The sequence below is a fragment of the Gaetbulibacter aquiaggeris genome (genome assembly GCF_044003965.1).
Classification (GTDB): Bacteria; Bacteroidota; Bacteroidia; order Flavobacteriales; family Flavobacteriaceae; genus Yeosuana; species Yeosuana aquiaggeris.
In genome coordinates this window covers 1-461373 of record NZ_JBAWKC010000002.1, presented here as the reverse complement: position 1 = coordinate 461373, position 461373 = coordinate 1, and the positions used below count along the sequence as shown (strand labels likewise).

Genomic DNA, 461373 nt, shown 5'->3' with positions numbered 1-461373 from the left:
ACGGTGACACCGATAAGCGACAAAAATGTACGTAGTTTATTATTTCTTAATGCGCTTATTGCAAAGGAAAAACTCTCTTTGAAAAGACGTAAATAGAGCAGCATAAATTGATTTTTCTAGAATTCCATTCTGATATAAAGATATGACGTTTAATTAAATTATTCGTTACAATAATTGTAAACAAAACACATTTCTAACTTTTAATTTTGCTATAAATAGTTACTTTTGCTTTTTTAATATCCTACGTTTCAATATTTCAAGGGATTGAATTAAAAAAATTGCTTTTCTATTTACATAAAAGACTATAAACAACACAACAAAATGAGTAACCAAAAAACTATTAAATCAGCCCTAATATCTGTATTTAGTAAAGATGGATTAGAACCTATTGTTAGAAAATTAAATGAACAGGGTGTTATAATCTACTCCACTGGTGGGACCCAACAATTTATTAATAATTTAGGCATTAAAGTAATTCCTGTTGAAGACATAACCTCTTACCCGTCTATTCTTGGTGGTCGCGTAAAAACCTTGCATCCAAAGGTCTTTGGAGGCATTTTAAACCGTCAAAATAACGAAAAGGATATTGCGGAATTAGCAGAATTTGAAATTCCTCAAATTGACGCGGTAATTGTTGATTTATATCCTTTTGAAAAAACGGTAGCTTCTGGGGCCAGTGAACAAGATATTATTGAAAAAATTGATATTGGTGGCATCTCATTAATTCGTGCGGCAGCCAAAAATTATGCTGATGTAGTTTGTATCGCTTCTATGGATGACTATGCTGAATTTCTGAATTTAATTACAGGAAAAAAAGGCACGCTTTCTGAAAATGACAGAAAACGATTTGCTACTAAAGCTTTTAATGTGTCTTCTCATTATGATTCTGCCATTTTCAATTACTTCAACAAGAATCATGAAGAGGCTGTTTTAAAAATTAGCGAAACTCATGGTAAGGTTTTACGTTATGGTGAAAACCCACATCAAAAAGGGTTTTTCTTTGGAGATTTTGATGCGCTTTTCACTAAACTAAATGGCAAAGAATTAAGTTACAACAACTTGTTAGATGTTGATGCGGCCGTGAACCTCATGAATGAATTTAAGAATGATCCGCCTACATTTGCCATTTTAAAACATAATAATGCTTGTGGATTAGCGCAAAGAGCCACCATTAAACAAGCTTATACAGATGCTTTGGCAGCTGACCCCGTATCAGCTTTTGGAGGTGTTTTAATTAGTAATACTGAAATTGATAAAGAGACGGCTTTAGAAATACACAACTTGTTTTGTGAGGTCATAATTGCACCTTCTTATGCAGCGGATGCCTTAGAAATTTTACAAGGCAAAAAAAACAGAATCATCTTAATAATCCATGATATTGAATTACCAAAAACCAGCGTAAGAAGTTGTTTGAATGGAATTTTAGTGCAGGATAGAGATAACCTGACGGATGCCATTGAACAATTAACATATGTAACTAAAAATAAACCAACCAAAAATGAGTTAGACGATTTATTGTTTGCTTCAAAAATTTGTAAGCATACTAAATCAAATACCATCGTTTTAGCTAAAAACAAACAATTGTTAGCCAGTGGCACCGGACAAACAAGTCGTGTGGATGCCTTAAATCAAGCCATACATAAAGCACTCACTTTTAAATTTGATTTAAATGGTTCAGCCATGGCTAGTGACGCCTTTTTTCCATTCCCTGATTGTGTGGAGATTGCAAAAAATGCTGGCATTGGCTCTGTTATTCAACCTGGAGGCTCTATTAAAGACCAGTTAAGCATTGATTATTGCAATGAAAACGATGTGTCGATGGTGTTAACTGGAACGCGACATTTTAAACATTAACTATAAAATATCTAATAATATTATTTCTTTTATATAACTTAACTTTTATTACATTTACATCATTAGTTTACAAACCTTAAAATCACTTTCTGCACATGGGCTTTTTTGACTTCTTAACCGAAGAAATTGCAATAGACTTAGGTACTGCAAATACGTTAATTATACACAATGACAAAGTGGTTGTTGATGCTCCTTCAATAGTTGCTAGAGACAGGATTACTGGGAAAATAACACACGTTGGTCAAGAAGCTAGTTTAATGCAAGGTAAAACGCATGAAAACATTAAAACCATCAGACCATTGAAAGATGGCGTTATTGCCGATTTTGATGCTTCAGAGCAAATGATAAGTATGTTTATTAAAAACATTCCAGCCTTAAAAAAGAGGTTTTTTACACCTGCTTTAAGAATGGTTATCTGTATTCCTTCAGGAATAACTGAAGTCGAAATGCGTGCTGTTAAAGAAAGTGCAGAACGAGTAAACGGTAAAGAAGTATATTTAATTCATGAGCCGATGGCTGCTGCCATTGGTATTGGTGTTGACATCATGCAACCAAAAGGAAACATGATTGTAGATATAGGTGGTGGAACTACTGAAATTGCGGTAATTGCCTTAGGTGGCATTGTTTGTGATAAATCAGTTAAAATTGCCGGAGATGTGTTCACAAATGATATTGTATATTATATGAGAACTCAGCATAACCTTTATGTAGGCGAACGTACTGCTGAGAAAATCAAAATTCAAATAGGAGCGGCTACTGAAGACTTAGAACTTCCTCCAGATGACATGAGTGTTCAAGGTAGAGATTTACTTACTGGAAAACCAAAACAGGTTCAAATTTCATTTAGAGAAATTGCAAAAGCTTTGGACAAATCCATTCTTCGTATTGAAGATGCGGTAATGGAAACCTTATCTCAAACACCTCCAGAACTTGCTGCAGATATTTATAATACAGGCATTTATTTAGCAGGTGGTGGTTCTATGCTTCGAGGCTTAGATAAAAGATTGTCTCAAAAAACAGATCTACCAGTTTATATCGCTGAAGACCCCTTACGTGCAGTAGTAAGAGGTACTGGAATCACACTTAAAAACTTAGTTAAATACAAAAGTGTATTGATTAAATAGCCTTACAGATTTAGCATGCAACAGATTATAAATTTTATAATAAGAAACAAAACGTTTTTGTTATTCTTGTTGCTGTTTTCTATATCTCTTAGTTTCACCATTCAATCTCATTCTTATCATAAAAGCAAATTTATCAACTCAGCCAATTTCTTAACTGGCGGGGTTTATAATTACATCAGTAATGTGAACCGATATTTCAGTCTTAAAAAACAAAATGAAATCTTATCTCAAGAAAATAATCAATTAAAATCTATTCTTTACAATTCTAAAAACAGTAAAGAATCAGTCTACATTGATAGTTTATCCTTTAGCCATTCTTATAAGTTCACACCAGGCATTGTTTTAAAGAATAGCTACTCATCCACAAAAAATGTTTTGCTTTTAAACAAAGGAGTATCCGATAGCATTAAACAAGACTTTGGGGTTATCTCCTCCAAAGGTATTGTTGGAATTATTGATAATACCAGTAAACATTATTCAACCGTGTTATCTATTTTAAATACTTCAAGTAAAATTAGCGCTCAACTAAAAAAAACCAATCATTTCGGAACATTAACTTGGAATGGGGCTTCCCCTTTCTTTGTACAACTGGTAGATATACCAAAAATAGCTCCTGTTATAGTGGGCGATACAATTGTCACTTCTGGACGCTCATCAATTTTTCCAAAAGGTATCCCTGTAGGAACTATTCATGATTTTAAGCTTGATGTGGCTGAAAATTACTATGAAATAAACATCAAGTTATTTAATGACATGACCAATATTGAATATGTTTACGTTATTGAAAATATTGATGCTCTTGAAATTTCTAATCTATTAAAAAGTAGTAGTAATGAATAGTGCCATATATACAAATATCATGCGCTTCATTCTGCTAGCTGGTTTACAGGTTTTAGTTCTCAATCATATAAACTTTCTAGGATATATAAACCCTTATATTTACATCTTATTCATTATGTTGTTTCCTGTCAAAAACAACAGAACTTTATTTGTTTTTTTAAGTTTTTTATTAGGCCTGACCATTGACATATTTTCAGATTCTGGTGGCATTCATGCTGCCGCTTGTGTAAGTATTGCTTATGTAAGACCAGTTATACTAAAATTTTCTTTTGGAACAATTTATGAATATCAAACCATAAAATTTGATACCGTAGAATTCAGTTCAAAATTTACATTTATTGTAATTATGACGGTCATTCATCATTTAATATTGTTTTCATTAGAAATCTTTAACGCATCTAAAGTAATTTTAACATTTCAAAAAACGTTATTCTCCAGTATATTTACTATAATACTATGTATAATGATAACCATTATTTTTAGTAGAAAAACTAAATGAGAAAATTTTTACTCTTTCTAACTATAATCCTTGTAGGTTTTATATTTATTTTAAGGCTTTTTTATCTTCAGGTGTATCAATCACAAGACCATGATTTGTTTGAAGACAATGCCATAAGAAAAGTCTATGATTATCCAAAGCGTGGTTTTGTTTATGACAGAAACGGTGAGCTTTTGGTGGCCAATCAACCATCTTACGATGTCATGTTTATTCCACGAGAAGTTAAACCTTTAGATACACTTGAATTTTGCTCGCTATTAAATATTAATAAGGACCAATTTCTTGAAATATATAATAAAGCATATCATTATTCTCCTTGGCTTCCATCTGTTTTTATACCTCATCTTTCAAAAGAAGATTATGCCGTTTTACAGGAAAAAATGAGAAAATTTGAAGGCTTTTATATTCAAAAACGTTCATTACGACTCTATCAAACAAGTATAGGCGCCAATGTTTTAGGAGATATTGGAGAAGTTAATAATGCCATTATTGAAAAACAACCCTACTATAAAATGGGTGATTTAATTGGAAAGCAAGGTGTTGAGGCTTCTTATGAAGATATTTTACGCGGTGTTAAAGGGATTAAGTTCATTCAAAAAGACAGATTTAACAGAGATCTGGGCCCGTATAAAAATGGCATTTATGATACATTACCACAACCAGGAAAAGACATTACTATTACCATTGACGCAAAATTACAAGAGTATGGTGAATTGCTAATGAAAAATAAACGGGGTGGTATTATTGCCATTGAACCAAGTTCTGGAGAAATTTTAGCCATGATTTCGGCTCCAAGCTTTAATCCCAATTTATTAGTTGGCAGAAATAGGTCAAAAAACTATTCAAAAATGCATTATGATACCATTTCAAAACCTTTATATGACAGAAGTTTATTAGCGCAATATCCGCCTGGTTCACCATTTAAGGTTCTTAATGCACTCATAGGATTACAAGAAAAAGTGGTAACCACAGATGACAGATTTGGTTGTAGAATGGGATATTATCTTGGAAGCAGAAGATTAACTGGTTGCCATAGCCATTACGCGCCTTTAAGCATGAATGACGGTATTGCACAATCTTGTAACTCTTACTTCGCAAATGTGTATAGAAGGATCATTGATAAATATGATGATCCCGGAGAAGGCATGGATGTTTGGAGTAATCATGTAAAAAGTTTTGGATTAGGAAATTATTTGGGATATGATTTAAAAATTGGTAGTAAAGGCAGAATACCAGATGGCGCTTTTTATGACAAATGGTATGGAAAAGGCCGCTGGGTTTCAACCTATAATATTTCAAATGCCATAGGCCAAGGGGAAGTTGAAGCAACTCCCATTCAGTTGGCAAACATGGCTGCCGCTATAGGTAACAGAGGCTATTATTATACACCTCATATCATCAAACAAATTGAAGGAGAAACTATTGATAAAAACTATACAACCGCTAAACATACCACTATAGATAAAGAAAATTTTGAACCAGTTGTGCATGGTATGTTTGATGTTTATAACAAAGGAACAGCGGCCAGCCTTCAAGTGCCCGACATAGAAATTTGTGGTAAAACAGGTACCGCAGAAAATTTTATTAAGATAGATGGCGTTAAAACACAATTAACGGACCATTCTATTTTTGTTGCCTTTGCGCCAAAAGATAATCCAAAAATAGCTTTAGCTGTTTTTGTTGAAAACGGTTATTGGGGAAGCCGTTTTGCAGGCAAAATTGCTAGTTTAATGATTGAAAAATACATTAAAGGCTACATTACCAGAACCGATTTAGAAGATTGGATTCTAACTCATAGCTTGGAAGATGAATATGAAAAACCATATTCCGGGCAGCCATTTGGAATCAATAAAGCAAGTGCCTTACAAGTAATCCCTTTAGATGAGTCTTTAAGATCAAAAAAGGAACCTAATATCAAATAACAAATTAATGGTTAGAGAAACCCACAGATATTTTAAATTTGATTGGATTACAATCATTTTATTCCTTTTACTTGTCGGTTTTGGATGGTTGAATATATTATCAGCGTCACACACCGGAGAAACAATTGATTATTTAAATTTTGATGAGCCCTATGGAAAGCAACTTATGTTCGTCTTCCTGACTTTTGGTTTAATTGTAATCATACTATCAATAGATTCTAAGTTTTATGAACGCTTCTCAAGTATTATTTATATTATTTCAATGCTTTCATTGGTTGGACTATTTATCTTTGGAAAAAACGTTAATGGAGCCACCTCATGGTATGCCATTGGCGGTATGACAATTCAACCTAGTGAATTTGCCAAAGCCGCTACGGCTCTCGCCGTTGCAAAATACGTGAGTGATTTAAACACAGATATTAAAAAGTTTAAAGATCAAATTCAAACTTTTATTCTTATTGCTATTCCAGCTATTTTAGTTTTGCTGCAAAATGATGCAGGAAGTACTATAGTCTATGCGGCCTTCTTTTTTGTATTGTATAGAGAAGGATTACCTAAAATATATTTTACTATTGGGGTTGTTGTTGTGTTAATATCAGTCTTTTCCTTAAAATTCGGAACCATTATAACGTCTGTCATAGGCGGAGTAGTCATTTTTAGTAATCATTTTTTTACTAAAAAAAGACCCCATTTATTTCAACCTCTCTTAATTCTAATTGCCTGTATCATTCTATCGTCAGGTATAAAATTCTTTTATCAAAGTATCTTGCAACCACACCAGCAAGAACGTATAAGCCTATGGCTAAGACTTGAAAAAGACCCGTTAAAGCTGGAGAAAATGAAAAAGACTTTTGCCTATAATTTAAACGAATCTGAAAAAGCCATAAGTTCTGGTGGTGCAACAGGAAAAGGGTTTTTAGAAGGCACAAGAACCACCGGAAAATTTGTGCCAGAACAACATACAGATTATATATTTAGTACGGTTGGTGAAGAATGGGGCTTTTTAGGAAGCGCCTTGGTGGTCATAGTTTTTGTGTTGCTTTTAATACGGATTCTTCATTTAGCAGAATTACAAAAATCCCAATTCAGTAGGATGTATGGTTATGCCGTGGCGGCCATCATTTTTATGCACTTTATGATAAATATAGGCATGGTAATGGGATTAATTCCAACCATTGGAATTCCATTACCTTTATTTAGTTATGGTGGCTCAGGGCTTTGGGGGTTTACCATTTTACTGTTTATTTTCATTAAATTAGATTCTAACCGAATTAATGAATGGTAACTCAAACTGATTCTATGAAAAAAATTGTTTTATATACTTTCATATCCCTCTTATTTTTCAATTGCTCATCTGTAAAAACACTGCAAGGAGCAAGTGATGACTATGAATCCTTTTCAAAAGGGGACATCCAAATGATAATGTCTTCTGACAGTTTAACACCTATGCGTGTTTATAAAATAACTAGTGAAACAGATTCCATATTACTGAGAAAAAAAAGTGCTTATATAAAGCCAGACCCAAATGATCCCATTCTAAAATCTTTTATTAAACGTCTTTACAGAACGGTTACAGATAGTATGTCTCTAGGTGCAGGTATTGCGGCTCCACAAGTAGGCATCTTAAAAAATATTATCTGGGTGCAACGTTTTGATAAGGAGAACTTTCCTTTTGAAGTTTGTTTAAATCCTGTTATTGTTCAATATTCAGAGAAAAAACAAACTAATAGAGAAGGCTGTTTATCAATCCCTAACAGAAGAGAAACATTAGATAATAGAGCTTATGCTATTTTAATTGCATATGATACTGAAAACGGAGTGCATAAAACTGAAATGGTAGAAGGCTTTACATCAGTTATTTTTCAACATGAAATAGACCACCTCAATGGTATTCTATATTTAGATCATCTCAATAAAGAAATAAATGATGCTAATAAAACAGACTGATTTATTTTTTAATTTCTAATTTTTCAGCAAAATAATCACAAAAATCTTTCATCGTTGCGGTCATTTTCTCATCTTGAGTGGCCTTATTAAACGTATTACTCATGGCCACTAAGGTTTGATGAAAAAATACTTTCATCTCATCTACAGGCATGTCTTTAGTCCATAAATCAATACGCAATGTTTCCTGCGCTTTTGAATCCCAAACAGACAACATCATAGCTTTTGCTTCTTGATGACTCACCCCACCATCTTGAGCCGTCCAAAATAGTTTTTCAGGAATACGATTGGCATCAAGTTCAACATTCAATATAATTTTAGACTTCATTTTTTCAGCCATTATTTTCTCGGTTTAAACTTTGAATTATTAAAAATCTCTTCAGGAGATGCTAAGAGCATATCCCTCAATGTCACGTCATTATTTTCCATATAAGCGCGCACTATTTGCCAGCCCATATATTGTCCTAATCTGCCAGGTGATTGACTGTCTATTTCTTCTAAATAAAATTTACTAAAAGGCGCCGGATTTATAAATCTGCCTGGTAATTTAGAATCTGTACTAAACAATAATTCGCGTTCTACAAAATAGCGCCAAACATAACTTTCATTTGCCATGGCCCAATCCAATTGTGCTTCTGTATAACCTATGCGTTCTGCTTCTGTTTTAAAAGGAATGACCTTATCTTCAAAATACAACTGTTTTCCAAAATAGATCATTTCATCTAATAAGGTTTTATTCTGTCCTTGAAAGATGTATTTCTTGGAATATTCTGAGGCTAAATCAACTGCAATATGATTTTTATTAAAATCTTGCCTTATATATTTTTGAATGCCTTGGTAAAACTCATGGTCACTTCCTAAATAAGTATCAACAGAAATTAAGGTTATAGTATCTGTCACAATAATCCTGTTTCTATAATCTACAAATGAAGTTGTAGTGATAACGCGTGGTGATTTAAATTCAGGAAAATAGAATTTTATATGTTGAAACAAAGATTTGATTTCACCTTCCTGCTCCTTCATATCCGGAAAAACCTTAGAAACTTCTTGAAGTAATTTAATTTGCACAGTATCCTTAGTTTTTGCCAACCAAAAAGAATCTGAGTATTTCATGGAAAACATGAAAGGATAATCCTTTTTAAGCTTTGTCAAATTATCAGCATTTACTTCACCAAACAATTGATCAAATCGTTCAACCTTCAGTTCCAAAGGAATTTTATGAATCTCATGTTCTTGACTCTCATCATTTCTACAAGAAAGAATTACAGTGAAAAGAAATAGAAAAAATATTGTTTTTTTCATATAAAACTTAAACGTCCTAAATTTTTATTAATTGAGTGATTCGCTTATTTTTGTTTACAAATGTACTATTCTTTAAATTAAAATCATTTAAAATGCAAACAGAAAAAGTTGTCGATTACATTGTTAATTGGTTAAAAGATTATGCTGTAAAAGCCGGCATGAAGGGCTTTGTAATTGGAGTTTCTGGTGGTATAGATTCGGCAGTAACCTCTGCACTTTGTGCAAAAACCGGTTTGCATCTTCTCTGTTTAGAAATGCCAATTCATCAAGCGCCCTCTCAGGTAAACAGAGCTCTCAAACATATTGACTGGTTAAAATCAAAATTTGATAGGGTTTACATGACCCAAGTAAATTTAACCCCTGTTTTTGATAGTTTAATAGCGTCTTTACCTCCTGTCGCGAAAGAAGAAGATAGATTTATGTCTTTAGCAAATACTAGAGCGCGCCTACGTATGACTACATTGTATTATTTTGCTGCCATTAATAAATATTTAGTTGCCGGAACCGGAAATAAAGTAGAGGATTTTGGCGTTGGTTTTTACACTAAATACGGTGATGGTGGGGTAGATTTAAGTCCAATTGCCGATTTATTAAAAACAGAAATTTATACTATTGCCAATTATTTGGGAATTAATAAAGATATTATTGACGCCGCACCAACGGATGGACTGTGGGGTGATGACAGAACTGATGAAGACCAAATTGGTGCCTCATATCCAGAACTTGAATGGGCTATGAAAATGGATTCAGAAGGAAAGAAAGCGGATGATTTTCAAGGAAGAGAGCAAGAAGTGTTTCAAATTTACAAACGATATAATAGCGCAAACAAACACAAAATGTTGCCTATACCAATATGTAAAATCCCTAATGAACTAGAATGAAAATTATAAAATATTTAAAATAATCATTACATTTACGGGTATATTCATTAACTTTAATTATGTACGTTTCCCTAAGAACTCATAATTATTAAATCAACCCATATGATTAAATTATTAATAGCAGATCATCATCCAATTATCAGAAAAGGGCTAGAACTTCTTTTTTCTGCCTCATCAAACATCCAAATTGTGGCCAGTGTAGATGACGGTGAAGCCATCATTGATTTTGTTAAAAAAAATCCAGTTGATATTATTTTAACTGAAATTGATTTACCAAAACTAAATGGTTTGACGGTTTTAAGAATCTTGAAAAATGATTTTCCAGAAATTAAAACAATCATTTTTAGCGGACAACCTGAAGAAGTTTATGCTATCAATTCTATTAAAGCAGGAGCTTCGGGTTATATTTCTAAAACGGTAAATATTATTACCATAAATGAAGCCATTTTAAAAGTAAATGATGGCGGTACTTATTTAAGTGATGAGATTAGCAAACAGTTAAAACTTGGTAAGCGAGTTAACAAAACAGGTTCTTACTACAAAAAACTATCAACCAGAGAAACCGAAGTTTTAAAATTGTTATGCGTAGGTAAGAAAAATAAAGAAGTAGCTAAAGAGCTCAATGTAAATGAAAAAACCATAAGTACCTACAAAGCTCGATTAATGCGAAAATTAAAAGTGACTAATTTAGTTGATTTGGTGAATCAAGCCAAGGTAGCTGAATTATAAAGCCCTATTCAATTTTCTAGACAAAAGCATCTTTAACCCGGAGTAATCTTTAACCTCTTCAAGAATACTCTTGTTTACTTGTGCTTTGTTTTTAATTGTTTTTTGCTGAAATTCTTTTACTTTTTGGTCTATTAAAAAGCATCTTAAACTAAGAATGGTTTCACTGACAAGTTGAGCAATACTGTGCGATTTCCCTTTTGGAAAAATATGCATACGCTCCCAGTCATCTAAGTTGTATCGTTCATCTTCCATTAATATGGTTGTGATTTCATTTGCCATTTCAACATTTACAGTATTTATAAAATTCTTTAATTGAAAGTCAGGATTTCGGTTCAGTGTATCAATAATGGTATAATACAATGATTTAAATTGAGCGTTAGAAAATTCCATTTCATCTTCTTGTAAGTCTAAAAACACTTTTTCAAAAACTTTAGCCGTATTAATTACCGGTTCTAAAACTAATTGACCTTTATCATTTTCCTTTAAAGCCAGATCTTCAAAATTTTCCGTTTTATTACCATACAGCAATAAAACTTCAATTATTTTACGTTCTAATACATATTGAACATCTACCTTTTTAACAGCAGGCTGATGCTTTATTACGTCAAAGGCCCTTTGCTCCGTTTTAAATTGCTTATTGCTGTCTTGAAACTCCTTTTTATCAATTTGAGCTAAAGTACTAAACAATACCTCTTCGCTTATATCCATGATTTTTGAGCACTCCTGAATATAAATTTCCTTTTTAATTCTGTCCGGTATTTTAGCAATACTATTTACTATATCTCGAATAGTTTCAGCCTTTTTAATAGGATCATGCTTAGATTCTTCATACAAGACAGAAGCTTTAAACTGAATAAAATCCTTAGCATTTTCAATTAAATAAAGAGATAGCTCTTCAAGTGTGTTTTGTCTGGCAAAACTATCTGGATCTTCACCTTCTGGAAATGTACATACTTTTACATTCATGCCTTGTTCCAAAATAAGGTCAATGCCTCGTAAAGAAGCTCGCAATCCCGCGGCATCTCCATCAAACAACACCGTGATGTTTTTTGTTAAACGATTAATTAATCTGATTTGTTCTGATGTTAACGCCGTTCCCGAAGATGATACCACATTTTTAATTCCGGTTTGATGAAACTGAATCACATCTGTATACCCTTCAACCAAATAACAATTATCTTCTTTGGCTATACTTTGCTTCGCATGATAAATACCGTACAAAACATTACTTTTATGATAAATAATACTTTCCGGTGAATTAACATATTTGGCTGCTTTTTTATCTGTAATTAATATACGCCCGCCAAAGCCCAAAACACGACCGCTCATACTTTTAATAGGAAACATCACACGGCCTTTAAACCTATCAAAACGCTTTTCTTCTTTTACAATAGTAAGACCTGTTTTTTCTAAAAACTCAAGTTTATACCCTTGTTTTAAAGCTTCATCAGTAAACGCCTGCCATTCATCCAACGAATATCCCAGATCAAACTTTTTAATAGTTTCTTCAGTGAAACCACGCTCTTTAAAATAGCCAAGACCAATAGATTTTCCTTGATCTGTTTTATGAAGTATGTTCTGAAAATACTTATTCGCAAATTCACTTACCAGATACAAACTTTCGCGTTCATCTTGTTGTTCCTTCTGCTCATTACTTTGCTCTGTTTCTTCAATTTCTATATTATATTTTTTGGCTAAATATTTTATGGCTTCTGGATAGGTAAAATGCTCATGCTCCATTAAAAACGCGACTACATTTCCTCCCTTTCCACTACTAAAATCTTTCCAGATTTGTTTAACAGGAGACACCATAAAACTCGGCGAACGTTCATCACTAAAGGGGCTCAAGCCTTTAAAGTTACTGCCTGCCTTTTTTAACTGAACAAAATCACCAATAACCTCCTCAACTCTGGAAGTTTCAAATACTAAATCTATGGTAGACGGTGATATCAATTTAAGAAATTATTTAACGATAGTGGTTATTAAAACTAAGTATGTAAATGTAACATATTCCATTCAAAGTTACCAATTAAGACTTTTGCATTATCAAAAAAAATAAACGACCTTACAGCAAGGTATAACAAACTAAAACTATGTTTCTAAATTCAAAGCCATTATTATTTTTATTGATTTTAATAATGTATACTTCTCTGTACAACTGTAAAGAAAACTCAAGAGACACAAATATCATTCATGAAAATAATTCAACATGGATGTTTCCTGAATTTGTAAAAGTAGACAGCCTCAATCCTATCTTAAATCCTTTTTCAGAATTAAGTTTTATTGACCCAATAACACAAAAACCTGCAAAATGGGAAGAGCGTAATGTTCTAAACCCAACAGCAGTTGTTAAAGACAACAAAGTATACTTGATGTATCGTGCACAGGATTTGGATGGCACCTCACGCATCGGCATGGCCATTAGTGATGACGGTTTACATTTTACTAAAATGGCATCACCAGTTTTATACCCGGATAATGATGAAATGAAGCTTTATGAATGGAATTACAAAAAAGATGGCAAAGAAAAAGAAAATTCTGAAACCTGCTACTTTTGTTATTTTGACGGTGTAGAAGACCCTAGGATAGTTGAAAGTGAAGATGGAGAATACATCATGACCTATACCGCTTATGACGGAAAAACGGCCAGGCTTAGTATTGCATCTTCAAATGATTTAAAAACCTGGAAAAAACATGGTTTGGTCTTTAATACTAATAAATATAGAGACATGTGGTCAAAGTCTGGGGCTATTGTAAGCGAGTTAAAAGACAATAAAATCATTGCTAAAAAAATAAATGGTAACTATTGGATGTATTTTGGTGACACTAATCTTTATATGGCAACTTCAAAAGATTTAATTCATTGGGATATTGCTGAAAATGAAGAATCAGGAAAACCTATTTCTGTATTGCACCCAAGAATGGGATATTATGACAGCCGATTGGTTGAACCTGGCCCTTATGCATTGTATAAAGATGAAGGTATTTTGCTAATTTATAATGGCAGCAACGCAACTAATTTTAATGATTCAACCTTACCCAAATTTACTTATGCTGCCGGACAAGCTTTGTTTGATAAAAACAACCCTTTTAAACTTATTGACAGAACGGAAAGCTATTTTATTCATCCAGACAAAGATTATGAAAAAATTGGAGAAGTCAATGAAGTTTGCTTTGTTGAAGGATTAGTTTTCTTTAAAAATAAATGGTTTTTATATTACGGCACAGCTGACTCTAAAATTGCTGTAGCCGTATCAGACAAATAAAAGAAAGAGTTTTTTCACTTTTAAATCCTTTTTTAATAAATTTAAAGAAACAAACTCATATACCTTTAATACTCTTACTATGCAAATCATTGAATCCCAAAAAATATATGATGTGATCATTGTTGGCTCAGGAGCCGGAGGCGGAATGGCTACTAAAGTATTGGTAGATGCCGGTCTTAAAGTAGCTGTGATGGAAGCAGGGCCTTTTTTTGATCCCGCAAATCCAGAACAACGCACGCAATTAAAATGGCCCTATGAATCACCCAGGCGTGGCGCTGGAACTCAACGTGATTTTGGTGAATTTGATATGGCATATGGCGGATGGAATATTGAGGGTGAACCTTACAACAATATTGGAGATACACAATTTGACTGGTTTCGCTCCAGAATGCTAGGTGGGCGCACCAATCACTGGGGACGTATTTCACTGCGTTTTGGTCCCCAAGATTTTAAGGGCAAAGATCGGGACGGTCTTGGAGAAAACTGGCCCATTGGCTATGAAGATGTGAAACCTTACTATGACAAAGTTGATAAACTCATTGGCGTATTTGGCAGCAATGAAAAGCGGGTCAATGACCCAGACGGTTTCTTTTTACCAGCTCCAAAACCACGTCTTCATGAATTGTATTACATAAAAGGTGCTAAAAAATCAAATGTTGATGTCATTCCATCAAGGTTATCCATTTTAACTAAACGTATTAATAATGACAGAGGGGTTTGCTTCTTTTGCGGACAATGTAATAGAAGTTGTTCCGTTTATGCTGATTTCTCTTCTGGTTCTTGTTTAATTTTTCCTGCCCAAAAAAGTGGCGGACAAGTGGATTTGTATGTTAACAGCATGGTGAGCGAAGTGACTATTGATCAAAACGGAAAAGCCAATGGTGTTAAATATGTCAAGAAAGAAGATCGTCAGCAATATTCACTCAAAGGTAAAGTAGTTGTATTAGCCGCTTCTGCCTGTAGTTCAGCCAGAATTTTACTGAACTCTAAAAGCGAAAAACATCCTAACGGGCTTGGTAATAGCAGTGGACTAATAGGGAAATATCTTCATGATTCTACTGGAACAGATAGAGCCGTTTTTGTACCAGAACTCATGAACAGAAAACGATACAACGAAGATGGTGTTGGCGGATTACATGTGTATTCTCCCTGGTGGTTAGATAACAAAAAACTGGATTTCCCCAGAGGGTATCACATTGAAATCTGGGGTGGTATGGGCATGCCTAGTTATGGTACTGGATTTGACCCTAACGGCTTAAATAAATATTTAGGATTAACGGTTGGTGGCTATGGTAATGGCCTTCGTGAAGATGTTAAAAAATTCTACGGATCCGTTATAGGAATGTCCGGACGCGGAGAATCTATAGCCAGAAAAGAAAACTATTGCGAAATTGACCCAACTACCGTTGACGAATTTGGTATTCCGGTACTTCGATTTAACTATAAATGGTCAGATTTTGAACGCAAACAATCCAAACATATGCATGAAACTTTTGAAGAAATAGGTCATAATATGGGTGGTGTTGTATTGGGAGATGCTCCGGGAAAAGATCAAAATTATGGACTTTTAAACCCTGGAAGAATTATTCATGAAGTTGGTACCACCAGAATGGGCAGCGACCCTAAAACCTCAGTGGTTAATGAATTTGAACGCCTGCATGATGTTGAAAATGTGTTTGTGGTTGATGCCGGACCATTTGTTTCACAAGCCGATAAAAACCCTACATGGACCATTTTAGCATTAGCCTGGAGAACCTCTGATTTTATCATTGAAGAATTAAAAAAACAAAATTTATAAGCCATGGATAGAAGAGACAGTTTAAAATCTATGATCTTAGGCTCAATGGCCGTTGGACTTACTTTAGAGAGCTGCGTGAATACCACCGCTCCAGAAATAATTGAAGACAAACTCTGGAAATACACCTATGGCAGAACGCCCAAAGAAGCTGTATTTGATCAGGAACTGATGCTGGAACAATTTTTTGAAGAGAACGAGCTTCAGACTATAAAAACTTTAGCAAATTTAATTCTACCACCTAACGAACATGGCAATATTGAGCAAGCAGGCGTTGTTGATTTTATTGAGTTTATGGTAAAGGACGTCCCTGAGTTTCAGGTTAAAATCCGTGGTGGATTGATGTGGTTAAACAACACCTGTAATTCCAAATTCAATAACTCATTTATAAATTGTACAGAAGAACAGCAAAAAACAGTTCTAGACAGTATTGCGTTTCCAGATATGGAAGCAGATGAACAAGTACAGGAAATACAGTTTTTTTCACTCATGCGAAACTTAGTCCTTACAGGTTATTTTACTTCTGAAGTTGGTATTAAAGAACTGAATTACAAAGGAAATATGCCTAATGTTTGGGATGGAGTCCCTCAAGAGGTTTTAAATGACCATGGTTTGAGTTATGATGCGGAATGGCTTACCAAATGCATGGACCCTAATAACAGAGATGAAGTCGCTCAATGGGATGATGATGGTAATTTAATTACATAAAGAAATAAAAAAGGCCTGCTTAAAAAGAAGGCCTTTTTTATTTTAAACTAGTTAATCTCTAATCCATATCAAATCTTAAACCAAGAGATATGTTATTTTGATTTACCACTTGGTTTTTAAATATTGGAGATAAGTCGTATTTGGCATAAAGACCTACATTTCCCCAGGCAACATAGGTGCTTATCCCATACATTAAATTATTAGTATTGTAACCTTTGAACTTTTCCTTTTGCCTGTTACCATCCTCTTTATATTTTATTTTTTGCATCGATTGCAATACAAATCCACCATAACCTCCAATACCAAATTTAAATTGCTTTTTAGTTGAATATCTATAATAGGTATCTCTTTCAATTTTCTTTGAAGGTCCAAATTCAAAATGAACCGGGAACACCAAGTTGGTTGTTCTAAATTTTGATTTAATAACATCTAGAGGAAATTCTTCAAGTGTCACATTGCCATCAACTTCATTAAAATAAAGATTGTTTTTAATATTCAGTTTATTCCACATAAAAGAAAACCCGTATTTAAGGCGTACCGCATTGCTATTATTTAGCACTCTTGTTTTCCAAGCCCAGCCTAATTCTACAAATCCTGAACCTCCAAATTTATAGGGAGAATCGTTTAGGTTTTCTCCTTCAATAATGGCATTATTAAACCCAATGGCAAAAACCAGATCATCAGTAGTACGTTTATCAAACTTTTTGGGCTTATTTTTTCCGTTTATCATAAACCCTCCAAAACTTCCATCATCGCCACCAATGCTAATCCCGATTTTAGAATTATCAACATCATCAAAATGACTATAATCTGCCTTATTCCGTTTTAAAAGCGCTATTTTATTATCGATAATGGCTAATCTGTTTTCAATGTTTAAGGCACGCTTTTTAGCGACTTCCATTTTTAATGTTTCAGCTTCAGCACTTGTAATCTCACCTCTTTCTAACTTAAGATTAATGGCCTCAACTTCCGCTTTTAAAAACGCGCGTTCTTCGGCTTTGATTCTCTCCTTAACATTCTCTAAGGATTCAATTTTATCCTTATTCAAAGGATCTTGAATAGTGTCTTGTGCCTTGATGATTTGCACACTTAGCAATAACGCTAAAAACACGAAATACTTGGTAATTGTTTGCATAACTGTTCGTTTTTTGATTTAGTAATTAATATTTAATTGATGATATATTTAGTCATTGCGTTGTGCAACAGCTGTTTTAACAAAATTAAAATTGGCCTTCAGTGCTTCAAAAACTTTATCTCTAAAAGTTCTGTCTAGATCAGCCTCCACATCTTGTAATAATGATCTGGCATCGACAATTCCTGAATTTCGACGATACAATTTTTCCTGCATTATTTCATTTTGAGCTTGAATTAATAGAGCTTCCAAATCGGCATCAGAAATGGCGGTATCATGATCCTTTAATATTTGCACCTGAGCGATTACCTGTTGGATTTTCCGCTCTTCAAAACTTAAATTTTGCAGTTTCAGTTCAGCTGGTTGTACTTCTTGCTCTTGACTATTATTTTCTGCTATAGCAACTTCATTTGAAACTGCTGTAAATGCCTCTTGTTTGGTTTTAGAATTAATGGCAGGTGTTGCTACAACTTGAGTTGTTTGTATTTCAGTAGTTGGTTTCTCTGAACTATTAATAGTTTCCTCTATATTTGGTTTTTCAACAGCAACTTGAGTCTGAATATTGTGCTTGTTAACCTCCGGAGATACTACTAAGATTGGTGTACTCTTCTCTAATGGTGCTTCATTAAAAAATTGTGAAGCAACCAACAATATTCCAACAATACTTGCCGCCAAACCCATCCAAAATATCGTTTTGTTTTTACGCATTTTATCAGATGGATCTAATCGATTTTCTAACTTAGCCCAGGCATCTTTAGATGGCTGGATCGTTCTTTTTTCAAGCTTATTTTTTATGCTTTCCTCAAATTTATTTGGTGCCATAGCTTGTTTTATTTAATTCATTAATTTTTTGTTGTAACAAATTCCTAGCTTTAAATAACTGCGATTTTGATGTTCCCTCTGTTATGTTCAGCATATCTGCAATTTCATAATGTTTATATCCTTCAATGGCATACATTACAAATACCATTTTATAACCTTCCGGTAGGGCATCAATAAGCTGTTGAATTTGTGCCACGTCTATATCAGATTGAATGTTATTATTGTAATCATTTTTAAAATCCACCTCTTCCATTGGGAACTCAACATGTTTTTGCTGCCTTAAAAAAGAGATACATTCACGCACCATTATTCTTCGTATCCATCCTTCAATACTTCCTTCAGACCTAAAAGATTTTAAATTAGAAAACACTTTAAAAAACCCGTTAAGCATCACTTCTTCTGCATTTTGAATGTCCTTTATATAATACCTGCAAACACTTAACATTTTTGGAGCGTGCATCTCAAATAAGACGTGCTGTGCTTCACGGTTATTTTTTATGGCCTTCTCTAAAAGCGTTTTTTCGTTTTTATAAAGCTGAATGACTTTCAAAAGCGGTTTCATTTTGTCTTCTATTTATATAGACGTAAATTTTATTTAAATGGTTGCCTCAAGATTAAAAAAATAAATTTATGAATAACATTTTGATTAAAATTGGTATCTTAGGCAATAGACAGATATGAATTATATTTCACTCTTTTTTGATATCTTTTCAATACACTTCAAAAACAGTAATATTGAAATATAATTCACCATTATCATCTAAAATCATAATTATTTTCATTAAAATATCAATATCAATAATTTATTGTCAGTGAATAGTTAAATAATATAAAAATTATTTAACATTTATTATATTTGATACTTACACAATAACTATATGAGTAAAGACCATCTTATTTCTTCTTATGACCAACTTCCTAGTACCTGGGATGAAATGTATACTGCCAATGCGGAAATTAGGGAACAATACAAAACCATCATTGAGATTTTAAAAAATACGTCGACAGACATACTTACTAAAAAAGAAGAACTGTCTAAACAGCTTTTTATGACACAAGGCGTCACATTTACTGTATACAGCGATAATGAAGGTATTGAAAAAATATTTCCTTTTGACATTGTTCCTAGAATCATTACTGCTAATGAATGGGATAAAATTGAAAAAGGTATTAAGCAACGCCTAAAAGCGTTAAACCTATTTATCAAAGATATTTATAATGAGCAATTTATTATAAAGGACGGTCTTATTCCGGCTGACTTAATTTATTCATGCCCTAACTTTTTACGTGAAATGAAAGGTGTAAAAGTACCTTATGATGTCTATGTACATATTTCTGGAGTCGATTTAATACGTAATAGTGATGGTGAGTTCTATGTACTTGAAGACAACTTAAGAACTCCTTCTGGAGTAAGTTATATGCTAGAAAACAGAGAAATTTCCAAACGATTATTTCCGGGTATTTTGCCAAAAAGTAAAGTGAGGTCGGTTTCGAACTACCCAAATATGCTTTATAAAAAGCTAAAAGAACTTTCACACTTACCGGATCCTAACATCGTACTTTTAACTCCGGGCATTTATAATTCAGCCTATTACGAACACACAACCCTTGCCAGACTTATGGGTATTGAATTGGTGGAAGGCAGCGATTTAGTTGTTAAAAATCATTTTGTTTACATGAAAACCACTACGGGTTTAAAACAAGTTGATGTGATTTACAGACGGGTTGATGATGATTTTTTAGATCCCTTAGAATTTAATGCGAAAAGCGTATTAGGAGTTGCTGGTATTATGGCAGCCTACAGAAAAGGTAATGTGAATATTGTAAATGCACCTGGCACCGGAATAGCAGACGATAAAGCCATTTATATTTACGTTCCGGATATGATAAAATATTATTTAAACGAAGAACCCATTTTAAAAAATATAGAAACGTATCAATTAGGCAAACCCGATGAATTTGAATATGTGGTTAAAAACATTAAAACCATGGTTATTAAAAAAACCGATGGCAGTGGAGGTTACGGCATGCTAATGGGACATGAAGCTACGGAGGCTGAAATAAAAGACTATATAGAGAACGTCAAGAAAAAACCCGAAAATTTTATAGCTCAACCTATCTTGAGATTATCAACAGCCCCATGTTACATCAATGGTGAATTATCACCCAGATGTATAGATTTACGTCCGTTTGCTTTATCCGGTAAAGATGGGATTGACATTTGTCCTGGCGGACTTACCCGTGTGGCTCTAAAAAAAGGCTCATTGGTTGTTAATAGCTCCCAAGGTGGCGGTAGTAAGGATACCTGGGTATTACAATAATTTAGAAAAAAAAATAAATATGTTAAGTAGAGTAGCAAATAATCTTATTTGGTTAGACAGATATATGGAACGAGGCAATGGTATTTTAAGTTTACTTAAAGTAAACTTTTATGCTAACCAAGACTCTCCAGAACTATTTTCATGGACACCAATTATTAAAAATTTTACCACTTCTGAAAATGAGTTTTATACTGAAGATGCTGTAGAATGTATTGATTTTATGGTGTTTAATTTAAGTAATTCAAACTCTATCTTAAATATTGTTACAAAGGCCAGAGAAAATGCCAGAAGCGTACAGGAACATATTTCCAGAGAACTTTGGCTATGTATCAACAACTATTATCTGTATCTCACTAAAAAAGATTTACCAAAAAGACTAAGAGAAGAAGACCCTGTTGAATTTTTAGAAGATTTAAGAAAACATCATTTGATTTATAACGGTACTTTTGATGTAACCCAAGAACGCGGGCCTTCATATTACTTTATGAATGTAGGAAAGTTTTTAGAAAGAGTGATTCAAATTTCAGATTTTACGGCGCTTAAACTTATTGAAATCGGTAAAACTTCTGATAGTTTGGAGCAAAGTTTTTACTGGAAAAACTTGTTGCTTTCTGTTGGTGGCTATCAGTACTATTTAAAAACACATAAATCCACATTTAATGAAGAACATATTATAAGAATGGTATTCCAGGATAAATTATTTCCCAGATCGGTCTATTATTGTGTGAACAAACTAAACCGACAAATCAACCAATTAATTGAAGCCAACGAACTTGAAAAAAATAACTTAGAATTTTTACTGGGCAAACTTGAAAGCGATATTAAATACACCTCCATTGAAAGTATCAATGCACAAGGGTTAAATAATTTTATTAATGATATTAAAGAAGATGTTAGAAATATCTCTATGAACATTAATTCTGTTTATTTTTCTCATATAAATTGATTTTAAAAATCATTATGATAACATTCTATATAAAACATATCACTAAATACAGTTATAGTAACCCGGTAATTGATGGGGCAACTTTAATTAGATTGCATCCTATTAATGATGAACACCAACAGGTTGTATCTCATTTTATATCGGTTACAAATAATTCACTAGTAGAAACCTATGATGATTTTTATGGCAATAAAATAGGAACCTTTTTAATTACAGAGCCCCATGACGAATTATCAATAATATCCGAAGTTGAAGTCAATAAAATAAGTAGATTATTTCCGGATGATAGCAATGATGTTAAAACGCAATGGGAGGAATTAAAACTACGACAATATGAAGCCGACATTATTGATTTTTTAAAACCTACATTATTTAGTGGCTCTGAAGAAGTTTTAAATTTAATTCAGTCAAAAAAACTGAACGAAAAAACACCTTATAAAGCGGCATTAGAACTATGCGAATATGTTTATTCCAACTTTAAATACATTCAAGGGGTTACCAATGTAGACTCAACTCTAAACGAGGTTTGGGATTTGAAAGCGGGTGTTTGTCAAGATTTTACTAATGTATTACTACAAATGGTAAGGATGAGTGGTATTCCTGCACGTTATGTGAGCGGTTATATTTGCCCTTCAGATGATATTACAAGAGGCGAAGGTGCCACGCATGCCTGGATTGAAGCCTATATCCCTTTTTATGGCTGGCTTGGCATAGACCCGACAAATAACGCCATTGCTAACGAGAACCATGTACGTTTGGCTGTTGGAAGGAATTATGAAGATTGCTCTCCGGTAAAGGGAGTTTTTAAAAGAAAAGTGGAATCAGATTTATATGTTAAGGTAGAAATTAGCACCACAAAACACAAAGAAGATATTGAAGTACCACCCAATACCTTTACTGGTTCAAAATCTAATAACAGTTACCAACGTAATTTGGAACGTATTCAACAACAGCAGCAACAACAGCAATAAGGCCATTTTTTGCCATATTTACTTTACTTTGTGCTCAGCATAAGATGACTTTGTAAGAATTTTTTTTAACTTCATTTCAGTTCTGATATAGACTATTTAAACAATCTATATGTTTACATTAAATGAAACCAACAAAAAAACTATCTATTTTTTTCTATCAATCACATAATTCACCATCAATTCCAGTGAATTTCGATAATCTGATTCTGGATAGGTTCTCAGTATTTGAAGTGCCTCGTTTTGAAACTGTTTCATTTTTTGTACAGCATAATCTAAACCGCCGTTATTCTTTACAAATGCAATAACTTCTTTAACACGAACTTTATCTTTATTGTGATTTTTAATAGAATTGATCAACCAGCTTTTATCTTTTTTTGACGCCTGATTTAAGACATAAATAAGAGGCAAAGTCATTTTTTGCTCTTTAATATCAATTCCGGTTGGCTTACCAATCTGGTCCTCAGTATAATCAAACAGATCATCCTTAATTTGAAAAGCCATACCAATAAGCTCACCAAACTTTCGCATGGTTTCAACATGCTGTGATTCCGGTTTTACTGAGGCGGCGCCTAAACTACAACAGGCTGCAATTAATGTGGCGGTTTTTTGACGAATGATTTCATAATATACCACTTCTGTAATATCTAGTTTCCGTGCTTTTTCTATTTGAAGTAATTCTCCTTCACTCATCTCTCTCACAGCAATGGAAATGATTTTAAGTAAATCAAAATCATTATTATCAATGGATAAGAGTAAGCCTTTTGATAATAAATAATCCCCTATCAAAACGGCTATTTTATTTTTCCAAAGGGCATTAATTGAGAAAAAGCCTCTGCGGCGGTTACTATCATCTACCACATCATCGTGCACCAAAGTGGCTGTATGGATCAATTCTATAACTGCAGCACCTCGATATGTACGTTCACTAATTTCACCATTGGACACCATTTTCGATACCAAAAACACAAACATAGGGCGCATTTGCTTTCCTTTCCGATTGACAATGTAATGAGTAATTCTGTTTAGTAAAGCAACTTTACTAGACATGGAAAGTTGAAACTTTTGTTCAAAAAGTTCCATCTCATAGGCTATTGGTTGTTTTATTTGCTCTACAATCTTCATGTGAAGAACCAAAGATACTATTTAGATTGAAATTATTGATGATTGTTTTATAATCCTAAACAAATTAAAATTCAAGACTTATTTACTTACTGCCCACAAACGGGTCAATATCCTTGACCCCACTTCTGCATACATTTACCACTATTCTTTTTTTTAATAAATTTTGAATGTATAATTATAAAGTTTCATTTCTTAAGTGATGGATTGTTTTATTTGTTCTTCTATTTTCAAAAGAAAATATGCCTGTTTAAGAGACTAAACTTACTTAAAATGACTGTGAAATGCAATTCGAGTTTACACCACATTAGCAATGAAAAATTTAATTAGGAAAAACAATATTTTATTTATAATTTAAAACTCTACTAACCAACCCTTAAAAATATGAAAAAAATTACTTTATTACTTTTATGTTTAACAATATCATGGTCTTCTTATAGTCAATGTACAACTGCTACAGGTGGAGTTTATGGCGAACATTTCATGGCAAATGATGGGACAGTTGAAACAATAGCTACCGACAATTGGCCTAATGCAGAAGTATCTATTATACGAGGCTTAGTAGTTGGAAACACATATACCGTTACTGGAACTAACACCACTAGTATATATATAACTATTACAGAAACTCAAGCCGATCTTTCAATTGGCACTGTAATTAATCATGGCGCTGCTTCAGTGAATTTTACAGCAACAACAGCCCAAATATTAATTTTTTGGCATTTAGATGCTGCTTGTACCACTCAATTTGGTGATAACACATTTACTACCATTCAGTGCATTGGCCCTACTTGTACCTGTACAGATTCTGTACCAAATGCGGTAATTAATCCTGAACCAGCTGATGGAGCTACAAATGTAGCTTTAGATCAAGCAGATCCAATTGACTACCCCAATCGTTTATATTTCACTTGGGTTAATGGCGCTGGTGATCCAGGCACATTATTCACTCTTAATTTGGGGACAACAAGTCCTCCAATTGAGGCTGCTTTCACAGGATTTCAAAATGGTGATTTTATTTATTATCTAGATTACAATACTACTTATTACTGGTCGGTAGATGCTATAAATTGTGCTGGCACATCTTCTCCTACTGTTTGGAGTTTTACAACTGAGAAGGACCCAGCATTATCTATAAATGAATTTAATGTACAATTATTTAGTGTTTATCCTAATCCTGCTCAAGATATTATTTCTATTAAAACAGATATATCTATAAATAATGTGGATATCTTCAATGTATTAGGACAACGTATAATAAAATTTAATACCGATGATTTAAAAGATAAATCAATGAACATTAGCAACTTAAAAAATGGAGTCTATTTTATGAAAATAAATTCTGAAAGTAAACAACAGACTATTAAGTTTATAAAAGAATAAAATTTGGTCTTATAACTAAAAAGCGATTTTCAATATGAAAGTCGCTTTTTTTATTTTAATCTAACTCTTATTAGCTAATTGCCCACAAGCAGCATCAATATCCTTGCCTCTGCTACGGCGCACATTCACAACAATTCTATTTTTTTCTAAGTGTTGAATATACTGTTGTATGGATTCTTTTGAGGCTTGTTTAAAATCTCCGTCATCAATGGGATTGTATTCAATGATATTGACTTTACAAGGCACATATTTGCAAAACTTAACTAAAGCGTCAATATCTTTTTGAGAGTCATTAATACCTTTCCAGACCACATATTCATAACTAACGGCCTCATTGGTTTTGGCATACCAATACTGTAAGGCCTCTTTCAAATCTTCCAGTGGAAAAGTTTCATTAAATGGCATAATGCTAGTACGCACCTCATCAATAGCAGAATGCAAAGAAACTGCTAAATGAAATTTAACTTCATCATCAGCCATCTTTTTTATCATCTTAGGCACTCCTGAAGTAGATACAGTGATTCTCTTAGCTGACATTCCTAAACCTTCTGGTGAGGTAATTTTTTCAATAGCTTTAATGACGTTATTATAATTCATGAGTGGTTCACCCATACCCATAAACACAATGTTACTCAGTGGTCTTTTAAAATATAACTTGCTTTCTTTATCTATAGCCACTACCTGATCATAGATCTCATCAGGATTTAAATTGCGCATACGTTTTAATCGTGCAGTCGCACAAAACAAACAATCTAAACTGCAACCAACCTGACTAGACACACAAGCGGTGGTGCGCGTGGCCGTTGGGATTAATACCGACTCTACTATTAAACCATCATGTAATTTAACAGCATTTTTGATGGTCCCATCGCTACTGCGTTGCACGGTACTCACCTCAATATTATTAATCACAAAATGAGTTTCAAGCATATGTCTGGTTTCTTTTGACAGATTGGTCATATCATCAAAACTATAGGCGGCTTTTTGCCATAACCATTCATAGACCTGATTTCCACGAAACGCTTTATCGCCTTGCTTTTCAAAGAATGCCCTTAGTTCTTCTTTTGTTAAAGCACGAATATCTTTTTTTGTTGTTGCCATAGATGTTGCAAAAATAGTAAATCGCTTTACTGAAATATCTGTTTTGATTGAAATTTGAAATGCAATAAAAAAGCCTTGATTTAACAAGGCCTCTTTATAATTTATATTATTAGCATGGCGTCACCATAACTGTAAAATTTATACTTTTCTTTAATAGCTTCAGCATAGGCCTTTTTGATCAAATCATGACCAGCAAAAGCAGACACCATCATTAAAAGTGTTGATTTTGGTGTATGAAAGTTAGTAACCATGCAATTTGCAATACTAAATTCATAAGGTGGAAAAATGAATTTATTAGTCCATCCTTCAATTTCATTTAGCAAACCATTGGAAGATACAGAACTTTCAATAGCTCTCATCGCAGTTGTACCAACAGCACAAACACGTCTTTTATCTTTAATTCCTTTATTAACAATCTCAACAGCTTTAGAATTAATTTCTAATTCTTCACTATCCATTTTGTGTTTTGACAAATCTTCAACTTCAACAGGATTAAAAGTTCCTAAACCTACATGCAGTGTAACTTCAGCGAAATTCACTCCTTTAATCTCCAATTTCTTTAATAAATGCTTCGAGAAATGTAACCCTGCCGTAGGCGCCGCTACAGCACCTTCTTTTTTTGCGAAAATGGTTTGATATCTTTCTTCATCTTCAGGCTCCACCTTTCTTTTAATGTATTTTGGAAGCGGCGTTTCACCTAACTCAGTTAATTTTTTACGGAATTCTTTATAAGATCCATCAAAAAGGAAACGTAAAGTTCTACCTCTGGAGGTGGTATTATCAATAACTTCAGCAACTAAAGTATCATCATCACCAAAATATAGTTTGTTGCCAATGCGAATTTTACGAGCCGGATCAACCAACACATCCCATAAACGTTGTTCTTCATTTAACTCTCTCAATAAAAACACTTCAATACGTGCCCCTGTTTTTTCTTTGTTACCATATAATCTGGCAGGAAACACTTTGGTATTATTAAGTATTAATACATCATCTTCATTAAAATAATCAATAAGGTCTTTAAACAATTTATGCTCAATAGTTTGCTTCTTTCTGTCAATGACCATTAAGCGAGACTCATCTCTATGTTCTGATGGGTATTCCGCTAATAATTCATCTGGTAAGTTGAAGCCAAAGTGTGATAATTTCATTTGCTCTATATTAGTATTATTGTTTTTTTGAAAGGGTGCAAATATACAATCTCAAAGTAGGCCTTGTCAAGTATTTACGTGATTATTATTGAGTAATTTTAAAACCTATAGATTTTAAGTCTTGCCAGAAGCTTGGGTATGATTTTGAAACCACTTCCGCATTTTCAATAACTAACTCTGTTTTTAAAGCTAAAGGGGCAAAGGCCATAGCCATTCTATGATCATTATAGGTGGCTATTGACGCCATTTTTTTAATGGTATCCCCTTCTGAAAGTTGTAAAGAATTATTTGTAATGGTTACTTGACCCCCAAGTTTTTCAATTTCAGTTTTTAAGGCTACCAATCTATCTGTTTCCTTAATTTTCAAAGTATGAAGACCTGTCAAATCACATGAAACCCCTAAAGCGAAACAGGTTACAGCAATGGTCTGAGCGATATCAGGCGCCTTTTGCAAATTTAGAACTAATGGATTCAAGATATGAGATTCCTTTTTTAATATCACTGAATGGTCACTAAAAATGGTTGTTACACCAAAGTGTACATAAATATCTGCTAAAATTGAATCACCTTGTAAAGAGTTTTCTTTATAAGAAGAAAGGGTTATTTCTGTACCCTCTTTACTTAATGCAACAATGCTATAAAAATAGGATGCTGATGACCAATCTGATTCTACTACTAATGTTTTAGCCTTTAATTTTTTCTCATTTTTTTTAATGGTAATGACATTATCAATAAATGATGATTTCACGCCAATCTCATCCAGTAAGCTGAGTGTCATTTTAATATAGGGAATGGACGTAATGTCTCCTTCAAGAGTTAACTCTAATCCATTATCAAGTTTTGAAGCAATAAGCAATAAAGCTGAAATATACTGACTGCTTACATTGGCTTGAAGACTTACTTTTGATTGTGTTAAGTTCTGACCAGTAATTCTTAATGGCGGATATCCATCATTTTCCAAATACTCAATATGTGCCCCCAAAGCTTGTAAGGCATCTACCAATATCTTGATGGGTCTTTCTTTCATTCGGTCAGATCCGGTTAATATAATCTCTCTACCCTCTTGAATGGCAAAAAATGCCGTTAAAAAACGCATTGCTGTGCCTGCGTGATGAATATCAATAATCTCAGAGGTTGATTTTAAGGCATTCATCATCAATCGGCTATCATCAGAATTTGATACATTTTCTATTTGAAATTCAGGGTACAATGCCTGAAGTAACAACAAACGGTTTGATTCACTTTTTGAACCGGTTATTTGAATGACAGATTTCCTTTTTATAGTTGACTTTTGAAGTATAATATTCATATAAAAATTTAAAAACGCTTCATAAAAGAAGGGCTAATATACTTATTATTTATTTTAATTTTTCGTTATTATGATGTCTATCGTGATCACGTTTGCCCTTTGCATCCATCCGCTTATCAAACGCATCTTGTAAATTAACACCGGTTTGGTTTGCTAAACATAACACAACAAATAATACGTCAGCGAGCTCTTCACCAAGGTCTTTGTCTTTATCAGTTTCCTTTTCGCTTTGCTCTCCATAACGTCGGGCAATAATTCGCGCTACTTCACCTACTTCTTCAGTAAGTTGTGCCATATTGGTAAGTTCATTGAAATACCGAACTCCATGTTCTTGAATCCAGTTATCAACTATTTCTTGTGCGTTTTCAATATTCATCTTGATTTTTTAAAGAGATATAAAATTAATAAAATTAATAAGCACGGAAGCAGCACATATTTAATTTCTGAAAAAATGACTTGTAAACCCCATTCAGAGAAAAATTTTTTAAATCCTAAGGGTGATACTTTAATCACTTGAAATGGAAAGAAAAAACGATCATTATTAAAAAGAATAAAAAAGCCAATGCCTCTGCCTCCAGTGGTCATGGCATCTAAAATTCCATGCGAGACCGTTGAAAGAAAAATAACTAAAAACCATATTTTTTTGTTTTGCCTTCCTAGAGTACGCATTAAGAGCAAAGCCCATAACAAGGCAAATAAGATAGAATGGGTAAATCCTCTATGTCCCAAAGGGTGCATATAAGGTATTCCTAATTTAAAACCAATAACATCAAAATCCGGCAAAATAGTTGAAAAAACAGCTGCTAACAATAACCATTTTAGATTTTTGTTATCCATTAATTTTGTTAATGTATAGCCCACTGCACTATGCCCAAATATAGATGCCATTAATGATTGTAATTACATGATTTTAAAGTTTTGAAAGATAGAAAACTTAAAATGATTAAAGGTTTGGCCAAATTTAAATTTCACCAATTTTATATAAAAACACTTGTATAACACATGTAATTCATTGGTTATCATAAAAATAAATGTTAAAAAGTTAACGATATGTTAAAAATTTATTTATATTGGGCACTATATTAATCAACCAAACCAACTAAAATGAAAAACAGTAAAACGCGCTACGAGCTTATTAGAGCTCTAGATTTCCTTACTCTATTCGGCTTAATTTGTATTATTTTGTTATTTGTAGGCTCCACTTTAGACATTGCCATGTCTGTAAAATCGGAAGTTTACACCAATATGCTTGCTAGTTTAAAATTTCCGATGAGGTAGTTATTTTCCAAGAAAATAATAAATTTTTTGTAAGAAGAACGCTCTGAACTATTGTTTAGGTTACCTCTTTATTCTCTGTTCTTAGAATCAATAATGATGGTAACTGGTCCGTCATTTATTAAATCTACCTTCATATCAGCTCCAAATTGACCGGTTTGAACTTTTTTTCCCAAATCTGATTCTAGTTGCTTTATAAACGTTTCATATAATGGTATAGCCGTTTCAGGTTTTGCTGCTTTTATATAACTTGGCCTGTTTCCCTTTTTGGTTGAGGCATGTAGTGTGAACTGACTCACCACAATAACATCACCATGAACGTCTGTTAGCGAAAGATTCATAACCTCATTGTCATCTCCAAAAATGCGAAGATTTATAATTTTATTTGAAAGCCATTTGATGTCTTCTTGAGTATCATCTTCAACAATTCCCAGGAGTATTAAAAGTCCGTTACCGATGGATGCCACTATATTCCCTTCAATAGTAACACCTGCTTTTGAAACACGTTGTATAACTACTTTCATCTATTCTTGCTCCCAGTTATCTGTTCTGTAATGTTCATCTTCTCCTTCAATTATTTGCAAGTAACTGCGATATCTCGAAAAAGCGACCTCATCATTATCAAGGGCTTTTTTAACGGCGCAATTAGGCTCATGAACATGTAAACAATTGTTAAACTTGCAATGTTGTTTTAATTTAAAAATTTCAGGAAAATAGTCTCCAACTTCTTCTTTGTCCATATCAACCACTCCAAAACCTTTTATCCCTGGTGTATCAATAATCTTAGCACCAAAACTTAAATCAAACATTTCTGCAAAGGTGGTGGTATGCTGTCCTTGCATATGGAGAGAAGATATTTCTTTCGTTTTAATATTTAAATCAGGTTCAATGGCATTGACTAACGTAGATTTGCCTACTCCAGAATGGCCTGAAAACATGCTTACTTTATCATGCATTAAAGCCTTTACTTTATCTACGTTTTTACCTGTTGCTGCAGAAACGCCGATACATTCATAACCGATTTTTCTATAAATATGCGCCAAATACTTGACTTCATCTAAAGTCTCGTCATCATAAGTATCAATTTTATTAAAAAGCAAAACGGTTTTTATGGAGTACGCATTTGCAGTTACTAAAAACCTGTCAATAAAACTGGTTAGTGTTGGTGGATTATTAATGGTAATCATTAAAAAGACCTGATCAATATTAGCCGCAATGATATGTGTTTGTTTGGAAAGATTGACCGATTTTCTGACTATATAATTTTTGCGGTCATGAATATTATGAATAATGCCAGAGACCTGATTATTATCTGTTTCAAGCTCAAAATCTACAATATCACCAACAGCAATAGGATTGGTACTTTTAATACCCTTTATCCTAAACTTTCCTTTTATTCGGCATTCATAAACATCCCCTAAATCTGTTTTTACGATATACCAACTTCCTGTAGATTTATAAACAAGTCCTGTCATTCAACTAAAATAATTTCATAATACAAATTAACAACTTTTCAAGTTAACAAATTGTTTATATTGCACGCTTAACAATAAAAACCAACAACATGAAAAAAACAATTTTAATTATCACCTTAACATTATTTTCTTTTATTGAAACACATGCCCAAGTAGAATTTAAAGTGGTTACAAGTGTAGAATCTATTGTCCCTATGGGATTAGGTCGTTCCAGATTAATTAGTGCAAACGAAGAAAAAGACTATAAAGAATTTACCAGTACACAAACTGAAGAAGATAATGGTAGAAACAAATCTGACCGGTCGGAAATTCGTGTTAAGGATTTTGACGAAACTAAATTATTAAACTTTTATAATGTTGCCGGTATTCGTTTTCAAAACATTGCTGCCAATGATGCCCTTATTACTTCTAAAATCAATACTATGATCTTAGAAGGCTGGGAATTAGCCTTTGTGACCAGTGCCGTTGAAAGTGATAGTGGTAAAGATGATGGACAAGGAATATTTATTACACGTTATATATTTAAAAGAAATAAGCAATAGTAGAAAATAAAAAAAAGCCTCGCAATTGCGAGGCTTTTTTTATCCATTGATAATTTTTTCCTGATGGTTTATGGATTCCTGATGAATTGCTTTGAACATTTTCAAAATAAACTCTTCACTTAAACCTCTTGATTCTCCTTCTAAAACCATATGCCCTAAAATCTCGTTCCATCTCTTACTCTGTAAAACAGCCACATTTTTTTGCTTTTTAAGCGCTCCTATACTATCAGCAGCTTTCATACGCTTGCCTAATAAATCAATAATTTGATTGTCAACCACATCAATCTGTGCTCTTAAATTATTTAATTTACTATTATATTCTGCTTCTGGTTCCGTTTCTTTTCTAATTTTCAAATCTTTCATAATTTGAATCAATGTTTGTGGAGTAACTTGTTGAGAAGCGTCACTCCATGCATTGTCCGGATCAAAATGCGTTTCAATCATCAATCCGTCAAAATTCAAATCTAAGGCCGTTTGACTAACATCAAAAATCATATCTCTTTTTCCTGTGATATGTGATGGGTCATTAATGATTGGCAAATCTGGAAATTTTGTTTGTAATTCAATTGCTAACTGCCATTCCGGATTGTTTCTGTATTTTGACTTTTCATATGTTGAAAAACCGCGGTGGATGACGCCTAATTTATTAATATTAGCTGTATATAATCGTTCAATTGCTCCAAGCCATAAAGCTAAATCCGGGTTTACAGGGTTTTTTACCAACACTATTTTATCAGTTCCATGTAAAGCATCCGCAATTTCCTGAACTATAAAAGGGCTTACTGTAGAACGTGCACCAATCCAAAGTAAATCAACATCATGCTCTAAAGCTAATTTTACATGTGCCGCATTGGCCACTTCAGTAGCTGTTTTCATCCCTGTTTCTGCCTTAACCTTTTGTAACCATTTTAAACCCAAAGCACCAACACCTTCAAACATTCCCGGGCGCGTTCTTGGTTTCCAGATACCCGCTCTAAAATAACTTACATCTGTGTTTTTTAATTCATGAGCAATTTTTAATACTTGTTCTTCGGTTTCCGCACTGCAAGGTCCTGCAATTACTAATGGGTGATTTAATTTTAAATCATCTAACCAGGTTCTTAACTCTTTCTTGTTTTCCATAATTTTTCTACTTAAGCAATTCCTTTTAAAATATCTTTTATGTGGTTTGTGTTTTTCATCTCATTATAAATAGCTTCAAAATCATTTTGTTTCATCATGTCTTTAAAATGAGTGAGATTGATAATATATTCTTCTAATGTTTCAATAACATTATCTTTATTCTGTTTAAAAATAGGCGTCCACATTTCTGGTGAACTTTTCGCTAATCTTACTGTAGAGGCAAATCCACTCCCAGCCATATCAAAAATATCACGTTCATTCCTTTCTTTTTCAATGACTGTTTTACCTAGCATAAAAGAACTAATATGTGATAGGTGAGATACATAGGCAATATGTTTGTCATGAGATTCCGGATTCATATATCTAATGCGCATTCCAATAGATTCAAATAATTTTAATGCCTTTTCCTGAAGCTTAAAAGCTGTCTTCTCAACTTCACAAATGATGTTTGTTTTGTTTTTAAATAATCCGTGAATGGCCGCTTTGGGTCCAGAAAACTCCGTACCGGCAATAGGATGCATTGCTAAAAAATTTCTTCGTTTTGGATGTTCAGACACCTTTTTACATATATCCATTTTTGTAGAACCTACATCAACCACCAAAGTATTATCTGAAATAAGATCCAATATTTGAATAATGGCATTAACTGAAGCATCTACTGGAATTGAAAGAATTACTAAATCTGCATTTTTCAAATCGGCAAATTCAGCCTTTTTATCAATAATCTTTAAACTAATAGCTTCTGCCAAATGTGCAGGTTTATGGTCAATTCCATTAATAGTCACCTCCGGATTCAGCCTTTTTAAATCTAAAGCCAGACTTCCACCAATTAAACCAACTCCTATGACAAATATATGTTTCATCTAATTGCTGTTATTATTTAATTAATGTCAGATGTAATTCGTATCGTATCATTTTTTTTAATATTGAAATTCTTTTTCTCATTTCATCTAACCCTTGCTATTGCTTCCTCTAAAACTTCTGTTGAAGCGCATAAAGAAAACCTGATATAACCTTCACCCTTACTTCCAAAAATAGTTCCTGGAGTAATGAAAATATGATTGTTTTTAAGTACCGAATCTATAAAAGCCTCTGATTTTAAATGTCCTGGTAATTTTGCCCAAACAAAAAGCCCAGTAGCCTCCTTATCATACGTACAATTTAAAGCATCTGCTAATTGCCAAACCAAATCCCTGCGCTTTTGATATACATTATTTAAAGTAACATACCACATTTTGGTACATTTTAAGGCTTCGATAGCACCTTTTTGAATCCCATAAAACATGCCCGAATCCATATTGCTTTTAACCTTTAAAATATTACTGATATGACTACTATCACCAACTACCATTCCTACACGCCAACCAGCCATATTAAAGGTTTTACTTAAAGAATTAAGCTCTAAACAAACCTCTTTTGCACCAGGAATACTTAAAATACTCTCTTGGGTCTCATTTAAAACAAAACTATAGGGGTTATCATTCACTATTAAAATGTTATGCTTTTTAGCAAATGCTACCAAGTCTGTAAACAATGTTTTTGCAGGGAGGGCACCAGTTGGCATATGTGGATAATTAACCCACATGATCTTGACCTTACTTAAATCTCTTTTAGACAATGCTTTTAAATCTGGTGACCAATTATTGATGGCATCCAATTCGTAAAACAATGGTTTAGCACCAACTAATTTAGTTACTGATTCATATGTTGGATAGCCGGGATTTGGAATTAAAACTTCATCGCCTTCATTTAAATAGGCCATAGAAATATGCATTATACCCTCTTTGCTTCCCATAAGTGGTAATACCTCATTTAGCGGACTTAACGCAACATGAAAATGCTCATTATAAAATGCCGCCATAGCTTCTCTAAGTTCAGGCAAACCTTGATAGCTTTGATATTTATGGGCATTAGGGTTTTGTAAACTAGTGGCTATTGCGTCAATAACTTTTTGTGGTGGCTGCATATCTGGACTACCAATACCTAAATTTATGATTGGCTTTCCGTTAGCTATAAGCATATTAACTTCCCTTAACTTTTTTGAGAAATAATATTCTTCCACTGTATGCAATCTATTGGCTACTCCAATCATAACTTTGCGTTTTTATATTCACCCAATATTTTCATGCCTTGAGCCATAATTTTCAAAATGGATTTAGCCTTTGAAAAGTCATTATAAGTTTCAAAAGTAACATCTACAAAAAAAGAATATTTCCAAGGTGTTTCAATGATTGGCAAGGATTGAATTTTTGTTAAATTCAATTTACAATCACTCATCACATTTAGAATAGCTGCCAAGCTTCCTCGCTTATGATCTGTCTCAAACTTTAATGATGCCTTATTAATTTCATTCTCTGGAATTTCAGAGTTTTGTCTTTTTACAATGGCAAACCGTGTTTCATTATGCTTGATCGTTTGAATGCTATGCGCCAAAATATCTAATTCAAATATGTCTGCAGCCATAATGCTGGCAATAGCGCCAACATTTTTTAATTGATGCTTATGAATACGTTCAGCAACCTCGGCAGTATCTTTATCTTCAACCAATTTAATGTGTGGATACTCCTTAAAAAAATCCACACATTGCAACAATGCCATGGGATGTGAATACACTTCTTTAATATCCTCAATTTTTTGATTTGGCAAGGCCATTAAATTATGCTGAATATCTAAATAATGCTCACCAACAACATGCAAATTAAATTTATTGATTAAAGCATAATTAGGAATGATGGACCCTGCGATAGAATTCTCTAAGGCCATGATAACCGCATCACTCTTCTCACTAATCAAGGATTCAACAACTTCATCAAAAGTTAAACACTCAATGACATCAACAGGCTTTTTAAAATACTCCTGAGACACAATATGGTGGAACGATCCTTTTACTCCTTGTATGGCGACAGTTTTTATCATATATAAAAAAAGTCCCGATTTCCATCGAGACTTATATTCAAATTTATTTCTTATAAATTACACATACAATGTCTCGATTTCTTTGCTAAAAAAGAAATAAAACCAGTTGCTAAAATATGTGTAACCTACTGTTGTTTTCATAATTGAGTGGCTAAAGTAAATAATATTTTAACAAATCAAAATTGTACCACCCTTTTTTTATATTTTATACAAAAGTTTTAAAGAATTTAAGGTAAATCTTCGTTTAAATTATATAATCATTATTTTTGAGCAAACAATTTGAATATGTCAATAGAAGTTAGTGGTGTTTCAAAACTTTACGGAAGCCAAAAAGCTTTAAATAACATCTCTTTTAAGGTTTCAAAACCAGAAATTGTTGGTTTTTTAGGTCCGAATGGTGCTGGAAAATCAACCATGATGAAAATTTTGACAACTTATATCAAGGCTTCTTCAGGTAATATCAAAGTAAATTCATTTGATGTGAACGAACAGGCAAAAAATGTTCAAAAAAGTGTCGGGTATTTACCTGAAAATAACCCGCTTTATCTTGAAATGTATGTAAAGGAATATTTAAGATTTAATGCTCAGATTTATAATATTTCAAATGACCGCGTTCAAGAGGTTATTGCTCTTACGGGATTAACACCAGAATCGCATAAAAAAATTGGACAACTCTCAAAAGGATACAGACAGCGTGTTGGTTTGGCCTGTTCTTTATTGCATGACCCAGAAGTATTAATTCTTGATGAACCTACTACTGGATTAGACCCCAACCAATTAGTGGATATTAGAAACTTGATAAAAACTATTGGCAAAACAAAGACGGTCTTCTTATCAACACACATCATGCAAGAAGTTGAAGCCATGTGTGACCGTGTGATCATCATTAATAAAGGTGAAATTGTAGCTGATAAAAAATTAATTGAACTTCAGGAAGGCAAAGAACAAACCGTTATTGTAGAGTTTGATTACAGAGTTGAAGATGCTTTTTTACAGAAATTACCAAAAGTAAAAAACGTTATTAATCCACATGGTTTTGTATATGAAATTACTTTTAAAACCTCTGAAGATATGCGCTCTCATGTGTTTGATTTTGCACATGACAATCAACTTAAAATCTTGCAATTAAATCAAAAAAATGCCAGTTTAGAAAGTATGTTTAGAGAATTAACCAGTAACTAATTATTCAAAAATAAGTCGTCCTTTATACTGCTCTTCTACTTCAACTATTGGTGGTCGGTTCACACAGATAACATTGCCAGTTCCCGATATTTTTCCTTTTATTTCTAAAACAGGATTGATAATCATATCGTTTGAACTTCGATTCCATATATAAACATTTTGGGCTATCAGATTTCTCCCCTCAAATCTAGAGGTACCAGAATCATAAGTCACATTTAGATAATCAGTTTTTCCAGTAATGTAAGCATTTAATAAATTATTCAAGACCACATTAAAACTTGACGCATCAATTTCAAGTTTAAAATTACCAACAGTATAGGAGTTTTGCACATTATAATCCTTAGACAAAATAGTTAAATTTGGATAGGTTAAGACGCCATCAGAACTGATATCATATTGTGTGGAGCTTTTAATTTCCTCAATGTTAGGTGACGTAACATATACTTTTGTAACAGCATATTCACGCACATAATTACAACTGTTGTTATCACTTAAAATTAATTGACCGTCTGCCACAATGGCTTCAATATCATTCAATAAATTTTTTCCTGTTTCAATAACTACCTTTTGTGTGTTGCCTTCTTTTAATATCAATTCAACATCTCTATTCACCAAAATTTTATCAAATGTATCCAGAGCTATTTCCTCTTGTATCATGTTTCCAGTTGTTTGAAAACAATCCCCTGCATTTTCACTATTACATGAGAACAATAAAACCACTATAGTTATGTAAAATAAGTTCTTCATAATCTAACACCAAAACCAAATTCAACTGTCTCTGCCTTTGCCGCATGGGCTTTTAAACCTACCACTCCAAACCATTTCTTTCTAAAATAGTATTTTAAACCAATTCTGTTATAGATTCTTCCTTCAAAATCAAAGGGGTAATATACATAATACCCTAACTGAGTTACTAATGACATCCTATTAATAAAGAGTTCATGACCAACAAATAAACCAACGCGCTTATAATCTTCATCTCCAGAAGTTGGGTCTTCTACAAAAGAGACAGATCTATAATAGATATATTCCTTTAAAAAATTAGAAAAGAAGACATCAGCACCAAACTGAAAAGCACTTTTTCTGTTAATACGTTTATCCATATAAGCAGAAACAATATAGAATGGAAACTGACCACTACCAACCACATCACTCTCATTGAAACCACTTCTAAAAACAATATTATATTTAATAGGTTCTTTGATTTTTTTATGAATTTCTGAGCTATCTAATACTATATATTCTGGATCCTCTTCATCCAAATTATAGGTAACTCCTAAATTAAGTGTTACAGAATTAATACTGGTATTTGGTGCTTTTACATTGGCATTTGAATAATGTAAAAGTGAAAAACCCGCCTGCAAACCAAAGCGATCAAAAAGATGTTCCTTTTTATAATTAAGCATGACACAGGTAGCGCTTAAAATTTTAGAACCGAAGGCATTATTTCGGTAGTTAGTTTCTCTGTTATATGGGTTAGTAGTTAATGCTAATCCCTGACCAATACGGAACATTAGATTTCTTTTTAGAAAATAAAAATTATAATGTCCGTATAAAGAATAGTTGTTTCCTAAAACATCATTTTTGAAGTTCTGATAAGCAAAAGAAACTCCATAATCTGGGTAGTTAAATCGTTTTTCCCATTCATTATAACCAAAAGTTTTTCTGTTATAACTAAGAAGAATCCCTTCCGGATGTCCTGTTATTAAGTGAAGGACGTCTTTGCTGTGTAAAGCAATATTTCCTTTAAAATAATTAACATCAAAATAGGAAGTGTGCCGTTTTTCTTGAGAAAAAGAGATCCCAAATAACAAACAAAAAAATAGGACGCATAATAACCTCATTAAATAGTTGGCTTAGCCAGCAAAAATAAAAGAATAATAAATATAAGTGGATGTAAAATCTTTTAAATTATAAGCCTTGGGTCACCTTAATTAAAGTGTTCATAAAATCTTCTGCTTTGTAGGGTTTAGGAATATAAGCATCCATGCCGGCGTCATAACATTTATCTATTTGATTTTTAAGCAAACTTGCTGTCATTGCCACAATTGCTATTGGCTTTATAATGTTATTGTCTTTCTCAAACTTCCTAATTTTTCTGGTAGCTTTATAACCATTCATCTCCGGCATCTGAACATCCATTAAAATGATATCAAAATCGAACTTTTTAAAGGTCTCAAAAGCTAATTTTCCATTTTCAACAAAGGTTATTTTTACTTCAGGAATATACCAAGTGAGATCATCTTTTATAACCATGATATTAAACTCATTGTCTTCCGCAACAAGAACCCTCAATCCTTTTAATGCATTTCCCAAGGATTTCAACTCAGACTCGCCTACCAATTTCTGAGTGGCCTCGGTTTTCTCACCAACTATTAAAGGCAATTCAATATAAAATATACTGCCTTTATCTTCCTCACTTTCCACCCAAATTTCACCTCCTTGTAATTCAATAAGTTGCTTACTAATAGTAAGTCCCAGCCCCGTACCACCAAACTTTCCTTTTGATTTGCTTTTTCCTTGTTTAAATGAATCAAATATGAGTTCCTTTTGATTGCTTGATATACCTATGCCGGTATCTTTTATTGTAAATCTTAAATTATCATCCTTTTGTGACAGGTTGATCTCAACATATCCCTTTTCAGTAAATTTTATAGCATTACTCAACAAATTCATTAATATTTGATGTAACCTGTCTGGATCACCAATAATAGTATCTGGAAAATCAGGGCTAATATTCATTTTTAGTTCCAGTCCCTTTTCCTCTGCTTTATACTTACAAACTGCAACAACCTGCTCAAGAGATACCTTTGCATTCATATTAACCTGCTCAATATCCAAATTGCCTGATTCTATTTTCGACATGTCGAGCACATCATTAAGCAGCACCAGAAGATTATCAGCACTGATTTTCATAACATTAAGAAAATCATTCTGTGATTCTGGATGTGGTTGCCGACGTAATGAGTTTAGCATACCAGAAATAGCATGCATTGGTGTACGGATTTCATGGCTCATGTTAGCGAGAAACTGTTCTTTATAACGTTCAGATTGCTCGGCACGAAGTTTTTCCTGGGCTATAATTTTGTTCTGTTTTTTTATTAGTTTCAATCGATTTGATATATAAATTATAGCTATAACCAAAATAGATAAAATTCCCAAAACTGACCAAAGGATGATTTTTTGGTTTGATAGTTTTTGATATGTTAAAGCCTGTTGTAATTGGGCACGTTCTTTTTCAAGTTCAATATTAGATTGCCCAATTTTTAACGCATTATTAAATGAGAGTTGCTCCTGTTCAAAACTGTAAAACTTACTAAAGTGATGGAATGCTTCTTCATATTTACCAACTTTACCATAAATATCTTTTAATAAACCATGAGCATATTTTTGCTCTCTGTCGTTCTGTGAATATTCAGCAATCTCAAGAGCCTTTTCACCATAATAAATAACAGAATCGTTATAGGTTTCAAGCATTGAATAACATTCAGCAATTCGATACAAACGAAAGGATTGCTGATTATAGGGTGCATTATTATCAATACTTTTTTTAGCATAATACAGTGAAGAATCAATTAATTTGTTATCGAAAAAATATCCAGATTTTGCTTCATACGCTCTTGTTAACAAGGTGGAATCCTTTTCATTAAGCGCTTTTGTAATTAAATCGTTAATTAATGCCAATGCTTTTTCTTTCTTTTGTAATCTATTAAATACATTAGATAATGCTACATTAGCATCTTTAAAAAATTCCTTTTGCCCATGTTTTTTTGCTAATGATACTCCTTTCTCAAAATAACTAATACTTTCTTCGAGTCTATTTTGGTCTCTTATAAGAAATCCCAAAAACATATTCAGGGGTGCTTCAATGAGGCTCACGGCTCTATTACTGGGATGTTCATTAACCAGTTTTTCCAACTCTAAGGCATCTTCATATGAGGTAGTGGTGTCGGCCAAATTGTTAACTTTAAGATAAATCATATCCATCAAAACTTTCATTTGTGTATAGATGTCACCCCTTGCTCTTGCTTGTTCAAGTTGTTTTTCCCAGGCGCTTATTCTCAATAAATTGTCTTCTTTGGGAGCTAGCACAGAAATAGAGTCCTTTGGCGTTTGAGAAAACACAAAAGAAAACCAAACAAAGAAGATGCCTAGAATTAACTTTTTCATCTATTTGGAATTGAACCAGTTCTTAAATTGTTCTTTCCTTCTTCTAGATATAGGAAGGGTGAGGTTATTGGTTAATGTCAGAGAAAATTGTTTTGGCTTAGTAATTATATGATATTTATTAACTAAATAAGATTTATGGCACCTAAAAAACCCTTTGTTTTCCAATAAATCCTCCAAATCACTCAAGGTCTTTGAAACCAATTCCTTTCGCTCTTTGTTTAGATGAATGATGCTATAATTACCATCGCCTTCAACATATATAATGTGTTTTAATTTAAGTTGCAACATACCTTGTTGTGTTTTCAAAGTTAATATTTGATCGGGTATGTCTTCAGAACGCAAATTGGACAAGGCCATAGGGATATTGTCGATATCACTCTTATGATTTGAATATTTTTTATAGCGTTTAATAGCTTCTTTTAATTCTTCAAGATCAAACGGTTTTAATAAATAATCCAAGGCATTAAACCGTATGGCCTTTATGGCATAATGGTTATAAGAGGTAATAAAAATGGTTTTGAAATTAATGCTTTCAAGTTGACCCAGCATTTCAAACCCTGTCATGTCGCTCATTTCTACATCTAAAAAAACAAGATCTGGTTGTAATGACCTTATACTTTCAACACCTTCCTTACCGGAACTGGCTATCCCTAAAATTTGAATCTCAGGAAAACAGATGCTCAGCTTATCTTGAAGCAAGTCCTGGATAAAAGGATCATCATCAATAATAAGACATTTAATGTTTTTAATTGATTGAGAGAAACTATTCAAAGTTTGAATTAATTATTTTAGACACTTCATTAACTGCCGCATCTAATTTAGCAATAATATTGTTCACTAATTGTTCCAATTCCATAACTGGCATGGTTTGATATTCAAATTCCATACGTTGAATAGGTGTTGTGATATTCTTGATGCCAAAAAATTGTAATTGCGGACTCATTTTATGAAGTATCTGCCGCATCATCCTTCTATCACCCTTTAGCAAACTCTCTTTTAAATGAGCCATACGTTCAGGTATCAATTCTTTAAACTGAGTCAAATACTTCAAAACCCGTTCAGGATCCTCTCTTGAAATATTGATAACATTTTGAAGATCTATAATGGTGCTATCAGTCCATTTTGTATCCATATTAATACTATTATCTATACAATAATACTTTAAAAAATATTGAAATACTAAAATTTTACAACGAACTGATTTACCGGACGTAAGTCAAGACAATAAACCTTTAAATAAACCGAATAATCAATGAATGGTCACTTAATAAAAATGCCTTGTATGTAGAACTAACTTGAACTAATATTGAATCATGTAAAACCAACTAGTTGAAAAACACTAATTAAAAATTTAATCCATAATGAAAAAACAAGTATTAATTATCCTAGGTTTAGCTTTATTAAGTTTTAGCTGTTCCACCGAAGAGGTTATAAAATCTCAAGAATCAATCACAAGTTTAGAAGCTCAAGTTTCATTATCAAGCTCTATGAGTAAGCTTTTAAAAAATGATAAATTTAAAGATTATCTAAATAATAAAAATTCACAGCTAAATTTAAAAAACGCAACAACAGTAAAAGCAGGTAATCAAGGTTTAATGATACTGTCTGACGGATACAACGTAGGCTTTGGAGCCATTGCTTCAGACTTTTCAAGCTTTATGGTAATAGGAGGTACAGGAACGATTGAGAAACTACCAAATGGAAAAGCAAAATTCTCTGTCCATACTAATAGTCCTGATGCTTTTACTCTGGATTTTAGCACATGGTCTGGATTATCCAGTGATTGTGTTGATGCCCCCCGTGGTAGTTTTAATTATAGTTTTATAAGTGAATATATCGTTGAAGTTTGGGAACCTGAACCTGGTTTAATATTCACGTTCTATACCCCAACCGGAGAGAGTAGTTCAGCTACATCAGCAAATGGTCACTGCAGAGTTAGCGATGCTGAAGCTATTATTGATTGGGATACTTTTGAACAAATAGGTTGTAGTGAAGCAACAATTTATAAAACTATAAGTATAAAAGGTAACGCCACTAAAGGATTTAAAATAAGCCTGGAATAATTTGAAAAATATATTCAAAAAACCTAACCAACCATTTTAAATTTTAAATATTTTTTTGAATTAGTCAAAGCGCATTTTTTTAAATGCGCTTTTTTATTAAAATATCTGTGAGGCTATGGCTTTTATATTATCGCTTTTCCCCATGGAATAGTAATGCAGCACAGGAACTCCAGCCTTTAACAACTCTTGAGATTGTTTAATAGCCCATTCAACACCTACTTGACGTACCTGATGATTGTCTTTGCATTTTTCCACTTCATGAATCAGGGTCTCAGGAATATCAATTTTAAAAACTTGTGGTAGTAATTGTAAATGACGTTTAACGGCAATAGGTTTTATTCCTGGAATTATTGGCACATTGATTCCTGCCTGTTTGGCTTTTTCAACAAATTCAAAATATTTGTCATTATCAAAAAACATTTGTGTGACTACATAATTAGCGCCCGCATCCACCTTCTCCTTAAGACGTTTTAAATCGGTGTTTAAGGATGGGGCCTCCAAATGCTTTTCCGGATAACCGGCCACTCCGATACAAAAATTGGTTTTATAATCAGACTCTACAACCTCATGCAGATATTTGCCTTTATTTAAATCACTCATTTGATGTACCAGCTCTGCGGCATACGTATGCCCGCCTTCAGCAGCTTCAAAATACTGTTGATGCTTCATAGCATCTCCACGTAAGGCCATGACGTTATCAATTCCTAAATAATGACAATCTACTAAAAGATATTCTGTTTCCTCTTTGGTAAAACCACCGCATAACACATGTGGAATTGTATCCACATTATATTTATGCTTTATGGCTGCGCAAATACCCACCGTACCGGGGCGCATACGGGTGATTTTTCTGTCTAAAAGGCCCTGCCCTTTATCAATATAGACATATTCTTCTCTTGAAGTCGTTACATCAATAAACGGTGGTTTAAACTCCATTAGTGGCTCTATATTATCATATAATTCCTGAATGTTTCTACCCTTTTGCGGTGGAATAATTTCAAAAGAAAATAATGTTTTCCCTTTAGCCTTTTTTATATGTTCTGTGACTTTCATTAACCTCTTTTTTATTCTTCAGCAATATTTGGGCTTAACCATTTTCTTGCTTTATCATTACTAATTCCTTTTCTAACCGCAAAATCAACTACTTGATCATCTGTTATTTTTCCTAATCCAAAATATTTTGCTTCAGGATTTGCAAAATAATATCCTGAAACGGCTGCTGCAGGCCACATGGCTAAACTTTCTGTAAGCGTCACGCCAATTTTGTTTTCTACATCCAGAAGATTCCAAATAGTTTCTTTTTCAAGATGATCCGGACATGCCGGATATCCTGGCGCTGGTCTGATCCCTTTATAACTTTCTTTTATCAAGTCCTCCTTTGATAGGTTTTCATCAGATGAATAACCCCAATGTTTAGTTCTTATCTGTTTATGTAAATACTCAGCAAATGCCTCTGCAAACCGATCGGCAATAGCCTGAACCATAATCGCATTATAATCATCTTCCTTTTCTTTATAAGTCGTCGCCCATTCTTGTGCTCCAAAAATAGCGACGCAAAAAGCACCCATATAATCGGTTAAACCCGTATCCTTTGGTGCCACAAAATCAGCCAAAGCCATATTAGGAAGAGCCTCTCTTTTACTTAACTGTTGCCGTAAAGTTCTGAATACGGCTATTTCTTTTCCTTTTTTCTGAATGACAATGTCATCATCATGAATGGTATTGGCTTCAAATAAACCAAAAATTGCTTTGGGCTTTAAAGCTTGTTTTGCAATAATCTCTTTAATCATTGCCTGAGCATCTTCAAACAGATGGGTCGCTTGCTCCCCTACAATTGTATCGGTTAAAATATCTGGATACCTTCCATGTAAATCCCAACTCCTAAAAAACGGGCTCCAATCGATAAAAGGCACTAGCTCTTTCAAACTCATTTGGTTTAACACCTGAACTCCTAATTCCTTTGGCTTACTAATGGTGGTTTTACTCCAATCAATATAGTACTTCCTTTTTCTGGCTTCAAGAATTGAAATATATTCTTTTGTTTTGCCTCGTTTTAAAAACTTTTCTCTAAACGCGTCATAATCCTTTTTCATGGCAGCTACATAAGATTGAGAGCTCTTCTTATTTAATAAATCACCCACTACTGTTACAGCTCTAGAGGCATCATTTACGTGAACTACAGCATTTTTATATTGTGAATCAATCTTAACCGCTGTATGTGCTTTTGAGGTTGTAGCGCCTCCAATAAGTAATGGAATGGCGAATTGTTGACGTTCCATTTCTTTGGCTAAATAGACCATTTCATCTAAAGAAGGCGTTATCAATCCCGACAAACCTATAATATCTACCTGTTCCTTTTTCGCCGTTTCAATTATTTTTTCAGGCGGCACCATGACCCCTAAATCAATGATTTCATAATTATTACAGGCCAATACAACGCTTACAATATTTTTTCCGATATCATGCACATCTCCTTTTACCGTGGCCATTAAAACCTTACCAACAGGTTCATGTTTATCCCCTTTTAGAGCTTCGATAAAAGGGTTTAAATAAGCGACTGCCTTTTTCATCACTCTGGCTGATTTTACCACTTGAGGTAAGAACATTTTTCCCGCTCCAAACAAATCACCTACCACATTCATTCCTATCATTAAATGCCCTTCAATCACATCAATAGGCTTTTCTGCATGCATTCTCGCCTCTTCAACATCTTCTATTATATAGGCATCTACACCTTTTACTAAGGCATGTGTAATACGTTCCTGAAGCGTGTTTTCGCGCCATGTCAAATCCAATCCTTTTTCAACTTTAGAACCTTTAACGGTTTCAGCAAAATCCAATAGCCGCTCTGTGGCATCTTCCCGTCTGTCTAAAATAACATCTTCAACCCTTTCCAAAAGATCCTTTGGAATATCATCATAAACTTCAAGAAGTGCTGGATTAACAATTCCCATGTTCATGCCTGCCTGGATGGCATGATATAAAAACACAGAATGCATGGCCTCACGAACACCATCATTGCCTCTGAAAGAAAAGGACACATTACTCACACCGCCACTCACACTTGCATTGGGCAAATTCTGGCGAACCCAGCTTGTAGCATCTATAAAATCAAGAGCATTTCTACGATGCTCTTCCATACCCGTCGCCACTGGAAAAATATTCAAATCGAAAATAATATCCTCAGAAGGAAAGTTGACTTTGCCAACCAATATATCATAAGAGCGTTTTGCTATCTCTATTCTTCTATCATAATTATCAGCTTGTCCCTGCTCATCAAACGCCATTACAATAACTGCTGCTCCATACCGTTTAATTTGCTTAGCTTCCCATATAAATTTTTCTTCCCCTTCCTTTAAAGAAATGGAATTAACCACACATTTTCCTTGAACTACTTGTAAGCCCGCCTCAATAATTTCCCATTTAGAACTATCAATCATTATGGGGACTCGGGAAATATCTGGTTCTGCAGCAATTAAATTTAAAAAACGAACCATGGATTCTTTGCCATCAATAAGGCCATCATCCATGTTTATATCAATTATTTGTGCACCACCATCTACCTGATGCCTCGCTATATCGAGGGCTTCATCAAATTTTTCTTCTTTAATAAGTCGTAAAAATTTACGAGAACCAGCAACATTGGTTCGCTCACCAACATTAATAAAATTGCTATTTTCATTAAGGACTAGTGGTTCCAGTCCAGATAAACGCATGTATTTAGTTTGAATGATTTTCATAACTATTTAAATTGCAGCTTGCAATATATTTCTTGGTTTGTATTTTGCAGCAATGCTTGCAATTACTTTTATATGATCTGGAGACGTTCCACAACACCCACCAATAATATTAATTAAATCCTTTTTTAGATATTCCTCGATTTGTGCTCCCATTTCTTCAGGTGATTCATCATATTCTCCAAAAGCATTCGGCAATCCTGCATTGGGATGCGCTGAAATAGCAAAATCTGTTTTGTTAGCAATCGCTTCTAAATGCGGCTGTAATAAATGCGCTCCCAAAGCACAATTAAAACCAACTGATAATAAAGGGATATGCGAAACTGAGATTAAAAAAGCCTCTGCTGTTTGACCTGATAAAGTGCGCCCACTGGCATCCGTAATGGTTCCACTAAGCATTACAGGAATATCCAAATTCCTTTCTTCCTTAACTTCTTCTATAGCAAATAATGCAGCTTTTGCATTTAAGGTATCAAAAACTGTTTCTACTAAAAGGACATCAACACCACCATCAATTAGAGCTTCAACTTGTTGCTTATAAGCAATACGCAGATCATCAAAAGTTACTGCCCTAAAACCAGGGTCATTAACGTCTGGAGACATGCTTGCGGTTTTATTAGTTGGCCCTATAGATCCTGCAACAAAACGGGGTTTGTTTGGTTCCTTTTTTGTGAATTCATCAGCCACTTCTCTGGCTATTTTAGCGGACTCATAATTCAATTCATATACCAGATTTTCCATTTGATAATCTGCCATAGCAATGGTGGTCCCAGAAAAAGTATTTGTTTCAACAATATCTGCTCCAGCCTCAAAATATTTGGCATGAATGGTTTTTATGGCTTCTGGTTGGGTAATGGACAACAGATCGTTGTTCCCCTGTAAAGAAGTTGGATAGTCTTTAAATCGTTCCCCTCTAAAATCAGCTTCAGTAAACTTATATTGCTGCAACATGGTACCCATGGCACCATCCAGAATTAAAATACGTTGTTGTAAAGCTTGTTGTATGTTTGACATGTTGATATTATTTATATCAATATATCATCAAGAAAAGTAAAAAAAACTTTTCGTTATCTTTCCAATATTCAATAAAGAATATCAGTAGAACGTAGCACCTTCTTTAAAAGGATAAAGGGTTGCCAAGGTTTCACAGGGTCTATTCCCTCAACCTTTCTTGATAACTATATTAATACGTTAATGAACTTGCGAGCAAAAATAATATATTATTTATTTTATCCACAGTATTTTATAAAAAATTACGATTTTAATCAAATAAATCAGATGATAGATACCTGTCACCTCTATCACAGATAATGGCTACTATAACACCTTTGTCAATTGATTCTGCTATTTGTAAGGCACTATATACGGACCCTCCACTACTCATCCCTGCAAAAATCCCTTCTTCTTTAGCCAACCTTTTAGTGATCTCTTTAGCATTCTTTTCACTCAACTCAATGACCTTATCCACTTTTGATCTATCAAAAAACTTAGGCACGTAATCTGGAGACCATTTTCTAATACCAGGAATTTTAGCCCCATCCTCTGGTTGAGCTCCAACAATAATAATATTTCTGTTTTGTTCCTTCAAATAGGTTGAAACACCCATAATGGTTCCTGTAGTGCCCATAGCGGAGACAAAATGCGTTATTTTTCCATTGGTATCTTTCCAGATTTCCGGCCCAGTTGTTTTATAATGTGATCTCCAGTTGTCATTATTTTCAAACTGATTCAACAGTGTATATCCTTTTTCATCTCTTAAATGAAAGGCCAAATCTCTCGAGCCTTCAATGCCCTTTTCCGCCGAAGTTAAAATAACTTCGGCTCCATAAGCACGCATTGTTTTGACACGTTCTTCAGTTGAATTTTCAGGCATCACAAGAATCATATTCAACCCAAAAAGATTGGCAATAAAAGCTAAAGCAATACCCGTATTTCCGCTTGTTGCCTCCACCAGATAGCCTCCTTTTTTAATATCACCTCTTTTAATCGCCTCGTTAATCATATTAAAGGCCGCTCTATCCTTAACACTCCCGCCCGGATTATTCCCCTCTAATTTTAAAAAAAGTTTGACCCCTTTTTTTGATATTAAATGACTTGCTTCTACTAGCGGGGTATTTCCTATTTGACTTAAGATACCTTTAATGGATTCCATTTTTTTTAGGTCTTATTTTAATTTCTGTTTGGTAGGTAACTAATGAGTTTTCAGGAACAGATTGTGTAATCCACACATTGGCTCCTATAGTACTGTTGGCACCTATGACAATATCGCCCCCTAAAATTGTAGCGTTAGCATAAATGGTGACATGATCTTCAATAGTGGGATGACGTTTGGTAGACTGCATATCTTTTTTAACCTGAAGACCACCAAGGGTAACCCCTTGAAATATCTTCACATTACTTTTGATAATGGCTGTTTCACCTATTACAATACCGGTACCATGGTCAACAAAAAAAGATTCCCCAATTGTAGCGCCTGGATGGATATCAATCCCAGTGATTCCATGCACATATTCACTCATCATTCTTGGAATGATTGGGACTTTTAAAAGGTGTAGTTGATGACTTAATCTGTATATTGAAATGGCATAAAATCCCGGATATGCCAAATAAACTTCTTCAATACAGGTGGAAGCCGGATCATTTTTTAGAAAAGAAACGGCATCTAAATCTAGTTTCCTTCTTATTGTTAAAAACTGCTTTTGGAACTCATCCCATAAATTTTCAGCGTTTTCAACAGAAAGTTTTGATGAAATTTCTAAAAAAGTATTTCTTAAATATTTAGTTTCTTCTTCCAACTCATCAAACAGGTTATAAAACAAGCGTTTTGTAAATGGTTTTATATCCTCTTTTAAGCGTATGTTGTAATTTTTCATGGATTCACATCTCGTTCAGAAAAACAAAATTAGACAATAAAACTTTATTTTATTGATTGAATGACAACTTTTGGGGCTTCTTTACGAGTTCCGTCAAAACCATCAACTCCACTTACAGTAGTATATTTTAAAACATACCTTTTACCAGGATTGATAATTCTATAGGCCGCTTGACACATTAAAGTTGCTTCATGAAATCCACAGAGAATTAATTTTAGTTTTTCAGGATAAATATTCACATCTCCAATAGCAAAAATACCAGGTATATTGGTTTGGTAATTTAAAGTATGATCAACTTTAATGGCATTTTTTTCTATCTCTAACCCCCAATTGGCAATAGGACCTAATTTTGGAGATAAACCGAATAAAGGGATAAAATAATCTGTATCTAATAAGATCTTTTCATCCTCTTTGGTAATAGTAATACCTTCTAACTTCTTATTCCCGTATAAGGCCGTTACCTCAGCGGGTGTAATCAGGTTAATCTTACCTAAAGCCTTTAATTTGCTTACTTTCTCTACAGAATCTAAGGCGCCTCTAAACTCATTCCTTCTATGAATCAGCGTCACTTCAGAAGCCATATCAGCTAGAAATATACTCCAATCCAATGCCGAATCTCCTCCTCCAGAAATCACTACTTTTTTATTTCTGTAAACTTCAGGATCTTTTATAAAATACTCTACTCCTTTTTCTTCGTAATAAGCTATATTTTCAATTAATGGCTTTCTGGGCTCAAAAGACCCTAAGCCACCTGCAATTGCTACTACCGGCGCATGATGCTGTGTCCCTTTGTTGGTGGTTACTATAAATGTTTGGTCTTCTAACTTTTCGATGGTTTCAGCACGTTCTCCTAATGTAAAACCCGGTTCAAATTGTTTCCCTTGTTCTAAAAGATTTTTTGTTAAATCACCAGCCAATATTTCTGGAAACCCCGGAATATCATAAATTGGTTTTTTAGGATATATCTCAGAACATTGACCTCCAGGTTGTGGTAAAGCATCAATTATATGACATTTTAATTTTAATAATCCGGCTTCAAAAACGGTAAATAATCCTGTTGGCCCTGCACCAATAATTAGTATATCTGTTTTAATCATTTTAATCTTCCTTTCTTACAATTAATCCTTTAGTCAATTCGTTTAAAGTGTCTACTTTCTGTTCAAAATCACCTTTAATTGTTTTTCTATAGTCATTTAAATTTTTAACCAAATCATCGACATTCTCTGGAATGACGTCTTCAAAAAACTGACGTAATCTTTTGGCGGTGGTTGGTGATTTTCCATTAGTCGAAATTGCCACTTTTACATTACCTTTTGTAACGATTCCTCCCATATAAAAATCACAAAAAGGGGGATTATCGGCCACATTTACCAAAACACCTCTTTTTCTGCAGTCTTCATATATTTCTATATTGACTTCAGGAACATTGGTAGTTGCAATAACTATGTGATTTCCTTTTAAATATTTTTTGCTATAAACGTCATCTATCAGAGTTACATCTCCTTTTTTTGCCAAATCTGAAGTACCTGCTCTAAACATAGGAGACACCAGTGTTATATGTGCATCTGGACTTGACTTTAAAATAAATGTAAGTTTTTCTTCTGCCACAAAACCGCCTCCTACAATAAGTACTTTTAAATTGTTGAGTTTTAAAAAAACCGGATATAAATTATTTCTTTCCATTCCTTAAACCGCAATAGATTTAATTTTATGATCGTGAATCATAGACGTTAAAGCTACTCTTTTATTTACAACATCCCCTATTATAATAATAGCAGGTGAGGATAATTGTTTTTCTTCAACGACCTTAAGTATATTTTTAATCTTACCATACCCAACTTTTTCGTTTTTAGTAGTTCCATTTTGGATAATGGCAACCGAAGTGTCATCTTTTCCTAAAGATTTATAGATGTCAACAATCTCATTCAATTTCCCCATACCCATAAGAATAACCACTGTAGCTGTTGATTGGGCAGCTAAAACAATATCTTTTGAGAGTTCATGAAATTGAGTAGTCCCAGTAAGCACCCAAAAACTTTCTGAAGCGTCTCTTTTGGTCAATGGAATACCTTGATAAGCCGGGACGGCAAATGACGATGAAATACCGGGAACCATATAGGTTTCAACATCAAATTGCTGGGCATAATCAATTTCTTCAGCACCTCTGCCAAAAATAAAGGGATCACCCCCTTTTAATCTCACTACATGACCATGACTTTTTGCTCTGTTCACAATAAGTTCATTAATTTGTTCTTGCTGAAAAGCATAACAGCCTTTGCGTTTTCCAACAAAAATTGTTTCTGCATTAGGCGATGCATATTTTAGTAACTCTTCATTAATAAGGGCATCATACAAAATGACATCAGCAGATTCAATCGCTTTTATGGCTTTAAGGGTAATCAAATCTGGATCTCCTGGTCCCGCACCAACAACTGTTAACATGGGTGTTTTAGTAATTAACTCCATATAAAAAATTAAATAATATGCCTTTCACCACTGTTACTTTCTTGTTCTTTAATCCTAAAAGCTTTTACTTTATTTAAAAAATGATTCGCATTTTCAATGTATTTAGAGGCAAAAGCTTTTGTAGGAGCATATTCTTTTATTTGGTAAATCATCTCAGAAAAAGGAACTCCTAAATCTAGTTTTCCACTTGAAACAAATGTTTCCTCAAACTGGGTTATAATTCCAGCTTGAGTATTCGTGCTTATATTTTCGGCTAGCAACAGTGCTTTAGCCGAATTGACCATGGAGCTATACGCATGATAAATGGCGCTAGAATAAACTTTATCTTCAAAAGAGGATTTTGCCTCTTCAATTTTTTCTTCACTTTCTAAGAATAAAGTTGAAATCAAATCGATGACCACACCAGCACATTCCCCAACACCAATAGCTTTTTCATATTTTTCAGAGGTTCCCCAATCTATGAAATCTTGTTGGGTAAGATTTGTAACATCTTGTAACTCATTTAATAAGTTATAGAAGTAAGGTTTTCCGGTAAGTTTATAATACTCAACAAAGGTTTTACCTTTTGCATTGGCTTCAAAATCATTTAAAATTTTACGTAAAGCTTCCGGACCTCTTCTGCTTGGAATTTTTACCACTTTATCAGCAAACAAACCGTTTCCATCACCCAAATTACCTCCCCCTAATAACACTTGTAATGCCGGCGCCACTAATTTATCTGGTGTGCGAACTGACATCCCCTGAAACCCAATATTAGCCATCGTATGCTGCCCACAGGCATTCATACAACCACTGATTTTTATGACCAGATCCTTGTTTTCTAAATACCGTGGATATTCGGTTTTAATGACCCGCTCTAATTCTGCAGCAATGCCTGTACTACTCGCAATTCCTAAGTTACAGGTATCTGTACCCGGGCAAGCCGTAATGTCTACTGCTTTATTATAACCCGCTTCAGCAAAACCAAGTTTATCCAATTCGGAGAAAAAAAATGGCACCAAATCTTCCTTCACAAATGGTATTAAAATATTTTGTCTCAAGGTTAATCGAATTTCTCCAGCGGCATATTTTTCTACCAAATCAGCCAACAGTCTTGCTTTATCTGTATAAAAATCTCCTAATAACACTTTTATTCCAACGGCAACATAACCTTCTTGCTTTTGAGGAATGAGATTTGTTGCTTTCCAAGTTTCAAATGCCTGATTATCAATAATCTGAACTTTTGGCGAAGTTACCGAAACTGGTATAGAAGGTTGGTAAGATTCAAAATCAATTGGGACTGATTTAAATTCAATGGCTTTTTGTTCTTCTTCTACTAATGCCTTAAAAGCCTCTAAGCTAATGTCTTTTATTAAGAATTTTATTCTGGCCTTTGCTCTGCTTCTGCGTTCTCCATGACGATCAAAAATCCTTAAAACACCTTCCATGACCGGAATAATTTTATCCGAAGGCAAAAATTTATACAACTCGTCGGCATGCCGTGGTTGCGAACCCAATCCGCCTCCAAGCATCACTTTAAAACCCCGTACTCCCTTTTCAATTTTAGCAATAAAACCCAAATCATGCATGTAGGAAAGTCCGGTATCTTCATCTGATGATGAAAATGACACTTTAAACTTTCTTCCCATTTCCTGACAAATAGGATTTCTTAAAAAGAATTTAAAAACCGCCTCTGCATAAGGTGATACATCAAAAGGCTCCTTAGCATCGATGCCTGCTGTTTCAGATGCTGTGACATTTCTGACCGTATTCCCACAAGCTTCTCTTAAAGTTACCTCATCCTTTTCTAAATCAGCCCAAAGTTGTGGGGTTCTGTTTAAATCGACATGATGAATTTGGATATCCTGACGTGTTGTGATATGCAATCTTCCACGAGAATATTCGTCTGAAACATCGGCTATTCTTCGCAATTGGTGACTTAACACTTTTCCAAAAGGTAATTTGATACGAATCATCTGAACACCCTCTTGGCGCTGGCCATAAACACCACGTGCCAAACGAAGACTTCTAAATTTTTCTTCATCAATTTTACCTGTATTGAACAACTCAATTTTTTGAGCTAATTCAATAATATCCTTTTCGACAATAGGATTTTCTATTTCCGTTCTAAAACTTTGCATGACCGTACCTGACCTTTCCTGAAACAGGAAAGCATTTTTTTATTATTTTCTATTGAATAAACCCTGCTCCAACAGTGTTATTTGTTTGTGTATCAATTAAAATAAACGAGCCATTTGTTCTATGGTTTTTAAACTGGTCATAAAAAATAGGCTTGTTTAATTTGAAGGTTACCTGAGCAATATCATTAACATTAAGCCCTGTAACATCGGTTTCAATTCCTGAATAGTCAGGATTGATTTTATAATGAATTTTATCAACTTTGGCTAAGACCTTATTCACGCCATGTTGTACTATATATTTACCACTTGTGGTTAATTGCGTAGCATCCATCCAGCAAATATTGGCTGTAAATTGTTTATCAATCGTTGGTAAATCTCCATCCTTAACAATCATATCGCCTCTGCTAACATTGATATCATTTTCTAAGGTAATAGTCACTGATGACCGTCTTGAAGCCGTTTGATATTTTTCATTATAAAAGTATATATCTTTTATTTTTGATTTTGTTTGTGATGGTAAAACCACAATATCATCACCTACACTTAATTCACCACCATAAACTTTACCGGCATAGCCCCTAAAATCATGGAAGTCTTCAGTTTTAGGACGTATAACATATTGCACCGGAAATCTTGGTGTCCCAACATTAAATATGTCTTTCTTGTCTAATGCTTCTAAATGTTCCAATAAACTTTGTCCTGTAAACCAGGGCATTTTATCAGATCTGTTCACTACATTGTCTCCTTTTAAAGCACTCACCGGAATAAAGGTAATTTTTTGATCCTGATAATCTCTCTTACTCATTAAGGACTCAAAATCCGCTTTAATTTTATTGTAAATATCTTCAGAATAATCCACTAGATCCATTTTGTTAATGGCCACTACAACATCCTTTATTCGTAATAAATTATTGATAAAGAAATGACGGTTGGTTTGCTCAATAACACCCTTTCTTGCATCAATTAAAATAACAGAGGCTTGTGATGTTGAAGCTCCCGTCACCATGTTCCTTGTATATTCAACATGACCTGGTGTATCAGCAATAATGTAGCTTTTTTTAGCCGTTGAAAAATAGATATGTGCCACATCAATAGTGATCCCTTGTTCTCTTTCCGCTACCAAACCATCCGTTGCTAATGAAAAATCAAGATAATCATAGCCTTTTTGTTTACTGGTTTTTTCAATGGCTTCTAACTTATCGGTGGTTAATGATTTGGTATCATAAAGTATACGTCCAATCAAGGTACTTTTACCATCATCTACACTTCCGGCTGTTGCGATTTTTAATACTTCCATTTTTTATATGAACCTTCTGTAAGAAGGAGTTTTTTTTAAATGTTTTTTCTAAATATTTTAGAAATAGCCTTGTTGTTTACGTTTTTCCATGGCTGCCTCTGAGCGTTTATCATCTATTCTGGCCCCGCGTTCTGAAATAGTAGACTCTCTAATTTCTTGAACCACGCTAGTGATATCAACCGCTTCCGAAAAAACTGCAGCTGTACAACTCATGTCACCAACCGTTCTAAATCTAACCATACGCTCTAAAACTTTTTCATCTTCTTCTTGATAAACATATTCAGAATGAGACCAAATCAATCCATCACGTAAAAACACTTTTCGTTTGTGTGCAAAATAAATAGATGGAATTTCTATTTGTTCCTTTTCAATGTAGGACCAGACATCTAATTCTGTCCAGTTTGAAATAGGAAACACTCTGACGTTTTGGCCATGTTCAATGTCTCCATTTAACATATCAAACAATTCCGGGCGTTGATTTTTTTCATCCCATTGCCCAAAATCATCCCTAACCGAAAAAATTCTTTCTTTAGCTCTGGCTTTTTCCTCATCACGTCGTGCACCACCAATACAGGCGTCAAACTTAAACTCTTCAATAGCATCTAATAGTGTAGTGGTCTGCAATGAGTTTCTGCTTGAATATCTGCCAGATTCTTCTTTTACTCTACCTTCATCAATAGAATCCTGAACATTTCTAACTATTAATTCTAAACCTAATTCCTTTACCAATCTATCTCTAAATTCAATAGTTTCAGGAAAATTATGCCCTGTATCGATATGCATTAATGGAAATGGTACTTTTGCCGGGTAAAACGCTTTTACAGCAAGCCTTACCAAGGTAATTGAATCCTTTCCTCCTGAAAAAAGCAGCACTGGCTTATCAAATTGAGCCGCCACTTCCCTCATAATATATATGGCCTCGTTTTCAAGTGAATTAATATGTGATGTGTCTTTATTCATTTTATCAAATTTCAATTATTCTAGGAGTGTAAACCACACTCTCTGTTTTCTAATGCCTTTGTAGGATCAAAATATTTAAACTCATTAGGTAAACTATACTCTTCTAAATAAGCATCTAAATCAGCGTCCGACCAATAGTAAAACGGACTTACTTTTAAAACGCCGTCTTTACTCATACTGAATACTCCAATGCTGTCTCTGAATGCCGTTTGACCTTTACGCAAGTTTGTGAACCATACTTTAGGTTTATGAGTTTCCATAGCTCTTCTAAATGGTTCTAATTTTACTTGCTCAGAAAATAGGGCGTGTTTTGGATCGTTAACATCAGGAATTCCCATCACAACATCTCTATAAGCTGCTGTTTGTTGTGGCACATATAAGGAGACGATTAATTGTAACTTTTCAATAACCTCATTGGCATGTCTATACGTTTGCGGCGTATTATAACCCGTATCACACCAAACTACATCAACATTTGATTTTACCGCATTAACGGCATGTAAAATAGCCACTTCATAAGGTCTGAAATTTGTGGTAACAACGGCCTCATGACTAAATTCAAATGCTTTTTTAATAATGTCGGATGGCTTTGCTTCTTTATAAAGAAGATTCAATTCAATTAATTGCTCTTTTGTAATCATAATAAATTGTATTATCTACCCCATTTAATTGTATTCCAGATACGCTCATGGAAAAAATATAAAAGCATTTTTGTAACCAGTTCAATAGAACCTATAGAAAAAGCCAATTCTAATTTTCCAGTAATAAACCAGGATATTAAAATGGTATCTACAGTCCCAACAATTCTCCAGCTAACTGACTTGGCTATACTTCTAAAAGGTTTTTCTGTTGCTGCATCAATTTTATATGACGACTTTTCTTTTTCTCTTGAATTAGTTAAAACGTGTCCTATCATTTTACAATGAATTATATTATTCCTATCGATTTAGTAGGAATTACAAAAGTAACACATTTTATTACATACCAAACAATATTAATAATTTTTTAGAATAATGAAATATTTTTAGTTTGAACAGCAGAAAACTAACTAAAAAATAGAATATTTTGAGAAATTGTCAACATTTATTTGGTAGACAAATCTTCCAGTGTAGTGTTTCGAAGGACTTCAAGTGTATTGTCTCTAACCTGAATCATCAATTTATTGACACTACACTTGTTCTCATCGGGACAATCATCACACTTTTCGTAGAAATTTAAACTCACGCAAGGCACCATAGCAATGGGTCCTTCAAGAACACGCATCACATCAGCCATATTAATCTCTGAAGGTTTTTTGATAAGATAATATCCGCCATGTTTTCCCTTTTTTGACCCTAGGCATCCCGACTTTCTTAAGGTCAATAAAATACTTTCCAAAAATTTCTGCGGAATTTGCTCACTTTTGGCAATTTCACCTACTTGCACAGGCTTATTGCCTTCTTGTCTTGCAATATAAGTAAGCGCTTTTAAACCGTATTTAGTTTTTTTAGATAGCATGATGCTAATATACTCAATTTAAAGCTTGCTTCAAATCACTAATGATATCCTCAACATGTTCCAATCCTACCGAAATTCTTACCAATCCATCAGTAATACTAACTTGTAATCTGTCTTCTTCTGATAATTTATTATGCGTCGTAGATGCTGGATGTATGACAATACTTCTGGTATCCCCTAAATTGGCAGACAATGAACACATTTTTATCGCATTTAAAAATTTTCGACCTGCTTCTATGCCGCCTTTTATTTCAAAAGCGACAATATTGCCTCCTAATTTCATTTGCTTTTTAGCCACTTCATATTGTGGATGCGATTTTAAAAACGGGTATTTAACCCAATTTACTTTAGTATGAGATTCCAAAAATTCAGCAACTTTTAAGGCATTTTCACAATGCTTATCAACTCTAACCGACAGGGTTTCCAAACTTTTTGATAAAACCCACGCGTTAAATGGAGATAATGCCGGACCTGTATTTCTGGAAAAAAGATAAATATCTCTAATTAAATCAGCTTTCCCCACGGTAACGCCTCCTAAAACTCTTCCCTGACCATCAATTAATTTAGTAGCAGAATGAATCACCAAATGCGCTCCAAATTTGATGGGCTGCTGTAAATAAGGCGTTGCAAAACAGTTGTCTATAATTAAAATTAAGTTGTGTTTTTTAGCAATACTTCCTAAAAGGTCTAAATCAATTATATCAATGGCAGGATTTGTAGGCGATTCAGCATATAATATTTTAGTGTTAGGTGTTATGAAACTTTCAATGGTTTCTGGTTCATTGATATTAAAATAACTTGTTGAAATATTCCATTTAGGGAAATAGTTAGTAAACAAAGTATGTGTAGAACCAAATACTGAACGTGCCGACACAATATGGTCGCCACTGTTTAATAAAGCTGCAAAGGTAGAAAATACCGCCGCCATGCCCGTCGCAAAAGCATAGCCGCTTTCAGCTCCTTCCATTTTACAAATTTTTTCTACAAACTCACTGGTATTTGGATTTGAAAAGCGGCTATAAATGTTACGCTCCTTTTCTTCTGTGAAGGAAGCACGCATATCTTCAGCATCTTCAAAAACAAAACTTGATGTTAAATACAATGGCGTTGAATGCTCTAAAAAGTCTGTTCGTTCTAATTGCGTGCGAATTGCTTCCGTTTCAAAATTCTTTTTATCCTCATTCATAACATTCTAGTTTATATGTTTTGACAACCTTAAAATATCTCCAAAAACACCTCTGGCAGTCACTTCTGCCCCAGCACCTGCGCCTTGAATAACAATAGGCTGTTCACCGTAAGATTCTGTAAATATTTCAAAAATAGCATCAGAACCTTTAATATGACCTAAAGTACTATCTTTTGGAATAGATACTAATTTTACTTCCAAATTACCTTTATCTTGTGATAAATCACCTGACAAATCTCCAATATATCGCAAAACATGTCCAGGTTTTTGATTGTCCTTTATATTTTGAAATTCACTATCCAATACGTGTAATTGTTTTAAAAATTCAGCCACTGAAATATTTTGGTATTGTTCTGGAATTAAATTCTGCACAGATACATCTTCAAATTCATTTTGTAAATCCAATTCTCTTGCTAAAATTAATAACTTTCTGGCAACATCATTACCAGAAAAATCTTCTCTTGGGTCAGGTTCGGTAAATCCTTTATCAATAGTCTCTTGAACTATGGTACTAAATAGTTTGTTTTGAACAGAAAAATTATTAAATAAATAACTTAAAGTCCCTGAGAAGACTCCTCGTATTCTGGTAATATTTTCTCCTGATTCATGTAATAACTTAATGGTATCAATTAAGGGTAAACCAGCACCAACCGTAGTTTCATATAAATACTGCTTGTTGTGATTTTTTAATTGGCTTCTCAAATCCTCATAAAAAGCATGAGAAATTGTATTGGCTATTTTATTTGAAGATACTAAATCAAATCCAGCCTCAACTAAAGGGATATAATGCTTATAGAAACTGGAGCTTGCCGTATTATCAACTGCAATTAAATTCTCTAAATGATGCTTTTTGGCATAATTAATAATATCATTAATAGAACTTTCCAAAGGCGAAGCTTTTATTTCCTCCTTCCATTTTTTATCCACCCCATTCTTGCTTAAGAATAGTTTTTTTGAATTGGCAATCGCAAAAATATTTAGATTGATCCCTTTCCTTTTTTCAATATCTACTTTTGATTTCAAAATCTGATTTATTAGTGCTCCACCAACTAAACCATGCCCAAAAATAGCGATATTAATTTTTTTAGAAACACCAAAAATCTCACCATGAATTACATTCATAGCTTTATGTAGCTGGCTTTTTTTCACTACTAAACTTACATTTCTTCCTGTAACCGTATTATTGAACAGCAAAGGTGTAATTTGGTTTTTAATAAGCGCATTAAATGGTTTGTGGAATGAACTCAATTCAATACCAATGATAGATATTACTGCAACGTCGTCAACGATTCCTATCTTATTGACATCCTGAGAATAAAAATCATTTTCAAATTCACGCTCTAAAGCGATCACTGCTTTTGTCGCTTTATCTGCATTAATAATTAATCCAATACCTCTTTCAGAAGACCCTTGAGAAATGATACTCACACTGATATCCTGCCCTGCCAGAGCACCAAAAATTCTGGCATCCACACCACTTTTACCTAACAAACCTCGGCCTTCCAAATTTAATAAAGCGACATTATCTAAAACTGATAGAGAGGTTACTTCTTTAGAGTTTGGTTTTGCGGTTATTAAAGTACCTTCATCTTCTGAATTAAAAGTATTTAATATACGTAGATTGATGTTTTTTTCCACCAAAGGAATAATGGTTTTAGCATGTAAAACGGTAGTGCCAAAATTAGCAAGCTCATTGGCTTCACTAAAAGATAACTCACGTATTTTTTGAGCATCCTCAACCAAATCCGGGTTAGCAGTAAAAATACCATTTACATGGGTGTAGTTCTGTAATTCTTCTGCATCTAAATAATTGGCAATTAATGCTGCGGTATAGTTACTTCCATTTCTTCCAAGGGTTGTCGTTTCGTTTTGAGCGTTACTGGCAATAAAACCAGTAACTATTTTCACGACCTCATCAGGACTGTTTTTATAGAAGTTTTTGACATTATCTTTTGATAAATTGGCAATAGGTTTTGCGTTTCCAAAATTACCATCCGTCTTTATTAATGCTCTGGAATCAACGGCTAATGCTTTAATATTTTTAGCATTTAATAAACCTGAGACCATTTTTACAGAAAGTAATTCCCCTTGAGCCAAAATTTCATCTTTTGTTTTTTGACTGTAATCCCCCAACAAACTTACCCCTTCAAATAATTTGTCTAATACTGAAAATTCTTTTGAAAAATCAATGTCTTTTAAAGGTTCTAATTGACATGCTTTAAAGACTTCTAAATCTTCCTTATATCTTAACCCTTTTGAAGCTTTACTAAGGATAGTCTCCAGTTCATCCGTAGCCGCGCCTCTTGCCGAGACTACCACCGTAATTTTTTCACCAGCAAGTATTTTCGTTTCAATAATATTTAAAACGGCCTTGAGACCTTTTCCATTGGCTAGAGATTTCCCTCCAAACTTTAATACTTTCATTTTTTTTCTTTTAGAATTTGGCACAAAAATGCCTTCTATAATTTTTTCCAATTGCTCATATTCCATTAAAAAAGCATCATGCCCATGCACCGAATGGATTTCATTATAAGTGACATTAGGATTTGTTACTGCAAGTTGTTTGTGTGTTTGCCTGTTTTCTTCTGCTGTAAAAAACAAATCAGAATCAACACCAACAATATGAATATTGGCATGAATATTTTCTAATACATTAAAATCCTTGGATCTATTTTTAGTAACATCAATAGTCTTTAAAAGTTGATTCATTAATTTATAAGCCGACAACTGAAACCGCTCTTGCAATTTTTTACCATGATGCAACAACCAACTCTCCACATTAAAAATTTCCAATTCGTCATTTTTTGATCTCTGGAAACGCTCATTAAATGATTCTGGCGTTCTATAACATAACATGGCATGCATTCTGGCATCATGAACCGGATTTTTAGAATTCAATAAAAACTGTTCTTGAATCTGGCAATTGGCTATCAACCAATCTGTAGATTTCCAATCAGTAGCAACAGGAATTAAATGCTCTGTAATGTATGGAGCTAAGACTGCCATTTCCCATGCAATTCCACCTCCTAAAGAACCCCCTATAACGGCAAAAAGGTTTTCTATTTTTAATTCCTTTAATCCGATTAAAAACAAGCGAGCGATATCTCGGGCAACAAAATCTTTGTAATTTTCAATCACAAAAGTGTCAAACCCATTTCCGGGAATATTAAATGCCAGAACCGTATAGATTTTGGTGTCAATAACTTTATCATCACCTATAAGGTCTTTCCACCAGCCATCTTCTCCTGCCACATTACTATTTCCGGTTAAAGCATGATTCACTAAAACAATGGGTGCTTCACCTAAGGGTAAACCAAATAATTGATAGCTTAATTTTATTTCAGAATTTTCAGTCTTGTTTTCTGTTATAAAATCTTTGACAATAATATGTTGCAAGGTCTTTTTCAAGATGGGTCTTTTATTTAAATTTTACTGAAAGCTTCTTTTAAATCAGCCTTTAAATCTTCAATAGCTTCAATTCCAACAGACAAGCGAATTAAATCTTTAGAAACGCCAGTAGACTCCTGTTCGCTGTCAGTTAATTGCTGGTGTGTGGTACTTGCCGGATGAATAATGAGTGATTTTGTGTCACCAATATTTGCCAACAATGAAAATAATTTTGAATTATCAGCAATTGCTTTTGCAGCATCATAACCACCTTTAGCGCCGAAGGTCACAATGCCACTTTGACCTTTTGGTAAATATTTAGCCGCTAGGGCATGATACTTGCTCGATTTTAAACCCGGATAATTTACCCAAGCTACCTCATCTTGTTTTTCTAACCATTTTGCAAGCTCTAAAGCATTTTCGCTGTGTTGTTTTATTCTAACAGGTAAGGTTTCCAAACCTTGAATAATTTGAAAAGCATTGAATGGACTTAAAGCACCTCCAAAATCTCTTAAACCTTCCAAAATTAATTTAAAAGTATAAGCTGCAGCACCTAAGGCTTCACTGTACACCAAACCATGATAACCAGCAGAAGGTGTTGTAAATTCTGGAAATTTACCATTGGTCCAATCAAATGTGCCGGCATCAACAATAGCGCCTCCTAATGAATTTCCTTGTCCTCCTATATATTTCGTCAACGAATGAATCACAATATTAGCACCATGCTTAATCGGATTTAATAAGGCTGGTGTTGCAACGGTATTATCAACTATAAAAGGAACCCCAGCGGCTTTGGAATGTTCAGCAATCGCCTCCAAATCTAATACATCTAATTTTGGGTTTCCTAAGGACTCTACAAAAAAGGCTCTGGTATTTTCTTTAACAGCATCCTTGAAATTATCAGGATTATCTGCATTAACAAATGTTGTTGTGATGCCTAATCTTGGCAAAGTTACTTTCAATAAGTTATAAGTTCCACCATACAGACTACTTGATGCCACTATATGATCTCCTGCTTTTAGCAATGTTAAAAGACCCGTTGAAATAGCTGCGGTTCCTGAAGCAAATACAACTGCACCTACACCGCCTTCAATAGCTGCCAAACGCTGTTGTAAAATATCATTAGTAGGATTATTTAATCTAGTATAAATAAAGCCTAATTCCTTTAATGAAAACAGGTTTGCCGCATGGTCTGAATTGTTAAAAACATACGACGTTGTTTGATAAATTGGAACTGCTCTCGTTCCGCCATTTGCGGTGACGTCATGTCCTGCATGCAATGCCTGTGTGGCTAAATTTCGTGTACTCATTTTTCTAGTTTTTTTGAGTTAATAAATAATTAAAACAAAAGCCAAATGCATCAAAATTGATGTACTTAATAGAAAAACGTTAAAAAGAAACTATAAAATTACTGTCAGTAATTTTTTTCTAGTTATCTATCTAAAACAGCAATTATTACTATTTAAGTAGAATTTAGCACCTTCTTTACGAATAAAGGGTTGCTAAGGTTTCACAGGGTCTAATCCCTCCACCTTTCTTGATAACATTTCAATAAGCTATTGAACTTTGTGAGTACAAATATTCAGTTAGAAAAATTTAAAATCCTAATTTTTATCGAAAAAAAAAGAAAAATTATTATTTCCTCAGCAAATTCGCTTCAAATTTTTCTTTTATTACTAATCCAATTGGTTTACTGTCTATTTTTGATTCTAACCACGAAATTATATCTAAATATAAGAAAGCTCTACTTTGATAAGGATCCTCTTCAAACTCTTTTAATTTATCATGAAGTTTAACAAATTCGCCTTTAACTTCATGTGGAAAAATATCCCCTAATTTTCTCAAAAATTTGATGATTTCCTTCTGGACCTCATAAAGATCCTCCATTTTAATTAAAAATTTAAAAGTGCTTTTTATAAGTGCTTCCAAATTGTAATCCAAACCTGCTTCATAATGAGCCACTAAGTTTAAAATACGGGCAAAACACAATAAGTCTTCTCTCATTTCAAGGGACTTATTATCAATTATTTTTTCTAAAAAGAAGATGCATTTTTTATTTTCGCCTGCACCAAAGTAAAGACTCGCAATTTTATAGTAAAACACCATGACGTGGTGCTCATCAATTCTATCTTGATATTTTTTTAAATTATCCAAGACCACATTTACCATTGGTAAACCTTCTTGAAAACTACCTTCAATAAAATGTAAATTGAATTTGTTATTATAAACATATAGGAAGGCCAAACCTTCAACGTTGTCATCTAATGGAAACCACGATTCTTTAGTTATGGTTTCTAATTCATTCAAGGTTGACTTAAATTTTTCATAATGCCTTAAATAGAATAAAGACTCTAATAAGTAATGATTCCCTTTAAGAAAAAAAACCGGATTTAAAACAATCTGGTCTTGATTATCATAAAACAAAGTCACCCATTTTGATGAATATTTATAACATGCCAAAAAATCCTGCGTTAAAAAACTATACCATAAATGCGCTTTATAAAGCCATAATTTCTCTCTAAAACCTAAAGTATTAATATCGTATTTAGGAAGCCTGTCATTAAAATATTTAGTGATTCTTTTGTTCTCTTTGTCATTTTTAACATAGCCAGTTTTTAAAAATAAACCATATAACTGAAGAGATAAATTTGACAATTTACTAGCCAAAACATTTTGCTGACTTAGCTCTTTTGCCTGAATGGTTAATTCGTCAGCCCTGCTGCTTATACTTCTGGTTATATATTGTGATTCAATAACTTTTTCCAGTTCCACAATTTCATAAGCAATATTTTTTTCTTCATTGGCAATCGCTAAACTTTTAGCCTTATCTAATATTTTTAAACTTTGCTTATATAATCCTTTATGATAAAGTATAGTAGCAAAATCTAATTGCTCTCTAATCTGAATTCTAATATTTTGATGTGACGGGTTGAGTCTTAAACTAATAAGAATTTGTTTGTATAGATGTGCTTTTAAATTTGACAATTGCTGTTTTTTAACAACGCCCTTTTTAAGAATAGTAGATTCATCATAAAAAGGAAGTTTTTCTAAAATATTGAAGAGCGTTAAAAATTTTGAATCTTCATTGACGCCTAATCTACCAACATAAAGTTTAAACTGTCGCTTCTCTGATTTTGACAGTGATTTTATTAACACAAACAGATTATCTTTTTGCTCTTTTGTCATAGTTGTAAAAATAACACTAAATAACTGAAATACAATAAATTAAACTTCTTATAAATAGGTTAAACATCGTAATAAAAACATGTTGTATACGACATTTACGAAACCAAAATATACATTCGTAATACAATAAGAAAATTTATTTGAATAAATGTTAGATAAGAACGTACAAATTTTTGATACCACGTTGAGGGATGGAGAGCAAGTTCCTGGTTGTAAACTAAATACAGAACAGAAATTAATAATAGCTGAGCAGCTTGATTTATTAGGTGTTGATGTGATTGAAGCGGGTTTTCCGGTTTCAAGTCCAGGTGATTTCAAATCAGTTGAAGCCATATCAAAATTAATAAAACATGCCACCGTTTGTGGACTAACCAGATCTGTTGAAAATGACATAAAAGTGGCTGCTGAAGCCTTGAAATACGCTAAAAAACCAAGAATTCATACAGGTATTGGTACTTCAGATTCTCATATAAAATTTAAATTTAAATCAAATCAAGAAGAAATTTTAAAACGTGCTTTTGAAGCCGTTAAATATGCCAAATCTTTCGTTGAAGATGTAGAATTTTACGCTGAAGATGCAGGAAGAACTGACAATGAGTATTTAGCCAGAGTTTGTGAAACGGTTATTAAAGCTGGGGCAACGGTACTAAATATCCCAGACACTACGGGTTATTGCTTACCGCATGAATATGGTGCAAAAATAAAATATTTAAGAGAAAATGTGCGGGGAATTGAAAAAGCTGTTTTATCTTGTCATTGTCATAATGATTTAGGTTTAGCAACGGCCAATTCAATTGAAGGGGTCATTAACGGTGCTAGACAAATTGAATGTACCATTAATGGAATAGGCGAACGCGCTGGAAACACCGCTCTTGAAGAAGTTGTCATGATATTAAAACAACACCCATATTTAAAATTAGACACTAATATTAAAACAGAAATGCTTTATGGTATTAGCCACTTAGTCTCTGATAGTATGGGTATTTACACACAACCAAATAAAGCTATAGTTGGTGCCAATGCTTTTGCTCACAGTTCTGGTATTCATCAGGATGGTGTTATTAAAAACCGGGAGACCTATGAAATCATTGATCCAAAAGATGTGGGCGTTACAGAATCATCCATTGTTTTAACAGCCAGAAGCGGGAGAGCTGCTTTGGCTTACAGAGCTAAAAATATTGGTTATGAATTAACAAAATTACAACTGGATGAAATTTATTCTAACTTTTTAGATTTTGCTGATAAAAAGAAAGAAGTAGATGATTCAGATATCCATCAAATAATAGAGTCTAGTATAGTGTATAAGGAAATTATTTCAGCATAAACGTATAATAAAAAATGAAACTACATATTGCCGTTTTACCTGGTGATGGCATTGGACCAGAAGTTACCTCCCAAGCCGTAAAAGTTTTAAAAGCCATTGCCATGGAGTTTGGTCACATATTTACTTTTGAATATGGTTTAATTGGTGGTGCAGCTATTAAAAAATCAGGAACGGCCCTACCAGAAGAGACACTTTCAATATGTAAAAAAGCAGATACCATTCTTTTTGGAGCCATCGGAGAACCTAAATATAATTTTGACCCCGACGCCAAAGTAAGACCAGAACAAGGGCTTTTAAAATTGCGTAAAGAACTTGATTTGTTTGCTAACATAAGACCTGTTATTGCTTATGAAGACCTCTTAAATCATTCTCCTTTAAAGAATAAGTGTATTAAAGATACTGATATCATTATTTATCGTGAATTAAGCGCCGGGATTTATTACGGTGACAAAACTTTAAGTGAAGATGGACAATCGGCTTCAGATGTTTGTCAGTACAATCGATTTGAGATCGAGCGCATTGCCCATTTAGCGTTTAAAGCAGCTCAGTCAAGACAACGAAAACTTACTTTAGTTGACAAGGCTAATGTTCTTGCTAGCTCCAGGCTTTGGCGCAAAGTGATCATGGAGATGGCTCCTCAATACCCTAATGTTACTCTAGATTTCTATTATATAGATAATGCCGCCATGCAACTCATTTTAAATCCGAGACAGTTTGATGTTATTTTAACCGAAAACATGTTTGGTGATATTCTTTCTGAGGAAGCAAGTGTTATCGTGGGCTCTATTGGTTTATTAGCTTCGGCCTCATTAGGCCCTAAATACGCCATGTTTGAACCTATTCATGGTGCTTATTCCAAAGCTACTGATAAAGGTATTGCAAACCCTATTGCCTCTATTTTATCTGCTACCATGTTGTTGGATCATTTTGGATTGTTAGACGAAGCCTCTTTAATCAGAAAGGCCATTAAAAAATCTTTAAAACTGCATATTACAACGCCAGATTTAAATACAAAGTATGATAATATCTCAACCAGTAAAGTTGGTGATTTTATAGAAGATTTTATTAATCACCCAGAAGAAACAAATTTAAACTTTAAAAACATACATCTAGGACAGTCCACAATCATTTAAATATTTGAGTTAGTCACGCAAACCAATAAATATTATGGATTATAAAAGAGCATTCTCAAGATGCTCTTTTCTTATAGTACCCGTTTTAAGGAAAAAGGTTGTTTATATAAGGTTAAAAGGGCTCCAATAATAATGACATTCTTAAAAATATACTGTCCTAATAAAGTAAATACTACGGGTGAATGATTAAATGACAAATTTGGAAAAAATATAAATGGTGTAAATGTCAAAACCATATGTACTAAAGCCAAAATAATTACGGGCTTTCTAATCATATTTAAAATTCAAAAGGCCCCAATAAAAGTTTCCCAAATGGCCAGTAAAATAATAGCAACATTAGTTGGAATAAAGCCAAAAGTCAGGACCTCTATAGTGTTTTTAGCCAAATCTTCAGCCGGACTTAAGTGTGCGAAAAACTTTACCAAACCATAAATAAACGAGTCCTATGGTGATTGCCAGAATATGGTTGTTTGAAATTTTCTCTTTAATTTTCATATGATATCTATTGTTTTTTAAGTCAAACTTTTATTAAATTATTGCTGAAATTTATTAAAAAAATCATTTTTGGAACTTCAGCGTGGTTTATTGATTTTTTTAACAAATTAGGCTCCAACAATCATTCTTGAGTACTTTCCAAAAAGTTTTTTAGAAACAGCAACTAAAGCCATACATATCAACAGGACTGCGGAAAAAAGAATAACAGCTCCCAAAACCACATTCCACGGATTCATGGTATTGGATTTTAAAAGAAATATAAACCATGGAGATATGGCATATAAAATAGACCCATGAATAAAATAAATTGAGAAAGAATCGCTTGCTATAGGCTTTAACCATTTAGGTTGTTTATCCTCGAGGGATTTAAACAGCAAAATAAAAACGATTGCAAAACTAATTTTCTGAATATAGAAAACCGTTTCTTTAAGAGACACTAGTCCTAAATAATCGATATCATTAAGATAAAAATAAAATAATCCGGCAGAACTGATAAGCACCATGATGCCAAAGAGAAATTTATAATTGTTAAGCCAACTTAATTTCTTGTTTAAATCAACTCCTAAAAACATTCCTAAGGCATAAGCGCCTGTGAAATAAATCATGGTTTCAAAACTTAAACGATACTCGGTTAAATTTTGAATTCTTGATATAAAAAGCGGTGTTATTATAATTAAAAAGAATAGCGTTTTGGTTATTGAATTCTTTCTTTGAAGGAATTCTAAAACGGGGGTCATTAAATAAAGAAACATTAAAACCGGAATGTACCATAAGGCAAAATTGGCTTTTCCAAAAATAAAATTCATCCCGACCTTTGAGATCACTACTTGAAACCCATCTTGAAAGCTTAAAATCTGACTAAAATTTATTTTAATAATCGTAAGTATAACAGTAAAAAACAAATAAGGCAGGACAATGTGTTTTAGCTTACTCTTATAAAATTTAAAAAACCCTCTTGGTTTTAAAATTTTCGAAAACAACAATCCGGAAATCATAGCAAAGTAAAGCGTGCTATCATGGTAAAACACTTCACTTATTATCAGTATTGGTTTTGAAATATCAAAAACGCCATAAGCACCAATACAGGCTGCTGCAACTGCATGCCCAAATACAATTTTTAAAATGGCAAGACCTCTAAAACTATGCAGGTAACCTAAAAATTCAGGTGTGTTTTTGTCAGGCATTTATTTTTCAAAGCAAATTAGAGTTATAAAGCAAGTTAACTAATTTTATGACACCATCTTAGGCGATAAACCAACTTTACTCAAATATTAATTCAACTTAAATTCAGTTTTTTAAAATTTAGTTTTACGCTTTAACAAATTCCTCAAAAGCATCATTGTAGTAAATAGTAATTTCAGTTCCCTTTACAATAGCCGTTTTAGCAACAAAGGTTTGAATTAAATTATCAAAATCTCTAATTTTTACTTCGGCATTCGGGGAACTACTATGATTAAAAAAGCTACCCGCATCGCTGATACAAATCGCATCATACTCTTCTGTCCAAGGAAATTGAAGTGTTGCCAATACTTCTGGCAAATTTTCATTAATATGAATCAATGCCATATGACTCTTAACCAGTACTTCTCCTTTTTCAATTTTGCGCGATGCAAAAACGCCTTTTCCATGGAGTAGAGATGGTTTTACTTCAACTAAATCTGTCATTAATTTATTTGAGATTTAAAATTCTTAAATGTGAATGAGCCAAAGGTAAAAGGATTTTCTCTAACATAACAACTTTGTGATAAGTAAAAAATTGTTGGTTCGTTTAACGGTTTGTATATAAAAAGTAGCTCCTTAAGGCGTCACCATCTTTCCAGCTAGTATAAATATATTAAAAAAAGCGCAAGCTTCAATGACTTGCGCTTAATTAGCTATTTTTCATATACGTTGTTGTAGATGGTCTTTTTCGATGCAGTTATCCAATTTAAACTAAATCTATTATCTAACTACTCTAAAGAATTCATGTTTTTCACTTTTTTGAGCTGAAATATATTAAAGCACCACCTGCTAAAGCAAGGTCTTTTAATAAATTTGTCATATGCATTTGTACCATTTCTCCACCTGCCAATATACCTGGTAAATGGATTGTTAACAAAAAAACCAAAAGCAAGACTGCTAATAAAAACTAGTCCACTCATCCAGTTTTTGGATTATAATACTAACTCCTGCTCAAATTAATGACAATCCTGTAAGGTATATCCAAAATACTCCTCCAGATATCGCAACCATTCCTGCCATTGCACTTGCATTTAAAAAGTGGAACAGTCCAAAAATTACCATCGGTATGGCATATAAATATTTACCAATTTTACTGATATTAAAAATTATAGTTTTCATTTTATTATGTTTTAAAATTATTGGTTCACTTATTTTGTTTTATTGAACATATAACGTGCTATTTTCCATGTGCCATTTTCTTTTTCAAAAACAAATAATTCTCTGTTTTCTTCAGGTACTGTTTCACCTGTGGCATGAATTAATGTCGACCCTTTGGAGCTTGTAACGGCGTAGGCAAAGGTGTTTTCAATCGTAATTTCTTCGATAAAAAACTCAATGTTTAATTGAATTTGAGAGAAAACAAATTCGTATGCGCCTTTAATTTGTTCTGTACCAATTGCTGAAGGTGCTCCTGTAGGCATAAATATGCCATCTTTCGTATATAATGACGTTGCTTTATCTGCATTAGACGTGTTTAATGTTCCTTTATAAGTCATTAATAAACTTTCAATTTCTTGTTTTGCTAATTTTTCCATTGTTTCTGTTTTTTCAAGGTTTGAACTATTATTTACTTTTTCTGTTTTTTGGTTGCAAGACACTAATACCATTAGTATGATTGCTGAAATGATGGTTTTTTTCATTTTAATTTTGTTTTAACCAATTATTCAATGAGTTGAAGTCATCCGTAGCAATTTCCTTAGCCAAATGAATTTGTGCTTCTGAATTTGGTCCCATATAAGTATGAGCTTCAAAATAGGCTAGCATTTGGGCAATTTCTCCTGCTCCTTCAAAAAAGGTGGAAAACACTTCCACAGCAACTTGATTAAAGCTATACTCTTTTCCATTGGCCTTCAAGATTTCCAAAATGTCGTTGAAGCTATTAAACTCTGTTGCAAGAGATAAATAACTGCCATTCCCAACTTTTTCAGGGTTTAAAAATGCTCCTGCAACTACTTTCCCAAGGTCGTTGATATCCGACATGTGAATAGCTTTTTTAGTTGGGTCAATAGGAAGTGTCCAACCCATTGAACCGTCTTGTTGAGGTTGCGCCCCCATTTGTCCTGTAAGATTTTGGAAATAGAAGGGAGGTTGAACGAAAGTGTAGTTTTCGAACCCAGCCTCTTTTACTAACTTATCTACTCTAGCCTTGCCGGTAAAATGAGGAACATCAAATTTACCATGGCTTATTTTTTCCACATCTGGAAGTGTTGACCAAATAAAGTGATTAACTCCTGCATTTTTTGCTGCTTGAATAGCCATTTTACCCTGAGCAATTTCATCTGCACCCTCCCAGAAGTTGGTAACCACAAATACACCATAAGATCCTTTAAAAGCTTCTGTTAGGGAGTTTAAATCAGTAAGGTCAGCCTTCACAACTTCATTCTCTTCGCCCGAAAACTTGTCCGGGTTTCTTGAAATGGCTCTTACCTTAAAAGTACCTTCTTTAATTAATGCATTGACCACACCTTTACCTTGTGAACCAGTTGCTCCGATTACTGTAATTGTTTTATTTTCCATCTTTAATTATTTTTAGTAATTATTACAATACAAAGATGCGATGCATTAGTTGGTTGCACCTATAAGGTAGTTTAAGAAAGACTCTTAATATATCTTAAGATTTTGCGATTTTTTTACGAATAGTGCTTAAAAATTCGGGTGTTACTCCCAGGAAGGATGCAATTTGAACATTTGAAATACGATTGAAGAAATAGGGATGGCGTTTCACAAAATCGAGATAGCGTTCTTCGGCTGTAGAACTTATATTTTGTAATACTCTTCTTTGATACGTTACTAATGCATTTTCAGTGAAGACTCTGAATATTTGATTGAATTTTGGATAATTGATAAACAGGTCTAATTGGTCTTGTTTTGATATTTGAAGAATAACGGAATTCTCAATGGCCTCTATATAGAGTTTACTGGGTTCTTCTGAATGAAAACTACCAATATCGCCAATCCACCAATCTTCTACTGCGAATTGGATGTTATGTTCCTTACCCTTTTCATCTACAAAATACATTCTGAAACAACCTTCAACCACAAATGTATTTAGCTTGCAAATCTCTCCCTCTTCAAGAATGAACTGCCTGCGCTTAACTCTTCTTTCTTTGAAAACTTCATCCACAAAAGCCTTTTCCTCATCCCCTAAAGGAAGAATTTTGTTGAAATAATCTATGAGTGGTTTGGTATTCATTTTTATTCGCTATAATTTTTTGTTAGTTATTGGTTTTTTTGCACAAAATCAAGCAAGAAAAAAGCCTAACTATAAAGGAAACTTCGCCCTAATCTTATCTAAACATAAATTATGAATACTGCCCACATGGGTGTGTTTTTTTGAGGTATCAGGTTTGTAAGTGCCCTCTTGTACTTGTCCACCAATTTTTTGATAGGCTTCTCTGAAACTTTGGCCTTCAACTACCAAGGTATTTATATTATCTACCGTAAAAAGATATTTATATAAGTCATTATGAACATCAATATCTTTCACTATAATTTGTTGAATGGAATAATTAAAAATATCCAGAATGTCTTTGACATCCTCAAAAGCGGCAATCATATTTTCTTTTAACAATTGAAAATCTCGGTGATAACCACTTGGCAAATTGTTAGTGATTAACAACATTTCGGTTTGTAATGCTTGTATTTTGTTGCACTTGCCACGAATCAATTCAAACACATCCGGATTCTTTTTATGCGGCATAATACTGCTGCCTGTTGTTAATTCATCTGGAAAAGAAATAAACCCAAAATTCTGACTCATATACAAACATATATCCATGGCAAAACGAGAGAGTGTATTGCATAAACCACCTAAACCTGCAGCAATGGTGCGTTCACTTTTACCTCGGCTCATTTGAGCCGCTACAACATTGTATTTTAGGGTTGAAAAATTCATGTCTTTGGTAGTCAATTCTCTGTCAATAGGAAAGGAACTTCCATAACCGGCAGCAGAACCTAATGGATTTTGATCCACTGTTTTTAAAGCGGCATTTAATAAATAGACATCGTCAATCAACACCTCAGCATAGGCTGAAAACCACAACCCAAATGATGATGGCATAGCCACCTGAAGATGGGTGTATCCTGGCAGCACTTTGTCTTTATACCTATCAGCTAATCCTAAAAGGGTATCAAAAAGTGTTTGTGTTTTGAGTTTTACAAGGCCTAAATTCTCTTTGTAATATAATTGCAATGCCACTAAAACCTGATCGTTTCTTGAACGTGCCGTGTGGATTTTTTTCCCAACTTCACCCAGGGTTTTAATAAGCTCAAATTCAATTTTAGAATGTACATCTTCAAACTGTGCCTCAATTACAAAGGTCCGGTTATCAATTTGATCTTCTAATTTTTTTAAACCCGTTAGCAATTCTACCAATTCATTGGCGGTAAGAATCCCAATTTTCTTAAGCATTTTAGCATGCGCTCTGGATGCAATGACATCGTACTTAGCGATATGAATATCAATCTCTCTGTCATTTCCAACAGTAAATTGTTCAATTTTTTTGTCTATTGATATGCCTTTGTCCCAGAGTTTCATTTTGTTACTGTTTATATATTTTTTTGTTAAGTTGTTTATGCGATGACTCGATTCAACAATTCAACATAAATTTTTATGCCTTCTTCAATTTCATTGATATAAATAAATTCATCAGCTGAATGTGAGCGCGTACTATCACCTGGCCCTAATTTCAAGGATGGACAGGTTAAAACGGCCTGATCTGATAATGTTGGTGATCCATAGGTGCTTCTGCCAATGGCTATTCCGGCTTTTACCAACTCGTGATCAACAGGAATTGATGATGAATTCAATCTTAAACTTCGGGGGATAATACTATTGCATGGAGCGAGCTTTTGTAATATCTCAGTAACTTCTTTATTGGTGTATTTATCATTGACGCGAACATCAATTACCAAATCAACTTCTGCAGGCACAACATTATGCTGGGTTCCTCCATTAATCTGCGTCACCGTTAATTTAACATCACCTAAAACTTCGGATGATTTTTCAAACTTAAAGTCCTTAAACCATTGTAATGCTTTGATCGTCTTGTAAATACAATTGTTTTCGTTTGGATGTGCCGCATGACTTGGGGTACCAGTGACTTTGGCATCAAAAACTACCAATCCTTTTTCAGCTATTGCTAAATTCATTAAAGTTGGTTCACCTACAATAGCCACATCAACTTTTGGAATAACAGATAGCATACTGTTTAGTCCATTAGGACCGCTGCTTTCCTCTTCTGCTGAAGCGACTATAACCAGATTGTACTTTAAATCACTTTCATTATAAAAATAAGTAAACACTGCTATTAAAGATACCAGACATCCGCCAGCATCATTACTGCCTAAGCCATATAACTTCCCGTCTTCAATAATGGCTTTAAATGGATCTTTAGTGTAGGCAGCATTTGGTTTTACCGTATCATGATGAGAATTAAGCAATAAGGTTGGTTTGCGTTCATCAAAATTTTTGTTAATGGCCCAGACATTATTTTTTGTTCTTTTATAGGCTACCTTATAACGTTTAAACCAATCTTCAATTAACGATGCCGTTCTGTCTTCATCAGAAGAAAACGACTCGGTTTCTATCAACTTTTTTAATAGAAATATGGCATCATTGGTTAATTCAGATAGCGTCATATTATAAAGTTATTCTTGTAAAATTATCATTTTCTTTTGTGAGCATTGAGGTATTACCCAAGTTTATTGTTTCAACCCCATTTTTTAAGGCATCAAAGCAATTTTCAAGTTTAGGCAGCATGCCTTCAGCAATAATACCTTCTTTTAACAAAGTGCTATAACTGGCTGAATTAATATGCTTGATAACCGAATCTTTATCATTAATATCTTTTAAAACACCATTCAATTCAAAACAATAATAAATGGTCGTTTCATAAATTCGGCTCATACCCACAGCTAATTGTGAAGTAATGGTATCGGCGTTCGTATTTAATAACTGCCCATGACCATCATGGGTAATCGCACAAAAAACAGGCGTAAAACCGGCTTGAATTAATTTATCAACTGATTGATGGTTTACTTTTTTTACATCGCCTACAAAACCATAATCAATATCCTTTACAGGTCTTTTTTCTGAATAAATAGTATTCGCGTCAGCGCCAGTCAATCCAATAGCATCAATATTCAAAGCCTGTAGTTTGGCCACTATATTTTTATTGACTAAACCACCGTAAACCATAGTAATTACTTCTAAGGTTTCAGCATCAGTAATCCTTCTGCCATTAACCATTTTCGATTCAATTCCTAATTTAGATGCCACACTTGTCGCTCGTTTACCGCCACCATGAACCAAAATTTTCTTACCTTCCAATCCTGAAAAAATGTGAAGAAATGATTTTAATAAAGAATCATCTTCAATGATATTTCCTCCAATTTTTACTATAGCTAATTTTTCTTTAGGCATTTTCTAAAAGTTTTTTCAAGACCAATTGTGCCGCAAAGGTTCTGTTATTTGCTTGTTGAATAACCAGTGAATTTTCACTGTCTAAAACCGCATCTTCAACTATGAGGTTACGCCTAACAGGCAGGCAATGCATAAATTTCGCATTACCTAATTTATTTTGGGTAATCATCCATTTTGGATCTGTATTCAGCACTTTTCCATAATCTTTATAACTGCTCCAGTTTTTTACATACACAAAATCGGCCTTTTCAAAAGCTTCTTCTTGATTGTAAACAACAGGTGTATCTCCAACAATTTGAGGATTTAATTCATACCCTTTGGGGTGCGTCATAATAAATTCCACATCCATTTTTTGCATAGCCTGAACAAAACTATTGGCCACTGCATGTGGTAATGACTTCACATGAGGTGCCCAACTTAAAACTACTTTTGGCTTTTTTGATTGTGAATTTTCTGAAATAGTCATAGCATCTGTAAACCCTTGTAAAGGATGACCTGTAGCACTCTCCATATTAACAACAGGAACTGTAGCATATTTCATAAAGGCTTTTAAAACATATTCACTTTCATCTTTTACTTTATCCGTTAATGTTGGAAATGCCCTGACCGCAATGATATCACAATATTGAGAAACAACAGCTGCCGCTTCTTTAATGTGTTCTGCGGTTGTACCATTCATAATAGTTCCGTCTTCAAACTCAATACCCCATGCATCTCCAGAAACATTCATGACCATGGTATTCATTCCTAAATTTAAAGCCGCCTTCTGAGTACTTAATCTGGTCCTTAAACTTGAATTAAAAAAGAACAATCCAATCGTCCTGTTATTCCCTAAATTCTTATGTAAATACGGGTTAGATTTTAGGCTTTTGGCTTCATCAATCCAAGCATTTATATCTTCTATATCACTTATTGAACTAAAGTTTTTCATTTTAAAAATTTAATAATGCTGATTTTAATGCAACAAAAAATGTATCAATATGAGCTGTTGTAACCGTAAGTGGTGGTAATATTCTAATGAGTTTTTTATTGGAAGCGCCTCCCGTAAAAATATGATGCTCATAAATTAATTTTTTTCGCAGCTCTGCCACATCAAAATCAAATTCTAATCCTAGCATTAAACCACGTCCTTTAATATTTTTTATTTGCTGAATCTTTTTTGCTTCAGAAATAAAATACTCAGAAACCTTGTTAACGTTCTCTATCAAATTTTCTTCTTCTAAAGTATTTAAAACCGCCAAACCAGCAACACAAGCCAAATGATTTCCTCCAAAAGTGGTTCCTAACATGCCATATTTAGCTTCAATACTTGGATGAATTAAGACACCTCCAACTGGAAATCCGTTACCCATTCCTTTAGCTATTGAAATAACATCAGGCGTTACCTTATAATGCTGAAAGGCAAAAAACTTTCCAGATCGTCCATATCCGGACTGCACTTCATCGGCAATGAAAAAAGTGTTGTTTAATTTGCATAACCCATCCACTTGTTCAAAAAACTCAGCCGTTCCCTGATCTAAGCCTCCTACTCCTTGAATAAACTCAACAATAACAGCGCAGACATCACCTTTTTCTAGTTCTCGCTTTACACCTTCAATATCATTTAAGGCTAAGAAGGTCACTTTTTGTTGCAGGTTAATTGGTGCATTAATTGATGGATTATCTGTTGCCGCAACAGCAGCAGACGTTCTTCCATGAAATCCATTATTAAAAGCAATGACGCGGGCTTTATTTGTCTTAAAAGATGCCAATTTTAATCCGTTCTCATTGGCTTCAGCACCTGAATTACACAAAAATAACTGATAACCAGAGCAACCTGAAACCTCTTCCAAACGTTTTGCCAGTTCTACCTGTATTGGGTTTTGTATGGCATTGGAATAAAACCCGAGGCTAGATACCTGATTGGTGATGGCTTTTACATAATTAGGATGTGAATGACCAATAGAGATGACAGCATGCCCACCATAAAGGTCTAAATATTCGACGCCTTTGTCATCATAAACAAAAACATCTTTCCCTTTGACTGGGGTTACATTGTATAATGGGTAAACGTCAAATAATGGCATTTTAATTTTTTTTAATTTGATTAATTTTTTCAAAAGAGGTGATTAGACCTTTAATAAGTGATGAACTTAATCCTTGATGCTCCATTTCATTTAATCCTTCTATAGTGCATCCCATTGGGGTGGTTACACGATCTATTTCTTGTTCAGGATGGTTTCCAGATTGTATGAGCAGGCTCGCAGCTCCATAACAAGTGTGCATCGCCAATTCCTGAGCTTCTTTAGCCTCAAATCCTAATTGAATGGCACCTTGTGTTGTAGCCCTAATCAGACGCATCCAAAAAGCAATACCACTGGCACAAATGACTGTGGCCGCCTGCATTTTATCTTCTGGAATTTCAATGGAAGTTCCTAATCTATTAAAAATGGCTTCTGCTATTTTTATACGACCTTTTCCTTTTTCATTACTACACAAACAAGTCATTGATTTCCCAACAGAAATTGCTGTATTTGGCATGGCTCTGATCACAAATTTATCCTCACCTATAATATTTTCCATTCTAGAAATTGAAAATCCTGTGATAGTTGATATCAGCACATGATTATCATGTAATAATGGTTTTATGTTAATCAGTATTTTTTCTAAATGAGCAGGCTGTACTGCAAAAATTAAAATATCTGAATTCTTAACAGCTTCAGCATTATCTGAGGTTAGAACAATGTTCTTATATCCTTCAAAATCCTTAATACTGTCAACATTTCGTCTGGTAAGATATAAGGTAGTGATCGCATTAGTTGTTATCAATCCTTTAGCAATAGATTTTCCTAAATTTCCTGCTCCTATGATGGCTATTTTCATTAATTCGTTTTTTATTTAAAAATAATTGGCCTTTAATTGTAATCCTTCGCATTCATCTAATCCAAACATTAAATTCATATTTTGAATGGCTTGTCCGGAAGCTCCTTTTAATAAATTATCAATAACACTCGTTATTAAAAGCTTATTATTATGTTTATGTAAATGGATTAAACATTTATTGGTATTGACCACTTGCTTTAAATGCAATACTTCATCTGATACGAATGTGAACTTCGCTTCCTGATAAAAAGCTTTATACAAAGCCTTTGCTTCTTCAATACTTCCTTCAAAATCTGTGTAAGCTGTGGCAAATATGCCTCTTGAAAAATTCCCCCTATTTGGCATAAAAAGAATTTCTGAATTGAAAGCATTTTGTAATTGCTTCACCGATTGATTAATTTCTCCCAGATGCTGATGCGTAAAAGGCTTATAATATGAAAAATTATTGTCTCTCCAAGAAAAATGAGTTGTTTCAGATAATGAAGTACCCGCGCCAGTAGACCCGGTAACTGCATTTACATGAACATCATTCTTAATTAAGTTGTGGTTTGCCAAGGGTAATAAAGCCAATTGAATGGCTGTGGCAAAACATCCTGGATTCGCAATGTAATGAGCCTTTTTTATAAGGTCTCTTTGTAGTTCAGGCAAACCATAAACAAAGGTTTTGTCTCCAAATTGTTTGTCTTTTAATAACCTAAAATCATTCCCAAGATCAATAATTTTAGTGTTCTTTGAGAAGGTATTTGCTTCTAAAAACTTAATAGAATTTCCATGACCTAAACATAAGAACAACACATCTATATTTGAATTTATACTTCCCGAAAATTTTAAATTTAAACTACCTTCTAAATCTTGATGCACCTTACTTATTAGGTTTCCCGCATTGGATGTGCTGTAAACAAAATTAATTTCTGCTTCTTTGTGAAACATCAGCAATCGAATCAGTTCTCCAGCCGTATAACCGGCACCTCCAATAATCCCAACTTGTATCATAATTTATGAGTTTACTTGTTGATAGATTTTATTTTGATTTCCTATAATTTTTATAAACCCTTTGGCTTCATCAGGTGTCCAGCCCTTATTTTCTTCACCATAACTACCAAACTCAGCATTCATTAAATCATGCTTAGAGACAATCCCATCTAAGGAAAAGTGATAAGGTTTTAAACTTACCATGACATCACCACTAACTTTGTCTTGACTACTTTGCAGGAATGCTTCAATATTTCGCATTACAGGATCTAAATACTGCCCTTCGTGTAAATGCATGCCATAAAAACTAGCCAAATACTCTTTATGTTGCAATTGCCATTTTGTTAAGGTATGCTTTTCTAACAGATGATGTGCTTTTATTGTAATTAATGCCGCGGCGGCTTCAAACCCAACACGTCCCTTGATACCAATAATGGTATCTCCAACATGTATATCCCTGCCTATGGCAAAAGCTGAAGCTATTTTATTCAATAATTCAATATTTTTATAGGGTTCACTTTTCACACCATTTAAGGCCACTAATTCCCCTTTTTCAAACTTAAGCGTTACTTTTTCTTCTCCTTCATTTTTTAATTGAGACGGATAGGCTTCGCCAGGTAAAGGTTTTTCTGAAGTCAACGTTTCCTGTCCGCCAACACTGGTTCCCCACAGTCCCTTATTAACAGAGTATTTCGCCTTTTCCCATGACATATCTATACCATTAGCTTTCAAATAGTCAATCTCTTCTTGTCTAGATAATTTCTTATCGCGAATAGGCGTAATTATTTGAATTTTTGGTGCCAAGGTCTGAAAAATCATATCAAAACGCACCTGATCATTTCCGGCCCCGGTACTTCCATGCGCAATAAATTCCGCATCTATGCTTTTTGCATATTCCACTATTTCAATAGCCTGAATAATACGTTCAGCACTTACAGACAAGGGATAGGTGTTATTTTTTAAAACATTACCAAATACTAAATACTTGATTACTTTTTGATAAAATGAAGGTACCGCATTAATATTTTTATATGTAGAAACACCCATTTTATAGGCGTTTGTTTCAATAGTATTAATTTCGTTTTGCGTAAAACCACCGGTGTTAACGCTTACGGCATGAACATCATATTCTTTAGATAAACTAACTGCACAATAAGAAGTATCTAAACCGCCACTATAAGCTATTACTAATTTTTTCTTTAAACTCATTTCTTATCCTTTTTTAAAAACATGGTTTCTTTGATATGGATTAATCTTTTAAACACTTTTGATTTCACTTGTTTCTTTTCATTAATATCCTTTGCTACTGGATCATATAACATGCCCGTACACAAACACATTTTTCTTTCTGTCCTTGTCAACACATCATAATTTTTGCAGGTTTGACAGCCATCCCAAAACGTAGGATCATCTGTTAATTCAGAAAAAGGAACCGGTTTATATCCTAAATCAGTATTCATTTTCATAACGGCTAAACCGGTTGTAATACTAAAAATTTTAGCGTCAGGAAATTTAGTTCTTGAATGTTCAAATATTTTGTGTTTTATTTTTTTTGCTAAACCCGCATTTCGGTAATTTGGATGCACAATTAAACCTGAGTTGGCAACATATTTGCCATGACCCCATTTTTCAATATAGCAAAAACCAGCGAAAGTATCCCCGTCTAAAGCAATAACGGCATTGCCGTTTTCCATTTTTGTTATGATATATTCTGGAGTTCGCCTGGCAATACCGGTACCTCTCACGGCAGCAGATTCTGCAATGGTTTCGCAAATAATCTCTGCGTACATACTATGTGATTTATCAGCAATTACAATTTCCATGTATTGTATCTATTATTTTTTTATTAAAATTTAAAATTAATCCTTTGGAGATAATGAACTGGACTCACCTAGTTCAAATAACAAATGACACCCTTACGGGCGACGGGGAAAAATATGACACATAAAATAGTGGTTAATTGACCTGCTAATTATATTTTGAAATGTTATGAATGCTAGTTTATACAAGATGAAAAAAATTAAATTACGTATGGATTGAGCTAACTAAAGACTAAAAGCGGCGGCGATTACTACGCACGCGCAATCCGGGTGATGAAGGACGTATTTTATTTTTTAATGTATTCATATAGTAAAATTATATTTTTATTTAATACTACTTGTAAAAACCTTTACTTTTTTGAAAAAATTATCAAAAGTTATTTAAAAAGAACTATTCATTAGGAATAATGTATTTTTTTGGAAAACTATTCATAATATAAAAAAAGGGCCTTCAATATTTGAAGTCCCTTTGCTATTAATCTCCTAATCACTAATCCTTTACAAAGTCTTTATTTTTATATTTCGATAAGACACCTTGTTTTCATGGTCTTGTAAACAAATCTTTCCAGTCTTGCTTTTTCCAAAATCTTTCCAGTCTTTAAATTTTGATTTCGCAACCATAGCATCCCAGGCCTCACCATACAGTGGAAAAGTTACTATTTCAGTGCCATTTAGTGTGACACTTCCTTGATTCGTTTGATGATTAATTTCAATTTCACATAAATTCCATTCTCCTGCTGGCTTACAAACATCATATATTGGCTGTACCATGTCATACAAAGCCCCTGCCTGATGAAATTTAGGATTTGCTAGAGCGTCTGGATGTCTTTCATTATCTAAAACTTGAATTTCTGGACCTGTGTCATAAGGATGTCCATATTTTTCATCCTCAATAACACCCCACATAATACCACTATTACCTCCTTCAGAAATCTTCCATTCTATTGACAATATAAAATCTGTATACTCATTATCCGTGACCAGATTAAATTCTGGTTTACTACCAGCTTCTCTACCGGGAAACATTAGAACGCCATCTTCAATTGTCCACGGATTCACTCCTTCTGGATTATTATAAACATGCCAACCGCTTAAAGAGGCTCCATCAAAAAGTGAAGCCCATTCCGGGGCCATTTCTAGTTCCTTTGTATCCGTTTCAACAGTTACAGGTTCTTTGGTTACTTTCTTGCACGCTGTAATGCTTAATACAACCATTATTAGCAAAATTGATTTTTTCATTTTTAATTATTAATTAGTTTATAGTCCTAATATTTGTTTTAACTGTTCCGGATTTGTCTCACCCCCTGCAAAATCATCAAATGCCTTCTTAGTGGCTTCAATAATATGATTTGAAATAAAAGACACCCCTTCTCTGGCACCTTGCTCTGGGCTCTTTATGACGCATTCCCATTCTAAAACAGCCCAAACATCACATCCATATTCTGTTAGTTTAGAAAATACCTTTTTAAAATCAACCTGACCATCTCCTGGAGAACGATAACGTCCTGCCCTGTCCTTCCAATCATTATAACCTCCAAAGGTTCCTTTTTTTCCAGTTGGATTAAATTCAGAATCTTTTACATGAAATGCTTTTATAAATTCATGATAATGATCTATATAAGTAATATAATCCAGTTGCTGCAAAACGAAATGCGATGGATCATATAAAATATTCACGCGTTTATGATTGTTAGTAGCTGCCAAAAAGCGTTCAAATGTATCACCATCATGGATATCTTCTACAGGATGGACTTCATAGCAAACATCCACCCCATTCTCATCAAAAGTGTTTAAGATAGGCAACCAACGTTCTGCTAATTCACTGAAACCCAATTCTACCAATCCCTTTGGCTGTTGAGGCCATGGATGCATCATGGGCCATAATAAAGACCCTGAAAAGGTAGCATGTGCTTTTAAATTTAATCGTCTACTGGCGACAGCAGCATATTTCATTTCTTGAATGGCCCAGGCCGTTCTTTGTTTTGGTTTTCCTTTTAACTTCTCGGGGGCAAACACATCAAACATCATATCATGTGCTGGATGGACTGCTACTAATTGTCCTTGAATATGTGTTGACAACTCAGTTAATTCTAATCCATAGGAATTTATTTTACCTAAAAGCTCCTCACAATAGGTTTGACTTTCAGCTGCGGTTTTAAGATTAATTAACCGAGGGTCTAAAGTTGGCATTTGAATCCCTTTATAACCCAAATCGCTCGCCCATTTACATAATCCATCCAATGAATTATATGGTGCTTTTTCATCCATAAACTGTGCGAGAAATATAGCTGGTCCTTTAATAGTTTTCATTAGTTTACATTTTCAATAGTTACCCAAACATTTCCTTTTTGATGAGACTCAACGGCCTTTTCAATAAAACTCATACCTCTAACACCATCAACCATGGTTGGAAATTCTCCATTATTATAGGGTTCTTTATTAATTGCCTTTGCAACACCTTTATAAATATTTCCCATAGAATCAAAAATGCCTTCGGGATGTCCCGGTGGTAATTTAGTGCCTTCAAGAGATAAATCACTATTATAAGCATGCCCCGGTTTTAAAACGCGGAAAGGTTTTCCATCTTCCATCAAGTATAAATAATTAGGATTTTCCTGCTCCCATTTTAAACCAGCTTTATCTCCATAAATCTTTACTATAAAACTATTCTCTTCTCCTGTGGCTATTTGACTTGTACAAATAACCCCTTTTACATTATTAGAACAGCGCAATAAAACGGTGCCGTCAATATCCATTTTGTTATCTGCATATAAATAATTTAAATCTGCCAAAACAGATTCTATTTTTACACCAGACACATATTCAAGCATGTCAAAAGCATGGGTGCCAATATCTCCAATACAGCAACTGATCCCAGATTTTTCGGGATTTAATCTCCAGGTTGTGGAACGTTTTTCTTTATCGTGAATGACAGGATTTATCCAACCCTGATAATATTGTGCATCTACTTTTTGAATCTTTCCTAATTCACCATTTTTTATCATCTCCCGCATTTGACGGATCATAGGATAACCTGTATACGTATAGGTCACTGCAAATACGGTTTGAGCCATTTTTAAAGTTTGATTTAAAATCTTTGCTTCTTCATAAGTAGTAGTCATTGGTTTTTCACAAATAACATTAAAACCATTTTCCAGAAGTTTTTTTGCCATTGGAAAATGAAGAAAATTTGGCGTAAGAATAGATACTACTTGCATTCTTTCATTAACCGGAAGCTTAATTTCTTCTTCAATTAAAGTGTCAAAATCCTTATAAATTCTATTCGTTGGTAAACCTATTTTATTTGCAAACCCAATATTTTCTTCCCAGACTGGATTAAAAACACCACCAACAATTTGATACTTATCATACATTGCAGATGCGATTCTATGAAGTACTCCAATTAAAGAATCACCACCACCACCTAATATGCCTAATCTAATTTTTGAACTCATTAAATATTTTTTTTAAGCTTTATATTCTACTTTTTCGTTCTTAAATAGTACTGCAAAAAATATTAAAACACCAATAGCAAAAAGTGCCGGGAACATCCAGACATCCTGCCAACTATGAGTACCTTCTGCTAATAGGTTCTTATCTACTATATTGCCCGCAACCCAAAATCCAACTAACATCCCTATGCCATAAGTGGCTAAAGTAATTAAGCCCTGAGCTGCACTTTTTACCTTATCACCAGCTTTAGAATCGGTATATATTTGACCGGATACAAAGAAGAAATCATAACAGATACCATGCAGGGCAATCCCTATTACAAGCATAAAAAATAAATCGCCTGCATTCCCATAAGCAAATAATGCGTATCTAATGCCCCAGGCTAACATTCCAAACAGAATTGTTTTTTTGAATCCGTATTTCTTAAAAAAGAACGGTAATAACAACATAAATCCTACTTCTGAAATTTGTCCGATAGAAGCCCAGGCTGTGGAGTTTTCCACTTTATATTCAGTCAAAAAAGGACTAATATTTTGATAATAAAAAGCCAATGGAATACAAATTAAAACTGATGATAGAAAGAAAACTAAAAAGTTTCTATCCTTTAATAATTTTAAAGCATCTAGTCCCAGAATATCTGAAATACTCGTTTTTTCACCTTTCCCTTTTGGAGGGGTTTTTGGAAGTGTAAAACTAAACACCCCTAAAATACCTGAAGCTATCGCCACCATAGTAAAAGTATTTGATAACAAACCATTACCTATATTTTCAATAGAATCCCATTTAAAAACAAAACTTATAATTAATCCAGCCAAAATCCAACCGATGGTTCCAAATACTCTAACCAGTGGAAACTCTTTTGCAGGGTCTTTCATTTGATTAAATGACACTGAATTTACTAAGGCCAATGTTGGCATATAGGCAATCATATAACCCAAAACATAAGGGTAAAAAGTTGCAAATTCTGTTGATTGAGACATCTGATACATCAATACCGCACCAACAAGATGCAATACGCCCAAAATCTTCTCTGCATTAAAAAACTTATCTGCAATCAAACCAATTATAAAAGGTGCTATAATAGCGCCCCATGACTGTGTGGAATATGCCATACCCGTTTCGGCTCCTGTAGCACTTAAATTATTTCCTAAGAAAGAGCCCAGAGTTACAAACCATCCACCCCAAATAAAAAATTCGAGGAACATCATAAAAGATAGTTGATATTGAATTGATTTTTTCATCTATTAAAAAGTTTAGTTGGTTCGGTTTTTAATTATTTCAATGATGCCAGACAATTTAATAACAAATTTTTTGTGGCTAATATGCCTTCTCGTTCAGATAATCTGGTCCCTTCGTATTCAACACCTATAAAATTTGTGTATCCGGAATCTTTTACTAATTGCAATATTCTTGGATAATCTAAGGTTGTTTCATTTCCATTTTCATCAAAATCATATGATTTGGCACTTACCGCTTTGGCCGCCGTTAACATCATTTCGATACCTTGATATTTATCAGGGTAAACCTCTAAACATTCTCCCCATTGTGCTCCTTCCTTTCTTTTAACGCACCAGTTCCCAAAATCAGGTAATGTTCCGCAATTTGACATATTCACACTATGTATGGCTTCCATTAATTTTGGTGCATCAGAAGACAACCACCCATGATTTTCACAGAGTATATTAACATTTTTTGTAGCTGCATATTCTGATAATTTTTTAAGGCCATCAACTACAGTTTCTTTCCAAACCTCTGGGTCATTTGTTCCAAATGTATTTACTCGAATAGAATGGCATCCTAATTTTTGAGCGGCATCTACCCATTTTTTATGATTTTCAACAGCCTCATTTCTTTTTGCCTCGTCTGGATTAGCAATATCTCCCTCACCATCAACCATAATTAAAACATTATGCATACCACTTAACTCACTCATGGTTTTTAATGAATCAATAACTTTATCCATTCCTAATAATTCAATTTTATCAGTATAGAGTTGACTTACATATTCTAAACCTTCAAAACCCATTTCTTTCGCCATGGATGCAAATTGAAAAGGATCACCATGTTCTTCACGTACAAAATTGTGCAAAGACCATTGCGCCAATGATAGTTTAAAAAAAGGTTTTATTTTATCCTGAGTTTCAGTTTCTGTAATTTCTGGAGTTTGTTTCTTATTGCTATTAACACAACCTATTAGCGTTAACAAAAAAAGAAAAACAACTATATGAGATGTGTTTCTTGAAAGACTATTAGTTTTCATCAATTAGTTTGTTTAATAATTTTAGAGACTGAAAAATATAAAATCCATTTACCATTCTTGTGTATATTTATTCAGTGAAAGAATTTAAACAATAACAAAATTAAAATACTTGCACTAATTTATTTTGCCTGAATTCTATCGGCGTGCATTTTTCCTGTTTTTTGAAAACCGTAGAAAAATACTGACTTGTTGAAAAGCCACAAGCAAAAGCCACCTCTGATACCGTCAAAAAATCTTTACTCATTAATATTTCCTTTGATAATTCAATACGTTTCATCATTAAATAACGCATCGGTGTTAAATTAGTTAACTGTTTACAATGATGGGTAAATCTAGTTAATCCTACCCCTGCAGATTTTGCCATATCTTCAATAGTCCATCCCTCAGTTAAATTATTATCCAGTTCGTTTAAAAACAATCTCACACTTCTGGAGCTATCTGTAAGTTGCTCATTTAATTCTACCTCTTGTTCAATTAATAAATCTAAAAGCAGTATCAATAAATAATTTATCAATAACCTTATTCTAGAAGAATTACTACCTTCCACATCCGTATCTACCGCTTTTCCAATACGCTGAAAACAGTCTCTGATGCGCTTATCGGCTTTCCAAATAATCTTTTCGTTTTGCCTTAAAATGATAGTTAGTTTTTCAAGATCATTGGGGGCTAACATAATCCAATCTGGCCACGCCCAATTTTGGTGCGGTCTTCTCACATCTAAATCTAAAATAACCCAATAAAATTTACCCATTCCAATGGAAGGACTCCCGACTTTATGAGCTTCCCATGGCCTTGTAATAGTAAGATAGTTAGGCAACAGCTCCATTTCTTTATTCTGCTGAGCATAAGGCATAGTGCCGGATTCTAAAAAATGAATTTCAATACCTTCATTTCTATGCCAGTCCAAACCCCAGTCTTGAGGTTCATTGGCATCCCAATATCCTATACTATTAAGACCTAAAGTGTCATCCGTTAGCCTGTCGCCAGGATAGGTGTATCTGGCAAGTGCTTTAAATTTTAATTTTTTTCTTTTTACAGCATCTATAAGAGGCAAACAAGTGTCTGCTTGATACACAATTCCATCCGCTTCAAAAGGTGTTATTTTTTGTATATTTATCTTCACTGAAAAAAATTAAACATGATTGATATGCAAAATACTTAATTTGCCGAGATAAGTATAATTTTATACCTATATTATTATCAAATTAACAATAAAATTCACATTTAAATGATTAATAGCAATTTTAAAGTTTCAGCCGAAGCGTATGACGCCATCGTTGTGGGCACAGGTATATCAGGAGGATGGGCCGCCAAAGAACTATGTGAAAATGGATTAAAAACACTGGTCCTTGAAAGAGGAAGGATGGTTAAACACATTGAAGATTATCCCACAGCGAACATGGATCCTTGGGATTTTCCAAATGGAGGTGATTCAAAAAGAGAAACCAGGGAGAGAAAATTTAAACAAGCTAGAGACGGAGGCGCGACCAAAGAAGACAGACAACATTTTTTTGTCGATGACATCAAACATCCTTATAATGAAGACAGAAGATTTGATTGGATTCGTGGTTATCATGTAGGAGGACGCTCATTGATGTGGGGCAGACAAAGCTACCGCCTTAGTGATATCGATTTTGAAGCTAATAAAAATGATGGCATCGCTGTTGATTGGCCGGTGCGCTATAAAGATATTGAACCTTGGTATGATAGGGTAGAAGAGTTTATTGGCGTGAGCGGGGAGAATTTAGGACTGAAACAACTCCCTGATCAGAAGTTATTAAAACCAATGAATCTTAATTGCGTTGAAGAACTTTTAAAAACTAAAATCGCTGAAAGTTTTGATGATGGCAGACTATTGACTATTGGAAGAACAGCACATATTACCGAAGGCACAAAACCTGGAATGGGAAGAAGTACTTGTCAATATAGAAACAGATGTGCTAGAGGCTGCCCATTTGGAGCCTATTTTAGCAGTAATTCATCCACGCTTCCAACGGCTGAAGCTACTGGAAATATGACATTAAAACCAAATTCCATAGTACATGAGGTTATTTATGATGATATCATGAAAAAAGCAACTGGTGTTAAGGTGATTGATGCTGAAACTAAAGAAACAACAATTTATAATGCAAAAGTAATTTTCATGTGTGCTTCAACAATAGCATCAGCCGCTATATTATTGCAATCAAAATCTGAACGTTTTCCTAATGGTCTAGGCAATGATAGCGGAGAATTGGGTCACAACATAATGGACCATCATTTTAAAGTTGGAGCGAGGGCAAAAGCAGATGGTTTTGAAGATAAATACATCAAAGGAAGAAGAGCCAACGGTGTTTATATTCCAAGATTTAGAAATCTAGGAGGCAAAACAGACACTAACGATTTTAAAAGAGGTTATGGTTACCAGGGGGGAGCCACAAGAGAAAGTATTTCAGAGTTAGTTGCTGAATTAAAATATGGTCCTCAATTAAAAGAAGCTATTTTAAAACCAGGCGAATGGAATATTACCTTAACAGGATTTGGTGAAACACTTCCCGACCATAGTAACAGAATGTATCTAAATTACGAAAAACTTGACGAATGGGGATTACCAACAGTAACTTTTGATGCTGATTTTGGAGACAATGAACTAGCTATGCGTATAGATATGCGAGAACAAGCTGTACAGATGCTAAAAGCAGCTGGTTTTAAAGATGTTGAAGGATATGATGAAGTCCATAACAGAGCCATGGGATTAGGTATTCATGAAATGGGAACGGCACGAATGGGTAGAGATCCTAAAACTTCCGTGTTAAATGAATTTAATCAAATACATGCTTGTCCAAATGTATATGTAACAGACGGCTCGTTTATGACTTCAGCAGGATGTCAAAACCCGTCTTTAACATATATGGCCTTTACAGCAAGAGCTGCTAATCATGCTGCAGAACAATTAAAATCAAATAACTTATAATTTTTTCACCATGAACAGAAGAGACGTATTAAAGAACATGGGTTTTGCAACGGGATATCTGTTAGCCTCCCCTGCCATTTTAAGCATGTTACAAAGCTGCACTAGTAATGTTGAAACATGGGTTCCTGATTTTTTAAGTTCTGAAGAAGGCATTGTTTTAACCAAGGTTGTGGATGTTATTTTACCGAAAACGGAGTTACCATCTGCAACTGAAATGAATGTCCCTCAATTTATTGATAAATATATCAATGAGGTTTTAGAGGACGAACAACAAAATCAGGTAAAAAACGGATTTAAGACGATGCTTTTAATATTAAAGCAGGATGGAATCGAGTCTGTTGATAAACTTACTGAAGACAATTATAAGTCCCTTTTAGATCAATATATGTTAGTAAAAAGTGACATAGATAAAGAAAGAGCTGCTAATCCAGAATCATTAGAATTAACCAAATCTGAATTTTTAAATAGTCTAAAAGATATTACTATTATGGCTTATGTTACTTCAGAAGAAATAGGTGAACGTGTTTTAAAATATGACCCAATACCTGCAGCCTATTATTGTAGTGATTTACAAGAATTAACAGGAGGAAAATCATGGTCTTTAAAATAAAATTTAAAAAAAAATCAAATGATGCGTCTTATCCAAAAATTACTCGTTTTTATTTTATGTTTCCCGCTTTTAAGCTTTTGCCAAAAGAATGACACTAAAAATTGGATTCAACTGTTTAACGGTAAGGATTTGACTGGATGGGTAGTGAAAATTAATGGATATCCTCTTGGTGAAAATATTCACAATACTTTTAGAGTTGAAGACGGTCTGTTAAAAGTTTCATATGATGGTTATGAAGATTTCGGAAAATCATTTGGTCATATTTTTTATGAAAAGCCATTTTCAAATTATATTTTAAAACTAGAATATAGATTTGTTGGAAAACAAGCTAAAGGTGGACAGGAATGGGGAATTAAAAATAGTGGCGCTATGATCCACTCCCAATCACCTCAAAGCATGGAACTAGACCAATCATTTCCGGTTTCATTAGAAGTACAGTTTTTGGGCGGAATCGATAAAAATATAGAGCGCCCAACCGGTAATTTATGCACACCCGGAATGCATGTCACAATGAATAATCAAAAAATAACAGAACATTGTATTCCTTCTACTTCTCCAACTTTTTATGGTGACGAATGGATTCATGTTGAAGTGGAAGTGCATAATGATTCATTAATAACTCATAAAATTAATGGCTTAAAGGTGATATCATACTCAAAACCAATTTTTGGCGGTCAATTCAATACCACATTTAAAGAAGGTATTCCCGTTAAGAGTGGTTATATCTCACTACAAAGTGAAAGTCATCCCATAGAATTTAAAAATATTGAGATTTTAGAATTATAAACTTGTTTCTTTCAAAATGCAAAGACGATTATTTATAAAAAAGAGTGCAGCAGCAGTTTCCTTTTTAGGCTTAGGATTTACGGGTATAAACGCCATTAATTCACCGTATAAGATTCAAAATACAACAATGAATTCTTTTAAATTAAATTATGCACCACATCTAGGCATGTTTAAAAATCACGCTGGTGACGATCCTATCAATCAATTAAACTTCATGGCCGATCAAGGTTTTAGAGCGTTTGAAGACAACAATATGAAAAATCGCTCTATTAAAACACAAGAAAAAATTGCAAAAACCATGTTAGATAGAGGTATGAAAATGGGTGTCTTTGTGGCACATACCATTTACTGGAATGAACCTACCCTTACTACAGGCAAGATAGATATCCGCGATACTTTTCTAAAAGAGATTAAAGAATCCGTAGAAGTGGCAAAACGCATCAATGCTAGATGGATTACTGTTGTTCCTGGGTTTGTAGACTTAAGTTTAAACATGGACTTTCAAACCCAAAATGTTATTGAAACGCTAAAACATGCCTCTGCCATTTTAGAACCGCATGAACTAACCATGGTATTGGAACCTTTAAATTTCAGAAACCATGCTGGTATGTTTCTAAGTCGTTCACCACAAGCATACCAAATATGCAAAGCCGTTAATTCTCCCTCTTGTAAAATACTATTCGACATTTACCACCAACAAATACAGGAAGGAAACTTAATTCCAAATATTGATAGTTGTTGGGATGAAATTGCCTATTTACAAATTGGTGACAATCCAGGTCGTAAAGAACCAACAACGGGTGAAATAAATTACAATAATATTTTTAAACTTATTCACTCTAAGGGATATAAAGGTATTTTAGGAATGGAGCACGGCAACTCAATAGATGGTATAGAAGGTGAGTTAAAAGTGATTGAAGCTTATAAAATTTCCGATAATTTTTAAAAAAATCATGAAAAAAAATAGCAATCCCAATAGTAGACGTTCATTTATTAAAAAATCATCCTTAACAGCACTTGGGATTTCCATTATACCAAGACACGTTATGGGAAGAGGGTTTATTCCGCCAAGTGATAAATTAAATATCGCCATTGTTGGGGCCGGTGGCAAAGGTTATAGTGATGCTGTAAATGTTTACAATAAAGGGGCTTCAAATATTGCTGCCATTTGTGATGTAGACTGGAATAGTGCCAACAGGGCTTTCTCGTTTTTTCCAAATGCTAAAAAGTTTAAAGATTACAGAATTCTTTTAGACGAGGTTAAAGACATTGATGCCATCACAGTATCTACACCTGATCATACACATGCCGTTATTACTTTGTCCGCCATGCAATTAAATAAACATGTTTATGTACAAAAGCCATTAACTCACAATATTTATGAAGCGCGTGTACTCACCGAAGCGGCAAATAAATACCAAATAGTCACCCAAATGGGTAACCAAGGAGCCTCAGGGCAAGGTGTTCAAACCATGATCAACTGGTTTAATTCTGGAATGATAGGAACCGTAAATCAGGTGGAAGTTTGGACAAACAGACCTGTTTGGCCTCAAGGTATTATGACCCCGACAGACAAACCAACTATTTTGGAAGGATTAGATTGGGATACATGGATAGGACCAGCGGAGTGGGTAGATTATAACCCTTTATATCATCCCTTTAAATGGCGCGGTTGGTGGAATTTTGGAACAGGAGCCCTTGGTGATATGGGATGCCATCTAATGGATCCACCTTACAGAGTTTTAGGCTTAGGATATCCTACTGAAGTTGAAAGTAGCGTTGGGTCTATCTTCACTCAAGACTGGACCCCAGATTATTATCCTGAATCTTGTCCGCCTTCATCAAGAACGCAACTTAAATTTTCAGCTACAGAGAAAAATCGTTCAGAAGTAAAACTAAACTGGACTGATGGTGGCTTACGTCCATTTCATCCAGAATTGATTCCAGCAGATCATCCTATTGGAGACGAAAACAGCACTAATGGCGTTATTATGATTGGAGATAAAGGCATCATGACTTGTGGAACTTATGGCCTAAACCCTAAAATATATCTCAATACAGGTGAAATTATAAAAGTAGATTTTGAAGATGATGATAACACAAACATATTACCCGAAAACGGTCATCAAGCTAAATGGGTTGACGCTTGTAAAGAGGGATATGGCAGTGAAAAACACAAGCAATTAACTTCCTCCTTTGATTTTGCCGGGCCACTTACAGAATTCATTTTAATGGGTAATTTAGCTATAAGAAGTTATAACTTAAGAGAAAAGAACGGTAATAGTTTTGAATACCCGGGTCGTAAAAAATTACTTTGGGATGGTTCTAATATGAAAATAACCAATTTCGAACCTGCAAATCAATTCGTGAAACGAACTTACAGAGAAGGTTGGAAATTGGATTAATTTTTAATAGGTGATGTTATTCAACAATAAATAATCCACGCATCATGGCATAATGTGCTGGAAAGCTACATAAGAACTCATAAGTGCCAACCTCAGGTGCATCAAATTCTATAGTAGCAACTTGCCCTCCACCAATGATGTCTGTATGAGCGATGACATCTTCAGTACCTATTGGTAAATATTTATTTTCTTTTTGAGTTGCTGCTGCGGTGGCAAAAGCTACTAAATCAGTGCCATTTTTTAAGAGAACGAAATTATGGCCCATAATGTTAACATCTAATGTACCTATATGCCTTAAGGTAAGTCTTACCCTTTGCCCGGATTTAACTTTTATTTCGTTGGTATTAAACTGCATCATATCATTAGCAGTTAATACTATATTAGCGACATTGGCATCAACCTTTTTTGATTCAGAGTTTTCCTGTGCACTTGACTTTTCATAGGTAAACCCTTCCTTTTTCTTTTCTTCTTTTCCTCCGCAATTAAGTAATATTGTAGCTGACAAAAGGACTAATAATTGAATTCTAATAATTTTCATAGGGCATAATTTATAATTCCATCTAAAATAAAAAAATCAAACTTGCTTTACTAATTTTAATTTATAAAATATAATCTGTACTAATAAAATTAGACGCTTTTTTGTCTAATAGCTCCTTTAAAATAGCATTATTATAATCGTTGTCTTTTGAAGCCACAAAAGTTCTTATTGAGAATGACCGAAGTGCATCATGAACGCTTAATGTACTAAAGGCCGAATCTTTTCTTCCTGTAAATGGATAAACATCCGGACCTCTTTGACAAGAACTATTTAAGTTAACACGGCAAACTAGATTGACCAAAGTATCTATTAAAGGTGCTAACTTTTTAACATCTTTACCAAAAACACTTACCTGCTGGCCATAATTTGATTCAGCCATATCATCTAATGGTTCCGCTATATCAGTAAAAGGTAAAATTGGAATTACTGGACCAAATTGTTCTTCTTTAAAAACGCGCATAGACTTATTTACCGGATATAAAACTGCAGGAAAAATGTAATTCTCAGTTATTTTTCCTCCTTTTTCATTAATGATTTTTGCACCCAAATTTTTAGCATCATCAATTAATTCTTGGATATAAGCCGGTTTATCCTTTTCAGGAAGCGGTGTTAATTTCACCCCTTGTTCCCAAGGATTTCCAAATTTTAAAGCATCAACACGCAATGAAAAACGCCTATTGAATTCATCAATAATATCCTTATGAACATATAACACTTTTAGCGCGGTACAACGCTGACCATTAAAAGACAAGGTTCCTGCAATACATTCATCAATAGTTAAATCCAAATCAGCATCTGGCAAAACAATTGCCGGGTTTTTTGCCTCTAAACCTAAAACTAATCTTAGCCTGTTTTTCTTTGGGTGAATAGTTTGCAGTGCATTAGCCGACTTGCTATTACCTATTAAAGCCAACACATCTATTCTTCCTGATTCCATAATTGGAGACGCTACTGCTCTACCTCTACCAAAAATAACATTAACTACTCCTTTAGGAAAACTTTTTTGAAAGGCTTCTAAAAGAGGCGTTATAAGTAATACGCCATGTTTTGCTGGCTTAAAAATAGCCGTATTACCCATAATAAGAGCGGGTATTAATAAACAAAAAGTTTCGTTAAGTGGATAGTTATAAGGCCCTAGACACAAAACAACACCAAGCGGACCACGCCTGATATGCGCATAAATACCTTCGCTTTTAATAAATTTAGCACTATCCCGATCCATTTTCTTATAGTCTTCAATAGTATCATAGATGTAATCAACCGTTCTGTCAAATTCCTTTTGTGAATCTGGTAAATTCTTCCCTATTTCCCACATTAATAACTTTACAACCTCTTCGCGCTTGGTTTTCATCATTTCAACAAAAGTCTCCATACACTTAATGCGGTCAGAAACTTTCATAGTTGGCCATAAGCCTTGGCCTTTATCATATGCCAAACAGGCAGATTCCAAGGCTTCCAGAGCTTCTTGTTTGCCTTGGTTTGGAATACTTCCTAGCCATGTTGGTTTATAGGTTTCAGTTGATGAAATTGTGGAGTATATATTGGACGATTCTCCTTCCCATTTTTTTAATTCTCCTGACACTAAATAGTTGTTTTGATGTAAAGGAGCATTTATTTTATAGGCTTCCGGAATTTCAGAAAAAGATGTTTTCATAGAATACAAATGAATTAATTAGTACGAGCTAATATACTTATATTTTGTTTCAGATGTCATTTTAAAAATTAAAAATCTTGAAATTATAAAGTGTTTTTAAGCATTTAATCAATTGAAAACAAATAACTTACAACGAAAACGTTTTCGTTTAACAATAGTTAAATCCTCTATTTATATAAAATTTCATAAAATATAAAAGTCGAGACTTTTAATAGGTCTCGACTTTTATTTTATAACTAAGTATTAAAAAAAATAACTTGTTTTTTCCTTAAAATATATTAACTAAACAATAGGCTTCATAGCCTTCATTGAAGCTCTTAAGAAGGTTCCTATTTTTTCAACAGGATGTTCTCTTAACGCCTTATTCACTTCAATTAATTTAGCATTATCAACACCTTTGCCATTATCTTTTGAATAAGCCTTTCCTATAACATCAGTATCTATCTTCTTCATAAAATCTGATAATAACGGTTTACAAGCATGATCAAATAAATAACAACCATATTCAGCCGTATCAGAAATCACACTATTCATTTCATATAATTTACGTCTTGCAATAGTGTTAGCAATTAGCGGCGTTTCATGTAAAGACTCATAATACGCAGATTCATCAATAATTCCTGACTCAGTCATAGCTTCAAATGCCAATTCTACTCCAGATCTTACCATAGCCACCATTAAAACACCATGATCGTAATATTCCTGTTCAGAAATGTTTACATCCCCAGCTGGTGTTTTTTCAAAAGCGGTTTCAGCTGTTGCAGCTCTCCAGGTTAACAATTTTTTATCATCATTAGCCCAATCTTCCATCATTCCTTTTGAAAAGTTTCCTTCCATAATATCATCCATATGCTTTTGGAATAATGGACGCATAATATCTTTTAATTCTTCAGACAACTCAAATGCTTTAATTTTTGCTGGATTAGACAAACGATCCATCATATTGGTAATACCTCCATATTTTAATCCTTCAGTAATTGTTTCCCAACCATATTGGATTAATTTAGAAGCATACCCAGCATCTATTCCTTTTTCAATCATCTTATTAAAACAAAGGATTGATCCTGTTTGCAACAAACCGCAAAGTATGGTTTGTTCTCCCATCAAATCACTTTTTACCTCAGCTACAAATGAAGATGCTAAAACACCTGCGCGATCACCTCCAGTAGCTGAAGCATAAGCCTTAGCTTGCGCCCATCCTTTGCCTTCTGGATCATTTTCTTCATGAACAGCTATTAATGTTGGCACACCAAAACCTCTTTTATATTCTTCTCTTACTTCAGTACCCGGACATTTTGGAGCCACCATAATAACGGTAAGATCTTTACGAATTTGAGTGCCTTCTTCAACAATATTAAAACCATGAGAATAGGACAAGGTTGCTCCCTTTTTCATTAAAGGCATAATAGCTTTAATAACACTGGTATGTTGTTTGTCTGGAGTTAAGTTTAATACTAAATCAGCCGATGGAATCAATTCTTCATAGGTTCCTACTTTAAAACCATTTTTAGTAGCATTAACAAAAGAAGTTCTTTTCTCCTTTATTGCAGCCTCACGTAAAGTATAAGAGATATCTAAACCAGAATCTCTCATATTGAGCCCTTGATTTAAGCCTTGTGCTCCACAACCGACGATAACGATTTTCTTTCCTAATAAAGCATTTACACCATCTTCAAATTCTGAAGAATCCATAAATCTACACTTTGATAATTGATTTAATTTATCTCTTAACGACAGTGTGTTAAAGTAATTTCCCATTTCTTGTTTTTATTGATTATTGAATGCCAAAAGCATTTCTGTTATTTTCATTTCACTTTTTGTTACTGCTATTCTACCTGAGCGTACAAACTGCATGATTCCAAACACATTTAAATCTCTGCGAAGCGATTCAATTTCATGGCGTCTGCCTGATTTTTCTAATACAAAAAACTCTTTGTTTACAGTCACAATCTGTGAATTACTATCTTTAATTATGTTTTGAATTTGAGGTTCTTCAAATAGTAAAGAAGATTTTATTTTGAACATACAAGACTCAGTATATATAGTTTCTTCGTCTGTGTGATAATACGCTCGAATCGTTTCGACCTGTTTTTCTATTTGTTTCACAATTTTTTTGGCTTGTTGTTCTTCCATATTAACTACAATAACGAACCTGTTTACACCTTCAATTTCCGACTGAGATGTTGTTAAACTTTCAATATTGATATGTCTGCGTTGAAAAATTGCTGAAATACGATTTAATAACCCAATATTATTTTCTGTATAAATCGATATGGTAAATGTTTTTATTTCTTCGTTCATGTTATTCTTTTCTAAAAACTTAACTTAATCTAATATCTGAAACCGATGCGCCAGAAGGAATCATTGGAAAAACATTGTCCTCTTTTTCAACACAAACCTCCAAGAAATAAGCCTCTTTAGAAGCAATCATTTCTTTTACTGCATCAGCCAATTCCGCTCTGGTTTTAACACGTTTAGAATTAATATAATACCCTTTTGCAATAGTTACAAAATCTGGATTTGTCATTTCTGTTGATGCATAACGTTTATCAAAAAACAATTGTTGCCATTGGCGCACCATTCCCAGAAATTCGTTGTTTAAGACCACAATTTTTAATGCCAGTTTTTGTTGTAAAATAGTTCCTAACTCTTGAATGGTCATTTGAAAACCTCCATCGCCAATTATTGCCACAACTTCTCGTTCTGGTGCCGCCATTTTTGCTCCAATAGCAGCCGGAAGTGCAAATCCCATAGTTCCCAATCCTCCAGAGGTTATATTACTTTTAGAAATATTAAAATTAGCATATCTGCAAGCAATCATTTGGTGCTGACCAACATCAGATACAATAGCTGCATTTCCTTTAGTTTCTATATTAATTTGATTTAATACTTCGCCCATAGTTAATCCATCTTTTGTAGGATGTAAATCATCTTTTATAACTTTTTCAAATTCAATGTTATATAGGTCTTTAAATTCTTGAAGCCATTCCGGATAAGAATTATTATTTAATAAAGGTAAAATTGCAGCTAAACTTTCCTTTGAATCACCTAAAACAGCAATGTCCGTTTTAACATTTTTATCAACTTCAGCTGGATCAATTTCAAAATGTATAATCTTAGCTTGTTTTGCGTACGTATTTAAATTACCTGTAACGCGGTCATCAAAACGCATACCGATGGCAATAAGTACGTCACATTCATTAGTTAGTCTATTAGGCGCATAATTTCCGTGCATACCAACCATACCAATATTGAGTGGATGTGATGTTGGTAAGGCGGAAGCTCCTAATATTGTCCAGGCAGCAGGAATACCAGCTTTTTCAACTACTGCTTTTAATTCTGCCTCTGCTTTACCTAATATAATTCCCTGACCCCAAACAATCATAGGCTTTTTAGCCTGATTTATTAAGGCAGCCGCTGCTTCAATTGAATCAATATTTATTTTTGGTACTGGATTATAACTTCTTATTCCCGTACATTTTTTATAAGAATAATCAAATTCTTCAAACTGTGCATCCTTTGTGATATCAATCAGTACGGGGCCTGGTCTTCCACTTTTTGCAATATAAAAAGCCTTAGCAATGACTTCTGGTATTTCAGATGCTTTGGTTACTTGATGATTCCACTTAGTTACAGGGGTTGAAATACCAACAATATCAGTTTCCTGAAACGCATCACTACCTAATAAGTGAGAGGAAACCTGACCCGTAATACATACTAAAGGCGTCGAATCAATTTGCGCATCTGCAATCCCAGTAATTAAATTAGTTGCTCCTGGCCCGGAAGTTGCCATAGCAACACCAACTCTTCCAGAAATGCGTGCATAGCCCTGAGCAGCATGTGCCGCTCCTTGCTCATGACGTGTTAATACATGATGTATTTTATCTCTAAACTTGTATAACTCATCATAAACTGGCATGATAGCGCCACCGGGATATCCATAAAGAATATCAACGCCTTCTTCTAATAAGCATCTTATAATGGCTTCGCTTCCCGTAATTCGTTCGGTTTTTTGAGCCACTTCTTTAGTTTTATTTTCTGTTTCTGTATTCATAAGTCTTCCTTAAAATTCATCAGTCACGCATCCTTTAGAGGCGGATGAGACTGTTCTTGCATATTTATAAAGCACTCCACGATCAAATTTCAATTTTGGTGCTTTCCAGTTTTGTTTTCTTTGCTGTAATTCTGAGTCTGATACTTCAAGAACAATTGAATTAGTTTCAGCATCTATTGTAATAGTGTCTCCGTCTTTAACAAACGCAATAGTACCCCCTTCCTGAGCTTCAGGTGTAATATGTCCCACCACAAACCCATGGGTTCCACCAGAAAAACGACCGTCTGTAATAAGTGCCACCTCTTTCCCTAAACCTGCGCCCATAATAGCAGCCGTAGGCTTTAACATTTCCGGCATTCCAGGACCTCCTTTGGGCCCTTCATAACGAATCACAACAACATCGCCTTTTTTTACTTTACCATCTCTAATACCATCATTTGCTGCATACTCTCCATCAAATACTTTTGCCTTTCCCTGGAATCTAAGTCCTTCTTTTCCGGTAATTTTAGCTACACTACCTTCTTCAGCTAAGTTGCCATATAGCATACGTAGGTGTCCGGAGATTTTTATTGGATTTTCTATAGGTTTAATAACGTCTTGCCCTTCTGATAAATCTGCGACATCTAATAAGTTCTCAGCTAAGGTTTTACCCGTAACTGTTAAACAATCACCATGCAATAATCCTTTCTTTAATAAATATTTTAAAACTGCCGGAATGCCTCCAACAGCATGAACATCTTCCATTAAATACTTTCCACTAGGTTTTAAGTCAGCTAAAAACGGCGTATTATCACTAATATTTTGAAAATCTTTAAGAGTGAAATCTATTTGGGCCGCTCTTGCTATTGCCAAAAAATGTAAAACAGCATTCGTTGAACCTCCTAAAATAGTTACCAAACGAATGGCATTTTCTAATGATTTTCTGGTTATAATATCCGAAGGTTTAATATCTCTTTCAAGCAATAAACGCATGGCCTCTCCTGCCTTTACAGATTCTAACTTTTTCTCTTCTCCCGTTGCAGGATTAGACGAATTAAATGGCAAAGTCATTCCTAACGCTTCTATTGCAGATGCCATTGTATTTGCTGTGTACATACCCCCACAAGCACCAGCCCCTGGACAGGCTTTTTGAACAATACTTTTAAATTCCTTTTCACTCATGGTTCCAGCAACCTTACTACCCCACGCTTCAAAAGCAGAGACGACATCCAGTTTCTTTCCTTCATGACAGCCTGAATCAATGGTGCCTCCATAAACCAAAATTGACGGTCTATTCAACCGTATCATAGCCATTAAGGCTCCTGGCATATTTTTATCACAACCCACTACTGTAATTAAGCCATCATAACTCATGGCTTGAACCACAGTTTCCATAGAATCTGCAATAATATCTCTTGACGGTAATGAGTAACGCATACCTGGAGTTCCCATAGAAATTCCATCACTTACACCTATAGTATTAAAAATCAGACCAACTATGTCCTCATTTTGCGTTCCTTTTTTTACGAGTTTAGCCAGATCATTCAAATGCATGTTACAAGGATTTCCCTCATAACCTGTACTTGCAATCCCTATCATTGGTTTATAAAAATCTTCTTCCGTTAATCCAATGGCATGCAGCATGGCTTGCGCTGCTGGTTGCGTTGGATCTTGAGTGACCGTTTTACTATACTTATTTAATTTATTATTCATGCTAGATTTAGATAATTCTAAACGTTATCTTATTATGTTCATTAAAATAGAGTTCGAAATTAAATTATTACGCTTTTAATAATTCAATTGTTTAGTATTCAAGTTTAAATTCACCACACTTGAATAGCGCGTAAAACTTTGATATATAGAATTTTAATTCAAATTTTTTATGATGTTCAATATTAAAAAAATGAACTAAAATATGGACATTTTACAAAAACACTCAACATTCATGTCGTTTTTTAATAAAACGAACCATCTGTGAATACTAAAAAAAGTGAAATTAAATTTCTCATTCCTTTTATTTTATTAATTTTGCATCTACAAATAATAGAGGAAAGATTTGACTGATTGCAACCTCTTGTACTAAACAATTTAGTATAAATAAAAATGCTAAAGGCAGTGTAAACTTCCTTCGACGTTATCGTCAAATCTTCCACATAAAATAATATAAATGGCGTATTTATTTACTTCAGAAAGTGTATCTGAAGGACATCCGGACAAAGTAGCAGATCAAATTAGTGATGCTTTAATTGATAATTTTTTAGCTTTTGATGTCAATTCAAAAGTAGCTTGTGAAACCTTAGTAACTACTGGGCAAGTAGTGCTTGCTGGGGAGGTGAAATCAACCACGTATTTAGATGTTCAGAAAATAGCAAGAGAGACCATTAATAAAATAGGTTATACTAAAAGTGAATATATGTTTGATGGTAATTCATGTGGTATTTTTTCGGCTATTCACGAACAATCTGAAGATATCAATCGAGGTGTGGACAGAGCTAGTAAAGAACAGCAAGGTGCAGGTGACCAAGGGATGATGTTTGGTTATGCCACCAATGAAACTGAGAATTACATGCCTTTGGCACTGGATTTATCACACCGCATTCTAATTGAATTAGCCGCATTAAGAAGAGAAAATAAGGAGATTACCTATTTAAGACCAGATTCAAAAAGTCAGGTAACTATTGAATATAGCGATGATAATATCCCACAGCGCATTGATGCTATTGTGGTATCGACACAGCACGATGATTTTGATGAAGATGAGACGATGTTGGCAAAAATCAGAACAGATATTATCAATATTCTTATCCCAAGAGTTATTGAAAAATTACCTGTTCATATTCAGGCGTTGTTTAGTGATGATATCATTTATCACATTAACCCAACTGGGAAGTTTGTCATTGGTGGACCACATGGTGATACTGGTTTAACAGGCCGTAAAATTATTGTTGATACCTATGGTGGCAAAGGCGCTCATGGCGGTGGTGCCTTTTCTGGAAAAGATCCTAGTAAAGTAGATAGAAGCGCAGCTTATGCTGCCCGTCATATCGCTAAAAACCTGGTTGCCGCTGGTGTTGCTGATGAGATTTTAGTTCAGGTATCTTATGCGATTGGTGTGGTTGAACCCACCTCTATTTTTGTAGACACTTATGGTACTTGTCCTTTTAATATGACGGATGGTGAAATTGCAAAAGAAGTCTCTAAACTATTTGATATGCGTCCAGCAGCTATTGAAGAGCGTTTAAAATTACGGGCTCCTATTTATAGCGAAACGGCTGCTTACGGCCATATGGGAAGAAAAAACGAAATAGTTTCAAAAACATTTTCTCAACCAAATGGTGAATCAATAACTCTGGATGTGGAGTTATTTACCTGGGAAAAACTTGATTATATAGATAAAGTAAAAAAAGCATTTCAATTATAATATTATGAAAACTGTGTCAGAATCTATTAAGTTTCGTTGTGGAGCAACAATGAAAAATAGATTTATGCTCGCGCCTTTAACTAATACCCAAAGTTTTGAAAACGGCATCTTATCTGATGCGGAATTTAATTGGCTTACTATGAGAGCCCAAGGTGGGTTTGGACTGGTAATGACCTGTGCTTCACATGTACAAGAGAACGGAAAAGGATTTCACGGACAATTAGGTATTTTTAATGATGTGCATATTGAAGGCCACAAACGTTTAGCCAAAGAATTAAAATCACATGGGGCTTTAGCTGTTGTCCAATTACATCACGCAGGTATGCGTTCACCAAAAGACCTGATTAACCAGCAACCTGTCTGCCCTTCTATTGATGAAGAAACAGGTTCCAGAGCACTTACTCTTGAGGAAACCAAAGGAGTAATTGATGCTTTTATAAAGGCCGCTATCAGAACAAAAATATCAGGTTATGACGGCGTAGAAATTCATGGGGCTCACGGGTATTTATTATGTCAGTTTTTAAGTAAAGAGATTAACAAACGTCAAGATTTATACGGAGGTTCTTTTGAAAACAGAAGCCGTATTATTTTTGAAATTGTTGAAGGAATCCGGAAAGCATGTGGATCGTCCTTTTTAATTGGAGTGAGGCTATCACCTGAGCGCTTTGGGATGGACCTAAAAGAAATAAAAAGAGTTGCTCAAAATTTAATAAATACAAATCTTATAGACTTTTTAGACATCTCGCTCTGGGATTGTTTTAAAATGCCCGAAGATTTAAATTATCAAGACAAAACCTTGTTAGATCATTTTACAGGTTTAAACTTTAAAGACGTGAAATTAACAGTTGCCGGCAAAATAAGTTCAGGCCACGATGTTCATGAAATTTTAAAAAATAAAGTAGATTTTGTAACTATTGGAAGGTCTGCCATTTTACATCATGATTTTCCTCATCGCGTTATAGAAAATGCAAATTTTAAACCTGAACCATTACCTGTTAGTAAATCCTATTTAAAAAAGGAAGGGCTCAGTAATTCATTTATTGAATACATGAACAGATGGCCCAATTTTGTTCAAAATTAAAAAGTGTTTTTTTTGAGTATACTATAAATTTTTTAAAAATAATATTATGTTACAACTCATAACGCACTCTAAACGTCACAAAACGCGGTTGTATAAAGGTTTCAGAAACTGATACTGATATGTTATCAGCACCATTTCTTATTTTAGAGTCAATGTTTAATATGTTAGTCGCTTTAATTTCGTATTCCCATTTACTGTCTTTATTCTTTCTATATGACAAGAATGCATTCCATGTTTGGAAGGAATCACTTTCACCACCTATACCGCTTTGACGGTTATAAGCATAATCCGTTCTAAAAGTGACTGAATCCCATATATAAGCATCAAAATCTATCGTTGGTGCATTGGTGTAGATAGTTGTTTTAGTAGTTCCCTGATTATTAATTGAAACACGGTATTGATAAACAAAACTCACATTTGGCGCTACTTTAAAATTAGTACGCAATCCGGGTGAATAGGTTTGATTAAATCCCTCGTTAACCGATTGTCTTCCCTGTATAAACTGATTAATTTTACTGTAGTTGAAATTGGTATTTAACGTAGCTCTTAGCTTTCCAAAGGTGCGTTGTATTCTACCAAAAGCATTGACACTTTCATCTGCAAAATTTGAATTAAAAAAGGTGCTGGTTCTAATGACATTTTCAAAATCTGTTAATTGTCTTATCTGATCAATATTCTTAGAATATGCAACACGTGCAAATACATTGGTATAGTTAAACAGGTTAAAACTACTATAAAATAAACTCAAATTGTGTGATAAGGCATTTTGTAAATCTGGATTGCCATATTGAATACTATTGAAATTATTTAAAATCAAGCCCTGCGCTAAGCGCGTCACATCAGTAAACTGATTTTGCATATTATAATTAAAGGTTAAACTTTCGCTCTTTTTAAATTGAATACGCGTTTCAAAATCTGGTAATATCCTGAAGAAATTATCCTTTAATTCTTCACCAAACTGACTGTTTTTATTTCCGTAAGTGTGCGCAGAAAAACCAGGCCTAAAAGTGAATTTACCCGCCTTAAGGGTATAATGAACTCCTAAATATATATCGCTAAAATTATACTGTATATCATTTGAAGCACGACCATTATTGAAGGTAGGCGTAGGATTAAATATGGAGCCATCATCAAGAAATTGAAAGATATTAGAATTGAAGTCTTGACGACTTAATATAGTACCTAAAGTTAAGTTGATATTGCTCTTTGCATTAAGAATATTATAATAATCAAGCTTAGCATCTAATTGGTTTGATTTTATACGTCGATTTTGACCAATATCATAACCTAATTGAGAGCCATTTAAACCTAAAGCATCTGCAGTGGTTGTATAGTTGGTTTTGTCTTCTATAACAGCATTATAAAACGGATCTTCATCTTGCAAGAGATGTTGCGCTTCAAAAGCAAATATATTAGTGTCATTTAAGGTATAGTAATAATTAATATTTTGATTAATACTATAGGGCGTATTCTCTTCAAACTGAATTGTATTTCCCAAAATCGATGAGAAAAAAATCTGATCCTGAGAGTCCTTTGAAATTCTGCCTAAAACATCATAATCAAATTGATTGCTTAAATTAGGTTTATAAGTAGAACTTAATTTCAACAAACCTTGATTAGAACTTTCTTTGCTGGTTTGCTCAGTTGTTTCATCCGGAATGCCTTGATCAGAATCTGTATATCGCTTAAAATTATTTTCTTTTGAAGTAATACGGCTGCTATTATAAATGGCAAATCCGCTAATATCCAAAGCCTGATTTGGTGAGTAACTAAAGTTGGTGGCTCCTAATTTGTTTTCAACCTCAAGGGCATTGTTTTCTCGTGTTAAAAAGTTAAGGGCATTACTCCCTAAATTAAGATTGGTGCCGCTACCTTGGCTTGGAGGTCTAAAACCACCACCAAAACCTCTAATGTCTTGACGTGTTAATGACGCTTCACCTGTGTTATTTAAGTCGCCAATAAAATTAAGACTGAATTTTGGACTATAATAAAATAGTTTTGGTTGTGCCAAATAAAGTTCATTATCTGGAGACTTCCCAGCACCCACTGTTACATTTCCAAACCAAAAGTTTTCTTTACCTTTTTTTAGCTTGATATTCATTGCTACATTATCCTGATTGTTAGTCACGCCACTTAACTGGCCTACTTCAGAATAATTCCTTAATACTTGTATTTTATCTACGGCATTTGATGGAATATTCTTGGTGGCTAATTTAGTGTCGCCATCAAAAAAATCCTTCCCATTAACCATTAATTTATTGACTACCTTCCCTTCAACTTCTATTTGTCCATCGGCATTAATTTCTACTCCTGGTAGATTTTTTATGACATCTTCCAGTTTTCGTTCAGAACCATTTTTAAAAGAGTCGGCGTTATATACTAAAGTATCTCCTCTAACAGTTACCGGCATTTCATACGTAAGTTCAACTTCATCTAAGACATTATCAGATATCAGCGAAAAATCTTTGTTTATATCTTCTTCTTTAACAGAAATAGTTTCTTTAAAGGTTTTCATACCTATATAACTCACTTGCAAATTATAGGTGGCGTTTTTTGATAACGCCAACTTAAATACCCCCTCCTGATTAGTAATTGCGTAAGATTCTAACGCTTTTGTTTCTTCATTTATGGCAATAATATTTGCTAGTTCTAGCGGATTGCCAATACTATCCTTTACTACTCCTTGCAATTTAATTTGGGCAAAAGAGATGTTAACTAAACTAAATAGCATTAAAAAAATAAAATTCTTCATGTGAATTAATTAATCAATAAGTTGATTTTAAAAAGATATTTTGAACCGTTAAGGTCTTCTTCCGCTATTTCTTCCGCGATTATCTCTCATTTCTTGCATTTTAACAGAAATAATTTCTTGATACTCTTTCTTTGTTACTTCTTTGCCCTTATCTGGAGCTTCTATATCAATTTTTTCTTCTGGATTCATTACAATTTTAGAGCAAAGCAAGGTTGTATTGTTAACGCTAATTTCTAGTATTAAACCCGGAAGACCCCAATAATCATCCGGCCCTTGACTTACAGGAATCATAGGCGTATACCATGCTTCAATCTCCACCATATCAATCTCCTCTTTTAAAGTCTCAGATTTTAAACCAGCTACGTCAGCAGTTTTTATAGAATCAGACTTATTTTCCACATAATTATTTCTTAATCTATCCCAAGAAAAATTCCACCAAGAAACATCAAAATCCGTTCTTTTACAGGTCGCTTTAAAGCATGTATAATTACCTATTTGCTTTGTTTCGGTTCCTATTTTCCATTCTAAAGTCTGTAACTCTTCCTTGATTAAAAATTGTTTACCATAAAATTCTTGATCCTGCACAAAAGTCTTGGTCTTCACATTTTTGTATAGTGGCCCTGGAGAAAAATTATTCCCCCATGTATCGGTAGCCCCAGAAATGGCATCTAATTTTTCATCTTCTTTATAAATCGATTCTGTTTTATTGAAGGTCAAAATATAGGTCTTCTCTAATCTGTTTTTCAATCGATCTTCTACTTGCTTTTTTTGTTGTTCACTCAATCTAGCTCCCCAGGCACCAAGATTCATAGGTGTTTTTGAAAAATAATATGCCTTCCCTTGAAAATCCTGGGCAAAGGTTACCGTACTTGTTAAAAAAAACAATGCTGTTACAAAAGATATTTTAATGGAATTCATTTTCATTTTTATTATGGAATAAGTTTAATTGATTAGTTATAGATGCTTCTTAACCTCTTGAACGACCGTTGTCTCCCCTACCTCTGTTATTTCTGAATTCATCCATCTTTTCATTAATAATTTCATTATACTCCTTCTTGGTTACAATTTTTCCTTTGTCGGGCGCTTCAATTTTCGTTTTTTCCTGCGGATTCATAACAATTTTAGAACATAACATGCTTGTATTACCAGCACTAACTTCCAATATTAAACCAGGAAGTCCCCAATATTCTCCTGGCCCTTGACTAACCGGAATCATAGGGGTATACCACGCTTCAATTTCAATCATCTCAATCTCTTCCTCTTTAGGTTCTTCATTAGTACTTGCTACATTGCTGGTTTTAGTTGAATCTGTCTTTTTTTCAGCATTGTTATCTCTTTCTGATCTAGATGTTCTAGTCCAGTTAATCTCAGTAGAAGGTTTACTTGCCGAAGCTTTAAAACAAGTATATTGTCCAATTTGTTTAGATTCTGTTCCCATCTTCCATTCTAAAGGCTGCATCACTTCTTTAATTAAAAATTGCTTTCCAAAGAATTCCTGATCTTGCAAAAAGATGTTTGTTTTTAAATTTTTATATTGGGGACCAGGGGAAAAACTACTTCCCCACATACTTGGACCTCTTCCTCCAACGGGTGCCTCTAATTTTTCATCTTCAACAAAGATAGACTCCTCTTTATTAAAAGTTAAAACATAGGTTCTTTCCAACCATTGTTTCATTCGAGTTTCCATTTCTTTTTTTTGTTGTTCATTCAATTGGCGACCACCACCAAATCGACTCATATCCATTGTGGTTTTGGAAAAATAGTATGCTTTACCCTGAAAACCTTGGGCAAATAATACTGCGCTGTTAAAAAATAAAAAGATTAAGACAAAAAATGTTTTGAAAAAAATGGTTTTCATTTGAAATATATTAATAATAGTTTGACTCGTTATTTTTATTTGTTTAACAAACATAAGTCTTCATTAAACATTATAGACGTTTTTACAAAAATTTTAACACTCTTTTCTAACTTAAAATGTTCAACATTTAAATTAGACTAATTATTTAAGTAATAGTTTATTTTGAAAAAATTTAAATATCCTTTTTGAAAAAAAACCTATTTATCACATTTTTAATTTTATCATTTGTTTTCTGGGTTAACATTAAATCCCTTTTTAACATTACAAAATATCATAAATGATTTGGTTTTTGTAATTTTCAAATCTTTATGAAGCATATTCTTTTTATAACTCTATTTGTTTCAATATCAATATTTTCGCAAGAATCTATTGAAACACGTTTTATTGATAAAACACCATTAAGCATTGAAAAGTTAATAGATGTTGATGATTTCAATACTGTTTACTACATCAGCAACAATGTACTTCATAAAAGAAATAACGATAAAACCATTACATATAATAATTTGCAATTAGGAAATATCACTTCTGCTAATGCTTTTAATAGTTTAAAAATCAACTTGTTTTACAAAGATTTCAATACGGCCATCATTCTTGACAACAGGTTAGCTGAAATCTTTAAAATTGATTTTAACAATAGGCAACCCTACAGAAGTGTTTCATATATTTCTACCGGAAATGATAATACTCTTTGGATATTTAACCAAGATTCACAACAGCTGGAAGTTTTTGATTATAAAAACAATAACACCCGATTTAAAACTTTGCCCATTTCAAGCGGTGTATTAGATATAAGAAGTAATTATAATTATTGTTGGCTGCTCACCAATGACCATTTATTAATCTATAATTATTTCGGAACCTTAATTTCAAAAATAAAAAACGAGGGTTTCACTAGCATGGATGAAAGTGATGGTAATATTGTACTAAAAAAAGGTAATTCTCTGTTTTATTTAAAAAAGGAATCTACTGAATTAACTCCAATTAAAATTCCAAATTTGTTAATAAATCAGTTTTTAGTAACCAATGAAACCTTGTATATTTACAACAATGAAACCCTTCAAAAATTCCAATTAAAAACCAACTGAAATTATGCATATTGCCATTGCAGGAAACATAGGCGCTGGAAAGACTACGCTTACAAAATTACTAGCAAAACACTATAAGTGGGAAGCTCAACTAGAAGATGTTGTAGACAATCCTTATTTAGATGACTTCTATAATCAAATGGAACGATGGAGTTTTAATCTGCAGGTTTACTTCTTAAATAGTAGATTCAGACAAGTCTTGCAAATTCATGAAAGTGGTAAAGATATTATTCAGGATAGAACCATTTATGAAGACGCGCATATTTTTGCACCCAATCTTCATGCCATGGGATTAATGACCAATAGAGATTATGAAAACTACAAGTCTCTTTTTGATTTAATGGAGTCACTTGTTAAAGGACCAGATGTCTTAATTTATTTGCGAAGCTCCATTCCTAATTTGGTGTCACAAATTCATAAACGAGGCAGAGATTATGAAAATTCTATCAGTATCGATTATTTAAGCAGATTGAATGAGCGTTATGAAGCCTGGATTCATGGATATGACAAAGGCAAACTGCTGATAATTGATGTCGATCATTTAGATTTTGTTGAAAAACCTGAAGATTTAGGAACCATTATTAATACTATTGATGCAGAAATTAATGGGTTGTTTTAAATTATAAATTTTATTGAGAATAAAAAAAACCACACTTTAATAGTGTGGTTTTTTATTTATAAAAATCTCTAGTTTCTAATTGACCTCTTCTTCAATTACCTTTTCAACAAGAACCTTTGCTTTAATATTTTTATCTTTTAATGCATCAATATTAGCCTTAACTTCTTCTTCTGTACCTTCGAATACTTGTTCTGAAATAGACTCCTCTCCATTATTGTTAATTACGGTAGTAACAGTCGCCATAAAAATACCAGCATCATTACTTTCCATAGTCACTTTTATTTCTTTACTTGAAGTATTTCCGGTTTCAGCATAAGCAGAAACAGTATCCGCATCCAAAGCGATACTTGGAGCAATCACCAAAGCTACTACTGACATTAATTTTAATAAGATATTCAATGATGGACCAGAAGTATCTTTAAAAGGATCTCCAACGGTATCACCTACCACAGCAGCTTTATGTGCCGCAGTTCCTTTACGTCCGTCTGCCTCAATCATTTTCTTAGCATTATCCCAAGCTCCACCAGCATTTGATTGAAAGATAGCCATGAGCACACCACAAGTAGTAACACCTGCTAATAAGCCTCCTAACATTTGAGGACCTCCAATAAAACCTATTGCTACTGGAACTGCTAAAGCCATAAGCCCTGGCAACACCATCTCTTTAATAGATGCTTTCGTTGAAATTTCAACACATTTTTCATATTCTGCATAGCCATCAGCAGCATCAAATATTTTTCTATCCGCTTCAGTAGCTTTTGACATATCTGAATCATATTTTCTCATCACTTCTAGAGCCGCATGTAATTGAGGAATGTCTTTAAATTGGCGACGAACTTCTTCAATCATAGCCATAGCTGCACGCCCTACTGCATTCATAGATAATGCGGAAAATACAAATGGCAACATACCTCCTATTAACAAACCAGCCATAATATCTGGTTTTGATACATCAATTGAGGTGACATTTGCTGTTTTCATAAAAGCAGCAAATAATGCTAAAGCCGTTAAGGCAGCTGAGGCAATAGCGAATCCTTTCCCAATTGCAGCAGTGGTATTCCCTACGGCATCTAATTTATCAGTTCTTTCACGCACTTCTTTTGGTAATTCGGCCATTTCAGCAATACCGCCCGCATTGTCAGAAATTGGGCCATAAGCATCAACCGCTAATTGAATTCCTGTATTTGCCAACATGCCTACTGCAGCAATAGCGATACCATATAAACCTGCATAATAATGAGAGACCATAATTGCTGTTGCTATTAATAAAATAGGCAGTGCAGTTGACATCATCCCTACGCCTAAACCAGCTATAATATTAGTAGCTGATCCGGTTTCTGATTGTCTAACTATTGACGCGACAGGCTTTGTTCCTGTACCAGTATAATATTCAGTAACTTTCCCAACACAAAATCCAGATATTAAACCTGCCAGAGTCGCCATAAAAACACCGAAAGAACCAAAAGGTAATTCTTCAACAGAATCTGGAATCATTGCTTCAATTATAAAATAGGAAGCTACAATCATTAAAAATCCAGACCCAAATTCACCTAAATTTAAAGCTTTATGTGGTGAACCACCATCTTTAACTCTGACAAAAAACGTTCCAACAATGGACATTACAATTCCCACAGCCGCAAGAACTAATGGTAAATATACGGCTCCTAAACCTCCAAACTCAGGAGTAAAAATATAAGCTCCTAAAACCATAGTACCTATAATGGAGCCCACATAAGATTCAAATAAATCGGCTCCCATTCCGGCTACATCGCCAACATTATCTCCAACATTATCAGCAATAGTAGCAGGGTTTAATGGGTGATCTTCAGGAATTCCTGCCTCTACTTTTCCTACTAAATCAGCACCAACATCAGCCGCTTTGGTATAAATACCGCCACCAACACGCGCAAATAAAGCAATAGAAGATGCTCCTAACGAAAATCCAGAAAGTACATTTAAGACCATAGGAATATTTTCTGTACCTGGCCATAAATCCTGATATAACATAAATAAACTACTTAGACCTAAAACACCTAAGCCCACAACACCTAATCCCATAACGGAACCACCTGCAAAAGCAACCTCCAGAGCCTTCCCTAAGGATGTTCTAGCTGCTTGAGTCGTTCTAACATTTGCTTTTGTTGCAACTCGCATTCCAATAAATCCTGCTAAAGCAGAACAGATAGCTCCTACTATAAAAGATAAAGCTACCATGCCATTGGAACCTTCTTCAGCATTCCCTTTAAAAAATAATAATACTGCAACTGCAGCAACAAAAATGGCCAAAATTTTATATTCGGCTTTTAAAAATGACATAGCGCCATCGGCGATGTGCTTTGCTATTGTTGTCATTTTTGGTGATCCCACATCCTGCTTAGTTATCCAACGATTTTTGAAAAACACAAATAGAAGACCTAAGACTCCGAAAGCAGGTAGAAATTTTACTAATAATTCCATATTAATACATTAGTTGTTAGTTAATTTTATTTTGAAACGGCTAAAATTAGTGAAATATAATTGATAAAAAAAGCCACCTTAAATTAAGATGGCTTTATTTTTTTTAAAGACTTTTTACGAATACCATAATTTAGATAGTAAAAGTTCTTTTTTTCTTGTGTTCACTTTCTTCATAGCGTTTAACGCAGTTATGATATATCTGAATTGCTTCTTCTGCACTACCCCAGCCTCCAACATCTACTTTCTTTTCTTCCAAATCTTTATAAACTTGAAAAAAGTGTTCAATTTCCTTTAGTCTATGAGGATTTAAATCACTTATATCATTATTATTACTCCATATTGGATCAGAAACCGGAACACAAATAATTTTTTCATCTGGTCCTTTTTCGTCTGTCATATGGAATACACCGATTGGTTTAACTTCCATAACTACCATTGGAAAGGTTGGCTCAGTACCTAATACCAAAACATCTAATGGATCTTGATCTAATGCCAAGGTTTCCGGAATAAATCCATAATCACCAGGATACATCATTGATGAAAACAACATCCTGTCAAAACGGATTTTATGTAAAGTAAAATCGTATTCATATTTATTTCTACTTCCTTTTGGTATTTCTATTAATACATCAAAGGTTAAATCATTTTTATTTGTCATAATTTATTTTAAAAATTTTACTCTCTCTATAACTGAGGATTCTTAAACTGGGCCAAAGATACTCTTCCCTTGACTATTAAGCAATAAAAGATTATTAGTTTTAAAAATTTTCATCACATCCTCGATGTAATAATTAAAAATATTGGCTAATTGAAAACAGGAAATGAGTTCAAATTAGAAATGGAATCCAAAAGTTCCTGTAACACCAAATTTTCTGGCATTAGGGTTTTCTAAATAATTCCCTCTAAAATTAAAATCTATTCTGAATATTTTGAAAATGTTACCCACACCAAAACTATACTCATAATACACTTTATCATTTGGACTAACTAAGGGAATACTATTAGGATTGGAAGTTGTATTTAAGGCAATATTTTCATCTGAAATTTCACCCCAAACGCCACGTATTCCAATAATTTCACGCAAATTAAATTTTCTTAAAAAGGGAATTCTAGACAAAAATCGTCCATTAAAATTATGTTCAAAATTTAATGAAGTATAGGTGTCAGAAACAAATTCGTAAAAATCTAATTGTGAAAAGGTATTATATATTGAGAAATAAGATTGATTTCCGGGAATAACACTTAATAAACCTAAGGGCACTGCCCCAAAGGTTTTTCCTGCCTCAATAGTAGTTGTTAACCTTCCTATACCTCCAATCTGCCATGGCTGAATATAAGATATTTGTAATTTTGTATAATCAAAATCACCATTGAAGACACCTTTATCTCCTCGGCTTATTTGAGCAAACAAATGCGCATAATCATCATTAATTTCAAGTCTTTCAACACCAAATCCTGTCATTTTTCTTTGAGGGAAATAGGATACTGAAAAAGTTGTTTCGTATTGTTTTATTTCAGATCCTAAGCCATTTGGCGTGTTATAATCTAAACTAAAGGTTGGCGAAGCCGATTCTAAAGTACGGTAATTTCCTCCCAATCTAAAAATAACATTTCGCCATGGTTCTAATTCAACAGCAATACTTGTTAGATTTATTGAAGTAAGCTTGTCATTAGCCCCTACAGTAAATACGGATGATGAAGCTAGACTTCTTCCAAGCACATCTGTTGACGAGGTTAAACTAGCACCTATCTGTTCTATATCACGCCTATTACCGCCAGAAATTATTAATCTGTTTTTTTTGTCTAGTAACCATTTACCAGACATCCCGTATTTGAATTTATTGTCTTTAAACCCATAGGCAAAAAATCCTTCTAGTCTCCAAAGATCATTTCTTCCAAAATACGTTCTACCTCCGGCTCGTAACCGCCAACCTTCAACTTCATTAAATCCAAATGTTGAAAAAATAGGTCCATAGTCCAAAGGCAACTGATTCAATTCAATATAACCGGATGCCAAAATACTTCCTAAATTATAAATCTGTTTAAATTTTTTAACCGTTTTCAAGGTGTCTAACATTTTATAAACCCCTTTTTCATCCTTATTTAATGCCTCAAGCCTGTTTTCTTCCCAAAATGAATCATCTCTGGCATACACATCTTTATCATAGTTATAAACTACTTCTTCATAGAATTTTTTATCCAATTCTTTATCAAAAACATAATTATTATAAAGCGTAGTCCTTTTACCATAAAGCCCTCTAGACTTTTCCTTTTTGTTGATTGCAAAATCTGACATCATATAATCTCGCTTCACTAAAAACAAAGAGTCATTTAAAACTTCAAACTCCTGTTCAATATAAATATCCTTTACCCAGTTGATGTTGGCACTTTTTGATGCCTGAAGATTTATTTCTTTGATAGCATAGGTGGTATCTGCTACCCAAAAATCGCCTTTAAAGGTTAGTTCATTTTTTCTTCTAGGATAATAAATAATATTATAGCACCACTTATTATCAATAAAGGCACTATCTGAAAGCACATAATTGTACGTATTAATACCTGTTCTTGAGAGTGGGCTTACAAAACTCTTGTCAAAAAATTTCAAATAGTTATCATAAACATTAAAATCTGAATACAAATCTTGAATAAAGTCAATGATAATTTGATTATCACTAAACCCGGAATTTTTATTTCCGCTTAAAACATTTTTTTCTTTACGAATTGTATTATCTCCATAAACTTTTGAAACTGCCTCATTAATGAATATTGGCAAATATGTCTTTCCGGTAACTCTGGAGGTATCTACTTCACTAAAAACAAATTCCATACCTCTAAAAAGTTTGCTTTTTATAAGCGCACTATCAATGGTGTTAAGATCAAATTCAACCTTTTCATACTTGTCATACTGGTACTGATTGAATTGTTTTAAACCATTTTTACGCTTATGTTCCCAAATTTTCCTTAACAAATCTATTGCCGGATTATTCTTTTTAGACTGTTTTCCCGTAACAATTAAAATTTGATCCAGTTGAGCCGCTTGTTCTTTTAAAATGAATTTTAAGTCATAATTTACCTTTTTACTTAACGGTACTTCGATCATCTCATAACCAATAAATGATACGATTAAAGTGCTCCAGGTTTCACTGGATTCCAAATAAAATCTTCCGTTTTCATCAGTAATGGTGCCCAATGTAGATCCTTTGAAAATAATATTGGCAAATGAGACAGGTTGATCATACTCATCAAACACATAACCACTTACTTTAGTTTGCGATAAAAGATAAAAAGTTCCGAAGAAGAAAAGGGTAATGATTAATCTTATTTTCATAATACAAAAAAACTTCATCAACAATCATGCTAATGAAGTTTATATAACGTGAATTTTTATTTTTTATTTGTACAAAACCTTCTTTACTGCTTTAATGACATCCTCACTATTAGGTAACCATTCAGCTAATAAAACAGGTGAATATGGCGCAGGAGTATCAGCCGTATTGATTTTTATAATTGGCGCATCTAAATAATCAAATGCCTCAGATTGTACTATATAAGTGATTTCCGTAGAAACATTTCCAAAAGGCCAAGCTTCTTCCAAAACAACCAGCCTATTTGTTTTTTTGACCGACTTTAAAATAGCTTCTTTATCCATTGGCCTTACAGTACGTAAGTCAATTATTTCACATGAAATACCTTCTTTAGCTAAAACATCAGCGGCAGCATAGGCCTCTTTAATTATTTTACCAAATGACACAATAGTAACATCCGTTCCTTCTCTCTTAACCTCAGCAACGCCTAACGGAATGGTATACTCCCCTTCTGGCACTTCCCCTTTATCACCATACATTTGCTCACTTTCCATAAAAATAACAGGGTCATCATCACGAATAGCCGATTTTAATAATCCTTTCGCATCATAAGGATTTGATGGCACTACCACTTTTAAACCAGGTGTATTAGCGAACCAACTTTCAAAAGCTTGTGAATGTGTTGCTCCTAATTGGCCTGCGGATGCCGTTGGACCTCTAAACACAATTGGGCACTTAAATTGTCCACCAGACATTTGTCTGATTTTAGCAGCATTGTTTATAATTTGATCAATACCAACTAAAGAAAAGTTAAAGGTCATGTATTCTACAATTGGTCTGTTTCCTGTCATAGTTGAGCCTACTGCTATACCAGCAAAACCTAACTCTGCAATGGGTGTATCAATAACGCGTTTTGGACCAAATTCATCTAACATTCCTTTTGACGCTTTGTAAGCGCCATTATATTCTGCTACTTCCTCACCCATTAAATATACGCTTTCATCTCTGCGCATTTCCTCACTCATAGCCTCACAAATAGCTTCTCTAAATTGAATTGTCTTCATTAAATTCATTTTTAATTCGAGTTGCAAAAATAACAATAATTGAATAACTATACTCAAAAGAATTATTTAAAATTTATTATGCGTGCATAGTAAATATTTAGAAATAAATAATTAACTTCGTGGCTCCTTACTATAGTATCAGTTAATACTTTAAAAAAGTAATTATTTTCTGGCACTATGTATTTGAACTATTAAAAACATATAAATTATTCAAAATGAAAATATTAGTATGTATCAGTCACGTACCAGACACTACATCAAAAATTAATTTTACTGATGACAATAAAAAGTTTGACACTAATGGTGTACAATTTATCATCAATCCTAATGATGAATTTGGCTTAACAAGATCTATGTGGTTTAAAGAAAAGCAAGGAGCCCATGTTACAGTTGTAAATGTAGGTGGTCCTGAAACCGAACCAACCTTGCGTAAAGCACTGGCTATTGGTGCCGATGCTGCCATAAGAGTCAATACGCCAGCAACGGATGGTTTTTCAGTTGCGAAGCAATTAGCTAAAGTAGTGCAAGATGGTGGTTATGATTTGATCATTGCTGGTCGTGAATCCTTAGATTATAATGGAGGAATGGTTCCTGGTATGATTGCCGGTCTTACCAATTCTAATTTTGTAAATAACTGTATAAGTCTGGAAGTTGAAGGAAATTCAGCCAAAGTAACAAGAGAAATTGATGGTGGTAAAGAAACTGTTTCTGCCACGCTTCCTTTAATTATTGGTGGTCAAAAAGGTATTGTTGAAGAAAGTGACCTTCGTATCCCAAATATGAGAGGTATTATGATGGCACGTCAAAAACCTTTAACGGTTTTAGAACCAATTGATGTTGCCCCAGAAACCGCATCTGTTAAATTTGAAAAACCTGCAGCAAAAGGTGCTGTGAAATTAGTGTCTTCTGATAATTTGGATGAATTAATCAGCCTATTACATAACGAAGCAAAAGTTATTTAAAAACTCAAAATCAATTATTATGTCAGTTTTAGTATATACAGAATCAGAACAAGGACGTTTCAAAAAAACAGCCTTTGAAGTCGCATCATACGGAAAAGCGATAGCTGATCAATTAGGAACTACAGTTACAGCCATAACCATCAATGCGGATGATGTCTCTGAATTAGAAACTTATGGCGTCAATAAGGTCTTAAAAGTAAAAAATGTTTCTTTAGACGCTTTTAATGCCAAAATATATGCTTCTGTAATTCAACAAGCTGCCGAAAAGGAAGGCACTAAAGTTGTGGTTGTTAGTTCGAGTGTCAACAGTAAATATTTAGCGCCCTTATTATCGATAAATTTAAATGCTGGATACGCGACTAATGTGTTAGAAGCACCAGCAAGCACCTCTCCCTTTATTGTGAAACGTACTGCTTTTACAAACAAAGCTTATGAAATGTTTCAAATAAATACCAATGTCAAAATATTAGGGGTTTCTAAAAATAGTTTTGGGATAAAAGAAAATAAAACCACTGCAACTACTGAAGATTTTTCTCCTTCAATTCCGGAATCAGGAATACATATTGAATCTGTTGATAAAGCCTCGAATAAAGTGACCATTGCTGATGCCGATATTGTAGTGTCTGCTGGTCGCGGATTAAAAGGTCCTGAAAATTGGGGTATGATTGAAGAATTAGCTGAGGTCTTAGGAGCCGCAACAGCTTGTTCCAAACCAGTATCAGATTTAGGCTGGAGACCGCATAGTGAACACGTAGGACAAACCGGAAAACCTGTAGCTTCCAATTTGTATATAGCTATCGGCATTTCAGGGGCTATTCAGCATTTAGCTGGAATTAACGGTTCAAAAGTAAAAGTAGTTATCAATACAGATCCAGAAGCGCCTTTTTTCAAAGCCGCTGACTATGGCGTAGTAGGAGATGCATTTGTTGTAGTGCCTCAGCTTATTGAAAAATTAAAAACATTTAAAGCACATCAATAAATATTTTTTTCTACATTGTAGTAACAATTTAACTGTTTAATTGGGCATTTTAAAGTTTATCTGCATAAGGTAGTTGCTAAAGTCCAAATTTAAACAGTTCTTTGTGTTTTATAAATTTATGAGTTTAGTAAGACTTAACATAAAAGGAATTTCCTACAGTCAAACCCAGAATGGCGCCTATGCCTTAATTTTGAATGAAGTAGACGGCGACCGTAAACTACCTATAGTGATTGGGGCATTTGAAGCGCAATCTATTGCCATTGCACTTGAAAAGGAAATCAGTCCTCCAAGACCATTAACGCATGATTTATTCAAAAACTTTGCTGACAGATTTGATATTGTTGTAAAACAAGTCATCATTCACAAACTAGTGGATGGTGTTTTTTATTCCAGTTTGATATGTGAACGTGATAAAATTGAAGAAATCATTGATGCCAGAACTAGTGATGCTATCGCTTTAGCTTTACGATTTCAAGCGCCTATTTTTACTTATAAAAATATTTTAGATAAGGCTGGCATCTATTTAAAAGTGAATCCAAAAAAGGAAGATGAAGACGAACAAGATAGTATTTTAGTTGATGATTTGCTGGCGGATGAACTTGAATTAAATAAACCTAAAGAAAACTACAAATCAAAAACCCTTGAAGAACTGCATAAGATGCTTGATGAGGCTGTGGCGAATGAGGATTATGAAAAAGCAGCTCATATTAGAGACGAAATTTCTAAACGAGAATAACCAATAAATTATAAGAAATTAGAGACACTTAATATTGAAGTAGGCTCATGATTTCACAATAAGACCGAAAATTGAGCATATGAAACATCTTTTATTGGCTACAATAGCGCTTTTTTTTGGATTAACTTCTACAACATTAGCTCAAAACACCAATCAGAACGCATCTTTAGACACTTTAAAAACAGCTACTGAAATTACCACTAAGATAGCCGATTCAATTCCTTTGCAATCCAATAACATCATTGCTTCAACAGTGGAAACTGCAGTGACTGTTGGTACTGCAATTCCAATAAGTGGGTTTTCAATGAATAGTTTAATGCGTGGTGTTCTGGGAATGTTCGTCTTACTTTTAATTTCATTTATTTTAAGTAAAAACAGAAAAGCCATCAACTGGAAAACCATTGGATTTGGCCTTACAGCGCAACTACTTTTAGCCATTGGTGTTTTAAAAATTCCCGCAATACAGTCGGTTTTTGAATTTGTAGGTAAACTATTTGTTAAAATTCTAGATTTCACTCAGGCTGGTAGCGAGTTTCTTTTAGGTGGATTAGTGAATGCTGATACTTTTGGGTTTATATTTTTATTTCAAATATTACCAACAATTATATTTTTCTCAGCGCTTACATCTGTGTTATTCTACCTTGGCGTTATTCAATACGTTGTAAAAGGTATGGCATGGGTTTTAACTAAACTATTAGGAATATCAGGAGCAGAAAGTTTAAGTGTTGCTGGAAACATTTTTTTAGGACAAACAGAAGCCCCTTTAATGATAAAAGCCTATTTAGAGAAGATGAGTAAATCAGAGATTCTACTTGTAATGGTTGGCGGTATGGCAACCGTGGCTGGTGGCGTTTTGGCTGCATATATTGGTTTTTTAGGAGGAGATGACCCTGTATTAAAAATATTTTATGCAAAACACTTATTAACAGCCTCTGTAATGGCCGCCCCAGGCGCCATCGTCATTTCTAAAATGTTGTATCCGCAAGAAGAAGAAATAAATTCAGAACTTGAAGTTTCTCAGGAAAATATTGGTTCTAATATTCTTGATGCCATTGCTAACGGGACTACTGAAGGTCTGAAGTTAGCTGCCAATGTAGGGGCTATGCTACTTGTATTTGTAGCTTTTATAGCCATGATTAACTATGGGTTTGGCAAATTTGGTAATTTATTTGGTATTAATAACTGGATTTCAGGCAATACACCCTATGGTTCCTTTTCAATTGAATTTGTGTTAGGATATGTTTTCGCTCCTATTATGTGGCTTATTGGTGTTGCTAAAGAGGATATTGCCCTTATGGGACAATTATTAGGTATTAAGCTCGCTGCCAGCGAATTTGTTGGTTATATACAATTAGCAGAACTTAAAAATATGGCCAATTTAACGCACCTGAAATTTGAAAAATCAATAATCATGGCAACTTATATGTTGTGTGGTTTTGCAAATTTCGCTTCTATAGGCATCCAAATTGGAGGTATAGGATCTTTAGCTCCGGGTCAAAGAAAAGTGTTATCTGAATTTGGATTGAGAGCTTTGATTGGTGGAACGATCGCCTCTTTGCTTTCAGCAACGATTGCAGGAATGATTATTGGTTAATAGTTAATAACTTTTAATATAATTTAAGAGTCAGTGTGTTTCAGTTCGACCCTTTTTTCTATTTTTAATTTTCAGAATTTCATTTAAATTTTAAAGATTTTCCACAGTTGTGGACCCTACCTATGAAGCAATATCATGACCTAGTAAAGCATGTTTTAACCAATGGCAATCAAAAAGGAGATCGCACCGGAACCGGAACCAAAAGTGTTTTTGGGTATCAAATGCGATTTGATTTAAGTGAGGGTTTTCCAATGGTAACCACTAAAAAGTTACATTTAAAATCTATTATTTATGAACTGCTTTGGTTTTTAAAAGGAGATACCAATATTAAATATTTAACTGATAATGGCGTTAGAATTTGGAATGATTGGGCGAATGAAAACGGTGATTTAGGCCCTGTTTACGGACATCAGTGGCGTAATTGGAACGACGATGATATTGATCAAATTAAAGAGATAGTATATACGTTAAAAACTAATCCGAATAGTCGCCGAATGCTAGTTACCGCATGGAATCCATCGGTACTTCCAGACACTTCAAAATCATTTAGCGAGAATGTAGCTAATGGCAAGGCAGCCTTACCACCATGCCATGCCTTTTTCCAGTTTTATGTAGCTAATGGAAAATTATCTTGTCAATTATACCAGCGCAGTGCCGATATATTTTTAGGCGTTCCGTTTAACATTGCATCCTATGCTCTTTTTACCATGATGATGGCGCAAGTTTGCGGTTATGAGGCGGGTGAATTTATTCACACCTTTGGTGATGCTCATATTTATAGTAACCATTTTGAACAACTTGAATTACAACTATCCAGAGAAATAAGACCTCTCCCAAAAATGATTTTAAACCCAGAGGTAAAAAATATTTTTGACTTCACTTTTGAAGATTTCACATTAGTAGATTACAATCCACATCCACATATAAAAGGTGTGGTTGCAGTATAAAAAAAGGCTTTCATAATGAAAGCCTTTTAAATAAGATCCAATTACTAATTATAGGTTCAATACCCCATTTTCAGCTGAAGCAAAATCATTCCATAAATAACCATCAGCTTCAGAATCGTTTACATATACACCATCAATGATGTATTTAAACTCGTAAGAGTTTCCTGTTTCTAAATCTACAGTTCCTTTAAAGGTACCGTTTTTTAGTTTTTTTAATCCTTCCGTTTTAGTATCCCAATTATTAAAGGTTCCAACTACTTTTACTTCTTTAGCTTCTTCTGCAGGAATAGAAAAAGTCACTTTACAAACAGGTTTGCTTTTTAAATATTGTTTTGTAATAGCCATAATTCAAATTTATTAATTAACACTGCAAATTTAAGAAACAATTTACCCAAGTACTTAAGTTTAACTGTTTTTAAGAAAAGAATTATCAATTTAATAAGATTTTGGTGTCAAAATTTAAAGTAATGAATAAAAACCAATATTAAATTATTGTTTTATCATTCCAATTTTACGGTTTTATCGCTGATTATCAATGGTTTTAACACGAAAACGATTGCGTATTATCGACATCTTTTGAACATGATTCTTAATATAAATATGTCAGTAAAAATCTTTAACTTTACAAGATTTAATTAAACTATGTTAGGTAATAAAAAATCAAATCTTCAAATAGATAAAGATCAGTTAGAGCTTATTCAAAATGCTCAGAAACGCATCAAACAAAAAAAGCGCCTGTATATCCATTTTGTCGTCTTTTTAATTGGTTCTGTGTTTTTTATATTATTAAATCTGGTTTTAGGTTTTGGTGAAAACTTTAAACTATTTAACACCAATTGGTTCGTTTTCGCCATTTTGGCTTGGCTATTTTTATTAGTATACCATACTTTTAATGTCTTTATTACTCATAAATTTATGGGAAAAGACTGGGAGCAAGCGCAGTTAGAAAAATTAGTAGCCAAACAAAAACAGCGTATTGAAGAACTCAAAGAAACCCTACCTGCAAAAGAAGAGACTCATTTAAACGAGTCAAAAAAAAAAACTGATTTAAGTTCAAATCCTACTATTATAGTGGCTGTGGCAGAAAATAATGCTATTGGCAAAGACAATCAGCTTTTATGGCATTTAAGTGATGATTTAAAGCGTTTTAAATCACTTACTAGTGGTCACCATATTATTATGGGGCGTAAAACCTTTGAAAGTTTCCCAAAACCATTACCAAACAGAACCCACGTTGTTATTACCAAACAGAACGACTATAAAGTGCCTGATGGAATTATTATTGTCAACTCCTTAAAGGATGCATTAGAGGTTGCCAAAGAAGATACCCAACCATTTATTATTGGTGGCGGTGAAATTTACAATCAGTCTTTAGAAGTAGTAAATAAAATTGAATTAACAAGGGTACATCATGACTTTGAAGCCGATACCTTTTTTCCTGAAATAGACAACTCCATTTGGAAAGAAACTTCAAATGTGTATCACAAAAAAGATAACAAAAATGAGTTTGATTATTCATTTATTAGTTACACCCGAAAGTAATTTTTCACAAAGAATCAGCCAGCATAATTAAATAGCCTTATTTGTTAAATCAAACCAGACACTATTGAAAAGCCTTCTTCTACTCATTGTTATTCTCATAGTACTATTTGGATGCAAAAACCCTGAAAAAGAAATTGTATCTAAAAAAGTCAACACTTTAAGTTTTATAAAAACTAATGGCAAACAATTAGTTGATGAAAATGGTACAACCCTCATTTTAAAAGGAACCAATATTGGAAACTGGCTAGTTCCTGAAGGCTACATGTTTAAAATGAATCAGGTGAATGCCCCAAGAAAAATTGATGAATTACTATATGAATTGGTTGGCCCAGACAGTTTACAAGTGTTTTGGAATAAGTTTATAGATAACTACATTACTCATGAAGATATTAAGTACTTAAAACGAATTGGTTGTAATCATATTAGGCTACCATTTCATTACAAACTATTTACTCAAGATCTATATATGGGTAATAGAAACGCAGGCTTCACTTATTTTGACAGAATTATAGACTGGTGCCGGGAAGAGAAACTCTATGTTTTATTGGATATGCATTGCGCTCCTGGGGGACAAACAGGCGATAACATTGATGATAGTTACGGCTATCCCTATCTTTTTAAAAGTAAATCGTCTAAAGATTTAATGACCTTGATTTGGGTTGATATTGCAAAAAAATATAAAGACGAACCCGTTATTGTAGGTTATGATCTAATTAATGAGCCCGTGGCGCATTACTTTCAAGACGACATTGAAATGTTCAATAACGAACTATTAGCAATATATAAACAAACCGTTTCTGCCATTAGAATGGTTGATAAAAAGCACAGCATCTTTTTAAATGGCTCTATTTGGAGCGGCAATTTTGAGGTGTTTGAAGAAATGATTGATGATAATGTTGTGTATGAATTTCATAAATACTGGTTTGATGTGAATCAAAACGCAGTGCAACCCTATGTGGATTTTAGTGAAAAATATCAGGTGCCAATATATATGGGAGAATCCGGTGAAAACACAGACCAATGGGTATATGATTTCAGAAGCCTGTTAGACACTAATAACATTAACTGGTGCTTCTGGCCCTATAAAAAAATGAATAATACCAAGGGTATAATGAATTTTGATGAACCAGAAGATTATCATTTAATTTCAGACTATTCCCTAAGCGACCGCTCTTCTTTTAGTAAGATAAGGGAAAATAAACCCGACCAAGTTAAAGTTCAAAAAGCTTTAAATACCTTTTTAGAAAATGCACTTTATAAAAACAATTATCCAAATACAGGATATATAAAAGCTTTAAATTTTACAGTTGAGTTGCTCAAAATGTATTGACTTTGTAAGAATATTTAACGAACTTCGTTTAACTGCTGATATAAATCATTAAATCCATCCAAATCATGGCATTGTGTGTAACTTAAAAAAGCATAAGTTTTGTAGTTTTTTTGAAGATTGACAGACTAACTTAGTGTATAGTCAAATTTTCAAAAAACAAATAAAATGAAAGATTCAAAAAGTATCAAACCAAAGGCCTTTATAGGTACAGGTTACATTATTGGCGCAATTACCGGAATTGTTGCAGCCATTGCAGCTTTTGTTTTCACCGAAAACATTGCCATTTCTATACCATTGTTTGCAGGTCTCAGCATTCCATTAGGGATGATTATTGAGCAAAAAATGCAGGTTGAGGACAAAGAGAAAAAACCGCATACAATAAAAATAATGATTACACTTATTGCTATAGGGGTTCTGTTCTTTTTTTTGTTTTTTATTATTAAAAAAATCATTTAGAACAATTTGCAAAAGGAAAATAGAAATATTAAAACGGAATTTCTGGACGAATTGGACAGACATCAGGGGATACTGCAAAAAATATGCTTTGTTTATTCCAAGAAAAGTCTTGAAAAGGAGGATTTATGTCAGGAGATTATTCTACAACTATGGAAATCTTATCCTTCATTTAAACGCGAATCTGCTTTTTCTACATGGATGTATCGTGTTGCATTAAATACGGCTCTTAGCTTAACCAAAAAAAAACAATTATTTATAAGGTCAGAAGAAATTCATGAGAGTTCATTTGACATGGAATATTCGATGAATTTAACAGAAGACATAAAGGTTTTGTATAAAGCCATTTCTCAGTTAAATAAAGTGGAAAAAGCAATTATTTTACTCTGGCTGGAAGATAAATCATATAAAGAAATTGCTGACATTATTGGTATGTCAATAAAAAACATAAGTGTTAGATTAGTAAGGATTAAGGCAAAGCTTAAGGATTTGATAAATAAATATCAATAAAAGATGGAAGAAATTAATTTAGAAAAATATAAGTCAGCATGGAAAACAGAGCAAAGTTTTTTAGAAGAGAAACTTCCTAGGGAACAGATTATGAAATTCATGCAAATGTCATCAAAAAACATCAGTGGACTTTTTAAAAAAAGCCTAATCATTGATATTATTATAAAAATATTGTTATCCTTATCATTTGGAGTACTATTAGTTTTGTATTCAAATCAAAACCGGATTCTATTAATTAATTTAGTGTTCATTCTTCTTACAATCTTTGCCATTTTAGCTCAAATAAAAACGTATAAAAGGATACTAGGTGTAAAAAATGCAGACCAAAACATTAAAACTTCACTTTATTCATATATTGATTTTTATACGAAAAAATTTCTTTTATCACTTATAATAACTTCCTTCTCAAGTCCTCTAGTTTTTATAAGCGGAGCATTCTATTATTTCTATTACAAATATGGAACGGTTCGTTCTTTTCAACACGAAGACTATTTAGTTTTCGGAGCCATTATTTTTATTGGTTTTTTAATAAGTGCATTTTTTCAAATAAAGAACTTCAATTTCCATGTTCGTCAATTGGAGAGCAGTTTGGCTGACATTGAACAAGAAACTATAAATGAAAGTAAATTGAAACACTACAAAAAGCTCAATAACAGAAATTTGATCATTTATAGTATTATTCTTTTTATCGGTTTATTGTTATTAATTTTATTTCTTTTTATGATATAATAATGTTGGTATAATAATATCTTAAAGCTAGCATTATTATCAGTGGATAATAGAAGCTACAAACAACACGCAATAAAAAACATAGGACGGAAAGTGCTAAATTTGAACGACCTACCATTTATTAAACGGTTTGGTAACTTGATAGGCAGGACCTTTGAATCATCATACGTTTCTTATTGCCAGCCGTTAAACGAATCTCCAAAATTCTTTTTATAACATCTAAGACTATTTTCTGTAATTTCGCAGCATGGTAAAAGAGATTCAATTACGTATCACACTTCAGGAAGAAGCCGTTGCTGATATTTTGGTAAAAAAATCTGCTCAGTCTTTAAAAATTAAGCAGGATGACATTACCGGAATCAAGGTGCTGCGTAAATCAATTGATGCACGTAAAGCGCTTATCATATTTAATTATAAAGTAGCAGTTTATATTAAAGAAACTTTACCACAAACCTCAGAATACACCTTTAATTACAAAGATGTTTCAAAGGCAAAGCCCATTCATATCATTGGTTTTGGTCCGGCAGGTATGTATGCTGCATTGCGCTGTATTGAATTAGGATTTAAACCTGTAGTATTAGAACGCGGTAAAAATGTACAGGACAGACGCCGCGATATAAAAGCCATCAATCAAGACCATATAGTCAATGAAGATTCCAATTATTGTTTTGGCGAAGGTGGTGCCGGCACGTATAGTGATGGTAAACTCTATACCCGAAGTTTAAAACGTGGCGACGTTAGGCGCATCTTTGAAAACCTGGTGTATCATGGTGCTACAGAACAAATACTGATTGATGCACACCCACATATTGGCACCAATAAATTACCCAAAGTGGTTCAAAATATTAGAGAAACCATTTTAAAATATGGTGGTGAGATTCATTTTGAAACCCGTGTGGTGGATTTCACGGTTAAATCTGGTAAAATCAAATCTATTACTTTACATAATGGCTTAGAGATGTCTGTTAACCGAGTTATTTTAGCAACCGGTCATTCTGCGCGTGACATCTTTTATTTACTCTTTAAAAAGAAAATAGCTTTAGAAGCCAAATCTTTTGCTATGGGGGTTCGTGTAGAACATCCACAACATATTATTGACTCCATTCAATACCACTGCAGCGGACCACGCAATGAATTGTTACCAGCCGCATCCTACGCTTTAGTGCAACAGGTTAATGAACGTGGGGTTTACTCCTTTTGTATGTGTCCCGGTGGTTTTATTGTGCCGGCTGCCACCGCTCATGGGGAAGTAGTTGTGAATGGCATGTCACCCTCCAAACGAAATAATTTGTTTGCCAATTCGGGTATTGTGGTTGAAATTAATGCCGATAAGGATTTATATAAATACGAACAATTTGGCCCTTTAAAAGGCTTAGAATATCAAAAAGATTTAGAAAAACTGGCCTTTACAGCCGGTGGCAGAAGTCAAACGGCTCCGGCGCAACGCTTAACAGATTTTGTTGAGGGCAGATTGTCCAATGATTTGAATCCAACCTCCTACCAACCCGGATTAAAATCGGCGCCTTTACATTCCTTATTACCTAAACCAATAGGCAGTCGTTTGCGTAAAGGTTTTGAATCTTTTGGGCAAAAAATGAAAGGTTACTATACGGCTGAGGCCAATGTGGTAGGTGTAGAAAGCAGAACCTCATCACCAGTATGTATTCCCAGAAATGAGCAATTAGAACATCCTGAAGTGTCCGGATTATTTCCTTGTGGCGAAGGTGGTGGTTATGCCGGAGGCATTGTTTCAGCAGCTATGGACGGTGAAAGGTGTGCTGAAGCCGCTATTATTGGATTGTAATTACCACAAACAACTTTAATTGCTATTAAAGATTAATTCCTATTTTTGCATCACTAAAATGAAAGTAACATGAACGCATATATATTTCCAGGTCAGGGAGCGCAATTTACAGGAATGGGTTTAAACCTTTACGAAAACTCACCTTTAGCACAGCAATTATTTGAACAGGCGAATGATATTTTAGGATTTCAAATCACAGATATCATGTTTGAAGGGTCTGCTGAAGATTTAAAAGAAACGAAGGTAACACAACCTGCCATCTTTTTACATTCAGTAATTCTTGCTAAAACTTTAGGTCAAAACTTTAAACCAGAAATGGTTGCCGGACATTCTCTTGGGGAATTTTCAGCCTTAGTTGCCAACGGTGCTTTAAACTTTGAAGATGGATTAAAATTAGTTTTTAAACGTGCATTAGCCATGCAAAAAGCTTGTGAACTGCAACCAAGTACTATGGCGGCTGTTTTAGGCTTAGAAGATGCTATTGTTGAAAAAATATGCGCTGAAACCCCAGGTATTGTTGTGGCTGCCAACTATAATTGCCCTGGTCAGCTAGTAATTTCGGGAGATGTAGACGCTGTTAACAAAGCTTGTGAAGCCTTAAAAACTGAAGGAGCCAAACGTGCTTTGGTTTTACCTGTTGGTGGTGCCTTTCATTCTCCGTTAATGGAACCTGCAAGAGAAGAATTAGCTGCTGCCATTGAAAACACTTTATTTAGTAAACCAATCTGTCCAATATATCAAAACGTAACAGCTAAAGCGGTGATTGACAAAGCTGCCATTAAATTAAATTTAATTTCCCAGTTAACAGCGCCCGTGCGCTGGACACAATCTGTACAACAAATGATTGCTGATGGTGCTACCTTGTTTACTGAAGTTGGACCAGGAAATGTATTACAAGGTTTAGTAAAAAAAATAAACAGAGAGGCAGAAACGGCTTCTGCATCCTTATAAATTATATTCTTAATGAAGTTGTCTCGTCGTTCATTCTTTATTATACTTACTATAGTCCTGACTATTGCGGTTGATCAAATTTCTAAAATAATAGTACGAACTTATGTGGTTCCTTCCGAAAGATCAAACATAATAGGGACCTACTTTACCCTGCATAATGTTGAAAATGTTGGCGCTTTTTTAGGGATGGGAAGTGATTTAAGTCCACTGCTTAAACTTATTTTTTTACTTATTTTACCCATCGTCGTTTTAAGTTTTGTGACCTATCATATTTTTAAAGACCAATCTTTAGATAAAGTATCCGTATTTGCATTTGCAAGTATTATTGGCGGTGGTATTGCCAATGTTTTTGACCGTGTTGTTTATGGATCAGTCACCGATTTTTTCCATATCGATCTAGGAGGTGTTTTTAGAACCGGAATCTTTAATATGGCAGACTTATCGGTTACAACGGGAATGATTTTACTTTTACTTGTAAGTTTTAAAAAGAAAAAAGAAGTACCCAATCAGGGTTGATTATTGTTTATAAACAATCCCTTCTTTCATCACAAAAACAACATTTTCAAGCGTTTTAATATTTTCAATCGGATTCTCATTTACAGCAATAATATCTGCTAAATACCCCGATTTAATTTCGCCCAATTCATTATCAATTCCTAAGATGTTCGCGCTTGTAATGGTTGCAGATTGTATTGCTTCTATAGCAGGCATGCCCGCCTCAACCATAAAACCAAATTCTTTTCCATTATCACCATGCTTAAACACTCCGGCATCAGTACCAAAGGCTATTTTGACTCCTTTTTTATAAGCTTTTGAAAATGTTTCCTGAATTTTAGGCCCAATTTCCAAAGCTTTTGGAACCACTAATTCCGGATAAAACCCTGCTATTTTAGCTTTTTCGGCCACTTCTTTACCAGCTGTAATTGTTGGCACATAATAAGTACCATATTGTTTCATCAATTCCATGGTTTCTTCACTCATGAGTGTGCCATGTTCAATGGTAGTGACCCCTCCTATAATGGCGCGTTGCATACCTTCATCGCCATGCGCATGAGCCGCTATGGTCATTCCATAATCTTTAGCAGTCCTGCAAATTTCCTTTATTTCCTCAAGAGTAAATTGGGGGTTCTGACTACTCTTAGCAACACTAAGCACACCACCAGTAGCAGTTATTTTTATATTATCAGCACCATCTTTATAACGTTGTCTCACAGCTTTTCTGGCATCATCAACACCATTCACAACGCCCTCTTTTGGTCCTGGGTCGCCCATTAAATAATTGCTCATACCGTTTGTTGGATCGGCATGACCTCCTGTAGTAGCTATTGATTTACCTGCAGTAAAAATCCTTGGTCCTTCAACATCTCCTCTGTTTATAGCATTTCTTAAGGAAATATTAACCCCAGTTCCGCCAAGATCTCTAACAGTTGTAAATCCAGCATTAAGTGTCGCTTTTGCAAAGACTGTAGATTTTAAAGCAATATCCGCTTCATTATCAGTAAACCGCTCTATATATTTCTTTGGATTGGATTCATGTTCTATATGTACATGCATATCCATAAGTCCCGGCAACACTGTTTTGTCTTTTAAATCGATAATAAAATCTTCCTGATTTTTTGGGGTTAATAACCCATTTTCAACTGAAATAATATTTTTACCCGATATAATTATGGTTTGATTCGTTAATACTTTTCCCTTTTTCGTGTCAATTAATTTACCACAATGAATATAAGTGTTTTGAGAAATAGCACTATAGCTAATTAAGACAGAAAGGATTAAAAGAAGCTTTTTCATAAAAAAATATTTAGTTGGTTTTAAATATACAATTAAAATAGAAAATATGATCACTATTCAATATTTCAACAAAAACTAGATTCTTTCTTTTCTAAATTTAAAATGTTCAGAAAAAGTGGGAGCCACATTGTAAATGTGGCTCCCTATGCTTAATACTAAAATATTGAAAATTACTTTTTTCTGACAATCTGCTCCCACTTCCATGCAGAACGCATGGCATCATCTAAATTTAGTCCAGATTTCCAACCAAGCTCCTTGTTTGCTTTCGATGTTTCAGCATATGCAGAAATGATATCGCCTTCTCTTCTACCAACAATCTTATAATTAAGTTTTTCTCCTGATACACGTTCAAAAGAATGTATCACTTCTAAGACAGAACTTCCTGTACCTGTACCCAAATTAAAAGTCTCAAAGTTAGATTTGTTCTTGTTTTCTAAGAGACGTTTTAGCGCCACAACATGGGCCTTTGCTAGGTCTACCACATGAATATAATCGCGTATACAAGTCCCATCGGGTGTTGGGTAATCATTACCAAAAACTGAAAGTTGCTCTCTAATACCTATGGCTGTTTGAGTAATAAAAGGCACTAAATTTTGTGGAACACCAATTGGTAATTCTCCAATTTTTCCCGATTCATGAGCCCCTACCGGATTAAAATAACGCAAAGCAATGGCTTTAATACTTGGGGTTACTTTGCATGTATCACTAATTATTTCTTCGCCTATTTGTTTGGTGTTTCCATAAGGTGATTCGGCCTGTTTCACAGGCGCATTTTCCGTAATAGGTAATTCATCTGCCTGACCATAAACCGTACATGAAGAACTAAAAATAAAACTGGCAGCAGGTAATTTTTTTAATTCCTTGAGTATGTATACAAGGGTTCCAATATTATTTTCATAATATAATAAAGGCTCCTGGACACTCTCCCCTACTGCTTTACTCGCTGCGAAATGAATAACGCCTTTTATATCATGGTGCTTTTTAAAAAAGGCCTCAACACCAGACTTCTCTTTTAAATCCAATTTCTCAAAAATTGGTTTTTTTCCTGTTATAGCCGTGATACCCTCTAATACCTTAATAGATGAATTTGACAGGTCATCAATGATAACAACTTCGTATCCTTCATTTTGTAATTCAACAACGGTATGCGATCCTATAAAGCCTAAGCCGCCTGTAACTAATATTTTATCCATTTATAAATTTTTTCACCTTTGATGTTATAAATTCTATTTGCTCATCATCCAATTCTGTATGCATTGGTAATGAGATGACATCTTTTACTAACTGATTGGTCACTACAAAATCTTCTTCATTATATCTTGAATCTAAGTAAGCTTTTTGTTTATGCAAAGGGATTGGGTAATACACACCGCATGGAATCCCATTGTCATTAAGATAAGATGCCAGAGCATCTCTGTCAACGCCCTTCACTCGCAAAGTATATTGATGAAATACATGACAATCACAAGTATCACAAATACCATTACATGAGGAATTTCCTATTGGTGTAATAATATTTTTCTCATTTTTGAAGGCGTTATTATATTTTTTTGCTGCTAATTGTCTTGCTTTATTATAAGTATCAAGATTTGGTAATTTAGCATCTAAAACGGCTGCCTGCATACTATCTAATCTCGAATTAACTCCCACAACATCATGATGATAACGTATGTACATCCCATGATTTACAATACCTCTGATGGTATGAGCCAAGGCATCATCATTTGTGAAAATAGCACCACCATCACCATAACATCCTAAGTTTTTTGAAGGGAAAAAAGAAGTAGAGGCTACATGTCCTATAGTGCCGGCTTTTGCCTTTTTACCATTTTTAAAGGTATAATTAGCACCAATGGCCTGGGCATTATCTTCGATGACATATAAATTATGCTCTTTAGCTATGTCCATAATAGCTTCCATATCGGCGCATTTTCCAAATAAATGTACTGGAACAATGGCTTTGGTTTTAGGTGTTATTGCCTTTTTAATAGCTTCTATACTAATATTAAAATCATCCGGATTAACATCTACCAGTACTGGTGTAAGATGAAGAAGTGCAATGACTTCAACAGTTGCAGCAAAAGTAAAGTCTGCCGTTATAACCTCATCACCTGCTTTTAAACCCAATCCCATCATGGCAATTTGCAAAGCATCTGTTCCATTGGCACAAGGAATCACATGTTTTACACCAAGATAGTCTTCTAAGTTTTTTTGAAACTGATGCACTTTTGGACCATTAATAAATGCTGTAGTTTCCAAAACTTCTTGAATGGACGCATTTACTTCATCTTTGATTTTATCAAATTGACCTTTTAGGTCAACCATTTGAATTTTATTCATCTAAAAAAAATTACAATTCTGCATAGTCCTCAAACAAAAAACAAAAATCATTTGATGCTTACTATGACCAAATTAATAAGTTACGAAATTACAAAATTCATAATCTCTAACCATGTTTTTCTTTTAAAGAAATGTATTTTTGTTAAAAAGCTTTTATTTGAATTTATTATATAACATAGGTATAAACCTTTTACAAATTGCTTTACCCTTCTTAGCTGTTTTCAATGAAAAACTAAAGAAAGGTGTCAAAGGAAGAGCTCAGACATTTAGTTTATTAGAAAGCAAAATAAATTCAGGAGATAAAACCTTATGGTTTCATTGCGCTTCTTTAGGAGAATATGAACAAGGGCTTCCTGTTTTTAAGGCTTTAAGAACTCACTACTCTAAACATAAAATTATTCTCAGTTTCTTTTCTCCTTCAGGATATGAAATAAGGAAAAATACTCCCATTGCTGATGTTGTGGTATATCTGCCAATCGACAGCAAAAAAAATGCTAAACGATTTTTAAACCTAGTAAACCCGGAATTGACAATTTTTGTGAAATATGATATCTGGCCTCATGTTTTGAATGAATTAAAAAGCAGAGACTTACATGCCATATTAATTTCAGCACTATACAGAAAAAATCAAGCTTATTTTAAGTTTTATGGCTCCGAATTAAGAAAAGGACTTTTTGCTTTTAAACATATTTTTACTCAAAATGAAGCTTCGAAAGAACTGCTTTTATCAATAGGTTACCACCATGTTACTGTTGCTGGCGACACCAAATTTGACCGGGTATCTGATCAGCTGAAACAAAATAATACGCTGGATTTTATAGAAGCCTTTAAGCAAGATAAACTATGTGTTGTTGCCGGAAGTACCTGGCCCGAAGATGAATCTTTGTTAATCAATTATATAAATTCTGAAACCACAGAAAATATAAAATTTATTGTGGCTCCCCATAATATGAAGACAAATCAAATCCAAAGGTTTAAGGAAAATCTCAAAGTTAAAACGGTTTTGTATTCAGAAAAAGACACCGAAGATCATAAAAATGCACAAGTATTTATTATAGATACTATTGGATTACTTTCTAAAATTTACAGTTATGCCGATATCGCCTATGTGGGTGGTGCTATGGGGTCTACCGGACTACATAACACTTTAGAAGCGGCTGTTTTTGGGGTTCCCATAATTATTGGCAATAAACATTCTGAATTCCCCGAAGCTCAAGCCATGATAGATCTTTCTGGCATGTTTGAAATATCAAATCAGCAAGAATTTAATAACATCTTAACTTTATTGATTACAGATGAACAAAAACGTAAAGTTTCAGGAAAGTATAATTCAGAATACATTAATCAAAAGAAAGGCGCCGTAAAACACATTCTTAAGTACTTGAATTTAACTGTAAGTTAAACTCAAAATAAAATTGATAAAGGCTAAACTACAAGTTATTATCGTATATGTAGTATTGGACTTTAATTCTTTAAAATTTTCTGTCCAATGTATTTAACCAAGTTAAACTAAAACAGATGAAAAAATTATTATTTAGTACCATTTTATTATTAGCAATTAGCACTTCATTAACCTCTTGCAGAGACACAAAAAAATCTGAATCAATTGACGATGCCATTGAGAAAACTTCTGAGGCAACAGAAGGTGCTCTTGAACAAACAGGCAAAGCCATTGACAATGCTGTAGAGCAAACAAAAGAAGCAGGAGAAGCTACTAAAGATGCTATTGACAAAGTGGGAGGCAATTAAACCCTTATAAAGTAAAAAATCCTAACCATGACTTTTGTCATGGTTTTTTTTTAACAAAATAATTACCTTTATAGGTCAGACATTCATAATTATGAATAAGTCAACCAAAATATTATACTATACACCCAGAATTCTCTGTGTTATAGCCATTCTTTTTATTAGTTTATTTGCTTTAGATGCCTTCGAAACCGGCTCTACTATCTGGGAACAAATTACAGCTTTTCTAATACACTTAATTCCGTCATTCATATTAACAATTTTGCTCATCATTGCTTGGAAGAAGGAACTTCTTGGAGGTATTCTTTTTTTAATAATTAGTCTTGTTTTTAGTCCTATTATTTTTAAAATGAATTATAATATGAACCACTCGTTTTGGATGAGTATGGGCATCATTTTCCTGATTACAATTCCTTTTGCAGTTGTAGGTATACTCTTTATCATGAGTCACTTTAGAAAACGTCAGAACATAGAGAAATAAATAGCGCGTTCAAGATTTCTATTGAATAGCTATTAAATAAGCATATAAAATATTAATAAATCAAATTAAAGAAAATGGAAAACGCCACTTTTATAAAGGCCTACTTAATCACTTTTATAATCTGCACCATACTGACAATTACCCTAATTTTAATAATTAATAAAGGGCTCAAAAAGTATTTTGAAAATCTGGCTGAAAATAAAATCATAGCTGAATTCTTCATGAAACTGAGCTACTTAATAATAATCTTAGGAGGTATGGGTGCCTCATTGACCAGTAATTATAACACACAAGAGACTGCCAATTGGCTCACACTCACATGGAATGTTACAGATCATCTGAAAGAACTTTTTGAAAGATTATTTCTAATCATTATTATACTTTAAATTGTATTTTTCATTCTTCATCTCAAGGATAAAAGAACGATCAAATGACAAACTGGAGCGAATTAAATATTGCGATGGTCTACTATTCAGGACTATTCTTTGCCTTAATAACCGGTTTAGTAATCGTATTATATTTGGATTCAACAAAAGAGGCCATAAAATTAATCACTCTAAAATTTAATAAACTTTGGAATAGCATCTTCAGATCATCAATAGTTTTAGCTTCTTTAATAGGTGCGCTCTCTGTAAATTTCAGGAATTGCGAAGGAAACTATGATTACTTATTAAAATCACCCCAATTGAGTGTAATGAAAGGGATTGAACAGGTTTCTAATTCTTTTGACTGGCTGACCGTTTTATTGGGTTTTTGGTTTTTATTATTTAGTATTTATCATCTTAAAACTAAATTCAATAAAAAAGCCTTATCAAAATGATGATAAAGCTTTTTTTGTTGAGCCCTCAGTTCTTAATTAGTTTTTTAATGACGGTGCCGTTTTCAGAATATATTTTAAATACATACATCCCAGTTGATAAATTGTCTGTTGATATGTTTTTAAAGTTTGAGGAAATCTCTTTTATCTTTTGACCAAAAACTGAATATATCTCCACTTTTGTAACTGGAACTTTTGAGTCAATGGTTAAAATATCATGAGCAGGGTTTGGATAAAAAGAAAGGCCTTGTGCCAGTAGTTCATCTTCAAAGTTTAACGATGCACAATCTTCTGAATAAATACATGAGGCATCCTTTACCCAAGTCGTATAAGGTGCTTCTGCAGCATTTGCTGCTGCTTCATTATCTACTTGAATACATTGTAGAACTGAATTATTTTGAGCATTAAAACTTAAAGTTAAAATTGAATTATTCCCATTTTTTACATTAAGACTTGTTAACTGATTGTTAGAGCAATTTAATCCAGTTAAGGAAGTGTTTTGACTTAAATCTAAAATAGTTATAAGATTATCTTTACAATCTAAATAATTTAAAGAATTATTAATACTCACATCCAAATTCGTAAGTTGATTTGCATAACATCTTAATTGAGCCAAAACCGTGTTTTTACTAACATCTATATTTGTTAATTGATTGGAATAACAATTCAAATTTCGTAAAGCTGTATTTTGACTAACATTTATGGTAGTTAATTGGTTAGAAAAACAAGTAAAATTTTCTAATGTAGTATTCTTCGTTACATCTAAACTTGTTAATAGGTTATTATCACAATACAAGGACTTTAAAACTAAATTTTGGCTTAAATCTATACTGTTTAGCAAGTTGTACTGACAACTAAGCCAAGTCAGAACTGTATTTTTAGTGATGTTCAAGCTAGTTATTTGATTGTTTTGACATGATAATTGATCAAGAAGAATATTTTGGCTTACATCTAAACTTGTTTGATTGCTATTACTTATATTTAAAAGAGTTAAAGCTGTATTTTTACTTACATCTAAATTCTGAAGTTGTGTATTATTTGCACAAAAAAGTCTTTCCAATACTAGGTTTGAGCTTATATTTAAACTAGTTATTTGGTTTGACCCACAGTTCAATTGTATTAATGATGTAAAACCTTCAATACCGGTTAAATCAGAAATATTTTTATTATAAACACCTAAATTTGTTACCCCTGCAATGTCTGAATTAGAGACGCTATGATTAATAACACCATCTTTATCTATCCCTAAAGATATTAATGCCTGTTCAAAATTGGGATCTGGTATGGCTGTGGTCTGTGCATGAATAGCAGTAAAAAATAAAAATAAAAAAACTAGGGAATGGTAATGTTTTGTCATGATTATTAGCTTTAAAATTTTATAGCTAATAATGTAAGTGATTAAAAATAAGCGGTGTATGACAAATGTTTGGCTTAAATTTCCATTTATTTCGTATCTTAGTTAGTTACTTCTTTAAAGTAAATGATGAAAAAGTAATACTGCCGACATTGATAAAACAATTATTTTAATGCTTCTTAAAATAACTCATATGTCAACAAAAGGAATAATTAAGAGGCTGTATTATATGCAATCGATTGATTAAATATTCAACTTAACAGTATTACAATTCGGTCCTTTTTTATTTGGAGACTTATAATAGTTATTGAATCATGATTTTAATTTTTTCATTCCTTGAATTTGAGAAAACCACTCTTTTAAGTTAATTCTCTTAATTTTTGAGCGGCAATTTCTGCGGTGATATCCCGTTGCGGTGATCCAAACATCTCATACCCAACCATAAATTTTTTGACTGTAGCACTTCTGAGTAGTGGTGGATAAAAACTCATATGCCAGTGCCAATGCTTATTATCTTCTCCATTGGTTGGTGCTTGATGTATGCCACTTGAATACGGAAACGAGGTGCTGAATAATCTGTCATACACTTTAGTGATAACGGAAATAGCTTCCGCAAAAAGAAGCGCTTCGGTATGTGTCATTTCTAAAATACTTTTTTGAGCTTGTTTTGGTACGATCATGGTTTCAAATGGCCAGATAGCCCAAAAAGGGACCAGTACTACAAAAGCATCATTTTCATAAATGACTCGTTCTTGTTTATTTAATTCTTGACTTACATAATCACCTAATAAACTCGATTTATGAGTACTAAAATAAGTGCGTTGATGTGCGTCCTTCTTTTCAACTTCATTTGGAAGTGTTGACTGACTCCAGATCTGTCCATGTGGATGTGGGTTACTACATCCCATTACAGCTCCTTTATTCTCAAATATTTGAACATAATTGATCCCCTTACATTCTCCTAGTGTTTTGTATTCCGTCTGCCATGCTTCCACTACTTTTTGAATGTTATTTACACTCATATCTGCCAGACTTTTAGAATGATTTGGACTAAAGCATATGACCTTACAAATACCCTGTTCGCTTTGAGCTTCAATTAATCCATCTTTAACAGAAAAAGGAGGTGAATTATATTGCAGTGCTGCAAAATCATTGGTAAACACGAAGACATCTTTATAGTTTGGATTGATCTCTCCATTAATTCTTTTATTTCCAGCACATAAGTAGCAGGTTTCATCATGGGCTGGTCTTACTTCATTGGCAACCGTCTCATTTTGCCCTTGCCAAGGGCGTTTGGCACGATGCGGTGAGACTAAAACCCATTCTCCTGTTAATATATTCAATCGTTTATGTGAGTAATCTTGTAAATCTGTATTCATATTGAGGATTAATATTTATTAAACTAATTGATTATACCTGTCCCATTGGAAAGCTCCACAGAATAAATTGAACAGTCCTTTTTAAATTTATTCCTATACGCTTCTGATACACTTGTTTTAAATAATTCTGTTTCGGTTTTTGCAATTAAGTTAATAGTACAACCGCCAAAACCACCACCCATCATTCTAGCTCCTAAAACATTTCCATTAAGTTTGGCTTGCTCTACTAAAAAATCCAACTCTTCACAACTTACTTTATATTGATGTTGTAAACCCTCGTGTGAGGCATACATAAGGGTTCCTAATGTTTTTAAATCACCTGCTTCAATAGCTTTAGAGGCTTGAACAGCTCTGTGGTTTTCTTGAATGACATAGAGTGCTTTTTGGTAATTTTCAGAAGTCAATTTGTCCTTGATACTTTCTAAATCATATTCAGTTGCATCTCTTAATGCTTTAACTTTTAACATTTCTGAAATGGATTCACAAACCGAACGTCTGTCATTATAAGCACTATCAGACAAACTATGTTTAACATTGGTATTGATTAAAATGAGCTCATGGTCTTTAAAATTAATTTCATAGGCTTTTGATTTTACGGTTCTACAATCAAGCAATAAGGCATTGTTTTTAATACCAAACATGCTGGCATATTGATCCATAATACCACATTTTACACCTACGTAATTGTGTTCTGCCTTTTGCGAAATTAAAATCATCTCTTCTTTTGACAATTCCAAATGGAAGAGTTCATTGAGTCCAAAAACGACACTGTTTTCAAGTGCTGCTGAAGAAGACATACCGGCACCTCCTGGTATATCGCCACCAAAAGCAATATTAAAATTTCCAATCGTTTTACTTCTGTTTTGAAGTTCAGCAACCACGCCAAACACATAGTTTTCCCAATAACCTTCAGCAGCAGGTTTTAGATCATTCAGAGAAAACTTCACAATTTCTTCTTTATCAACGGCAAAAGCTCTGGAGGCATTTGAATCACTCTTTCCTATAGCAGCCACAATGCCTTTATTTACAGCGGCCGGAAATACAAAACCGTCATTATAATCTGTATGTTCTCCTATAATGTTAATTCTCCCGGGAGAAAATATCATTAAAGGCTCTGTTTTAAAAGTTTCTTGAAAACTAGTTTTTATCTTATTAATTAAAGTAGTATTCATGGCTATTATTTAGTTATTATTTATTTTATTTTTAAATTCCACACTATCTTATAAATTTCATTTGGCTGTAATGTTTTTAATCCGATGCCATTATTTAAACTGTCTGAAACACCTGTAGTGGGTTCTATGGCAAGGGTGTTTTTATGAGGTGGTGTGTAAATTTGTAAAAAGCTATCTTCTTCATTAGACGTTAATTTCAAAGTATATTTTGGAGTAAGAAATGTGACCTCATTTGAATTCAAAATATAACAATCATCAAATGATTGGTCTTTAATTTGTAAACGCTCTATAGGTTCAATATAAGAGATGCCTTTAGTAATATTTCGTTCATCTAAAACCATCTTTTTATTACAATCAAAAAGGAGTGAACTCTTTGACAGGTCACCGCTTAAAAAATAAGGATGCCAACCTAAGGTAAAAGGAAATGGTTTTGTATCGGTATTTGTGATTTCAATATATAATTCCAACATAGTTGGTGTTAAAACATACTTTAACTGAATGGTATAGGTGTAAGGAAACCCCTGAGCTCCTTTTTTTTCTTCATAAAGCAAGGTTACTGACACAAATTCTTCACTCGCTTCCTGATTTAATACCACAAAAGTTTTGTTATAAACCAACCCATGAAGCGCATTATTTTCTTCATTTTGATTGATATCCAAATAATAGGTCTGATCATTGAACTGGTAAACCCCATCTTTTACTCTATTCACAAATGGAAATAAAATTGAGGATGCATAGGTGTTGTTATAAGTTAAAGGAGTTAAATCTTTTATAATTTGATGATCATTTAAAACCAGTTCTTGTAAACTTCCGCCATCATTCAGACAAATTTTAGCATATATATTGTTTTTAGAATTTTTAACTTCTAAATGATTTGAATCTCTATCGTATTGGATGTTAAACATTTTTAATTTTTATAAAGAATTTCGAATAATTAAATTATGAGGGTTTTCAATTTGAACATGCTCTTTATTCAAGATCATTTCAGCCAATCGTTTGCCCATAGCATTGAAATCTGTGGAGATAGTTGTAATACCACCTTCGACAATTTCTTTAAGCAGTGTGTCATTATATGATATAACACCTATATCTTTTGCGAGTACAAATGTTTTTTCCTTCATTTTTTTGATGAGCTTTAGTAAGCTTTTATCTTCTGGTACAATATATAATTCACCGGCTTCCAGATCTTTACTTTGCAAAGAGTTTATAACTTCATAAGACATTTTGTTTTTTTTACAAAACCTCATGAATCCTTGGAGCATGCCTTGGGGTTGTTTGTCTTCGGAAAAGACTAAAACAAGTTTTTTATATTTATTTATAAGGTGATATGCCTTATCAAGGTTATCAAAAATGGTATTTTCAAAATTTTGATAAATGGCGGGATATTCGATTAAATCCTTATGGATTTGATCTAATATGTATACTTTCTTACTTGGTAACTTTTTTATAAATTCGCTAGCATTTTTAATGTTTGCTGGCATTATTACATAATAGTTATAGTCTCCAATATTATCCTGAATTAATTTATTAAAAATATTTTCATTAAAATGATGAAAATAGATTTCTACTTTAATATTATCGCCTAAGTTTTCTAAGAATGAATTGTATAGATCTTCCTTGAAGGAATTTAACTCATCAAACAGTAAAAATATTTTTTGGGTAATTTTTATATTTTCACTTGACACATAGTAACCTTTACCCACGACAGATTCAATAACACCTCTGTTCTTAAGCTCTTTATAAGCTATCAAAACAGTATCTCTAGAAAGTTTATTCTCGTTTTTTATTTTATTTATAGAAGGGATCAAGTCTCCTTTTTTTAAAGTTCCAGAGACAATTAACTCCTCAATAGAATTAACAATTTGTTTGTACTTGGGAATTCCTGTTTTATTTTTAATTTTTATCATAATAGAAGTAGCTAATATAATAAAATATTATTTAATTTACAACTAGTACGTACTGGTTGGTTTTTGTAAGATCTAATAATAAAACATCCTATAGATTTAAAAGATAGAATCGTTAATGTGATTCAATAATTATTAATTATCAAAAATATTCAAATTCCATTTTTCATGCCATTTTAGAATAGGGTTTCCATTTTCAAATTCAATTGGTAACCAAATGTAACGACCATCAATAGGGTTATTTGGTCTCCATCTATCAGCCACAAAAATAAAAGCGTCCTTTATTCCAATAACAGGAAGCACATAAGTGCTTTGAGACCAGAATGTTGTATTATTTTCTTCTTCGCTACCTCTGCATGGATTTCCTAATGGTTTCCATTCACCCATAATGCTGTCTGAAACAAATAGTTTTCCAGGGTTTGGGTTCCAACCAGTTAAGCCTGAGGTAAACATAAAATACTTGTTATTTTTTTTAAATATTGCCGGGGCTTCATTTCTTCCACCGGGCAAAACTCTTATATATTCGTTGGTAACTGATAAGTAATCTTCTGATAATTTTGATATTAATAAGGTTTGGTTTTCTTCTGAAGCAGTAATATGATATGCTACGTCGTCATCGTCAACGTATAAAGTCATATCTCTAGACATTTGTCCTGTTTCAAAATCTCGTTTCAAATAAACGCCTTCAATTACCTTTTCTTTCCGGTTTTGATTATTAATATCATCTATAATCTCAACTTTCTCAAATTCATCCTTTGAAAAATTCAATGGTAAGGTATTTTGATGTAGTCTGAAACTATCAATATAGTTGTAAGGGCCAGTTATATTATCTGATACTGCAACGCCAGTAAGCGCAGCTTTATAACCTTGATCTTTTAACTCATGATGAAACCACATCACAAATTTCTTAGTATTATTATTGAAGATGACTTTAGGACGTTCAACTATGCAGCCCTTTTGAAACATGCTTGTTGTGTCATTATGCATTTTTAAAACAATCCCCTCATCCTTCCAGTTATATAAATCTTTCGAACTGTAAGCGTGAATACCAACCATGGATTTGTTGCCAAATTCACCAGATATTTTATGTTCCCCAAACCAATAATAGGTATTATCATGAAAAAGAAATCCACCACCGTGTGCATTGATATGCACACCGTTATTATCTGGCCATATTTCGCCGGGCTTAAAAGATGTTAAATGTGACTGCCCTAATGTTAAGAAAACACAAAATTGAGCCAGTATTCTTATGAATTGTTTCATTTAATATTAAGTAATTATTTGATTGGACTTATTATATAAGTATATTTTAAATTTTCAGGTTGAATTCTGTACTTTTCGTGAGCCCATGCTCTCGGGCTCCAACTATCATCACCTCCAACGCCCGTTTGTCCATAATCAATGTTGATATTGACAAAATCTCGCTTTATAATATCTGTGGTGTGACGCTGTTTTTTAGTATCACCAGCATCAAAATCGTCGTTGTATTGATGATGAGCACTAAAACTTAATAATTGGCTACCTTCAAGTTTAAATCCTTTGCCATTGTCATTTTTAAAAGTCACCCAACGCACGGCAGTTTTATAACCATTTTCTTGAGGGCGAATATATGGGAAATACAAATCTTGAACTGTTGCGCTGTATTGGCCAACTAAAGCAGCTGTATTTCTGTCGTTATAATTTTCGTGCGGACCTCTTCCAAACCAACTAACATTTTGAAATTCTTTTTTTACAATTAAATTATTTCCAAATCGCGGTAAATGCGGTAAGTCGCTTTTAATGTTATTTAGTTGATTGGAAACCTTAATTTCACCTAAAGCGTTGATCTCATAAACAATTATAATTTCACCTTCAATTGATGGAAGAGCAAAAGATGTAATGATTTTAATATCGCTACTGGATGCATCTAAAATAGGGCCCAATTCTTTATTTCCACTTACATATTTAACATTGTTTAAAATTTGGTTTTTTGTTGCTTCTTTCCATTTAGCTAATTTTTTTGGCGAGCCAGCACCAAAGTCGTTATCAGTGACAGCTCTCCAAAAGTTTGATGTGATTCCTTGGATTAAGATATTTCCATCACCATAATCTAAAGACATTAATTGACCTTTTTTTGAGTCAAACCTTAACTCAAAGTTTTTATTAGAAAAGGTAGCAATTGAATCATTTGTAACTATTGAAATCTTTTCAGAGGTTTCAGATATGAAGGAATCTAGTTTATGGTCAGTCAACTGAAATTGTTCAAAGGCCACGAAATGATCTTCTGGAACTAAATCAGTTGCAGATCTACTGGTAGCATAAAGATTCAAATGGTATTCTGCATCTTCATTTTTTAATGTTGGTAAATCAATAATTACCTTTTGTGTTTCATAAGGTGGAATGTTTAATGTTGGTAAAACACCACTTTCTATTTCTTTTCCGTTTTCTAATAATTTCCATGAAAAATTAAAGGCCTCTAAATTTGTAAAATCATAGATATTTTTGATAGTTATTTCACCTGATTTTAAATTGAGAGGTTTAAACTTAATAGATTGATACACTTTTTTGACTTCAAATAATGCCGGATGTGCTGTCCTATCTGGATTTACAATACCATTTAAGCAGAAGTTTTTATCATTTTGTAATTCAAATCCACCTAAATCTCCACCATAAGCCCAAAATGATTCATCAGTTTCATTTTTTGTTAGGATTCCTTGGTCGACCCAATCCCAGATAAAACCGCCTTGCATGATGTCGTGAGCTTCAATGACGTCCCAATAATCCTGAAAATTTCCTGTACTATTACCCATAGCATGTGCATATTCGCATTGAATTAATGGGCGCGTGTTTTCTTGTTTGGCATATTCGATCATTTTTTCAATTGTCCAATACATGGGTACTTGAATATCTGTATTGGCATAACCTGTAGCTCCTTCATACTGGGTAGGTCTTGTACTGTCATTTTCCTTTAGCCACTTGTAGGTTGTAAAAAAGTTATCTCCATTGCCTGCTTCATTACCTAAGGACCAAATTATAATACTTGGATGATTTTTGTCGCGCTCAAACATTCTAATAGTTCTATCTAAATGAGCTTCTTTCCATGTAGGTAAATAGGCTGGATGTTTAGCTTGTAGTTTTAAATTTTTATCCAATCCTTGATTTGTAGCACCCATACCATGTGTTTCTATATTGGCTTCATCAATTACATAAAAACCATATTGATCGCAAAGTCTGTAAAAAAATGGATTCTTTGGGTAGTGACTACAACGAATCGCATTGATGTTATTTTGTTTCATCACTTCTAAATCCTTCTTCGTTAAAGTTTCAGAAACAAAGTGACCTTCAGTATCACTATGGTCGTGAAGATTAACACCTTTAATTAAAACAGGTTTTCCATTCACTAAAAACTGGCTGTTCTCAATTTTTAAATTTCGGAACCCAACTTTAACTGCAGAGGATTCATCATTAAACTTAATTAATAAGGCATAAAGGTTTGGTGTTTCGGCATTCCAGGATTTTATATTTGGAATTATTTGGCTGAAATTAATTTCATTCTCACCAAGGTTCAATTTAATTGATTTCTTTTCAGAATATATTTCTGAATCACCATCTAATAGTTTAATTTCTATGGTCTTTTCAACTAAATCATTGCTGTTGTTTTGTATTTGTGCATGGAGATTAAAAATGCCATCCTGATAGTTATTTTCTAAATCTGCGGTTACTCTAAAATCTCTGAGTGTTACTTTATTGGTCGCGTAAACATACACATCTCTTTCAATCCCGGATAATCTCCAAAAATCCTGATCCTCCATATAACTGGCATCAGACCAGCGCATTACTTGTACTGAGATAGTGTTCTTTCCAGGTTTTACTACATTGACTATATTGAACTCTGCTGCTGTTTTACTACCTTCGTTATAACCCACAAATTCTTCATTTACCCAGACATACATGGCGCCACTAACTCCCGCAAAATGAAGATAGATATCTTTGCCATCCCATTCTTCTGGGATTTCAAATTCACGCTTATAACTTCCATTATTATTTATGTTGTGCGGAATATATGGCGGATTAGCAGGAAACATGTATTTGATATTAGTATAAACAGGAATACCAAAGCCTTTCATTTCCCAATTAGACGGGACTAAAATGGTGTCCCAACCACGTATATCAAAATCGTTTTTGTAGAAATCTGTTGGTCTGGCCTGTACACTATCCGCATAATAAAAATGCCATGTTCCATTCAAAGATTCATACAAAGGTGAGTTTTCCCAGCTTTGATTTTTTAATGCAGACCTATCATCTGTATATCTATAAAAAGAGGCTGTTGGTTGTTCTCTATTTATTTGAAAAATTTCAGGATTCTCCCATTCTGGATTTTCCCATATTTCGGCAATGTAAATAGGTTTTTCAATCATTTCGTCTTTACAAGAAAAAAGGGTTAAAACAATTAGCAAGGTTATTAAATGATTTATTTTCATAATGGATAGTATTTGATAATCTAAGTTTTTTTATTCTTTTTGGTTGGCATAATTATTATTATACAACCATTCTTCACACTGGTTTGTCCAGTTTTGACTCGTTCCTTTGTTTCCTAAACCAAATCCATGACCACCATTTTGATATAGATGAATTTCAGAAAGCACGTTATGTTTTTTTAAGCCTAAAAAATAATGAATGCTATTTTCAACAGGAACACCTTTATCATCATTAGCATGAACCAAAAAGGTAGCTGGTGTATTGGAGTCAATATGCTTTTCGTTTGAAAAATGCGCAATCAACTCATTTGATGGTGAAACACCAAGTAAATTATTTCTGGATCCTTTATGTGCTATTTCAGTCTCCATTGAAATAACTGGATATGCCAAAATGGAAAAATTTGGTTTTGCACTAATTGAATCTGATACCTTATATACAGTATCATTGTAATGCGTTGACAGAGTAGAAGCAACATGACCACCTGCTGAAAACCCAATGATTCCTATTTTATCAGGATTGAGTTGCCATTTTTCAGCATGTCTTCTTATAAATCGAATGGATTCCTGAGCATCTTGTAATGGTCCAACAGATTTATCTTGCATAATGTCATCACTAGGTAATCTATATTTTAAAACAAATGCCGTGATACCTAATGTGTTTAACCATTCGGCTACTTTAAAACCTTCCTTATTTATGGCCAGATAGGCATATCCTCCGCCAGGACAAATCACTATGGATGTTCCATTGGGTTTTTCAGGTAAAAACAAAGTTAGTGTCGGATTAATAACTTTTCTAAGTTGATCTAAGTTTTCGTTATAAATTTCATTATAATCATCAGCTTTTATAGATCCAGGAATTTCAGAACTCCATAACTGCATTTCTTCATTTTGAGCATGTAAACATCCAATAGACCCCATAAAAATTAAAATAGCTTTAATAAAATTATTAATGTGTTTCTTTTTCATATTGATTTAATAAACTTAATTATTTTCCTTTTTTCTGTAACAGAATCTTTATCTAACATTAAAAAAATCTATTCGTATACAGGTTTTGTAAGTGTCATTTCTAATATAGTCACTGCTGGATTTAAAGAATAATCAACGTCACTAATTGTAACCGTATTATTTTTGTTTTTAACCCATGAAAGTTCTTTACCATCATACAGATTTACAACCTTACTCACTTTTTTATTCCCCATTGATTGTGTTGTAAACTTCCCTGAATTCAGGTCACGATAACCTTTGTAAACGTGACAGTAAATTTTATTATCATTAAAGGAAAAACCGTATTCACCAAAAAGTGGTTGCCATGGCCCTCCTCTTGTTCCATAAATCCCATTTCCTATTTTGGATAACCAATCTCCCGTTTTTAGAAGTACTTCTTGTTGGTTATCTGGTACAACCCCTTCTCTGTCCGGAGCTACATTTAAAAGTAAATTAATATTACGAACTACACAATTGGATAAATAGACTGCTACTTCTTCAAAGCTATAAACAGGACGATTTGGTCTGTAACCCCATCCCCCTTTTTGGAGACTAATACATTTTTCTCCATAATGCTCAAAGCGAATATCTCCAGAAGTGGAAGAACCACCTTCCTCTGCCTGTACATCTCCAACCCATCCAAATCGTTCGTTTACCACCATATCTGGTTGAAATTTACGAACTAATCCCATGATTCCAAGAGGTTTACCAGTATTCGCTTCTTTTGTAATGTATTTGTATTTTACTGGCCATTCATTATCAGGGTTTTGATATTGCCCCGGATCCCAAAAAGTTCTTTCTAATTCTGGGTTCACGGTTTGACTTAGCCAACCGCCATCCCAAAACATATAATCTATGGTTCCATAATCTTTGAGCAGTGTTGTAACCTGTTCATAAACTTCTTCTTTCATAGCTTGCGCATCCTCTTTATGCCAAGCAGCTGTTTTATAACCCCAAACATTGGGCTTTACATCATTTCCATAGACATCATAATACCCAGGATATCTCCAACTCATGGGCGAATAATAAAGTCCTACATGAAGTCCTGATGCTCTGACAGCATCTGTATATTCTTTTATAAAATCTCGTCCTAAATCTTTTTTGCTGGTCCAGCTACTGGGATGTTTACTATCAAAAAGCGCATAACCATCATGATGTCTGGAAGTTAGTGCCATATATTTCATACCTGCTTTTTTAGCTAAATCTGCCCATTTAGAAGCATCAAATTTAGAAGCGGTAAAGCCGGTTTCAGGATCTCTTGCTCTTCGCTGGTAATATTCTTGACCATATACTTCTCCATGCCTAACCCATTCGTTTCCTTCATCAAAAGCCGCATAAACGCCCCAATGGATGAACATGCCAAACCTATCATTAAGAAACCAGTCCATTTTTTGATTAGATAATTGAGAGACGCCATTTTCTTCTTTAAGAATTCTTTCTGGAATAGATATAAATTCTTGTATCTCTGGTTTTGGCGCATCACCTAAATAAGTTAATTCTATTTGATCTGCATAGCCGCTCCCTTTTCCAGAAGGATGTATTAATGAGATTAGTAAATTATCTGAAGCGTAAGCTGTTTGAAAATCGATGCTCACTTTAGTATACTCTGTAAGAGCACTGGAAACCGATTTTTCAGAACCTCCATAATCACTTACCACTAATTGAACTTCTTCAGCACCTGATTCTGTTTTAATATAAGCAGAAATTCTATAAAGGCTATTGGATCTCACTTTAGTTTCTTGAATACATAAGCCTCTTTCTGAACCAATTTTAACTGCATATTGTCCAGAGTATGCTTCTGTGGTTATTTCACACCTTTTCGTTTTCCAATATTTCCAGCCTTCTAAATTACCCGTTTCAAAATCTGCATTTACAATTAAAAGCGTTTCATCTTTATCTGTTTGTGCTATTAAGGGTTGATGAATTATGAAACATAGTATTATAACAATTGCCTTTCTAGATAATTTAGAATTGCATTTCACTTTTGAAAAGTTATTATAATTGTTCAAATTGTTTTTTTTTCTATGTTCTTAATTTTTCCTGTAATCTGTTATTTCGACTTTACAGTAATTATTTTCGATTTCAAACCATTTGAAGTGGCCTCTATTGTTATTTCTCCTGTTTCTCCATTTTTACTTTTTATTACTAGTAAACACAAACCATTGAATGCTTTTCTGTAATTTGCTTGAAAAGGTTCTGTGGAAGCAGCATTACCATTACCAACGGCTGCAATGGTTGCTGGTCCTGTAACTTTAAAATTGACCTTATTGTCTGCTAGTGGGCAAAAATTGCCATTTTCATCTATAATTTTAACTGTGATAAATGATAAGTCTTTACCGTCTGCATTAATTACATTTCTATCGGTTATAAGCTCTATTTTATCGGGTGCTTTTGCGGTTTTAATAAATTTTCTGGCTATTTCTTGGCCATTTTTATACGCAACTACCTCAATCTCTCCTGGTTCGTATTTAACATTCCAATTTAAACGGTAAGGCGAATCAAAATATTTAGGCCTTCCTTTCCAAGCTCCAAAATTTACTGGAATTCTTGTTTTGTCTACTCCTTTTGTTTTTCTACCTTGAGATTTTCCATTTACAAATAATTCAGCTTCATCACCATTGGTATAGCAGTAAACAGGAATTTCTTCAAAATCTGTTCCTTCCCAATTCCAATGAGGTAAAAGATGCACCATAGGTGCTGTAGTCCACTGGCTTTGGTATAAATAAAACCGGTCTTTAGGAAAACCCGCTAAATCAACCGCTCCAAAATAGGAGCTTCTTGAAGGCCAATCTGTATCCCAATTCCCATGCGTTAAATTGTCCTTACCCCCATAAGGCGTTGGTTCACCTAAATAATCAAATCCAGTCCAGATAAACTCACCTAAGATATTAGGAAGAGAATCTTGAAAATGAAATTCTATATCTGGCGGATAAGCCCAATTGGGACTATTGATATCATAACTATTTACCTGAAGCGATTTATGTTTGTCATACTTTTTTAAGGGAAGATGATATACCCCTCTTGAAGATACGGTTGAAGCCGTTTCAGAACCATACACAATCCAATTGGGATGTTGTTCCATAACCTCAGCATATTGGGTTGGTTTATAGTTGGCACCAACCAAATCTACTTCATTGGCTAACCCATTTTTTATTGCGGCTGAAAGATTGTTAAACCCTGCAGTTGTGGGTCTGTTCGGGTCTTCTTGATGACAAATTTCAACTAGTTCTTTTGCCATTTTATAACCATTTTCATTATTCTGTTCTTTCACTTCATTGCCAATACTCCACATAATAATGGACGGATGGTTTCTGTCACGTTTTATCATATCCCTTAAATCCTGCTCATGCCATTCATTCCAATATTTGTTGTAATCATTTTCAGTTTTTCCTATTGCCCAACAATCAAAAGCTTCAGCTTGCACCAAAAGGCCCATTTTATCGCAGAGTTCTAATTGCTCTGGCGAGGTAGGATTATGGGAAGTTCTAATAGCGTTGACCCCCATTTCCTTCATAATCTCTAGTTGGCGTTCTGTAGCTCTGTAATTAACAGCAGATCCCAAAGGGCCCAAATCATTATGCAAACAAACCCCTTTAATTTTTTCTTTTCTTCCGTTGATGAAAAAGCCTTCTCTTGTAAACGCTATAGTTCTTATTCCAAAATGGGAACTATAGTTATCTATTACCTCATTTTTGTTTAAAATTGTTGAAATAGCATTGTATAAATGTGGTGTCTTGAAATCCCATAACTCGGGATTTGACACTGTTAATTTTTGCAGAATAGTTGATTCTTTACCCTTATTGAATCTAAAATCAGTGGTATTTGAGGCAACTTCGATACCCTCTTTATCATAAATAATAGTTTGTATTTGATAAGCGTCTTTTGATTTGTCTTCTTTACTTAAGACAATAGTTTCAATAATAACTTCTGCTTTATCTTTTGTTATTGAAGGTGTTGAAATATGACTGCCCCAATGTTTAATGTGAACAGGATTTTTAATCTCCAACCACACATTTCTATAAATACCAGCACCAGGATACCATCTGGCAGATAACACTTCTGGATTGACTTCTACTGCAATAATGTTATCTTCTCCAAAATTTAGATAAGGTGTAATATCAATTTCAAAACCAATATAACCATAAGGTCTGTGATATACTTTTTTTCCATTTACATAAATGGTTGAGTTGTTCATGACACCATCAAATTTAAGTGTAACAACACTTCCTTTTTTTGAGTTATCAATTGTAAAATGTTTTCTGTACCAGGCTTTGCCAAAAATTGGAAGCCCGCCGGTTCTGAGGTTATACTCAGGTTTAAAAGGTCCTTCGATAGCCCAGTCATGAGGAAGTTCTAATGACCTCCAATTAGCATCATCGTAGTCTATTTTTGACACATTAACATCACTGGTTTTTTGAAACAACCAGTAATCATTAAAAGAAATACGTTCTCTTAACTGCATTTCCGGAGTATTACAGGAAATCAATGATATAACTAATAATAAGCTGTATAATTTATTTATCATTATAAATCCTTAATCTTTTGTTAGTTTGCTTCCCCACCAGTCTTCATTGGGCTCAAAATCTTTCGATAACATTTTTCTTCTTTCATTTTCTAGTTTAGGCAAAAGTTTTTCAACGATTTGCTTATCATAGTCCGCTCTTTTTTTCACATCAAACTCGGTATCTGTTTCCGGGACTTTTGCATGGACACTTACTAACCAATCTTTTAATTCAGTATAAAGTTCTTGACCCTTCTCACTGCTAGAATCATAGACATTGGCTTTTTCGTATGGATCTGTTTTTAGATTGTAAAGCTCATTGCTATCATCTTCATAATAATGAATAAGCTTCCAGTCTCCTTTTCTAATGATTGAAGAAGGATCACCTCCTTGATTGCCATAATGGGGATAATGCCAGAATAATGGTCTTAATGACAGTTCAGAATTAGTTTCTATCATGGGTTTTAAACTGACGCCATCTTGATGCTGATCAGGCATCAACTTAATATTTGCATAATCTAAAATGGTGGGGTAGAAATCAGCACCTGTTACAGGATAATCAAATGATCTTGTTTTTGAATGATTCCAAGGTACATAAATAAAGTAAGGCTCTCTAATACCACCTTCCCATTGATAGCCCTTACCACCTCTATATGGCAAATTTGATGTTGAGAACGAATCTCCTGAAGCAACTCCACCATTATCTGAAGTAAAAATCACTATGGTATTTTTATCTAATTGTAATTCCTTAAGGGCTTCTAAAACAACCCCAACCGCATCATCCATACTTTCAACCAAACCGGCATATACAGGATTGTCTTGAGTTTGTCTTATAGGCAATTTGCGCTCCATAACAAATCCGTTTTCTTTAATACCCTGATTTTCGGCTTTATCTCTGTATTTTTCCCATTTATCTACTGAGGTTTGAATGGGTCCGTGAACTGCGTAGAAAGAAAGAAACGCAAAAAAGTTAGACGACTTATTTTGTTTCATAAAATCAGCCGTTTCATTAGCTAAGCGAATTGATAGGTTTTCACCATCGTATTTGTCTTCTAACTTAGGGTTTTGAAAAGGAGAAAAATAGCCCCCAACAGGACCGCCTTTATCCCAGCCTCCTTTATTAATGTCAAAACCATGATCTTCAGGATAAGAACCCACGTCACCTAAATGCCATTTCCCTGCAAAAAATGTTTTATATCCATTCGCCTTTAATACTTCGGCTAAAGTAACATCTTGTGCCGGTAAATTACGAATGTAATCGGCTGGTAACAATTTGTCTTGCCTGTTCATGCTTCTCCAGTCTGATCCCGCTTTTTCTCCTATCCAATCTGTAATACCATGTCTTGCTGTAAATTTTCCAGTCATGATACTAGCTCTTGATGGGCTGCAAACTCTACTGCAGGCATAACCTTGCGTAAATACAGCACCATTTGTAGCTAGTTTGTCAATGTTTGGGGTTTCATAAAATGTGCTACCTGAAGAACTTAAATCATTAATTCCGTAATCATCTACTAGAATGAATAGGATATTTGGTTTTAGGGGTATTTCATTTTTTTCTAATTTGTCACCTGAGCCACAAGACACCAAAAAAATGGAGCTCATCAAATAAATATATATTAATTTCATAACTAGTTCTCTAATAATTTGTTTTCCCAATATTCAACATGCTTTCTGTACGAAGCATTTTCAGGTAAATTTCGCTTCTGAAGCGTCTTTTTAAGCATTTTTAAGGCTTGCTCCTGTGCAGTATCAATCTCTGCCTGATCTTCTGGATAAACACCTAAATCATTTTTATTTACCCATTGATTTAAGGTGTTTCGCAATTTTTCTAATTCTAATGTGTATTCAGATTTTGTAGCTAAATTATTGATTTCAAAAGGGTCTGTTTCCAAGTCATATAACTCTTCAGGCGGTCTGAATGAATCCATAAATATTTTTTGAGCCTCATCTAATTGACCTTCTTCAAACATGACATGCATGAGAGGTAACATAGGATAGCTCATTTCTTTATACACATTGTATTGTGTATAAGGTCTATCAGGATAGTAATTTTTTATGTACTTGAATTTTTGAGATCGTACAGCGCGAATTCTATCAACAGTTTCATCACGTCGGTCTCTCATAGTGAACACAAATTCTCTTTCTGAATTTTTTGATAAAAAGTCCAGACCTTGCATATATTTTGGCCTTTCAATTCCTGCCAATGCCAAAGTGGCTACAGCAATATCAATATTGCTTACCAATTCATTTGAAACCGCCCCTGCTCCATAACCATCTGGAAATCTGACCATAAGAGGCGTGTTGGTTCCTGGGTCATATAAGAATTGTTTGGCACGAGCATGAGGTCTGCCTTGATCTCCAAAGAAAAATATAATGGTGTTATCTAACAATCCATCTTCCTTTAATTGCTTCATTATTTGACCTACACTAATATCAACATGCTGAATGGTTTCTAAGTATAGGGCCCAATCTTTTCTGGCTATTGGATGATTGGGATAATATGGTGGTAATTTTACTAAATCTGGATTAATAGGCTGTAATGAGTCTGAATGAAAGGGCCTGTGAGGATAAAATATTTGTGCCTGTGAAAAGAATTTTTGTTCCCTAGTTCTTTGACTCCAATGGGTTCCTTGGTAAAGTTCATTAAAATTAGCCTTAAAATTATAATCCATTTTTCCTTTAATGCCATTTTTCCTTCCATCACCATTAGAAACGAAATAGCCGGCATTTTTAAAACATTCTGTAACAGGTAATATGGTATCTGGTAGTACTTTTTTAAATCTTGTTCTATGGTTTTGCAATCCCAGAGTCACAGGATACATCCCTGTAATTAAACCAGATCTACTAGGTGAACAAACCGCTGTTACCGTAAACATCTTTTTGTATAAAATGGATTCTGAAGCTAACTGATCTAAGTTTGGCGTATAAACTAAATCGTTTCCAAAACAGCCTAAATCTGTACCTAAATCATCGGCAACAATCCATAAAATATTATATTCTTTTGTTTTGGAAATTTCTTTTTCAGGTAATTTGCATCCGTTAAGAAATAGAATTCCTAAAATAAATAAATAACTGTTTATGTTTATATCCAATCTCACAATCAATCTATTCTTGCTTGTATTTAAACGGGAAATCAGGACTGTCCTCTCTTGCGTTTTTTAAAATGTGCAACATGTCGTTTTTTATTTTTGAATTTTCCTCAGAGACATCATGTTCTTCTTTCAAATCGGTTGATAAGTTATAAAGTTGTAAAGGCTTATCTAAAAACTTAACTGCTTTCCAATCTCCTTTTCTAATGGCCTGAACAGGCGCGTTATTTTCATTGAATTCCCAATAAAGATATTCCTGTGTTTTTTGTTTATCCGGCTCTCCTAAAAGTATTGGTAAAAATGAAACACCATCAGTGTTGTTTTTTAAATTAGCACCAATAAGTTCTGCGAATGATGGAAAAACATCCCAAAAAGCAGAAATATGGTCGGTAGTAGTTCCTTCTTTAACTTTGCCCTTCCATTTGACTATCATTGGAACTCTAATACCCCCTTCATATAAATCTCGTTTAAAACCTCTTAAATTTCCGTTACTATTAAAATATTTAGGGTCTGCCCCAGCTTCTTTATGAGGCCCATTGTCTGAAGTAAAAATAAAAATAGTGTTTCCCTCTAGTCCTAATTCTTTAATTTTTGCAACTAGTTCACCAACTTGATCATCTAATAAGCTAATGAGAGCAGCAAATGCGGCATGACCATTTTCTTGAGATCCATAACCTCCATTTTTGTAGTTTTCACCTTCATCAACACCTTTAAATTTTTTTTCCGGATTAAATTTTCCTAAAAAACGATTCATGTAATCATTTGGGGCAAATAATTCGGCATGTGGTATAATAGATGGATAGTAAAGAAAGAAAGGCCTGTCTTTATTCTTATCAATAAATTGCATGGCTTTATTATGAATCAATTCCGGAGCATATTGTTCTTTGTTAGTCCCTGAATTGCCATCCAATATTACTTTTTTATCATTATCCCATAAATGATAAGGGTAATAATTGTGAGCCAGTCGCTGACAATTATACCCATAAAACGTATCAAAACCTTGATTTAAAGGATCCCCTTCAGAGTTAGGGTATCCTAATCCCCATTTACCAAACGCTCCGGTTACATAGCCCTCATCTTTTAAAAGCTCAGCAAGGGTATGCGTAGAATCTGGTAATGGCCATTGCCCTTCTGGCCGCACCTCTTTATTTCCTCTAATGGGCGTATGGCCTGTATGTAATCCTGTTAACAAGGTTGAACGTGATGGTGCACAAACAGAAGATCCAGCATAGTGCTGCGTAAATAAAAGACCTTCTTTTGCTAAGGCATCTATATGGGGTGTTGAAAATTTTGTTTGCCCATAACAGCTTAAATCCCCATAGCCTAAATCGTCGGCCAGAATATAAATGATATTTGGTTTATTAATTTGATTTGAAATATCTTTCTTATTCTCCGAACAAGCTGTTGATATTATTGCTGCAATTAGTATAATAAGATATCTTCCATTCATAATTATATAACGGTTTCAAGAAATTTGATAATCAGTTCGCTAAGTTTTTCATAACCTTCTTCAGAATAATGAACATCTTTAGGCCCTTTTCCATATTTATTATGAATATCAAGCGATTCATTATAAATATCATTTACCCTTATGTTGTGTTTTTTCATGACAGCTTTTGCGGCATCATTGTATTTTTCTACATCACTTTCATATCTCCCGGGTTCATTTTTGGGTACATAGGTAGTTGTCACAAAAATTAATTTTGCATTTGATCTTTTCTTGATAATAGATACTAGAGTGTCTAGATTTGATGTATATTCATCAATAGTAAATTCGGATTTACCGTTTATTTTATCTCTATTGCCATATTCTTTGGATTCTGGATGGCGATAACATAAATCCCAAAGACCCCAATTAAACTGTATAATATCCCAGTTTTCATCTCCTAACCAAGTTGTGATGTTCAATAATCCAGTGCCTGTATGTTGGGCATTACCAGTGTTATGAGAAACCATGGCTTTATCTGAAAAATAGGATTTTACAAATGGTGTATACCCAATTGAGATGGAATCTCCAATAATCAATATTTTCGGCTTTTTATTCATAAAGGCAAAACCTAATAGAACAGCTAAAAACAAAAATAATAAAACGAATATTTGTTTTTTTTTCATCTCATTTATGCTAAAATACTTCGTTTAAAGCATGGTTTTTTTTATGTTTTTTTCTTGGTAAAAAATCGTTTTAAATTTTAATTTAATTAAATTCCGGTTGGCTAATTTTATCGTATCCTGATCCTCTAATGGCCTCAAAGTTTGTGATTAATTCCTTTAGTTTTTCCGGATTGGATTGTGCAAGATTTTGATCTTGGTGCGGATCCTCACTTAAGTTATACAGTTGAAATTCTTTAGAATTACCTGTTTCAACACCCTTATTAATAAGTACTTTAGGTCCGTCATAAGGTGGAATTAATACCCAATCACCTTGTCTGAAAGCGGTTCTGGAGGTAGCTTCAAGAATAAGATTTTCACGTCCTTGATTCGTTTTTCCTAATAATAAATCTAACATATTTTCACTGTCTTTTGTTAAAACTTCACTACCTACTAATTGAGCCATAGAAGAAAGTAAGTCAACTTGAGATACAATAGCATCTGAAACACCTGGTTTAATTTTTCCTTTCCAATAAGCTATAAAAGGGACACGTGTTCCGGCCTCAAAAAGACTGTACTTGCCGCCACGTAATTCACCAGTTGGTTTGTGATTACCTAACTTTTCAATAGCTTGGTCTTCATAACCATCATCTAAAACGGGGCCATTATCACTCGATACAATAATTAAGGTGTTTTCAAGCAAGCCTTCTTGTTCTAAAGTTTTAATGAATTCTCCAACACACCAATCTGCTTCCATAATAACATCACCACGAGGTCCCATTCCAGAAGTCCCAACAAACCTTGGGTTAGGCGTTCTTGGAACATGAGGTTGCTGCAATGCGTAATATAAAAAGAATGGCTCTTCTTTGTGACTCTTCACATAGGCTTGAGCTTTGGCTAAAAAATGGTCAGCCATATCTTCATCAATCCATCTTGCAGATTGACCACCTTTCATGAAGCCTATTCGGGAAACACCATTTACAATGGCATTACTGTGTTGAGGATCGCCCTTAAACTTTAAGAGTTCAGGGTTTTCAGTTCCAGTAGGCTCTCCTTCAAAATTTTTATCATAATCGACCAGAATGGGATCGTTTGGATCCAAATTATCTACATAGCCATCTTGAATATATACCGTAGGAACCCGGTCTTGAGTTGCAGCCATAATGTAGCTATAGTCAAAACCTACTTCATTAGGACCTGGGGAAATATGAGAATTCCAATCAACATTTCCAGTGCCCAAGCCTAAATGCCATTTACCAACAATTCCCGTATGATAACCCTGAGTTTTTAAGATTTTAGGTAAGGTTACTTGAGCCGTATCAATAAGTAAAGGTGCCGTGCCGGGTAATATCTTAGCATTTTTATTTCTCCAAGGATAAGTCCCAGTTAAAAGCGCATACCTACTGGGTGAACAGGTGGCAGATGTGGCATAACCATTGGTAAATTTGATACCATTAGTAGCTAAATTATCAAAATTTGGTGTTGCTATTTCTGTTGCTCCGTAAGCGCTTAAATCACCATAACCTAAATCGTCTGCATAAATAAAAATTATATTTGGAGGACCATCTTCTTTTACTACTTGAGTGATTTCTTTAGTCTTGTCTTTACAAGAGCTCAAAATGATTATTAGCAAAAGGAGTATTACTTTCAAATTTTTCATTTAATTTTTATTTTGTTTATTAAATCTGTTTGGATGCTTCTCGTTATATTCTTTATCATCTCCTAATCCGTAAAATATAGGATCTGACATTTGTGAATTCCAGTTTTGATAGCTGGCTTGTAGGGTTTGAAAAATTTCGTTATCTTTTTCAATTAGATTGGTTGTTTCAGAAATATCTTCTTTTAAATTAAAAAGCATTTGTTCGTCCTTATGGACTATCATTTTGTCTCCATTACTATTTCTACATGCCACTTTATTTTGATCAAATTTTCTCCAAAACAAATAATCATGTGGTATACCCTTTTTTTCTCCTACTATATAAGGTATGAGATTTACACCATCTAATTCATTTTTTGATTGTATTGGAACCAAAGATTGAGCTATTACGGTTGAGAAAAGATCTAAGGATATTACAGGCGCCTCATAAGTCATGCCCTCAGGTATTTTTGCAGGCCATTTCATGGCAAAAGGCACATGAATGCCACCTTCAAAAACATCGCCTTTGCCACCTCTAAGGATGCCGTTATTGGACCCATTAACCTTTTCCGGACCACCATTATCTGATAAAAAACAAATAATCGTATTTTCTGTAAGCCCTAATTCTTCCAACTTTTTAAGAACATTTCCTACACCATCATCAACGGCACTTACCATGGCTGCGTATATTTTACGTTTAGGGTCTTTTATATCTTTAAATCTCGTTAGATATTTTTCTGTAGCTTGAAGCGGTGTATGCGGTGCATTATAGGCTAAATACATAAAAAATGGTTCCTCTTTATATTTTTCAATATAGCTAACAGCCTCTCTAGAAAGGGCATCTGTTAAGTATTCCTTTTCTTCTATTCTGTCATCATTTCTTAATAACTTTGTGTTATAAGCATCAAACTGAGCCTTTACTTCATATTCATCTTTTAAGGTCCATAATTCAGGAAAGTATTGATGTCCGCCGCTTAAAAATCCAAAAAAATCATCAAACCCTCTTTTTAACGGCCGTTGGCTAGTATGAGCGCCTAAGTGCCATTTGCCCAACGCGACCGATTTATAAGCTCCTTTTTTTAATGCCGTTGCTAATGTTTCTTCACTCAGCGGCAAACCCATTTCCGGGTCGTTTGGTGCAAACAAAGGATTTCTTCCAAAACCAAATCTGTCCTGATACCGGCCTGTTATCAAACCCGCTCTGCTTGGTCCACAAACAGCATAACTTACATAAGCATTAGTGAAATTTACTCCTTGTGTGGCAATTTTATCAATATTAGGGGTTGGTATATCTTTGCATCCGTTAAAGCCTACGTCCTGATATCCCAAATCATCGGCTAAAATGATGATGATATTTGGTGATGAACTTTTAATATGAATAGTTGAAGCATTGCTGGTTTGAGCATTAATGCAATTTGGCACAATTAATAGAACACATGCCATTAGCATTACCCAATTAAAAAAATTATCAAAAGTTGCCATATTTTCTGTTTTTATTAAAACGTTGATTCAAATTCTGGAATAGTCAAATTTAAGTTTAATAAAAAGATAGTTAAGGGTCGTATAAGTTCAATAAGAGGGTGAATTAGTTCAAAGTATAATAGAGCTATGGTTTTATTAGTTAATTCTAAAATAAATCTTTAATTTTTCGGCCAATTTTGTTTTATACATTGTTTTGACAAAGAGATGGATCATTTTTTTATTTATTTTACTTATAATAAGAGGGGATTGAGGCTAAAATTATCATGAAAAAAATAATATATATATTTGGTTTTTTGGTTTACTTCTCTACTTATTCGCAAGAGAGTGAGGTTAATTATGTTATTGATTTTATAACCACCAAACAAGGTTTGTCACATAACTATGTCTCCTCAATCGTAAGTGACGATTTAAATATTAAATGGATAGGCACTGAAAACGGGATTACCAAGTATAATGGGTATGATTTTGATTATATAAAACCGAGTAAAGATTATGATGGGCTATTAAATGAAAACATTGAAGTTCTTTTTAAAGACAGAGACAATAATTTATGGATAGGCACTAAAAGTGGAGGTTTATCATATTTAGATATTAAAAATAACACCATTAAAAACTTCAATCATCTCATTGATTTAGAAAATGAAGGAGATCTAAGAGTTATATCTCTGTCACAAGATGACAAGGGTAATATTTGGATTGGCACCTGGAGCAAAGGTGTTTTTCAAATTGACTTTCAAAATGAAAAACTTTTACAACAATTCAAAACTGTTTCACCTGTTTATACTATAGTCAATGATTTTAATGGGAATGTTTGGTATGCAATTAATAAAAGACTATATAAATATATTCCTATTGAAGATAAGAGGGAGACTTATGATTTTAATAATTTCATAACAGATATTCTGCCAGACGCATTTAGAAAAAAAATATGGATAACAACGAGTGGTCTTAACAACAAAAAACTTTTTAACTATAATTATGTTTCAAATGGCATTGAAACCATAGAAACAGAGGTAGTTTCAGAGTTTTCTAAAAAACTGTTTTTAGATAAAGACCATCATCTTTGGATTGGTACATGGGGATATGGTGTATACAAGAGCAACACTGAAATCACACAGTTTGATAAAATTGAATTACTTCCCAGAAACTCACAAAAGACAAGCGCCAATTATAACACCATATTAAATATCCATCAAGATAAAAATAATATCCTGTGGCTGGCAACTGCTAATGGTGGACTTGTAAGATTGGTTGAAAATAATGGGTTTAAAAATGCTGATAAATTAATTGATAATCCAGAATTAGAAGGCCATTTAAACACCTTATCCGTTTACAGAAATAATAACACCCTCTTTGTAGGCACTGTGTTTAGCGGCGTATATTATGGGAAAGACCTTTCTCAATTAAAGCAAATTAAAGAGGTTGGTAATATTAGAATATACAATCTTTATGAGTATGATGAAAAACTTTTTATTGGAACAAGTAAAGGGTTTTTTATTTTTGATCTGGTCTTAGAAAAAATTATTTTTTCATCAGATATTATAAACAAAGCCACTTCTTTTCATGTCGATAATGAGCGTAATCTGTATATTGGATCACAGCAACAAGGCCTCGCCATTGTTAAATTAGATAGTATTAATTATAAAGAGGCCTATGTTTTATATTCAGAAAATTCAACAAACAAACAGAAATTAGAGAGTAATAGAATAACCGGAATTCAAGAAGATCTTAATCATAACATTTGGATTGGTTCTTATAATGGCCTTCACCTTTTTAATCAGAAAGAAAAAACTTTTATAAATCAATCTTTGCTATTAAAAGAAAAACTCCCCAGCGTTATTATTAATTCAATTTCCTTAAAAGCTGATAATATTTGGCTAGCAACACCAAGTGGCCTTTTCAAGCTAAATTATAGAAATGAAAAATTAGAACTTTTAGAATCTATTACTAAAGAAAATGGACTTAATAGTGATTTTATTTGCGCGGTCACTTTTGATAACAATTCCAATATTTGGTTCAGTACGCATACAGAAATTGTTAAATACAACGAAGTAAATAAAACGATACTGAGTTATGGAGATATTAATGGCGTAAAATCAACGTCTTTCAATAATTCCAGTTTCTATAATTATAAAAATGAGCAGATTTATTTTGGTGGTATTGATAACATTACCTTTTTTAATCCTAATACCGTTACCAATATTAATTCGGTTCCAGAAATAATTTTTACTAATTTGAGAATAAATAATAACCTGATTCAATATAAAAAGGGAAGTAAAATTCTGGACAATAATATCAATTACGCCAAGGAAATCAAATTGACCCACAACGACAATTTTTTCTCTACCACTTTTGTGGCGAATGATTTTTTAGGAAAACTTAATATCAAATACCGTTACAAATTAGAAGGATATCAAGATTCTTGGATCGATTTACAAGATCGTAATGAAATAAATTTTGCCGGACTATCTCCAGGTAATTATTCTCTTAAAATTGAGGCTTCAAGAGACAATCAAATTTGGAGTGCCCCAAAATCAATAAATATCATCATGCTAACCTCTCCATGGAAAAGCACCTTAGCTTTAATTGGATATTTGATAGGAATTATTTTAATAGTTACTTATTTTATTAAATCAAATAATACCAAGTTAAAGTTAAAGAACAAACTTGAGATCGCCAGAATTGATAAGGAAAAGGAAATAGAACTGACTGAAGCCAAATTGAATTTTTTTACAAACATTTCGCATGAGTTCAGAACACCCTTAACACTTATTATTGGCCCCTTAAAAGAAATATTGGAAAATGAAAAACTATCAGCCAAAGCACTTAAAAATTTAAATTTAATTGATAGGAATACTAATAGATTACTAAACCTTATCAATCAATTGCTAGACTTTAGAAAAGCGGATCATGGTTTGTTGAAATTAGACGTTTCAAAAGGGAATTTTGTCAGGTTTGCTAATGAAGTATTCCTTTATTTTAAAGAAGCTGCCAAGACCAAAGACATTAAGTATAAGTTTAAAACTTCGCAAGAGGAAATCATATTTCCGTTTGACAGAAATAAAATGGAGATCGTACTTTGTAATTTACTTTCTAATGCGATTAAATATAGCCAGCCTGGAGATAGAGTGACCTTAAAAGTGGATGTGAATAACGAATATTGTATTTTCTCGGTAAAAGATACGGGCATAGGTATTAAAAGTGAGTACCTGGGTAAAATATTTGACCGATTTTTTCAAATTAAATCTGGTAATACCGCACGAATGATAGGTAGTGGTATAGGCTTAACATTTTCAAAAAAAATTGTTGAATTACATTACGGCACCATAGAGGTAACCAGCGAAAAAAATATTGGAAGTGAGTTTACAATTAAGCTGTCAATGGATCCCAAACTATATGGAGAGGCTTTAAACGATAACTTCCTTAATACTGACAATATAAACGCTTATAACACGAAAGATTTTGAACTTCCTGTTAAAAATTTAAATATCAATGCAAAGGATCACTCCGTATTAATTATAGATGATAATCTTGATATTTTAAATTATTTGAATGACATATTATCCGATAATTATAAAGTTTTACAAGCTGAAAATGGAGATCTTGGCTATGAAATGGCATCAACTGAAATACCAGATTTAATCATTAGCGATGTGATGATGCCAGGTAAAGATGGCATAACACTTTGTAAAGAATTAAAATCTCATATTAACACATCCCATATCCCAATCATTTTATTAACCGCAAGAACTTCAACCGTTTTTGAAATAGAAGGTTTAAAGACTGGCGCCGACGATTATATTACAAAACCCTTTAACGCCAATGTTATCAAGGCCAGAATTGCGAGTTTATTAGAAAACAGGGAGAAATCGAGAGCGCATTTACTGAATAAAGTGCGTTTTGAACCTACTGTTGATGAATTACATCCGGAAGCAGATACTGAGAATGCTTTTATAAATAAAGCGATCCTGTTAGTTGAGAATAATTTGGACAATCTGGAATTTGGGATTGAAAATATGGTTGATGATTTGCATATGAGTCAATCTACCCTATACAGAAAAATTAAATCCTTAACCGGACTTTCTTTAACTGCTTTTATAAGATCTGTTCGTTTAAAAAAAGCGGCTCACTTAATTATTTCTTCGGATTTAAACCTGAATCAAATTGCTTATGAAGTAGGATTTAATGACTATAAATATTTTAAAACCTCTTTTAAAAAGCAGTTTAACTGTTTGCCATCAAAGTATAAAGAATTGATTAAAAAGTAGTATAAAGCTACTATTTTTGGGGTATTGCATTATTTAGACCCCTAATTGATTTATTTAACCTACTAGTTTTCTTTTATTGTTTTCATCTTTGTTAGATAGTTAAATAACCTTTTACTAAACTAATTTCAAATCAAAACTATGAAAGTATTCTTTTTTTATTTTCTGCTATTAATTCCGATAGGGCAAATAGCTTTTTCACAAAATGTTATTACTGGAACAGTCACAGATAATAATGCTCAACCGTTACCTGGTGCAACAATCCTTATTGTAAACACCACAAAGGGAACAACAACTGATTTTGATGGTGCTTTTTCTTTAGAAGCATCTCAAGGAGATATTTTAGAAATATCCTTTGTTGGATTTAAAACCAATAGAATAACTATTGGAACAAGTAAAACCTACAAAATAGCCTTAGAAGAAGACGCTGCTCAACTTGATGAGGTAGTTGTTGTGGGTTATGGTACTCAAAAGAAAGTCAACTTAACAGGTTCTGTAGAGATGGTAACGTTTAAAGACGAGATCAACCAGCCCGTTACAAACGCCGGGCAATTATTGTATGGTCGGTTTACTGGTGTACAATTAACACAGACATCAGGGAGTCCTGGTGCTGATGGGTCTTCAATAGTCATCAGGGGTATTGGTACTTTTGGTGGGCAGTCTCCATTAATAGTGATAGACAATATTCAATATGATGATTTAGCAGCCTTTAATAGTTTAGCGCCTTCAGATATTGAAAGTATAACCGTTCTAAAGGATGCTGCAGCGCTTTCTATTTATGGATCTAGAGCTGCCAATGGGGTGGTTTTAGTAACTACCCGCAGAGGTGAAGCAGATAAGTTTGAAATAAGTTATAATAGTTATTACGGGGTTCAAGATGTAACCGTTAAACCAGATTTTCTTGGATCTTTGGATTATGCCACTTTAATGAATGAAAAATTCTTTAATGAAGATGGTCCTGGATTTTTACCAAGATATACACCTGACCAAATAGAGGCTATAAGAACAGGGTCATTACCAGATCAGTTTGCTGATACCAATTGGGCAGACGCTGTGTTGAGACAAGCGTCTATTCAAAACCACAATTTATCGTTTACAGGCGGTAGCGAAAAATCGACCTACAGATTGTCTTTAGGGTATTTAGGTCAGGATGCTATTATAAAAAGTAAATTTAAAAGTGAACGTTATAATTTAAGCTTTAATATAAATTCTAAGCTAAAAGAATGGTTTACTTTAAGTAGTGTTACCAATGCGTTTTGGAAACATAATGAAGGACCAACAGGAGGTCAAAATGCTTTTAGTGGCGATAATGGAATCATTTATTCCTTTCAAAGGGCTGCTCCTACCATTCCACTTTTTTACAGTAATGGAGAGTATGGGGTCGTTGATGGTGCATGGTTAAATTCCAATCCGTCGTTTTTGACTCAGAATGCTTTAAGAAGAGGTTATTTAGGAAATTTTGAAAGCGATAACATTAATGTAAGCCAAAGAATAGGGGCTACTATTAAATTATCTAAAAATTTAACCTTTGAAACCAGTGGAAGTGCAAACATTATTTACTCAAACACCTCTGATTTTAGCCCAAGGCAATTACAAAATTCTTATGATGGGGACCTTGTTATTCAAGGGCTTCTAAACAATCTAGATAATTCCACTAATTTTGAATACACCTTATTAAATGAGAATATTTTAAGATTTAATAAAAGCTTTAACAAAGCACATAATTTTGGAGCTTTATTAGGTTATTCTGCCACCTATATTAAAAATGATGGTTTTAGTGGAACATTAAGTGGATTTCCAACAGATAACATTGAAGAATTCAATGGAGGTGGTATCATCAATCCGGCAGTATCTGGAGGTGCTTATGAAGATACTTGGCAATCCTTTTTTGGTAGAGTAAATTATAATTATAAAGAAAAATATTTAGCAGAGTTCAATTTAAGACGTGATGGCTCTTCAAGATTTGGTCCAGATAATGCCTATGGTAATTTTCCATCAGCTTCAGCGGGCTGGAGGGTTTCTAAGGAAAAATTTATGGAGAAATTAGATTTCATAAATAATTTTAAGATCAGAGCCAGCTGGGGTATTACGGGTAATGATAGAATTGGCAGAAATATTTGGGAGCAAACGTATAACCCAGATCAAGACTATGTTTTAGGAAATGATACAAATGTTGTTGGTGTAGCGATAACTAGTTTAGCAAATCCTACTATCAGATGGGAAGAAACGGAGCAATATGATATTGGCTTAGATATTAGTTTATTTAACAACAAAGTAGAATTTGTAGCCGATTATTTTAATAGAAATAGTAACGATATACTTTACACTAATTTTCCAATTCCTAACACCTTAGGTATTAGTAATCTTGGAGCTCAAAATGCGGCTTCTATGGTGAATAGAGGTTTAGAGCTAGGTTTGAATTACAGAGGTAATGTTGGAGAAGCTAAATTTAGTTTAGGAGCCAATGTCACCAAGTTTATAAAAGCTGAGGTCACTGGTTTGGGTGAAGGAGGAGAAGAAACAATATCAGGTATAGATATTATACGAATAGGAGCACCTTATAGAGCTTATTTTGGATATCAAGCCATAGGTGTATTTCAAAGTGTAGCAGAAATAGCTGATTCACCAACACAGTTTGGAAATGCAAATACAGGGCCTGGCGATTTCAAATATGCAGATATTTCTGGACCAGATGGTGTGCCTGATGGCGTTGTTGATGCCGATGACAGAACCATTATTGGTAACCCTAATCCAGATATATTAGTTAACTTTAATGGGGCTATTGAATACAAAGGCTTTGATTTAAATGTCCTGTTTCAAGGTGTAAGTGGTGTAGACAGACTACTTATGGGTAATGGTAATTTACCAATGGCAGACGACAGAAGTAACGTGTTAAGTTATTGGATCAATAGATGGACACCAGAAAATCCTAGTAATAACTTACCACGAATTGGGGGAGAAGATAATACCAGAGTGTCAAGTTTTTATGTTCAGGACGCCTCTTATTTAAGAGTCAAATCTCTTGAATTAGGTTACTCATTACCCCAAGATGTTCTTGACAAATTAAATATTACAAAACTACGTGTTTTTATAGGAGGTCAAAACTTATTCACCTTTACAGGCTTAGAATATTTTGATCCTGAAGGTGGAAGTGGTAGTCAAAGTAACAGAAATGCCCCGCTTTATAAAACAATTACATTTGGTTTAAACCTAAAATTATAAAAAAAATGAAAAAGATACTATTAGCAATTTGTATCGTTTTTACGGTGGTTAGCTGTAATAACGATTATTTGGAAACACCATCATTAACACAAATAGCCGAAGGTAATTTTTGGCAAAGTGAGGCCGATGCATTTTTAGCATTGAATGGCGTGTATTCAACACTTCAATCCAGGTCTATGTATGGTGGAAATTTAAATGGTTGGCAAGGGTTTCCTGGTTTTGATAATTTAGGAGATAATGCTTTTAACCAATATAAATGGGAAGGACCAGGGATTTTTATGGAAGGCACCTATGACCCAACAAGAGGACAATTCACTGCAGTTTGGAATGATCTTTACAGAGGTATTGCAAGAGTGAATGCTGTTATTAAAAATGTAAATGAAATATCTGAGGATTTAGTGCCTCTGGAAAGTAAAGAAGCTTTATTAGGTCAATCCTATTTTTTAAGAGCACTTTTCTATTTTAATTTAGCAGTATACTATGAGGATGCCCCATTAATTACAGAGCCTCAAACTTTAGAAAATGCCTATGTAGCAAAAAATACGTATTCAGAAATAACTGAACAAATAAGAGAAGATTTAAAGTTTGCTATTAAATCGTTACCGGTAAGCCATCCTGATGATTTGTATGGCTATGCTACTAAAGGAGCCGCTTTAGGGCTTTTTGCCAGAGTTCAGTTATATAATAAGCAATATGATGGCGAATTTGGAGTCCTTGCATTAACAGAAGAAGCCTTAGGTTTAGGATATTCACTGCATCCCAATTATGCCGCATTATTTACACAAGCCAATGAAACATCTCCAGAAATTGTGTTTTCAATTCGTTTCTTAAGAGGTGCCGACACTAATAACGGAGAAATATTTTCCGGAACCTATGCCGGTACTCCAAAAATTGATCAAAGACCCATGCCTAATTTAGTAAAGGATTATTATTGTACAGACGGTTTACCTATTACTAGTTCTCCTCTATACAATGCTGCAGACCAAAGACTCAATAGAGACCCTAGAGCATTAGCAACTATATACTTTAAAGGCGACCAGTATTTTGATGATCCTGTTAGAATTTTTCCGGGAAATGGACCTACAGGTTACGGCATGCGTAAGTATATTAGAACAGGACCAGATGCCGAAGGTAATGGCTCAGCTTCAGATAGTTCTCAGGATTTCTATGTTATTAGGTATGCAGATATTTTATTAATGCGTGCAGAAGCCATGGCTGAAACAGGAGATGTAACGGGAGCCACTGCTTTGGTTAATCAGGTTAGAGCCCGTGTAGGCATGCCAAGTGTAGAAAGTGCAGAAGGCTCTGTGGGTCAAGCACAAATGATTCAAATCGTGAGACATGAAAGACGTGTAGAACTAGCCTTAGAAGGATTGCGCTTTATGGATTTAAAACGTTGGGGAACTGTTGAAGACGCCTTTAACCGTGCTATTTCAGATGGCGCGAGTGGATATAACCCACAATATTTAGGAAAACGATCTGAAATATTCCCTATTCCACAAGTAGAAATAGATGTGAATCCTAACTTAAAGCAACACCCAGCATACTTGTAATAACACTAAAAAAATTATTAAAATGAAGAAGTATTTATCAATATTAATATTTTCATTACTTATAGTAAGTTGTGAAAAAAATGTCATTGGAGATTTTGAGCAATCAGCGTATTTTGGTGCTGATCAAGAACTTCCAGCAGACTTAAGTAAAAAAGGTGTCGCCTATACTAACAGAGGCAAGAATTGGTCACATAAAACGAGTGCGCTTAAAGCACACTGGATGTATAGCTGGGGAAGAGTCCTAGCTGAAGAAGTTCCTGAAAATGTGGAGTTTGTACCTATGTTTTGGGGAAAGGGTTCTGTAACCGATGAAAATATTGCAGCCACAAAACAGCTTGTTGCTGATGGAAAAGTAAAGTATGTTTTAGGTTTTAATGAGCCTGATGGTGCAGAACAAGCCAATATGTCAGTTGATGAAGCCATTGCTTTATGGCCAAAATTAGAAGAATTAGGTGTGCCACTAGGATCTCCTGCTACTGTTGGTCCAACAAATGCTTGGATGACTGAGTTTATGACTCGTGCAGATGAATTAGGATTAAGAATTGATTTTGTTACTGTACATAGCTATGGTGGCGCTAACGCGTTAAGTTTTATTAATAAGTTGAAAGAAACACATGAAGCGTATAATAGACCTATTTGGGTAACGGAGTTTGCGGTGGCTGATTGGAATGCCACGACCCCTGAAAACAACAGATACACTAATGCAGAAGTGATTCGGTTTATGCAAGAAGCCACTCAAGCCATGAATTCTATTGAGTGGGTTATACGTTACTCATGGTTTGACGGACAAAATGCACCTTTAGCAACCTCTGGTTTATTTGATGCTGAAGGTAATATAACAGCATTAGGTGAAGTGTATGCAGCTATTAATGCCAACGAAGCCATAGGCCCAGGTCAGGATACTGACTACGTACCACCGGTTGATTTAGATGAAATTATGGTAAACGGTGGTTTTGAAGCAGGAATAGCGCCTTGGGGTGGTTTTAAAAATGGTGCTGTTGGAACCGCTACTACAGAACCTTTAACAGGTAATTTTTCTGGTAGGATAGACAATGGTGATGGTGCATTAAATCAAGTTGTGCCTGTAGAAGAGGGTAAAACCTATATTTTTAAATATAATTCTAAATGGCGAGATGCAGTTACAAATGGTTTTACACCTGTAATACGAAATAATAGCGGTAATGCTGTATTATTTACATTAAACTCTGTGCCACTTACCACATCCTGGGAAGAAACCGTTTTTGAGTTTACCGTGCCAGCAGGGGTGTCAGAATTAAAGATCGTTTTCTATAAAGGGCAAGGCTTTCCGCCAATCTTTTTAGATGATGTGTCTTTAAAACTTAAATAAAAATAACCGAGCAACTTTCGTGATGTGACTTCATGAAAGTTGCAAATATTAATTATTAACTAATAAAACAAAACATTATGAAAAAAATTACTTTTTTAATTACTTTATTAACCATCTCTGTAAGTTTTGGGCAAACAAATCTTATTATAAATGGTGATTTTGAAACTGGAGATATATCTTCATGGACCGGTAGTTATGGCACAGATGCCGTGATGGCTGCTGATGTTGTTGGAGCTGGAACAACACATAGTGGCACATATGCCGGTAGGGCCCAAAATTGGGGGACTGGCGCTACTTCTTTTCTGCAAGCTGTTGATGTAACACCAGGTCAAACATATATAGTTAATTTTTGGTTCACATTTTCGGCTTTTACCCCTAGCACTAATGTTGTGATGAAATCTTTTGATGGCGCTACAGGTGGCGCTAATCTAGTTTTAACACCTATTGTTGCTGATAATGGTAGAAACGCCACTAATAACGTGAATTATGGTTGTGGTATTGCGGACCTAGATCCTACATATGCTTGGAAAGAAGCTAAATTTTCATTTACTGTACCAGCAACTGGTGTAACGAGTGTAAGATTTCAATATTATAATAATAACGTAGGATATTTTAAATATATAGATGATGTTTCCATTGTTTTGGATGCTACAGCTTCATTAGAAGACTTACAAAAATTTGGTTTTAATGCCTCACCTAACCCTGCAACAGATTATATCAATCTATCCGCATCAAAAAATATTAATAAAATAGAAATATATAATGTGGTTGGTCAACTGGTAGAAAGCAGAGTTTTAAACTCTAATAACAATCGTGTTAATGTTTCAAACCTTTCAAAAGGTATTTATATCATGAAAGCTTTTATAGAGGACGCTGCAGGTACCTATAAATTTGTGAAGCAATAACAATAGATTATGTGATTAATAGCTTTATAAAATGACAGAAATAAACCCGTTTGTTTCTGTCATTTTTAATTTTTAATAGTCTAAATAAAACTTTTAACTAAAATAGAATACTCATATTTTGACAGCCATTTGTAATCGTTTAAATAAGATTTTCATTTGTTTTCTTATCATGATTGTTTCTTCTTGTATCAATGATAAAACAAAAGACACAGCATTAAATCTTGAAAAGAACATCACGCTACCTAATATCATTGTGATTATAGTGGATGATGCCGGTTATGTTGATTTTGGGTTTATGGGTAGTAAAGATTTAGACACCCCAGAAATAGATAAGTTAGCTGCAGATGGCGTAATTTTTACAGATGCGCACGTAAGTGCTACCGTATGCGCGCCTTCAAGAGCGGGACTTTTAACAGGAAAATACCAACAACGCTTTGGTTTTGAAGCCAATGGCACAGGAGATGAACATTCTGGAGATATTGGCTTATCTGATAATGTGGTCACCTTGGCTGAAGTGTTTAAAAAGAATAACTATAAAACAATTGCTATCGGCAAGTGGCATCTGGGTGCCACAGCCACTGATCATCCAAACAAAAGGGGCTTTGATGAGTTTTATGGGTTTTTAGCAGGGGGCCGGTCTTACTTTCCTATGACAAATCCTTCAACAGAACACATGCTTCAGCAAAATGGAAAACAAGTAACTTTTGATGGCTATTTAACAGACGTATTAGGAGATCGCTCTGTCAATTTTATTGAAGAAAACAAAGACCATCCATTTTTTATGTACTTAGCTTACAATGCGGTACATACGCCCATGGAAGCCAAACAAGCAGATCTGGAGAAATATAAAGACCACTCCCGACAGGATTTAGCGGCCATGACCTGGTCTTTAGACGAAAACATAGGAAAACTTAGAAATAAATTAAAAGAATTAGAGATTCTGGATAATACCCTTATTTATTTTATAAGTGACAATGGCGGAGCGCATAACAATAGTTCTGAAAACGGTATTTTAAAAGGATGGAAAGGCAATGAATTTGAAGGGGGTCATCGTGTGCCTTTTGTAGTGAGTTGGCCAGCTAAAATTCAATCAAATCAAAAGTTTGAAGGTTTAACATCCTCCTTAGATATTTTTACTACTTCTTTAGCCGCTGCCGATATTAAAAAAGAAGACCATTTAATTTTAGATGGCGTTAATTTGTTACCCTATTTGCTTCAAGAAAAATCAGGCAGTCCGCATGCAGAACTTTATTGGCGCAAGCTAGACGAATCTGCTGCCAGATTGGGCGATTATAAGCTGGTCAAATTAAAAGGGTATGGTTCTACCATGTATAACCTGTCAAATGATTTGGGTGAATTAAATGATTTATCTGCAAAGGATACAGTAGCACTTAATCAAATATCAACAAAACTTTCAACATGGGAATCCAAAATGATAACGCCTCTTTGGCGTGAGGGGAAACCATGGGAAGATGTTACCTACCATATTCAAAAAAGATTGATGGAAAATAAGCCTGTTTTGTATAAGGATCCCGCAGAAGAAAAAGAATATCTATCGCACTAAGGCTTTAAAAACGAATGACATAATACTATGAAAAAGGGAATCTTATTAATTTGGATTATTAATTCGTGTCTTAGTTTTGCACAAAATATAATTGTAAATGGCAATTGGGAAGCTACGGGAACCATGTCTGGTGTACCGGCACCATGGATGTCTATAAATCCTACGCAAGTCTTAGTTGATGATTTAACTGCTTCTACATGTGGTAATATTAACAATGGGAATGGCACCATTTATCAGGTTTTTAATGTAACCCCCAATGAAACTTATAATGTCGTATTTGATTATAGATGGTTTAGTGGTGCAGGAACCTACAACATGACCGTAAGAGTTAAAGATGGTATTACTGGAGGCAGTGATTTAGGAACTCTGGTTTTAAACTCCACACCAGATACTTGGTATACAGGATCTTTTTCTTTTACAGCACCAACAGGAGTTACAACGGCCAGAATTATCTTTTTTAAAGATGCAGGTAACCGGCCTTTAAGAATGGACAATGTATTTATTGCAACACAAGGCTCCTTATCCAGTTTTGTAGATTCTAATACACCCATAAACGCACAACCTTTAGGAGTAGCTGGAAATTGGGATTTAGACTTTAGTGACGAATTTAATGACGTGTCAATTAACACATCCAAATGGGTTGTAAGTGTTAGCAGTTCAGCGAGAGCCGCTAGACCAAATTTAGGGGTGACCGATTGGTGGTGGAAGCCACAAAATGCTTTTTTAAATGGTACTGGCGACCTGGTTTTAAGAGGTACAAAAGTAGATAATAACACCATGTATTGCGGCAGTGTTGAAAGCAAAAACCTTTATGAACCAACCTATGGCTATTTAGAGGCGCGTATTAAAATTGCTAAAACGGCTAAAGGAAACCACACGGCTTTCTGGCTTCAAGGACATAATCAGGGAAATGTTGATAATTCAGCTGCTGATGGTGCTGAAGTGGATATTTTTGAATCTGCCTGGAATAATAATACTACCAAAGCTGTTGTACATTTTGATGGGTATGGTGCGTTTAAAAAAAACCACACTATTGGATTCAATACCCCAAATTTACATACGGGATACCATGTTTTTGGCCTGTATTGGACCGCGACCAGTATGGATATTTATTATGATGGTGTAAAAGTGGTGTCAACAAGTGCTAGCAAACCTTTTCCTTTTACGGTAGATCCAAACGGCTATCCTTTAGTCCCTCAAGTTCCTGAGTGGTTATGGCTTTCAGTGGGCGCCAGTTTTGCTGATGGCGATTTTCAAAGTCAGGCCGTTGGCACCTTATCAGATGCCTTAGTTGATTATGTACGGGTTTATAAATCATCCACCACATTAGGATTTGAAAGGTCTGGCTTTGATAAAAAATTTATTTTATATCCAAATCCAACAAAAAACAGAATCACTATAAAATCTCAAGAATCCAATTATACCCTTAAAGTATATGATTTGAATGGCAGACTTATAAGAAGTTCTAAAGAATCAAAATCAGCAACCATAGACGTTAGCCATTTTGCTAAAGGCCTATATGTATTTAAAATAATTTCAAATCAAAATGTGTCTAACTATCAAATAGTAGTCAACTAATAGAATAAAAAAAAGTATAAAATATTTAAGTGCCGGGACAATTTATATTATTACAGGGTTATTAGCAATCTTGATATCAGTTAGTTTTACAAGTGAGGCTACTGAACAGTATGCGATGTATAAATTTACTCTTTGGAGCCATTAAGATAATATGTAATTAACTTATTATCTGTATTTTATAGAATAATAAACCGATGGGAGAGTACTTTAAAAACCCTAAATATCTTTATTTATATAGTTACTAACAATACATAAGAAACCTATATGAAATACTTATTATCATTTTTATTATTATTTAGTTTGGGAATTACGTCAGTTCTTGCTCAGGAAGAAATTCTTTACAAAGAGATTGATTCAACACAACTTTTCTTAGAAGTTTATTACCCTGATTCATTTGATATTTCTAAAAATCACCCAGCGATGCTGTTCTTTTTTGGAGGTGGATGGATTAATGGTGATCGGAAGCATTTCTTGCAACAGGCAAAATACTTCGCGAAACGAGGATTGGTATGTTTTTTAGCTGATTACAGAATAGAAAACAAACACAATACCACTCCTTTTGAATCATTAAAAGACGCAAAATCTGCCATAAGGTTCTTAAGGGCCAATGCAACTAAATTTAATATTGATCCGGACAAAATAATTGCTTCGGGAGGGTCCTCCGGTGGGCATCTTGCCGCCGCTACGGCCTTAATAGACGGGTATAATGAAAGTTCTGATGATCGCTCCATTAGCTCAGTTCCAAACGCACTTGTATTGTTTAATCCGGTCATTGATAATGGACCCGGTGGTTACGGAAATGAAAGAATTGGAATGGCATATAAAGATTTTTCCCCCTTACACAATATAAAAAAAGAAACCCCACCAATGATTTTATTTCTGGGTACTGAAGACAAATTAATTCCTGTTGAAACCGCTCAATATTTTAAAGTGGCTATGGAAAATATTGGGAACCGATGCGACCTTATGCTATATGAAGGTGAAGGACACGGTTTTTTCAATCATAGACATTTTGAATTTTATAAGAATACCGTCTTGGAAACAGATAAATTTTTACAATCACTGGGGTATTTAAAGAAGGAGCCATTTGTGAACATCGAATTTTAAATAATCTGAAATAATTATTAAAATGTTTATAAGATCGAAACTTTTATTTTAAATCAAACTTAGGTTTATTATCAAATCATCGTTAACTAATAAAACAATATATACTTATATAACATGAAAAACATAACATTAATTTTATGTGTTTTGCTTCTCTTTTCTAACTGTACAAAGGTTTACTATGTTGATGCTGCATCAGGCAATGATTCTAATTCTGGAAAATCGCCTTCTAAAGCATGGGCTTCCTTACAAAAAGTTAACCAGATCATTTTTAAACCCGGGGATAAAATTCTGTTTAAATCTGGAACAACTTACTTTGGACAATTAGAACCAAAAGGCAGTGGTATTAAAGAAAAACCAATCCTTATGGATCGATATGGGTCAGGCAGGAAACCAGCCATTCATGGTAAGGGAGAAAAATTACATACAGTTCTACTTAACAATGTTGAATACTGGGAAATTAGAAATTTAGAAATCACGAATACAGGTAACGAACGCGCAGCAAATAGAAGAGGTGTTATTATAAGAGCTGAAAATTTTGGTGATTGCCATCATATTATTTTAGATAGCTTAGAAATACATCATGTCAATGGTAGTTTAGTAAAAAAAGATGGTGGAGGCGGTGCGATACTATGGCAAAATTTGGGTCAAAAAATACCGACGCGCTTTGTAGATTTAATCATTCAGAATAGTTATCTGCATCATACTGGTAGAAATGGTATTAACTCTAGAGGAAATACAAGTAGAGATAAATGGTTTCCTAGCACTGGAGTCATCATTCGAAATAATGTATTGGAAAACATTCCGGGGGATGGTATTGTTCCAATTGGTTGTGAAGGTGCCATTATTGAAAATAATGTGCTTCGTGATTTTCCCGATATTTTGTCGCATGAAGAAGCTGCCGCAGGTATTTGGCCATGGAGTTCAGATAATACTTTAATTCAATATAATGAAGTAAGCGGACATAAGGCTAAATGGGACGGGCAGGGATTTGATTCTGATTACAATTGTACAGGAACTATCATTCAATATAACTATAGCCATGATAATTACGGTGGTTTTCTACTCATTTGTAATAATGGGTTTACTTTCAAGAGTACTGGGAATATCGGAACAAAAAATACTATTATAAGGCATAATATTAGTATCAACGACGGTATACGCCCTTATCCCACCCAACGAAAAGGGGATTTTTCTCCTATCTTTCACATCACTGGCCCCACTGAAAACATAACGATTCATAACAATGTTATTATTCTTCCAGAAAAAACATTGGATAATACCATTGTGAATATGGACAACTGGGGTAATCTTTGGCCGGTAAACACCTTATTTGAAAATAATATTTTCTATACTGACACAACAGGCAGATTCCTGTTTGGTGAAGATACAGGAACTCAGTTTAATAGTAATAATTATTACGGAACCATAGTAGATCTTCCTAAAGACTTAAACGCTATTTTTAATAAACCCAATTTTATAAATGAAAATGCCAGAGGAAACGGCTTTGAAACATTAAAAAATTTCATGCTGCAAAAAAACGATTCACTTTTAAAACGGAACATTGGGACGTCTAACAAAATTTTAGTTAACATAAACTAATGATTAAAATGCTTATAAAATCCAGACTTTTAGTTTTAATAATATTTCTTTTCTGCAATTTTCATGTCATAGCTAAAGATTATTATGTGCACCCTAAATTAGGAAGCGATTCAAATAATGGATTAACCAAAGAGTCTGCTTTTAAAACCTTATCCCAGGTTTCCAAAATAAAATTGCAGCCCGGAGATACAGTATTATTGGCGTCAAATCAATTATTTGAATCAGGAATTAGTTTAATAAACCAAAGTGGCACAAAAAATAATCCCATTATCATCACTACAATTAGCTGGGATGCTTCCGAAACCATATTGCCGGCAATTATAGATTTTAAAGGAGAAACTCATGGGATTCTTTTAGAAGATTGCAGTTTTATTAAAGTATCTAATTTAAAATTAACTGCTAATGGTTTTAACAACCCAAGCATTTTACAAAAAATGAGATGTGGTATTTTAGTTAAAAAAACGTCTTCAACAAATATGCAACATATTGTGATAGAAAATATTACTATTAATGATATTTACTATGAAAATTACGGTTTTGTAAGAGGCGAAAATGAAGTTAAAACGGCCAATGGCACCCAAAAATATGGCTGGGGTATTCGCGTCATTAATGACACAAATTCTTTAATTGATGATATCAAAATTTTGAGTTGTTCTATAAGCAATGTGTCTCATACAGGAATCAAATTAACAGGGAATGAAAAAAATATTTCAAACATTGAAATATCAAACAATACCATTCAAAAAACCGGTGGCCCTGGAATTCAGATGTCTGGTGTAGAAAATGTGTATGTATCCAATAATACCGTTTCCCATTCTGGTAGTCATGATGATTCCAGAAAATGGGGGCGCGGGAGTGGCTTATGGACCTGGGGTTCTTCAAAAGTTTTAATAGAGAAAAATAAATTTTTATACGCCAATGGTCCCGGCGATTCAGCAGGTGCACACATTGATTTTAATTGTGACAACATAGTTTTACAATATAATATCAGTGCTTATAATGCCGGTGGATTTTGCGAAATACTTGGAAATAATTATAATTGCTCCTATCGTTACAATATTAGTGTTAATGATGGTCACAGGGTTAAAGGTATTGATGGTGCTTTTCAAGAAGGTAAAATTTTATGGTTAAGTGGGTATCAGGGCACAAAGAAAAAAAGAAAAGGCCCTGTAAATTCCTATATCTACAATAACACTATATATTGTGATTCTTCTATTGTTGCTAAAATAGCTATAGATAATACTAGCCGTGGCATCCTGATTGCTAATAATATATTTTATTTAGAAGGTGATTCAAAAGCGGTATTGGGCGATCAATACAAACCAGATAGTGCATCTGGCGATTCAGCAAAAAATGTATTTTTTAAAAATAATTTATTTTTGAAAAAAGAGAACTGGCCAAAAAATACTGGGTTAATGGACGTAGCCCCTATCATTGGAAATCCAGAATTTAGGAATAAGGGAGGTATTGAAGCTAAAGATTATACGCCTGAAAATTTTAATTTAGTACATTATAAGGGCATTAACATTGATTTACTTCCTCAAGATACTAGCGGACTGCTACAATCGCTTAAACTTGAAAAGGACATATTAGGAAACTTAATTGGAGTAAACCCTAGTTTAGGTGCCATAGAACCTGTTACAGGTAATGATTAAATTTATATTTGCCGTATGACTATTTTTAAAACAAAATGGATTTTTATTTTTTTATTTTTTAGCTTTCAGTATTTCGTATCACAAAATCTAAAGAATAAACCGAACGTATTATTTATAGCTGTAGATGATTTGAGACCAGAATTAGGGTGCTACGGACAACCACAGATTAAATCGCCCAATATTGATAAATTGGCTGAATCGGGTTTACTTTTTAATCGTTCGTATTGCAACGTTCCAGTTTGCGGGGCATCACGTGCAAGTTTGCTATCTGGTGTGCGACCTAACCGCCATCGCTTTGTTGATGCCCACATAAGCCAAGACGAAGAATTACCGGGTGTGTTAAGCCTGCCTATGCATTTTAAAAACAATGGCTATTACACCGTTTCACTTGGTAAAATTTATCATAAACGTCCCGATGCTGTTGGTAGTTGGAGTGTTCCTGAATATTACCCAAAATCAGATTGGAAAGGTTGGCAAGGATATGTTATGCCAGAATCAGATACGCTCATAAAAAATGGTAAGTGGGGAATAGATGGCCCTAGCTTTGAGGCACCAGATGCCCCTGATCATATTTACATGGATGGAATGATTGCAGACAGAGCTGTTGAGTATCTGCAACAATTTAAAGACACTGGTCAGCCATTTTTTCTTGCTGTAGGATTCCAACGGCCTCATTTACCATTTAACGCGCCTAAAAAGTACTGGGATATGTATAATTTTGATAATATACAACTTCCTGATAATATGTTTAAGCCTGAAGGGGCACCCGATGAAAGTATGCATAATTTTTCTGAATTACGAGCATATACTGATGTTCCCGAAGAAGGGCCAATGGAGAAAGAGTTTATGCGAAAATTAATTCATGGATATTATGCATCGGTAAGTTATATGGATGCCCAATTAGGTAAAGTATTGAAAGAATTAGAACGTTCCGGTTTAGCAGACAATACCATTGTAATCCTTTGGGGTGACCATGGTTGGCATCTTGGTGAGCACAATTTATGGGCGAAACATTGCAATTTTGAAAAGGTTTTGCACACACCCTTAATTTTAAGCGTACCTGGAAAAAAAGAAAACATAAAGACAGATGCATTGGTGGAACATGTTGATATTTATCCAACACTTTGTGAATTGGCTGACCTCCCGAAACCTTTTCATTTACAAGGTAAAAGCTTCGCTCCCCTAATAGATAATCCAAATCAACCTTGGAAAGAAGCTATATATAGTCGCTGGATCAATGGAGAAACAATCGTAACCCAGTCGCATACCTATACAGAATGGTTTAATGATAAGGGTGAAAAAACAGCTCGCATGTTATATGATTTAAGTAAGGATCCAGAAGAAAACCTTAATATTTCAGAAGAAAAGGAAAACAAAAAACTAATTATTGAATTATCTGCAAAGATCAAAAAACACATAACAGAAAGAGATCATATAAAACTACCTTAGATTACGACTAGCATTATTTTGAGCGCCATAGTACTTTTTAGAGTTAATAATTAAATTAAAATTTTATAGATGACTTTTTTTAAAACAATATGGGTTTTTATTTTTTTTCTTTTCAACTTTCAGAATTTAGTTTCACAAAATCTAAAAGACAAACCCAACGTGTTATTTATTATTTGTGATGATTTAAATGATTATCAAGGGGTATTTGGTGGCCATCCACAAGCTAAAACGCCTCATATAGATAAATTAGCTGCTTCTGGGGTTCGCTTTATGAATGCGCAATCCAATGTGCCCGTTTGTTCGCCTTCAAGAAACAGTTTGATCACAGGTGTCTATCCACATGTATCTCTAGATTATGGATGGACCGATTTAAAAAAACAACCGGTATTAAAAAATAATAAAACCCTTATTCGATATTTCAAAGATAATGGCTACCTAACTTTAGGAACTGGTAAAATAACTCATGGTGAAATAAAAGAAGACTGGGATGAGTGGGGAATGCCTTTAAAATACAATTATGGACCTGTTTATTTTGATGGTGAAAACAGAATAAGCAATCCAGCTGTTCCTGCACCATTCAGTTCTATTGGCCCCATAGATGGGTCATTTGGACGTTTGTCAGCAGGTATTTCTGAAGGTATAAAAGGAGAAAAAGGTTGGGTTTATGGTCCAGATAATAAACCTATGCGTTATATAAATGATAAAGACAGGGATTTGATGCAAGACGAATTACATGCAGAATGGGCGGTAAAAAAAATAAAAGAATTAGATAGCCGCAATGATAATCAACCATTCTTTATGGGAATAGGTTTTGTAAGGCCACATACTCCCTTACATGCACCAGATAAATATTTTGATATGTTTCCGTTAGATAAAATTGAATTGGAGAAGTGGATGATTGATGATGAAAAAGACACTTTTTACAATACTAATTTTGACCCGAACGACAACGATAATAATAAAGGACATAGATATTACAGAATGCTATTGGAATCCTATAATGGAGATAGAGCGTTGGCTCTTAAACATTTTTTACAAGCTTATTTGGCCTGTGTAGCTTTTGTTGATGAACAAGTTGGCAAAGTAATAGATGCTTTAAATGACAGTAAATTTAAAGATAATACCATTATTGTCTTTACAAGTGACCATGGATGGCAGATGGGAGAAAAAAACTATTTATTTAAAAATTCTCCATGGGAAGAAAGTACAAGAATTCCAATGATCATAAAAACCCCAACTTCCAAATCAGCTTTAACAGTAGAACATCCTGTTTCGTTAATTGACCTCTATCCTACCCTAAAAGACTATTGTCATTTGACTGGAAATAACAAATTCAACGAATCTGGCGGTGATTTAGGTGGCTATAGTTTAAAACCATTTATTGAAGAAAATGATGCAGAATGGAAGGGCCCAAACGGCGCATTAACGGTTGTTGGTAATTACGGAATAAAGGTTCAAACTCAAAACCAAAATTTTTCATACAGAACAAAATACTGGCGCTATATACGTTATGGAAATGGTCAGGAAGAATTATACAATCATAAGAAAGATCCCTATGAGTGGCACAATCTTGCAAGTCTAAAGAAGTACAAGAAAATTAAAACCCGATTATTTAGTGAAATGGACATTATTTTGAATAATAAATAATGGTAATTAGAACAACCTAAAATTTTATATAAAAATCTTTATTTCAGCCCATTTGACTGGATAGTTTTGCTTTAATAGCACATGCCGTTTTTGTAATTGCTAAACCACCCTTTCCTGTACATTTAACACATGTAGGCATTTGACTACTGACACTAGATACGGTACTTATAACCTCATCTAAAGGAATTAATGCATTATATCCGGAGGCAACCATGGTCGCTGAAGAAAGGGCATTTACTGCAGCACTTACATTTTTACCAAGACAAGGTGCTTCAACACGATCAGCAATTGGGTCGCAGACCAAACCAATCATGTTTTGTATCGCCATTGAAGCTGCGTCAATGGCTTGCTTTGCCGTGCCACCAAAAAGCTGCACAATCCCAGCAGCGGCCATGCCGGCAGAGGCACCACATTCTACCTGACAACCATGTTCTTCAGCAGAAAACCCCGGACCATTAGCAAAATAAACACCTACCAAGCCTGCCGCGAAATAGGCTTGAATAAGTTCTTCTTCACTTGCATTTAATTCATCTGCAACTGCTTTTAATACGCCGCCAACAGCGCCACAAGAACCAGCGGTTGGATTAGCAACGACAACTTCCATAGCACTTTTTGACTCCATTATTGCTGAAACATTTTTAATTATTTCATTTACAATAGAATTCTTTAAAATTTTTCCTGCTTTTGCCGCTTTATCAATCAAATGAGATTGTTGCGGTAAAATACGATCTTGATAAACTGTTCCCTGTAATCCTGTTTCAATACTTTTATTAATAATATTGACATGGTTAACCATGATTGCATTCACTTCATTAGCCGATAATCCACTTTGAGATTGCTCATAAATTAAACCTAACTTTCCTAAGTCATAATGATGCTCATTACTATATTTTATGAGAGATTCAATGGTTGTATATGGTACTGTTTGTTCGTTTCCGGCAATGATTGGTAACACAGGTTTTAATAAAATCACTTCAGCAACTGACCATTTTTCTTTTAACATGGTTAAAGTATCATTAGAAAGATGATCAGATAGTTTAACATTTATTAAAGTTTTTCCATTATTTATGGATTTATTTATAGACTTTAGTTCCGGTAAGCCTAGTTTTATTGCATCAAAAATGTCAATCCCATCATCTAAAAGGAAAATCAACTCATAATAATCTCCTCTTATACTTACTTCAAAACCATTTAACTCTTGAATTTCAAAGGCGCCACCACCAAGCGATGCTGCTAAAGCACTTACCTTTTTACCCGTAATACCTTCTAAGTTGAGTCTAACCGTATTAACATGTTTCGTTTTAAAAGAATCCACTTTATAGCTAATTGATATACCTCTATCAGCCGCCACCTCTTCCGTTTTTTTCATTAAATTATCAGTCATTTCCAATCCTAGTAATCCGCCGTCAATACCCAAAGTGGTTCCTTGTTCTCTATAATTTGGGGCCCAAGCGCCATTTTTATCAAAATCTATAACAGCACTTTTTAGCGGCTCTTGCAACATTTCCAAACAGATTGTTGCGATTCTCCAAGAAGCCGCTGTATGTGAACTAGAGGGCCCTCGCATAACAGGACCAATAACATCATTAAAAATACTAGGTAATTTTCCCATGTTAAAACTTATTTATTGTAAAACATACCTGTAAGATATATAATTTTCCGTTTGTATATTATTATAAATACGGTCAAAGCTCTCATATTAATAAGATACTTTTTAAACCACTAAAACTATTTGGTTTATAAAAGGGAATATCTCAATTTTATTCCTGTTGATTTTCGTCATTGTTTATTGATAACGTCATCATTATATTTCATAATTAAAACGGCGTCATATGGAAATAAAATTAACAGTTAAATACACATTAGTTTTTTGTATTATACTCTGTTTTAGTTGCAGTAAAGACTACCCGGATACTGATATAGGTAATCCTCAAATTTGTTCGACTATATTGGATGGATTGACCAATAATCCCATTGAGGGCGCAACATTAACTATTACATATGATACTGGGTCACAATTAGGACCCTTTTTGACTTATGCCACCGCTGACGTAAATGGATTGGCCTGTACCACTATTTCATCAGGCTCTCTACTATCAATATCTGCCTATGCTCCTGGGTATAAAGCACAAAATGTTTTGCCACCATTACCCAATACGATTCGGCTTTTTCCAGTTGAAGAATAAAAATATTGAAAATGATTAATAGAACTATACCATAACACTACTCCAAAAAAAAATAGTATTTGATATGATTGAAAATTCAAGGAATCATTAAATTTATTTACTTATTATTATATTAGTTTAGATAAATAGCAGAATAATAAGAGGAACAAAAACTCCTATTATCCAGTGAATTATATTAGTAATATGTATATTTATTCCACATATAACTAGTTATATGGCATATAAGAACTTCAACACTAAAATATAGGATATGAAATACAGAGTGCATAGACTAGAGGTCAAGAGTGAAAACATGCAAGAAAAATTAGAGCAATATTTAAATAAACTTGATGGTGAAGTTATTTCAATAATCCCTAATGTTCGTCCAACCTTTCAACTTATGGGGGCAACAGCAAAAATTGATTTTATACTTGTTGTTGAAAAGCAAATAGGATAGACTTATAATTTGTGTAAATGTGTTTACAGGAAACCAAGAAATGAAAAAGCATAATAACTTTTTTACGGATAAGGCATCAATAAAAACTATTGATAGATTAAGAGTTATTTATTTCGGAATTGCAGTTTTATTTTTCTTTCTGACGGAAATAGGAAGAAATATCTACAGACCATATATTTATTCGAATAACATTAATGATTACGGAATTGCTGATAGCATTGGAAATTCGGGGGGAATAATCGTTCAAATATTTTTTAGTTTGGCATTATTGAACTCTCCAAGAAAGAAAGTATTTAATGTAATTGGATTTATTGTGATCGGATATATTCTTTATGAAATATTGCAGCCCTATTTGCCTCGTGGAGTATTTGACTGGAAAGATATTTATGGGTCTTTAATAGGTGGTGTAATATCCTTATTAATTTTGTTCATTTTAAAAAAGATTGTTAAAAATAAAGTGATTTATGAAATAAAATAAATACACCATACAACAAAAAATATAGTGTATTTGGCAGATACTGCTAAATTGAAGATTGTTGCAATAAATAAACATAGTAGTAAATTGAAAGTTTGGAGCGTTGAAATGCCAAACGCACCATATTTAAAACGCCGTATCCGCATGGCCGTTGTGGTTAATGTTCGAAAACCGAAAATTTGAATGAATAAAACAATATTTGAGATTACCAAAATGGATTGTCCTTCCGAGGAAAATCTAATCCGAATGAAATTGAACGGAATTTCAACTATTGCGAGTTTAGACTTTGATATTCCGAATAGAAAATTGACCGTTTTTCACAGCGGAGAAATTGACCACATCGAAAAGTCCGTTCTCGAACTGAATTTAGGCGGAAAGAAAATCTCAACCGAACAAACCGACCAAACAGAATTTAAAGAAACTGCAAGCCAGAAAAAACTACTTTGGACTGTCCTCGGAATAAATTTCGCCTTTTTCCTAATCGAAATGACGACTGGAATAATCTCAAAATCAATGGGATTAGTTGCCGACAGTTTGGATATGCTTGCTGACTCATTTGTTTACGGAATTAGTTTGTTTGCGGTTGGCGGAACGATAATAAAGAAAAAGCGGATCGCAAAATTCGCTGGATATTTTCAAATAACACTTGCAATTATTGGATTTGTAGAAGTCTTAAGAAGGTTTTTTGGAGACGAGAAACTTCCCGATTTTTCAACAATGATTATCGTTTCGATTTTTGCACTTATCGCAAACGGAATTTGTCTTTACATTTTACAAAAGTCAAAAAGCAAAGAAGAAGCTCATATGAAAGCGAGTATGATTTTCACCTCAAATGATGTAATTATCAATTTGGGAGTTATAGTGGCTGGACTTTTGGTAAATTGGTTGAGTTCAAGCAAACCTGATTTGATTATCGGAACAATTGTTTTTGTCCTGGTAATTCAAGGAGCATTTAGAATTTTGAAATTAAGTAAATAAAATAAAAAACACTAACCACAACAAAGGCGATAGATTATTACGGCTAAAATTTGCTGTCCTTTTACTATATTTAGGGTCAATAAAATTAAACAAGCGACCGGGCACACGTGCAGGGAAACTGCTCTTTCTGAGCACAGCGGATATAGCAAATTGCGTCTAATGGCTTCTATTGCTATTGTTAAGCTTTGCTTGCAACGCAACCCGCCATATCAACGTGGCCATGCTTCATTATGACAAACCGCTAACCAATGATAAAATTCTTTAGAAAAATACGATTCGACATTATGGAGAAAAACAAAACTGGAAAGTATTTAAAGTATGCTATTGGAGAAATTGTTCTTGTAGTTATTGGGATTTTGATAGCATTATCTATTAATGATTGGAATGACATAAAAAAGAACGCAGAATCGGAACTTATTTATTATTGCAGAATTTTAGAAGATTTTGAACTCGACAAACAACTTATAGACGAATTAAAAGATAAGGCAAATTATAGAATTGATTCAAGCAAAAAGATTTTATTGGATTTGGATTCAGGCAAAAAAGAAAAGCATTATATTATAAATCAGTTTATATTGGCCACCAGAAGTGAGGTTTATGAACCTCGTAATGTGACCTTCAAAGATTTAATTTCTTCAGGAAACTTAAAGTTACTCGATGATATCACCATAAAAAATAGCCTGATTCAATATTACAGTGAATTGGAAAATAAACAGCTTCAATTGAAACAAAATAGAGATGAAATAATAAAAAAAGTTTTTGAACTGGTTAACACTTCAATTGAAATTGGTGCTATACAAGAATTTGAATATGTGCATCAAATACTTGATCCAGAAATTCTACAAATATTGCCTCATGACGATTGGACAAAAGATAAAAACAGTGACTATTATAAAAAATTACAATTGGTGCTCTTGTTCAATATCGCAATGGCAGACAGAGAAAAACAGCATTTATCTGCAATCGATAATTTAATGGAAAAATCTTACCAACTCTTATTGAAAAAGTGTGAAAAACAAGCTGAATAGCGAAAGAACAACACCGTCCATAAGTAATAGCTTGGTCACTGACAACTTACAAAAAGTAAATAACCTTATACGAGTTTATCAACTAATCAAATATTCAATATCTTAGTATTAAAGAGTTGATATAGACAGATATTCACCTCACCAAAAACCAACCACTATTATGACTCCATTCTTTAGAAAAATCCGTAAACATTTGGCAGATGCTAACAAGCCAATAAAATATTTAAGATATGCTATTGGTGAGATTGTGTTAGTAGTCATAGGGATTTTGATTGCTTTGAGTATTAATAATTGGAATGAACAGCGAAAATCTCGGCTTCAAGAAGTTAATATCTTGACCAAGCTAAATACAGATTTAAAAGCGAATCTAATTGAAATAGAAGGATTGAAAGATATTACTGAAAAAAGAATTAAAGCATCTCAAACGATTCTAAATTATTTTGAAGAACATAAAGCTATTGATGATAGTTTAAAACATAGCTTCGAGTTAATAAATAATGACGATTTGTTCAATAATGCAAACACAACATATAAATATATTGAAAACCAAGGCGTAAACATATTGAGAAATGATAGTATTCGATCAAAAATCACTTCGATGTATGAACGGCATTTTAAAAATATAGCAAACAGAGAAAATACAAATTGGAAAATTCTAACCGATGATTTAAGACCTTTAATGGATGTTCATTTAGAAGTCTCTGAACCTCAAGATAAAAATTTTAATGAAGAATATGCATTGAACAAACCAATAAATATGGAGACGTTAAGTGAGAATATGCAATTTAAAAATGTCATTGTTCGCAATATGAATTTTATGTTATTACGATTGCGTTGGCAAAAAGAGACTTTAGAAGAATTAGATGGTTTAATTAAGGAAGTGGAACTTGAAATACAATATCTAAATAAGTAATGATAAAATTCTTTAGAAAAATTAGGCAAAAAATGCTGACTGAAAACAAGTTAAGTAATTATATGTTTTACGCTGTTGGCGAAATTGTTTTGGTTGTTATTGGAATATTAATTGCTTTACAACTCAATAATTATAATGATACTCTGAAACAAGAAAAACAAGAGATGAAAACTCTCCAAAATCTCAAATTAGATTTTGAATTCAATCTTTCAGAAATGGAAAAAAACATCAATACACTTGAAAATAGCAAGAAAACGGGTTTAAAAATCATCAATCAAACGGGAAGCAAATTTTCTGACAACTTTAGCATTGATGGCTTAATTGACCAAATAACTTATACACCTGTTTACTTTCCACAAAATGGATTTCTTTTAGAATTAGTAAGTTCTGGAAACCTTGGAATAATAAGCAATGAAATTCTACGCAATAGACTTTCTTCTTGGTTTCCTACTTTAGAAACATTAAAAGATAAAGAACAATTATCCCTTGAATTTAATAAATACCTTATTTTATACATAGTGAAAAATGGAAGTTGGCTAAATGCTGATAAAATGACTACAGATGAACAAATCAGAGAAATAAGTTTTCCGGAATCTGGATTTAAAATTGATAACAGCGAAATGCTTAAATCACCAGAGTTCGAAAATTTAGTAGAAAATCAAATCGTCAATCAAACAATTCTTCGCGAAAGACAAGAAAGATGTATTAAATTAAATAAGGAAATAATTAATCTACTAGACTTTGAAATAAAAAAATAACGAAAGCACAAAACCTTAATCTTATACCAAACCTTAACCTTGATTAAAAGCAGAACACTATTATGATACCATTCTTTAGAAAAATCCGTAAAACATTAGCAGATGATAACAAACCAATAAAATATTTAAGATATGCTATTGGCGAAATTGTTCTTGTTGTTATTGGGATTTTGATTGCTTTACAGATTAATAATTGGAATGAAACAAACAAATTAAAGAAAGAGGAACAAAAATTACTTATTTCTCTAAACGATGACTTTAAAGAAAATAATTTACGCCTTCAACAAACTATTAAAAAACAAGAAGATGTTGTTAGATATAGTAAGGAATTAATAAAAGCGATGTTGTCAAATAATAAAAATATCGATCCTGATTCTATAGGACAAATGGTCACCTCGGGTGCACAATCATGGTATAGAGCAGAATATGTTACTGGAACTTATGATGGTATTTTAAGTTCAGGAAATATCAATATATTAAATAATGAAAATTTAAAAAGGAATCTTGCGCAATTTTCTAGTGAAGTCAAATCGGGTTTTGAAGATCATGAGGAATCTATGGGCTATATGCTTGAGTTTAATAAGTTGTCCGCTCCTTTTTCTCATAATCTAATGAAACTTCAAGTATATAATGACTTAGATATTGTGATAAACGTTAATACTATTCAAAAAGCTGTCGATGAAATTATATCTAATAAAGTATATTTAGGGCTTTTGATAGATAAAACTATTGTTGAAAATCATAGACTAATTTATCAAAATAAAATCCAAAATTATATAAAAGAAACTCTCGCAATTATAGAGTCTGAATTAAGAAAATAACGAAAGTGCAACACTGTCTATATTTAAATAACCTTATAGCAATTTAACAAACTATCCTTTGAAGAAAGACAAGGAACTGTTTGGCATAAAGGTATATTTTTAGGCAACTACATCACTAAAGACATTCGCATTAACTGTTATGCAATAGACAAGTTCTTTTATTTTTATTCAGAAATACTACAAATGCTTATGTGAACCATCGCAAAATCCAGGTTTAGCTGTTTGTTTGCAATTGCATAAATAAGATGTTTTTGTTTCTTCTGCCACAAAAACTTTAGGGGAAAAAGAAGAACCCTTATGAGAGCCATCACAAAATGGCTGATTGGAAGATTCTCCACATGAGCACCAGGCATAAGTTTTTCCAGCTTCTAATTGTACTGGTAGTGGTGTTTTTCCAGCAATAGTCGGTTTTTTCATATTATTTATTATTTATTATTTATGTAAATATAAGTTTAATTATTTATTTGTTTTATTTAAAAATCATGAGTTTTAAATACGCTCAGGCTTTGGATTAGTGTGCAAGAGACCTAAGTAGAGGAATTTAAAATTCAGTATCATTTGAAAAAAAAATGTTTTTTATAATTAGTAGGTGTTTTGACGTTTCTGGTTAGAATTTAGGTGTCCTCATTTATTGCAAAACTCCAAATCCTATTTTACTTCTTTTTGCGATTTTCGCTAAAAACACTTTTAAAACACCGCATATTAAAAATCGCCTACTGAAATGGCTTAACTATTTTTATGAGTAAATGAAACATAAAGTAAGAGATTCAGACACTATTTCATATAAAAAGAAACATTTACAACCAAAAGTTTAACCAAAAAATGTAATCATGAAAAAACTACTTTTAATTTCTCTTTTATCATTTTTTTTCTTTAGTAACATTGACGCACAAGAAATATCTAGCGAAAAATCAAAGCATTCTTTCGTGGAATGGAATTTTGGTGTTGCTTATATGACTGAAGATGATTTCGTTTTTCCCGGAACTTCAGTTCTTTGGGGGGGGACATATATCAATGAAAATAATTTAATTTTTGAATATGAAGCGGGATTTGCCCTTCCATCACTTGTTACAGGTAAATTGGGAATAGGTAAAAAGTTTAATAATACTAAAGTAATCGTCGGAGTAAGACCATTCCCATTTAATCTGTACTTGCAATCTAGTTTTACGAAAGGGAAAAAAGGATATTGGATTACCTCCATTGAATTTAACCCACTTAATTCCGATGCATCATTATCATTTCAATCAAAAGCGATTTTGAATTTGGGATACAGATGGTATATAATTAAGAATAAGTAGTTAAATATTTTGTGTCCCATATTCTAGTTGGCCAAGTTTTAGTGGTGATTTTAAATTGTAACTAATTTACCAATAGTTAATTTTTAATAAAAGATAATTATTATGAGAACACTTAAAGTACATTTAAAAGTAATAACACTATTTTTCTCGGTATTAATATTGTTTCAAGGCTGTGTTACAGTTTATAAATCTACAAATGTTACTCTTGAAGAAGCAGTAAGGGCAGATACCAAAGTTAGAATTACAACCAATGATAATCAAACTATGAAGTATCTTAATATCACCAAAATTAATCAGGAATATTTTGGAATTAAAAAAGTTCATGGCGGTTTAACTAAAATTCCGATTCAAAAGGAAGCTGTCGAAATAGTTAGGATCAAGAATAAACCTATGTCAACGATTGTAGGAGCATTAATATATTTAGGAGGGTTTATTGTTGTAGTAGTTACAGGTGTCGTATTAAGTGGGGGTTTTGCTATTATGTAAGTCCTGAGTATAGCACCATAACAGAAATAAGAAGTTTTAAATACAGTCATAGTCTTGATAAGTATTCAAAAGACCTAAGAATATAACTTTTTTAATATGGTTGACAAAATGAGAAATAAAAAACCCGTAATATTTTGTAAATAAAGTATTTACGGTTTTAATTGTACTCTTGATTGACTTATTCTCGAACCAAATAATGGAGTTTTTCGAAAATTTAACAGAAGATTTTTGAAACAACTAAAATTTAAAATATGCCTTCACTTAAAACACTCCTTTTAATAAATCATTATTTATTCCAATATCTTTAGGGTTAAATACCATTTTATCATTTAACAAAGTTGCATATACACTTCTAAAATCTATCTTATAGATTAAGTCGCCATTATCAAGATTTTTTAAATCAGGATTTTCTCCAAACACAACGCTTTTGTTTTTCCCACCAATGATTAGCATAGGTGCTGCAGTTCCATGGTCAGTACCACTTCCATTGTCTTTTACGCGTCTTCCAAATTCTGAAAAAATAACGATAGTAGCTTGTTCCAATAATCTGGCATTTTTTAAATCTTGATAAAATGCCGTTACTACTTCATCTAACTCTTTTAGTTTATTTTGATGAACCCCTAATTGATTATTATGTGTATCAAAACCATTAAGTGATGTATAATATACTTTTGAGTTTAAATTGCCTTTTATTAATCGTGCAATCCACTCCATTTTTGAAGCTAATTGAGATTTAGGATATGAAATTTCTTTTTTTGATTTTTTTAAGGCTTTTTGTATTTCTTCTGAACCTTCATTCACAGAAAAAGATATTTTTCTAGCAAAATCTAGTTGAGGATTACCTGATAGTTTCATTGTCTCATGTTCAGGTTCTCTCTGTTTAAACTGATTTAAATTATTAACAGTTATGAAATTAGGTTCTTCACCTTTTAAAGATAAATTGTCAATGGTATCTAAATTAATACCTGCTGTGGGCATATGGTCATTACATTGCAAATCTAAATACCTGCCTAACCAACCATAACTTAAATATTCATTTGAAGCTGAAGCTGTTTGCCATATTTCCTGACTTCTAAAGTGTGACCTATTAGGTTCCGGATAACCTACATTTTGTATCACACTTAGATCTCCATTTTGTTGAATATTGGAAATACCAGTTAAAATAGGATGAAATCCCATACCATTACTTTTATTAATAACCTCTTCTTTTGAAAAACCAATATTGGGTCTTAGTATTTTATATAATGGGTCATCATAAGGTATAAATGTATTTAATCCATCATTTCCTCCGTTAAGTTGAATGAAGATCAAACATTCTGAACTGCTATTTACAAATGTCTGATTTTTTAAAGCATACAGAAAATTTGGAACAATTAATGCCCCTCCTGTAAATGTTGCCGAAATAGATAAAAATTGACGCCTTTTCATAATTCAATTTTAAATTACCTGAAATTCTGGGGTTTTTACAATGTAATTAAACGCTCTTAAAACAGCTGCATCAGCATTAGGACTACTAGCATCAAAATCGTATTTAAGAAGGGTTTCCATATCGGTTTGCATATCATCACTCACTTTAAAAACTAAATTATCAGTAAGTGATTTTATAATCTCTTTATTATTCATATTGCTGTTATATAAATTAATTTGGGGCTTTTCTGTATTTTCTCCTTTCTTGCTACGAATCAATTTTCCCATACATAACAAATCTGCAATATTATTGCGCTGTAAATAGGTTTGAGAAGACAACCAACTATTACCACCATCCCAACCTTTAACATTGGGCTGGTTAAAAAGTTCCATACCTTGCTGTCTTAAAAAGAAAAGAATATGCTCAGGCTTTTCAATGGCTATATTTAACTCGTTTTTTAGTTGGATGATGTAACGTAGAGGATCTTTTATTTTTGTTCCTGCATTATTCTCTTTATATGCTTCAGTAAACATCTTGGTTAAAAGCGGTTGAATCTCAAAATTTACACTTTTAAAATAAGTACCTAATTCTTGGACTTTTTCTTCTTTTGGTTCATCTTCAATAAACCACTGTAAAAGCTTTTTTGTTACTAAGTAGGGTATTTGAGGTTGTTCAAAAATTATATCTATAATATCATCCGCTTTAAAAACTCCTGTTCTACCCAAATATGTAATAATATCATTATTTTCTAGAAAACGTCTATATACTCCAGATTCATCTCCGTAATTTAGCCCAGCAAGTGCTTTTGCTCCATTCTTTATATCGTCTTCAGTATAATTGCCAATACCTAAAGTAAAAAGTTCCAAAAGTTCTCTACTTAGGTTTTCATTAAAATTGTTGTTTCGGTTTTTAGCATTATCCAAATAGCTAATCATAGCGTTTGATTTAATGATTTGCTTGGTTAATGATTTAAAGTTTCCAAATGCATGACGTCTTAAAATCATATGGTGTTGATACACCCAATAATTAACCTTTACTTTTTGTTGAGTTGATACAAAGTGGTTGTGCCAAAAACATATCATACTTTCAATTAACGGATACTCTGCGGTCATCATTTTATTAAGCCACCATTTTTGAAGTCCAATTACGGTATGACGTTGCTTTAAATTGAAAGCTTTTTTTTCTTCTGCTGAAAAATTTTTGGCTTTATTGCGCAGCTCTTTATAATCCTTAAACTTTTTTGGAGCATCTTCTAAACAACTTGGTAATTGAGTATCATTTTTTACGTTAAATGAATTAGCTAAAAAATTATCAAACCCCATCGATTCAATTATTTTAGCTTGTAAAGAACTAAAACCCAAGCGTAAAGAATATAACACTGATTTTTTCATTTGACAATATTATTTAGCATTAAGACAATCATTTATTGATTTGGTTTAATGATGAATATAAATTAAGTTTAGTTTTTTAACTAATTAAAAGCAAGTTACTTGTTATAACAGTTATTGTTTCAAAAATGAAGACTTGAATACCACTAAGCATTATTAACTATTTTTTGGTAAAAAACACAATAAAAAATCACATGAAACAGCATAAAAATGGATTTTCATCGATTCATTGCTATTCTACTAATTTTTTTCATTTTAATATGGATAGTATTTGTAAGGAGTTACAAGGAAATAAAAAAGCCTTATCAAATAATGACAAGGCTTTTGTACTGAAGGCGGGACTTGAACCCGCACGAACTAATGTTCATTGGATTTTAAGTCCAACGTGTCTACCAATTCCACCACTTCAGCAACTTGGTATGTTTTAAGAAAGTTTCAGAGCGAAAGACGGGATTTGAACCCGCGACCCTCACCTTGGCAAGGTGATGCTCTACCCCTGAGCTACTTTCGCAGTCTTTTTAATGAACTTGCAATACTAATATTGCGGATGCAAATTTAAAATATTTCTTATAAAACCAAAGGCTTTTTACTAAAATAATATTTTTTATTTCTATGCCCGTTTTTCTTTCGCCAACATACGTTTAATTTCGTTCAATTTCATAAGCGCTTCAACCGGCGTAAGTGTATCAATATCAATGTGTAAAATCTCTTCTTTAATATTTTCCAGTAACGGATCATCTAAATTAAAAAAGCTTAATTGCAGGTCGTCTTTTAAGGTTTTAACCTTGTCTGTCAATTCTTCACTGGAGTGAGACTTCTCTAATTTCTGTAAAATCTTATTCGCTCTGTGTATCACCTGCTGTGGCATGCCCGCCATTTTTGCTACATGAATACCAAAACTATGAGCACTGCCACCCTCAACCAGTTTTCTTAAAAAAAGCACGTTATCTTTTAACTCCTTAACAGACACATTGAAATTTTTAATACGTCCAAAGGTTTCAGTCATTTCATTGAGCTCATGGTAATGCGTAGCAAACAAGGTTTTTGGTTTCGCTGGATGTTCATGCAAATATTCACTGATGGCCCAGGCTATTGAAATACCATCATAAGTGCTAGTACCACGACCTATTTCATCCAATAACACCAAACTTCTGTCTGAAATATTATTCAAAATAGAGGCTGTCTCATTCATCTCAACCATAAACGTTGATTCACCCATAGAAATATTATCACTCGCTCCTACTCTGGTAAAGATCTTGTCCACTAAACCTATTCTGGCCGATTTTGCAGGGACAAAACTTCCTATTTGAGCTAACAGCACAATCAATGCGGTTTGACGTAATATAGCAGACTTCCCAGACATATTTGGTCCTGTAATCATGATGATTTGCTGCGTGTCTCTATTTAAAAACAAATTGTTGGCGATATAATGTTCCCCAATAGGCAATTGCTTTTCAATAACCGGATGTCTTCCGTCAACAATATCTAAATCAAAAGAATTATCAATGGTTGGATATATATAATGATTGTCCTTAGCCAATTGTGCAAAACCACACAAACAGTCTAACTGACCAATTAAAAAAGCATTTTGCTGCACAGGTTTAATGTACTGGTTAAGCCAGCTAACTAATTCTGAAAACAGCTGCTGTTCAATAGCTGAAATGCTATCTTCAGCACCCAATATTTTGGCTTCGTATTCCTTGAGTTCTTCAGTAATATAGCGCTCAGCATTAACCAATGTTTGCTTTCGTATCCATTCAGAAGGCACCTTATCTTTATGGGTGTTTCTTACTTCTATATAATACCCAAACACATTATTAGAATCTATTTTTAAAGACGTGATTCCGGTGCGTTCACTCTCACGCGTAAGCATCTGGTCTAAGTAATTTTTACCTGATTTAGATAATCCTCTTAATTCGTCTAATTCTGAAGAAAATCCAGGCGCTATGGTATGACCTTTTAAAACATTAACAGGCGCCTCTTCATTTAAGGTTTCCTTTATTTTCTCTCTTAAAACATCACAACTTTGAAGCGTATCACCAATAATTTTTAAAGATTGATTGTTACATGCAGAGGCAATTGATTTAATAGGCACAATGGCTTCTAATGAATTTTTAAGCTGAATGACTTCACGTGGATTCACTTTTCCTGTGGCTACTTTTGAAATCAGGCGCTCCAGATCGCCAATATGCTTGATGTGATTTTGAATTTTTTGAAGCGTTGTTTTTTCTTTAGTTAAAAAATCTACTACTTCATGGCGCTGCTTTATCTTCTCTATATTTTTTAGCGGTAGTGCCAACCATCTTTTCAATAAGCGTCCGCCCATGGGCGAAATGGTTTTATCAATAACATTTAATAAAGTAACGGCATTATAATTTGTAGAATAAACTAGTTCTAAATTTCTAATGGTAAACTTATCCATCCAAACATATGCGTCTTCGGCAATTCTTGAAATGGCACTGATATGCTGGATTTTATTATGTTGGGTTTCTCCTAAATAATGCAAAATAGACCCCGATGCAATAATACCCTCATACAACTCTTCAATTCCAAACCCTTTGAGTGATTTGGTGTTGAAATGTTTGGTTAAAGTTTCATAGGCATAATCAGCCTGATAAATCCAGTCTTCCATATAAAAGGTATGAAAGTCTTTTCCAAAGGTTTCTATAAACAGGCTCCGCTTTTGCTTAGAAACCAGCACTTCGCTCGGATTAAAGTTTTGAAGTAATTTATCAATGTACTCCGCATTTCCTTGAGAGGTTAAAAATTCACCGGTTGAAATATCTAAAAAAGAAATTCCTATATGCGTTTTATCAAAATAAACAGAGCATAAAAAATTATTGGATTTTGACACTAACACCTCATCATTAAATGCGACTCCAGGCGTCACCAATTCTGTAACCCCGCGTTTCACAATATTTTTTGTGAGTTTTGGGTCTTCTAATTGATCGCAAATAGCAACCCGCTCACCTGCCTTAACCAGTTTAGGCAAATAGGTGTTTAAAGAATGATGCGGAAATCCTGCAAGTTCTGTTTCACTGTCACTGCCTGCACCGCGTTTGGTTAAAATTATACCCAAAATACCCGCTGCCTTAATCGCATCTTCTCCAAAAGTTTCATAAAAATCCCCCACACGAAACAACAACAGAGCATCCGGATACTTCGTTTTAATAGCATTGTACTGCTTCATTAAAGGAGTTACTTTTTTTGCCAATGGACTATTTTTATATGTTATTTTTGTAAATTAAATAGGATTGCTAATGTACTTATTATTTCATGTTTTTTGAAACCGAAATTTAATTACTTATTGATAATTATTCACAAATATACAGATGCGAAAACTAAAAAATAGCGAACTGGACAGATTGAGTGTTGAAGATTTTAAACTGGTTAAGAAAACACCACTTATTATTATTTTAGATAATATTAGAAGTTTAAATAATATTGGCTCCGTATTTAGAACCAGTGACGCTTTTTTAATTGAAAAAATATATCTGTGCGGAATTACAGCAACCCCACCACATAAAGACATTCATAAAACTGCGCTTGGCAGCACTGAAACGGTTGATTGGGAATATGCTGAAAACACTTTAGACTTAATTAAAAAGCTACAAGCTCAAAATATAAAAGTAATTGCCATTGAGCAGGCCGAAAATGCCACCATGCTGAATGACTTTAATCCTGAACCACAAACTACCTATGCCCTAGTATTTGGTAATGAGGTCAAAGGAGTTTCACAAAATGTGGTTAACGAAAGTGACATAGTCATTGAAATACCCCAATATGGTACCAAACATTCATTAAATATATCCGTCAGTGCTGGAGTTGCAATATGGGATGTGTTTTCTAAATTGACAACACAAGGTTAAACACATTTTCTCTTTGATTAAGGTTAGTTTTTATCTTGTGTTATAAATTATAGCTTCACATTAGTTTATATCAATTTAATCAATTCCTTTTATACTAAAATACTTAATAAATCACTTGGAAGGTAAAAACGACTATTTAGTCGTTTATTTTTTGAAATACAGCATATTGTAACTATATTTATTCAAGAATAATTTATAACACAAGATGAAAACTAAAAGCCTCGTATTTTTTAAAACTATCACGACATTATGTGTGTTTATGGTTTTTATGTTTACTGTTAATATGAATGCCCAAAACGGATGGAATAACGGAGCTACCATAGAACATTCGGCAAACGTAAATGAGAATCGCAATAATGGGTATGCCGGCGAAGGGAACAACGGGAACGGCGTTGGAAATTATCCTTATGGAAACCAAGGAAGCAATGACAATCCTAATGGAAGAACCGGAGGCGGAGGCAATGATTCCATTCCCTTAGATGGTGGTTTAGGAATTCTATTATTAGGAGCCGCAGTTTTTGGAGTTAAAAAACTACATGATTATAAAAAATAATAAAATTTAAGTCATTAAAAAATGACTATTCATAACCAATAAGGCTTTTTCTAGGAAAAGCCTTATTTTTTTTATAGTTTTTAAAAATGATGCTGGTGATTTTTATTTGATTTAAAATTACTACATATCCCTTTTTGATTCTATAACGTCAATTTTCAAGTTTAGTTTAAATTCCACTTGAACCTTTTGAAATAAGCCTGTACTATTAAATACAAAAAATTTTATACTCAACGCGCTGAATAAATGCACTTTAAAGTTCAAATATGCATTTACATCGAATAAATATTATACTGATCAAACTGCAATATATATTTATCACGTTATTAATCAACTAATTTAAATATGGGATGAAAAATTACTCTCAAACAAAAAAATCGCTTTTTAAACCACTTAGTGTATTCTTGGCTGTTTTAGCTTTTACTTTTACCACGAATGTAAACGCTGACGGAGGTGGAAATGCTGATGGTAGTAGTACTGGTGAAACAGGTTACAATATAACTACAGGCACAAACTCTACTGGTGGTAACTGTGGAAATGGGCCTCATACACATGCAGGTAACGCTATTTGTAATAAAGGTGGTGGTACATCCGTTCCATTAGATGGTGGTTTAGGAATTCTATTAGTAGGCGCTGCTGCTTTTGGTGTTAAAAAATTGCGTGACAACAAGAATGGGGCTATTTAGTTCATTAAAAAAAGACATTCCATTACCGATAAGGCTTTTTCTAGGAAAAGCCTTATTGTTTTTTATTGCCTGGAAAGTAATTTATGGCGTTTTCTTATTAGACTCCAACACTATAGATAATGTATTAACGAATCATGTAGGGACTTCTTCTGTTTACGTCTTAAATAATTTAACTCCTATGTCAGGTTTTATTGCTAAAGAAGAAATTTATTCTGAAGTCCTAGCAGGAGAAACTGAAGAACATCTAAGTTCAGCGATATACCATAATGGCTATAAAGTATTAGATATTGCGCAAGCGTGTAATGGTTTAGAATTATTAGTGTTATATATTGGTTTTATTGTTTGTATGCCTTCGAATATAAAACGCAAATTACTTTACATTGGGATTGGCGTATTACTGCTTGACAGTGTTAATATACTTCGTTGTGTGGGCTTGATTTATTTACGAGAATATTTTCATGCCTATTTTGAATTTGCTCATCATTATATATTTAAAATCATGATTTATACAGCAACCTTTTTAATTTGGGTGCGGTTTAGTCGAAAAATTCAATTAAAAAATGAATCTTTACAAGTCGGATAAGGTTCGCTTCATATTCGGACTTATTTTCATTCTTATCATTTACACAACATATTATGTTGGTTTTTACGAAAATAGTAATCTTATTTTACCGGGTAAATTAAGACATATTATAAAATTTTTAGCGACAATTGCTGTATATCTTGTTGGCACCTTTCACCTAGGAAAATTAAAAGACAAATGGATGTCATTAATTTGGCATATCGTACATGTTTCTGGACTATTTATAATTACATCCCTTGGATTGATTGATTGGTTTATTATGGAAATAAGCCTGAATTTAAGATTGTTTGCTAATTCTGTTCAAGAAATATTAATCTCCCCTCTTTTATACTTAGCAATGGGTTTGATTAACAAAACTTTTAAAAAAGATTCTATTGTTTAGATGATGAGATTTTCAGGGTTTGACTTAACAAAAAAATAAGGACCATAGAAGCACAATTCATTAATCGCAAATAGCATTCAAAATACTTAAATAATCTTCGCGGTTAGCTACAAAATCTTTGTCAGAGATATCAATTATTTTCACATTAAAATCTACCTGACTTTTTAAAAACTCCAAATAACCGGCATTAATTTTTTCCAGATACTCATCAGCAATATTTTGCTCATAATCGCGACCCCGTTTTTTTATGTTTTCCTGAAGACGTTGCGTATTCTGATATAAATACACATACATATCAGGCTTTGCAATATCTTTATACATGAGATAAAATAGTTTCCTATATAACTTAAACTCATCTTCATGCAAGGTGATCTTTGAAAAAATCAGCGATTTAAACACATCATAATCACTCACAATGAAATCTTTAAATAAATCAAGCTGAGATAAATCATCAGAAATTTGTTGATACCTATCTGCGAGAAAAGACATTTCTAAAGTAAAGGCATAGCGTTGTGCATCTTCATAAAACTTAGGTAAAAACGGGTTGTCTGCAAAGCGTTCTAAAATAAGCTTTGCATTAAAATCATGTGAAATTTTAGTTGCTAAACTTGTTTTTCCTGCGCCTATATTTCCTTCAATAGCAATGTAATTATACTTTGAGAAAGAATGCTTTTTTGTAGGATTCTTTAACCAGATATTTATGGATTCTAAACTGGTTTTATCGATACAATTATCAAGTAATTTTGCAACGTCAGCCTTTATTTCCGGGTGAATGACTTTAGGAGCAATGTCAAATAAAGGTTGCAGTACAAACTTTCGTTTTTCCATTTCAGGATGTGGCACTTGCAAGGTTTTTGTAGCAATAATTTCGTCATCATAAAACACAATATCCAAATCAATAATTCTGGCTTCATAACCAGATTTTTTATTTCTAATTCTGCCAAGTTGTTTTTCAATACTCAATAATTCTTTTAAAACATCCTTTGCTGCTAGCTCTGTTTCTAAACGCAAACAGGTATTTAAAAAATCGTCACTTTCAAAACCAAAAGACGGACAATTATAAACTTTAGAAATAACGTCTACTTTACCAACTTTAAGATATATGAGGTCAATAGCGTCTTGTAGATTTTTAAATCTGTCGCCTTTATTACTTCCAAGTGATATGTAAACAATGTGGGATTCAATCATAATAATTAGCAAAATAACTAAAAGAAAATCACTTTAAACTATATTTGTGAAAACTGTTAATAAGTTTCTATGACATTAAAAGATAAGCTTGCCGCACAAAAAATTTATATGCTCTTGGGAGCTCTTTTTATAACTTCTCTAGTGGTTTCAAACTTAATCTTTCAGAAATTTTTTTACTGGTATCCCTTTCATCTTGAAATTTTTGGCACCAAGCTTTTTGAAATTTCAGTAGGTATCTTACCTTATCCTATTACCTTTTTAATCACCGATTTAATAAGTGAAATCTATGGTAAAAAACGTGCAAATCAAATTGTAGTCACGGGTATTTTTGCCTCCATTTTTTCATTAAGCATTGTTTTTGTATCCAATGCTGTTCCGGCAACAAGTTGGTCGCCAGTAGGAGACCAGATGTTTTCAACCGTTTTTGGCAATACGGCATTAGCGGTTTTTGCCAGTATGCTGGCCTATCTTTTTGCACAGTTTATAGATATTCAGATCTATCATTTCTGGAAACGAGTTACTAAAGGCAAACACCTATGGTTACGTAATAATTTTTCAACTTTTTCGTCTCAGTTTGTTGACACCTTAACCATATTAGTGTTGCTTTGCTCATTTGAAATTATTGAATGGAGTAAATTTCAAGGGTTATTGGTTGCCGGCTTTATTTTTAAAGTCCTTATTGCTGCTTTTGATACCCCTTTTCTATATCTAGGCGTTTATTTATTTAGAAAACGCTTTAAATTGAAAGTGAATGAAGAAATAGAATTACTGTAGGGCTTATAAAAGTTAACATTAAATTTAGCGTCTATTTCATCTTTTAACATCATTTTTACGTATATATTTTTACAATCGTTGTCTTATGAAAAAAGCATTAAAAATTACAGGGATCACTTTAATTAGCATCATCGTTTTATTAATTGCCATTCCGATTATTTTTCAATCCCAAATTAAAGGGATGGTTAAAGATTATATTAACGACAACCTTAATGCTCAAGTTGAGTTTAGCGATGTTAGCTTAAGTTTTTTAAGAAGTTTTCCACAAGCACTTGTTTCGGTTAGTAATTTAACAATTACCAATTTTCATCCTTTTAAAGACGAAACATTTTTGACTGCAAAAGACATATCATTTACCATGTCAGTTAAAGAACTGTTTAAAAACGCCGATGAAGATCCTATAATTATTAATTCCATTACAGTAAATGAAGGTTTAATAACCTTAAAAACAGATATTCATGGAAATACTAACTATAGCATTACAAAAGAAGACACAACCAACACAGTAACAACTCAAAAGAGTAGCTTTAAGTTTGATATTAAGGATTATAAAATAAATAACAGTGCCTTAACCTATATAGACGAAGCCTCTAAAATGTTTGTTTCTGTATCTGAATTAAACCATGAAGGGAAAGGTGTTTTCTCTGCTGACAAGTCTGAATTAGACACAAAGAGTGAAGCCCATTTGAGCATCACCATGGATAGCACCAACTATTTAAAAAATAATCTGGTAAAATTAGATGCTTTAATAGATCTTGATTTACCAAACGACATTTATACATTTAAAGAGAATAAAGGGTTTATCAATCAATTACCTCTGGAATTCCATGGTTATGTAAAATTATTAGAAGAAGGACAAGAAATTGATATAACCTTTGAAAACCCGGGGTCTTCATTTAAAGATTTTTTAGCGGTAATTCCTGAAACTTATTCTAAGAACATTGAAACAGTAGAAACTACTGGTGATTTTAAAGTTAATGGCATTATTAAAGGAATCTATTCAGACGAAACCATTCCAACTTTAGATATTAACATAGTGTCTAATAATGCGTCTTTTAAGTATCCTGATTTACCAAAACGCGTTGAAAATATTACTATTAATACCTCTATAAAAAATACTACGGGAATCATTGATGACACTTATATTGATATTAATGCGCTTAATTTCAAAATAGATCAAGATATTTTCAAATCGTCTGCTACACTAAAAAACCTTACTGGAAATATGCTGGTGAATGCTACTTTAGAGGGTGTTTTAAACTTAGCGAATATAACTAAAGTATATCCTATTGAATTTGACAATAACTTGACCGGTATTTTAAAAGCCAATATAAAAACAGCTTTTGATATGGACGCCATTGAATCAAATGCCTATGAGCGCATAAAAAATAGTGGTACTATGAGTGTGAGCAACCTCAATTTTTCATCAGAAACTTTTGCAAATCCTATTAAAATTTCAGATGCCAAATTAACTTTTAACACTGGAAATGTTTCCTTAAACCAGTTTAATGCCACAACGGGTAAAAGTGATTTAGCAGCTACAGGAACCATTCAAGGATTACTTGGGTTTTTATTAAGCAATAAACCCCTACAAGGTAATTTTAATTTAAATTCAAACCTGTTTGCTGTAAATGATTTTATGACGAAGGACGTGCCAGAGACAGATAAAAACCCTACTTCGAAAAAGGAATCATTTAAAATTCCAGCGTTTTTAGATTGCTCCATTAATGCGCAAGCCAATACGGTAGAATACGATAACTTAAAGTTGAAAAACGTAAAAGGCACCTTAATCATTAAAGATGAGCAAGCCATTTTACAAGATATGACTTCCAGCCTTTTTGACGGTCAATTGGCAGTAACAGGTTTGGTTTCTACTAAAACAGAAACACCGACCTTTAATATGGATATAGGAATTAAAAGTTTTGATATTGCACAATCTTTCCTAGGATTTGAGTTATTTCAAAATATGGCGCCAATTGCTAAAGCCATTTCAGGAAAATTGAATACTGAACTAAACTTAAAAGGCGATTTAACCAATGACTTTACCCCTAATTTAAAATCGCTATCTGGTAATGCTCTGGCAGAAATTTTATCATCTACTGTCAATCCATTAAATGCAGAAGTATTGAATATATTAGGCAGCACTCTGAATTTTGTTGATTTTAAAAAATTAAACCTTAACGATTTAAAAACAAAGTTTGAGTTCAATAATGGTCAGGTAAGTGTAAAACCATTTCATATTAAATATCAGGATATTGATATAGAAGTTGCTGGATCTCATAATTTTGACAAAACCATGACCTATAATGCCGTCTTTAATGTGCCGGCTAAGTATTTGGGCAGTGAAGTTAATAGGTTAATTGGTAAAATTGACGAAGCCTCAATAAATAATCTTTCAATTCCTATAACAGCGAATATTACCGGAACATATCTGAAACCAACTGTCAAGACTGATTTAACAAGTGGCGTTTCAAAACTTACCAATCAATTAATTGAGATTGAAAAACAGAAACTAATGAACCAAGGAAAAACGGAGGTTAAAAATTTGCTTGGAAATCTTTTAGGCGGTAATAGTAATACATCAGATAAAGAACCGTCAGAAACGAAAACTACACCAATAGATTCAACAAAAACATCACCTGAAAGTACAGTTCAAAAAGAAATCAAAAATGTGCTGGGAGGCTTATTAGGTGGTAAGAAAAAGAAAAAGGATACTATTAATTAAACTTTTTGGTTTTATTTATCCCATTATAATAATAAAGAATCGTAATTATTAGGTTTTCTCAATTAAAAAGTTAAGTTGTAGGTAGATAAAACTATAACTTAAAAAGAATATATGAGGCAATTAAAAATTACGAAACAAGTTACCAACAGAGAATCAAAATCACTTGATAAATATCTTCAAGACATTAGTAAAATTCAATTAATAACAGCTGACGAGGAAGTAGAGTTGGCACAAAGAATTCGCGCTGGAGATCAAGTCGCTTTAGATAAACTCACAACTGCTAACTTACGTTTTGTGGTGTCAGTCTCAAAACAGTATCAAAACCAAGGCTTAACTTTACCAGATTTAATCAACGAAGGAAATGCTGGTTTAGTAAAAGCAGCAAAACGTTTTGATGAAACAAGAGGTTTTAAGTTCATATCTTATGCCGTTTGGTGGATAAGACAGGCCATTCTTCAAGCGCTTGCAGAACAATCACGAATAGTGAGACTTCCCTTAAATAAAATAGGTTCTATTAATAAAATTAATAAAGCTTATTCTTTTTTAGAGCAAACACATGAAAGACCACCGAGTGCTCAAGAAATCGCACACACCTTAGACCTTTCTGTAAGCGAAGTAAAGCAATCTATGAGGATTTCAGGCAGGCATGTATCTATGGATGCACCTTTTCAAGAAGGAGAAACTTCTACGCTTTATGACGTGGTACAATCAGGAGAGTCTCCCAGACCAGATGCCAGTTTAATGAAGGCTTCATTAAATATTGAAGTTAATCGTGCACTAGACATGCTCTCTGAAAAAGAAGCAGAAGTTATCCGCCATTACTACGGTATTAATGACAAACAGCCTATGAGCCTGCAAGAAATAGGCGAGTCCTTTGGGTTAACACGCGAACGGGTAAGACAAATAAAAGAAAAAGGTATTCGCAGATTACGCCATACCTCTAAAAGTAAAGTATTAAAAACCTATTTAGGGTAAATAAAATTCAATTCTATAATTTAAAAACAGCTATGCTAAAAATCATTATAAAAGAAGGTGAAAATATTGAACGTGCATTAAAACGTTACAAAAGAAAACACCGTAATATTAAAGTCATGCAAAATTTAAGAGAAGCGCAGTTTTTCACAAAACCTTCTGTTAAAAGACGCAGAGAAATTCAAAAAGCAGAATACATTCAAAATATTAGGGATCAGGAAGACCTTTAATGTTTAATTTTATAGTTATATGAATCCCATTTACATTAAAATTGTAAGTGGGATTTTTAATTTACTTTTACTGAAACATGCACTACTAAGCCTTCGTTAGAACGAACATTAAATACGGTATCATCGTCAAAAATAAGATACTGCCCTTTAATACCAGTAAGGATACCAGTATACATTTGATCTTTAATGATGTTTAAACTTTTAGGCTTCACAGGATATTTTGCCACTGGAAAATCTATATTAGTTTCGGTGTTTGAAGCAATATAATACTCTTTAGCTTCATCTGGAATATATTGTTTTAACCGTTCACGCCATTCCACTAGATTTTCATCAACAATGTCATTTTTCAACATGGTTCTCCAATTAGTTTTGTCACCAACATGGTCTTTTAAAGCAACCTCTGTGATTCCGGCTAAATAACGATTAGGAACTTCAACAATTTCAATAGCTTCATGAGCACCCTGATCAATCCAGCGGGTTGGTATTTGGCTTTTTCTGGTTACCCCTACTTTTACATTGCTGGAGTTGGCCAAATACACAATATGAGGTTGTAACTGTACCTTCTTTTCATATTCCAAATCACGATCTTCCCTTTCTAAATGCGCAGTACTAAGCTCTGGCCGCATAATCCAATCGGCAGCCTGTGGAATTTCAAAAAAACAACTTTTACAAAACCCTTGCCTGAAAACAGGCAGATCCAATCCACAATTTAAACATTGGTATTTAACAAATTCAATGGTGATTTTTTTATCTATTAACTGGTTAACATTGATAAAATCATTTTCAAAAACCAAATAGTATTGAATAGGTTGAGAGAATTCAGTTTCCATTTTTGTTAAAACGCCTTCAAAAGTCATGAAAAAAAGTGTTATTTTTAAGAACTTAAAGATAAAACAAATATGCCAATTCCATTAGTAAATTCTATTGCTTCTTGGTTCCTGAAAAAACGATTTCATCAAATAGAATTGTTTTTAAAATACCCCAATGAAGTTCAAACAGAATTACTTTTAAACCTTATTGAGACTGCGAAAGACACACAAATTGGCAAAAAGTTTGACTTCGCCTCTATTAATAATTATAGAACATTTGCCGAACGGATACCAATTTCAACTTATGAAGAGTATCATAACATCATTGAAAGATCAAGAAATGGAGAGACCAATATTTTTTGGCCCACACCAATAAAATGGTTTGCCAAATCTAGCGGTACCACAAATGCGAAAAGCAAATTTATACCTGTTAGTATGGAATCCTTAGAAGATTGCCATTATGCTGCAGGTAAAGATTTATTATGTATGTATCTTAATAATAATGAAAACTCTCAAATGTTTACAGGCAAAAGTTTACGTCTTGGCGGAAGCAAAGAACTTTACAGAGAAAACGGAACTGTCTTTGGAGATTTATCGGCTATTTTAATTGATAATATGCCACTTTGGGCCGAGTTTAGTAGCACCCCAAGCAATAAAGTCTCATTAATGAGTGATTGGGAATATAAAATGCAAGCTATTGTTGATGAAACTATCAATGAAAATGTCACCAGTTTGACAGGAGTTCCATCCTGGATGCTGGTATTGCTAAATAATGTTTTAGAAACTACGGGTAAAAACAATTTGTTTGATGTTTGGCCTAATTTAGAAGTATATTTTCACGGAGGTGTAAGTTTTTCACCATACAAGGATCAATACAAAAAATTATTGCCGCAATCTCGATTTAAGTATTATGAAATTTATAATGCTTCTGAAGGATTTTTTGCCATTCAGGACAAAAACAATTCCAGTGAATTATTACTGATGCTTGATTACGGAATTTTTTATGAATTCATCCCAATGGACACTTATGGAACCTCAGCACAAAAAGTGATTCCTTTAAGTGAAGTTAAACTGCATCAAAATTATGCCGTAATCATTACTACCAATGCAGGATTATGGCGCTATAAGATTGGTGATACTGTCCGATTTACGTCCGTTAATCCTTATAGGATAAAAGTCTCAGGTAGAACAAAACATCATATTAATGTTTTTGGCGAAGAACTCATCATAGAAAATGCCGAGGAAGCACTGAAAAAAGTATGTAAAAAAACGAAGTCTCAGATTGTTGATTATACGGCTGCTCCCATCTTCATGAAAGGAAAAGAAAAGGGGGCACATGAATGGATTATTGAGTTTAAAACACATCCAGAAGACATTCACTATTTTAATGAGTTATTTGACAATGCACTTAAGGCCTTAAATTCAGATTATGAAGCCAAACGCTATAATAACATTACCCTTAACAAGCCTTCTATTCATGTTGCCAGAAAAAATCTCTTTTATGATTGGTTAAAACAAAACAATAAACTTGGAGGTCAGCACAAAGTACCACGACTTTCAAATACCCGAGATTATATCGATGAACTGTTAAAGTTAAATACCTAACTAAATTCCTTTTATCGGATAAATTTGTTTTATCCGTTTTTTGAACGACTATTAAACGATATTAATCTAAAAATCTAAAAAAGGTTTTGCTTAATAATTAATTCCCTTTACTTTTAAAAAATAATTAAACCATCTAATATTATTCAAGTAAATATCCATTATTAATTAACATCCATAAAATAAAAAACCACTCTATAATTAGAGTGGTTTTTTTATATATATAAGTTGAACTTATTTTAAGAAACAGCTTTTAACTTTTTAATCGTTGTTTTTGATATTTTTTCCTCAGCATACAGTTTAGTAACATTCAATTTCTTTTCATCACTACTCGGTAATTCAAACATCGCATCGGTTAAAATTTCTTCACATAAGGAGCGTAAACCCCTTGCGCCTAATTTGTATTCTATGGCTTTATTAACTATATAATCTAATGCGCCATCGGTAATGCTGAAATCCACATCATCCATCGAAAACAGTTTTTTATACTGCTTAATAATAGCATTTTTAGGCTCCGTTAAAATAGCACGAAGTGTTTTAGAATCTAAAGGATCCATATAAGTAAGCACCGGTAATCTTCCAATTATTTCAGGAATCAAACCAAAATCTTTTAAATCCTTTGGAATAATATATTGTAACAAGTTGTCTTTATCTACAACTTCATCAGAAATAGAAGCACTATATCCAACAGCCTGCATATTTAAACGTTTTGAAATATGACGGTCAATACCATCAAAAGCACCACCAGCTATAAATAAGATGTTCTCAGTATTGACTTCAATAAATTTTTGATCGGGATGCTTACGACCACCTTTTGGCGGAACATTTACAACGGTACCTTCAAGAAGTTTTAACAAAGCCTGTTGCACGCCTTCACCTGAAACGTCTCTTGTAATAGACGGATTATCACTTTTACGAGCAATTTTATCAATTTCATCAATAAAAACAATACCCTTTTCAGCCTTTTCTAAATTATAATCAGCCGCTTGCAATAAACGAGTCAAGATACTTTCAACATCTTCTCCCACATAACCTGCTTCAGTTAAAACTGTTGCATCTACAATTGCTAAAGGCACATTAAGCATCTTCGCAATGGTTTTTGCTATTAATGTTTTACCTGTTCCTGTTTGCCCAACCATAATGATATTACTTTTCTGAATATCAATATCATCAGTAGTAATAGGCTGTAATAAACGTTTGTAATGATTATAAACAGCGACGGCCATTACTTTTTTGGTCATATTTTGACCAATAATATATCCGTCAAGAAATTCTTTGATTTGTTGTGGCTTGCGTAATTTTAATTCCGCGAACAAGTCACTGCTGTCACTTTGCTTTGATTCTTCAAGAACAATGCCGTGGGCCTGTTCAATACATCTATCACAAATGTGCGCGTCTAATCCCGCTATTAATAAGTTTGTTTCTGGTTTTTTACGACCACAAAACGAACATTCTAATTCTTCTTTTGCCATTAATTTTTATCTATTCGGGGAATAAATTTTCATAATTCCCTGTCTAACAATTCGTTAAAATTACGATTTTTTATTTAATTACGAGCCAAAATCTCATCAATCATACCGTATTCCTTAGCTTTATCGGCTTTCATCCAATAATCTCTATCACTGTCAGCATACACTTTATCGTATTCTTGACCAGAATGCTTACTAATAATTTTATATAGTTCTTCCTTTAAAATAAGTATTTCTCTGGCTGTGATTTCAATATCACTTGCCTGGCCTTGAGCGCCACCTAAAGGTTGATGAATCATAACTCTTGAATGCGTTAATCCGCTGCGTTTACCTTTTGTCCCTGCGCACAACAAAACAGCTCCCATAGAAGCTGCCATTCCAGTACAAATAGTTGCAACATCAGGCTTTATAAACTGCATGGTATCATAAATACCTAAACCGGCATAAACACTTCCTCCTGGAGAATTAATATATATTTGAATGTCTTTAGAAGAATCTGTACTTTCTAAAAACAACAGTTGTGCTTGAATAATATTAGCAACCTGATCGTTTATGGCGGTTCCCATAAAAATAATTCGATCCATCATCAAACGAGAAAACACATCGAATATGGCAATATTCATTTGACGCTCTTCAATAATGTTTGGTGTTAAATTTGTTGGGTACATACTACTCATAATTTTGTTGTAATACGTACTGCTAATTCCTTGGTCCTTTATGGCGAATTTTTCAAATTCCTTTGCGTAATCCATTGTTAAATTTTATTATTAAACTTTAATTAAAATCCCAATTTTACCTAGGATGCGAAAATCTCAATTGTGAAAATTAATACCCTTTTCACAATTAAGATTTTACTGAAAAAATAGGTGCTTAATTTTAAAAAATTGGGCACCTAAAGATAAGGAATAATTATTTATTAATGCACTGCTTATTTCTTACTATAAGCTTCTTTAACAAAATTTTCATAAGTCACCTCTTTTACTTTCAAATTTGCTTTCTCTTTATAAAGCTTGAGTAACTTCTGGCTAATTAATTGTTCTGAAATACGTCTTGCTTCCTCTTGATTTGACAAGACACGAGCCGCAATATCTTCAAGTTCTTTATCAGTAGGATTCAATTGACCAAATTGAGCCATTTGCCCTTTGATCATCTCTTTAGCATGATTTTTAATATCTTCAATGGTCACCTGAACTTTATTATCTGTGATAATCTTTCCTTCAATTAATTGGTAACGTAAGCTTTTTTCAGATTTTTCATATTCTTCTTTAGCTTGATCAACATCCAACGGTTTCTCACCGGCAGTTTGTAACCATTTTTGTAAAAACTCTGCAGGTAAATCAAATTTAGTACTATCCACTAAATATTCAGTTACATCATTTAACAACTTTTGATCTGCTTGTTGTGCAAATTGTTTTTCAGCATCTTCTTTAATTTTTTCTTTTAATTCAGTCACTGATTTCACAACATCTTTTCCAAAAAGTTTATCAAACAATTCTTGGTCTAATTCTGCCAATTCACGTTTATTAATTTCTGTAATTGTAAATGTGACTGGTATATCTAAACCATGAACTTTATCATGATTTACTTTTAAAGCGTGCATTAAATCGTGGTCATCATTATAAAGCCCTTTAGTTTCAAGGGAAATAATATCACCTACTTTTGAACCAATAAACTTTTTCGAAACCGATTTTTCTTTAAACTTATCTAAAGTTAAAGTAATAGTGTTTTCAATTTCATGTGCTTCATTTTTGAAAGTTCCAGTAATTTCACTGTCTTTTTCAACAGCATTTTGAGACACTAATTTGCCATATTGCTTTTGAATATTTTCAATTTGCTCATCAATCATTTTAGAATCAGCAACTATAATATATTGGGTAATAGCTTTTTTGCTTTTTAACTCAACTTCAAATTCTGGAGCTAATCCTAATTCAAACTCAAAAGAAAATCCATCAGAATCCCAGTCAATACTATCTTGTGTTTTTGGCAATGGCTGTCCTAAAACATCTAATTTCTCTTCAGTTAAATATTTATTTAAAGCATCTTGCAATAACTTATTGACTTCATCAACAAGTACTGCTTTACCATATTGTTTTTTAACCATTCCCATAGGAACGTGTCCTTTTCTAAAACCAGGTATGTTAGCTGTTCTACGATAATCTGTTAAGATTTTTTCAACTTTATCGCTATAATCTTCTTTAGCAATATCAACTTTCACTACAGCGTTTAACGCATCACGGTTTTCTCTTGTAATATTCATTTTAATTGGTATGAAGCCCTAAATGGGCATTTAACATATAAGGTATTTAATACCCAGCAATTTATATAACTAAAATAGGGATGCAAAAATATAATAATTTTACATCCCAACAAAGTTTTAACTTATTTGGTTTATGCTATTTTTCTTCTTCTTTTAAAAAAGAATGAAATATGGATTGTAAGATTGATAAAAGGACACTAAAAAGAATGGCAATCCAAATGCTACTAACAGAAAAACCGTCAATTAACTTATCAGCAAGCAGAATGATCAGTGCATTTACCACAAGCATGAATAGCCCTAATGTGACTATGGTAATTGGCAAGGTTAAAATTACCAAAAAAGGTTTTACCAAAAGATTTAATAAAGATAAAACTACGGCTACAAGAATGGCTGTAGTATAACTTTCTACATATACTCCAGATAATATTTTAGATAGGATTACAACTGCTAACGCATTTAATAATAATTTGACAATAAGTTTCATAGTTAATTAAATTATATTTTTATTGAACACCAACTATTATAGGCAATGAATATGGAAAAACAACAAGTTTGCCCCTTTTTTGTCCGGGCTTCATTAGAGGCAATAAATTAATCACACGAATGGCCTCCTCTGTAAGCGCGGGCAGGGGGGATTTAGCATTAACATCAACCACTTTTCCCTGCTTGTTTATTTTAAAAAATACATTGATTTTAATTCTCTTACCGCTAGTTATTCCATATTTTTTTATCAAACTGGTATTAAATTTTTGATTAACAAATTCACTAACAGCTTTATACATACACTTTTTATTGGCCTTATTCCCAAGAAATTTTTCACAATCAGGATGAACTGGCACATTCTCAATCATTCCATTTGGGACGTCAACAAGCATTGAAGAATCGCTCTTAGATTTTAGTAATTTCCCTTTTTTGTACTTTATTTCATTTATTTGGTTTCCTGATTCATCATAATGAATTTCTTTACTTTCTTTTTCATTTAATTTATGATTACCCTCAACTTTTAATTTTCCATCCGGGTAGTACTGTTTATAAATTCCTTCTTTATATCCATTGTTATAAGCAACTTCCCATTCAACTATACCGGTTTTTAAAAAAAATCCAAATCCCTGATAAATCACCATCATTATAAGTGCTTGTTATTTTTAATTCTCCTGTCTCATAATACTCTTTTAAATATCCTTCAGGATAAACTCTTTCAAAAAACAAATTACCATTTTTAAAGTATTCCTTAAATTCAAATTTAGATTCTGCTATTTTTTTAGTTTCATATTTTAATTCTCCAGAACTAAAAAAAGATTTACCCTCTCTATTTTTTTTCCTTTATGATAACTATAAATATGACTCAATGTTCCATTTTCAAAATACTCTTTCCATTCCCCAACTCTTTCTTGGTTTTTGTATTCCCCAGACACTTTAAGTTGACCATTATCATAATGCATTTCAAATAACCCATTTTCTTGAGAAAAAGATAAATGGCTAAAAAACATCAAAGCAAATACTGAGATGGAACATTTCATTAACATAATGCATCTTCTATTTTAGTAAATGTAAGAATTTCATCTAACAAATTCCATAACAGCCTCAAAAAACTCTTTGGGATTTTCAGCATGTAACCAATGCCCGGCATTTGAGATGGTCACTATTTCTGCTTTTGGAAAATGGTGGATTATCAAAGATTCATCCTGAGAATTAATATAATTTGATCTTTCACCACGTAAAAATAAAGTGTCTTTTAAAAATTTGACTTCATAAGGCAAAGCTTCACCAACTTCTGCAATATTTTCAGCTAAAGCTTTCAAATTTATACGCAGTGCCAGTTCCCCTTTTTCTTTCCAATATAAATTTTTGAGTAAAAACTGACGTGTCCCAAAATCAGGAATGTAATTATTTAAAACTGCATCTGCCTCGCCTCTACTTTTAATAATTTCAAAATCTAAAGCATTTAACCCTGCCAAAATTGTTTCATGATGTATTGGGTAAAATTTAGGGGAAATATCAGCAACAATTAATTTTGAAACCAATTGCGGATATTCTGTTGCAAACAGCATGGCCGTCTTTCCACCCATTGAATGACCTAACAAAATAATGTTTGAAAGATGATGCTTATCACAATATTGTTTTAAATCTTGAACTAACACTTTATAATTAAAAATGTCATCCCAAAAACTACTGCCATGATTACGCTGGTCAACCAAATGCACCTCAAAACCTGACTCACTTAGTTGCTTGCCGTGTGTTTTCCAATTATCACCCATGCCCAAAAAACCATGAAGAATAACAAAAACCTGACCTTGTCCCTTACCCAATATATTTGAATGTAAAACCATTATTTTAGTTTATGCAAATACATATTAATAACATTTTCAACACCTAAATATAAACTTTCTGCAATTAAAGCATGACCTATAGAAACTTCTAATAAATTGGGAATATTTTCCTTGAAAAATTGAATGTTATCTAAAGACAAATCATGACCTGCATTAATACCCAAACCAAGTTTGCTAGCCAGTTGAGCACATTCCGCATAGGGTTTAATGGCCTCCTTGTTTCCTAAGCTATATTGATGGGCAAAAGTTTCTGTATATAACTCAATTCTATCAGTTCCTGTTTCTTTTGCGCCTTCAATTTGTTTTAATACCGGATCGACAAAAATAGAGGTTCTAATATCATTTCGTTTAAATTCATTAATGATATCAATCAAAAAATCTTTATGCTTCAAAGTATCCCAGCCTGCATTACTTGTTATTGCATTCACAGCATCCGGCACTAAAGTGACTTGGGTTGGTTTGATACTTAAAACTAACTTCATAAAAGAATCAACCGGGTTTCCTTCAATATTATATTCAGTGTAAACTTCTGGCTTTAAATCATAGGCATCTTGATACCGTATATGACGTTCATCCGGCCTGGGATGCACAGTCACACCTTGCGCGCCAAATCTTTGAACATCCTTTGCAAACTGCACGACATTAGGAACATCGCCACCTCTTGAATTTCTTAAAGTAGCAATCTTGTTTATATTTACACTTAACTTTGTCATTGATCACTTTTTAATTGACAAAAATACAAAGTAGAACAGGCTTATGTCCTTTTTTTTTGATTAATTTTGTTTAGTTTTAAAACATAACAATGGATCTCACATCATATATTCTTAATGATATAAAGCCTATAAAAAGCAATAGTAAAATAAATGATTTGATGTTGCTGTTTAACCAATTAACATTTTCTCATATTCCAATAATTAATGAAGAACAAGTGTTTTTAGGTTCTTTTTCTGAAACAGATGCACATTGTTTTGATAGTGACACGTCATTAAGCGATTATAAATATGCCATTGAAGATTTTTTTGTTAGAGCAGAGACAACCTGGTTAGATGTTTTACAAGCTTTTACAAAACACCATACAAATGTGATGCCTGTATTAAATGAAAAAAATGTTTATTTAGGTTACTATGAGCTTAAAGACATTATTGGATTGTTTAATGAAACACCTTTCTTTTATGATGCAGGCAGTATTTTAGTAGTTGAAAAAGGAGTTGATGATTATTCGTTTAGTCAAATAAGTCAGATTGTAGAATCCAACAATGGTAAACTTCTAGGTGCATTTGTTTCCAAATCCAATAATGAAATTATTGAAGTAACCCTAAAAATTGGAAATACTGGGCTAAATAATATCATACAAACTTTTAGACGTTACAGCTACAATATTATTTCGGGTCATGAAGAAGATAGTTATATAGAAAGTCTTAAAGAACGCTCTGACTATTTGAATAAATATTTAAACATGTAAGTTATGAAAGTTGCTGTTTTTGGAAGATTTTACAATACCACCACAACATTTTCAGTGGACACACTTTTTAATTATTTAAAAAAAAAACAGATTGACGCCTACATTGAAAGTGAATTTTATAAACTTATTGATGATAGCGATCCCAACAAAATTTATTATCTACATGATAAACAATTTGACACCTTAGATACTTCTTTTGATTTATTGATAAGTATTGGAGGCGATGGCACCATTTTAAGAGCTATAACCTTTGTTAAAGATATTGGTATTCCAATTATTGGAATTAATACAGGCCGATTGGGGTTTTTAGCAACCATTCAAGTAAGTGATATTGAATTAGCCATTCAAAATATAATTGATGGCAAGTACAGAATTTCTGAAAGAAGTTTGCTAACCATAGAGACTTCCTCAAAAAATGAAGATATCAGTTCTTTAAATTTTGCGCTTAACGAAATAGCTGTAAGCCGAAAAAACACAACCTCCATGATTACTGTTGAAACCTATTTAAATGGAGAATACCTTACTTCCTATTGGAGTGATGGCCTTATTATTTCAACACCAACCGGTTCAACAGGTTATTCTTTAAGTTGTGGCGGACCAGTAATAACTCCAGAAACAAATAGTTTTGTTATAACCCCTATTGCACCTCATAATTTAAGTGCTCGCCCATTAATTATACCTGATGACACTGAAATTCAGCTCAAAGTTACAGGCAGAGAAGAAAGTCATTTAGTATCGTTAGATTCAAGAATTGCAACTTTAGAAAACGGAACAATCATTAAAATTAAAAAAGCCCCATTTACAATTAAAATGGTTGATCTATTAAACGAAAGCTTTTTAACAACTCTTCGCAAAAAGCTTCTTTGGGGCGAAGACAAGCGTAATTAGGCAATATTTTTCAATAAAATATGTTTTAAAGCTAATTCAATTAGGTTCTAATTGCATTAGCCTAATCATATTTATTATATTTGCAAACTTTTAAATCTCTATGAGGTATATAGCCATTTTTATTTTAAGCATTGTAAGCATTCAATCCTGTTACTCCCAAATTAATGAATTGGGAATTTTTGTTGGTGGAAGCAACTTTATAGGTGACTTGGGCAGCACCAATTATATTTCCCCTAATCAATTAGCAATAGGTGGAATTTATAAATGGAACAAAAGTCCAAGACATTCTTACAGAATATCTCTAACTTTTACTGATTTAAAAGGAGAAGACGCGAAATCAGATGATCCAAGACGAATTCAAAGAAACTATAGTTTTTCTAATCAAATCATAGAAATTTCAGGCGGAATGGAATTTACATTTTTTGATTTTAATTTGCATTCAGGACATAAAATAGCTACACCTTATTTGTATTCTGGTATTTCTGTTACCAATATTGAAGACACTTATTTTTTAAACGGAACACAAACCTCTCAAAACTCTTCAAGTTGGGCTTTCGGCATTCCAATGGTTTTAGGTTTTAAGTCAAATTTTCTTGGAAATTTCATTGTTGGAATAGAAGTTGGTGCTCGTTATACTTTTTCTGACAACATTGAGGGAAGCTTTCCAAAAGACGAGGGACTTCAAGTTTATAGGTTTGGAAACCAAAATAATAAAGACTGGTATACTTTTACCGGCATAACACTAACCTATACTTTTGGAGAAAATCCTTGTTATTGCCCAAATTAATAATGAGCTTAAAAGAACACATAAACGACAGCAGATTACCTAAGCATATTGCTATTATTATGGATGGCAATGGCCGCTGGGCGAAAAAGCAAGGAATGGCCAGAGCATTTGGGCATGAAAATGGCGCTAAAGCTGTAAGGCAGGTTGTTGAAGGTTGTGCTGAACTTGGGGTAGAAAATTTAACGCTTTATGCGTTTTCTACTGAAAACTGGAATAGACCAAAATTAGAAGTACAAACGCTTATGCGGCTTCTAATTTCCTCATTAAAAAAAGAAATTAAAACACTTCATGACAATAACATAAAGCTTTGTACAATTGGTAATTTAAGCACTTTACCATCAAAAGTTTTTAAAGAGCTTGTTGATGTTATGGAAAAAACAAAATTAAATACCAGAATGACTTTAACAATTGCTTTGAGCTATGGCTCAAGAGAAGAATTGTTAAGCACCATAAAAGAAATAAGCATTAAAGTTAAAAATAATATAATTTCGCCCGAAAAAATTGATGAATCAATTATTAATGAGCATCTTTACACGCGAAATTTACCAGATGTAGATTTACTTATTAGAACCAGTGGGGAACAACGAATAAGTAATTTTTTGCTTTGGCAAATTGCATATGCAGAATTGTATTTTACAAATACACTTTGGCCAGATTTTTCAAAAGAAGATCTGTATCATGCTATTATTGAATATCAAAAAAGAGAACGACGATTTGGGAAAACAAGTGAACAAATTAGCTAATATATTGTTATTGAAAACATATTTTAAACACTGCATATCGTTAATAATTATTATTGGCAGTATTAATATCCAAGCTCAAGAAATTACTTATAATTCTGACAAAAAATATGTTTTAGGAGGGGTTACTGTCTTAGGCAACTCCAGTTTCAGTGAACAAACTATTATTACTTACTCCGGATTAAGCGAGGGAAAAGAAATCACTATTCCCGGTGAAGAAATAAGTAATGCCATAAAAAAACTTTGGAGTTCTAAGCTCTTTAGCGACATTGAAATATATGTTACCAAAATTGAAGACAACGTAGCCTATTTAGAAATTAGGCTTTCTGACTTACCTGAACTTAATGAAATAAAAGTAAATGGTGTTAAAAAGGGTAAAGTTGAAGGTATTATTAAGGATAATAAATTACAAAAAGGTGTCAAGGTGACTGAAAACCTTATGACTAATACTAAAAACTTCCTTGAAACAAAATATAAAAAAGAGGGATTTGTTAATACTAAAATTAATTTCAGAACTATTGAGGTAAAAGATTCCATTCAAAAGGCTCGGGTTAATTTAGTTCTAAATATTGACAAAGGAGAAAAAGTAAAAATAAAAAATATTGTGTTTAATGGCAACGATGTTTTAAGTGATAAGCAGCTTAGAAAAAGCATGAAAAACACTAAAAAGATAAATCGTCTTCGCATTTTAAAACGTTCAAAATTTATTGACTCTGCCTACCAAAAAGATTTAGCAAGCGTAGTTGATAAATACAAGGAAAATGGTTATAGAGATGCCCGAATTTTATCAGACAGCGTGATTATAAATGATGATAAAACCATTTCACTTCAAATCAAGGTAAATGAAGGTGAAAAATATACGTTTGGTAATATTTCATTTATAGGAAATACCGTTTATACCAATCAGCAATTATCTAGAATTTTGCGTATCAACAAAGGAGATACTTATAATGGTGTTTTACTTCAAAAACGAATTGCAGACAATTCAAAACCTGATGCTGATGATATTACTAATTACTATCAAAACTTTGGCTATTTATTTTCAAATATAAACCCAGTTGAAGTTGGGGCAGAAAATAATGTTATTGATATGGAAATAAGAATTGTTGAAGGAAAACCTGCTTATTTCAATAATGTGACTGTTGTTGGAAATGATAAAACTAATGACCATGTCATTTACCGGGAAATAAGAACAAGACCTGGGCAATTATACAGTAAGGCAAATGTTGTTAGAACGGTTAGAGAACTGGGGCAATTAGGGTTTTTTGACGCCCAAGAAATCGCTCCAAATTTTATCAACCCAAATCCTAATGAAGGAACTATTGACATAGAATATTCTGTAAAAGAAACAGGATCAAGTCAAATAGAACTTCAAGGTGGTTATGGTGGAGGCGGCTTTATAGGAACATTAGGGCTTTCATTTAATAATTTTTCCATTAAAGACATCTTTAAAAAAGACGCCTATAAACCAATCCCAATGGGTGATGGTCAAAAGTTAGCCTTGCGTTTACAAGCCAGTAGATTTTATCAAACTTACAGTTTTTCGTTTTCAGAACCTTGGTTGGGAGGCAAAAGACCGGTGCAATTTTCAACCTCTTTATCTCATACAAAGCAGTTTTTATATAATTTTCAAACCAGAAATGCTGATAAAAGCAAAAGTTTTAACATTACTGGAATTACGCTTGGGTTAGCTAGACGTTTATCTGTTCCAGATGATTATTTTACATTATCACAAGCCATCAGTTTCCAGCGTTATGATTTAAATAACTATAATACTGGTTTATTTACATTTGGTGATGGTTATGCAAACAACTTATCTTATACCGTTGGCTTAAACCGAAATAACACATATAATGATCCTATTTATCCAACAGGTGGTTCAAATTTTGACGTAAGAGCAAAGCTTTCCATTCCTTATAGTGTATTTTCAAAAGTGGACTATACAGCGTTAAAAGAAGAGCGTGATGGATTAATAATAATTAGAGATGATGCCTCTCAAAATTCTGTAAACAGAACAAGTGCATCAACAAGAATTGGTGAAATTGACCAAGAACGCTATAAATGGTTAGAATTCTACAAAATTAATTTTAAAGCGGATTGGTTTACCCAAGTTGCCAAAGATTTAGTTTTAAGACCAAGTGCAGAATTTGGATTCTTAGGGGCCTATAATAATGACAGAGGTGTAATCCCTTTTGAACGGTTCTTTCTTGGTGGTGATGGTTTAGGAACTTATAGCTTAGACGGAAGAGAAGCCATTGCTTTACGCGGTTATCCAAATCAATCATTATCAAGTCAAGATGGAGGCACTATATATAATAAATTCTCATTAGAACTTAGATATCCTATTACTTTAAAAGCCTCTGCTAAAATTTATGCTTTAACCTTTTTAGAAGGAGGAGCATCTTATAATAGTTTTAAAGATTATAACCCTTTTCAACTGTATCGCTCTGCCGGATTAGGTATTCGTATTTTTATGCCTGCTTTTGGATTATTAGGTATTGATTTTGGTCATGGATTTGATCCTCTACCAGGAGAAATTAACAAACATGGATGGGAAACACATTTTATTATTGGTCAACAATTTTAAATTTGGCACGATATTTTCTAATAACAGTTTGATGATTTGAAAGAAGAATTGAAATTTTTAAGATTAAAATTCGTTAATTTTGAAAGATCAATTCAAAAATTGACAGATTTAATTAGAAATCATCTGTTGTTTTTAGAATTTAAAGTAAATAATAATAGGAATTATAAAAACAGGCACATGAAAACTAACGTTCTTTTTTTACTGACATTTGTGTTCATATTCAGCTTTTCATCTAAAGCGCAAAGAGGAGTAAGAATAGCCTATATAGATACAGAATATATTTTAGAAAATGTTCCAGAATATCAAGAAGCAACATTACAGCTCAATCAAAAAATTCTTAAATGGAAAAGTGAAATTGAGGAAAAATTATCTCAAATTGAACAAAAAAGAAAAGATTTAAGCAACGAAAAAACACTTTTAACCAAAGAACTTATTGAAGAGCGTGAGGAAGATCTTGCTTTTGAAGAGAAGGAAATTTTAGACTATCAACAAAAACGTTTTGGACCTAATGGTGATTTAATGATTCAAAAGCAGCAGCTAATGCAGCCTATTCAAGATCAGATTTTTTCGGCGGTTCAAGATTTAGCTGCTTCAAAAAAATATGATTTTGTGTTTGATAAGTCATCTGATGCCACTATGTTATATTCAGCTAAACAGTTTGATTTAAGTGAGCAAATATTAAGGAGTATTACAAGATCATCAAAACGAGAACAGGCAGAATCTAAAGCTGAAAGGAAAGCGGCTCAAAATGAAGAATTACTGCCTGAAATCAATCAAGAATTAGATGCGCGTGAACAAGCATTAGAGGATAAAAAAACCGCAAGAGAAAGTGCTGTTGAAAAAAGAAGACAAGAAATTTTAGCAGATCGCGAAGCAAAAAAGTTAGAAGCTGAAGCTAGAAGACAAAAAATATTAGATGAAAGAGAGCAGGCTAGACAAGCCAAATTAGATGCTAGAAAAGGAGAAACAGAAACTAAAGAACCGCAAACTAATATAGACGCAAATATGACAGAAACCAAAGCGGCTGAAGTAAAATCGACTGAAGAAAAAGTTACTGAGACAAAAACAAGAGAGCAGCTTATTGAAGAAAACAGACAGAAAAAATTAGCTGAAAGAGAAGCCAGAAAAAAAGAATTAGAAGAACGAAAAAAGAAAATATTAGAAGAACGCCAAAAGGCAAAAGATAGTACAAACAATAACAATTAATAATTCACAACAGTTAACACTTTTAAAAAATGAAACAATTAAAAACACTTTTATTAGCAACAGCACTATGCATTGGGACTGTAAGTTTTTCACAAGCACAAAGTAAAATTGCTCATATAAATACCCAGGATTTAATAACTGCAATGCCGGAATACAAAGCAGCGCAAACACAACTTGAAACACTTACTAAATCGTATCAAGCAGAAATTCAAAACATGGCTACTGAGTTTCAAAACAAAGTAAAGCAATATGAAGCAGAAGCTCCTACTAAAACCGATGAGGAGAATGCAAAAAGAGGTCAAGAAATCCAAGGGATGCAAGACAATATCAGACAGTATCAAGGTCAAGCTCAACAAGACATGCAAACTAAAGAGATGGATCTTTTAAAGCCAATTACTGAAAAAGCTAAAACAGCTATTTTAAAAGTATCAAGAGCTCAAGGTTTTGACTATGTTTTAGACTCTTCACAAGGAGTTGCTATTTTAACTGATGGTAAAAACTTGTTGGATGATGTTAAAAAAGAATTAGGTATCTAGAATTTTATCTAATTTAATTTATATAAAGCTGCTTTAAACAAAGCAGCTTTTTTATTTTTGTATACTATGCAAACAAATCCTATTGGCATTTTTGATTCTGGTATTGGAGGCACTTCCATTTGGCAAGAAATTCACAGTCTTTTACCAAATGAAAATACCATTTATTTAGCTGATAGTGCCAATGCCCCTTATGGCATCAAGGGCAAGCAAGCGATTATAGATTTAAGTGTTAAAAACACCGAATATTTAATTCATCAAGGGTGTAAATTAATAGTAGTTGCTTGCAATACCGCTACCACAAATGCCATTAGCTTATTAAGAAAAAACTATGAGGTTCCATTTATTGGTATTGAACCAGCAATAAAGCCTGCTGCCTTAAATTCAAAAACAAAAGCCATTGGAATTCTTGCTACTAAAGGAACACTTTCAAGTGAGCTATTTAATAATACTTCCAGTTTATATTCACATGGATTACAAGTGGTTGAGCAAGTTGGCGAAGGATTGGTTGAATTGATTGAAATGGGAAAAGTTAATTCTGAAGAAGTAAGAATGCTTTTAAAAGAATATTTAAAACCAATGCTGGAAGCCAATATTGATTATTTGGTATTAGGATGCACACATTACCCTTATCTCATTCCATTATTACTAGAAATGCTTCCAAAACATATTAAAATAATTGATTCTGGGGAAGCGGTAGCAAGACAGACTAAAGCTGTTTTAGAAAAACATCATCTTTTGAACACACAAACAACCAAATCAAAAAATACCTTTTTTACAAATGGAAATCCTGAGATATTAAAAGGGATTTTAGATAATCGTTTTGAAGTTGATTATTTAAATTTTTGATGAAAAAACAATTAATTTTCAATCAACTCGAGTAAAATAAACTGGTTGAATTGTTTTCCAAGTATGTTAAAGTTATTGTCAGAAACCAATATTAATGATTGATGCCCATTTGATAACTTAGGTCCCAATGTAATACCTTCAATATTATCAATACTATTATCTGTTAACTTGTCCCTTAAATTCTCAAAATTTAAAAGCAATTTCTTTTTAGCCGCAATAAAATCAAAATCTTTTAAGCTGTTCATTTTAATTGTGTTTGTTACGTCAGAAACATTGGCCTCAAATATTTTTATTGTATTCCCTTCATTTCCCAATCCACTAGAATAACTTCGCTCTAAAATTAAAAAGGTATTCGCATTGTATTGAACTAAATCCGTCAGGCCGTTAACGGAAAAATTGCCCAATGACTTTTTGGCTACAGGCTCTAAAAAATAGGCAAATTGCTTTTCTGGTGATTTTGTTTTAGAACTTATATAGGTTATTCTAATCGGCGATTTTGTAGGAGTATATTGTGGCTCTGGGCCATCTGCTTCCAAAGGTAATTCCATACCTAACCAAAAGCCTTTTTTATCAGAAGCCATACACAAACCTTCCAGGGTTGCATTATGTCTGGGTTTTTGAATACTATTTGATTTAAAAGCAACAGGGATTTGAAAGGTGTTTTGTATTTGCCCACTTGGATTTATGCTAAAAAATAAGGGATCTTTTTGCCTTAAAATATGCCCTTCACTTGTTAACAAGATTTGGTCCAAATCAGAATCATATCGAATGGATTCTAAATCAAGATATTTTGATGAATCATCAATTGATATGACTTTTTCAAATGTGATATTAGATATTTTATCGTCATCAATAACTATCTTAGCTTCATAAACTCTGGGATTATTTGAATCATCACAGACCAAATAATAATGCCCATTATAATAATCAATACCAGATAATCCTCCAATAAGTGTATTGTCCATAATCAAATTATCTGGCACAATATACTCGCTCAAAAAATTTATTTGTAAATCTTTGGAAGACTTTAATTTTGTGCTTCCACAACCAATTACAAATAACGCTAATAGAGATAAGGAAACCCTAAAAAAGAAATTACTCATACCACCCTGAGTATTTAACGTAGTTTTCTGCAATCCTATTTATCTCTCCGGAAATTAATTCTTCACTAATATCCTTTACTTTTTTTGCTGGAATTCCAGCATAAATACTTCCAGATTCTACTTTGGTGTTTTTGGTAACAACCGCTCCAGCCGCAATAATACTGTTGCTTTCTACCACGCAATCATCCATCACGATACTTCCCATACCGATAAGGACATTATCATGAATTGTACAGCCATGAACTATGGCATTATGACCAATGGAAACATTGTTGCCGATATTTGTTGGAGATGTTTTATAGGTTGCATGAATAACGGCACCATCCTGAACATTAACTTTATTGCCCATTTTTATATAATGAACATCACCACGGATAACAGCATTAAACCATACGCTGCATTGACGACCCATTGAAACGTCACCAACAATAGTGGCATTTTCCGCTATGTAACAGTCATCTGGAATATTAGGGGCAACACCATTAAGAGATTTTATAATTGGCATACTATTAGTTTACTGCAGGACATTTACAATCATACTTCTCTTTTCTGCAATTGAAATTATATCCAAGCGTCAATTGATGAAATCCACCACTAGTAAAAACTAAAGAATTGGTTTGATAAGTATAGGTATATGCAAACATAAATTGTTTAAGGTCAACGCCTAAAATAGGTGTGATTTGTTTTAGTTTTTGGCTACTAACACCTGATCCATCCAAATATTGAGCACCATCAAAACTGTTTCTAAAAGAAATTCCTCCCCAAATTTTACCAAAGTCCATGTCTTTATAAACTTTTCCATTTAAATCTATAGCAGCCTCTTGCGTACCTTCTTTATATTGAAACATCACAGATGGTTCAAAACTCCAGTCGCTTCCAAGTTGACCAAATACACCCCCTACAGAAAATAAATAACGCCTTAGGTTGCTTGTGATTTCTATATCATTATTAATTCCCGAATTTTTCAATACATTCTTAACAGTTGCATGGGCATAATAGTCTAAAAAATGATAAGAAAAACCAAGGTCAACATTAAAATTAGTCTCACTCTGAACAATACCATCAATAATATTATCTGGTCCATCAAACAAAAAAGTTGTTTCATCTAATTTATATTGAATAAAGCCAGCACTTAAACCAAAAGATAACATATTTAAATCCACTTCATTTCTTGAAAACATTAAATGATGTGCATACGTTACATATGCCCCAGTTTGTGAATGATACCCATTTTTATCTGTATATAAAATACCTCCGATAGCCGATGGTGTTTCACCAATTCTACCATTAACACTTAAAGTTAAAAGTTTTGGAGCATCTTCATGACCAAACCATTGTTGACGAGCCGTAAGTCTTACTTTAGAGCAGTTAGCAACTCCTGCCATTGATGGATGAATCAAATAATAATTATCAGTAAGATAATCTGTATATATAGGAAGTCCTTCTTGAGAAATTGCCATCTGAGAACATAAAAACCCAATAGTTAAAAAAACGATATTTCTAAATTTCATATATTTTACTTCAAGGCAGATTCCATAGTATTTAAACACCCTGATGTTTTAAAAATTAAACATAAAAAAGATAAAGCCAACTTTATCTAATCGATATTTTAAACGCCAACAAAACATAAATATATGTATAAGTAAAGTTATCTTTTGTATTTTTACAAAAAATTAGCTAAAATGAATACTTTCAAGGTTTCCGTGCAAGAAACATCAAATAATACAATCATAAAATTTGAAATTAATCAAATTATAACTAAACATCAGAGTTATGAATTTGACAATATTGACGAAGCTAAATGCTCACCTTTAGCCCAACAATTATTTTATTTACCTTTTGTAAAAAAGGTATATATTTCTTGGAATTTCATAGCTCTTGAGCGCTATAGCATTGTTGAATGGAATGATGTTCAGGATGAGGTTGCCGATCAAATTGAAGCCTATCTTAATGATGGTGGAATTGTCATTGAAGAATCTGAAGCTCCTAAAAAAACACCTGTAACTGTGTATGCAGAAAGCACACCAAATCCAGCGGTTATTAAATTTGTGGCCAATAAAAAACTCGTTACTTCATTATTCGAGTTTACTTCTATTGATGAGGCTAAATCATCTCCCATGGCTACCGAATTATTTCATTTTCCATTTGTAAAAAGTGTGTTTATTGATGAAAACTATGTGTCAATCACCAAATATGACGTTGCCGAATGGCAAGATATAACCATGGAGCTTCGTGAGTTTATAAGAAGTTATATAGAAAATGGTAAAGATATTATCATAGCAGGTGCAACAGGAACTTTAAAGAACTCAGAAGCTCAAAAAGAGGCTCATTTTGAATCGCTTGATGACACCTCCAAAGAGATTATAAATATACTGGAAGAATATGTCAAACCGGCTGTAGCGAGTGATGGTGGTAATATCCAATTCATATCTTATGATGCCGAAAGTAAAAAAGTAAGTGTTATGCTTCAAGGTGCTTGTAGTGGCTGCCCTTCTTCAACATATACCTTAAAAAGTGGTATTGAAAACATGCTTAAAGAAATGCTTAAAGATAAGGTTGAAACGGTTGAAGCCATAAACGGATAAAATATTTACAACTTATAATTTTAAAAGGCGTTCATATATTAGAACGCTTTTTTTATGCCTGAAATTTTCCCTAACTTTGATAGATGAAGCTATACGTGTTTCAGTTTTTACTTCTTTTAACAAACTGCAAAGGTCAGACCTCTAAAACCATGGAATACCAATATACCAACGACCTCATTAATGAAACTAGTCCGTACCTATTACAACATGCTCATAATCCTGTAAACTGGTATGCTTGGAATTCAGAAACTTTACAACGAGCCAAATCTGAAAATAAGTTATTATTAATTAGTGTTGGCTATGCCGCTTGTCATTGGTGCCACGTCATGGAGCATGAAAGTTTTGAAGATAGTTCAGTAGCTCAAGTAATGAATAAGCATTTTATTAATGTGAAGGTTGATAGAGAAGAGCGCCCAGACATTGATCAGGTATACATGAACGCAGTGCAACTCATGACAGGAAGAGGCGGATGGCCAATGAATGTTATTGCATTGCCCGATGGAAGACCCTTTTGGGGCGGAACCTATTTTAGAAAAGATCAATGGGTTAATGCTTTGAATCAGATTTCTAAATTGTACGAGGAAACACCAGAAAAAATTTATGAGTATGCAGATAAATTAGAACAAGGCATTAAAAACATGGATTTGGTGCATTTGAATACTGATCCCCCAGATTTTGAATTGAAATTTATTGATCAAACTATCAAAAAATGGTCCAGTCAATTTGATTTTAAAGATGGCGGAATGAGCCGAGCTCCCAAATTTATGATGCCAAACAACTATCATTTTCTGCTCAGATATGCCTATCAAAACAATGATAAAACACTACAAGACTTTGTGAATTTTACACTTACAAAAATGGCTTATGGGGGTGTATTTGATCAAATTGGAGGTGGATTTTCAAGATATTCTGTAGACACAAAATGGCATGTGCCACACTTTGAAAAAATGCTTTATGATAACGGTCAGCTTGTTAGCTTATACTCAGATGCCTACCTCATCACCAAAAATGATTTATACAAAGATATTGTAACTCAAACTATAGAATATATCAAACGCGACATGACCACTGAAAACGGTGCTTTTTATTCTTCTCTTGATGCGGATAGTAACAATAATGAAGGGAAACTTGAAGAAGGTGCTTTTTATGTTTGGCAAAAAGAAGAACTTAAATCTCATTTAAAAGAAGATTATTTATTGTTTTCAGACTATTACAACATTAATAATTATGGGCTATGGGAACATGATAGTTATGTTCTTATAAGAAAAGACTCTGATGATGTGATTCTTAACAAATATGAGTTAAGCAAAGAACTTTTAAGTGAAAAGAAAGAAAAATGGAATGGCATATTATTAACTATTAGAAACAAAAGACCCAAACCAAGGCTGGATGATAAAACCTTAACATCATGGAATGCCATCATGCTAAAAGGCTATATAGATGCCTACAGAGTATTTGGAAACAAAGATTATTTAATTTCAGCAGAAAAAAATGCCAACTTCATATTGCATAATCAATTACGCGAAGATGGCGGATTATATCACAACTATAAAAATGGTAAAGGTTCTATTAATGGTTATCTGGAAGATTATGCATCAACCATTGAAGCCTTTATAAGCCTTTATGAAAATACTATTGATGACAAATGGCTCATCACTGCAAGGAATTTGACCAATTATACCTTTGACCATTTTTTTGATATAAGAAGCCATATGTTTTTCTTCACATCAAATGAAGATGACGCCCTTGTTTCAAGAAGTATAGAATACCGTGATAATGTGATTCCAGCAAGTAATTCCATTATGGCTAAAAATTTATTTAAATTAGCTCATTATTTCGATAATGAACATTACAGAAAAGCGGCCCTTACCATGCTCAATAATGTGAAGCCTGAGATTGAAGACTATGCTTCCGGGTATTCTAAGTGGTTAGATTTAATGCTCGATTATACCAATCCTTTTTATGAAATTGCCGTTGTTGGAATAGACGCTCTATCAAAAATTTCAGAAATAAACAAATCATACCTTCCAAATAAGCTCATTGCAGGAAGCATTACTGACAAAAACTTCCCTTTAATTGAAAACCGATATGTACCAAACGAAACATTAATTTATGTATGTGTTGATAACATGTGTCAACTTCCTGTTGCACATATTGAAGATGCCATTAAATTGTTAAAACCATGATATTTTTAAAAATCTTTTTAATAAGTCTTGTTGCTTTTGAACATATCTGCTTTTTAATCTTAGAAATGTTTTTATGGACCAAACCAAAAGGTATCAAAACTTTTGGTTTAAAGTCAAAAGAATTTGCTGAGGAAACCAAAGTCTTAGCAGCCAATCAAGGATTATATAATGGTTTTTTAGCCGCAGGATTGATTTATTCAGTTATTCTTAAAGACAATAATGCTTCTGTTTTCTTTTTAATATGTGTTATTATAGCAGGCATCTACGGAGCCTATTCAACAAAAAAAATACGCTTGTTTTATATTCAAGCCGTTCCTGCTATTTTAGCTCTAATTTCTACTGTCCTTTTATTGTGAAATGCATTTAATAACAATTCATTTCAATTAATCTTATTTAGTTTTTAACTTTGCTCTTCATTTAAAATAAAAAATTATGAATTTAGAGAAATGGCTAGAAATGGGATATGGATTAGTTATGACATTTGGACCAAAACTTATAGCCGCTATTTTAATCTGGATTTTTGGCTCATGGGCTGTAAAGATTATTCTGAAAGGGTTAACAAAAACCATGGAAAAAAGAGACTACGATTTGAGTCTTAAAAAGTTTTTAACAAACTTAATTAGTTGGGGGTTAAAAATAGTTTTAATCATTGTAGTTTTAGGTACTGTTGGTATAGAAACCACCTCCTTTGCTGCTTTACTTGCTTCTTTAGGATTAGCGATAGGGTTAGCGCTTCAAGGATCTTTAGGTAATTTTGCAGGCGGTGTTTTAATTATGATTTTTAAGCCTTTTAAAATTGGTGATTTAATTGAAGCTCAAGGTCAAATGGGGGTAGTTAAAGAAATAGAAATTTTCACAACAAAATTAACTGGTTTATCAAACAAAGAAATTATTATTCCAAATGGTTCCCTATCAAATGGGAATATTGTTAATTATACTACTGAAGGCACACGTCGTGTAGATCTGGTATTTGGTGTTGGTTATGATTCAGACATTAAAAAAACAAAAAACGTATTAATGCAGGTTTTAACATCACATCCAAAAGTTTTAAAGGAGCCAGCTCCTTCAGTAAATTTGTTGGAATTAGCCGATAGCTCAATTAATTTTGCGGTGAGACCTTGGTGTGCATCGGCTGATTATTGGACAGTATATTTTGAAGTAACTGAACAAACTAAAGAAGCATTGGACGCTGCAGATATTGAAATACCTTATCCACATCAAGTTGAAATAAGGAAAAAAGCTTAAGATTTAGGTTTTAATGCTACAAAATCTTTTAAATAATAAGGCTCAAAATAAGCGACATCTTCAAAGTCGCTTATTTTGTATTTATGATGAGCTAAAAATCCCATCTCATTAGCTGAAGGGAGTTTATCCTCAATAAATACAGCATTAGGATGTGAAATCAGAGTTTTTGTTTTTTCCACACCATTTCCAATAAAATACACTTTGCCTTGTTCTAAGTATGTACTAAAGGAGTCTTCACTTAAAATTTCAGCTTTTGTCTCTCTAATTTGATCATGATTTGAATCAAAAATAGCAGAATAAACTTCCATACGTCTGGCATCTAACATGGCCACAATAACGCCGTCACAATTTTTAACTTGATGTGCTAATGCTTCTAAAGTTGATACAGAAATCAATGGCTTATTTAAAGCAAAACAAAGTCCTTTGGCTGCTGAAACTCCAATGCGTAAACCCGTATAAGAACCTGGTCCTTTACTGATAGCAATAGCATCCAATTGATTTGCCTGAATATGTCCCCTTTTTAAGATTTCATCTATGTATACATGAAGTCTTTCTGCATGAGAATAATTTTTGTCGTAATCCTCTTTTGAAATTATAATTTTTCCTTCTTTAGAAAGAGACACTGAACAATTAGTAGTTGCAGTTTCTATATTAAGTATTATGGCCAAGAGAAATAACTTTAATCATTATTTACACTATCATCAGTCGCATTTGCTTTTAACTGAACTTTATCGCCATTTTTTAGCGTTTTTGTAACTACATTATAGGGTCCAACAATAACTTCTTCTCCTTCTTCTAGTCCAGACGTGATTTCTATGTTGGAATCATCTTGAATACCAGTTTTAACAACGCGAAGCTCTGCAGTATCTCCGTTTTTTATAAATACACATTCAAATTTTTCTGGACTCTCTTTAAGATCATCTGCTTCTTTTCTTTTGCTTTTTGTAGAAGTCGTATCTGTTTTAATTGTAATGGCGCTTATTGGAACGTTAATGGCATTATTTCTTTCGTTAGTAATAATATCAACAGTCGCAGTCATTCCTGGTCTGAAAGGTGAATAGTATTCAGGTTTTCCTTCAACCAAGTCTTTATAAGACTCTTCAGTAATTCTAACTTTTACTTTAAAATTTGTAACCTGATCTGCACTTAAAACACCATCAGCTGAATTTGAAATTTCAGTTACTACGCCTTTAAATTCTTTTTTTAAATAGGCATCTACCTCTACCATTGTGGAATCACCAATAGTTACTTTTACAATATCGTTCTCATTAACATCAACTTCAACTTCCATATTAGATAAATTGGCGACTCTTAAAATTTCAGTTCCTGCCATTTGTTGCGTTCCCACAACACGTTCACCCAACTCGACATCCAGTTTAGAAATAGTGCCATCCATCGGCGCATAAATGGTGGTTCTATTTAAATTATCAAGGGCTTCGTTAACAGTAGCCGCAGCGCTTTTCACGCTGTAATATGCAGATTCTCTATTTGCCAATGCAATTTCATAACTTGATACTGCTTTATCCCAATCTGACTTAGAAATAATTCCTTTTTCAAAAAGTTGCTTATTTCTTTCATAGCTGGCCTTAGCTTCAGTTAAAGACGCCTCTGCTTGATTTAAATTTGCTTTTACATTTTGCAGAGAGGCCTGAACACGGTTTAAACTGGATTGGTAAATATCGGGATTGATACGCACTAACAAATCACCTTTTTTGACTTGTTGTCCTTCAATAATTGGTAACTCTATAATTTCTCCTGAAACTTCACTAGAAATTTTAACTTCAACTTCTGGTTGAATTTTTCCGGTAGCCGAAACGGTTTCAATGATATCTAATCTGGTAATTTTTTTTGTTTCTATTTCTTTAAAGTTACCACTCTTTCCGAACCATCCAGCCTTTTTACCTCCAATTAAAGCAATTAATAATATAACCGTAATTGATACTATTATAACAAGTGATTTCTTACTCATTTTAATTAATTTATGTCAGTAATAGGAATTCCAAAGTAGAATTCTAAAACTTTGAGTTTAAATATATAATCATATTTGGTTCGCACTACATCACTTTGTGCTTGTTCAAATCTGCTCTGTGATTGGTTAAAATCAAAGGCATTTAATAAGCCAACATTATAACGTTCTTTAGAATAATCAAAGGCTTCTTTTCTGGCTAAAAGAGTTTTTTGTGCAGCTTCATAGGCCTTTAATGCTCCTCTAGCATCATTATAAGCTTGATATACATTAGTTTCAATATCTAAATTAGCTTGTTCCAATTGATATTTAGTACGATCTACATTAAGTTTATTTCTTTTTACATTATTCCTTACTGAAAATCCGTTAAAAATTGGAATACTTAAAGCAAACCCATAGTTATAACCATCATTCAAACTAAATTGATCAAATAGAGGATCAGGTCCACTTATTATTGGAATTCTATTTTCCACTTGGGCAATTACTGGTTCTCCGGTTGATTGAACTTCACCTATTTGTACGGTTGAAGTTGGATTGTCCGGATCGAGCTGTGTACCAGTAAATTGATCACTGTATGATGCTCTTGTATTATACCCAAAAAATCCTCTTAATGTTGGTTGATATGCTGCTCTGGCCATTTTCAAATCATACTCAGCCATTTCTGCACTATTTTCCGCAATTTTAATATCATATCTGGTTTCCTTGGCTTTATTAATAATAGCTTGTGGAGATTCAGAGAGTATAAAAGTATCAGGCACTTCATAAATAGAATCTACTATATCAAAATTAGTGTAATCTTTAATTAATAATATTTGGGCTAATTGAATTTTTGATATTAAAATAGCATTTTGAGCATTTACAATTTGTTGTTCTTGTGAAGCAATTGTGGCCTGAATCTCAAATAAATCGCCTTTAGGCAAAGCCCCAGCGTCAACCAATTCATTCGTTCTGTTTAATTCTTCTCTGGTAATCTCATTTTGATTCAATAAGACTTTATATTGTTCCTTATTAAACAATATTTGAAGAAATGAATTTGCCACCATAAGAGAAATATTGTCTTTCATATCATCTAATTGATATTGAGAAGCCAATACTTCCAACTTAGCGCGATTAAACTGATATAAATTTCTCAAACCTCCATAGATGTCAAAACCAGCATTTAAACCTACAGAAGAATATTGAGTTGTTACATTTTGAAAAAGACCAGTTGTAATATTTTGGTTTAATCCCACATTCCAGGAATGATTCCCAGAGGCATTTAACGACGGAAGATAATTACCAACCGCATCTTTCTTATTTAATTCAGATGACTTAAGATCTAACTCACTTTGCTTTACTGAAATATTGTTTTCAATAGCATAATCTACACAAGCTCTAAGTGTCCATTTATTATCCTGAGCCTGTATTTTAAAAGTTAAAATAACTACTATTAATAAGAATGATTTTTTCATATGTAAAATATTGGTCTACTTAATTGTGAAAGTGTTACAAATAAATTAATTATTTTGAGCATATTTTGGAATCCCTTGAATTTGATTCCACACTTTTATTTTATCAGCCTTGGTAACCCCGTTTTTTACTTCTACAAAGATACCATCACTAATCCCTAATTCAATGTCTTTTCTCTCAAATTTTTGATTCCCAACCTCTAGTTCAACATAAGGTTTTTTTGTTTCCCTGTCATACTGAACTAAGGCCTCTCTGATAGCTAAAACATTTTCAGCTTTATCCAAAATAATAGAAGCATTAGCACTTAAGCCCGCTCTAATAAATGTAGAATCAATAGATTTAATACTTCCTTTTATCTCAAATTGAATAGCCCCATTTTCAGCAATTCCTTGAGGGGCAATATAATCCAAGACAGCATCAAACTTTTTGTTCTCAATCGCACCAACGGTAATTTCTAATGGCAATCCTTCTTTTATCTTACCTACCTCGCTCTCATCAACATTTCCCTCAAAAATCATTTTTTTTACATCTGCCAGAGATGCAATTGAGGTCCCTTCATTAAAATTATTTGCTTCAATCACCTGATTTCCTTCCTTAACAGGAACGTCTAACACCATTCCAGAAATAGTTGCTCTCACTAATGTTTGAGCTATATTCCCTAATCCGGAAGTGGTTCCTGTTTTTATGATATCATAATTTTGCCTGGCAGAAGTCAAATTTATTTTGGCCTGTTCAATGCTTTGTTTAGCCTGCAAATAGGTGTTGTTTATACCTTCAAAATCATTTGCTGAAATAATGCCTTTTTCAAATAATGCCCTTTGACGGTCATAATTTGCTTGTTGTGTTTGCAAATTAATTTGGGCTGTTTCCACGGCCGTTTGACTTGTGGCAATGCTGTTTTTTGCACTAGTTAAAGAGGACACATTAGGAATAACTCTGATTTTTGCTATTAAATCACCGGACTTTATATACTCACCTGCCTCGATATATACCTCTTCAATAACTCCAGAAATATTAGGTTTTATAAGAATTTCTTCTTTAGGAACAATATTTCCTGTTGCAACCGTTTTAACAAAAATAGTTTGTTCAGAGGGCGATTCTGTAGAATATAAAATAGGATCTTCCTGGTTTTTTTGCCATAAATAAACTAAAGCTACAGAAAATACTACTACAATTGATATTAACGTAATTAATGTTTTTGTTCTTTTCATTATTTGATATTGATATTATTCTATTCTCAATGCATCTACAGGTTTTAATTTTGTCGCACTATTCGCTGGGATTAAACCTGCAAGAATTCCAGAAATAATTAATATTGATAAGGCTATAAAGATAACTGTCATGTTTACACTGGGATTTACAAAATTGTCTATTGGCCCATATAAATCAACTAAATAGTTTAAAACCCATATGACTCCAGTTGAAAATGAAATCCCTACCATTCCAGATAAAATGGTTAATATTAAGCTTTCTTGTAATATTTGTGATCTGATAACAAAAGGCGTAGCTCCCAGCGCCCTTCTTATTCCAATTTCCTTTGTTCTCTCCTTAACAACAATGAGCATAATATTGCTTATACCTATAATTCCCGACATTAAAATTAATGCTCCCACGAAGTAACCAATAAACGTTAAAATGGAAAATAAGCCTGAAATTTTCTGAAACATTTCGGATAAATCATGATATCCAAAGGCTCCATCATCATCAGGATGCACAATATGTCTTGATTTTAAAACCCCAAAAATTCTTGATCTTAAATCAGCTATATTAACCTCATCAACTGCAGTTATATTCATCCAGTCCACATTATCCCCCGTATTGAAAGCTTGACCAAATGCTGAAAAAGGAATAACGATAGTATTTCCCTCTTCCTCACGGTTACCTTGACTCGTTTTTAGTTTAAACTGACCAATCACCATAAAATTAACGCCGTTAATTTTTATGTATGAACCAATTACACCTTCATCATTTTCATATAAGGTTTTAACAACTTCTCTACCAATAACACATACCTTCCGTTTGTCATCTATATCTGAATAACTAATAAAACGACCCTCAAGAATGTCCATGGGTTTTTGATTTATATATTCTGGAAAATGCCCTTCAACTTGAAATGCTCCTGTATTTTCGTTTCTAGTGACATTGTTTGACCCCATATAACCTCCCAATCGGTTTTGTGGAGTTACATATTTTAATTCAGGTATTTCTCGCTTTAAAGCGTCAATATCACCTAGTTTTAAAGGAAATCTTCGACCCTTTGGCAAGCCTTTATATGGAATTGATGTACCGCGCACATATAGAAAACAAGAATTAGATGTCATATTTTGGAATCCAGCCGTAACACCTTTTTCTAATCCATTTGTTAGTGCCAAGAGTAAAACCAGAATTGAAATGCCCCAAAACACACCAAATGCTGTCAAAAACGTTCTAAATTTATTTGAATTTAGCGTTTCTAATATTTCATTCCAACGTTCTCTGCTAAACATATATTATTCGTCTCTTAATGCTTCGATTGGTTTTATTTTAGCAGCACGGTAAGCAGGAATGAATCCTGCCAATGCACCGGCAATTACTAAAACAAAAACCGTAATTAATGCGGTATTAAAATCAACTTGTGGGTGTTTTATATAATCTGTTTCAATTAACGGCCCTACAATTTCAAGAAGTGCTAATCCAAATATAAGACCAAATAACCCAGAGAACATGGTCACATAAATAGCTTCTTGCATGATCATTCCCACTATAGACATTGGTAATGCACCTAATGCCTTCCGAATTCCAATTTCCTTGGTTCGTTCCTTTACAATAATCAGCATAATATTACCAACACCAACAATTCCTGCTATAATAGTCCCAATACCTACAAACCAAAAAATAGCTTTGATTATGCTAATTAATGAATAATAGCGTCTGAATTGCTCTAAAGAATTTTGTATTCTAATGGCCCCTGGATCATCTGGAGCAACAGTATGCATCTGTTTTAATTCCCCTTCAATTCCCGAAGCAACAAAAGTTGTTAACTGTGTAGAGGCATCTATATCATCAGACATTTTAACTGTAAAACTCAAATTGTTAATTCTGTCTATCCCATTAAATGCCTTTTGAGCTGTAGTAAGGGGCATAAAAATCTGGCTTTCAGCTTGCTCTCCTCCTGGATCATAAAAAACTCCAATGACCTTAAAGTTAATATCATTTATTTTAATATCTTTATTAATTGGGTCTTCATTTTTAAATAAATCTAATTTGATTTGATTTCCAATTACAGCAACTTTTGTTTCATTTTCTATGTCTGAAAAATTAATAAATCTTCCTGACCCTATATCAGAATTTTTTATAAATTGATAATCTGGTAACACACCATAGGCACGGTAATTTCCACCTTCTTTTAGGTAATTAGTTTGTGCTCTCCAAATCATATAATTTGAAGATTTATATTCTAAATAATCACCATAAAGTTGATTTATTCTATTATAATCTTCTTGTTTTAATTGAATGTATCTTCCTGGGTTTAACCCTTTATATTCTTTAGTAGTACTTCTTGTCCAAACACTTATCTCTCCTTTAGCATCATTTGAAAATTGATCTGAAACTCCATTTTGTATACCGGAACTAAATCCTAATAAGACAACCAATATAAATATTCCAGAAGCCACGGAAAGTCCTGTTAAAAAAGTTCTTAACTTATTTTTGCTTAATGTATCAAATATTTCTTGCCAACGCTCAATATCAAACATGTTGCTTTAGAATATGTTGATTAATTAAATTATCATCTATAACTACGCCATCTTTCAAATTGATGATTCGCTTTGTCATATTTGCGATATCATTTTCATGAGTAACAATTAAAACCGTTTTACCTTCGCTGTTTATTTCTTGAATTAGCTCCATTACCTCATAAGAGGTTTTTGAATCTAATGCTCCTGTAGGCTCATCTGCAAGTAACACTTTAGGGTTTGTAACCAAAGCCCTAGCTACAGCAACTCGTTGTTTTTGACCACCAGACATTTCATTTGGTAAATGATGAGACCAATCTGCTAAACCAACTTTTTCTAGGTAATGAGCTGCCAATTCTAATCGCTCCTTTCGTTTCATACCTTTATAATATAAAGGCATGGCTACATTATCTAAAGCAGATTTAAAACCGATGAGGTTGAATGATTGAAACACAAAACCTAAAAACTCATTGCGATACTTTGCTGCAATCTTTTCATTAAGATTTTTTATAGGAACACCATCTAAAATATAAGATCCAGAATCAGCCTCGTCTAATATTCCTAAAATATTTAAAAAGGTAGATTTACCTGAACCTGAAGACCCCATAATTGATACCATTTCTCCTTCCTTAACATCAAAATTTATACCTTTTAAAACGTGAAGAGAATTACTTCCCATATGGTAAGATTTATGCAAATCTTTTACTTGTATCATAGGTAGATGGTTTTAATCACAAAAATAGTTATATCAAAACCTTAAATATCTTAAGGAATTGTTAAGAAACCAAGTACAACAGATTAATAAGACTGATTTAAAAAGAAGTGTTACAATAGAAATTGTATTTTACTTTTTTTACTAAAATATTTTTTATAAATAATAAAACCAATACCCGCGATAAGCAGGTACGGTATGGACATTAAATAAATAATGCCATTATTGATGCCTTTAGCAGTGCCTTGTCCTTCTTCAGTCTCGAGAACGGCACGACACATGGCACATTGAGCTTCCGCTGGGATTGAGATAACCAACAACAAAATCAATAAAATTATATATCTTTTTTTTTTAGACATAGTAAGGTGAAATCATAATGTATACAACAACTCCAGTAATAGCAACATATAACCACAAAGGAAAGGTAATCTTCGCTATTTTTTTATGCCTTTCTATATTATTTGTAATAGCCCTAACATAAGTGATTAATACGAATGGAATTACTACAATTGACATTAAAATATGTGTTATTAAAATAACATAATAAAAATATTTCATAAGCCCATCTCCTCCATATTTTGTTGAATCACTTGTCATATGATAGGCTACATACATAACCAAAAAGGCTAACGACAAACTAACCGCCAATTGCATCAACCTTTTATGAAGCGTTATTTTCTTTTTTTGAATAGCGACATAAGCCAACACTAAAACTAGCGCCGTTACGGCATTAATGGATGCATAAATTGGTGGTAAAAAAGTTAATGGTTCAATATCGTAACCTAATTCACGTAAATTAACTCCAAATAGTATGGCTACCACAACAGGAATTATAACTGATAGAATAACTATCCAGGTATTATATTTTTTTTCAGCTTGTAAATTATCTTGCTTCATTATTCATTTAAAAGTTTTGTAATATCCTCTTTTAAAATTGTTATTTCTTCGGGCATACCTTCATCATCAAATTTCTCATCTGGTGAAATCATTCCATTATAAAAAATGATAGGATTCCCATTGACCACACGTGAACGAATAAATCCTTTCTTATCAATCAAAGCAAAATTACCAGAATGTTCAAAACCCCCTTCGACTGATTCATCTTTCGCAGTATATAAATTAAAGCCTTCATTTGCTAATTTATAAATGGTTTCTTGATTGCCTGTCATTAAATTCCAATTCGGGTTGGTTACACCATAACTATCAGCATACGCTTTTAAAACTTGTGCCGTATCATATTCTGGATTGATAGTAAAAGATGCCACTCCAAAATTATCATATTCTGAAAACGAATTTTGGATTTGAATTAAATTAGCATTCATTCTAGGGCAAATAGTTGGGCAGGTTGTAAAAAAGAATTCAATCACATAGACCTTTCCTAAATAATCCCTATTCGTAATAATTTTTCCGTTTTGATTTGTAAAACTAAAATCTGGAACCATTTTACGTTCACCATTAATTTCAATAAAGGCCAAGTCAGAAAGTTTTGTTTTGTTTTCATCAGCAAAATCAGACCTGCTTTCTTTTCTTGATACGTCTTCAGTATTTATTCTATCTATAATTTTAGGAATAAAATAAATACCAAATACTAAAATTACAAATGAAATACCTATATAAGAATAATTAGTTTTCTTCATCCTGTTCTTTTAAATCCTTAGCTCTTCTTGTTGTAGAATCAAAATCACCTTTTCTTTTTTGCCTGTATTCTGTAAATAATATACGCATATCTTCACTCATTTTATTTTTAATTTCGGCCACTTCAATACAGTCATACGCTTTCAATCCATGTACTGCTTTATTTTTAGCAATTTCATTATCAGTTCTATCATCAATTCTTCCGCGTTGATTTAAATCCTTATCAATAATAAAAACTGAATTAGTTGCTAGACTTTCATTTAGAGGTGCATTGCTTTTTAAGCTATTATATAATTTTTGAATAGCAAAAGGCTCTCCATACACAAAATGCCAGAACCTAATATCTTCATAAGTATTAATTTCCTGTTTAAGTTCTTCAGTAAGTTTTTGCGTTCCATCCGGAACTACTATAACTATTTGAAACTTTTTGAATCCTTTGAATTTATCATACATCAATTCTTTTAAATTTGATGCGGCAATAACATAATCCATGGGGTTTTCTCCAAGAAAACCAAGTACGGTAATATGCTCTTTTAACAGAATGTTTTCATTTGAATCTGAAGTAAATTGTTGCAAATCTAAAACCGATTCATTGACAATATCAAGTGGTTTATAATTATGAGTAGCTGGATATAAAAACAATAAAAATGTTACAGGAAGAAAGAATAAAATCCCTAAAACTACATAGCGCTTAACTTTTTTTAAATCCACCTAAAAAGTCTTAAATTATTGAATTGCAAAAATAAAAAAAGGTGGTTTAATAAACCACCTTTCTTATATCTTTTAACACAGTATTATGTGTATAAGTGCTTTTTAAAAATCTCTTTTAAGATATCCTGAAGTATATATATCTTGAATATATCCACCTTCTTGTAATAATATAAACAGTAAATATAAAATCAAGAATATAGCAGTCCAAACTACCATACGCCTTAAACCAGGCGTTTCATCTCTCATGTGCATAAAATCCCAGGTAATATAGTAGGCTTTTACTAGAGTTAAAATAATGAAAATCCAGTTTAATATTTTCATTCCTAAAAAATGACCAATCAAGGCTTCTGGTTTCATGATCCCTAAGATTACCTCGACTGAGGTTACAATACTTAATAAAATTAAAACACCCCAAATTTTTTGAGTATTTGATTTAAACTTAATTAAACCTCTTAATATTTCTAATTTATGTGCGTGTGCCATTTCTAATTATATTATTTCAATTAAACCAGGTAGAAGAATGTAAATACAAATACCCAAACTAAATCTACAAAGTGCCAATACAATCCTACTTTCTCAACCATTTCATAATTCTTGCGTTTTTCATAAGTCCCTAAAATCACATTAAAGAAAATAATAATGTTAATTACAACACCTGAAAAAACGTGGAAACCGTGAAAACCTGTTATAAAAAAGAAAAAGTCAGCAAACAATGGCGAACCATATTCATTGACATGTAAATTAGCTCCTTCTATAACATGCTTGCCATTTGTTTTTATTTGTTTTAATGATTCTTCTCTAGAAAGCACCGTTTTATGACCATCCTCATTAATATCTTGTGTTCTTACTAAAATATTATCATGAGACTCTAAACCATTAATAACTTCTTCAACCGTATAAGTTGGCAATGACCCTTCACTCATAAACCAAACACCAGTATTACGTTGTAATTGTTCTCTTTCACGTGGTCCGGCAGTAACGAAATCCCTTAATGCTACACGATGCCCATTGGCATCAACAAACTGTAAAATGTTACCCCCTTTGGTTTGTATAGCGCCATAATCACCTTTAATAAAAGTAGCCCATTCCCATGCTTGAGAACCCACGAAAATAAGACCTCCAATAATGGTTAACAACATATAAATGGTCACTTTACCCTTATTCAAATGGTGTCCGGCATCAACGGCCAAAACCATGGTTACAGATGACATAATCAAAATGAACGTCATAAACGCCACATAAATCATAGGTAATTCTTGTCCATGTAAAAAAGGCACGTGTGTAAACACCTCATCGGCAATTGGCCATGTTTCTATAAACTTAAATCTTGAAAATCCATAGGCTGCTAAAAACCCAGAGAATGTTAAGGCATCTGAAACAATGAAAAACCACATCATCATTTTACCATAACTTGCTTTTAAAGGCGGATTGCCTCCTCCCCAAGTTTTACCTTCTGTTCCAGTATTTACAACTGTAGTACTCATATGTAGCATTTAGTTTTTAAAAGTTGCACAAAAATAATCAATTTATTTATCTAGCGAAATATACAAGTCTAAAATTCAAAAATCACTAAAAAAAAGTCAATTTAATGAAATTTTATTTAGAAAATAAAACAAATATGTTATCTAACAAAATATAGAAACAAAAAGAGATAAATCCAAAGTATATCAATAAAATGCCAGAAAGTAGCAGCCAGCTCAAAACCCAGCATTTGCTCTGCATTATACTTTTGTTTAAAATGATTATAAATTACTACCAATAAGCAGATTAACCCCACAACCACATGCAGAATATGTACCATAGCTATCAAATAAATATAAGACATGGTAACATTGCTGGTTGGACCTGTAAAATTATATCCTTGATCTATGATTTGTTGAAACCCATTAAACTGATTAAAAATGAAAATGGCTCCTAAAACAAGGGTTACTAAAAGCCAAATGGTTGTTGCTTTACTATTTTGACCTTTTAAAGCTCTTTTGGCTAAAATAAAAGTCACACTACTTATCATTATTACTATTGTACTAATCACAAATGAATCAGGCAGTTGAAAATCTCTCAACCAATCAGGCCTTGTACTACTTACAATAAATGCACTAGTCCACGCAGCAAATGACATAATAAGCGAAATGATAGCAAACCAAAGCATCATTTTCTTTGCTCTTTTATTTTTTTCTTCTATAGTCCCTTGTGTTAAATCCATGGTTATCTTATAAATTTATCAATAACATATACAATTTGAACAAGCGTAATATAGGATACACTTGCTAACATCAGTTGTTTGGCTGCTTGTGCAGTCATTTTTTTAAATAATTGAATGGCATAATACAGCATGCCTAATCCTAATAAAAAGACAATACATGCCGAAACAATTGACAAATGTAATTTTCCCGTAAAGCCAAATACTGGAATAATAGATACTAATATCGTCCAGATGGTATACATAATCACTTGTACTGCGGTGCCTTTATCTTGTTTTCCAGTTGGCAGCATAAAAAACCCGCCCTTTTTATAATCTTCGAATAAAAACCAACCAATAGCCCAAAAATGAGGAAATTGCCAGAAAAATTGTAATGCAAATAAGGTGCCTGGTTCAATACCAAAATCATCTGTCGCAGCAACCCAACCTAACATAAATGGAATAGCCCCGGAAATAGCACCCACAAAGACTGATAATGGCGTTTTTGTTTTTAAAGGTGTATATACACTGGTATACAAAAAAATAGATATTGCCCCAAACATGGCGGTTTGCTTGTTTATAGTATACAGGATAATTATACCTAGTAAGGTGAAAATTGAGGCAATAACAAAAGCAGTATTTACAGACATGCGTCCTGAAGCAACCGGTCTGTTTTTAGTACGATCCATTAAAGCATCTAAATCCTTTTCAATAATTTGATTAAAAGCATTGGAAGCACCTACCATAAAATAACCCCCAAACGCTAATAAGACTAAGGTTTTGAAATCGATAGTATCAACTCCTAGTAAATAGCCGGCAAGAGAAGAAAAAACCACACTCAATGCCAGTCGCATTTTAGTAATCTCTTTAAAATCAGATATTACAGATGTTGCAGATAATGAGTTCTTCTTATTCAATGAAATAATTACTTAGTCGCTTATATTTAAGAGTGCAAAGATACTTTATTAATGAATTTGAGCAATGCTTTTTAAAACTAAAATTTTTAATACTTATTATCTACATAAAAACTTTTTGTATTTTTAAAACCATCCAATCCTTCAATAATTAAGCTATGAAATACTATAAAACTTTGTATTCATTTATTCTTTTAATTTCAGCGTGTTCAACTTATGCTCAAAACAATCAAGAAGTTATAATTGAAACACAGCAACTATCAGATAATGTATATATGCTTACTGGTCAAGGCGGAAATATAGGGGTTTGTATAGGTGAAGAAGGTGTTTTTATGATTGATGATCAATTTGCCCGATTAACCCCAAAAATTTTGGAGGCTATTAAAGCCTTAAGCGATAAACCCATTCAATTTTTAATAAACACCCATTATCATGGAGACCATACTGGTGGTAATGAAAATATTGCCCAACAAGGTGCAAAAATTATTGCACATGATAATGTCTATAAACGTTTGATTGCATCTACTCCAGCCACTCCCAAGGAAGCTTTACCCGTCATTTCTTTTAACGATAAATTACAACTACACATAAATAGTGAAGATGTTCTTGTTTTTCATGTTGAAAATGCACATACTGATGGAGATGCCCTCCTATACTTTACTCAAAGTAACGTACTACATACCGGTGATACTTTTTTTAGTGAATTATATCCATATATCGATTTAAATTCTGGCGGCAGCATTAACGGCTATATAGAAGCTGTGAAAAAAGCCTTGATTTTAATTGATGATGACACCAAAATAATTCCAGGTCATGGTAAACTATCTAATAAAACAAAACATCAATTTTTCTTAAGCATGCTTGAAGATTTAAAAACTAAAGTATTAGCTGAAATTGAATTAGGCAAAACCGAAGATGAAGTTGCTAATAATTCAAACATAACAAAAATCTATGATGATTTAGGATATAGCTGGGCTTTTATTAATAGTGAAAGGATTAGAAGAACCTTTTATAAAGGACTAAAACAGTAATTCATTAAAAATCAAAATACCAATTAAATAAATCGGTTCGTAAACCAATATTGAACCAAACCGTATTGGTTTTAAAAGTTGAAACCGTTTCAACCTCTGGGTTAAAGTTTCTAAAGGTAATATCTGCAAAAATTTTCAAGTTTGATGCCGGATTAACCACATAACCTGCCTGAAGATTAGCATAAAAGGTATTGGTTTTTATACCTTGACCTACTTCAACCCCAGAATCAAATGGGCGGTCATTATAATTTCTGTAAATATCACCACCATAACTAAAATTATCGGTTCCATTATTATAATCAAACCCTTTGACACCAAAAATAAGTTTAGCATCTCCAAACCAACGATTATAATGATATCTGCCTATAATAATAGCTTCACTAAAGTTTGATCCCCAAAGATGGGCCATAGATTGATTATTATGCCCGTAATTTAAAACAATGGTATTATGGGAATAGGTATAAGGTCTCACTCTGTTATATTCAAACTGCAATAATAAATTGTCAACTTTAAAAGCATTATAATATTTTATCCCCAACTGATATCCAAACTTATTCTTCCAGCTTTTCTCACCTCCTTTCACATCACTTAATGAGAATTCATCTAAAATAAATTGACTATACATATTGATGTTATCATTTATTTTATATTTCCCCGAAGCTCCCAAAACAGCATTTCCAGATCCCTGACCTGCTCCAAATTCCATGGCTCTAAAAAAAATGATGGGATTTAAATAATTAACATCAAAACCTCTTCCGTTTGAATTGGTCCATAACACTGATTCAAATAAACCAATATTAAGCCGTTTAGAAACATTCCAGCTTAAATAATGATTTGCCATATATTTTGTTAAAAAGGCCTTATCGACAGTTACTTCTGGTCTAACGTCCTTCAACCACATCCATGTGTTGGTGTATTTAATTTTCCAGAATTTAGTGTTGAATTTTAAAAAAGTATGGGGGCTGGCAACATCACTTACAAGTAAAGATCTATAGCCGTCTCCTATAAAATTTTTACCATGACCAAACTGGATATTAATAAATTTTGCGGGCGTATAAGAGAGATAGGCTTCAGCAACAGGATAGTCGTATGAATCTGTTTTAAATCGTTTACCTATACCTCTTCCGGGAATTATGGCAGGGTCCGGGCCAAATGCCTTTAAACTCTCAGCATAATCATTTACATATTTTGCAAATCTGCCCTGGCTTTCAAAAACAGAAGTATAGAAATTAAAGTTCTTTCCTAAACCACCTCTCACTAATAAGCCTCTTGTATTATTATATGTGGTACTAAAATCAGCCTCAGAATCTTTACCAACTTCTAAATCAAAAATAGGATCAATGGTAAACCAATAATCTTTACCTTGTAATTGTACCAAATGCTCATTCCATAACTTTTTAGCAACCCAGGAATTTGATGATTTCTGGAGTTTCTCATTCTCTGCTTTAAAATCATAATAAGTAGAAACCTCATCATATAAAAAAGGTTTGGAAGCAGTATGATTATTTGCTCCGATCAAATTCATGCTTCTGTCGAACTTGGAATAATCAGAATGGGTAAATGGAATGTTAAGCTGACTTGAAAAGGTCTTCTCTTCAAAAGGTACTATACCATTATTGACACTATCAATTTCTGATTTTGCTGCTAATTCAATCTTTGAAATTTCATTTGGCTTTTTAAAATCAGTTTTGTTTACAACATGCTCTACTAATGGTATTTCAATTTTAATGGAGTATTGCTTATAAGTGGGTTTCCCATTATAAGTGCCCGGTTTAATGTTAGGGAATTCTGAAAAAACACGTTTTGATTCCGTTTTTAATTCATCATACATCGCATCAACATAAATGACTTTAAACTGTCCTAATGTGTCAACTTCAAACAAGACTATAGTTTCTCCAATATATTTGTCATCAACCACTTTTTGCGGGACTTTAAAATTCTCAAAAATTAAATGAAATACCGTTTCATCAAAACATTTTTGTTGAGATTGAAGGGCCTTATCTTCGCAATTATAAAAAAGGGGGGGCTTTTCAAAAAAAGAATTCTCTTGCGAAAACAGGTTATATTGAACTAAAAGTAGGAGTAGTACAATGAATCTCTTCATGAAATTATTTTAAGATTTGATTTAAAGCAGAAAGATACTATATTTTTGATAATGCCAATAGTAAAAACCCATCAAGAAATTAATACCTCTTTTTTATGTGCTTTAACTTTTAAATATAACTTGGACATAAAAAAATCCCGTTACAATTTGTAACGGGATTTTAAGTTTTATATGTTTTCGTTTTATTTTAACGATTATTAATCTTGCACTTGGAATATAATTGGTAATGAATATGGAACCGTTACTGGTTTACCACGTTGTTTTCCTGGTTTCATTTGAGGTAATAACCCAATAACACGAGCTGCTTCTTTTTCTAAACCTGGATGTGGTGCTCTTGCACGAATTCCCGTAATGTTTCCTGTTTTGTCAATTTTAAAAATAACATTTATACGTTGTCTTCCTGTTAAGCCTAATTCACTTGCCAACTCCGTATTAAATTTTTTATTTACAAAGGCTGCAATTTTTTCTGACATACATGCTTTTTTTGCATCATTATTACCAGATTCACATCCTGGAAATACAGGCACATTTTCAATAACAGCAAAAGGAACTTCAATATCTTCTTCAACTTCTTCTACAGCAACATCCTCAACCTTAACAATTTCTGTTTCCTGATCAGACTCTGTAGATTCAATGACAGTTTCCACTACTTCTTCCTCATCCTCAACCACAGAAATTTGTTCTGGTGCTGCAGGTGGCGGTGGCGGTGGTGGCGGTGTTTGAAGTTGCTCTGTAATTGGAATTTCCTCTTCCAATTCTTGATCCAAATTCAATTGTCCAATATCTATTGCTGACTTGTCATACGTCTTGTAATTGATAGCATAATTTGTAAGAAACAACATTAAAGCTAAACCAATTGCGAAGTAAAGTGAACTGTTACGTCCAACATTTGCATTAGGATTTTTCTTAAGTTCCATATTTATTATATTTGTAGATTGCTAAAATAACTATTTATTTATCAAAAAAACAAACCTTTATATCATTTTAATATGTATTTGTTTTTTACTGCTATTACAACGGCCGCCAAAATAGCTCCAAAACTATTTGCAACGACATCATTAATATCTGATGACCTATATGTTGTAACTGCTCCCTGAAGTACTTCAATAACTATACCAAAAATAATGGATACAGCTACCGCATAAATTAATGCATTTATTTTATTAAACTTCAGGTTATAATAAAACGTATAATACCATAATACAGTTAAAACAACGTAAGATAACGAATGGAAAATTTTATCACCATTTGAAATTTTCACTTCAATAAAACCATTTAATTCAATGAGACAAACAACAGTAAGTGCTATTGAATATAAAATAGTAATAACAAAGAAATAGGTTTTAAGCACCTACCAGATTTTTATAATCATCCGCTGATAAAAGATTATCAACCTGTGACAAATCAGAACATTTAAGTTTTATCATCCAACCATCACCATAAGGATCAGAATTTACCTTTTCAGGTTCATCTTCTAAAACCTCGTTGAACTCAATTATTTCACCAGACATTGGTAAAAATAAATCAGATACTGTTTTTACCGCTTCAACAGTGCCAAAAATTTCTTCAGCATCTAAGGTTTCATCTACAGTTTCAACTTCAACATATACTATATCACCCAATTCACCTTGCGCAAAATCTGTAATACCAATAGTAGCAATATTACCTTCAATTTTCACCCACTCGTGATCTTTGGTGTATTTTAATTCTGATGGAATGTTCATTTTATTTTATTAATTAGTTTTGACAAATGTATTTATTCAAATGATAAATTCAAATACTTATTTATTAATTCCCGAAATTATATCTGATGGTAAATCCAGACCTAATCGTTGTTTGAGGAAATGCTGTTGAAATGGCATATTTTGAAAATGAATAGTCAAAATAGAATATCCCCGTCAAATTTTTACTAAAAGCATAATCTGCTGAATATTTTAACCCCCAAATAGTTTGTCCAGACGTTACCTGATTATTTTCTAAATCCAAGTACCTTATAATTGTTTTGTTATCTCTAACAGAGATATCGGCTTTCATATTTAAATCACTCACAATTCGTTTATTGGGCCCTGCTAAGTTAGATTTTATCCTTACATCTTTAATACGATAACCCAAACCAACAACATATTCTTTCCCTTGGATTTCAGTCATTAAATTATTATCAAAACTTAATGACAACAAACGGTCCCTTTTAATTTCAGCAAGAATTTTTACAGAATTTTTCATTTCAAAATCAACTCTTATAAGTGGACTGAACATTTCTGTTAAATTAATATTGCTATACAGCGTTTCATTCTTATAGTTTCCTGATTGATCCAGAACATCATTTGGTTGATTGATATAATCTAAGTTGTAATCAATGTCTTTATAATCCAAATTAGATCTGAATTGGTTAATGGTATAGTTTGATCTATAGCCATGAGTGACTGAAAACCGTTTAAAATTCTTTTTAAACCATGCAAATTTCATAAAACCGGTATATTTAATATCCCAGTTTGGAATGGGCGTATTTCTGAATGCACCAAGATTTACACCACTGGCATTACTACCCGTATAAGCCGCAAGAAAAGAAGGTAATAAGACGGCTTGATTGTTTTTTCCAAATCCTTTGGGAAAACCATCATCACCAATATTATCGGGATTATTTAAATCAATCCCTTTCTCCAATGCCAAGCGCTCTGCAATTTTTATTCTGTTAGCTCTGAATTCATTAAAGGCATCAGAGGAATTTTCATCACTATTACTAAAAGCGGTTTTTATTAAAATGGTTGAGATATTAAAGTTACCAAAAGTATTCGGGGTTAAAGACTCATATTCATATTCTCCAGCGACCGTATTTATTCGATAATTTTCTGTGTAATTTTCATAATAAGTTCTATTTCCTATAATATCAATCTTAAAATCATTTACCGGCTCCAAACTTGCTGAAAGATCCAATTGCTTGCTATTGGTTTCTGTATATTGTTGGTTAAATTCTGGAAAAACTGTTAACCAGCCATTTCTTGCTGCCAAATACCTAATATCATTTTGGCTGCCAAAGGTGTAACCTATGGTTGGTTTTGTGGTTCCAATAAAACCAGGTGTTTGCAGATATCCTGGCAAAAAAGTTCCATTATTCTCCTGATAATTAATTTGAATTCTCTTGATCATAGTAATAATATCTATCCCGGCATTTAAAAGTTTTGCTGAGCCCTTATTATTACTTTTTACTTTTGCTGCATTACTTTGGTTCGGACCCTGAGGTGTGCCTGAGGTTCTTGTACGCACTGTTCTTACAGGCTTTTTAGTTAACCCTATATACCTATACAACTTATTCATATCTAAAGTGGTATTCAGATTATGGGTGTTTGCATTTTGAATGGTATTTCCTAAATCATAAGTTTGACCATCTAATTCTAAATTACCATATAAGTCAGATCCCTTTTGCCATTGAAAATCTCCACTATATTGATATGTAGAAGAAATAAAGCTTAAGGTTGGTATTTTATTTAAAGGCAATTCATAGGTTATCCCTAACTGCTGGAACTGCCTGTTAGGATCTCCAAAATCAAAAAACCCATCCCATACATCTAATGTAGGATCTTGTTCGCCATTTATAATTCCGTCTTTAAAATAGTTCCTTACAATATTATTATTTGATGCAGAAAAGTTTAATTGAAGCGCCTTCGTTAAATTGAAATTAATTGTATACTGAAAATCAAATGTGTAATTTCTTCTAAATAATTCTTCAATAGCAATGTTATTGCCGCCTAATTCAACCTCTCTAAATCTTTGGCTATTAAATTGTCTGTTAATATCGGTATTTAAGGTAAAACTTGATGGTAATAAATTAAAGTTGAAATCTTTAAATATTTTCCAATATTTTCCTGTGAATAACGAATCATTCTTCTTAAAAGGTTCAACAGTAACAGGATTAAAATTAAAGGCATAATTTGCTCCAACTCTAAGATTTTTATTTACAGAATTCTCAATTTCAAAATCTCTGTGTTCTATTTTGTTATAAGAATAATTAAGGGTGAGATTTTCAACATCATAAAATCTAGGGGTCTTTTCAGTCGTTCGATTCTTTCTTACTCCAATAAAATTAACACTCTGTCTTTTGGTATAGTCTTCAGACTGTTCATTTATCTGTTCTTTTTCAACATTTGAATTTGCTGCTGCCAATCTAGAATCTAAAGTAAGATCTTTATAATATTGATCATATTTTGGTGTAATTAATTCCTCTCCCTGGCCATAGTTGAAAGGTATTTGAATGCCCCATTTTTTAGGAAGTAATTGCCCTACGTTCACGTTCGTTACAACATCATATTGTTTCACATCTTCAAGACTACGCTGACTTGGACCTTGCTCTAAAGAACCAAATCCTGAAGTACTTTGTTTTCCTGTTGCACTGATGTTCATAAAATCAGCTAAATTAGTATCCATGCTTACCACAGTTGCCCATCCACCTTCATTATCCATATCAGACATGCGCAATTCATTAAACCATGTGCTTCCACAAACGTCATTTCTATTAGAACCATTTTTAAGACCTACCATCAAGGTTCGGATATCTCCAAAATTTGGATTTCCTTTCACCGCTATTCTATGTTGACCAGCTACATAATTTGAATATTGGTCTCCGGTAATAGGAATAGGTTCTCCATTTATGACATCATAAAAAGTAGCATCCGGATTGGATAAGCTTCCATCTGAAATTCCTATGGCTTTAATCTGTGCCAGTACTGATAGTGGTAAATTGATTTCATTATCATTTGGCCAAAGGTCTTCTCTTGAAATTCCTGTGGATACCTGTAATGGTATTTCTATTTGATAATAATTTTCAGTAAGGTCATTTCCCATTCTAATAAAACCTACTAATTCATTGTTAGCCAAACCTCCCGACTCCACTTCTTCAGCATGAATAAACATGCGCAAGCGCTTATACTGCCGCATATCTATGCTTATGTTCTTATAAACACCACGCCCATCTTCAGTTTCAAGATTACATACCTCAACAACCAGCGATTGCTCATTTTGTCTAACCACCGTGTTATTATTGAATAACTCTTCCGGTTCAATTCCAGGAGGACTTTGGTAGCTTCCCTCATTTTCTAAAGTTCCAATAATACCTACTCTAAAATCAGTTTGTGCGTCTTCAGGGTCTGGATCATTCTTGTCTAAAGCTTGAGTAAATCGTCTCCAATCACTTCTTACCAGATCAATTGTGCCAAATCTAAAGACTGTATTTTGAGTAAATTCCTTTAAATAAATACGTGAGAATCTTACTGATCTTAGATCTGTAATACCGCCTATAGCTTTAACATGACTACCCTGAACAGGAACTCTAATTTGATACCATCTCACATCAATCGTATTACCATCAGGCAAAGATCTTGGTCTCACCTTAAAATCCTTTAGAAAATCTTTTAAAGGATTAGCGGGAGATAAATTGTCAAATTCAGCCTGAGTTTCAGGTAAATTCTGTCTGTTCACTTCTAATTCATACTCAAAATAGCTATCAATTGTGTTCATGGTATTATCACGATTGATATCTTCTACATCTGGTTGCGTATTAGCACCCCTATCGGTGTTTGAAAAGGTGTCTGGTGTGTTCCCTTCTACACCATTATACTTTTTATATCTTTCAAATATGTTTCCCTCTGTATTTAAGAAATAGGCGTAGTTGTCTTTGGCAGGATCCTCTCCAAAAGCAGCTCCAAAAGCAGCGATTTCTTCATTATCATTATACCCATCATACCCAACATCTTGGTTTGTCCTTTCTTGTCCTGTTGTATCAAATGCATAAATTAATGATTGATTTTGAGGCACTACTGTTCCCCATGCGGTAACGGGTAACAATGATTTGTCCCCATCTTTTGGCAATCCATTTTCGTACAACTTTCTACCATCTTTAATAATATCTTCAGAAATATTACCAAGATTGAATACTAACTTTCCTCCAGGGTTGGAAGGGTTATCTTGAAATGGATCCTGTAACCAAAATTCAATATATTCTACATTGGCCTGTTCTAAATCAGTTGAAGTTAACTGACGTGTAATACCCGCCCAACTTTCTAAAGGATTATCTATAATACCATCTGCAGAAGAAGCCTCAAAGTTATAGGGCCCCCTTTCTGCTGGATAATAAGCCAAATCTAAAGTGTTAATGACTGAGTTTTGGCCCTGTACTAAATCTCTGTCTGGAAAAAGTTCATTAATAAAAACTCTGCTGGCATATAAATTGGACACATCCTCATCTGTCACATCATTAGGTCTTTGACTACTATAAAAAATAGGGTCAATCATATACCAGTTTAATTGGGCTCTTTGAAAGCCATTTTGGATACCATTATCGTCCTCATTTGGATTTCCAGAAACACCAAGACCAACCGGTCTGCTTGCTAAAAACCACGATTGTTGCGCCTTTAAATCTATAGCATTTTGAGCACCTTCAAAATCGTCAATATATGAAGTCATCTCACCATTAAGATTGGTTCTTTTAGGTGCTCCGGGTGCGAGATAAGCAAATTCACCTCTTAAAGATAAATTTGATTCTACATCAGTATCAATATTTGGCAGCTTGTTTACCAAACGGGTTAAAAATGGAACTTTGGTTGCATAATTACCATTAATTCCAAAAATAGTATTGTTAATAGGTTCAGCACCAAAGTTTGCTTTTTGCGTGATGGGTCGCTCATTCAAATTTAATAAGGTGGCACCCAACACAAAGTTTTCATTAAACTTGTGCTCTACATTAAATCCCGTAAACCTTCTTGTTTGCTGACCAAAAACAGCATTATTTTCAGTAGTAACTTGTATAGGTGTATTTGAAGCCTTTAGCGCTGGATCTAAAATTTGAACACGCCCTAATTGATAATCAACCGTATAATCAATTCCTTCAACTAAAACCCTTCCTCCTGCAGTAACCTTAACTGATCCTCTTGGAACATTAAAAGCTCCAATTGGAATACCGTCTCCACTTTCAGATTTATACCGCCCTTTTAATTTAAATTTATTTTTTTCGACCTCTTCTAACGCTGCTGTTTTAGTGCTTTTATAGAGGACATCATAAACATACTTTGCCTGGTTGGCATTATAACTGGCCTTATTATCATAATCCTCGCTCACATTCAATGAAAGCTTATTAAATAAATATTTTCCAAATGGTTCTGCACTGGTGAAAATAATTTTTCCATTTTGCGGGATAACGGTTATTCCCGGCACAAAATCAAAAAAACCATCTCCATTTATTTGAGGGTCGTTATTGAAATTTAATTTATCTAAATTAAACACCCGCAACAACGGTATTTCCTGTAAAGGATCTTGATTTAAACCAGGTGTTGGAAACGGCGTTCCAGGTACCGGAGTTATATAATTTAATGGTGAGGCTTCGTTATAAAAAATATTGAGTTTAAAATCATCCTGACTTAATTGATAGGCCCCTGTATCGTAAATGTTTTTCATCATTAAATTCCATACCGGCTGAACCACACTGGTAATACTACTTTTTAAAAGTTTTAAAACCAAATTACTATTAACAACTGAAGTTACTTGTCCAGAGCCATTTGTTGTAACATTTGTAGCATCCACCCCATCATTTGCAAATTCACCAACTTGAAATACTTGACCACCAACCGTAAACTGAAAAGCCACTGCCAATACCTCATCATTATTCAAACGCTGATTCAATGAGATATAACCTAAATCCTTATTTAGTAAATATTCCTGACCTTCAATTAATTTTCTTGCATTCTCTAATTTGGCATAATCAAAGCCCTCATTTACATTTGAAACTAAAATACCAGATTGCACTGTTGCAACATCTCTAATGGCCGAAGTAAGTTGTGAACCACCGCCACCAATATTGGTTGGATCAAAATCGTTATTGCCATTATCTGGGTAGGCTCCTAAACCAACATTCACAAATCCTGGAGGGGGCGTTTGTAAACCAATAACATCAGATTCTCCTAAATCTTGAAAAGCAACGACATTTCTTATATTTTCTGTTCTGTTACTTCTATTGGTTACCCAAACTTCTAACCTAGTAACTTGTAATCCACCATTATTTAGAAACGGATAGTTTACTAAAGCTTTATCATAGGTATCTCTAAAATATTGAGCTAAAAAGAAATGCCTGTTTTCATCATATTCTCTAATGAACAATTCATACTCCTGCAAAGTACCTCCTCCTTGGGCAATCACTGAACTTGATTGTGACTTCTGTTCAGAAAAAACACCAGTGACCGTGGTTTTACCAAATTGTAATTGGGCCTTAACACCAAATAAACTTTGAGCACCAGTTATCAAAGAACTGTTTAAAGGCATGCTTACGTTACCTACTTCAATTTTTTGAATAATATCATCTTCAGTAGGTGTATATTCTAATTTAATTAAATTTTGAAAATCAAAAGTGGATTGTGTATCATAGTTTGCAGTCACCTGTAAGCGTGTTCCCACTTTACCTAACAAACTTAAACTTATACGCTGATCAAAATCAAAGGTAAAATTACTTCTGTTTCTTGGGGAAAACGACGGATTATCTTGTTTTGAGAAGAGCACACCCAAATCCATTTCAACCGAACCTTGAGGAATGACATCAATAGTATTACCTCCAAAAATAGTTTCAAAAAAATCAGATTTTACATAAAAACTTGGCAGTAAATTTTTCTGTCCATCTTCAGCTCCTTCCTTTTTACCATCAAAGGCATCTATCTTTTGTTTGTAATATGATCTTAAATTCTCCTTTTCAACTAAATCTTGATACTCCCTTGGAGTTAAAATAATTGGATAATTAATATTAAATTTTCCAACTTTTTCAGTGTATATATACCTATCAATTACGGGGTCATAAGTATATTTCGATTCGATACTGTTAGGATTTGGTATTTTAATCTTACCTAATTGAAAACCTGTTGCAGTAGAATCTTGAGCAGGCTCTTGTGACCAAACACTAAAAGAAAACACTATAACAAAGAATAAGAATAAATGTCTTTTAATTAGTTTATAAGATGTTTGTTTGGTGGTACTCAAAATTAATTATAAATTTTTTAAAGCTTGCTTAATAATGGTTTCAACAGTTGCGTCTGGTTGCGACATTATAATTTTATCAATAACACGTTCTGCTTGCTTTTTAACAAAACCAAGTACTTCTAAGGCAGATAACGCCTCATCCTTGTTGGTATTGCCTTTAGAAACAGAAACTTCATCAATATCATAAATTTTTAAAACTTTATCTTTTAATTCAATAATAACCCGTTGCGCTGTTTTTACTCCAATTCCTTTTATAGATTGGATTAAAGCAACATCACCAAGGGCTATTCCTTCTCTTACTTGCTTAGGCGTAAGAGATGACAACATGGTTCTTGCAATATTCGCCCCAATACCACTAACAGAAATTAAAAGTCTGAAAATTTCACGCTCAGCCAATGAAGAAAATCCAAATAGCGTATGAGAATCTTCTTTAACCTGTAAATGGGTATAGAGTTTCAAATTTTCGTTGTCAGAAATTTGAGAAAATGTATGAAGAGAAATATTGAGTAAATAGCCTACACCATGACAGTCAATAACCACATCTGTTGGATTTTTTTCTATAAGTTTCCCTTGAATATGTGTTATCATCAAAAAATGTTAGTTAGCCTTTCAAATGTAATAAAATAATTATCAATTCAATTTACTTAGTTTTTGCCTTTTCTTGCTCCAACTTTTCTTTTTGTTGTGCATCAACAACGGCAACTGAAGTCATGTTTACAATCTCGTCAACACTTGCTCCTAATTGTAAAATATGAACTGGCTTACGCATACCCATCATAATTGGCCCAATAGATTCTGCTTCGTTTAATTCCTTTAATAATTTATAAGTAATATTTGCAGAATCTAAATTAGGAAAGATTAAGGCATTTACTTTTTTACCTACTAATTTTGAAAACGGAAATCGCTCTCGCAGCATTTCGTCATTCAAAGCAAAATCAGTCTGTAATTCACCATCAACCATCATATCTGGATAATGACGATGTAAAAATGCTACTGCATCACGCACTTTAGAAGCTCTTTCATTATTTGATGATCCAAAATTTGAATAAGAAATCATAGCCATAACCGGTTGCATTCCAAACATTTTGATCACTTTGGATGTCATTTGTGCAATTTTAGCTAAGTCTTTTGATGACGGATCAATATTAATTGAAGTGTCACTTAAAAATAAAGGACCCCGTTTGGTCATCATAATATTTGTAGTAGCTATCCGAGTAGCTCCAGGAGCCAGACCTATAAGTTCTAACATAGGTTTGACCACAGAAGGATAGTTTCTTGAATACCCGGAAATCAGGGCATCTGCATCACCTTCATTGACCATCATGGCTGCAAAATAATTGCGCTCACGCATTAATCTTTGAGCTGAATAATATGTAATCCCTCTTCGTTTACGCTGTTCCCAATATACTTTGGCATATTTATTTTTTCGGCTATCTTCTTTTTCAGATTTAGGATCTATAATAGTCACATCGGCGGCGTCAAATTCAATTTCCTCCATGAGTCGTTTTATGGTTTCTCTACGACCTAAAAGAATTGGTTTAGCAATACCTTCATCATGGGCTATTTGTGCCGCTTTTAATACTGCTAATTGATCACCTTCAGCAAATACTACACGTTTAGGATTTAATTTAGCCCTATTCATTAATAGCCTAACAATTTTGTTATCAGACCCCATGCGCTCTAAAAGCGATTCTTTATACTTTTCCCAGTCAGTTATTGGTTCCTTTGCCACACCACTTTCCATGGCAGCTTTAGCTACCGCGGGAGGCACCTCAGCAATTAAACGCGGGTCAAAAGGTTTTGGAATGATATATTCTTTACCAAAGGTTAATTTCGTTTCACCATAAGCAATATTAACTTGTTCTGGGACAGACTCTTTGGCTAATTTGGCTAAAGCTTTTACGGCAGCCATTTTCATGGCTTCATTAATTTTAGTAGCTCTTACATCTAAAGCCCCTCTAAATATATATGGGAAGCCAAGCACATTATTTACCTGGTTAGGATGGTCACTTCTACCAGTAGCCATGATAATATCTTTTCGTGTGGCAATAGCTTTGCTATAAGCAATTTCAGGATCTGGATTAGCCATGGCAAAAACAATTGGGTTTTTAGCCATTGAAACGAGCATTTCAGGTTCTACAACATCTGCCTTAGATAACCCAATAAACACGTCAGCACCCTTCATGGCCTCTTCAAGCGTATTTATATTTCTTCCTGTTGAGTATTCTGCTTTTTCTGAGGAAAGATTTTCGCGGTCATTTCTTATAACTCCTTTACTATCAAGCATTACAATATTTTCACGTTTTGCCCCAAAGGCCTGATACAAACGTGTGCATGAAATAGCTGCAGCACCGGCCCCATTAATCACTATTTTTACTTTATCAATTTTCTTTTTTGAAAGTTCTAAAGCATTCAATAATGCAGCGGCTGATATAATAGCTGTTCCATGCTGATCATCATGCATTAAAGGAATGTCAAGTTCTTCTTTTAAACGTCTTTCTATTTCAAAAGCTTCAGGTGCTTTAATATCCTCTAAATTAATCCCTCCAAAAGTTGGAGCAATCATTTTTACTGTCTGAATAAATTCCTCAACATTCTCTGTGCCAACCTCAATATCAAAAACGTCAATGTCAGCAAAAATCTTAAACAACAAGCCTTTCCCTTCCATAACAGGTTTAGACGCTTCTGGCCCTATATTTCCTAGACCTAAAACAGCAGTTCCATTAGAAATAACCGCTACAAGATTTCCTTTCGCTGTATATTTATAAACGTTATTTATATCTTTTTCTATTTCTAAGCAAGGTTCTGCAACACCGGGTGAATAAGCCAGTGACAAATCTCTCTGTGTTGCATATTTTTTGGTTGGTACAACTTTAATTTTTCCTGGAGTTGGCTTAGCGTGATATATTAGCGCTTCTCTTCTTTTACTCTGCTTACTCATTATTTTTTAAAATTAAATAGGAATAACAAAGATAAGAATCTCGCTATGGAAACTACTAATCTTTTAGAAAATTGATGTTTCTTTTTAATCCAGAAAATTTTGTGCGATTTACGGCTGAACTCTTAAAGACTTTTTGAAAAACATCCTCAGTAATTTCCTCCCAGTCCTTCTTAGTCATGGATAACAATTCAGGATGTGGATTGAATAGCGGTTCTCTATGTGGTTTCGAGAATCTATTCCAAGGGCAAACATCTTGACACACATCACAACCAAATATCCAATCATCCAGTTTTCCTTTATACTCTGAGGGTATATTTTCTTTTAATTCAATTGTAAAATAAGAAATACATTTACTGCCATCAACCACATAAGGTGATACTATAGCTTGGGTAGGACATGCCTCTATGCAGGCCGTACAGCTTCCGCAATGGTCCGTGGTTGGCACATCATATTCTAAATCTAAATCAACAATAAGCTCAGCAATAAAATAAAAAGAGCCAACTTGCTGGGTTAAAAGGTTGCTGTTTTTTCCTATCCACCCTAATCCACTTTTGGCTGCCCATGCTTTATCTAAAACGGGAGCTGAATCCACAAAGGCACGACCGTGAACCTCACCAACTTCTTCTTGAATAAAATGTAACAATGATTTGAGCTTCTTTTTTATTACAAAATGATAATCAGTTCCATAAGCATACTTTGATAACTTAAAACTGTTTTGATTTTGTTCTTCTTCAGGATAATAATTTAACAATAATGAAATAACACTTTTAGAATCTTCAACTAGTTTTGTGGGGTCTAATCGCTTATCAAAATGGTTTTCCATATACTGCATTTGTCCATGCATATTCTTGTTGAGCCATTTCTCTAATCTCGGAGCTTCATCTTCTAAAAATTGTGCTTTACTAATCCCACAAGATAAAAAACCGAGGCGTTTGGCTTCGGTTTTAATGAGTTTTGTGTTTCTTTTTTTGATGCTCACTTTATCCAAATCAGTTTTAATCCATTTTGGTATAGGTTGCTTTTCCTTCAATATTTCCAGTCATAAAGAACTCTCCTGACTCAATTTTATCGAAATCGAAAATCATATCATCAATATAAAACATCCTGTTTTTTAAGAAATAACATTTTGCATTTGACAATCTTTCAGAATTTAATATTAAGAGACCATCATCAACAGTAATTTTTATGCTGTTTACCCATTTTCCTGTGCTTTCTTTCAATCTATAATTGCCTTTTAATTTATCTAAAAGTGTTGAATCATTTACCACATAACTTACAATATCTGGAATAGAATCAGTATTTTTCACAATCTTAGCAATGGCTTTATAAGCATTAATGGCATTAACCCTAAATTTTTGACTATTCCTAAATACCCACCTATAGTCATTCATATATGAGGCTACCTGATTTTTATGACTTAAATCATTGCGATAATAATCAATTGCTTCGTCAGTCCAATTTCCCTTTAAGAGTTGTTGCGCCCATTTTTGCTTGTAATAGCTATCAATATTGTCGTATACTGTTTTTTGCATTCTTCTATTAGATACATCTAAATAACTTTTATTAACAACATACAAATTCTTTAAATCTTTAAGCAAAGTTTTACGTTCTTCCGAAACATTATCAATATTCCGCATCAAATTATCATAGCCATTAGTCTGTACTTCATGACTGTCATAATACAACTCAAGAAATTCAGTCTTTCCAAACTTATAATCTTCATAAGTATATTTGTTATTAAGGATTATGTCCTGAATTGAATCGGCCCTTTTAAATCTTTCGAATAAACTAACTGATTCTGTTATATCGGTTACCAAATCTATTTGAATCTCTTTAAGAATTGTTGTTATCTTTTCTTCATTTATTCTTTTTTCATTGGCATTGTTTATATAAAGCGCAATAAGAATTCCTATTACCACCAATATTATTTCACCAATGGCATACAAAAGATATTGACTTGTTTTATTTTGAGTCAATAATGTTTGTCGAATTTTCCGAAAAAATTTAATCATTCAAATTAAAATAATCCACCTTTTATAGTTCCTTTTATTTTTCCCAAGTATTATTCGACATGTCTGCATCCATAAAAATCCCCCCATCTATTTTAATAATACTAATGTCTTTATCACTTTTTAAAGTTACGGATACTTCTGTCACGTTATTTTTCCAAACATCTGGTGTTTGATGAATTGTTTTTGCTGTTCCATCTTTAAAAGTAAGAATAATATTAAAAGGCACAGGCATACCACCTATGTTTTCTAGTTTGAGCGTGGTTATGTTTTTATTTGTTTCAATATGTTTTATCGCTATATCAATATAATTATTGCTAAAGAACCAACTGTTCCAAAACCAGTTCAAATTTGTTTCAGAAATATTATTGATTGAGTAGAAGAAATCCCAAGGTATTGGATGTTTCCCATGCCAACGATCCATATAACCTTGTAATGCCAATTTAAAGGCGTCATCACCTAGTAAATCTTTTAAAGCTAAATACCCTATAGCCGCTTTAACATAAACGTTATTGTTTAAAGCAACCCCACTCAAAATATTTGAAGGCGTAATAATGGGTATGTCCCGATCCATAGAATTATCATTAATCCATTCGTCAACTCTATATAATTTAAAGTCACTTGTAGCTCTTTCTTCACCTAAATAAGAAATTCCAATTAAATATTCCAAAGCTGTAGCCCAGCCTTCATCCATAAATCCAAAACGGGTTTCATTAATTCCCATATAAAACGGAAAATAGGAATGTGCTATTTCGTGATCAACAATGGAACGAGTAATATTTGGATCTAATTGTGAATTATCATTTACCATCATTGGATATTCCATATCGGAAAACCCGCGCACAATGGTAGATTTTGAGAACGGATAAGAAACTCCTGGATAATTATTTGAAAACCAATCTATAGCATGTTTTCCATAATTAACCATTTCTTTAAAATCTTTTGATTTCTCATCATAGGCTGCTTGCACACTCACCTGCCTATTCGAAGAACTATCTGCAACTACACTTCCTGCGTCCCAATTAAAAGTATTACTAACAGCTATGGCAATATCTGAAATATCAGAGGCTGTCCATTTCCAAGTATTAGTATCGGTTTGTTTAGTAATTTGATTTTTCTTTAAATCTTCTTGTGTTGCAACCTTAATTATTTCATCACTTGTCATCGATTTTTTTAAACGCTCTGCATATTCATTTTGTAAAACGTCCTCTGGATTTAATAAATCTCCTGTGGCCCAAACAATAAAATTTTTAGGCACCGTTACTTCAAATTCGTAATCATTAAAATCATTATAGAACTCTTGAGAGTCCGTGAATGTCATCATATCCCAACCTTGATAATCATCATAAACAGCAATTCGAGGATAAAAATAAGCTAAAAAAAATGTCGTAGAATCAATAGCTCCTTCTCTATCGCTTTGTGCAGATAAGTCATAGTGCCAATTAATATCCAATTTAATTTTCCCTTTTGGGAATAGCGGTTTAGATAGTTGAATGAGTTTATTAGTTCCATCATTGGAATCATCCCACATTTTCTCTTCTCCATTTTCAATATATTTATCAATATGAATCCCTGATGTTAAATAATCAGTAGATACAGGGTTTAATCTCACCGCTCCTGGTTTATGTACATTTACAATTAATTTGTAATTCAAAATGGTTAGCGTATCTGGACTATTGTTGGTATATACAATTTCTTCTGTGCCAATAATCGATTTATTAGGTGGGGCAACTTGTATTTTTATTTTATAGGACGCTCTGTTCTGCCAATAATTTGTTCCAGGCATCCCGTCTTTACTTCTCGTATTATTTTTATAAGCTTGTTTTACATCTCTTGGAGTATATAAATCTTGTGCTACACTCGTTATTGATATAAATAATAACGTTGCTAATAAAATTGATTTTTTTAAAATCATATGAATTTAAATTGAAATGAGTTGTTTATTTAGTGTTCGGTAATTCCGTTATAAAAAACTACACAATTAAGCTTTCTAGGTTGTATATTTAAAATAAACCTCCTTGAATATTACCTTTGATTTTACCTAGATGTTTATAAGCAAGTTCGGTTACCTCTCTACCACGAGGCGTGCGCATAATAAATCCTTGTTGAATAAGAAATGGTTCATAAACCTCTTCAATGGTTTCTGTACTTTCACTTACTGCAGTCGCTATAGTGGTAATTCCAACCGGACCCCCTTTAAATTTATCAATTATAGTAGATAAAATTTTGTTATCCATTTCATCCAATCCATGAGCATCGACATTCAAAGCTTCTAAAGCAAATTTAGCTATTTTAATATCGATACTTCCATTGCCTTTTATTTGAGCAAAATCTCGAACTCTGCGTAATAACGCATTAGCTATTCTTGGTGTTCCTCTGCTTCTGCCAGCAATTTCAATAGCAGCTTCCATTGAAATTGGAACATCTAAAATAGATCCACTTCGTTGGAGTATCGTTGTTAATAATTCGGTGTTATAATACTGTAATCTGCTTTGAATACCAAAACGAGCTCGCATTGGTGAGGTTAGCAATCCTGAACGTGTCGTGGCACCAATTAGAGTAAACGGATTTAAATTGATTTGAACTGTTCGTGCATTAGGGCCAGACTCAATCATGATATCAATCTTGTAATCTTCCATGGCAGAATACAAGTATTCTTCAACTATTGGGCTTAAACGATGAATCTCATCAATAAACAACACATCTCGTTCTTCAAGATTAGTAAGTAATCCAGCTAAATCTCCTGGTTTATCTAAGACAGGACCAGAGGTTACTTTAATGCCAACATTTAATTCATTAGCTAAAATATGGGCTAAGGTTGTTTTTCCTAAGCCTGGAGGACCATGAAATAAGGTATGGTCTAGGGCTTCACTTCTTTGGTTGGCCGCCTGAACGAAAATTTTAAGATTTTCCAACACCTGATCTTGTCCAGTAAAATCTTCAAAAGTGAAAGGCCTTAACTTTCTTTCAACATCAATTTCTTCAGGAGAAAAATTTTCGTTTGTTGGATCTAGGTTTTCATTCATAACAAACAAATATAAAGAAAAAGCCTTTCTAAAAATAGAAAGGCTTTTCAATATTAATGGTATTTTATTTTAATTTAAAATAGTGAATTCACAACGTCTGTTAATATCATATTCCTCTTCACTGCAAACACCTTCTTTAACACATTCATTTAGTGGTTGCATTTCGCCATAACCCATACTTTTTAAACGGTTTCTATCAATACCTTGAGTCACTAAATACTCTAAAGTAGAAGCGGCTCTTCGTTTAGACAAGTCCAGATTATATTGATCTGCTCCACGTGCATCAGTATGTGCAGACACTTCAATTTCCATTGATGGATATTTCTTCATTAGATCAACCAACACATTTAAAGTCGTTGCGGCATCCTTACGAATATTAGATTTATCAAAATCGAAATAGATTTTATCCAACTCAACTTGAACTTCTCCTTTTTCATTTTCTTTCACATTCTCTTCGGCATCTGCAAAAGCCTCCAGTGATAAATATATATTATGTTGAACTTTTCCTTCACTATCCGTTGAAAACTCTATATCCTGAGGAATATATGCTTTGCGTGTTCCTCGTACTTTATATTTTTTATTTGGTTCAATTTTAAACAAATAATGCGCGGTTTCACCTACTAAACTATCTTGTATAACATTGCCAGCTTCATTAAATAAAGTAACTAACGCTCCTACTAGTAATTCCTTGCTATTTTTATCTTGAACAATACCTTCAACTTGGTATTTGGTTAAGATATTTTCTTCTCTTCCAAAAGAAAGGATCTTATCATTGCCAGACCTGTTTGAAGAGACATAACCTTTATTGTCCTTTTCATTTATAACGAATGCAAAATCATCAAGACTACTATTGATTGAACTTCCAAGATTGACTGGTTGATCAAACGCACCATTTACCTTATTGCTTCTTAATACATCTAAGCCTCCAAACCCTTCATGACCATCTGATGAAAAATATAAGACTCCATAATCACTAACAAATGGAAATTGCTCTCTGTGCATTGTGTTTATTGTTGGCCCTAAATTTTCTGGTTCACCATAAGTTCCATCATCATTAATAGCCACTTTATAAATATCAAAGCTTCCCAAAGTTCCTGGCATATCACTTGCAAAATAAAGTGATTTTTCATCATTACTTAAGGCCGGATGCTCTGTACTAAATGAGTTTGATGTGAATGGTAATGCCTTTACATTAGTCCAATTACCATCAACCAGCTCTGCTTTATATATTTTAATATGTGCGATACGCTCTTCATCCGTTTTTTTACGATTTGAATTGGTTCTGTTAAAGTACATGGTTTTACCGTCTTTTGTAAAAACGGCATTACTCTCATGGGTCTCTGTATTGATGGCATCAGAAAATGGAGTGATGTTTGTTAAACCACCCTCTTTAGTTACTGTAGCATAATACAAATCTAAATAAGGCAAATCGTTCCAAGAATACGTTGGGCTTTGAGTATTTCTTGTTGAGGCAAAAGCCACTTTATCTTCTCCATAAAAAGACATACCAAAATCACTTTTAGAATTTGGGTCCTCCAATTGGTTTAATTTGAATAAATGAGGTGTGGTTTTTTCGCTGTTTTCTATAAACGCCATGGTATTTATTGGCCTATTATAATAAGTACTTAAATACTTATCAGCATCTTTATAATTTTGCACACCTTTTAAGGCTTGTGCAAATCTAAAATGATATTCAAGATCCAGAGAATCACCATATGTAATAAATAGTTCACGATAGTTTTTTATCGCCTTTTGAAGATTGGCGTTATAAAAATAACTATCAGCCAAATTTTGTAACATTTCTTGAGTATGTTCTTTGGTTTCATAAATTTCAGCCGCCTGGTTATAGGCTCTCATTTCAAAAAGCTGATTAGCTCTTTTTAGGTTTCCTTTTTGCGCTAATGAAATTCCACCAACTAGTAAAAGGCTTGCAAATATGTATGTTTTTGTTTTCATAATTGTAATCATTAATAATTAGAAGAATCTTGGTGAACGGTTATAACCAGCTCTAAAGCCAAATAAATCAATGTCAAACAAAATAAATATTTCATGTGATCCTGAATTATAACTTCCTAAGTTAGTTGTTGTATAATCATAAGCGTAGCCTATTCTTAAATCTGGAGTTACTCTAAAATTAACCAATGCACTTACGGCATCACCTAAACGGTATCCCAATCCAGCTTCTAGTTTTTCATTGATAAGTACATTAGCTGTAATATCTAACGCCATAGGTGATCCTTTTACGGCTTTTCCCATAAAAGCAGGTTTAAATTTTAGATTTTTATTAATATCAAAAACATAACCTCCTGTGAAATAATAGTGAACACTTTGAACACCTGTGGCCACAACACCATTTTCATTTTCAAGATGCTTGGTTGACAACATATTTGGTGCCGACAATCCTAAGTAATAATGGTCTGTGAAATAGAAGGCTCCAATACCTATATTAGGATATGTTCTGCTAATATTCTCGTTAAAAGCAACATCAGTACTAACATCTCCTGATTGTAATACAAAGCCATCAAAGTTGGCATTAAACATTGTGAATCCTGCTTTTATTCCCAATGACAAATGACTTTCTAAACCCACAGGCAGTACATATGCAAAATCGAAATAGATGTTATTTTCGTCAACAACATTACCTATGTTATCATTAGTAAATGATAAGCCTAATTCTATTTTGTCATTAATTGGCTTATGAGCAAAAAAGGTTCCTGTTTTTGGAGCTCCTTCCAAACCAACCCATTGTGTCCTGTAAAGTCCACCTAGGTTTAATATGTCTTGATCGGCCGTTGCATAAGCCGGGTTAATAACACTCATATTATACATATACTGTGTAAATTGAGGGTCTTGTTGTGCAAAGCCTTGCAGTGATATGATAATCACACTAAACAAAGCAGCTATTTTATGATATATATTTAAATTTTTCATTGTTTCTTAAATTTTGATTTATATATAAATTATCTGCTTAAGTATAAGCGACCTTGTTCTGGTTTGGTTTCACCATCGTTAAAATTGAAAATATAGAAATAAACACCTACTGGTAGATCTCCCTTTACCACAGTTCTGGCCTGATTTGATGTTCCATCAAAACGCGGACTATTAGCCCTTCCTTTATAAACAATATTTCCATATCGATTATATATTTCTATTTCAAAATTCGGATATATAATATCTAAATTATTGTAATCGTAGGTATCGTTGACTCCATCTCCGTTTGGTGAAAACCCGTCAGGTAGATCAATCTTACCACAACCAGATAAATCTGGAGTAACGGCTAAACGCACGCTGCTTTCGCAACCTGTTGTAGCGTCAAATATGACTGCATAGTAAGTGGTTCCAGATCTTAATGTCGTGCTACTTGAAATTGTAGATCCTCCTGTACCACTATCATACCAAATAACATTGTTGGCACTTGAATCATATTCAGCAATATTTTGAGTTAGATCCATAATTGTTGGATTATCATTGATGCATAATTCTTGATTTGGATCAACCAATGTTGGGGCTGACGCATCATTAATAGTGACGCTTACTTGAACGTTTTGAGAAGATTCACAACCCGTATTGTTTGTTTGAGTAGCAAAATAATCCTGACCATTAACTAAAGCATCTGTTGCATTCAAGGCATTTGTTAGAGCCACATCTGAATACCAAATTACCGTGCCAGTAGCTGTTATTGAATTATCTAAATCTGAAACTGTTGGATTGTCTACCAAACAAAATACAGAATTAGAATTCACAACTATTGGTGCAGAACTGTCATTTACAGTAACTGTTACTGTTGCACTTGAATCAGCTCTACATGGTAATACTGAAGCTACAAAATACGTATATACGCCTTGTACATCAACCGCTGGATCAAAAACACCTGTTCCACTTGTTAAAGCTGGTGACCATGTTCCGCCTATATCTGGAGCACCTCCTAATTGTGTAAATAAATCAACGTTTCCGTCTATTACACAAATTGAAATAGCGTTATCTGTTCCTGCATCTGGTGCTTGAGTGACGGTAACAACCACATTACTTGAAACTATACCACATCCATTTGACAAGGTATAAGTATAAGTTCCTGACGCATCCACTAAAGGATCAAAAACGCCTGTTCCACTTGTTAAAGCTGGAGACCAGGTTCCTCCCCCGTCAGCACTTCCTATAAGCGTAAATAAATCAGTTGTTACGTCATCGCTACAAACATCTAAAATGGCGTCTGTACCTGCACTTAACGGAGGATCAATAGTTACCGTAATCACTATACTTGTATCAATACATGGGGCATTTGCAGCTACATAATAAGTAAATTGATAGTTTCCAGGGGCAATACCTGAAGCATCAAAAATATTTCCAGTCAATACACCTGTACCATCAGTATCTTGCCAAACTCCTCCAGCATCTTGTGTTCCATCCAATCCAGAAAACAGATCGATAGAATTATTATTACATGATATTATTGGAGTTGCAGGATTTCCTGAATTTGGTGATTGATAAATGGTTGCAGTTACTTCAAATCTTACTGAAGATTCACATCCACTAATAGCATCAATTTGAGTAGCGTAATACGTTTCTCCATCAATTAAGCTAACGGTTCCAGCTAAGGCTGTTCCTCCAGTTGCATCAGCATACCATTGAATGGTTGTTCCTGTTGCAGAAAGATCTGAAACAGTAGCACTATCACAAAACTCTTGAGAAATTGGAGCTGTTGGTGCTGGTGTATCATTTATTATAACACTTACTGTTACCAATACATCGTCGCAGGTTCCAATAGCGGTTACATCATAGGTAAAATTATAAGTTCCGGCAGAAAGACCATCAATGCTTACTACATTTCCAGTTAAGGATCCTGATGCATCATCATCAGCCCAAGTACCGGTTTGGTCTTCACCATTTAATAAATCAAATAAATTGACTGTTTGACCTGTACTTATAGCTGCTTTACAGTATTCAGGAAATGAAGTTACTGGTGTTCCAGATTCTGGAGCATCTTCAACAGTAACTATAACGGTACTGCTATTATTGCAACCATCTATACTTGCAATACTATAAGTGAAATTATAGGAACCAATTGTTAATAAAGTTAAATCAACATCACTGCCTGTTAAAGCACCTGTGGTATTGTCGTCTGTCCATGTTCCGCCTGGTTCGTTTCCTGAAAGCTGTCCGAATAAATCTAAAGGCGAATTCGCCGCTAAATCATTTTCACAAAGTACAACAGCTGTTGGCGTACCTGTATTTGGTTGTGGATTTACAATAATCTGAACGGTAACATCTACATCTGTACATGTTCCAATTGCCGGAACTGAATAGGTATAGTCATAAGTGCCATCGGCAAATCCTGAAAGATCTATAGGATTGGCAATTGTTGATCCAGAAGTGTCTGATCCAACATACCATGTTCCATTAGTATCTTGCGTTCCATCTAATAATGTAAATAAATCAAAAGGTGAATTTGAAGAAGTAACTTCTTCACAAATTTCAATTGGAGCCAAAGCATTTCCTGATTCCGGAGCGTCTTCAACAGTAACTACGACAGTACTGCTATTATTACATCCATCTATACTTGTAATACTATAAGTGAAATTATAGGAACCAATTGTTAATAAAGTTAAATCAACATCACTGCCTGTTAAAGCACCTGTTGTATTGTCATCTGTCCATGTTCCGCCTGGTTCGTTTCCTGAAAGCTGTCCAAATAAATCTAAAGGCGAATTCGCTGCTAAATCATTTTCACAAAGTACAACAGCTGTTGGCGTACCCGTATTTGGTTGTGGATTTACAATAATCTGAACGGTAACATCTACATCTGTACATGTTCCAATTGCCGGAACTGAATAGGTATAGTCATAAGTGCCATCGGCAAATCCTGAAAGATCTATAGGATTGGCAATTGTTGATCCAGAAGTGTCTGATCCAACATACCATGTTCCATTAGTATCTTGCGTTCCATCTAATAATGTAAATAAATCAAAAGGTGAATTTGAAGCAGTAACTTCTTCACAAATTTCAATTGGAGCCAAAGCATTTCCTGATTCTGGAGCTGGCTCTATGGTTATTGTTATGGTTTCTGTATCAGAACAGGTACCATTATCAATTGTATAATTAAAAGTATAAGGACTTCCCACTACTGTAAATACAGTAATATCAATGGTATTTGAAATAGTATTAGCACTTGAATCCGTCCAAAGACCACCATTATTATCTTGAGATCCATCTAAAGCATTGAATAAATCAAAAGGTGAATTTCCTGTTAAATCGTTCTCACAAAACGTTTGGTTTACCGCAATCCCCGCATTCGGATCTTGTAAAATAATCACCTGAACCGTTGTTGATTCTTCAGCACATGGATTTGGTAAAAGATTTTGAGTATAAGTAAATTCATAAGTGCCACTTGTAAATGAAGACAAATCTATTGGAGATGATACGATTGGATCTGTACTTAAAGCCCCTTGAGTCCATTGTCCATTTGGATCTTCATTATCTATTAAAGTTGTTAAATCAAAAGCTAAAGGTAAACTAGATTCACAAAAAGTAGCCGGATTTTGGCTTGACACTGTTCCTGAGGAAAAGCTTTCAAATATTGTTATGGTCACATTTGAACTGCCTTCAGGGCATGCCCCATTCACAGGAACGGTATATGTAAATGTATAAACACCTGGTGTTGTTAAAGTTGAAATATTAACAGTTCCAAGAGGACCCCCTGAAGTTGCCAAAGGTCCTGACCAGATTCCATTATTATAAGGTGAACCTCCAAGTTCATTATATAAATCAAAATCACCTAACGGCAAATTATTCTGACAATATTCTAAATTACCTGAAATCCCAGGATCTAATGGGATGTTAATTGTAACTGATACCGGTACAGCATTACTATCACATAAAAGCTCATCAATTTGAACATAATAGGTGCTTCCATCCACTAATGGTGTTGCTAATGGCAAGGCAGGAGGAATTGGGTTTCCAAAACTATCCACTCCCTGATACCATTTAACCGAAGCTCCAGTACCAGGATTCAAACTACCAACAGTTGGGTTTGTATCTATACAAAATTCTTGCGTGCTCGCTGGAGTCGGGTCGGCAGGTGAAACAAAAACACCAATTCTACCAATCTCTATTTGGCTTCTGCATAAACTGCTATTAACATATACAACATAGTAATCTGCTACACCAATTGGAACAAGATCAAGGCTATTCGCTAAACTTGTTAACCCCGGGTCATAGTAAACCTCTACGCTACCTCCTAGTGGAATACTTGCTTCTAATACATCATCTCTATAAGTTTGAAACGTGGCATTTTCATTACTACAATAAAATCGGTCTAAATTTTGTCCTGATTTATTGACTTGAAAATCTACAGCTATAGAAGCTCTAGAGCCACTGCAAGAACCCGCATTATCATCTGCATAATATGTTCTTTCAGAAACTAATTGGTTTGAGAAAAATCTAGTTCCACCGGTTATGGCGCTATACCAAACAATACCACCCCCATTATCAGTAGCATAGTCTGCACTTAAATCGGCAAAGGTATATCCGGCTGCATCACAAATTGCTGGTGGAGTAGGATCAGTTATTGTTGGACACTGCGCATGGGCAGAAAATATTGTCCAAATAAATACAAAAAAATAGGCCGTGCCTTTTACTACGTACCTAAAAATAGATTTTGCTTTCATAAATTCGGTTAATTAATTAAACTCAAAATTTTATTATAAAAACGCTTAGGTCTTTACTAATAATTTTATAATCTGGCGCAATTTAACGAATTTATTTGTATTTCATCGAGTTTTTTTATTTTTTTTACATTTAAACGTACAAATATATCTTTTTATCGATAGTATAATCACAATTATGTAAGCTTTTTCTTCATTTTTAAAAAGCTGCATAAAAAAAGCCCATTATGCTAATGGGCTTTTTAATATAAATATGTGTCTATTATTAGTGTTGGAGTTCTTCTTCCCCTTCTTTTAAAGGGACATTCTGTGGAACAAAGTCTTCATCATGACCAGGCTTACTATAATCATAAGACCAACGATAAACATGAGGGATTTCGCCAGGCCAGTTACCATGAATATGTTTTACCGGAGCTGTCCATTCCAATGTATTAGATTTCCATGGATTTTGTTCAGATTTTTTACCAAAGAAAATACTACTAAAGAAATTGTATAAATATACAATTTGAACAATTCCTCCAATTAATGCAAAAATGGTTATAATCACATTCACATTAGCTAAGTCATCAAATAATGGAAAGTTAGTATTGGTATAATAACGTCTAGGTAAACCAGCCATTCCAATAAAATGCATTGGGAAAAATACCCCATAAGCACACACAGCGGTTACCCAGAAATGAATATAACCCAGATTCTTATTTAACATTTTACCAAACATTTTTGGGAACCAATGATAAATACCAGCAAACATACCATAAAGCGCAGAAATACCCATTACTAAATGAAAATGTGCCACTACGAAATAAGTGTCATGTACATTGATGTCAAGAGCACTGTCCCCAAGAATAATACCAGTTAAACCACCGGTAATGAAAGTAGAAACAAACCCAATTGAAAATAACATCGCAGGATTCATTTGTAAATTCCCTTTCCATAAAGTAGTAATCCAGTTAAACGCTTTTACTGCTGAAGGTATTGCAATTAATAATGTTGTAAATGTAAACACAGAACCTAAGAATGGATTCATACCTGAAATAAACATATGGTGACCCCAAACAATGGTAGATAAAAATGCAATGGCTAATATAGACGCGATCATGGCTCTATAGCCAAAGATTGGTTTACGTGAGTTTGATGCCATAATTTCTGAAACCAGTCCCATTGCAGGTAAAATAACAATATAAACCTCAGGATGTCCTAAGAACCAAAATAAATGCTCAAATAAAACAGGTGAACCTCCTTGATAATGTAAAACCTCGCCTTGTATAAAAATATCAGATAAAAAGAAGGATGTTCCAAAACTTCTATCCATAATCAATAATAAGGCCGCAGATAATAATACTGGGAACGAAATCACCCCAATAACTGCCGTAATAAAAAAGGTCCATATTGTTAAAGGAAGTCTAGTCATTGACATTCCCTTTGTACGCAAATTAATTACAGTAACTATATAGTTTAAAGATCCTAATAATGATGAAGCAATAAATATAGCCATAGACACTAACCACAGGGTCATACCTAAACCGGAACCACCTTGTGCCATTGGCAGCGCACTTAAAGGAGGATAAATAGTCCAACCTGCTGCTGCCGGACCTGCTTCAACGAATAAAGATATTACCATTATAACGCTAGAAAGGAAAAACAACCAATAGGATACCATATTTAAAAACCCCGATGCCATATCACGTGCTCCAATTTGTAATGGAATTAATAGGTTACTAAACGTACCACTTAGTCCAGCAGTTAAAACAAAGAATACCATAATGGTACCATGTATGGTAACCAATGCCAAATAAATATCAGCATCCATAACCCCATTTGGAGCCCATTTACCTAACAATGCCTCAAACAAAACATTTGGTTTTTCCGGCCATGCCAATTGCAAACGGAACATCATAGACATAAATACACCTATAACTCCCATGATAGTACCAGTAATTAGGTACTGTTTAGCAATCATCTTATGATCTTGACTAAAAATGTATTTAGTAACAAAGGTTTCTTTGTGATGATGTCCGTGGTCTTCGTGAGCGTGAGTATCTTCGTGTGCTGACATAATCTTATATCGTGTTTATCTTTTTAAATTGATTAATTAATTAGAGAGTCTTTAAATAGTTTTTGCTCTTTCATCCATGCATCATATTCCTCTTGAGTTTCTACTATGATTTTCATTTGCATATTGTAATGAGACTTCCCGCAAATTTTATTACATAATAGTAGGTAATCAAATTCATAACGATCTAAAGCCTCTTCTCCTTTAGCAATTAATGCTTTACTTTTTTCAACTCTAATTTTATTAATATTTGCAACCTTTTCCGTTATTTCAGCAGTTTGGCGCATATCTACTGTAGTAATTGTTGGTGTAAATCCGAATTGTGTAATCATGCCTGGCACACAATTCATCTGTGCTCTAAAGTGAGGCATATAAGCTGAATGCAATACGTCTTGTGATCGCATTTTAAATAATATTGGTCTTCCTACAGGTAAGTGTAGTTCTGTGGTAATAACATCATCTGCAGCATAAGGATCTGATTCGTCAAGACCTAAAATATTGGCGCGATCGATATCAATTAAACGCACATTTGCTTTACCCAAAGTATTATCTGTACCACCATATCTTGCCTTCCAGTTAAATTGTTGTGCATACAATTCTACCACTAAAGGATCATCATCTTCATTAACACCCATAATATTAATCCAGGTATTCAATCCATAGATTATTAATCCAGCTAAAACAATTACAGGAATGATCGTCCAGATTGCTTCTAGCTTATTATTATCCGCAAAAAATAATGCCTTTTTTCCCTTTTCGCCTTTATACTTAAAAGCAAAATAATGTAGCAAAAACTGCGTGATTGTTTGCACTACAAAAATAAGAGTCATAGAGATAATCATCAAATTATCAATCTGAGGACCATGTTCTGAAGCCGCATTTGACATTAAGGGTAAATCACCCCATTTCACAAAAGAAACTATGGTGATAATATAAATGAAAGCTAAAAAGCCCATCATTAAATATCCATTTATTTTGTTGTCCTTATCACTGGCTACTTGAGAATTTTCGACTTTAGCCTGGGCCAAATCAAAAATCTTAACCATTTGCCAGATAGCAACTAAAATAAATACTAAAACTATAATTGTTAATAAAGCAGTCATTGTTATCGTCGTCTTTATTTAGATTTTATTAATAATGGAATTGTTCACTTTCTTTTCTAAAAGGATATCCTTTTACAAGTAACGGCGCTTTTGTTAAAGCCGTAAATACAACTAATATAAATAGTCCAGCAAATAGTAATAACGAACTAATTTCAGGAATTCCAATATACCATCTGTCACCCACTGTTGCCGGCATAATCATATTGAAAATATCCACATAGTGCCCTGCTAAAATAACTAAACCAGTCATCACAACAAACCAAGGAACTCTTTTGAAATCAGCGTTCATTAACATAAGGATCGGGAATACAAAGTTCATAACTACCATCCCTAAAAACGGTAATTTATAATCACCGAATCGTGTAACGAAATAGGTAACTTCTTCCGGAATATTTGAATACCAAATCAACATAAATTGCGAAAACCATAAGTATGTCCAGAAAATACTAAAAGCAAACATGAATTTAGCCACATCATGCAAATGGTTTTCATTTACAAATTCTAAATAATTTCTAGATTTTAAATAGATAATTATTAATGACAGAACCGTAATACCACTTACAAACATACTTGCAAAAACATACCAGCCAAATAAGGTGCTAAACCAATGTGGGTCTACACTCATTATCCAATCCCAAGACATCATTGATTCTGTATATATAAAAAATACTAGGAAGGCCGCAGAGATACGGAATGCTTTCTTGAAATTAACATTATCTTCTGCTGTATCCTGTGCGATAGAAAATTTACGGGAAAAATAACGATATAAACTCCAACCTGCAATATATATTAAGCCTCTAATAGCGAACCAAGGTAAATTTAACCAACTCGTTTTTCCTTGGATTAATTTATCATGTGCCACCACTTCAGGATCCATCCATATGAATAAATTATAGTGTCCTAAAGTACCAGAAGCGATAGCAATTCCTAACACAATTAAAGCTCCAGGTAATAAATAAGCCGTCATTCCTTCCATCACTCTGAATAATACAGGAGACCAGCCAGCCTGTGAAGCTATTTGAATGGCGTAAAACGCTAAAATTCCTAAAGAAATCATCATAAAGAAAAAGGCTGCAACATAAAGCGCAGACCATGGTCTGTTTGCTATTTGATGCTGAACATGCTCAGCATGTTCATCTCCGTGATGGGCTTCTTCAACAACAGTTTCCCCATGTGATTGATCACCAGAAGGACCCGCTACCATTTCATGTGATGCTGCTTCTGCATGACCACCGCCATGAGCAGAAGCCTCGTCAGCAAGCATTGTTTTTACTTCTTCTAAAGATTTATGAGATGTCATAAAACCATATCCAACACCTAACAACCCTAGAATTATTAGAGCGAAAGAAAATGTTCTTAATTTATTTGAAAATGTATACATATCTATATAATCTTACTTTTCTAAATCTGCTTTTAATTTAAGCACATAGGAAACAACTTCCCATCGTTCTTTATCATTCAATTGGCTCGCATAAGAACCCATGGCGTTTTTACCATAATATACGGTATGATAAATGCTTCCTTCATTGATGGCTCTTGCCGGATCATCATATCTTGGAATACCAAGAATTTTTTCTCTTTTTACAAGGTTGCCTTGACCGTCACCTTTAACGCCATGGCAAATACCACAATATATGTCATATAAAACTTTAGCATTATCTAAATTCACTTGTGTTGAATCTAACGGGCTTTTTAAAGTTTCTTTTGCAAGTGTGTAACCTTCAATAGAATTATCATATTCAAAAAGACTATGCCCTCTTGAAATAGTGCCTTCAGCAGATAATTGAGCTTCAATGCCGTTAGCAAATGCCTTTGATTCGCCAAAAGTTTCATAACTTATTGGCGCATACATATTAGGCATGAACTGATAATTAGGAGCTGTGTCCTTTTTACAAGAAGCCAAGGTTACTATAACCACTAATAATACTGATATTTTAATTAAGCTTTTCATACGATTCATTAATGGGCTTTATCAACTAAATTAATCTCAACAGCTCCCGATTCTTTAAGTAATGCGGTCAATTCTTTCTCATTACCATCCACAGCAATCTCCATCAAAAAATGGTCATCTGTTGTACGTGGGTCGGGGTTTTCTGCATTTTTAAATGGCCACATTCTACTTCTTAAATAAAAGGTAATAACCATTAGATGCGCCGCAAAAAATACGGTCAACTCAAACATAATCGGCACAAATGCCGGCATATTTTCAAGGTAACTAAAACTTGGTTTACCACCAATATCTTGAGGCCAATCTTCAATCATGATAAAATTCATCATTAAAATAGCCACTGTTAAACCAATACATCCGTAAATAAATGAGGCTATAGCAATGCGTGTTGGTGCTAATCCCATCGCTTTATCTAATCCATGAACAGGAAATGGTGTGTATATTTCTTCTATATGATATCTTTCAGCCTTTACTTTCTTAACCGCTGACATTAAGACATCATCGTCATTATAAATAGCGTGAATTACTTTTGAAGCTTCCATATGCTACTTTTTATTTTTTGATTGGTTCATATCATCTCCTGAAACATATTTGCCTGAGGTTCTAGCATCAACACCTGTTCCTACCAAACTTTCACCAGCGTCTCTTAATCTCTTATATTTTTCACCAGAAGATTTTAAAATTGTTTTTACTTCAGCTTGCGCAATTACAGGGAAGGTTCTTGAGTATAATAAAAATAACACAAAGAAAAAACCTATGGTTCCAATGAATATACCTATATCAACAAATGTTGGTTGGAACATTGTCCAAGACGATGGTAAATAATCCCTGTGTAAAGAGGTTACAATAATCACAAAACGCTCAAACCACATTCCAATGTTCACTACAATAGAAATAAAGAAAGAGAACATGATACTTGTTCTTAATTTTTTAAACCACATGAACTGAGGCGAAAACACGTTACAAGTCATCATTGACAGATAGGCCCACCAGTAAGGTCCTGTAGCTCTGTTCAAAAAGGCATATTGTTCATATTCTACCCCTGAATACCAAGCAATAAATAACTCAGTAATATAGGCCACACCAACTATAGAACCCGTAATCATAATTACAATGTTCATTAATTCAATGTGTTGAACGGTAATATAATCTTCTAGATTACATACTTTTCTCATAATAATAAGAAGCGTATTCACCATGGCGAAACCAGAGAATACAGCCCCGGCAACAAAATAAGGAGGGAATATGGTAGTATGCCAACCTGGAATAACAGAAGTTGCGAAGTCAAATGATACAATAGTATGGACAGAAAGCACTAATGGTGTTGCTAATCCTGCAAGTACCAAGGAAACTTCCTCAAAACGTTGCCAGTCTTTAGCTCTACCAGACCAACCAAAACTTAATAAAGAGTATATTTTCTTTTGAAATGGTCTCACAGCTCTGTCACGTATCATGGCAAAATCAGGCAATAATCCAGTCCACCAGAATACTAATGACACAGATAAATAGGTTGAGATTGCGAATACATCCCAAAGCAGTGGAGAGTTAAAGTTTACCCAAAGTGACCCAAATTGATTTGGTATTGGCAATACCCAATATCCTAACCAAGGACGACCCATGTGAATAATTGGGAATAAACCTGCCTGAATTACAGAGAAAATAGTCATGGCCTCTGCAGATCGGTTAATTGCCATTCTCCATTTTTGACGGAATAATAAAAGTACCGCAGAAATAAGTGTTCCTGCGTGACCAATACCTACCCACCAAACAAAGTTTGTAATATCCCAGGCCCAACCAACGGTTTTATTTAAACCCCAAGTTCCAATACCTGTTGATATCGTATAAATGATACATCCAATTCCCCAAAGAAAAGCGGCTAGTGATATAGAGAAAACTATCCACCAAGATTTATTGGCTTTTCCTTCAACAGGTCTTGCCACATCCACAGATACATCGTGATATGATTTTTCTCCTGTAACTAAAGGTCTTCTAATAGGTGCTTCGTAATGAGACGCCATAATCCTTTTTTAATTATTTCTTAATTAATCTATTATGATTCCGTTGTATTTACCACTTTTGTTTGATACATCACGTTTGGTTTTGTCCCAACGCTTTCTAACAAGTGATACATACGGTTATCTTCTTTAAGTTTTGCAACTTGACTTTCTTTATCATTGATGTCTCCAAATACCATGGCTCCGTTACTACATGCCGCAGAACAAGCTGTTTGGAATTCACCATCTTTAATAACACGTCCATCACGTTTCGCATCCAGAATTGTTTTTTGTGTTTTCTGAATACACATTGAACATTTTTCCATAACGCCACGAGAACGCACAACAACATCTGGGTTTAATACCATACGACCTAAATCATCATTCATATGATAATCAAACTCATCATTTTCATTATACAAGAACCAGTTGAAACGACGTACTTTATAAGGACAGTTATTTGCACAATATCTAGTACCTACACAACGGTTGTATGCCATATGGTTTTGACCTTGATGACTGTGTGATGTGGCAGCGACCGGGCAGACAGTTTCACATGGCGCATGGTTACAATGCTGACACATAACTGGTTGAAAGGAAACTTGTGGATTTTCCGCCGCATCTTCCATTTCTCTTAATGCTTGCTTTTCACCTGTAAACCAGCCTTCAGCAGATTCCTTTTTCTCAATATCTCCTCCAAAAGTATCTTCGGAAGAATAATATCTATCAATACGCAACCAATGCATATCTCTGCTTCTTCTTACCTCTGTTTTACCAACTACCGGCACGTTGTTTTCTGCATGACAAGCAATCACACATGCACCACAACCTGTACAGGCATTTAAATCAATTGACAAGTTGAAATGATGTCCTATTGAACGATCAAATTCTTCCCACAAATCAACCTCAGGAGAGGTAACTGGTGTTTCAACATGATTTAAAGAAACCATTGGAATACCGTTCCATTCGTTCTTATCCTTTGTATTGAAAATTTCTAAAGTCGTTTCTTTAATGATACTTCCACGTCCCATTAAAGTATTTTGCAACTGAACACATGCAAATTCATGCTCTCCAGGCGCTAATTCAACAGTAACTTCTTGAATATTATTAAAACCTTGATAAAATGCAAAAGCGTTAACACCTGTTTGCATTTCTTTCTTTAATCCTTTTGTTCTTCCATAGCCTAATGCTAAACCAACAGAACCTTTTGCCTGTCCCGGTTGAATGATCACAGGAGCTGTAAGTGTTTTTCCATTTACAGTCACATTAGCATAACTTCCATTTAATGCGCCATTAGCCACATTAAAATTTACTAAGCCCAAAGCATCAGCATCAAATTTGGAAACTGTTAAGTAATTATCCCAAGAAGTTCTGGTTATTGGATCCGGAAATTCTTGTAACCATGGGTTATTGGCTTGTTGTCCATCACCCATTCCTGTTTTAGTATACAATACTAACTCTAATGCACTGGCTTTTGCCGAAGCGGCTAAAGCTCTAGCAGCATCCCCAGACGGAGTTTCTGCATTTTGAGAAGCATCTGTTGTATCATCAGTTTCAGTTTCAATAGTCCCGACAAACATACCGTCATGCAGTGCCTGATTAAATGAACTACCATTTAAGATACTTGTTCCCCAAGCTTCTTTTATATAATCATGATATGAAACTGAATTACCATTCCATACTAATAAAGCCTCTTGAAATTGTCTTGTATTAAACAACGGACGAATAGCCGGTTGAGTTAAGGCATAATGACCCTTCTTTATTTCAACATCTCCCCAAGATTCTAAATAATGAGGAGCAGCTGCAATAAATTGCGTTTCTGAAGACGTTTCATCTTCTTTTAATGAAAAGGCAACAGACAATTCAGTGTTTTTTAAACCTTCAGAAAAATCTGAAGCGTTAGACAAAGTATATAATGGATTCACACCACTCATAATGATAGCGCCAACTTTTCCTGCTTTCATATCAGCAATTAAAGTCATGACTTCTTGGTCACTACCTTGTCTTGTTTTTATTGGAGTAGCTTTATCAAAAGCTTTAGAATTTAAGTATTCATTGATTTCAAGAGCCACGGTTTGTGCATTTACATCCTGAATTCCTGTTACTACTAATCCATTACTTCCCGATTTCTTTAATTGAGACGCTGCTTTTTTAACGGCATCTTCAATATTTTCAGGTAAACTTCCTGAAACAGAACCGCCAACTACATAGCTATATAATTTTGCTAAAGCTATTTTTTGTTGACTTGGAGTTAATGGTACTCTTTTATCTGCATTGGCTCCTGTTAGAGACATATTAGACTCAAACTGCATATGACGCGACATTTTGCCGTTTTGTGGAATTCTATTTTTAGAATATCCAGCATCAAAACCTCCGCCTTGCCAATCTCCTAAGAAATCTGCACCCACAGAAACAACCGTCATCGCTTTTGAAAAATCATAATGGGCTAAACTGCGTTCTCCATATTTTGCTTGATACGCGTCTAATGCAGCAGATTCTGAAATAGCATCATAAACTACATGACGAACATTACCATATTTTTCTTTGAATTCAGCAATCAATTTACTGGTAGATGGACTCGCAAAAGTTTGTGTTAACAACACAATATCCTTCCCTGAGTCTTTTAAAGCAGTTAATTTTTGAACAACCTCAGCATCTAATTCATCCCAAGAAATTGAATTTCCGTTTTTTCTAGGACCTTGAACTCTTAAACTATCATACAAGCCTAAAACTGAAGCATTAACTCTAGCATTAGCACTACCATTGGTGGCTGCTAAACTATTATTTTCAATTTTAATTGGACGACCTTCGCGAGTTTTTACTAAAACACTTGCAAAATCAAAACCATCAGCAATTGTAGTTGCATAGTAATTGGCAACACCAGGAATAATTTCTTGAGGTTGCACCACATAAGGTATTGATTTAATGACAGGACCTTCACAAGCAGCCAACGTAGCAGCTGCAGTGCTAAAACCTACATATTTTAAGAAATCACGACGTGTTGTAGAAGAGGCTTCTAATGACTCTTTATTGCCTAAAAATTCATCAGTAGGAATTTCTTCCACAAATTCGTTTTGTTTTAGCGCCTCAACAATTGAGCTATTTTCGTTTAGCTCTTCAACACTTTTCCAGTATTTCTTGTTTGATGACATATTATATAATTGAATTACTTCTTTAATAGATTAATAATGACACTTACCGCATTCCAAACCACCCATTTGAGCAGCTGTTAATTTATCTACACCATACTTCTTAGATAATTCCTCATGAATTTTAGTATAGTATGCATTGTCTTCAACTTTAACATTAGTTGTTCTGTGACAGTCGATACACCATCCCATAGTTAATGGTGCAAATTGACTTGCAATCTCCATTTCCTGTATTGGACCATGACATGTTTGACATTCTATACCGGCCACACTAACATGTTGTGAGTGATTAAAGTATACAAAATCAGGTAAATTATGGATTCTGACCCATTTTACAGGTTGTGAATTTCCAGTATATTGCTGAGCAGCATCATCCCATCCTGCAGCGGCATATAATTTTTTAATTTCTCCATCATAAAATTCTTTTGAGTATTCAACAGAAGTTTCTCCTTTATACTCATAAATTGATTTATGACAATTCATACATATATTTAAAGATGGAATTCCTGAATGCTTACTTACTCTGGCTGAAGAGTGACAGTATTTACAATCAATAGCATTATCACCTGCATGAATTTTATGCGAAAAATGAATTGGTTGTACCGGTTGATACCCTTGATCAACACCAATTTGCATTAAATATCCATAAACAAAATAGGCGCTTGCCAATAATAAAAATATAGCGGTCACTAAAACTAAAAACTGATTTTGAGCAAACGCTTTCCATAGTGGTGTTCTTTGAGTATCTGGCAACTCAATATCTTTGGCAGCGGCAAAACGACGTAGGGTTTTGTTAACCAAATACAAGCCAGAAGCCAAAAGCATAAATAAGATGGCCAAAGCACCTAGAATAAGCTCATTTGAAACGCCATTATCACCTGAAGCTTGAGTCCCTGTACCGGTAGTCTGAGCAGCCGCTGGTTCTGCCTTTACTTCGGCAGTATATGCAAGAATATTATTTAAATCATCATCTGACAGTTGTGGAAACGCAGTCATTGCTGTGCCACCATACTCATTATAAACCTTATTAGCATAGGCATCACCAGATTTAATAACACCTGCACTATTACGAATCCATGCATAAATCCATTCTCTATCTAAACCTGGATCTTCAGCCAAGCGCGCTTCAATATTACGTAAAGCTGGACCAGTCATTTTTTTATCTAACTGATGGCATGCCGCACAATTGGCATTAAATAATGATTTTCCTTTTGCTGGATCTCCTTCCTGGGCTGAAAGTGAGGTTGAAAACGCTAATAAAAATATTAAAGCTAAACTAAAAAAGTTATTACTTAATTTACAGTGAATCACCTGTCTCATATTGTTGGTTAAATTAACTTCTAAACTTTGGTACGGTTTTTTCTTTACACTAATCAGAAAAAACAGAGTTATAAAACGTAGGCAAAAGTAATATTTAAACTCGATTTTAGAAATGTAGACTAGTGATAATTGATAATTTAGACCGATTCTAAATAATAAATTGTTAACTAATTAAGTTTATACTTATACATTTGCACTAAATATAATAAAAAATGAAAACATTAAGTTTGAGAATGAGCCTTTTAGTAAGTATTTGCTTGATAGCATTTGCAACTAACGGATTTGCACAACAAGGAACAGTGACCCTGAATCAAGACAAAAACATTGACAAGTTGTTAGATTTGAAAAAAGAAATGAATAAAACGGACAACTTAACAGATAGATATAAGATTCAGGTATATTCAGGTAATCGCGGTGAGGCTGAAGCTACTCAAACTAAATTTAATGCGGCGTATGAAAACTGGAAATCAAATATAGTTTACGAATATCCAAACTTTAAAATCTGGGCCGGTAGTTTCACGACGCGTTTAGAAGCAGATCGGGCCTTAAAAGAAGTGAAACGAAAATTTCCAAGTGCCTTTATTTTTAAACCAAAAAAATAAATTTATTAGCTTATCAATACCATATAAATAAAAAAGCCTTTCAATGTTTTGAAAGGCTTTTTTATTTATGCTACTATTTTTTATTTAAGCTTTTTCTTAACTTCAATTTCATGGAAGGCTTCTATAATATCCCCTTCTTTAATGTCGTTATAGTTTTTAATTTGCATACCACAATCATAACCTTTGCTGACTTCCTTAGCATCGTCTTTAAAACGTTTTAAAGAGGATAATTCGCCGGTGAATACTACAACTCCATCTCTAATAAGACGAATTCCAGAATTTCTAAGTATTTTACCATTAGTCACCATACAACCAGCAATACTGCCAATTTTAGTTACTTTAAATATTTCTCTTATTTCAGCAGTACCTGTCACCTCTTCCTTAAACTCAGGAGACAACATACCTTCCATAGCATCTTTAAGATCATTGATAGCATCATAAATGATAGAATAGGTACGGATATCAATTTCCTCCTTATCAGCAATCATTCTCGCATTTCCAACAGGACGCACATTAAATCCTATAATGATGGCATCTGAAGCCGACGCTAATAATACATCACTTTCAGTAATGGCACCTACCCCTTTATGTAAAATATTAACCTGAATCTCTTCAGTAGATAATTTTTGGAATGAATCTGTTAAGGCTTCCACTGAACCATCCACATCTCCTTTAAGAATGATATTTAATTCCTGGAAGTCTCCAAGTGCAATACGGCGTCCAATTTCATCAAGTGTAATATGACGTTGTGTTCTAACCGATTGTTCACGCTGTAACTGTGATCTTTTTGCAGCAATTTGTTTTGCTTCACGTTCATCCTGGAAAACATTAAATTTATCACCTGCTTGAGGCGCTCCATCTAATCCTAATATAGATACAGGCGTTGAAGGCCCTGCTTCAATAACGTTATTACCACGCTCATCCTGCATTGCTTTCACTTTACCACTATTTTTTCCAGCTAACACATAGTCACCTACTCTTAAGGTTCCTGCCTGAACCAAAATGGTTGAAATATAACCACGGCCCTTATCTAAAAAGGCTTCAACAACAGTTCCACTTGCAGGTTTATCTGGATTAGCTTTAAGTTCTAACAATTCAGCTTCAAGTAATACTTTTTCTAATAATTCTTTGACACCAGTTCCTGTTTTAGCCGAAATATCATGGGATTGAATTTTACCACCCCAATCTTCAACCAATAAATTCATTTGAGCAAGTCCTTCTTTAATTTTTTCAGGATTTGCATCTGGCTTATCTATTTTATTTATCGCAAATATGATTGGCACACCGGCTGCTTGAGCATGTGCAATCGCTTCTTTAGTTTGAGGCATGATGTCATCATCAGCCGCAACCACAATAATTGCTAAATCTGTTACCTGAGCACCACGGGCCCGCATAGCGGTAAAAGCTTCGTGACCAGGCGTATCTAAAAAGGCTATTTTTTGTCCGTTATCAAGTTCAACCCCATAAGCCCCTATATGTTGAGTAATCCCTCCTGATTCTCCGGCAATTACATTTTCCTTTCTTATATAATCTAAAAGCGATGTTTTACCATGATCTACGTGTCCCATTACGGTTACAATAGGCGCACGCGGTTTTAAATCTTCTTCTTTATCTTCAACTTCTTCTAAAGACTCTTCAATATCTGCTGTTACAAACTCTACCTGATAGCCAAATTCTTCAGCAACTATAGACAGCGTTTCAGCATCCAATCGCTGATTCATAGTCACCATCATACCCAGCGACATACAAGCAGAAATAATTTGTGTTACAGGAACATCCATCATCGTAGCTACTTCACTTGCTGTAACAAACTCTGTTACTTTAAGTATTTTGCTTTCTGCTGCTTCTTGCTCTAAACTCTTTTCAGACTGTTCTCTATGATGTTCTCTTTTCTCTCTACGATATTTTGCTCCTTTACCTTTACTAGATTTTCCTTGAAGTTTTTCAAGTGTTTCACGCACTTGTTTTTGAACATCTTCTTCGCTTGGTTCTTCCTTAATAATTGGTCTTCTAGGCCCTTGTCCTCCTTTGAATCTATCACTACCACCACCTCTATTTGGTCCAGATGTCTTACTTTGATCATTACCAGCTTGAGGTCCGCCCACCTTGCTAATACGGCGACGTTTCTTTTTATTGGCAGCACTATCGCCTGGTTTTGACTCAGGCTTTTTATCTTCTTTCTTTTTCTTCGGCTTATTGAATTGTGAAAGATCTATTTTGTTTCCCGAAATTTTAGGTCCTGAAAGTTTTTGGTATTGCGTTGCTACTTTCTCATCAGGAACCAATTCTCCTTCACTGTTAAGTCTTTCACGCTTTGGCTCTGCAGGTTTAGTCTCTTCCTTTTTTTCAATTGGTGTTGCCTTAGGTTTTTCAACTGTTTCGGTCTTAGCAGCTACTTGATCTTCCTTTTTAGGTATTTCTTGAACAACTTCCTTAACTTCTTCAACCTTCGCTGTAGGAACTTCCTCTTTCTTTTTAGGCTCTAAATCAATCTTTCCAACAGCTTTTGGTCTAGAAATAACTGTTGATGCCCTAATAATTTCTTCTCTTTTGGCTTCTGCTTTTTGTTTTTCTTCAATTTCGCGCTCACGTTGTTCACGCAAAATTTCTTTCTCCTTTTGCTTTGCCTCACTAACTTCTTGAGATGCTACTTTTTTATTAGCATCCGTTTGAAATTCATTTGAAAGAATTACATGTACCTCTTCTGAAATTTTTGTATTCGGACTTTTTTCTACGTCAATACCTTTGGATTCCAAGAAATCCACTGCACGATCAATAGAAATATTTAATTCGCGTAATACTTTATTTAATCTAACTGTTTCAGCCATAAATTGCCTTTAATATACCAAATATACGTTATTCTTCAAATTCTTCTCTCAGAATTCTAATAACGTCTCTTATTGTTTCTTCTTCTAAATCTGTTCTTTTTACAAGATCTTCCACATCTTGCTCTAAAATACTTTTTGCTGTATCAAGACCCGCCTTACTAAATTCCTGAATGATCCAACCTTCAATTTCATCAGTAAACTCAGACAATTCAACATCCTCTTCTGCGCCTTCTCTGAACACATCAATTTCATAGCCCGTTAATTGCCCAGCCAATCTAATATTGTGTCCACCTCTACCTATCGCTTTACTTACTTCTTCAGGTTTTAAAATAACCTCAGCTCTTTTTGTTTCTTCATTTATTTTAATTGAAGTCACTCTTGCAGGGCTTAAAGCTCTTGTAATATATAATTGTAAATTATTAGTATAATTTATTACATCAATATTTTCATTTCCTAATTCTCTGACAATACCATGAATTCTAGATCCTTTCATACCAACACAAGCACCAACTGGATCAATTCTGTCATCATAGGAGTCTACTGCTACTTTTGCTTTTTCACCGGGAATTCTAACTACTTTTTTAACAGTAATTAAACCATCAAAAACTTCTGGAATTTCTTGTTCAAATAGCTTTTCTAAAAATGCCGGTGAACTTCTTGACATGATAATAGTAGGTTTTGCTCCTTTTAACTCAACACTATCAACCACGCCTCTTACACTATCACCTTTTCTAAAAAAGTCTGAGGGTATTTGCTTTTCTTTTGGTAAGATTATTTCGTTACCATCATCATCCAATAATATGACAGCTCTGTGACGAATATGATGCACTTCAGCCGTATAAATTTCACCTACTAAATCTTTAAATTGCTTATAGATAATGGTGTTATCATGCTCATGAATTTTAGAAATTAAATTTTGACGTAATGCTAAAATAGCTCTACGCCCTAAATCAACTAATTTCACTTCTTCAGACACATCTTCACCAACTTCAAAATCTGGTTCTATTTTTCGAGCTTCTGATAATGAAATTTCTTGATTTGGTTCTAAAACCTCACCATCAGCAACTACAACACGGTTTCGCCAAATTTCTAAATCGCCTTTATCCGGGTTTACAATAATATCAAAATTATCATCATCACCAAACTTCTTTTTTAAGGCACTTCTAAAGACATCCTCTAAAATAGCCATTAACGTTACACGATCAATTAATTTATCGTCTTTAAATTCTGAAAACGATTCAATTAATGCAATATTCTCCATAACTCTCTTGAATTAAAATTTAATCATCACTTTTGCTTCTACAATATCACTATAAGCTATTACAGCTTCCTTTTTTACAGTTACCTTGCCCTTTCCTAGGGGCTTAGGTTCTCTAACTTTCCACTCTAATGAAATACCGTCATCAGATACTCCTTTAAGAATTGCTTCCATTTTACCTGAGGTTGTTTTAACCTCAAGGTTTCTACCAATATTTTTACTGTACTGTCTTTTATTAACAATAGGCGAAGTTGCACCTGCCGAGGCCACCTCCAGTCCAAAATCTATTTCCTCACGGTCCAAATTATGCTCAATGGCTCTACTAATAAACATACAATCTTCAACGCTAACCCCCTTATCTCCATCAATAACAATTTTAACTTTATTATCATCAGAAATAGACATCTCTAATAGAAACAAATCTGTTCTTTCTATTAGGGCGTTTTCTAGTAAATCTTTAACGGTAGTTTTAAACATTTTTATTATAAAAAGAGGGGACTTTTCGTCCCCTCATTTCCTTATTTTGCCTTACAACGGCGCAAATATATGATTTTTTAATTGATTTTTAAAGTAATATTCATAAATTTATATACAATTTACTTTGTTAACAAGAACCAAAAACTATGAAAAAAATACTTATACCTACGGACTTTTCAGAGCAGGCGGAAAATGCTTTAAAAGTCGCTGCTCAAATTGCTAAAAAACAAAAGGCTGAAATTTATTTACTTCACACCTTAGAATTACCAATGCAAAAGATAGACCCATTAAGCACGGCTCAAAATCTTCCTGAAGCCATGTATTTTATGAAGCTAGCACATAAACATTTTGAAACTTTATTAGAAAAAGATTACTTGAAAGGAATTAACGTTCATGAAATTGTTGAATTTTATGAACCCTTTAGAGGCGTATATCAGGTTTGCAAAAAGCATCATATAGATTTGATTGTTATGGGATCACATGGTACCAATAGTTTTAAAGAAATGCTTATTGGTTCAAACACTGAAAAGATTGTTCGTACTTCTGAAGTACCCGTTTTAGTGATTAAAAAAGAACATCCTATTTTCAAAGTAGATCATATGGTATTTGCCTCAAATTTTAAAGACCATTATAAAGCGCCTTATTTGAAAGCAACCGAATTTGCGAAATTATTTGATGCCAAAATACATTTTTTGATGGTTAATACGGCCAGTCATTTCATGACCACACATGATGCTACCGAGCGCATTAAAACTTTTGCTAAAGGGTCTAAATTTGATGATTATACCATTAATATATACAATGATATTACTGTAGAAAAAGGTATTATGAATTTTTCACAATCTATAGGCGCTGATTTAATTGGCATGTGCACACATGGCAGACAAGGTCTTTCAAACTTTTTCAACGGCAGTATAAGTGAAGACTTGGTGAATAATGCTAAACGCCCTGTAATGACTTTTAAAATTGATTGATTTATTGTTTAAAATAAATATTTAATAAAATAAAAAGTCTCAAACAAAATTTGCTTGAGACTTTTTTTGTTGGCCTACTAGGGCTCGAACCTAGACTCTTCTGGACCAAAACCAGACGTGTTGCCAGTTACACCATAGGCCAATGTGTAATTGAGGGTGCAAATTTAGCACAAAGTTTTATTTGCACAAGTATTTTTTTGAAAATAATATTGTTATTCTAGGGTTTTAATAATATTTGGACTCATTACTCGGAATAAATTTTAAAGTTTTTTAATTTGAAAGATTTAAGAAAGCTTGAATTATGTTAACACTAACTAAATTCTTGTCCCTCTTTTCATATTTATTATTAAATTCGCCATCATAAATAAACATATTACAATATGACCTATTTCAACTTTAAAAAATGGAACACCATCACTGGTTGGTTCACTTTTTTAATTGCCTTTATAACCTATGGTTTAACTGTAGAACCAACTGTTAGTTTTTGGGATGCCGGAGAATATATTTTAACATCCTCTAAGCTTCAGGTAGGCCATCCTCCTGGAGCACCATTGTTTCAAATGTTTGGAGCTTTTTTCTCAATGTTTGCATTTGAACCCTCAAAAATAGGTTACATGTTAAACTTAATGAGTGCTGTAGCAAGTGCCTTTACTATTCTTTTTCTGTTTTGGACAATCACCCTATTGCTTAAAAAACTTGTAGTCAAGAAAAATGAGTTGTCTCAACAAAAGGCTATGGCCATTCTTGGAAGTGGATTAGTTGGAAGTTTAGCCTTCACTTTTACAGATTCCTTTTGGTTCAATGCCGTTGAAACAGAAGTTTACGCCATGGCAACATTAATCATGGCTATATTATTTTGGTTAGGCTTACGCTGGGAACAAGATATGGATCAACCAAGAGGCAATCGTTGGCTTATATTAATATCCTTTGTAATAGGATTATCATTTGGGGTTCACTTTATGGGATTGTTGACTATCCCGGCAATTGGCTTAATCTACTTTTTCAAGAACTACAAAACGGTCACGATTAAAAACTTCATAATAGCAAATTTCGTGTCTGTAGCCGTTTTATTATTTGTTTTTAAACTATTAGCACCTAACATTCTGAGAATATTTAGTGCCTTCGAGATCTTTTTTGTCAACTCAATTGGCCTTCCTTTTAATTCCGGTTCCATCATTGCCGGATTATCTATAGTGGCTATTATTTATTATGGTTTAAAATATACCAAGCAAAAAGGCTATAAACATTTAAGCACGGGTATTCTGTGCATTGCTTTTATCATAATTGGTTTTTCATCGTGGCTATTATTACCTATCAGAGCCAACGCCAATGTGGTTATTAATGAAAATAACCCTTCTAGTGCAAGAGAGTTACTGGCTTATTACAATTTAGAGCAATACCCGGAGACCCACCTGTTTTATGGGCCGCAATTCACAGATCAATACGCCTATCTTGATGAAAATAACCCGTATGTTGATGACAAACCTAAATACGAAAAAGACGAAGCTAAAGGCAAATATGTGATTGTAAACGATTATAAAAATGCCAAACAAAATTATAATTCAAAGCACGCCTCCATTCTTCCAAGGATGTGGAGTGGTGAACATGCCGAAAATTATATGATGTTTTCAGGATACTTGGATTTTAAATTGAAGCCTGATTACCAAATGCAAAATGAACTAAGAACTTTAGTGGCGAATTTTAAAAATGATGTCATTCAGGGCAATGTAGATTATGAAGATTACAATAGTTTTTTAAAACGTTACAAAAACTATTTAGATATTGAAAAACCTTCACTAGCAAGCAATATTGTGTACATGATACAATATCAGTTAGGTTATATGTACTGGCGTTATTTTATGTGGAATTTTACCGGAAGACAGGACGATATCCAAGGAAAATATGACAATCATGGTAACTGGATTAGTGGTATACAACCCATTGACGAATGGCATTTAGGTCTTTCACAGGATAATCTGCCGAGTGATGTAAAAAACAACAAAGCCAGAAACACTTACTACTTCCTGCCGCTTCTATTAGGCCTTATCGGGTTGTTCTTTTTATTTAACAAAGACAGGAAATTGTTCTGGACCATGTTGGTGTTTTTCCTATTTACTGGTGTAGCAATTCAATTTTATACCAATGTAAGACCTTTTGAACCAAGGGAAAGAGATTATTCTGTTGTAGGTTCATTTTATGTATTTGCGCTTTGGATTGGTTTTGGTGTATTTGCAATTTATGATGCACTTAAAAAATATATGCCTTCCAAATTTTTAGCTCCTGCAATAACCTTAGCCTGTTTAGTTTTAGTGCCTGGTATTTTAGCAGCAAACAATTGGGATGATCATGACAGATCTGATAAATACACAGCCAAATCAATGGCTAAAATGTATCTTGATTCTTGTGCCAAAGACGGTATTTTATTTTCAATTGGAGACAATGATACGTTTGCCCTTTGGTATGCTCAAGAAATTGAGGGCTATAGAACAGATGTTCGAGTTGTGAACACAAGCTTATTTCAAACGGATTGGTATATTGATCAAATGAAACGTAAAGCTTATGATAGTGATCCCGTGCCCTCACAGCTAACGCATGATCAATATAAATATGGCACCAGAGATTATATCATAAAAGAACCTGTTATAACAGACACTTTAGATATTAAGGAGTTTTTAAACTTTATAACCAGTGATAACCCAAGAACAAAATATAAATATGTTTTGGAGCAGCAAGGGGTTGATATTAGCGGTATTAGAAATCAGGATTTAAATGCCAATTATTTACCAACGGAATATTTAAGACTTCCTGTTAATAAAGAAAACGCACTTAAATATGGGATTGTTAACCCTAAAGACGCTGATAAAATAGTGGCTGATATTGTTATAAAAATTAAAGAAGGCGCTATTTATAAAAACAGGCTTTTAATGCTTGATATTGTTGCAAATAACGACTGGAAACGCCCTATTTATTTTACAGGTGGTAGTTTTGGAGATGATGATTATATATGGATGAAAGATTATTTGCAGTTAGATGGCATGTGTTACAAATTAGTTCCAATAAGAACTCCTGTTGATAAAGCAAACCCGTTTGACATGGGTAGAGTTGATAGTGATTTAATGTATGAAAAGGTGAAAAACTGGGATTGGGGTAATAGTGGTAGTCCAGATATTTATCATGATACTGAAACACGAAAAAATTCGATTTCTTATAGAGGTAATCTGGCCAGACTCATTGAACAATTGATTAACGAAGATAAACTAGATAAAGCTGAAGAAATAGCAGATATAGCGATGACTAACATGCCTGTTGACTATTTTGGATATTATACCCTGCTGGAACCTTATGTGAGCGCCTATTATGAAGTAGGGGATAAAGAAAAAGCACAACAGTTATTTAAAGATGTAGCCAAAAAATATCAGGAAAATCTAACTTATTACAGTGGTTTAACTACAACAAATCAAGGGCATTTGTTTGAAGATATTTACACGGACATACAGCGCTATAAAGGTTTAGTAGATATACTAGTAACCTATGATCCGGAATTCGCAAAAAGTGAAAGTGAGGTATTTAATTCATATTTAAAATTGTTCAGTCATTTTTATGAAGATGCTTCAGACAACGAGTCAAACCCAGATAAAGACATTCCAACAGACACCAGTATAGAAGCTAACTAATGATGTCTTTGGTTCCTGTAAAAACGCCTTCAGTAGTAAAAAAGATGTTTCCTCATTATGTGTGGAGCATTCCAACTTCTGAACCAGTTATTTATCTCACTTTTGATGATGGTCCAACACCTGAAATTACAGAGTGGACTTTAGAACTCTTAAAAAAGTTTGATGCCAAAGCAACCTTCTTTTGTATCGGTAATAATATTGAAAAATATCCCGATATTTTTCAGAGTATCATCTCTTGTGGTCATACTATAGGAAACCACACTCATAATCATTTAAAAGGGTGGAAAACAAAAACTAAAAATTATCTTCAAAACATTTCAAAAGCGGAATTTATAATAGGTTCCCAATGTTATAAAACCAATCTTTTTCGTCCACCATACGGACGTATTAAGCCAAAACAAGCAAAACAGCTTATAGCGTTAGGATATCGCATCATCATGTGGGATGTTTTAACTTTTGATTGGGATAAGGATATTAGTAACGAAAAGTGTCTAGAAAACGTTATTGATAATACTAGTAATGGCAGTATCATTGTATTTCATGATAGTATAAAAGCTTCAAAAAATATGATGAATGTTTTGCCTAAAGTACTAGAACATTATTCTAAACTTGGATATACTTTTGAGGCTTTGGAGTTTAAAGATATTGCTTAATGATGCCAATCAAAGTATTCGCATCTTGCTCACCGCTTTGACGCCATTTCATCTCGCCATTTTTATAAATGATTAATGTGGGTAAACCTTTTACTCTAAGCGCTTCCGCTAATTCTTGGTTTTTTTCAACATCAATCTTTATCACTTTAGCCTTATCGCCAAGTGCTGCTGCCACATCTCTTAAAACGGGATGCATTGCCGTGGATTGATCATTCCATTCGGTGAAAAAATCTAACAAAACAGGAATGTCTACATCTATTAGTTCCCCAAATTTTGACATACTTTAATATTTATTAGTCAAATGTACTTATACAAACCTACGTATTTTTTTGATATTACGCTTATATCCCATCAAATTGGTTGAAATTGATATGAAATTAAAAATAAACAATTTCAACATAATTATAACCTATTAAACCAAAATTTCTTATGAATTCAAGCAAATTAAGTATTGCTTGGTCCTTTTTTTAATTCGATAACGCTTATCTCAGGCCAAATCCCAACTCGTCCCGGAAACGCATGGTAACCAAAACCTCTATTAACATTAATAAACCTTCCAAATTCTGAATACAATCCCGCCCATTGTTTATAAACATATTGTGATGGACTCCATCTGAAAAATCCAGGGATCTCTATACCCATTTGAAGCCCATGAGTATGTCCGCTTAAGGTAAGATGATAATTAAAATCATCATTCTTTACCTTATATTCCCAATGCGATGGATCATGAGACATCAATATTTTAAAATCTTTCTTTTCTATTCCTAAAGAGGCCTTTTCCAGATCTCCAGCCTGGTTAAAACCCTTACCCCAATTTTCTACACCTACTATAGCTATTTTTTGTCCGTCCTTTTCAATAATGCGGTTCTCGTTCAAAAGCAAATCAAAACCAATTTTAGGATGCACTTCCTTAACCGCTTCAAAATTCTTTGCTTTTTCTTCCTTTGAAGCCCAATCCACATAATCACCATAGTCATGATTTCCTAAAATTGAAAACTTACCATAAGGTGCCTCAAAATTTTTAAACGCATCAATCCAGTTATCCATTTCATCAGCCTTATTATTTACAATATCACCAGTAAAAAGAATAAGATCTGACTTTTGTTCATTAATCAAATCTATCCCGTATTGAATTTTGTCCGAATTTGTAAAACTCCCTGAATGAATATCAGAAATTTGAGTAATGGTAAATCCATCAAATGCTTCGGGTAAATCTTCAAAAGATAATTGATATTTTAAAACCTTATAATTATATTTTCCCTGAAAGATTCCATATAAAAAAGACGTAAAGGGAATGGCCGCTAAAACCAGTGCCAATTGCGAAACAAATAAACGCCTACTTGGAATAGGCTGGGTAGTCCCGGGTGAGACATAAGACACTGTTTTTTGGACTATTCTGACAGCATCTTCTCCAAACATCATGATAACTATCACTAATTTAGGAATTAAAAAAGTGAGTAAAAACCCTGCCGCGAGTTGAAACCTAACAGTCTGACCAGCACTTCTTGGAGTAGAATAAACGGTGTAAAATAAATTAATATAAATAGCCAAAGCTGCTAATACCCAAATAATTTTAACATACTTGTTTTTAGTAATGGTTTTAAGTGCCTGAAAGGCATAAAATTCCAAAACCAAAAACAATAAAGAAAAAACCACTAAGGCAATAAAAAATCGGGACATAGAAAATTTTTTTCAAATGTAAAAAGTTAAACACGTTATTACATGGTATTTAATGTAAGATTAACAATTTAATATTAATAAAAATAAGCTAAAACTTACCGAGCTTTCCGGAAAAAAGATACTTAATGCAATAATTTTATAATGCTTTGAATCTTTGTATAATCTGAAACTGACTTCCCATATTCATTAAAATGAACTGCACTATTCATACTAATTTTAGTTGGCATCGTATTCTGAAGGAAGGTAGAAAGTGAACAATGTATTTCATTAAAACCAGCCTCTTTAAACTGCATGGCATTTTCTAAATTAATACCACCACCTGGTAAAATGGTTATTCTGTCTTTTGCTTGACTCATTAATTTTTGAATTAATTCCAAGCCTTTTAACGCCGAACTTTCTTGACCTGAAGTTAAAACACGATGCACTCCAAGCGTCATTAATTCATTCAAAGCACTTATGGGATCAGGAACCAGATCAAACGCACGATGAAAAACAAACGGAAGTGGCTTAGCAAGTTCCACAAGCTCTTGCGTCCGCAAAACATCTATAGAATAATCCGTATTTAAAACTCCTGAAACAATACCCGAACATCCTAATTTTTTGCATAATTCAATATCTTTTTTAATGATTTTAAACTCTGCATCAGAATAATTAAAATCACCACTTCTTGGCCTGATTAAAACAAAAACAGGAATGCTTAATGAAGACACTACTTGTTCAATCAATCCATAAGACGGCGTGATCCCCCCAACCGCTAATTCACTACACAGTTCAATTCGATGCGCTCCAGCTTGTTGAGCATTAAAAGCAGACTCAAATGAATTAGCACAAATTTCAACAATCATAAAAAGCCTTTAAACTGTGGTTATTCTTGAAAATATTAAAAACAACTATTAATCATCAAAGTTAAAACTACTAATATTCACCTAATAATGCTAATTATTTATGAGTATCTCACTATTTTAGTTATCTATAAAACAGTCCTTCTGAAATATAAATAATTTTATTTTACAGAATGAGCTCTTAAAAAACAAGTCCATGCAACGACGAAAATTTATCAAAAATTCAGCCCTTGGTGTGACCGGAATCGTATCGTCATCCATTTTAGCTTCTAGTGAGGAAAAGAATATTTTACCTGTTTCTGTTATAAAATCTATTAAACCAATGGTAGTTTGCACATGGCATTTTCAAAATGCCACTTCAAAAGCATGGGAGGTTTTAAATAATGGTGGCAATGCCCTAGATGCCGTTGAACAAGGTGTTATGGTTGAAGAAGCTGACCCCACAAATGAAACTGTTGGTTTAGGCGGACGCCCAGACAGAGACGGACATGTGACCCTAGATGCCTGTATTATGAATCATGAGGGTAAATGTGGTTCAGTAGTTGCGCTTCAAAATATTGTTCATGCCATTTCAGTAGCTAGAAAAGTGATGGAAACCACGCCTCACGTGATGTTGGCAGGTCTTGGTGCAGAACAATTTGCCTATGAAAGTGGATTTAAAAAAACCTATTTGCTCACTGAGAGTACCAAAAAACAATATGATGAATGGAAAAAGACCTCTCTGTATGAACCCGTGATTAATATTGAAAACCACGATACTATAGGTATGCTGGCCATGGACGAAAATGGTGATATAGCAGGTGCCTGCACTTCAAGTGGATTAGCCTATAAAATGGCAGGGCGTGTTGGTGACAGTCCCATCATTGGCTCCGGATTATTTATAGATAATGAAATAGGCGGTTGCGTGGCAACCGGCCTAGGTGAAGAAGTGGTGAAAACTGTAGGAAGCTTTTTAGTAGTTGAACTTATGAGACAAGGCAAAACCCCTCAAGAGGCATGTGAAGAAGCTATTAACAGAATAGTAAATAAACCCAATAGTGACTATAAAAATTTTCAAGTGGGCTATATAGCCCTAAATAAACAAGGAGTCACAGGCGCCTATGCCATCCATCAATATTTTAGCATGACTAAAAATCAAGATGGTACCAATGAGCAAATAGCATCCGATTATTTCAACAAAATTTAAATAACATAACCCTTGTTTTTTATTTAAGGCCTGAAATAAAAATTGCATTTCAATTAATTTCTATTCAAAGCATAAGTTTTGTAGTTTTATGGTCTTCAATAAAATTCATCTCATGTCAGATCAAAAAAGACTTTTTCTTGTTGATGCTTACGCATTAATATTTCGTGGCTATTATGCTTTTATAAAAAACCCTAGAATCAATTCCAAAGGTTTGGATACCTCAGCTATTATGGGGTTCATGAATTCTTTGCTTGATGTTATAAAACGTGAGCGCCCGGACCATTTAGCCGTTTGTTTTGACAAAGGTGGTAGTGTAGACCGTGTTGAAATGTTTGAAGCGTATAAAGCCAATAGAGATGCCACCCCTGAAGCTATAAAAATTGCGGTTCCCTATATAGAAGAAATCTTAAAAGCCATGCATATCCCTATTATGGTAAAAGAAGGATTTGAAGCAGATGATGTGATAGGAACCCTTTCAAAGCAAGCTGAGAAAGAAGGTTATCAAACTTTTATGGTGACGCCCGATAAAGATTTTGCACAATTGGTAAGTGATAATATTTTTATGTATCGCCCTGTTTTTGGAGGTGGATATGAAACCTGGGGTATTGAGGAAGTCAAAAAGAAATTTGAAATTGAAGACCCTTTGCAAGTGATTGATTTTTTAGGTATGATGGGTGATTCCTCAGATAATATTCCTGGGCTTCCTGGTGTTGGAGAAAAAACAGCCAAAAAATTTATCCAGCAATATGGTAGCATGGAAAATCTTTTAGCAAATACCCATGAATTAAAGGGTAAAATGAAAGAAAATATTGAAGCCAATAAAGAGCTTGGAATACTTTCAAAAAAATTAGCCACCATCATGCTTGATGTGCCTGTGGTGTTTGATGCCAAAGATTTTGAGTTAGATGAACCAGATATCGCTAAAGTAACCGAAGTTTTTGAAGACTTAGAATTCAGACAACTTTTGGTTAATTTTCAAAAAACCTTTGCAAATGAAAACCAAGCCCCTTCAAATAATGTAATCAGCAACACAGCAACTCCTGAAAAACCAAAAACCGATACTATAGCGCCAGCCACTAAGGCAGGCGCAGGCCAATTTTCCTTATTTGGAGGGGATGAGAGTAGTGCAGAGACCAATGCAACATATGGTAATAGAAAGACGGCCGAGACCTCACCTCATTTTTATCAAAGTATCGCTTCTGGCATGGCAACTAAATTATTTATTCAAAATTTAATGAAGCAAACCAGTGTATGTTTTGATACAGAAACTACTGGCCTTAACCCAATCACTGCTGAATTGGTTGGCATTGCTTTCTCATGGGAAATTGGAAAAGGATTTTATTTGCCTTTCCCAGAAAACAGGGAAGAAGCTCAAGCTTTAATTGAGCAATTACGCCCATTCTTTGAAAAAGAAACCATTCAGAAAATCGGGCAAAATTTAAAATATGATATCAAGGTACTTCGTAAATATAATATAGCTGTAAAAGGCCCCTTATTTGACACCATGCTGGCTCATTATCTGATTAATCCTGATATGCGACATAGTATGGATGTATTAGCAGAGACTTATTTAAACTACTCGCCTATTTCTATAGAATCCATCATTGGTAAAAAAGGAAAAAATCAATTGTCCATGCGTGAGGTTCCTTTAGAAAAACAAACGGAATATGCAGCAGAAGATGCTGACATCACGCTACAGCTCAAAGAGCATTTTGAAAAAGAATTAGGTGAAGCCAATACGCAAAAACTTTTTGATGAGATTGAAATTCCATTACTTCGTGTTCTTGCCGATATGGAACTGGAAGGTATTAATCTGGATAAAGCATTTTTAAATTCATTGTCCAGCCAATTAGACACCGATATAAAAAACTTAGAAACGAATATTTATAAGGAAGCCGGCGAAGAATTTAATATTGCCTCACCGAAACAATTAGGCGATATTTTATTTGATAAATTAAAACTGGTTGATAAACCAAAAAAAACCAAAACAGGTCAATATGCCACCGGGGAAGATATTCTAAGTTATTTGGCTAAAGATCATGTAATCATTCAGCATATTCTTGAATACAGAGGGCTGGCCAAATTAAAAAGCACCTATGTGGATGCCCTTCCAAATCAGGTAGAACCTTCAACCGGCAGAGTGCACACGGATTACATGCAAACGGTTGCCGCAACAGGCCGATTAAGCAGTAATAATCCCAACCTTCAAAATATTCCTATAAGAACTGAACGCGGGCGGCAAGTGCGCAAAGCTTTTATTCCAAGAGATAAAAATTATATGCTTTTGTCGGCGGATTACTCTCAAATCGAGCTCCGTATTATCGCGGCTTTAAGCGAAGAAGACAACATGATTAATGCCTTTAAAAATGGAGAAGATATTCATGCCTCTACAGCCTCAAAAGTTTTTAACGTACCCTTAAATGAAGTAACCCGTGAGCAACGTAGCAATGCGAAAACAGTAAACTTTGGAATTATTTACGGCGTTTCCGCTTTTGGATTAAGCAATCAAACCGATTTGTCTCGTGGAGAGTCCAAAGAATTAATTGATACCTATTACGCTACGTATCCAAAATTGAGAAAATATATTAATGATCAAATTCACTTTGCAAGAGAGCATGGCTATGTTCAAACCGTATTGGGCAGACGTCGTTATTTAAATGACATCAATTCAAGAAATGCCGTAGTACGTGGTGCTGCCGAAAGAAATGCGGTGAATGCACCTATTCAAGGTAGCGCCGCCGACATCATTAAAATTGCCATGATTCACATTCACAACAAACTGGAGGCCTCAAATTATAAAACAAAAATGTTATTACAAGTGCATGATGAATTGGTTTTTGATGTGTATAAACCTGAACTGGACGCCATAAAAACCATGGTAAAAAATGAAATGGAACATGCCTATACCTTGTCCGTTCCGCTTGATGTAGATTTAGGTGTTGGGCAGGATTGGCTTGAGGCGCATTAAAAATTAATTTATAAAATCTGATAATAAAATGATTATAGACGTTCACACACATATTAACAATTACCACGAAGACCGAGTAATCTCTTTGAATGACTGCCTGGACAAGCTTACAGATACCATGAAGGAAAATAAGGTTGATTATTCATTAGTGCTATCTTCTTATAAGGTCAATGAACATCGGCCCAGCACAAAAAAAGTGGTAGAAGCCATAAGCGGTCGTGATAACCTCGGGGTTGTTGCCGGCATCAGTTATCTTAACTATAATCACAGAGATCTAAAGGAAATTGGAGATTATCTGGAGGCAGGTCTCATAAAAGGCTTAAAATTTTATCCGGGCTATGAACCTTTTTACCCCAATGATATCAGATTAAAAGTAGTTTATGATATGGCTATTGAGTTTGATGTCCCTGTGATGTTTCATTCTGGTGACACTTACGCTCCTACAGGAAAAATTAAATTCTCCCATCCTATTCATATTGATGATTTGGCGGTTGATTATCCCGATTTAAAAATTGTCATCTGCCATGTTGGAAATCCCTGGATTAAAGATTGCATGGAGGTTGTTTATAAAAACGAAAACGTACATGCAGATATTTCTGGCTTAGTACTTGGTGATTTTTCAGATAAGTTTGAACGCTATATGAAAAAAGAGATTGAAGAAATGATTACGTATGCAGGCGACCCTAAATACTTGCTTTATGGCACTGACTGGCCTATTTCAAACATGAAATCTTATTTAAAATTTATGAATCAGTTAGAATTACCAGAAGAAAAGAAGGAACTTATTTTATGGAAAAATGCCGCTGAACTTTTTAAGATTGATGTCAATAAACTTTAAAAAATAACTTGGGGTCACGTCAATTAGATTGATAAGTTTTAATGAAAAAAAATAAAAACATTTTACCGCCTAAAGCCTTTGCAAAAAGAGTTTCAAAATATGCATTTTATTCCATTATTCTTTTAATAATCTCATTAGGCATAGGTGTTTTTGGCTATCATTTTGTTGGTGCGTTAGGTTGGATTGACAGCCTTTATAACGCTTCTATGATATTAACAGGTATGGGCCCCGTTAATGAAATGAAAACGGAAGCTGCAAAATTATTTGCTTCCTTTTATGCCTTATTCAGTGGCGTTGTGTTTTTAAGTACCGTTGCTATATTTTTTGCGCCTTTTGCTCATAGATTAATGCATTTGTTACGCATTGATGACATAGAGGATTAAAATTTTTAATTGGGCAGACTGGCTATTGACTCTTTTCTAAAGTATCAGCATTAAAGGACTTGAAAACTTATTTTTCGTTATATTTATATCATTTGAAATCAAGTCCGGATACAGCAAAATATTTAGACTAAATCTCTTTGAAAACATGAAAACTTTTATTAAATATAGGTGCTTATTTGTTCTGATTTTCCTTTTAAAATCTACTCATGGGTTTAATCAAAACAGTCAAACACAAGATTCCACAACCATTAACCTTCTTTCGGCGGCAAAAGACATCATGATTTCTGCGAAAACCTGCGCTCTCATTACTTTAGATTCTGAAGGCAGACCCAGAGTACGAGTGATGGATCCTTTTATTCCTGAAAACGATTTTACCGTTTGGTTTGGAACCAATGCTAAAACCAGAAAGGTTGAACAAATAAAAAATAATCCTAAGGTGACTTTATATTATTTAGAACCTAATGGCTCCGGATATGTTATGCTTCATGGTATTGCACAATTGGTTAATGATCAAGCAGAAAAAGACAGAAGGTGGAAAGCCACATGGGAGGCTTTCTATCCCAATAACCGCGAAGATTATCTATTAATTAAAATATCTCCGCAATGGCTGGAAGTGATTAGTTATTCGCATGGCATTATTGGTGACCCTGATACTTGGGAACCTCCTAAAGTTTTATTTGATTAATTTAAAAAATTAATAAAAATATCTTAGAGATATACACAAAATATAAATTTTAAAAATTTAAAGTAAACTAGCCTTAAAACGATTATGAGGCTTTTACATGACAACATTCAACACATGGAAACAATCATTAAAACCCTGGAATTTGAACTTCTCAGTATCGGCGAATACAAAATACGTGTCTATACCTTAGTCATTATTTTATTAATTTCTGTGCTCACTAAAACCATCTTATGGTTTATTAAGAAAGCGCTATTCCGAAAAAACAAGAACAAAAAACTGGATGTAGGCAGTGCCTATGCATTATATCAAATTATAAAATATATCATGTGGGTCATCGCCTTTGCTTTTATGTTAGAAACCATCGGTATCAAAGTGACTGTTTTAATTGCGGGCTCCGCCGCGTTACTTGTAGGTGTTGGATTAGGGCTGCAACAAACTTTTAATGATGTTATTTCCGGAATCATTTTACTTTCTGAAAGATCTATAAAAATTGATGATATCCTTGAGATAGATGGTGATATTGTGAAGATTCAAGACATTGGATTACGTACCTCTAAGGCTCTTAATACAGACGATATTTCCATAATCATACCAAATTCATTGATTACCACCAATAAAGTAATAAACTGGAGCCACCAATCTGCGCGAACACGTTTTAGGATTGATGTTGGTGTTTCTTATAACTCTGACGTAGATTTAGTTATTAAAATATTGGAAGAAAGCGCACAGTCTCATCCTGATGTTTCTCATATGGCTTCAGTAGAGGCCAGACTGGTTAATTTTGGAAATTCCTCAATTGATTTTCAGGTCCTGTTTTTTAGTAAAAATATTTTTAGGATCAATAAAGTTAAAAGTGATATTAGAATCATTATTAATAAAAAATTTGCTGAAAATAAGATTACCATTCCTTATCCACAAATGGACTTACATTTAAAATCAAACCACACAGAATTACTCAAAAAAAATAAAAGTTAATGATCACCTCTTGTTTATTTTATGTTATAAAAATCGATAAAATATACGTAAATACCTGATAAAATGCAGTTTACGACCTATAAAATTTTGTTGCCAATGTTATTATTTTGGTTTTTTACTTCTTGCAGTTTTAATAAAATGTATTTGCAACCTAAAAAAGTTCCTGCTGATACAAAAAAATTAACAATAAAAACGGCAAGCGATAGTACTTTAGTTTTTTTTAGTTCGGACACTCATCAACCAACATTTTTAAAATACGGCAAAGACCCTATTGATCTTAACTTCACAATTGAAAGCGTGGTATTTAAAAGTTCAAACGGGAACATACTAAATGGTTGGGTTCTAAAACCAAAAGACAAAATACCTACAATCACATTATTACATTTTCACGGTAATGCTGGTTTCCTAATTAGTCAATCTCCAGCAATAACGCCTTTAATAGAACATGGCTTTCAGATTTTCGCATTTGACTATAGTGGTTTTGGATTCTCTGAAGGTAAAGCAACAAGAAAAAATGTATTAATTGATGCAAATTCCGCTTTAAGCTATATGAAAAACAGACCAGATATTAAAAATACTAAAGTTGTAATATACGGTCAATCCTTAGGTGGTCACTTAGCATCTGTTGTTGCCGAACAAAGACAATCAGATATAGACGGTTTAGTCATTGAGGGTGCTTTTTCATCACATAAAGATATAGCTGCAGAAACAGCAGGATTTTTCGGAAGAATTTTAGTAAGAGAAAAATATAGTGCTTTTAAATCAATAATAACTTTTAAAAAACCTGTTTTAGTCATTCATAGCTCTGAAGACCAAATTATTCCATTTAAAATGGGAAAGAAAATATTTGATAATGCAAATGCCCCAAAAGCATTTTATGAAATTAAAAAATGTCATATATGTGGTCCTAATTTTTACTCAGAGGAAATTTCAAGGGAAATAAAAAAAATGTTAAACATTTAATAAAACACAGGTTTAAATACTCAAAAAAATAAAATATTCTTATTTACTTATAAATGAGTTCCTTGTTATGATAGCACAATAAAACAGTGATATTTATTAAATGTCATTTTGTAATAAAGCATATGAAAACAACACCTGAACATGATGAGCGAATAGCAAAAATGACTTTTGCATCGGTATATCCGCACTATATTACCAAAGTAGAAAAAAAAGGCAGAGCGAAAGAAGAATTACACCAAGTGATAGAGTGGTTAACCGGTTTTGATGACAAAATTCTGCAAGAACTTATTAAAGAAAGGGTGACGTTCAAAACATTCTTTATGAATGCAAAATTAAACCCAAATGCTCATCTTATTAAAGGCGTAATTTGTGGGTATCGCATAGAAGAAATTGAAACTCCATTGACACGACAAGTAAGATACTTAGATAAGTTGGTTGATGAACTGGCAAAAGGTAAGAAAATGGATAAAATTTTAAGATGAAATTAAAAAAGAAGAAATCTAAATAAGCTCTTTAGTTAATGCCAATACTGTCCGGGCCATGAAAATTCTACCTATTTTGTTTTGTTTCGTTTTCTTTTGCTAATTTAGTTCTAGCCAACACAACTTACCATACACAAGACCTTTAGCCTTCATTATGATAAAACGTTCTCTATAACTCTTTAATCCAATTTAAACTTGAGAATATTATTCTCGTAAAAAAAAAGTAAATTTATATATCTACAAGAAATAATTATCCAAAAACCAATCAAATGAAAAAATCAATCCTTTTTGTGTCTATATTTTTATTTGTCTTTGTTCTTCAAGCTCAAGACACAATTAATTCAACTTGGACCCCTGAACATAGCATGAAGTTTAAATCAATTTCTGAGGTAGATTTATCGCCTGACGGAAAATATGTTGTGTACGTAGTGCGAACACCATTTATGGAGGGTGAAAAATCTGAATACGTGAGTCAGATTTGGGTATCAAGTTCTGATGGAAAAATGGATATTCAATACACTCAAGGCACGTCCTCTAGCGCCTCACCAGCATTTTCTCCAGATGGACAGCACATTGCCTTTATGTCGAAGCGTTCAGATGAAAATCAAATTTGGCTCATGCGATTAATGGGTGGTGAAGCTGAGCAGATTACCTTTGAAAAAAACGGAGTCAATAGTTTTCAATGGTCTCCAGATGGAAAAAAAATTGCATTTTTAAAAACAGATGAACTAACAGAAGAAGAAGAAAAGATAAAAAAAGAAAAAAGAGATGTCATAGAGGTAGACAAAAACTTTAAATACGCACATATTTATACCATTAATATTGAAAAAGAAAAAGATGCAAAACGAAAAGTACAACGATTAACAGGTGGAGATTATCACGTTAATAGTTTTGATTGGTCACCCGATGGTAAAACCATTGTATTTTCGCATAAGGTAAATCCAAAAATCAATACAGACAGAATTGATGCCAATATCTCCTTGGTAGCCTCAGATAGCAGTGCATTGAAATTGATAGTTTCTCAACCTGGACCAGATACAAATCCTAAATTTTCACCAGATGGACAACAAATTGCCTTTCAATCTACTGGAGGTCGGCCGGAACCTATAGGTATGGATGATATCTACGTTATTTCAAAAGACGGCACAGGATTAAGAAAATTAATGCAGACTCCTGATAGAAATGCCAGTATCAATTGTTGGGGAACAGATGGTAAATCCATTTATTTTACAGAAACATTAAAGACATCTCAGGTTCTTTACAATATGCCAATAGAAGCTAGTAAGACTTCTGAAATAGCCTTAATGAGTAACACTAATGGGGTGAGTACGAGTTACAGTATTAATCCCAGAAAAAAGGAAATGGCATTTGTATTTCAAGACCTCAATACACCACCTGAATTATATTTCTCAGAGCTGAATGGTAAAAATCCTTTGAAACTAAGTGCTATAAATTCAGATATAGCTATGCCTAAAATGGGGAAAACTGAGTTGATAAAATGGGTATCAAAAGATGGTATGGAAATAGAAGGCTTACTGACTTATCCTATCAATTATAAGAAGGGAGAAAAGGTTCCATTGGCACTACAAATTCACGGCGGCCCAGCAGGTGTTTTTACTCAGATGTTTACTGGAGGTCCATCAATATATATGACGCAGTATTTTGCTCAAAATGGAATCGCTATTTTAAGACCTAATCCCAGAGGAAGCACAGGATACGGTAAAGAGTTTAGATACGCAAATTTTAAAGATTGGGGCTTTGGAGATTATGAAGACGTGATGAGTGGTGTAGACAAAGTTATTGATATGGGCATCGCTGATGAAAACAGATTAGCAGTTATGGGATGGAGTTATGGTGGTTATCTTACTAGTTTTATAGTTACTAAAACTGATCGATTTAAAGTCGCAAGTATGGGTGCTGGCTTACCTAACTTAATAAGTATGGTTACAACTACAGATGTTCAAGATTATTTAGTAGGTCATATGGGAAATGAGTTTTGGGATGATTATGAAATCTACGAAAAACATTCTGCAATATATCGTATTAAGAATGTTTCTACACCGACACAAATTATACATGGTGCCAATGACTTAAGAGTTCCATTTACGCAGGGTCAAGAATTCTATGTTGCCCTGGACCGAAGAGGCATAGATACAGAAATGTTAGTTTTACCTAGGACTCCGCATGGACCAAGTGAGCCTAAACTGTTGATGGAAGTTTCTCCTAGGATTTTAAAATGGTTCAGTCGTTATATTAACATAAACCTATAAGCTGGATAAAAGAGAAAATTAATTGATTTAATAAATAAAGAGATAGAAAAATAACGAAAGGCTAACAAATTATATAAAAAATTGCTGAGTAATTACTAAAACCTAAGTATTGTTAAAAAGGAAAGTCAGTTAAACCCGAAAAGTAAGCGAGTAAATCCGCCACTTTTAATATACAAGACCGTTAACCGCAATAAATTAAAAGAATACAAATATTACCTTACAGGAATAAATGGTCGTCAAAATTTCTTACTTAGATTATTTTAAACATGTTATTTACCTTGCATTAATGCTATAAACTCCTTCTCTTTTTGTAAGCAATCTAAATCAGGGTCGTGTTTGAGATAATCATAATTTTCAAACCCGTTTTCCATTGCTTTTTTAAGATTTTTAATAGCGGCTTTTTTATTGTCTATTAATGCATAAAAACAAGCGGCATTATAGGTGATAATTGGGTCATTTGGGTTTTGTGCAATTCCTTTACGCATTTCTTTTTTTGCTTCCTCTAAACGACCTAGTCTTTTTAATGTAAAAGCATAAAATTGGTGCGCACGAGAGTCATCAGGGTGACGCAGCAAATAGGAAGGATAAAATAAGGCGGCCTTTTCAATAATATCCTGTAAATTTTGCTCATCATGCAAGGTTTTATAGGCCATCTGCAAATCACCATAAGGAGAATGGAAATCTCCATTAAGTTCTAACACTTTTTTAAAATCAATTGCGGCCTCAGCATCTTTACCCATTACTCTATAAAGTCTGCCTCTAACCCAATAGGCAAAAAAATTGTCAGGGTCAAAAGAAATTGCCTTTTCAGCAGCTATCAAAGCTTCCTTTGGTGAATTTTTGTTATAATAAACCAGTCCAAGAGCACTATAAGCTTCCGATGAAGCAGAGTCATAGATTAGTGCTTTTAAAGAAGCTTCTTCGGCCTTTTTTATCCATTTGAGATTTTTATCATGTGTTTCATATAATAAAGCACAAGCCTCGGCCATGCCAGCATAAGCGGTTGCATATTTTGGATCCAAATCGATAGCCTTTTGAAAAAGATCTATGGCTAAAAGAAGATAGCTCTTGGTATAACTAAACAAAAATTCACGAGCTCTTAAATTAGCATCATAAGCCTCACTATTTATGGTTGCTCTTTTACTAAGTGCCACTTTTTCTTTTGAAGAAAGCTTTAATTGTAATGACTTTACAATTTTCTTAGATACCTTTTCCTGAATACCAAAAACATCTGCTATCTTTCCTCTGTAAATTTCGGCCCAAAGTTCTACATCTTTTTCAACGTCAATTAATTCAGTCGATATTCTTAAATCGTCCTTATGCTTACGCACCGTGCCTTGCAAAAGATATCTGGCTTTCAATTCACGACCCAATGATACAATATCCAATTCAGAATCTCTATACCGCATAGAAGTACTTCTAGATGCAATATCAAGCTCCTTGATTCCTGACAAACGAATAATGATTTCTTCCGTCAACCCGTCGCTAAAATAATTACTGTCATTTTCAGCACTGATATTCTGAAAGGGTAAGACTACTAACTTTTTATTGTCATTATTAAGTTGATATGCAGATTGTTTCGCTATTAATTTCTCAGAATCAACCTTTTGAATTTTTTTTATTCCTTTTGGAGATAATTCATATACCCAAGCAAAGACTAAACTAATCGGAAAACCAATAATCAATATAAAAATCAAGGTTTTCATGAAATTATTGGGTGCATTAAAAGCAGGAAGAACAACAGAAAAGACCTGAGCAATTAACCATGCTATCACTAAATAGGATATTGCTGATCTAAACACCTTACGTCTTTTAAGTTCTGATATGTATTTTTTAACATTCACGCTAACTTGAAGTTGGTTTTTATTAATTGAACCTAAGATTTACCATTATAATTTTAGCAGGATTAGAGAGACTCAAGGTAGAAGAAAAGGGTTTAAGAAATAAAGAGGCGCGCCCGCAATCATCTGCTTAATTAATACTTAAAGATAAGAAAAATTAATCCAATTCTTAATTAAGTAACCGGGAAACATTCCATATTTAGAGTATTAGAACGCCGATCTTTAATATGATAAAAAAGGAACTAAATGGCAACACCATATATAAAAAATTGCTATTTTTAGATTACCCAAAATTATTTTCTTGATTGCGAGCCTCTGATTATCCTTCAGAAAACCCTTGCAGTTAAGTTAAACACTAGGCTTTGTCTAAATAAACCTTAACTGTGATTAGTAAATAATATTTAAGATGACATTCTTTCGACAAAATTCGTCAAAACGACCAATAAAATACATGGAAACTCATTTTTGATCTTACTGTTGTATACCATAAAACAGATGAATAAAGAAAATAAACTTCTGGTAATAAAGTTGATACATACTATGATCTGGGCTTTTTTTGTCTTTGTAATATTCTACATTTTATATTCTGGAATAACTAATAGTGTTAATGCATTCACCTGGATTGGAATTGGATTAATAATAGGAGAAGGACTGGTGTTATTATTCTTTAAAATGTTTTGCCCTCTAACTATAATTGCTCGAAATTACTCAAATTCTCAAATGGACAATTTTGATATTTTTCTTCCCAATTGGTTAGCAAAACACAACAAGCTTATTTTTACTTCCGTTTTCATAATAGCGCTAATAATAGTGGTAGCGCGCTATATCCAAGACTTATAAATCTGAGAAAACACAAGGTATAGTATTGTATTTAATTATGCTATTGGAGAAGTTTTTCTTGTGGTAATTGGGGTCTTGATTGCTTTGCAGATCAATAATTAGAATGAAGCTAGAAAAGATACTATTAAAGAAATAAAAATGCTCCAAGATATCAGAAATGATATCAATAAAAATATAGGCAACTTAGAAGAAGGCTTACTCTTGCTTAATGAAGGAAAACTGAGTAGTTTAAATGTATTAAACTATATTGAAACAAAACAAGTATATGCTGAAAGCATGATTAAAGATTTCACTAATTTTACCAACTATTGCGATCCGGTTTTTACTGAAGCTTCTTTTGAAAATCTTAAAAATGTAGGTGTTAATTTAATTAGTAATCACTTATTAAGAAATCGGATAATAGAACTTTTTGAAATTGATATGGATATTTTAGATGTATCCTATTTGAATGAACATAATAATTATATGACTTCCGCAGCTAATCCAGTATTCTCGAAATATTTTTACTACAATTGGAAGTCAATAAAAAGTATCAATGAAAAAATTCCTTTTGATTATGACATGATGATGGCCGACAAACAATTTTATTCCATTTATTCTTGTATTCTATATCATCAAAAAATTGCCCTTTTAAGATCTGAAGTCTTTATTGAAAAATCAAAATTACTTCATGCCGCTTTCGAGGAGCAAATAAATCTACTCCAATAACAAAGGGAGTTTTTCTTAAAGTTTAAGGCATCGTTAACACCATATATAATTAATTGCTTGGTTAGAATTTATTCACGAAATTAGCAACTTACATATACAACATTTCATATGCAAGGCCCTTTTATGCCAACAAAAAAAATAATGACCAACGAACAAACTGCAATACGCACTACTTACTTCAGCATCATTGGAAATACTACTTTAGCAATCATAAAAGGACTTGCCGGATTTTTTGGTAATTCATATGCCTTAATTGCAGATGCTATTGAATCAACAACCGATATTTTTACGTCTCTTTTAGTGTTATTCGGATTTAAATATGCAAAACGCCCAGCAGACGAAAATCATCCCTATGGTCATGGTAAAATTGAACCTTTAATTACATTTGCTGTAGCCGCCTTTCTTGTGGTTTCTGCCACAATTATTGCTCATGAAAGTATTCTAAACATTCAGACACCACATAAAACCCCTAAATCCTGGACTTTAATTGTATTAGGCCTCATAATAGTTTGGAAAGAAATCTCATTTCAAATTGTTGTTAAGAAAAGTAAACAAACCAATAGTTCTTCACTAAAAGCTGATGCTTGGCATCACAGAAGTGATGCCATAACTTCTGTAATGGCTTTTATTGGAATTTCAATAGCCATCCTATTCGGAAAAGGTTTTGAAACTGCAGATGATTGGGCCGCTTTATTTGCTTCAGGATTTATTTTATATAATAGCTACTTAATTCTGAGACCTGCTTTAGGCGAGGTGATGGACGAACAACTTTATGCCGACCTGATACTTGAAATTAGAGAAAAATCAAAAGAGGTAAAAGGTGTTTTAGGTACAGAGAAATGTTTTATTAGAAAAGCAGGAATGAAATTTCATGTGGATTTACACGCCATTGTTAATAGTGAAATTTCTGTAAAAACAGGACATGATATTGCTCATAAACTCAAAGACTATTTACGCAAAGAAATACCAAATTTAGGACACGTACTAATCCATATTGAACCGAATGAATAAAGGCAGCGCAACATTACACATAGGTCATTGCTAATAAATTTCTAATTGGAAATTCCAGACTGCTGCACAATGGTTCCCTTCTTTTCTTTATCTTAGTACTAAGTCAACAAACCAAGTACGAGCACATTATGCTCATTACCAAAGTATGATTAAACAAATCATTTAAAAACCAACTAAATCTATGTCTCAATCCCGCCAGCTTGCAGCTATCATGTTCATTGATATTGTCGGTTATACCGCTATGATGCACAATGATGAAAGAGCCACACTAAATCTACGCGACAAACTCAAAAAAAAATTAGAAACAGAACTTGCTCTTCATGGGGGAAAAATTGTGAAGTTTAGTGGTGATGGTGCTCTTTGCAGTTTTGGAAGCGCCATAGAGTCAATCAGGGTGGCAATAGCAGTCCAATTAAATATGCAAACGGAACCAATAGTTCCTTTGCGAATAGGCATACATCAAGCAGACGTTGTTTTTGAAGAAGGAGATGTTCATGGGGATGGTGTTAATATCGCTTCCAGACTTGAATCACTGGCCATGCCTGGAAGTATTTTTATTTCTGCAAAAGTGTTTGATGAAATTAAAAACCAAAAAGATATTCATGCTGTTTCCCTCGGAAAATATTTATTGAAGAATGTCGCTGAGCCTATGGAGATTTTCTCTATTAGTAATGACGGACTCGAGGTTCCCTTTAACAAAAAACTAGAAGGAAAGGGCATTAAGTATGTTAGTGATAAAATATCATTTAAAAAAAGAACTTTGTTGGTTCGTTTTATTGCAGTTTCAGTTATCATCAGTACACTTGGCTATTTTATAGTCCCTGGTATCATCAACAAACAAAATGCGAAAAACAAATTGTTACCAGCCATTCAAAAAATGGTTGACGAAAATTTCAGACCACCCACAGAAGCATATGACATGGCCCTTGAAGCCGAAAAATATATCCCGAATGATTCCCTATTAACTAAATTATGGCCAAGTCTTGCTTCTACGGTTTCCATAGTAACAGATCCAGAAGGGGCTGAGGTGTATTGGAAGGATTATCACAAACCGGAATCAAACTGGAGGTTTGCAGGCAAAACTCCTTTGAAAGATGCAAAATTTCCTCGAGGTTATCTAAGAATGGAAATAAGAAAAGAAGGCTATCAGACTATTGAATATGCAGGCCCATGGTCAAATGCAAGACTAGGATCAGATATTGATACCCTAAAAATGGACGCAACAGGCAGTCTTCCGGAAAATATGATTAGAATCCCAAAATATACCCCTAGTATGTATATTGTAGGACTGGAACAGGAAGCAGGAAAAAAAGTTGGTGAATTTTTGATTGATAAATACGAAGTGACCAATAAGGAGTACAAAGCGTTTATTGATGCCAACGGTTACACAAATCCTTCCTTCTGGAAATACCCTTTTTACACAAATGATCAGGAACTTTCCTCAGAAGAAGCCTTCGCAAAATTTGTTGATAAAACAGGAAGGCGGGGTCCTGCCAACTGGGAAGCAGGCACTTATCCTAATGGGCTAGAAAATCATCCGGTTACAGGTATTTCATGGTATGAAGCTTCTGCATATGCAGCCTATGCGAAGAAAGAACTTCCTAGTGTCTATCATTGGAGTGTCGTTGCACAGACTTCAAGAACAGAATTTATTGTCCCTTTAAGTAATTATAGCGGCAAATCTACCGTGCCCGTTGGGAGTATGAGCGGTTACAGTTTATTTGGTGTTTATGATCTGGCCGGAAATGCAAGAGAATGGTGTTTCAACGAAAGCAGTCAGAAAGGGCAACGATACATATTAGGGGGTGGTTGGAATGATCCATCCTATGCTTTCAACGACAGTTATACGCAATCAGCGATGGACAGGAGCACATCTAATGGTTTCCGCTGTATTAAATCATTTGCCAATGATACCTCCTCCGCGCAACTTAAGGGAACAATATCGGCCTTATTCAGAGATTATCGAAAAGAAAAACCGGTAGACGATAAAACATTCGCTCTTTATCTTAACCAGTACCTTTACGATAAAAAACCACTTGAATCTAAAATAGAGCGCACAATTGATAAAGATTTATGGAAGATTGAAAAAGTTACTTTCGATGCCGGTTACAACAATGAAAGAATGCAGGCATGGATATATTTACCTAAGGACGCCAAACCTCCATTCCAACCTATTATATTTTTTACTGGTTCAAATGATATTTATAGTAAAGAATTTGATCCTAACCATATTGGTTCTCTTGATTTTATTTTAAAAAGTGGCAGAGCCTTTGTTTTCCCCATTTACAAAGGGACTAATGAAAGGCACGATGAGCTTAATTCAGATTTACAGGAAGAAACCGTTCTTTACAAAGACCATGTAGTGATGTGGGGTAAAGAATTTTCCAGAACTGTAGATTACCTCGAAACCCGATCTGATATGCAGGCTGACAAAATAGGCTATCTTGGCTGGAGTTGGGGAGGATTTATGGGTGGTATTATACCTGCAATAGAAAAGCGAATTAAGGCTATTGTATTAAATGTAGGAGGTATGGAAATGAACAGGACCTTCCCAGAAGTAGATCAACTCAACTATTTGCCTAGGGTGACCCAACCAATTTTAATGTTGAACGGAAAGCATGATATGTTTTTCCCCGTTGAAACTTCTCAAAAACCAATGTATGACTTATTAGGCACCCCCTCCAATCTTAAGAAAAAGATTGTTTATGATGCAGGCCATTTAGTGCCAAGAACTGATTTTGTTAAGGAAACATTGGTATGGTTTGATCAATACCTTGGTCCAGTCAAATAATATGACTAATAAAATGATAATAAATCAAAAAGAAGTAACTTAGTTCAATTACAAAAAACGAAGCAAAAAATAATAACAAATTATTCTTCTAATTCTATTAATTCAAATAATATGACAAGTAAAATAAAAGGCACTATAGCTATACTTACGGGTGGTGGTGATGTTCCAGGACTAAACCCTGCCATTCGTGCAATTACTATACGCGCAAGTCGCGAAGGGTACAAAGTAATTGGATTAAGACGCGGTTGGGCAGGCATTGTTGAAATGACTCAAAACCCAAAAGATGATAATAGTAATAACTATATTGAATTAACACAAACTTTAGTAAATAGAGCTGGTAGAACTGGTGGTACTTTTTTACATAGTTCCAGAACAAGACCCAGTCATTTACCTAAGGCAAGTGTTCCAGAACATCATCAGGATTCATATCAAGAAGAATATAATGACATGACCAAAGTGGTGTTGTCTAATTTGGCCTATTTAGGCGTCGATTATTTAATACCCATAGGGGGCGATGACACCTTAAGCTATGGCGTAAGATTATATCAGGAAGGCTTTAAAGTAGTTGCCATTCCTAAAACTATGGATAACGATGTGCCCGGAACCGATTATTGTATTGGATTCAGTACCTGTATCACAAGAACTATTAATATGACCAACACGCTTCGTACTTCTGCTGGATCTCACGAACGATTCCTTGTTCTTGAAGTATTTGGTAGATATGCAGGATTTACAGCGATGTTACCCACCATGGCAGGTGCAGCAAACCGTTGTGTCATTCCCGAGTATCAATTTGATATAGATGTACTAACCGAACAAATGGTTCAGGACAGAAATGAAAACCCAAGTAACTATTCTGTAGTTTTAGTATCAGAAGGAGCTACCTTCAAAGGCGGTGAAATGGTTTTTAAGGATGGCGAAAAAGATCAGTTTGGTCATGCAAAATTAGGAGGTATTGGCGATTTAGTTTCAGACCGTTTAAAAATGTTATCCCCTAAATATAATAATGGAAAACAAGTCAATGTGATTAACCAAAAATTAGGCTATTTGGTGCGAGGTGGTGATCCGGATGCCGTTGATTCTATCGTTCCAATGGCTTACGGAAACCTTGCTCTGGATTTGATCTTAAAAGGTATTCATGGACGTCTTGTGGTGCTTAAAAACGGTCGTTATGATAATGTGCCAATTGATGTGGTTGTGGGCAAATCTAAACTAGTTAACATTAATAAATTCTATAATACAGAACGTTTACGTCCTTTTTACAACAGTTTTGAAATGAATCCGCTGTTCATCATGACTAGTGAAGGCTAAGAAGTTGTATAAAAAACCCTTTAGTGTATATATAGTGTGAATATAGTTAATACCTATATCTAATTGTTGTGCTTCATTATAACCAGCCGCTAACCAATGATAAAATTCTTTAGAAAAATTAGACAAGACTTACTTTCAAAAGGAAAAACAGGAAAGTATTTGAAGTATGCTTTTGGAGAAATAGTTCTTGTAGTCATTGGTATTTTGATTGCTCTTTACATAAATACTATTAGAGAAAATCTACTTCAAAAACATTATATCATTAGTGTTTTTGAACAAATACGAAAAGATTTAGTGAATGACACTTTACAATTAAGTGTTGATCTCAAGAAAATAAAATATACCAATGAACTTATAATTGATATACTTGAAAATAATGTTCCTGACTCGTTTTATTCTAATATAAATGTTGATAGCTATGATAGTGAAGCATTTAGGCCGTTTAGGAGCTTGGTGACAGATTTCATAAACTTTCAACCAAATAATAAAGGTTATGATTTGCTTAAAACACTTAATAATAAAGAGTTGGTAAATGACTCTTTAACGAACGGCATTTTGAGTTATTATTCACAACTAAACACCGAGCTACCGGAATATAATAAAGTAACGGTAGAACTTTCAAAACGGAATATCCAAGAATACAAACAATACGTTTGGTTTGAAAACTGGGCAATAGGAAAGTACGACAAAAATTTTATTGAATATCTAAAAGATAATGAAGATAATAGAAAACGACTTGCGGAATTTTACAGCTATTATTCAGTTAATGAAACCTATTGGAAAACCCTTAAACAAAGTTCTGGAAATCTTATAAATTTAATTGATAAGCAAATAAAAGATCCTAAAAGATTAATTAAATAACGAAAACACAACACCGTATAAAATTAATTGCTAGTGCAAGCCTACTTACGAAAATCCTCGTGGATTTTCAATTCGGTGTGTATTTGCTAAATTAGGTGCTTAAACCACGCAACTAATCTTATACAAACACGTTGTACATCATTAAAAACCAATAATATGAATAGAATATTTTTATTTTTTTTAGTAATACTCATGTGTTCGCAATCCTACGGACAAAAACCAAGAGCTAGAGATTTAGGAATTCCATTTGTTGGAACAACAGGAGAATTCAATGCAATTACAGATGTTAAAGGTGTGGAGGTTGGATATAGTACAATTATTTCAGGTGATGGAGAAAATATTATTGGCAAAGGACCTATTCGAACAGGAGTTACTGCAATATTTCCGAGAGGAAAAGCCAAGAAATTTAGTCCAGTTTATGCCAATTGGTACAGTCTTAATGGAAATGGAGAAATGACCGGTACAACTTGGGTAACTGAATCAGGGTTTTTAGAAACACCTATTATGATTACAAATACCAACAGTGTTGGAGTTGTTCGAGATGCAGTTTTGAAATGGTATGTAGATACAGATTGGTATAGTGGAGAAGATTGGTGGTACACCTATCCTGTAGTAGCAGAAACTTATGACGGGTTCCTTAATGATATATATGGTTTTCACGTAGAAGAAAAACATGTTTTAGAAGCTATAAAAAATTCATCGAGCGGAAAGATTGCTGAAGGGAATGTTGGAGGAGGAACTGGTATGATGTGCTTAGGTTTTAAAGGTGGAACAGGAACCTCTTCGAGAGTTTTTAAAATTAAGGACTCAACTTATACTGTGGGGGCAATTGTTCAATCCAATTTTGGAGCAAAAAGAAATTTATCAATTGCAGGTGTTCCAGTTGGAATTGAATTAAAAGACACCTTAAATTACAAGTTTAATGCGCCACCAAAATCAAGGAGACAAGAAGGCGATGGTTCAATTATAGTAATTATAGCAACTGATGTCCCTCTTTTGCCACACCAATTAAAAAGAATCGCTCAAAGAATTCCATTAGGAGTTGGAATTGTAGGTGGAAAGGGAAGCAATGGCTCTGGAGACATCTTTTTAGCCTTCTCAACTGCAAATAAAAATGCATTTAATCGAGATGAAACTACTACAGTTGAATCAATGTCGAATGACCAATTAATGCCAGTTTTTGAGGCAACCGTTCAAGTGGTTGAGGAAGCTATTATTAATGCAATGGTGGCAGCTGAAACTATGGAAGGAATTAACCGAAATAAAGCCTATGCTTTACCACACGATTTACTGATTGAAACTTTAAAAAAATACAATCGTATAAAAGAATAACACAGTACAACACTGTCTAAAATTAATTGCTAGTACAAGCCTAAATACGAAAATTGCTTACGTCAGTTCGCTGCACTCGTGTCTAATCAATTTTTATTTGCTAAATTAGTTGATTAAACATCGCAACTAATCTTAAACCAAAATTTGGCTTTAATTAAACCTAAATGAGCATTATTTCTATAAAAAATACTACTGGTTTTATCTTAATGACCTTAGCTCTCATAGCCTGCCATGCTCCAGCAGATATATCAGGAAAATTAGAGGGAACAGAAAAGAAGGTCATCAAAATGTATCTCATTAAACCTGAAACTTTAAGGGCTGTAGGAGCTTCTTATTTAGGAAAGGTCATAGATTCTGCTGTGGTAAATTCTGATGGCCACTTTGAATTCCACAATCTACCGAAAGACAAAGAACCTGTATTGTTAGAATTAGCCCTAAAGATATCTGAAAAGGCTCCAAATTATTTACAAACTGATGATCCAATGAAGTCTAACTATATGCCTATAATCTGGCAATCAGGAGAGCCTTTGTACATCACTGCCAAACTGGATGCGTTTCAAAAAAGTTTTTCAATTGATGACCCTTCCGAAATTAATAAAGCATTACTGGACTTAAGGGATACTAGCCATAAAGCATACCAATCCTATCTTGCAGGAAAGCATTGGCAAATAGAAGATGGTAGTCAACTGTTGGAAAAGGAACACGCTATCTTACAATATCAGACGACGCTCATACAGTTTGCAAATAACATACAGTACCTTATTCCTGCATTGGTGGCTTTAAGGTTGTTAAGCCCGGAAAATGATTATGAACGGGTGCCTGAATTTTTGGTAAGTCAATGTCAAAAATGGGGAGAAAAACAACCAGATCATCCATGGGTTAAACAGCTTTGTAAAGAAAGTGATCCCTCTAATTTACCTGTTTTAGTAGGAGATGTGTTTCCAAATATCAAGTTGCCCATGCTCACAAAGGGCAGCCTTACTATTAAAGACCAATTAGGCAAAAAGCTTACTATTATAGATTTATGGGCCTCTTGGTGTGCGCCTTGCCGAAAGGAAAACCGTGAGGTTCTAGTACCTCTTTATAATAAATATCATGACCAAGGTTTACAAATTATTGCTTACGCTCTAGAAAGTGATGAGTCTACATGGAGAGCAGCTGCAGAGCGCGATGGGGCCAATCTCTGGATACAAGCATCAGATTTGCAAGGAGATGATGCCCCTTTCTTAAAAAAAATCCGTGTTCGGACCATTCCAGCCAACTTTATTCTTGACGATAAGGGTGTGGTTATAGCTAAAAATGTTCATGCAGAGGCTTTAATGGATTTGGTGAAAAGTTATATGAAAAAGAAATAAGAAACTCATGTCAACATGGGGTTAATCCATTGTTTTATAGATACTAAACCTAAAAAATCATTATATTTATAGAACTTGATTCCAACCCCGAAAATCCTAAACGTATTTTCCTGCCAATGGAATCATAGTTAAACAGGTTATGAACAAGTAAGAGAATATTAAATATTATATTATGATTAGAATATTAATTCTATCCCTCATTTCTATAAGCATTTATGCACAAGAGAAGTCTTTTGTGTACCAAGTTGACTTCACGAACAAAAACGATGCCTTTAATGTAACTTTAACAGTGCCACCATTGTCAGAAAATGATGCGGTCTATAGCTTTGTTTCGTATGCTCCAGGAGTACATCAACCTTTGGATTTTGGACGATTCGTCAAATTGTTCAAAGTTTATGATAAAGCTGGAAACGAACTCCTGACCAATAAAATTTCCACTAATGATTTTAGAATTCTTGAACCAACAAAGGTTTCTAAAATCATATATGAAATTGACGATTCCTTTGATATGAGTACAGCGTATCACCCTATATACCCTATGAGTGGCACAGGAATTAATGATGACTATATTATTCTTAATACACATGGTGTCTTTGGCTATTTTAAAAATCTAAAAAATGCCCCGATAAAGTTGAAAATTAAGCTTGAAGGAACACAAAAAATTGGTACAGCTCTAAATTTGGGTGATAATGGTTATTATGAGATAGCCTCTTATTACCATTTGACAGATTCCCCGTTATTAATAGGAAATAAATTATCTTATGCGTCCACAACTATTGATAAGATTCAGGTTGAAGCATATGTCCATTCTCCTTCGGGTGAAATTACCGCTCAAATAGTATTGGATCAAGCCTCAGATATTCTTAATGCAGCAAAAGATTATATAGGGTATTCTCCTGTGGATAGATATACCTTTTTAATGTATTTCTCTTCGCAAAAAGAGGCTCAAGAAATGCCTGTATTACAAGGCGGCGGAGCCTTAGAGCATTCTTTAAGTTCAACTTATGCCCTACCAGATATGCCTCAATATTTGCCTCTGCTTAAAAATATAATTGCACATGAGTTTATGCATATTCTCAGCCCTCTTCATCTTCACAGTGAGGTATTAGCTAATTTTGATTATTCCAACCCCGTTTCAGAAGACCAACATGTTTGGCTCTATGAAGGTGTTACCGAATGGGTTTCATACATCATGCAGGTTAAATCTGGAATAGAGACTCCACAAGACTATTTGAACTATTTATCTGAAAAGGCAAATAATAGTGAAAATTACAATACCGAATATAGCCTTGCACGCATTAGCAGTGAATGGTCTACAGATGAAGGTAATAAACAATATGGAAATATTTATCAATTAGGGGCACTTACTGCAGCCATGTTAGATATTAAACTGTTGCAGCTTTCAAATGGAAGTAAAGGGTTACGTGAAGTATACCTTGACCTAATTAAAAAATATGGAAAAGAAACCCCTTTTGATAATGCCACATTTTTCAACACATTGGTTGAAATGACCTATCCGGAAATAGCTGATTTTATTGACAATCACATCAAAAATAATGTGCCATTTGATTTCGAAAATGAAATGAAATTATTGGGTATTAAGTACTATAAAAAAAGGCCTAATCCAGACAACCTTCCTACCATGGGTTTTACTATCCGTCCAGACCATAACAATCAACCTACTGTGATGGACATGTCTTCGGACTATCTGGGTATACAAGTTCAGATAGGAGATATTATTACCCACATTAATGGTACGGAATTGAATGAATCTAGTTATCAACACCTGTTTGAAAGCATCACAAAAATGACAATTGGTGATGCATATCAATTGGACATAATTAGAAATGGAAAATCGATGAAGATCATTGAAAATTTATATGCCAAATACGATAGAAATGTATTTGAGTTCGACAATAATGCTTCTGATAAAGCAATATCTATGAGGAATAAAGCAATTACAAAACAGGACTAGACATCTTCAAATTTTCTGTGTTTTGATGGAATGAAGTCCACAATCGACAATTATTCTTATACTAATGGTTGTGTTTAATACTGATAAAAATTCTTGATGATGATTATTGAAGATTTAGGATATGATTCTGAATTAGAAAAATATAGAAAGGAACTTAAATTAGATTCTTTTGACATTGGTCGCGTCATCTTAGAACATAAAGACAGATATGTTATAAAAACTAAAAATACCGAATATGATGCTGAGCTTATTGGAAGTTTAAGGTTTACTGCTGAGTCAAAATACGATTTACCAGCAGTTGGAGACTGGGTAGCTATTTCTGAATATGATGACAATAAAGCTTTAATTCATGCTGTTTATCCAAGACATTCCATACTTGAAAGAAAAGCTGTTGGTAAACTAAGTGAAACACAAATAATTGCTACAAATATTGATTTTGCACTCATCATTCAGTCTGTTAATAGAGACTTTAATATTAACCGGCTAGAACGTTATTTAACCATATGCTATGATTCTAAAATTGAACCAATTGTAGTCTTAAGTAAAATTGACTTAATTGAAAAATCCGAATTGGAAAAAATATTAGAAAAGATCAGTAAAAGAATCAAAAATATTTCAATTATTGCCTTAAGTAATGACTCTCACATTGGGTTAGACAAAATAAAATCCAAATTAACAAAAGGTAAAACATATTGTTTATTAGGTTCTTCAGGTGTTGGAAAATCTACTCTTATTAATAATCTTGTTGGTAAAGAACTAATGACAACAGGAGGCATTAGTAACAGCATTGACAGGGGAAAGCACATTACCACTCACAGAGAATTAATAGTGACTGATAATGGCATTTTAATTGACAACCCTGGCATGAGAGAAGTGGGGATTGCGGATTCAACTGGTGGATTGGAAAAGACATTTGAGACCATAGTTGAGTTATCTAAAGATTGTAAATTTAAAGATTGTACCCATACCACAGAAATTGACTGTGCTGTTTTAGAAGCCGTTAGCAGAGGAGAAATTGATGCAGATGCTTATGAAAACTATTTCAAAATGGAAAAGGAAAAAGAGCATTTCGAATCGTCGGTTGCTGAAAAACGCAAAAAAGACAAAGATTTTGGAAAAATGATAAAACATTTTAAAAAAACAAGAAAATCAAATAAGTACTAAGTCCAACGATAAATCTAATTTATAGTACATTGCACAAAAATCCTGCATACAATTCTACATCAAAATCACGGCCTCACTGTTGGCAACAATTAAACTCAAATTAATAATGAATAGAACACCAGAAATTTTAGTTATTGCCTTATTTTTTATATTTCAACCATTTACACATAGTCAAACCAATCAACAGAGTCAATTTTTACAAAAAGTAGGGGTTTTAGATAGCATATATTCCCAAAGCCTGAAAGAATACAGAAAATTTTATGTGCAACTCCCTGCCAATTACAGCACTAATAAAAATGAGAAATATCCTGTGGTTTTTATTCTGGATGGAGAAGTACTGCTACCCACAGTCAATAATGTTCAAGATTTTTATGCCGGCGGTTTTACCCCTGACATGGTGATGATCGGCATTTCAAACGATAACCACAGAATGCGTGACTTGACAACGTCAAAAGTTACAGAAATGTATGGAATGCCATTTAATGAAGAAAACGGAGAGGCAGCCAATTTTAGTGATTTTATAGAGACTGAATTGATCCCGTTTATAGAAAACAAATACCCTGTCACTAATTATAGAACATTAATTGGGCATTCATATGGTGGTTTGTTTACCATTTATACCTTAATTAATCGTCCTGAATTATTTTCCAACTATATAGCTATCGATCCAAGTCTTGATTGGGATGACCAAAAATTATTAAATGAAGCAAGAGACCAATTCTCAAGTAATAACTACAATGGAAAATCTTTATTTATGTCTTTAAGTGGGCAATTACATATGCAGAAACCAGAAGTAACTATTGATAATGTGATGCAGGACACCTCAGACTTCACCATATTTGCAAGGTCCAATATGGCCTTTTCAGAAATAGCAAAAATAAATGATCAAAACGGATTGGATTTTGACTGGAAATTTTACCCTAAAGACCTGCATGGCACCATTCCTTTTCCTTCTATCCTAGACGGTTTGATAACTGTTTTTAAATGGTATCAATGGGAAAATACAGATAAATTTAATTCGCCCGACACTTCAAAAGAAGAACTATTTAAAATAGTGAAATATAGAGAACGCAAACTTCAAAATAAATTTGGTTATTCAGTACCGCCTTATCCGGAAGAAATTTTAACCATGTCAGGATATATGAACATAGATATGGATCAGCCTGAAAAAGCAAAAATGTACTTTGAATTTGCTATTGAATTTTACCCAAATAGCTCCAACACCTATGATTCTATGGCCGATTACTATGAAAGAAATGAAGATTATGACAATGCATTAAAATTTGTGACTAAAGCCTATGACCTAAGTCCTCAAGATTACTATAAGAAAAGAATGGAAACCCTTAAGAATAAATAAGAGAAGACAACTATATTAATTTAATTGTTTTTTTACATTTTTATTTTTTTCTCTGTGTCAATCTTAAGCTTGCTCTTTTTGAGTTGCTTGTTGAGTTCTACTACTTCTGTTTTTATGAATTTCTGAAATGTCTCTTCAACTGCTTTTAAACGTTTATTAAATATCACATGTACTTCACGTTGTTGGTCAGTTGGTTTAAAATCGATACCATGCCCTGTTAAATCGCTTGCCAATGCGCTTAACCTTCCATACAGTTGCATTGGTGAGCGGAAGGCATCTTCACGTGCTCCCGTAAGATGAATATCATACAGCGAGCCCGCTATGGACTGGGCTGTTTTACTGAGAGCCTTGGCTTGTTCAATATCTGATTTTTTATTTAGCTTAGGAAGGATGCTATCTAATTCGCTTCTCACTACTTCTATGGTATTAATCATGTTTACTGCAAGGTTCATGGCATCTCGCAATTCCAAGGACACTTCAACTTGGGCTTTAATATCTGCTAGAGAGCCTTCAGATACCGGATCTTTCAGTACTTTTAATTCGCTTACAAATTCTTGATTGTCAACAATAAGTTTTACTTTATAAACATCAGGAACCACTTTAGGTCCAAATTGTCCCAGCATCAGATCCAGATCCCAAGTTACCAATGGTCGCCAACCTTCGCCTTTCAATTGCACCCAGGGTCTCCCTGGAGGTGTGGTGCGAATCATTGGTTTGTAAGTTGGTTCGTAACGTAAATCCCATATGACTCTGTTAACACCTTGCTTGTTCTTCCCTTTTAGGGTCCTAATAAATTCATTGCTTTCTGAAATTATTTGAATTTCCACATTTTTAGCCAAGGTATCCTTTAAAAAGTAATTGATTTCTGCTCCATAGGCCGGATTTTCACCTGAATTCAAACTGGGGCCATCAGTTTTAATACTTTGCTTTTCATGAAACCTGTAAGCTTGTCGCAGGCTGAACAAATGGACGTCTTTGCCTTGGGCCTCTTCAACGTATTCGCGTAATGGTGAAATGTTATCTAAAATATAATAACCCCTACCATAGGTGCCAACTACCAAATCATCAAAGCGCTCTTGAATTTCTAACCAATATACTGGTGACGGGGGTAAGTTGTTTCTCAAATGCATCCAATGATCACCATCATCAAAACTAATATATAAGGCATTATCAGTACCCAGATAGAGCATGCCTTGTTTTTTAGGATCTTCTTTTACTACATGCACAAAACTGTGTATGGATTTAGGCACCGAATTGCTTATTTTTTTCCAAGACTTTCCATAATCAGCAGTTTTATATACAAAAGGGTCGAAATTTCCCATGTGATGTAAATCTACTGTGATGTAAGCAGTCCCTTTTTTATGTTTAGATATTTCAATGTTTGAAATGGTTCCCCATTCTGGAAGGTCTGGAATATTTGGAGAGACATTTTCCCAAGTCTCTCCATAATTTCGTGTTATATGAACTAAGCCATCATTACTTCCTGTCATGATAAAACCGGGTTCTATTTCAGATTCTTCAATTGCTATTAGTACTGCTCCATCCCAAGTCATTAAATTATCAATGGCAATACCACCCGAATCTTGCTGATGTGATTTTTCATTTCGTGTTAAATCAGGACTTATAATTTGCCAACTCTGACCATCATCATCACTTTTATGTACAAACTGACTTCCAACATACGCACGATGCTTTTTGTGCGGTGAAAACGCCAATGGAAAATTCCAGTACCATCTGAATTTCATATCTGCAGGTGCCCAACCATAGCCTGCTTCTGGCCACACACGAATATCGCGTGCGTGACCTGTGCGAAGATTATAACGTTCTAAACCACCATCATAACAACCTGACCAAACAATGTTATTATCAAAAGGGTCAGGTTGCGCAAAACCACTTTCGCACCCGCCAACGCCTTCCCAAAGCCCGATAGGAATATAGCCTTGCAAACTATTGCTTGGTCCTTTATAAGAATAACCATCTTGTCTGTTACCATAAACATTATAAGGTATTTGATCATCAACAGCGACATGATACATTTGAGCAATTGGAAGAACGACACGTTGGTAGCTTTTCCCATGATTTAAGCTGATGCTTACACAACCATCATGAGCGACCATGATTCGGTCTGAATTTTTGGGATCAACCCAAACATCATGGTTATCGCCTCCAGCATCATAGTTTCCAAGGATAGTTTTTCCACCATCCTTTGAGATAGAGAATTTTACATTGGGAAAATAAAGCTCTTCAGAATTTGTTGGTGATATGGCCATGCGTGTATAGTATGGTGCGCGCTCGTTAATATCGTGATTTCTTGTCATGAGTTTCCAGGTGTCACCAAAATCTTCAGAACGATATAAGGCCGGGCTATCAATTTCAAATAACGCGTACACAACATTTGGGTTGGATGCTGAAATAGCTACTGCCGTTTTACCCACAGGATTGTCTTTTCCTCCAGGTAAGCCTTTATCCTTCATAGCTTCCCAAGTATCACCGCCATCCATTGACCTGTAAACACCACCACCAGGACCTCCGCTATTAAGTCCCCAAGTTTGAATGTGAATACTCCACATACCAACCAATAAATTATCAGGGTTATTGGGGTCAATTGCTATATCTGCTGCTCCAGTCCCTTCATCAATAAAAAATATTCTTTTCCAAGTTTTCCCTCCATCAGTTGTTTTAAATACACCTCGTTCTTGTTGTGGGCCAAAGGTATGTCCTAAAGCTGCTGCATATACAATATCAGGGTTTGTTGGATGCACAACAACGCGACCAATACGTCCTGTTTTTTCCAAACCCATATTTTTCCATGTTTTACCTGCATCTTCTGATTTGTAAATGCCGTCGCCCATAGCATGTGCTGGACGAATGATAAAAGTTTCGCCAGTACCAACCCAAACTACGTCAGGATTGCTTGACGCAATGGCAATAGAGCCAATAGACGAAACATCTTGTTTATCAAAAATAGGCTGCCAATTAAGGCCTGCATCTGTAGTTTTCCATAAGCCTCCTGATGCTGCACCAATATAACTTATCATGGGATCTCCAGGTACGCCAGCAACTGCAATAGCACGATTGCCTTCGGGTCCAATAAACCGAAAATTTAAATTCTGAAAAACAGCGTTATCAATTTGCGAATAGGTATTTTGGAGATTAATTAAAGACAGCAAGAAGCCTATAACAAGAACAATACGTTTCATTTTTAGATTGTTTGATGATTATTAAAAACGGAGGCAATCAAATATAAACAATTATAAGGCTCAACTGTTATGAAAGGTTAATCCTCTCTTGCCTTATCCAGAATTTTCTTTTTGAATGATTTGTCATTTTCTATAATATCAAAAAATTCAGTAACGAATCGTTTTGCAATTATAAACTGATTGCTATCCTCAAAGTGTTTTTCCAAATGGTCAATGACTTCAAACATTTTGGATTTATTATTTATAAATTCCTTGCGCACTTGTTCAAAAAGTAGTGCATCCCTTTTATACCCTTTATAAACCCGTTCTTTAACATCTGTGATATCTAATGTTACATTTTGAATATTGGAAACTACCGAATAACTGGCATCAACTAAACCCGACATATCAAAATCATAAGGAAGAGGGATTATTTTTTTATCAACAAACAATAGCTTTCCGTTATGCAAATAAGTAGTTGAAAAATCTGTATTTGCTATTAAGTATTGAAAAAAAGAATTTCTTATAGACGCCAAATCATCCTGCTGTAACGGAAGGATACGCCTTTTGATTTCATTACCATGAAGCCGTTTTGCAACATTATCTATATCTTCTATTAAAACGCCTTTCAAGTCCTTAGTTATGGTACGTTTTCCTTTTTCTTCAATAAATTCAATGTTTACCAAACGTGTTTTGTAGTGAACCGGTGTCACGATTTCATACAACTGATAAGCCATTAACTCCTTAATAACATAATCGTTATTATGAGATTCAATTAAACAAGGTAAAACAAGTTTCAACTTCTTATTGCCTTCAAATAATGTTCCTTTTGTGGCGGATTTACTCAATTTTAGTTTTAATGGTGCATAATAACAGTTGTCCCGTCTATTATTGCCTCTGGCCCTTAAATCAATTTTTAAAGAATCATATAACCCAACTTCGTTTTTGTAATAGAGTATGGATTCCAAAAAAGTACTGTCATTGGTGTTTTTCTTCACGTCTTTAACAGACATCCTCAATTTGATAAAAAGCGGCTCTTGATTTGAAAATAATATGGTCGTTTCTCCAATGGTTTGCTGAGCATACAACAGATTGCCGGGGATGACATAAAACCAAAGTAAAAGAATTAAACAAATCTTTTTCATAATATGGTATTGAAGTACTATCAAATTTAAGGATTTAAAAATTAATATTTTACACCTTTTTTTGTATGCAATTTTGAAACATAAATTTTCTTTTTTTGTAGGTTAAAAATCTTATTGGATATTAAATTATTTAATATTTTTAATTTGTTAGAACAGGTACTCAAAAATTAGAATTATATGTTGACAGATATCCATCCCAAGCTACCAATGCGTCATAAAGTCATTACAAAAGACTACTATATTACAAAGCTCGGTTTTAAAGTATTTGGTAATGCAGATTATAACGGCTACTTAATGATTCAAAAAGATGGAATTCAAATCCATTTTTTTGAATTTAAAGAACTTAACCCAAAAGAGAACTATGGACAAGTTTATATACGCACCAAAGATATAGACCGTCTTTATAAATCATTCTTGGATAATGATGTCCGTATTCACCCGGCAGGTAACCTACAAACAAAACCATGGGGGCAAAAAGAATTTTCAATACTTGATCCTGATAATAATTTGCTCACATTTGGGCAAAGTATTGAATAGAAAAAAACATGATTAAGATTGTTTTAATTTGAGAATTTAAGTTCTTTTTATTGTTAAAAACAATTCATTTTGATAAATATTAAACCCCTTCATTTTCAAGACCATAAATAGCTTATAAAAATTACGCTATAGTATTTGGTAATCACATAGATTATCGTAAATTTGCAAACTCTTTTTGGAAGAGGAATGTTTAATTAGAAAAAATAATAAGTGTGGATACATTAAGCTACAAAACAATTTCAGGCAACAAAGCTACTGCTAATAAGCAATGGGTTTTAGTTGATGCTGAATCGCAAAGCTTAGGTCGTTTAGCTTCAAAAGTTGCAAAACTATTAAGAGGTAAACACAAACCTAACTTCACACCACATGCTGATTGCGGTGATAACGTCATTGTTATTAATGCCGAAAAAATCAACTTAACAGGAAACAAGTGGAACGATAAAACGTATATCCGTCACACAGGTTATCCAGGTGGTCAAAGAAGCTTATCTGCTAAAGAAATGTTTGGAAAAGATCCTGCAAGATTAGTAGAAAAGTCAGTAAAAGGAATGCTCCCTAAAAACAAATTAGGTGCAGATTTATTCCGTAATTTAAATGTTGTTGTTGGTGCAGCGCATACTCATGAGGCTCAAAAACCAAAGGCAATTAACTTAAACGAATTCAATTAAATGGAAGTAATTCACAAAATTGGCCGTAGAAAAACGGCAGTTGCTCGTGTTTATGTTGCTCCTGGTAAAGGTAACATCACAGTTAACAAAAAAGAATTAAATGCTTACTTCACGACATCTACATTGCAATACAAAGTAAACCAGCCATTAGCTTTGACTAATAACGAAGGTAACTTTGATATCACAGTAAATGTTTTTGGAGGTGGTGTGACTGGCCAAGCAGAAGCAGTTCGTTTAGCAATCTCTCGCGCTATGTGCGAATTAGATGCTGAAAACAGACTAACTCTTAAGCCAGAAGGCTTATTAACTAGAGACCCTAGAATGGTAGAGCGTAAAAAATTCGGTCAGAAAAAAGCGCGTAAGAAATTCCAGTTCTCTAAACGTTAATACCAAATTGAGCTGGATTACTATTTTATGGTAAACAGCAAAAAGAAAAAATTAAACCAGTTATTGTTGTCCTAGTTGTAAAAACAGGATTTAGTTTAGCATCTAAATGGTTAAGGCGAATTTAAAAAATGACCACTTAATCATTGCTAATTCAACAGAACGTAAACTATTACAAAATGGCAAAAGTAGAAGTAAAAGAATTACTTGAAGCAGGTGTACACTTCGGTCACCTAACACGTAAGTGGGATCCAAACATGGCCCCTTATGTTTATATGGAACGTAACGGTATCCATATTATAAACCTTTACAAAACAGCAGCTAAAATGGAAGAGGCTGGAGCAGCGTTAAGCAAAATCGCTAATTCAGGTCGCAAAATTTTATTTGTTGCTACAAAAAAACAAGCAAAAGATATCGTTGCTGAAAAAGCAGGAGCTATCAACATGCCTTACATCACTGAAAGATGGCCAGGTGGTATGTTAACTAACTTTGTTACTATTAGAAAAGCTGTTAAAAAAATGGCTTCAATTGATAGAATGAAGAAAGACGGAACTTTTATGTCTCTTTCTAAAAAAGAGCGTTTACAGGTTGATCGTTTAAGAGCTAAGTTAGAGAAAAACTTAGGTTCCATTAGTGACATGACACGTTTACCAGGGGCATTATTTGTTGTTGATATCAAATGTGAACATATCGCAATTAAAGAAGCACAAAAATTAAACATTCCTATTTTCGCAATGGTTGATACCAACTCAGACCCACGTCAAGTTGATTATGTAATCCCTGCAAATGATGATGCTTCAAAATCAATTGATAAAATTTTGTCTTATGTTACAAGTGCTATCAGTGAAGGCTTATTAGAGCGTAAAGCTGAAAAAGATGCTGAATCTGAGGGAGATGATTCTTTTGACGAAAAAACAGTGGCAGCAGAAAAAGCAAAAGCCTTAGCAAAAGCTAAGAAAATTGTAGCTGACGAAGAAGAATAAAAAGTATAATTAATACATACATTAAGTCGTTTAATTCTTTCTTCATTGAAACCAATTGAACGACTTTTTAAATTTTAAAATATGGAATCTATGGTAAAAATAACAGCTGCAGAAGTAAACAAACTGAGACAAACTACTGGTGCAGGAATGATGGACTGTAAAAAAGCTTTAGTTGAAGCTGAAGGTGATTTTGAAAAAGCAATTGAAATTTTACGTAAAAAAGGTCAAAAAGTTGCGGCAAACAGAGCTGACAGAGAATCAACTGAAGGCGCAGCGATTGCAAAAGTAAATGATGCTAAAACAAGTGGTGTTGCCGTTGTTTTAGGATGTGAAACTGACTTTGTTGGTAAAAATGAAAGCTTTGTAAAATTAGCTAATGATTTTGCTGATCTAGCTTTTAAATATGCTGATAAGGAATCTTTCCTAGCGGCTGATTTTGGCGGGATGACCGTTGCTGATAAATTAATTGAGCAAACGGGTGTGATTGGTGAAAAATTAGAAATCACTGCATTTGAAAAAATTGAAGCGCCTTTTGTAGGTTCTTATATTCACGCTGGTAACAAAATAGCAACTTTAGTTGGTCTATCTGCAAATGTAGAAGGCGCTGAAGAGGTTGCTAAAGATGTCGCAATGCAAGTGGCTGCAATGAATCCTATAGCTTTAGATGAGGCTGGAGTTGACGCTTCTGTTATTGCTAAAGAAATTGAAATTGCTAAAGATCAGTTACGTCAAGAAGGTAAGCCGGAAGCTATGTTAGATAATATCGCCAAGGGTAAATTAAACCGTTTCTTTAAAGACAATACTTTAATAAATCAAGATTTTATTAAAGACAGTAAAATGAGTGTTGCTAACTACGTGAAAACTATTGGCAAAGACGTAAAAGTGGTAAACTTTAAAAGAGTTGCATTAGGTTAAACTAATAGCAAAACAATAATTAAAAAGGGCTTCTCATGAATTTGAGAAGCTTTTTTTATAATTTAAAAACAAAAAAATTATGTAGTTTTGCTAAACCTTTAAATTCATTATGAAGTACAAAAGAATCCTCCTTAAATTATCTGGCGAAGCCTTAATGGGAAACCGTCAATATGGTATTGACCCAGAACGCTTGGCAGAATATGCTCTAGATATAAAAGCCATTACGGATAAAGGTGTGGAGGTTGCCATAGTTATTGGTGGCGGAAACATTTTTAGAGGTGTCTCTGGAGCCAGCAAAGGCATGGATAGAGTTCAAGGAGATCATATGGGGATGCTTGCAACCGTTATTAACGGGCTGGCCTTACAGAGTGCTTTAGAAAATGCTGGCATTGCCACAAGATTGCAATCTGCCATTCAAATAAATGAAGTTGCAGAACCATTTATTCGCAGAAGAGCCATGCGACACTTAGAAAAAGGACGCGTCGTCATTTTTGGAGGTGGTACTGGTAATCCATATTTTACAACAGATTCTGCTGCTGTTCTGAGAGCCATTGAAATTGAGGCAGATGTAATATTGAAAGGCACTCGCGTTGATGGCATTTATAATGTAGACCCAGAAAAAGATTCAAAAGCAATAAAATTTGATACTATTTCATTTGATGAAGTGATTAAAAAAGGACTAAAAGTAATGGATACAACCGCATTTACTTTAAGTCAGGAAAACGCATTGCCTATTATTGTATTTGATATGAACAAAAAAGGAAACCTGTTAAAAGTGGTTTCTGGTGAAAATATTGGAACTGAAGTGAGTTGTTAGTTCTACATCTTTTTTATGTTAATTGAAAATTAAAGTTTATAGTAATGAATGAAGAAGTCCAATTCATTTTAGACTCAGCAAAGGAGTCTATGGATAATGCTCTAAAGCATTTAGAAAAACAATTAGTAAACATTAGAGCGGGAAAAGCAAGTCCCGCTATGTTAGGAAGTGTTATGGTTAATTATTACGGTTCTCAAACACCATTAAGCCAAGTCTCCAATATCAATACGCCTGATGGTAGAACTATAACTGTTCAGCCTTGGGAAAGAGGCATGCTTCAAGAAATTGAAAAAGGGATCATGATTGCTAACTTGGGATTTAATCCTATGAACAATGGTGAAACTATTATTATTAATGTGCCACCACTTACTGAAGAGCGTCGTAGAGATTTAGCGAAGCAAGCGAAAGCGGAGGCTGAAGATGCTAAAATTGGGGTAAGAAGTGCTCGTAAAGATGCCAACAATGAAATTAAAAAATCTGAAGATATTTCTGAAGACCTTAAGAAAAACGCAGAAATTGACATACAAGAATTAACAGATAAGTACGTTAGAAGAATTGATGAAATTCTCGAAATCAAAGAAAGGGAAATCATGACCGTATAAATAAAGAAGCGACTTAAATGTCGCTTCTTTATTTTTTATATAACACTCTATAAGAACTTTTTATTTATCAATATTATTGATGATGTGGCCTCTAAGTATGTGTTTAACATAACATTATTAAGCTATAATCATTTCTAATAGGTTGTTTTTTCTACCTTTGCACATCTTTTAAACAAATCATGTTAAAACTTTTTACAAAAGATTTTTGGGACATTATTGCAAGACTCATATTGCGTAATAAAATTGCTATACTTGTTTCCATTATTATTATAACGATCTTCTTTAGCTTACAGTGGAAAAATATGCGGTTTACGTATACTGAAGCTAACCTCTTACCCGATGATCATGAAGTAAACATGACCTATAAGAATTTTTTAAAAATATTTGGTGAAGAGGGTAACCTGATAGTTTTGGGAGTTAAAGATTCATCACTTTTTACGGTTAAAAAACTGAATGCCTGGAATAATTTATCTGATTCTTTTAAAAAATATGATGAAGTAGAAACAGTTGTTTCCATTAAAGATCTGCAAAAACTTGTAAAAGATACTATAAACGAAAAATTTGTACTTGAACCATTTATAAAAGATTCCATTTCTTCAACGGAACAGATTGCTATATTAGAAAATGATCTGTTCAAAAAATATCCCTTTTACGATAATTTTCTGTTCAATAAAGATACCAGAACCATAAGAACTGCTATTTACCTAAAAAAAGATATTGTAAATACTTCCGTAAGAAAAGACTTTGTGATTTCAGTTTTACAGCCTCAAATAGAAGCTTTTGAAATTGTTCATGAAATAGACGTAAGAGTTTCTGGAATGCCCTATATACGCACCCTGAATTCACAAAATATTGTTGATGAAATAGGCTTGTTTATTGGCGCAGCATTACTAGTTACTTCACTTATATTCTTTTTCTTTTTTAGATCCTTTAGAGCCACGCTCATTTCTCTTGTTGTAGTCTGCACTGGCGTGATGTGGACCTTTGGAATTATTGGATTGCTAAATTATGAAATCACTGTTTTAACAGCACTTATACCCCCTTTAATTATAGTTATTGGTATCCCTAACTGCATCTTCTTAATTAATAAATATCAGCGTGAGGTAAAATTACATGGCAATAAGGTAAAATCATTGCAACGTGTAATCACCAAAATAGGCAATGCCACCTTAATGACTAATGTAACAACAGCCTCTGGTTTTGCGACCTTTATGTTAACTGAAAGTCAGCTTTTAAAAGAGTTCGGCACAGTAGCTTCTTTAAGCATTTTAGCTATTTTCATATTATGTATTTTAATCATCCCTATTTTATATTCTTTCTTACCTTACCCAAAAGAGAGACATTTAGAACATTTAAACAGACGTTGGGTTGGTTATTTTGTAAGTTGGATTGAGCGAATTGTAAAACGAAAGAGAATTGCTATTTATGCCACATCCGTTTTACTCCTTATTTTAAGTTTTATAGGTATTTACCAAATTAGAATTTCAGGTAGTTTGATTGAAGACATGCCTAAAAACACTCAGTTTTTCAAGGACATCCGGTTTTTTGAAGAAGAATTTAATGGTATCATGCCTTTAGAAATTATGGTTGATACCAAGCGTAAAAAGGGCGTGTTGAAACTGTCTACTTTAAAGCGCATGAATGAGCTTGAAGAGTTAATTATTGAAACTCCTGAATTATCAAAACCTATTTCAGTAGTTAGTTTGGTAAAATATTCAAAACAGGCCTATTATAACGGCAATCCAAAACATTATCAATTGCCTACTTCCCAAGAAAATAGTTTCATTTTATCGTATGCAAAAAACTCAACTTCAAATGTTGATTTGTTTAAAAATTTTGTTGACAGTACGGGTCAGTATGCTCGCATAACCACCTTTATGAAAGATATTGGGACCGATAAGATGGAGCACATTGAAGAAAATGTTCAAAATAAAATTAATAATGTGTTTCCAAAAGACCAGTATAATGTGACCATGACTGGAAAAGCTTTGGTGTTTCAAAAAGGCACGAAATATTTAGTTAAAAACTTAGCCATTTCATTGTCACTAGCCATATTCTTAATTTCATTGTTCATGGCTTATATGTTCAGGTCTTTTAAAATGATAGTAGTCTCCCTTATTCCAAACTTACTGCCTTTACTCATAACCGCGGGCTTAATGGGTTATTTAGGGGTTCCTATAAAACCATCAACTATTTTGGTCTTTAGTATAGCTTTTGGAATTTCTGTTGATGATACCATTCACTTTTTAGCCAAATACAGACAAGAACTTCAAGCCAACCATTGGAGAATTAATAAATCTGTTTATGCTGCCTTAAGAGAAACGGGTGTGAGTATGTTTTATACATCTATAGTGCTGTTCTTTGGATTCTCAGTATTTACCATTTCTAGCTTTGGAGGCACTGTGGCCTTAGGCGGATTAGTTTCTATCACTCTTTTATTTGCCATGCTCTCAAACTTAGTTTTATTACCCTCTTTGTTGCTTTCACTAGAAAGAAGTATTGCTAATAAAAATGTATTAAAAGAGCCTGCTATTAATATCATTCCTGAAGAAGAGGAAGAAGATTCTCAATACTAAAATCTTTAGATTTAAGTTTCAAATACCAATTTACTAACATTTTGGAAAATGATACTTGAATTTTGAATTTTGAAACCTTTATATTTGCACTTTAAATTAAATACCAATGACATTACATACCGTTTCAGAATTATTATCAAATAATAACATCCTACCAGAAGTAGAAATTAAAGGTTGGGTAAGAACTTTTAGAGCCAATCGTTTTATTGCCTTAAATGATGGATCTACAATTAATAATATTCAGTGTGTTGTTGATTTTGAAAAAACTGATGAAACCATCCTAAAGCGCATTACCACCGGTGCAGCGATTCATATTAAAGGAGAATTAGTTGAAAGTCAAGGCAAAGGGCAAAAAGTAGAAATAATAGTAAAATCCCTTGTTATTTTAGGTGACTCTGATCCTGAGACCTATCCAATTCAACCAAAAAAACATTCCTTCGAATTTTTAAGGGAAAATGCGCATTTACGTACCAGAACAAACACATTTAGTGCCGTTATGAGGTTGCGTTCTGCTTTATCTTTTGCTGTTCATAAATACTTTAATGACCATGGTTTCTTTTATATGCATGCACCAATTATTACTGGAAGTGATGCGGAAGGGGCTGGAGAGATGTTTAGAGTTAGTAATTTAGATGCTAAAAACCCACCATTAACTGAACAGGGAGCGGTTGATTATTCGAAAGATTTTTTTGGAAAAGAAACCAATCTTACCGTTTCAGGACAACTAGAAGCTGAAACATATGCCATGTCTCTTGGTAAAGTCTATACCTTTGGACCAACATTTAGAGCAGAAAACTCTAATACATCCAGACATTTAGCTGAGTTTTGGATGATTGAACCTGAAGTTGCCTTCATGGACCTAGCAGGTAACATGGATTTGGCTGAAGACTTTTTAAAATACGTATTGAAATATGTGCTGACTCATAATCGTGAAGATTTAGACTTTTTAGAAAGTAGATTATTAGATGAAGAAAAAACCAAACCACAGGCAGAACGAAGTGAAATGAGTCTAATAGAAAAATTAGACTTTGTTATTGATAATAACTTTAAAAGAGTAAGTTATACAGAGGCCATTGATATTCTTCGTAATAGTACACCAAATAAGAAAAAGAAATTTAAATATATTATTAACGAATGGGGCACTGACCTGCAGAGTGAGCATGAGCGTTTTCTTGTTGAAAAACACTTTAAATGTCCTGTCATTTTATTTGATTATCCAGCGAATATAAAAGCGTTTTACATGCGCTTAAATGAAGATGGTAAAACGGTTAGAGCGATGGATATTTTATTTCCTGGTATTGGTGAAATGGTTGGAGGTTCACAACGTGAAGAACGATTAGAAGTACTCAAAGAAAAAATGGCTGCCTTAGATATTGATGAAAATGAACTTTGGTGGTATTTAGATCTTCGTAAATATGGTACCGCAGTGCATTCTGGTTTTGGACTTGGGTTTGAGCGATTAGTTATGTTTGCAACTGGCATGACAAACATAAGAGATGTTATTCCTTTTCCAAGAACACCACAAAATGCGGAATTTTAAAGCAAGTTTATCCCTGTTTGGTTCCTTAATCAGGTAGGGTTTTTAATTTTGTTTTTATACTTTTATCTAAACTAGTTTTTAATATGCTTAAGCAACAATTACAGTTTAAATTATCTCAAAAGTTGTCACCACAACAGATTCAATTAATGAAATTGATTCAGTTGCCTACGCAGGCTTTTGAACAGCGTATTAAACAAGAGCTAGAAGAGAATCCTGCGCTTGAAGGAGGTAAAGAAGAAACGGAAAATGATTATGATTCAGATTTAGATAATACGACCGATGATTTTAATGAACAAGATTCTATAAATACTGATGATATTAATGTAGATGAGTATTTGAGCGATGACGAAATTCCTGACTACAGAACCCAAGCTAATAATTACAGTGCTGATGATGAGGAAAAAAATGTACCGTATGCTGCAGGCACCTCCTTTACACAATATTTAATAGACCAGTTAAATACCTATAGACTTTCTGATGAAGAGCGTGATATTGCTGAATTTTTAGTAGGAAGTGTTGATGATAGTGGATATATCAGGAGATCCTTATCCGATATTATGGATGATTTGGCATTTACTCAAAACATTTATACATCCGAAGAAAAAATTGAATATGTTTTAAAACTTGTTCATCAGTTAGATCCTGCTGGTGTAGGTGCAAGAAATTTACAGGAATGCTTAAGCATTCAATTACACAGAAAAGAGAAAACCCTAGATGCTGAATTGGCTATAAATATTATTGATAATGCTTTTGAACAGTTCACAAAAAAGCACTATGATAAGTTAATTCAAAAGTTTGATGTCTCTGAAATTCAACTAAAAGATGCCATCTCAGAAATTGAACATTTAAATCCTAAACCAGGTGGATCCTATTCAGGAAATAACAGAATAGTTGAACATATTGTCCCAGATTTTGCGATTAAAATTATTGATGGAGAATTAGAGTTAACATTAAATGGCAGAAATGCTCCAGAACTTCATGTGTCAAGAGAATACCATAACATGCTTAAAACTTACAAAGACACTAATGACAAGTCTGGTTCTCAAAAAGATGCAGTCATTTTCATCAAGCAAAAATTAGATGCTGCCAAATGGTTTATTGAAGCCATTAAACAAAGACAGCAGACCTTGTTTATTACCATGAGTGCGATTATGCACTATCAAAAAGACTATTTTTTATCAGGGGATGAGCGGAATTTAAGACCAATGATCTTAAAAGATATCGCCGATGAAATACATATGGATGTCTCTACCGTTTCCAGAGTTGCCAACAGTAAATATGTAGATACGCCTTATGGTACAAAACTGATTAAGGAATTCTTTTCTGAATCCATGAAAAATGACCAAGGAGAAGATGTTTCAACCAGAGAAATTAAAAAAATTCTGGAGACCGTTATTGAAGAAGAAGACAAGAGAAAACCGTTAACAGATGAAACTTTAGCTGCTATCTTAAAAGATAAAGGATATCCTATTGCCAGAAGAACTGTTGCAAAATATAGAGAACAATTAGATGTGCCTGTAGCAAGACTGCGCAAAAAAATGTAATGAATAATATTTTAAAAAGTATCTCTTTCATTTTTCATCCCTTAATAATACCCTTACTAGGCGTTATCTTTTATTTTACAAAATCGCCTAAATATATTTCATTACAGATCATTCAGGCTAAATTAATTTCCCTATTTATTTTAACAATTGTATTACCTATTTTACTGTATTTTTTATTAAAAACCTTAGGTAAGGCGAAATCAATTTATTTAGAAACTACCAAGGAACGCATATTTCCATTAATAGTAAATTGTATAGTAGTTCTATTAGTTCTAAATAGAATATTAACAGCCAATCAAATTATAGAACTCTATTATTTTTTTGTTGGTATATTGATATCAACTCTGGCTTGCCTTTTTTTGGTTTTCATGAGATTTAAGGCCAGTATACATATGACCTCTATAGCTGGATTGTTTATGTTTTTTATAGCTTTAAGTATTCATTTTAGCATTAACATTAATGGCACATTAGCCATTATGTTCATTCTAACTGGCGCCATTGCAACTTCAAGACTACATTTAAAAGCGCACACAGGAATAGAGCTCATTATTGGGTTTTTTGTTGGTTTTATACCACAACTGATTCTTCTAAAATACTGGCTATAAAATATAGAACATGAGCCCAATTTTTAGGGCATTCATATCTATAGATTGACCCTCTATTTTTGCCTTACTTGAAAAAATAGGATTTAATGCATAATACACATAAAAATTCCAGGTATTATACCCAGCACAAAGTGAGACCCCATATTGAAACTCATTAAACTCGGGAATACCCTTATAAGTCAACGATTCTGTATTACCAACATATTTTGTGTTATTGGCAACCATATAACTCAGTTTAAATCCGGAATAAATACGCCAGAATTCATAATCAGTGGCATTAGAAGTGCGCCATCTAAACTCAATAGGCAGCTCAATAAAATGATTAGAAAATTTATTTCTAGAATAGGTAGATTTATCTTCTAAAATAGTATAATCATATGAACCGGTATTATTTTTAGCAATTTGTAGATTTTGATTATAAGAATTAGCCGAATATCCCAAACCAACGCCAATAGCTACATTTCTATTTTTATTAATGGGCATATCTTTTATAAACCCAAAATGGAAGCCCAATGAAAACCCACTTTGACCAAGATTTGTGGGTTTATTGGCTAAAAAGTTATAGGTTAACCCAGCATAAAACTGATCCTCCTTATAAAGAGAATCTACAGGCTTATTTTCAATTTCTTGGGAAAAAGAAAATTGAAAACCAAACAAAAAAAATACTATAAAAATTAAAATCTTCATAAACTTACTAGAGCTATAAAGGTATAAAAAAGGGCGTTTTGAAAATTCAAAACGCCCTTTTTCTAATATAAAATTAAGACTTAAATTTTAATGCTTATCAAAAACATTACCTTTTCTGGTAGTGTAATTAATTTTTAAAGCATTAACCTTTCGTAATTCTTGTTTAATATCTCCAATTAATCCCATATTAGCATCCTGATCTACTTTTAAAGCAGTCGTTAAAAAGGGAATTAATTCTTCTCTTTTTGAAGCGCGTTCCTGTGCTATAAATGCAGCAATATCTCCTATGTCAGCAAACTTATCATTAAGTTGTATTTTAGCTTCAGTGCCATATTGCTTGTAAGCATCACTTGGTTTACCCGCATAAATGTACATTACCAGATCCTTTTTATCAAGTTTCTCAACTTGGTCAGCATATGGTAAGCTATTCTTTATCATTAAGGTATTCTCTCTCATTACGGTTGCCACCATAAAAAAGAATAATAACATGAATACAATATCCGGTAAAGAAGCCGTATTCACTGCCGGAACTCCTCCGTCTTTTTTCTTATTAAATTTAGCCATATATAAATGTGTTAAATTTTAAATTATTGTACTTCAGACAGTTTTTGAGGATACTCTAGTTTTATTTGATCCAATTGTTCCTTCAACTTATCCTTATTTCCTACCCAGTTTACATTATCGTAATCTGCTTGCATTTCTATAAATGACTGACCATAAAGCGCCTGTGCTCTCTTATTTCTCAACTCATTATAAGCCGCAACCAATTCATTTTGAACTGAAATATACATTTTATAAGAAGTTTCTCTTTCATTTTTCAAAGAAATGATAGCCTTATCTGGGTTATCTGATGAACCTGGGTCTTTCTTTCCACGACAATAACTACATGTTCCATCTCCGCCATTATCTAAAAATTCAACGGCTGCCTTTCTGATATCCTTTAGTTCCATTAACTCATCTTCAACCAATAACTGGTCTTTACCGTTAAGTAATACTGTAAAGATATTTTTTTGCTTAATAATAACATCCTCTTCACTATCCTCTATTGGAGGCAGTTTACGGTTAATACCCGTATCTGTCTCAATAGTAGTTGTTACTAAGAAGAATATTAATAATAGAAAGGCAATGTCGGCCATGGAGCCTGCATTTACTTCGGGTGCTGCTCTTTTTGCCATAATTTTTTATTTATTAAATAGATTTTTCACTCCAGCCAATAGCATCACAACTATTGAAGTTGCCATTAAAATATAAAAAGCTACAATTCCTGCTCCTACCATACGTGATTCTCCAACCGATGCTGGTAAACCGCTATAAAGGTATTCTTTAGTATCCCCACCAGAAACTGCATATGCTATAACTAAAACTGCTAGAAAAGCCAATCAAGGTACTTTTTAATGATTCGGTATCTGTAAATAATCCTTTAAAAGTAAATAACGCTACTAGAGCAATTGTAACAATTAAAATAGCATATGAAATATACATAAAGGTATTAACTGCACCACTAGATTCACCGGCTTTGATGGCATCATCACCTGCTCCTATTATTATAGCAAGAAAGATGATTGATAACACACCTACAATTCCAACGAATATAGTTGATATTTTTTTTAAACTCATAATCGTGTTTATTTTAAATTATTACTTTTTTTGTCTGATTAGTAAATCCATTAATGTAATAGAAGCATCTTCCATATCATTAACAATACTATCAATTTTGGCAATAATATAATTGTAAAAAATTTGAAGTATAATAGCTACTACCAAACCAAATACAGTTGTTAAAAGAGCTACTTTAATACCTCCGGCAACAAGTGATGGTTGCATATCTCCAGCTGCTTCAATTTTATCAAATGCTTGAATCATCCCAATTACTGTTCCCATGAATCCTAACATAGGAGCCAATGCAATAAATAAAGAAATCCATGATACATTTTTCTCTAATTGTCCCATTTGAACACCTCCATAAGCTACTACCGCTTTTTCAACAGCATCTAACCCTTCATCTGTTCTATCTAAACCTTGATAGTAAATTGAGGCAACAGGTCCTTTTGTATTACGGCAAACTTCTTTTGCAGCTTCTACACCACCAGAAGCCAAAGCTTCTTCAACATCGCTAGTTAATTTTTTTGTGTTAGTTGTTGAAAGATTTAAATAGATAATTCTTTCAATAGCAATTGCTAATCCAAGTATTAAACATAATAATACAATTCCCATGAAGCCTGGACCACCTTCAATAAAACGTTTCTTTAATTCTTGATGAAATCCAAGTTCTTCAGCAGGAGCTGCATCATCTTGAGTCATACTTGCCACAGTAGTTGCAGCCGTTGTGTTTGCATTTGTAGTTGCATTTACAGTTCCGAAAGCCATCATTCCTGTAATGGCTAGGATAGAAAATAATCTTTTCATGTTCTAGATCTTAATTTTATTAGTTAAAGTGTTAAAGATATAAAAAAAAAGTAATTAAAAATAAAAATAACAGCAGAGAGGAAGGGATTCGAACCCTCGATACCCTTTTGAGGTATACACACTTTCCAGGCGTGCGCCTTCGACCACTCGGCCACCTCTCTGTAATTTATAATACTTAATTACAAGAGCCCAAATAACAAAAAATAAATTGAAGTTTAAAACTTTATCCGTTAATTTTAGGACATTTCCCCTCTTAAAGATGTTTCATACATGGTTTTGAACATATTAGGTGAAATATTATTACCTAATAAATACATTAATTTACTTGTTGCAGCCTCTGTTGTAATGTCTTTTCCTGAAATAACACCTATTTTTTTCAATAATTCACTGGTTTCATAGTGACCCATAATGACACTTCCACCTGAACATTGTGTGATATTAATGATATGAATTCCTTTTTTTATTGTTGTTTGAAGCAAATCAATAAACCATTTTTCAGTAGTACAATTTCCAGCACCGTAAGTTTCTAGAATAATTCCTTTTAAATTTGGCGTACTAAATATGTTTTTTAATAAGTTTTCAGAAATTCCCGGAAACAATTTTATCAATGCGATATTATTATCTAAATGCTTATGAACCTTAAGTGATTTCTTTAAATTTGGTTTAAATAAGTGTTCATGGTTCACTTTTAAATGAACACCAGATTCAGCTAAATCTGGATAATTTAGGGATGCAAAGGCTTCAAAATGTTCTGCATTAATTTTAGTTGTTCGGTTAGCTCTATACAACTTGTACTCAAAGTACAAACACACTTCTTTAATTACTGGTTTATTTACATGCTGAAGTGACGCCACTTGTATAGAAGTAATTAAATTCTCTTTAGCATCTGTTCTTAGATCTCCAATAGGTAATTGAGATCCTGTAAACACAACAGGTTTTGCTAAATTTTCTAACATGAAACTTAAGGCTGAAGCTGTATAGCTCATTGTATCGCTTCCGTGAAGCACTACAAATCCATCAAAAGCATTATAATTTGATTCTATAATTTCTGCTATTTGTACCCAATAATCAGGATTCATATTACTAGAATCAATGGGTGTTTGAAAAGAGACCGTGTCAATTTTACAATCCAATAATTGTAATTCGGGTATTCTTTTTAACAGGTGTTTAAAATCAAAGGCCCTTAACACTCCTGTTTTATGATCTTTTATCATACCAATAGTACCGCCAGTATATATTAGTAGAATGTTTGGTTTTGATTTATTCATCTTTTATATATTAAAAATGTCCTTTGAATTTTGAGTGGTTATAGATGCTATCTGTTCTTCCGACACTCCATAAATTAGAGACAACTTTTCTAATACCTTTATAATATATCCACTTTCATTGCGCTTGCCTCTAAAAGGTACGGGTGCCAAATAGGGCGCATCGGTTTCTAATACAATATGCTTTAAATCTATTTGATTTAAAAACTGGTCTATTTTCCCATTTTTAAAAGTTGCAACGCCTCCAATACCCAATTTCATATTATAGGATATGGCTCGATGTGCTTGTTCCAAATTACCTGCAAAACAGTGAAATATTCCAAACAAGTCCTCACCTTTTTCCTGATCAAGCACCTCAAAAATTTCATCAAAAGCTTCTCTGCAATGAATAACAATCGGCAATTTATATTGCTTTGCTAATTTTATTTGATATTTAAATGCTTCTTGTTGAATTCCTAAAGTGGATTTATCCCAATATAAATCAATACCAATTTCACCTATGGCATAAAATTGTCTTTGTTCGAGCATTACCTCAACATGTTTTAATTCCTGCTTATAATTTTCTTTAACATGTGTTGGATGTAAACCCATCATTAAAAAAACCTTATCGGGATACGCTTTCTCCAATTGAAACATGGCCTCAGTATATGTTGAATCAATCGCAGGAATAAAAAAACGGGACACCTTCAATTTTATAGCTCGCTCCATCATTTCCTTCCTGTCTTCTTCAAAAGCTTCACTATATAAATGCGTATGTGTATCTGTTATTATCACTAATATTACTTTTAAAATTAGAAACGTTTTTTATAGCTACAAAAATAAATGTTTTACATGACTATATTTGTTTAAAATTATATTAGATGCAATCACTCAGCCAATTCCTAGTAAATAAAGGATACACCAAGGTAAAACTTAAACTTGCCAAAACAAATCATTTTGAAATTAAGGCGACTATAAATGGCGTCAAAGGACTTTTTATTTTAGACACTGGTGCGTCCAGTTCATGTGTGGGATTTGAAGCTGTTAAAACCTTTAAACTTGATGCAGAAGAATCAGCAATAAAAGCTTCAGGTGCAGGCGCAACAGATATGGAGACTCAAGTTTCTAAAAAAAATCGCGTTAAAATTGGAGCCTGGGATAAAAAGAATGTCATTCTTATATTATTTAATCTGACTCATGTAAATACTGCATTAATTAATTATAACTCAAAACCCGTTGACGGTATCATTGGCGCTGATATTTTGAAAAAAGCGAAGGCGGTCATTGATTATGAAAAGAAATATTTATATCTGAAAAAGTAAAGGTGTTTTTTTTAATTTAATAATTAAACTTCAATCTTTTTAAATCAAAGATTTAGTGTATCTTTAAACTGCTATTGATTAATTCTTAGGGAGTCTTTAAGAAGACGCTGTGTTGTAATGACATGGAGTTTTCCATTAAAAAGATTTAGACAATCCACACCGGACTAAAAATATTACAATCATGCAAGAACCTAATAGCAATTTAGATAGATTTTTTACAATTAGTTTAATTGCAATAATATTGCTAATTATTGCAATAAATGTTTTTGTGTATATTTTTTAGTTTAAGATTAATGTTTGAATAAAAAAGGAGAGTTGTTTTTTACAACTCTCCTTTTTTAGAAATTCAAAATTCGATTAAAATTTTAAGCTTTAAGCTTCATGAAATTTTTAAAATTAAAGTTATTTTTTAACAAATTTTAAAGTTGATTCTATACCTTCTATAGTAGTTTTAATGATATAAACTCCTGTTTGAAGCCCGTCAGTCTGTAATATTATGTTATTGCCTTCTGGTTTTTTTGTCAAAATTTCTTGACCTAAGAGGCTGTAAATTGATACTTTTTCAATTTTTCCGCGCGCATCTATCGACAATTGATATGTTGCTGGATTTGGATACATTTTCACCTTTGATAACGAAAAAGAAGAAGTTGACAATACTTCTGAAGCCACTTGCTCAAATTAGCTGTTTGCAGGGAATAGCCAAATGGCAATTTAGATAGATTTTTCACAATTAGTTTAGTTACAATATAAAAATTCTACCCCTTTTTTTTAGTATTGATTACCCAGGCGACAATTGCTCCACCATAAAACATCTTATTATTTAGACTATTAGCTATTGAAAAATCAATTGCAAAAGAACTGTTTAAGTTGAATCCGAATCCCGTTCCTAAGCAACTTGATTCTGTATTTTCATTAAACATTCCTGTGTTTTCAACAAAAAAACGGGTTTTAGAATTCAGTTCATAACTAATATTCATAACATAAAACCAAAACGTGTTTTTATCAATATTGGTGGTTGTTCCAATGTTATAATTAAAAGATATCTTATTTGAAATTGCATTTAAAAAATTAAGAGAGACTATATTTCCAAGTGCACCCGTATTAATTTCTTGAGTTGATGACACAATTCTTGCCATGATGGCCGCTTCCGGAATGAGTTTATTCTGCTTCCATAAATTAACTGATACTCCAAATTCCATTTCTTTAAATTCGAAAATATTTGAAGTTAATTGACCATTCTCAAAACATCTGACTTTAGTAAATGGGGTGTGTAATTGGAGCTCAATATTGTCAGAAACACCATATCTCATTAAAATATTTGGAATATTCCATGAGGTGGTTTTGTTTACTGACTCATTTTCAACTGAATATGTTGTTTCAAATTCTAACTGTAAATTATTTCTTTGAACATTTCTGGAAGGCTCAACCGTTTGACAGACTAATTCTAAATGTAACAAAAGAACTGTTAAAAAGAAAAAACCAAATTCATTCCTTTTCATAAGGGATTCAATTTAGCTGTAAAGTTATTTTTAATTAGTCTAAATAAAGATGATATTTGTTAGTTTCAAAAAAAAAATCCTGAGTCTTTTAACTCAGGATTTCTATTATTTTAAATTCAGAATAATATTATAATTCCAATGCTTTTTTAACATCATTGTTCATTAATAATTCCACCGGATTTTCTAAGGCTTCTTTAACGGCCACTAAAAACCCGACACTTTCTCTTCCATCAATAATTCTATGATCATAAGATAAAGCCACATACATGATAGGGCGAATCTCTACTTTCCCATTAATGGCAACTGGTCGCTCAACTATATTATGCATTCCTAAAATACCACTTTGTGGCGGATTAATAATGGGTGTTGACAACATGCTACCAAAAACCCCACCATTTGAAATAGTAAAGGTTCCTCCTGTCATTTCATCAACTGTAATTTGACCATCACGTGCTCTAATAGCTAATCGTTTTACTTCTGCTTCCACACCTCTGAATGTCATGTTCTCAACATTTCTCATCACTGGCACCATTAATCCCTTAGGTCCGGAAACGGCTATACTGATGTCACAAAAATCATAGGTAATCATCTCCTTTTCATCAATCATAGAATTGACTGCCGGATACATTTTTAAGGCTCTCACTACTGCCAATGAAAAGAAACTCATAAATCCAAGACTTACACCATGTTTGTTTTTAAAGGTGTCTTTATATTCATTTCTTAAAGCAAAAATGGGTGACATATCCACTTCATTAAAAGTGGTTAACATGGCCGTTGTATTTTTTGCTTCTACCAAACGTTCCGCTACTTTACGTCGCAACATGGACAATTTGGTTCTGGTTGTTCCTCTGTTTCCTCCTGTAGGTGTTCCCATAGATGGTGTCGCATTTATAGCATCCTCCTTGGTAACTCTACCATCTTTTCCAGTTCCTTTAACTTCTGAAGCCTCTATTCCCTTTTCCGCTAATATTTTTTTTGCAGCAGGACCTGTACTTCCCGTAGCATAGGTAGTTGCTTCTGCTTCTGCTTTTATTGGTTTTTGGGTTTCGGTTTTCGCAGCTTCCTCTTGTTTTTCTTCCTTTACAGCAACTCCTTCTGGTTTTGCCGCACTAGTATCAATTAAACAAACAATAGCACCAACAGCAACTGCGTCGCCTTCCTCAGCTTTTAGGGTAATGATTCCACTAGCTTCAGCAGGAAGCTCAAGAGTAGCCTTATCACTGTCAACTTCTGCTATAGCTTGGTCTTTTTCAACATAATCTCCGTCTTGCACCAACCATGCAGCAATCTCTACTTCTTTTATTGATTCCCCTGGAGATGGGACTTTCATTTCTAAAATCATTCTTTATAATTTTAATTATATTCTAAATTTAATTTATACAAACAATACTTATTTAATTGTATTGCTTAAATCAAAAACCTCGTCAATAACACGTTGTTGTCTTCTTTTATCACGTGTCCCTGAACCTGGCGCAGGCACTGAATTATATGGCCTAGTTATGGCTCTTAATTTTACCAAATCCATACGCTGTGACATAAAACTCCAAGCACCCATATTTTTGGGTTCTTCTTGCGCCCAAACATAATCTTTTACCTTTGGATATCTGTTAATTACTTGCTGGATTTTATCATTATGTAATGGGAATAGTTGTTCAACTCTTACTAAAGCCACTTCCTCATTATTCAATTTCTCACGTGCAGCTAATAAATCATAATAGAATTTACCTGTGCAAAAAACAAGTCTTTTTACCTTTTCTGACTTTATAGTATCATCAATAATTTCATTGAATTGTCCATTAACAAGTTCATTCATTGATGACACTGCCTGTGGATGGCGCAATAAACTTTTTGGTGTAAAAACAATTAAGGGTTTTCTGAAACTGCGTTTCATTTGCCTGCGCAATAGGTGGAAAAAGTTAGCAGGTGTTGTACAATCTGCTACCGTCATATTATCATCACCACATAATTGTAAAAAACGCTCTATTCGTGCTGAGGAGTGCTCTGATCCTTGTCCTTCATATCCATGAGGTAATAGAACAACAATTCCGTTTTGGGATTTCCATTTGTCCTCAGCGGCTGATAAGTACTGGTCAAAAATTATTTGAGCCCCATTACTAAAATCCCCAAACTGCGCTTCCCAAAGGGTTAATGTATTAGGGTTAGCCATGGCGTAACCATAGTCAAAACCAAGTACAGCATATTCTGATAACAAGGAGTTATAAATATACATTTCTCCTTTGTTAGCCGGATTGGTATTTAATAGGTTGATGCTTTCTTCTGATATTTCATCTCTAAGAATGGCATGACGGTGACTAAAAGTGCCTCGCTCCACATCCTGACCAGACATGCGCACATTGTAGCCTTCCTCTAATAAAGAACCATAAGCTAATGTTTCAGCCATTCCCCAATCTAATGCATCACTTTCAAAAACCATGGACGCTCTCCCATCGAGTATTCTTTCTGCCTTTCTTAAGAATTTGACCCCTTTTGGAACCGTAGAAACCACTTTAGCAATCGTCTCAAGTTTATCCCTTTTATAAGAGGTGTCAACACCCTCAAGCATCTCTGTCAATCCTTTTCGCTGGAAACCGTTCCAACGTTCTTCCATGAACTCTCTCACTTTTGAACTATGCTCTTGCTTCGATTTGGCAAATTCGTTCTCCAATAATCCTTTAAATTTTTCAATTATGGAATCTGTATATACCTTATCTACCGTATTCTCAGATATCAGTTTATCAGTATAAATCTCTAAAGGATTTGGATGTTTCGCTATTTCCTTATAAAGTTTGGGTTGTGTAAAACGTGGTTCATCACCTTCATTATGCCCATATTTTCTATAGCCAAGTAAGTCAATATAAACATCTCGTTTAAATCGCATTCTATATTCTAAAGCCATTTCCACCGCATGAACAACCGCTTCAGCATCATCTGCATTGATATGTAATACAGGTGATAATGTTACTTTAGCTACATCTGTACAGTAGGTACTTGAACGGGCATCTAAATAATTAGTTGTAAAACCAATTTGATTATTTACAACAATATGAATAGTTCCACCTGTTTTATATCCTTTTAACTGGCTCATTTGTGCGACTTCATAAACAATACCTTGTCCTGCGATGGCCGCATCACCATGCACAACAATTGGTAAAATTTTTGAATCGTCACCATTATAATCATTATCAATTTTAGCGCGGGTAATACCTTCAGCAACTGATGCCACTGTTTCTAGATGAGATGGATTAGGAACCAAATTCATCCTTATTGTTTTTCCGCTTTGATACGTTTTTTCAAGCGTTATTCCTAAATGATATTTTACATCTCCATCAATGTCTTCATCTTCAAAATCTTTTCCCTCAAACTCACTAAAAAGTTCCTTAATAGGTTTTCTGAAAATGTTTACCAGCGTGTTTAAACGACCACGATGTGCCATTCCCAAAACACATTCTTTGACATCATGCAATTCAACAGCATTAAAAAGAGCGACACTTATTGCAGGTATTAAAGTTTCTCCACCTTCAAGCGAAAAACGCTTTTGACCTACATATTTTGTTTGCAGGAAGTTTTCAAAAGTAACTGCCTGATTTAATTTTGAAAGAATGTATTTTTTAGCTATTAGTGGGTAACTAGGATGGTTATCATTAACATTCAGTTTGTTTTGCCACCACTTGATAACATCCGGATTTCTAATATACATATACTCTACACCAATAGAACTACAGTATATTTTATTTAAATGAAAAATGATATTACGCAATGATTGTGCTCCAATACCCAAAACTTCTCCGGCATTAAAAACGGTATCCAAATCACTTTCTGAAAGTCCAAAATTTTCAATAGCTAAAGTTGGTTCATAGGTCCTTCTGGTTCTTACAGGATTTGTTCTTGTGAATAAATGCCCACGCGTTCTGTAACCATCAATAAGTCTAATAACCTGAAATTCCTTTTGAACGTTTTCTGGCATTTGAGTGGATACGCCTTCAATCATTTCACCATTCAGCCCATAATTTTCAGCTCCAAAATCATAGCCTTGAAAAAACGCTCTCCAACTTGGTTCAACTGAGTCCGGGTTTTCTAAATATTGATCGTATAGCTCAGCAAAATAAGATGTGTGAGCTGCGTTAAGAAAGGAATATTTATCCATTATAGTGTGTCAGACAATCTTTGTGTTTAAAGAAATTTTGTCAAAAATACAATTTTTACTATAACTAGATATTTTTTTGTATTTTTTATAACAAACATTTTTAACCAATTAGCTAAATACTAAAGACGCCAATCCTGCCTTTATAAAACTAAGGTTTACGTAAATATATTTTTTATTAATTTTGCATTTTTAAAAACGCAAAAGACATGTTTAAATTATATATTTTAATCCTATCCATTTTTATTTTAACTCTTTGTAGTTGTGGAAAAGCTGAGGCTGAAAAAAAAGCAGGTTTTTCTTATGAAAACATGATGTCTACAAGCAATAAAACCGAAACCAAAACTAAAGTTTTAGCCTCTGAAAAAATAGATTTAATAAATAAAGGTATTGGACCTGTTACAAGCTTAGAACTGCCAGATGAGATAGATTATGTTTTAGCTAAAAACGGTGAGGCTGTTTTTAAAAAAATGTGCACGGCCTGTCATAGACCTGATAAAAAATTTATTGGACCAGCCGCCAAAGGTGTTTTAAAAACAAGAACTCCGGAATGGATTATGAATATGATGCTAAACCCTGAAGAGATGTTAAGAAAAGATCCTTTAGCGAAAGAATTGCTGATTGAATTTAATTATGCCCCAATGGTTAAACAAGATATCAGTCAGGAAGACGCCAGAGCTATTTTAGAATACTACAGAACACTAAAATAGTAAAGAGAAACTTTAGTTTTAAAACTTAAATAATAGGGTCATTTTACCTCAAATTAAAACTACAGAGGAAGATAAGACTTCCCTTTTTTAACATCTTGAGATAGTTCATCTATCGTTTTTGTTTTTAAATTTTTCATCAATATGGTTCTTGAAGGACTAATTATATGATGAAGTGGGCATGGTTTGTTTTCATTGCAATGCTCTAAACTTAAAATACAGGCATTCAGTTTCTTTTCACTATCAATAGCACTAACAATGTTTAGGACATTTCCGTTTTTATCTGATTCACTTAAATAAAACCCTCCTTTTGGCCCCCTAGTTGAGGAAATTAGTTTTCGTTTAGCAAGTTCTTGCAATAATTTGGCAATATAAGCTTGCGGAACGTTAATGGGCTCTGCAATATCTTTTACCATAATTTTATTTTCTTCACTAGAATGCAAGGCTAGATACAAAACTGCTTTTATGGCATATTTAGATGAATTTGAAATCATTTTCGTTATTTATTAATTGTATGTAAAATAAAAAGGATATTTTTGTCTTAAATATGATTTTTGTCATATTTTAAAATTTACTAAGCCTTTATTTTTGCTTCATAAAGCTAATTTTATTTTTTAAAATAACAACTAATATGACTACAATTCAAAAATTAATTACACTTTTTTTCACCATACTACTTATAAGCTGCGGAGGTAAAAAAGAAAAGGAAAACGAAGGGTTTTCTTATGAGAAAAAAACAACAACAGAGACCAATTCAGCGGTGAAGAACACAAATGTGACGGCCTCTTTAAAAGTTGATTTAACCAATAAAGGTGTAGGCCCAGTTAGCTCCTTAGAACTACCTGCAGAAATCAATGCTGAAATGGCAGCTCATGGTTCAGAAGTTTTCACTAAAATGTGTACGGCATGCCACAGACCTACCAAAAAATTTATAGGCCCAGCGCCCCTAGGAATTTTAGAACGCAGAACCCCAGAATGGATTATGAATATGATTTTAAATCCTGAAAACATGATTCAAAATGATCCATTAGCAAAAGAGCTTTTAACTGAATTTAATAACGCTCCCATGGCGAACCAAAATCTAACTATGGAAGAGGCCAGAGCTGTTTTAGAATACTTCAGAACCTTAAAATAATTACATATGAAAACAACTATTAGTATTTTTTTGAGCCTATTCATTTTTACATGCTTGTTTAACTGTAAAAATGAAAAAAACACTCAAACTGACGAATCTGTAGTAGCCAGCCAGCCAACAACAGAAAAACAAGGTCAAGCCTTTATTGATGATTCCGCATCCACGCCCAATGTTTTACAAATTGCAATTGGATCCAAAGACCACACCACCCTAGTTGCAGCAGTTCAAGCCGCTGGGCTAGAAAACGCACTTGTAAATGCAGGCCCACTCATGGTTTTTGCGCCAACAAATGAAGCATTTGCTGCTTTACCTGAAGGCACTGTTGAGAATTTATTAAAACCGGAAAACAAGGATGCCTTAGCTAATATTTTAAAGTACCACGTAACTCCTGGTAACTACTCCAAGGATTTCCTTAAGAAATTTAAAAAATTAGGCCAAGCCAATAACCAAAATGTCAATGTTGAAGTCATTGGAGATGATGTGTATGTTGGTGGAGCCAAAATTATTGCAAGTGTCAATGCTGGTAATGGTATTGTACATGTTGTAGATAAAGTCATTTTACCAGAAAACTAAATAAAATCCATTTAAATAACTCAAACAATGAAAAACATATTTAAAATTACTATTGGATTCATTATCACTGCTCTGGCTTTTACCAGCTGTAATAATGGTGAATCAAAATCAAACAGTGGCTTAAGTTCAAACGTAGCTGAAAAAGTATACGTAGCACCCGGTGAACACGATGAGTTTTATGCCTTTATCTCTGGCGGTTTTAGTGGACAATTATCTGTTTACGGATTACCTTCGGGAAGACTATTTAAAGTGATTCCGGTTTTTTCTCAAGATGCTGAAAAAGCTTGGGGTTATAATGAAGAAACAAAACCTATGTTAAACACCTCTCATGGGTTTATTCCTTGGGACGATTCGCATCACCCAGATATATCTCAAACCGCTGGAAAATTAGATGGCAGATATATATACATCAATGCCAATAACACACCGCGTATTGCTAAAATTGATTTAACAACCTTTGAAACCACAGAGATTATTGAAATTCCTAATAGTGCAGGAAATCACAGTTCTTCTTTTGTGACTGAAAACACGGAATATGTTGTTGCTGGAACTCGTTTTTCTGTGCCAATTCCTCAAAGAGATATGTCCATTAAAGATTACAAAGGCAACTTTAAGGGGGCCTTATCTTTTTTAAAAGTAAATCCGGAAAACGGTGAAATGGCCATTAAATTTCAAATATTAATGCCTGGATTTGATTATGATTTATCTCACCCTGGTAGAGGAAAATCTCATGGCTGGTTCTTTTTTACAACTTATAACACCGAAGAAGCTAACTCACTTTTAGAAGTTAATGCTTCTCAAAATGATAAAGATTTTATTGCCGCCATTAATTGGAAAAAAATTGAAGAATATGTAAATAATGGTGGTGGCACCAAAATGCCAACAAATTATGCTCACAATTTATATAGTGATGAAACTCATACTGCTACATCAACTATGATAAATGAAGTTCTAACTGTGAATCCACTAGATGTTCCTGGTGCTGTATATTTTTTACCTACACCAAAATCGCCTCATGGTTGCGATGTAGATCCAACAGGCGAATACATTGTTGGTAACGGAAAACTTTCGGCCAACCTGACCGTTCACTCTTTTACAAAAATGTTAGATGCTATTGAAAATAAAAAATTTGATGGTGAAGCTTATGGCATCCCCATTTTAAAATTTGAGGATGTTTTAGCAGGATCTGTTGAACAACCAGGATTAGGCCCATTACATACAGAATTTGATGGAAAAGGAAATGCTTACACTACCTTCTTTATATCTTCAGAAGTTGTAAAATGGAAATTAGGTACTTGGGAAGTTTTGGATAGAAAGCCAACTTACTATTCTGTTGGTCACTTAATGATTCCTGGAGGAAATTCCGCCGAGCCATTTGGTAAATATGTAGTAGCAATGAATAAAATTACAAAAGACCGTTATTTACCAACTGGTCCTGAAGTGACCCAATCGGCTCAGTTATATGATATTTCTGGAGATAAAATGGAATTGCTGTTAGATTTCCCAACTATTGGAGAACCTCATTACGCCGCAGGTTGCCCAGCTTCATTAATTGAAGCTAATTCAAAAAAATTATACAAACTTGAAGAAAACAAACATCCTTATGCAGCAAAATCTGATGCAGATACTAAAGTAGTTAGAAAAGGAAATGAAGTTCATGTTCAAATGACCATGATAAGAAGCCATTTTTCACCAGATAATATTGAAGGTATAAAAGTTGGTGATAAAGTGTATTTCCATGTAACTAATTTGGAACAAGATTACGATGTTCCCCACGGAATAGCGATGATAGGAGCAAACACCTCTGAGTTATTAATCATGCCAGGACAGACAGAAACGTTTGTCTGGGAACCAAAACAGGTGGGCGTTTGGCCTTTCTATTGTACTGATTTCTGTTCAGCATTACATCAAGAAATGCAAGGTTATGTAAGAGTATCACCTGCTTCTTCAAACATTGAATTATCTTGGTCTTTAGGAGAAGATTTTTAAAAAATTAAAACTGGAAATTTGATTTTAGTGGTTTATTTCCAATTAAGGCGAGAGTTGATCGCTCTCGCCTTTCTTTTCAAATCACCAATAAAACCCTAAATATAAAATCATGAAAAAGCCAAATATCATTATGCTCATTGCGGCATTATTGCCATTAGGATTGTTTATTTTTCCTTTATGGAATATTACCTTAGAAGCGCCTCAATACCCTATTCCTTTAGGGATGAATATTCATATTAATGATTTTGCAGATGCCCATCCACATGATATTAAAAACATTAATTTAATGAACCATTATGTAGGGATGAAATATATTCCTGATGCCATACCAGAATTTAAAATTTTCCCTATTGGTATCCTTATTTCTACACTAATAGGACTAATTATTGCCTTTAAAGGAAATTACAAATGGTTCTTTGCATGGTTTATTTTAATGGTTGTATTAAGTGCTGCGGGTATTTATGATTTTTATCTCTGGGAACATGATTACGGACATAATTTAGATCCAAAAGCGATTATGAAATTTACAAATCCTGATGGATCGGTAATGGGCTTCCAGCCTCCTCTATTTGGCACAAAACATATTTTAAATTTTACTGCACATTCTTATCCTAGGTTAGGGGCCTATTTATTAGGTGCGGGTATTTTCTCCTCACTAATAGCGTTTTTCTATGGGAAGAAACAAATAAAAAAAGTTTAAAACATTTTATAAATCCACCAACTTATATCAATGAAAACAATAAAAAAAGGTACACTAATCGCTTTGATTTGGCTTTTTTACAGTTGTAATCCTTCTCCAAAAGCCATCAATTATGGTGCAGATGGCTGTCATTATTGTAAAATGACCATTGTAGATAAAATTCATGCTGCAGAAATAGTGACTAAAAAAGGTAAAATTTATACGTTTGATGCTACTGAATGTATGGTCAACTTTAAAAAAGAATTCGATACTTCAGAAATCAAATTATACCTATCAAACAACTATAATGAACCAGAAGCACTTATTGATGCTACTAAAGCAACTTTTTTAATTAGTAAAAATATTCCCAGCCCCATGGGAGCCTATTTGTCCGCTTTTAAAACAAACAATGAGGCATTGATGGTACAATCAGAAAAGGGCGGCACTATTTATTCTTGGCAGGAATTATTAAATCATTTGCAATAATTATTTTCAGATTTTTATAATAATAGGATTATTGTTTTCATATCAATATCTTATTATTTATACTAAGTCATTCAAAAAACTAAAAATTCATTTACATACTTTAGCATAAAAATAAATTATTTCCATATTCTGTGACCCATCAATTTTTTAGATATAGTCTTTTAACAATTCTTTTAGGTTGTGCCCAAACGTTTTTGGCACAGCCAATTATCGTCTGTAAAGACTGTCAAACAAGCACGTTAAAACAAGCTATTGCTTTGGCTAAAGATTATGATACTATTATTGTAAAAAAAGGCACTTATAAAGAATATAATATTAAAATAAATAAGCCCCTCACCATCATAGGGGAAAATTACCCAGTTATTGATGGTGAACTAAAAGGAGAAATCATCACCATTGTTTCAGACCACGTGATTGTAGATGGATTGTTTATTATCAATGTAGGAACCAGTTATACCGAAGACTTTGCTGCCATTAGGGTAAAACGAAGCAAGGATTTTGAAATAAAAAACTTGGTACTTGAAAAACTGTTTTTTGGCATTTATCTTGAAAAAGCCGCCGACGGGAAAGTATATCATAACAAGATAATAGGTGATGCCGTTACAGAACATAATTCTGGTAATGCCATACAACTATGGTATTGCAGGAATATTATTATTGAAAATAATATTGTTCAACATGTTAGAGATGGTATTTATTTGGAGTTTTCAGACAATTGTATCATTAAAAATAATGTAAGCACCAATAATCTTAGATATGGACTGCATTTTATGTTTTCAAATAATGATACTTATGAAAACAATGAATTCTCAAATAATGGCGCTGGTGTCGCTGTTATGTTTTCAAAAAAAATAAAAATGTTGTCAAATACCTTTAAAAATAATTGGGGTACAGCATCCTACGGACTGCTTTTAAAAGAAATAAACGATGCGGAAATCAGGGGCAATATTTTTGAAGAAAACACTATAGGAATTAATATTGAAGGATCCAACAGAATTGATTATGAAAACAACAATTTTATAAATAATGGCTGGGCAATAAAAGTGAGAGGCGCCTGTTACACCAATAAATTTATTGGGAATAATTTTTTATATAATTCATTTGACATTTCATATAACAGTAATATTAATGACAATATGTTTGATAAAAATTACTGGAGTAATTATACTGGTTATGATTTAGACAAAAATGGCATTGGAGATGTGCCGTACAGACCTGTTAAATTATTCTCCTATATTGTAAACAGAACACCCGAAACTATTATTTTATTACGAAGTTTATTTATAGACATTATTGATTTTTCCGAAAAAGTATCACCTGTTTTTACACCAGATAATTTATTAGATAACAATCCTTTAATTAAAAAAATAATATGGTAAGCATTCAAAACTTACACAAGCAATTTGGGAAGAACATTGTATTAAATGGTGTTAATCTTGAAATAAAAGAAGGTGGCATCTTTGCAGTACTTGGACCAAATGGCTCAGGTAAAACCACCATGATAAAATCCATCTTAGGAATGGTAATTCCTAATAAAGGCACTATTTCAGTTCTTGGAAAAAGCATTAAAAAAAGTTGTGCCTACAGAAATAAAATTGATTATCTACCACAGATAGCAAACTTTCCTAGCAATTTAAAGGTCAACGAACTCATTACCATGATTAAAGATTTACGTGGTAAAGCCACTAATGATGAGGCCTTGATTAAAATGTTTAAACTAGAGTCTTTTCTTGATAAAAAACTTGGCAATCTTTCTGGCGGGACAAAACAGAAAGTAAATATTGTTTTGGCATTTATGTTTGATAGTCCGCTTATTATTTTAGATGAACCCACATCAGGATTAGATCCTATTTCATTAATACGATTAAAGGATTTAATTCAAGCGGAAAAAGCCAAGGGTAAAACCATATTAATTACCTCACATATCATGAGTTTTGTAGAAGAAGTCTCTGATGAAATTGTTTTCTTATTAGAAGGGGAAATTTATTTTAAGGGAACCATCAATGAACTCAAAACTAAAACCAATCAACCCGATTTTGAACGTGCTATTGCGTCTATACTAACTGAGAACCATGCTTAAAATTTTAAAATATAGTTTTTTTGATTTAATACGTAGCCGCTGGAGTTACATATATTTTGCCTTTTACTTAGCTTTAGGGGCTGTTTTATTGTTTTTAAACAATGACCTTTCTAAAGCCGTAATTACTTTAATGAATGTGAACATCGTTTTAGTTCCTTTAATTGGAACCATCTTCGGCGTCATGTACTATTACAATTCTAAAGAATTTACAGAACTTTTATTGGCACAACCCTTAAAACGATCCACTATATTTTTGGGTCAGTATTTAGGAGTTGCCATTTCCTTATCAATGAGTTTAGTATTAGGCTTAGGCATCCCTTTTATTCTTTATGGATTATTTAAATCACATGCTATTTGGGATTTTTCATTGCTGCTTATAACTGGTGTTTTTCTCACGTTTATATTTAGTGCATTGGCTTTTAATATCGCGCTTTCAAATGAAAATAAAATTAAGGGTTTTGGGTATTCTATCTTGTTATGGCTTTTTTTAGCCATCATTTATGATGGTATCTTTTTAATGTCATTAATACTTTTTGAAGATTATCCTTTAGACAAATTATCCTTAGTAGGAACCATGCTGAATCCCATTGACCTTTCAAGAACCCTTATTTTATTGAAGTTAGATATTTCCGCTTTACTGGGTTATACAGGAGCGGTATTTAAACAATTTTTTGGCACTCAATTTGGTTTAATTGTATCAATATTAATGTTAAGCATTTGGGTAGTTCTACCAGTATTGAGGATTGTGTACAAATCAGCCAAAAAGGATTTCTAAAATTTCACCCCATACTTTTTGAGGTAATAGCAGAACTGATAATAATCATACTTTAGAATAATGCAATACATTATTTTTGATTAATATAAAAAAGACAAAAATATCTTTTTTATAAAATAGATATACAAAAACATTGCATTATGATTACTATAGACCATAAAACAGTAGCTGAAGTCGTTTCAGAAAATATTAAAACCGCACACGTATTCAAAAAGTATGGCATCGACTTTTGTTGTGGCGGCGGCATAACCATTGACAAAGCTTGCAAAAAAAAGAACCTCGATTATTCTCAACTAAAAGAGGAATTATTAAAAGTTGATGACGCTCCTAAAGCGTATAATTATAATTCATGGAAACTTGATTTTTTAATTGACCATATTTTAAATATTCATCACACGTATGTTCTAGAATCCATTCCATTAATTTTACAATATTCTAATAGAGTAGCAGAAGTACATGGCCACCATTATAAAGAGGTATTAAAAATTAACACACTTTTTAATGAAGCAGCCAATGAATTAGCTTCACATATGCAAAAAGAAGAGACCATTCTATTTCCTTACATAAAATCTCTCTTACAACTTGACCCAAACAGTAAACGTTTAAATGCTCCTTCATTTGGAACTATCAATAATCCCATTACTATGATGGAAATGGAACATGAGGCCGTAGGCGATATTTTTAAAGAAATTGCAAGGTTATCCAATAACTATACTCCTCCTGAAGACGCGTGCAATACTTTTAGAGCGCTTTACGCCAAATTGGATGAATTTGAACAGGATTTACATCAGCATATTCATTTGGAAAATAATATTTTACACCCAAAGGCAAAACTCCTGGAACATACTTTAATGAATAATTGAGATTTAATATTAATAGCAAATTTAAAAGAGGCTTTTAAAATTTCTTTTAAAAGCCTCTTTTTTTAATAATTATTTCTGTACCACACTTTTTGCCATTCTCTTTTTAAAATCAAAAAAGAAACCTGTTCTGAAAGTAATAATGTGTCTTCACCATCCAAACTCTTTATTTGCTTTTCAGGAACATCAATGATATATAATAAGTTTAAATAATCATTAAACTTGTTTTGTATAAGGTCAAAAATTGTTTCGTGAAGTATTAACTTTAAGCTGGTTGGTAATATATCTTCATGAAAATCTACATTAATATTTGCTAATAAAAAATCCTTATTCAGTTGCTCAATAAGCTTTTTATATAACTTAAGCTGATTAGCTTCAGTAATTAAAGCCTCAAACGTCGCTGGAAATTGCATTATATATTTCTATTCATTAATTGTTCTCCAAACTGTTTCAAAAGCAACTTTTTATCTTCCGAAATATTTAATGATTCTAAAACACCAAAAGCCTTTTGAGTATAGGTGTGAATGGCCTCTTTAGTGGCTTTTGTAGCCCCGCTATCAATAAAGATTTGCTTTGCTATTTCAATTTTTTCATCAGGATTAGTAGGGCTAATACTAAATAAATCCTGTAATTGAATACGCTCTTCATAAATGGAAAGATTCAAAGCATTGATATATAAAAAGGTTTTTTTATTTTCAATAATATCACCTCCTACCTGTTTCCCAAATGTTTTTGGATCTCCAAAAGCATCTAAATAATCATCTTGTAACTGAAAGGCTATTCCCAAATTTTTTCCAAATTCATAAATATTTTCCTGATCTTTTTCAGAGGCTTCTGCAACAATAGCCCCCATTTTCATGGCTGCTCCTACTAAAACAGCTGTTTTATATTCAATCATTTTTAAATACTCAGAAATAGTGACATCATTTCTGGTTTCAAAATCAACATCATATTGCTGGCCTTCACAAACTTCTAAAGCTGTTTTACTAAACAATTGCGCTAAAGCTCTAAAAGTATTGTTATCATAGGCTTCAAATAATTGATAAGCCATAATAAGCATGGCATCTCCTGAAAGAATGCCGGTATTGATATCCCATTTTTCATGCACTGTTTCTTTGCCTCTGCGCAAAGGGGCATCATCCATAATATCATCATGGACTAGAGAAAAATTATGAAACACCTCAATACTTAAGGCCGCATTTAAACTACTCTTAAAATCTGAATTAAAAATTTCAGAGGTCATTAGGGTTAAAACAGGTCGCATACGCTTTCCCCCTAATTTCAAAATATATTGAATAGGCTCGTAAAGATTTTTAGGTTCTTTAACCACAGAATAATCTTCAAGATATTCAACAAATTTCTGTTGGTATGTTTCTATTGATAGCATACAGCAAAAATAAAGCAATTCGTCATATTAAAAAGTCTGTATTAAAATTATATGTTAAAAAATAATTAAAACTTTAGAAACTTTTATTGTTTTTAAAGTTTCCAATTGTACATTTGCACCCATTATGAGAGAAAAAATATTAATACATGCCACCGATTTATTTTTAAACTACGGGTTTAAAAGTATTACTATGGATGATATCTCTAATCATATAGGGATTTCTAAAAAAACCATATATCAACATTTTGAAAATAAAACAACACTAGTTGAGGCTGTAAGCATGCATGTTTTTAACACTATTTCTTGCGGCATTAATGATATTTGTTCTTCTAAAAAAGATCCCATTGAAGAAATATTTAACATTAAACACTTTGTGATGGAGCACTTGAAAGATGAAAAGTCTTCACCTCAATACCAGTTACAGAAATACTATCCAAAAATTTTTAATACTCTTAAAAAGAAACAGTTTGACATTATGCAAGAGTGTGTAAAAGACAACTTATTAAGAGGGGTTGAAATTGGGTTATACAGATCCAGTATTAACATAGAATTTATATCAAGAATCTATTTTAATTCAATGGTGGCCATAAAGGACAAGGAATTGTTTCCTCTTCAACATTTTTCAGTAAATACATTGATGATCTATTTTTTAGAATATCATTTAAGAGGTATTTGTACTGAAAAGGGAATATTAACATTAAATAAGTTTATCAAAAATCAATCATAAAACATGATACATAAATCATTATTACTTTTAATTTATCTGTTTTCTACATTCGCGTTTTCACAGGACAATCCAGCTAGTTTTAGTTTACAACAAGCCATTGACTTTGCTCTTGAAAATAATCGAACTTCTAAGAATGCTTCAAGGGATATTGAAGCGGCTAAAAAACAAAAGTGGGAAACTATTGCTTCAGGATTCCCACAACTTAACGCAAAAGCAGATTATCAAGATTTTTTAAAACAACGCGTTCAAGTTATCCCGTCTGAATTTTTTGGTGGCGATTCTGGAGAATTTCTTCCTGTTGCTTTTGGAACAAAACAAAGCTTTGATGGTTCCGCAACAATTAGTCAGTTATTATTTGATGGTTCTTACTTGGTTGGATTACAATCGGCCAAAGTATTTTTAGAAATCTCTAAAAATGCAAAAATTAAAACAGATTTAGAAATTAGAAAACAGGTAATTAATGCCTACGGAAATGTTTTGCTCGCTGAAGAAAGTGTAAAAATTCTTCAAAAAAACATAGTAAACGTTGAAAAAAATCTGGAAGAAATTTCAAGGATTTATGATAACGGATTAGAAGAAGAAGAAAGTGTGGAACAGCTTAAAATAACGCTTTCCGGAATAAAAAGCACCTTCAATAATGTATCACGTTTTAAAAAGCTTAACTATCAAATGCTAAATTTGACCTTAGGTATTCATATAGATAGCCCAATTGTATTAACTGATAATTTAGAAACACTGAACATGCAAAATATTGATTTAGAATTATCTGATAGTTATTTTTCAGTGGAAAATAACATTGATTATTTAATTGCCCAAAATGATAAGACTTCAAAAGAGTTGTTAGTAAAACTTGAAAAAAGCAAAGCATTACCATCTTTGTCTACCTTTTTAAGTGGAGGATATGTTTCATTCAGTAACGATTTCTCATTTACAAGTAATGATCAAAAATATTATGGCTATGGATTATTTGGACTTAACCTTAATATTCCACTTTTCAGTTCAGGTGCAAGAGGCGCATCTACTCAACGAGCCAAAATCAATTTAGAAAAAGCTAAAGATAATTTAACTGAAACTGAACAACGGCTAAAACTTCAAATAGCAACGGCTAAAAGTGATTATCAATTTGCTATTGAAGATTATGATAACAAAAAAGAAAACTTAAAGCTAGCAGAGCGTATTGAACATAAAAATCAAGTGAAGTTTTATGAGGGTATTAGTTCTAGTTTTGATTTAAGACAGGCTCAGATTCAACTATATACTGCGCAACAAGAGTTTTTGCAAGCTATGTATGATGTAATTAACAAAAAAGCAGAACTAGAAACTCTATTATATACCATTAACAATTAAAAACCTTATAACCAATGAAATATATTTATCCCTTACTAGCCGTAACCATGTTACTTTTATCCTGTGGTGAAGGCAAAAAGAATTCCTTAGAAAACATCTTAGCTTCAGACAATCTTTTACAGTTAAGAGAAAAAAGAGGGGAAGTTGATGCCAAAAAACTAGAGCTAGAAGCACAATTAAAACTAATTGACGATAGAATCTTAGAATTAGATACCATTAAAAGATTGCCGCTGGTTACTACCGTAAAAATTGAAGCTCAAAACTTTGTTCATTATTTAGAACTACAGGGTAATGTTCAAACCAAACAAAACTTAGTTATATATCCAGAAATGGGAGGTATTCTTGAGCATGTTTATGTAAAGGAAGGGCAAAGAGTAACCAAAGGACAATTATTGGCCAAATTGGATGATGGCGGATTAAGTCAGCAATTAGCTCAGTTGCAAATTCAAACAGATTTAGCGAAAACAACTTTTGACCGTCAAGAAAGATTATGGAATCAAAAAATAGGAAGTGAAATTCAATATTTGCAGGCAAAATCAAGTTTTGAAGCACAACAAAAATTGGTGAATCAGGTAAAAAGTCAGCTATCAAAAACGAATGTTACAGCACCATTTACGGGTATTGTAGATGATGTCATCACTAACCAAGGAAGTGTGGTTGCTCCTGGGCAAACCCCAATAATACGTATTATTAATCTTGATAATATGTATATAGAAACCGAAGTCCCTGAATCCTATATTTCGAATGTATCGGTTAATAAAGCGGTTATTGTAGAAATTCCAATTCTTGGAAAAACCATAGAAGGCATCATTAGACAAGCGAGTAATTTTATAAATCCTGATAACAGAACATTTAAAATAGAAATTGCGGTCCCCAATAAAGACGGTGCTATAAAGCCAAATTTAACAGCTAGACTAAAAATTAATGATTACACCAACCCCAACGCCATGTTAATTCCGCAAAGTGTTATATCAGAAAATGCTGAAGGCGATCAATACATTTATTTGGTTAATAATAAAAATACCGAAGATGAAGCCACAGCTCAACGTACTATAATTAGCACTGGCAAAACACAGGGTGATGTTATAGAAGTATTAACTGGATTATCTGATAATGCTGAAATCATTAATGAAGGAGCCCGAAGCGTCCAAGACGGCCAACTTGTAAAAATTTTAAGATAATATAGCATACGAATGACTAAACAACATCAACAAATAGATAAAGAATTCAAGTTATCCTCCTGGGCTATTGCAAATAAGACCACCATCTTTATGATGATATCCCTTATTCTTTTCTTAGGTATATCGGCCTACTACAGTATGCCGCGCGAAAGTTTCCCTGAAATTAGAGAAACCAAAATTTACGTAAGTTCAATTTACCCTGGAAATACCGCGGAAGACGTTGAAAAACTAATTACGGACCCCTTAGAGGACAAACTTAAAACGGTGAGTAACGTCACAAAAATAACCTCCACTTCTCAAGAAGATTATTCTATGGTTGTGGTTGAATTTGATGAAAATATAAGTGTTGAACTCGCCAAACAAAAAGTAAAAGATCAAATAGACACTGAAACTTCAGGTGAAGATTGGCCAACTTTTAACGGTGCTAAAATAGAACCCAATGTTTTTGAGTTGAGCATGTCTGAAGAAATGCCGATTCTTAATATTAATATCTCAGGTGACTATCCGGTTCAAAAACTAAAGGAGTATGGAGAATATCTGCAAGATGAAATTGAAGGATTAAGCCAAATTAAAAAAGTTGATATTAGAGGAGCTCAAGAAAAAGAAGTTGAAGTTGCCGTAGATATTTATAAAATGATGGCTTCAAAAGTTAGTTTTGATGATGTTATAAATGCCATCAACAGAGGAAACATGACCATGTCTGCCGGTAATTTTATTTCGAGTGGTCAGCGACGTACCATTAGAATTTTAGGAGAAATTAATAGTCCAGATGAATTGGAAAACTTTGTTGTTAAATCTGAAAGAGATAATCCTATTTATTTAAAAGATATTGCAACGGTATCTTTTCAAGAAAAAGAAAAAACCACCTATGCCAGAGAGTTTGGTGAACCTGTAGTCATGCTTGATGTAAAAAAGCGGACAGGTAAAAATATGGTGGAAGCAGCAGAACAAATCAGTCAAATAGTAACCGACGCGAAAGAAAACGTATTCCCTTCTAACCTTCGCGTAACCATCACAAATGACCAATCCTCAAAAACCATTGGACAAGTGGATGATTTAGTCAATAATATCATTTTTGGTATCATACTGGTTGTAACTGTTTTGATGTTCTTTTTAGGATTTAAAAATGCTCTTTTTGTAGGGTTTGCCATCCCAATGTCCATGTTTATGTCCTTAATGATTTTAAACATGTTAGGCTACACCATGAACACTATGATTTTATTCGGACTTATTATGGGTCTTGGTATGCTAGTAGATAATGGTATTGTAGTAGTCGAAAATGTGTATCGACTCATGGAAGACGAAGGTTTAAACAGAATTGATGCAGCTAAAAAAGGCATTGGTGAAATTGCTTTTCCAATTATAATATCAACGGCTACAACCGTAGCAGCATTTATTCCATTGGGCCTTTGGCCTGGATTGATGGGACAATTTATGATTTATTTTCCCATTACATTATCAGTGGTTTTAGGATCTTCATTATTTGTTGCCATTTTCTTTAATTCGGTGTTAGTGTCCCAGTTTATGACCACTGAAGATAAAAACATGCCTTTAAAAAGAATTATTTATTTAACGGTTGTTATTGTAAGTATCGGATTAATCATATTCTTAATTGGTGGTCCGTACAGAGGACTTGGTACCCTCATGATATTTTCAGCCCTGTTAATTTGGGTCTACAGATTATTCTTGAGAAAAATGGCTAATAATTTCCAGGCTAACACTCTAGTAAAACTTGAAAATTTATACGAGCGCTTACTATCTGGTGTTTTAAAAGGTAAGCGCCCTTATTTTGTAGCCGCTGGAACCGTACTTTTGTTAATGCTATCCTTTATTTCTTTTGGCATTTCATTAGGAACTCAAAGAACTAAAGTTGAGTTTTTTCCGGATAATAAGCCTAATCAGATTATAGTCTATATTGAATATCCACAAGGAACAGATATTGATAAAACAAATATAATTACCAAAGAAATTGAAGCAAAAGTTTATGAAACGTTGAATGATAAGCGATATAAGGATGGAGATTATAACTTTATGGTTGAGAGTGCTGTTTCGCAAGTTGGTGAAGGTGCAGGAAATCCACAAACCGACAGTGGTTCTTCTGCTGAAATGCCACATCGCGGAAAAATTACAGCATCCATGCGTGAATATAAATACAGAAATGGAGAAGACAGTGAACTATTAAGGCAAAAAGTTCAAAGAGCCTTAGTTGGGATTTATCCTGGAGTTTTAATTTCAGTAGAAAAAGATGCCAATGGACCACCAGCAGGTGCTCCAATAAATATAGAACTTGAAGGAGATGATTACACAGAATTAATTAATACCGCTGAACGCATGCGTGATTATATCAATTCTAGAAGCATTCCAGGTATTGATGAATTAAAAATTGATGTAAACAAAGACAAACCATCAATGAAAGTAATCGTTGACCGAGAAAAAGCCGGAGAATTGGGCGTAAGCGCCTCTCAAGTAGGATTGCAATTAAGAAATTCAATTTTTGGCTCAAAAGCAGGCGTTTACAAAGAGAAAGGCGAGGATTATGACATTTATGTGCGTTTCAATAAGGAAAACAGATATAACAAAAGTGCTATTTTTAATCAAAAAATAACGTTTCGGGATATGGCCTCTGGTCAAATTAAAGAAATTCCTGTCTCTGCTGTTTCAAAACAATCTAACAGTTCTGGCTTTAGTGCCATTAAGCATCGCGATGTCAACAGAGTGGTAACAGTCTATTCAGCGTTATCACCAGGATTTACTGATGCAGGTGCTGTGGTAAGTCAAGTTAGAAATGCCATGGTTGAATTTAAAGACCTTCCAAAAAATATTAAAATTGATTATACGGGTCAAATTGAAGAACAAAACAAGCAACAAGCCTTTTTAATGAGTGCCTTTTTTGCTGGTTTAGGTTTAATATTCTTAATACTCATTTTTCAGTTTAACTCCATTTCAAAGCCTGCTATCATTATGAGTGCTGTATTTTTAAGTCTCATAGGCGTATTTGGAGGTATGGTTATCACAGCTGCCCCTTTTGTTATTATGATGACTATGATGGGGATCATATCTTTAGCAGGAATTGTTGTGAACAACGGCGTGGTACTCCTTGATTATGCCCAGTTATTGATTGACAGGAAAAAATATGAAAGAGGACTTGATGAAGACGACTATTTATCTAAAGAAGATCTTTTTAATAGCATTGTTCTAGCGGGAAAAGCGCGTTTAAGACCTGTTTTACTGACAGCTATAACAACTATTCTAGGCTTAATTCCTCTAGCAATTGGGCTTAATATTAATTTCTTCACCTTGTTTAGTGAATTTAATCCCCATATCTATTTGGGTGGAGATAATGTTATTTTCTGGGGGCCTTTAGCATGGACCGTAATTTACGGCTTATTTATAGCTACTTTCTTGACCCTTATTGTAGTCCCAATCCTTTTCTTTTTAGCAACCCTTTTAAAAATGTGGCTAAGACGTAAAATGACATCTGATTTAGGTTTAATAGAAGAAGCCAATTAATTTTAAACGCTATCTTTTAAAAATAAAAAGCCTCAACAATTGTTGAGGCTTTTTATTAAATATAAAATTGAATTTAATTAAGCATAAATGTTAATCTAGCAAAAAGGAAGCGTCCTCCAATACCAAATTGTTGTGCTCTTCTTGACCAGTCAAAACGACCATCGCTACGATTTGTTCCTGACTGAGGATCGCCATTTGCATCTATATAATTAATAACCTGTTTCGCTCTATCCGGATAAATATCAAACAGGTTATTTGCCCCTACAGTAATGGTGGTACTTTCGGCTACCTTATAACCAACAGATAAATCGGTCACTAATTTAGATCCGAACACTTGCTGTAAACCCGGATTAGTCGTTGCTTCAGTGACTTCACCAAACCATACGTTTCTTAAAAACACATTCAGTTTGCCCGCAGTTAAACTGTTTGATAAATTAATTTTAGAACGCGGTACCGCTTCTTCTAAATACACCCGACTGTCTTCTGGGAAATAAGTACCTACTTGACCAGCATCTATTAATACCTTTGAAGCTTTTATGCCTCCAACTTGTTTAGTTTTAGAAAATGTCCCGGATAAGTCATTTTTTAATTTTGCCTTCGTGCCAATTCTGGCATCATAAGTAATTACCACATCCAGTCCTCTTGATTCAGTGTCAATGGCGTTTGCAAAAAATGAGGCTGCCGTAGCATTTGCCTGAGATAACAATTTAGCCAATTGAGCGTTCGCTGCATCAATTGGAACACCACTTGAATCGCGTTTTGGAGAAAATTGACCTGTATACACCACTCTGTCATTAATACCAACCCAATATCCATCAACCGTGATTGTTAAATGAGCATCAGGAAATTTTGTAGTAAACCCAACACTAACACTTGAAGAGGTTTCTTGTTTTAATTGAGGAATTCCTAATAAATTTGCCGCTTTACTGTCATTTGAAAACGTTCCTACTTCCTGAGGCTTTCCTTGTTGATCAAATATGGTTGATGTAGAATTGAAATTTAACTGGTGTAAAGACGGTGCTCTAAAACCAGTATTAAACGCAGCTCTTAAATTCGTGTTTTCACCCGCTTTTACTCTGGTGGCAATTTTACCGTTCAGCGTAGACCCAAAATCTGAATAATCTTCATATCTTAAAGCACCACTTAACAAGAAACCTTCTGTAATATCAGCCTCGATGTCAAAATAACCGGCAACACTGCTGCGCCCTCTTAACAATTCATTAGCAGGAGCAAACCCCGGAAAGACCTGAGATCCACCTGGTCTTGATCTACCAAAGAAATCTACTGAAGAATCTTGACCAGCATCAATAACTTGACCATCTGGAGTATATTGAGCGTATGAAGGTTCTTCACCTGCGACAATCTCATAATTTTCTACACGGTATTCTGCTCCAAATGCCACGTTTAAACCCGACATCACATCATCGTAAAATTTACTGATATCTAGATTGGTCGTGTTTTGGGCGAATGAAAATCCACCAGCATCAAAAAATGTGGGCGATGCTTTTTGCATAGAGGCGTTATAGGTGTTTCCAATGGTATATATAAAAGCGTTTTTACCGTAGGTATTACTAAAATCAACATCCCAATCTTCTATTTTACCTTTTATTCCAACCGCAAATGATTTATCAGTAATGGTAGAATTTATTTCTGGTAAAAATCCATTGATGTAGGCAGGCGTATAAGTTCTCTCTTGATTAGGTAACCTATAAAATCCGGCTGAATTCCCAGTTCTTGAGCTTATCCCAGCAAATGAATATAATTCTGTGCCTTGATCATCTAATGGAAGAGACATATTTGCAAAGAAACGGCCTCCACGTAAAGCTGATTGTCCAACACGCATATTAAAGTCACTTCTTCCTAAACCTCTGGCTCCCAATTCAGCAGTCGTATTGTCGGTTCTTAAAATCCCCTGAAGTTCAGCTTTTGTAGCCGTAGGACTTAATCCGAATCCTGCGTCATTACCATATCGTATCACATCAGCTACATCATCATCTAATAACAATGACAAATCATAGCCGTCATCATTGGCATAACGTTCTATTGTATTGTATTGATTAAAAATAGTGCCTTCCCATTCTTTCATTCTGCTATAATCTTCTCTAACATCAAAATCACCAGTAAAATTGATAAAGCCACCCTTGTCTCCAAGGTTTAAACCATAGTTAGCACTCACATTGGTGGTTTCTCCGTCAACACCGCCTGTCTGGTCATTCGCGTTTTTTGTAAAATTGGCCCCAGTAGTAACGTTTAAAATTAATTCATTGGTACTTTTCTTAAGCACAATATTGATAACACCAGCAATGGCATCAGAACCATATTGAGCCGCTGCACCATCACGTAAAACTTCAATACGCGCAATAGAAGCCGCTGGAATAGCATTTAGATCTGTTCCAACACTACCACGCCCAAAAGTACCATTCACATTTACTAAGGAAGAATTATGTCTTCTTTTTCCGTTAATTAAAACCAATACCTGATCTGGACCTAAGCCTCTTAAAGAAGCCGGGTCAATATGGTCAGTACCATCAGAAATGGTTTGTGTATTGGATGTAAACGAAGGTGCCACATAATTTAAAATCTGATTTAAATTAACCTGTGGTCCTGCAGTCACCAACTCGGTGACATCAATGACATCAACTGGCACTGCGGTATCAATTGAAGACCGGTTAGGGTTACGTGTTCCAATAAGCATCACCTCTTCTAAGGCAACTCCTTCTGTAAGTGAAACTGAAATTTTTTGTTCAGAAGTTACTATAACTTCCTGAGTATCGTATCCTAGTGAACTCACTACAATAGTTACAGGAAAACTTGAAACGTTCAAACTAAAATTACCATCAAAATCGGTAATGGTCCCAGTTGAGGTCCCTTTCACAATAACGTTTGCTCCAGGAATTGGGCTTTTAGAACTAGTTTCTGTTACTGATCCTGATACTGTTGCCTGAGCAAAAATACCCGCCGGAAACAATAACAGTAAAAATAAAAAAATATTCAATTGTAAAATTTTTTTCATAATAAAATGGATTAGTTAATAAATAGAAAGAATAAATTATGCAATCAAAATACGATTTTTTTATTATTACAGCAATTTTTTTGTTAAATGTTTAAAATAATTTTAAGATTAATCTTTAACTTACTCATTTTATATAAATAATTATTTTAATTAATTTATAAGATAAATGATACTATTGTAAGTAGTTATCTTCCTAAATTTGCACCTGATTTAACATCTATTATTATTTTAAGATTAGATAAAAGATTTTTAATTATTTTATTATGTACAGAAGTCATAATTGTGGTGAACTAAACACCTCTCATATAAATAAAGAAGTCATACTTGCTGGTTGGGTGCAGAAAACACGTGACAAAGGTTTTATGATCTGGGTAGATCTTCGAGACCGATACGGCATTACGCAGCTTATTTTTGATGAAGAACGTACTTCGCAAAAAATGATACAAGAAGCAAAAACTCTAGGAAGGGAATTTGTAATTCAGGTGAAAGGAACCGTTATTGAGCGTAGCTCAAAAAACCCAAATCTTCCAACTGGAGCTATTGAAATATTAGTTTCAGAATTAACCGTTCTTAACAAAGCCTTATTACCTCCTTTTACGATTGAAGATGAGACCGATGGTGGTGAAGAATTACGTATGAAATATCGCTATTTAGATATTCGTCGTAACCCAGTGAAAAACAGTTTGATTTTTAGACATAAAGTAGCGCAAGCCGTTAGAAACTATTTGTCAAAAGAAGGTTTTATTGAAGTAGAAACGCCTTACTTAATCAAATCAACGCCTGAGGGGGCAAGAGATTTTGTGGTTCCAAGCAGAATGAATGCAGGGCAATTTTATGCACTTCCTCAATCACCACAAACTTTTAAGCAATTGCTAATGGTTGGTGGTATGGATAAATATTTCCAAATTGTCAAGTGCTTTAGAGATGAAGATTTGCGTGCTGACAGACAACCCGAATTCACTCAAATAGATTGCGAAATGGCCTTTGTGGAACAGGAAGATATTTTAAATGCTTTTGAAGGACTTACGCGTCATTTACTAAAAGAGATTAATGGGGTTGAAATAGAAAAATTCCCTAGAATGCTTTATGATGATGCCATGCGCTTATACGGAAATGACAAACCAGACATTCGTTTTGGCATGCAGTTTGGCGAACTAAATAAGGTGACACAACACAAAGATTTTGGTGTTTTTAATAGTGCTGAATTGGTTGTTGGTATTGCAGTTCCTGGCGGGAACAATTTTACAAGAAAAGAAATTGACCAATTAATAGATTGGTTAAAACGTCCGCAAATTGGGGCGTTAGGAATGGTTTACTGTAGATACAACGAGGATGGCACTTTTAAATCATCAGTAGATAAATTTTATGATGAAGCGGATCTGGCAAAATGGGCCGAAATTACCGGTGCAAAACCAGGTGATTTAATCTGTGTGCTTTCTGGAGAAACGGATAAAGTAAGAGGACAATTAAGTGCCTTAAGAATGGAACTGGCTACTAGATTGGGATTAAGAAAACCTCATGAGTTTGCCCCGCTTTGGGTCATTGATTTTCCTCTTTTGGAATGGGATGAAGACACCAAACGTTATCATGCCATGCACCACCCGTTTACTTCACCAAAACCTGGTCAATTAGAATTATTAGCTACCAACCCTGGAGAAGTGAAAGCGAATGCCTATGACCTTGTATTAAACGGAAATGAAATTGGCGGTGGATCTATAAGAATTCATGATAAAAAAACACAATCCTTAATGTTTGACTATTTAGGCTTCTCCCCAGAAGAAGCAAAAGCACAATTTGGTTTTTTAATGGATGCCTTTCAATATGGCGCACCACCACATGGCGGGTTAGCTTTTGGATTGGACAGATTAGTGGCCATTTTAGCAGGACAAGAAATTATTAGAGATTTTATTGCCTTCCCAAAAAACAATTCAGGAAGAGATGTAATGATTGATGCGCCTGCTCCAATAGATGACAAACAACTTGAAGAATTAAGTTTAAAACTTAATATTAAACCATAATACTAAATCCTGCTCAAGCAGGATTTTTTAGTACTTTTATAATTATGCCAAAAGAAACCATTTTAAAACGCATCTTAATTTGGAGAGCAAAATATATTTCGCATAGGCAATTTGTCTATTTGCTAAGTATAATCATTGGTTTTACATCTGGAGTCGGGGCAGTCGTTTTAAAAAACTTAACGCATTTTATCCAACATTTATTAGAAGGTAATGTCATAAAATATTACCATCATGCTTTTTACTTTTTATTCCCTATTCTTGGTCTTAGCCTCGTTTATTTGGCTATTAAATACATCATTAGAAATAAAGTAAGTCATGGCATTCCTTCTACTTTGTTTGCTATTTCAAAACGTAAAGGAATTATAAAACAGTACCAAATGTTTGGTTCTATTTTAACAGCACCACTTACAGTAGGTTTTGGAGGTTCTGTTGGGCTAGAAGGCCCAACAGTTGCAACAGGTGCCGCTATTGGCTCAAACATTTCGAGAATGTTTCATATGAATCAGACGACTCGAAATTTGTTAATTGGCTGTGCTGCGGCCGGTGCCATGTCCTCTATATTTAAAGCGCCCATTGCTGCTATTATTTTTGCCATAGAGGTGTTTAGTTTAGATTTAACCATCGCATCCATGCTACCCTTATTGTTGGCATCGTTATCAGCTATTTTAACCTCTTACTTTTTTTTTGGGGATGATATTTTATTACCCTTTAGAATAGAAGATAAATTCATAATTTCAGATGCGCCATTTTACATTATTCTTGGAGTGTTTGCAGCGATAACCTCTATATACTTTACTCAAGTATATGATAGAGTTAATAAATTATTTGATAAGATAAATTCCCCCATCAAGCGATTATTGATAGGCGGATTAGGCCTGGGGGTTTTAGTTTATTTTATTCCACCACTTTACGGTGAGGGATTTGACGTTATTAATAACCTTATTGCAGGTAACCCTGAAAAAGCATTAGAAAACAATATTTTTCAAATGGATTTATCAAATACCTGGACCATTATTTTGCTACTTGCAGGCCTGGTATTTTTTAAAATCATTGCGAGTTCTCTGACTTTTGGAGCTGGAGGTGTTGGTGGTATTTTTGCACCTACCCTTTTTATGGGAAGCATTATGGGAAATTGCATCGCCTTAATAATTAATAATTGTGGTTTATTTAATAACCCCGTATCCGTTAGTAATTTTACACTTGTTGGAATGGCAGGTTTGTTAGCTGGTGTTTTACACGCCCCTTTAACTGCTATTTTCTTAATTGCTGAACTCACCAGCGGTTATGAACTGTTTATTCCTTTAATGCTAACGGCCACAATTTCATTTAGTCTTACTAAATATTTTAGTCCGCATTCAGTCTATAACATGGAACTTGGCAGAAAAGGAGAACTTATTACGCATGATAAAGATCATGCCGTTCTTACCTTAATGGATATAGATAAAGTTATTGAAACTAATTTTGTTAAAATAACTTCTAACATGAACTTAGGCGAAATAGTAAATACGGCTGTTATTCAATCTAACAGAAATATTTTTCCCGTCATTGATGCTAAATCCAAAGAATTGGTTGGTGTTATTTTATTAGATGATCTAAGGCCAATTATGTTTGATCAAGATTTATACGGAGAAGTCATAGCCCACGACATCATGCAACCACCCCCCGAGGTTATTGATGTTGAAAAAGATAAAATGACTGATATTATGAAAAAATTTCAGGACAGTAGCGCCTGGAATCTACCCGTTGTAAAAAATGATGTTTATATTGGTTTTATTTCAAAATCCAAACTATTAACAGCATACAGAAGACAGTTAATTAATTTTACAAAGTAATATGAAAGGTATTATCCTCTTTTTTCTTGTATTATCTCTTGGAAGTATTATAACGGGTTATCTTATGGATTTTGAAAATTCTGAACAACTCATAGGGTTTGGAGTACTTGGACTGTTTTTCATTGTATTCCCATTATTTTCTTATTACCGATGGAAAGATAAAGACATTAAAAATTATATGCTTACTAAAGAAAATTTAGATAAAATGCGCGAGCGTGAAGGAGATAAGAGACGCTAATTATGATTTAAGTAATCTTTAATTCAAATTTCTCCTTTGTATAAAAAAGCGTTTTAATAAATCTGCGGCCTCATTTTCCATGATACCTCCTTTAAGGATTGTTTTAGGATGCAGTTTGCTGTTTAAATTGATACAACCACGTTCCAAATCCCTGGTACCATATACAATATTTGATATTTGACTCCAGTATAAGGCGCCTGCGCACATTTGGCAGGGTTCTAAAGTCACATATAAGGTACAATTTTGAAGATATTTGCCTCCTAAAAAATTAGCCGCTGCCGTTATAGCCTGCATTTCGGCATGTGCTGTAACATCATTTAAGGTCTCTGTAAGATTATGACCTTTAGCAATAATTCTGTTCTCAATAACAATGACAGCACCAACAGGAATTTCTCCTTTTTCAAAAGCAATCTCAGCTTCCTGTAAAGCTTTTTTCATAAAATAAGTATCATCAAATGGATTTATCATTTTAAAACTAATTTGAAAGCTGAAAATTTAATAATCGAATTATTACTTGGTGCTCAAAAATACAATTTCAAGTGGTACATTTGTAACCTGATGAGCAAAATTTTAAATAGTATCAATTCGCCAATAGATTTAAGACATCTTTCTCAAGAGGAATTACCTAAACTTGCCAAAGAATTACGTGAATTTATCATCAATATTGTTGCTGCAAAAGAAGGCCATTTAGGTGCCAGCTTAGGGGTTGTTGAATTAACTATTGCGCTTCACTATGTATTTAACACACCTGAAGATTTACTCATTTGGGATGTGGGTCATCAGGCCTATGGTCATAAAATATTAACGGGAAGGCGAGATAATTTTGATACCAATAGACAAATTGGCGGATTAAGTGGGTTTCCTAAACGGGAAGAAAGTGAATACGATACTTTTGGGGTCGGCCATGCGGCAACCTCCATTTCAGCGGCTTTAGGAATGGCCATTGCTTCACAACTACATGGCGATTTCAATAAAAATCATATTGCCGTGATTGGTGATGCCTCTATCGCCAGTGGAATGGCCTTTGAAGGGCTCAATCATGCCGGCGTAACAAATACTAATTTGTTGGTTATTTTAAATGATAATACTATTGGCATTGACCCCAGTGTCGGTGCCTTAAAACAATATTTAACCAATGTTAAAAAAGGCACAGAAAAACAAGATAATATTTTTGAAGCTTTAAATTTTGACTATTCGGGACCTATTGATGGTCATGATATTTATAAGATTATTTCAGAATTAGAGCGCTTAAAAACAATTAAAGGCCCTAAATTTTTACATGTCATCACCACCAAAGGGAAAGGCCTAAAACAAGCTGAAGAAGACCAGGTAAAGTACCATGCGCCAGGAAAATTTGATGCACAAACAGGAGCTATTTATTCTAAATCTAAAATCAAACAAGCTCCAAAATATCAAGACGTATTTGGCTATACCCTTGTTGAACTTGCCAAAAAAAATAAAAACATTGTTGGTATCACACCTGCCATGCCAACGGGAAGTTCTTTAAAGTTTATGATGGAAGAAATCCCTGAACGTGCCTTTGATGTGGGCATCGCTGAGCAACATGCCGTTACTTTAGCTGCAGGCATGGCCACTCAAGGTCTTATTCCATTTTGCAATATATATTCCACCTTTTTACAACGCGCTTACGATCAAATTATTCATGATGTGGCGCTTCAAAATTTACCCATTATTTTTTGTTTAGATCGTGCAGGACTCGTTGGTGAAGATGGCGCCACCCATCATGGTGTATTTGATTTATCGTATTTAAGATGCATTCCAAATCTTATCATTTTTGCCCCTCGCAATGAAATAGAGCTAAGAAACATCATGTATACTGCTCAACTTGGTTTAAAAGAACCTATAGCCATTAGATATCCGCGCGGACGCGGCATCACCATTGACTGGAAAAAGCCTTTTGAAAAAATTAAAATAGGCACGGGTAAACTGCTCAAAGAGGGCCATTCATTAGCTGTTTTAAGTATTGGAACCATTTCTAAAAATATTGAAGAAGCCTTAACTCATATTGAAAATAAAGAGGCCATTGCACACTATGATATGCGGTTCGTAAAACCTTTAGATGAAAGACTATTGCATCAAATCTTTAAAAAATACCATCAAATAATAACCATTGAAGACAATGCCATCACTGGAGGATTTGGAACGGCGATTCTTGAGTTTGCATCAAAACATAATTATAAGAAATCTATAAAAATAATTGGGATTCCTGATATTTTTATAGAACATGGGGGTGTTGATGAACTCCAAAAATCTGTTGGTTTAGATGCTGGAAGTTTAGCTATATTGATTTCAGAATTTATTTCTTAAAAATGAGTTCCTTTTATCTTTTTATAATTAAGAATGGCATTGCTATCAGAAAGCAAGGATACATAATTACAGACAGCTAATAAACGCAGATATAAACTATCCTGATCAACTTTCATTGTTTTTGGTAATCTGTTTAAAATAAGTCTATCGTAATTAGATGGGTTTCCATTATAATTATTATTAACCGCATTTATATAAACACTTAATAGATTTTTTAAAATCTCATATCCAGCAATTTCCTTGTCAATCACCTCATCAGACCTATAAATATTTTCAACACTAATTTTGATGATGTCATTTATTTGTGCTTCATATTTACTCTTATCCAACAGTGCTGTTTGAAATTCCCCTTTTAAAATAAGCTCTTCATTATTCATAAAAATATGAACGACTTCATTAATCAGCGTATTTATAGCTAAGGCTCGCAAATAACTAATTCTATCTTGGGTATTTTTTAGCTGATGGTACTTTTTGGTGTTAATAGTCTCTTTTACCAATTTAATCAAATATTCAAGTGCAAATTCTTCTTGAATCAGACCCAAATTAATCCCATCTTCAAAATCAATAATAGTATAACAAATGTCATCAGCTGCTTCAACCAAAAAAGCCAGAGGATGACGTGAAAAACTCAAATCTGATGGACTCCTTTTTGTCAAGCCCAATTCTTTGGCAACATTTATAAAGCCTTCCTTCTCACTTTGAAAAAAACCGTATTTTTTATCAGCAATATGATTTGTTGGTTTTTTAGGTAAAGATTCTTTAGGGTATTTCATAAAAGCTCCAAGAGTGGCATAACTTAAACGCAAACCACCTTCTCTCCCTTCCCTGCTTTCAGTTAATATTTTAAAACCATTGGCATTTCCTTCAAAATCACATAAATCTTGATATTCCTTATCATTTAATTGACTCTTAAATTGAGCCCCTTGACCCGTTTTAAAAAATTCTCCAATAGCTTTTTCTCCAGAATGCCCGAAAGGCGGATTCCCTATATCATGGGCTAAAGCAGCAGCAGCCACAATTGCACCAAAATCATTGGCCTGATACCCATGTACCGTTTGTAAATGTGGATGTTTTTCTAATAATTCCTGACCTACTTTTCTACCAATGGAACGACCAACCACACTCACTTCCAAACTATGTGTTAGTCTTGTATGCACAAAATCTGTTTGTGATAAAGGAATGACTTGTGTTTTATCTTGAAGGCTTCTAAATTCTGAGGAAAAGATGACACGGTCATAATCTACTTCAAACCCAAGACGTGTTTCATCTTGTTCCTTTCTTAGCCTTTTGTTGGTGTCTCCAAATCGTTTTAAGGATAATAATTGTTCCCAGATCATTATATAAATTTAAGTGAAGGCAAGATACTTAAATTAAGTAATAAACAGAATCAAAATTTGGTAACATTAAGGTAACATTTTAATGACAGTTGTTTAATAATTACATAACATCATGATTAAAGTAAAGCCCGTAATTTGCTTCATAATTATTAAGGATCAAATGAAACAACTAATTACTTTATTACTACTTACCTTTTCAAGCATCAGTTTTGCTCAAAATACAGGTTTAATTGTTGGAAAAGTTACTGATAAAGAATTAAACAACGAACCTTTGATGTTTGCTAGCATCTCTGTTAAAGGCACGGCTATTGCCTCTGAAACAGATTTCACGGGTATATTTCTTATTGAAAACTTGGCTGAAGGTGATTATACCTTAGTTTGCAACTTTATTGGTTATGAAACTAAAGAATTAACTATTCGTGTTAGTTCAATGCAACCAACTGAAATTAATATTTCTTTAGCTCCCAGTACCATTTCAATAAATGAGCTTACCGCTTTAAGTAGTGTAGCTAAAAAAGACGACAAGACTGCTGTTGCCTTAAATAATTAAGAGCCTAATCTCATTTTAAAATCTTTTAGGACTCATACAATCTATGTTGGTCTTCTTTCTTTAAACAACGCTTGATTATTATTCAAGACAATCCACTTCATTTTAACAATTAAAATTTTAAAGCTTTTAATGTTAACTTATTGTTTACAGATTAAGAATTTGGTATCGAAAAGGTAATGTTTAGTTAACACTTTCATCACTGTTGTTTAATCCTTAGGTAACATCTTGTTTACACTATGTGTCTTTCTTTGCAGCATTAATTATGAAAAGACTAATGAAAAAAATTATACTGCTATTGTTACTTTTTGTTTCAACACTATCCTTTGCTCAAAGCACTGGTTCTATTGTTGGAAAATTAATAGATAAAGAATATGATGATGAACCACTTGCCTTTGCTAACGTTTTAATAAAAGGAACGACCAAAGGAACTACCTCAGATATTGACGGCGGATATAGTTTTAACAATTTAGACGTGGGTTCCTATATTTTACAGTTCAGCTTTATTGGTTATGAAACTCAAGAAATTAACGTAACAGTAACCGCAGGGAAAGAAGTTGAACTTAATGTTACAATGGCAGCTAGTGCTGCTTCCTTAGACGAGGTTGTTATTACCACTACTACGAAACGTGAAAGTGAAACAGCACTTTTATTAGACCAAAAGAAAGCCGTTGAAATGAAACAAAGTATTGGTGCCGATGAATTATCAAGAAAAGGCGTTGGTGATGCCGCTGGTGCTATAGCCAAAATATCAGGTATTTCAAAACAAGAAGGCTCCAGTAACGTTTATGTAAGAGGTTTAGGAGATCGTTATTTAAATACAACCATGAACGGCCTATCTTTACCATCCAATGATGTTAACAAAAAGAATATTAATTTAAATCTGTTTTCTACAGATGTTATTGAAAACGTCTCTGTAGCTAAAGCCTATTCTTCAAAATTTTATGGCGATTTTTCTGCAGGAAATGTAGACATCAAATCGAAAGATTATACCGGGAATGGATTTATCGATTTTAATGTCGGAACCAGTTTTAATACCAATGCCATTGGTAAAAACTTTGTCAGAAGTGAAGGCACTGGCTTTTTTGGATATTATGGCCGCTATGCACACAATCCTTTTGCTATTATTTTATCACATGGTATTGACCCGGTAAATGCAGGTACCCCAATCAACGTGAGTTATGGAGGTTCTGCTGGAAAATCATTCAATTTTAATAATGGTTCTCGTTTAAGTTTCTTTTTAACTGGATCTTTTAATAATGGTTATGAATACAGAAAAGGGAATGCCATTGATTATACATTAACTGAAAAAAAGGCTTTTGATGCCGCAGAAGAATTTGAATATTCAACAACTTCTACGGTTATGGGAAGTGCTAATTATAGAGTTAATGATGAGAACTCTTTAAAGTTTACTTCCTTATTTATAAATAACTCTTCAGATGTTGTGGGTTACTTTGGTATAGATGGGACTGGTAGAAACAGAGATGCTATATTAGATACTGATAAAGGATTTTATCAAATGAACGTTCAGTTTGACCAAACTCAGATGACCGTCAATCAGTTAGAAGGTAATCATAAGTCAGGAAAACTTGAAGTAGACTGGGGTGTTGGTTATAATTTAGTGCACTCCAAACAACCGGACAGAAAACGGATCAGTTTAGAAAATTACCAATATGCTTTAGATAATGACCCAAATACCAACCCAACATTTTATAGTAATGTGGTTTTTGATAACCAGCGTTATTTTCAAAACATAACCGATGAAGAAATAAATAGCCGATTAAATTTAGCCTATAACGTTTCGGATAATTTAAAATTTAATTTTGGCTACGATGGTAAAAGCAAAAAGAGAAAGTTTAACAATATCCGTTATGGTTATGACATAGTCGATTCAAACTATGCTGTGACTGATGTTACTCATTTTAATAATGTTTTTACTCTTGACAACTTACGTATCAACTCTAATGATACTGGTGGTTTATATCAAATAAAAGTTATCAATACCATACCAGGTTTATCAAACACTAACAGACCAGGTTTACCTGAAAACACCTACCAAGGAGATTTAAATATTTATGCAGGATATGTTGACGCCGAAATAAAAGCTGGTGAAAAATGGTTGTTTGTGCCTGGAATCCGATTAGAATCTGTTGATCAAAAAATTAGTTATGATGTCATTAACCTAGGTAACAATGGGAAGGCCACAATAAATGCCAAAGAAAATTTTTATCTGCCTAGCTTAAACGTTAAGTACACCATCAATGATGATCAGAACTTACGTTTTACAGTGAGTCAAACCGTTTCACTTCCTGAATTTAAAGAAGTAGCGCCTTTTGTTTATGAAAGCATTGCAACCAGAATAGGTGGTAACCCGGATCTATTAGGTTCTAGTAATCCTGATTTCGTGAATGTAGGAGATAAATCATATTCTAAAATAGTGAACCTTGATTTAAAATATGAATGGTTTTACAGTAAAAGTGAATTAATTTCCTTCTCCGCTTTTGCTAAAGAAATTAAAAATCCCATCAACTTAGTAGTAGGTGCAGATGCTACCGGAACACAACGTTATTTCAGAACAGGCAACAAAGCGAACATCTATGGTGTTGAAGTAGAATTAAGAAAAAACATCTTACATAATGCTGATGATGATGCCATTTTATCCGCAGGATTTAATGCTACTTATATGAAAACTGAGCAGGATCTATTTTCTAATATTAATGGTACTTACAACTTGTCTTTCAACAGAAGCAAAGAAGAATTACAGGGTGCCTCCCCATTATTATTAAATGCCGATATTAATTATTCTCCCGTTTTCAAAAACTATAAACCAACAGCCAATTTAGTGTTCTCATACTTCTCAGACAGATTAGATGCTTTGGGTTCTGGCCAATTAGGTAATGTTATTGAAAAAAGTGTGTCTACACTAGATTTTATCTGGAAGAATAACATTAATAACAAATTTGAAATCAATTTAAGTGCAAAAAACCTATTAAATCCTACTATTAGATATGTAAGAGAAACTACCCTTGGTGATGTTGTAGTAACTTCAGCTAATGGCAAAGGTATTTCGAACTACAAACGGGGTATGGATTTAGGTATTCAATTAAAATATAAATTTTAACTAATAATAAAAAATAACACAAAAATTAATAAATAAAAAAAGATGAAAAATACTTTAATTTTAGGAGCAGCAATAGTATCAATGCTTTTCTCTTGTACAACAGATGATACTGCCGACATTATTATCAATGATAACAGTGATAATAGCATAACAAATAATACGACACCAGGTGGTGGGACTCCAACTGGGCAAACCATTTACTTAGCTGGAAACTACGATTCAGACTTAACATTAGATCCAATTAACACATACATTTTAAACGGTTCTTTAATCATGCTTGATGGTACCACATTAACAATCCCTTCAGGTATGACTATTAAGGCTTCTTCGAGTGGTGCTTCTGTTTACATCGCTATTTCACAAGGCGCTAAAATTATAGCTAGTGGAACTCCAACAGAGCCTATCGTTTTAACTTCTAACGCACCGAATCCGGCTGCAGGTGACTGGGGTGGCTTAATCCTTCTAGGAAAAGCACCTATTAACTCTGTGGTTGCTGGAGCTACATCAACTTCAGAAATTGCCAGCTTACCTTATGGGGGAACTGATCCAGCTGATAATTCCGGAACTATTCAATATTTACGAGTTGAATATTCAGGTGGTGCCGCTGACGGTCAGTCAGAAAATAACGGATTATCATTTTATGGTGTAGGTAATGGCACAACTGTGCAATATATCGAATCATTTGAAGGTAAAGATGATGGCTTAGAGTTTTTTGGTGGAACTGTTAATGTAAGTTATATCTATTCCATTAACAACCAAGATGATTCTATTGACTGGACAGAAGGATACTCAGGAACTATTACGCATGCTTATGTAAAACATGGTCCAGATCATGACAAAGCATTTGAATGTGATGGTTACAATACCGACTTTAGTAATGCTGCCGGTTATTATTCTAAGCCTAATGTCACTAACGTAACAATCATCGGGCAAGGAAATACTTCTGGAACTGAGGCTATCCGTTTAAGAGCCGGTACTCAAGGTATTTTTAATAATATTTTAATACAAGGTTTCGAAGAAGGATTTGATTTAGATGGTGATGCTGGTGACAATCCTACTGGTGCTGGTGTTGTTAGTGGTGACTTAAATGTTACTAATGTAACTTTTACCGATGTAACAACTAAGGTTAAAAATGATACTGGTGTTTCATTTAATATAGATGGTGATTTCATTATCTCTGGAGATGGCAACGCTACAGGTACAGATTATGCTACTTGGGGTGCAGGTTGGTCTAGAGTTGAATAACAAAAAGCATTAAATACAAATAAAAAAGCATCCTTTTTAGGATGCTTTTTTATGACGTCTTGTTATTTTAAAAGTCTTGGTTATTTGATTTTTCCGATTCTTTTAAATTAGCAATAACGTTAGTGCTATAATCTACTTCTTTTACTGTTTCTTTTGTCCAGTAAAACCATTTGCCGACCTTTTTCCCATTATCATAATTAGCTAGAACCGTTTTACTGCCATCAGTATCAAAACTTAACCATTGCCCTTGAAGTTTACCATCTAAAGTATAAGTCCCTGTTTGACTAACTACTCCATTGTCATGATAATACGTAACTTCAATTAATTTAGTGTCTTCATTAAGTTTTAAAACTCTCTCTTTTTGAGCAAGAGAAACCATACCGATAAAACAAGCAAATAAAACTAAAATGCCCTTTTTCATAATTATGATTTTTTAAATTATTAATTATCAAATATAAAACTAAATTTACATTTAATCAATGTTTACGTAACATTAAATTAACATTGAAATAACTACTAACACACTTCTTAAGATTTAGATTATACTTTAAATTATAATAATTAATGATTAGTTAATCTTACCATTACAATCAGTTTATTTTACTCATTGATATTTGTCTGTATTTTAAAATACACATTAGTTATTCATATAATCTATTAGTTTTTGTCGACTACATTATCATGAATCTAATAACTGCCTTTGGCCAAGGCAGTTTTTTTATTTAAAAAATAATGATTAGGAAACATTCAGTTAACATTTGAATCGGAAATTTGCAGCGACAAAAATTAATAAACCAATTATGAAACTTAAATTATTCATAGTATCTTTTTTTACATTTTTTATTTTAAGCGCTCAAGAAACTCCTGCACCAAAATTTGGTAAAGGACTTTTTAATTTGGTAGGTCAAGATAGTTCTTGGACTATGAAAGTAGGGGCCAGATTTCAATTTTTAGCAACTTCTTTGATGCAAGATGGAGAAAGTCCTGAAACGAGTTTTTTAATACGCCGTTCAAGATTAAAGTTTGATGGGTTTGCTGTTTCTCCTAAGCTAGAGTATAAACTTGAGTTAGGCCTGTCTAACAGAGACATGTCAGGGGTGTCTGCATTTACAGGAAATACGCCTCTGTATGTCATGGATGCGGTCTTGAAATATAATTTTTATCAAAATTTTGAACTTTGGGTTGGTCAAACAAAACTTCCAGGGAACAGAGAACGTGTGATCTCTTCAGCAAATATGCAACAAGTAGATCGTTCAATTCTAAACTCTCGATTTAATATAGATCGTGATATAGGTTTTCAACTTAGACATCATTTTACAATTTCTGATCATTTTGTAGTCCAGGAAATATTTGCCCTTTCTCAAGGGGAAGGCCGGAATGTGGTAACTGGCAACCTAGGTGGTCATCAATATACAGGACGTATTGAACTGTTGCCAATGGGTAACTTTGCAGGTAATGGTGATTATTCCGCATCAGATTTAAAAAGAGAGCAAACTCCAAAACTTGCCATAGGTGTTACTTATGATCACAACAATAATGCTGTAAGAAACAGAAGTAACCAAGGGTCTTATATGACCACTGATATTGGGTTTTATGAAACGAACATTAATACCCTATTTATTGATACCATGTTTAAATATAAAGGGTTTAGTTTAATGGCTGAATATGCGGATAGAGATGCTAAAGATCCCATTGCAAAAAATTCTGATGGTACTGAAACCGGAGCCATTGTGCAGGTTGGAACAGGTCTAAATATTCAAAGTGGTTACTTATTTAAAAACAATTGGGAAGTTTCAGGAAGGTATTCAACTGTAGAATTGGATAAAGCCATTACAGGAGCTGACCCTGAACACCAATATACTTTGGGTCTTTCAAAATTTATAGTAGGTCATAGTTTAAAAGTACAAACTGATGTTAGCCTTACTGAAGTTGCGAATCAGGAAAATGAAGTTTTATGTCGTTTACAATTTGATATCCATTTCTAATAAACAAAAATAATATATCTAGAAATCATGAAAAAAAGTATAGTAATTATAGCCCTTGCATTTTTATCAATCGCTTGTGGAAACAAAAAATCAAATAATCAAGATGGTGCTGAGGCTCCATTAAGTGGGACAGTTTCAATTGATGGTTCAGGAACAGTGTTTCCAGTCTCTGAAGCGGTAGCGGAGGAATTTTTAGCTGAAGAACCAAATGTAAAAGTAACTGTTGGCGAAAGTGGAACTGGTGGTGGTTTTAAAAAATTTGGTGCCGGCGTTATTGATATTAGCGATGCCTCGAGAGAAATTAAAGGTAAAGAAATTGAACTTTGCAAAGAAAATGGTATCGAGTATGTTCAATTAACTGTGGCTTTAGACGGCATTACTGTTGTTGTAAATAAAGATAACACCTGGGCGACTTCAATGACCACTGAAGAATTAAAAAAATTATGGGAACCAAACAGTACTATAACTAATTGGAACCAAATTAGAAACGAATGGCCAAATGAAGAAATTCATTTATATGGACCAAATACTTCTCACGGTACCTACGATTTCTTTACTGAAATTATAATGGGTGAATCTGGCGCAAGTAGAACCGATTATAACGCTGTATCTGATTATAACGTTGCTGTTCAAGGTATTGAAAAAGATAAAAATGCTTTAGGATACTTTGGATTATCTTACTACGAAGAAAACAAGGACAAATTAGGAGTTGTAGGAATTGACAATGGAACTGGAGCAGTACTTCCAAGTATTGAAACAGTTGCCAATAATACCTATGCGCCTTTATCTCGTTCATTGTTCATTTTTGTCAGTCTAAAATCTGCACAAAGACCTGAAGTTAAGAAATTTGTAGAGTTTTATCTTGACAATGCCCCTGAATTATGTAAAGAAGTGGGATATGTTCCAATGCCAAAAAGTGGATATGACGCTCAAAAACAAGCATTCAAGAATGCGCTAAGTGGCCAATAAAAGTATTTGCAATCATTATATATCGCCGGTAAGATATTTTCTTACCGGCTATTATGGTCTATGAAAATAAAAGAAAAAATAATTGAAATATTATTGAAGCTTTGTGCTTCAATTACAATATTTACTACTATTGGTATTATTGCAGTCCTTTTATTTGAAAGTATTGCCTTTTTTAAAAACGTATCCATATTTGAGTTTTTTACAGACACCCAATGGACCCCGTTATTTAGTGAAAAGCATTTTGGTATTTTATCTTTAGTATCTGGTACCTTTTTAACTGCAGCCATTGCCATTGCCGTGGCCCTTCCCATTGGATTGACCATTGCCATTTATTTAAACATGTATGCCCCTAAAAGTTTTAGAAAAACCTTAAAACCTATTTTAGAAATTTTAGCGGCGATACCAACAGTGGTTTATGGGTTTTTTGCATTAACCATTGTAACGCCCTTTTTACAGAATATTTATCCGGATTTAGAAACATTTAACTCCTTGTCTGCAGGACTTGTAATGGGAATCATGATAATCCCATTTATTTCTTCGTTGAGTGAAGATGCCTTATATGCTGTGCCAAAATCTTTAAAGGAAGCTTCTTTTGGAATGGGTTCAACGCGTTTTCAAACAGCTATAAAGGTCATGGTGCCCGCGGCTTCCTCAGGTATTATTGTATCCGTCATCTTAGCAATTTCAAGAGCTATTGGAGAAACGATGATAGTGGCTATAGCCGCCGGTCAGCAAGCTCAATTCTCATTAGACCCAACCATACCAACCCAAACGATAACCTCTTACATTGTTCAAGTAAGTATGGGAGATGCGCCTCAAGGTTCTATAGAATATAAAACTATTTTCGCAGCCGGTTTAACCTTATTTTTATTTACATTTTTATTAAATACTATTAGTTTTTGGATTAAGAAAAAGTATCAAGAAAAATATGAATAACTTACAAAAAAACAGAATTATAGACACCAGCTTTAAAACAGTTGGCTTGTTATTTACATTATTAGGTATACTAATTTTAGTCATTTTACTATACAATATAATCCGTGTAGGTTATACACGAATTAACTGGGATTTTTTAACAAGTTTACCGTCAAGGAAACCTGAAAGAGCCGGAATTTATACTGCTATAATTGGCACTTTAGATTTAATGCTGTTAACCATTGTTTTTGCAATTCCAGTAGGTATTGGTGCAGGACTTTATTTAGAAGAATATGCTAAAAAATCTCGTTGGTCAACATTATTAGAAATTAACATTGCTAATTTAGCAGGTGTTCCTTCAATCATTTACGGATTGTTGGGCTTAGGTATTTTTGTAAGGTTTTTTGGCTTTGGAGGCAGTATTTTATCTGGAGCTTTAACACTTTCATTACTCATACTTCCAATCATAATAGTAGCCACCCGAGAGGCTATAAAAGCAGTACCGCCTTCCTTAAAAGAGGCCTCTTTTGCCTTGGGCGCTTCAAAATGGCAAACATTACAGAAGGTGGTTCTACCATCGTCTTTTGGAGGGATCTTAACAGGTGTTATACTATCTTTATCACGAGCCATAGGGGAAACGGCTCCTTTAATAGTGGTTGGTGCAATGGCCTATGTGCCATTTATACCACATTCCCTATTTGATACATTTTCAATTTTACCGATGCAAATTTTTACCTGGACCACACGTCCGCAAGAAGGATTTGCAATAGCTGCCGCGGCCGCGATTATTATATTATTAGTCATTACATTTGTAATGAACGGCATAGCGGTTTATCTTAGAAATAAATGGCAAAATAAATTAAGTTAGCTATGGAAACAACAATAGAACAAACATTACCAATGGACAAAATAGTAGATAAATCATTAAAAAAAACACATACCATTGAAGTTAATGATGCCAAAGTTTGGTATGATGATTTTATGGCAATAAAAGGTATTGACATGGTGATTAAACCGAATACAATCACCTCTTTTATTGGTCCTTCTGGTTGTGGAAAATCAACTTTTCTGCGATTATTTAATAGAATGAATGATTATGTCGATGGATTTAAAATGGAAGGAAAAATCAAGGTCAATGGCAGAAACATATATAAAGACAAAGTACATGTTGAAGAGTTGCGTAAAGAAATTGGTATGGTTTTTCAAAAGCCTAATCCGTTTCCGAAATCTATATATGAAAACGTAGCCTATGGCTTGAAAATACAAGGAATAAAAGATAAAAATCTTATTAATGACCGTGTTGAAAAGGCATTAAAACAGGCCGATCTTTGGGAAGATGTCAAAGACAATTTAAAAAAGTCTGCATTAACACTTTCTGGTGGGCAACAACAGCGTTTGTGTATTGCAAGAACTTTGGCTGTAGAACCTTCTATAATATTAATGGACGAACCTACTTCGGCTTTAGATCCTATTTCTACCTCAAAAATTGAAGATCTTATCTTTGAGTTGAAAGAAAAGTATACCATAATAATTGTTACCCATAATATGCAACAAGCAAGTAGAATCAGTGATTATACCGCTTTTTTCTATTTAGGTAACCTTATTGAATTTGACAAAACAAAAAATATTTTTACAAACCCACAAAAAAAACAAACCGAAAACTACATTACTGGTCGTTTCGGATAATTATATTTATTATGCAAAATGTAACTTACCATCGCGAAGCATTAAATCAAAGTGGCATTGATATGCTTTCTATGTGCAAATCTCAATTGCAAAAATCTAATGAATCGTTTGTAAATCATGACAGTGATTTAGCAGAAGAAGTTATTCGAAATGAAACGCGAATAAACGCTCTTGATTTAAAAATTGAAAAAGACTGTGAAAAATTCATAGCCCTTTATACGCCAGTGGCAATTGATTTAAGATTTGTAATAGCCCTTCTTAAAATCAATTCTGAATTAGAGCGTATAGCAGACCATGCCTATGGTATCTCAAAATATGTTGTAGATATTGACAATAAAATAAGCCCTCATTTATTAACGGCTACACAGTTTGATGTGATGCATGATACTATCATGTTAATGATGGATATTATTACGGAAGCTTATGAAAACAAAGATGTTAAAGTTGCTAGAAAAGTATTTAAGAAAGATAAAATATTAGATAAAATAAATATAAATTCTTTCACCGTTTTAGAAGAAGAAATTAAAAAAGATAATAGCATTACCGCTGAAGCATTAATTTTATTATCTGTTGTAAAAAAGATGGAAAGAGTTGGTGACTTAATAAAAAATATAGCTGAAGAAATTATATTTTATATAGATGCCGAAGTGCTTAAACATCAGAACAAGAAATAAAACACAGCCTATAATTGATATTTAATGAACTCTTTTTAAATCTGTTTTTAAATCTTAATGTTTAAATAACCTCATAAAAAATTATTTAAGTATTTTTGCTTCATTACTATTAACAAATTTTTTATGGAGAATATATACTTTTATATGATAATTGCCCTTGCCATTTTAGCGGTTGCTGATTTGGTGGTAGGAGTAAGTAATGATGCTGTAAACTTTTTAAATTCCGCCATAGGTTCTAAGGCCATTTCTTTTAGAACTATCATGATAGTTGCCAGTTTGGGTATTGCTATTGGCGCCATATTTTCTAGCGGTATGATGGAAGTTGCCAGAAAAGGTATTTTTAATCCTGGGGAATTTATGTTTAGTGAGATCATGATCATCTTCATGGCTGTGATGATCACAGACATTCTCTTATTAGATTTTTTCAACTCTGTAGGCATGCCTACATCTACTACTGTTTCCATTGTATTTGAATTACTAGGTGCAGCAGTAGCCATCTCTTTAATTAAAATAGGTCATGACGGTGGTTCTTTTGGAGATCTTGTTAATTATATTAACACCTCTAAAGCCTCAGAAATCATTTTTGGCATTCTACTCTCGGTAATAGTCTCCTTTTCCATTGGGGCATTAGTCCAATGGGTTGCCAGGCTGCTATTATCTTATGACTTTGAAAGAAAGGCAAAATGGGTTGGAGCCTTATTTGGCGGTTTTGCTTTGACTTCTATTACCTATTTCATTTTTATGAAAGGCATAGGCGGAACTAATTTCGCCAAACAAAGTTTTGATTTAATTGGAGGTGAGACTATTCAATCCTACTTAGAGCACAACGTTTTGTCAATTGTAGGCGTTAGTTTTATTTTTTGGTCTCTATTGTCTTTTACCTTAATATCTCTTACAAAAACCAACATTTATAAATTAGTCATATTAATAGGGACTTTTGCTTTAGCTTTGGCTTTTGCGGGAAATGACCTTGTAAATTTTATTGGCCCATCAACAGGAGCCTATCAGGCTTATTTGGATTTTATGAATCCAGAAATTAACACCCTTGGGCTATCCGCTTCTGAATTTTCAATGCATAGTCTTAGTTCAAAAGCATCTACTCCAACGTTGTTATTACTAATTGCAGGTTTGATTATGGTTTTAACGCTTTGGTTTTCAACCAAAGCTCAAAATGTAGTAAAAACATCTTTAGATTTGGCAAGTCAGGGAAACACCAAAGAAAGATTTCAACCTAATTTTTTATCTAGGGTATTTGTAAGATCTGCTGTTTTAACGTCTCAGGTGTCTGCATACATTTTACCGCAATCCTGGCAAGCAAAAATTGATAAACAATTTGAGGCGCCCGTAATAAAGATCAGTAAAGATAAGACATATGAGCTTCCAGCTTTTGACTTAGTTAGAGCCGCTGTAAATTTAATGGTTGCTGCTGTATTGATTTCTATTGCAACATCATACAAATTGCCATTATCAACTACTTATGTAACCTTTATGGTAGCTATGGGTACTTCATTAGCCGACAGAGCCTGGGGTGCGGAGAGTGCTGTTTATAGAGTTGCTGGTGTAATTAATGTTATAGGCGGTTGGTTCTTTACGGCTTTCAGTGCCTTTTTCGCTGCCGCATTAGTCGCCTATTTATTAAATTTGAATATTAATATCATGTTCCCGCTCTTATTAGTAATTGCCTTCGCTATATTAATTAGAAGTTCGATATCGCATAACAAAAAAACTAAAGAAGCCAAAGCTGAAGACAGTCTGACGAAATCGGAGAGCAGCTCAATACAGGGTGTTATTCATGAGAGCGCTGGCAATATAGCTAATGTGGTAAAACGTGGCAACAGAATATATACGAATGCCATTAATGGGCTGGCAAAGCAAGATTTAACATTACTTAAAAAGAATAAAAAACAGATTAATAAACTATCTGAGGAGATAGATGAATTAAGAGATAATATCTTTTATTTTATTAAAAATTTAGATGATTCAAGTGTAGGTGCCAGTAACTTTTATATTCATATTTTAGGTTATTTACAAGATATGATTCAATCATTAGAGTACATCACTAAAGTGAGTCATAAACATGTTCACAATAATCATAAAAAATTAAAATTCAACCAAATAAAAGAATTAAAAGAGGTTGATGAGCGTTTTGAACGCTTATTTGAAAATACCAGAAAAGCCTTTGAATCAAGATCTTTTGAAGAAATAGGTGTTATTTTAACCAGAAAAGATGAGATTTTAAAATTAGTTAGTGATAAAATTCACAAACAAGTTGAACGCACAAGAACTGAAGAGTCTAGTCCAAAAAACACGACGCTATACTTTAGTATTCTTTTAGAAACAAAAGATTTATTAAAAGCAACTATGAATCTTTTGGAAGAATATCACAACTCACATGATAGCTCTGTAAAACCTGCAACTTTAAAAGCTCCAGAAGAAGAATAGAGTTCAACGATAAAATTAAATGATATAAAAACCTCCTTCACTAAGGAGGTTTTTTATTTTAAAGAGATCATTATAAATATATTCAAAGAAAAAGCGTCTAAAAAAGACGCTTTTCAAAAACACTCAATTAAATCTTCTTTTAATATAAAAAGACTATTTATTTTAAGATCCACACATTAAACAATCATCACCACCAGTAGAACCTTTTGCTTGGGCAATTAGGGCTTTCATTTCTTCAGCCGTCATAGGTTCAACCTCAGTATTTTGTTGTGCAAATTTTGCGGCTGCCTGAACCGCTAATTTTTTTTGTTGTGCCAATTGTGCCTCATCAACTGATATAGTTTCTTCTGTTGGCTCTTCTGCTTTTGCTTTATCTAAAGTGAATTTAATAGCATCAACAGCACTCTTAGTTCTAAGATAGTACATCCCTGTCTTCAAACCACTTTTCCAGGCATAGAAATGCATAGAGGTTAATTTTGCCATCGTAGCGCCTTCTAAAAACAAGTTTAAGGATTGTGACTGATCAATAAAATAACCTCTGTGACGCGACATATCAATAATGTCCTTCATACTCAATTCCCAGACCGTTTTATATAACTCTTTTATATCCTGAGGAATGGCATCTATGCCTTGAATGGAACCATTCGCCCTCATGACCTCCTGCTTTAAACCATCGTTCCATAAACCAAGTTCAACCAAATCTTCTAATAAATGTTTGTTTACTACTATAAATTCGCCAGATAAAACTCTACGTGTGTAAATATTTGAAGTATATGGTTCAAAACATTCATTGTTCCCAAGAATTTGAGAAGTTGAAGCTGTTGGCATTGGCGCTACTAATAGAGAGTTTCTTACCCCATGCTTAACCACTTGTTTGCGCAACTTAGCCCAATCCCAAAGACCACTTAAATCTTCATCTTTTAGTCCCCATAAATTATATTGAAACTCTCCTTTACTGATTGGGGACCCTTTAAATGTTTGGTAAGGACCATCAGCCTTGGCTTCTTCCATACTAGCAGTAACCGCAGCAAAATAAATGGTTTCAAAAATATCCTGATTTAACTTTTTAGCCTCATCACAGGTAAATGGCATCCGCAATTGAATAAAAGTATCAGCCAATCCCTGAACGCCTAATCCAATTGGACGATGACGCATATTAGAATTTTCTGCTTCTTTTACAGGATAATAATTTCTGTCAATGACCTTATTTAGATTTTTTGTCACTCGCTTAGTAACACGGAACAATTCTTTATGATCAAAAGCTCCGTTCTTTATAAACATAGGTAAGGCAATAGAAGCTAAATTACAGACAGCAATTTCATCAGGAGATGTGAACTCCATAATTTCGGTACATAGATTTGACGATCTAATAGTCCCTAAATTTTGCTGATTAGATTTGCGGTTTGCAGCATCTTTATACAACATGTACGGTGTTCCGGTTTCAATTTGAGACTCTATGATCTTTTCCCAAAGTTCACGAGCCTTAATTGTTTTTCTACCTTTTCCGGCAGCTTCATATTTTAAATATAAAGCTTCAAACGCTTCACTATGCACATCACATAAGCCAGGACATTCATTAGGACACATTAAGGTCCATGAACCATCTTCTTGAACACGTTTCATGAAAAGATCAGGAATCCACATCGCGTAAAATAAATCACGAGCTCGCATTTCTTCCTTACCATGATTTTTCTTCAATTCTAGGAATTCAAAAATATCAGCATGCCAAGGCTCTAAATAAATAGCAAAACTTCCTTTACGCTTTCCTCCGCCTTGATCAACATAACGCGCGGTATCATTAAATACCTGTAGCATTGGAACAATACCATTACTAGTGCCGTTGGTTCCCGAAATATAGCTTCCTGTAGCACGAACATTGTGAATAGATAAACCAATACCACCTGCAGATTGTGATATTTTAGCCGTTTGTTTCAGCGTATCATAAATACCATCAATACTATCATCTTTCATAGTTAATAAGAAACAAGATGACATTTGAGGTTTTGGTGTACCGGCATTAAAAAGTGTTGGCGTGGCGTGGGTAAAATATTTTTTTGACATGAGCTCATAGGTCTCAATGACTGACTCTAAATCATTCAAATGAATTCCAACGGCTACACGCATGAGCATATGCTGAGGACGCTCAGCAATTTGCCCGTTTAATTTCAACAAATAGGACCTTTCTAGTGTTTTAAAACCAAAATAGTCATATCCAAAATCACGATTATATATAATAGTAGAATCTAGGGTATCTTTATTTTTCATGATAACCTTGTAAACATCATCAGCCAAAAGAGGTGCATCTTTGCCTGTTCTCGGGTTTACATAAGTGTATAAATCATGCATCACCTCACTAAAGGTTTTTTTGGTGTTTTTGTGTAAGTTTGACACAGAAATTCTGGCAGCCAATCGTGCATAATCTGGATGTGCAGTGGTCATGGTCGCAGCAATTTCTGCAGCCAGATTATCAAGTTCACTGGTGGTTACACCATCATATAAGCCCTCAATTACACGCATGGTTACTTTAAGCGGATCAACTAATTCATTTAATCCATAGCAAAGTTTACGAACTCTTGCTGTAATCTTGTCGAACATTATCTGCTCTTTTCTGCCATCTCTTTTTACTACATACATTTTTTTAAATAGTTTTTTAATTTTTCCGATACACCTTCAGAAAATTGGTTAATTAGTTATTCTCATTTTAACTATTCAAAACTTGAACAGTTAAAAATCCAGTTGGTTTATTTTAATTTTAGTTAGTTGAAAGTTTGATTTCTGACAACTCAGAATCAACTATGCCTACTATGCCTATCAATAAAGAAATTTTAATAGTGATTAAAAATCAGCATCAAAATTAAATTTATCTTTATCTTCTTCTTTATTAAGAACACCTGCTTTTTGGTATTCAGAAACACGTTTCTCAAAGAAATTTGTTTTTCCCTGTAAGGAAATCATGTCCATGAAATCAAACGGATTTGTTGAGTTATAAACTTTATCACAACCAAACTCACCTAATAATCTATCTGTAACAAATTCTAAATACTGAGTCATCAATTTTGCATTCATTCCAATTAAACTTACCGGTAATGATTCCGTGATAAACATTCTTTCAATGTCTAAAGCATTTGTCAATATTTCTGTTATTCTTTCTTTTGGCACTTTGTTTACAATATGATTTTGATGCAAGTGAACCGCAAAATCACAATGCAAGCCTTCGTCTCTTGAAATAAGTTCATTTGAAAAGGTTAAACCCGGTAGTAAGCCTCGTTTTTTAAGCCAAAAAATAGAGCAAAAACTACCTGAGAAAAAGATGCCTTCCACCGCTGCAAAAGCAATTAAGCGTTCGGCAAAACTAGGAGAATCAATCCATTTTAAAGCCCAATCAGCCTTTTCCTTAATGGCTGGAAACACTTCAATCGCTTTAAACAATTGATCCTTTTCCTTATCGTCTTTTACATAAGTATCAATCAAAAGTGAGTACACTTCTGAATGAATATTTTCCATCATGATTTGAAATCCGTAGAAGAATTTTGCCTCACTATATTGAACTTCAGACACAAAGTTTTCTGCTAAATTCTCATTAACAATACCATCACTTGCCGCAAAAAACGCCAGAATATGTTTTATAAAATAGCGCTCATCATCAGTTAGTTTATTATTCCAATCTGCTAAATCTTGATGAAGGTCAATTTCTTCAGCCGTCCATATACTAGCTTCCTGTTTTTTATACCATTCCCAGATATCATGGTGTTTAATAGGGAAAATAACAAAACGATCTTTATTCTCTTGTAAAATGGGCTCCATTGTCTGCGACATTATGTGTGTTGTATTTTTTAAAAATTAGACGAAAAATTACTTCGATTTGGGATTAACAAAGATTCAAAAATGAAGTTGAAAATGAAAGGTATAGTTATAAACATTGTCAACAAGTTTTTAACAAAACTTAAGCATTTAATTTTTTAACAATAATTTTGCGATATCCGCAATTTACTGATTTTCAATGTTTTAAAATTTATAAAAATGGCTTAAGCCCTATGAAATAAGGATTCTTACTTGAAGAAAAAAGACAAAAAAAAGATACTTAAAATAAAAAATTAAAAAAGTAATTAGAAAGATTTTTTTTGAAAAAGATTATTTATGAGTATTCGCTACTTTTTCTAATTCTGAATACCAATCCTCACCAAATTTTCTGATTAATGCCTCTTTTACAAATTTGTAAATTGGTACTTGTAATTCCTTGCCAAGAGCACAGGCATCATCACAAATATTCCATCTTTCATAATTTACAGCTGAAAATTCACTATAATCTTTCACTCTTACCGGGTATAAATGACAGGAAACTGGTTTTTTCCAGGCAACTTCACCTTGATTATAAGCTTCTTCAATAGCACAAAGTGCAATTCCCTTTTTATCAAAAATAACATAGGCACAATCTGCCCCATCTATTAGGGGTGTTTCAAAATCTCCATAATCATTCGTCACAAATACACCTTGATCTTCAATTGCGGCGATACTCTCTTTTCGCAAAAAGGGTTTCACCTTAGGATAAATGGATTGAAGGATCTCAGTTTCGTCTTTAGTCAAAGGAGCTCCTGCCTCACCATCAATGCAACAGGCCCCTTTGCATGCAGACAGGTTACACATAAAATCCTTTTGTATAATTTCCTCTGAAACTATGGTTTTTCCAATTTGAAACATAATAGAGCCTTGGGTTTTAAAAAGCGTAAAATTAATGAAACTTTGGCGTTATTTAATCTAATAAATCAGGATTAATACTATACTTTTGCGGAAAAAATAAACACGTTTAAAATGCAACTAAATTTTAAAGAAATTTTCACTGTTTTTATGGTTTTGTTTGCGGTTATTGATATTGTGGGCAACATTCCTATTGTTATAGACTTGCGAAAAAAAGTAGGCCACATTCAAAGTGAAAAAGCTTCTTTAATTGCTGGTGTCATCATGATCTTATTTTTATTTTTAGGAAAAAGTATATTAAACCTTATTGGCATTGATGTCAGTTCTTTTGCAGTTGCAGGTGCCTTTATCCTGTTTTTTATCGCCTTAGAAATGATATTAGGCATTACACTTTATAAGCAGGAAGAAAATAATGCTATGACTGCTTCTGTATTTCCTTTAGCCTTTCCTTTAATTGCAGGGCCTGGAAGCTTAACAACTTTATTGTCATTAAGAGCGGAATATGCCTTGGAAAATATTATAATGGCCATTGTTATGAACGTTTTGGTTATTTATATTGTACTAAAAACATCCTCTAAAATTGAACGTTTCTTAGGCTCAAATGGTATTAATATTATTAGAAAAGTTTTTGGTGTCGTTTTACTTGCCATAGCAGTAAAATTATTTGCCCATAATATTAAAATATTATTTATATAATTATGAAAATTTTCACCATAATATTAAGTATTATAGCCATCATTCTGATAGGGTTTAACTCCACTAAAATAGATTTGAACAATCCATTTTCAGGAGAAAGCGCCCTAGCTTTAATTACTATTTTAGCGTCACTATGTGCTATAATCCTTTTGCAAATTTTAAGAATTTCAAAGCGCATTGAAGCTCAAGTTAAAAAGAAAAAATAATGTTTAACGTATTGATAATAGGTGGCGGCGCAGCAGGTTTATCATGCGCTCTAGTTTTAGGTTCCGCAAAAAAACTAGCTTTTGCTCAAAATAAAAGTATCAGTATCATTACACATCAAAAAACATCAGACCTTCAAAACGCGATGTTTAACAACGTACTTGGATTCCCCCCAGGAACTACAGGTGCTTCCTTGTTAAATGACGGAAAAGAACAATTGGCAAAACTCTATCCGCATGTACAACAATTGGACGGAGAAAAGGTTGTTCAAATAATAAAAGCTAATAAGCTATTTGAGGTTAAAACAAATAAAAAGACCTATCAGGCTGAGCTGGTTGTTATCGCCATTGGATACAGCAATTTAATAACGATTAAAGGTCTTGAAGATTATATAGAACCGCACCCGAGAGCTGCACAAGAAAAGCATAGAATTTGGCTAAAAAATACCGATCATCTTATTGAAAAAGGCCTTTATGTTGCAGGCACCTTAGCCGGATGGCGAAGCCAATTTGCTATTGCCTCAGGTAGTGGTGCTCAAGTAGCAACAGATATATTGACCCTGTGGAATGATGGAAAACATATTAAGGTACATGATAAGATTGGTTAATAATGTTCACTTAACTTCATAACCTCTTCAATCATAATATCCATTTCATTGAAAATTTCTTCAAAAGCTCCATCACCATATAACTGATCTCCTAATGCTGCCTTTAAATATTGCTTTACCTCATCATGATAAGCAACAAAGGTGATTTTAGAATCTGTTTTAGTATTAATGAAATCTTCAAACGCAAAAACAAGGTCTTCTCCTATTTTAAAATTATCAATAAAATCTTGCTTAGTCATATTTTTATAGACACTTCTGTCTTTTTCCAATTCTTCAAAAATAAAATTACCTACATATCCCCTTCTATATAGAAAGTTTAAGGTTTCATTTTGCATACTACTATCAAGAGGCACAAATACATCTGGAATAATACCGCCACCGCCATAAACAATTTTTCCTTTTGGAGTTGTAAACTTCAAAGAATCCGCCACCAGAATTTTAGCTGAATCTAATAACTCACCACTATCTAACCGCTCATAATAATCATCATAATAATCTTCTACGCCATGGTCATAAGACCGCTGAATTGATCTCCCGGTAGGTGTATAATACCGGCTTACTGTTAAGCGAATAGCACTACCATCACCCAACTCCATTTCTCTTTGCACAAGGCCCTTTCCATATGAACGTCTGCCAACAATGGTGCCTTTATCATTGTCCTGAAGTGCTCCAGCAACTATTTCACTTGCCGACGCTGAATTTTCATTAATCAACACATATACCTCTCCAGTTTCAAAATCGCCTTTATTAGTGGCATAACTTTTTTCAATGGCGCCACTTTTATTTTTGGTAAATAAAATGAGCTTATCATTTTCTAAAAACTCGTCTGCAATTTGCTCAGCAATACCTAAAAACCCTCCTGGATTATCTCTTAAATCAAGAACCATTTTGGTGGCTCCAAGTTTTTTTAATTTATTAATGCCAACCTTAAATTCCTTATAAGTTGTTTCGGCGAACCTGTTAATTTTTATATATCCCAAATCCTTGCTTAACATATAAGCAGCATCTACACTTTTTATCGGAATATTGGATCTCTTTACAGTAAAGTTTAAAAGCTTTGGTTCTCCTTTTCGATATACCTTTAAATTTACTTTTGAGTCAATGGGTCCTTTTAATTTTTTAACAATCTCATCATTTTTTAAATACTTCCCAAATAAAGAATCTCCATTGGCCATGATAATTCTGTCGCCTCCTTTTATACCCGCTTTATCACTTGGACCACCTTCAACCGATCTTATAACAGCAATAGAATCTCTTAAAGTGTAAAAACTAACACCAATCCCAACAAAATCTCCTTTCATATTTTCCGTAACGCGCTGTAAATCTTCTTTTGGGATATAAACAGAATGTGGGTCCAGATTTTCTAAAATGCCATTTACAGTAACATCAACAATGCTATCTGTATTCACATCATCAACATAATCATAATCAATGTAATCTATAAGTCTGTTGAGTTTATCCTTTTTACTATTAGTAGAAAAGAGCCTGTCAGATGAATCAGTAAAATTTAATTTTCCGCCTATAAAAACACCAATAGCAATGGCTATTCCAAACAATAATGGTAAATATTTTTTGTCGATGTTCATTATAAGTTTATATCTTCTATTAACTTTAATTCAATACCTGCCTTTTTTAAAAATTGCAAACCTGAATCATCTTTATATGTTTCTGAGTAAACAACTTTAATAATACCTGCTTGATGTATTAATTTACTGCATTCTTTGCAGGGTGACAATGTTATATAGAGTGTTGCCCCTTGACAAGATTGTGTGGATCCAGCAACTTTTAAAATAGCATTCGCTTCAGCATGTAAAACATACCATTTTGTATAACCACTTTCATCTTCACAATAATTTTCAAAACCAGTTGGCGTCCCATTATATCCATCCGAGATAATCATTTTATCTTTAACTATTAAGGCTCCAACTTTCTTGCGTTTACAATACGACAATTTTCCCCATTCTTCAGCAATTCTTAAATAGGCCTTATCATATTTGAGTTGTTTTTTTTCTGACATTTATTTTAAATATAATTTGGGCGTTACCCTCATTTAAAATATTAAGTTTCAATAAAGAAAATTAAAAATAATTCGGGTCGGACTAAGCGTTACAATCTTTTGCAAATGCAAAAAGGTTTTCACTACTATCCCTAACGTAAAACAATATAACGAATATACTTGGTTGGTATTTTAAATACAACGCAAGTTCGTTAAAGTTTTAATAAGATTCTGAAAAAAAATTAAGCCAAAAAATCACTTTTTAGAATCATAGGTATCACAAGTCCAACAACTATGGCCGAAATGACCATAATCCAGTCACGTTTAGATAACCTAAATAGCGTTTGAGCCAGAAATCCTAAAAACAAAACAGTGAATACAATAATGACTTGTGAAATTTCAATACCCAATGCAAACTCAATCAATAAAAAGAATTTATTGTCTGTTTTACCAGCCAGCATGTGAAACTCACGAGCAAATCCCAAACCGTGTATTAATCCGAAAAATAAAGTTGAAAGAAACAACACACCAATTCTTTCCTTTTGAGCGCCCTTTCCTGCTGTAAGCACGTTAAAAAGAGCAACAACTAAAATGGTTACAGGAATTAAAAATTCAATTAATTGACCATCTATTCTAACAATATCATAAGCCGCTAAAACTAATGAAAGTGTATGCCCTAAAGTAAAAGTAGACACTAAAATAAGGACGCGTTTCCAATCTTTAAATATATATGGCACGGTAAGCGCAATAAGGAATAACACATGGTCATAGGCGTTAATATTGAGCACATGGTTCATACCATACTCCACATTGAACCAAAAATTTTCAAGCATATTATTCGGGGTTTGAATTATTCAAATATAAAGTTTTTTTAATTACGCCTTCTTGTATTTTTCACCCAAATGCGTTAGCATCTCTTTGGTAATTTGCTCAAGAGAAAAGTCATGTTTCCATTTCCAGTCATTTCTAGCATAGGCATCATCAATACTCTTAGGCCAACTATCAGCAATTTCTTGTCTGTAGTCAGGTTTATAAGTGATACTAAATTCTGGCATTTGTTGTTTAATAGACTGTGCTAGTTCTTTAGGCGTAAAACTAATGCCGGACAAGTTATAAGAAGACCGAATCTTGACATCCTTCTCATTGGCACTCATAATATCAACAGTTGCTTTTATAGCATCATCCATAAACATCATAGGTAAAGCCGTATTTTCACTCAAGAAACATTCGTATTTTTTATCTGTAATGGCTTTATGATAAATTTCAACTGCATAATCAGTAGTTCCTCCTCCCGGTAAGGTCTTCCAACTAATAATACCTGGATAACGCAAGCTTCTTACATCTACGCCATATTTATTATGATAGTATTCACACCAGCGTTCACCAACTTGTTTAGTGATTCCATATACCGTAGAGGGTTCCATTACCGTAAATTGAGGTGTATTTTCTTTAGGTGTTGTTGAACCAAAAACAGCAATACTCGATGGCCAAAATACTTTTTTAATGAATTTTGCCTTGGCAAGATTTAAAACATGAAAAAGTGAATTCATATTTAAATCCCATGCTTTCATGGGATACTTTTCTCCAGTAGCACTTAACATAGCAGCCATTAAATAGACGGTATTGATGCGATGCTTTTCAACACAAATTTTAACGGCTGCATAATCCTGTGCATCCACAATCTCAAAAACACCAGAATTGACAATATCTATGTTACTATAACTTATGTCACTTGCAATAACATTTTTATCACCGTATAAAGCTCTCAATTTATAAGTGAGTTCAGACCCAATTTGTCCGCAAGCTCCAATAATTAATATTTTAGGGTTCATTAATTTATCTTTAATTAAGAATTCATCAAAATTACTAAGAATTCAACAATGAAATTATATTAAAATGAAAAATAATAAAAACCAATTGTATATAATGCAAAAACAAATAATGTATTCTTTTATATTTGTAATTCTTACAAAAAAATTAAATCATGAGAACTTATTTTTTAGGAGCTTTTTTTATCAGTTTTGCTTTACTTTCATGCGGCAAACAAAAAGAGAGTGACCATAAAGCATCTATTGAAGAACTTGTTCCGACAAAAATAAGTGAAAAGGATATTTCAAAATTTAAATTTTTAGAATACAGTATAGACATCAAAACTGAAAAAGAGATAGAAAACTGGAGCTCCTTCAAAGAACTTGAAGACCTGGTAATAAGAGTCAAAAAAGGCGATTTATCTTATTTTAAAGATAATAATGACGCGATTGTAAAATTTGTCATAGAACTAAAAGAAAAAATCCCTGATACTTTAAACACCCCATCTGTAAACGCCAGAATAAACGCCTTAGAAACAAAAATTTTAAAACTTGAAAGTTTGTACAATCTATCTTCAACTTCAAAAGAGGAATTAAGTTTAATTATCAAGGAATTTTTAGAGTCAGTATCAAACCTTAATTTACAAATGAACAAAAAGCTAGAAAAAGATTCACAAATTATTGAAACCCCCTAATCTTTATATAAACTTGATTTACTTAAAACATATATATTTTAAAATAGATACTATGAAAAAGCTTTTACTTGTTATCATCTTCTCTTTTGGCATTTTCACGGTAACACATGCGCAATTTAATGAGAGTGCTCCTTGGATGGAAACACTAAACTCAAAGCAATCAAAATCTACTCATCAAACAAAATTCAAAGACATTGTTGATGCTTTTAATGATTATTGGAAAACTAGAGACCCAAATATAAAAGGTAGTGGCTTTAAACCCTTTAAACGTTGGGAAAATTATTGGAAAAACTTTGTTAAAGAAGATGGGACTTTGCCAACATCATTAGAATTATATAATTTATGGTTAAGTGTAAAAAAATCTAATCAAAATAAGTCTTTAGTAGATAATAGTAACTGGCAGCCCATTGGTCCTTTTGAACATACCAATACCGGGTCTTGGTCATCCGGTCAAGGACGGGTAAATTCTATTATTATAGATCCAAATAACCCAAACACCTACTATGCTGGTGCTCCTGCAGGTGGTATTTGGAAATCTACAAACTCTGGAATAACATGGGCTCCTTTATCAGATAATTTATCTCAAATTGGTGTTTCAGGTATTGCTATTGACTATAATAACTCAAATATTATTTATATAGCAACAGGTGATGATGATGCAGGTGATACCTATAGCATAGGAGTTTTGAAATCTACTGATGGCGGCGCTACATGGAACACAACAGGTTTAGGCGCTAGCACCTCTTCGTTTAGAATGAATGATATTTATATTAACCCGAATGACTCTAATATGCTTTGGGTAGCTACAAATGAAGGACTATTTAAAACCACTAACGGTGGGGCAACATGGGTCAATAAAAAGTCTGGTATTATTAATGACGTAAAATTAAAACCTGGAAATCCAAACACCCTATACGTTGTAACCCCAAATGAATTTTTTAGATCCACAAATGCTGGTGAATCATTTGTAAAAACTACGTTTGGTTTTCCTACCGGATCTGGAAGGATCGTAATTGATGTTACCCCTGCTAATCCCAATGTTGTTTATGCCTTATGTGCAAACTCCTCTGCTTTAAATTATTCTTTTAAAGGATTATATAAATCTACAGCTTCTGGTGGCTCCTTTAGTCAAAAAGCGACAAGTGCAACAGTGGGAGATATTTTTGAAAGCTCCCAAGCATGGTTTGACTTGGCTTTAGCGGTCTCAGATACTGACGAAAATGAAGTTTATACAGGCGTATTAAATATCTGGAAAACAAAAGATGGAGGAACAACTTTTACTAAGGTAAATAACTGGTCTTCACCGTTTACGGCCTCCTATTCTCATGCCGACATTCATTTGTTACGTTTTTATAATGGCGCTTTATTTGCAGGTACAGATGGAGGAATTTATAAAACAACAGATGGAGGTATTAATTTTACAGATTTGACAGCTGGTCTGCAAATCAGTCAATTTTATAAAATAGCCGTATCTAAAAATTCGTCTCAAAAAATGGTTGGAGGTCTTCAAGATAACGGCGGTCATGCCTTAAACAATAATATCTGGCAAGTTTACTACGGTGCTGATGGTACTGATAGTGCCATAGATCCAAATGATGATGAAATGTATTATGGATTTACCCAAAATGGTGGTCTCTTAAATGTTTCTGCTACTTCAGGTGGTAGTTTAGATTTTCAAGTTGCCAGACCATTTGGAGAAGATGGAAACTGGGTAACTCCTTTATCAATAAACAATAAGAGTGAATTATATTCAGGTTTTAAAAAGTTATATAAACTTTGCGGAACACAATGGCAAGCTGTTTCTGCTGATTTAGGAAGCAATATAGATGTTCTAGCTATAGATGATTTAAATTCAGATAATATTTATGTAGCAATTGATTCCCAACTTAAAAAAAGTACGGATAAAGGTCTTTCTTTTCTTGATTCATACACATTCTCTGCCTTGATAACATCAATAGAGGTTAATAAAAATGACAGCAATACTATTTATGTAACTACAATAGGAAATACAGGAAAAGTTTATAAGTCAATTGATGGTGGAGCTACTTTTAATGACATTTCAGGTTCATTACCAAACGTGACTAAAAATGTTATTAAGCACCAAGGACTACATTCTCAAAATCCATTATTTTTAGGAACTAGTTTAGGTGTTTACAGATACGATGATACTATTGGTGATTGGGAATTATTTGAAAACAATTTACCAAATGTTTCTGTAACAGATTTAGAAATAAACTTACCCGATGCAAATATTACTGCCGCTACTTATGGCAGAGGTGTTTGGCAGTCAAATATACCTTCTGAAACACTAGCTAATGAAATTAGTTTGGAAAATTTACAAGGACTAAACTCTGCCATGGATTGTGGAGGAATTGTAAATACATTACAAGCCCAAGTAAAAAATCTTGGATCCAACAATATTACATCTATTAATGGTCAATATATTATTAATAATGTTACAAATAATTTTAATTGGACAGGAACAATCACACCTAACAATACTGCCTTAATTGACATTCCGGCATTCAATACGTCTGGGACAGGTTTACAAGAGGTGAAAATAATAACAAGTATCAACGGCGATGGCTATCCTTCAAATAATATTTCCGTTTTAAATTTTTACTCAAACTCCTTAGGTGGTATTAATACAGTAAATTCTTTTGAGTCTGCGAACAATGAACTTCTGGTTTTTGATGAAGGAGATGCTTGCGGAAATTATTGGGAACGTGGTATTGCTACTGGAACTCTGCTAAATACCGAATCTACTTCAAATAATGTGTATGGCACAAATTTAGCCGGAAATTATGCTGATTTGGTAAAAAGTTATTTGGTAACTGGTTGTTATAACCTTTCATTACTTTCTAACCCTGTATTTAAGTTTAAAATGGCCTTTGATCTAGAAGAGTTTTGGGATATTATATATGTAGAATATTCAACAGACTCAGGGAATAATTGGAATGTATTAGGAACTGCATCTGATTTAAACTGGTACAATAGTGATAGAACCAATGCGAGCTCTGGTGCTGCAGACGATTGTCAAAATTGTCCTGGTGCCCAATGGACAGGCACAGATTCCACACTCCAAGAATACAGTTACGACTTATCGGCTTTAGATACTGAAACCAATATTACTTTCAGATTTGTTTTTCATTCTGATCCCGCAGTTGAACAAGAAGGCGTTATTATTGATGATTTTATTATTGAAGGCGCAACCTTAGGCACCGAAAGTTTTGATAGCAGTAATTTTTCAATTTATCCCAATCCATCGGAAAATATTTTTAATATAAAAATAAAATCATTAAACGAGTTTGATTTTAGTGTATATGATTTGACAGGCAAATTGGTGCTTGAAAAACGGAATATAAATTTATCCAATAATGTTTATAAATTGGATATGAGCAAATTTACCGCTGGTGTTTATTTCATAAAAATAAAATCTGTTTTAAATGAAGTAATCACAAAAAAATTAATTCTTAAATAGTAGTTTAAATTAAAAAGGGAGATTTTCATAAATTTGAAAATCTCCCTTTTTAATTTCTTGTTTTAAAACCTAATTTTTTGGTTGTGCTGATGCAGCTTGAATTGCTTGTTTTTGTCTGAGTAATTCATTCTTTGTTAATTGAATCATATTAAAATTTGGCGCCGATTTTAATGCAGCATCTAAAATATCTACAGCAGCATCTATATTCGCTTTTTTGTCTTTATTATAAGTGACCAAGGCATTTAAATACATAAAAGCAGATTTTAAAGGAACTTCGTAGGGCGTTTGCGTTTCATAATAAGCTTTGGTCATATCTTCTTTTGAATTTGCTAATCCATAAGTTATATGTTTTTCCGCTTCTGACAAATTTTGTATTTGCAAATTCAATTCCGCCAATTCATAAGCAATAAGGGCATTTGGATTTCTTTTAAACATATCTTCAAAAAATCCTATCGCTAATTTTGGTTGTCCTAATGATTTAAGAGAGACCGCTTTTACTTGAATAGCTATATCAGAATCATCTGCGATTTTATCAAACCCAATAGTGTTTAAAGCTTGAGCATATTGTCCTTCACTCATATAAATATATCCCAAAGTATCTAATCTTGCCTGAGAAGGAGAAAGGATGTTTAAATGTGTTAAGGCACCAATGACTCCGTTTACATCACTTTGCTTTTTCATTTGTTTATAGTAAGCTTCATAATGCTTTATTAAATCAGAGTTGGTCTGAGCACTTATATGAAAACTAATTACTAATAAAATCAATCCTATTAAATGTTTCATCTTTATGTGTTTTTTTAATTTAATTTGAATGTGTTAAAACTATAAAAAATTAACATTTAATATCTTAAAAGAATGCTAATTATTTTTTACAACTTAAAAATATATTCTCATTTAATGAGGTCTTTAATACGGACTGGCATAAGCAATTTAGGAAAACTCAAAAAAAATAATTACATTTAGTTTTCTTAAATTAAAATACTATGGGAATAAAAAGTTTTCTTGCCGCCAGACGCACTACAAAAAAAACCACGGGTGATGCACCTTTGAGGGTAAGTGACTATATGACCAGAAATCTAGTGACTTTTAAGGCTGATCAACCTTTGGAAGAGGTTATTAACGCTATTATTAAGCATCGTATTTCAGGAGGCCCTGTGGTTAACGAAAAAAATGAATTAATTGGTATTATATCAGAAACTGATTGCATTAAAGAAATCAGTGAAAGTAGGTATCATAATTTGCCAATGAACAACCATACGGTAGAAAATTACATGGTTAAAGATGTTGAAACTATTGATGGCAATATGAATATATTTGACGCTGCTAATAAATTTTTAGAATCAAAACGCAGACGATTCCCTATTGTAGAAAACGGAAAATTGGTGGGGCAAATAAGCCAAAAAGATATACTAAAAGCCGCTTTGGCATTAAAAGGAGCTACTTGGGAGAAATAACAAATTAACTTTCTCTTTTTACTAAAGCATAAAAATCATTATCAATGGCTAAATACCCTTGGTCATAAACAAAATAGTAAACGGTACCAGCCTTGGTTGTATAGATGCTTGTAAAATAATTAAAATCGAAACCTTTTTCAATAAGTTTTGCTCTCGAGGTTTTTGTTTTTTGATCTGGATTTAGAGCTTCTAAAATCCTATAATTCTTTCGCAATCTATTATTTGTATTTCGAATTAAATTTTTACTATCCTTGTTAACATTGTTATTATAAGCATTCCTGCAGGCATCACTACAGAATTTTTTATCAATTCTGCCTACAATTTTTTCGCCACACTCTAAACATGTTTTGCTCATAATTAATTGAATTAATGCACAATATACAAAATATTTATTCGTTTACAAACGACTACAAACATTTACAAACGATTTTAAATATTTAGTAACCGAATAATTTTTATAAGCTGTTACATCTTTGCTGTGTCGAAACATAAGAACTCGATAGTATTAACTGTTTAACGAAAAAATTTAAAATTATGAACACACTTAGAAACAAAGTACAGTTGATTGGTAACTTAGGAAATGATCCAGAAATTATTAATCTTGAATCAGGAAAAACATTAGCCAAATTTTCAATAGCTACAAATGAAAGCTATAGAAATGCCAAAGGTGAAAAGATTACAGACACACAATGGCACAATGTTGTGGCCTGGGGAAATACCGCTAAAATTGCTGAAAATTATTTAGTTAAAGGCAAAGAAGTAGCTATTGAAGGGAAACTTACTTCCAGAAGTTATGAGACCAAAGAAGGAGAAAAACGATACATTACTGAAGTAGTATGTAATGAACTAATGATGTTAGGTAATAAATAAGCGCCATAGTTTAAATTAAAAAGCCATCAATTATCTTGATGGCTTTTTTTATTCAAGATTAACAGTCTTAATTTCAGATATAAAACTGCCATCATTAGCAGTTCCCTCTATAAATAATTTGATATTAGGCCCTTCTTGGTTTCCGATTTTAAAAGAGATATTTCCATTTTCATCTAAACTCAATTTAGGAAGCCATTTTATAACACCAAATTCCTTATAAAATCGACTTTGATAGGAATTGTATTTTGGGGTGTAAAATGTTTTTGAAGTTTCAAAGGTTAATGGAATATCAATTTCTTGAAACGAAGATAATTCAGGATTATTTTTGTTGAAGATCGTTGGGTCTGTGAAAATTTTAATTACACCACCCGTACCTTCGCCCCTAAAAGTTTCACCAAAACCAGTCTCATTAATTGTGATATAATCAACTATACTCATATTATAAAAGCTTAATTCATTATAATCTAAAATTAATCTATTATCAATATAAACAATCGGTGATTTATTTCTGTTTAGCCCTCCCAATTTTGATATAACAAAATCACCATTAAAATGAAAAACATTATATCCTTTGGTTCTTATATATGTCTCAAAATCTATATAATTCTTCCTCTTAGTATCATCAAAAACATCCACCCTCCCATAGATTGATTTTTGAAGTTTTTCAATTCTATCTTGAATTTTATCAACTTCTATAATGACTTCATTTAGTTGCTCATATTCAGTCCATGATGTTTGAAGGAAAGGTTGTAATAATTCAGAATCAAAAAATACGGTTTCTTTTAAAGGTAATATTTTAGTGTAGTTTTCAATATCAGGAATTGTAGAAGGGTTAAATTGTAAATAAATACTAGATTTTTTTGTTTTATCATTCTTTTTAACTTCGCTTAACCTAATTTTTTCATCATCAAAAGGAAATAGTTCCTTTTTCTCAAATGTATTAATGCCTTCAGTAATTTCAAATATTTCTAAATCATTAAAAGAGCTGGGATACATTACATATTTTAATGTCTTGGAATTATTAACCGTTGCCTTGAAACTTATACCTGTTTCAAACTCAAATGAAGAGCTAGGAGGATTATAGAATATTTTATTCCAATCATAACTGCTCCAACCTTGTGTAAGCAATAAATTATCTAGTTCATATTGTTTTCTTCTGCTAATATCTGTAAAATAATACGTTGCATTTTCAATAAATCCATTAACATAAGGTTGTAAAAATGTTGATGAGATGATGTTATGATGATGGTTGTAAGACTTAGTCCCTTCTGGAAGTACTGATATGCTAAAATGATTCGGTAAACTTTTATCAACATCCTTCAATGGTAATGAAATCTCCATTGAATCTAGTGATTTTTTAGATGTTGCTTCGTTGGTATGCATAAAATTAATTCCATCATATTTAAAAAATAGTCGTTCTAAGAGGGGACTATTGTTTTCATTAAATACTGTAAAAATGTTGATCCCAGTAGATAAATCATCATAATTAATATATTTAGTAACATGAAGGTCTTCTTTAAATTCAAAAAAAATAGTTTTAAATTCAAAACCGTTATGAATAGTTATTTTATAAGGTTGCTTCCTTATATATCTTAAAGTACTTTTATTGGTTGAAATTCGCAATGCTACTTTGCCATAGAAATCACCTAAAGACAAGGTTACTCCACTTAATTCTGCTGAATCAATAATAAATATCTGTTTTTTGCCTTCAAATTTCATAGACACCTCATATTTTTTGCCTTCCTCAGGAATAAACATAAATTTACCAATACCAAATTGATTTGTTTTAAAATTAATGACTCCATTATTATTATTTAATAACTGGCATTCTAAATTAGGAATCCCAAATCCAAGTTCATCTTTAATAACTACTCCCACTGTGTTTTCAGTATTTGCAAGAAGATGACCGCCCTCAGGCAAGAATTGCGCATCAAGTTTTGAGCTTATTACTTTAGGAATGACATTACTCTCAATTTCCGGATCAATAACTTTAATATTTTGTATATAAAGATTTTGTTCGTCAAAATTCTTCATCCAATTAGTATAAGCTTTAAATACATAATTGCCTGACGTAAATAAACTATCAACAGAAAAACTCCCATTAGCGACTCCCTCATTCACTAACACCATTTTACTTTTAATAGTTTTTCCGTTTTCATCTGCGATAGAACAGTATAAATTAGTAGTGAATTTAGATAATCTTTTGTCGTTTTTATCGAAAACATAGGCATTAAAAGCAAGGGTTTCTCCCTTTATATAAACTGATTTATTCAAATGAGTGTAAACAATATCTCTAGGTAATTGAGTGTACTCTACAAAAGACTTTTCAAGATTATCAGTACTTGTGTTTTGAGAAAAACATGCAAGAAATATCAGAGATATTAAAAAAGTTAACCAATAAGTTTTAGAAATAAGGGGTTTGGCCAGAATATTTAAACACATATTTATTGAAGGTTGGTTGGTTTTTATGAAATTTAACACAAAATCATATATTAATCAAATATATTTTTCTTTTAAAGCAACCTTGAATATTGGAAAATATCCTACTATTGTGAATAAAGGGCAATTTATTTCTGAAATTTAGCCACCAGAAAAGGAGAAAGGTAATGTGTCTTAGGAATTATATTTAATGAACTTTTAATGTGAGGAAAAAGATTGCATCATAAATATGTGTATTTTAATTTTTTTATTAAAGATTATCATACCTTTTTTTATTAAGTTTATAAATAAAACACCTATGCTAACAAACGCCTGTAAATATGCCATCCGCTCCGTTTTGTATTTAGCCATACATACAGATGAGCAAAATAAAGTAGGAGTAAAAAAAATTGCCGAAGATCTGGAATCGCCCCAGCCGTTTTTAGCCAAGTTATTACAGCAACTTAACAAAGGAAAACTAGTATCTTCCACCAAAGGACCCAACGGTGGTTTTTATTTATCCAATAAGGACAAAGAGAACGCTGTATGGGATATAATTATAAATATTGATGGGACTTCTAAATTTGACGACTGCTTTTTAGGCTTATCTCATTGCAGTGATGACAATCCTTGCCCGGTTCATTTTATTGTTTCTCCATTTAAACAAAAAATTCTTGAAAATTTTAGAGATAAAACTATTTCGCAATATGTCATTGAAATTGAAAAATCAGGTAAAGTTTTATCTCTAAAAGATTTTGATATAACAATTTAGTTTTAATCTAGACCGTCACTGGGATTGGAATAAGACTTTTAATTTCTGAATGAATATTTTCTAACACTTCTGCACCTAATTCTAATTCATTGATAATCATTTGCTTTTTGTCTTCAAAAACGTTTGAAATGTTGTTAAATAAATTCTGATAATACAAAACACCTTCTTTCATATTATTAGTAAAGGTTAGTAGGTATTTTTCTTCCTTTTTATTCATTTCATTTTTAACCTCTAATAATTTATTTTTAAGATATTCTAAATAGATATGAAGCTCTTTTATAAACATATTGGGCCTGTCTGTTCTGATAATCATATTGTCTCTTCCATAAATATGATCAGTCATATTTTTTAAACTCATGATTTTTGAATAATATGCCATGTTTGGACCAGGGCAAACTGAAACACCTTTCCCTTCAACCTTAGTATCTAAATTATAAGCTAACAGGGCAGAAGTCCCTAAGCCGACACACGTACAAGTTTTTTCTGTGATTTTATTTAATGAATTTTGATAGTCTTCTTTTGATAATTCACTAGCATCTAGTTCTTTTATTTTTAAGTATTGGTATTCTCTTGATGCGGTACAAATACCTGTTTCTTTAAATTCCTTATTTAATGACACAAATTTTTTGGGACAGGAGCTACCAGGTCTTCCTTTAGTAATAAGGGCTTCTTTTTCTAAATCTTTGGTGTTTGCTTTCAGATTATTGAAAGGAACACCTAAAGGTGAAATATCACTTAAGTATAAATCTTCCTCTTTTGCTTGAACTAATTGATTCAACGTTTTTTCGTCAACCGTTGTTGCCTCAGGAACTAATAAAAATGGGGTCCCCCAACCAATGGAATCCAATTGATAATGATTTAATAAAAATTCATGTTCTTCTTCAGTGCCTACGCCTCCTTGGGCAGATATTTTTATTGTTAAAGGGTTTTGCGAAACAGTTCGACCTTGGTTTACTAATTCCTGATTTAAAATATCTTGAATTGATTCTCTTAACTCTTCACGTTTCTCTTTAAACTCCTGCAAAACTGGTCCAAGAAGATATCCGTCGGTCGCAAAGGCATGACCACCACAATTTAGTCCAGATTCAATTCTATATTCAGATACCCATAATCCTTTTTTAGCTAAAAATTTCCCTTGAATCATAGCTGATCTATAATCACTAACCTTTAATATTATTTTCTTATTAAAGTGACCTCTTTCATTTGGGTAAAAATCATCAAATTGACTCATATAAGCATACAGTCTTGGATTCATTCCAGCAGACAAGATAACCGAAGACTTTAATTTACTTTGAGCAAAACCTCTAAGTGCTGCATGAGCGTCATTATATTCTACCGGTAATTTCTCGTTTTTAAGGTAGTTATCCTTATCAACTTTAGTCATGATGTTAACATCTATCTGCCCTAAGCTTAAGTTGTTACTTGCCCAACTTTTTATTTCAGATATATTGAATCCGTTTTCTGTGATTTTTTTGAATTCAGATTTTAAAGAAGATCCATTGGGGAGCATATTAATATAGGCTTTAATCTCTTCGCTTTTCTCCGTAGATACATTCTTTAATGCTTCAAATTTCTTTTCAGCTAAATCACTAATTAAGTTTAAATAGGAGGTAATTCTTTTGGCTCTAAAGTCCTCCATTTTATCTGTTATCTCTCTGTAAGGAATTTCAAATTTTTCGCTGTACATTTTTCTTAGTTTCTCTAAAAGAATATCGTCAACTAATGAAATTACAGAATCAATACCATATTGAGCTACTTTTAAAGGAGTATCTATAGTAAATCCAATACCCATAACTGGGATATGAAATGAATGTATGTTTTTCATGTGATTATTTTAAAGTGGTCAATAAAAATAATCATCCAGCCTTCAAGTACATTATACAAAAGGCTCGATGATTTATGTTTGCTATTAATGTAATCAATTGGTAAAGATATGGGGTTAAATCCTCTTATAATATGATATTCATCATAAAGCAAATAACCTGTAAATTGATACCTTGATTTATTTTAATATATATTCCTTTTCTGTTTCCTGATGTTGTTCTTGAAATTTTGTGATAGCATTGGCTCTAATATCTGCTAATTTATTTGATGCTTTTTCAATATGATAATGTCTTAATTGATGCTCCTTTTGTCTGCCTGAACTAAAACTTGAAACACGTTTTAAATATCCTATAACCCGTGTAGCGTGATCTACATTGGTTGAGCCACAAGAAGTGCATATATAATTTGTTCTTTTGTCCATGCCATTGCAATCATTGCAAATAGTAATTTTAATATTAAAACAGAAATAGTTACAACCGGCCATTGCGGTTGCATGAATAAGCTTAATAAACCCTTCTTTATTAGGGGCTTCTTCCAGATTCAAATGCAATGCTGATCCTCCATCAAGGTATTTTATTATTTCCTTACCGTGTAATATTATTTTATCTAATGTGTTTGTTTGTTGATCTTCTACTTTATAGAAATAAGAATTATAACAATCCCGTGGCACAAATAAACCATCTTGTTTATCCCATTTCGCATTTTTTATTCCTAGATTTTCAGCAGGAACAAATTCTGTATTAAACATATAGCCATATTGTTTTTTGGCAAGTTTGTTTTCATCATAAATAACTTTTAAATGTTTATTTACAAAATCCTTATATTCATTATTATTACCAACTTTAATTCCTAAACTTTCCGCAGCCTCAACCATACCATTAATTCCAATAGTCAAGAATTGTTTGTCAAGTGCAATAAACCCAGCCTTATAAACAGGTAGTAAGCCAGCCTTTTCATATTCTTCTATAAGTTTTCTATAAGCTATCTGGTATTTATGTATTTTTTTTACTTCCTCTACAATATTGGCTCCTTGTTGCACCAACCTATTCATATTCAAGGTTATCACATTTATAGAGCCCGTTGCTACACCACCAGCTCCTAAAGAATAACTAAAGGTGTTGTCGCTTATTTCACTGCGTAACCTGCAACAAGACGCTAAACTATCCGCGCTTTCTGATTGGTAAATGAAAAAGGAATTGCCTTCACTTAATTCTTTAGCACACATATCCGTAAATTCTACATCTACAGGTTTTCCATCATTTATCAACATGGCTGCAGTAACTACAGGAAAGGTTAAAATGGCTTTACTACGTTCTCCGTTAAACCATTTCATAAAATAGGCCTGAAGTTTTTTAACGCTTTCCCATTTAGGTTTAGTCATATCTGGAAACACAAAATCCGCAAACATGCTATTAAAATAGGTTTCATCATATATTGAAATATTCCAGAAGACCGATTGATAGCCTCTTGCAGCTGCAGGTTGATTAACCGCATATACCACATGCTGCAAATGATTAGCTATGAGATTTTCATTATTTTCTATATAGTTTTCACCATAATCTTTTGAGGCAAAATGATCAAAATACATCAAAAATTCAACCGTAGCCAAAGCTCCTGCAAATTGAGAGCTCACTGCAAAAACCAAATTCACAAATTCCCCACAAAAACTTTCCAAATGCTTAGGCGCTCTACTTTCACCGCCCACTTTAGTGAGTCCATCAAGTAAAAACGGATACATACTTATTGAAACACAATAGGGTTTTAAGGAGGTTTCATCATGAACATAAATTTCATGTGATTCAATTTGTCTTATATATTCATTAGCTGTGTCATCTCCAAATAGAGACGCAATTTTACGTTTTACCAAAGCTCTATTAACCTGTATATTGATATCCTTATTTAGCTCGGCTTCCATGGTTGCAATGTTTTTTGAAGTCACATTGGCATTGGCATCAACTTTAGAACCATCTGCAGCGTTTGAAGAATTGATATAATGGTCAATAAAATCTATTTTTTGATTTACTTGGGTGCTGGTAAGTCGTATCATACAATTTAATTTTTAATGAATAAGTTATTTTTTATAGTATTTGATTTAATCTCAATAAACTTCTGATTGGTTTTTTCACTATTCAACCCACCCAAATTTGGATCCCATTTACCAATTTTAACCCAGTTAAGTTCATCAAGTATTGTTTTAGAAACCTGGTCCTGTCCTGTATAAAGACATGTTTTATAACATTTCTGTCTGGCTAACTTTAACATGTTAACTAATTGCTCTTCGTGCCATTCTCCACCCATAAAAAGAACACAAGTTGCCAAGTTTTCATATTGCTGTAATAATTCTAAAAACCTTTCATTGGTGAGTGTGTCGCCATTAAATTCTTTCCATAAATAAGGAGAATGGCATCCGTCACATTTTAAAGGACATCCGCAAATGGAGAAACACAAACTAATTTCTCCGGGTACTTCTTGAAATACGACTTGAAAATCGTAATAATTCATTTATCAATAAAATTTAAAGGATTATAAGGTCTTTTTATAGTTTATAAAAATAAAAACTATTTACCATCATTTAAACGAAGGCCCAATGAGTTATTAAAAAGGTTATTAACAATATGAGATTTTTGAACTGAAGTCGTCAAAAAGACTTACTATATAAGTAATCTCACTCATATCCTGTTTTCAAATAAATTATCAATAATCTATAAACCAATACTACTAAAGATATTATGGCTTCTCATTATTAAAAGATACTAAAGAACCTCCCCTTTTATTTAATTATTCACAATTAGAACCGACTATACTGTAAAAATTAATAAAACTTGATGCATCAAGCAGTGATTAATTGAAGCTTCATTACTTTTACATATAATTTTATAGATTCACACTATGTCCGTTGTACCTAAATTATCGCGTTTTAAGCAAAACGTTTTGTCAAAATATCAAATTTACAATAGTATATTTATGACTCTGCCTTTTGACTCCATCACAAAAACAGGGGTTTTGCTTCCTCTATTTCATGAGACTTGTAAAAAAGGTTTTGCAAATGGAGAGGATCCAACAACCATAGTTGCTACTTTTTTTAAAAAATATCAAGCAAGACGTGATAAGCAAAGTCAGATAAATTTATTGTTTAGATTTATTCAATATATTGAAAGACAAGTCGTATTATTTGATGCGGTTGAAGATGCTGCCTTTCCTATTGTAAATAATATGGAAGGTATTGGAACGCTCAGAAATCTTAAAGAAACGGCAGTTTCTGACAATCGTTTGGAAGAATTAAAAAATTATCTCGAGGAGTTTAAAGTACGTATTGTTTTAACTGCTCACCCAACACAATTCTATCCTGGTTCTGTTTTAGGTATCATAACTGATTTAACAGAAGCTATCAAACAGAACAATCTAACAGAAATAACTAACTTATTCGCTCAACTTGGTAAAACACCCTTTTTTAAACGCGAAAAACCAACACCTTATGACGAGGCCGTTAGTTTAATTTGGTATTTAGAAAATGTATTTTATAAATCGTTTGGTGAAATCTATAATTATATTCAGCAAAACATTTATGATGACACTAATAAGCATAATGAAATAATAAATATAGGTTTTTGGCCAGGTGGCGACAGGGATGGCAATCCGTTTGTAAAACCCGATACCACCTTAAAAGTTGCTGAAAAATTAAAACAATCTATCTTAAAAAAATATTATGCAGATTTAAAAAATTTAAGACGCAAACTAACTTTTAGAGGTATTGAAGAACGCATAGTTCGTTTAGAAACTATATTGTATAATTTCAGCATCAATTTAAATACTTCTGAAAAAATTACTTCAAGAGAACTTATTCATGAATTACTGGAGATCAGAAATACAATCATAAAGGAGCATCAATCCTTATATGTTTCCGACATAAATGACTTAATAAACAGAGTCCGCCTTTTTGGTTATTATTTTGCCACACTTGATATTAGGCAAGATAGTCGCATACATCATGATGTTTTTACAACCGTTATAGACTATTTAATAAAAACTGGGCATTCAGCATTTCCGAAAAATTATCATGACTTATCTGAGAACGACCAAATCAAAATATTATCAGAAGTTTCTGAAGGCACTATAGATATCAATGCGTTTGAAGATGAAATGGTTTATAATACCCTTAAAACTATAGAAGCGATTAAAGAAATTCAACAAATGAATGGCGAAAAAGGTGCCAACAGATATATAATAAGTAATAATCAAACGGCTTTAAATGTTATGCAACTATTTGCAATGCTCAAAATAGTAGCCTTTAAAGATGCTTTAACCGTTGATGTTGTGCCCCTGTTTGAGACTATTACCGACTTAGAAAATGCTCCAAAAGTGATGGAACAGTTATATACGAATCCCCATTATATGGCGCATTTAAAAAGTAGAGGAAACAAACAAACCATCATGCTTGGTTTTTCTGATGGCACCAAAGATGGTGGTTATTTAATGGCCAATTGGGGTATTTACAAAGCAAAAGAATTACTAACAGAAATGTCTAGAAAGTATGATATAACGGCTATATTTTTTGATGGCCGTGGTGGACCTCCTGCCAGAGGTGGTGGAAAAACGCACCAATTTTATGCGTCTTTAGGACCAACTATAGAAGACAAGGAAGTTCAACTTACTATACAAGGACAAACCATTAGTTCAAATTTTGGAACTTTAGATTCTTCGCAGTATAATCTAGAGCAATTAATAAGTTCTGGCATGTTCAATCGCATTGGTAAAGATAAATTGGCCCTTTCTGAGGAAGATAGAATCGTTTTAAATGATTTAGCTGAAACAAGTTATATAGCTTATAAAGATTTTAAAAATCACCCTATGTTCATTCCTTATTTAGAAAGAATGAGCACCTTAAAATATTATGCTAAAACGAATATTGGAAGCAGGCCTTCAAAACGTTCTAATTCAGACACCTTAATATTTTCTGATTTAAGAGCGATTCCTTTTGTTGGTTCATGGAGTCAATTAAAACAGAATGTCCCTGGTTTTTATGGCGTAGGTACTGCATTAAAAGCTTATGATGATAGAGGTGAATTTCACAAAGTGGTAGCTTTATATAAAAACTCAAAATTCTTTAAGACCTTATTAGAAAACAGTATGATGTCGTTGACAAAATCGTTTTTTGATTTGACTCAGTATATGTCTAAGGATGAAGAATTTGGTGCGTTTTGGAAAATTATTTATGAGGAATACTTAAACTCCAAAAACTTACTCTTAAAGCTTACTGGATACAAAAATTTGATGGAAAACGAACCTTCCGGAAAAGCATCTATTGATGTAAGAGAAGCCATTGTTCTGCCTTTACTTACTATTCAACAATATGCTCTTAAAAAGATTCAGGAATTAGAAAAAGAAGATGTTAAAGACGAAGAACAGATTAAAATTTTTGAAAAAATCGTGACCCGTTCTCTTTTTGGAAATATTAACGCAAGTAGAAATTCAGCATAAATTTAACTTTTATAACAAAAAAAAGGAAGCCTTAAATTAAGGCTTCCTTTTTTTTCTAATTTATTTAATCTTAATGCTCATTTAATCTGAAATCCGGATAAGCATCCATGCCATGTTCATAACCATCTAAGCCTTCTAATTCCTCAATCTCTGAAACTCTGATTCCCATTGTTTTCTTCAACGCAAACAGTATAACAAAACTTGTTCCTATACAAAATACTGCATAAGATACCACTCCAATTAATTGACTTATAAATTGATCCATACCAGCAAGAGCACCAAAAATTCCAACCGCTAAAGTACCCCAAACACCGCAAATCAAGTGAACTGCAATAGCTCCAACAGGATCATCTAATTTAATTTTATCAACAAAAGCAACTGCAAAAACAATAATAGCTCCTGCTATTGCCCCTATTAAAATAGCATCTGTTGGACTCATTTGATCAGCACCGGCAGTAATTCCAACTAATCCTCCTAATATTCCATTTAAAAACATAGTAAGATCTAAATTTTTATACATTGCTCCAGATACTAACATGGCCACAACACCTCCCGCTGCCGCGGCTAAACAAGTGGTAACTAAGGTTAATGAAGTTAGTCCTGGATCTGCTGAAAGTACTGAACCTCCGTTAAAACCGAACCAACCTAACCATAAGATTAAAACACCGGCGGTTGCTAATGGAAGGTTATGCCCTGGAATAGCTTGAGCCTTTCCGTCTTTAAACTTACCTATTCTAGCTCCTAATAACCAAACAGCTACCAATGCAGCCCATCCTCCAACGGAATGTACCAAAGTAGAACCTGCAAAATCATAGAAAGGAGTCTCCAAGGTTTGTAAAAAACCACCGCCCCATTTCCAAGAACCAGCAATGGGATATACTAATCCAACATATAAAACAGTAAAAATCATAAATGGTCCAATTTTTATACGTTCAGCGACGGCACCAGATACAATAGTTGCAGCGGTGGCCGCAAACATACCCTGAAACAAGAAATCTGTCCAGTATGTATAGCCTTCATTGTATGATAAATCTAAAGCTCCGTCCACTATAGGAGACGATAATCCAAAACCAGCGAATCCTAAAAAGCCGTTAAATTCACCTGGATACATCAAGTTAAAACCAACCAAGCAGTATAATAAAAGCCCAATCGTGATAATAAAAACATTTTTAAATAAGATGTTGATTGTATTCTTTTGTCTTGTCAAACCAATTTCAAGCAATGAGAATCCCAAGTGCATAAAGAAAACGAGTGCTGTACAGATCATCATCCATACATTATTTATTGTAAGTAATTCCATAATTAAATATTATTTGTTGACGTTTATTTTAAAGTGTCTCCACCTTTTTCTCCTGTTCTAATTCTATAACTTTCTGCTATCTCAGATATAAATATTTTACCATCTCCTACTTCACCAGTTCCTGCGGATTTCAGAATGGCATTAATTGTTGCTTCTGCAAAATCATCATTAACTACAATAGACAAATACCTTCTTTGAATATCGCTTGTACTATAGGATACGCCTCTGTAAACATGTCCTTCCTTTTCGTTACCAAGTCCGGTAACATCCCAGTAAGAGAAAAAGTTTACACCAACAGCATGAAGCGCTTCTTTCACCTCACTATACTTGGATTTTCTAATAATTGCTTCTACTTTTTTCATAATATTATTAATCTAGTTTTATTCGAATTTCTTTTATTAGAAGCTATAAATAGCCGCTAAAACAAATGAACTTAAGCTTTTTTGTGGCCCTAAATCATTATCTAAAAACGCATTATCTGAAGCGTTATCAAGTCTTAATTCTGGTTTAATAGTTAAATTGTCAATAACATAACTACCAGTTAATGTGGCTGCAAAGACACTGCTGTCAGCAACACCAGTTCCAATAGCTCCAAAAATACCGTCTTCAACAAAATATTCAGCTCTTAAACCAATTTTAAAGGCATCAGAAGTTGCGAATTGCGGGTACAGGGCTGCACCATAAAAACCACCTCCATCGTCTTCAAGGCTATAATACGCACCATTTATACCTAAATAGAATTTATCTGACACATCAAATCCTCCTGTAAAATCTATCTCGAAGAAAGAAGGATCAACTAATACATTTAGGAATTGTCCTTTATAACCTAATTGTGCGCCAAACGCATAGTCCCCTGTTGGATTAAATTCAGTAGCGTCCGTATCATTCATAACACCTACCATTAAACTTAAATCATCTGATAAAGTAAAATCTGCTTTTAACCCAGTATGACTAAATGGTCCATAAGAGAATAAATAAGAGGTACTATAGTTAAAGTTACCAACTGGCGAAATAACCTCATATCCTAAAAAGGTATTGAAATTACCCATAGTTAATGTAACATTATCGCTAACATTCCAATAAGCGTATAATTGATTAACTATATTGCCTGTTGCAGAATACATTGGAGAAGCAAAAATAGCATCAGTACCTCTTGGTCCAAATACTAAATCAGCCACAAAACCAACTTTTTCTCCTTCATAAGAAGCCACAACGTTAGCCATGCCTAAAGCAAATCCTGGTAGGTTCGCAAATGAAGTTCCTGGTTTAGTCCAATTATCGGCATCATTTGGAGCATTAAGATTCGCTCTATAATAGGCATCAATACTACCACTTAAAGTAAATTTCTTTTCCTCTACTGGTGCTTCTTCTTGTGCAAATGATACAAGAGCCACCAAAAACATTGAAATTGTAATAATTTTTTTCATAATTCTTAATTTTAAGTTATTGTTTTTAACTATTATTTTATCGTTAATTCGGCGTAAACTTATATAAAAAGTTTTATACCCCTATAATTTTTAGCCCTATATCATTCATTTTTATCATTTTTTATATTTTACCCTTATTTTTTTAGGGGGCTGTCAATTTTTATTTGATATTTTGGTTTTTTGATAAATTAAGGATTTGTGTTATTATTAGAAATTAATCCTGTTTACTTTAAATCTTTCTGATATCGTACTCTTTTATAGCTGTTAATTGATATATCTGCATTTATTCCTAATTTTTTGTTATTGAATATTTATTAATATTTCCCTCATTAATTGTTATATAATTATTTTTAACTCCTTTATACATTAAAAATCGAAATAATGAATTAGCCCTAGTTATAATTTAAAGTCATCTACATATATTCGCTTTGATAAGTGATATTTCATATTAAAATTTGTTGATTATGTTGAAGAAACAAGGAATGTATTTACCGGAATTTGAACACGATAATTGTGGAGCCGGTTTTATTTGTAGTTTAAAAGGAATCAAGTCAAATGACATCATTCATAAAGCATTAGAAATTCTCGAAAAATTAGAACACAGAGGGGCCGTTAGTTCTGATGGAAAAACAGGTGATGGTGCTGGTATTTTAATAGATATCCCGCATGATTTTTTTACAACAAATTGTTCATTTAAACTACCTTCAGCTGGCAATTATGCGGTAAGCAATGTTTTTTTACCTAAAAAAGAAAATCAGCAAACTTTCTGCATCACTGTTTTTGAAAAACATTTTAAAGAACAAGGTCTTGAAATTTTAGGATGGAGAACTGTTCCTGTTGACACTTCTGTTTTAGGTGAACTAGCAGCTAAAACACAGCCTTTTATCAAACAGGTTTTTATAGGAAAAGAAAATACTAAACAGGATGATTTCCAATTTAACTTAAAAATGTTCATCGCCAGAAAAAAAGCAGAACATGAAATTTATGGTTCAAAGCTTTCGGAAAGTTCATTTTTCTACCTCCCAAGTTTGTCAACTAAAATCATTATCTATAAAGGATTATTAGTTCCAGAAGATATTAAACTCTTCTATAAAGATTTAAACGACCCTTTGTTTGTTACTCGACTAGCCTTGGTACATCAGCGTTTCTCTACAAATACTTTTCCAACATGGGATTTAGCCCAGCCATTTAGGTATATGTGCCACAACGGTGAAATAAACACCTTAAGGGGTAATGTAGCCAGAATGTTTTCGCGTGAAGAGTTAATGAAAAGTGATTGGTTTGGTGATGAAATAAAAAGCATATTACCTATTGTGCTTTTAGGAAAATCTGACTCGGCATCTATGGATATGGTGGTTGAATTACTTTTAATGACAGGTCGTTCATTACCAGAAGTCATGATGATGCTCGTTCCGGAAGCCTGGGAGAAAAATCCTGATATGTCTGAGGCTAAAAAAGCTTTTTATGAATTCAACTCTTGTTTAATGGAACCATGGGATGGACCAGCTTCTATTCCATTTACGGACGGCAATTATATTGGTGCCGTATTAGACAGAAATGGGCTTCGTCCTTCACGGTATACTGTCACTAAAAATGGTTATGTGATCATGTCTTCAGAAACTGGCGTCATTGAAATAGCTCCAAAAAATATTGAATTTCACGGGAGATTAGAACCCGGGAAAATGTTTTTAGTTGATATGAATGCCGGACGCATTATAAATGATGAAGAAATTAAAGAGGAAATAGCAAGCAGATACCCTTATAAAAAATGGTTAGACACTAACTTAGTACACCTAAAAGACATACCCTATAATGACTGCCCAATATTTTTAAATGAAGAAAAATTAAATAAACGGCAGGTTATTTTTGGCTATACTCAAGAAGATGTAAAGACCATTATTTTACCAATGGCTCAAAGTGCCAAAGAACCTATTGGGTCTATGGGTACTGACACCCCAATCGCTGTTTTATCAGATAGGCCACAATTAATATATAATTATTTTAAACAACTTTTCGCACAGGTTACCAATCCACCATTAGATGGTATTAGAGAAGAATTAATTACAGATATTAGTTTAACATTGGGAAGCGATTCAAATATTTTTGAAATCAACGAGCGTCATTGTAAAAAGTTAAAAATAAAGAATCCTGTAATTTCCAAACAAGATTTAGACAAAATTAAAAGCTATCAAAACCCAGATTTTAAAATAACGTCTTTCCCTATTTTATATGAAATAAACAAAGGACATAACGGTTTGGAAGAGGCTTTGCAAACGCTGCTTAATGACATTTTAAAAGCAATAAACGAAGGCACCAATATTATTATTTTAACCGATAGAAATGTTAACGAACAAAACGCACCAATCCCTGCCTTATTAGCTTGCTCATTTATTAACAGTGCCTTACGCACAATAGGGAAACGTTCTAAACTAAGTCTCATTATAGAGTCTGCTGAACCAAGGGAAGTTCATCATTTTGCTTTATTATTTGGTTATGGCGCCAGTGCCATTAACCCTTATATGGTTAATGAAATTATTGAAGATAACATCAATGAATTAGACATCACTATTTCCACTGAAGAGGCAGTAGAAAACTTTAATAAAGCGGTTGGAAAAGGGATTTTAAAAGTGATGAATAAAATTGGCATCTCTACCCTTAACTCCTATAGAGGTTCTCAATTATTTGAATGCATTGGTATTAACACTGTCGTGGTTAATCAATATTTCCCAAATACAGTCACAAGAATTCAAGGTATAGGTTTACATGAAATTGAAAAAGAAATTAGCAAAAGATACCTTAACGCTTATAAAGAAAAACACATTGCAGGTGATTTAGACCTAGAAGTTGGCGGCCAATACAGATGGAGAAGAAACGGTGAACAACACATGTTTAATCCATTAACCATTGCAAAATTGCAAGAATCGGTTAGAAGTAATAAACATAGCTCTTACAAGGAATATTCAGAATTGATAAATAATCAAACCAGTCATTTAATGACTATTAGAGGTTTGTTTGAATTTACAAACTATGATCCCATTTCCATAGAGGAAGTTGAACCTTGGACCGAGATTGTAAAACGTTTTAAAACCGGTGCCATGTCCTATGGCTCTATTAGCAAAGAAGCTCATGAGAATTTAGCAGTGGCTATGAATAGGATTGGTGGAAAAAGCAATTCCGGTGAAGGCGGTGAAGACGAAGAACGATTCTATAAAGACGCTAATGGCGATTGGAAAAATAGTGCCATCAAACAAGTCGCCTCTGGAAGATTTGGAGTCACTTCAAATTACTTAACCAACGCCTCAGAAATTCAAATAAAAATGGCTCAAGGAGCTAAACCTGGAGAAGGCGGACAATTACCTGGCCCTAAAGTAAATCCTAGCATAGCAAAAACCCGAAATTCAACACCTTATGTGGGTTTAATATCGCCACCACCTCATCACGATATTTATTCAATAGAAGATTTATCGCAATTAATCTATGATTTAAAATCAGCGAACCGCGAAGCAAGAATTAATGTAAAACTAGTATCTGAAGTTGGTGTAGGTACCGTAGCAGCAGGAGTTTCAAAAGCAAAAGCAGATGTTATCTTAATATCTGGTCATGATGGCGGCACCGGAGCATCCCCACTAACCTCTCTAAAACATGCAGGTTTACCATGGGAGCTAGGTTTGGCTGAAGCACAACAAACTTTAGTAATGAACAACCTAAGAAACCGTGTGGTTTTAGAATGTGATGGTCAGTTAAAAACCGGTCGAGATGTTGCCATCGCCTGTTTATTAGGAGCCGAAGAATTTGGCTTTGCAACGGCGCCATTAGTGGCCTCAGGCTGCATTATGATGCGGGTTTGTCACTTAAACACCTGCCCTGTGGGTATTGCCACTCAAAACCCTGAGCTACGCAAAAAATTTGAAGGAAAACCAGAACATGTTGTTAATTTCATGTATTTCGTTGCACAAGAATTACGAGAAATAATGGCAAAACTTGGTTTTAGAACAGTGAACGAAATGGTTGGTCAAGTTCAAAAATTAAATAGAAATAACGCTATTGAACATTATAAAGCATTGGGTATTGATTTATCCCCAATTCTTCATAGAATTCCTGTTAGTCCTGATACCAAATTATATAATACAGAACATCAAGACCATCATATGGAGAAGTCATTAGATTTTGAAATTATTAATAAAGCACATCCGGCACTTTTTAGAAAAGAAAAAACAGTTTTAGATCTCAAAATTTGCAATATGGATAGAGCAACTGGAGCCATATTAAGTAATGAGATTTCTAAAATTTACGGAGCACAAGGATTACCGGAAAACACTCTGAAAATTAATTTTACCGGTTCTGCTGGCCAAAGTTTTGGAGCCTTTTCAACACATGGTCTTACATTGATTGTCAGTGGTAACACCAATGATTATTTAGGTAAAGGATTGTCTGGAGCAAAATTAATCATCAAAGTCCCTGAAGAGGCTACTATTATTCCAGAAAAAAATGTCATTATTGGTAACGTCGCTTTATATGGCGCCACTGCTGGAGAAGCTTATATAAACGGAAAAGCTGGTGAACGTTTCTGCGTAAGGAACTCGGGAGCTAAAGCCGTTGTTGAAGGTATAGGAGATCATGGTTGCGAATATATGACTGGTGGTATTGCTGTGATTCTTGGAGAAGTAGGCAGAAACTTTGGAGCAGGTATGAGTGGTGGTATTGCGTTTATTTATGATACCAATAACACCTTCAAAAATCATTGTAACACCGAAGGCTTAAACCTGAATCCTGTTACAGAAAGCGAAGACATAAACATCTTAAAAAGTTTGATAGAAAATCATTATAATGCTACATTAAGCCCGTTAGCACAGAGAATTCTTGAAAAATGGGAAGCTGAATTACCGAAATTTATCAAAGTGCTTCCAGAAGAATACAGGCAAGCATTAATAAGACTAGAACAAGAAAATCTTATAACACGTTAAGAACATGGGAAAGACTACAGGATTTTTAGAATTTGAAAGAGAAGTTGAAAAGTACGAAGCGGTTGAAAACCGAGTCAATAATTATAAAGAATTTACCATTCCTATGGATGATAAAGCTCTTAAAAATCAAGGCGCTAGATGCATGGATTGTGGTATTCCATTTTGCCATAGTGGTTGTCCTTTAGGAAATTTAATTCCTGATTTCAACGATAACGTATATAAAGGAAAATGGAAAGAGGCTGCTAAAATATTACATTCAACTAATAATTTTCCAGAATTTACTGGTAGATTATGTCCGGCACCATGTGAAGAAGCCTGCGTACTAGGTATCAATGAAGACCCTGTAGCCATTGAAAATATTGAAAAAAATATTGTTGAAACTGCCTTTAAAGAAGGTTGGATTACAGCACAGCCACCGGCTGCCAGAACTGGAAAGTCTGTTGCAGTAGTAGGGTCTGGACCGTCAGGACTGGCAGCTGCGCAACAATTAAACAGAGCGGGACATTTGGTAACTGTTTTTGAACGCGATGCTAAAGTTGGAGGTTTACTTCGTTATGGCATTCCGGATTTTAAACTAGAAAAAAAAGTAATCGATAGAAGAATTGCTGTTTTAGAAGAAGAAGGTATTGTCTTTAAAACAAATGCTCATGTTGGCAAAAATATAAGTGTTGAAACTCTAAAGGAGGACTTTGATGCTATTGTATTATGTGGTGGTTCTACTACCAGACGGGGCATCCCTATAAAAGGGGCTCATTTAAAAGGGGTACACCAAGCCATGGATTTTTTAAAACAAAACAATCAGAGGGTTGATGGTGTTTCAGATTTTGAAGAAGTATTATATGCAAAAGATAAAAATGTGATCGTCATTGGTGGTGGAGATACTGGTTCTGATTGTATAGGAACATCCAATCGCCATGGTGCTAAATCTGTTACAAATTTTGAAATATTAAGCAAACCAGCTACTGGACGACCTGCCAATCAACCATGGCCTTATTGGCCCATGCGCTTGCGCACCAGCTCTTCACATAAAGAAGGTGCTGAACGCTTTTTTAGTATTTCAACAAAAGAATTTTTAGGCGATAAAGATGGTAATTTAACAGGTTTAATTACTACTGAAGTAGAGTGGGTTTTTAAAGAAGGTGAACGGCCACAATTAAAAGAACTGCCGAATACTGAAAAACAATGGGATTGTGATTTAGTGCTTTTGGCCTTAGGTTTTACGGGACCTGAAACAACACTTATTGACCAATTTGGCTTAGAAACTGATTTTAGAACTAATATTAATGCTTCAACTAAAAATTATATGACCAATGTCCCTGGGATTTTTACGGCAGGAGATATGCGCCGAGGACAATCGTTAATAGTTTGGGCCATTTCTGAAGGAAGGCAAGCAGCTTATCACATAGACAACTATTTAATGGGTAAATCTAATCTACCTTTAAAAGACAGTAATGATTTACCTCGAGTTTAAGCTATAGTATATCTTTTGAACGATATTTTTAAAACTAAAAAAATTAAGGTTTATGAGGTTTTAATTATTACTTAACAGAATTATTTTTAAAAAATACTATATTTACGCCTTTACACTTGTTCAAATTATGTTAAGAAACATCGGTTCTATCTTTTTATCATTAATTTTTTTGGCCTTACTTGCTGCGCCGACATTAATTTCATTGGTTGATGATTCTGTAGATATTTCCGTATTCTATTCTGCCTCAGAAGAAGAAGAAAAAGGAAGCGAAACATCAAAAACATTTGAAGTTGTATTTAATAACTCCATTGGAAATGATGCTGGTTTTTCATTTACTAAATCAATAAATCATCATGGCTATTATTTTAAAAAATATCCAAAACCTCATTTAAATCTCATTTCCCCTCCTCCTGAATTTCACATATTATAATTTTGATTTTTAGGCTTTAAATAGCCACATTGTTAGTTTTAACATCATTTAGCATTTTGCTAAATGCATAAAATTATTATAATATGTTTAAATATATTAAAAATGACTTACCGGCTAGTATAGTCGTATTTTTTGTAGCATTACCATTATGTTTAGGTATTGCTTTAGCCAGTGGTGCTCCATTATTTTCGGGGGTCATTGCTGGAATCATAGGTGGTATTATAGTAGGTTCCTTAAGTGGTTCAACAGTTGGGGTTAGTGGACCAGCCGCCGGACTAGCTGCCATTGTATTAACAGCGATAAGCACATTAGGAAGCTATGAAAACTTTTTAGTGGCTGTTGTTTTAGGTGGTATTATTCAAATCCTTTTTGGAATCTTAAAAGCCGGGATTATAGGTTATTATTTTCCGTCTTCAGTGATTAAAGGCATGTTGACCGGTATTGGAATTATTATCATCTTAAAACAAATACCTCATTTTTTTGGGTATGATTCTAACCCGGAAGGGGCTTGGTCTTTTATGCAAATTGACGGTGAAAATTCATTCTCAGAATTATTCAATATGACTAATTATATTAAGCCAGGTTCTGCCTTAATAGGTGTAATTGCTTTAAGTATTTTGTTGTTCTGGGATAAAATTTTATCTAAAAAAGGTAAATTTTTTCAAGTTATTCAAGGTCCATTAGTGGTAGTTATTGTTGGCATAATTTTCTATTTTTTAACAAAGTCAAATGATGTATTAAGCATTTCGGCTTCTCATTTGGTAAGTGTACCAATACCTGAAGACGTAGGTTCTTTTTTGAATCAATTCAGCTTTCCAAATTTCTCAGCCATTACAAATACAGAAGTATGGATTGTGGCATTTACTATAGCCTTAGTTGCCAGTTTAGAAACCCTTTTGTGTGTTGAGGCGACAGATAAATTAGACCCTCATAAAAATGTAACACCTACAAACAGGGAGTTACTGGCTCAAGGAGTTGGAAACGTTATATCTGGATTAGTTGGAGGATTACCTATTACTCAGGTTATAGTTAGAAGTTCTGCAAACATTCAATCTGGCGGAAGAACCAAACTTTCAGCCATCATTCATGGATTTCTATTATTGATTTCAGTAATTATAATTCCAAGATTATTAAATATGATTCCACTATCTGTTTTAGCATCTATCTTACTAATAGTAGGTTATAAGTTGGCTAAACCAGCATTATTTAAAAAAATGTATGAATTAGGCTGGAAACAATGGATCCCATTTACAGTAACCGTGGTGGGTATTGTTTTTACTGATTTATTAGTGGGAATATTTTTAGGCCTTACCGTTGGGATTGTTGTTATTTTAATTAAAAGCTATCAAAATTCTCATTTTTTGCATATTGAGGACAAAAGTAATGGGAAACATAAAATAAAAATGACATTTGCCGAAGAAGTGACCTTTTTTAATAAAGGTGCTATTTTGAAAGAATTAGATAGTTTACCAAGAGATACCTATTTAGAGTTAGATGTAAGGAAAACAAGATATCTTGATAATGACATTATTGAAATTCTTGAGGATTTTGCCTATAAAGCCAAAGAAAGAAATATAGATATTAATTTAATCTCAGAACGGGGAATCGTTGAAAACCCGCCAAGTTTTATTGAATTCTTTAAACTAAGACCAAAAACAGCATAAATTTAAAATATTATGAAAAAATATAAAATATTGGTGCTTTCAGATTTAAAAAGTTCTACTACTAACATCTTAAAAAGTTCAGTAAGTCTTGCAAAAATGACAAATGGTCAAATAGAATTTTTTTATGTAAAAAAACCAACAGATATATTACAAAAAGATAATCAATTGTCTGCTATTAGAACAATTAATAAAGAACATATAAACGTCCATAAAAAAATTCAAAACATCATTAACCCAATCTGTGATGAATATGGTATTAAAATAAAATACTCCTTTGCTTTTGGTAATTTAAAAAATGAAGTTAAAACCTATATTAAAGAACATCAGCCAGATATTATTGTCTTAGGAAAACGAAAACCAAAGTCTTTGAATTTTGTAGGTGATAATATAACACAATTTGTTTTAGATAAACACGATGGTATTATTATGTTCGCTACAGACAAAAATCCTATAGAACCAAATACAGAAATATCATTAGGGTTACTTAACGGTTATGACGGTTTATTTAATTTAGATTTTTCGGCAAGGTTAATAGACCATGTTCAAGAACCATTAAAGTCTTTTAAAATCATTAAAAATTCTACGGTTACAAAAAAAACAAACATGTCTGAAGACAAAAAAATAATAGAATATGTATTTGAACAAAATGATAATACTCTAAAGAATTTATCAAACTATCTAAATAAGTACAGTATTAGTTTATTATATGTAAACCGAGATGAGAAAAATACTAAGCAAGATGCCGACTTCATAAAGTCAGACATTAATGAAATAATAAACAAAACAAATGTTTCCCTTTTAATTACTGGTTTGTAACATTAAAATTTCAAATAACTTTATAAATCTAATTATAGAGAATATTTTTTAATAAAATAACATATTATGAAAGCGCATACAAGAGAAACACAAGCAACTATGACTCCTCAAAAGTCATTACAATATTTAAAAGAAGGAAACCAAAGGTTTCAAAATAATTTAAAAGCCAATAGAAACTTGCTTGAACAAGTCAATGATACTAGTGATGGTCAATTCCCCTTTGCAACAATATTAAGTTGTATAGATTCAAGAGTTTCAGCAGAATTAGTTTTTGATCAGGGTCTTGGAGATATTTTTAGCGTACGTATTGCTGGTAACTTTGTAAATGAAGATATTCTGGGAAGTATGGAATTTGCCTGCAAGTTAGCCGGCACAAAACTTATAGTCGTTTTAGGACATACTAGTTGCGGTGCCGTTAAAGGCGCTTGTGATGATGCTAAAATGGGCAATTTGACTAAATTAATAGAGAAAATCACTCCTGCAGTAAAGGCCGTTGCCGAACCAAAAGATGCTAGTTTAAGAAATTCATCTAATTTAGAATTCGTTGATACAGTTGCAAAGAAAAATGTTGAACTGACAATAGATAGAATCCATAAAGAAAGCCCTATACTTTCAGAAATGGAACAAAACGGAGAAATTCTCATTGTTGGCGCTATGTATGATATAAACAATGGTGAAGTGACTTTTTTTGAATAAAAAACATTCCTCAATTGAGTAAAAATGAATTGAAAAATAAAATTGCATTGACAGTGCTAACAAAATTGTTAGCACTGCGTTTTTATAGGAACGCCTATAATAGCAATATTGTCAATTAGAAATGTATTTAGTAAATAAAACGTTCGGTCTTTGACAGAAACGGCTTTATTATAGAATTAGTTATAGGCTAAACGAAAATATAAGAATCCAAACGTGTTATATAAATCAATTTTTTGAAACCATTAGCAGAGATCAATTTAATATAATGAGCTTTGTCTCTTTCTAAATTCTAAAAATAATATTACATTACAAGCAAACAAACTATACCATGAAGAAATTATTTTCAAATATTAAAGGAGATGCTTTTGGCGGTATCACAGCCGGAATTGTTGCCTTACCATTAGCATTAGCATTTGGGGTTTCTTCAGGATTGGGTCCTAGCGCAGGGCTTTACGGCGCTATATTTCTAGCTTTTTTTGCTGCATTATTTGGAGGCACAAATACGCAAATATCAGGCCCTACAGCACCAATGACTGCGGTTAGTATGGTTGTTATTGCAGGAATCATAGCCATTAATGATGGTGATATTGAAAAAGCACTTCCTGCCATTTTAATTGTTTTCTTTTTAGCTGGTCTCATTCAGGTCGGACTGGGGGTTTTAGGATTAGGTGTTTATATAAAATACATTCCCTACCCTGTTGTTTCAGGTTTTATGACAGCTATTGGTGTCATTATATTAATTACACAATTTTTACCGGCTCTTGGATATTACCCTAAAGAAGATATAAATTATGTAAATCAATTTAAACCAGCTGCTGAAGAAATTATACTGGAGAATATATTAAAAGAAGAAGCAGGTGATGGCATATTGGTTTTAGAAGATTTTAAAATTACTATTGAAAGGGCTCAATCCATTTCTACAGAAGATGTGCAAAAAGAATCAGAAACACTCGCTTCAAATAATGCCTCTGGTGTTTTAGGTGCCATTAAATCTTTGCCAAGAGCGGTCCAAAATATTAATTGGCTGGAACTTATTCTTACTTTATTTACTATTCTTATTATTTACGGATTTAAAAGGATTACCAAAGCCATTCCCAGTACGCTGGTAGCCTTAGTTGTAGTTTCGGGTGCTGCTATTGGTTTTGGCCTTAATTATAGACCCATAGAAGCCATTCCAGGTGGTTTGCCACTTCCAAATCTTCAAATATTTACAAGTTTTAGCTTATCTGGAATTACTCCCTATATTTTTACGGCCATAACCTTAGCATTGTTGGGAGCTATTGATTCCCTTCTTACTAGTGTCGTGGCTGATAATATGACTAAAACGAAACATAAACCCAATAAAGAATTAATTGGACAAGGTATTGGTAACAGTATTGCCGCCATTTTCGGTGGTATTCCGGGTGCTGGCGCAACCATCCGAACGGTAGTGAATATTAACTCCGGGGGGAAAACAAAACTATCTGGAATGATAGCCGGGATTATGCTCCTAATAATCTTATTAGCATTAGGACCTATCGCTTCCAAAATACCTGCAGCCGTACTTGCCGGTATTTTGATAACAGTTGGTATAGGGGTTATGGATTATAGAGGGTTAAAAGCTATCCCCAGTATGCCAAAAGACGTTAAAATAGGCCCACTAAAATTTAGTATGGAAGTGTTAATAATGCTTGTGGTATTACTTCTCTCTACATTTTGGAATTTAGTTTATGCCGTCGGCATTGGATTGATCATCGCTTCTTTAATGTTTATGAAAAAAATAGGCGATTTAACAGCTTTAAGTTCAGATGTTAAACCACTCAAAGAAGAAGCATGGAAAGATGAAATGGGTTTCCCAGAAAAATTAAAAGAAGAGGTTTTTATAAAACATATCAAAGGGCCACTGTTTTTTGGTACCACCAGCGATTTTCAACTATTGGCAAAGCAAATACCTAAAACTGCATCCACTGTAGTTATTCGCTTAGAAAAAATGCCTTATATAGATCAATCTGGTTTATATGCTATGGAAGATGTATTGGTAGATTTAAGAAAGGATAACATTGATGTCTTGTTTGTAGGCTTACTTAACCAGCCAAAATTGATGATGGAACGAATCGATATTATTCCAGATTTAATTCCTGAGGAATGTTTGTTTGAAACTTTCAATGAATGTATTGGTTGGATCATGAATAATGTGAAAGATACCCTCTGATGATAAAATTAAAAAGGCGAACTCATAAGTTCGCCTTTTTAAATCATACTATTTTTAGCTATTGTGCTTCTCTCATAAATTCTTCAGCTTTAGTAACCATATTTTTGCTTCCACAGATGAACGGAACCCGTTGATGTAATTCTGTTGGTTGAATGTCTAAAATTCTTGTAAAACCATCACTTGCCTTTCCATTGGCCTGCTCTGCAATAAAAGCCATAGGGTTACATTCATATAATAATCTTAGTTTACCATTAGAGTTTAAAGAACTTTTTGGATACAAATAAATCCCACCTTTTATCATGTTTCTATGAAAATCAGAAACCAAAGATCCTATATATCTTGAGGTATACGGCCTGTCTTCTTCTTCGCGTTGGCAATATTTAATATAATTTTTTATGCCTTGAGGAAAGTGAATATAATTACCTTCATTAACCGAATAAATAGATCCACTTTCTGGAAATTGCATATTTGGATGTGATAAATAAAAAGAACCTATGGCCGGATTTAAAGTAAATCCATTAACGCCATCACCAGTAGTATAAACTAGCATGGTTGAGGTTCCGTAAACAACATAACCAGCCGCCACTTGTTGGTTTCCCTTTTGTAAAAAATCCTCCAATGTTACAGGAGTACCCACAGGAGTTACTCTTCTATATATCGAAAAAATAGTTCCAACAGAAACGTTTACATCTATATTTGATGACCCATCTAAAGGATCTATGAGTACAATATATTTATTCTGGTGATTTTCATCAAGGCTATTAATAGCAATAAAATCATCTTCTTCTTCGCTGGCAATACCACAAACAATATTTCTATTGATTAGAGTTTGAATAAACTTTTCATTCGCGTACACATCCAATTTTTGTTGGTTTTCACCTTGAATATTAACCTCTCCCACATTTCCTATAATATCAACCAGTCCGGCTTTATTAACTTCATGGTTTACTACTTTTGCCGCTAAACGAATGGAATTAAAGAGTGTAGACAACTCGCCAGAAGAATATTTAAAAGACATTTGATTTTCAATAATAAACTCTCCAAGCGTTTGATTCTTTTTAAACATAAAATAGTTGTTTTGTTTGTGCAAATATCTATCTTTTTTAATCTAACTACAACGATTTCGTTAAATATTCCATAACCTAAATAAATAACTTTACTCTATCTTTGAATTAAATATAACCCTATGAGCTTTACAATACGAAACGCCCAAAAAAGTGATATGCCTCTAGTTCTATCATTAATTAAGGAATTAGCTGTTTTTGAAAAAGAACCAGAGGCTGTAGAAGTAACTATTCGTGATTTAGAAAATGATGGTTTTAGTGAAAACCCTTCCTTTCATTGTTTTGTTGCAGAAGTGCAAGGAAAAATTGAAGGTATGGCGTTAGTGTACAATAGATATTCAACATGGAAAGGAAAGGCTTTACATTTAGAAGATTTAATAGTAAGTGATGCTATGAGAGGTTCTGGCATTGGCTCGGCCTTATTAGACGAAGTCGTTAAATACGGGCATCATTTAGGAGTAAAACGTATTACTTGGGAAGTACTTAACTGGAATGAGCCAGCAATTGTTTTTTATGAAAAAAAAGGGGCTCATGTTATGCACGACTGGAACGTGGTACATTTAAATGAAAAAGCGATTAAAAATTATATATCCAAACTATAATGCAAGTATTCAAATTTGGCGGGGCTTCTGTAAAAGATGCCAATGGTGTTAAAAATCTGGCTAAAGTCCTTCAAAAAGCAGGTCATAAAAAGACCTTAATTGTAGTTTCTGCTATGGGCAAAACAACCAATGCCTTGGAGGTTGTCATCAGGAACTATTTTAATAATAAAAAAGAATTGCAAAGTTCTTTACAAGAGGTTAAAAAATACCACAATGCCATAATTTTAGATTTATTTGAAAATGAACAACATCCCATTTTTAAAACCTTATCCAACTTATTTGATGAATTAAATGTTTTTTTGAAAAGCAATAAATCACCGGATTATAATTTTGTTTATGATCAGGTTATAGGTTTTGGCGAGCTTGTTTCCACGCGTATTATAAGTGCATATTTAAACGACATAGGTTTTCAAAATGACTGGTTAGATGTTCGTGAATTTATCAAAACGGACAATTACTACAGAAGAGCAAACGTTAATTGGGAAGAAACTCAAGCTTTAATAAATAAAAAATTTAATACATCCGTTTTAAATATTACACAAGGTTTTTTAGGGAGTGATAAAAATAATTTTACAACAACTTTAGGCAGAGAAGGTAGTGATTATACAGCGGCCATTTTTGCATATTGTTTAAATGCAGAAAGTGTCACCATTTGGAAAGATGTCCCTGGTGTTTTAAATGCCGATCCGCGCTATTTTGACAATGCACAATTATTGCATAAAATATCTTATAGAGAGGCCATTGAATTAGCCTTTTACGGTGCCTCGGTAATTCATCCTAAAACCTTGCAACCACTTCAGCGTAAAGAAATTCCTTTATATGTCAAATCTTTTATTAAACCTGAAGCCTCTGGAACTAAAGTCGGCAAAGGAATTCCTTTAGACCCCAATATTCCATGCTTTATAGTTAAGAAAAATCAAGTTTTAATATCCCTCTCCTCTTTAGATTTTTCATACATCGTTGAAGAAAATATAAGTGAAATCTTTAGCTTATTGCATTTGTATAAAATGAAGGTTGATGTCATTCAAAATTCAGCTATCAGTTTTTCAGTTTGTGTTGATAATATTTATAATAATTTAGACAAACTATTACATCATTTAAAGGCTAAATTTAATGTAACTTGCCATGAAAATGTTTCCTTATACACAATAAGAAATTATTCCGAAACCTCAATAAAACAATTAGAAATAGATAAGACCATTTTACTTAAACAATTAACACAAGGTACTGTTCAAATGGTGACACTTTAAATTTTTGATTTATCCAGAAAGAGTTTCAAACGACCCAAAAATATTAAGATAAAAAAATAAAAATTTTGATTAGGTTTGCAAGTATGAGAAAACAAGTAGATGAAGGCTTAGTTTCAGCAAAGGAAGTTGCTTCAGTAATCAATGTAGATAAATATGGTTTTATAGGAACGTTTATTGGTTGGTTACTAATGAAACTTCTTAAAATATCCACTATTAATAAATTTTACAAAAGAAACAAGCATCTTTCAGGTTTAGTGTTTTTAGACTCTATTTTAGAAGAGTTTCGAATTAAATTCGAAATTCCTGAAGAAGATTTAAAACGTTTGCCCAAAGATGGGGCCTATGTCACAATTTCTAATCATCCCCTTGGCGGTATTGACGGTATTTTACTTTTAAAATTGATGCTTGAGCAACGTGACGATTTTAAAATTATCGCCAATTTTTTATTACACCGTATTGAACCTATGAAACCTTATATCATGCCTGTAAACCCTTTTGAAGACAGAAAAGAGGTTAAATCTAGTATCACGGGTTTTAAAAATGCGCTGATACATTTAAGAGAAGGGCATCCTTTAGGTATTTTTCCTGCTGGAGAAGTGTCGACTTACCGAGATGGGAAATTAGTAGTTGATAAACCTTGGGAAGAAGCCGCTATGAAGCTTGTTAAAAAGGCAAAGGTTCCAGTGGTTCCTATTTATTTTCATGCTAAAAATAGCCAATTATTTTATAAGCTTTCAAAAATTAGTGATACGTTTAGAACGGCCAAATTACCTTCAGAAGTCTTAACTCAAAAACGGCGAGTCATTAAGGTCAGAATTGGGAAACCAATTTCAGTAGAAGATCAAAATGAACATGCTAGCCTTGATGAATTTTGTGACTTTTTGAGAAGAAAAACATATATGCTTGCTAATTCATTTGAAGACAAGCCTAAAATATTAGATAACATTTCCTCGTCTTTAAAAGTGGTCAAAATGCCTAAAAACATTGTAACTCCAATTTCTCAAGAGGTCATGGTCAAAGAAGTTGAATCACTTCGAGATGGGGATTTCAGATTATTGCAAAGCAAAAATTATGAAGTTTTTTTAGCGCAAGTGGATAAGATTCCTAACATTTTAAGAGAAATAGGCAGGCTTAGGGAAATAACCTTTAGAGAAGTCGGTGAAGGTACTAATGAAGCCATTGACCTTGATGATTTTGATTCTTATTATCATCATATGTTTCTTTGGGATAATGAAAATAAACTTATTGTAGGTGCTTACAGACTCGGCCTAGGATCAAAAATATTTGCACAATTTGGTATTGATGGCTTTTATCTACAGGACCTGTTTAGATTTGAGCCTGAATTGTATAAAATGATGAGCCAGAGCATAGAAATGGGACGCGCTTTTATTATTAAAGATTACCAACAAAAACCCATGCCTTTGTTTTTACTTTGGAAAGGTATTGTTCATATAACCTTGCGTTTCCCAGAGCACAAATATTTAATTGGTGGTGTAAGTATAAGTAATCAGTTTTCAAATTTCTCGAAATCGCTAATGATTGAGTTTATGAAATCTCATTATTACGACCCCTACATTGCCCAGTATGTGCATCCTAAGAAAGAATTTAAAGTAAAACTTAAAGATGCCGATAAAGATTTTGTGTTTGATGAAACCGAAGCCGATTTAAATAAATTTGATAAATTCATTGATGAAATAGAACCAGGCGCATTGCGTTTACCTGTTCTTCTTAAAAAATATATCAAGCAAAATGCCAAATTGGTAGCTTTTAATGTAGACCCCTTATTTAACAATTCTGTGGACGGCCTCATGTATATTAGAATTGCAGACCTACCTGAAAGTACAGTAAAACCAGTTATGGAAGAATTTCAGGCCGAATTGGAGCGCAAGTTTATGGAAAATAATGACGACCATAGTTAGTTTAAAGAACCATGGAATCATATAAAAATAAAATCAGTATTCAGAATATCCTTTCTTACCTAAATAATAATATCACCCCGCCAATAGCCGTAACTACTAAAATAAAACGACGGTAATTTAAATTTGAAATCCGTTTCACTAGGGCTGCCCCAACAAAAAATCCACATATAACTACAGGAATCAAAGCAGCATTTAAAGTTAATGTTTGAACATTCACTGTTTTCCAAACAAAAATATGAAAGGGTAATTTAAAAATATTAATGATAAAAAACAACCATGCCGCAGTTCCGATAAACTCATTTTTAGGAAATCGTATAGCCAAAAAATAAATATTAGCTACCGGTCCTGCTAAATTACCTATCATAGTAGTAAAACCTGCTAAAAAACCCATAATCCATGAAAACACCTTGGATTTAGGAACCGCTGTTGACTTCCTGTTTTCAGCCAAAAACATAAGGATAACAGACCCAATGATAATAATAGCCATTAATTTTTTAAAAATGATCTCTGAGATATCATTCCCAAGCCAAACACCAACTAATACCCCTACAATCATCATAGGTAATAGTTTGAATATGTATTTCCATTGTGCATGCCGGTTGTAATAAATTACCGCCAAAACATCTGCACAAAGTAACATGGGTAATAAAATGCCTGTGGAAGTTTTTTCACCAAAAACAAAGGCTAAAATAACGACAATAATAATGCCTATCCCTTTAATACCTGCCTTTGATAATCCAAGTAAAAAGGCAGCTAAACCAATAGCCGACCATTGCATCCAAGATAGATTATACGATTGAATAAGGTCTAAGTAATTCAATATAAATTTTAAATTATAAAAAAGCTTGATCAATGGGTTCCCATAGTTCTATTTTATTTCCTTCATTATCCAGAATCCAACCAAATTTTCCATATTCATATTCTTTCATCTCTCCCACAATAGTAACACCTTCTTCTTTTAAGATTTTTAAGAGTTCCACCAAATTCTCTACGCGGTAATTAAACATAAAATCTTTTTTTGAGGGTTGGTAATACTTAGTGTCTTCGGGAAATGGGCTCCATTGTGTTGAACAATTATTACCCTCTTGATCCTTCCACCAAAAAGTAGAACCATAGTCATCTGTATTAAAACCTAAATGTTTTTTATACCAATCTTTGGTAGTACTAAGGTTTTTGGTTTTAAAAAACAAACCGCCTATTCCTGTGACTCTCTTTTTCATTTTTTGTATGTCAATTATACATGCTGATCTAGAAGAATGGCATTACCGTCTGGATCATAAATCATGAAACTCGCCGGGCCTGATGAAGTTTCATCAACTTCCGACCCTAATTTGATTCCTTTAGATTTAAGATGTTTTTGTATCATTCTTATATCATCGAAAGGTTTTACTTTATTGGCGTTTTCATCCCAACCAGGATTAAAGGTTAAAATGTTATTCTCAAACATACCTTGAAATAAGCCAATAAGTGCATTACCATTTTTCATGATTAAATAATTTTTTTCAAGTTGCCCAGCATATACTGAAAAACCAAGCGTTTCGTAAAACTCTTTTGAAGCCTTGATGTCCTTAACACTTAGACTTGCAGAAAATGCTCCTAATTTCATGACTTTAATTTTAATAGTTAGTTAATTATTTTTACTTTTTAAATTGAGATTCATAAATACCAATCCATTCATCCATGGTCATTCTTGATGCCAGTTCACCCAATAACTTATAAGGAATATCATTCATGTTTTTAAACCTAATACAGCTTTTCCCCATATCTAATTTACGGTTACTATGTTTAGGAAACTCTAACGTAAACCAATCAAGCAACTCCTTTTTTGCATACATTCCCATATGATAAACCGCCACAAAGTTTTTTTGGGAGGCAATATTTAAAAAGGGCAAAGGCAATTCTGGTGTACAGTGATAACCTGCTGGATATATTGAGTGAGGAACCACATAACCAATCATGCCATAACTCATAACTTCTTCAAACCCTTTTGGCAAATTCGCCTTTATGGTTTCACGTAATTTTCGAATGGTCGGTTGCCTTTCTTCTGGAAGTTGTTTTATGTAATCTTCAGGTGAATAGGCTTTGTATTGCATTTTGTGACTTTTAGATTTCTAAAGTTAACAAAATTTATCTTTTATTTTATCGACGATCGTTTGAGCTAGTTTCTCTTTACTTTCAACAGTCCATCCTGCCACATGCGGAGTAAGTATCACGTTTTTGGCATGAATCAAATATTTAAAAGCTTCTGGTATGTCCGTAGAAAATAAGTTTTCAAAAGAAGCTTTTTCATATTCTAAAACATCTAATCCAGCCCCCAATATTTTACCAGATTTAAGAGCTTCTACCAAATCTTTGGTGACCACACTTTTCCCTCGGGCTGTATTAATAAACCAAAATGATTTTTTAAACTGCTTAATCATCTCAGCATTTATAAGATTTAATGTTAATGGGGTTTGTGGTGTATGCAGACTTAAAACATCTGCGCTTTGTTGTAATTCAAAAAGGGATACTTGTTTCGCATTTTCGTCCCCTACATTTTCCTTTATATCACAACATAAAACCTCAACCTCAAAACCTCTAAGTTTTTTCGCAAAAGCCTTTCCCATATTACCATAACCAATAATGCCCACTGTTTTGCCATCAAGTTCAACACCTCTATTATCTTCGCGTAACCATTTCCCTTCTCTAATCTCGGCATCTGCTTTATTTAGTTTGTTTAATAAAGACAATAACATTCCTAAGGCATGCTCACCAACAGCATTTCTGTTCCCTTCTGGCGCTGCTATTAAAGTAATCCCTTTTTTTTCAGCATAATCAGAATCAATATTTTCTAATCCGGCACCAACCCGACCAATAAATTTTAAGTTGGTGGCCGCATCAAGAAATTGTTTGTCAATCGTACACCGGCTTCTTAAAACAATCCCATCATACTCATGTATTTTGGACTCAATAGTTTCTATTGAAGAAGCATAATCCTCATGATTTATAAAGCCTAAATCATTAAGTTGATCTATTAATAAATGGTGATTAGTATCTAAATGAAGAATTTTCATTAAAAGCCAAGAATCATTTTTGCAATTAAAAAGTATAAGAGAATTCCAAAAATATCATTGCTTGTGGTAATGAATGGCCCGGTTGCAACGGCAGGATCAATCCCTCTTTTATCTAAAAAAATAGGAATAAAGGTTCCAATTAAAGCGGCAATAATAATCACGGTAATTAATGCAGCCCCAATAGTCAAGGACACTAAATAGGATGTTTGAAAAAAGAAATGACTAATAAATAGTACCACGAAAGCAATGGCAACGCCATTAACCAAACCCAATAAAAATTCTTTAAACAACCGTTTTAACAGCTCTCCCTTAATGGTATCATTGGCTAAACCTTGCACCACAATGGCTGAGGATTGTACTCCAACATTCCCGGCTGTTGCTTGTATTAATGGTACAAAACTCAACAGTATGGCATAATCTTTTAAGACAACTTGAAAATTAGTAATAATAGTTGCTGCCCCAATACCTCCAAACATGCCTATTAACAACCATGGTAAGCGTGCTTTTGTAAGTTCCCAAATACTATCATCTGCTTCTACATCACTGGTGATCCCTGCAGCTAATTGATAATCTTTCTCTGCCTCTTCCTTCATCACATCCACAATGTCATCAATAGTAATACGACCTATAAGCCGTTGATAATTATCAACAACAGGAATGGCTTCCAAGTCATATTTCTGCATCACTTTTACAACATCTTCAGCATCGTCATGGACATTGACACTATCCACACTTTTTATATAAATATCTGATATTTTTTGGTCGCTTTTTGCAACAATTAAATCTTTTAAAGAAAGCCTTCCAACTAGTTTGTTTTGTTTGTTTACTACATAAATTGAATGCACGCGTGTCACGTCTTTGGCCTGACCTCTTATTCTCCTTAAACATCCAGCAACCGTCCAAGTTTCATAAACCTTAACCAGCTCTTTCGCCATAAGACCCCCTGCGGTATCCTCATCATACATCAAAAGCTCTTTTATCTCAGCCTTATGATCTTCATCTTCAATATTGGAAATAACTTCTTGTTGACGATCTTCTGGTAATTCAGCAATGATATCAGCAGCATCATCGGTATCCAGCTCTTCAATTTCTTCAGCAATTTCTTTAGCCGATAGATTTTTTAAAACTTTTTCTCTGTTATCCTCATCCAGTTCCATAAGAACATCTGAGGTGGTTTCAGAATCCAGAAGTTTGATAACATACATGGCCTCTTCCAGATCTAATTCATCTAGAATATCAGCAATATCAGCATAATGAATCTCATTAAAAAGCCTTTGAAGTTCTCTGTCTTTTTGTTGTTCAACTAAAAGTTCTACCTGTTCAATAAGCTCATTGCTGAGTTGAAACTGTATGTTCTCTTTTTCTTCTGACAATTTGAAAAATTTTATTTGATTTTAAACGTCTTTTTGAATCAGTTGTGTCAAGGAAATAAATTCTTGAACACTTAACTGCTCAGGGCGTTTGTCAAAGATAGTATCTTCTCTTAAACTTTCGCTTAAATTGAAGGTTTTTAAACTGTTACGAAGTGTTTTTCTGCGTTGTTGAAAAGCAGTTTTTACCACTTTAAACAATAAAGCTTCATCACAAGGCAGGTTGTAATTTTCCTTTCTCACCAACCTTAACACACCTGAATCAACTTTTGGAGGTGGATTAAAAACAGAAGGCAATACCGTAAACAAATATTCAGCATCATAGAAAGCCTGAGTTAATACCGATAAAATTCCATACACTTTACTCCCTTCCTTTGAGCAAATACGTTGCGCGACTTCCTTCTGAAACATACCCGAAAATTCAGGAATTTGATTGCGCATTTCCAACATTTTAAATACAATCTGAGTGGAGATATTGTAAGGAAAATTTCCTATAATGGCAAAGGGTTCTCCCTTAAATATTTCATTAATATCATACTTTAAAAAATCCTTTTCTATAACTCTTGGGGCTAAATTGAGGAAATTTGCTTTTAAAAATTCTGCTGATTCAGAATCTATTTCAATTACGTAAGTAGTAATATCTTTTTTAAGAAGATACTTTGTTAAAACACCCATTCCAGGGCCAATTTCTAAAACTGATTTATACCCTTTTAAAGCAAGTGTATCTGCAATTTTTTCTGCAATACTTTCATCATTTAAAAAATGTTGTCCTAGATGCTTTTTGGCTTTAACAGTCATATATGAGATGGGTCATAAATTTAATAGCTTACTGTATACTCATCAATTATCTCTAACTCAGTTCTAAAAGATAATACTCGATCTCCAAAATGTTTTACAGCATCTTGACGTAATTTAGCCGCTTCATTTTTATAATAAGCTTCTAAAGCTTCTCTTGATTTAGCTCTGTATTGAACAGAATAGGTAACACCTCCTAGATCTTCTTTTACTAAAACCTTGGTGAGTTTTGCCTCAGTAAAATAGCCGGTAGACAGTACCTGTGGAATATGCTCTTTAACCCATTCCAACCATTTTTGATGAATGCTCTCATCAATGTTAGAAGTTACATTATATATTATCATAGTTCTGAATATCTTACGAATCTAATTGTTTTGCAAATAACAGGAGTTCTTTATCATCATCAAAAGGTTTTATTCTTTTTTGATAGATAAATCCTAGTTTTTCTAAAAGTTTAATTGAATTACCATTAGTTGGTAAAGTAATTGCTAATAAATTCTTCAAATGAAAGCGCTTCTTGGCCAGCGCTACAATAGCTAATGAAGCTTCATAACCAAAGCCTTTCCCTTCAAATTCAGGTAAAAAAGCAAAACCCAAATCGACTTCTTCTAATTGTTCTCTCTTTATTAATCCACAAGTACCTATGGCTTTATTTTCTTTCTTATGATGTAATTTATAAAATCCAAACCCAAATTCTGAGTAACTCTTTAAGGTACCATTCAACAAATATTCTTCAGCATCTTTTACAGTTTTTAGGTTTCTGTCTCCTATATATTTTATCCAATTTGGCGTGTTCACTAACTCTAGAAAAAACGGTGCATCCTCAAGAGACAACTCAGATATCATAAGCCGGTTGGTTTCAGCAATACTCATAAAATTATAGGTTTATAGCATCTCCGCGTAAAGCTCTGTACCTTTTTCTTGCTTCAATAAAGTAAATACTATCTGCATGATTAAAAACAATATCTTCATACAAGGCCTTTGCCTTTTCTGGGTCAGACAAGTAATTCATATATACATTGGCCAAAGCGAAAGTGGCGTCGTCAACCAGAATACCTTCTTTATAATTTATTAAAATGTTAGAGTAATTACTTTCAGCCCTTTGGTATTCCTTCCCCTTTTCAAATAATTGGGCTTGTTTGAATAATGCTTGAGGCACGATACTTTCTGTTTTATGTTCTTGTAATATGGTATCCAGCAGCATGATGGCTTCTTCATTTTTATTTTGAAAGGCCATTAAATCTGCCTTTGCATATAACTTTAGAGCCACTTGAAGAGAATCTTCGTACTTATTATCTGATATCAAAAGTTTCAAATCTAAAGCGTCATTTGCAATTAACTGTGAAGTAGATGCTTTTAAAATTTTAAGTTGCGATTCTGCCCAAGTAAAATCACCCTTATAATAACTTGTTTTAGCCACTTTAAAACGTGCTTCTTGTGAGATGGTGCTGTTTTTTAAGCTACGCTGTATCTGGGTATAATACACCAAAGCAGTATTAAATTCTTCACGTAAAACATAAATATCACCTAGCTCTAACTTAACCTTCGCTTTTTGTAAATCATTTAAAGGTAATTCAAGCGTATTTTCTAAAAAAGCGGTGGCTTGTAAAGTTTTATTATAATAGAACCCTAAAAAATGAGCATAAGCTATTTGCAAATCCAGTGTTTGTGAAAAGGTGCCATATTGATTAAACAAAGCCAAGAATTTCGCATTAATTTTATCATAATCCTTATTTGAACTTTCCTTGATTTCTATTTGAAGCAGACTATCATTTGCACTAATTAAAGTTTCTAAATCTTGAGCGGTGCTAATTAAATATGACAGTATTTCTTTAGCTACAGCATCTTCATTCTCATTAATTGCAATGTTTGCCAATTCAACTATTCTATCAAGACTTTCGGGTTGTCTGTTAAATATGGCCTTTTCCTGAATAAAAGCCTTATCAAAATCTCTTTGTTGAATAAATAACCAACTAAGCATATTGTTCCAAAGAATATTAGGCTCTTGCTGCATTTTTTTTAGCAGGATTTTTTTTAGAAAAATATTATTTTCATTTGTCGCATCCTCACTTATAAAATCATTAATAGCGCGTTTAATATTATTTAAAGCAACTGGATTATTTTGCACAAAATCTATGTAACTCACAAACATCTTTTCCACATCACCCTGCTCACCATAAATCTGAGCCATTTGTAATTTAAAATTAAAATCAGGTTTTAATATCATGGCCTTTTCATAGGTTGCCAATGCTTCATTTAATAATGAATGGGTTTGAAAACTGCGCGAGACATTAAATACATTGTTAACATTTATATCAAGACTTGACAAGGCTTTTGAGTAGTAATTATTAGCCATTGTCAAATCATTCTTTAATTGAAAATTATATCCTAATTCAACAAAAAAAGCGGCGTAATTAACCTTTTCTATAAGTTTTAATAAAAACTTTTCTGCTTCATCATATTGTTCTAGCTGCTGATAAGAACTCACTATTTGGGTAATATAATTTATATTATTGGGTGATTGCTCAAATAATTTTTGATATTCAATTAAAGCCTTTTCATATTCCCCATTTTCAAAGTAGTCTTTTGCAAATATATCCGCATCCTGCGAGAATGCATTTGCACCTATAAGAAACAGTATTATTAAAATATACCTCATAAGGTAAAGATAACAAATGTGACGGGTTGATTTTGTAAATATTATTATAAAAAAAATGCCCGAATAGAATCCGGGCATTTACCAACCTAAATAAATACCTATTAATTTCCGCTAATATTTAAAAACGAAATAATTACTAGATTGGGGACATTTTTCAAACGAAATTAATCCCTATTTATTTACAACTGCAGTGGTTTTATTTTCAGATTTTGTTAATTCAAAATCTGAGAACAAGACCTTGCTTGCAAAGAAAACTAGTAATAAAAGAAGAAAGATTCTTTTGAGATTTTTCATGGTTTAAAGGTTAACTAGATTTGGAGCAGCTAACTTCAGAAATAAATATGAAATCTCAAAAAAAAAATTAAAAAAATCGTTAAACGACCAAAATTTTTATCACTTAATCGATAATTGTTAAAACGTACGATTTTTTATGTAATCTAAAGACTACTTTTTGATAATAAAAACTGGAATTAATCAATTAACTTAAATCCTGTATATTTTTGTAATACTTCCGGAATTAAAATACCTTGTTCTGTTTGGTAATTTTCTAAAATTCCCGCAAGCACTCTTGGTAAAGCTAATGAGCTTCCATTCAGCGTGTGAGCCAATTCATTTTTTCCTTCAGAATTTTTAAAACGCAATTTTAAACGATTGGCTTGAAAGGTTTCAAAATTGGATACAGAAGATATTTCTAACCATCTATTCTGAGCTGTAGAAAACACTTCAAAATCATAAGTTAAGGCCGATGTGAAACCTAAATCACCTCCGCAAAGACGCAATATTCTATAAGGTAATTTTAGTTCCTGTAAGATGGTCTTTACATGATTAACCATTCCGTCTAAAGCTTCATAAGATTTGCTTGGATGCTCAATACGTAAAATTTCCACTTTATCAAATTGATGTAATCTATTTAATCCTCTTACATGAGCTCCATAACTTCCTGCCTCTCTTCTAAAACACGGCGTATAACCGGTAATTCCAATAGGTAAATCACTTTCATTAAGTAATACATCTCTAAAAATATTGGTTCCCGGAACTTCTGCTGTTGGAATTAAATATAAATTATCCTCAGTAACATGATACATTTGACCTTCTTTATCAGGTAATTGTCCTGTTCCAAAGCCTGAAGCTTCGTTTACAAGATGTGGCAACTGGTATTCTGTATAACCTGCTTCGGTGTTTTTATCCAGAAAATAAGTAATTAAAGCACGCTGAAGTTTTGCTCCCTTTCCTTTATAGACAGGAAATCCAGCTCCCGTAATTTTATTACCCAATTCAAAATCGATAATATCATATTTCTTGGCTAATTCCCAATGAGGCAATGCCCCTGTATGCAAAACAGGAATAGTACCTTCCTTATAAACCTCTTCGTTATCGGCTTCAGAGCTACCTGAAGGAACTCGGCTATTTGGTATATTGGGTATTTTATATAACAACTGGTTTAATGACTCAATCTTAAGGTTTAAAGATTCATTAAGCTCTTTGGTAGTTTCTTTTATTTGGCCTGTTTTTTCTTTTAAAATATTGGCTTTTTGAGTTTCACCAGATTTAAACAAGTTCCCTATTTCTTTTGATAATGTATTTGACTCCGCTAATAAACCATCTAGTTCAGTTTGAATACGTCTTCGGTCTTCATCTAATGAAATAACTTCATTAATTAAACTGCTAGCCTCAAAATTTCGTTTTGCTAATCCCGCAATTACCAAATCTTTATTTTCTCTAATAAACGGTACTTGTAACATGTTTTAAAATTTAAGTCACAAATTTAGGGAATTACTAAGAATTTCTGCTTTGTTTTTAATGTAAAATAGAATTAATTAAAGCTTGCTCTTTATATAATTAAGCGATGTTTGTTGGTCTTTTGATAATTGCTTTTTTAAGGCCTCAACAGAATTAAATTTAATCTCATCACGAAGACGATGCAGCAAATTAATTTGAATATTTTTATTGTAGAGATCTTGATTAAAGTTAAAGAAATGCACTTCAATGCTTTCCTTTTCACCATTAACAGTTGGGTTCATTCCAATATTGAGCATCCCATAGATTTTCTGGTTATTAATTAAAGCACTAACAACATAAGACCCTTGTTTAGGGATGAGTTTATAGTCTTCCTTTATCTGAATATTAGCCGTGGGAAACCCTAATTGTTTACCCAATCCTTTTCCTTTAATAATGGTTCCGGTCAACATAAAATCATACCCTAAATACCTGTTCGCAGTTTCAATGTTGCCTTCATTTAATGCTTTTCTGATTTTAGTAGAACTCACCGCAACATCATCAATATCCTGTGCAGAAATTTCCTCAACCTCAAAATTATAAAGTCCTCCAAAAGTCTTTAAATCTTCAATATCAGCATTTCTGTTTCTTCCAAATCTATGGTCATAACCAATAATTACTTTTTTTACATGAAGTTTGTCTACCAAAATCTGTTTCACAAAATCTTCTGCAGAAAGTCTTGAAAACTCATTGGTGAATTTTTTTATAAGCAGAAAATCCAATCCCAGATTATCAATAATATGGGTACGCTCATCAATGGTATTAATAAGTTTTATTTTAGCCTCTTTTTGCAAAACCATTCTTGGATGCGGAAAAAAAGTAAGAATAACCGATTTTAAATTATTGGCTTTGCCGGTGTTCACCAAACGCTTGATAATTTTTTGATGGCCTATGTGAACGCCATCAAAAGTGCCTATTGTCACTACCGTATTAAAATTAGATTGATATGATTCTATACTATTAATATTCCCCATAAACGCTTCATTGCTATTCTGACTAAAAAAAGCTAAATTTGTTTTAACTATTTAATTGAAATTGCCCTAAACAAAATTAAATGAAAGCAAAACTACATTATGTTTTCACATTGACAATTTTTTTAATTGCCTTTTCGGCAATTGGTCAAAATTCTTGGAAAAAAATTGAATCTCCTAAAAATCCTGAACTTATAACTAAGTTAAAATTAGATAAAAGTAAAGTCGATTTTTTTGAACTTGAAATGGCCTCATTTAATAAAAAAATCTCCAAAGCCAGTTTAAGAACCGTTGGAAACAAACAAAGTGAAACCATTATAGAACTGCCTGCTAGTGAAGGAGAATCAGAAGCTTTCAGAATTTATGAAGACCCCGTGTTTTCTCCATCTCTTGCCGCTAAATATCCAAATATAAAATCTTATGTGGGTTATAGCGTCAACAATTCCGGCACTAAAGTACGTATGAGCGTATCTCCTCAAGGTGTACAAATCATGCTGACTATTGGTGATAAACCAACCTTGTTTATGCAACCCATTTCCAGAAGTTCAAATGTCTATGTTTTATATGATGATGATTCGAAAAACAACTTGACAGATACATTTGAATGTAAAACCATTGAAGATTTTAATCAAGCCTTTAATTCAAAAAGTTCTAAAATATTGCTTGATGAAGGCGGTGCGAATAATAAAACTTTACAGAAATTTAGAATTGCCATTTCAGTGACCGGAGAGTATACAGCCTATCATGGTGGTACTGTTCCTGGTGCTTTAGCAGCAATTAACGCCACCTTAAGTCGAGTTAATGAAGTATTTGAAACAGACATGGCTGTTAAGTTTGAACTTGTTGACGCCACACAATTAATTTATACTGATGCCTCAACAGATCCCTATTCGGATGCTAGCATAGGTGTTGACGGCGCTTGGAGCGACGAATTGCAAAGTACATTAACCACAGAACTTGGCAATCCAAATTATGATATTGGCCACTTATTTGCCGCAAGTGGTGGTGGTGGTAATGCGGGCTGTATTGGTTGTGTTTGCGTTAATAATCAAAAAGGAAGCGCTTACACGTCTCCTGCTGATGCCATTCCAGAAGGTGATTCCTTTGATTTGGATTTTGTGACTCATGAAATAGGTCACCAAATGGGAGGCAATCACACTTGGGCTTTTGATGTTGAAGGCAGCGGTGTCAATTCTGAGCCTGGAAACGGATCTACCATTATGGCCTATGCCGGAACAGGTGGTTCTGATGAAATACAATTACATAGTGATGACTATTTTCATTACCATAGCATCAAACAAATATTAGAAAACCTCACTACAAAAACTTGCCAGACCACCAGTATTATTTCCAATAATCCACCGAGTGCCAATGCAGGAAATGATTATCATATTCCACCAGGAACGGCTTATGTTCTAAAAGGTTTGGCTACCGATCCAAATGGAAATGATAACCTAACTTACTGTTGGGAACAAACGGATAGTGGTGTCTCTAATTATCTAAATTTTGGACCAGAATTAACTTCAGGCCCTATGAACAGATCTTTACTTCCTTCTGCCTCTCCCAATAGATATATTCCCCGTTTTAGTAGTGTTTTACTTGGCAATACCACACAAACAAATCCCACTTTGGGAAGTGACTGGGAAACTGTTTCAACGGTGGCCAGAACATTAAACTGGGCGTTGACCGTAAGAGACAGAAATCCATTAAATGCTATTGGAGGACAAACAAGCTTTGATACTATGGTAATTACTGTAGAGGACGTCACTCCTTTTACCTTACAAAATCCTGTTTCCTGGGCACAAGGAAATACTGTGACTATTAATTGGGTGGTTGGACAAACAACTAACGCTACTATCAACTGTCAAAATGTTTCCATTAAATTATCAACAGATGGAGGCTTAACATTCCCAATAATGATAGCCAGCAATACTCCTAATGATGGCGCATTCTCCTATACGGTTCCTGCTATTTCTGACACATCAAATGCAAGAATAATCATCGAAGCCATTGACAATATTTTTTATGATGTTTCTGATTTTAACTTTTCTATTTCTCAAAATCCAGATTTTTTTATTGTTGAAAAGACACTTGCTCCAATAACATGTGGTGCTACTTCAGTAACTTATACTTTTGATTATGTTGCTGTTAATGGGTTTTCAAATAATACCGTATTTAGTGCATCAGGATTGCCTTCGGGAGCTACGGCCGTTTTTTCACCAACAAATTTAAGCAGTTCAGGTACTTTTACTTTAACTATTACTAATTTAACAACAGAAGGAGATTACGTGTTTAATGTAACCGGAACTTCTTCAATAATCACAAAAAATATTTCAGTTAATTTACCATTTTATAATGGCCTATGTAACTCTGGAGGAAATCTCCTTTATCTCACAAGTATAACGCGAGTGCAATTCAACACTATTAATAATATTTCAAACAAGACATCTGGGTATAATGATTACACTTCCATTTCTACAAATGTAAACAGATCAAACGCATATAATTTGACGGTTAATGTCAATACCGATGGTGATTTTACAACAAGGAGCAATGCATGGATTGACTGGAATCAAAACTGTAGTTTTAATGATCCTGGTGAATCTTATGATTTAGGAACAGCCACTAATGTAAGCAATGGAGTAACCTCCAATTCTCCATTGTCCATTTTAGTTCCTGCCAATGCCGTTTTAGGAAATACAGTGATGCGTGTATCAACAAAATATGATACGGCTGCCGGCTCTTGTGAAACTGGTTTTGATGGAGAAGTTGAAGATTATACCATTAATGTTTTACCTTCCTTAACTGTAGAAGAGTTTGGGTTTGATAATTTTAAGGTCTTTCCAAATCCTAATAAAGGAACATTTACTATTCAGTTAAATGGTTCTCTTGAACGAAGTATCAATATAGACCTTTTTGATATTAGAGGAAGAATCATCTTTAATAAATCTTTCCAAAATGTTGGCGATTTTAATCAAGAAATACAATTAAACCATGTGCAATCAGGAATGTACATTTTAAATGTAAATGATGGTATAAGAAAAACTACCAAAAAATTAATAATAGAATAAAAATAAAAAAAGAAAGCCAATTGCTTTCTTTTTTTATTTTCCGTTATACTTATTCATGGCAATATTGATACCTTCCAGAACAAATGACTTAATAAGCTTTACTGAAGTATCTAAACGTTCTTTGAGTTTTTCAGATTCTTCTGCACTCCATTCACCTAAAACATAATCTACCTGCCTACCTTTGCTAAACGCATCACTAATGCCAAATCTAAATCTATTGTAATTGGTTGTTTGTAGTGTTTCCTGAATATCCTTCAAACCGTTATGACCTCCATCACTGCCTTTCGTTTTTAGCCTTATATTTCCAAAGGGCAGGTTTAAATCATCTGTAATAACCAGTAGGTTTTCCAAAGGAATTTTTTCTTTAGTCAACCAATATAATACCGATTTTCCACTAAGATTCATAAAAGTACTTGGCTTTAAAAAAATCATCGTTTTTCCTTTTAATTTAAAGGTGGCCAGATCTCCCAGTTTTTGCGTTTCAAAAATTAAATTTTCCTGTTCAGCAAAAGCGTCTAACACTTTAAATCCAATATTATGACGCGTATCAGCATATTTCTCGCCAATATTCCCTAATCCTACAATTAAATATTTCTTCATAGTATTCGGTTCTTCTAGGTGCTTGGTTGTTTTGAAAAGATTCCTTAAAAACGTCCACATAAAAGAATAATTTTAAGTAAAAATAAAAAAGCATCCTGAATATAACAGAATGCTTTTCCTTTTTTAATTTTAAAAACCCTTATTCTTGAGTAACCTCTTCTGAAGTTGTTCCTTCAGCAGTAGCTTCTGCGCCTTCTAAAACTTCTGCGCCTTCTTCTTCATCTTCAGCAACCGCAATAGCTGTACGAGCAGTTTTAACTTGTACTACTACTTGACTGTCTGGATGGAGAATTGTAAAATCTTCACTCTTAAGCTCTTCAACAGAAATAAGCATTCCTATTTTAAGTTTGGAAATATCAACATTAAAGACATCTGGAAGCTTACTTGGCAATGCTCTAATTGCAAGTTTTCTTTTTCTAAATAATAATCTACCTCCATTTCTTACTCCTGGAGAACTTCCAGTGATGTGCACAGGAATATCCATAGTAACAAGTTTATCTTCAAATAATTGGTAGAAGTCTACATGTAAAATTTTGTCTGTAACAGGATGAAACTGAATGTCTTGCATTACTGCATTATACGTTTTACCATTGTCTAGTGCAATCACAGCTGTATGCGCATTAGGCGTGTATACAAGTTTGGTGAAAGCTAATTCTTCAACATAGAAATGAACTGGCTTATCTCCTCCGTATAATACGCAAGGAACCTGACCAGCATTACGTAAGGCTTTTGTTGCTTTTTTGCCCACGCTTTCTCTTTGAGATCCGTTAAGTGTAATTGATTTCATTTTTATTTATAATTGTTTATTAATACTCTCTTTTAAACCCTAAGCCTTAAAACTTCAGGAAACATTTTTACATAATAAATTTTGAACTAATAGATCTATTATATTGTACGTTATGCATCACACTGGCAAACAGATCAGCACAAGTCAAGACTTTAATTTTATCACTTTTTTGCTTTAGTGGAATAGAATCTGTTACTATTAATTCTTGTAATTTGGAGTTTTCTATGTTTTCATAGGCATTTCCAGATAAAATAGGATGTGTACATATGGCTCTGACACTTATCGCACCACGCTCCATCATTAAATCAGCTGCTTTTGTTAAAGTTCCAGCAGTATCAACCATATCATCAACAAGTACCACATTTTTTCCTTTAACATCACCGATTAATTCCATATGAGAAATAACATTTGCTTTAGCGCGTTGTTTGTAACAAATCACCACATCACATTCTAATGCCTTTGAATAAGCATAGGCTCTTTTAGAACCTCCCATATCAGGAGAAGCGATCATTAAATTATCAAGTTTTAAACCTTTGACATAGGGCAGAAAAATAGTGGATGCAAATAAATGATCTACTGGTTTTTCAAAAAACCCTTGAATTTGATCCGCATGCAAATCCATGGTAATAATTCTTGTAGCACCCGCTGCTTCAAGCATTTTAGCCACAAGTTTTGCCGCAATTGGAACTCTAGGTTTATCCTTTCTGTCTTGTCTTGCCCACCCAAAATAAGGCAATACGGCTGTAATATGTCTCGCTGACGCACGTTTAGCGGCATCAATCATTAACAACATTTCCATTAAATTTTCAGGGCCAGGATTGGTAGACCCAATAATAAAAATTCGTGTGCCTCTGATTGATTCTTCATACGATGGTTGAAACTCACCATCACTGTATTTAGAGGTAATTACATTACCAAGCTCTGCTCCATATGAGTTTGCTATTTTTTGAGCAAGTTCTATACTTTGTGTACAAGGAAAAATCTTTGCTTCGGTAATAATGTAAGACATAGTTAAAATGTTGTTTATTAGTATATAACAGTACCTAATTTTAAACGAGGTGCAAATTTAGAAATTTATTTTAACCTGATTAACATATTCTGAGCTATTTTTAAAGAAATTACGGAAAATATATTTATTTTTGCTATCCAAAATTGCTCAAGTGGCGGAATTGGTAGACGCGCTGGATTCAAAATCCAGTACTTTCGGGTGTGTGGGTTCGATTCCCACCTTGAGTACAAATAAAAAGTCAATTATCTGATTATAAGATGGTTGGCTTTTTTATTGTTACGATATTTGTACGATTAATGTGTTTTTAACTATTATTTCAACATAACTGCTTTATTTGATTTAATAAAGTTAAAACAAGTAACGCCAGCGGCTAAACCTATAATTCCAATAAAAAAACTGTTCAATCTGTTCAATTAGTGTTCAATCTACTGTTCAATGTAAAAAATGATTATAACTTAATATATTTCAATACATTATAAATATTTTAATATAAAGTGTTCAATGTTCAATCAAAACGAACTACTTAGAACAAACATATTACCTTCTTATTATCTAATTGACCCACCCATGTCCCGAAAAAGAAAGACATGGAATAGGCTTATAATGACGCACACTAATTTTTTTGGAAACAAAAAATAAGTGGTGGAATTTTCTTTCTATATTTATAACTTGTTGAAGTTAACCAACCAACCTTATGATTCCATTCTTTAGAAAAATCCGTAAAACATTAGCGGATGATAACAAGCCAATAAAATATTTAAGATATGCTGTTGGTGAAATTGTTTTGGTTGTTATTGGAATATTGATTGCATTACAATTAAATATAGCAAACGAGTTAAGACAAGAGAGGAAAGTAGAATTAAATTTACTAAATGATATAAAATCTGATTTAATAGAATCTCAGAAAAATATAAAAGAGACTTATGGTTATAACCAAGATCAAATTGGACAATTAAAATATCTCGCAACGTATGTTTCTAAAGATTTACCTTATACTGCAGAGTTAGATACTATTTTTGGTGAATTTCCCACTTGGACCTCACCTTATCTAACCTATACATCATATGAAACCTTAAAATCTAAGGGGGTAGATTTCATAAAAAATGATGTTTTAAAAGCGAAAATCACAAATATTTATGAGTCCGATTTTGCAAATTTAATTAATGATTGGGATAAATGGGTGTGGAATATAAATCAAGACATTGTGATGCCTTTTTTTGCTGAAAATATAAGGTCAGATTTAGAAAATAGTTCCTTTGCAATTCCTAATGATTTTGAAACCCTCAAAAAAGATGAAAAATTCTTAAATACCTTGTCTTTAATTATTAAAGTGAGGTCATTCGGAGTGACCAAGTGTTTAAAAATTGATAAAAAATTAGATACTTTAATTGGTGATATCAATAAAGAATTGGATAGCCGAAATTTTAAAAAATAAGTACTAAGGTCTTATAATAACCAATGACCTTATACGAGTTTAACATACTTACATTATAAGAAGATGTTTTAATAATTATTCAAAAGATAAGCCTTGCAGATATATGAGGCTTTTAAACTGCTGTCATAGGATTTACAATGCCCGATGCATTCATAATTAGTCCCAATGAGAGAACCGCTAAAAGAGGTAATGCTAAAATAATACTTAAAATCATAGTCACTCTCCAAAATGTTTTGTGCTTACTACTTCCTTTATCACAACCTTTTTTGGCACCTATAATTATCAGACCTATCAAAACAGCCACATAAAGAAAAATACTATTATCCATACTTTAAATATTTTCTATAAGTAGACTTTTAAAAACCTACAACAACTTATTGAGATTGCAGTTTGATTTAGGGGGAAACCATCAGATCCCTACAAACCTTTCAAATGTTACATCGCATCTATGCAGTGATTTTACTCACGCCAGAAAATGATATAGGGGTATAAAAAGAGTAGTAAAAGGAATTTACTTGTTAATTTAAAAGCCTCTTAAAGATGTGCTTTACATATATTGTGAATATTTTTTAGTTGAACTACATAATTATAGGTATGAAAGAATGATATTTCTCATATTTCAACAGATAAAAGACTGCTTACTTTGTTATGTTGCTTAATGATAACCCCCTACTAATTAATAGGGGAAATTGAGAATTGTTCTGCTTAGAATGGTTCTCTTTTTTTAGGCTCTATACTTACAATTCATAACCTAACAAAAGTCATGTTTTAATCAATACAAAAGCCCTTTTTTTGTAGTGTTATGTAATGTTATTTATTGGTTTTATATTAATAGCGATAAAGAGGATTGTTCTGCTTAGAATGATTCTCTTTTTTTTTATGCTCTATACTTACAATTTAAAACCTAACAAAAGTCATCTTTTTTATAAAAAAAAATACTTTTATTTATCGTTTCTAATAAATATAGAAGTGACTAATTCTAAAAAAGAGTAATTCTGGGAAGGATTATTCTTTTTTTTTAAACTATCCTTTATAAGAAATATAATTTTTAAGGCCTTCTCTTATATATGTAAATTTATTTGAATAGTCACATATTCTATATTGTGCATAAAGGGAGAAGGTTTTTTAAATTTTAACTTGAAGTATTTTATCATTTATAATATTAATAAAATTATTACTAAAGATATTCGCATTAACTGTTATACCATAGATAAGTTCTTTGTTGAAGTTGTTTATGATTCAGAACATAACACCATAACAGAAGTTAGAAGTTTTAAATATGGGCATAGTCTTGATAAGTATTCTGCAAAATTTTAAATAGTTTCACAACGGCATTCAGTAACATTCTTCTTTACATAATTTATAGTATTGTGTGTTAATAGTTGTCTTTATAAACCTAACATAAATCATAGAATGGCTTTTATTTGCTTAGTATATTTGAGAATATAGTGTGGATATAGGTATTAACTATATCCAATTGTTAATTACAATTACAATGAAACAAATAATTTTTATTCTATTGGCTTTGATAATATTAAGTTGCAATCAAAATCATAAAAAAGATGACCTTTTGGGGATTTGGGACGTTGTATCTTCTACTGATATTGAAACGGGGGAAGTAGAATTGTCAGAAAAGGAGTTTGTGGAATTTAAATCAGATTCTATTTACTTAATTTCGGATTTTGAGGTGGATAAAGTTTTTGCTTGGCGAATTGAAGGTGATTCCATATTTTTAGATAAGGATGGTTCTGTTTATATTAAAAAGTTGACCAAAAATGAACTTATAGTTGAATATGGGTTTTTAGGTAAAATACAATTAACCTTAAAAAAAAGAAAGTAGTTAACAATGAACTAAGCTAAAATCCAAATGTTTTATTAGATTATTTTATTACATAATTATGATCATATGGCAAGCCTGATTTTGCAATAGCAAAAGCTTGTTTAATTAGTTTGTTACATACTGCGATAAGTGCCAGTT

The 461373-nt window shown here is 33.4% G+C and carries 390 protein-coding genes, 5 tRNA genes and 2 riboswitches (1 of these 397 only partly in view); of the genes, 180 read left to right on the top strand and 215 right to left on the bottom strand.

The window, feature by feature from the left end:
* Window positions 1-104, bottom strand: the beginning of a protein-coding gene (locus tag V8G56_RS08375) for an ABC transporter permease (RefSeq protein ID WP_395437995.1). The gene continues 1147 nt to the left of window position 1, outside the view; the window shows 104 of its 1251 coding nt (coding positions 1-104); the start codon lies at window positions 102-104; the stop codon falls past the left edge of the window.
* A 217-nt stretch (window positions 105-321) separates the two neighbouring features.
* On the opposite strand from V8G56_RS08375, the gene purH reads away from it, so the two are divergent.
* The 7 genes from purH (at window position 322) to def (ending at window position 8186) form a co-directional block, all read left to right on the top strand.
* A complete protein-coding gene (purH, locus tag V8G56_RS08370; protein WP_395437994.1) occupies window positions 322-1854 on the top strand; it encodes a bifunctional phosphoribosylaminoimidazolecarboxamide formyltransferase/IMP cyclohydrolase in 1533 nt (510 codons plus the stop codon).
* A gap of 95 nt (window positions 1855-1949) precedes the next feature.
* Window positions 1950-2978 carry a rod shape-determining protein gene (locus V8G56_RS08365; RefSeq protein ID WP_331634009.1) on the top strand — a complete coding sequence of 343 codons (1029 nt, stop codon included), beginning with the start codon at window positions 1950-1952 and terminating at the stop codon, window positions 2976-2978.
* Between the two features lie 15 nt (window positions 2979-2993).
* Entirely contained in the window at window positions 2994-3818 is an 825-nt protein-coding gene (mreC, locus tag V8G56_RS08360; RefSeq protein WP_395437993.1) for a rod shape-determining protein MreC, read from the top strand.
* Complete coding sequence (locus V8G56_RS08355) at window positions 3811-4317, top strand: rod shape-determining protein MreD (protein ID WP_395437992.1); 507 nt, start codon at window positions 3811-3813, stop codon at window positions 4315-4317. Before mreC ends, V8G56_RS08355 begins: the two co-directional genes overlap by 8 nt.
* Window positions 4314-6239 carry a penicillin-binding protein 2 gene (mrdA, locus tag V8G56_RS08350; protein ID WP_395437991.1) on the top strand — a complete coding sequence of 642 codons (1926 nt, stop codon included), beginning with the start codon at window positions 4314-4316 and terminating at the stop codon, window positions 6237-6239. The genes V8G56_RS08355 and mrdA overlap by 4 nt, the downstream gene beginning before the upstream one ends.
* Window positions 6240-6246: 7 nt before the next feature.
* Window positions 6247-7524: a rod shape-determining protein RodA gene (gene rodA / locus V8G56_RS08345; RefSeq protein WP_395437990.1), complete on the top strand. Its 1278-nt coding sequence runs from the start codon at window positions 6247-6249 to the stop codon at window positions 7522-7524.
* 14 nt (window positions 7525-7538) lie between these two features.
* Window positions 7539-8186 (top strand): peptide deformylase, encoded by a 648-nt coding sequence (gene def, locus V8G56_RS08340; protein ID WP_395437989.1) that lies wholly within the window; start codon window positions 7539-7541, stop codon window positions 8184-8186.
* A 1-nt stretch (window position 8187) separates the two neighbouring features.
* Here the strand turns inward: def and gldC are convergent, their stop codons facing one another.
* A complete protein-coding gene (gene gldC, locus V8G56_RS08335) occupies window positions 8188-8523 on the bottom strand; it encodes a gliding motility protein GldC (protein ID WP_395437988.1) in 336 nt (111 codons plus the stop codon).
* Entirely contained in the window at window positions 8523-9485 is a 963-nt protein-coding gene (gldB, locus tag V8G56_RS08330; RefSeq protein WP_395437987.1) for a gliding motility lipoprotein GldB, read from the bottom strand. The genes gldC and gldB overlap by 1 nt, the downstream gene beginning before the upstream one ends.
* Before the next feature lie 92 nt (window positions 9486-9577).
* On the opposite strand from gldB, the gene nadE reads away from it, so the two are divergent.
* Both nadE and V8G56_RS08320 read left to right on the top strand, forming a co-directional pair.
* Window positions 9578-10366, top strand: coding sequence for an NAD(+) synthase (gene nadE, locus V8G56_RS08325; protein ID WP_395437986.1), 789 nt, complete (start codon window positions 9578-9580; stop codon window positions 10364-10366).
* A 102-nt stretch (window positions 10367-10468) separates the two neighbouring features.
* Window positions 10469-11095, top strand: coding sequence for a response regulator (locus V8G56_RS08320; RefSeq protein ID WP_395437985.1), 627 nt, complete (start codon window positions 10469-10471; stop codon window positions 11093-11095).
* On the opposite strand, the gene dnaG is transcribed toward V8G56_RS08320, so the two are convergent.
* Entirely contained in the window at window positions 11090-13048 is a 1959-nt protein-coding gene (gene dnaG / locus V8G56_RS08315; protein ID WP_395437984.1) for a DNA primase, read from the bottom strand. The genes V8G56_RS08320 and dnaG overlap by 6 nt on opposite strands.
* A 140-nt stretch (window positions 13049-13188) precedes the next feature.
* On the opposite strand from dnaG, the gene V8G56_RS08310 reads away from it, so the two are divergent.
* The 3 genes from V8G56_RS08310 to V8G56_RS08300 all read left to right on the top strand — a co-directional run bounded on the left by V8G56_RS08310 (window position 13189) and on the right by V8G56_RS08300 (window position 16864).
* A complete protein-coding gene (locus tag V8G56_RS08310) occupies window positions 13189-14361 on the top strand; it encodes a glycoside hydrolase family 130 protein (RefSeq protein ID WP_395437983.1) in 1173 nt (390 codons plus the stop codon).
* A gap of 79 nt (window positions 14362-14440) precedes the next feature.
* Complete coding sequence (locus V8G56_RS08305) at window positions 14441-16159, top strand: GMC family oxidoreductase (RefSeq protein WP_395437982.1); 1719 nt, start codon at window positions 14441-14443, stop codon at window positions 16157-16159.
* A gap of 3 nt (window positions 16160-16162) precedes the next feature.
* Window positions 16163-16864: a gluconate 2-dehydrogenase subunit 3 family protein gene (locus V8G56_RS08300; protein ID WP_395437981.1), complete on the top strand. Its 702-nt coding sequence runs from the start codon at window positions 16163-16165 to the stop codon at window positions 16862-16864.
* A 58-nt stretch (window positions 16865-16922) separates the two neighbouring features.
* Here the strand turns inward: V8G56_RS08300 and V8G56_RS08295 are convergent, their stop codons facing one another.
* From V8G56_RS08295 to V8G56_RS08285, 3 genes are read right to left on the bottom strand one after another with little or no spacing between them, the layout of a single operon-like run.
* Window positions 16923-17999, bottom strand: coding sequence for a hypothetical protein (locus V8G56_RS08295; protein ID WP_395437980.1), 1077 nt, complete (start codon window positions 17997-17999; stop codon window positions 16923-16925).
* Between the two features lie 48 nt (window positions 18000-18047).
* A complete protein-coding gene (locus tag V8G56_RS08290) occupies window positions 18048-18818 on the bottom strand; it encodes a hypothetical protein (protein ID WP_395437979.1) in 771 nt (256 codons plus the stop codon).
* Entirely contained in the window at window positions 18805-19380 is a 576-nt protein-coding gene (locus V8G56_RS08285; protein WP_395437978.1) for an RNA polymerase sigma factor, read from the bottom strand. The genes V8G56_RS08290 and V8G56_RS08285 overlap by 14 nt, the downstream gene beginning before the upstream one ends.
* Window positions 19381-19696: 316 nt before the next feature.
* Between V8G56_RS08285 and V8G56_RS08280 the strand changes: the two genes are divergently transcribed.
* The 3 genes from V8G56_RS08280 to V8G56_RS08270 are packed head-to-tail and all read left to right on the top strand — an operon-like array spanning window position 19697 to window position 23056.
* The gene (locus V8G56_RS08280; RefSeq protein ID WP_395437977.1) at window positions 19697-21139 is read left to right on the top strand and encodes a circularly permuted type 2 ATP-grasp protein; all 1443 of its coding nucleotides are present in this window, start codon (window positions 19697-19699) and stop codon (window positions 21137-21139) included.
* 19 nt (window positions 21140-21158) lie between these two features.
* The gene (locus V8G56_RS08275; protein ID WP_395437976.1) at window positions 21159-22085 is read left to right on the top strand and encodes an alpha-E domain-containing protein; all 927 of its coding nucleotides are present in this window, start codon (window positions 21159-21161) and stop codon (window positions 22083-22085) included.
* 14 nt (window positions 22086-22099) lie between these two features.
* Window positions 22100-23056: a transglutaminase family protein gene (locus V8G56_RS08270; RefSeq protein WP_395437975.1), complete on the top strand. Its 957-nt coding sequence runs from the start codon at window positions 22100-22102 to the stop codon at window positions 23054-23056.
* A gap of 144 nt (window positions 23057-23200) precedes the next feature.
* Here V8G56_RS08270 and V8G56_RS08265 read toward each other — a convergent pair whose 3' ends face one another.
* Window positions 23201-24178: a polyprenyl synthetase family protein gene (locus tag V8G56_RS08265; protein ID WP_395437974.1), complete on the bottom strand. Its 978-nt coding sequence runs from the start codon at window positions 24176-24178 to the stop codon at window positions 23201-23203.
* Window positions 24179-24559: 381 nt separating this feature from the next.
* Here V8G56_RS08265 and V8G56_RS08260 point away from each other — a divergent pair, with 381 nt between their 5' ends.
* Complete coding sequence (locus V8G56_RS08260; protein WP_395437973.1) at window positions 24560-25558, top strand: T9SS type A sorting domain-containing protein; 999 nt, start codon at window positions 24560-24562, stop codon at window positions 25556-25558.
* 60 nt (window positions 25559-25618) lie between these two features.
* On the opposite strand, the gene rlmN is transcribed toward V8G56_RS08260, so the two are convergent.
* From rlmN to rsgA (V8G56_RS08225), 7 genes are all read right to left on the bottom strand, one after another.
* Entirely contained in the window at window positions 25619-26659 is a 1041-nt protein-coding gene (gene rlmN, locus V8G56_RS08255; RefSeq protein WP_395437972.1) for a 23S rRNA (adenine(2503)-C(2))-methyltransferase RlmN, read from the bottom strand.
* 101 nt (window positions 26660-26760) lie between these two features.
* Window positions 26761-27810 carry a tRNA preQ1(34) S-adenosylmethionine ribosyltransferase-isomerase QueA gene (queA, locus tag V8G56_RS08250; RefSeq protein WP_395437971.1) on the bottom strand — a complete coding sequence of 350 codons (1050 nt, stop codon included), beginning with the start codon at window positions 27808-27810 and terminating at the stop codon, window positions 26761-26763.
* 85 nt (window positions 27811-27895) lie between these two features.
* Window positions 27896-29119 carry a 3-phosphoshikimate 1-carboxyvinyltransferase gene (locus tag V8G56_RS08245; protein WP_395437970.1) on the bottom strand — a complete coding sequence of 408 codons (1224 nt, stop codon included), beginning with the start codon at window positions 29117-29119 and terminating at the stop codon, window positions 27896-27898.
* Window positions 29120-29168: 49 nt separating this feature from the next.
* Entirely contained in the window at window positions 29169-29495 is a 327-nt protein-coding gene (locus V8G56_RS08240) for a nucleotide pyrophosphohydrolase (protein ID WP_395437969.1), read from the bottom strand.
* Window positions 29492-30007 (bottom strand): metal-dependent hydrolase, encoded by a 516-nt coding sequence (locus tag V8G56_RS08235; RefSeq protein WP_395437968.1) that lies wholly within the window; start codon window positions 30005-30007, stop codon window positions 29492-29494. The genes V8G56_RS08240 and V8G56_RS08235 overlap by 4 nt, the downstream gene beginning before the upstream one ends.
* A gap of 458 nt (window positions 30008-30465) precedes the next feature.
* The gene (gene dtd / locus V8G56_RS08230) at window positions 30466-30918 is read right to left on the bottom strand and encodes a D-aminoacyl-tRNA deacylase (protein WP_395437967.1); all 453 of its coding nucleotides are present in this window, start codon (window positions 30916-30918) and stop codon (window positions 30466-30468) included.
* A complete protein-coding gene (gene rsgA / locus V8G56_RS08225; RefSeq protein ID WP_395437966.1) occupies window positions 30919-31869 on the bottom strand; it encodes a ribosome small subunit-dependent GTPase A in 951 nt (316 codons plus the stop codon).
* An 89-nt stretch (window positions 31870-31958) separates the two neighbouring features.
* Between rsgA (V8G56_RS08225) and V8G56_RS08220 the strand changes: the two genes are divergently transcribed.
* Entirely contained in the window at window positions 31959-32411 is a 453-nt protein-coding gene (locus V8G56_RS08220; protein WP_395437965.1) for a hypothetical protein, read from the top strand.
* Between the two features lie 39 nt (window positions 32412-32450).
* Here V8G56_RS08220 and V8G56_RS08215 read toward each other — a convergent pair whose 3' ends face one another.
* The 4 genes from V8G56_RS08215 to V8G56_RS08200 all read right to left on the bottom strand — a co-directional run bounded on the left by V8G56_RS08215 (window position 32451) and on the right by V8G56_RS08200 (window position 36449).
* Window positions 32451-33533, bottom strand: coding sequence for a chorismate mutase (locus tag V8G56_RS08215; protein WP_395437964.1), 1083 nt, complete (start codon window positions 33531-33533; stop codon window positions 32451-32453).
* Window positions 33534-33544: 11 nt separating this feature from the next.
* A complete protein-coding gene (locus V8G56_RS08210; RefSeq protein WP_395437963.1) occupies window positions 33545-34396 on the bottom strand; it encodes a prephenate dehydrogenase in 852 nt (283 codons plus the stop codon).
* An 83-nt stretch (window positions 34397-34479) separates the two neighbouring features.
* The gene (locus V8G56_RS08205) at window positions 34480-35625 is read right to left on the bottom strand and encodes a pyridoxal phosphate-dependent aminotransferase (RefSeq protein ID WP_395437962.1); all 1146 of its coding nucleotides are present in this window, start codon (window positions 35623-35625) and stop codon (window positions 34480-34482) included.
* The gene (locus tag V8G56_RS08200) at window positions 35622-36449 is read right to left on the bottom strand and encodes a prephenate dehydratase (protein WP_395437961.1); all 828 of its coding nucleotides are present in this window, start codon (window positions 36447-36449) and stop codon (window positions 35622-35624) included. Before V8G56_RS08200 ends, V8G56_RS08205 begins: the two co-directional genes overlap by 4 nt.
* A 285-nt stretch (window positions 36450-36734) precedes the next feature.
* Between V8G56_RS08200 and gldA the strand changes: the two genes are divergently transcribed.
* Window positions 36735-37631: a gliding motility-associated ABC transporter ATP-binding subunit GldA gene (gldA, locus tag V8G56_RS08195; protein WP_395437960.1), complete on the top strand. Its 897-nt coding sequence runs from the start codon at window positions 36735-36737 to the stop codon at window positions 37629-37631.
* Here the strand turns inward: gldA and V8G56_RS08190 are convergent, their stop codons facing one another.
* The 5 genes from V8G56_RS08190 to V8G56_RS08170 all read right to left on the bottom strand — a co-directional run bounded on the left by V8G56_RS08190 (window position 37632) and on the right by V8G56_RS08170 (window position 42933).
* Entirely contained in the window at window positions 37632-38378 is a 747-nt protein-coding gene (locus tag V8G56_RS08190; RefSeq protein WP_395437959.1) for a head GIN domain-containing protein, read from the bottom strand.
* Window positions 38375-39475, bottom strand: coding sequence for an acyloxyacyl hydrolase (locus tag V8G56_RS08185; protein WP_395437958.1), 1101 nt, complete (start codon window positions 39473-39475; stop codon window positions 38375-38377). The genes V8G56_RS08190 and V8G56_RS08185 overlap by 4 nt, the downstream gene beginning before the upstream one ends.
* Window positions 39476-39542: 67 nt before the next feature.
* A complete protein-coding gene (locus tag V8G56_RS08180) occupies window positions 39543-41801 on the bottom strand; it encodes a tetratricopeptide repeat-containing hybrid sensor histidine kinase/response regulator (RefSeq protein ID WP_395437957.1) in 2259 nt (752 codons plus the stop codon).
* Window positions 41802-42572 (bottom strand): LytR/AlgR family response regulator transcription factor, encoded by a 771-nt coding sequence (locus V8G56_RS08175; RefSeq protein WP_395437956.1) that lies wholly within the window; start codon window positions 42570-42572, stop codon window positions 41802-41804.
* Window positions 42565-42933, bottom strand: coding sequence for a hypothetical protein (locus V8G56_RS08170; protein ID WP_395437955.1), 369 nt, complete (start codon window positions 42931-42933; stop codon window positions 42565-42567). The genes V8G56_RS08175 and V8G56_RS08170 overlap by 8 nt, the downstream gene beginning before the upstream one ends.
* Before the next feature lie 229 nt (window positions 42934-43162).
* On the opposite strand from V8G56_RS08170, the gene V8G56_RS08165 reads away from it, so the two are divergent.
* The gene (locus V8G56_RS08165; protein WP_395437954.1) at window positions 43163-43864 is read left to right on the top strand and encodes a hypothetical protein; all 702 of its coding nucleotides are present in this window, start codon (window positions 43163-43165) and stop codon (window positions 43862-43864) included.
* A gap of 96 nt (window positions 43865-43960) precedes the next feature.
* Here V8G56_RS08165 and metF read toward each other — a convergent pair whose 3' ends face one another.
* From metF to V8G56_RS08075, 18 genes are all read right to left on the bottom strand, one after another.
* The gene (gene metF, locus V8G56_RS08160; protein WP_395437953.1) at window positions 43961-44917 is read right to left on the bottom strand and encodes a methylenetetrahydrofolate reductase [NAD(P)H]; all 957 of its coding nucleotides are present in this window, start codon (window positions 44915-44917) and stop codon (window positions 43961-43963) included.
* Between the two features lie 11 nt (window positions 44918-44928).
* A complete protein-coding gene (gene metH, locus V8G56_RS08155) occupies window positions 44929-47604 on the bottom strand; it encodes a methionine synthase (protein WP_395437952.1) in 2676 nt (891 codons plus the stop codon).
* Window positions 47605-47610: 6 nt separating this feature from the next.
* A complete protein-coding gene (locus V8G56_RS08150) occupies window positions 47611-48615 on the bottom strand; it encodes a homocysteine S-methyltransferase family protein (RefSeq protein ID WP_395437951.1) in 1005 nt (334 codons plus the stop codon).
* A 50-nt stretch (window positions 48616-48665) separates the two neighbouring features.
* Window positions 48666-48782: riboswitch (SAM riboswitch) on the bottom strand.
* A gap of 80 nt (window positions 48783-48862) precedes the next feature.
* Window positions 48863-49753 (bottom strand): cysteine synthase CysM, encoded by an 891-nt coding sequence (gene cysM / locus V8G56_RS08145; protein ID WP_395437950.1) that lies wholly within the window; start codon window positions 49751-49753, stop codon window positions 48863-48865.
* The gene (epsC, locus tag V8G56_RS08140; protein WP_395437949.1) at window positions 49740-50474 is read right to left on the bottom strand and encodes a serine O-acetyltransferase EpsC; all 735 of its coding nucleotides are present in this window, start codon (window positions 50472-50474) and stop codon (window positions 49740-49742) included. The genes cysM and epsC overlap by 14 nt, the downstream gene beginning before the upstream one ends.
* A gap of 44 nt (window positions 50475-50518) precedes the next feature.
* Complete coding sequence (locus V8G56_RS08135) at window positions 50519-51571, bottom strand: NAD(P)/FAD-dependent oxidoreductase (protein ID WP_395437948.1); 1053 nt, start codon at window positions 51569-51571, stop codon at window positions 50519-50521.
* A gap of 1 nt (window position 51572) precedes the next feature.
* A complete protein-coding gene (locus V8G56_RS08130; RefSeq protein WP_395437947.1) occupies window positions 51573-52157 on the bottom strand; it encodes a precorrin-2 dehydrogenase/sirohydrochlorin ferrochelatase family protein in 585 nt (194 codons plus the stop codon).
* Between the two features lie 3 nt (window positions 52158-52160).
* Complete coding sequence (gene cobA, locus V8G56_RS08125) at window positions 52161-52940, bottom strand: uroporphyrinogen-III C-methyltransferase (RefSeq protein WP_395437946.1); 780 nt, start codon at window positions 52938-52940, stop codon at window positions 52161-52163.
* An 8-nt stretch (window positions 52941-52948) separates the two neighbouring features.
* Window positions 52949-55060 carry a HEPN domain-containing protein gene (locus V8G56_RS08120; protein ID WP_395437945.1) on the bottom strand — a complete coding sequence of 704 codons (2112 nt, stop codon included), beginning with the start codon at window positions 55058-55060 and terminating at the stop codon, window positions 52949-52951.
* 49 nt (window positions 55061-55109) lie between these two features.
* Window positions 55110-56357, bottom strand: coding sequence for a sulfate adenylyltransferase subunit 1 (locus V8G56_RS08115; RefSeq protein WP_395437944.1), 1248 nt, complete (start codon window positions 56355-56357; stop codon window positions 55110-55112).
* A gap of 57 nt (window positions 56358-56414) precedes the next feature.
* A complete protein-coding gene (gene cysD / locus V8G56_RS08110) occupies window positions 56415-57317 on the bottom strand; it encodes a sulfate adenylyltransferase subunit CysD (protein WP_395437943.1) in 903 nt (300 codons plus the stop codon).
* 20 nt (window positions 57318-57337) lie between these two features.
* A complete protein-coding gene (locus V8G56_RS08105) occupies window positions 57338-57958 on the bottom strand; it encodes a phosphoadenosine phosphosulfate reductase domain-containing protein (RefSeq protein ID WP_395437942.1) in 621 nt (206 codons plus the stop codon).
* Between the two features lie 11 nt (window positions 57959-57969).
* Complete coding sequence (locus V8G56_RS08100) at window positions 57970-58233, bottom strand: DUF2061 domain-containing protein (protein ID WP_395437941.1); 264 nt, start codon at window positions 58231-58233, stop codon at window positions 57970-57972.
* A 167-nt stretch (window positions 58234-58400) separates the two neighbouring features.
* Entirely contained in the window at window positions 58401-58814 is a 414-nt protein-coding gene (locus V8G56_RS08095; protein ID WP_395437940.1) for an RrF2 family transcriptional regulator, read from the bottom strand.
* Window positions 58815-58827: 13 nt separating this feature from the next.
* Complete coding sequence (locus V8G56_RS08090) at window positions 58828-60000, bottom strand: trans-sulfuration enzyme family protein (RefSeq protein ID WP_395437939.1); 1173 nt, start codon at window positions 59998-60000, stop codon at window positions 58828-58830.
* 6 nt (window positions 60001-60006) lie between these two features.
* Window positions 60007-63408: a bifunctional aspartate kinase/homoserine dehydrogenase I gene (gene thrA, locus V8G56_RS08085; protein ID WP_395437938.1), complete on the bottom strand. Its 3402-nt coding sequence runs from the start codon at window positions 63406-63408 to the stop codon at window positions 60007-60009.
* Between the two features lie 14 nt (window positions 63409-63422).
* On the bottom strand, window positions 63423-64697 hold the full coding sequence (locus tag V8G56_RS08080) for an O-acetylhomoserine aminocarboxypropyltransferase/cysteine synthase family protein (RefSeq protein WP_395437937.1): 1275 nt from the start codon (window positions 64695-64697) through the stop codon (window positions 63423-63425).
* Window positions 64698-64816: 119 nt separating this feature from the next.
* A riboswitch (SAM riboswitch) is annotated at window positions 64817-64934 on the bottom strand.
* 88 nt (window positions 64935-65022) lie between these two features.
* Window positions 65023-66573, bottom strand: a complete 1551-nt coding sequence (locus V8G56_RS08075) for a hypothetical protein (RefSeq protein WP_395437936.1) — start codon at window positions 66571-66573, stop codon at window positions 65023-65025.
* Window positions 66574-66721: 148 nt separating this feature from the next.
* Between V8G56_RS08075 and V8G56_RS08070 the strand changes: the two genes are divergently transcribed.
* Together V8G56_RS08070 and leuB are read left to right on the top strand one after the other, a co-directional pair.
* A complete protein-coding gene (locus V8G56_RS08070; protein ID WP_395437935.1) occupies window positions 66722-67897 on the top strand; it encodes a 2-isopropylmalate synthase in 1176 nt (391 codons plus the stop codon).
* 14 nt (window positions 67898-67911) lie between these two features.
* Window positions 67912-69030: a 3-isopropylmalate dehydrogenase gene (gene leuB, locus V8G56_RS08065; RefSeq protein WP_395437934.1), complete on the top strand. Its 1119-nt coding sequence runs from the start codon at window positions 67912-67914 to the stop codon at window positions 69028-69030.
* 602 nt (window positions 69031-69632) lie between these two features.
* Here leuB and V8G56_RS08060 read toward each other — a convergent pair.
* The 21 genes from V8G56_RS08060 to V8G56_RS07960 all read right to left on the bottom strand — a co-directional run bounded on the left by V8G56_RS08060 (window position 69633) and on the right by V8G56_RS07960 (window position 89660).
* Window positions 69633-70709, bottom strand: a complete 1077-nt coding sequence (locus V8G56_RS08060; protein WP_395437933.1) for an acyltransferase family protein — start codon at window positions 70707-70709, stop codon at window positions 69633-69635.
* Window positions 70710-70833: 124 nt separating this feature from the next.
* Complete coding sequence (locus V8G56_RS08055) at window positions 70834-71190, bottom strand: SET domain-containing protein (protein ID WP_395437932.1); 357 nt, start codon at window positions 71188-71190, stop codon at window positions 70834-70836.
* Window positions 71191-71697: 507 nt separating this feature from the next.
* Entirely contained in the window at window positions 71698-71865 is a 168-nt protein-coding gene (locus V8G56_RS08050; RefSeq protein WP_395437931.1) for a hypothetical protein, read from the bottom strand.
* A gap of 29 nt (window positions 71866-71894) precedes the next feature.
* Window positions 71895-72386: a YybH family protein gene (locus tag V8G56_RS08045; protein WP_395437930.1), complete on the bottom strand. Its 492-nt coding sequence runs from the start codon at window positions 72384-72386 to the stop codon at window positions 71895-71897.
* 1 nt (window position 72387) lies between these two features.
* The gene (locus V8G56_RS08040) at window positions 72388-73263 is read right to left on the bottom strand and encodes an NmrA/HSCARG family protein (protein ID WP_395437929.1); all 876 of its coding nucleotides are present in this window, start codon (window positions 73261-73263) and stop codon (window positions 72388-72390) included.
* Window positions 73264-73357: 94 nt separating this feature from the next.
* Complete coding sequence (locus tag V8G56_RS08035) at window positions 73358-73939, bottom strand: Crp/Fnr family transcriptional regulator (RefSeq protein WP_395437928.1); 582 nt, start codon at window positions 73937-73939, stop codon at window positions 73358-73360.
* Window positions 73940-74008: 69 nt separating this feature from the next.
* Entirely contained in the window at window positions 74009-75283 is a 1275-nt protein-coding gene (gene argH, locus V8G56_RS08030) for an argininosuccinate lyase (protein ID WP_395437927.1), read from the bottom strand.
* A 35-nt stretch (window positions 75284-75318) separates the two neighbouring features.
* Entirely contained in the window at window positions 75319-76386 is a 1068-nt protein-coding gene (locus V8G56_RS08025) for a M20 family metallo-hydrolase (RefSeq protein ID WP_395437926.1), read from the bottom strand.
* 1 nt (window position 76387) lies between these two features.
* Window positions 76388-77170: an acetylglutamate kinase gene (argB, locus tag V8G56_RS08020; protein WP_395437925.1), complete on the bottom strand. Its 783-nt coding sequence runs from the start codon at window positions 77168-77170 to the stop codon at window positions 76388-76390.
* The gene (locus V8G56_RS08015; protein ID WP_395437924.1) at window positions 77163-78101 is read right to left on the bottom strand and encodes a Rossmann-fold NAD(P)-binding domain-containing protein; all 939 of its coding nucleotides are present in this window, start codon (window positions 78099-78101) and stop codon (window positions 77163-77165) included. The genes argB and V8G56_RS08015 overlap by 8 nt, the downstream gene beginning before the upstream one ends.
* 1 nt (window position 78102) lies before the next feature.
* Window positions 78103-79236, bottom strand: coding sequence for an aspartate aminotransferase family protein (locus V8G56_RS08010; RefSeq protein WP_395437923.1), 1134 nt, complete (start codon window positions 79234-79236; stop codon window positions 78103-78105).
* Between the two features lies 1 nt (window position 79237).
* Window positions 79238-80032 carry a pyrroline-5-carboxylate reductase gene (gene proC / locus V8G56_RS08005; RefSeq protein ID WP_331633350.1) on the bottom strand — a complete coding sequence of 265 codons (795 nt, stop codon included), beginning with the start codon at window positions 80030-80032 and terminating at the stop codon, window positions 79238-79240.
* Window positions 80033-80047: 15 nt separating this feature from the next.
* Window positions 80048-81025: an N-acetyl-gamma-glutamyl-phosphate reductase gene (gene argC, locus V8G56_RS08000; RefSeq protein ID WP_395437922.1), complete on the bottom strand. Its 978-nt coding sequence runs from the start codon at window positions 81023-81025 to the stop codon at window positions 80048-80050.
* 3 nt (window positions 81026-81028) lie between these two features.
* On the bottom strand, window positions 81029-82213 hold the full coding sequence (locus tag V8G56_RS07995; protein WP_395437921.1) for an argininosuccinate synthase: 1185 nt from the start codon (window positions 82211-82213) through the stop codon (window positions 81029-81031).
* A complete protein-coding gene (locus V8G56_RS07990) occupies window positions 82210-82827 on the bottom strand; it encodes a GNAT family N-acetyltransferase (protein WP_395437920.1) in 618 nt (205 codons plus the stop codon). Before V8G56_RS07990 ends, V8G56_RS07995 begins: the two co-directional genes overlap by 4 nt.
* Before the next feature lie 495 nt (window positions 82828-83322).
* Window positions 83323-84063, bottom strand: a complete 741-nt coding sequence (locus tag V8G56_RS07985) for a 3-keto-disaccharide hydrolase (RefSeq protein WP_395437919.1) — start codon at window positions 84061-84063, stop codon at window positions 83323-83325.
* Window positions 84064-84081: 18 nt separating this feature from the next.
* Window positions 84082-85134 carry a sugar phosphate isomerase/epimerase family protein gene (locus V8G56_RS07980; protein WP_395437918.1) on the bottom strand — a complete coding sequence of 351 codons (1053 nt, stop codon included), beginning with the start codon at window positions 85132-85134 and terminating at the stop codon, window positions 84082-84084.
* Entirely contained in the window at window positions 85134-86279 is a 1146-nt protein-coding gene (locus V8G56_RS07975; RefSeq protein WP_395437917.1) for a Gfo/Idh/MocA family protein, read from the bottom strand. The genes V8G56_RS07980 and V8G56_RS07975 overlap by 1 nt, the downstream gene beginning before the upstream one ends.
* Before the next feature lie 12 nt (window positions 86280-86291).
* The gene (locus V8G56_RS07970) at window positions 86292-87518 is read right to left on the bottom strand and encodes a nucleoside permease (RefSeq protein ID WP_395437916.1); all 1227 of its coding nucleotides are present in this window, start codon (window positions 87516-87518) and stop codon (window positions 86292-86294) included.
* Window positions 87519-87550: 32 nt separating this feature from the next.
* Window positions 87551-88537 carry a sugar phosphate isomerase/epimerase family protein gene (locus V8G56_RS07965; RefSeq protein WP_395437915.1) on the bottom strand — a complete coding sequence of 329 codons (987 nt, stop codon included), beginning with the start codon at window positions 88535-88537 and terminating at the stop codon, window positions 87551-87553.
* Window positions 88538-88637: 100 nt separating this feature from the next.
* Complete coding sequence (locus tag V8G56_RS07960) at window positions 88638-89660, bottom strand: helix-turn-helix domain-containing protein (RefSeq protein WP_395437914.1); 1023 nt, start codon at window positions 89658-89660, stop codon at window positions 88638-88640.
* A gap of 105 nt (window positions 89661-89765) precedes the next feature.
* On the opposite strand from V8G56_RS07960, the gene V8G56_RS07955 reads away from it, so the two are divergent.
* Genes V8G56_RS07955 through V8G56_RS07935 form a run of 5 tightly spaced genes read left to right on the top strand, consistent with a single transcriptional unit; the run spans window position 89766 to window position 95291 of the window.
* Window positions 89766-91490, top strand: coding sequence for a GMC oxidoreductase (locus V8G56_RS07955; protein ID WP_395437913.1), 1725 nt, complete (start codon window positions 89766-89768; stop codon window positions 91488-91490).
* Between the two features lie 10 nt (window positions 91491-91500).
* Window positions 91501-92100, top strand: coding sequence for a gluconate 2-dehydrogenase subunit 3 family protein (locus V8G56_RS07950; protein WP_395437912.1), 600 nt, complete (start codon window positions 91501-91503; stop codon window positions 92098-92100).
* A gap of 18 nt (window positions 92101-92118) precedes the next feature.
* On the top strand, window positions 92119-92886 hold the full coding sequence (locus V8G56_RS07945) for a 3-keto-disaccharide hydrolase (protein ID WP_395437911.1): 768 nt from the start codon (window positions 92119-92121) through the stop codon (window positions 92884-92886).
* A 16-nt stretch (window positions 92887-92902) separates the two neighbouring features.
* Window positions 92903-93832 carry a hydroxypyruvate isomerase family protein gene (locus V8G56_RS07940; RefSeq protein ID WP_395437910.1) on the top strand — a complete coding sequence of 310 codons (930 nt, stop codon included), beginning with the start codon at window positions 92903-92905 and terminating at the stop codon, window positions 93830-93832.
* 7 nt (window positions 93833-93839) lie between these two features.
* The gene (locus tag V8G56_RS07935) at window positions 93840-95291 is read left to right on the top strand and encodes a Gfo/Idh/MocA family protein (protein WP_395437909.1); all 1452 of its coding nucleotides are present in this window, start codon (window positions 93840-93842) and stop codon (window positions 95289-95291) included.
* A 16-nt stretch (window positions 95292-95307) separates the two neighbouring features.
* Here V8G56_RS07935 and V8G56_RS07930 read toward each other — a convergent pair whose 3' ends face one another.
* From V8G56_RS07930 to ilvD, 6 genes are all read right to left on the bottom strand, one after another.
* Window positions 95308-95829 carry a plastocyanin/azurin family copper-binding protein gene (locus tag V8G56_RS07930; RefSeq protein ID WP_395437908.1) on the bottom strand — a complete coding sequence of 174 codons (522 nt, stop codon included), beginning with the start codon at window positions 95827-95829 and terminating at the stop codon, window positions 95308-95310.
* Window positions 95830-95890: 61 nt separating this feature from the next.
* Window positions 95891-97483, bottom strand: coding sequence for an NADP-dependent glyceraldehyde-3-phosphate dehydrogenase (locus tag V8G56_RS07925; protein WP_395437907.1), 1593 nt, complete (start codon window positions 97481-97483; stop codon window positions 95891-95893).
* Between the two features lie 282 nt (window positions 97484-97765).
* On the bottom strand, window positions 97766-99241 hold the full coding sequence (ilvC, locus tag V8G56_RS07920; RefSeq protein ID WP_395437906.1) for a ketol-acid reductoisomerase: 1476 nt from the start codon (window positions 99239-99241) through the stop codon (window positions 97766-97768).
* A gap of 9 nt (window positions 99242-99250) precedes the next feature.
* Window positions 99251-99784 (bottom strand): acetolactate synthase small subunit, encoded by a 534-nt coding sequence (gene ilvN, locus V8G56_RS07915; RefSeq protein WP_395437905.1) that lies wholly within the window; start codon window positions 99782-99784, stop codon window positions 99251-99253.
* Between the two features lie 19 nt (window positions 99785-99803).
* Entirely contained in the window at window positions 99804-101537 is a 1734-nt protein-coding gene (ilvB, locus tag V8G56_RS07910) for a biosynthetic-type acetolactate synthase large subunit (RefSeq protein WP_395437904.1), read from the bottom strand.
* Window positions 101538-101546: 9 nt separating this feature from the next.
* Window positions 101547-103229 (bottom strand): dihydroxy-acid dehydratase, encoded by a 1683-nt coding sequence (gene ilvD / locus V8G56_RS07905; protein ID WP_395437903.1) that lies wholly within the window; start codon window positions 103227-103229, stop codon window positions 101547-101549.
* A 454-nt stretch (window positions 103230-103683) separates the two neighbouring features.
* Here ilvD and metK point away from each other — a divergent pair, with 454 nt between their 5' ends.
* Together metK and V8G56_RS07895 are read left to right on the top strand one after the other, a co-directional pair.
* On the top strand, window positions 103684-104937 hold the full coding sequence (metK, locus tag V8G56_RS07900; protein WP_395437902.1) for a methionine adenosyltransferase: 1254 nt from the start codon (window positions 103684-103686) through the stop codon (window positions 104935-104937).
* Between the two features lie 4 nt (window positions 104938-104941).
* Window positions 104942-106018: an NADH:flavin oxidoreductase gene (locus V8G56_RS07895; protein ID WP_395437901.1), complete on the top strand. Its 1077-nt coding sequence runs from the start codon at window positions 104942-104944 to the stop codon at window positions 106016-106018.
* Between the two features lie 49 nt (window positions 106019-106067).
* Here V8G56_RS07895 and V8G56_RS07890 read toward each other — a convergent pair whose 3' ends face one another.
* The 3 genes from V8G56_RS07890 to V8G56_RS07880 are packed head-to-tail and all read right to left on the bottom strand — an operon-like array spanning window position 106068 to window position 110628.
* Complete coding sequence (locus V8G56_RS07890) at window positions 106068-108770, bottom strand: carboxypeptidase regulatory-like domain-containing protein (RefSeq protein WP_395437900.1); 2703 nt, start codon at window positions 108768-108770, stop codon at window positions 106068-106070.
* Window positions 108771-108818: 48 nt separating this feature from the next.
* Complete coding sequence (locus V8G56_RS07885) at window positions 108819-109688, bottom strand: GLPGLI family protein (protein ID WP_395437899.1); 870 nt, start codon at window positions 109686-109688, stop codon at window positions 108819-108821.
* Between the two features lie 49 nt (window positions 109689-109737).
* Entirely contained in the window at window positions 109738-110628 is an 891-nt protein-coding gene (locus V8G56_RS07880) for a GLPGLI family protein (RefSeq protein WP_395437898.1), read from the bottom strand.
* Between the two features lie 308 nt (window positions 110629-110936).
* On the opposite strand from V8G56_RS07880, the gene V8G56_RS07875 reads away from it, so the two are divergent.
* A complete protein-coding gene (locus V8G56_RS07875; protein ID WP_395437897.1) occupies window positions 110937-111716 on the top strand; it encodes a hypothetical protein in 780 nt (259 codons plus the stop codon).
* Window positions 111717-111720: 4 nt separating this feature from the next.
* On the top strand, window positions 111721-112335 hold the full coding sequence (locus tag V8G56_RS07870; protein WP_395437896.1) for a deoxynucleoside kinase: 615 nt from the start codon (window positions 111721-111723) through the stop codon (window positions 112333-112335).
* 75 nt (window positions 112336-112410) lie between these two features.
* On the opposite strand, the gene V8G56_RS07865 is transcribed toward V8G56_RS07870, so the two are convergent.
* The 4 genes from V8G56_RS07865 to V8G56_RS07850 form a co-directional block, all read right to left on the bottom strand.
* Window positions 112411-114792: a sodium-translocating pyrophosphatase gene (locus V8G56_RS07865; protein ID WP_395437895.1), complete on the bottom strand. Its 2382-nt coding sequence runs from the start codon at window positions 114790-114792 to the stop codon at window positions 112411-112413.
* A 130-nt stretch (window positions 114793-114922) separates the two neighbouring features.
* Window positions 114923-115450, bottom strand: coding sequence for an inorganic diphosphatase (locus tag V8G56_RS07860; RefSeq protein ID WP_395437894.1), 528 nt, complete (start codon window positions 115448-115450; stop codon window positions 114923-114925).
* A 174-nt stretch (window positions 115451-115624) separates the two neighbouring features.
* Window positions 115625-118120 (bottom strand): DUF5686 and carboxypeptidase-like regulatory domain-containing protein, encoded by a 2496-nt coding sequence (locus V8G56_RS07855; protein ID WP_395437893.1) that lies wholly within the window; start codon window positions 118118-118120, stop codon window positions 115625-115627.
* A gap of 63 nt (window positions 118121-118183) precedes the next feature.
* Complete coding sequence (locus tag V8G56_RS07850; RefSeq protein ID WP_395437892.1) at window positions 118184-119161, bottom strand: pyruvate dehydrogenase complex E1 component subunit beta; 978 nt, start codon at window positions 119159-119161, stop codon at window positions 118184-118186.
* 215 nt (window positions 119162-119376) lie between these two features.
* On the opposite strand from V8G56_RS07850, the gene V8G56_RS07845 reads away from it, so the two are divergent.
* From V8G56_RS07845 to V8G56_RS07825, 5 genes are all read left to right on the top strand, one after another.
* Window positions 119377-120123 (top strand): electron transfer flavoprotein subunit beta/FixA family protein, encoded by a 747-nt coding sequence (locus V8G56_RS07845; RefSeq protein WP_395437891.1) that lies wholly within the window; start codon window positions 119377-119379, stop codon window positions 120121-120123.
* A 19-nt stretch (window positions 120124-120142) separates the two neighbouring features.
* Window positions 120143-121102 (top strand): electron transfer flavoprotein subunit alpha/FixB family protein, encoded by a 960-nt coding sequence (locus V8G56_RS07840; protein ID WP_395437890.1) that lies wholly within the window; start codon window positions 120143-120145, stop codon window positions 121100-121102.
* 118 nt (window positions 121103-121220) lie between these two features.
* Window positions 121221-121838, top strand: coding sequence for a bifunctional nuclease family protein (locus V8G56_RS07835; protein WP_395437889.1), 618 nt, complete (start codon window positions 121221-121223; stop codon window positions 121836-121838).
* Window positions 121839-121917: 79 nt separating this feature from the next.
* The gene (locus V8G56_RS07830) at window positions 121918-123432 is read left to right on the top strand and encodes a NupC/NupG family nucleoside CNT transporter (protein WP_395437888.1); all 1515 of its coding nucleotides are present in this window, start codon (window positions 121918-121920) and stop codon (window positions 123430-123432) included.
* A gap of 122 nt (window positions 123433-123554) precedes the next feature.
* Complete coding sequence (locus V8G56_RS07825; RefSeq protein ID WP_395437887.1) at window positions 123555-124379, top strand: thymidylate synthase; 825 nt, start codon at window positions 123555-123557, stop codon at window positions 124377-124379.
* Between the two features lie 48 nt (window positions 124380-124427).
* Here the strand turns inward: V8G56_RS07825 and V8G56_RS07820 are convergent, their stop codons facing one another.
* Complete coding sequence (locus V8G56_RS07820) at window positions 124428-124724, bottom strand: isoamylase early set domain-containing protein (RefSeq protein WP_395437886.1); 297 nt, start codon at window positions 124722-124724, stop codon at window positions 124428-124430.
* A 297-nt stretch (window positions 124725-125021) separates the two neighbouring features.
* On the opposite strand from V8G56_RS07820, the gene V8G56_RS07815 reads away from it, so the two are divergent.
* The 8 genes from V8G56_RS07815 to lspA all read left to right on the top strand — a co-directional run bounded on the left by V8G56_RS07815 (window position 125022) and on the right by lspA (window position 132214).
* Window positions 125022-125921 carry a dihydrofolate reductase gene (locus V8G56_RS07815; protein ID WP_395437885.1) on the top strand — a complete coding sequence of 300 codons (900 nt, stop codon included), beginning with the start codon at window positions 125022-125024 and terminating at the stop codon, window positions 125919-125921.
* A 64-nt stretch (window positions 125922-125985) separates the two neighbouring features.
* Entirely contained in the window at window positions 125986-127251 is a 1266-nt protein-coding gene (locus V8G56_RS07810; protein ID WP_395437884.1) for a glycoside hydrolase family 5 protein, read from the top strand.
* Between the two features lie 165 nt (window positions 127252-127416).
* Window positions 127417-127707, top strand: coding sequence for a hypothetical protein (locus tag V8G56_RS07805; protein WP_395437883.1), 291 nt, complete (start codon window positions 127417-127419; stop codon window positions 127705-127707).
* A 6-nt stretch (window positions 127708-127713) separates the two neighbouring features.
* On the top strand, window positions 127714-128214 hold the full coding sequence (locus V8G56_RS07800; protein WP_395437882.1) for an RNA polymerase sigma factor: 501 nt from the start codon (window positions 127714-127716) through the stop codon (window positions 128212-128214).
* 3 nt (window positions 128215-128217) lie between these two features.
* Entirely contained in the window at window positions 128218-128943 is a 726-nt protein-coding gene (locus tag V8G56_RS07795; protein WP_395437881.1) for a hypothetical protein, read from the top strand.
* A gap of 247 nt (window positions 128944-129190) precedes the next feature.
* Window positions 129191-130747, top strand: coding sequence for an NAD(P)/FAD-dependent oxidoreductase (locus V8G56_RS07790; protein ID WP_395437880.1), 1557 nt, complete (start codon window positions 129191-129193; stop codon window positions 130745-130747).
* 69 nt (window positions 130748-130816) lie between these two features.
* Entirely contained in the window at window positions 130817-131698 is an 882-nt protein-coding gene (fabD, locus tag V8G56_RS07785) for an ACP S-malonyltransferase (RefSeq protein ID WP_395437879.1), read from the top strand.
* A gap of 12 nt (window positions 131699-131710) precedes the next feature.
* Entirely contained in the window at window positions 131711-132214 is a 504-nt protein-coding gene (gene lspA, locus V8G56_RS07780) for a signal peptidase II (protein ID WP_395437878.1), read from the top strand.
* On the opposite strand, the gene V8G56_RS07775 is transcribed toward lspA, so the two are convergent.
* From V8G56_RS07775 to V8G56_RS07765, 3 genes are all read right to left on the bottom strand, one after another.
* Window positions 132215-133492 carry a metal-dependent hydrolase family protein gene (locus V8G56_RS07775; protein ID WP_395437877.1) on the bottom strand — a complete coding sequence of 426 codons (1278 nt, stop codon included), beginning with the start codon at window positions 133490-133492 and terminating at the stop codon, window positions 132215-132217.
* Between the two features lie 170 nt (window positions 133493-133662).
* Window positions 133663-134685: a UDP-glucose 4-epimerase GalE gene (gene galE, locus V8G56_RS07770; RefSeq protein WP_395437876.1), complete on the bottom strand. Its 1023-nt coding sequence runs from the start codon at window positions 134683-134685 to the stop codon at window positions 133663-133665.
* A complete protein-coding gene (locus V8G56_RS07765) occupies window positions 134678-135832 on the bottom strand; it encodes a DegT/DnrJ/EryC1/StrS family aminotransferase (protein ID WP_395437875.1) in 1155 nt (384 codons plus the stop codon). Before V8G56_RS07765 ends, galE begins: the two co-directional genes overlap by 8 nt.
* A gap of 157 nt (window positions 135833-135989) precedes the next feature.
* Here V8G56_RS07765 and V8G56_RS07760 point away from each other — a divergent pair, with 157 nt between their 5' ends.
* The 5 genes from V8G56_RS07760 to V8G56_RS07740 all read left to right on the top strand — a co-directional run bounded on the left by V8G56_RS07760 (window position 135990) and on the right by V8G56_RS07740 (window position 138879).
* On the top strand, window positions 135990-137234 hold the full coding sequence (locus V8G56_RS07760; RefSeq protein ID WP_395437874.1) for a 3-deoxy-D-manno-octulosonic acid transferase: 1245 nt from the start codon (window positions 135990-135992) through the stop codon (window positions 137232-137234).
* A gap of 116 nt (window positions 137235-137350) precedes the next feature.
* Window positions 137351-137581, top strand: a complete 231-nt coding sequence (locus V8G56_RS07755; protein ID WP_395437873.1) for a zinc ribbon-containing protein — start codon at window positions 137351-137353, stop codon at window positions 137579-137581.
* A gap of 91 nt (window positions 137582-137672) precedes the next feature.
* Window positions 137673-138059, top strand: a complete 387-nt coding sequence (locus tag V8G56_RS07750) for a DUF7670 domain-containing protein (protein WP_395437872.1) — start codon at window positions 137673-137675, stop codon at window positions 138057-138059.
* A gap of 74 nt (window positions 138060-138133) precedes the next feature.
* On the top strand, window positions 138134-138445 hold the full coding sequence (locus tag V8G56_RS07745) for a hypothetical protein (RefSeq protein ID WP_395437871.1): 312 nt from the start codon (window positions 138134-138136) through the stop codon (window positions 138443-138445).
* Between the two features lie 44 nt (window positions 138446-138489).
* On the top strand, window positions 138490-138879 hold the full coding sequence (locus tag V8G56_RS07740) for a hypothetical protein (protein WP_395437870.1): 390 nt from the start codon (window positions 138490-138492) through the stop codon (window positions 138877-138879).
* A gap of 25 nt (window positions 138880-138904) precedes the next feature.
* Here V8G56_RS07740 and V8G56_RS07735 read toward each other — a convergent pair whose 3' ends face one another.
* The 16 genes from V8G56_RS07735 to V8G56_RS07660 all read right to left on the bottom strand — a co-directional run bounded on the left by V8G56_RS07735 (window position 138905) and on the right by V8G56_RS07660 (window position 162922).
* On the bottom strand, window positions 138905-140233 hold the full coding sequence (locus V8G56_RS07735; RefSeq protein ID WP_395437869.1) for a T9SS type A sorting domain-containing protein: 1329 nt from the start codon (window positions 140231-140233) through the stop codon (window positions 138905-138907).
* 356 nt (window positions 140234-140589) lie between these two features.
* Complete coding sequence (locus V8G56_RS07730; RefSeq protein ID WP_395437868.1) at window positions 140590-141609, bottom strand: UDP-glucose--hexose-1-phosphate uridylyltransferase; 1020 nt, start codon at window positions 141607-141609, stop codon at window positions 140590-140592.
* Window positions 141610-141632: 23 nt separating this feature from the next.
* Window positions 141633-142781, bottom strand: coding sequence for a galactokinase (gene galK, locus V8G56_RS07725; RefSeq protein ID WP_395437867.1), 1149 nt, complete (start codon window positions 142779-142781; stop codon window positions 141633-141635).
* A 20-nt stretch (window positions 142782-142801) separates the two neighbouring features.
* Window positions 142802-143686 (bottom strand): aldose 1-epimerase, encoded by an 885-nt coding sequence (locus V8G56_RS07720; RefSeq protein ID WP_395437866.1) that lies wholly within the window; start codon window positions 143684-143686, stop codon window positions 142802-142804.
* Window positions 143687-143695: 9 nt separating this feature from the next.
* Entirely contained in the window at window positions 143696-144688 is a 993-nt protein-coding gene (locus V8G56_RS07715; RefSeq protein WP_395437865.1) for a GntR family transcriptional regulator, read from the bottom strand.
* 132 nt (window positions 144689-144820) lie between these two features.
* The gene (locus V8G56_RS07710) at window positions 144821-145948 is read right to left on the bottom strand and encodes a glycoside hydrolase family 43 protein (protein WP_395437864.1); all 1128 of its coding nucleotides are present in this window, start codon (window positions 145946-145948) and stop codon (window positions 144821-144823) included.
* Window positions 145949-145962: 14 nt separating this feature from the next.
* Window positions 145963-149145, bottom strand: a complete 3183-nt coding sequence (locus tag V8G56_RS07705; protein ID WP_395437863.1) for a glycoside hydrolase family 2 TIM barrel-domain containing protein — start codon at window positions 149143-149145, stop codon at window positions 145963-145965.
* Between the two features lie 30 nt (window positions 149146-149175).
* Window positions 149176-150108 carry an alpha/beta hydrolase gene (locus tag V8G56_RS07700; protein ID WP_395437862.1) on the bottom strand — a complete coding sequence of 311 codons (933 nt, stop codon included), beginning with the start codon at window positions 150106-150108 and terminating at the stop codon, window positions 149176-149178.
* Window positions 150109-150176: 68 nt separating this feature from the next.
* A complete protein-coding gene (locus V8G56_RS07695) occupies window positions 150177-152135 on the bottom strand; it encodes an alpha-L-fucosidase (RefSeq protein WP_395437861.1) in 1959 nt (652 codons plus the stop codon).
* A 41-nt stretch (window positions 152136-152176) separates the two neighbouring features.
* A complete protein-coding gene (gene galB / locus V8G56_RS07690; RefSeq protein WP_395437860.1) occupies window positions 152177-154651 on the bottom strand; it encodes a beta-galactosidase GalB in 2475 nt (824 codons plus the stop codon).
* 9 nt (window positions 154652-154660) lie between these two features.
* Complete coding sequence (locus tag V8G56_RS07685; RefSeq protein WP_395437859.1) at window positions 154661-156253, bottom strand: sulfatase; 1593 nt, start codon at window positions 156251-156253, stop codon at window positions 154661-154663.
* 2 nt (window positions 156254-156255) lie between these two features.
* Window positions 156256-157719 carry a sulfatase family protein gene (locus V8G56_RS07680; RefSeq protein WP_395437858.1) on the bottom strand — a complete coding sequence of 488 codons (1464 nt, stop codon included), beginning with the start codon at window positions 157717-157719 and terminating at the stop codon, window positions 156256-156258.
* 13 nt (window positions 157720-157732) lie between these two features.
* A complete protein-coding gene (locus V8G56_RS07675) occupies window positions 157733-159166 on the bottom strand; it encodes an arylsulfatase (RefSeq protein WP_395437857.1) in 1434 nt (477 codons plus the stop codon).
* Window positions 159167-159168: 2 nt separating this feature from the next.
* Window positions 159169-159828: an SGNH/GDSL hydrolase family protein gene (locus tag V8G56_RS07670; protein ID WP_395437856.1), complete on the bottom strand. Its 660-nt coding sequence runs from the start codon at window positions 159826-159828 to the stop codon at window positions 159169-159171.
* Window positions 159829-159910: 82 nt separating this feature from the next.
* Entirely contained in the window at window positions 159911-161464 is a 1554-nt protein-coding gene (locus tag V8G56_RS07665) for a sulfatase family protein (RefSeq protein WP_395437855.1), read from the bottom strand.
* A complete protein-coding gene (locus V8G56_RS07660) occupies window positions 161465-162922 on the bottom strand; it encodes a sulfatase-like hydrolase/transferase (protein WP_395437854.1) in 1458 nt (485 codons plus the stop codon).
* A gap of 263 nt (window positions 162923-163185) precedes the next feature.
* On the opposite strand from V8G56_RS07660, the gene V8G56_RS07655 reads away from it, so the two are divergent.
* From V8G56_RS07655 to V8G56_RS07600, 12 genes are all read left to right on the top strand, one after another.
* Window positions 163186-167190 carry a hybrid sensor histidine kinase/response regulator transcription factor gene (locus tag V8G56_RS07655; RefSeq protein ID WP_395437853.1) on the top strand — a complete coding sequence of 1335 codons (4005 nt, stop codon included), beginning with the start codon at window positions 163186-163188 and terminating at the stop codon, window positions 167188-167190.
* 138 nt (window positions 167191-167328) lie between these two features.
* A complete protein-coding gene (locus V8G56_RS07650) occupies window positions 167329-170409 on the top strand; it encodes a SusC/RagA family TonB-linked outer membrane protein (protein ID WP_395437852.1) in 3081 nt (1026 codons plus the stop codon).
* 5 nt (window positions 170410-170414) lie between these two features.
* The gene (locus tag V8G56_RS07645; RefSeq protein ID WP_395437851.1) at window positions 170415-171962 is read left to right on the top strand and encodes a RagB/SusD family nutrient uptake outer membrane protein; all 1548 of its coding nucleotides are present in this window, start codon (window positions 170415-170417) and stop codon (window positions 171960-171962) included.
* Between the two features lie 22 nt (window positions 171963-171984).
* A complete protein-coding gene (locus V8G56_RS07640) occupies window positions 171985-173310 on the top strand; it encodes a glycosyl hydrolase (RefSeq protein WP_395437850.1) in 1326 nt (441 codons plus the stop codon).
* A gap of 77 nt (window positions 173311-173387) precedes the next feature.
* Entirely contained in the window at window positions 173388-174215 is an 828-nt protein-coding gene (locus V8G56_RS07635; RefSeq protein WP_395437849.1) for a T9SS type A sorting domain-containing protein, read from the top strand.
* Between the two features lie 169 nt (window positions 174216-174384).
* A complete protein-coding gene (locus tag V8G56_RS07630) occupies window positions 174385-175779 on the top strand; it encodes a sulfatase-like hydrolase/transferase (protein WP_395437848.1) in 1395 nt (464 codons plus the stop codon).
* A 27-nt stretch (window positions 175780-175806) separates the two neighbouring features.
* Window positions 175807-177357 (top strand): T9SS type A sorting domain-containing protein, encoded by a 1551-nt coding sequence (locus V8G56_RS07625; protein WP_395437847.1) that lies wholly within the window; start codon window positions 175807-175809, stop codon window positions 177355-177357.
* Between the two features lie 264 nt (window positions 177358-177621).
* Window positions 177622-178464 (top strand): alpha/beta hydrolase, encoded by an 843-nt coding sequence (locus V8G56_RS07620; RefSeq protein WP_395437846.1) that lies wholly within the window; start codon window positions 177622-177624, stop codon window positions 178462-178464.
* Between the two features lie 114 nt (window positions 178465-178578).
* On the top strand, window positions 178579-180063 hold the full coding sequence (locus V8G56_RS07615) for a right-handed parallel beta-helix repeat-containing protein (protein WP_395437845.1): 1485 nt from the start codon (window positions 178579-178581) through the stop codon (window positions 180061-180063).
* An 8-nt stretch (window positions 180064-180071) separates the two neighbouring features.
* Complete coding sequence (locus tag V8G56_RS07610) at window positions 180072-181718, top strand: right-handed parallel beta-helix repeat-containing protein (RefSeq protein ID WP_395437844.1); 1647 nt, start codon at window positions 180072-180074, stop codon at window positions 181716-181718.
* Window positions 181719-181733: 15 nt separating this feature from the next.
* Window positions 181734-183167, top strand: coding sequence for a sulfatase (locus V8G56_RS07605; protein WP_395437843.1), 1434 nt, complete (start codon window positions 181734-181736; stop codon window positions 183165-183167).
* A 69-nt stretch (window positions 183168-183236) separates the two neighbouring features.
* Window positions 183237-184814, top strand: a complete 1578-nt coding sequence (locus V8G56_RS07600; protein WP_395437842.1) for a sulfatase — start codon at window positions 183237-183239, stop codon at window positions 184812-184814.
* A gap of 43 nt (window positions 184815-184857) precedes the next feature.
* On the opposite strand, the gene V8G56_RS07595 is transcribed toward V8G56_RS07600, so the two are convergent.
* Complete coding sequence (locus tag V8G56_RS07595) at window positions 184858-186426, bottom strand: L-serine ammonia-lyase, iron-sulfur-dependent, subunit alpha (protein WP_395437841.1); 1569 nt, start codon at window positions 186424-186426, stop codon at window positions 184858-184860.
* Between the two features lie 220 nt (window positions 186427-186646).
* Between V8G56_RS07595 and V8G56_RS07590 the strand changes: the two genes are divergently transcribed.
* From V8G56_RS07590 to V8G56_RS07555, 8 genes are all read left to right on the top strand, one after another.
* Entirely contained in the window at window positions 186647-187000 is a 354-nt protein-coding gene (locus tag V8G56_RS07590; RefSeq protein WP_395437840.1) for a hypothetical protein, read from the top strand.
* A gap of 250 nt (window positions 187001-187250) precedes the next feature.
* Window positions 187251-187436 (top strand): hypothetical protein, encoded by a 186-nt coding sequence (locus V8G56_RS07585; protein ID WP_395437839.1) that lies wholly within the window; start codon window positions 187251-187253, stop codon window positions 187434-187436.
* Between the two features lie 40 nt (window positions 187437-187476).
* Window positions 187477-187914, top strand: coding sequence for a hypothetical protein (locus V8G56_RS07580; RefSeq protein ID WP_395437838.1), 438 nt, complete (start codon window positions 187477-187479; stop codon window positions 187912-187914).
* A 180-nt stretch (window positions 187915-188094) separates the two neighbouring features.
* Window positions 188095-188889, top strand: a complete 795-nt coding sequence (locus V8G56_RS07575) for a cation transporter (RefSeq protein ID WP_395437837.1) — start codon at window positions 188095-188097, stop codon at window positions 188887-188889.
* 248 nt (window positions 188890-189137) lie between these two features.
* A complete protein-coding gene (locus tag V8G56_RS07570) occupies window positions 189138-189917 on the top strand; it encodes a DUF6090 family protein (protein WP_395437836.1) in 780 nt (259 codons plus the stop codon).
* Between the two features lie 160 nt (window positions 189918-190077).
* Window positions 190078-190830, top strand: coding sequence for a DUF6090 family protein (locus tag V8G56_RS07565; protein WP_395437835.1), 753 nt, complete (start codon window positions 190078-190080; stop codon window positions 190828-190830).
* A complete protein-coding gene (locus V8G56_RS07560) occupies window positions 190830-191588 on the top strand; it encodes a DUF6090 family protein (protein ID WP_395437834.1) in 759 nt (252 codons plus the stop codon). The genes V8G56_RS07565 and V8G56_RS07560 overlap by 1 nt, the downstream gene beginning before the upstream one ends.
* Before the next feature lie 62 nt (window positions 191589-191650).
* Window positions 191651-192409, top strand: a complete 759-nt coding sequence (locus V8G56_RS07555; protein ID WP_395437833.1) for a DUF6090 family protein — start codon at window positions 191651-191653, stop codon at window positions 192407-192409.
* A 177-nt stretch (window positions 192410-192586) separates the two neighbouring features.
* Here the strand turns inward: V8G56_RS07555 and V8G56_RS07550 are convergent, their stop codons facing one another.
* Window positions 192587-192826 (bottom strand): CDGSH iron-sulfur domain-containing protein, encoded by a 240-nt coding sequence (locus V8G56_RS07550; RefSeq protein ID WP_395437832.1) that lies wholly within the window; start codon window positions 192824-192826, stop codon window positions 192587-192589.
* Window positions 192827-193239: 413 nt separating this feature from the next.
* Here V8G56_RS07550 and V8G56_RS07545 point away from each other — a divergent pair, with 413 nt between their 5' ends.
* Complete coding sequence (locus V8G56_RS07545) at window positions 193240-193707, top strand: hypothetical protein (protein ID WP_395437831.1); 468 nt, start codon at window positions 193240-193242, stop codon at window positions 193705-193707.
* 102 nt (window positions 193708-193809) lie between these two features.
* On the top strand, window positions 193810-194193 hold the full coding sequence (locus tag V8G56_RS07540) for a hypothetical protein (RefSeq protein ID WP_395437830.1): 384 nt from the start codon (window positions 193810-193812) through the stop codon (window positions 194191-194193).
* A gap of 261 nt (window positions 194194-194454) precedes the next feature.
* Here the strand turns inward: V8G56_RS07540 and V8G56_RS07535 are convergent, their stop codons facing one another.
* The 5 genes from V8G56_RS07535 to mutS form a co-directional block, all read right to left on the bottom strand.
* Window positions 194455-195621 (bottom strand): DUF1501 domain-containing protein, encoded by a 1167-nt coding sequence (locus V8G56_RS07535; RefSeq protein WP_395437829.1) that lies wholly within the window; start codon window positions 195619-195621, stop codon window positions 194455-194457.
* Between the two features lie 9 nt (window positions 195622-195630).
* On the bottom strand, window positions 195631-196992 hold the full coding sequence (locus V8G56_RS07530) for a DUF1800 family protein (RefSeq protein ID WP_395437828.1): 1362 nt from the start codon (window positions 196990-196992) through the stop codon (window positions 195631-195633).
* Window positions 196993-197316: 324 nt separating this feature from the next.
* Window positions 197317-197400 (bottom strand) — tRNA-Leu (locus V8G56_RS07525).
* Window positions 197401-197428: 28 nt separating this feature from the next.
* Window positions 197429-197500, bottom strand: a tRNA-Gly gene (locus V8G56_RS07520).
* Window positions 197501-197599: 99 nt separating this feature from the next.
* Entirely contained in the window at window positions 197600-200179 is a 2580-nt protein-coding gene (mutS, locus tag V8G56_RS07515; protein ID WP_395438159.1) for a DNA mismatch repair protein MutS, read from the bottom strand.
* A gap of 142 nt (window positions 200180-200321) precedes the next feature.
* On the opposite strand from mutS, the gene V8G56_RS07510 reads away from it, so the two are divergent.
* From V8G56_RS07510 to V8G56_RS07490, 5 genes are all read left to right on the top strand, one after another.
* On the top strand, window positions 200322-200858 hold the full coding sequence (locus tag V8G56_RS07510) for an RNA methyltransferase (protein ID WP_395437827.1): 537 nt from the start codon (window positions 200322-200324) through the stop codon (window positions 200856-200858).
* Between the two features lie 205 nt (window positions 200859-201063).
* A complete protein-coding gene (locus V8G56_RS07505; RefSeq protein ID WP_395437826.1) occupies window positions 201064-201411 on the top strand; it encodes a PID-CTERM protein-sorting domain-containing protein in 348 nt (115 codons plus the stop codon).
* A 347-nt stretch (window positions 201412-201758) separates the two neighbouring features.
* Window positions 201759-202094, top strand: coding sequence for a PID-CTERM protein-sorting domain-containing protein (locus V8G56_RS07500; protein ID WP_395437825.1), 336 nt, complete (start codon window positions 201759-201761; stop codon window positions 202092-202094).
* Complete coding sequence (locus V8G56_RS07495) at window positions 202069-202677, top strand: hypothetical protein (protein ID WP_395437824.1); 609 nt, start codon at window positions 202069-202071, stop codon at window positions 202675-202677. The genes V8G56_RS07500 and V8G56_RS07495 overlap by 26 nt, the downstream gene beginning before the upstream one ends.
* A complete protein-coding gene (locus tag V8G56_RS07490) occupies window positions 202655-203059 on the top strand; it encodes a hypothetical protein (RefSeq protein WP_395437823.1) in 405 nt (134 codons plus the stop codon). Before V8G56_RS07495 ends, V8G56_RS07490 begins: the two co-directional genes overlap by 23 nt.
* A 60-nt stretch (window positions 203060-203119) precedes the next feature.
* On the opposite strand, the gene folK is transcribed toward V8G56_RS07490, so the two are convergent.
* Window positions 203120-204247 (bottom strand): 2-amino-4-hydroxy-6-hydroxymethyldihydropteridine diphosphokinase, encoded by a 1128-nt coding sequence (folK, locus tag V8G56_RS07485; protein WP_395437822.1) that lies wholly within the window; start codon window positions 204245-204247, stop codon window positions 203120-203122.
* Between the two features lie 69 nt (window positions 204248-204316).
* Here folK and V8G56_RS07480 point away from each other — a divergent pair, with 69 nt between their 5' ends.
* The 4 genes from V8G56_RS07480 (at window position 204317) to rpsU (ending at window position 208948) form a co-directional block, all read left to right on the top strand.
* A complete protein-coding gene (locus tag V8G56_RS07480) occupies window positions 204317-205021 on the top strand; it encodes a queuosine precursor transporter (RefSeq protein ID WP_395437821.1) in 705 nt (234 codons plus the stop codon).
* Window positions 205022-205106: 85 nt separating this feature from the next.
* Window positions 205107-207746, top strand: a complete 2640-nt coding sequence (locus V8G56_RS07475) for an AsmA family protein (RefSeq protein ID WP_395437820.1) — start codon at window positions 205107-205109, stop codon at window positions 207744-207746.
* 111 nt (window positions 207747-207857) lie between these two features.
* The gene (locus tag V8G56_RS07470; RefSeq protein WP_331629190.1) at window positions 207858-208721 is read left to right on the top strand and encodes a sigma-70 family RNA polymerase sigma factor; all 864 of its coding nucleotides are present in this window, start codon (window positions 207858-207860) and stop codon (window positions 208719-208721) included.
* A gap of 32 nt (window positions 208722-208753) precedes the next feature.
* Complete coding sequence (gene rpsU / locus V8G56_RS07465) at window positions 208754-208948, top strand: 30S ribosomal protein S21 (RefSeq protein ID WP_331629188.1); 195 nt, start codon at window positions 208754-208756, stop codon at window positions 208946-208948.
* 56 nt (window positions 208949-209004) lie between these two features.
* On the opposite strand, the gene V8G56_RS07460 is transcribed toward rpsU, so the two are convergent.
* Window positions 209005-209805, bottom strand: a complete 801-nt coding sequence (locus V8G56_RS07460) for a DUF2797 domain-containing protein (RefSeq protein WP_395437819.1) — start codon at window positions 209803-209805, stop codon at window positions 209005-209007.
* Window positions 209806-209847: 42 nt separating this feature from the next.
* On the opposite strand from V8G56_RS07460, the gene V8G56_RS07455 reads away from it, so the two are divergent.
* Window positions 209848-211362: a GH3 auxin-responsive promoter family protein gene (locus V8G56_RS07455; RefSeq protein WP_395437818.1), complete on the top strand. Its 1515-nt coding sequence runs from the start codon at window positions 209848-209850 to the stop codon at window positions 211360-211362.
* 236 nt (window positions 211363-211598) lie between these two features.
* Here V8G56_RS07455 and clpX read toward each other — a convergent pair whose 3' ends face one another.
* The 8 genes from clpX to V8G56_RS07415 all read right to left on the bottom strand — a co-directional run bounded on the left by clpX (window position 211599) and on the right by V8G56_RS07415 (window position 218128).
* A complete protein-coding gene (clpX, locus tag V8G56_RS07450) occupies window positions 211599-212831 on the bottom strand; it encodes an ATP-dependent Clp protease ATP-binding subunit ClpX (RefSeq protein WP_395437817.1) in 1233 nt (410 codons plus the stop codon).
* 74 nt (window positions 212832-212905) lie between these two features.
* Entirely contained in the window at window positions 212906-213580 is a 675-nt protein-coding gene (gene clpP / locus V8G56_RS07445; RefSeq protein WP_331631684.1) for an ATP-dependent Clp endopeptidase proteolytic subunit ClpP, read from the bottom strand.
* 176 nt (window positions 213581-213756) lie between these two features.
* Window positions 213757-215085, bottom strand: a complete 1329-nt coding sequence (gene tig / locus V8G56_RS07440) for a trigger factor (RefSeq protein WP_395437816.1) — start codon at window positions 215083-215085, stop codon at window positions 213757-213759.
* 136 nt (window positions 215086-215221) lie between these two features.
* The gene (locus V8G56_RS07435; protein ID WP_331631680.1) at window positions 215222-215569 is read right to left on the bottom strand and encodes a phage holin family protein; all 348 of its coding nucleotides are present in this window, start codon (window positions 215567-215569) and stop codon (window positions 215222-215224) included.
* Window positions 215570-215588: 19 nt separating this feature from the next.
* Window positions 215589-216212 (bottom strand): hypothetical protein, encoded by a 624-nt coding sequence (locus V8G56_RS07430; RefSeq protein ID WP_395437815.1) that lies wholly within the window; start codon window positions 216210-216212, stop codon window positions 215589-215591.
* 147 nt (window positions 216213-216359) lie between these two features.
* The gene (locus V8G56_RS07425) at window positions 216360-216605 is read right to left on the bottom strand and encodes a toxin-antitoxin system YwqK family antitoxin (RefSeq protein WP_395437814.1); all 246 of its coding nucleotides are present in this window, start codon (window positions 216603-216605) and stop codon (window positions 216360-216362) included.
* Window positions 216606-216644: 39 nt separating this feature from the next.
* On the bottom strand, window positions 216645-217415 hold the full coding sequence (locus tag V8G56_RS07420) for an alpha/beta fold hydrolase (protein WP_395437813.1): 771 nt from the start codon (window positions 217413-217415) through the stop codon (window positions 216645-216647).
* Window positions 217415-218128, bottom strand: coding sequence for a pyridoxine 5'-phosphate synthase (locus V8G56_RS07415; RefSeq protein ID WP_395437812.1), 714 nt, complete (start codon window positions 218126-218128; stop codon window positions 217415-217417). The genes V8G56_RS07420 and V8G56_RS07415 overlap by 1 nt, the downstream gene beginning before the upstream one ends.
* 89 nt (window positions 218129-218217) lie before the next feature.
* On the opposite strand from V8G56_RS07415, the gene V8G56_RS07410 reads away from it, so the two are divergent.
* The 8 genes from V8G56_RS07410 (at window position 218218) to murI (ending at window position 226467) form a co-directional block, all read left to right on the top strand.
* On the top strand, window positions 218218-218877 hold the full coding sequence (locus V8G56_RS07410) for a CBS domain-containing protein (RefSeq protein WP_395437811.1): 660 nt from the start codon (window positions 218218-218220) through the stop codon (window positions 218875-218877).
* Between the two features lie 3 nt (window positions 218878-218880).
* Window positions 218881-219765: an NAD kinase gene (locus V8G56_RS07405; RefSeq protein WP_395437810.1), complete on the top strand. Its 885-nt coding sequence runs from the start codon at window positions 218881-218883 to the stop codon at window positions 219763-219765.
* Between the two features lie 100 nt (window positions 219766-219865).
* Window positions 219866-220552, top strand: a complete 687-nt coding sequence (gene porG, locus V8G56_RS07400) for a type IX secretion system protein PorG (RefSeq protein ID WP_395437809.1) — start codon at window positions 219866-219868, stop codon at window positions 220550-220552.
* A 2-nt stretch (window positions 220553-220554) separates the two neighbouring features.
* A complete protein-coding gene (locus tag V8G56_RS07395; RefSeq protein ID WP_395437808.1) occupies window positions 220555-221295 on the top strand; it encodes an isoprenyl transferase in 741 nt (246 codons plus the stop codon).
* Window positions 221231-223879, top strand: a complete 2649-nt coding sequence (locus V8G56_RS07390) for a BamA/OMP85 family outer membrane protein (RefSeq protein ID WP_395437807.1) — start codon at window positions 221231-221233, stop codon at window positions 223877-223879. The genes V8G56_RS07395 and V8G56_RS07390 overlap by 65 nt, the downstream gene beginning before the upstream one ends.
* A 36-nt stretch (window positions 223880-223915) precedes the next feature.
* Window positions 223916-225085 carry an OmpH family outer membrane protein gene (locus V8G56_RS07385; protein ID WP_395437806.1) on the top strand — a complete coding sequence of 390 codons (1170 nt, stop codon included), beginning with the start codon at window positions 223916-223918 and terminating at the stop codon, window positions 225083-225085.
* 29 nt (window positions 225086-225114) lie between these two features.
* On the top strand, window positions 225115-225621 hold the full coding sequence (locus V8G56_RS07380; RefSeq protein ID WP_331632534.1) for an OmpH family outer membrane protein: 507 nt from the start codon (window positions 225115-225117) through the stop codon (window positions 225619-225621).
* Between the two features lie 66 nt (window positions 225622-225687).
* Entirely contained in the window at window positions 225688-226467 is a 780-nt protein-coding gene (murI, locus tag V8G56_RS07375; RefSeq protein WP_395437805.1) for a glutamate racemase, read from the top strand.
* Between the two features lie 11 nt (window positions 226468-226478).
* Here murI and V8G56_RS07370 read toward each other — a convergent pair whose 3' ends face one another.
* Genes V8G56_RS07370 through V8G56_RS07360 form a run of 3 tightly spaced genes read right to left on the bottom strand, consistent with a single transcriptional unit; the run spans window position 226479 to window position 229081 of the window.
* Window positions 226479-227570, bottom strand: coding sequence for an esterase-like activity of phytase family protein (locus tag V8G56_RS07370; RefSeq protein WP_395437804.1), 1092 nt, complete (start codon window positions 227568-227570; stop codon window positions 226479-226481).
* The gene (locus tag V8G56_RS07365; RefSeq protein WP_395437803.1) at window positions 227563-228075 is read right to left on the bottom strand and encodes a gamma carbonic anhydrase family protein; all 513 of its coding nucleotides are present in this window, start codon (window positions 228073-228075) and stop codon (window positions 227563-227565) included. Before V8G56_RS07365 ends, V8G56_RS07370 begins: the two co-directional genes overlap by 8 nt.
* Before the next feature lie 4 nt (window positions 228076-228079).
* Window positions 228080-229081, bottom strand: a complete 1002-nt coding sequence (locus V8G56_RS07360) for a PorP/SprF family type IX secretion system membrane protein (RefSeq protein ID WP_395437802.1) — start codon at window positions 229079-229081, stop codon at window positions 228080-228082.
* 171 nt (window positions 229082-229252) lie between these two features.
* Between V8G56_RS07360 and V8G56_RS07355 the strand changes: the two genes are divergently transcribed.
* The 4 genes from V8G56_RS07355 to V8G56_RS07340 all read left to right on the top strand — a co-directional run bounded on the left by V8G56_RS07355 (window position 229253) and on the right by V8G56_RS07340 (window position 233586).
* Window positions 229253-230155 carry a NifU family protein gene (locus tag V8G56_RS07355; RefSeq protein WP_395437801.1) on the top strand — a complete coding sequence of 301 codons (903 nt, stop codon included), beginning with the start codon at window positions 229253-229255 and terminating at the stop codon, window positions 230153-230155.
* A gap of 83 nt (window positions 230156-230238) precedes the next feature.
* Window positions 230239-232341, top strand: a complete 2103-nt coding sequence (locus V8G56_RS07350; protein ID WP_395437800.1) for a thioredoxin domain-containing protein — start codon at window positions 230239-230241, stop codon at window positions 232339-232341.
* On the top strand, window positions 232338-232697 hold the full coding sequence (locus V8G56_RS07345; protein ID WP_395437799.1) for a DUF1304 domain-containing protein: 360 nt from the start codon (window positions 232338-232340) through the stop codon (window positions 232695-232697). The genes V8G56_RS07350 and V8G56_RS07345 overlap by 4 nt, the downstream gene beginning before the upstream one ends.
* Window positions 232698-232773: 76 nt before the next feature.
* Window positions 232774-233586 (top strand): mechanosensitive ion channel family protein, encoded by an 813-nt coding sequence (locus V8G56_RS07340; RefSeq protein WP_395437798.1) that lies wholly within the window; start codon window positions 232774-232776, stop codon window positions 233584-233586.
* Here V8G56_RS07340 and tsaB read toward each other — a convergent pair.
* From tsaB to cyoE, 15 genes are all read right to left on the bottom strand, one after another.
* Window positions 233583-234254: a tRNA (adenosine(37)-N6)-threonylcarbamoyltransferase complex dimerization subunit type 1 TsaB gene (gene tsaB / locus V8G56_RS07335; protein WP_395437797.1), complete on the bottom strand. Its 672-nt coding sequence runs from the start codon at window positions 234252-234254 to the stop codon at window positions 233583-233585. The genes V8G56_RS07340 and tsaB overlap by 4 nt on opposite strands.
* Window positions 234255-234265: 11 nt before the next feature.
* The gene (locus V8G56_RS07330) at window positions 234266-235555 is read right to left on the bottom strand and encodes an efflux RND transporter periplasmic adaptor subunit (protein ID WP_395437796.1); all 1290 of its coding nucleotides are present in this window, start codon (window positions 235553-235555) and stop codon (window positions 234266-234268) included.
* 5 nt (window positions 235556-235560) lie between these two features.
* Window positions 235561-237003, bottom strand: coding sequence for a TolC family protein (locus V8G56_RS07325; protein WP_395437795.1), 1443 nt, complete (start codon window positions 237001-237003; stop codon window positions 235561-235563).
* Between the two features lie 45 nt (window positions 237004-237048).
* Window positions 237049-238212 carry an efflux RND transporter periplasmic adaptor subunit gene (locus V8G56_RS07320; protein ID WP_395437794.1) on the bottom strand — a complete coding sequence of 388 codons (1164 nt, stop codon included), beginning with the start codon at window positions 238210-238212 and terminating at the stop codon, window positions 237049-237051.
* 15 nt (window positions 238213-238227) lie between these two features.
* A complete protein-coding gene (locus V8G56_RS07315; RefSeq protein ID WP_395437793.1) occupies window positions 238228-239487 on the bottom strand; it encodes an ABC transporter permease in 1260 nt (419 codons plus the stop codon).
* Window positions 239488-239490: 3 nt separating this feature from the next.
* Window positions 239491-240735 carry an ABC transporter permease gene (locus tag V8G56_RS07310; RefSeq protein WP_395437792.1) on the bottom strand — a complete coding sequence of 415 codons (1245 nt, stop codon included), beginning with the start codon at window positions 240733-240735 and terminating at the stop codon, window positions 239491-239493.
* Window positions 240728-241429 (bottom strand): ABC transporter ATP-binding protein, encoded by a 702-nt coding sequence (locus V8G56_RS07305; protein ID WP_395437791.1) that lies wholly within the window; start codon window positions 241427-241429, stop codon window positions 240728-240730. The genes V8G56_RS07310 and V8G56_RS07305 overlap by 8 nt, the downstream gene beginning before the upstream one ends.
* Window positions 241430-241539: 110 nt before the next feature.
* Window positions 241540-241785 (bottom strand): hypothetical protein, encoded by a 246-nt coding sequence (locus V8G56_RS07300; protein ID WP_395437790.1) that lies wholly within the window; start codon window positions 241783-241785, stop codon window positions 241540-241542.
* Window positions 241778-242323, bottom strand: coding sequence for a DUF420 domain-containing protein (locus V8G56_RS07295; RefSeq protein WP_395437789.1), 546 nt, complete (start codon window positions 242321-242323; stop codon window positions 241778-241780). The genes V8G56_RS07300 and V8G56_RS07295 overlap by 8 nt, the downstream gene beginning before the upstream one ends.
* Complete coding sequence (locus V8G56_RS07290) at window positions 242323-243063, bottom strand: SCO family protein (protein WP_395437788.1); 741 nt, start codon at window positions 243061-243063, stop codon at window positions 242323-242325. The genes V8G56_RS07295 and V8G56_RS07290 overlap by 1 nt, the downstream gene beginning before the upstream one ends.
* Window positions 243050-243772: a hypothetical protein gene (locus V8G56_RS07285; RefSeq protein ID WP_395437787.1), complete on the bottom strand. Its 723-nt coding sequence runs from the start codon at window positions 243770-243772 to the stop codon at window positions 243050-243052. Before V8G56_RS07285 ends, V8G56_RS07290 begins: the two co-directional genes overlap by 14 nt.
* A gap of 102 nt (window positions 243773-243874) precedes the next feature.
* The gene (locus V8G56_RS07280) at window positions 243875-244255 is read right to left on the bottom strand and encodes a cytochrome C oxidase subunit IV family protein (protein WP_395437786.1); all 381 of its coding nucleotides are present in this window, start codon (window positions 244253-244255) and stop codon (window positions 243875-243877) included.
* A 20-nt stretch (window positions 244256-244275) separates the two neighbouring features.
* Entirely contained in the window at window positions 244276-245256 is a 981-nt protein-coding gene (locus V8G56_RS07275; protein ID WP_395437785.1) for a cytochrome c oxidase subunit 3, read from the bottom strand.
* A gap of 137 nt (window positions 245257-245393) precedes the next feature.
* Window positions 245394-245975, bottom strand: a complete 582-nt coding sequence (locus V8G56_RS07270; protein WP_395437784.1) for a cytochrome c oxidase subunit 3 — start codon at window positions 245973-245975, stop codon at window positions 245394-245396.
* A 2-nt stretch (window positions 245976-245977) separates the two neighbouring features.
* Window positions 245978-246868 carry a heme o synthase gene (gene cyoE, locus V8G56_RS07265; RefSeq protein WP_395437783.1) on the bottom strand — a complete coding sequence of 297 codons (891 nt, stop codon included), beginning with the start codon at window positions 246866-246868 and terminating at the stop codon, window positions 245978-245980.
* A 155-nt stretch (window positions 246869-247023) separates the two neighbouring features.
* On the opposite strand from cyoE, the gene V8G56_RS07260 reads away from it, so the two are divergent.
* Window positions 247024-247896, top strand: coding sequence for an MBL fold metallo-hydrolase (locus tag V8G56_RS07260; protein ID WP_395437782.1), 873 nt, complete (start codon window positions 247024-247026; stop codon window positions 247894-247896).
* 4 nt (window positions 247897-247900) lie between these two features.
* On the opposite strand, the gene V8G56_RS07255 is transcribed toward V8G56_RS07260, so the two are convergent.
* From V8G56_RS07255 to V8G56_RS07150, 22 genes are all read right to left on the bottom strand, one after another.
* Window positions 247901-250000 carry a gliding motility protein RemB gene (locus V8G56_RS07255; protein WP_395437781.1) on the bottom strand — a complete coding sequence of 700 codons (2100 nt, stop codon included), beginning with the start codon at window positions 249998-250000 and terminating at the stop codon, window positions 247901-247903.
* Between the two features lie 197 nt (window positions 250001-250197).
* A complete protein-coding gene (locus tag V8G56_RS07250) occupies window positions 250198-250917 on the bottom strand; it encodes an energy transducer TonB (protein WP_395437780.1) in 720 nt (239 codons plus the stop codon).
* A 62-nt stretch (window positions 250918-250979) separates the two neighbouring features.
* Window positions 250980-251351 carry a VanZ family protein gene (locus tag V8G56_RS07245; RefSeq protein ID WP_395437779.1) on the bottom strand — a complete coding sequence of 124 codons (372 nt, stop codon included), beginning with the start codon at window positions 251349-251351 and terminating at the stop codon, window positions 250980-250982.
* A complete protein-coding gene (gcvH, locus tag V8G56_RS07240; RefSeq protein ID WP_395437778.1) occupies window positions 251344-251724 on the bottom strand; it encodes a glycine cleavage system protein GcvH in 381 nt (126 codons plus the stop codon). Before gcvH ends, V8G56_RS07245 begins: the two co-directional genes overlap by 8 nt.
* Window positions 251725-251788: 64 nt before the next feature.
* The gene (gene sov, locus V8G56_RS07235; RefSeq protein ID WP_395437777.1) at window positions 251789-259009 is read right to left on the bottom strand and encodes a T9SS outer membrane translocon Sov/SprA; all 7221 of its coding nucleotides are present in this window, start codon (window positions 259007-259009) and stop codon (window positions 251789-251791) included.
* A gap of 6 nt (window positions 259010-259015) precedes the next feature.
* Window positions 259016-259597, bottom strand: a complete 582-nt coding sequence (gene ruvA, locus V8G56_RS07230; RefSeq protein WP_395437776.1) for a Holliday junction branch migration protein RuvA — start codon at window positions 259595-259597, stop codon at window positions 259016-259018.
* A gap of 52 nt (window positions 259598-259649) precedes the next feature.
* The gene (locus V8G56_RS07225; RefSeq protein ID WP_395437775.1) at window positions 259650-261950 is read right to left on the bottom strand and encodes an NADP-dependent malic enzyme; all 2301 of its coding nucleotides are present in this window, start codon (window positions 261948-261950) and stop codon (window positions 259650-259652) included.
* Window positions 261951-262005: 55 nt separating this feature from the next.
* Complete coding sequence (gene queG, locus V8G56_RS07220) at window positions 262006-262929, bottom strand: tRNA epoxyqueuosine(34) reductase QueG (protein WP_395437774.1); 924 nt, start codon at window positions 262927-262929, stop codon at window positions 262006-262008.
* A 16-nt stretch (window positions 262930-262945) separates the two neighbouring features.
* Window positions 262946-263962 carry a hypothetical protein gene (locus tag V8G56_RS07215; RefSeq protein WP_395437773.1) on the bottom strand — a complete coding sequence of 339 codons (1017 nt, stop codon included), beginning with the start codon at window positions 263960-263962 and terminating at the stop codon, window positions 262946-262948.
* A gap of 34 nt (window positions 263963-263996) precedes the next feature.
* Window positions 263997-265874 (bottom strand): M1 family metallopeptidase, encoded by a 1878-nt coding sequence (locus V8G56_RS07210; protein WP_395437772.1) that lies wholly within the window; start codon window positions 265872-265874, stop codon window positions 263997-263999.
* 88 nt (window positions 265875-265962) lie between these two features.
* Window positions 265963-266985 (bottom strand): Holliday junction branch migration DNA helicase RuvB, encoded by a 1023-nt coding sequence (gene ruvB / locus V8G56_RS07205; RefSeq protein ID WP_395437771.1) that lies wholly within the window; start codon window positions 266983-266985, stop codon window positions 265963-265965.
* A gap of 69 nt (window positions 266986-267054) precedes the next feature.
* On the bottom strand, window positions 267055-268941 hold the full coding sequence (locus V8G56_RS07200; protein ID WP_395437770.1) for an OmpA family protein: 1887 nt from the start codon (window positions 268939-268941) through the stop codon (window positions 267055-267057).
* Between the two features lie 18 nt (window positions 268942-268959).
* On the bottom strand, window positions 268960-269916 hold the full coding sequence (locus V8G56_RS07195; protein WP_395437769.1) for a PorP/SprF family type IX secretion system membrane protein: 957 nt from the start codon (window positions 269914-269916) through the stop codon (window positions 268960-268962).
* A 29-nt stretch (window positions 269917-269945) separates the two neighbouring features.
* The gene (locus V8G56_RS07190) at window positions 269946-274649 is read right to left on the bottom strand and encodes a gliding motility-associated C-terminal domain-containing protein (protein WP_395437768.1); all 4704 of its coding nucleotides are present in this window, start codon (window positions 274647-274649) and stop codon (window positions 269946-269948) included.
* Between the two features lie 262 nt (window positions 274650-274911).
* Window positions 274912-276702, bottom strand: a complete 1791-nt coding sequence (locus V8G56_RS07185) for a cytochrome c oxidase subunit I (RefSeq protein ID WP_395437767.1) — start codon at window positions 276700-276702, stop codon at window positions 274912-274914.
* Between the two features lie 32 nt (window positions 276703-276734).
* Window positions 276735-277802, bottom strand: coding sequence for a cytochrome c oxidase subunit II (locus V8G56_RS07180; protein ID WP_395437766.1), 1068 nt, complete (start codon window positions 277800-277802; stop codon window positions 276735-276737).
* A gap of 28 nt (window positions 277803-277830) precedes the next feature.
* A complete protein-coding gene (locus V8G56_RS07175; RefSeq protein ID WP_395437765.1) occupies window positions 277831-279183 on the bottom strand; it encodes a quinol:cytochrome C oxidoreductase in 1353 nt (450 codons plus the stop codon).
* A 12-nt stretch (window positions 279184-279195) separates the two neighbouring features.
* The gene (locus tag V8G56_RS07170; RefSeq protein WP_395437764.1) at window positions 279196-279753 is read right to left on the bottom strand and encodes a c-type cytochrome; all 558 of its coding nucleotides are present in this window, start codon (window positions 279751-279753) and stop codon (window positions 279196-279198) included.
* A gap of 8 nt (window positions 279754-279761) precedes the next feature.
* The gene (locus V8G56_RS07165) at window positions 279762-280292 is read right to left on the bottom strand and encodes a DUF3341 domain-containing protein (protein ID WP_395437763.1); all 531 of its coding nucleotides are present in this window, start codon (window positions 280290-280292) and stop codon (window positions 279762-279764) included.
* A gap of 3 nt (window positions 280293-280295) precedes the next feature.
* On the bottom strand, window positions 280296-281768 hold the full coding sequence (gene nrfD, locus V8G56_RS07160) for an NrfD/PsrC family molybdoenzyme membrane anchor subunit (protein ID WP_395437762.1): 1473 nt from the start codon (window positions 281766-281768) through the stop codon (window positions 280296-280298).
* A gap of 32 nt (window positions 281769-281800) precedes the next feature.
* Window positions 281801-284896, bottom strand: a complete 3096-nt coding sequence (locus V8G56_RS07155) for a TAT-variant-translocated molybdopterin oxidoreductase (RefSeq protein WP_395437761.1) — start codon at window positions 284894-284896, stop codon at window positions 281801-281803.
* Between the two features lie 30 nt (window positions 284897-284926).
* On the bottom strand, window positions 284927-286213 hold the full coding sequence (locus V8G56_RS07150; protein WP_395437760.1) for a cytochrome c3 family protein: 1287 nt from the start codon (window positions 286211-286213) through the stop codon (window positions 284927-284929).
* 212 nt (window positions 286214-286425) lie between these two features.
* Between V8G56_RS07150 and V8G56_RS07145 the strand changes: the two genes are divergently transcribed.
* Complete coding sequence (locus tag V8G56_RS07145) at window positions 286426-286815, top strand: SPOR domain-containing protein (protein WP_395437759.1); 390 nt, start codon at window positions 286426-286428, stop codon at window positions 286813-286815.
* A gap of 80 nt (window positions 286816-286895) precedes the next feature.
* Here the strand turns inward: V8G56_RS07145 and infB are convergent, their stop codons facing one another.
* Genes infB through rimP form a run of 3 tightly spaced genes read right to left on the bottom strand, consistent with a single transcriptional unit; the run spans window position 286896 to window position 291378 of the window.
* On the bottom strand, window positions 286896-289643 hold the full coding sequence (gene infB / locus V8G56_RS07140) for a translation initiation factor IF-2 (protein ID WP_395437758.1): 2748 nt from the start codon (window positions 289641-289643) through the stop codon (window positions 286896-286898).
* A 28-nt stretch (window positions 289644-289671) separates the two neighbouring features.
* The gene (gene nusA, locus V8G56_RS07135; RefSeq protein WP_331629632.1) at window positions 289672-290904 is read right to left on the bottom strand and encodes a transcription termination factor NusA; all 1233 of its coding nucleotides are present in this window, start codon (window positions 290902-290904) and stop codon (window positions 289672-289674) included.
* Window positions 290905-290916: 12 nt separating this feature from the next.
* A complete protein-coding gene (gene rimP / locus V8G56_RS07130; RefSeq protein WP_395437757.1) occupies window positions 290917-291378 on the bottom strand; it encodes a ribosome assembly cofactor RimP in 462 nt (153 codons plus the stop codon).
* Window positions 291379-291524: 146 nt separating this feature from the next.
* On the opposite strand from rimP, the gene V8G56_RS07125 reads away from it, so the two are divergent.
* Window positions 291525-292352, top strand: coding sequence for a universal stress protein (locus tag V8G56_RS07125; RefSeq protein ID WP_395437756.1), 828 nt, complete (start codon window positions 291525-291527; stop codon window positions 292350-292352).
* 69 nt (window positions 292353-292421) lie between these two features.
* On the opposite strand, the gene V8G56_RS07120 is transcribed toward V8G56_RS07125, so the two are convergent.
* Window positions 292422-292494: transfer RNA gene (locus tag V8G56_RS07120), tRNA-Gln, on the bottom strand.
* Window positions 292495-292732: 238 nt separating this feature from the next.
* Here V8G56_RS07120 and V8G56_RS07115 point away from each other — a divergent pair.
* Together V8G56_RS07115 and V8G56_RS07110 are read left to right on the top strand one after the other, a co-directional pair.
* Window positions 292733-296026, top strand: a complete 3294-nt coding sequence (locus V8G56_RS07115; RefSeq protein ID WP_395437755.1) for a protein O-mannosyl-transferase family — start codon at window positions 292733-292735, stop codon at window positions 296024-296026.
* The gene (locus tag V8G56_RS07110) at window positions 296026-296679 is read left to right on the top strand and encodes a polysaccharide deacetylase family protein (protein ID WP_395437753.1); all 654 of its coding nucleotides are present in this window, start codon (window positions 296026-296028) and stop codon (window positions 296677-296679) included. Before V8G56_RS07115 ends, V8G56_RS07110 begins: the two co-directional genes overlap by 1 nt.
* Here the strand turns inward: V8G56_RS07110 and V8G56_RS07105 are convergent.
* The 3 genes from V8G56_RS07105 to V8G56_RS07095 form a co-directional block, all read right to left on the bottom strand.
* Window positions 296663-296959, bottom strand: coding sequence for a thioredoxin family protein (locus V8G56_RS07105; protein ID WP_331629642.1), 297 nt, complete (start codon window positions 296957-296959; stop codon window positions 296663-296665). The two genes, V8G56_RS07110 and V8G56_RS07105, sit on opposite strands and share 17 nt — an antisense overlap.
* 164 nt (window positions 296960-297123) lie before the next feature.
* A complete protein-coding gene (locus V8G56_RS07100; RefSeq protein WP_395437752.1) occupies window positions 297124-298359 on the bottom strand; it encodes a metallophosphoesterase in 1236 nt (411 codons plus the stop codon).
* Window positions 298360-298481: 122 nt separating this feature from the next.
* Window positions 298482-299204 carry a copper homeostasis protein CutC gene (locus V8G56_RS07095; protein WP_395437750.1) on the bottom strand — a complete coding sequence of 241 codons (723 nt, stop codon included), beginning with the start codon at window positions 299202-299204 and terminating at the stop codon, window positions 298482-298484.
* Window positions 299205-299397: 193 nt separating this feature from the next.
* On the opposite strand from V8G56_RS07095, the gene V8G56_RS07090 reads away from it, so the two are divergent.
* The 9 genes from V8G56_RS07090 to V8G56_RS07050 all read left to right on the top strand — a co-directional run bounded on the left by V8G56_RS07090 (window position 299398) and on the right by V8G56_RS07050 (window position 309951).
* Window positions 299398-300387 (top strand): isoaspartyl peptidase/L-asparaginase family protein, encoded by a 990-nt coding sequence (locus V8G56_RS07090; protein ID WP_395437748.1) that lies wholly within the window; start codon window positions 299398-299400, stop codon window positions 300385-300387.
* Between the two features lie 112 nt (window positions 300388-300499).
* Window positions 300500-303355: a DNA polymerase I gene (polA, locus tag V8G56_RS07085; RefSeq protein ID WP_395437747.1), complete on the top strand. Its 2856-nt coding sequence runs from the start codon at window positions 300500-300502 to the stop codon at window positions 303353-303355.
* Window positions 303356-303383: 28 nt separating this feature from the next.
* Entirely contained in the window at window positions 303384-304193 is an 810-nt protein-coding gene (locus tag V8G56_RS07080) for an amidohydrolase family protein (protein ID WP_395437746.1), read from the top strand.
* Window positions 304194-304234: 41 nt separating this feature from the next.
* Entirely contained in the window at window positions 304235-304576 is a 342-nt protein-coding gene (locus V8G56_RS07075) for a hypothetical protein (RefSeq protein WP_395437745.1), read from the top strand.
* A gap of 145 nt (window positions 304577-304721) precedes the next feature.
* Window positions 304722-305261, top strand: coding sequence for a pyridoxamine 5'-phosphate oxidase family protein (locus V8G56_RS07070; protein WP_395437744.1), 540 nt, complete (start codon window positions 304722-304724; stop codon window positions 305259-305261).
* 114 nt (window positions 305262-305375) lie between these two features.
* Window positions 305376-306236 (top strand): mechanosensitive ion channel family protein, encoded by an 861-nt coding sequence (locus tag V8G56_RS07065; protein WP_395437742.1) that lies wholly within the window; start codon window positions 305376-305378, stop codon window positions 306234-306236.
* Between the two features lie 96 nt (window positions 306237-306332).
* A complete protein-coding gene (locus tag V8G56_RS07060; protein WP_395437740.1) occupies window positions 306333-307199 on the top strand; it encodes an alpha/beta hydrolase in 867 nt (288 codons plus the stop codon).
* A gap of 122 nt (window positions 307200-307321) precedes the next feature.
* A complete protein-coding gene (locus tag V8G56_RS07055; RefSeq protein WP_395437739.1) occupies window positions 307322-307681 on the top strand; it encodes a DUF2200 domain-containing protein in 360 nt (119 codons plus the stop codon).
* Between the two features lie 269 nt (window positions 307682-307950).
* Window positions 307951-309951: a S9 family peptidase gene (locus tag V8G56_RS07050; protein WP_395437738.1), complete on the top strand. Its 2001-nt coding sequence runs from the start codon at window positions 307951-307953 to the stop codon at window positions 309949-309951.
* 269 nt (window positions 309952-310220) lie between these two features.
* Here V8G56_RS07050 and V8G56_RS07045 read toward each other — a convergent pair whose 3' ends face one another.
* Complete coding sequence (locus V8G56_RS07045) at window positions 310221-311795, bottom strand: tetratricopeptide repeat protein (protein WP_395437737.1); 1575 nt, start codon at window positions 311793-311795, stop codon at window positions 310221-310223.
* Window positions 311796-312770: 975 nt separating this feature from the next.
* On the opposite strand from V8G56_RS07045, the gene V8G56_RS07040 reads away from it, so the two are divergent.
* The 10 genes from V8G56_RS07040 (at window position 312771) to V8G56_RS06995 (ending at window position 326497) form a co-directional block, all read left to right on the top strand.
* Window positions 312771-313340 carry a hypothetical protein gene (locus tag V8G56_RS07040; RefSeq protein WP_395437735.1) on the top strand — a complete coding sequence of 190 codons (570 nt, stop codon included), beginning with the start codon at window positions 312771-312773 and terminating at the stop codon, window positions 313338-313340.
* 141 nt (window positions 313341-313481) lie between these two features.
* Window positions 313482-314351, top strand: a complete 870-nt coding sequence (locus tag V8G56_RS07035; RefSeq protein WP_395438158.1) for a cation diffusion facilitator family transporter — start codon at window positions 313482-313484, stop codon at window positions 314349-314351.
* Window positions 314352-314532: 181 nt separating this feature from the next.
* On the top strand, window positions 314533-317142 hold the full coding sequence (locus tag V8G56_RS07030; protein WP_395437734.1) for an SUMF1/EgtB/PvdO family nonheme iron enzyme: 2610 nt from the start codon (window positions 314533-314535) through the stop codon (window positions 317140-317142).
* Between the two features lie 111 nt (window positions 317143-317253).
* Window positions 317254-318453: a 6-phosphofructokinase gene (locus V8G56_RS07025; protein ID WP_395437733.1), complete on the top strand. Its 1200-nt coding sequence runs from the start codon at window positions 317254-317256 to the stop codon at window positions 318451-318453.
* Window positions 318454-318549: 96 nt separating this feature from the next.
* The gene (locus V8G56_RS07020) at window positions 318550-319314 is read left to right on the top strand and encodes a hypothetical protein (RefSeq protein ID WP_395437732.1); all 765 of its coding nucleotides are present in this window, start codon (window positions 318550-318552) and stop codon (window positions 319312-319314) included.
* Between the two features lie 156 nt (window positions 319315-319470).
* Window positions 319471-320646 (top strand): DmpA family aminopeptidase, encoded by a 1176-nt coding sequence (locus V8G56_RS07015; protein ID WP_395437731.1) that lies wholly within the window; start codon window positions 319471-319473, stop codon window positions 320644-320646.
* A gap of 164 nt (window positions 320647-320810) precedes the next feature.
* On the top strand, window positions 320811-322001 hold the full coding sequence (locus tag V8G56_RS07010) for a TlpA family protein disulfide reductase (protein WP_395437730.1): 1191 nt from the start codon (window positions 320811-320813) through the stop codon (window positions 321999-322001).
* Between the two features lie 172 nt (window positions 322002-322173).
* Complete coding sequence (locus tag V8G56_RS07005) at window positions 322174-323976, top strand: M61 family metallopeptidase (RefSeq protein ID WP_395437729.1); 1803 nt, start codon at window positions 322174-322176, stop codon at window positions 323974-323976.
* 96 nt (window positions 323977-324072) lie between these two features.
* Window positions 324073-325140 carry a ribosome small subunit-dependent GTPase A gene (gene rsgA / locus V8G56_RS07000; protein WP_395437728.1) on the top strand — a complete coding sequence of 356 codons (1068 nt, stop codon included), beginning with the start codon at window positions 324073-324075 and terminating at the stop codon, window positions 325138-325140.
* Window positions 325141-325246: 106 nt separating this feature from the next.
* Complete coding sequence (locus V8G56_RS06995) at window positions 325247-326497, top strand: alpha/beta hydrolase-fold protein (RefSeq protein WP_395437727.1); 1251 nt, start codon at window positions 325247-325249, stop codon at window positions 326495-326497.
* Between the two features lie 32 nt (window positions 326498-326529).
* Here V8G56_RS06995 and V8G56_RS06990 read toward each other — a convergent pair whose 3' ends face one another.
* Complete coding sequence (locus V8G56_RS06990) at window positions 326530-329697, bottom strand: WD40/YVTN/BNR-like repeat-containing protein (protein ID WP_395437726.1); 3168 nt, start codon at window positions 329695-329697, stop codon at window positions 326530-326532.
* Between the two features lie 77 nt (window positions 329698-329774).
* The gene (locus tag V8G56_RS06985; protein ID WP_395437724.1) at window positions 329775-330821 is read right to left on the bottom strand and encodes a hypothetical protein; all 1047 of its coding nucleotides are present in this window, start codon (window positions 330819-330821) and stop codon (window positions 329775-329777) included.
* Window positions 330822-330998: 177 nt separating this feature from the next.
* Between V8G56_RS06985 and V8G56_RS06980 the strand changes: the two genes are divergently transcribed.
* From V8G56_RS06980 to V8G56_RS06930, 11 genes are all read left to right on the top strand, one after another.
* Window positions 330999-331358 carry a bleomycin resistance protein gene (locus V8G56_RS06980; RefSeq protein WP_395437722.1) on the top strand — a complete coding sequence of 120 codons (360 nt, stop codon included), beginning with the start codon at window positions 330999-331001 and terminating at the stop codon, window positions 331356-331358.
* 212 nt (window positions 331359-331570) lie between these two features.
* Window positions 331571-332026: a 50S ribosomal protein L13 gene (gene rplM, locus V8G56_RS06975; protein WP_331632305.1), complete on the top strand. Its 456-nt coding sequence runs from the start codon at window positions 331571-331573 to the stop codon at window positions 332024-332026.
* Window positions 332027-332413 (top strand): 30S ribosomal protein S9, encoded by a 387-nt coding sequence (gene rpsI, locus V8G56_RS06970; protein ID WP_331632303.1) that lies wholly within the window; start codon window positions 332027-332029, stop codon window positions 332411-332413.
* A 176-nt stretch (window positions 332414-332589) separates the two neighbouring features.
* Window positions 332590-333393: a 30S ribosomal protein S2 gene (rpsB, locus tag V8G56_RS06965; RefSeq protein WP_331632300.1), complete on the top strand. Its 804-nt coding sequence runs from the start codon at window positions 332590-332592 to the stop codon at window positions 333391-333393.
* Between the two features lie 90 nt (window positions 333394-333483).
* Window positions 333484-334308: a translation elongation factor Ts gene (tsf, locus tag V8G56_RS06960; RefSeq protein ID WP_395437721.1), complete on the top strand. Its 825-nt coding sequence runs from the start codon at window positions 333484-333486 to the stop codon at window positions 334306-334308.
* Window positions 334309-334417: 109 nt separating this feature from the next.
* Window positions 334418-335125 carry a UMP kinase gene (pyrH, locus tag V8G56_RS06955; RefSeq protein WP_395437720.1) on the top strand — a complete coding sequence of 236 codons (708 nt, stop codon included), beginning with the start codon at window positions 334418-334420 and terminating at the stop codon, window positions 335123-335125.
* A 44-nt stretch (window positions 335126-335169) separates the two neighbouring features.
* Window positions 335170-335727, top strand: coding sequence for a ribosome recycling factor (frr, locus tag V8G56_RS06950; protein ID WP_331632293.1), 558 nt, complete (start codon window positions 335170-335172; stop codon window positions 335725-335727).
* A 179-nt stretch (window positions 335728-335906) separates the two neighbouring features.
* Entirely contained in the window at window positions 335907-338303 is a 2397-nt protein-coding gene (locus tag V8G56_RS06945) for an efflux RND transporter permease subunit (RefSeq protein WP_395437719.1), read from the top strand.
* Window positions 338304-338409: 106 nt separating this feature from the next.
* The gene (gene asnS, locus V8G56_RS06940; protein WP_395437718.1) at window positions 338410-339843 is read left to right on the top strand and encodes an asparagine--tRNA ligase; all 1434 of its coding nucleotides are present in this window, start codon (window positions 338410-338412) and stop codon (window positions 339841-339843) included.
* 83 nt (window positions 339844-339926) lie between these two features.
* Window positions 339927-341387: an RNA polymerase factor sigma-54 gene (rpoN, locus tag V8G56_RS06935; RefSeq protein ID WP_395437716.1), complete on the top strand. Its 1461-nt coding sequence runs from the start codon at window positions 339927-339929 to the stop codon at window positions 341385-341387.
* Entirely contained in the window at window positions 341387-341992 is a 606-nt protein-coding gene (locus tag V8G56_RS06930; protein WP_395437715.1) for a hypothetical protein, read from the top strand. The genes rpoN and V8G56_RS06930 overlap by 1 nt, the downstream gene beginning before the upstream one ends.
* Here V8G56_RS06930 and V8G56_RS06925 read toward each other — a convergent pair.
* From V8G56_RS06925 to V8G56_RS06890, 8 genes are all read right to left on the bottom strand, one after another.
* Window positions 341987-342679: a porin family protein gene (locus tag V8G56_RS06925; RefSeq protein WP_395437713.1), complete on the bottom strand. Its 693-nt coding sequence runs from the start codon at window positions 342677-342679 to the stop codon at window positions 341987-341989. The two genes, V8G56_RS06930 and V8G56_RS06925, sit on opposite strands and share 6 nt — an antisense overlap.
* An 87-nt stretch (window positions 342680-342766) precedes the next feature.
* A complete protein-coding gene (locus tag V8G56_RS06920; protein WP_331632280.1) occupies window positions 342767-343243 on the bottom strand; it encodes an ExbD/TolR family protein in 477 nt (158 codons plus the stop codon).
* A 23-nt stretch (window positions 343244-343266) separates the two neighbouring features.
* Window positions 343267-343854, bottom strand: a complete 588-nt coding sequence (locus V8G56_RS06915; protein WP_395437712.1) for an ExbD/TolR family protein — start codon at window positions 343852-343854, stop codon at window positions 343267-343269.
* 6 nt (window positions 343855-343860) lie between these two features.
* On the bottom strand, window positions 343861-344058 hold the full coding sequence (locus V8G56_RS06910) for a hypothetical protein (protein ID WP_395437711.1): 198 nt from the start codon (window positions 344056-344058) through the stop codon (window positions 343861-343863).
* A 259-nt stretch (window positions 344059-344317) separates the two neighbouring features.
* Window positions 344318-345085 carry a MotA/TolQ/ExbB proton channel family protein gene (locus V8G56_RS06905; RefSeq protein ID WP_395437710.1) on the bottom strand — a complete coding sequence of 256 codons (768 nt, stop codon included), beginning with the start codon at window positions 345083-345085 and terminating at the stop codon, window positions 344318-344320.
* Window positions 345086-345158: 73 nt separating this feature from the next.
* Window positions 345159-345246: transfer RNA gene (locus V8G56_RS06900), tRNA-Ser, on the bottom strand.
* A gap of 75 nt (window positions 345247-345321) precedes the next feature.
* Window positions 345322-346353, bottom strand: coding sequence for an asparaginase (locus V8G56_RS06895; protein WP_395437709.1), 1032 nt, complete (start codon window positions 346351-346353; stop codon window positions 345322-345324).
* A gap of 3 nt (window positions 346354-346356) precedes the next feature.
* Window positions 346357-347124 carry a TatD family hydrolase gene (locus V8G56_RS06890; RefSeq protein ID WP_395437708.1) on the bottom strand — a complete coding sequence of 256 codons (768 nt, stop codon included), beginning with the start codon at window positions 347122-347124 and terminating at the stop codon, window positions 346357-346359.
* Between the two features lie 86 nt (window positions 347125-347210).
* Between V8G56_RS06890 and V8G56_RS06885 the strand changes: the two genes are divergently transcribed.
* Window positions 347211-347651: a retropepsin-like aspartic protease family protein gene (locus V8G56_RS06885; RefSeq protein ID WP_395437707.1), complete on the top strand. Its 441-nt coding sequence runs from the start codon at window positions 347211-347213 to the stop codon at window positions 347649-347651.
* 402 nt (window positions 347652-348053) lie between these two features.
* Here V8G56_RS06885 and V8G56_RS06880 read toward each other — a convergent pair whose 3' ends face one another.
* From V8G56_RS06880 to V8G56_RS06865, 4 genes are all read right to left on the bottom strand, one after another.
* Complete coding sequence (locus V8G56_RS06880; RefSeq protein ID WP_395437706.1) at window positions 348054-348320, bottom strand: T9SS type A sorting domain-containing protein; 267 nt, start codon at window positions 348318-348320, stop codon at window positions 348054-348056.
* A gap of 86 nt (window positions 348321-348406) precedes the next feature.
* Complete coding sequence (locus V8G56_RS06875; RefSeq protein WP_395437705.1) at window positions 348407-349150, bottom strand: transporter; 744 nt, start codon at window positions 349148-349150, stop codon at window positions 348407-348409.
* 127 nt (window positions 349151-349277) lie between these two features.
* A complete protein-coding gene (odhB, locus tag V8G56_RS06870; RefSeq protein ID WP_395437704.1) occupies window positions 349278-350492 on the bottom strand; it encodes a 2-oxoglutarate dehydrogenase complex dihydrolipoyllysine-residue succinyltransferase in 1215 nt (404 codons plus the stop codon).
* A gap of 48 nt (window positions 350493-350540) precedes the next feature.
* Window positions 350541-353294 carry a 2-oxoglutarate dehydrogenase E1 component gene (locus V8G56_RS06865; RefSeq protein ID WP_395437703.1) on the bottom strand — a complete coding sequence of 918 codons (2754 nt, stop codon included), beginning with the start codon at window positions 353292-353294 and terminating at the stop codon, window positions 350541-350543.
* A gap of 206 nt (window positions 353295-353500) precedes the next feature.
* Between V8G56_RS06865 and V8G56_RS06860 the strand changes: the two genes are divergently transcribed.
* Window positions 353501-354001 (top strand): c-type cytochrome, encoded by a 501-nt coding sequence (locus V8G56_RS06860; protein WP_395437702.1) that lies wholly within the window; start codon window positions 353501-353503, stop codon window positions 353999-354001.
* Between the two features lie 59 nt (window positions 354002-354060).
* Here the strand turns inward: V8G56_RS06860 and V8G56_RS06855 are convergent, their stop codons facing one another.
* Window positions 354061-354492: an RrF2 family transcriptional regulator gene (locus tag V8G56_RS06855; RefSeq protein WP_395437701.1), complete on the bottom strand. Its 432-nt coding sequence runs from the start codon at window positions 354490-354492 to the stop codon at window positions 354061-354063.
* Between the two features lie 137 nt (window positions 354493-354629).
* On the opposite strand from V8G56_RS06855, the gene V8G56_RS06850 reads away from it, so the two are divergent.
* The 9 genes from V8G56_RS06850 to ric all read left to right on the top strand — a co-directional run bounded on the left by V8G56_RS06850 (window position 354630) and on the right by ric (window position 362578).
* Window positions 354630-355133 carry a c-type cytochrome gene (locus V8G56_RS06850; RefSeq protein WP_395437700.1) on the top strand — a complete coding sequence of 168 codons (504 nt, stop codon included), beginning with the start codon at window positions 354630-354632 and terminating at the stop codon, window positions 355131-355133.
* A gap of 6 nt (window positions 355134-355139) precedes the next feature.
* Window positions 355140-355706, top strand: coding sequence for a fasciclin domain-containing protein (locus tag V8G56_RS06845; protein WP_395437699.1), 567 nt, complete (start codon window positions 355140-355142; stop codon window positions 355704-355706).
* A gap of 27 nt (window positions 355707-355733) precedes the next feature.
* The gene (nosZ, locus tag V8G56_RS06840; RefSeq protein ID WP_395437698.1) at window positions 355734-357695 is read left to right on the top strand and encodes a Sec-dependent nitrous-oxide reductase; all 1962 of its coding nucleotides are present in this window, start codon (window positions 355734-355736) and stop codon (window positions 357693-357695) included.
* A gap of 109 nt (window positions 357696-357804) precedes the next feature.
* The gene (locus tag V8G56_RS06835; RefSeq protein WP_395437697.1) at window positions 357805-358395 is read left to right on the top strand and encodes a hypothetical protein; all 591 of its coding nucleotides are present in this window, start codon (window positions 357805-357807) and stop codon (window positions 358393-358395) included.
* A 30-nt stretch (window positions 358396-358425) separates the two neighbouring features.
* Window positions 358426-358860 (top strand): nitrous oxide reductase accessory protein NosL, encoded by a 435-nt coding sequence (locus V8G56_RS06830; RefSeq protein WP_395437696.1) that lies wholly within the window; start codon window positions 358426-358428, stop codon window positions 358858-358860.
* 194 nt (window positions 358861-359054) lie between these two features.
* Window positions 359055-360239 carry a nitrous oxide reductase family maturation protein NosD gene (locus V8G56_RS06825; protein ID WP_395438157.1) on the top strand — a complete coding sequence of 395 codons (1185 nt, stop codon included), beginning with the start codon at window positions 359055-359057 and terminating at the stop codon, window positions 360237-360239.
* Window positions 360233-360940: an ABC transporter ATP-binding protein gene (locus tag V8G56_RS06820; protein WP_395437695.1), complete on the top strand. Its 708-nt coding sequence runs from the start codon at window positions 360233-360235 to the stop codon at window positions 360938-360940. Before V8G56_RS06825 ends, V8G56_RS06820 begins: the two co-directional genes overlap by 7 nt.
* On the top strand, window positions 360933-361715 hold the full coding sequence (locus V8G56_RS06815; protein WP_395437694.1) for an ABC transporter permease: 783 nt from the start codon (window positions 360933-360935) through the stop codon (window positions 361713-361715). Before V8G56_RS06820 ends, V8G56_RS06815 begins: the two co-directional genes overlap by 8 nt.
* A 140-nt stretch (window positions 361716-361855) precedes the next feature.
* On the top strand, window positions 361856-362578 hold the full coding sequence (ric, locus tag V8G56_RS06810) for an iron-sulfur cluster repair di-iron protein (RefSeq protein ID WP_395437692.1): 723 nt from the start codon (window positions 361856-361858) through the stop codon (window positions 362576-362578).
* Between the two features lie 62 nt (window positions 362579-362640).
* Here the strand turns inward: ric and V8G56_RS06805 are convergent, their stop codons facing one another.
* A complete protein-coding gene (locus V8G56_RS06805) occupies window positions 362641-362988 on the bottom strand; it encodes a hypothetical protein (RefSeq protein ID WP_395437690.1) in 348 nt (115 codons plus the stop codon).
* Window positions 362988-363962: a polyprenyl synthetase family protein gene (locus tag V8G56_RS06800; RefSeq protein WP_395437689.1), complete on the bottom strand. Its 975-nt coding sequence runs from the start codon at window positions 363960-363962 to the stop codon at window positions 362988-362990. Before V8G56_RS06800 ends, V8G56_RS06805 begins: the two co-directional genes overlap by 1 nt.
* Window positions 363963-364086: 124 nt before the next feature.
* Between V8G56_RS06800 and V8G56_RS06795 the strand changes: the two genes are divergently transcribed.
* Genes V8G56_RS06795 through V8G56_RS06780 form a run of 4 tightly spaced genes read left to right on the top strand, consistent with a single transcriptional unit; the run spans window position 364087 to window position 370727 of the window.
* Complete coding sequence (locus V8G56_RS06795) at window positions 364087-364689, top strand: TetR/AcrR family transcriptional regulator (RefSeq protein ID WP_395437687.1); 603 nt, start codon at window positions 364087-364089, stop codon at window positions 364687-364689.
* Between the two features lie 3 nt (window positions 364690-364692).
* Window positions 364693-366036 carry a TolC family protein gene (locus V8G56_RS06790; protein ID WP_395437685.1) on the top strand — a complete coding sequence of 448 codons (1344 nt, stop codon included), beginning with the start codon at window positions 364693-364695 and terminating at the stop codon, window positions 366034-366036.
* A 14-nt stretch (window positions 366037-366050) separates the two neighbouring features.
* Complete coding sequence (locus V8G56_RS06785) at window positions 366051-367217, top strand: efflux RND transporter periplasmic adaptor subunit (protein ID WP_395437684.1); 1167 nt, start codon at window positions 366051-366053, stop codon at window positions 367215-367217.
* 12 nt (window positions 367218-367229) lie between these two features.
* Window positions 367230-370727: an efflux RND transporter permease subunit gene (locus V8G56_RS06780; RefSeq protein WP_395437683.1), complete on the top strand. Its 3498-nt coding sequence runs from the start codon at window positions 367230-367232 to the stop codon at window positions 370725-370727.
* Between the two features lie 73 nt (window positions 370728-370800).
* Here V8G56_RS06780 and V8G56_RS06775 read toward each other — a convergent pair whose 3' ends face one another.
* Window positions 370801-373740, bottom strand: coding sequence for a TonB-dependent receptor (locus V8G56_RS06775; protein ID WP_395437682.1), 2940 nt, complete (start codon window positions 373738-373740; stop codon window positions 370801-370803).
* A 263-nt stretch (window positions 373741-374003) separates the two neighbouring features.
* Here V8G56_RS06775 and aspS point away from each other — a divergent pair, with 263 nt between their 5' ends.
* The 3 genes from aspS to V8G56_RS06760 are packed head-to-tail and all read left to right on the top strand — an operon-like array spanning window position 374004 to window position 377828.
* Window positions 374004-375758: an aspartate--tRNA ligase gene (aspS, locus tag V8G56_RS06770; protein ID WP_395437681.1), complete on the top strand. Its 1755-nt coding sequence runs from the start codon at window positions 374004-374006 to the stop codon at window positions 375756-375758.
* Window positions 375759-375802: 44 nt separating this feature from the next.
* On the top strand, window positions 375803-377590 hold the full coding sequence (locus tag V8G56_RS06765) for a chloride channel protein (protein WP_395437680.1): 1788 nt from the start codon (window positions 375803-375805) through the stop codon (window positions 377588-377590).
* Between the two features lies 1 nt (window position 377591).
* Entirely contained in the window at window positions 377592-377828 is a 237-nt protein-coding gene (locus V8G56_RS06760) for a hypothetical protein (RefSeq protein ID WP_395437679.1), read from the top strand.
* An 18-nt stretch (window positions 377829-377846) separates the two neighbouring features.
* Here the strand turns inward: V8G56_RS06760 and V8G56_RS06755 are convergent, their stop codons facing one another.
* Window positions 377847-378296 carry a nucleoside deaminase gene (locus V8G56_RS06755; protein ID WP_331629551.1) on the bottom strand — a complete coding sequence of 150 codons (450 nt, stop codon included), beginning with the start codon at window positions 378294-378296 and terminating at the stop codon, window positions 377847-377849.
* Window positions 378297-378386: 90 nt separating this feature from the next.
* Here V8G56_RS06755 and dxs point away from each other — a divergent pair, with 90 nt between their 5' ends.
* Complete coding sequence (gene dxs, locus V8G56_RS06750; protein ID WP_395437678.1) at window positions 378387-380156, top strand: 1-deoxy-D-xylulose-5-phosphate synthase; 1770 nt, start codon at window positions 378387-378389, stop codon at window positions 380154-380156.
* Here dxs and V8G56_RS06745 read toward each other — a convergent pair.
* Window positions 380153-381493: a deoxyguanosinetriphosphate triphosphohydrolase gene (locus V8G56_RS06745; protein WP_395437677.1), complete on the bottom strand. Its 1341-nt coding sequence runs from the start codon at window positions 381491-381493 to the stop codon at window positions 380153-380155. The two genes, dxs and V8G56_RS06745, sit on opposite strands and share 4 nt — an antisense overlap.
* A gap of 160 nt (window positions 381494-381653) precedes the next feature.
* Between V8G56_RS06745 and V8G56_RS06740 the strand changes: the two genes are divergently transcribed.
* The 3 genes from V8G56_RS06740 to V8G56_RS06730 all read left to right on the top strand — a co-directional run bounded on the left by V8G56_RS06740 (window position 381654) and on the right by V8G56_RS06730 (window position 386406).
* Window positions 381654-382043 (top strand): carboxypeptidase-like regulatory domain-containing protein, encoded by a 390-nt coding sequence (locus V8G56_RS06740; protein ID WP_395437676.1) that lies wholly within the window; start codon window positions 381654-381656, stop codon window positions 382041-382043.
* A 274-nt stretch (window positions 382044-382317) separates the two neighbouring features.
* The gene (locus V8G56_RS06735; RefSeq protein ID WP_395437675.1) at window positions 382318-385161 is read left to right on the top strand and encodes a TonB-dependent receptor; all 2844 of its coding nucleotides are present in this window, start codon (window positions 382318-382320) and stop codon (window positions 385159-385161) included.
* 42 nt (window positions 385162-385203) lie between these two features.
* Window positions 385204-386406, top strand: a complete 1203-nt coding sequence (locus V8G56_RS06730) for a multidrug transporter (protein ID WP_395437674.1) — start codon at window positions 385204-385206, stop codon at window positions 386404-386406.
* 67 nt (window positions 386407-386473) lie between these two features.
* On the opposite strand, the gene V8G56_RS06725 is transcribed toward V8G56_RS06730, so the two are convergent.
* The gene (locus V8G56_RS06725) at window positions 386474-386827 is read right to left on the bottom strand and encodes a toxin-antitoxin system YwqK family antitoxin (protein WP_395437673.1); all 354 of its coding nucleotides are present in this window, start codon (window positions 386825-386827) and stop codon (window positions 386474-386476) included.
* A 379-nt stretch (window positions 386828-387206) separates the two neighbouring features.
* Here V8G56_RS06725 and V8G56_RS06720 point away from each other — a divergent pair, with 379 nt between their 5' ends.
* The 7 genes from V8G56_RS06720 to V8G56_RS06690 all read left to right on the top strand — a co-directional run bounded on the left by V8G56_RS06720 (window position 387207) and on the right by V8G56_RS06690 (window position 395077).
* The gene (locus V8G56_RS06720) at window positions 387207-388391 is read left to right on the top strand and encodes a porin (RefSeq protein WP_395437672.1); all 1185 of its coding nucleotides are present in this window, start codon (window positions 387207-387209) and stop codon (window positions 388389-388391) included.
* 27 nt (window positions 388392-388418) lie between these two features.
* Window positions 388419-389360 (top strand): PstS family phosphate ABC transporter substrate-binding protein, encoded by a 942-nt coding sequence (locus V8G56_RS06715; protein ID WP_395437671.1) that lies wholly within the window; start codon window positions 388419-388421, stop codon window positions 389358-389360.
* A 60-nt stretch (window positions 389361-389420) separates the two neighbouring features.
* A complete protein-coding gene (pstC, locus tag V8G56_RS06710) occupies window positions 389421-390296 on the top strand; it encodes a phosphate ABC transporter permease subunit PstC (protein WP_331634182.1) in 876 nt (291 codons plus the stop codon).
* Window positions 390289-391143 carry a phosphate ABC transporter permease PstA gene (gene pstA / locus V8G56_RS06705; RefSeq protein WP_331634183.1) on the top strand — a complete coding sequence of 285 codons (855 nt, stop codon included), beginning with the start codon at window positions 390289-390291 and terminating at the stop codon, window positions 391141-391143. The genes pstC and pstA overlap by 8 nt, the downstream gene beginning before the upstream one ends.
* Window positions 391144-391175: 32 nt before the next feature.
* Window positions 391176-391961 carry a phosphate ABC transporter ATP-binding protein PstB gene (pstB, locus tag V8G56_RS06700; RefSeq protein ID WP_395438156.1) on the top strand — a complete coding sequence of 262 codons (786 nt, stop codon included), beginning with the start codon at window positions 391176-391178 and terminating at the stop codon, window positions 391959-391961.
* Between the two features lie 11 nt (window positions 391962-391972).
* Window positions 391973-392635 carry a phosphate signaling complex protein PhoU gene (phoU, locus tag V8G56_RS06695; protein WP_395437670.1) on the top strand — a complete coding sequence of 221 codons (663 nt, stop codon included), beginning with the start codon at window positions 391973-391975 and terminating at the stop codon, window positions 392633-392635.
* Between the two features lie 123 nt (window positions 392636-392758).
* A complete protein-coding gene (locus V8G56_RS06690) occupies window positions 392759-395077 on the top strand; it encodes an inorganic phosphate transporter (protein ID WP_395437668.1) in 2319 nt (772 codons plus the stop codon).
* A 162-nt stretch (window positions 395078-395239) separates the two neighbouring features.
* Here the strand turns inward: V8G56_RS06690 and V8G56_RS06685 are convergent, their stop codons facing one another.
* From V8G56_RS06685 to V8G56_RS06675, 3 genes are all read right to left on the bottom strand, one after another.
* On the bottom strand, window positions 395240-397711 hold the full coding sequence (locus V8G56_RS06685) for a ribonucleoside-diphosphate reductase subunit alpha (protein WP_395437667.1): 2472 nt from the start codon (window positions 397709-397711) through the stop codon (window positions 395240-395242).
* Window positions 397712-397912: 201 nt separating this feature from the next.
* Complete coding sequence (locus V8G56_RS06680; protein ID WP_331629566.1) at window positions 397913-398893, bottom strand: ribonucleotide-diphosphate reductase subunit beta; 981 nt, start codon at window positions 398891-398893, stop codon at window positions 397913-397915.
* A gap of 315 nt (window positions 398894-399208) precedes the next feature.
* Window positions 399209-399775, bottom strand: a complete 567-nt coding sequence (locus tag V8G56_RS06675) for a DUF3109 family protein (protein WP_395437666.1) — start codon at window positions 399773-399775, stop codon at window positions 399209-399211.
* A gap of 111 nt (window positions 399776-399886) precedes the next feature.
* On the opposite strand from V8G56_RS06675, the gene V8G56_RS06670 reads away from it, so the two are divergent.
* The 3 genes from V8G56_RS06670 to V8G56_RS06660 are packed head-to-tail and all read left to right on the top strand — an operon-like array spanning window position 399887 to window position 401279.
* Window positions 399887-400468 (top strand): MarC family protein, encoded by a 582-nt coding sequence (locus tag V8G56_RS06670; protein ID WP_395437665.1) that lies wholly within the window; start codon window positions 399887-399889, stop codon window positions 400466-400468.
* 2 nt (window positions 400469-400470) lie between these two features.
* A complete protein-coding gene (locus V8G56_RS06665; protein WP_395437664.1) occupies window positions 400471-400674 on the top strand; it encodes a hypothetical protein in 204 nt (67 codons plus the stop codon).
* On the top strand, window positions 400674-401279 hold the full coding sequence (locus V8G56_RS06660) for an FAD-dependent oxidoreductase (RefSeq protein ID WP_395437663.1): 606 nt from the start codon (window positions 400674-400676) through the stop codon (window positions 401277-401279). Before V8G56_RS06665 ends, V8G56_RS06660 begins: the two co-directional genes overlap by 1 nt.
* Here V8G56_RS06660 and V8G56_RS06655 read toward each other — a convergent pair.
* From V8G56_RS06655 to V8G56_RS06640, 4 genes are all read right to left on the bottom strand, one after another.
* Window positions 401276-402865 carry a S41 family peptidase gene (locus tag V8G56_RS06655; protein WP_395437662.1) on the bottom strand — a complete coding sequence of 530 codons (1590 nt, stop codon included), beginning with the start codon at window positions 402863-402865 and terminating at the stop codon, window positions 401276-401278. The genes V8G56_RS06660 and V8G56_RS06655 overlap by 4 nt on opposite strands.
* Window positions 402865-403296 (bottom strand): deoxycytidylate deaminase, encoded by a 432-nt coding sequence (locus V8G56_RS06650; protein ID WP_395437661.1) that lies wholly within the window; start codon window positions 403294-403296, stop codon window positions 402865-402867. The genes V8G56_RS06655 and V8G56_RS06650 overlap by 1 nt, the downstream gene beginning before the upstream one ends.
* Window positions 403297-403517: 221 nt before the next feature.
* A complete protein-coding gene (locus V8G56_RS06645; RefSeq protein WP_395437660.1) occupies window positions 403518-404108 on the bottom strand; it encodes a HupE/UreJ family protein in 591 nt (196 codons plus the stop codon).
* 42 nt (window positions 404109-404150) lie between these two features.
* Window positions 404151-405107 (bottom strand): NAD-dependent epimerase/dehydratase family protein, encoded by a 957-nt coding sequence (locus tag V8G56_RS06640; protein ID WP_395437659.1) that lies wholly within the window; start codon window positions 405105-405107, stop codon window positions 404151-404153.
* Window positions 405108-405259: 152 nt separating this feature from the next.
* Between V8G56_RS06640 and V8G56_RS06635 the strand changes: the two genes are divergently transcribed.
* Window positions 405260-405778: a hypothetical protein gene (locus V8G56_RS06635; RefSeq protein WP_395437658.1), complete on the top strand. Its 519-nt coding sequence runs from the start codon at window positions 405260-405262 to the stop codon at window positions 405776-405778.
* Window positions 405779-405830: 52 nt separating this feature from the next.
* Complete coding sequence (locus tag V8G56_RS06630; protein ID WP_395437657.1) at window positions 405831-409259, top strand: T9SS type A sorting domain-containing protein; 3429 nt, start codon at window positions 405831-405833, stop codon at window positions 409257-409259.
* Between the two features lie 69 nt (window positions 409260-409328).
* On the opposite strand, the gene V8G56_RS06625 is transcribed toward V8G56_RS06630, so the two are convergent.
* The gene (locus tag V8G56_RS06625; protein WP_395437656.1) at window positions 409329-410042 is read right to left on the bottom strand and encodes a tetratricopeptide repeat protein; all 714 of its coding nucleotides are present in this window, start codon (window positions 410040-410042) and stop codon (window positions 409329-409331) included.
* A gap of 200 nt (window positions 410043-410242) precedes the next feature.
* Between V8G56_RS06625 and V8G56_RS06620 the strand changes: the two genes are divergently transcribed.
* Window positions 410243-410713: a CBS domain-containing protein gene (locus V8G56_RS06620; protein ID WP_395437655.1), complete on the top strand. Its 471-nt coding sequence runs from the start codon at window positions 410243-410245 to the stop codon at window positions 410711-410713.
* Window positions 410714-410717: 4 nt separating this feature from the next.
* Here the strand turns inward: V8G56_RS06620 and V8G56_RS06615 are convergent, their stop codons facing one another.
* The gene (locus V8G56_RS06615; protein ID WP_395437653.1) at window positions 410718-411068 is read right to left on the bottom strand and encodes a hypothetical protein; all 351 of its coding nucleotides are present in this window, start codon (window positions 411066-411068) and stop codon (window positions 410718-410720) included.
* Window positions 411069-411247: 179 nt separating this feature from the next.
* Here V8G56_RS06615 and V8G56_RS06610 point away from each other — a divergent pair, with 179 nt between their 5' ends.
* A complete protein-coding gene (locus tag V8G56_RS06610; RefSeq protein WP_395437652.1) occupies window positions 411248-411583 on the top strand; it encodes a single-stranded DNA-binding protein in 336 nt (111 codons plus the stop codon).
* Window positions 411584-411631: 48 nt separating this feature from the next.
* Here V8G56_RS06610 and V8G56_RS06605 read toward each other — a convergent pair whose 3' ends face one another.
* Entirely contained in the window at window positions 411632-414025 is a 2394-nt protein-coding gene (locus tag V8G56_RS06605; protein WP_395437651.1) for a hypothetical protein, read from the bottom strand.
* Window positions 414026-414320: 295 nt separating this feature from the next.
* Here V8G56_RS06605 and V8G56_RS06600 point away from each other — a divergent pair, with 295 nt between their 5' ends.
* The gene (locus V8G56_RS06600; protein ID WP_395437649.1) at window positions 414321-414773 is read left to right on the top strand and encodes an RrF2 family transcriptional regulator; all 453 of its coding nucleotides are present in this window, start codon (window positions 414321-414323) and stop codon (window positions 414771-414773) included.
* A gap of 7 nt (window positions 414774-414780) precedes the next feature.
* Here V8G56_RS06600 and V8G56_RS06595 read toward each other — a convergent pair whose 3' ends face one another.
* The 3 genes from V8G56_RS06595 to nrdG all read right to left on the bottom strand — a co-directional run bounded on the left by V8G56_RS06595 (window position 414781) and on the right by nrdG (window position 419099).
* On the bottom strand, window positions 414781-416598 hold the full coding sequence (locus V8G56_RS06595; RefSeq protein ID WP_395437648.1) for a hypothetical protein: 1818 nt from the start codon (window positions 416596-416598) through the stop codon (window positions 414781-414783).
* A 177-nt stretch (window positions 416599-416775) separates the two neighbouring features.
* The gene (gene nrdD, locus V8G56_RS06590) at window positions 416776-418644 is read right to left on the bottom strand and encodes an anaerobic ribonucleoside-triphosphate reductase (RefSeq protein ID WP_395437647.1); all 1869 of its coding nucleotides are present in this window, start codon (window positions 418642-418644) and stop codon (window positions 416776-416778) included.
* 5 nt (window positions 418645-418649) lie between these two features.
* Window positions 418650-419099: an anaerobic ribonucleoside-triphosphate reductase activating protein gene (nrdG, locus tag V8G56_RS06585; RefSeq protein ID WP_395437645.1), complete on the bottom strand. Its 450-nt coding sequence runs from the start codon at window positions 419097-419099 to the stop codon at window positions 418650-418652.
* A 387-nt stretch (window positions 419100-419486) separates the two neighbouring features.
* On the opposite strand from nrdG, the gene V8G56_RS06580 reads away from it, so the two are divergent.
* Complete coding sequence (locus tag V8G56_RS06580; RefSeq protein ID WP_395437644.1) at window positions 419487-422075, top strand: phosphoenolpyruvate carboxylase; 2589 nt, start codon at window positions 419487-419489, stop codon at window positions 422073-422075.
* 70 nt (window positions 422076-422145) lie between these two features.
* Here the strand turns inward: V8G56_RS06580 and V8G56_RS06575 are convergent, their stop codons facing one another.
* Genes V8G56_RS06575 through V8G56_RS06565 form a run of 3 tightly spaced genes read right to left on the bottom strand, consistent with a single transcriptional unit; the run spans window position 422146 to window position 424802 of the window.
* Window positions 422146-423375, bottom strand: coding sequence for an ammonium transporter (locus tag V8G56_RS06575; RefSeq protein WP_395437642.1), 1230 nt, complete (start codon window positions 423373-423375; stop codon window positions 422146-422148).
* 23 nt (window positions 423376-423398) lie between these two features.
* Window positions 423399-423737 (bottom strand): P-II family nitrogen regulator, encoded by a 339-nt coding sequence (locus V8G56_RS06570; RefSeq protein ID WP_395437641.1) that lies wholly within the window; start codon window positions 423735-423737, stop codon window positions 423399-423401.
* Window positions 423738-423773: 36 nt separating this feature from the next.
* On the bottom strand, window positions 423774-424802 hold the full coding sequence (locus V8G56_RS06565) for a porin (protein WP_395437640.1): 1029 nt from the start codon (window positions 424800-424802) through the stop codon (window positions 423774-423776).
* A gap of 464 nt (window positions 424803-425266) precedes the next feature.
* Here V8G56_RS06565 and gltB point away from each other — a divergent pair, with 464 nt between their 5' ends.
* The 7 genes from gltB (at window position 425267) to V8G56_RS06530 (ending at window position 437034) form a co-directional block, all read left to right on the top strand.
* The gene (gltB, locus tag V8G56_RS06560; protein WP_395437639.1) at window positions 425267-429766 is read left to right on the top strand and encodes a glutamate synthase large subunit; all 4500 of its coding nucleotides are present in this window, start codon (window positions 425267-425269) and stop codon (window positions 429764-429766) included.
* Window positions 429767-429770: 4 nt separating this feature from the next.
* Complete coding sequence (locus V8G56_RS06555) at window positions 429771-431237, top strand: glutamate synthase subunit beta (RefSeq protein WP_395437637.1); 1467 nt, start codon at window positions 429771-429773, stop codon at window positions 431235-431237.
* 127 nt (window positions 431238-431364) lie between these two features.
* Window positions 431365-431667 carry a hypothetical protein gene (locus tag V8G56_RS06550; RefSeq protein WP_395437636.1) on the top strand — a complete coding sequence of 101 codons (303 nt, stop codon included), beginning with the start codon at window positions 431365-431367 and terminating at the stop codon, window positions 431665-431667.
* An 83-nt stretch (window positions 431668-431750) separates the two neighbouring features.
* Complete coding sequence (locus tag V8G56_RS06545) at window positions 431751-433331, top strand: SulP family inorganic anion transporter (RefSeq protein ID WP_395437635.1); 1581 nt, start codon at window positions 431751-431753, stop codon at window positions 433329-433331.
* Window positions 433332-433343: 12 nt separating this feature from the next.
* A complete protein-coding gene (locus tag V8G56_RS06540; RefSeq protein ID WP_395437634.1) occupies window positions 433344-434147 on the top strand; it encodes a universal stress protein in 804 nt (267 codons plus the stop codon).
* 66 nt (window positions 434148-434213) lie between these two features.
* Window positions 434214-434843: a carbonic anhydrase family protein gene (locus tag V8G56_RS06535; RefSeq protein WP_395437633.1), complete on the top strand. Its 630-nt coding sequence runs from the start codon at window positions 434214-434216 to the stop codon at window positions 434841-434843.
* A 328-nt stretch (window positions 434844-435171) separates the two neighbouring features.
* Window positions 435172-437034: a SulP family inorganic anion transporter gene (locus tag V8G56_RS06530; protein WP_395437632.1), complete on the top strand. Its 1863-nt coding sequence runs from the start codon at window positions 435172-435174 to the stop codon at window positions 437032-437034.
* Window positions 437035-437092: 58 nt separating this feature from the next.
* Here the strand turns inward: V8G56_RS06530 and fbp are convergent, their stop codons facing one another.
* On the bottom strand, window positions 437093-438100 hold the full coding sequence (gene fbp, locus V8G56_RS06525) for a class 1 fructose-bisphosphatase (protein WP_395437631.1): 1008 nt from the start codon (window positions 438098-438100) through the stop codon (window positions 437093-437095).
* A 120-nt stretch (window positions 438101-438220) separates the two neighbouring features.
* Between fbp and V8G56_RS06520 the strand changes: the two genes are divergently transcribed.
* From V8G56_RS06520 to V8G56_RS06510, 3 genes are all read left to right on the top strand, one after another.
* On the top strand, window positions 438221-438700 hold the full coding sequence (locus V8G56_RS06520) for a GNAT family N-acetyltransferase (RefSeq protein WP_395437630.1): 480 nt from the start codon (window positions 438221-438223) through the stop codon (window positions 438698-438700).
* On the top strand, window positions 438700-439950 hold the full coding sequence (locus V8G56_RS06515) for an aspartate kinase (protein ID WP_395437629.1): 1251 nt from the start codon (window positions 438700-438702) through the stop codon (window positions 439948-439950). Before V8G56_RS06520 ends, V8G56_RS06515 begins: the two co-directional genes overlap by 1 nt.
* Before the next feature lie 83 nt (window positions 439951-440033).
* The gene (locus V8G56_RS06510) at window positions 440034-441869 is read left to right on the top strand and encodes a GNAT family N-acyltransferase (protein ID WP_395437628.1); all 1836 of its coding nucleotides are present in this window, start codon (window positions 440034-440036) and stop codon (window positions 441867-441869) included.
* Between the two features lie 55 nt (window positions 441870-441924).
* Here the strand turns inward: V8G56_RS06510 and V8G56_RS06505 are convergent, their stop codons facing one another.
* The 12 genes from V8G56_RS06505 to V8G56_RS06450 all read right to left on the bottom strand — a co-directional run bounded on the left by V8G56_RS06505 (window position 441925) and on the right by V8G56_RS06450 (window position 452496).
* The gene (locus tag V8G56_RS06505; RefSeq protein ID WP_395437627.1) at window positions 441925-442689 is read right to left on the bottom strand and encodes a sulfite exporter TauE/SafE family protein; all 765 of its coding nucleotides are present in this window, start codon (window positions 442687-442689) and stop codon (window positions 441925-441927) included.
* Between the two features lie 13 nt (window positions 442690-442702).
* On the bottom strand, window positions 442703-443089 hold the full coding sequence (locus V8G56_RS06500; RefSeq protein WP_395437626.1) for a VOC family protein: 387 nt from the start codon (window positions 443087-443089) through the stop codon (window positions 442703-442705).
* 14 nt (window positions 443090-443103) lie between these two features.
* On the bottom strand, window positions 443104-443475 hold the full coding sequence (locus V8G56_RS06495) for a VOC family protein (RefSeq protein WP_395437625.1): 372 nt from the start codon (window positions 443473-443475) through the stop codon (window positions 443104-443106).
* A gap of 31 nt (window positions 443476-443506) precedes the next feature.
* Window positions 443507-443962, bottom strand: coding sequence for a DUF1801 domain-containing protein (locus V8G56_RS06490; RefSeq protein ID WP_395437624.1), 456 nt, complete (start codon window positions 443960-443962; stop codon window positions 443507-443509).
* A gap of 24 nt (window positions 443963-443986) precedes the next feature.
* Window positions 443987-444922 (bottom strand): 2-hydroxyacid dehydrogenase, encoded by a 936-nt coding sequence (locus tag V8G56_RS06485; RefSeq protein ID WP_395437623.1) that lies wholly within the window; start codon window positions 444920-444922, stop codon window positions 443987-443989.
* Window positions 444922-446295 (bottom strand): magnesium transporter, encoded by a 1374-nt coding sequence (gene mgtE / locus V8G56_RS06480; protein WP_395437621.1) that lies wholly within the window; start codon window positions 446293-446295, stop codon window positions 444922-444924. Before mgtE ends, V8G56_RS06485 begins: the two co-directional genes overlap by 1 nt.
* Before the next feature lie 21 nt (window positions 446296-446316).
* Complete coding sequence (rsmA, locus tag V8G56_RS06475) at window positions 446317-447090, bottom strand: 16S rRNA (adenine(1518)-N(6)/adenine(1519)-N(6))-dimethyltransferase RsmA (RefSeq protein ID WP_395437620.1); 774 nt, start codon at window positions 447088-447090, stop codon at window positions 446317-446319.
* A 20-nt stretch (window positions 447091-447110) separates the two neighbouring features.
* Window positions 447111-447431 carry a DUF4286 family protein gene (locus V8G56_RS06470; RefSeq protein WP_395437619.1) on the bottom strand — a complete coding sequence of 107 codons (321 nt, stop codon included), beginning with the start codon at window positions 447429-447431 and terminating at the stop codon, window positions 447111-447113.
* A gap of 13 nt (window positions 447432-447444) precedes the next feature.
* On the bottom strand, window positions 447445-447960 hold the full coding sequence (locus tag V8G56_RS06465; RefSeq protein ID WP_395437618.1) for a GNAT family N-acetyltransferase: 516 nt from the start codon (window positions 447958-447960) through the stop codon (window positions 447445-447447).
* 4 nt (window positions 447961-447964) lie between these two features.
* The gene (locus tag V8G56_RS06460; RefSeq protein ID WP_395437617.1) at window positions 447965-449746 is read right to left on the bottom strand and encodes a tetratricopeptide repeat protein; all 1782 of its coding nucleotides are present in this window, start codon (window positions 449744-449746) and stop codon (window positions 447965-447967) included.
* A gap of 470 nt (window positions 449747-450216) precedes the next feature.
* Entirely contained in the window at window positions 450217-451488 is a 1272-nt protein-coding gene (gene serS, locus V8G56_RS06455; RefSeq protein WP_395437616.1) for a serine--tRNA ligase, read from the bottom strand.
* Window positions 451489-451563: 75 nt separating this feature from the next.
* Window positions 451564-452496, bottom strand: a complete 933-nt coding sequence (locus tag V8G56_RS06450; protein WP_395437615.1) for a bifunctional riboflavin kinase/FAD synthetase — start codon at window positions 452494-452496, stop codon at window positions 451564-451566.
* 80 nt (window positions 452497-452576) lie between these two features.
* On the opposite strand from V8G56_RS06450, the gene V8G56_RS06445 reads away from it, so the two are divergent.
* Entirely contained in the window at window positions 452577-455564 is a 2988-nt protein-coding gene (locus V8G56_RS06445) for a zinc-dependent metalloprotease (protein ID WP_395437614.1), read from the top strand.
* A gap of 33 nt (window positions 455565-455597) precedes the next feature.
* Here V8G56_RS06445 and pth read toward each other — a convergent pair whose 3' ends face one another.
* The 3 genes from pth to V8G56_RS06430 all read right to left on the bottom strand — a co-directional run bounded on the left by pth (window position 455598) and on the right by V8G56_RS06430 (window position 457960).
* Window positions 455598-456164 carry an aminoacyl-tRNA hydrolase gene (gene pth / locus V8G56_RS06440; RefSeq protein WP_395437613.1) on the bottom strand — a complete coding sequence of 189 codons (567 nt, stop codon included), beginning with the start codon at window positions 456162-456164 and terminating at the stop codon, window positions 455598-455600.
* 139 nt (window positions 456165-456303) lie between these two features.
* The gene (locus V8G56_RS06435; RefSeq protein WP_395437612.1) at window positions 456304-456951 is read right to left on the bottom strand and encodes a 50S ribosomal protein L25/general stress protein Ctc; all 648 of its coding nucleotides are present in this window, start codon (window positions 456949-456951) and stop codon (window positions 456304-456306) included.
* Window positions 456952-457018: 67 nt separating this feature from the next.
* The gene (locus tag V8G56_RS06430) at window positions 457019-457960 is read right to left on the bottom strand and encodes a ribose-phosphate pyrophosphokinase (RefSeq protein ID WP_395437611.1); all 942 of its coding nucleotides are present in this window, start codon (window positions 457958-457960) and stop codon (window positions 457019-457021) included.
* A 145-nt stretch (window positions 457961-458105) separates the two neighbouring features.
* On the opposite strand from V8G56_RS06430, the gene V8G56_RS06425 reads away from it, so the two are divergent.
* Together V8G56_RS06425 and V8G56_RS06420 are read left to right on the top strand one after the other, a co-directional pair.
* Window positions 458106-458187, top strand: a tRNA-Leu gene (locus tag V8G56_RS06425).
* Window positions 458188-458654: 467 nt separating this feature from the next.
* Window positions 458655-459395 carry a DUF6090 family protein gene (locus tag V8G56_RS06420; RefSeq protein WP_395437610.1) on the top strand — a complete coding sequence of 247 codons (741 nt, stop codon included), beginning with the start codon at window positions 458655-458657 and terminating at the stop codon, window positions 459393-459395.
* A gap of 112 nt (window positions 459396-459507) precedes the next feature.
* Here the strand turns inward: V8G56_RS06420 and V8G56_RS06415 are convergent, their stop codons facing one another.
* Window positions 459508-459723, bottom strand: coding sequence for a hypothetical protein (locus tag V8G56_RS06415; protein WP_395437609.1), 216 nt, complete (start codon window positions 459721-459723; stop codon window positions 459508-459510).
* Between the two features lie 809 nt (window positions 459724-460532).
* Between V8G56_RS06415 and V8G56_RS06410 the strand changes: the two genes are divergently transcribed.
* Both V8G56_RS06410 and V8G56_RS06405 read left to right on the top strand, forming a co-directional pair.
* Window positions 460533-460712, top strand: a complete 180-nt coding sequence (locus V8G56_RS06410) for a hypothetical protein (protein WP_395437608.1) — start codon at window positions 460533-460535, stop codon at window positions 460710-460712.
* A 178-nt stretch (window positions 460713-460890) separates the two neighbouring features.
* Window positions 460891-461235, top strand: coding sequence for a hypothetical protein (locus V8G56_RS06405; protein ID WP_395437607.1), 345 nt, complete (start codon window positions 460891-460893; stop codon window positions 461233-461235).
* Window positions 461236-461373: the final 138 nt, after the last annotated feature.

Excerpts from the sequence above, each read along its gene's own strand:
- purH (WP_395437994.1), top strand. The coding sequence starts at position 322 with ATGAGTAACCAAAAAACTATTAAATCAGCCCTAATATCTGTATTTAGT.
- V8G56_RS08365 (WP_331634009.1), top strand. The coding sequence starts at position 1,950 with ATGGGCTTTTTTGACTTCTTAACCGAAGAAATTGCAATAGACTTAGGT.
- mreC (WP_395437993.1), top strand. The coding sequence starts at position 2,994 with ATGCAACAGATTATAAATTTTATAATAAGAAACAAAACGTTTTTGTTA.
- V8G56_RS08355 (WP_395437992.1), top strand. The coding sequence starts at position 3,811 with ATGAATAGTGCCATATATACAAATATCATGCGCTTCATTCTGCTAGCT.
- mrdA (WP_395437991.1), top strand. The coding sequence starts at position 4,314 with ATGAGAAAATTTTTACTCTTTCTAACTATAATCCTTGTAGGTTTTATA.
- rodA (WP_395437990.1), top strand. The coding sequence starts at position 6,247 with ATGGTTAGAGAAACCCACAGATATTTTAAATTTGATTGGATTACAATC.
- def (WP_395437989.1), top strand. The coding sequence starts at position 7,539 with ATGAAAAAAATTGTTTTATATACTTTCATATCCCTCTTATTTTTCAAT.
- gldC (WP_395437988.1), bottom strand. The coding sequence starts at position 8,523 with ATGGCTGAAAAAATGAAGTCTAAAATTATATTGAATGTTGAACTTGAT.
- gldB (WP_395437987.1), bottom strand. The coding sequence starts at position 9,485 with ATGAAAAAAACAATATTTTTTCTATTTCTTTTCACTGTAATTCTTTCT.
- nadE (WP_395437986.1), top strand. The coding sequence starts at position 9,578 with ATGCAAACAGAAAAAGTTGTCGATTACATTGTTAATTGGTTAAAAGAT.
- V8G56_RS08320 (WP_395437985.1), top strand. The coding sequence starts at position 10,469 with ATGATTAAATTATTAATAGCAGATCATCATCCAATTATCAGAAAAGGG.
- V8G56_RS08310 (WP_395437983.1), top strand. The coding sequence starts at position 13,189 with ATGTTTCTAAATTCAAAGCCATTATTATTTTTATTGATTTTAATAATG.
- V8G56_RS08305 (WP_395437982.1), top strand. The coding sequence starts at position 14,441 with ATGCAAATCATTGAATCCCAAAAAATATATGATGTGATCATTGTTGGC.
- V8G56_RS08300 (WP_395437981.1), top strand. The coding sequence starts at position 16,163 with ATGGATAGAAGAGACAGTTTAAAATCTATGATCTTAGGCTCAATGGCC.
- V8G56_RS08295 (WP_395437980.1), bottom strand. The coding sequence starts at position 17,999 with ATGCAAACAATTACCAAGTATTTCGTGTTTTTAGCGTTATTGCTAAGT.
- V8G56_RS08290 (WP_395437979.1), bottom strand. The coding sequence starts at position 18,818 with ATGGCACCAAATAAATTTGAGGAAAGCATAAAAAATAAGCTTGAAAAA.
- V8G56_RS08285 (WP_395437978.1), bottom strand. The coding sequence starts at position 19,380 with ATGAAACCGCTTTTGAAAGTCATTCAGCTTTATAAAAACGAAAAAACG.
- V8G56_RS08280 (WP_395437977.1), top strand. The coding sequence starts at position 19,697 with ATGAGTAAAGACCATCTTATTTCTTCTTATGACCAACTTCCTAGTACC.
- V8G56_RS08275 (WP_395437976.1), top strand. The coding sequence starts at position 21,159 with ATGTTAAGTAGAGTAGCAAATAATCTTATTTGGTTAGACAGATATATG.
- V8G56_RS08270 (WP_395437975.1), top strand. The coding sequence starts at position 22,100 with ATGATAACATTCTATATAAAACATATCACTAAATACAGTTATAGTAAC.
- V8G56_RS08265 (WP_395437974.1), bottom strand. The coding sequence starts at position 24,178 with ATGAAGATTGTAGAGCAAATAAAACAACCAATAGCCTATGAGATGGAA.
- V8G56_RS08260 (WP_395437973.1), top strand. The coding sequence starts at position 24,560 with ATGAAAAAAATTACTTTATTACTTTTATGTTTAACAATATCATGGTCT.
- rlmN (WP_395437972.1), bottom strand. The coding sequence starts at position 26,659 with ATGGCAACAACAAAAAAAGATATTCGTGCTTTAACAAAAGAAGAACTA.
- queA (WP_395437971.1), bottom strand. The coding sequence starts at position 27,810 with ATGAAATTATCACACTTTGGCTTCAACTTACCAGATGAATTATTAGCG.
- V8G56_RS08245 (WP_395437970.1), bottom strand. The coding sequence starts at position 29,119 with ATGAATATTATACTTCAAAAGTCAACTATAAAAAGGAAATCTGTCATT.
- V8G56_RS08240 (WP_395437969.1), bottom strand. The coding sequence starts at position 29,495 with ATGAATATTGAAAACGCACAAGAAATAGTTGATAACTGGATTCAAGAA.
- V8G56_RS08235 (WP_395437968.1), bottom strand. The coding sequence starts at position 30,007 with ATGGCATCTATATTTGGGCATAGTGCAGTGGGCTATACATTAACAAAA.
- dtd (WP_395437967.1), bottom strand. The coding sequence starts at position 30,918 with ATGAAAGTAGTTATACAACGTGTTTCAAAAGCAGGTGTTACTATTGAA.
- rsgA (WP_395437966.1), bottom strand. The coding sequence starts at position 31,869 with ATGACAGGACTTGTTTATAAATCTACAGGAAGTTGGTATATCGTAAAA.
- V8G56_RS08220 (WP_395437965.1), top strand. The coding sequence starts at position 31,959 with ATGAAAAAAACAATTTTAATTATCACCTTAACATTATTTTCTTTTATT.
- V8G56_RS08215 (WP_395437964.1), bottom strand. The coding sequence starts at position 33,533 with ATGGAAAACAAGAAAGAGTTAAGAACCTGGTTAGATGATTTAAAATTA.
- V8G56_RS08210 (WP_395437963.1), bottom strand. The coding sequence starts at position 34,396 with ATGAAACATATATTTGTCATAGGAGTTGGTTTAATTGGTGGAAGTCTG.
- V8G56_RS08205 (WP_395437962.1), bottom strand. The coding sequence starts at position 35,625 with ATGATTGGAGTAGCCAATAGATTGCATACAGTGGAAGAATATTATTTC.
- V8G56_RS08200 (WP_395437961.1), bottom strand. The coding sequence starts at position 36,449 with ATGATAAAAACTGTCGCCATACAAGGAGTAAAAGGATCGTTCCACCAT.
- gldA (WP_395437960.1), top strand. The coding sequence starts at position 36,735 with ATGTCAATAGAAGTTAGTGGTGTTTCAAAACTTTACGGAAGCCAAAAA.
- V8G56_RS08190 (WP_395437959.1), bottom strand. The coding sequence starts at position 38,378 with ATGAAGAACTTATTTTACATAACTATAGTGGTTTTATTGTTCTCATGT.
- V8G56_RS08185 (WP_395437958.1), bottom strand. The coding sequence starts at position 39,475 with ATGAGGTTATTATGCGTCCTATTTTTTTGTTTGTTATTTGGGATCTCT.
- V8G56_RS08180 (WP_395437957.1), bottom strand. The coding sequence starts at position 41,801 with ATGAAAAAGTTAATTCTAGGCATCTTCTTTGTTTGGTTTTCTTTTGTG.
- V8G56_RS08170 (WP_395437955.1), bottom strand. The coding sequence starts at position 42,933 with ATGGATACAAAATGGACTGATAGCACCATTATAGATCTTCAAAATGTT.
- V8G56_RS08165 (WP_395437954.1), top strand. The coding sequence starts at position 43,163 with ATGAAAAAACAAGTATTAATTATCCTAGGTTTAGCTTTATTAAGTTTT.
- metF (WP_395437953.1), bottom strand. The coding sequence starts at position 44,917 with ATGAAAGTCACAGAACATATAAAAAAGGCTAAAGGGAAAACATTATTT.
- metH (WP_395437952.1), bottom strand. The coding sequence starts at position 47,604 with ATGAAAATCATTCAAACTAAATACATGCGTTTATCTGGACTGGAACCA.
- V8G56_RS08150 (WP_395437951.1), bottom strand. The coding sequence starts at position 48,615 with ATGTCAAACATACAACAAGCTTTACAACAACGTATTTTAATTCTGGAT.
- cysM (WP_395437950.1), bottom strand. The coding sequence starts at position 49,753 with ATGGAATCCATTAAAGGTATCTTAAGTCAAATAGGAAATACCCCGCTA.
- epsC (WP_395437949.1), bottom strand. The coding sequence starts at position 50,474 with ATGAAAAATTACAACATACGCTTAAAAGAGGATATAAAACCATTTACA.
- V8G56_RS08135 (WP_395437948.1), bottom strand. The coding sequence starts at position 51,571 with ATGATTAAAACAGATATACTAATTATTGGTGCAGGGCCAACAGGATTA.
- V8G56_RS08130 (WP_395437947.1), bottom strand. The coding sequence starts at position 52,157 with ATGGAAAGAAATAATTTATATCCGGTTTTTTTAAAACTCAACAATTTA.
- cobA (WP_395437946.1), bottom strand. The coding sequence starts at position 52,940 with ATGGAGTTAATTACTAAAACACCCATGTTAACAGTTGTTGGTGCGGGA.
- V8G56_RS08120 (WP_395437945.1), bottom strand. The coding sequence starts at position 55,060 with ATGCAAAGTTTTAGAACGGAAATAGAAAATCCTATTGTCGAAAAGGAT.
- V8G56_RS08115 (WP_395437944.1), bottom strand. The coding sequence starts at position 56,357 with ATGGAAGTATTAAAAATCGCAACAGCCGGAAGTGTAGATGATGGTAAA.
- cysD (WP_395437943.1), bottom strand. The coding sequence starts at position 57,317 with ATGAATAAAGACACATCACATATTAATTCACTTGAAAACGAGGCCATA.
- V8G56_RS08105 (WP_395437942.1), bottom strand. The coding sequence starts at position 57,958 with ATGATTACAAAAGAGCAATTAATTGAATTGAATCTTCTTTATAAAGAA.
- V8G56_RS08100 (WP_395437941.1), bottom strand. The coding sequence starts at position 58,233 with ATGATAGGACACGTTTTAACTAATTCAAGAGAAAAAGAAAAGTCGTCA.
- V8G56_RS08095 (WP_395437940.1), bottom strand. The coding sequence starts at position 58,814 with ATGCTATCTAAAAAAACTAAATACGGTTTAAAAGCGCTTACTTATATT.
- V8G56_RS08090 (WP_395437939.1), bottom strand. The coding sequence starts at position 60,000 with ATGAATGAGGATAAAAAGAATTTTGAAACGGAAGCAATTCGCACGCAA.
- V8G56_RS08080 (WP_395437937.1), bottom strand. The coding sequence starts at position 64,697 with ATGAGTACACGAAATTTAGCCACACAGGCATTGCATGCAGGACATGAC.
- V8G56_RS08075 (WP_395437936.1), bottom strand. The coding sequence starts at position 66,573 with ATGACAAAAGAGCAAAAAGATAATCTGTTTGTGTTAATAAAATCACTG.
- V8G56_RS08070 (WP_395437935.1), top strand. The coding sequence starts at position 66,722 with ATGTTAGATAAGAACGTACAAATTTTTGATACCACGTTGAGGGATGGA.
- leuB (WP_395437934.1), top strand. The coding sequence starts at position 67,912 with ATGAAACTACATATTGCCGTTTTACCTGGTGATGGCATTGGACCAGAA.
- V8G56_RS08060 (WP_395437933.1), bottom strand. The coding sequence starts at position 70,709 with ATGCCTGACAAAAACACACCTGAATTTTTAGGTTACCTGCATAGTTTT.
- V8G56_RS08055 (WP_395437932.1), bottom strand. The coding sequence starts at position 71,190 with ATGACAGATTTAGTTGAAGTAAAACCATCTCTACTCCATGGAAAAGGC.
- V8G56_RS08050 (WP_395437931.1), bottom strand. The coding sequence starts at position 71,865 with ATGAAAACTATAATTTTTAATATCAGTAAAATTGGTAAATATTTATAT.
- V8G56_RS08045 (WP_395437930.1), bottom strand. The coding sequence starts at position 72,386 with ATGAAAAAAACCATCATTTCAGCAATCATACTAATGGTATTAGTGTCT.
- V8G56_RS08040 (WP_395437929.1), bottom strand. The coding sequence starts at position 73,263 with ATGGAAAATAAAACAATTACAGTAATCGGAGCAACTGGTTCACAAGGT.
- V8G56_RS08035 (WP_395437928.1), bottom strand. The coding sequence starts at position 73,939 with ATGAATACCAAACCACTCATAGATTATTTCAACAAAATTCTTCCTTTA.
- argH (WP_395437927.1), bottom strand. The coding sequence starts at position 75,283 with ATGAAACTCTGGGACAAAGGCATATCAATAGACAAAAAAATTGAACAA.
- V8G56_RS08025 (WP_395437926.1), bottom strand. The coding sequence starts at position 76,386 with ATGACGCTATCTGAATTAACCAATGATGCCATATTTCTATTAAAAAAG.
- argB (WP_395437925.1), bottom strand. The coding sequence starts at position 77,170 with ATGCCTAAAGAAAAATTAGCTATAGTAAAAATTGGAGGAAATATCATT.
- V8G56_RS08015 (WP_395437924.1), bottom strand. The coding sequence starts at position 78,101 with ATGAAAAACTTTAGTTCAATAAGTGATATAGAAGATATAAATGCTTGG.
- V8G56_RS08010 (WP_395437923.1), bottom strand. The coding sequence starts at position 79,236 with ATGCCATTATTTGACGTTTACCCATTATACAATGTAACCCCAGTCAAA.
- proC (WP_331633350.1), bottom strand. The coding sequence starts at position 80,032 with ATGAAAATAGCCATCATAGGAGCAGGAAATTTAGGAAAATCTATTGCT.
- argC (WP_395437922.1), bottom strand. The coding sequence starts at position 81,025 with ATGATACAAGTTGGGATTATTGGAGGTGCCGGTTATACGGCTGGAGAA.
- V8G56_RS07995 (WP_395437921.1), bottom strand. The coding sequence starts at position 82,213 with ATGAGTTTAAAGAAAAAATTAGTAATAGCTTATAGTGGCGGTTTAGAT.
- V8G56_RS07990 (WP_395437920.1), bottom strand. The coding sequence starts at position 82,827 with ATGGAAATTGTAATTGCTGATAAATCACATAGTATGTACGCAGAGATT.
- V8G56_RS07985 (WP_395437919.1), bottom strand. The coding sequence starts at position 84,063 with ATGAAAAAATCAATTTTGCTAATAATGGTTGTATTAAGCATTACAGCG.
- V8G56_RS07980 (WP_395437918.1), bottom strand. The coding sequence starts at position 85,134 with ATGAAAACTATTAAAGGACCAGCTATATTTCTCGCACAGTTTATGGAT.
- V8G56_RS07975 (WP_395437917.1), bottom strand. The coding sequence starts at position 86,279 with ATGAGTTCAAAAATTAGATTAGGCATATTAGGTGGTGGTGGTGATTCT.
- V8G56_RS07970 (WP_395437916.1), bottom strand. The coding sequence starts at position 87,518 with ATGAAAAAATCAATTCAATATCAACTATCTTTTATGATGTTCCTCGAA.
- V8G56_RS07965 (WP_395437915.1), bottom strand. The coding sequence starts at position 88,537 with ATGAAAACTAATAGTCTTTCAAGAAACACATCTCATATAGTTGTTTTT.
- V8G56_RS07955 (WP_395437913.1), top strand. The coding sequence starts at position 89,766 with ATGATTAATAGCAATTTTAAAGTTTCAGCCGAAGCGTATGACGCCATC.
- V8G56_RS07950 (WP_395437912.1), top strand. The coding sequence starts at position 91,501 with ATGAACAGAAGAGACGTATTAAAGAACATGGGTTTTGCAACGGGATAT.
- V8G56_RS07945 (WP_395437911.1), top strand. The coding sequence starts at position 92,119 with ATGATGCGTCTTATCCAAAAATTACTCGTTTTTATTTTATGTTTCCCG.
- V8G56_RS07940 (WP_395437910.1), top strand. The coding sequence starts at position 92,903 with ATGCAAAGACGATTATTTATAAAAAAGAGTGCAGCAGCAGTTTCCTTT.
- V8G56_RS07935 (WP_395437909.1), top strand. The coding sequence starts at position 93,840 with ATGAAAAAAAATAGCAATCCCAATAGTAGACGTTCATTTATTAAAAAA.
- V8G56_RS07930 (WP_395437908.1), bottom strand. The coding sequence starts at position 95,829 with ATGAAAATTATTAGAATTCAATTATTAGTCCTTTTGTCAGCTACAATA.
- V8G56_RS07925 (WP_395437907.1), bottom strand. The coding sequence starts at position 97,483 with ATGAAAACATCTTTTTCTGAAATTCCGGAAGCCTATAAAATAAATGCT.
- ilvC (WP_395437906.1), bottom strand. The coding sequence starts at position 99,241 with ATGGGAAATTACTTTAACACACTGTCGTTAAGAGATAAATTAAATCAA.
- ilvN (WP_395437905.1), bottom strand. The coding sequence starts at position 99,784 with ATGAACGAAGAAATAAAAACATTTACCATATCGATTTATACAGAAAAT.
- ilvB (WP_395437904.1), bottom strand. The coding sequence starts at position 101,537 with ATGAATACAGAAACAGAAAATAAAACTAAAGAAGTGGCTCAAAAAACC.
- ilvD (WP_395437903.1), bottom strand. The coding sequence starts at position 103,229 with ATGAATAATAAATTAAATAAGTATAGTAAAACGGTCACTCAAGATCCA.
- metK (WP_395437902.1), top strand. The coding sequence starts at position 103,684 with ATGGCGTATTTATTTACTTCAGAAAGTGTATCTGAAGGACATCCGGAC.
- V8G56_RS07895 (WP_395437901.1), top strand. The coding sequence starts at position 104,942 with ATGAAAACTGTGTCAGAATCTATTAAGTTTCGTTGTGGAGCAACAATG.
- V8G56_RS07890 (WP_395437900.1), bottom strand. The coding sequence starts at position 108,770 with ATGAAGAATTTTATTTTTTTAATGCTATTTAGTTTAGTTAACATCTCT.
- V8G56_RS07885 (WP_395437899.1), bottom strand. The coding sequence starts at position 109,688 with ATGAATTCCATTAAAATATCTTTTGTAACAGCATTGTTTTTTTTAACA.
- V8G56_RS07880 (WP_395437898.1), bottom strand. The coding sequence starts at position 110,628 with ATGAAAACCATTTTTTTCAAAACATTTTTTGTCTTAATCTTTTTATTT.
- V8G56_RS07875 (WP_395437897.1), top strand. The coding sequence starts at position 110,937 with ATGAAGCATATTCTTTTTATAACTCTATTTGTTTCAATATCAATATTT.
- V8G56_RS07870 (WP_395437896.1), top strand. The coding sequence starts at position 111,721 with ATGCATATTGCCATTGCAGGAAACATAGGCGCTGGAAAGACTACGCTT.
- V8G56_RS07865 (WP_395437895.1), bottom strand. The coding sequence starts at position 114,792 with ATGGAATTATTAGTAAAATTTCTACCTGCTTTCGGAGTCTTAGGTCTT.
- V8G56_RS07860 (WP_395437894.1), bottom strand. The coding sequence starts at position 115,450 with ATGACAAATAAAAATGATTTAACCTTTGATGTATTAATAGAAATACCA.
- V8G56_RS07855 (WP_395437893.1), bottom strand. The coding sequence starts at position 118,120 with ATGAAAATAAGATTAATCATTACCCTTTTCTTCTTCGGAACTTTTTAT.
- V8G56_RS07850 (WP_395437892.1), bottom strand. The coding sequence starts at position 119,161 with ATGAAGACAATTCAATTTAGAGAAGCTATTTGTGAGGCTATGAGTGAG.
- V8G56_RS07845 (WP_395437891.1), top strand. The coding sequence starts at position 119,377 with ATGAAAATATTAGTATGTATCAGTCACGTACCAGACACTACATCAAAA.
- V8G56_RS07840 (WP_395437890.1), top strand. The coding sequence starts at position 120,143 with ATGTCAGTTTTAGTATATACAGAATCAGAACAAGGACGTTTCAAAAAA.
- V8G56_RS07835 (WP_395437889.1), top strand. The coding sequence starts at position 121,221 with ATGAGTTTAGTAAGACTTAACATAAAAGGAATTTCCTACAGTCAAACC.
- V8G56_RS07830 (WP_395437888.1), top strand. The coding sequence starts at position 121,918 with ATGAAACATCTTTTATTGGCTACAATAGCGCTTTTTTTTGGATTAACT.
- V8G56_RS07825 (WP_395437887.1), top strand. The coding sequence starts at position 123,555 with ATGAAGCAATATCATGACCTAGTAAAGCATGTTTTAACCAATGGCAAT.
- V8G56_RS07820 (WP_395437886.1), bottom strand. The coding sequence starts at position 124,724 with ATGGCTATTACAAAACAATATTTAAAAAGCAAACCTGTTTGTAAAGTG.
- V8G56_RS07815 (WP_395437885.1), top strand. The coding sequence starts at position 125,022 with ATGTTAGGTAATAAAAAATCAAATCTTCAAATAGATAAAGATCAGTTA.
- V8G56_RS07805 (WP_395437883.1), top strand. The coding sequence starts at position 127,417 with ATGAAAGATTCAAAAAGTATCAAACCAAAGGCCTTTATAGGTACAGGT.
- V8G56_RS07795 (WP_395437881.1), top strand. The coding sequence starts at position 128,218 with ATGGAAGAAATTAATTTAGAAAAATATAAGTCAGCATGGAAAACAGAG.
- V8G56_RS07790 (WP_395437880.1), top strand. The coding sequence starts at position 129,191 with ATGGTAAAAGAGATTCAATTACGTATCACACTTCAGGAAGAAGCCGTT.
- fabD (WP_395437879.1), top strand. The coding sequence starts at position 130,817 with ATGAACGCATATATATTTCCAGGTCAGGGAGCGCAATTTACAGGAATG.
- lspA (WP_395437878.1), top strand. The coding sequence starts at position 131,711 with ATGAAGTTGTCTCGTCGTTCATTCTTTATTATACTTACTATAGTCCTG.
- V8G56_RS07775 (WP_395437877.1), bottom strand. The coding sequence starts at position 133,492 with ATGAAAAAGCTTCTTTTAATCCTTTCTGTCTTAATTAGCTATAGTGCT.
- galE (WP_395437876.1), bottom strand. The coding sequence starts at position 134,685 with ATGGATAAAATATTAGTTACAGGCGGCTTAGGCTTTATAGGATCGCAT.
- V8G56_RS07765 (WP_395437875.1), bottom strand. The coding sequence starts at position 135,832 with ATGAATAAAATTCAAATGGTTGACCTAAAAGGTCAATTTGATAAAATC.
- V8G56_RS07755 (WP_395437873.1), top strand. The coding sequence starts at position 137,351 with ATGAAAAAATTATTATTTAGTACCATTTTATTATTAGCAATTAGCACT.
- V8G56_RS07750 (WP_395437872.1), top strand. The coding sequence starts at position 137,673 with ATGAATAAGTCAACCAAAATATTATACTATACACCCAGAATTCTCTGT.
- V8G56_RS07745 (WP_395437871.1), top strand. The coding sequence starts at position 138,134 with ATGGAAAACGCCACTTTTATAAAGGCCTACTTAATCACTTTTATAATC.
- V8G56_RS07740 (WP_395437870.1), top strand. The coding sequence starts at position 138,490 with ATGACAAACTGGAGCGAATTAAATATTGCGATGGTCTACTATTCAGGA.
- V8G56_RS07735 (WP_395437869.1), bottom strand. The coding sequence starts at position 140,233 with ATGACAAAACATTACCATTCCCTAGTTTTTTTATTTTTATTTTTTACT.
- V8G56_RS07730 (WP_395437868.1), bottom strand. The coding sequence starts at position 141,609 with ATGAATACAGATTTACAAGATTACTCACATAAACGATTGAATATATTA.
- galK (WP_395437867.1), bottom strand. The coding sequence starts at position 142,781 with ATGAATACTACTTTAATTAATAAGATAAAAACTAGTTTTCAAGAAACT.
- V8G56_RS07720 (WP_395437866.1), bottom strand. The coding sequence starts at position 143,686 with ATGTTTAACATCCAATACGATAGAGATTCAAATCATTTAGAAGTTAAA.
- V8G56_RS07715 (WP_395437865.1), bottom strand. The coding sequence starts at position 144,688 with ATGATAAAAATTAAAAATAAAACAGGAATTCCCAAGTACAAACAAATT.
- V8G56_RS07710 (WP_395437864.1), bottom strand. The coding sequence starts at position 145,948 with ATGAAACAATTCATAAGAATACTGGCTCAATTTTGTGTTTTCTTAACA.
- V8G56_RS07705 (WP_395437863.1), bottom strand. The coding sequence starts at position 149,145 with ATGAAAATAAATCATTTAATAACCTTGCTAATTGTTTTAACCCTTTTT.
- V8G56_RS07700 (WP_395437862.1), bottom strand. The coding sequence starts at position 150,108 with ATGAAAAAGAAACACATTAATAATTTTATTAAAGCTATTTTAATTTTT.
- galB (WP_395437860.1), bottom strand. The coding sequence starts at position 154,651 with ATGATAAATAAATTATACAGCTTATTATTAGTTATATCATTGATTTCC.
- V8G56_RS07685 (WP_395437859.1), bottom strand. The coding sequence starts at position 156,253 with ATGAAATTAATATATATTTATTTGATGAGCTCCATTTTTTTGGTGTCT.
- V8G56_RS07675 (WP_395437857.1), bottom strand. The coding sequence starts at position 159,166 with ATGAATGGAAGATATCTTATTATACTAATTGCAGCAATAATATCAACA.
- V8G56_RS07670 (WP_395437856.1), bottom strand. The coding sequence starts at position 159,828 with ATGAAAAAAAAACAAATATTCGTTTTATTATTTTTGTTTTTAGCTGTT.
- V8G56_RS07665 (WP_395437855.1), bottom strand. The coding sequence starts at position 161,464 with ATGAAAAATTTGAAAGTAATACTCCTTTTGCTAATAATCATTTTGAGC.
- V8G56_RS07660 (WP_395437854.1), bottom strand. The coding sequence starts at position 162,922 with ATGGCAACTTTTGATAATTTTTTTAATTGGGTAATGCTAATGGCATGT.
- V8G56_RS07655 (WP_395437853.1), top strand. The coding sequence starts at position 163,186 with ATGAAAAAAATAATATATATATTTGGTTTTTTGGTTTACTTCTCTACT.
- V8G56_RS07650 (WP_395437852.1), top strand. The coding sequence starts at position 167,329 with ATGAAAGTATTCTTTTTTTATTTTCTGCTATTAATTCCGATAGGGCAA.
- V8G56_RS07645 (WP_395437851.1), top strand. The coding sequence starts at position 170,415 with ATGAAAAAGATACTATTAGCAATTTGTATCGTTTTTACGGTGGTTAGC.
- V8G56_RS07640 (WP_395437850.1), top strand. The coding sequence starts at position 171,985 with ATGAAGAAGTATTTATCAATATTAATATTTTCATTACTTATAGTAAGT.
- V8G56_RS07635 (WP_395437849.1), top strand. The coding sequence starts at position 173,388 with ATGAAAAAAATTACTTTTTTAATTACTTTATTAACCATCTCTGTAAGT.
- V8G56_RS07630 (WP_395437848.1), top strand. The coding sequence starts at position 174,385 with ATGATTGTTTCTTCTTGTATCAATGATAAAACAAAAGACACAGCATTA.
- V8G56_RS07625 (WP_395437847.1), top strand. The coding sequence starts at position 175,807 with ATGAAAAAGGGAATCTTATTAATTTGGATTATTAATTCGTGTCTTAGT.
- V8G56_RS07620 (WP_395437846.1), top strand. The coding sequence starts at position 177,622 with ATGAAATACTTATTATCATTTTTATTATTATTTAGTTTGGGAATTACG.
- V8G56_RS07615 (WP_395437845.1), top strand. The coding sequence starts at position 178,579 with ATGAAAAACATAACATTAATTTTATGTGTTTTGCTTCTCTTTTCTAAC.
- V8G56_RS07610 (WP_395437844.1), top strand. The coding sequence starts at position 180,072 with ATGCTTATAAAATCCAGACTTTTAGTTTTAATAATATTTCTTTTCTGC.
- V8G56_RS07605 (WP_395437843.1), top strand. The coding sequence starts at position 181,734 with ATGACTATTTTTAAAACAAAATGGATTTTTATTTTTTTATTTTTTAGC.
- V8G56_RS07600 (WP_395437842.1), top strand. The coding sequence starts at position 183,237 with ATGACTTTTTTTAAAACAATATGGGTTTTTATTTTTTTTCTTTTCAAC.
- V8G56_RS07595 (WP_395437841.1), bottom strand. The coding sequence starts at position 186,426 with ATGGGAAAATTACCTAGTATTTTTAATGATGTTATTGGTCCTGTTATG.
- V8G56_RS07590 (WP_395437840.1), top strand. The coding sequence starts at position 186,647 with ATGGAAATAAAATTAACAGTTAAATACACATTAGTTTTTTGTATTATA.
- V8G56_RS07585 (WP_395437839.1), top strand. The coding sequence starts at position 187,251 with ATGAAATACAGAGTGCATAGACTAGAGGTCAAGAGTGAAAACATGCAA.
- V8G56_RS07580 (WP_395437838.1), top strand. The coding sequence starts at position 187,477 with ATGAAAAAGCATAATAACTTTTTTACGGATAAGGCATCAATAAAAACT.
- V8G56_RS07575 (WP_395437837.1), top strand. The coding sequence starts at position 188,095 with ATGAATAAAACAATATTTGAGATTACCAAAATGGATTGTCCTTCCGAG.
- V8G56_RS07570 (WP_395437836.1), top strand. The coding sequence starts at position 189,138 with ATGATAAAATTCTTTAGAAAAATACGATTCGACATTATGGAGAAAAAC.
- V8G56_RS07565 (WP_395437835.1), top strand. The coding sequence starts at position 190,078 with ATGACTCCATTCTTTAGAAAAATCCGTAAACATTTGGCAGATGCTAAC.
- V8G56_RS07560 (WP_395437834.1), top strand. The coding sequence starts at position 190,830 with ATGATAAAATTCTTTAGAAAAATTAGGCAAAAAATGCTGACTGAAAAC.
- V8G56_RS07555 (WP_395437833.1), top strand. The coding sequence starts at position 191,651 with ATGATACCATTCTTTAGAAAAATCCGTAAAACATTAGCAGATGATAAC.
- V8G56_RS07550 (WP_395437832.1), bottom strand. The coding sequence starts at position 192,826 with ATGAAAAAACCGACTATTGCTGGAAAAACACCACTACCAGTACAATTA.
- V8G56_RS07545 (WP_395437831.1), top strand. The coding sequence starts at position 193,240 with ATGAAAAAACTACTTTTAATTTCTCTTTTATCATTTTTTTTCTTTAGT.
- V8G56_RS07540 (WP_395437830.1), top strand. The coding sequence starts at position 193,810 with ATGAGAACACTTAAAGTACATTTAAAAGTAATAACACTATTTTTCTCG.
- V8G56_RS07535 (WP_395437829.1), bottom strand. The coding sequence starts at position 195,621 with ATGAAAAGGCGTCAATTTTTATCTATTTCGGCAACATTTACAGGAGGG.
- V8G56_RS07530 (WP_395437828.1), bottom strand. The coding sequence starts at position 196,992 with ATGAAAAAATCAGTGTTATATTCTTTACGCTTGGGTTTTAGTTCTTTA.
- mutS (WP_395438159.1), bottom strand. The coding sequence starts at position 200,179 with ATGAAGCAGTACAATGCTATTAAAACGAAGTATCCGGATGCTCTGTTG.
- V8G56_RS07510 (WP_395437827.1), top strand. The coding sequence starts at position 200,322 with ATGCGAAAACTAAAAAATAGCGAACTGGACAGATTGAGTGTTGAAGAT.
- V8G56_RS07505 (WP_395437826.1), top strand. The coding sequence starts at position 201,064 with ATGAAAACTAAAAGCCTCGTATTTTTTAAAACTATCACGACATTATGT.
- V8G56_RS07500 (WP_395437825.1), top strand. The coding sequence starts at position 201,759 with ATGAAAAATTACTCTCAAACAAAAAAATCGCTTTTTAAACCACTTAGT.
- V8G56_RS07490 (WP_395437823.1), top strand. The coding sequence starts at position 202,655 with ATGAATCTTTACAAGTCGGATAAGGTTCGCTTCATATTCGGACTTATT.
- folK (WP_395437822.1), bottom strand. The coding sequence starts at position 204,247 with ATGATTGAATCCCACATTGTTTACATATCACTTGGAAGTAATAAAGGC.
- V8G56_RS07480 (WP_395437821.1), top strand. The coding sequence starts at position 204,317 with ATGACATTAAAAGATAAGCTTGCCGCACAAAAAATTTATATGCTCTTG.
- V8G56_RS07475 (WP_395437820.1), top strand. The coding sequence starts at position 205,107 with ATGAAAAAAGCATTAAAAATTACAGGGATCACTTTAATTAGCATCATC.
- V8G56_RS07470 (WP_331629190.1), top strand. The coding sequence starts at position 207,858 with ATGAGGCAATTAAAAATTACGAAACAAGTTACCAACAGAGAATCAAAA.
- rpsU (WP_331629188.1), top strand. The coding sequence starts at position 208,754 with ATGCTAAAAATCATTATAAAAGAAGGTGAAAATATTGAACGTGCATTA.
- V8G56_RS07460 (WP_395437819.1), bottom strand. The coding sequence starts at position 209,805 with ATGACTTTTGAAGGCGTTTTAACAAAAATGGAAACTGAATTCTCTCAA.
- V8G56_RS07455 (WP_395437818.1), top strand. The coding sequence starts at position 209,848 with ATGCCAATTCCATTAGTAAATTCTATTGCTTCTTGGTTCCTGAAAAAA.
- clpX (WP_395437817.1), bottom strand. The coding sequence starts at position 212,831 with ATGGCAAAAGAAGAATTAGAATGTTCGTTTTGTGGTCGTAAAAAACCA.
- clpP (WP_331631684.1), bottom strand. The coding sequence starts at position 213,580 with ATGGATTACGCAAAGGAATTTGAAAAATTCGCCATAAAGGACCAAGGA.
- tig (WP_395437816.1), bottom strand. The coding sequence starts at position 215,085 with ATGAATATTACAAGAGAAAACCGTGATGCGTTAAACGCTGTAGTGAAA.
- V8G56_RS07435 (WP_331631680.1), bottom strand. The coding sequence starts at position 215,569 with ATGAAACTTATTGTCAAATTATTATTAAATGCGTTAGCAGTTGTAATC.
- V8G56_RS07430 (WP_395437815.1), bottom strand. The coding sequence starts at position 216,212 with ATGATGGTGATTTATCAGGGATTTGGATTTTTTTTAAAAACCGGTATA.
- V8G56_RS07425 (WP_395437814.1), bottom strand. The coding sequence starts at position 216,605 with ATGAAATGTTCCATCTCAGTATTTGCTTTGATGTTTTTTAGCCATTTA.
- V8G56_RS07420 (WP_395437813.1), bottom strand. The coding sequence starts at position 217,415 with ATGGTTTTACATTCAAATATATTGGGTAAGGGACAAGGTCAGGTTTTT.
- V8G56_RS07415 (WP_395437812.1), bottom strand. The coding sequence starts at position 218,128 with ATGACAAAGTTAAGTGTAAATATAAACAAGATTGCTACTTTAAGAAAT.
- V8G56_RS07410 (WP_395437811.1), top strand. The coding sequence starts at position 218,218 with ATGGATCTCACATCATATATTCTTAATGATATAAAGCCTATAAAAAGC.
- V8G56_RS07405 (WP_395437810.1), top strand. The coding sequence starts at position 218,881 with ATGAAAGTTGCTGTTTTTGGAAGATTTTACAATACCACCACAACATTT.
- porG (WP_395437809.1), top strand. The coding sequence starts at position 219,866 with ATGAGGTATATAGCCATTTTTATTTTAAGCATTGTAAGCATTCAATCC.
- V8G56_RS07395 (WP_395437808.1), top strand. The coding sequence starts at position 220,555 with ATGAGCTTAAAAGAACACATAAACGACAGCAGATTACCTAAGCATATT.
- V8G56_RS07390 (WP_395437807.1), top strand. The coding sequence starts at position 221,231 with ATGCTATTATTGAATATCAAAAAAGAGAACGACGATTTGGGAAAACAA.
- V8G56_RS07380 (WP_331632534.1), top strand. The coding sequence starts at position 225,115 with ATGAAACAATTAAAAACACTTTTATTAGCAACAGCACTATGCATTGGG.
- murI (WP_395437805.1), top strand. The coding sequence starts at position 225,688 with ATGCAAACAAATCCTATTGGCATTTTTGATTCTGGTATTGGAGGCACT.
- V8G56_RS07370 (WP_395437804.1), bottom strand. The coding sequence starts at position 227,570 with ATGAGTAATTTCTTTTTTAGGGTTTCCTTATCTCTATTAGCGTTATTT.
- V8G56_RS07365 (WP_395437803.1), bottom strand. The coding sequence starts at position 228,075 with ATGCCAATTATAAAATCTCTTAATGGTGTTGCCCCTAATATTCCAGAT.
- V8G56_RS07360 (WP_395437802.1), bottom strand. The coding sequence starts at position 229,081 with ATGAAATTTAGAAATATCGTTTTTTTAACTATTGGGTTTTTATGTTCT.
- V8G56_RS07355 (WP_395437801.1), top strand. The coding sequence starts at position 229,253 with ATGAATACTTTCAAGGTTTCCGTGCAAGAAACATCAAATAATACAATC.
- V8G56_RS07350 (WP_395437800.1), top strand. The coding sequence starts at position 230,239 with ATGAAGCTATACGTGTTTCAGTTTTTACTTCTTTTAACAAACTGCAAA.
- V8G56_RS07345 (WP_395437799.1), top strand. The coding sequence starts at position 232,338 with ATGATATTTTTAAAAATCTTTTTAATAAGTCTTGTTGCTTTTGAACAT.
- V8G56_RS07340 (WP_395437798.1), top strand. The coding sequence starts at position 232,774 with ATGAATTTAGAGAAATGGCTAGAAATGGGATATGGATTAGTTATGACA.
- V8G56_RS07330 (WP_395437796.1), bottom strand. The coding sequence starts at position 235,555 with ATGAGTAAGAAATCACTTGTTATAATAGTATCAATTACGGTTATATTA.
- V8G56_RS07325 (WP_395437795.1), bottom strand. The coding sequence starts at position 237,003 with ATGAAAAAATCATTCTTATTAATAGTAGTTATTTTAACTTTTAAAATA.
- V8G56_RS07320 (WP_395437794.1), bottom strand. The coding sequence starts at position 238,212 with ATGAAAAGAACAAAAACATTAATTACGTTAATATCAATTGTAGTAGTA.
- V8G56_RS07315 (WP_395437793.1), bottom strand. The coding sequence starts at position 239,487 with ATGTTTAGCAGAGAACGTTGGAATGAAATATTAGAAACGCTAAATTCA.
- V8G56_RS07310 (WP_395437792.1), bottom strand. The coding sequence starts at position 240,735 with ATGTTTGATATTGAGCGTTGGCAAGAAATATTTGATACATTAAGCAAA.
- V8G56_RS07305 (WP_395437791.1), bottom strand. The coding sequence starts at position 241,429 with ATGATACAAGTAAAAGATTTGCATAAATCTTACCATATGGGAAGTAAT.
- V8G56_RS07300 (WP_395437790.1), bottom strand. The coding sequence starts at position 241,785 with ATGTCTAAAAAAAAAAGATATATAATTTTATTGATTTTGTTGTTGGTT.
- V8G56_RS07295 (WP_395437789.1), bottom strand. The coding sequence starts at position 242,323 with ATGAAGCAAGATAATTTACAAGCTGAAAAAAAATATAATACCTGGATA.
- V8G56_RS07290 (WP_395437788.1), bottom strand. The coding sequence starts at position 243,063 with ATGAAGAAAACTAATTATTCTTATATAGGTATTTCATTTGTAATTTTA.
- V8G56_RS07280 (WP_395437786.1), bottom strand. The coding sequence starts at position 244,255 with ATGGCACACGCACATAAATTAGAAATATTAAGAGGTTTAATTAAGTTT.
- V8G56_RS07275 (WP_395437785.1), bottom strand. The coding sequence starts at position 245,256 with ATGAGTACTACAGTTGTAAATACTGGAACAGAAGGTAAAACTTGGGGA.
- V8G56_RS07270 (WP_395437784.1), bottom strand. The coding sequence starts at position 245,975 with ATGGATTTAACACAAGGGACTATAGAAGAAAAAAATAAAAGAGCAAAG.
- V8G56_RS07260 (WP_395437782.1), top strand. The coding sequence starts at position 247,024 with ATGAAATACTATAAAACTTTGTATTCATTTATTCTTTTAATTTCAGCG.
- V8G56_RS07255 (WP_395437781.1), bottom strand. The coding sequence starts at position 250,000 with ATGAAGAGATTCATTGTACTACTCCTACTTTTAGTTCAATATAACCTG.
- V8G56_RS07250 (WP_395437780.1), bottom strand. The coding sequence starts at position 250,917 with ATGGAACTTAAGAAAAATCCTAATGCAAATGTTGGACGTAACAGTTCA.
- gcvH (WP_395437778.1), bottom strand. The coding sequence starts at position 251,724 with ATGAACATTCCATCAGAATTAAAATACACCAAAGATCACGAGTGGGTG.
- ruvA (WP_395437776.1), bottom strand. The coding sequence starts at position 259,597 with ATGATAACACATATTCAAGGGAAACTTATAGAAAAAAATCCAACAGAT.
- V8G56_RS07225 (WP_395437775.1), bottom strand. The coding sequence starts at position 261,950 with ATGAGTAAGCAGAGTAAAAGAAGAGAAGCGCTAATATATCACGCTAAG.
- V8G56_RS07215 (WP_395437773.1), bottom strand. The coding sequence starts at position 263,962 with ATGATTAAATTTTTTCGGAAAATTCGACAAACATTATTGACTCAAAAT.
- V8G56_RS07210 (WP_395437772.1), bottom strand. The coding sequence starts at position 265,874 with ATGATTTTAAAAAAATCAATTTTATTAGCAACGTTATTATTTATATCA.
- ruvB (WP_395437771.1), bottom strand. The coding sequence starts at position 266,985 with ATGAATGAAAACCTAGATCCAACAAACGAAAATTTTTCTCCTGAAGAA.
- V8G56_RS07200 (WP_395437770.1), bottom strand. The coding sequence starts at position 268,941 with ATGAAAACAAAAACATACATATTTGCAAGCCTTTTACTAGTTGGTGGA.
- V8G56_RS07195 (WP_395437769.1), bottom strand. The coding sequence starts at position 269,916 with ATGAAAAATTTAAATATATATCATAAAATAGCTGCTTTGTTTAGTGTG.
- V8G56_RS07190 (WP_395437768.1), bottom strand. The coding sequence starts at position 274,649 with ATGAAAGCAAAATCTATTTTTAGGTACGTAGTAAAAGGCACGGCCTAT.
- V8G56_RS07185 (WP_395437767.1), bottom strand. The coding sequence starts at position 276,702 with ATGTCAGCACACGAAGATACTCACGCTCACGAAGACCACGGACATCAT.
- V8G56_RS07180 (WP_395437766.1), bottom strand. The coding sequence starts at position 277,802 with ATGACTGCTTTATTAACAATTATAGTTTTAGTATTTATTTTAGTTGCT.
- V8G56_RS07175 (WP_395437765.1), bottom strand. The coding sequence starts at position 279,183 with ATGTATACATTTTCAAATAAATTAAGAACATTTTCTTTCGCTCTAATA.
- V8G56_RS07170 (WP_395437764.1), bottom strand. The coding sequence starts at position 279,753 with ATGAAAAGCTTAATTAAAATATCAGTATTATTAGTGGTTATAGTAACC.
- V8G56_RS07165 (WP_395437763.1), bottom strand. The coding sequence starts at position 280,292 with ATGGAAGCTTCAAAAGTAATTCACGCTATTTATAATGACGATGATGTC.
- nrfD (WP_395437762.1), bottom strand. The coding sequence starts at position 281,768 with ATGGCGTCTCATTACGAAGCACCTATTAGAAGACCTTTAGTTACAGGA.
- V8G56_RS07155 (WP_395437761.1), bottom strand. The coding sequence starts at position 284,896 with ATGTCATCAAACAAGAAATACTGGAAAAGTGTTGAAGAGCTAAACGAA.
- V8G56_RS07150 (WP_395437760.1), bottom strand. The coding sequence starts at position 286,213 with ATGAGACAGGTGATTCACTGTAAATTAAGTAATAACTTTTTTAGTTTA.
- V8G56_RS07145 (WP_395437759.1), top strand. The coding sequence starts at position 286,426 with ATGAAAACATTAAGTTTGAGAATGAGCCTTTTAGTAAGTATTTGCTTG.
- infB (WP_395437758.1), bottom strand. The coding sequence starts at position 289,643 with ATGGCTGAAACAGTTAGATTAAATAAAGTATTACGCGAATTAAATATT.
- nusA (WP_331629632.1), bottom strand. The coding sequence starts at position 290,904 with ATGGAGAATATTGCATTAATTGAATCGTTTTCAGAATTTAAAGACGAT.
- rimP (WP_395437757.1), bottom strand. The coding sequence starts at position 291,378 with ATGTTTAAAACTACCGTTAAAGATTTACTAGAAAACGCCCTAATAGAA.
- V8G56_RS07125 (WP_395437756.1), top strand. The coding sequence starts at position 291,525 with ATGAAAAAAATACTTATACCTACGGACTTTTCAGAGCAGGCGGAAAAT.
- V8G56_RS07115 (WP_395437755.1), top strand. The coding sequence starts at position 292,733 with ATGACCTATTTCAACTTTAAAAAATGGAACACCATCACTGGTTGGTTC.
- V8G56_RS07110 (WP_395437753.1), top strand. The coding sequence starts at position 296,026 with ATGATGTCTTTGGTTCCTGTAAAAACGCCTTCAGTAGTAAAAAAGATG.
- V8G56_RS07105 (WP_331629642.1), bottom strand. The coding sequence starts at position 296,959 with ATGTCAAAATTTGGGGAACTAATAGATGTAGACATTCCTGTTTTGTTA.
- V8G56_RS07100 (WP_395437752.1), bottom strand. The coding sequence starts at position 298,359 with ATGTCCCGATTTTTTATTGCCTTAGTGGTTTTTTCTTTATTGTTTTTG.
- V8G56_RS07095 (WP_395437750.1), bottom strand. The coding sequence starts at position 299,204 with ATGATTGTTGAAATTTGTGCTAATTCATTTGAGTCTGCTTTTAATGCT.
- V8G56_RS07090 (WP_395437748.1), top strand. The coding sequence starts at position 299,398 with ATGCAACGACGAAAATTTATCAAAAATTCAGCCCTTGGTGTGACCGGA.
- polA (WP_395437747.1), top strand. The coding sequence starts at position 300,500 with ATGTCAGATCAAAAAAGACTTTTTCTTGTTGATGCTTACGCATTAATA.
- V8G56_RS07080 (WP_395437746.1), top strand. The coding sequence starts at position 303,384 with ATGATTATAGACGTTCACACACATATTAACAATTACCACGAAGACCGA.
- V8G56_RS07075 (WP_395437745.1), top strand. The coding sequence starts at position 304,235 with ATGAAAAAAAATAAAAACATTTTACCGCCTAAAGCCTTTGCAAAAAGA.
- V8G56_RS07070 (WP_395437744.1), top strand. The coding sequence starts at position 304,722 with ATGAAAACTTTTATTAAATATAGGTGCTTATTTGTTCTGATTTTCCTT.
- V8G56_RS07065 (WP_395437742.1), top strand. The coding sequence starts at position 305,376 with ATGGAAACAATCATTAAAACCCTGGAATTTGAACTTCTCAGTATCGGC.
- V8G56_RS07060 (WP_395437740.1), top strand. The coding sequence starts at position 306,333 with ATGTTATTATTTTGGTTTTTTACTTCTTGCAGTTTTAATAAAATGTAT.
- V8G56_RS07055 (WP_395437739.1), top strand. The coding sequence starts at position 307,322 with ATGAAAACAACACCTGAACATGATGAGCGAATAGCAAAAATGACTTTT.
- V8G56_RS07050 (WP_395437738.1), top strand. The coding sequence starts at position 307,951 with ATGAAAAAATCAATCCTTTTTGTGTCTATATTTTTATTTGTCTTTGTT.
- V8G56_RS07040 (WP_395437735.1), top strand. The coding sequence starts at position 312,771 with ATGCTCCAAGATATCAGAAATGATATCAATAAAAATATAGGCAACTTA.
- V8G56_RS07035 (WP_395438158.1), top strand. The coding sequence starts at position 313,482 with ATGACCAACGAACAAACTGCAATACGCACTACTTACTTCAGCATCATT.
- V8G56_RS07030 (WP_395437734.1), top strand. The coding sequence starts at position 314,533 with ATGTCTCAATCCCGCCAGCTTGCAGCTATCATGTTCATTGATATTGTC.
- V8G56_RS07025 (WP_395437733.1), top strand. The coding sequence starts at position 317,254 with ATGACAAGTAAAATAAAAGGCACTATAGCTATACTTACGGGTGGTGGT.
- V8G56_RS07020 (WP_395437732.1), top strand. The coding sequence starts at position 318,550 with ATGATAAAATTCTTTAGAAAAATTAGACAAGACTTACTTTCAAAAGGA.
- V8G56_RS07015 (WP_395437731.1), top strand. The coding sequence starts at position 319,471 with ATGAATAGAATATTTTTATTTTTTTTAGTAATACTCATGTGTTCGCAA.
- V8G56_RS07010 (WP_395437730.1), top strand. The coding sequence starts at position 320,811 with ATGAGCATTATTTCTATAAAAAATACTACTGGTTTTATCTTAATGACC.
- V8G56_RS07005 (WP_395437729.1), top strand. The coding sequence starts at position 322,174 with ATGATTAGAATATTAATTCTATCCCTCATTTCTATAAGCATTTATGCA.
- rsgA (WP_395437728.1), top strand. The coding sequence starts at position 324,073 with ATGATGATTATTGAAGATTTAGGATATGATTCTGAATTAGAAAAATAT.
- V8G56_RS06995 (WP_395437727.1), top strand. The coding sequence starts at position 325,247 with ATGAATAGAACACCAGAAATTTTAGTTATTGCCTTATTTTTTATATTT.
- V8G56_RS06990 (WP_395437726.1), bottom strand. The coding sequence starts at position 329,697 with ATGAAACGTATTGTTCTTGTTATAGGCTTCTTGCTGTCTTTAATTAAT.
- V8G56_RS06985 (WP_395437724.1), bottom strand. The coding sequence starts at position 330,821 with ATGAAAAAGATTTGTTTAATTCTTTTACTTTGGTTTTATGTCATCCCC.
- V8G56_RS06980 (WP_395437722.1), top strand. The coding sequence starts at position 330,999 with ATGTTGACAGATATCCATCCCAAGCTACCAATGCGTCATAAAGTCATT.
- rpsI (WP_331632303.1), top strand. The coding sequence starts at position 332,027 with ATGGAAGTAATTCACAAAATTGGCCGTAGAAAAACGGCAGTTGCTCGT.
- rpsB (WP_331632300.1), top strand. The coding sequence starts at position 332,590 with ATGGCAAAAGTAGAAGTAAAAGAATTACTTGAAGCAGGTGTACACTTC.
- tsf (WP_395437721.1), top strand. The coding sequence starts at position 333,484 with ATGGTAAAAATAACAGCTGCAGAAGTAAACAAACTGAGACAAACTACT.
- pyrH (WP_395437720.1), top strand. The coding sequence starts at position 334,418 with ATGAAGTACAAAAGAATCCTCCTTAAATTATCTGGCGAAGCCTTAATG.
- frr (WP_331632293.1), top strand. The coding sequence starts at position 335,170 with ATGAATGAAGAAGTCCAATTCATTTTAGACTCAGCAAAGGAGTCTATG.
- V8G56_RS06945 (WP_395437719.1), top strand. The coding sequence starts at position 335,907 with ATGTTAAAACTTTTTACAAAAGATTTTTGGGACATTATTGCAAGACTC.
- asnS (WP_395437718.1), top strand. The coding sequence starts at position 338,410 with ATGACATTACATACCGTTTCAGAATTATTATCAAATAATAACATCCTA.
- rpoN (WP_395437716.1), top strand. The coding sequence starts at position 339,927 with ATGCTTAAGCAACAATTACAGTTTAAATTATCTCAAAAGTTGTCACCA.
- V8G56_RS06930 (WP_395437715.1), top strand. The coding sequence starts at position 341,387 with ATGAATAATATTTTAAAAAGTATCTCTTTCATTTTTCATCCCTTAATA.
- V8G56_RS06925 (WP_395437713.1), bottom strand. The coding sequence starts at position 342,679 with ATGAAGATTTTAATTTTTATAGTATTTTTTTTGTTTGGTTTTCAATTT.
- V8G56_RS06920 (WP_331632280.1), bottom strand. The coding sequence starts at position 343,243 with ATGGCTAAATTTAATAAGAAAAAAGACGGAGGAGTTCCGGCAGTGAAT.
- V8G56_RS06915 (WP_395437712.1), bottom strand. The coding sequence starts at position 343,854 with ATGGCAAAAAGAGCAGCACCCGAAGTAAATGCAGGCTCCATGGCCGAC.
- V8G56_RS06905 (WP_395437710.1), bottom strand. The coding sequence starts at position 345,085 with ATGAAAAGATTATTTTCTATCCTAGCCATTACAGGAATGATGGCTTTC.
- V8G56_RS06895 (WP_395437709.1), bottom strand. The coding sequence starts at position 346,353 with ATGAATAAATCAAAACCAAACATTCTACTAATATATACTGGCGGTACT.
- V8G56_RS06885 (WP_395437707.1), top strand. The coding sequence starts at position 347,211 with ATGCAATCACTCAGCCAATTCCTAGTAAATAAAGGATACACCAAGGTA.
- V8G56_RS06875 (WP_395437705.1), bottom strand. The coding sequence starts at position 349,150 with ATGAAAAGGAATGAATTTGGTTTTTTCTTTTTAACAGTTCTTTTGTTA.
- odhB (WP_395437704.1), bottom strand. The coding sequence starts at position 350,492 with ATGATTTTAGAAATGAAAGTCCCATCTCCAGGGGAATCAATAAAAGAA.
- V8G56_RS06865 (WP_395437703.1), bottom strand. The coding sequence starts at position 353,294 with ATGGATAAATATTCCTTTCTTAACGCAGCTCACACATCTTATTTTGCT.
- V8G56_RS06860 (WP_395437702.1), top strand. The coding sequence starts at position 353,501 with ATGTTTAAATTATATATTTTAATCCTATCCATTTTTATTTTAACTCTT.
- V8G56_RS06855 (WP_395437701.1), bottom strand. The coding sequence starts at position 354,492 with ATGATTTCAAATTCATCTAAATATGCCATAAAAGCAGTTTTGTATCTA.
- V8G56_RS06850 (WP_395437700.1), top strand. The coding sequence starts at position 354,630 with ATGACTACAATTCAAAAATTAATTACACTTTTTTTCACCATACTACTT.
- V8G56_RS06845 (WP_395437699.1), top strand. The coding sequence starts at position 355,140 with ATGAAAACAACTATTAGTATTTTTTTGAGCCTATTCATTTTTACATGC.
- nosZ (WP_395437698.1), top strand. The coding sequence starts at position 355,734 with ATGAAAAACATATTTAAAATTACTATTGGATTCATTATCACTGCTCTG.
- V8G56_RS06835 (WP_395437697.1), top strand. The coding sequence starts at position 357,805 with ATGAAAAAGCCAAATATCATTATGCTCATTGCGGCATTATTGCCATTA.
- V8G56_RS06830 (WP_395437696.1), top strand. The coding sequence starts at position 358,426 with ATGAAAACAATAAAAAAAGGTACACTAATCGCTTTGATTTGGCTTTTT.
- V8G56_RS06820 (WP_395437695.1), top strand. The coding sequence starts at position 360,233 with ATGGTAAGCATTCAAAACTTACACAAGCAATTTGGGAAGAACATTGTA.
- V8G56_RS06815 (WP_395437694.1), top strand. The coding sequence starts at position 360,933 with ATGCTTAAAATTTTAAAATATAGTTTTTTTGATTTAATACGTAGCCGC.
- ric (WP_395437692.1), top strand. The coding sequence starts at position 361,856 with ATGATTACTATAGACCATAAAACAGTAGCTGAAGTCGTTTCAGAAAAT.
- V8G56_RS06805 (WP_395437690.1), bottom strand. The coding sequence starts at position 362,988 with ATGCAATTTCCAGCGACGTTTGAGGCTTTAATTACTGAAGCTAATCAG.
- V8G56_RS06800 (WP_395437689.1), bottom strand. The coding sequence starts at position 363,962 with ATGCTATCAATAGAAACATACCAACAGAAATTTGTTGAATATCTTGAA.
- V8G56_RS06795 (WP_395437687.1), top strand. The coding sequence starts at position 364,087 with ATGAGAGAAAAAATATTAATACATGCCACCGATTTATTTTTAAACTAC.
- V8G56_RS06790 (WP_395437685.1), top strand. The coding sequence starts at position 364,693 with ATGATACATAAATCATTATTACTTTTAATTTATCTGTTTTCTACATTC.
- V8G56_RS06785 (WP_395437684.1), top strand. The coding sequence starts at position 366,051 with ATGAAATATATTTATCCCTTACTAGCCGTAACCATGTTACTTTTATCC.
- V8G56_RS06780 (WP_395437683.1), top strand. The coding sequence starts at position 367,230 with ATGACTAAACAACATCAACAAATAGATAAAGAATTCAAGTTATCCTCC.
- V8G56_RS06775 (WP_395437682.1), bottom strand. The coding sequence starts at position 373,740 with ATGAAAAAAATTTTACAATTGAATATTTTTTTATTTTTACTGTTATTG.
- aspS (WP_395437681.1), top strand. The coding sequence starts at position 374,004 with ATGTACAGAAGTCATAATTGTGGTGAACTAAACACCTCTCATATAAAT.
- V8G56_RS06765 (WP_395437680.1), top strand. The coding sequence starts at position 375,803 with ATGCCAAAAGAAACCATTTTAAAACGCATCTTAATTTGGAGAGCAAAA.
- V8G56_RS06760 (WP_395437679.1), top strand. The coding sequence starts at position 377,592 with ATGAAAGGTATTATCCTCTTTTTTCTTGTATTATCTCTTGGAAGTATT.
- V8G56_RS06755 (WP_331629551.1), bottom strand. The coding sequence starts at position 378,296 with ATGATAAATCCATTTGATGATACTTATTTTATGAAAAAAGCTTTACAG.
- dxs (WP_395437678.1), top strand. The coding sequence starts at position 378,387 with ATGAGCAAAATTTTAAATAGTATCAATTCGCCAATAGATTTAAGACAT.
- V8G56_RS06745 (WP_395437677.1), bottom strand. The coding sequence starts at position 381,493 with ATGATCTGGGAACAATTATTATCCTTAAAACGATTTGGAGACACCAAC.
- V8G56_RS06740 (WP_395437676.1), top strand. The coding sequence starts at position 381,654 with ATGAAACAACTAATTACTTTATTACTACTTACCTTTTCAAGCATCAGT.
- V8G56_RS06735 (WP_395437675.1), top strand. The coding sequence starts at position 382,318 with ATGAAAAAAATTATACTGCTATTGTTACTTTTTGTTTCAACACTATCC.
- V8G56_RS06730 (WP_395437674.1), top strand. The coding sequence starts at position 385,204 with ATGAAAAATACTTTAATTTTAGGAGCAGCAATAGTATCAATGCTTTTC.
- V8G56_RS06725 (WP_395437673.1), bottom strand. The coding sequence starts at position 386,827 with ATGAAAAAGGGCATTTTAGTTTTATTTGCTTGTTTTATCGGTATGGTT.
- V8G56_RS06720 (WP_395437672.1), top strand. The coding sequence starts at position 387,207 with ATGAAACTTAAATTATTCATAGTATCTTTTTTTACATTTTTTATTTTA.
- V8G56_RS06715 (WP_395437671.1), top strand. The coding sequence starts at position 388,419 with ATGAAAAAAAGTATAGTAATTATAGCCCTTGCATTTTTATCAATCGCT.
- pstC (WP_331634182.1), top strand. The coding sequence starts at position 389,421 with ATGAAAATAAAAGAAAAAATAATTGAAATATTATTGAAGCTTTGTGCT.
- pstA (WP_331634183.1), top strand. The coding sequence starts at position 390,289 with ATGAATAACTTACAAAAAAACAGAATTATAGACACCAGCTTTAAAACA.
- pstB (WP_395438156.1), top strand. The coding sequence starts at position 391,176 with ATGGACAAAATAGTAGATAAATCATTAAAAAAAACACATACCATTGAA.
- phoU (WP_395437670.1), top strand. The coding sequence starts at position 391,973 with ATGCAAAATGTAACTTACCATCGCGAAGCATTAAATCAAAGTGGCATT.
- V8G56_RS06690 (WP_395437668.1), top strand. The coding sequence starts at position 392,759 with ATGGAGAATATATACTTTTATATGATAATTGCCCTTGCCATTTTAGCG.
- V8G56_RS06685 (WP_395437667.1), bottom strand. The coding sequence starts at position 397,711 with ATGTATGTAGTAAAAAGAGATGGCAGAAAAGAGCAGATAATGTTCGAC.
- V8G56_RS06680 (WP_331629566.1), bottom strand. The coding sequence starts at position 398,893 with ATGTCGCAGACAATGGAGCCCATTTTACAAGAGAATAAAGATCGTTTT.
- V8G56_RS06675 (WP_395437666.1), bottom strand. The coding sequence starts at position 399,775 with ATGTTTCAAATTGGAAAAACCATAGTTTCAGAGGAAATTATACAAAAG.
- V8G56_RS06670 (WP_395437665.1), top strand. The coding sequence starts at position 399,887 with ATGCAACTAAATTTTAAAGAAATTTTCACTGTTTTTATGGTTTTGTTT.
- V8G56_RS06665 (WP_395437664.1), top strand. The coding sequence starts at position 400,471 with ATGAAAATTTTCACCATAATATTAAGTATTATAGCCATCATTCTGATA.
- V8G56_RS06660 (WP_395437663.1), top strand. The coding sequence starts at position 400,674 with ATGTTTAACGTATTGATAATAGGTGGCGGCGCAGCAGGTTTATCATGC.
- V8G56_RS06655 (WP_395437662.1), bottom strand. The coding sequence starts at position 402,865 with ATGAACATCGACAAAAAATATTTACCATTATTGTTTGGAATAGCCATT.
- V8G56_RS06650 (WP_395437661.1), bottom strand. The coding sequence starts at position 403,296 with ATGTCAGAAAAAAAACAACTCAAATATGATAAGGCCTATTTAAGAATT.
- V8G56_RS06645 (WP_395437660.1), bottom strand. The coding sequence starts at position 404,108 with ATGCTTGAAAATTTTTGGTTCAATGTGGAGTATGGTATGAACCATGTG.
- V8G56_RS06640 (WP_395437659.1), bottom strand. The coding sequence starts at position 405,107 with ATGAACCCTAAAATATTAATTATTGGAGCTTGCGGACAAATTGGGTCT.
- V8G56_RS06635 (WP_395437658.1), top strand. The coding sequence starts at position 405,260 with ATGAGAACTTATTTTTTAGGAGCTTTTTTTATCAGTTTTGCTTTACTT.
- V8G56_RS06630 (WP_395437657.1), top strand. The coding sequence starts at position 405,831 with ATGAAAAAGCTTTTACTTGTTATCATCTTCTCTTTTGGCATTTTCACG.
- V8G56_RS06625 (WP_395437656.1), bottom strand. The coding sequence starts at position 410,042 with ATGAAACATTTAATAGGATTGATTTTATTAGTAATTAGTTTTCATATA.
- V8G56_RS06620 (WP_395437655.1), top strand. The coding sequence starts at position 410,243 with ATGGGAATAAAAAGTTTTCTTGCCGCCAGACGCACTACAAAAAAAACC.
- V8G56_RS06615 (WP_395437653.1), bottom strand. The coding sequence starts at position 411,068 with ATGAGCAAAACATGTTTAGAGTGTGGCGAAAAAATTGTAGGCAGAATT.
- V8G56_RS06610 (WP_395437652.1), top strand. The coding sequence starts at position 411,248 with ATGAACACACTTAGAAACAAAGTACAGTTGATTGGTAACTTAGGAAAT.
- V8G56_RS06605 (WP_395437651.1), bottom strand. The coding sequence starts at position 414,025 with ATGTGTTTAAATATTCTGGCCAAACCCCTTATTTCTAAAACTTATTGG.
- V8G56_RS06600 (WP_395437649.1), top strand. The coding sequence starts at position 414,321 with ATGCTAACAAACGCCTGTAAATATGCCATCCGCTCCGTTTTGTATTTA.
- V8G56_RS06595 (WP_395437648.1), bottom strand. The coding sequence starts at position 416,598 with ATGAAAAACATACATTCATTTCATATCCCAGTTATGGGTATTGGATTT.
- nrdD (WP_395437647.1), bottom strand. The coding sequence starts at position 418,644 with ATGATACGACTTACCAGCACCCAAGTAAATCAAAAAATAGATTTTATT.
- nrdG (WP_395437645.1), bottom strand. The coding sequence starts at position 419,099 with ATGAATTATTACGATTTTCAAGTCGTATTTCAAGAAGTACCCGGAGAA.
- V8G56_RS06580 (WP_395437644.1), top strand. The coding sequence starts at position 419,487 with ATGTCCGTTGTACCTAAATTATCGCGTTTTAAGCAAAACGTTTTGTCA.
- V8G56_RS06575 (WP_395437642.1), bottom strand. The coding sequence starts at position 423,375 with ATGGAATTACTTACAATAAATAATGTATGGATGATGATCTGTACAGCA.
- V8G56_RS06570 (WP_395437641.1), bottom strand. The coding sequence starts at position 423,737 with ATGAAAAAAGTAGAAGCAATTATTAGAAAATCCAAGTATAGTGAGGTG.
- V8G56_RS06565 (WP_395437640.1), bottom strand. The coding sequence starts at position 424,802 with ATGAAAAAAATTATTACAATTTCAATGTTTTTGGTGGCTCTTGTATCA.
- gltB (WP_395437639.1), top strand. The coding sequence starts at position 425,267 with ATGTTGAAGAAACAAGGAATGTATTTACCGGAATTTGAACACGATAAT.
- V8G56_RS06555 (WP_395437637.1), top strand. The coding sequence starts at position 429,771 with ATGGGAAAGACTACAGGATTTTTAGAATTTGAAAGAGAAGTTGAAAAG.
- V8G56_RS06550 (WP_395437636.1), top strand. The coding sequence starts at position 431,365 with ATGTTAAGAAACATCGGTTCTATCTTTTTATCATTAATTTTTTTGGCC.
- V8G56_RS06545 (WP_395437635.1), top strand. The coding sequence starts at position 431,751 with ATGTTTAAATATATTAAAAATGACTTACCGGCTAGTATAGTCGTATTT.
- V8G56_RS06540 (WP_395437634.1), top strand. The coding sequence starts at position 433,344 with ATGAAAAAATATAAAATATTGGTGCTTTCAGATTTAAAAAGTTCTACT.
- V8G56_RS06535 (WP_395437633.1), top strand. The coding sequence starts at position 434,214 with ATGAAAGCGCATACAAGAGAAACACAAGCAACTATGACTCCTCAAAAG.
- V8G56_RS06530 (WP_395437632.1), top strand. The coding sequence starts at position 435,172 with ATGAAGAAATTATTTTCAAATATTAAAGGAGATGCTTTTGGCGGTATC.
- fbp (WP_395437631.1), bottom strand. The coding sequence starts at position 438,100 with ATGTTTAAAAAGAATCAAACGCTTGGAGAGTTTATTATTGAAAATCAA.
- V8G56_RS06520 (WP_395437630.1), top strand. The coding sequence starts at position 438,221 with ATGAGCTTTACAATACGAAACGCCCAAAAAAGTGATATGCCTCTAGTT.
- V8G56_RS06515 (WP_395437629.1), top strand. The coding sequence starts at position 438,700 with ATGCAAGTATTCAAATTTGGCGGGGCTTCTGTAAAAGATGCCAATGGT.
- V8G56_RS06510 (WP_395437628.1), top strand. The coding sequence starts at position 440,034 with ATGAGAAAACAAGTAGATGAAGGCTTAGTTTCAGCAAAGGAAGTTGCT.
- V8G56_RS06500 (WP_395437626.1), bottom strand. The coding sequence starts at position 443,089 with ATGAAAAAGAGAGTCACAGGAATAGGCGGTTTGTTTTTTAAAACCAAA.
- V8G56_RS06495 (WP_395437625.1), bottom strand. The coding sequence starts at position 443,475 with ATGAAATTAGGAGCATTTTCTGCAAGTCTAAGTGTTAAGGACATCAAG.
- V8G56_RS06490 (WP_395437624.1), bottom strand. The coding sequence starts at position 443,962 with ATGCAATACAAAGCCTATTCACCTGAAGATTACATAAAACAACTTCCA.
- V8G56_RS06485 (WP_395437623.1), bottom strand. The coding sequence starts at position 444,922 with ATGAAAATTCTTCATTTAGATACTAATCACCATTTATTAATAGATCAA.
- rsmA (WP_395437620.1), bottom strand. The coding sequence starts at position 447,090 with ATGACTGTTAAAGCCAAAAAGCATCTAGGACAACATTTTTTAAATGAT.
- V8G56_RS06470 (WP_395437619.1), bottom strand. The coding sequence starts at position 447,431 with ATGATAATATATAATGTAACTTCTAACATTGATGAGAGCATTCATCAA.
- V8G56_RS06465 (WP_395437618.1), bottom strand. The coding sequence starts at position 447,960 with ATGAGTATTGCTGAAACCAACCGGCTTATGATATCTGAGTTGTCTCTT.
- V8G56_RS06460 (WP_395437617.1), bottom strand. The coding sequence starts at position 449,746 with ATGAGGTATATTTTAATAATACTGTTTCTTATAGGTGCAAATGCATTC.
- serS (WP_395437616.1), bottom strand. The coding sequence starts at position 451,488 with ATGTTACAAGTACCGTTTATTAGAGAAAATAAAGATTTGGTAATTGCG.
- V8G56_RS06450 (WP_395437615.1), bottom strand. The coding sequence starts at position 452,496 with ATGGGGAATATTAATAGTATAGAATCATATCAATCTAATTTTAATACG.
- V8G56_RS06445 (WP_395437614.1), top strand. The coding sequence starts at position 452,577 with ATGAAAGCAAAACTACATTATGTTTTCACATTGACAATTTTTTTAATT.
- pth (WP_395437613.1), bottom strand. The coding sequence starts at position 456,164 with ATGAAGAAATATTTAATTGTAGGATTAGGGAATATTGGCGAGAAATAT.
- V8G56_RS06435 (WP_395437612.1), bottom strand. The coding sequence starts at position 456,951 with ATGAAATCAATTACACTTAACGGATCTCAAAGAGAAAGCGTGGGCAAA.
- V8G56_RS06430 (WP_395437611.1), bottom strand. The coding sequence starts at position 457,960 with ATGTCTTACATTATTACCGAAGCAAAGATTTTTCCTTGTACACAAAGT.
- V8G56_RS06420 (WP_395437610.1), top strand. The coding sequence starts at position 458,655 with ATGATTCCATTCTTTAGAAAAATCCGTAAAACATTAGCGGATGATAAC.
- V8G56_RS06415 (WP_395437609.1), bottom strand. The coding sequence starts at position 459,723 with ATGGATAATAGTATTTTTCTTTATGTGGCTGTTTTGATAGGTCTGATA.
- V8G56_RS06405 (WP_395437607.1), top strand. The coding sequence starts at position 460,891 with ATGAAACAAATAATTTTTATTCTATTGGCTTTGATAATATTAAGTTGC.